This is a genomic window from Microbacterium sp. S1037, assembly GCF_048381605.1.
Classification (GTDB): domain Bacteria; phylum Actinomycetota; class Actinomycetes; order Actinomycetales; family Microbacteriaceae; genus Microbacterium; species Microbacterium testaceum_B.
The window spans coordinates 572809-900948 of the sequence record NZ_JBLWIG010000002.1; the positions used below are offsets into that span (position 1 = coordinate 572809).

Annotated in this window: 302 protein-coding genes, 9 tRNA genes and 1 other RNA gene (1 of these 312 only partly in view); 191 read left to right on the forward strand and 121 right to left on the reverse strand. The window is 69.5% G+C overall.

Going from position 1 to position 328140, the window contains the following annotated elements:
- Positions 1–244: the end of a ComEC/Rec2 family competence protein gene (locus ACMW4R_RS13470; protein ID WP_418300148.1), read on the forward strand. It extends 2054 nt beyond the left edge of the window; the window shows 244 of its 2298 coding nt (coding positions 2055–2298); its start codon lies off the left edge, out of view; it ends in the stop codon at positions 242–244.
- Between the two features lie 1098 nt (positions 245–1342).
- A complete protein-coding gene (gene holA / locus ACMW4R_RS13475; RefSeq protein ID WP_363374798.1) occupies positions 1343–2380 on the forward strand; it encodes a DNA polymerase III subunit delta in 1038 nt (345 codons plus the stop codon).
- Between the two features lie 215 nt (positions 2381–2595).
- Here holA and rpsT read toward each other — a convergent pair whose 3' ends face one another.
- Positions 2596–2856, reverse strand: a complete 261-nt coding sequence (rpsT, locus tag ACMW4R_RS13480) for a 30S ribosomal protein S20 (RefSeq protein ID WP_058596304.1) — start codon at positions 2854–2856, stop codon at positions 2596–2598.
- 118 nt (positions 2857–2974) lie between these two features.
- A complete protein-coding gene (locus ACMW4R_RS13485) occupies positions 2975–3697 on the reverse strand; it encodes an alpha/beta fold hydrolase (RefSeq protein WP_418300149.1) in 723 nt (240 codons plus the stop codon).
- A gap of 64 nt (positions 3698–3761) precedes the next feature.
- On the opposite strand from ACMW4R_RS13485, the gene lepA reads away from it, so the two are divergent.
- The 15 genes from lepA to ACMW4R_RS13560 all read left to right on the forward strand — a co-directional run bounded on the left by lepA (position 3762) and on the right by ACMW4R_RS13560 (position 19013).
- Positions 3762–5606: a translation elongation factor 4 gene (lepA, locus tag ACMW4R_RS13490; RefSeq protein WP_058596306.1), complete on the forward strand. Its 1845-nt coding sequence runs from the start codon at positions 3762–3764 to the stop codon at positions 5604–5606.
- A gap of 13 nt (positions 5607–5619) precedes the next feature.
- Positions 5620–6264: a DUF1990 family protein gene (locus tag ACMW4R_RS13495; RefSeq protein WP_418300150.1), complete on the forward strand. Its 645-nt coding sequence runs from the start codon at positions 5620–5622 to the stop codon at positions 6262–6264.
- The gene (hemW, locus tag ACMW4R_RS13500) at positions 6264–7481 is read left to right on the forward strand and encodes a radical SAM family heme chaperone HemW (RefSeq protein WP_058626646.1); all 1218 of its coding nucleotides are present in this window, start codon (positions 6264–6266) and stop codon (positions 7479–7481) included. Before ACMW4R_RS13495 ends, hemW begins: the two co-directional genes overlap by 1 nt.
- Positions 7482–7596: 115 nt before the next feature.
- Positions 7597–8637 carry a heat-inducible transcriptional repressor HrcA gene (gene hrcA / locus ACMW4R_RS13505; RefSeq protein WP_418300151.1) on the forward strand — a complete coding sequence of 347 codons (1041 nt, stop codon included), beginning with the start codon at positions 7597–7599 and terminating at the stop codon, positions 8635–8637.
- A gap of 75 nt (positions 8638–8712) precedes the next feature.
- Positions 8713–9834, forward strand: a complete 1122-nt coding sequence (gene dnaJ / locus ACMW4R_RS13510; protein WP_058595585.1) for a molecular chaperone DnaJ — start codon at positions 8713–8715, stop codon at positions 9832–9834.
- Between the two features lie 2 nt (positions 9835–9836).
- Positions 9837–10571 carry a 16S rRNA (uracil(1498)-N(3))-methyltransferase gene (locus ACMW4R_RS13515; protein ID WP_418300152.1) on the forward strand — a complete coding sequence of 245 codons (735 nt, stop codon included), beginning with the start codon at positions 9837–9839 and terminating at the stop codon, positions 10569–10571.
- A 57-nt stretch (positions 10572–10628) separates the two neighbouring features.
- Positions 10629–10976 (forward strand): HIT domain-containing protein, encoded by a 348-nt coding sequence (locus ACMW4R_RS13520; RefSeq protein ID WP_058595587.1) that lies wholly within the window; start codon positions 10629–10631, stop codon positions 10974–10976.
- Between the two features lie 49 nt (positions 10977–11025).
- On the forward strand, positions 11026–12051 hold the full coding sequence (locus ACMW4R_RS13525; protein WP_241490407.1) for a PhoH family protein: 1026 nt from the start codon (positions 11026–11028) through the stop codon (positions 12049–12051).
- Complete coding sequence (ybeY, locus tag ACMW4R_RS13530) at positions 12048–12515, forward strand: rRNA maturation RNase YbeY (protein WP_058595589.1); 468 nt, start codon at positions 12048–12050, stop codon at positions 12513–12515. Before ACMW4R_RS13525 ends, ybeY begins: the two co-directional genes overlap by 4 nt.
- A complete protein-coding gene (locus ACMW4R_RS13535) occupies positions 12512–13816 on the forward strand; it encodes a hemolysin family protein (RefSeq protein ID WP_058595590.1) in 1305 nt (434 codons plus the stop codon). Before ybeY ends, ACMW4R_RS13535 begins: the two co-directional genes overlap by 4 nt.
- Positions 13813–14706, forward strand: coding sequence for a GTPase Era (era, locus tag ACMW4R_RS13540; protein ID WP_058595591.1), 894 nt, complete (start codon positions 13813–13815; stop codon positions 14704–14706). The genes ACMW4R_RS13535 and era overlap by 4 nt, the downstream gene beginning before the upstream one ends.
- 32 nt (positions 14707–14738) lie before the next feature.
- The gene (locus ACMW4R_RS13545; protein ID WP_418300153.1) at positions 14739–15686 is read left to right on the forward strand and encodes a quinone oxidoreductase family protein; all 948 of its coding nucleotides are present in this window, start codon (positions 14739–14741) and stop codon (positions 15684–15686) included.
- Positions 15683–16270, forward strand: a complete 588-nt coding sequence (locus ACMW4R_RS13550) for a GNAT family N-acetyltransferase (RefSeq protein WP_418300154.1) — start codon at positions 15683–15685, stop codon at positions 16268–16270. The genes ACMW4R_RS13545 and ACMW4R_RS13550 overlap by 4 nt, the downstream gene beginning before the upstream one ends.
- Before the next feature lie 170 nt (positions 16271–16440).
- Positions 16441–18201, forward strand: a complete 1761-nt coding sequence (leuA, locus tag ACMW4R_RS13555; protein WP_418300155.1) for a 2-isopropylmalate synthase — start codon at positions 16441–16443, stop codon at positions 18199–18201.
- 23 nt (positions 18202–18224) lie between these two features.
- Complete coding sequence (locus ACMW4R_RS13560) at positions 18225–19013, forward strand: methyltransferase domain-containing protein (protein ID WP_058613104.1); 789 nt, start codon at positions 18225–18227, stop codon at positions 19011–19013.
- A 17-nt stretch (positions 19014–19030) separates the two neighbouring features.
- Here the strand turns inward: ACMW4R_RS13560 and ACMW4R_RS13565 are convergent, their stop codons facing one another.
- Complete coding sequence (locus ACMW4R_RS13565) at positions 19031–19744, reverse strand: SDR family NAD(P)-dependent oxidoreductase (RefSeq protein ID WP_058595594.1); 714 nt, start codon at positions 19742–19744, stop codon at positions 19031–19033.
- A gap of 68 nt (positions 19745–19812) precedes the next feature.
- On the opposite strand from ACMW4R_RS13565, the gene ACMW4R_RS13570 reads away from it, so the two are divergent.
- Together ACMW4R_RS13570 and ACMW4R_RS13575 are read left to right on the forward strand one after the other, a co-directional pair.
- A complete protein-coding gene (locus tag ACMW4R_RS13570) occupies positions 19813–20349 on the forward strand; it encodes a TetR/AcrR family transcriptional regulator (protein ID WP_058595595.1) in 537 nt (178 codons plus the stop codon).
- A gap of 15 nt (positions 20350–20364) precedes the next feature.
- Positions 20365–21150: an MOSC domain-containing protein gene (locus ACMW4R_RS13575; RefSeq protein ID WP_418300156.1), complete on the forward strand. Its 786-nt coding sequence runs from the start codon at positions 20365–20367 to the stop codon at positions 21148–21150.
- A gap of 13 nt (positions 21151–21163) precedes the next feature.
- Here the strand turns inward: ACMW4R_RS13575 and ACMW4R_RS13580 are convergent, their stop codons facing one another.
- Together ACMW4R_RS13580 and ACMW4R_RS13585 are read right to left on the reverse strand one after the other, a co-directional pair.
- The gene (locus tag ACMW4R_RS13580) at positions 21164–21868 is read right to left on the reverse strand and encodes a trimeric intracellular cation channel family protein (protein WP_153001388.1); all 705 of its coding nucleotides are present in this window, start codon (positions 21866–21868) and stop codon (positions 21164–21166) included.
- A gap of 109 nt (positions 21869–21977) precedes the next feature.
- Complete coding sequence (locus ACMW4R_RS13585; protein WP_081317249.1) at positions 21978–22259, reverse strand: pyrophosphorylase; 282 nt, start codon at positions 22257–22259, stop codon at positions 21978–21980.
- A gap of 267 nt (positions 22260–22526) precedes the next feature.
- Here ACMW4R_RS13585 and ACMW4R_RS13590 point away from each other — a divergent pair, with 267 nt between their 5' ends.
- The 15 genes from ACMW4R_RS13590 to ACMW4R_RS13660 all read left to right on the forward strand — a co-directional run bounded on the left by ACMW4R_RS13590 (position 22527) and on the right by ACMW4R_RS13660 (position 40288).
- Positions 22527–27941: a DUF6531 domain-containing protein gene (locus tag ACMW4R_RS13590; protein WP_418300157.1), complete on the forward strand. Its 5415-nt coding sequence runs from the start codon at positions 22527–22529 to the stop codon at positions 27939–27941.
- Complete coding sequence (locus ACMW4R_RS13595; protein ID WP_058595600.1) at positions 27926–28225, forward strand: DUF6966 domain-containing protein; 300 nt, start codon at positions 27926–27928, stop codon at positions 28223–28225. The genes ACMW4R_RS13590 and ACMW4R_RS13595 overlap by 16 nt, the downstream gene beginning before the upstream one ends.
- Positions 28226–28500: 275 nt before the next feature.
- Positions 28501–29367, forward strand: a complete 867-nt coding sequence (locus tag ACMW4R_RS13600) for a hypothetical protein (RefSeq protein ID WP_058626790.1) — start codon at positions 28501–28503, stop codon at positions 29365–29367.
- A 5-nt stretch (positions 29368–29372) separates the two neighbouring features.
- On the forward strand, positions 29373–29753 hold the full coding sequence (locus tag ACMW4R_RS13605; RefSeq protein WP_153003277.1) for a hypothetical protein: 381 nt from the start codon (positions 29373–29375) through the stop codon (positions 29751–29753).
- A gap of 47 nt (positions 29754–29800) precedes the next feature.
- Positions 29801–30529, forward strand: coding sequence for a DNA repair protein RecO (gene recO / locus ACMW4R_RS13610; RefSeq protein ID WP_058613112.1), 729 nt, complete (start codon positions 29801–29803; stop codon positions 30527–30529).
- Positions 30526–31332 (forward strand): isoprenyl transferase, encoded by an 807-nt coding sequence (locus ACMW4R_RS13615; RefSeq protein WP_058595604.1) that lies wholly within the window; start codon positions 30526–30528, stop codon positions 31330–31332. The genes recO and ACMW4R_RS13615 overlap by 4 nt, the downstream gene beginning before the upstream one ends.
- Positions 31333–31378: 46 nt before the next feature.
- Entirely contained in the window at positions 31379–32062 is a 684-nt protein-coding gene (locus tag ACMW4R_RS13620) for a DsbA family oxidoreductase (RefSeq protein WP_058595605.1), read from the forward strand.
- An 82-nt stretch (positions 32063–32144) separates the two neighbouring features.
- A complete protein-coding gene (gene dusB, locus ACMW4R_RS13625) occupies positions 32145–33311 on the forward strand; it encodes a tRNA dihydrouridine synthase DusB (RefSeq protein ID WP_058613113.1) in 1167 nt (388 codons plus the stop codon).
- 1 nt (position 33312) lies between these two features.
- A complete protein-coding gene (locus ACMW4R_RS13630) occupies positions 33313–34635 on the forward strand; it encodes a deoxyguanosinetriphosphate triphosphohydrolase (protein WP_241493654.1) in 1323 nt (440 codons plus the stop codon).
- Positions 34635–36473: a DNA primase gene (gene dnaG, locus ACMW4R_RS13635; RefSeq protein ID WP_418300158.1), complete on the forward strand. Its 1839-nt coding sequence runs from the start codon at positions 34635–34637 to the stop codon at positions 36471–36473. The genes ACMW4R_RS13630 and dnaG overlap by 1 nt, the downstream gene beginning before the upstream one ends.
- An 88-nt stretch (positions 36474–36561) precedes the next feature.
- The gene (locus ACMW4R_RS13640) at positions 36562–37335 is read left to right on the forward strand and encodes an ATP-binding cassette domain-containing protein (protein WP_418300159.1); all 774 of its coding nucleotides are present in this window, start codon (positions 36562–36564) and stop codon (positions 37333–37335) included.
- A gap of 62 nt (positions 37336–37397) precedes the next feature.
- Positions 37398–37470 (forward strand) — tRNA-Asn (locus tag ACMW4R_RS13645).
- Positions 37471–37600: 130 nt separating this feature from the next.
- Entirely contained in the window at positions 37601–38539 is a 939-nt protein-coding gene (gene glsA, locus ACMW4R_RS13650) for a glutaminase A (RefSeq protein ID WP_418300160.1), read from the forward strand.
- A gap of 70 nt (positions 38540–38609) precedes the next feature.
- Positions 38610–38984 (forward strand): hypothetical protein, encoded by a 375-nt coding sequence (locus tag ACMW4R_RS13655; RefSeq protein ID WP_058595611.1) that lies wholly within the window; start codon positions 38610–38612, stop codon positions 38982–38984.
- Complete coding sequence (locus ACMW4R_RS13660) at positions 38984–40288, forward strand: glutathionylspermidine synthase family protein (protein WP_058595612.1); 1305 nt, start codon at positions 38984–38986, stop codon at positions 40286–40288. Before ACMW4R_RS13655 ends, ACMW4R_RS13660 begins: the two co-directional genes overlap by 1 nt.
- Positions 40289–40324: 36 nt before the next feature.
- Here the strand turns inward: ACMW4R_RS13660 and def are convergent, their stop codons facing one another.
- Positions 40325–40891 carry a peptide deformylase gene (gene def, locus ACMW4R_RS13665; RefSeq protein WP_081317250.1) on the reverse strand — a complete coding sequence of 189 codons (567 nt, stop codon included), beginning with the start codon at positions 40889–40891 and terminating at the stop codon, positions 40325–40327.
- 41 nt (positions 40892–40932) lie between these two features.
- On the opposite strand from def, the gene ACMW4R_RS13670 reads away from it, so the two are divergent.
- Complete coding sequence (locus ACMW4R_RS13670) at positions 40933–41895, forward strand: DMT family transporter (protein WP_241492183.1); 963 nt, start codon at positions 40933–40935, stop codon at positions 41893–41895.
- 96 nt (positions 41896–41991) lie between these two features.
- A tRNA-Ile gene (locus tag ACMW4R_RS13675) sits at positions 41992–42068 on the forward strand.
- 122 nt (positions 42069–42190) lie between these two features.
- On the opposite strand, the gene ACMW4R_RS13680 is transcribed toward ACMW4R_RS13675, so the two are convergent.
- Entirely contained in the window at positions 42191–43234 is a 1044-nt protein-coding gene (locus ACMW4R_RS13680; protein ID WP_418300161.1) for a methionine synthase, read from the reverse strand.
- On the reverse strand, positions 43231–44211 hold the full coding sequence (locus ACMW4R_RS13685) for a putative oxygenase MesX (protein WP_058626992.1): 981 nt from the start codon (positions 44209–44211) through the stop codon (positions 43231–43233). Before ACMW4R_RS13685 ends, ACMW4R_RS13680 begins: the two co-directional genes overlap by 4 nt.
- Before the next feature lie 103 nt (positions 44212–44314).
- On the opposite strand from ACMW4R_RS13685, the gene ACMW4R_RS13690 reads away from it, so the two are divergent.
- Positions 44315–45265, forward strand: a complete 951-nt coding sequence (locus ACMW4R_RS13690; RefSeq protein ID WP_058614453.1) for a LysR family transcriptional regulator — start codon at positions 44315–44317, stop codon at positions 45263–45265.
- A gap of 30 nt (positions 45266–45295) precedes the next feature.
- Entirely contained in the window at positions 45296–46252 is a 957-nt protein-coding gene (locus tag ACMW4R_RS13695) for a methyltransferase family protein (RefSeq protein ID WP_418300162.1), read from the forward strand.
- Between the two features lie 21 nt (positions 46253–46273).
- Here the strand turns inward: ACMW4R_RS13695 and ACMW4R_RS13700 are convergent, their stop codons facing one another.
- The 5 genes from ACMW4R_RS13700 to ACMW4R_RS13720 all read right to left on the reverse strand — a co-directional run bounded on the left by ACMW4R_RS13700 (position 46274) and on the right by ACMW4R_RS13720 (position 50921).
- Entirely contained in the window at positions 46274–47296 is a 1023-nt protein-coding gene (locus tag ACMW4R_RS13700; RefSeq protein ID WP_418300163.1) for a CNNM domain-containing protein, read from the reverse strand.
- Positions 47293–48696, reverse strand: coding sequence for a hemolysin family protein (locus ACMW4R_RS13705; RefSeq protein WP_058614455.1), 1404 nt, complete (start codon positions 48694–48696; stop codon positions 47293–47295). Before ACMW4R_RS13705 ends, ACMW4R_RS13700 begins: the two co-directional genes overlap by 4 nt.
- A 211-nt stretch (positions 48697–48907) precedes the next feature.
- Positions 48908–49603: a hypothetical protein gene (locus ACMW4R_RS13710; protein WP_058595619.1), complete on the reverse strand. Its 696-nt coding sequence runs from the start codon at positions 49601–49603 to the stop codon at positions 48908–48910.
- Entirely contained in the window at positions 49600–50523 is a 924-nt protein-coding gene (locus tag ACMW4R_RS13715; protein WP_418300164.1) for an ABC transporter ATP-binding protein, read from the reverse strand. Before ACMW4R_RS13715 ends, ACMW4R_RS13710 begins: the two co-directional genes overlap by 4 nt.
- Positions 50520–50921: a GntR family transcriptional regulator gene (locus tag ACMW4R_RS13720; protein ID WP_418300165.1), complete on the reverse strand. Its 402-nt coding sequence runs from the start codon at positions 50919–50921 to the stop codon at positions 50520–50522. Before ACMW4R_RS13720 ends, ACMW4R_RS13715 begins: the two co-directional genes overlap by 4 nt.
- 183 nt (positions 50922–51104) lie before the next feature.
- Here ACMW4R_RS13720 and ACMW4R_RS13725 point away from each other — a divergent pair, with 183 nt between their 5' ends.
- The gene (locus tag ACMW4R_RS13725) at positions 51105–51431 is read left to right on the forward strand and encodes a hypothetical protein (RefSeq protein WP_058595621.1); all 327 of its coding nucleotides are present in this window, start codon (positions 51105–51107) and stop codon (positions 51429–51431) included.
- 63 nt (positions 51432–51494) lie between these two features.
- Here the strand turns inward: ACMW4R_RS13725 and ACMW4R_RS13730 are convergent, their stop codons facing one another.
- Both ACMW4R_RS13730 and ACMW4R_RS13735 read right to left on the reverse strand, forming a co-directional pair.
- Positions 51495–52922: a sensor histidine kinase gene (locus tag ACMW4R_RS13730; protein ID WP_241490460.1), complete on the reverse strand. Its 1428-nt coding sequence runs from the start codon at positions 52920–52922 to the stop codon at positions 51495–51497.
- Positions 52919–53593 carry a response regulator transcription factor gene (locus ACMW4R_RS13735; RefSeq protein WP_058595623.1) on the reverse strand — a complete coding sequence of 225 codons (675 nt, stop codon included), beginning with the start codon at positions 53591–53593 and terminating at the stop codon, positions 52919–52921. The genes ACMW4R_RS13730 and ACMW4R_RS13735 overlap by 4 nt, the downstream gene beginning before the upstream one ends.
- 144 nt (positions 53594–53737) lie before the next feature.
- Between ACMW4R_RS13735 and ACMW4R_RS13740 the strand changes: the two genes are divergently transcribed.
- The 3 genes from ACMW4R_RS13740 to ACMW4R_RS13750 all read left to right on the forward strand — a co-directional run bounded on the left by ACMW4R_RS13740 (position 53738) and on the right by ACMW4R_RS13750 (position 55969).
- On the forward strand, positions 53738–54295 hold the full coding sequence (locus ACMW4R_RS13740) for a hypothetical protein (protein ID WP_418300166.1): 558 nt from the start codon (positions 53738–53740) through the stop codon (positions 54293–54295).
- A 77-nt stretch (positions 54296–54372) separates the two neighbouring features.
- Positions 54373–55323, forward strand: coding sequence for a hypothetical protein (locus ACMW4R_RS13745; protein ID WP_418300167.1), 951 nt, complete (start codon positions 54373–54375; stop codon positions 55321–55323).
- Positions 55324–55465: 142 nt separating this feature from the next.
- The gene (locus ACMW4R_RS13750; protein ID WP_058595626.1) at positions 55466–55969 is read left to right on the forward strand and encodes a DUF3145 domain-containing protein; all 504 of its coding nucleotides are present in this window, start codon (positions 55466–55468) and stop codon (positions 55967–55969) included.
- A 141-nt stretch (positions 55970–56110) separates the two neighbouring features.
- Here the strand turns inward: ACMW4R_RS13750 and ACMW4R_RS13755 are convergent, their stop codons facing one another.
- From ACMW4R_RS13755 to aceE, 6 genes are all read right to left on the reverse strand, one after another.
- On the reverse strand, positions 56111–57349 hold the full coding sequence (locus ACMW4R_RS13755) for a beta-ketoacyl-[acyl-carrier-protein] synthase family protein (protein ID WP_058595627.1): 1239 nt from the start codon (positions 57347–57349) through the stop codon (positions 56111–56113).
- Between the two features lie 68 nt (positions 57350–57417).
- Complete coding sequence (locus tag ACMW4R_RS13760) at positions 57418–57666, reverse strand: acyl carrier protein (protein ID WP_013586517.1); 249 nt, start codon at positions 57664–57666, stop codon at positions 57418–57420.
- Between the two features lie 69 nt (positions 57667–57735).
- Positions 57736–58740, reverse strand: coding sequence for a beta-ketoacyl-ACP synthase III (locus ACMW4R_RS13765; protein WP_058595628.1), 1005 nt, complete (start codon positions 58738–58740; stop codon positions 57736–57738).
- Positions 58737–59660 (reverse strand): ACP S-malonyltransferase, encoded by a 924-nt coding sequence (locus ACMW4R_RS13770; protein ID WP_418300168.1) that lies wholly within the window; start codon positions 59658–59660, stop codon positions 58737–58739. The genes ACMW4R_RS13765 and ACMW4R_RS13770 overlap by 4 nt, the downstream gene beginning before the upstream one ends.
- An 82-nt stretch (positions 59661–59742) precedes the next feature.
- Positions 59743–60978 (reverse strand): PucR family transcriptional regulator, encoded by a 1236-nt coding sequence (locus ACMW4R_RS13775; RefSeq protein WP_418300269.1) that lies wholly within the window; start codon positions 60976–60978, stop codon positions 59743–59745.
- 64 nt (positions 60979–61042) lie between these two features.
- Complete coding sequence (gene aceE / locus ACMW4R_RS13780) at positions 61043–63769, reverse strand: pyruvate dehydrogenase (acetyl-transferring), homodimeric type (RefSeq protein WP_058595630.1); 2727 nt, start codon at positions 63767–63769, stop codon at positions 61043–61045.
- A gap of 351 nt (positions 63770–64120) precedes the next feature.
- On the opposite strand from aceE, the gene ACMW4R_RS13785 reads away from it, so the two are divergent.
- Genes ACMW4R_RS13785 through ACMW4R_RS13795 form a run of 3 tightly spaced genes read left to right on the forward strand, consistent with a single transcriptional unit; the run spans position 64121 to position 67903 of the window.
- The gene (locus ACMW4R_RS13785) at positions 64121–66136 is read left to right on the forward strand and encodes a hypothetical protein (RefSeq protein ID WP_058595631.1); all 2016 of its coding nucleotides are present in this window, start codon (positions 64121–64123) and stop codon (positions 66134–66136) included.
- On the forward strand, positions 66121–67203 hold the full coding sequence (locus tag ACMW4R_RS13790; RefSeq protein ID WP_418300169.1) for an acyltransferase family protein: 1083 nt from the start codon (positions 66121–66123) through the stop codon (positions 67201–67203). Before ACMW4R_RS13785 ends, ACMW4R_RS13790 begins: the two co-directional genes overlap by 16 nt.
- Before the next feature lie 4 nt (positions 67204–67207).
- On the forward strand, positions 67208–67903 hold the full coding sequence (locus ACMW4R_RS13795; RefSeq protein ID WP_418300170.1) for a hypothetical protein: 696 nt from the start codon (positions 67208–67210) through the stop codon (positions 67901–67903).
- 3 nt (positions 67904–67906) lie between these two features.
- On the opposite strand, the gene ACMW4R_RS13800 is transcribed toward ACMW4R_RS13795, so the two are convergent.
- The 5 genes from ACMW4R_RS13800 to ACMW4R_RS13820 all read right to left on the reverse strand — a co-directional run bounded on the left by ACMW4R_RS13800 (position 67907) and on the right by ACMW4R_RS13820 (position 71146).
- Positions 67907–67982, reverse strand: a tRNA-Val gene (locus ACMW4R_RS13800).
- A 14-nt stretch (positions 67983–67996) separates the two neighbouring features.
- On the reverse strand, positions 67997–69295 hold the full coding sequence (locus ACMW4R_RS13805) for a hypothetical protein (protein WP_418300171.1): 1299 nt from the start codon (positions 69293–69295) through the stop codon (positions 67997–67999).
- On the reverse strand, positions 69292–69621 hold the full coding sequence (locus ACMW4R_RS13810) for a hypothetical protein (protein ID WP_058595635.1): 330 nt from the start codon (positions 69619–69621) through the stop codon (positions 69292–69294). Before ACMW4R_RS13810 ends, ACMW4R_RS13805 begins: the two co-directional genes overlap by 4 nt.
- Positions 69618–70835: a hypothetical protein gene (locus ACMW4R_RS13815; protein WP_418300172.1), complete on the reverse strand. Its 1218-nt coding sequence runs from the start codon at positions 70833–70835 to the stop codon at positions 69618–69620. The genes ACMW4R_RS13810 and ACMW4R_RS13815 overlap by 4 nt, the downstream gene beginning before the upstream one ends.
- Positions 70832–71146: a DUF6507 family protein gene (locus tag ACMW4R_RS13820; RefSeq protein ID WP_058595637.1), complete on the reverse strand. Its 315-nt coding sequence runs from the start codon at positions 71144–71146 to the stop codon at positions 70832–70834. Before ACMW4R_RS13820 ends, ACMW4R_RS13815 begins: the two co-directional genes overlap by 4 nt.
- A 91-nt stretch (positions 71147–71237) precedes the next feature.
- On the opposite strand from ACMW4R_RS13820, the gene ACMW4R_RS13825 reads away from it, so the two are divergent.
- From ACMW4R_RS13825 to rnpB, 3 genes are all read left to right on the forward strand, one after another.
- On the forward strand, positions 71238–71966 hold the full coding sequence (locus ACMW4R_RS13825) for a zinc ribbon domain-containing protein (RefSeq protein ID WP_418300173.1): 729 nt from the start codon (positions 71238–71240) through the stop codon (positions 71964–71966).
- A gap of 6 nt (positions 71967–71972) precedes the next feature.
- On the forward strand, positions 71973–73688 hold the full coding sequence (locus tag ACMW4R_RS13830; RefSeq protein ID WP_418300270.1) for a bifunctional 3'-5' exonuclease/DNA polymerase: 1716 nt from the start codon (positions 71973–71975) through the stop codon (positions 73686–73688).
- 28 nt (positions 73689–73716) lie between these two features.
- An RNA gene (rnpB, locus tag ACMW4R_RS13835) (RNase P RNA component class A) lies at positions 73717–74081 on the forward strand.
- Positions 74082–74153: 72 nt separating this feature from the next.
- Here the strand turns inward: rnpB and ACMW4R_RS13840 are convergent.
- Positions 74154–74549, reverse strand: coding sequence for a DUF732 domain-containing protein (locus tag ACMW4R_RS13840; RefSeq protein WP_058627401.1), 396 nt, complete (start codon positions 74547–74549; stop codon positions 74154–74156).
- 46 nt (positions 74550–74595) lie between these two features.
- Positions 74596–75381: a polyphosphate--glucose phosphotransferase gene (ppgK, locus tag ACMW4R_RS13845; RefSeq protein WP_058614656.1), complete on the reverse strand. Its 786-nt coding sequence runs from the start codon at positions 75379–75381 to the stop codon at positions 74596–74598.
- A 98-nt stretch (positions 75382–75479) separates the two neighbouring features.
- Here ppgK and ACMW4R_RS13850 point away from each other — a divergent pair, with 98 nt between their 5' ends.
- Genes ACMW4R_RS13850 through ACMW4R_RS13860 form a run of 3 tightly spaced genes read left to right on the forward strand, consistent with a single transcriptional unit; the run spans position 75480 to position 80074 of the window.
- Complete coding sequence (locus ACMW4R_RS13850; RefSeq protein WP_058595641.1) at positions 75480–75665, forward strand: hypothetical protein; 186 nt, start codon at positions 75480–75482, stop codon at positions 75663–75665.
- A gap of 57 nt (positions 75666–75722) precedes the next feature.
- Positions 75723–77063 carry a type I glutamate--ammonia ligase gene (gene glnA, locus ACMW4R_RS13855; protein WP_058595722.1) on the forward strand — a complete coding sequence of 447 codons (1341 nt, stop codon included), beginning with the start codon at positions 75723–75725 and terminating at the stop codon, positions 77061–77063.
- A gap of 20 nt (positions 77064–77083) precedes the next feature.
- On the forward strand, positions 77084–80074 hold the full coding sequence (locus tag ACMW4R_RS13860; protein WP_418300174.1) for a bifunctional [glutamine synthetase] adenylyltransferase/[glutamine synthetase]-adenylyl-L-tyrosine phosphorylase: 2991 nt from the start codon (positions 77084–77086) through the stop codon (positions 80072–80074).
- 43 nt (positions 80075–80117) lie between these two features.
- On the opposite strand, the gene ACMW4R_RS13865 is transcribed toward ACMW4R_RS13860, so the two are convergent.
- Positions 80118–81809 (reverse strand): long-chain-fatty-acid--CoA ligase, encoded by a 1692-nt coding sequence (locus tag ACMW4R_RS13865; protein WP_418300175.1) that lies wholly within the window; start codon positions 81807–81809, stop codon positions 80118–80120.
- Between the two features lie 118 nt (positions 81810–81927).
- Between ACMW4R_RS13865 and ACMW4R_RS13870 the strand changes: the two genes are divergently transcribed.
- The gene (locus tag ACMW4R_RS13870; RefSeq protein ID WP_058627398.1) at positions 81928–82242 is read left to right on the forward strand and encodes a DUF2277 domain-containing protein; all 315 of its coding nucleotides are present in this window, start codon (positions 81928–81930) and stop codon (positions 82240–82242) included.
- A 6-nt stretch (positions 82243–82248) separates the two neighbouring features.
- Here the strand turns inward: ACMW4R_RS13870 and ACMW4R_RS13875 are convergent, their stop codons facing one another.
- Positions 82249–82893, reverse strand: a complete 645-nt coding sequence (locus ACMW4R_RS13875) for a hypothetical protein (RefSeq protein WP_418300176.1) — start codon at positions 82891–82893, stop codon at positions 82249–82251.
- Positions 82894–83000: 107 nt separating this feature from the next.
- The gene (gene glnA, locus ACMW4R_RS13880; protein WP_058595647.1) at positions 83001–84425 is read right to left on the reverse strand and encodes a type I glutamate--ammonia ligase; all 1425 of its coding nucleotides are present in this window, start codon (positions 84423–84425) and stop codon (positions 83001–83003) included.
- A 101-nt stretch (positions 84426–84526) separates the two neighbouring features.
- On the opposite strand from glnA (ACMW4R_RS13880), the gene ACMW4R_RS13885 reads away from it, so the two are divergent.
- The gene (locus tag ACMW4R_RS13885; RefSeq protein WP_058627396.1) at positions 84527–84985 is read left to right on the forward strand and encodes an RDD family protein; all 459 of its coding nucleotides are present in this window, start codon (positions 84527–84529) and stop codon (positions 84983–84985) included.
- Positions 84986–85025: 40 nt separating this feature from the next.
- On the opposite strand, the gene ACMW4R_RS13890 is transcribed toward ACMW4R_RS13885, so the two are convergent.
- Positions 85026–85736, reverse strand: a complete 711-nt coding sequence (locus ACMW4R_RS13890; protein ID WP_058614651.1) for a DUF4191 domain-containing protein — start codon at positions 85734–85736, stop codon at positions 85026–85028.
- Between the two features lie 122 nt (positions 85737–85858).
- Here ACMW4R_RS13890 and ACMW4R_RS13895 point away from each other — a divergent pair, with 122 nt between their 5' ends.
- Positions 85859–86953, forward strand: coding sequence for a hypothetical protein (locus tag ACMW4R_RS13895; protein ID WP_153001242.1), 1095 nt, complete (start codon positions 85859–85861; stop codon positions 86951–86953).
- A gap of 17 nt (positions 86954–86970) precedes the next feature.
- Here ACMW4R_RS13895 and sucB read toward each other — a convergent pair whose 3' ends face one another.
- The 3 genes from sucB to ACMW4R_RS13910 are packed head-to-tail and all read right to left on the reverse strand — an operon-like array spanning position 86971 to position 91571.
- Positions 86971–88686 (reverse strand): 2-oxoglutarate dehydrogenase, E2 component, dihydrolipoamide succinyltransferase, encoded by a 1716-nt coding sequence (gene sucB / locus ACMW4R_RS13900; RefSeq protein ID WP_058627394.1) that lies wholly within the window; start codon positions 88684–88686, stop codon positions 86971–86973.
- Positions 88687–88740: 54 nt separating this feature from the next.
- Positions 88741–90114: a dihydrolipoyl dehydrogenase gene (gene lpdA / locus ACMW4R_RS13905; RefSeq protein ID WP_058614648.1), complete on the reverse strand. Its 1374-nt coding sequence runs from the start codon at positions 90112–90114 to the stop codon at positions 88741–88743.
- On the reverse strand, positions 90111–91571 hold the full coding sequence (locus tag ACMW4R_RS13910) for a leucyl aminopeptidase (protein WP_418300177.1): 1461 nt from the start codon (positions 91569–91571) through the stop codon (positions 90111–90113). The genes lpdA and ACMW4R_RS13910 overlap by 4 nt, the downstream gene beginning before the upstream one ends.
- Before the next feature lie 85 nt (positions 91572–91656).
- Here ACMW4R_RS13910 and ACMW4R_RS13915 point away from each other — a divergent pair, with 85 nt between their 5' ends.
- The 3 genes from ACMW4R_RS13915 (at position 91657) to ACMW4R_RS13925 (ending at position 94839) form a co-directional block, all read left to right on the forward strand.
- Positions 91657–92583 carry a proteasome assembly chaperone family protein gene (locus tag ACMW4R_RS13915; RefSeq protein WP_058627392.1) on the forward strand — a complete coding sequence of 309 codons (927 nt, stop codon included), beginning with the start codon at positions 91657–91659 and terminating at the stop codon, positions 92581–92583.
- Positions 92584–92833: 250 nt separating this feature from the next.
- Entirely contained in the window at positions 92834–94144 is a 1311-nt protein-coding gene (locus ACMW4R_RS13920) for an RNA polymerase sigma factor (RefSeq protein ID WP_058627391.1), read from the forward strand.
- The gene (locus ACMW4R_RS13925; protein ID WP_058595655.1) at positions 94141–94839 is read left to right on the forward strand and encodes a coenzyme F420-0:L-glutamate ligase; all 699 of its coding nucleotides are present in this window, start codon (positions 94141–94143) and stop codon (positions 94837–94839) included. The genes ACMW4R_RS13920 and ACMW4R_RS13925 overlap by 4 nt, the downstream gene beginning before the upstream one ends.
- Before the next feature lie 412 nt (positions 94840–95251).
- Here the strand turns inward: ACMW4R_RS13925 and ACMW4R_RS13930 are convergent, their stop codons facing one another.
- Positions 95252–96274, reverse strand: a complete 1023-nt coding sequence (locus tag ACMW4R_RS13930; protein ID WP_058595725.1) for a sugar-transfer associated ATP-grasp domain-containing protein — start codon at positions 96272–96274, stop codon at positions 95252–95254.
- A gap of 45 nt (positions 96275–96319) precedes the next feature.
- Between ACMW4R_RS13930 and ACMW4R_RS13935 the strand changes: the two genes are divergently transcribed.
- Positions 96320–96955, forward strand: a complete 636-nt coding sequence (locus ACMW4R_RS13935) for an alanine racemase C-terminal domain-containing protein (RefSeq protein WP_058627390.1) — start codon at positions 96320–96322, stop codon at positions 96953–96955.
- A complete protein-coding gene (locus ACMW4R_RS13940; RefSeq protein WP_058627389.1) occupies positions 96952–97992 on the forward strand; it encodes an alanine racemase in 1041 nt (346 codons plus the stop codon). The genes ACMW4R_RS13935 and ACMW4R_RS13940 overlap by 4 nt, the downstream gene beginning before the upstream one ends.
- A gap of 63 nt (positions 97993–98055) precedes the next feature.
- Here the strand turns inward: ACMW4R_RS13940 and ACMW4R_RS13945 are convergent, their stop codons facing one another.
- The gene (locus ACMW4R_RS13945; RefSeq protein ID WP_058595658.1) at positions 98056–98274 is read right to left on the reverse strand and encodes a DUF7455 domain-containing protein; all 219 of its coding nucleotides are present in this window, start codon (positions 98272–98274) and stop codon (positions 98056–98058) included.
- 163 nt (positions 98275–98437) lie between these two features.
- On the opposite strand from ACMW4R_RS13945, the gene ACMW4R_RS13950 reads away from it, so the two are divergent.
- Complete coding sequence (locus tag ACMW4R_RS13950) at positions 98438–100510, forward strand: DNA gyrase/topoisomerase IV subunit B (protein ID WP_153001245.1); 2073 nt, start codon at positions 98438–98440, stop codon at positions 100508–100510.
- A gap of 286 nt (positions 100511–100796) precedes the next feature.
- Here ACMW4R_RS13950 and ACMW4R_RS13955 read toward each other — a convergent pair whose 3' ends face one another.
- Positions 100797–103250 carry a DNA gyrase/topoisomerase IV subunit A gene (locus tag ACMW4R_RS13955; protein ID WP_058595660.1) on the reverse strand — a complete coding sequence of 818 codons (2454 nt, stop codon included), beginning with the start codon at positions 103248–103250 and terminating at the stop codon, positions 100797–100799.
- Between the two features lie 71 nt (positions 103251–103321).
- Between ACMW4R_RS13955 and ACMW4R_RS13960 the strand changes: the two genes are divergently transcribed.
- Positions 103322–104449, forward strand: coding sequence for an alkaline phosphatase family protein (locus tag ACMW4R_RS13960; RefSeq protein WP_418300178.1), 1128 nt, complete (start codon positions 103322–103324; stop codon positions 104447–104449).
- 6 nt (positions 104450–104455) lie between these two features.
- Here ACMW4R_RS13960 and sepH read toward each other — a convergent pair whose 3' ends face one another.
- Positions 104456–105511, reverse strand: coding sequence for a septation protein SepH (sepH, locus tag ACMW4R_RS13965; protein WP_058627387.1), 1056 nt, complete (start codon positions 105509–105511; stop codon positions 104456–104458).
- A 221-nt stretch (positions 105512–105732) separates the two neighbouring features.
- Between sepH and ACMW4R_RS13970 the strand changes: the two genes are divergently transcribed.
- Entirely contained in the window at positions 105733–106026 is a 294-nt protein-coding gene (locus ACMW4R_RS13970) for a DUF4193 domain-containing protein (RefSeq protein ID WP_013586557.1), read from the forward strand.
- Here the strand turns inward: ACMW4R_RS13970 and ACMW4R_RS13975 are convergent.
- Positions 106001–106492, reverse strand: a complete 492-nt coding sequence (locus ACMW4R_RS13975) for a DUF3093 domain-containing protein (protein ID WP_058595663.1) — start codon at positions 106490–106492, stop codon at positions 106001–106003. The genes ACMW4R_RS13970 and ACMW4R_RS13975 overlap by 26 nt on opposite strands.
- Before the next feature lie 12 nt (positions 106493–106504).
- Here ACMW4R_RS13975 and dut point away from each other — a divergent pair, with 12 nt between their 5' ends.
- The 5 genes from dut (at position 106505) to dxs (ending at position 113512) form a co-directional block, all read left to right on the forward strand.
- Positions 106505–106960 carry a dUTP diphosphatase gene (gene dut / locus ACMW4R_RS13980; RefSeq protein ID WP_058614637.1) on the forward strand — a complete coding sequence of 152 codons (456 nt, stop codon included), beginning with the start codon at positions 106505–106507 and terminating at the stop codon, positions 106958–106960.
- The gene (locus tag ACMW4R_RS13985) at positions 106957–107586 is read left to right on the forward strand and encodes a DUF3710 domain-containing protein (protein ID WP_058627386.1); all 630 of its coding nucleotides are present in this window, start codon (positions 106957–106959) and stop codon (positions 107584–107586) included. The genes dut and ACMW4R_RS13985 overlap by 4 nt, the downstream gene beginning before the upstream one ends.
- Positions 107583–108350: a DUF3159 domain-containing protein gene (locus tag ACMW4R_RS13990; protein ID WP_058627385.1), complete on the forward strand. Its 768-nt coding sequence runs from the start codon at positions 107583–107585 to the stop codon at positions 108348–108350. The genes ACMW4R_RS13985 and ACMW4R_RS13990 overlap by 4 nt, the downstream gene beginning before the upstream one ends.
- 136 nt (positions 108351–108486) lie before the next feature.
- On the forward strand, positions 108487–111327 hold the full coding sequence (locus ACMW4R_RS13995) for an aconitate hydratase (protein ID WP_058595667.1): 2841 nt from the start codon (positions 108487–108489) through the stop codon (positions 111325–111327).
- Positions 111328–111562: 235 nt separating this feature from the next.
- Positions 111563–113512: a 1-deoxy-D-xylulose-5-phosphate synthase gene (gene dxs / locus ACMW4R_RS14000; protein WP_058627384.1), complete on the forward strand. Its 1950-nt coding sequence runs from the start codon at positions 111563–111565 to the stop codon at positions 113510–113512.
- Between the two features lie 63 nt (positions 113513–113575).
- On the opposite strand, the gene ACMW4R_RS14005 is transcribed toward dxs, so the two are convergent.
- The 4 genes from ACMW4R_RS14005 to ACMW4R_RS14020 all read right to left on the reverse strand — a co-directional run bounded on the left by ACMW4R_RS14005 (position 113576) and on the right by ACMW4R_RS14020 (position 118722).
- Positions 113576–115714, reverse strand: a complete 2139-nt coding sequence (locus tag ACMW4R_RS14005; RefSeq protein WP_058627383.1) for a 3-hydroxyacyl-CoA dehydrogenase NAD-binding domain-containing protein — start codon at positions 115712–115714, stop codon at positions 113576–113578.
- On the reverse strand, positions 115711–116919 hold the full coding sequence (locus ACMW4R_RS14010) for a thiolase family protein (RefSeq protein WP_058595670.1): 1209 nt from the start codon (positions 116917–116919) through the stop codon (positions 115711–115713). Before ACMW4R_RS14010 ends, ACMW4R_RS14005 begins: the two co-directional genes overlap by 4 nt.
- A 71-nt stretch (positions 116920–116990) precedes the next feature.
- Positions 116991–118187, reverse strand: coding sequence for a ribonuclease D (locus ACMW4R_RS14015; RefSeq protein WP_418300179.1), 1197 nt, complete (start codon positions 118185–118187; stop codon positions 116991–116993).
- The gene (locus ACMW4R_RS14020; protein WP_058595672.1) at positions 118180–118722 is read right to left on the reverse strand and encodes a DUF3000 domain-containing protein; all 543 of its coding nucleotides are present in this window, start codon (positions 118720–118722) and stop codon (positions 118180–118182) included. The genes ACMW4R_RS14015 and ACMW4R_RS14020 overlap by 8 nt, the downstream gene beginning before the upstream one ends.
- Before the next feature lie 73 nt (positions 118723–118795).
- Here ACMW4R_RS14020 and ACMW4R_RS14025 point away from each other — a divergent pair, with 73 nt between their 5' ends.
- The gene (locus ACMW4R_RS14025; RefSeq protein WP_058628495.1) at positions 118796–120031 is read left to right on the forward strand and encodes an alpha/beta hydrolase family protein; all 1236 of its coding nucleotides are present in this window, start codon (positions 118796–118798) and stop codon (positions 120029–120031) included.
- A gap of 26 nt (positions 120032–120057) precedes the next feature.
- Here the strand turns inward: ACMW4R_RS14025 and ACMW4R_RS14030 are convergent, their stop codons facing one another.
- Together ACMW4R_RS14030 and ACMW4R_RS14035 are read right to left on the reverse strand one after the other, a co-directional pair.
- Complete coding sequence (locus ACMW4R_RS14030) at positions 120058–120510, reverse strand: SufE family protein (RefSeq protein WP_193751227.1); 453 nt, start codon at positions 120508–120510, stop codon at positions 120058–120060.
- Between the two features lie 34 nt (positions 120511–120544).
- Positions 120545–121447 carry a sulfurtransferase gene (locus ACMW4R_RS14035; protein ID WP_058595675.1) on the reverse strand — a complete coding sequence of 301 codons (903 nt, stop codon included), beginning with the start codon at positions 121445–121447 and terminating at the stop codon, positions 120545–120547.
- A 120-nt stretch (positions 121448–121567) separates the two neighbouring features.
- Between ACMW4R_RS14035 and zapE the strand changes: the two genes are divergently transcribed.
- The 4 genes from zapE to ACMW4R_RS14055 all read left to right on the forward strand — a co-directional run bounded on the left by zapE (position 121568) and on the right by ACMW4R_RS14055 (position 125220).
- On the forward strand, positions 121568–122605 hold the full coding sequence (zapE, locus tag ACMW4R_RS14040) for a cell division protein ZapE (protein WP_418300180.1): 1038 nt from the start codon (positions 121568–121570) through the stop codon (positions 122603–122605).
- A 169-nt stretch (positions 122606–122774) separates the two neighbouring features.
- Positions 122775–124049: an ammonium transporter gene (locus ACMW4R_RS14045; RefSeq protein ID WP_058614628.1), complete on the forward strand. Its 1275-nt coding sequence runs from the start codon at positions 122775–122777 to the stop codon at positions 124047–124049.
- Between the two features lie 123 nt (positions 124050–124172).
- Positions 124173–124682 carry a type II toxin-antitoxin system PemK/MazF family toxin gene (locus tag ACMW4R_RS14050; RefSeq protein ID WP_418300181.1) on the forward strand — a complete coding sequence of 170 codons (510 nt, stop codon included), beginning with the start codon at positions 124173–124175 and terminating at the stop codon, positions 124680–124682.
- A gap of 22 nt (positions 124683–124704) precedes the next feature.
- Positions 124705–125220 (forward strand): ASCH domain-containing protein, encoded by a 516-nt coding sequence (locus ACMW4R_RS14055; protein ID WP_418300182.1) that lies wholly within the window; start codon positions 124705–124707, stop codon positions 125218–125220.
- 50 nt (positions 125221–125270) lie between these two features.
- On the opposite strand, the gene ACMW4R_RS14060 is transcribed toward ACMW4R_RS14055, so the two are convergent.
- Positions 125271–125346: transfer RNA gene (locus tag ACMW4R_RS14060), tRNA-Val, on the reverse strand.
- 152 nt (positions 125347–125498) lie between these two features.
- Here ACMW4R_RS14060 and ACMW4R_RS14065 point away from each other — a divergent pair.
- The 3 genes from ACMW4R_RS14065 (at position 125499) to ACMW4R_RS14075 (ending at position 125808) form a co-directional block, all read left to right on the forward strand.
- Positions 125499–125570 (forward strand) — tRNA-Gly (locus tag ACMW4R_RS14065).
- 65 nt (positions 125571–125635) lie between these two features.
- A tRNA-Cys gene (locus tag ACMW4R_RS14070) sits at positions 125636–125706 on the forward strand.
- Between the two features lie 27 nt (positions 125707–125733).
- Positions 125734–125808, forward strand: a tRNA-Val gene (locus ACMW4R_RS14075).
- Positions 125809–125958: 150 nt separating this feature from the next.
- On the opposite strand, the gene ACMW4R_RS14080 is transcribed toward ACMW4R_RS14075, so the two are convergent.
- On the reverse strand, positions 125959–126267 hold the full coding sequence (locus ACMW4R_RS14080) for a hypothetical protein (RefSeq protein WP_058595679.1): 309 nt from the start codon (positions 126265–126267) through the stop codon (positions 125959–125961).
- A gap of 151 nt (positions 126268–126418) precedes the next feature.
- Here ACMW4R_RS14080 and ACMW4R_RS14085 point away from each other — a divergent pair, with 151 nt between their 5' ends.
- From ACMW4R_RS14085 to ACMW4R_RS14105, 5 genes are all read left to right on the forward strand, one after another.
- Positions 126419–126793, forward strand: coding sequence for a hypothetical protein (locus ACMW4R_RS14085; protein WP_153001243.1), 375 nt, complete (start codon positions 126419–126421; stop codon positions 126791–126793).
- Positions 126794–126978: 185 nt separating this feature from the next.
- Positions 126979–127350: a hypothetical protein gene (locus tag ACMW4R_RS14090; RefSeq protein ID WP_058595681.1), complete on the forward strand. Its 372-nt coding sequence runs from the start codon at positions 126979–126981 to the stop codon at positions 127348–127350.
- 65 nt (positions 127351–127415) lie between these two features.
- Positions 127416–127829, forward strand: a complete 414-nt coding sequence (locus tag ACMW4R_RS14095; RefSeq protein WP_418300183.1) for a PPOX class F420-dependent oxidoreductase — start codon at positions 127416–127418, stop codon at positions 127827–127829.
- A gap of 194 nt (positions 127830–128023) precedes the next feature.
- The gene (locus tag ACMW4R_RS14100) at positions 128024–128407 is read left to right on the forward strand and encodes a hypothetical protein (RefSeq protein ID WP_058595683.1); all 384 of its coding nucleotides are present in this window, start codon (positions 128024–128026) and stop codon (positions 128405–128407) included.
- 39 nt (positions 128408–128446) lie between these two features.
- Positions 128447–128839, forward strand: a complete 393-nt coding sequence (locus ACMW4R_RS14105; RefSeq protein WP_418300184.1) for a PPOX class F420-dependent oxidoreductase — start codon at positions 128447–128449, stop codon at positions 128837–128839.
- 3 nt (positions 128840–128842) lie between these two features.
- Here the strand turns inward: ACMW4R_RS14105 and ACMW4R_RS14110 are convergent, their stop codons facing one another.
- Positions 128843–129994, reverse strand: a complete 1152-nt coding sequence (locus ACMW4R_RS14110; RefSeq protein WP_081322661.1) for an SLC13 family permease — start codon at positions 129992–129994, stop codon at positions 128843–128845.
- Positions 129995–130076: 82 nt separating this feature from the next.
- Here ACMW4R_RS14110 and thrS point away from each other — a divergent pair, with 82 nt between their 5' ends.
- Both thrS and ACMW4R_RS14120 read left to right on the forward strand, forming a co-directional pair.
- The gene (thrS, locus tag ACMW4R_RS14115; RefSeq protein ID WP_058595685.1) at positions 130077–132077 is read left to right on the forward strand and encodes a threonine--tRNA ligase; all 2001 of its coding nucleotides are present in this window, start codon (positions 130077–130079) and stop codon (positions 132075–132077) included.
- Positions 132074–132640, forward strand: coding sequence for an HIT family protein (locus ACMW4R_RS14120; protein ID WP_058595686.1), 567 nt, complete (start codon positions 132074–132076; stop codon positions 132638–132640). Before thrS ends, ACMW4R_RS14120 begins: the two co-directional genes overlap by 4 nt.
- A 206-nt stretch (positions 132641–132846) precedes the next feature.
- Here the strand turns inward: ACMW4R_RS14120 and pdxY are convergent, their stop codons facing one another.
- On the reverse strand, positions 132847–133701 hold the full coding sequence (gene pdxY / locus ACMW4R_RS14125; protein ID WP_418300185.1) for a pyridoxal kinase PdxY: 855 nt from the start codon (positions 133699–133701) through the stop codon (positions 132847–132849).
- Positions 133698–135038, reverse strand: a complete 1341-nt coding sequence (locus tag ACMW4R_RS14130) for an aminotransferase class I/II-fold pyridoxal phosphate-dependent enzyme (protein WP_418300186.1) — start codon at positions 135036–135038, stop codon at positions 133698–133700. The genes pdxY and ACMW4R_RS14130 overlap by 4 nt, the downstream gene beginning before the upstream one ends.
- A gap of 118 nt (positions 135039–135156) precedes the next feature.
- On the opposite strand from ACMW4R_RS14130, the gene pdxS reads away from it, so the two are divergent.
- From pdxS to ACMW4R_RS14180, 10 genes are all read left to right on the forward strand, one after another.
- A complete protein-coding gene (pdxS, locus tag ACMW4R_RS14135; protein WP_058595689.1) occupies positions 135157–136041 on the forward strand; it encodes a pyridoxal 5'-phosphate synthase lyase subunit PdxS in 885 nt (294 codons plus the stop codon).
- Entirely contained in the window at positions 136031–136651 is a 621-nt protein-coding gene (pdxT, locus tag ACMW4R_RS14140; RefSeq protein ID WP_418300187.1) for a pyridoxal 5'-phosphate synthase glutaminase subunit PdxT, read from the forward strand. The genes pdxS and pdxT overlap by 11 nt, the downstream gene beginning before the upstream one ends.
- Positions 136652–136661: 10 nt before the next feature.
- Positions 136662–137420 (forward strand): YebC/PmpR family DNA-binding transcriptional regulator, encoded by a 759-nt coding sequence (locus ACMW4R_RS14145; RefSeq protein WP_058595691.1) that lies wholly within the window; start codon positions 136662–136664, stop codon positions 137418–137420.
- Between the two features lie 48 nt (positions 137421–137468).
- On the forward strand, positions 137469–138071 hold the full coding sequence (ruvC, locus tag ACMW4R_RS14150; RefSeq protein WP_058595692.1) for a crossover junction endodeoxyribonuclease RuvC: 603 nt from the start codon (positions 137469–137471) through the stop codon (positions 138069–138071).
- 9 nt (positions 138072–138080) lie between these two features.
- Positions 138081–138701 carry a Holliday junction branch migration protein RuvA gene (gene ruvA / locus ACMW4R_RS14155; protein WP_418300188.1) on the forward strand — a complete coding sequence of 207 codons (621 nt, stop codon included), beginning with the start codon at positions 138081–138083 and terminating at the stop codon, positions 138699–138701.
- Positions 138694–139737: a Holliday junction branch migration DNA helicase RuvB gene (gene ruvB / locus ACMW4R_RS14160; protein WP_058595694.1), complete on the forward strand. Its 1044-nt coding sequence runs from the start codon at positions 138694–138696 to the stop codon at positions 139735–139737. The genes ruvA and ruvB overlap by 8 nt, the downstream gene beginning before the upstream one ends.
- Positions 139738–139831: 94 nt before the next feature.
- Positions 139832–140293 (forward strand): preprotein translocase subunit YajC, encoded by a 462-nt coding sequence (locus ACMW4R_RS14165; RefSeq protein ID WP_363333651.1) that lies wholly within the window; start codon positions 139832–139834, stop codon positions 140291–140293.
- A 48-nt stretch (positions 140294–140341) separates the two neighbouring features.
- A complete protein-coding gene (gene secD / locus ACMW4R_RS14170; protein ID WP_058614525.1) occupies positions 140342–142048 on the forward strand; it encodes a protein translocase subunit SecD in 1707 nt (568 codons plus the stop codon).
- Positions 142048–143034: a protein translocase subunit SecF gene (secF, locus tag ACMW4R_RS14175; protein WP_058595697.1), complete on the forward strand. Its 987-nt coding sequence runs from the start codon at positions 142048–142050 to the stop codon at positions 143032–143034. Before secD ends, secF begins: the two co-directional genes overlap by 1 nt.
- A 65-nt stretch (positions 143035–143099) precedes the next feature.
- Complete coding sequence (locus ACMW4R_RS14180) at positions 143100–145355, forward strand: RelA/SpoT family protein (RefSeq protein ID WP_058595698.1); 2256 nt, start codon at positions 143100–143102, stop codon at positions 145353–145355.
- On the opposite strand, the gene ACMW4R_RS14185 is transcribed toward ACMW4R_RS14180, so the two are convergent.
- The 3 genes from ACMW4R_RS14185 to ACMW4R_RS14195 all read right to left on the reverse strand — a co-directional run bounded on the left by ACMW4R_RS14185 (position 145334) and on the right by ACMW4R_RS14195 (position 147959).
- Positions 145334–145972 carry a hypothetical protein gene (locus ACMW4R_RS14185; RefSeq protein WP_418300189.1) on the reverse strand — a complete coding sequence of 213 codons (639 nt, stop codon included), beginning with the start codon at positions 145970–145972 and terminating at the stop codon, positions 145334–145336. The genes ACMW4R_RS14180 and ACMW4R_RS14185 overlap by 22 nt on opposite strands.
- Positions 145973–146035: 63 nt before the next feature.
- Positions 146036–147577, reverse strand: coding sequence for a DUF349 domain-containing protein (locus ACMW4R_RS14190; protein ID WP_418300190.1), 1542 nt, complete (start codon positions 147575–147577; stop codon positions 146036–146038).
- A gap of 85 nt (positions 147578–147662) precedes the next feature.
- Entirely contained in the window at positions 147663–147959 is a 297-nt protein-coding gene (locus tag ACMW4R_RS14195; protein ID WP_058595700.1) for a hypothetical protein, read from the reverse strand.
- A 158-nt stretch (positions 147960–148117) separates the two neighbouring features.
- Between ACMW4R_RS14195 and ACMW4R_RS14200 the strand changes: the two genes are divergently transcribed.
- The 11 genes from ACMW4R_RS14200 to aroB all read left to right on the forward strand — a co-directional run bounded on the left by ACMW4R_RS14200 (position 148118) and on the right by aroB (position 160195).
- Entirely contained in the window at positions 148118–149464 is a 1347-nt protein-coding gene (locus tag ACMW4R_RS14200) for a replication-associated recombination protein A (protein WP_058595729.1), read from the forward strand.
- 54 nt (positions 149465–149518) lie between these two features.
- On the forward strand, positions 149519–150247 hold the full coding sequence (locus ACMW4R_RS14205; RefSeq protein WP_058595730.1) for a DUF1361 domain-containing protein: 729 nt from the start codon (positions 149519–149521) through the stop codon (positions 150245–150247).
- Positions 150248–150402: 155 nt separating this feature from the next.
- Positions 150403–151032, forward strand: a complete 630-nt coding sequence (gene rpsD / locus ACMW4R_RS14210) for a 30S ribosomal protein S4 (protein ID WP_058595701.1) — start codon at positions 150403–150405, stop codon at positions 151030–151032.
- A 345-nt stretch (positions 151033–151377) separates the two neighbouring features.
- Entirely contained in the window at positions 151378–151644 is a 267-nt protein-coding gene (locus ACMW4R_RS14215) for a hypothetical protein (RefSeq protein ID WP_058595731.1), read from the forward strand.
- A gap of 61 nt (positions 151645–151705) precedes the next feature.
- The gene (gene alaS / locus ACMW4R_RS14220) at positions 151706–154375 is read left to right on the forward strand and encodes an alanine--tRNA ligase (RefSeq protein WP_418300191.1); all 2670 of its coding nucleotides are present in this window, start codon (positions 151706–151708) and stop codon (positions 154373–154375) included.
- Positions 154372–154845 carry a Holliday junction resolvase RuvX gene (gene ruvX, locus ACMW4R_RS14225; RefSeq protein WP_418300192.1) on the forward strand — a complete coding sequence of 158 codons (474 nt, stop codon included), beginning with the start codon at positions 154372–154374 and terminating at the stop codon, positions 154843–154845. The genes alaS and ruvX overlap by 4 nt, the downstream gene beginning before the upstream one ends.
- 1 nt (position 154846) lies before the next feature.
- On the forward strand, positions 154847–156508 hold the full coding sequence (gene mltG / locus ACMW4R_RS14230) for an endolytic transglycosylase MltG (RefSeq protein WP_418300193.1): 1662 nt from the start codon (positions 154847–154849) through the stop codon (positions 156506–156508).
- The gene (locus tag ACMW4R_RS14235; protein ID WP_418300194.1) at positions 156502–157338 is read left to right on the forward strand and encodes a shikimate dehydrogenase family protein; all 837 of its coding nucleotides are present in this window, start codon (positions 156502–156504) and stop codon (positions 157336–157338) included. The genes mltG and ACMW4R_RS14235 overlap by 7 nt, the downstream gene beginning before the upstream one ends.
- A gap of 4 nt (positions 157339–157342) precedes the next feature.
- The gene (gene aroC, locus ACMW4R_RS14240; RefSeq protein WP_418300195.1) at positions 157343–158569 is read left to right on the forward strand and encodes a chorismate synthase; all 1227 of its coding nucleotides are present in this window, start codon (positions 157343–157345) and stop codon (positions 158567–158569) included.
- Positions 158556–159122 (forward strand): shikimate kinase, encoded by a 567-nt coding sequence (locus tag ACMW4R_RS14245; protein ID WP_418300196.1) that lies wholly within the window; start codon positions 158556–158558, stop codon positions 159120–159122. The genes aroC and ACMW4R_RS14245 overlap by 14 nt, the downstream gene beginning before the upstream one ends.
- Positions 159119–160195, forward strand: a complete 1077-nt coding sequence (gene aroB, locus ACMW4R_RS14250; protein ID WP_418300197.1) for a 3-dehydroquinate synthase — start codon at positions 159119–159121, stop codon at positions 160193–160195. Before ACMW4R_RS14245 ends, aroB begins: the two co-directional genes overlap by 4 nt.
- A 196-nt stretch (positions 160196–160391) precedes the next feature.
- On the opposite strand, the gene ACMW4R_RS14255 is transcribed toward aroB, so the two are convergent.
- The 3 genes from ACMW4R_RS14255 to ACMW4R_RS14265 form a co-directional block, all read right to left on the reverse strand.
- Positions 160392–161711, reverse strand: coding sequence for an MFS transporter (locus tag ACMW4R_RS14255; RefSeq protein WP_363333620.1), 1320 nt, complete (start codon positions 161709–161711; stop codon positions 160392–160394).
- Between the two features lie 12 nt (positions 161712–161723).
- The gene (locus tag ACMW4R_RS14260; RefSeq protein ID WP_058629513.1) at positions 161724–162617 is read right to left on the reverse strand and encodes a shikimate dehydrogenase; all 894 of its coding nucleotides are present in this window, start codon (positions 162615–162617) and stop codon (positions 161724–161726) included.
- Positions 162618–162886: 269 nt separating this feature from the next.
- Positions 162887–163519: a TetR/AcrR family transcriptional regulator gene (locus tag ACMW4R_RS14265; protein ID WP_058595711.1), complete on the reverse strand. Its 633-nt coding sequence runs from the start codon at positions 163517–163519 to the stop codon at positions 162887–162889.
- Between the two features lie 50 nt (positions 163520–163569).
- Here ACMW4R_RS14265 and ACMW4R_RS14270 point away from each other — a divergent pair, with 50 nt between their 5' ends.
- From ACMW4R_RS14270 to ACMW4R_RS14445, 36 genes are all read left to right on the forward strand, one after another.
- The gene (locus tag ACMW4R_RS14270; RefSeq protein ID WP_058629514.1) at positions 163570–165381 is read left to right on the forward strand and encodes a sugar phosphate isomerase/epimerase and 4-hydroxyphenylpyruvate domain-containing protein; all 1812 of its coding nucleotides are present in this window, start codon (positions 163570–163572) and stop codon (positions 165379–165381) included.
- A 13-nt stretch (positions 165382–165394) separates the two neighbouring features.
- A complete protein-coding gene (aroQ, locus tag ACMW4R_RS14275; RefSeq protein WP_058595713.1) occupies positions 165395–165853 on the forward strand; it encodes a type II 3-dehydroquinate dehydratase in 459 nt (152 codons plus the stop codon).
- Positions 165854–165991: 138 nt separating this feature from the next.
- On the forward strand, positions 165992–166552 hold the full coding sequence (gene efp, locus ACMW4R_RS14280) for an elongation factor P (protein ID WP_013586614.1): 561 nt from the start codon (positions 165992–165994) through the stop codon (positions 166550–166552).
- A 2-nt stretch (positions 166553–166554) separates the two neighbouring features.
- Positions 166555–166965, forward strand: coding sequence for a transcription antitermination factor NusB (nusB, locus tag ACMW4R_RS14285; protein WP_058595714.1), 411 nt, complete (start codon positions 166555–166557; stop codon positions 166963–166965).
- 346 nt (positions 166966–167311) lie between these two features.
- Entirely contained in the window at positions 167312–170263 is a 2952-nt protein-coding gene (locus ACMW4R_RS14290) for a DEAD/DEAH box helicase (RefSeq protein WP_418300198.1), read from the forward strand.
- A 74-nt stretch (positions 170264–170337) separates the two neighbouring features.
- Complete coding sequence (locus tag ACMW4R_RS14295; RefSeq protein WP_418300199.1) at positions 170338–170868, forward strand: putative immunity protein; 531 nt, start codon at positions 170338–170340, stop codon at positions 170866–170868.
- Positions 170869–170994: 126 nt separating this feature from the next.
- Positions 170995–172563, forward strand: a complete 1569-nt coding sequence (locus ACMW4R_RS14300; RefSeq protein WP_418300200.1) for a Rieske 2Fe-2S domain-containing protein — start codon at positions 170995–170997, stop codon at positions 172561–172563.
- A gap of 270 nt (positions 172564–172833) precedes the next feature.
- Positions 172834–173364 (forward strand): bifunctional pyr operon transcriptional regulator/uracil phosphoribosyltransferase PyrR, encoded by a 531-nt coding sequence (gene pyrR / locus ACMW4R_RS14305; RefSeq protein ID WP_058597290.1) that lies wholly within the window; start codon positions 172834–172836, stop codon positions 173362–173364.
- Entirely contained in the window at positions 173361–174329 is a 969-nt protein-coding gene (locus ACMW4R_RS14310; protein ID WP_058597289.1) for an aspartate carbamoyltransferase catalytic subunit, read from the forward strand. The genes pyrR and ACMW4R_RS14310 overlap by 4 nt, the downstream gene beginning before the upstream one ends.
- Positions 174326–175648 (forward strand): dihydroorotase, encoded by a 1323-nt coding sequence (locus tag ACMW4R_RS14315; protein WP_418300201.1) that lies wholly within the window; start codon positions 174326–174328, stop codon positions 175646–175648. Before ACMW4R_RS14310 ends, ACMW4R_RS14315 begins: the two co-directional genes overlap by 4 nt.
- Entirely contained in the window at positions 175645–176148 is a 504-nt protein-coding gene (locus ACMW4R_RS14320; RefSeq protein ID WP_418300202.1) for a hypothetical protein, read from the forward strand. The genes ACMW4R_RS14315 and ACMW4R_RS14320 overlap by 4 nt, the downstream gene beginning before the upstream one ends.
- Positions 176145–177314: a glutamine-hydrolyzing carbamoyl-phosphate synthase small subunit gene (carA, locus tag ACMW4R_RS14325; RefSeq protein ID WP_418300203.1), complete on the forward strand. Its 1170-nt coding sequence runs from the start codon at positions 176145–176147 to the stop codon at positions 177312–177314. Before ACMW4R_RS14320 ends, carA begins: the two co-directional genes overlap by 4 nt.
- Positions 177307–180594 carry a carbamoyl-phosphate synthase large subunit gene (carB, locus tag ACMW4R_RS14330; RefSeq protein ID WP_418300204.1) on the forward strand — a complete coding sequence of 1096 codons (3288 nt, stop codon included), beginning with the start codon at positions 177307–177309 and terminating at the stop codon, positions 180592–180594. The genes carA and carB overlap by 8 nt, the downstream gene beginning before the upstream one ends.
- Positions 180591–181451 carry an orotidine-5'-phosphate decarboxylase gene (pyrF, locus tag ACMW4R_RS14335; protein ID WP_058626364.1) on the forward strand — a complete coding sequence of 287 codons (861 nt, stop codon included), beginning with the start codon at positions 180591–180593 and terminating at the stop codon, positions 181449–181451. Before carB ends, pyrF begins: the two co-directional genes overlap by 4 nt.
- Positions 181444–182367, forward strand: coding sequence for a guanylate kinase (gene gmk, locus ACMW4R_RS14340; RefSeq protein WP_418300205.1), 924 nt, complete (start codon positions 181444–181446; stop codon positions 182365–182367). The genes pyrF and gmk overlap by 8 nt, the downstream gene beginning before the upstream one ends.
- Positions 182368–182474: 107 nt before the next feature.
- Positions 182475–182729: a DNA-directed RNA polymerase subunit omega gene (gene rpoZ / locus ACMW4R_RS14345; RefSeq protein WP_013586629.1), complete on the forward strand. Its 255-nt coding sequence runs from the start codon at positions 182475–182477 to the stop codon at positions 182727–182729.
- 128 nt (positions 182730–182857) lie between these two features.
- Positions 182858–184051: a methionine adenosyltransferase gene (metK, locus tag ACMW4R_RS14350; RefSeq protein ID WP_058597282.1), complete on the forward strand. Its 1194-nt coding sequence runs from the start codon at positions 182858–182860 to the stop codon at positions 184049–184051.
- Between the two features lie 67 nt (positions 184052–184118).
- Entirely contained in the window at positions 184119–186101 is a 1983-nt protein-coding gene (locus ACMW4R_RS14355) for a primosomal protein N' (RefSeq protein WP_418300206.1), read from the forward strand.
- A gap of 47 nt (positions 186102–186148) precedes the next feature.
- On the forward strand, positions 186149–187066 hold the full coding sequence (gene fmt / locus ACMW4R_RS14360) for a methionyl-tRNA formyltransferase (protein WP_058614728.1): 918 nt from the start codon (positions 186149–186151) through the stop codon (positions 187064–187066).
- Positions 187063–188436, forward strand: a complete 1374-nt coding sequence (locus ACMW4R_RS14365) for an RsmB/NOP family class I SAM-dependent RNA methyltransferase (protein WP_058597279.1) — start codon at positions 187063–187065, stop codon at positions 188434–188436. Before fmt ends, ACMW4R_RS14365 begins: the two co-directional genes overlap by 4 nt.
- Positions 188437–188472: 36 nt before the next feature.
- A complete protein-coding gene (gene rpe / locus ACMW4R_RS14370) occupies positions 188473–189144 on the forward strand; it encodes a ribulose-phosphate 3-epimerase (RefSeq protein ID WP_058626369.1) in 672 nt (223 codons plus the stop codon).
- A 416-nt stretch (positions 189145–189560) separates the two neighbouring features.
- On the forward strand, positions 189561–189824 hold the full coding sequence (locus tag ACMW4R_RS14375) for a phosphoribosyl-ATP diphosphatase (RefSeq protein ID WP_043361677.1): 264 nt from the start codon (positions 189561–189563) through the stop codon (positions 189822–189824).
- Between the two features lie 46 nt (positions 189825–189870).
- A complete protein-coding gene (gene hisG / locus ACMW4R_RS14380; RefSeq protein WP_058597768.1) occupies positions 189871–190713 on the forward strand; it encodes an ATP phosphoribosyltransferase in 843 nt (280 codons plus the stop codon).
- Positions 190713–191477, forward strand: a complete 765-nt coding sequence (hisF, locus tag ACMW4R_RS14385; protein ID WP_058597767.1) for an imidazole glycerol phosphate synthase subunit HisF — start codon at positions 190713–190715, stop codon at positions 191475–191477. Before hisG ends, hisF begins: the two co-directional genes overlap by 1 nt.
- On the forward strand, positions 191474–191812 hold the full coding sequence (gene hisI, locus ACMW4R_RS14390) for a phosphoribosyl-AMP cyclohydrolase (RefSeq protein WP_058597766.1): 339 nt from the start codon (positions 191474–191476) through the stop codon (positions 191810–191812). The genes hisF and hisI overlap by 4 nt, the downstream gene beginning before the upstream one ends.
- Positions 191812–192399 (forward strand): Trp biosynthesis-associated membrane protein, encoded by a 588-nt coding sequence (locus ACMW4R_RS14395; protein ID WP_418300207.1) that lies wholly within the window; start codon positions 191812–191814, stop codon positions 192397–192399. The genes hisI and ACMW4R_RS14395 overlap by 1 nt, the downstream gene beginning before the upstream one ends.
- Before the next feature lie 254 nt (positions 192400–192653).
- Positions 192654–192884, forward strand: a complete 231-nt coding sequence (locus ACMW4R_RS14400) for a DUF6704 family protein (protein ID WP_058597763.1) — start codon at positions 192654–192656, stop codon at positions 192882–192884.
- 2 nt (positions 192885–192886) lie between these two features.
- The gene (gene trpC / locus ACMW4R_RS14405; protein WP_418300208.1) at positions 192887–193663 is read left to right on the forward strand and encodes an indole-3-glycerol phosphate synthase TrpC; all 777 of its coding nucleotides are present in this window, start codon (positions 192887–192889) and stop codon (positions 193661–193663) included.
- 2 nt (positions 193664–193665) lie between these two features.
- Positions 193666–194991: a tryptophan synthase subunit beta gene (gene trpB / locus ACMW4R_RS14410; protein ID WP_418300271.1), complete on the forward strand. Its 1326-nt coding sequence runs from the start codon at positions 193666–193668 to the stop codon at positions 194989–194991.
- A complete protein-coding gene (gene trpA, locus ACMW4R_RS14415) occupies positions 194988–195779 on the forward strand; it encodes a tryptophan synthase subunit alpha (RefSeq protein WP_058627681.1) in 792 nt (263 codons plus the stop codon). The genes trpB and trpA overlap by 4 nt, the downstream gene beginning before the upstream one ends.
- 10 nt (positions 195780–195789) lie before the next feature.
- Positions 195790–196794, forward strand: coding sequence for a prolipoprotein diacylglyceryl transferase (lgt, locus tag ACMW4R_RS14420; RefSeq protein ID WP_418300209.1), 1005 nt, complete (start codon positions 195790–195792; stop codon positions 196792–196794).
- Positions 196795–196846: 52 nt separating this feature from the next.
- Positions 196847–201424 carry a glutamate synthase large subunit gene (gene gltB, locus ACMW4R_RS14425; protein WP_058627680.1) on the forward strand — a complete coding sequence of 1526 codons (4578 nt, stop codon included), beginning with the start codon at positions 196847–196849 and terminating at the stop codon, positions 201422–201424.
- Entirely contained in the window at positions 201417–202883 is a 1467-nt protein-coding gene (locus ACMW4R_RS14430; protein WP_058597757.1) for a glutamate synthase subunit beta, read from the forward strand. The genes gltB and ACMW4R_RS14430 overlap by 8 nt, the downstream gene beginning before the upstream one ends.
- Before the next feature lie 54 nt (positions 202884–202937).
- Positions 202938–204383 carry a pyruvate kinase gene (gene pyk, locus ACMW4R_RS14435; protein WP_058597756.1) on the forward strand — a complete coding sequence of 482 codons (1446 nt, stop codon included), beginning with the start codon at positions 202938–202940 and terminating at the stop codon, positions 204381–204383.
- Between the two features lie 77 nt (positions 204384–204460).
- Positions 204461–204541, forward strand: a tRNA-Leu gene (locus ACMW4R_RS14440).
- A gap of 104 nt (positions 204542–204645) precedes the next feature.
- Complete coding sequence (locus tag ACMW4R_RS14445) at positions 204646–205266, forward strand: ANTAR domain-containing response regulator (protein ID WP_013586648.1); 621 nt, start codon at positions 204646–204648, stop codon at positions 205264–205266.
- Between the two features lie 201 nt (positions 205267–205467).
- On the opposite strand, the gene ACMW4R_RS14450 is transcribed toward ACMW4R_RS14445, so the two are convergent.
- Complete coding sequence (locus ACMW4R_RS14450) at positions 205468–205899, reverse strand: PaaI family thioesterase (protein ID WP_058597769.1); 432 nt, start codon at positions 205897–205899, stop codon at positions 205468–205470.
- A 73-nt stretch (positions 205900–205972) separates the two neighbouring features.
- Here ACMW4R_RS14450 and polA point away from each other — a divergent pair, with 73 nt between their 5' ends.
- The 8 genes from polA to ACMW4R_RS14490 all read left to right on the forward strand — a co-directional run bounded on the left by polA (position 205973) and on the right by ACMW4R_RS14490 (position 216722).
- On the forward strand, positions 205973–208612 hold the full coding sequence (gene polA, locus ACMW4R_RS14455) for a DNA polymerase I (RefSeq protein ID WP_058627679.1): 2640 nt from the start codon (positions 205973–205975) through the stop codon (positions 208610–208612).
- Between the two features lie 56 nt (positions 208613–208668).
- On the forward strand, positions 208669–210345 hold the full coding sequence (locus ACMW4R_RS14460) for a DUF885 domain-containing protein (protein ID WP_418300210.1): 1677 nt from the start codon (positions 208669–208671) through the stop codon (positions 210343–210345).
- Positions 210346–210442: 97 nt separating this feature from the next.
- A complete protein-coding gene (locus tag ACMW4R_RS14465) occupies positions 210443–211504 on the forward strand; it encodes an LLM class flavin-dependent oxidoreductase (protein WP_058627677.1) in 1062 nt (353 codons plus the stop codon).
- Entirely contained in the window at positions 211501–212835 is a 1335-nt protein-coding gene (locus ACMW4R_RS14470; protein ID WP_418300211.1) for an MFS transporter, read from the forward strand. The genes ACMW4R_RS14465 and ACMW4R_RS14470 overlap by 4 nt, the downstream gene beginning before the upstream one ends.
- A gap of 110 nt (positions 212836–212945) precedes the next feature.
- The gene (locus ACMW4R_RS14475) at positions 212946–213710 is read left to right on the forward strand and encodes an SGNH/GDSL hydrolase family protein (protein ID WP_418300212.1); all 765 of its coding nucleotides are present in this window, start codon (positions 212946–212948) and stop codon (positions 213708–213710) included.
- A gap of 90 nt (positions 213711–213800) precedes the next feature.
- Positions 213801–214304 carry a hypothetical protein gene (locus ACMW4R_RS14480; protein WP_058627674.1) on the forward strand — a complete coding sequence of 168 codons (504 nt, stop codon included), beginning with the start codon at positions 213801–213803 and terminating at the stop codon, positions 214302–214304.
- 64 nt (positions 214305–214368) lie between these two features.
- Entirely contained in the window at positions 214369–215172 is an 804-nt protein-coding gene (locus ACMW4R_RS14485; protein WP_418300213.1) for an SDR family NAD(P)-dependent oxidoreductase, read from the forward strand.
- A 311-nt stretch (positions 215173–215483) separates the two neighbouring features.
- Positions 215484–216722: a serine/threonine-protein kinase gene (locus tag ACMW4R_RS14490; RefSeq protein ID WP_418300214.1), complete on the forward strand. Its 1239-nt coding sequence runs from the start codon at positions 215484–215486 to the stop codon at positions 216720–216722.
- Between the two features lie 23 nt (positions 216723–216745).
- Here the strand turns inward: ACMW4R_RS14490 and ACMW4R_RS14495 are convergent, their stop codons facing one another.
- Positions 216746–217279: a hypothetical protein gene (locus ACMW4R_RS14495; RefSeq protein WP_058615039.1), complete on the reverse strand. Its 534-nt coding sequence runs from the start codon at positions 217277–217279 to the stop codon at positions 216746–216748.
- A 184-nt stretch (positions 217280–217463) separates the two neighbouring features.
- On the opposite strand from ACMW4R_RS14495, the gene ACMW4R_RS14500 reads away from it, so the two are divergent.
- Both ACMW4R_RS14500 and ACMW4R_RS14505 read left to right on the forward strand, forming a co-directional pair.
- Positions 217464–218378 carry an AEC family transporter gene (locus ACMW4R_RS14500; protein ID WP_418300215.1) on the forward strand — a complete coding sequence of 305 codons (915 nt, stop codon included), beginning with the start codon at positions 217464–217466 and terminating at the stop codon, positions 218376–218378.
- Positions 218379–218463: 85 nt separating this feature from the next.
- Entirely contained in the window at positions 218464–219015 is a 552-nt protein-coding gene (locus ACMW4R_RS14505; protein ID WP_418300216.1) for an HdeD family acid-resistance protein, read from the forward strand.
- 65 nt (positions 219016–219080) lie between these two features.
- Here the strand turns inward: ACMW4R_RS14505 and ACMW4R_RS14510 are convergent, their stop codons facing one another.
- The gene (locus ACMW4R_RS14510; protein WP_418300217.1) at positions 219081–221051 is read right to left on the reverse strand and encodes a S9 family peptidase; all 1971 of its coding nucleotides are present in this window, start codon (positions 221049–221051) and stop codon (positions 219081–219083) included.
- A 2-nt stretch (positions 221052–221053) separates the two neighbouring features.
- Positions 221054–221818 carry an SDR family oxidoreductase gene (locus ACMW4R_RS14515; RefSeq protein WP_058628083.1) on the reverse strand — a complete coding sequence of 255 codons (765 nt, stop codon included), beginning with the start codon at positions 221816–221818 and terminating at the stop codon, positions 221054–221056.
- A gap of 154 nt (positions 221819–221972) precedes the next feature.
- Between ACMW4R_RS14515 and ACMW4R_RS14520 the strand changes: the two genes are divergently transcribed.
- Both ACMW4R_RS14520 and ACMW4R_RS14525 read left to right on the forward strand, forming a co-directional pair.
- A complete protein-coding gene (locus ACMW4R_RS14520) occupies positions 221973–222773 on the forward strand; it encodes a glycerophosphodiester phosphodiesterase family protein (RefSeq protein ID WP_058613541.1) in 801 nt (266 codons plus the stop codon).
- Between the two features lie 109 nt (positions 222774–222882).
- Positions 222883–223254, forward strand: coding sequence for an RNA polymerase-binding protein RbpA (locus ACMW4R_RS14525; RefSeq protein ID WP_058597908.1), 372 nt, complete (start codon positions 222883–222885; stop codon positions 223252–223254).
- 15 nt (positions 223255–223269) lie between these two features.
- Here the strand turns inward: ACMW4R_RS14525 and lnt are convergent, their stop codons facing one another.
- From lnt to ACMW4R_RS14570, 9 genes are all read right to left on the reverse strand, one after another.
- On the reverse strand, positions 223270–224835 hold the full coding sequence (gene lnt, locus ACMW4R_RS14530; RefSeq protein WP_418300218.1) for an apolipoprotein N-acyltransferase: 1566 nt from the start codon (positions 224833–224835) through the stop codon (positions 223270–223272).
- Positions 224836–224894: 59 nt separating this feature from the next.
- A complete protein-coding gene (locus tag ACMW4R_RS14535; RefSeq protein ID WP_418300219.1) occupies positions 224895–227378 on the reverse strand; it encodes a DEAD/DEAH box helicase in 2484 nt (827 codons plus the stop codon).
- Entirely contained in the window at positions 227375–228133 is a 759-nt protein-coding gene (tatC, locus tag ACMW4R_RS14540) for a twin-arginine translocase subunit TatC (protein ID WP_058597910.1), read from the reverse strand. Before tatC ends, ACMW4R_RS14535 begins: the two co-directional genes overlap by 4 nt.
- A gap of 63 nt (positions 228134–228196) precedes the next feature.
- Positions 228197–228451, reverse strand: coding sequence for a twin-arginine translocase TatA/TatE family subunit (gene tatA / locus ACMW4R_RS14545; protein WP_418300220.1), 255 nt, complete (start codon positions 228449–228451; stop codon positions 228197–228199).
- Positions 228452–228542: 91 nt separating this feature from the next.
- Positions 228543–229508 (reverse strand): helix-turn-helix transcriptional regulator, encoded by a 966-nt coding sequence (locus ACMW4R_RS14550; protein WP_418300221.1) that lies wholly within the window; start codon positions 229506–229508, stop codon positions 228543–228545.
- Positions 229505–230497, reverse strand: coding sequence for a helix-turn-helix transcriptional regulator (locus tag ACMW4R_RS14555; protein WP_058628782.1), 993 nt, complete (start codon positions 230495–230497; stop codon positions 229505–229507). Before ACMW4R_RS14555 ends, ACMW4R_RS14550 begins: the two co-directional genes overlap by 4 nt.
- Before the next feature lie 110 nt (positions 230498–230607).
- A complete protein-coding gene (locus ACMW4R_RS14560) occupies positions 230608–231558 on the reverse strand; it encodes an FKBP-type peptidyl-prolyl cis-trans isomerase (RefSeq protein ID WP_418300222.1) in 951 nt (316 codons plus the stop codon).
- A gap of 9 nt (positions 231559–231567) precedes the next feature.
- Positions 231568–232593, reverse strand: a complete 1026-nt coding sequence (locus ACMW4R_RS14565; RefSeq protein WP_418300223.1) for a tRNA (adenine-N1)-methyltransferase — start codon at positions 232591–232593, stop codon at positions 231568–231570.
- Positions 232590–233306, reverse strand: coding sequence for an HAD family hydrolase (locus ACMW4R_RS14570; protein WP_418300224.1), 717 nt, complete (start codon positions 233304–233306; stop codon positions 232590–232592). Before ACMW4R_RS14570 ends, ACMW4R_RS14565 begins: the two co-directional genes overlap by 4 nt.
- 95 nt (positions 233307–233401) lie before the next feature.
- On the opposite strand from ACMW4R_RS14570, the gene ACMW4R_RS14575 reads away from it, so the two are divergent.
- Positions 233402–234268: a PAC2 family protein gene (locus ACMW4R_RS14575; protein ID WP_058597917.1), complete on the forward strand. Its 867-nt coding sequence runs from the start codon at positions 233402–233404 to the stop codon at positions 234266–234268.
- 119 nt (positions 234269–234387) lie between these two features.
- Here the strand turns inward: ACMW4R_RS14575 and ACMW4R_RS14580 are convergent, their stop codons facing one another.
- Together ACMW4R_RS14580 and ACMW4R_RS14585 are read right to left on the reverse strand one after the other, a co-directional pair.
- Positions 234388–235236 (reverse strand): undecaprenyl-diphosphate phosphatase, encoded by an 849-nt coding sequence (locus ACMW4R_RS14580; protein ID WP_058597918.1) that lies wholly within the window; start codon positions 235234–235236, stop codon positions 234388–234390.
- Positions 235237–235244: 8 nt separating this feature from the next.
- On the reverse strand, positions 235245–236546 hold the full coding sequence (locus ACMW4R_RS14585; protein WP_418300225.1) for a M20/M25/M40 family metallo-hydrolase: 1302 nt from the start codon (positions 236544–236546) through the stop codon (positions 235245–235247).
- Positions 236547–236717: 171 nt separating this feature from the next.
- On the opposite strand from ACMW4R_RS14585, the gene ACMW4R_RS14590 reads away from it, so the two are divergent.
- Both ACMW4R_RS14590 and ACMW4R_RS14595 read left to right on the forward strand, forming a co-directional pair.
- Positions 236718–236803, forward strand: a tRNA-Leu gene (locus ACMW4R_RS14590).
- A 165-nt stretch (positions 236804–236968) separates the two neighbouring features.
- Positions 236969–238012 (forward strand): isopenicillin N synthase family dioxygenase, encoded by a 1044-nt coding sequence (locus tag ACMW4R_RS14595; protein ID WP_418300226.1) that lies wholly within the window; start codon positions 236969–236971, stop codon positions 238010–238012.
- Between the two features lie 205 nt (positions 238013–238217).
- Here the strand turns inward: ACMW4R_RS14595 and ACMW4R_RS14600 are convergent, their stop codons facing one another.
- Both ACMW4R_RS14600 and ACMW4R_RS14605 read right to left on the reverse strand, forming a co-directional pair.
- Positions 238218–239297, reverse strand: coding sequence for a VIT1/CCC1 transporter family protein (locus ACMW4R_RS14600; RefSeq protein WP_153001271.1), 1080 nt, complete (start codon positions 239295–239297; stop codon positions 238218–238220).
- 309 nt (positions 239298–239606) lie between these two features.
- Positions 239607–241466, reverse strand: coding sequence for a DEAD/DEAH box helicase (locus tag ACMW4R_RS14605; RefSeq protein ID WP_418300272.1), 1860 nt, complete (start codon positions 241464–241466; stop codon positions 239607–239609).
- A gap of 601 nt (positions 241467–242067) precedes the next feature.
- Between ACMW4R_RS14605 and ACMW4R_RS14610 the strand changes: the two genes are divergently transcribed.
- The 3 genes from ACMW4R_RS14610 to ACMW4R_RS14620 are packed head-to-tail and all read left to right on the forward strand — an operon-like array spanning position 242068 to position 244231.
- A complete protein-coding gene (locus tag ACMW4R_RS14610; RefSeq protein WP_058628780.1) occupies positions 242068–242928 on the forward strand; it encodes an SGNH/GDSL hydrolase family protein in 861 nt (286 codons plus the stop codon).
- Positions 242929–242933: 5 nt separating this feature from the next.
- Positions 242934–243467, forward strand: coding sequence for a DUF3806 domain-containing protein (locus ACMW4R_RS14615; protein WP_418300227.1), 534 nt, complete (start codon positions 242934–242936; stop codon positions 243465–243467).
- On the forward strand, positions 243464–244231 hold the full coding sequence (locus ACMW4R_RS14620) for a hypothetical protein (protein WP_418300228.1): 768 nt from the start codon (positions 243464–243466) through the stop codon (positions 244229–244231). Before ACMW4R_RS14615 ends, ACMW4R_RS14620 begins: the two co-directional genes overlap by 4 nt.
- A 153-nt stretch (positions 244232–244384) precedes the next feature.
- Here the strand turns inward: ACMW4R_RS14620 and ACMW4R_RS14625 are convergent, their stop codons facing one another.
- On the reverse strand, positions 244385–245191 hold the full coding sequence (locus ACMW4R_RS14625; RefSeq protein ID WP_418300229.1) for a TrmH family RNA methyltransferase: 807 nt from the start codon (positions 245189–245191) through the stop codon (positions 244385–244387).
- A gap of 129 nt (positions 245192–245320) precedes the next feature.
- A complete protein-coding gene (locus tag ACMW4R_RS14630) occupies positions 245321–246523 on the reverse strand; it encodes an amidohydrolase family protein (protein WP_418300230.1) in 1203 nt (400 codons plus the stop codon).
- Between the two features lie 78 nt (positions 246524–246601).
- Between ACMW4R_RS14630 and ACMW4R_RS14635 the strand changes: the two genes are divergently transcribed.
- The gene (locus ACMW4R_RS14635; protein WP_418300231.1) at positions 246602–247450 is read left to right on the forward strand and encodes a Sir2 family NAD-dependent protein deacetylase; all 849 of its coding nucleotides are present in this window, start codon (positions 246602–246604) and stop codon (positions 247448–247450) included.
- Positions 247451–247467: 17 nt separating this feature from the next.
- On the opposite strand, the gene ACMW4R_RS14640 is transcribed toward ACMW4R_RS14635, so the two are convergent.
- Positions 247468–248307 (reverse strand): PaaX family transcriptional regulator C-terminal domain-containing protein, encoded by an 840-nt coding sequence (locus ACMW4R_RS14640; protein ID WP_058598079.1) that lies wholly within the window; start codon positions 248305–248307, stop codon positions 247468–247470.
- Between the two features lie 108 nt (positions 248308–248415).
- Between ACMW4R_RS14640 and ACMW4R_RS14645 the strand changes: the two genes are divergently transcribed.
- The 4 genes from ACMW4R_RS14645 (at position 248416) to ACMW4R_RS14660 (ending at position 253044) form a co-directional block, all read left to right on the forward strand.
- Positions 248416–249906, forward strand: a complete 1491-nt coding sequence (locus ACMW4R_RS14645; protein ID WP_418300232.1) for an FAD-dependent monooxygenase — start codon at positions 248416–248418, stop codon at positions 249904–249906.
- A complete protein-coding gene (locus ACMW4R_RS14650) occupies positions 249903–251570 on the forward strand; it encodes a (2,3-dihydroxybenzoyl)adenylate synthase (protein ID WP_418300233.1) in 1668 nt (555 codons plus the stop codon). The genes ACMW4R_RS14645 and ACMW4R_RS14650 overlap by 4 nt, the downstream gene beginning before the upstream one ends.
- 64 nt (positions 251571–251634) lie before the next feature.
- Complete coding sequence (locus tag ACMW4R_RS14655; protein ID WP_418300234.1) at positions 251635–252246, forward strand: flavin reductase family protein; 612 nt, start codon at positions 251635–251637, stop codon at positions 252244–252246.
- Between the two features lie 165 nt (positions 252247–252411).
- Complete coding sequence (locus ACMW4R_RS14660; protein ID WP_418300235.1) at positions 252412–253044, forward strand: hypothetical protein; 633 nt, start codon at positions 252412–252414, stop codon at positions 253042–253044.
- 39 nt (positions 253045–253083) lie between these two features.
- On the opposite strand, the gene ACMW4R_RS14665 is transcribed toward ACMW4R_RS14660, so the two are convergent.
- From ACMW4R_RS14665 to ACMW4R_RS14675, 3 genes are read right to left on the reverse strand one after another with little or no spacing between them, the layout of a single operon-like run.
- Positions 253084–253869: a maleylpyruvate isomerase family mycothiol-dependent enzyme gene (locus tag ACMW4R_RS14665; RefSeq protein ID WP_418300236.1), complete on the reverse strand. Its 786-nt coding sequence runs from the start codon at positions 253867–253869 to the stop codon at positions 253084–253086.
- Positions 253866–254690, reverse strand: coding sequence for a fumarylacetoacetate hydrolase family protein (locus tag ACMW4R_RS14670; RefSeq protein ID WP_418300237.1), 825 nt, complete (start codon positions 254688–254690; stop codon positions 253866–253868). The genes ACMW4R_RS14665 and ACMW4R_RS14670 overlap by 4 nt, the downstream gene beginning before the upstream one ends.
- On the reverse strand, positions 254687–255787 hold the full coding sequence (locus ACMW4R_RS14675) for a cupin domain-containing protein (protein WP_418300238.1): 1101 nt from the start codon (positions 255785–255787) through the stop codon (positions 254687–254689). The genes ACMW4R_RS14670 and ACMW4R_RS14675 overlap by 4 nt, the downstream gene beginning before the upstream one ends.
- A 202-nt stretch (positions 255788–255989) precedes the next feature.
- Between ACMW4R_RS14675 and ACMW4R_RS14680 the strand changes: the two genes are divergently transcribed.
- Both ACMW4R_RS14680 and ACMW4R_RS14685 read left to right on the forward strand, forming a co-directional pair.
- The gene (locus ACMW4R_RS14680) at positions 255990–256802 is read left to right on the forward strand and encodes an alpha/beta fold hydrolase (protein WP_418300239.1); all 813 of its coding nucleotides are present in this window, start codon (positions 255990–255992) and stop codon (positions 256800–256802) included.
- Between the two features lie 144 nt (positions 256803–256946).
- On the forward strand, positions 256947–257534 hold the full coding sequence (locus tag ACMW4R_RS14685; protein WP_058628770.1) for a histidine phosphatase family protein: 588 nt from the start codon (positions 256947–256949) through the stop codon (positions 257532–257534).
- A gap of 84 nt (positions 257535–257618) precedes the next feature.
- On the opposite strand, the gene ACMW4R_RS14690 is transcribed toward ACMW4R_RS14685, so the two are convergent.
- The 4 genes from ACMW4R_RS14690 to pdhA all read right to left on the reverse strand — a co-directional run bounded on the left by ACMW4R_RS14690 (position 257619) and on the right by pdhA (position 262644).
- Entirely contained in the window at positions 257619–258779 is a 1161-nt protein-coding gene (locus ACMW4R_RS14690; RefSeq protein WP_418300240.1) for an acyl-CoA dehydrogenase family protein, read from the reverse strand.
- Positions 258776–260395, reverse strand: coding sequence for a dihydrolipoamide acetyltransferase family protein (locus ACMW4R_RS14695; protein ID WP_418300241.1), 1620 nt, complete (start codon positions 260393–260395; stop codon positions 258776–258778). Before ACMW4R_RS14695 ends, ACMW4R_RS14690 begins: the two co-directional genes overlap by 4 nt.
- A 55-nt stretch (positions 260396–260450) precedes the next feature.
- Complete coding sequence (locus ACMW4R_RS14700; RefSeq protein ID WP_418300242.1) at positions 260451–261452, reverse strand: alpha-ketoacid dehydrogenase subunit beta; 1002 nt, start codon at positions 261450–261452, stop codon at positions 260451–260453.
- A 76-nt stretch (positions 261453–261528) separates the two neighbouring features.
- The gene (pdhA, locus tag ACMW4R_RS14705) at positions 261529–262644 is read right to left on the reverse strand and encodes a pyruvate dehydrogenase (acetyl-transferring) E1 component subunit alpha (protein WP_418300243.1); all 1116 of its coding nucleotides are present in this window, start codon (positions 262642–262644) and stop codon (positions 261529–261531) included.
- Between the two features lie 176 nt (positions 262645–262820).
- On the opposite strand from pdhA, the gene ACMW4R_RS14710 reads away from it, so the two are divergent.
- Positions 262821–263294: an Lrp/AsnC family transcriptional regulator gene (locus tag ACMW4R_RS14710; RefSeq protein ID WP_058598068.1), complete on the forward strand. Its 474-nt coding sequence runs from the start codon at positions 262821–262823 to the stop codon at positions 263292–263294.
- A 112-nt stretch (positions 263295–263406) separates the two neighbouring features.
- On the opposite strand, the gene ACMW4R_RS14715 is transcribed toward ACMW4R_RS14710, so the two are convergent.
- Complete coding sequence (locus ACMW4R_RS14715; protein ID WP_058628766.1) at positions 263407–264399, reverse strand: EamA family transporter; 993 nt, start codon at positions 264397–264399, stop codon at positions 263407–263409.
- A gap of 71 nt (positions 264400–264470) precedes the next feature.
- Here ACMW4R_RS14715 and ACMW4R_RS14720 point away from each other — a divergent pair, with 71 nt between their 5' ends.
- Positions 264471–265028 (forward strand): CGNR zinc finger domain-containing protein, encoded by a 558-nt coding sequence (locus ACMW4R_RS14720; protein WP_058598066.1) that lies wholly within the window; start codon positions 264471–264473, stop codon positions 265026–265028.
- Positions 265029–265147: 119 nt separating this feature from the next.
- Here ACMW4R_RS14720 and ACMW4R_RS14725 read toward each other — a convergent pair whose 3' ends face one another.
- Positions 265148–266026, reverse strand: coding sequence for an alpha/beta fold hydrolase (locus ACMW4R_RS14725; protein ID WP_418300244.1), 879 nt, complete (start codon positions 266024–266026; stop codon positions 265148–265150).
- Positions 266027–266271: 245 nt separating this feature from the next.
- On the opposite strand from ACMW4R_RS14725, the gene ACMW4R_RS14730 reads away from it, so the two are divergent.
- The 3 genes from ACMW4R_RS14730 to ACMW4R_RS14740 all read left to right on the forward strand — a co-directional run bounded on the left by ACMW4R_RS14730 (position 266272) and on the right by ACMW4R_RS14740 (position 269643).
- On the forward strand, positions 266272–267006 hold the full coding sequence (locus tag ACMW4R_RS14730; RefSeq protein WP_058598063.1) for an exonuclease domain-containing protein: 735 nt from the start codon (positions 266272–266274) through the stop codon (positions 267004–267006).
- Positions 267007–267074: 68 nt separating this feature from the next.
- The gene (locus ACMW4R_RS14735; RefSeq protein WP_418300245.1) at positions 267075–268619 is read left to right on the forward strand and encodes a DUF222 domain-containing protein; all 1545 of its coding nucleotides are present in this window, start codon (positions 267075–267077) and stop codon (positions 268617–268619) included.
- Between the two features lie 208 nt (positions 268620–268827).
- Positions 268828–269643 carry a carbon-nitrogen hydrolase family protein gene (locus ACMW4R_RS14740; protein WP_418300246.1) on the forward strand — a complete coding sequence of 272 codons (816 nt, stop codon included), beginning with the start codon at positions 268828–268830 and terminating at the stop codon, positions 269641–269643.
- A 71-nt stretch (positions 269644–269714) separates the two neighbouring features.
- On the opposite strand, the gene ACMW4R_RS14745 is transcribed toward ACMW4R_RS14740, so the two are convergent.
- Positions 269715–270299 (reverse strand): RBBP9/YdeN family alpha/beta hydrolase, encoded by a 585-nt coding sequence (locus ACMW4R_RS14745; protein ID WP_418300247.1) that lies wholly within the window; start codon positions 270297–270299, stop codon positions 269715–269717.
- Between the two features lie 162 nt (positions 270300–270461).
- On the opposite strand from ACMW4R_RS14745, the gene ACMW4R_RS14750 reads away from it, so the two are divergent.
- Entirely contained in the window at positions 270462–270911 is a 450-nt protein-coding gene (locus tag ACMW4R_RS14750; RefSeq protein ID WP_418300248.1) for an Lrp/AsnC family transcriptional regulator, read from the forward strand.
- A 311-nt stretch (positions 270912–271222) separates the two neighbouring features.
- On the opposite strand, the gene ACMW4R_RS14755 is transcribed toward ACMW4R_RS14750, so the two are convergent.
- The 3 genes from ACMW4R_RS14755 to glgA all read right to left on the reverse strand — a co-directional run bounded on the left by ACMW4R_RS14755 (position 271223) and on the right by glgA (position 273639).
- Positions 271223–271474 carry a type B 50S ribosomal protein L31 gene (locus ACMW4R_RS14755; protein WP_013586710.1) on the reverse strand — a complete coding sequence of 84 codons (252 nt, stop codon included), beginning with the start codon at positions 271472–271474 and terminating at the stop codon, positions 271223–271225.
- 113 nt (positions 271475–271587) lie between these two features.
- A complete protein-coding gene (locus tag ACMW4R_RS14760; RefSeq protein WP_058598059.1) occupies positions 271588–272370 on the reverse strand; it encodes an ABC transporter ATP-binding protein in 783 nt (260 codons plus the stop codon).
- 78 nt (positions 272371–272448) lie between these two features.
- The gene (glgA, locus tag ACMW4R_RS14765; RefSeq protein ID WP_418300249.1) at positions 272449–273639 is read right to left on the reverse strand and encodes a glycogen synthase; all 1191 of its coding nucleotides are present in this window, start codon (positions 273637–273639) and stop codon (positions 272449–272451) included.
- Positions 273640–273715: 76 nt separating this feature from the next.
- Here glgA and glgC point away from each other — a divergent pair, with 76 nt between their 5' ends.
- The gene (gene glgC / locus ACMW4R_RS14770; RefSeq protein ID WP_058598057.1) at positions 273716–274960 is read left to right on the forward strand and encodes a glucose-1-phosphate adenylyltransferase; all 1245 of its coding nucleotides are present in this window, start codon (positions 273716–273718) and stop codon (positions 274958–274960) included.
- Positions 274961–275080: 120 nt separating this feature from the next.
- Here the strand turns inward: glgC and ACMW4R_RS14775 are convergent, their stop codons facing one another.
- Entirely contained in the window at positions 275081–275554 is a 474-nt protein-coding gene (locus ACMW4R_RS14775) for an S-ribosylhomocysteine lyase (protein WP_058598056.1), read from the reverse strand.
- Between the two features lie 114 nt (positions 275555–275668).
- Between ACMW4R_RS14775 and serB the strand changes: the two genes are divergently transcribed.
- Positions 275669–276310, forward strand: a complete 642-nt coding sequence (serB, locus tag ACMW4R_RS14780; protein WP_418300250.1) for a phosphoserine phosphatase SerB — start codon at positions 275669–275671, stop codon at positions 276308–276310.
- 97 nt (positions 276311–276407) lie between these two features.
- The gene (locus ACMW4R_RS14785; RefSeq protein WP_418300251.1) at positions 276408–277121 is read left to right on the forward strand and encodes an alpha/beta fold hydrolase; all 714 of its coding nucleotides are present in this window, start codon (positions 276408–276410) and stop codon (positions 277119–277121) included.
- A 21-nt stretch (positions 277122–277142) separates the two neighbouring features.
- On the opposite strand, the gene fabG is transcribed toward ACMW4R_RS14785, so the two are convergent.
- Positions 277143–277853, reverse strand: a complete 711-nt coding sequence (gene fabG, locus ACMW4R_RS14790) for a 3-oxoacyl-ACP reductase FabG (protein ID WP_058614611.1) — start codon at positions 277851–277853, stop codon at positions 277143–277145.
- A 182-nt stretch (positions 277854–278035) separates the two neighbouring features.
- Here fabG and ACMW4R_RS14795 point away from each other — a divergent pair, with 182 nt between their 5' ends.
- The 4 genes from ACMW4R_RS14795 to ACMW4R_RS14810 are packed head-to-tail and all read left to right on the forward strand — an operon-like array spanning position 278036 to position 280280.
- Entirely contained in the window at positions 278036–278755 is a 720-nt protein-coding gene (locus ACMW4R_RS14795; protein ID WP_418300252.1) for a DUF4190 domain-containing protein, read from the forward strand.
- A gap of 42 nt (positions 278756–278797) precedes the next feature.
- Positions 278798–279166 carry a DUF3099 domain-containing protein gene (locus ACMW4R_RS14800; RefSeq protein WP_081317456.1) on the forward strand — a complete coding sequence of 123 codons (369 nt, stop codon included), beginning with the start codon at positions 278798–278800 and terminating at the stop codon, positions 279164–279166.
- Entirely contained in the window at positions 279163–279384 is a 222-nt protein-coding gene (locus ACMW4R_RS14805; protein ID WP_363338785.1) for a hypothetical protein, read from the forward strand. Before ACMW4R_RS14800 ends, ACMW4R_RS14805 begins: the two co-directional genes overlap by 4 nt.
- Before the next feature lie 11 nt (positions 279385–279395).
- A complete protein-coding gene (locus ACMW4R_RS14810) occupies positions 279396–280280 on the forward strand; it encodes an SURF1 family protein (RefSeq protein ID WP_418300273.1) in 885 nt (294 codons plus the stop codon).
- A 118-nt stretch (positions 280281–280398) separates the two neighbouring features.
- Here ACMW4R_RS14810 and ACMW4R_RS14815 read toward each other — a convergent pair whose 3' ends face one another.
- Entirely contained in the window at positions 280399–281997 is a 1599-nt protein-coding gene (locus tag ACMW4R_RS14815) for an ABC-F family ATP-binding cassette domain-containing protein (RefSeq protein WP_058597740.1), read from the reverse strand.
- A gap of 224 nt (positions 281998–282221) precedes the next feature.
- Between ACMW4R_RS14815 and ACMW4R_RS14820 the strand changes: the two genes are divergently transcribed.
- From ACMW4R_RS14820 to ACMW4R_RS14835, 4 genes are read left to right on the forward strand one after another with little or no spacing between them, the layout of a single operon-like run.
- Positions 282222–283256, forward strand: coding sequence for an iron-siderophore ABC transporter substrate-binding protein (locus tag ACMW4R_RS14820; RefSeq protein WP_058597739.1), 1035 nt, complete (start codon positions 282222–282224; stop codon positions 283254–283256).
- 25 nt (positions 283257–283281) lie between these two features.
- Positions 283282–284328, forward strand: a complete 1047-nt coding sequence (locus ACMW4R_RS14825) for a FecCD family ABC transporter permease (RefSeq protein WP_418300253.1) — start codon at positions 283282–283284, stop codon at positions 284326–284328.
- Complete coding sequence (locus ACMW4R_RS14830; protein ID WP_418300254.1) at positions 284325–285383, forward strand: FecCD family ABC transporter permease; 1059 nt, start codon at positions 284325–284327, stop codon at positions 285381–285383. The genes ACMW4R_RS14825 and ACMW4R_RS14830 overlap by 4 nt, the downstream gene beginning before the upstream one ends.
- Complete coding sequence (locus tag ACMW4R_RS14835) at positions 285380–286204, forward strand: ABC transporter ATP-binding protein (RefSeq protein ID WP_058614617.1); 825 nt, start codon at positions 285380–285382, stop codon at positions 286202–286204. Before ACMW4R_RS14830 ends, ACMW4R_RS14835 begins: the two co-directional genes overlap by 4 nt.
- 180 nt (positions 286205–286384) lie before the next feature.
- Here ACMW4R_RS14835 and ACMW4R_RS14840 read toward each other — a convergent pair whose 3' ends face one another.
- The 8 genes from ACMW4R_RS14840 to sufB all read right to left on the reverse strand — a co-directional run bounded on the left by ACMW4R_RS14840 (position 286385) and on the right by sufB (position 293473).
- Positions 286385–286933, reverse strand: coding sequence for a hypothetical protein (locus tag ACMW4R_RS14840; protein WP_153001300.1), 549 nt, complete (start codon positions 286931–286933; stop codon positions 286385–286387).
- 154 nt (positions 286934–287087) lie between these two features.
- Positions 287088–288020, reverse strand: coding sequence for a siderophore-interacting protein (locus ACMW4R_RS14845; RefSeq protein ID WP_058627485.1), 933 nt, complete (start codon positions 288018–288020; stop codon positions 287088–287090).
- A gap of 78 nt (positions 288021–288098) precedes the next feature.
- Positions 288099–289262: a MalY/PatB family protein gene (locus ACMW4R_RS14850; protein WP_058628939.1), complete on the reverse strand. Its 1164-nt coding sequence runs from the start codon at positions 289260–289262 to the stop codon at positions 288099–288101.
- A 101-nt stretch (positions 289263–289363) separates the two neighbouring features.
- Entirely contained in the window at positions 289364–289693 is a 330-nt protein-coding gene (locus ACMW4R_RS14855) for a metal-sulfur cluster assembly factor (RefSeq protein WP_013586729.1), read from the reverse strand.
- A 9-nt stretch (positions 289694–289702) separates the two neighbouring features.
- Positions 289703–290473, reverse strand: a complete 771-nt coding sequence (sufC, locus tag ACMW4R_RS14860) for a Fe-S cluster assembly ATPase SufC (protein ID WP_058597732.1) — start codon at positions 290471–290473, stop codon at positions 289703–289705.
- Positions 290474–290537: 64 nt separating this feature from the next.
- Positions 290538–290867, reverse strand: a complete 330-nt coding sequence (locus tag ACMW4R_RS14865) for a non-heme iron oxygenase ferredoxin subunit (protein WP_058614619.1) — start codon at positions 290865–290867, stop codon at positions 290538–290540.
- Positions 290864–292054 carry a Fe-S cluster assembly protein SufD gene (sufD, locus tag ACMW4R_RS14870; RefSeq protein WP_058597730.1) on the reverse strand — a complete coding sequence of 397 codons (1191 nt, stop codon included), beginning with the start codon at positions 292052–292054 and terminating at the stop codon, positions 290864–290866. The genes ACMW4R_RS14865 and sufD overlap by 4 nt, the downstream gene beginning before the upstream one ends.
- Positions 292055–293473, reverse strand: a complete 1419-nt coding sequence (gene sufB, locus ACMW4R_RS14875; protein WP_058597729.1) for a Fe-S cluster assembly protein SufB — start codon at positions 293471–293473, stop codon at positions 292055–292057.
- Positions 293474–293722: 249 nt separating this feature from the next.
- Between sufB and ACMW4R_RS14880 the strand changes: the two genes are divergently transcribed.
- Positions 293723–294709: a COX15/CtaA family protein gene (locus tag ACMW4R_RS14880; RefSeq protein WP_418300255.1), complete on the forward strand. Its 987-nt coding sequence runs from the start codon at positions 293723–293725 to the stop codon at positions 294707–294709.
- Positions 294710–294964: 255 nt separating this feature from the next.
- Positions 294965–295438, forward strand: coding sequence for a hypothetical protein (locus tag ACMW4R_RS14885; protein WP_058597727.1), 474 nt, complete (start codon positions 294965–294967; stop codon positions 295436–295438).
- 61 nt (positions 295439–295499) lie between these two features.
- On the opposite strand, the gene ACMW4R_RS14890 is transcribed toward ACMW4R_RS14885, so the two are convergent.
- A complete protein-coding gene (locus ACMW4R_RS14890; RefSeq protein WP_058597859.1) occupies positions 295500–296426 on the reverse strand; it encodes a heme o synthase in 927 nt (308 codons plus the stop codon).
- Between the two features lie 228 nt (positions 296427–296654).
- On the opposite strand from ACMW4R_RS14890, the gene tkt reads away from it, so the two are divergent.
- Genes tkt through pgl form a run of 6 tightly spaced genes read left to right on the forward strand, consistent with a single transcriptional unit; the run spans position 296655 to position 304802 of the window.
- Entirely contained in the window at positions 296655–298754 is a 2100-nt protein-coding gene (tkt, locus tag ACMW4R_RS14895) for a transketolase (RefSeq protein ID WP_418300256.1), read from the forward strand.
- Between the two features lie 18 nt (positions 298755–298772).
- A complete protein-coding gene (gene tal / locus ACMW4R_RS14900; RefSeq protein WP_363338766.1) occupies positions 298773–299894 on the forward strand; it encodes a transaldolase in 1122 nt (373 codons plus the stop codon).
- A complete protein-coding gene (locus ACMW4R_RS14905; protein ID WP_418300257.1) occupies positions 299891–301516 on the forward strand; it encodes a glucose-6-phosphate isomerase in 1626 nt (541 codons plus the stop codon). The genes tal and ACMW4R_RS14905 overlap by 4 nt, the downstream gene beginning before the upstream one ends.
- Positions 301517–301519: 3 nt before the next feature.
- Entirely contained in the window at positions 301520–303070 is a 1551-nt protein-coding gene (gene zwf, locus ACMW4R_RS14910; RefSeq protein WP_058597855.1) for a glucose-6-phosphate dehydrogenase, read from the forward strand.
- Entirely contained in the window at positions 303067–304014 is a 948-nt protein-coding gene (locus ACMW4R_RS14915) for a glucose-6-phosphate dehydrogenase assembly protein OpcA (protein ID WP_058597854.1), read from the forward strand. Before zwf ends, ACMW4R_RS14915 begins: the two co-directional genes overlap by 4 nt.
- Complete coding sequence (gene pgl / locus ACMW4R_RS14920) at positions 304011–304802, forward strand: 6-phosphogluconolactonase (RefSeq protein ID WP_058597853.1); 792 nt, start codon at positions 304011–304013, stop codon at positions 304800–304802. The genes ACMW4R_RS14915 and pgl overlap by 4 nt, the downstream gene beginning before the upstream one ends.
- Before the next feature lie 75 nt (positions 304803–304877).
- Here the strand turns inward: pgl and ACMW4R_RS14925 are convergent, their stop codons facing one another.
- From ACMW4R_RS14925 to ACMW4R_RS14975, 11 genes are all read right to left on the reverse strand, one after another.
- Complete coding sequence (locus ACMW4R_RS14925; RefSeq protein WP_013586743.1) at positions 304878–305231, reverse strand: RNA polymerase-binding protein RbpA; 354 nt, start codon at positions 305229–305231, stop codon at positions 304878–304880.
- 1 nt (position 305232) lies between these two features.
- The gene (secG, locus tag ACMW4R_RS14930) at positions 305233–305481 is read right to left on the reverse strand and encodes a preprotein translocase subunit SecG (RefSeq protein WP_013586744.1); all 249 of its coding nucleotides are present in this window, start codon (positions 305479–305481) and stop codon (positions 305233–305235) included.
- Positions 305482–305595: 114 nt separating this feature from the next.
- On the reverse strand, positions 305596–306384 hold the full coding sequence (tpiA, locus tag ACMW4R_RS14935; protein ID WP_058596645.1) for a triose-phosphate isomerase: 789 nt from the start codon (positions 306382–306384) through the stop codon (positions 305596–305598).
- Positions 306375–307589 (reverse strand): phosphoglycerate kinase, encoded by a 1215-nt coding sequence (locus ACMW4R_RS14940; RefSeq protein ID WP_058614718.1) that lies wholly within the window; start codon positions 307587–307589, stop codon positions 306375–306377. Before ACMW4R_RS14940 ends, tpiA begins: the two co-directional genes overlap by 10 nt.
- A gap of 6 nt (positions 307590–307595) precedes the next feature.
- Positions 307596–308606 (reverse strand): type I glyceraldehyde-3-phosphate dehydrogenase, encoded by a 1011-nt coding sequence (gene gap, locus ACMW4R_RS14945; protein ID WP_058596647.1) that lies wholly within the window; start codon positions 308604–308606, stop codon positions 307596–307598.
- Between the two features lie 104 nt (positions 308607–308710).
- On the reverse strand, positions 308711–309337 hold the full coding sequence (locus tag ACMW4R_RS14950) for a superoxide dismutase (protein ID WP_058596648.1): 627 nt from the start codon (positions 309335–309337) through the stop codon (positions 308711–308713).
- A gap of 230 nt (positions 309338–309567) precedes the next feature.
- Complete coding sequence (whiA, locus tag ACMW4R_RS14955) at positions 309568–310545, reverse strand: DNA-binding protein WhiA (protein ID WP_058596649.1); 978 nt, start codon at positions 310543–310545, stop codon at positions 309568–309570.
- A 49-nt stretch (positions 310546–310594) separates the two neighbouring features.
- Complete coding sequence (gene rapZ, locus ACMW4R_RS14960) at positions 310595–311473, reverse strand: RNase adapter RapZ (protein ID WP_058596847.1); 879 nt, start codon at positions 311471–311473, stop codon at positions 310595–310597.
- A gap of 29 nt (positions 311474–311502) precedes the next feature.
- Entirely contained in the window at positions 311503–313446 is a 1944-nt protein-coding gene (uvrC, locus tag ACMW4R_RS14965; protein WP_418300258.1) for an excinuclease ABC subunit UvrC, read from the reverse strand.
- A 3-nt stretch (positions 313447–313449) separates the two neighbouring features.
- On the reverse strand, positions 313450–316419 hold the full coding sequence (uvrA, locus tag ACMW4R_RS14970) for an excinuclease ABC subunit UvrA (RefSeq protein ID WP_363338754.1): 2970 nt from the start codon (positions 316417–316419) through the stop codon (positions 313450–313452).
- 101 nt (positions 316420–316520) lie between these two features.
- Positions 316521–316949, reverse strand: coding sequence for a MarR family winged helix-turn-helix transcriptional regulator (locus ACMW4R_RS14975; protein ID WP_058596845.1), 429 nt, complete (start codon positions 316947–316949; stop codon positions 316521–316523).
- A 36-nt stretch (positions 316950–316985) separates the two neighbouring features.
- Here ACMW4R_RS14975 and ACMW4R_RS14980 point away from each other — a divergent pair, with 36 nt between their 5' ends.
- Positions 316986–317222 carry a hypothetical protein gene (locus ACMW4R_RS14980; protein WP_058596844.1) on the forward strand — a complete coding sequence of 79 codons (237 nt, stop codon included), beginning with the start codon at positions 316986–316988 and terminating at the stop codon, positions 317220–317222.
- 53 nt (positions 317223–317275) lie between these two features.
- On the opposite strand, the gene ACMW4R_RS14985 is transcribed toward ACMW4R_RS14980, so the two are convergent.
- The 3 genes from ACMW4R_RS14985 to coaE form a co-directional block, all read right to left on the reverse strand.
- The gene (locus ACMW4R_RS14985) at positions 317276–317695 is read right to left on the reverse strand and encodes a VOC family protein (RefSeq protein ID WP_058596843.1); all 420 of its coding nucleotides are present in this window, start codon (positions 317693–317695) and stop codon (positions 317276–317278) included.
- A 13-nt stretch (positions 317696–317708) separates the two neighbouring features.
- Positions 317709–319778 (reverse strand): excinuclease ABC subunit UvrB, encoded by a 2070-nt coding sequence (gene uvrB, locus ACMW4R_RS14990; protein WP_418300259.1) that lies wholly within the window; start codon positions 319776–319778, stop codon positions 317709–317711.
- A 64-nt stretch (positions 319779–319842) separates the two neighbouring features.
- Positions 319843–320445: a dephospho-CoA kinase gene (gene coaE / locus ACMW4R_RS14995; protein WP_058596841.1), complete on the reverse strand. Its 603-nt coding sequence runs from the start codon at positions 320443–320445 to the stop codon at positions 319843–319845.
- Between the two features lie 101 nt (positions 320446–320546).
- On the opposite strand from coaE, the gene ACMW4R_RS15000 reads away from it, so the two are divergent.
- On the forward strand, positions 320547–320915 hold the full coding sequence (locus tag ACMW4R_RS15000) for a response regulator transcription factor (RefSeq protein WP_058596840.1): 369 nt from the start codon (positions 320547–320549) through the stop codon (positions 320913–320915).
- Positions 320916–320918: 3 nt separating this feature from the next.
- Here ACMW4R_RS15000 and ACMW4R_RS15005 read toward each other — a convergent pair whose 3' ends face one another.
- The 5 genes from ACMW4R_RS15005 to ACMW4R_RS15025 form a co-directional block, all read right to left on the reverse strand.
- On the reverse strand, positions 320919–322076 hold the full coding sequence (locus ACMW4R_RS15005; RefSeq protein ID WP_418300260.1) for a diguanylate cyclase domain-containing protein: 1158 nt from the start codon (positions 322074–322076) through the stop codon (positions 320919–320921).
- The gene (locus ACMW4R_RS15010) at positions 322073–323692 is read right to left on the reverse strand and encodes a sensor histidine kinase (protein WP_418300261.1); all 1620 of its coding nucleotides are present in this window, start codon (positions 323690–323692) and stop codon (positions 322073–322075) included. The genes ACMW4R_RS15005 and ACMW4R_RS15010 overlap by 4 nt, the downstream gene beginning before the upstream one ends.
- Before the next feature lie 81 nt (positions 323693–323773).
- A complete protein-coding gene (locus ACMW4R_RS15015) occupies positions 323774–324322 on the reverse strand; it encodes a GIY-YIG nuclease family protein (RefSeq protein ID WP_418300262.1) in 549 nt (182 codons plus the stop codon).
- A 58-nt stretch (positions 324323–324380) separates the two neighbouring features.
- Complete coding sequence (gene treS, locus ACMW4R_RS15020; protein WP_058630117.1) at positions 324381–326636, reverse strand: maltose alpha-D-glucosyltransferase; 2256 nt, start codon at positions 326634–326636, stop codon at positions 324381–324383.
- 125 nt (positions 326637–326761) lie between these two features.
- On the reverse strand, positions 326762–327976 hold the full coding sequence (locus tag ACMW4R_RS15025; protein WP_193751344.1) for an MFS transporter: 1215 nt from the start codon (positions 327974–327976) through the stop codon (positions 326762–326764).
- Positions 327977–328140 lie beyond the last annotated feature (164 nt).

The window sequence follows — 328140 nt, forward strand, 5'->3', positions numbered from 1 at the left end:
TGTGGTGAAAATCTCGCACCACGGCAGCGCCGACCAGGATCCGGAGCTCTACCGGCGTCTGCATCCCCTCGTCGGACTGATCGGCGTCGGAGCGGACAACCGCTACGGGCACCCCACCGCCACACTCCTGTCGACGATGACCGCGCTCGGTGTCGTGGTCGGGCGAACGGATACCGACGGAGACCTCGCGGTCAGCATGACTGACGGGCAGCTGACGCTGTGGCGTGCACGGCCGCCGGGGTAGCCAAGTGCTCGCTTCTCCGGCACGGAGGCCGACGCGTCACCGCGTCGAAGCGCCCGAAGCCACCGTTGAGGCGGGGAGGTCAGACATGAGCCAGGTCCGACGAGTGAACACCTGCGCTCTAACTCGGCGGGACGGCGGCAAGAGCGTTGGCTCCCATTCTCCAGTCACCGTCCGTTCGGTAGCCGAACCGTTCGCAGAAGTGCTTGAAGCGTGTGCGCACATCTCGGCGGCGCCGGTCGAAGATCCAAGGAAGAAGCGGGTCGATACGACGGAGGCTCACGCCGTCTAGGGGGCCTTCCCCTCGCTTCCACTCATCAGACACACACAACCCGTGACGAGCGAACCGCGTGATTGCGCGAGCCTGCCACGACCATCGGGGCACCTCCAGCCGGATCTCTGCGCCCGGGGACGCTGGCTCCGCATGCCAGGTGTACACGTCCGTAAGGCGAACCCGGACAAGAGGCACGCCAACGGCCGCGGCGAGCAACGACCGGTGGTTGCCGTTATCACCCACCGTCCCTACCCAGCCACCAGGTCGGTGCCACAGCGACCAATCCGCAGCTTCCAGTTCGCCCTCGGCTTCCGACCTCGACCACGTTCTCAGGTAATCAGCCGACTCCGGAATCGAGTGGTGGTAAGGGAAGTCTGGGTGCGTAGTGACAACATGGTCGTTCCGTAACCACGCCATGGCGCCGACCGAGATTCGGGACGACCCCGCCCATTTGAAGGAGGGAGAGACCTGGGGACGTCGCTGCGTGCAAACGCGGTCAAGCCGAAGACGAGCCTGGGCGAACGTCAATGCGGCATGCCCCTGCCACCAGTGATTCCATATCGCTCGTGCCGCAAGCGCCAGAGCAGAGCCGTCATCAAGGATGAACCCGCGGGTATCCAGCGCTTGTGCGACGGGATTGCGTGTTCCTGTCATGTGGCCTCTTTCAATTCGACGGGCGCCGCGGCTATACAAGCGGCCCCATTCTCCGCACACGAGGACGTCAGGTTCCGCGAGGCCTGCACACTAGCAAGCATCCTCGCGCGTCATCCCGCACCCCCAGAAGTCATCCCGACCGCAATGTCGGACCCGGTCGGTAGGCTGGAGGGGTGACCCCGGCTCCCCGACGCTCCGCTCCGGCGAAGGCCAAAACGGCCATCCCGCAGGTGTCGTGGCGTACGCCGCAGCCCGCGCCGATCGTTCTCGTCTCGGGGCCCGAAGAGGTCTGCGCGGAGCGCGCGACCGCGGGCATCCGGGAGTTCCTGAAGAGCGAAGACCCCAGCCTCGAGGTCACCGACGTACGCGCCGACGATTACGCTGCGGGAACGCTGTTGGCCGTCACCTCGCCATCCCTGTTCGGCGAGCCGCGTCTCGTCCGCGTCGGGGGCGTCGAGAAGTGCAGCGACACCTTCCTCAGCGAGGCCGTGTCGTACCTCGCTCAGCCGCAGGACGGCGCGACGGTCGTGCTCCGCCACACGGGGGCGAGCGTGCGCGGCAAGAAGCTGCTCGACGCGATTCGCGCGGGACAGGGGAGCGGCATCGAGATCGCGTGCCCCGCGATCAAGCGCGACTCCGATCGCTTCGACTTCGCCGTGGGCGAGTTCAAGGCCGCGGGCAAGCGCATCGCACCCGTCGCCCTGCGGGCACTCGTCTCGGCCTTCGCCGACGACCTCACCGAGCTCGCGGCCGCGTGCCAGCAGCTCATCGCCGACGTCCCGGGCGACATCGACGAACGCACCGTTGAACGTTACTACGGCGGCCGCGTCGAGACCTCCGCGTTCACCGTCGCCGACACCGCGATCGCGGGGCAGTACGGCCCCGCCCTCCTCGCGCTGCGCCACGCTCTGGCATCCGGAGCCGATCCCGTCCCCCTTGTCGCCGCGGTCGCGATGAAGCTCCGCACCATGGCGCGTGTGGCCGGTACGCGCGAACCGTCGTCGCAGCTCGCCCAGCGTCTCGGTATGAAAGACTGGCAGATCGACCGCGCCCGCCGCGACCTCGTGGGCTGGACCGCCGCGAGCCTCGGCCGTGCAATCCACGCGACCGCGCGCGCCGACGCCGAGGTGAAGGGGGCGTCTCGCGACGCGGTGTTCGCGCTGGAGCGCATGATCACGATCATTGCAACGCGCGCGCCCTACGGCGACTGACCGACGCCGCGTCCTGCCTCCGCGGCCGGAGGCTCCGCGCGCACGGCCGCGCCACGAAAACAGGGGATGCCACCGAAACAGGCCGCTGCGGCCCACAACCTCCTGTTCTCGTCGCATCACCTGTTCTCGTCGCACCTCTTCCCGTGTGGCATCCCACCCCGGAAACGACAAAGCCCGCCCCGCGGATGCGGGACGGGCTGTCGAGGTACGGCGGCTCAGAGAGCGGCGACCGACTTCGCGATGGCCGACTTGCGGTTCGCGGCCTGGTTCGAGTGGATGACACCCTTGCTCACGGCCTTGTCGAGCTTCTTGGTCGCGGTGGCGAGCGCCTTCTCGGCGGCTTCCTTGTCACCGGCCAGGACGGCCTCGCGGGTGCGACGCACGTGCGTCTTCAGCTCGCTCTTGACGGCCTTGTTACGCTCGCGCGCCTTCTCGTTGGTCTTGTTGCGCTTGATCTGCGACTTGATGTTCGCCACGTCGACGGTCTTTCGTTTGAGTGAGTGTTGGAAGTGCCGGGCGAGCGGTAGAGGGACGCTGCACCGGCGGTCGTGGAGGTCGGGAAAAACCCCACACGCAAGCCAAGGGCCAAGCTTATCAGGTCGACGCCTCGATCGTGGTGAGCGCCACCTCCAGCAGCGCGTTGAACACCCGCGGCCTCATCGCCGTCACGAGGTGCGTGGTCCGCGGCACCACGATCAGCTCCGCGTGCGGGGCGAGCGACACGAACAGCCTCTCGTTCACGCGCAGCTGATCCCACTGCCCGTTGATGAACCACAGCGGAACCCGGATCCGACGAACGGATGCCAACAGGTCGAGCACCGACAGAGACGCCAGGGCCGTGTCCTGCGCGTCGAACGCGTACCCGCCCGCGCCGAAGTCCGGCCGGGTCTCGGGCGGCAGCGTCCGATCGAGCACGCGGTTGGTGAGACCGAGACCCCGGTCCGGGAGGCTGTCGAACCGTCGCGCGAGGAAGCGGTACGCCGCGAGCCCCACACCGCGGGGGATCGACGTGCAGGATGCCGCGATGAACGCCGCGACCGGGGGAGGGTCCTCCCGCCCGACGTACTCGATGGAGAGCAGCCCTCCCATCGAATGCCCGACGAGCAGCACGGGGCCGCGGGTCGCGGCATCCTGAACCGCCCGATCGATTGTGGCGAACGCCTCGTCGAGGGTGAACTCCTCGCCCCGCCGGGCGCCGTGCCCCGGCAAGTCGACGGCCGCCACGGGGTTGCCGCGATTCTCGAGGTATTCGACCTGCGCCCGCCACATCGTCGCCGACGTGCGGATGCCGTGCACGAGCACGACCTGGACCGTCATGGCATCCACTGTAAAAGCGACCGCGGACGGTGATGTCGGCGCACCCCCGTAGAATCGACGGAACATGTCACCGCGCGCCCTGAAGCCCCTCGAGCCGTCTGCCACCCCGCCGGAGCAGATCCGCAACTTCTGCATCATCGCCCACATCGACCACGGCAAGTCGACGTTGGCCGACCGCATGCTGCAGATCACCGGCGTCGTCGCCGACCGCGACATGCGCGCGCAGTACCTCGACCGCATGGACATCGAGCGTGAGCGCGGCATCACGATCAAGTCGCAGGCTGTCCGGATGCCGTGGTCCACCGCCGACGGCACCTTCGCCCTCAACATGATCGACACGCCCGGTCACGTCGACTTCACCTACGAGGTCAGTCGCTCGCTCGCCGCGTGCGAGGGCGCGATCCTGCTCGTCGACGCGGCGCAGGGCATCGAGGCACAGACGCTCGCCAACCTCTACCTGGCGCTCGAGAACGATCTGACGATCATCCCGGTGCTGAACAAGATCGACCTCCCGGCGGCCGACCCCGACAAGTACGCGGCCGAGCTGGCCGGACTCATCGGTGGCAAGCCCGAAGACGTGCTGCGCGTGAGCGGCAAGACCGGCATGGGCGTCGAAGACCTGCTCGACCTCATCGTCGAGAAGATCCCGGCGCCAGTCGGCAAGGCCGACGCGCCGGCTCGCGCGATGATCTTCGACTCCGTCTACGACGCCTACCGCGGTGTCGTGACGTACGTCCGCATGGTCGACGGTGCTCTGTCGCCGCGCGAACGCATTCAGATGATGTCGACCACCGCGACGCACGAACTCCTCGAGATCGGCGTCTCAAGCCCTGAGCCGATCCCCACCAAGGGTCTCGGCGTGGGCGAGGTGGGCTACCTCATCACGGGTGTGAAGGACGTCCGCCAGTCGAAGGTCGGCGACACGATCACCAACCAGCGCAAGCCCGCCACCGAAGCCCTCGCCGGCTACACCGATCCGAAGCCCATGGTGTTCTCGGGCATCTACCCGATCGACGGCAGCGACTACGCGGAGCTGCGCGAAGCGCTCGACAAGCTGAAGCTCTCGGACGCCTCGCTCCAGTACGAGCCCGAGACCTCGGTCGCCCTCGGCTTCGGGTTCCGCTGCGGATTCCTCGGCCTGCTGCACCTCGAGATCATCACCGAGCGCCTCTCGCGCGAGTTCGGCCTCGACCTCATCACCACGGCTCCCTCGGTCACGTACGAGGTCACCACCGACACCGGCGACACGGTCTCGGTCACGAACCCCAGCGAGTACCCGGACGGGCGCGTGGCCTCGGTGTCGGAACCGATCGTCAAGGTCGGCATCCTGCTCCCCAAGGACTACGTCGGCACGGTCATGGAGCTCTGCCAGTCGCGCCGCGGAACCCTGCTCGGCATGGAGTACCTCAGCGAAGACCGCGTCGAGCTGCGCTACCACATGCCCCTCGGCGAGATCGTGTTCGACTTCTTCGATCACCTCAAGTCGCGCACGCAGGGCTACGCGAGCCTCGACTACGAACCGGCCGGTCAGCAGACCGCCGACCTCGTGAAGGTCGACATCCTGCTCCAGGGCGAGAAGGTCGACGCGTTCAGCTCGATCGTCCACCGCGAGAAGGCCTACGCGTACGGCACCCTCATGGCCGAGCGTCTGCGCAAGCTCATCCCGCGCCAGCAGTTCGAGGTGCCCATCCAGGCCGCGATCGGCGCGCGCATCATCGCGCGCGAGACGATCCGAGCCATCCGTAAAGACGTCCTCGCCAAGTGCTACGGCGGTGACATCACCCGAAAGCGCAAGCTCCTCGAGAAGCAGAAAGAGGGCAAGAAGCGCATGAAGATGGTGGGCCGCGTCGAGGTTCCGCAGGAGGCGTTCATCGCCGCCCTGTCGGGAGACGTCGAGGCCAAGAAGTAGAACGGGAGGCAGCATGCGTCGGCAGAACTTCACCGATGACACGGTCGACTACGCCGCCGTCGGCGCCACCCAGGCGCACGACCTGATGCAGTACCCGCCGGAGCACTCGATCCCCGCCGAAGACGCGTGGCGCATCGGCAGCGGCGAGGAACGTTTCGCCGCGGCCAGCGAACTCCTGCTGTCGTGGGCTCCGCTGCGCTCGGGCGATCTCAGCATCAGCGACGTGCGTCCGGCATCCGGAGGCGGGTATTCCGGCGTGGGCTTCGACGCCGACGGCGCTCCCGTCGCCCCGAGCAGCCTCGAGCCCGAGCAGCGCTTCGCCGCCGACGGCACCCCCTTCGTGAGCCCGGGCACCGGAGTGCGCCTCCACGGGAAGGTCGACGGGCACCGCGCCGACGCCGAACTCCGCGTCATCTCGGTCTTCGAGGAGCCGCGCCGCGTCGGCTTCATCCTCGGCACCGTCGGGCACTCGAACGTCAGCGGCGAAGAGCTCTTCGTCGTCGAGTGGCGCGACAACGACGAGGTCTGGTTCGTGGTCCGCGCGTTCGACAGACCGACCGTCCCCTCCTACCGTCTGTTCACGAGCCACCTCCGCCGCCGTCGGCGGGCGCTCTTCACGCAGTACCTGCGCGCGATCTCTCCGCTGTACACGTCCTGATGGGCGGGCCCCTTCCCCTCGGAGACCCCGCTCCGGCCGACGGGCGGCTGCCCGACGACCTGACGATCGATCCCGCGACGGACTTCGGCGTGTACCTGCACGTGCCGTTCTGCCGCGTGCGCTGCGGATACTGCGACTTCAACACCTACACCGCGAGCGAGCTCCGCGGAGCGCGGCAAGACGACTTCGCCGACACGCTCGCGTCCGAAGTGCGCCTCGCGGGCAGGGTGATGGATGCCGCGGGCCCCCGCCGCATGGCATCCACGGTGTTCTTCGGCGGAGGCACGCCGACGCTGCTCCCGCCCGGCGACCTCGCGCGGATGCTCGACGCGGTACGCACGGAGTTCGGCATCGCCGACGGCGCCGAGATCACCGTGGAGGCCAACCCCGACACCGTCGACGATGCCGTGATGGAGACGCTGGCGGCCGCCGGGGTGACCCGCGTCTCGGTCGGGATGCAGTCCGCTCGTCCGCACGTCCTGGCCGCCCTCGACCGGACGCACGACCCGGCGAACGTGGCGACCGCGGTGGCCGCCGCGCGCCGAGCCGGCCTCGACGTCTCGCTCGACCTCATCTACGGCGCACCCGGCGAGTCGCTCGACGATTGGCGTGCGTCGCTCGAGGCGGCCTCGGCCCTCGACCCCGACCACATCTCGGCGTACGCCCTCATCGTCGAAGACGGCACGAAGCTCGCGCGACAGATCCGCTCCGGCGCGGTCGCCATGCCGGATGACGACCTGCAGGCCGACATGTACGAGCTCGCCGACGAGTCGCTCTCCGACGCCGGGTACGACTGGTACGAGGTGTCGAACTGGTCGCGGGGCGTGGCCCACCGTTCGCGGCACAACCTCGCCTACTGGCGGGGCACCGACTGGTGGGGGTTCGGCCCCGGCGCCCACAGCCACGTGGCGGGACTCCGCTGGTGGAACGTCAAGCATCCTGCCGCGTACGCGCAGCGTCTGGCCGCCGACGAGTCGCCTGCCGCTGCGCGAGAGCGGCCCGATGAAACGGCTCGACGTCTCGAGTCGGTGCTGCTGCGCAGCCGCATCCGCGAGGGTCTGGCGGTGTCGGAGCTGCACGGCGAGGGCCGTAAGGCCGTGGCCTCCCTCATCGCCGACGGGCTCGTCGAGGGTCCGGATGCCGTGCGCGGGCGCATCGTCCTGACCCGGCGCGGGCGCCTCCTCGCGGATGCCGTCGTGCGGGCCCTGACCGTCTGACTCCACCCGCAGCCGGGCCGAGTCCACGGCATCCGCGAGCCCCCGGCGACGACGCGCGCCGATCCCGTAGAATTGGCACTCACGACTTCGGAGTGCCAAACGGGAGGAGCAGCTCATGGTGTCGGAACGCGGCCTTCAGGTGCTCCGCGCGATCGTGCAGGACTACGTCGACACGCGAGAGCCGGTGGGCAGCAAGGCCATCGTCGATCGTCACGCGTTCGGGGTGTCGGCCGCGACCATCCGCAACGACATGGCGCTGCTCGAAGACGAAGAGCTCATCGTCGCGCCGCACACTTCCTCGGGCCGCGTCCCCACGGACAAGGGGTATCGGGTCTTCGTCGATCACCTCGCCGAGCTGCGTCCCCTCTCGAGCGCGCAGCGCAGCGCCATCACCTCGTTCCTCGACCAGGCGGGCGACCTCGACGACCTGCTCGCACGGACGGTGCGCGCACTGACGCAGTTGACCGGTCAGGTCGCGATCGTGCAGTACCCGTCGTTCGCGCGGGCGAACGTCACTCATGTCGAGCTCGTCGCGCTCGGCGGGCCGCGCGTGCTCGTCATCCTCGTCACCGACACCGGGCGCGTCTCGCAGCGGATCGCGCTCGTCCCGGCCGAACCCGGCGAGCCCGAGATCGTGCAGTTGCGCGCGCGGGTGGGGGCCGTGCTGGTCGGGCGGAGCGTCGCCGACAGCGTCCAGCGAGTGGCCGACGCCCTCGCCGACGGACCGCGCCAGGGCGTCGCCATCGACGCGATCGCCGACGCGGTGCTGCGCGTGGTGGGCGAAGAGCTCGAGGAGTTCCGTCAGGATCGTCTCGTGATGGCGGGAGCGGCGACCCTCGCCAAGCGCGAGCAGGACTTCCGCGGCAGCATCTACCCGCTGCTCGAGGCCATCGAGGAGCAGGTGACGCTCCTGCGCCTCATGAGCGAGATGGTCGCGGACGACAAGGGCCTCTCGGCCAGCATCGGCCGCGAGAACGAGCCGTTCGGTCTCATCGAGGCGTCCGTCCTCGCGAGCCGGTACGACGGCTCCGCCGGCGGCGCGCGGGTGGGTCTGCTCGGCCCCACCCGCATGGACTACTCCTCCAACCTCGCGGCGGTCCGCGCCGTCGCGCACTATCTGACCCGGATGCTCGAAGACGACGACAGTTCCCGCTGACGACGAGCGCGACGAACACCCCGCGACGAGCACCCCACCGAGAACGATCCCGCGCAAGCGGACAGGAAGGCGACTGTGGCTGACCACTACGAGGTCCTGGGCGTCGAGCGCGACGCCAGCCCCGAAGACATCAAGAAGGCGTACCGACGCCTGGCGCGCCAACTGCACCCCGACGTGAACCCCGGAGAAGACGCGTCCGAGCGCTTCAAGCTCGTCACCCACGCGTACGACGTGCTCAGCGACCCCGAGCAGCGCCGTCGCTACGACATGGGCGGCGACCAGAACCCCTTCGGCGGCGGGGGAGCGGGCGGCTTCGGCGGTTTCAGCGACATCTTCGAGACCTTCTTCGGCGGAGCGCAGGGCGGCGGAGGTCGCGGACCGCGCCCCCGGTCGCGTCGCGAACGCGGCCAGGACGCCCTCGTGCGCGTGACCCTGAGCCTGGGCGACGTCGTGTTCGGTGTGCACCGCGACCTCGAGGTCGACACCGCCGTACTGTGCGAGACGTGCCAGGGCGCCTGCACGGCACCGGGCACGAGCGAGGTCACGTGCGACATCTGCCACGGGTCCGGACACGTGCAGCGCACCGTCCGGAGCCTCCTCGGCAACGTCGTCACCAGCCAGCCCTGCAACGTCTGCCAGGGCCACGGCACGACGATCCCGTACCCGTGCAACACCTGCCAGGGCCAGGGACGCGTGCGCGCGCGGCGCACCGTGTCGGTCGACATCCCGGCCGGCGTCGAGTCGGGGCTGCGCCTGCAGCTCCCGGGCTCGGGCGAGGTCGGCCCCGCGGGCGGCCCCAACGGCGACCTGTACATCGAGGTCACCGTCGAGGCGCACGAGTCGTTCAGCCGTGAGGGCGACGACCTTCTGGCGACGCTCGAGGTCTCGATGCCGGACGCCATCCTCGGCACGACCACGACGATCGAGTCGCTCGACGGGACCGTCGACCTCGAGGTGCGGCCCGGCGTCCAGTCCGGCGACGTGCTGACGATCAAGAACCGCGGCATCACGCCGCTCCGGGGAAGCCAGCGCGGCGACCTCAAGGTCGGTGTGCAGGTGGTCACCCCGACGCGCCTCGATCACAAGGAGCGCGCCCTCATCGAGGAGTTCGCGAAGCGGACGAGGGCTCCGAAGCCCCGCCTCGCCGAACACCAGCAGGGCATGTTCGCGAAGTTCCGCGACCGTTTCCGGCACTGACCGTGGCTCTGCATTTCGTCACCGACGAGGCGGCATCCGCTCAGCCCGGTGACATCGTCGAACTCACCGGCTCTGAGGCACACCACGCGGCCTCGGTGCGTCGGGTGCGCGTCGATGAGGCCGTGACACTCGGCGACGGGCGGGGCGCGTGGCTTGAGGGCCTGGTGATCGCCGCGTCGCCGAAGCAGGTCGACGTCCGGGTCACCGGCCGCGACGACGTGCCCGCCGCGACGCCGCGCTTCGTCCTCGTCCAGGCCCTCGCCAAGGGCGACCGCGACGAGCTCGCCGTCCAGGCGGCCACCGAGCTCGGCGTCGATGCCATCGTGCCGTGGCAGGCGACACGGAGCGTGTCACGCTGGGATGCCAAGGCCGAGAAGGGTCTCGCGCGATGGCGCACGATCGTGCGCGAGGCGGCGAAGCAGGCGCACCGCGCGTGGATCCCCGAGGTCGAGGGGGTCGCGCGCACGGCCGATCTGGTGGAACGCGCCGCGACGGCGCGAGTGCTGGTGCTCGAGCCGTCGGCATCCGATCGCCTCACTGCCGTCGCCACGGAGGCGTCCGACGGTCGCGACGTCGTGCTCGTGGTCGGCCCCGAGGGTGGGATCGCCCCCGATGAGCTCTCCGCGCTCGCGGACGCCGGCGCACGGCTCGTCCGCCTCGGCGACACGGTGCTGCGTACGTCGACGGCGGGCGCCGCGGCGATCTCGGTGCTGTCCGCGGCGCACGGTCGCTGGTGAGTAGCCGTCTCGCGCAACCCGCCTCGCGTGTCGGAGGCCGTCGATAGACTGGATGCCATGAGCGAACCCTCCGTTTTCACGCGCATCCTGCAGGGCGAGATCCCGGCCGAGATCGTGGCCGAGACGGAGAACGTCTTCGCGATCCGCGACATCGCCCCGCAGGCACCGGTGCATCTGCTCGTCATTCCGAAGACCGCGGAGTACCGCAACGTGGTCGAGCTGGCGGCGGGCGACCCCGACCTGTTGACCGAAGTCATCGGGCTGGCCAACACGGTGGCCGCCGAGCACGCCGACGGCGATTTCCGTCTCATCTTCAACACCGGCGAGGGCGCCGGTCAGACCGTCTTCCATGTGCACGCCCACGTCCTCGCGGGCGGCCTGAACGAAAAGAGCCTGGGTGGCTGATTCCCCCGAAGAAAACGTCGTCGACCGCATCGAGGTCGATGGCGTCGCCATGGTGCAACTCCTCGGCCCGCAGGATCGTCTCCTGCGCGTGGTCGAGAAAGAGCACCCCGCCGTCGACGTGCACGTGCGCGGCAACGAGGTCACGCTTTCCGGAGCTGCGGATGCCGTGCGTGCGGCCCGCGGCCTCGTCGATGAGCTGCTCGCCATGACCCGCTCCGGTCAGGGTCTCGACCCGGCTGACGTGTCGAGCTCGAACCGTATGCTGCGCTCCGACGGCGGTCCCCGTCCGTCTGAGGTGATGGGCGAGGCCATCCTGTCCTCGCGCGGGAAGGTCATCCGCCCGAAGACCGCGGGGCAGAAGGCCTACGTCGACGCGATCGAAGAGAACACCATCGTGTTCGGCATCGGTCCCGCCGGGACGGGCAAGACCTACCTGGCGATGGCGAAGGCCGTGCAAGCGCTGCAGCGCAAAGAGGTCAGCCGCATCATCCTCACCCGCCCGGCCGTCGAAGCGGGCGAGCGTCTGGGCTTCCTGCCGGGCACGCTGACCGACAAGATCGATCCGTACCTGCGGCCGCTCTACGACGCCCTCAACGAGATGATGGACCCCGACATCGTCCCCAAGCTCATGGCGACGGGAACCATCGAGGTCGCACCCCTGGCGTACATGCGCGGGCGGACGCTGAACGATTCGTTCGTCGTGCTCGACGAGGCGCAGAACACCACGCCCGAGCAGATGAAGATGTTCCTCACGCGTCTCGGGTTCGGCACGCGCATGGTCGTGACGGGCGACATCACGCAGATCGACCTCCCGCAGGGGGCGTCGGGTCTTCGCCTGGTCACGCGGGTGCTGAGCAACATCGACGACATCCACTTCGCGTACCTGACGAGCGACGACGTCGTTCGTCACACGCTCGTCGGTCGCATCGTCGACGCGTACAGCGAGTACGACGAGAAGCGCCTCGTCGCTCGACGCGAGCGCGACGAAGCCACCGAGTTCGCCAACCGTGCGGAGCGACGCGGCCCCCGTGCCGCGGGTCCCCGCGATCACCTCCCGAGACGAAACCGTTCATGACGATCGAGATCAACAACGAATCCGGCTACGAGATCGACGAGCAGGTCCTGCTGCGTCTGATGGAGTACAACCTCGCCGAGCTCCACGTGAGCGCCGACGCCGACGTCGCCATCGTGCTCGTCGACGAGGGCGCGATGGAGTCGCTCCACGTGCAGTGGATGGACGAGCCCGGGCCCACCGACGTCCTGAGCTTCCCGATGGACGAGCTCCGCCCGGGGTCGGAAGACGCACCGACGCCCGCGGGCCTGCTCGGTGACATCGTGCTGTGCCCCTCCGTGGCCGAAGCGCAGGCCGTGACGGCCAAGCACTCCACCCAGGACGAGCTGATCCTGCTCACCACCCACGGCCTGCTCCACCTCCTCGGCTTCGACCACGCCGAGCCCGACGAGGAGCGCGAGATGTTCGGCCTGCAGCGGGAGCTCATCAGCGGTTTCCAGGCCGTCGAGCGCCGCCGCCGCGCATGACCGAGGCCCTCCTTCTCGTCGCCGCGCTGCTGCTCGTCGCGTTCGGCGGCTTGATGGCGGCATCCGAGGCCGCGCTCGGCGTGACCTCGCGCACCGATCTGCTGGAACTCGGCGCGTCGGGCCGGAACGCCCGGGCTCTGCAGCGCATCGCCGACGACCCGAGCGCCCACATCACGGCCGTCGGCTTCATCCGCGTCCTGGCCGAGACCACCGCGGCGGTGCTGGTGACCGCGGCCTTCGTGCTGCTGTTCGACAACATCTGGCTGGCGGTCGCCGCGGCCGCGGTCCTGATGACGGGGATCTCGTTCGTGGCGGTCGGCGCGAGCCCCCGCTCGGTCGGCCGTCAGCACGCCCGCGGCCTCCTGACCGGGGGAGCACCGCTCATCCGGGGGATGCGCATCATCCTGGGCCCGCTCGCGCACGGCCTGGTGTCGGTCGGCAACCGCGTCACGCCGGGCCTGTCGCAGTCGACGTCGTTCGCGTCCGAGGAGCAGCTGCTCAGCATCATCGACGAGGCCGCCGAGAACGAGCTCATCGAAGAGGACGACCGCGAGCTGATCCACTCGGTGTTCGACTTCACCGACCGCTACGTGCGCGAGGTCATGGTCCCGCGTACCGACATGGTGACCGTGGATGCCGCGGCGACCTCGCGCGAAGCCCTCGCCCTGTTCCTCGAGAAAGGCGTGTCGCGCGTTCCCCTCGCCGACGACGAGGCCGACGACGTCGTGGGCATGCTCTATCTCAAAGACCTGGTCCAGTTCGGCTTCCGCGACGAGGCCGGCTGGCGTGACGCTCCGATCCGGCGCATCGCTCGACCGGCCGTGTTCGTACCCGAGTCCATGAAGGCCGAGACGCTGCTGCAGCAGATGAAGCGCGACGCCGTCCACGTGTGTCTCGCGGTCGACGAATACGGCGGGATCTCCGGCCTGGTCACCCTCGAAGACCTCATCGAAGAGCTCGTGGGTGAGATCGCAGACGAGTACGACGCTCCGTCGACCGAGGTCGTCCCCCTCGACGACGGCCGCTACCGGGTCAACGCGCGACTCGGACTCGACGAGGTCGGCGACCTGTTCGGCCTCGAGCTCGACGACGAAGACGTCGACTCGATCGGTGGCCTTCTGGGCAAGGCTCTCGGCCGTATCCCGCAACCCGGGGCCACGGCCGAGCATTCTGGCCTCGTGATGACCGGGGGAGCCTCGCGGGGCCGCAACCGCGGCATCGCGACGGTCATCGTGGAACGCGCCGAGCCGGAGGACGACGAAAACGACGCGGAGACCGCGCGCGAGAGGAACGACAGATGAGCGACACCCGATCCGGCTTCGTGACCTTCGTGGGGCGACCCAACGTCGGCAAGTCGACGCTGACCAACGCCCTCGTCGGCGAGAAGGTCGCCATCACCAGCGACAAGCCGCAGACCACCCGCCGGGCGATCCGCGGGATCGTCAACCGACCGGGCGGCCAGCTCGTGGTCGTCGACACCCCTGGCATCCATCGTCCGCGGACGCTCCTCGGTCAGCGTCTGAACGACCTCGTCGAGCAGGTGCTGGGTGACGTCGACGTCATCGCGTTCTGCGCACCCGCGACCGAGAAGGTCGGCCCGGGCGATCGACGCATCGCGGAGTCGCTGTCGGGCTACCCGCGCGCGAAGAAGGTCGCGCTGGTGACCAAGACGGACGCCGCGACGCGCGACCAGATCACGGAGCGTCTCGTCGAGGTGGATTCCCTCCGCGAGGACTGGGCCGCGGTGATCCCCCTCTCGGCCGTGACGAACGACCAGCTCGACGTGCTGAGCGACGAGCTGCTGGCCCTCATGCCCGAGGGACCCGCCCTGTACGACGCTGACATCACGACGGACGAGACCCTCGAGGACCGCATCGCCGAGATCATCCGCGAAGCGGCTCTGCACGGTGTGCGCGACGAGCTGCCCCACTCCATCGCCGTCACCATCGACGACGTCGCCCCGCGCGAGGGCAGCGATCTCACCGACGTCTGGGCCAACATCATCGTCGAACGCGACAGCCAGAAGGCGATCATCATCGGCCGCAAGGGCTCGCGTCTCGCCGAGGTCGGCGCGCGAGCACGCGTCGGCATCGAGCCGCTCGTCGGCAGCCGCGTGTACCTCTCGCTGCACGTGCGGGTGGCGAAGGAATGGCAGCGCGACGCGAAGCAGCTCGGCCGCCTCGGTTTCTGAGTCGGCCGACACCCACGACGAGAGGCGTGATCATGGCGCGAAGGTGGACGGCTCCGGCCCCGGGACCTGTCGACACATGGACCTTCGACGAGGTCGACGTGTCCCCGCCCGGCCCGGGCGAGGTGACCGTTCGGGTGCACGCTGCCGGCGTCAATCCCGCGGATGCCAAGCACGTCGCTCGCGCGCGTCCCGGAGCGACATTCCCGGTTCCGATCGGATACGAGCTCTCGGGTGAGGTCCTCGCGATCGGTCCCGACGCGATCGGCGGCTCCGGTGAGCTCGCCGTCGGCGACGAGGTCGTCGCGTTCCGCGTCCAGGGCGCCTATGCGACCGAGATCACCGTGCCGGCGCGCGACGTGTTCGCGAAGCCGTCGACCCTCTCGCACCCCGAGGCCGCCAATCTGCTCCTCGCCGGAACCACCGCCGCCGAGATGATCCAGGTGACCCGGGTCGCGGCCGGCGACACCGTCCTGTTGCACGCCGCCTCGGGCGCCGTGGGCGTGAGCCTGCTCCAGCAGGCGCGCGATCTCGGCGTGCGCGTGATCGGGACGGTGGGTCCGGATGCCGCCGACTCGGCCGCGCGGGTCCATCGCTACGGCGGCATCCCCGTCGCCTACGGTGACGGGTTGCGCGAGCGCGTGGAAGAGGCCGCCGACGGAGCGCCCATCGCGGCCGCGTGGGACGCGGTCGGCACCGACGAGGCGATCGACGTCTCCCTCGCCCTCGTCTCGGACCGCGATCGGATCGTCACGATCGTCGATCCCGAGCGCGCGAAGAGCGACGGTTTCCTCTGGATCGCCGGAGCGCGACCCGAGAGCGCCCGGTTCCGTGACATCGCGCGGGCGCGGGTGCTCGAGTTGGCGGCATCCGGTGCCCTGGAGGTGCCCGTCGCCCGCACGTATCCGCTCGCCGACGCCGTCGAGGCCGTCCGATTCGTCATGACGGGGCACCCGGGCGGCAAGGTGGCGCTGGTCCCGTGATCGGCTCGCCGTTCGTCCTGCCCCCGGCACCGGAGCGCCTCGAGGTCGTGCGTGAGCGGGTGCGGTTGCGACCGGTCGTCGACGCCGATCTCGAGGCGATGGTGCGCTACCGCGGTGACGCGGACGTGTGCCGCTTCCTGCCCTTCGAGCCGCAGACGGCAGAAGACATCCGCGGACGCATCGGTCACCTCTTCGGGGGCACGAGCCTCGAGGGCGACCGCGGCGGGGTCGTCCTCGCAATCGAACACCTCGCCGACGGCACGGTCATCGGCGACCTCGTGATCTTCCACCTCGATCTGCGCGCCGGGTCGGCCGAGATCGGCTGGGTCGTGAGCCCGGCCGCATCCGGTCGGGGGCTCGCGACCGAGGCGGTGCGCGCTCTGATCGACACCGCGTTCTCGGTTTACGGGCTGCGTCGTCTGGTCGCCCGCATCGACGCCGACAACGCCCGCTCTCTCGCCCTCGCGGAGCGGGTGGGGATGCGGCGCGAGGCCCACCTCGTCGAGAACGAGTGGTTCAAGGGGCACTGGAGCGACGAGGTCGACTTCGGCATTCTGTCACGCGAATGGGTGACGGGGGAGTGAACGGCCTCGCGCCGGGCTGGTACGATCGCAGAATGCGCTTCGGTGGTCTGCTTCTTCTTAGCTGCCGCGACGAGTCCTCGATCTAGGGCCATCCTCGTCGCGGAGCTCGTCGTCGGCCCCTCCTGATGCCCTTCCCGGGCGGGAACCACGAACAAGAGAAGCGACACATCATGAAGAACACCCAGAAGCCCACGTCCGCTCCGGTGCACAAGTACCGTCCGTTCCACGAGCAGATCGCGGTCGACCTGCCCGATCGCACGTGGCCGAGCAAGCGCATCGAGGTGGCGCCGCGCTGGTGCGCGGTCGACCTGCGCGACGGCAACCAGGCCCTCATCGACCCGATGAGCCCCGAGCGCAAGCGCGTCATGTTCGACCTGCTCGTGAAGATGGGGTACAAGGAGATCGAGGTCGGTTTCCCGAGCGCGAGCCAGACGGACTTCGACTTCGTCCGTCAGCTGATCGAAGAGAACCTCATCCCCGATGACGTCACGATCCAGGTGCTGACGCAGGCGCGCGAGCACCTGATCGCCCGCACGTACGAAGCGATCGCCGGCGCGAAGCAGGCCATCGTCCACCTGTACAACTCCACGTCCGTGCTCCAGCGCGAGGTCGTCTTCCGCACCGACCAGCAGGGCATCGTCGACATCGCCCTCGAGGGTGCACGCCTGTGCAAGAAGTACGAGGCGACGATCCCCGAGACCGAGGTGTACTACGAGTACTCGCCCGAGAGCTACACGGGCACCGAACTCGAGTTCGCGCTGCGCATCTGCAACGAGGTGCTCGAGGTCTTCCAGCCCACTCCCGAGCGCAAGGTCATCCTGAACCTGCCCGCGACGGTCGAGATGGCGACCCCCAACGTCTACGCCGACTCGATCGAGTGGATGTCGCGGAACCTGAACCACCGCGAGAACGTCATCCTGTCGCTGCACCCGCACAACGATCGCGGCACCGCCGTGGCCGCCGCGGAGCTGGGCTACATGGCCGGCGCCGACCGCATCGAGGGCTGCCTGTTCGGCAACGGTGAGCGCACCGGCAATGTCGACCTGGTCGCCCTGGGCGTCAACCTGCTGACGCAGGGCATCGACCCCCAGATCGACTTCAGCGACATCGACCAGGTCAAGCGCACCGTCGAGTACTGCAACCAACTCCCCGTGCCCGAGCGCAGCCCGTGGGCCGGCGACCTGGTCTTCACCGCGTTCAGCGGTTCGCATCAGGATGCCATCAAGAAGGGCTTCGAGGCGATGGAGGCCCGGGCGGCCGCCGAGGGCAAGCACATCGACGACATCGAGTGGGCGGTGCCGTACCTGCCCATCGACCCGAAAGACCTGGGCCGCTCGTACGAGGCCGTCATCCGCGTGAATTCGCAGTCCGGTAAGGGCGGCGTCGCGTACCTGCTGAAGGCCGACCACGCGATCGACCTGCCGCGCAAGCTGCAGATCGAGTTCTCGGGCGTCGTCCAGGCCCGCACCGACGCCGAGGGCGGTGAGGTGTCGAGCGACCAGATCTGGGACATCTTCACCGACGAGTACCTGCCCTCGAAGGATGACGACCAGCGCTGGGGCCGCTTCGAACTGCTGTCGACGCGCTCGTCGAGCGACATGTCCGGCGACGTGCACCTCGACGTCACGCTGCGCGACGGCGATTCGGCTCAGCCGGCGTCCGCCGTGGGCAACGGTCCCGTGGCGGCGTTCCTCGAGATCGTCCGCGCCCAGGGGTTCGACGTCACGCTCTACGACTACGTCGAGCACGCGCTGAGCTCGGGCGGAGACGCTCAGGCCGCGGCGTACATCGAGCTGCAGGTCGACGACCAGCGCCTGTGGGGCGTCGGCATCGACAACGACATCTCGACGGCGTCGCTCAAGGCGATCGTTTCGGGCGTGAACCGAGCGATCCGCACGCGTCAGACCAGCGGCGAGCTGGCCGGCGTCTGACGCCGAGCACGAGAGACACGGCCGTGGCCTACGCCCACGGACACCACGAGAGCGTGCTGCGTTCCCACGCGGTACGGACCGTCGCCGATTCGGCGGCCTACCTGGTGTCCTCGCTGTTCGCCGGCGCTCGCATCCTGGATGTGGGCGCCGGCCCCGGCACCATCACCGTCGACCTCGCCGACCGGGTCTTCCCGGGGCAGGTGGTCGGAGTGGATGCCGCCCCCGACGTCGTCGAGATCGCGCGCGCCGCGATCGCAGAGCGCACGAACGTCGAGTTCCGCGTCGACGACGCGTACGCGCTCGACGCCCCCGATGCCTCCTTCGACATCGTCCACGCGCACCAGACGCTCCAGCACCTGGCGCGCCCGGTGGACGCTCTACGGGAGTTCCGTCGTGTCGCCGGCCCCGAGGGCCTCGTGGCCGTGCGTGACGTGGATTACGGCGGAGTGATCTGGCATCCGGTGATCCCCGCTCTGGATGAGTGGCTCGAGATCTATCACGGCGTGCACCGAGGGGTGTCGGGGGAGCCCGACGCCGGTCGGCGCCTCAAAGCGTGGGCTCGCGAAGCCGGGTTCACCCGCATCGAGGCGAGCGCGAGCGTCTGGGTCTTCGACACCGCCGAGAAGCGCGCGTGGTGGGGCGGGATGTGGGCCGACCGCGTGCTCGCGTCGGCGTTCGCCGGGCACGCGCGCCGACTCGGCCTCGCCGACGACGCCCAGCTCCAGCGCATCTCCGACGCGTGGCGCGAGTGGGCCGCCCACCCCGACGGATGGATCCTCCTCCCGCACGGCGAGGTGCTCGCCCGGGCGTGAGCGGGCGGGCGCCCTTGTCACCAGGCGACGGTCGCCCCGTGTCGGTCGAGATAGCGAAGTCCCGGCGTGCCGCGCTGCGCTTCGACCGTGTCGACGAGCGGCGGGACGGCTTCGTCGATTTCGAGACCGGCCCCCTCGCCGCCCATGTCGGTGCGAATCCACCCCGGGGCGAGGAGCAGCAGCGTCCGCCCCTCGGAAGCGCGACGTGCCGCGTAGCTGCGCATGAGCTGGTTCAGTGCCGCTTTCGAAGCGCGGTAGACCTCGAATCCCCCCGTCGTGTTGTTGGTCACGCTTCCCTGTCCCGACGACATGACGGCGATCGTGCCGCCCGGCGACACGCGGTCCGCCAGACGCTCGACGGTGCGCATGACACCGAGAGCGTTCGTCGTCATCGTGCGGACGAAGTCTTCGGTCGAGATGTCGGCCGCGGCCTCGTCGACCGGCGCGAGGGAGACACCGGCGACGACGAACAGGAGGTCGACGGTGCGCTCACCGAGCCGCGTCGCGAGCGCGTCGATCTGCGCCGGATCGTCGACGTCCACGCGTTCGATCTCGACCGTGTCCGGGTGATCGTGCCGCAGCGCCGAGAGGGCTGGAGCGCTCTCGCCGCGTGCTGTCGCGATGACTCGGGCTCCCCGCGCCGCGTACTGCCTCGCGATTGCGAGACCGAGGCCCCGCGACGCGCCGATGATCAGCACCGACGAGTGCCTCGACGTTTCCTTCGGATCCATGGCATCCTCCACTCAACATGTGTTGAGAGAAACGATACGCCTTCGCTCATCGCTTGTAGAGTGAAAGCATGAAGTCCCCTGTTTCCCGGGCCGAACGTCGGGCGGCCACCGTCGACCGCATCCTGGACGCCGCGCGTCGTGAGTTCGGCGACCGGGGAAAGGACGGTGCGACGATACGAGCGATCGCCGGACGAGCGGGAGTCGACCCCTCTCTCGTGATGCAGCACTTCGGCAGCAAGCAGGAACTCTTCGAACTCGCCGTCACCCCGGTCGCCGAACTCGACGGCGACGACGTCCCGGGGCACCTCGCCGACGTGCTCGACGTCCGTCTCCGCGAGCTTCCGCCCGCGACGCGAGCGCTGCTGCGATCGATGCTCACCTCGCCCGATGCCGCGCGCGCGATGAGCGCCCACCTCCAGGGTCGGGCCGAACGACTCACCGCCGTCGCGGCCACGGATGACGCTCCGCTGCGCGCTGCGGTCCTGGTCGCGAGCATCCTCGGGGTCACGATCGCGCGGCACTTCCTCGACCTGCCGGAGATCCGTCTCGCCGATCCCGAGGACGTGGCTCGGATCCTGAGCACCATCCTCCCCACCGACGAGTAATGCGAGGATGAGGCCGTGCCCCACGTCGCCGCCCTCTACCGCTACCCCGTCAAAGGCTTCACCCCTGAGCGCCGTCCCCACCTGGTGATCCAGGACGACGGACGCGTCCAGGGCGACCGTGCTCTCGTGTTCCGCTTCGCCGATGCCACCGAGCCGGAGGACGCGACATTCCCGAAGAGCCGCGGGCTCGCGCTCATGACTTTCCCCACCCTCGCGCGGATCGCGCTCACCTACAACGACGAGAAACAGACGCTGCGCCTACGAGTCGACGACGTCGACATCGAGACCGACCTCGGTGAGCAGGGGCGTGCCCGGCTCGCGGATGCCGTCACGACCTACCTCCGCTCGACCTCCGACGCACGGCTCCTCGACGCCGAGGGCGTCCTACCGCTCGGGCTCATCGGCGACGGTCGGACCGCGCGTTTCCAGGACCGCCCGCAGGGCTACATCTCCCTCCACGGGGAAGCATCTGTCGCAGAACTGGATGCCGCGGTGTCGGCGCCCGTCGACGATCGCCGCTTCCGATCCAACATCGTCGTGTCGGGCTCGCCGGCCTGGGCGGAACTGGGGTGGCAGGGACGGATACGCATCGGCGAGGTCGTCTTCGACGTCCAGAAGCCGATCGAGCGGTGCGCCGCGATCACCGCCAACCCCGACTCCGGCCTACGGGACGCGCGGCTCCTCCGTGTGTTGACGACCGAGTTCGGGCAGGACGCCCCGACACTCGGCATCGTGCTCCTCCCCGCGGAGGGCGGCGGAATCATCCGAGAAGGCGACGAGGTGCGCGTGGAGGCGCGCTGACGAGGGTCGTGTTCTATCGAGGCGCGTCGTCGTCGGTCCGGATGATCGGGATGCCGGTCGTCTCGACCGCGACCTTGCGGCGGTAGAGCTTTCGCTGCTCGGGGAGCGAGAGATCGAAGATCACGGCCAGGACGCGGACGATCGTGGTGACCACCAGGCCGACCACGGCCGCGACGGGGAGGGGCACGCCGAACGCGGCCGCCGTCGCCACCACTGCGCATCCGCCACCCGCCGCGACCGCGTAGAGCGAGCCGACGTGCATGATGGCGACGGGCAGGCCCATGAGCACGTCGCGCAGGACGCTTCCGCCCACGGCCGCGAGCACGCCGACGAACACCGCCGGAACGGCCGGCAGCCCCAGGGCGAGCGCTTTACTCGTGCCGAACACGCCGAACAGACCGATGACGACCGCGTCGAGCATGACGATCGCGCGGTTCAGTCTCTGGAACAGCCCCGACAGGAGCATTCCGACGAGGGCCGCAACGGTCGCGGTGATCAGGTACCAGTTGTTCTGCAAAGTCGCGGGGGTGAGACCGAGCAGCAGGTCGCGGATGAGACCGCCGCCCATTCCGAGCAGGATGCCGATGATCGCGACGCCGAGGAGGTCGAGTCGTCGCTGGCCCTGGAATCCCGAGGCGAACAGGGCGCCCTGCACTCCGCCCAATGCGACCGCGGTGAGGTCGGCCCACAGCGGGATGATGAAGACGGGCGGGTTCACGGCATCCATTCTCCGTGACCCGACGAAAAGAACCGGCTCGCGGCCACCCGTGTCGTGGGGGCGCGAGCCGGTTCTTACGCGAGGCGTCTCGCGTCGCGGTGGGGGAGGCTCAGGAGCCGCCACCCGCCGAGAAGATGTTCTGCGAGATGGAGTTGAGCTGCGTGCGCAGCTCTTCGAGCTCCTGCTTGGCCTTGTCGAGCGCAGCCTTGGTCTCGGGCCAGGTGGAGCCGCGGAACTGGGCGGCGAGGGGGCCGTCCCAGACGTTCGGGTCCGACAGGATGCGGCCCTGGGCGTCGAGCTGCGAGATCTGGTCGGTGAAGCCCCCGTTCACGATCGACTGGATCTGCTGGATGGCCGACTTGGCCTGCTCGGTAGAAAGAACGCGCGACATCATTTCCCCTTTTGCTTCGCGCGGCGCACCCACTGCACGCCGTTCATGACGACACGACGATAAACAACCTCGCGGGAGGTGTCCAGGTGTTGACGAGCGGCGGCGGAGGCGGTTATTGGGACGGAACGGCCCCTCGATCTGGGTTTATGAGGGACGCATGAGAACCTGCCACAAGACCCTGATGCTTCGACGAACCCGGGGCTAAGCTCTTGCGGTCGTGAGCGGTCGCCGCGTGTTCTGGGCGGCCCGAACCAGTGGGGGGTTTCGATGAGCGATGTCGATCTCGAGGTGTACGGGGCACCGGATCTGACCTACGACTTCGGTCTGGCGGACGCGGTGGCCTCCGCCGCGAACGCGGCGGCGGCTGCCGTGGAAGGCCAGACGGCGTCACGCGCGTCGTACGTCGCCACCGCGAAGGAGGACTTCCAGGGCGCCTTCAGCGAGCTCTTCGCGACCAACGCGACGACCGCCGCGAGCGATGCCCGCGAGCTCGCGTCGCGGCTGCGGGACGTGTCGTCGTTCATCGGACGGTTGAGCGATGCGGCGCGCGAGGAGAACGCTCGCCGCAGGCGCGCACGCGAGTGGAAGGCCCGGGTCGAGGCGCGGCGGTCGAACTGGCTGGACGCGACGTGGGACGACATCTTCGGTGAAGAGCCGCCGCCACAGGGCGGCGAGATCGAACCGCCGGTCTTCAACGCTTCCGCGGTGCCGACCTCACCGCGGCAGACGCCGGCCTCCGGTGGGGGCGGCGGCGGCGGAACGTCCTCTGCCCGACCCGAGAACCTCCGGACCTTCGCCACGGGAAACTCCAACCTGGATGCGGAGCTCTCCGCTCACCCCGGACGAGTGTCGTCGGCTGCGAGCCAGTTCATGGCGACGTGCGATTTCGGGGGGATCGACGTCGGCCCCGTGGTGTCGGGGTTCCGTGCGTGGCTCGACGCGAATGCGAATGACACGGCGTGGGCGAACACGATCGCCCAGGCGTTCGAGGACGCGGGGACGAACGGGGGGATCGGGACGGTGTCGGATGCCGCGTTGGCGGCGTCGCTGGCCGCGGCGGGGGTGTCCGCGACCCGGCAGGATCTGACCATCGACCCCCCAACGGCGTGGGGTGGGGCCCCGACGACGGGGTTCGTGAACGACCCCGTCAACTCCGCCACGGGCAACTTCCTCGAGCCGGAGAACGACCTCCCGTTCCCCGCGGCGACGGCACTGCTGTCGCTGACCCGGATGTACAACTCCCTCAACGACGGGGCCGGGGTGTTCGGCGTCGGGTGGTCCTCGATCCTCGACACCACCCTGCTGCTCGGTGAGGACGACGCCCGATTCGTGATGGCGGACGGGCGGCAGATCGTCTTCGGCCGGGACGGGCGCGACTGGGCCCGGGGGACCGGGGAGAACTACTGGCTCAACCGCGCCAGCGCGGAAGACCTCGCCGCGCGCGGGTTGGCCCTGTCCGAGGGCCTGCTCGTGACGGACAACGCCGGGGCGTGGTGGGCGTTCACCACCGGCGGCGACTGGGTCGGCGCCGGCGCCGGAGCCGGCAACGTCGTCACCGTCCACCGGGATGCCGCCGGGGCGATCGTCGCCCTGGAGCACTCCCGCAACCGCCGCATCGACGTCGACTACGTCGACGGGCTCGTGGCATCCGTCACCTCCTCCGACGGGCGCCGCGTCGAATACCTCTACGACGACGACCACCGCCTGACCGCGGTCACCGGCCCCGCCGGGACGCGGACGTACCGGTGGAACGACGACGACCTCATCGACCAGGTGGTCTCGGCTGCCGGGGTGATCGAGTGCACGAACGTGTACGACACGCAGCGGCGCGTGCGGGAGCAGACCACGGAGTTCGGGCGTCACACCCGCTTCACCTACCTGTCGGGTCGGGTGACGGAGGTCGCCGACGCCGATGGGTCGAACGCGAACACGTGGATCGCCGACCGCAAGGGCCGTCTCGTCGGCATCATCGACACCGACGGCAACCGCCAGTCGATGGCGTACGACCCCACCGGCAACCTCGTCTCGGTCACCGACCGCGAAGGCCGGATCACCGTCCACGCCTACGACACCCGCGGACGCAAGACCCGCACCGTCACCCCCGACGGCGCCGACATCACCTACGGGTACGACGACCAGGACCGCGTCACCACGGTCGTCACCGCCGACGGCGGCATCGTCACCTACGACTACCCCACCGACCAGGAACGCAACCCCTCCCGCATCACCGACCCCGCCGGCGGCGTCACCGAACTCGACTGGGAGAACGGACTCCTCCGCCGGGTGCAGGACCCCGAGGGTGTCGTCGTCCGCTTCGACTACGACGCGCACGGGGAACTGGTCGCGACGCGCAACGCCGACGGCGCGGTGGCGCGTCTGGTGCGCGACGCGACCGGTCGGGTCACCCAGGCGATCACCCCGCTCGGGGCTGCGACCCGGTACGTGTACGACGGCACCGGCGCCCTGACATCCCGCGAAGATCCCGACGGTGCGATCTGGCGATACGAACACGGCCCCGGCGGCGTCGTCACCGCGATCATCGACCCGCTCGGCGCCCGCACCGAGCTGGAGTACGGTCCGCACGGACAACTCACCCGCACCACCGACCCCCTCGGCCGGGTGATCGACCGGGCCTTCGACTCCTTCGGCAACGTCACCGCGGTCACCCTTCCCGACGGGGCCGCGTGGGACTTCACCCACGACGCCCTCTCGCGCCTGCGGGAGATCACCGACCCCGCAGGCGGGGTATGGACCCGCGAGTACGACGCCGTCGGGGAGCTGGCGCGGACGACGGATCCGACCGGTGTGTCGGCCGAGGCGTCCCGGACCGACACCACCCGCACGATCCAGACCGCGTTCGAAGAGACCTCGGTCCGCTACGACTCGTTCGGTCGTCCGGAGAAGATCCAGGATGCCGCCGGTGATGCGTCGCTCATCACCTACGACCCGTGTGGTCGTCCCGTGGAGGTGCTGAACGCGGATGGCGGGCTGACCCGCCTCGAACGCGACCGAGCGGGCCGTGTCACCGCCATCACCACCCCTGCCGGGCGAACGACCCGCTACGAGTACGACGCGTGCGGTCGTCCCGTCGCGGCGATCGATGCCCTGGGTGCGCGAACCACGTTGGAGTATGACGCGGACTCTCGCGTGATCGCCCGGGTGCTTCCCACGGGGGAGCGTGCTGAGATCGAATTCGACGTAGCCGGTCGGGTGGTGCGCGAGCGAGTTCCGGGGGCCGGGGTTGCGCGTTTCGGTTACGACAAGGTGGGGCGCCCGATCTTCGCGCAGGATGCGCGGTTCGGCATCCGTCGCTTCTCGTACGACGCCGCCGGCCAGCTCGTCGCCGCGACCAACGGGATCGGCGGGGTCACCCGGTACGGCTACGACGAGCGGGGGCGGGTGGTGTCGATCACCGACCCCGCCGGCGGGGTCACCACCCGCACGTACACGCAGCTGGACAAGGTCGCCTCGCAGACCGACCCGCTCGGTCGCGTCACCACCGCGGAGTACGACGCGGCGGGGCGGCAGATCCGGCAGACCAGCCCCGACGGGACCGTGACGGAGTGGTCGTACGACGACGCCGGCCTTGAGTCCGGGCTCACCGTCAACGGCAAGCGGGTCACCGAGATCCGTCGCGACGCGCGGGCGCGCACGGCGACGATCATCGACCACACCACAGACGAACCCACCACGCACACCCTCCGGTTCACTCGCCTGGATCGTCTCGCCGAGCGCACCACCAACGGTCGCTCAACCCGCTGGGAGTACGACGCCGACGGCGCCCGCATCCGCCTCATCACCCCCGACGGGGTGACGGTCGATTACGCGCGCGATGCCGCCGGGCACCTCAGCCGCATCGACCACTCCCGCCTCGGCGCGGTGCACTACACGCGCGACGTATTCGGTCGGATCCTCGAAGCCCGCGCCGGCGACAGTCTCCAGACGTGGGAATACGAAGACGGGTATCCGGTCGCGCACACCCGCACCGACGCGGATGGCGCCGCCATCACCCGCATCACCCGTGACGACGACGGCCGCATCACCGCCATCGACGGGCGCGACGGCACCACCCGTTACACGCACGACGACGCCGGGCAACTCCTCTCCGCCGTCACCGACGGGCACGTGAATGCGTGGGAGTACGACACCGCGGGACGCCTGGTCCGCGAAACCCTCGACGACACCGAACGCTCCTTCGCGTACGACCTCGCCGGGCAGCTCCTCACCCTCACCGCACCCGAGGGTGACACGACCTACCGCTACGACGGGCAGGGGCGCCGGACCCGCGAAACCACCCCCACCGGGGCGACGGAGTACGCGTGGGATGACCGCGGGTGGATACGCGCGATCACCGCACACACCCCCGACGAAGAGCGCCGCACCGACCTGCGCGTGAACGCGCTCGGCGAACTCGACCGGATCGACGGAACCCCCCTCACCTGGGACGCCGACGCCTACGCCGCCACCCTCCTCTCGGTCGGCGACACCGACGTGTTCCATGCCCCCGGCGCGATCACCGGCATCGGTGACACCTGGACCACCGGCGGTTGGCGCGGCACCCGCACCACCACCACCGACGACCCCTGGGACGCCCTCACCACCGCCAACACCCTCGGCGGGGGAACCGTCGCGATCAGCCCCGCCGGTGGCCTCGACGTCGCTGGACTCGAATGGATGGGCGCCCGCGCCTACGACCCCACCACCCGCGGATTCCTCAGCACCGACCCCCTCACCGCACCCGCCGGCGCCGCCTGGTCAGCAAACCCCTACTCATTCGCCGGGAACGACCCCCTCCACGCCGTCGACCCCCTCGGCCTCCAACCCGTCACCGACGAACAACTCACCGCCTACGCCAACGCTCACCAAGGCGCCCTCGCCACCGCCGGCAACGCCATCGGCGAATGGTGGAACGAGAACTGGGAGTACGTCGCCGGCGGCGCCATGGTCATCGCCGGCGGCGTCATGATCGCCACCGGCGTCGGCGGCCCCATCGGCGCCGCTCTCATCGGCGCCGGCGCCGACACCATCATCCAGAAGGCCACCACGGGCGAAGTCAACTGGGGACAGGTCGCCCTCACCGGTGCGTTCGGGCTCATCCCCGGAGCCGGAGCCGCCGGCGGCCTCCTCGCCCGCACCGGCGCCAACGCCGCCCAAGGCGCGGTCGAGAACACCGCCCAATACCTCATCAGCGGCCAACCCATCACCCCCGGCGGCCTCCTCGCCAACGCCGCCACCGGCGCCACCATGTCCGCCGTCACCGCCGGCGCCCTCAACCGCGTCCCCGCCGGCAACGCGATCACGAAACTCGACACTCTCCCGCCGAACCTCGCCGAGACGTTCTCCGGTGGCGTGTATCGGACGTCCGTGCTCGACGCGGACACCGTCCTGTATCGCGCCGGCTCGACCCAAGGCAGCCCGCTGGGCCAGTTCTTCTCGACGGATCCCCCCGTGGGCGTCATCCAAACCCGGATCGACAAGGCGATCCCGCCGGTGTGGCCGGACGGTACGCCGGCTCCTCTCGACACCGGGTTCGCGGTTCACATCCCCGCGGGGACACAGATCCATACGGGGACCGTGGCGAATCAAGGTGGGCTCTACATGGGCGGCACCGAACAGATCGTCGTTCAAAAGCCCTGGGAGATCCCGGGAGTACAGGTGGTGGACCAATGGCCTCTCAACTAGTCGACGACGCGATCGCGCAGGTCTCCGCGCTGGCGGAGGTCTTGGAGTCCGTCGGGGCGGCGCGATACGCGGAGTTCTTCGCGCGCCTCGAGGGCGATCTGCGTCACGCGAGCGATGCCGGCGACATCCGGGATGCCGTCCACCGCGGCCTCGCGATGTACGGCGGCATGAACACGTTCAACGACTTCGTCCTGATGGACGGCAACACACCGGACATCGCGAACAACCGCAGGATCGATGCGCTGCGCACCGCCGTTTACGACAGCCTGCTTCGTCTCGCGTGATTCGACCCCGCTCGCGGTCCCTGATCTCCGACACCCCGCCACAGGATGACCGATCGACTTTTCCCCCACCCTCGTGAGCGTCGGGATCGCCTTCATCGCCATGATCGTCGTCACGATTGCGGTGTCCGCGGGCGTTCGCCGGTCGCCATCGACCGAGAAGGAGCGGTCCCAGCGCACTCCGTCACGTACGGCCGTATCTCGTTCGCGAACGCGTTGACCGGCGGCCGGACAGACCGACCTGCGCTCGGCCTCGTCTCGGCTCGGGAGCTGCCCGGATGACCGTCCCTTCCGCGCACCTGTGCCGCGTCTGCGGGTACTTCTCCGACGATCCCCCGTGGGGGCTCGATGGGTGCTGCCCGACCTATGAGTACTGTCCCTGCTGCGGCGTCGAGTGGGGCTACCAGGACTCCCTGCCGACCTCCGTCGACCGATTCCGATCGGAATGGGTGCAGCGCGGCGGGACGTGGACGGACCGCGCCGTACCATCCGACGGCCTCACGACGAACGAGCGTCTCCGCCGCCTCAGCACCCACCGAGAAGAAGCGCCGATGACAGACCTCGCCGGCGAGATCATCTTCCATCCGCCGACCGCGGGCGGCCGGCGGTCGGGTCCCCCGACAGGAGAGGACTACTTCCCGACGGCCACCGTTCTCGCGGCCGGCGCGTCGGAACGCGACGCATTCAGCATCCGCGTCCACCTTGCCCACGTGCCCTCGGCAATGCGGTGGACACCCTGCACGGTCGGCGTGCTCGTCCCCGGCTCACCGGGCTCCGAAGCGGTGGTCGCCGGCGCTCACCTGCGCGTCTACGAAGGCCCGCAAGTGGTGGGACAGCTCCGCCTCCTCGGGTCTGCGGACGAGACGAACGCCCACGCGCCGGGAATAGCGCGATGGGCGAGCGCGGAGATCACGTCCCTCCGCGTGGACCTCGGCGGCATCCTGGATCCGGCGGTGCTGCGCGACGTCACCGACCTGGTCGACCACGCGGAGCCCGGAATCGCGCTCGACCTGCTCTGCGACAGACTCCTCGACGCGAACGCACCTCTCGACGTCGTGCAGCGCGGCCGGCTCCTCACCGTCGGGCGAGCGATGGGCCTCGACGAGACCGTCGCCTTCCTCGGTGACGCGCCTGCGGAAAGATGACCGACATGGACCGACAGCTCCGCGTCACCCCGCTCAACGCGCAAGTCGCGATCTTCTCCCCGGGCGCGGCCGAGTTCCCGGAGTGGGAGACCGGCGACGAACCGGCCGTGGCGACGACGACGGCAATCCTGATCGCCACCCGAGACGACCTGGCGGGAGAGGTCACGCTCCGCGTCCGCATCGACGCAGCGCCCGTCGACGGTTTCGCCGAGGTCCTCACCGCAACGCTTCTCCTCTCCGACGGCGTCGTCGCGTTCGGGTCCTTCCTGTCCGGAGAGATCGAACGGATGCCACTGCCCACCGCCGGCGCCCACCTCGCGACCGTGTCCGTCGACGTCCCCGGCGAGGCGAGCAGCGTCCTCGTCACCCTGACGCCCGCGACCTGAGGCGCGGCGCACCGCCGCCTCTCGGCATCCGGGTCCGATAATGGACTGTGCCCACCTACCGCGACGAAGTCGTGGTCCTGCGTACCCACAAGCTCGGGGAGGCGGACCGCATCCTCACCCTCCTCAGCCGCCGCAACGGCAAGATCCGCGCGGTCGCGAAGGGCGTGCGCCGCACCTCGTCGAAGTTCGGGTCGCGCCTCGAGCCCTTCATGGTCGCCGACGTGCAGCTGTTCAAGGGGCGCAACCTCGACATCGTGCAGCAGGCCGAGTCGCTCGGCTCGTACGGAGCCGACATCGTCGTCAACTACGACCGGTACACCACCGCCAGCGCGATGGTCGAAACCGCCGACCGACTGAACGAGGCCGAAGCCACCCCTCAGCAGTACCTGCTGCTCGTGGGTGGTCTGCGTTCGCTCGCGCGGGGGGATCACTCGGAGCGCAGCGTCCTCGACTCCTACCTTCTGCGCGCGATGGCCCTCTCGGGCTGGGCGCCGGGGCTGACCGAGTGCGCGCGCTGCGGCACGGTCGGCGATCACCCGTACTTCCTCGCCCAGCTCGGCGGCGTGGTCTGTTCGACGTGCGCTCCCGCGGGCTCGCCCCGGGTCGCGCGTGAGACGGTCGACATGCTCCGCGCCCTCATGGCGGGGGAGTGGGAGACCATCGACGCCGCCCCGGGCCGCACGATCTCGGCGGCCTCGGGTCTCGTGGCCGCGTACGCGCAGTTCCATCTGGAGCGTGGCATCCGTTCCCTCTCGCACCTGGAGACGCACCGATGACGCCCAAGCCGTTCACGCACCGCGATGCCGTGCCGTACCGCCCCCTCGACTGGACGGGGGAGTACCCGCCCGCGTACCCGAAGGGGTCGGTTCCCGAGCACGTCGCGATCGTCATGGACGGGAACGGCCGCTGGGCCAACCGTCAGGGGCTCACGCGCGTCGAAGGGCACCGCGCCGGCGAGGCCGCTCTGCTCGATGTGGTCGCGGGCGCCATCCAGGCCGGGGTCAAGCACCTGTCGGTCTACGCGTTCTCGACCGAGAACTGGTCGCGCTCGCCCGACGAGGTGCGCTTCCTCATGGGGTTCAATCGCGAGGTGCTGCACCGTCGCCGCGATCAGCTCAACGAGTGGGGCGTGCGCATCCGCTGGTCGGGGCGCAAGCCGCGCCTGTGGGGCTCGGTCATCAAGGAGCTGCAACACGCCGAACGGCTCACCGAGGGCAACGACGTGCTGACCCTGACGATGTGCGTCAACTACGGCGGACGCGTGGAGATCGTGGATGCCATGCGCCGCATCGGCGACGACATCGCCGCAGGCAGGCTCAAGCCGTCGGCGGTGACCGAGAAGCTGATCCGCAAGAACCTCTACCAACCCGACATGCCCGACGTCGACCTCTTCGTCCGCTCCAGCGGCGAGCAGCGCACCTCGAACTTCCTGCTCTGGGAGTCGGCGTACGCCGAGATGGTCTTCCTCGACACGCTGTGGCCCGACTTCCGTCGCACGCACCTGTGGGAAGCCATCGGGCTCTACCTCTCGCGCGACCGACGGTTCGGCGGCGCGATCGACACCCCCACCGGGAAATGAATACCGCGATCGGAATAGATCGCTCACCAGAAGGGTTCTCCCCGATATGACGGATGCCATCAAGATCGACGTGTGGAGCGACATCGCCTGCCCCTGGTGCTACATCGGCAAGCGGAACCTCGAGAACGGCCTGGCCGCCACGGCCGACGATGACGACGCCCCGGTCGTCGAGATCGAGTACCACTCATTCGAGCTCTCGCCCGACACGCCCGAGGACTTCCACGGCGGCGAGGTCGACTACCTCTCGCAGCACAAGGGCATCTCTCCCGACCAGGCACGCGAGATGCTCGATCGCGTCACCGGCGTCGCCGCCGAGGCGGGACTGGCATACCGCTTCGACATCCTCCAGCACACCAACACCGTCAAGGCGCACGAGCTGCTGCACTTCGCGAAGGAGAACGGCAAGCAGCTGGAGCTGGCCGAGGTACTCATGTCGGCGTACTTCCTCGAGGGCAAGCACGTGGGTCGCGACGACGACCTCGTCGCTCTGGCGGTGGAGGTCGGTCTCGACGAGGATGCCGCCCGCGAGGCGCTCGCATCGCAGCGCTACCGTGCCGCGGTCCGTGCCGATCAGGAGCAGGCGCAGCAGTTCGGGATCACGGGCGTGCCGTTCTTCGTGATCGACGGCAAATACGGGGTGAGTGGAGCGCAGCCGGTCGAGGCGTTCAGCCAGATCGCCCGTCAGGTGTGGGGCGAGCGCCGCGAGGCATCCGCGACCGCCGACGCCTGACTTTTCCTCCACAGCGGTGTCCGCACCCGGGCTCCGGCCGGAGCGGGCACCGCTGTCGCACGACGTCTGGGAGAATGAGACAGTGAACACGGCATTGGCTCCGGCGCGGACGCTCCGCATCGGCAACATCGAGCTCGACGCCCCCGTCGTCCTCGCTCCGATGGCCGGCATCACGAACACGGCGTTCCGTCGCCTGTGTCGCGAGTACGGTGCCGGGCTGTACGTGAGCGAGATGATCACGACGCGCGCCCTCGTCGAGCGCAACGACACGACCATGCGGCTGATTCGCCATCACGAGTCCGAGACTCCGCGCTCGATCCAGCTGTACGGCGTCGATCCGGCTACCGTCGAGGCGGCCGTGCGCATGATCGTCGACGAAGACCACGCCGATCACATCGACCTGAACTTCGGCTGCCCCGTCCCGAAGGTCACCCGTCGCGGAGGCGGCGCTGCTCTGCCGTGGAAGACCTCGCTGTTCCGCGAGATCGTCGAGCGCGCGGTCCGTGCGGCGGGCGACAAGCCCCTCACGGTCAAGATGCGCAAGGGCATCGACTCCGATCACCTGACCTACCTCGAGGCCGGGCGCATCGCCGAGGGAGCGGGCGTGGCGTCCATCGCCCTGCACGCGCGCACCGCGAGCGAGTTCTACTCGGGTCACGCCGACTGGTCGGCGATCACCAAGCTGAAAGAGACCGTCACGAGTGTGCCGGTCCTCGGCAACGGAGACATCTGGTCGGCCGACGACGCCGCGCGCATGATGGCCGAGACCGGCTGCGACGGCGTCGTGGTCGGTCGCGGATGCCTCGGACGCCCGTGGCTCTTCGGCGACCTCGCCCGAGCGCTGGGCCAGCCGGGCGCCGCCCACGGCGAACCGGTCGACGCCACGCTCGGCTTCGTCGCGAAAGCCTTCCGCCGTCACGCCGAACTGCTCGTCGAGTTCTTCGACGACGAGGGCCGCGGATGCCGAGACATCCGCAAGCACGTCGCCTGGTACTTCAAGGGATACCCGGTCGGCGGTGAGCTGCGCGCGAGCCTTGCGACCGCGTCGACCCTCGACGAGATCGACGAGCTGCTCGCGACCATGGAGCTCGACGCCCCCTACCCGGGAGCAGCGGCCGAGGGTCAGCGCGGTCGTGCGGGCACGCCGAAGCGTCCCGCGCTGCCCGACGGCTGGCTGGACTCGCGCGAGATCGGCGACGCCGCCGGCCGCGAACTCGCCGAAGCGGAGCTGCACCACAGTGGCGGCTGAGGTGACGGTGTCCTCCGCCCGCCCCCTCGGGTACGCGGATGCCGATGCCGCCCGGTTCCACGAAGAGAAGCACCGCTCGCAGCGCGACGACTTCGCGCGCGATCGCGCCCGCGTGCTGCACTCCGCCGCGCTCCGGCGTCTCGCGGCGAAGACGCAGGTGCTGAGCCCCGCAAACCCGGCCGACTTCGCCCGTAATCGCCTCACGCACTCGCTCGAGGTCGCGCAAGTGGGCCGCGAACTCGCCACCGCGCTGCAGCTCTCACCCGACGTCGTCGACACGGCCTGCCTCAGCCACGACCTCGGTCACCCCCCGTTCGGCCACAACGGCGAGCGGGCGCTGAACGACTGGGCGTCCGACATCGGCGGCTTCGAGGGCAATGCGCAGACGCTGCGCATCCTCACGCGCCTCGAGCCGAAGGTGTTCGGCACCGACGGTGAGCCGTTCGGACTCAACCTGACGCGCGCCAGCCTCGACGCCACCTGCAAATACCCGTGGACGGTCGACGAGCCCGTCCCCGACCCGGGCGGGCGTCTCAAGTTCGGCGTCTACCCCGACGATGAGCCGGTCTTCCACTGGATGCGCGGGGGAGCCCCCGTCCGACAGCGCTGCATCGAGGCAGAGGTCATGGATCTCTCCGACGACATCGCGTACTCGGTGCACGATTTCGAAGACGCCGTCGTCAACCGGTACGTCGACCCCGCCCGCCTGGCATCCCGGGTCGGTCGCGAGGGGCTGCTCGACGCGATCCAGCGCTGGGTCGGATACGACTTCGTGCGCGACGACCTCGCGCAGGGGCTCGATCGGCTCATGGCCATGCCCGAGTGGATCCATTCCTTCGACGGCACGCGCCCCGCGCTCGCGCGGCTGAAGAACCTCACCTCCGACCTCATCGGACGCTTCGCGCGCGCCGCGACGTCGGCGACGCGCGAGGCGTACCCGGCCGACGAGCTGACGCGCTACCGCGCGCGCGTCATCGTGCCCGCCGAGGTCGAGACCGAGATGGCCGTGCTCAAGGGCATCATCGGCGCGACGGTGGTCTCGATCGACGGCCGCAAGGTTCTCTACCGCGAGCAGCGGAACGTGCTCAAGCGCTTGGCATCCGCCCTCTGGGAGAACCCGGGAGCGCTCGACGCCCTCCACGCACCCGACTTCGCCGCGGCGCCGGACGACACCGCCCGCCGCCGGGTCGTCGTCGATCAGGTCGCGAGCCTGACCGACCAGCTCGCGATCGCCTGGCACAACCGTCTGGTGGGAGAAGTGGATGCCGCCGAGCTCGGCGTCTGGGCCCCCGGATCCCGTGCGCCCCGCGGGGCGGATGCCTGATGGCCCGTATCCGCCAGTCCGACATCGACGAGGTCAAGGCGCGGGTCAACATCGCCGACGTCGTCGGTGAGCGCGTCGCTTTAAAGTCGGCGGGTGTCGGCTCGATGAAGGGGCTGTGTCCCTTCCACGACGAGCGCAGTCCGAGTTTCCACGTGCGGCCGCAGGTCGGCTACTACCACTGCTTCGGGTGCGGCGAGTCGGGAGACGTCTACTCGTTCCTGCGCACCATGGACCACGTCTCGTTCACCGAGGCCGTCGAGCGGATGGCCGCGCGCGCGGGCTACACACTGCACTACGAAGACGGCGGGCCCGCCCCCGAGACGACCGGGCGCTCGCGCCTCTACGCCGCCAACGCCGCGGCTGCCGAGTTCTTCCGCGCGCAGCTCATGACGCCCGAGGCCGAGACGGGCCGGCGCTTCCTCGGCGACCGCGGGTTCGATGCCGGCGCCGCCGCGCACTTCGGCGTCGGTTACGCGCCGAAGGGCTGGTCGCACCTCATGGACCACCTCCTCGCACAGAAGTTCACGCGCGACGAGCTGCTCCAGGCGGGGCTCGTGTCGCAGGGACAGCGCGGGGTCTACGACCGGTTCCGCGGTCGGCTCGTGTGGCCCATCCGCGATGTGACCGGTCAGGTCATCGGCTTCGGCGCGCGCAAGCTCTACGACGACGACCAGGGACCGAAGTACCTCAACACCCCCGAGACGCCGATCTACAAGAAGGCGCAGGTGTTGTACGGTCTCGACCTCGCGAAGCGCGACATCTCGCGCTCGCACCGAGTCGTCGTGGTCGAGGGGTACACCGACGTCATGGCGTGCCACCTCGCGGGCGTCACCACCGCGATCGCATCGTGCGGAACCGCCTTCGGCAGCGACCACATCACCGTGCTCCGCCGCGTGATGGGCGACGACAGCTCGTCGGGCGAGGTGGTGTTCACCTTCGATCCGGATGCCGCCGGCCAGAAGGCGGCGCTCCGCGCCTTCGCCGACGAGAAGCGCTTCGCGGCCCAGACGTACGTCGCCGTGGCTCCCGAGGGTCTCGACCCGTGCGATCTGCGCCTCCAGCGCGGGGACGGCGCCGTGCGGGCCCTCATGGACACCAAAGCGCCGATGTTCGAGTTCGTCATCGATCAGCGACTGAAGGACTTCGACCTCGGGAGCGTCGAAGGGCGCGCGGGGGCGCTTCGCGCCGCCGCCCCGATCGTCGCCGACATCCGCGATCCCGCGCTGCGCCCGGGCTACGTCAGGGTGCTCGCCCGCCGCCTCGGTCTCGACATGCCCGAGGTCCAGGCAGCGGTCGAGCGAGCGGCGCGCGGCGCCGATCGGGCCGAGAAGCGCGAGGCGCCGAGGGGGCAGGAACCGGCGCCCGTGGCGATCTCGGTCACCCTCGCCTCGCTCCCCAACACCCGTGACGTCGCCCTGGAGCGCGGCGCGATGATGGCGTTCCTGCAGTACGGGCACCGGATCGAGCCCGAGCTGTTCCTCCGTGCCCTGCAGACGCCGTTCGGCCACCCCGCCCTCGAGGCCGTGCGCAGCGCCCTGGCATCCACCGATCTGTCGCAACCCGGCTGGGCCGTGACGGCGGTCGAGGCGGTTCGCGAGCCGTTCCGCTCGCTCGCCGCCGAACTGCTGACGGCCGAGTTCCCCGCTCGCACCGAGGAAGGCGCGGTCGTCGCGGCCAACGACCTCTCGCGTCGACTTCTCGTCCGCGAGATCGAGCGCGAGAAAGCCGAACTCGTGCGCGAGGTGCAGCGCGTGCCCGCCGACACCGACGAAGGTCGGCGCCTCGGAATGCGGCTGCGCGATCTGGAAGCGGACCGCCAGCGGCTCATCGCGTCCTGACCATCCCTCCGACGGCACGCGCTACCGCACCGGCGTGTCGGGAGGGAAGCCCGATGCGCCCGCGCGGCTCTTCAGGGAGGATGAGGGAATGCCCCGGACTCTCGACACCGACGTCGCCATCCGCGCCGACGATCTCTCGCTCGCCCGTGGGGGCACTCGGGTGATCGACGGCATCACTCTGAAGCTGCCCTTCGCGCAGACGCTCGTCGTGCGAGGCGCGACGGGATCCGGCAAGACCTCTCTCGTGTCGATGCTCGCGGGCCGCCCCGACGAAGGGCTCACCGTCGTCGGGGGAGAGGCGTTCGTCCACGGCATCTCGGCCCGGCGTCCGGGTCGCGCGCACCGCGAGTGGACCTTCCACACCGGCTACCTGCCGCAGGGTGCCGGCGCGTCGTTGCCCTCGCGCTTGACCGTGCAAGATGTCATCGCCGAGCCGATCACGAGCCGCGACCGGCGCGTCAACAGCCGCGCGCTCGCCGTGCGCGTCGCCACGCTCCTCGACGAAATGGAGCTCCCGCTCGGCACGGCACCGAAGTATCCCTACGAGCTCAGCGCGGGCATGCGTCAGCGCGTGGCCCTGGCCCGGGCGTTCGTCCTCGAGCCACGCCTCTTCGTGGCCGACGACCTCTACGCCAACCTCGACGTCGAGGTGCGCGCGGCCGCTCGCGCGTCGATCGTGCGCCGACGCGACGAGCGCGGCATGGCGTCGCTCGTCGTGACGAACGATGCCGATGCGCCCACCGACCTCGATGCCGACGTCCTGGTTCTGCACGGCGGGCACGCCGTCGCTTTCGGTCATGGCTCGGACGAGCTGCAGTGGACCCCGGGCGGCGCGCCCGACCGACGCGTTTCGACGGCCTGATTTTTCGACTACCCCGCGGTGCTGTTAGTATCGTGTGGTTGCCCGCCGCAAGGCGCGCATATTCCTCGGTAGCTCAATTGGCAGAGCAATCGGCTGTTAACCGATAGGTTCTTGGTTCGAGTCCAAGCCGGGGAGCGAGAGACCCACGCCCATCTAGCGTGGCTCTCACCCTAGGCCCGGGCTTCCACCCCGGGCCTTACCTTTTGTCCGCACGTCGCGGCTCACACGCGACCCGCGGGGCGGGGATGCCTGCGAGGCTGGGGGAGTGACCCCCGCACCCGACCCCGCCCGCTACGACCTCGACGCACTGCGAACACGGCTTCTCCCCGAGCGCGGGGGAGACGTGGACGACAGCATCCCCCAACTCGCGGCCGCCGATCCCGACCTCTGCGCGCTCGCCATCGCCCTTCCGGACGGCACCGTGCGACGCAGTCGCGACGCTGACGTGCCGTTCAGCATCCAATCCGCGGTAAAGCCGTTCCTCTTCGCTCTGGCCCTGGCAGACACCGACGGCGACGCCCTCGACCGGGTCGGCATCGAACCGACGGGGGAGTCCTTCGACGCGATCAAACTCGAGAGCGGAACCGGTCGACCCCCGAACCCGATGGTGAACGCGGGCGCGCTGCTGACCGCGTCCCTCGTCGAGGGCGGCGATCCCGACGAGCGCGCCGGCCGCATCGCGCGCGGACTCGCCGCCTTCGCGGGCCGTGAGCTCGACGTCGACGAGGACGTCGCGCACAACGAGCACCTGCTCGGCGATCGCAACCACGCCCTCGCGCACCTCATGCGTGCGGAGGGCACGCTCGCGGTGTCCGCCGACGACGCCGTCGCGGTCTATGCGCGCGCGTGCGCGACCCTCGTGGATGCCGCGACCCTGGCGGTCATGGGCGCCACGCTCGCGCTCGGCGGCGTCAATCCGTGCACCGGCGACCGCGTCATCCCCGAGCGGGTCGCACGCGACGTCGTCTCGGTGATGGCGACGTGCGGTGTCTACGACGGTTCCGGTCGATGGATGCGAGCCGTCGGCATCCCGGCGAAGTCCAGCGTGTCGGGGGCGATCGTCCTGTCGGCACCCGGCCGCCTCGGTGCGGCGGTCGTCAGCCCGCCCCTCGACGCTCAAGGCACGAGCGTGCGCGGACACCGCGCGAGCGAGGTGCTCAGTGAAGAACTCGACCTGCACTCCTTCGCAACCCGCCACGGCTGACCCTCGGGTCGTCGCGGGTGTGAGAGCATCGGCGAGGACGCGGCTCCGTGGCGTCCACGAAGGAGTTCCGATGCCGCCCACCGCACGCCGCCGCGCGTCCCGCAGCGTGACGATCGGGGTCGTCGCGGCCCTCGCCGCATCTCTCACCGGGTGCGGTCAGGGCACCAACGTCTCGGAGGACTACGCCCAGATCTGCCGCGACAACGCGACCGAGAAGCGCCTCCCCGACGACGACTGCAACAACCACGGCGGAACGGCCCACTGGTACTACCTGCCGCTGGGTTCCAGCGGGCGGAACGTGCCCGCCGTCGGTCAACCCGCGACCGGGGGCACCGACGCGCTGCCGTCCGGGAAGACCGCGGCGAAGGGCATCTCCGGCGACGGCGCCAGCGTCTCGCGCGGCGGGTTCGGCGGATCGGGATCCGACGGAAGCCACGGCGGCTGATGCGCCGTATCGAACTGGCGCCGCGGCCCGACTGGGAGCGCACCATCAAGCAGTCCGGCCTGATCTACTCGAGATCGCTGCGCGATGACGGGTCCGCCGTCGAGTACTGGAACGACGGCGCGGCGTACGTGTTCACCCTCCCCGAGGTCGAAGCGCTCGAGAAGCAGACCGAAGAGCTGCATCGCATGAGCCGCGAGGCCGCCCGGTACATGGCATCCGGAGAGATGGGGCACCTGGGGCTCACCCCGGAAGCCTTCGAGTTCGCGCAGTGGTCGCTCGAGCAGGACGAGCCCGACGTGTACGCGCGATTCGACCTCGCGTACGCGGGAGACGGCTCTCCGGCGAAGATGCTCGAGTACAACGCCGACACCCCCACCGGGCTGATCGAAGCGTCGCTGACGCAGTGGTTCTGGCTGCAGGATCGCATCAAGAGCGGTGCCCTGCCCGCCGACACCGACCAGTGGAACGGGCTTCACGAGGCACTCGTCGAGCGTTGGCGCGTTCTGCTGCACCGATCGCTCAGCGAGGGAGAGGGCGGGCGCCTGTTCGTCGCGCACTCGGATGCCGACATCTACGGCGAGGACTGGGACACCGTCGCTTACATGCGCGACCTCGCGGGTGAGGCCGGCTGGGAGCACACCGGTATCGAGATGAAAGACATCGGATGGCACCACGGCGCGCGCCAGTTCGTGGGCGTGCCGGAACCGTGGGGCTCGTCGCGCAGCGTCAACGCGCTGCCCGGCGACGCTCCGGGCACGCAGTACCCGGTGATCCGCAACCTCTTCAAGCTCTACCCGTGGGAGGACGTGGTCTCGGGCGACGACCGCGTCGTCGGCGACCAGGAGTTCGGAGCGCTGCTCATCGCCGGACGAGGGCTGTTCGGACGCTGGTTCGAGCCCGCGTGGAAGATGTTCCTCTCGAACAAGCTGCTGCTCGTCGCTCTGTGGCGCCTCTACCCCGATCACCCGAACCTGCTGCCGGCGTACGCCGACGGGCCGAACGGCATGACCGACTACGTCGTCAAACCCGTCTTCGGCCGCGAGGGCGATGGCATCCGGGTCCACCGCGCCGACGGCAGCGTGGTCACGAACGGGCAGGAGTACCGCCGCGAAGGGACCGGGCGCGAGCGCGTGTGGCAGCAGTACCACGAGCTGCCCGACTTCCCCGGGTCGAACGGGAGTAACCACCCCGTGCTCGGGTCGTGGGTCGTGAGCGACGAGGCGTTCGGGGTCGGCATCCGCGAATCCGACGGGCCGATCACCGACTACTACTGCCGGTTCGCACCGAACATCATCGAGGCCTGACAGCCCTCACAGGCCGACGCCTCACGCGTCGACGCCTTACGCGTCGATGTCGTCGACCCCGGGCATCCACGACGCGCCGGGCTTGCCCCACTTGCGCTTTTTGGCGATCTTGGCGACGACCCGGCTGTCCTCGTCGTCGAGGCGATCGACGTACAGGATGCCGTCGAGGTGATCGAACTCGTGCTGGAGGATGCGCGCACGCCAACCGGTGACCTCGATGCGCACGGGCTGCCCGTCGAGGTCGACGCCCGTGAGCAGCGCGGCGTCGGAGCGGCGGAGGGGGAAGCGCTCACCGGGGAACGACAGGCACCCCTCAGATTCGTCGTCGGGATCGGGATACCCCGGCTCGAGCGGACGGATCCACAGCTCCGGGTTGATCACGACGCCCCGCCACGGCAGGCCCTCGTCGTCTTCGTAGGTGTACGTGAAGATGCGCAGGCCCACTCCCACCTGGGGTGCGGCGAGACCGACGCCGGGGGCGGCATCCATCGTCTCGAACATGTCGGCGACGAGGGTGCGCACCTCTTCGGTGATCTCGTCGACGCGGGCGGCGGGAGCGTGCAGCACGGGATCACCCATGATGCGAATCGGGAGAACGGCCACGTCACCAGCCTAATCGCGGAGGCGGCGGCTATCGTCGGAGGGTGATCCCGCTCGATGTCTCCCTCAGCGACGGAATCGACCAACTCGTCGGTGTCTTCCGCGACCCCCGCATCCTCCTCGGCATCCCCCTGGCCCTTCTCGGGGCGGTGTTCATGTCCTTCGGGGCGCAGTACCAGCACCGCGGAGTGCAGAAGGTCGAGCGCCTCTCGGGAAAGACCACCGGGGGACTCTCGCGCAAGCAGCTGACCTCGCTCCTCACGCGTCCGTCCTGGGTGGCGGGCACGGTCATGCTCGGTCTGGCGATCGTGTGCCAGCTCGCGGCCCTCTCGGTCGCGCCGCTGATCCTGGTTCAACCGCTCGGGGCGATCGCGCTCGTCATCACGACGGTGCTGAACGCGCGGGTCACCCGGCACAAGCCCACCCGTCAATCGCTCATCGCGATCGCCGCGTGCGTCGGCGGCATCTTCATCTTCGTGACGATCGCCGCGTTCTTCGCGACCGAGCACGTCGTCACCGAGCGCGAACTGCTCATCATCCTCGGCATCCTGGCCGTGGTCGTGATCGTCTTCGGCGTCTTCTGGATCCTCGTCCGCCGCAAGGCGCAGGCGCTGTTCTACATCATGGCCGCGGGCGTGATCTACGGCTTCGTCGCCACTCTCGCGAAAGTCGTCATCAGCCGCGCCCAGGCCGGCGACTTCGAGTGGCTGACCCTCCTGTGCCTGGTCGCTCTGCTCGCCGCGGTCGCGGTCGGCGCGTACTTCGTGCAGACGGCGTACTCGGTCGGGCCGCCCGACCTCGTGATCGCGGGCCTCACCGTGATCGACCCGATCGTGGCCGTGCTCATCGGCCTGCTCGTGCTCGGCGAGGCCTCGACGGCCCCCGCGTGGGCGCTCATCGGCTTCGTCATCGCCGGCGCGATCGCCACGTGGGGCGTGATCCAGCTGACCAAGCATCACCCGCAGGTGACCGCCGACGGCAAGCCGAAGCAGCCGCGCGTCCACTGACCCCGGCACCTGTCTCCGGTGGGTGCAGGTTTCGAGGATCGACCGCACCGACCCGTCGGCGAGAAACAACGGATGCCGGTAGGCTCGTCGTCGCTGGGGGCGGTGGCCAAGCTGGTCAAGGCAGCGGGCTCATAACCCGACGATCGTGGGTTCAAGTCCCACCCGCCCTACCATTCCCCTCACGCAGGGGTCGCCGACGTGACGAGCGGAGGGCCCGGGACGAACGGAGGGCCGGGGACCCGGCATCCCTCCGCCTCTCGTCCCCGGCCCTCCCGCCGTCACCCGACGTCGCGCGTCAGACCAGCGCCGGCGCCGACACCTCGTCGCGCACGAGAGCGGCACCCGCCGACAGTGCGCTCATCTTCTCGAGCGCCACGCGACGCGGGAGCGGAGCCATACCGCAGTTGGTCGAGGGGATGAGCTTGTCGGCGTCGACGAACTGCAAGGCTCGACGCAGCGTCTCGGCGACCTCCTCGGGCGTCTCGATCGTCTCGGTGGAGACGTCGATGGCGCCGAGCATGACCTTCTTTCCGCGGATCAACTCGATGAGGTCGATCGGCACGTGGGAGTGGTGGCTCTCGAGCGAGACAGCGTCGATCGTGGATCGCTGCAGGAGGGGGAACGACTCCTCGTACTGACGCCATTCGGAGCCGAGCGTCGCCTTCCAGTCGTTATTCGCCTTGATGCCGTAGCCGTAGCAGATGTGCACGACGGTCTCGGCGCGCAGCCCTTCGGCGGCGCGTTCGAGGGCCGCGACGCCCCAGTCCTTCATCTCGTCGAAGAACACGTTGAAGGCCGGCTCGTCGAACTGGATGATGTCGACCCCCGCTGCTTCGAGCTCACGCGCCTCCTGGTTGAGGATCGTCGCGAACTCCCACGCGAGCTTCTCGCGGCTGCGGTAGTGACGGTCGTAGAGCGTGTCGATCATCGTCATGGGTCCGGGAAGGGCCCATTTGATCGGTCGGTCGGTCTGAGCGCGGAGGAAAGCGGCATCCTGAACGAACACCGGCTGACGCCGGCTGACCGCTCCGACGACCGTCGGAACGCTCGCGTCGTAACGATTCCGGATGCGGACGGTCTCGCGGTTCTCGAAGTCGACGCCGTCGAGGTGCTCGATGAACGTCGTCACGAAGTGCTGGCGCGTCTGCTCGCCGTCGCTGACGATGTCGATGCCGCGGCGCTCCTGTTCGTGGACGGCGGCGCGGAGGGCGTCGTGCTTCCCCTCGACGAGCTCGGGGCCGTCGAGCTCCCACGGCGCCCAGAGGACCTCGGGCCGCGCGAGCCACGCGGGCTTGGGGAGGCTGCCGACGAGAGCGGTGGGCAGAAGAGCCGAGGTCATCGCAGCACCGCCCCGAAGTTCGCAGCCCATGCGTCGAGAGCGGCGCGGTGCGGCTTCACGAAGTGCTCCTCGGCGTAGCGTCCCTGCACCACGGCGAGCTGGCTGCGCTCCTCGCGGTCGTAGTCGATGCCGGTGCGCACGAAGTCGGGCTGGTCGAGGGTCGGGCGGTACACCTCACCGGCGGGGATGACGGCGTTGTAGATCTCGGGACGGTAGATCTTCTGGAAGGTCTCCATCGTGGCGATCGTGCCCGCCAACTGCAGGTCGGTGTAATCGGCGAGCAGGTCACCACGGAAATAGAACGCGAGGGGAGCGACGCTGCCGCGCGGCATGAAGTACCGCACCTGAAGGCCCATCTTCGCGAAGTACTCGTCGGTGAGCGAGAACGCGTCCTGTTCGTACTCGACGCCGAGCACGGGGTGCACGACGCCGGTGCGGTGGTACGTGCGGCTGGTCGAGACGCTGATGCAGATCACCGGCGAGGACGGGAACCGCTCGCGGTACGCCGAGGAGTCGAGGAAGTACTGGAAGAGCTTGCCGTGGAGGTCGCCGAAGTCGTCGGGCACCGTGAACGCGCCCGCAGCCGCCTTGGCGGCCGGGAGGACCACGCTGAAGTCGTAATCGCGGAGGTACGACGAGAAGTTGTTGCCGACGATGCCCTGGTGCCGCTCGCCGGTCTCGGTGTCGACGATATGGACGTCGAGGACTTCGATGACGGGGAACTCCTCGTCGTCGGCGCCGTCGGCGAACGCGAGTTGCACCGACACGATGTCGAGTTCGACGCGATACCGGGCGTCGGCGGACAGCAGCTCGTTGAGTCGGCGATCCATCATCGACAGGGCGTTTCGCAGGTTCTGTCGGCGACCCTCGCCGCGAGCGAGGTTCGCGAAGTTGGTCGTGACGCGCGAGTTCTCCGCCGGGGCGTAGTCCTCGTCGAAACGGGTGGTGGTGATGCTGAACGTGATGTCGTTCGTCATGACGTGCCAATCAGAAGGGGTCGGATGCCGCTCCCTCATGGTGCTCGCACGGATCAGGCATCGGGTAATTCCACGCAACTATGCGTTGGTATAGCCTCAAGCTATGGCCCGTCGTCCGAGCGGCATCACGCTGCAGCAGCTCCAGTACTTCATCGAGGTCGCCGCCGAAGGGTCGATCAGTGCGGCGGCCGACCTGCTCTACGTCGCGCAGCCGACGATGTCGGCCGCGATGCGCGACCTCGAGAGTCGCGTCGGGCGGGACCTCCTCGCGCGCTCGGCCCGCGGAGTCACGCTCACCAATGACGGCGTGGAGTTCCTGGGGTACGCCCGTCAGGTCGTCGAGCAGGCGGAGCTGCTCGAACAGCGCTACCTGGGCCGGCCTCCGTCGCGCCGTCTCCTGGGCGTGTCGGCGCAGCACTACTCGTTCGTCGTCGACGCCTTCGTGCGGATGGTGCGAGCGACGGATGCCGCCGAGTACGAGTTCTCGCTCCGAGAGACGCGGACCTGGGACATCATCGAAGACGTCCGGACGCTGCGCAGCGAGCTCGGCATCCTGTTCCGCAACGACTTCAACCGCAACGTCATCGACAAGCTGCTGCGCGACTCGGGACTGGCGTTCCACCCGCTCTTCGTCGCCGACCCACACATCTTCGTGTCGCGGCGGAACCCGCTCGCGTCGCGTGAGCGGGCGACCCTCGACGACCTCGTGGCCCTGCCCCGTCTGACGTTCGACCAGGGCGCCAACAACTCGTTCTACTTCGCCGAGGAGATCCTCTCGACGCTCTCGAGCGCCCAGGAGATCCGCGTCTCGGATCGCGCCACGATCTTCAACCTCATGATCGGCCTCGACGGCTACACGATCTCAACGGGCATCATCAGCGACGACCTCGACCCCGAGATCGTCGCGGTGCCCCTCGACGTCGACGAGAAGATCGAGATCGGCTGGATCGGTCGCACGGCCATTCCCCTGACCGAGCAGGCCCAGCGCTACCTCGCCGAGGTGCGGACGGTCGTCGTCGAGGCGGGTGTCGCCCTGAGCGACCCCGCCGCGTAGGGCGGAGCGCGCGAGATACTCTCGGTCGAGATGGACACCACCGCTTCTCGCCCCATCGCCCTCGGCCGGCTGTACTTCGCCGCGCAGGCGCTCGCCGGCGCGTCATGGTGGGTCTTCGTCTTCGCCGTTCCGTTCGTCCGCACCGCGACCCTCGGCGACCTCGACCCCGCGCTCGTCGCGATGCTCGACGTCCCCCTGTTCGTCGTGGCATCCGCGCTCGCGGTCCTCCCCGGCCGCGCGGGCCGCATCGCCGCTCTCGTCGCGACCGCGTGGACACTGCTCGTGACCTCGGCCCTCGCCGTGTACGCCACCGTCACGGGTCTGGCCGGGTGGGGAGTGGTCGCGATGGTCGCCGCCGCCACGTGCTCGGTCCTCGCACTGTTCCTGCTCTGGCTCGGACGCGTTCCCACGAACTGGCTGCTCGTCGGACCGTTCGCCTTTCGCCGAGCACGCCTGCGCCGGACGCCGATCGCCCACGTCGTCGCCACGACCGCTCAGATCGTCGTGTTCTGGGGGCTGTTCCTCGTCGTATTCCCCCTCGTGATCTGGGTCCTCGAGAAGAGGTGGGGTCTCGCGGCCCCCGTGCCCGCGTGGGTGACCCTGGTCGGTGCCGCAGTGGTGCTCGCCGCCAGCGCCCTCGGCCTCGCGTCGGCCGCCGCGATCACGGTGAAGGGCGACGGAACGCCGCTGCCGTCCGCGATGCCGAATCGTCTCGTGATCGCCGGTCCCTACCGGTGGGTGCGCAACCCGATGGCTCTCGCGGGAATCGCTCAGGGCGTCGGTGTCGGGCTCATCCTGCAGTCGTGGCTCGTCGTGGTCTACGCGCTGGCGGGGTCCCTGGTCTGGAACTACGCGATCCGACCCCACGAGGAGGCCGACCTCGAGGCGAGCTTCGGAGACGACTACCGCCGGTATCGCGACGAGGTGCGCTGCTGGATTCCCGGTCGCCGCCGACACACGGCGAAGGCCCCGCTCGCACGCATGTGAGAACGGGGCCTTCGCAAACGATCACCGCGTGACGTCGACGAGTTCGCCGGGCCCCGGCAGGATCTCGCGCAAAAGGTCGTCGAGCGTGACGACCCCCACGAGCCGGTCGCCGTCGACGACGGTGGCCAGCTGCACCCGGCCGCGACGCATCCGCGCCAGCGCATCGTACGCCGAGGCCTCCGGCTCCAGCACGAGCGGCTCTCGCGCGATGTCGAGCGCCGGGGTCGCGGGATCGACGGTCAGCGTGTCTCGCACGTGGGCGACCCGCGAAGACGCTCCCGCACCGACGAGGATCCGCAGGTGCGTCGACGCGGCCGCGACCGCCTGGATGTCGGTGACCGTGGCATCCGTCGGCACACTCGTGGGGGAGCGGTCCGTCCGGACGATGTCGCCCACCGTCAGGGTGCCGAGCGCGATCGCCTGCGCGATCGGCTCCGAGTACTGCTCTTCGAGCGTGCCGGCCTGGCGCGAATGCGCGACGAGCTCGCGGATCGTGTCGGCGTCCTGACCGCCCGCGGCCGCCTTGTCGACCGGCTCGACACCCGACGCCTTCACCAGGCGGTTCGCGATGTGGTTGATCCACAGGAGGAACGGTCGCAGTGGCCAGGTGAGGGCACGGGCCAGGATGCCGGTGGCCTTCGCCGCGGTCTCGGGATGCGCGATCGCCCACGACTTCGGGGCCATCTCGCCGATCACGAGGTGAAGGAACGTGACGACGATCAGCGCGAGCATGAACGCGATGATGTCGGCGAGGACGTAGGGGAGACCCCAGGCCTCGAACACCGGGGCGAGGGCGTAGTCGATCGCCGGCTTCGTGATCGCCCCGAGCAGGAAGGTGCAGGCCGTGATGCCGAGCTGCGCGAACGCGAGCATGACGGTGAGCTCGTTGACGCCACGAAGGGCCGCGCGGGCGGAGGCGCTCGTGGCGGCCTCCTCCTCCAGTCGGTGGCGGCGCGCGGCGAGCAGCGCGAACTCCACGATCACGAAGAACGCACTCGCGATGATCAGCAGTGCCGTGATGAGGGCGACGATCCAGCCGTTCATCGGGCCACCTCCTCATCGACGCTCGGCGCTTCGTCGGCGGGCTCGGCATCCCGATCCACCTCATGCAGGCGGACCGCGAGCTGCGAGGGCACGTGCCGGTCGACCTCGACGACCTCCACGGTCAGCCAGCGCTCGATCTCGAGGCCCTGAACCGTTTCGGACGGTTTCTCGGGCAGGTCGACGCGCACCACCGCGCCGATCGCGGGGAGGTCGCCGTGGGTCTCGATGACCAGACCCGCAGCAGTCTCGGCGTCCGTCTCGGCCAGGTCGTGGCCGATCACGCGCTCGAGCTCGTCGAGGTGCAGATCTCCGGGCACGTTCCACGCGTCGTCGCCCACGACGGCGACCTCGGACGTCTCGATATCGTGCTCGTCGGAGAGCTCGCCGATCACCTCTTCGGTGAGGTCTTCGATCGTCAGGATGCCGTCGAAGTTGCCGTACTCGTCGACCACGCACGCGAGCTCGTTGCGGGTCTTGCGCATGCGGTCGAGGGCGACCGGCAGCATCATCGAGGTCGGGAGGACGACGGCGGGCCGCATGACCGTCGACACGAGGGCGTCGTCCGCCGGCTGCTCGCGCAGCAGGTCGATCAACTCGACGACGCCGACGGGGGAGTCCTCGTCGCCGATGACGGGGTAGCGCGTGTGTCCGGATGCCATGAGGGCACGCACCTCACCGACCGTCGTCTCGGGGGTCACCGAGTCGATCTGCGAGCGCGGGATCATGGCGTGCTCTACGTCGCGCTGGGGGAAGTCGAGGATGCGGTCGATGATGATCGACAGATCGTCGGGGAGGTCACCGCTCTGGCGGGACTCCTCGATGATCGCCTCGAGGTCGCGTGCCGTCGCGCTCTCGTCGACGTCCTCGAGAGGTTCGATGCGCAGCAGACGCAGGAGCGCGTTGGCCGCGACATCGAAGACGGTGATGAGCCACCCGAAGAGCAGGAGGTAGATGCGCGTCGGGACGGCGAGGGCGCGCGCCAACGGCTCGGGGCTCGCGATCGCGAGGTTCTTCGGATAGAGCTCTCCGAAGATCATCGTCACGACGGTGGCGAGCAGTAGGGCACCGACGGTGCCGATGAGGATCGAGACGCCCGGGTCGATACCCACGCCGCCGAGCAGCGTGCCCAGCGATACACCGATGAGCGGTTCGGCGACGTAACCGATCAACAGACCGGTCACCGTGATGCCCAACTGCGCGCCGGAGAGCATGAACGACGTGCGCTTCGTGATGGCGAGCACGCGCTTGGCCTGCGCGTCGCCCTTCTCCGCCAGCGCCGCCATGCGCGAACGGTCGACCGACATGTACGCGAACTCCTGCGCGACGAAGAAGCCGCAGGCGACGATGATCGCCAGAGTCACGATGACGCCCAACAGAAGAGTCAGGACCGCAGCCAGCATCAGATTTCACCCCCTCTCGAAACGAGGGGGCTCGAAGATCGGCCCTCCTGGTCGGGGGAGGTTCGGTGATGGCTCACGGGGTTTCTCTCTCGTGGGTCGGTTGATCGAAGATCGTCCTCAACTGTATCGAGGCGACGACACGCCCGGCTGGGGATTGACCGCGTAAAAGGGGGCCGGACCGCGGCGCGGTCCGGCCCCCTTTTACGCGCGATTACGGGGTCGCGCGACGCAGGGTGAGGAACGACGAGGACGCGAGGGCGGCGATCAGCACCAGCCCCCAGAGCGCCATCCCGAAGGCCCCGAGCGCGGCCCCGCCCTCGAGCACGGCGGGCCACGACCGAGTGAGTGTGACGAGCGCGATGATCGCGACCAGGAGGAGCCCCACACCGACAAGGGTGACGGTGAGGACGAGCGTGCCGAAGCGCTTGAAGATCGTCGCCGCCCAGAATCCGATGACGAAGAAGAACATCGCGACGGCGAAGGAGGTCACTCCGGCCGCGACGGGACCAGCCTCCCAGAGCCAGGGCATGTAGAAGAAGTACCCGTTCATGCCGTACCCACCCGTCGCCTGCTCGACGAGGCCGCCGATGACGGAGATCGTCGAGAGCACGACAGCCGTGATCCCCGCTGTCAGCAGGGTCCCCGTGAAGAACTCACGACGCGTGACGCTCATCGCCTGGGAGAAGGGGAACGTGCGGGTCAGCGCCTGGGCGCCGACCACGCCGAAGTACCACAGCGGGGCCTGGGCGCCGCCGCTGATCTTGACGCCGTCGACCCCCGCCGCGGCGATGATCCCGTAGACCAGAAGGCTGAGCCCCAAGGCTCCGAACAGGATGATCAACGGGAGCCAGAGGAACGTCTGACGGTTGATCAGCTGCAGACGGACCACGTTCAGCGTGCGGTTCATCGCAGCGCTCCTTCCGGGAGGGAGGCGCCGACCGTGGCGGCGGCGCGTGGGCTGGTGTTCTGCGTGCGACGCACGATGAGTTGCTGCAGCGATACCGGGGCGACCTCGAGTCGCGCCTCGACGAGCGCCCGGCGGTCCGCCGGGGTGAGCTCGCCGACGACGGTGACGGATGCCACGCCGCCGAGGCTCTCGCGATGGATGACCTCGCGCCCCAGGCAGAAGGCGTCGACCGCGATCGAGTCACCGACGATCGTCACGGCACTGTGGCGCACGGCATCCGTGTCCTCGTCCATGACGATGCGTCCACCGTCGAGCACGATGACCTTCTCGAGGAGGTTGGCGACCTCGTCGATGAGGTGGCTCGACAGGATGATCGTGCGCGGATGCTCGGCGTAGTCCTCGAGCAAGCGGTCGTAGAAGATCTGTCGGGCGACCGCGTCGAGGCCGAGGTACGGCTCGTCGAAGAAGGTGATCTCGGAGCGGGAGGCGAGGCCGATGATGACGCCGACCGCCGAGAGCTGTCCGCGCGAGAGCTTCTTGATCGTCCGCTTCAGCGGAAGCTGGAACTCCTCGACGAGGCGGTCGGCGAATGCCTGATCCCAGTCCGGGAAGAACAGACGGGCGGCCCGGAAGGCGTGGGCGGGCTGAGCGTCATCGGGATACTTCTGGCTCTCGCGGACGAAGCACATGCGCGAGAGGACGCGCGGGTTCTCGTACGGGTCCTCACCGAAGACGCGGGCCTGCCCGCTCGACGCGAAGTTCTGCGCGGTGAGGATGGACATGAGGGTGGTCTTGCCGGCACCGTTGCGGCCGAGCAGACCGTAGATGGAGTCCTTCTCGATCCGGAACGACACGTCGTCGAGGGCGAGTCCGCCCCGGTAACGCTTGGTGAGGCCCGTGGCCTCGATCACGGCGGTCATCGTCCGACTCCTTCGGTGCGGGGGGAGGGGATGGCGGAGGCGAGCTGCGCGCGCTCGCGGATGAGATCGGCGAGGTCGTCCGGACCGAGACCGAGAGTGCGCGCTTCGGCGAGGAGGGGTTCGACGAAGCGGTCGGCGAAGGCCGTGCGGCGCTCGCGAAGCAGGGTGTCACGCGCGCCCGAGGCGACGAACATGCCGATGCCTCGCCGTTTGTAGAGGACGCCCTTGTCGACGAGCATGGTGATTCCTTTCGCGGCGGTGGCGGGGTTGATGCGGTGGAACGCGGCGAGTTCGTTCGTGGAGGGCGCACGTGTCTCCTCGGCGAGCGAGCCGTCGACGATGGCGTCTTCGACGCTCTCGGCGATCTGGAGGAACAGCGCCCTGCCGTCGTCGATCATGCGATCTCCGTCCATTGGTTCATTACTTGACTAAGTAACCATGCAACGCGTGGCCGAGCCGTGTCAAGACCGGAGATACTTCGCGGCGTGAGATACTAAGTGCACCCCGCATTGCTGCGCTTCCCGGCGCGGTCCCGCCCCTTGCATCACAGGACTCTTCATCGCGCCAGAAAAGGACCAGCCGTGGGACGCCTCATCTACCGTGATCGCGCATCGTTCGACATCGACGACCGCATCCTCGCCCACCTTCGCATCGTCATCATGAACAAGTTGCGCCGCAACGAGGGGTTCATGCTGCAGCTTCCCGTCAACGAGGGAGTCCGCCAGGCCAGCATCTGGGTGCACGCCTCGAACGCCCTCGTGCTGCAGTTCTACGGCGGCCGCGAGCCGTCGATCGACCGCGAACTCGTGGATCAGATGATGCACGACGCCAGCAGCGCCGATGGGCTCACGCTCCTCTCGACGGGCCCGGTCATCGCGGCCGCCCCGCCGTCGCGCGTCGCACGCTGACGCGCGCACTGCACGACGCGCTGCGTCGAACGCGCCCCGCATGGGCGAGCGCGCCGCGCCGACTCAACCCCGGCGCTCGCCGCGGGGGAGGGTGACGACGAAGAGCGCCCCTCCCTCGTTCGGCAGGCAGCGGACGTCACCACCATGTGCACGCGCGATCCCACGCGCAATGGGTAGGCCGAGACCCACACCCGTCGAGGAACGCGCGGGATCCAGGCGCACGAGTCGGTCGAAGATGCGCTCACGGTCCTCGGGGGCGACCCCGGGCCCGTCGTCGGCCACCGTCAGCGTGACCTCCGTCGCGCCCTCCTCCACGCCGACACGCACCGATCCGCGACCGCCCGTCGCACGGGCGGCGTTCTCGATGAGGTTCGACAGCACCTGGCCGATGCGGTCCACGTCGACGGATGCCACGACAGGGGCGTCCGGAACCGTCGCCCGCAGGTCGAGATGGGGGTAGAGCAGCGGTGCCCGCTCCGCCTCCGCCCGCACGAGACCCCGAAGGTCGACGTCGGCTCGGGTGAGTTCTAGGCCCCGGTCGACCCGCGCCATCATCAACAGGTCGTCGACGAGGCGCGAGGCGCGAGCGGCTTCTCGAGCCACCTGTGCGGCGAGCATCTCGCGGTCAGGCCCCTCGAGGTCGGCTCGAACAAGGGTGTCGGCGGCGGCGCGAATACCCGCGACCGGCGTCCGCAACTCGTGTGCAGCGTCCGAGAGGAAGGCGCGCAATCGCCGCTCTGCGCCGCGCGCGGCCTCCTCGGCACCGACGACATCGTCGAGCATGTCGTCGAGCGCGGTCGCGACGCGGCCGATCTCGGTGTCCGGCCGCGTCGGCCTCAGCCGGCGGCCGCGCTCGCCCGCACCGATCGAGCGCGCGACCTCCGATACCTGATCCAGCGGCCGGAGCGTCGCGCGAACGATGACGATCACGGCTCCCGCGGCGAGAGCGAGAACGACGGCGGAGGCGATCGCCATGATCCACCGCACCTGGACGAGCGTGTCCTGAACACCCACCGCGGATGCCGTGAGCGTGAGAGTGGATCCGTCGCTCAGGGTCGAACTCAGCGTCACGAGATCGTCGTCACCGCCGACCGACGAGGCGACGACCGTGACAGCGGAACCCGTCGCAGTCGGCTGTGGCGCCGCGGGCTCCCCAGGTCCCGGGCCCCCGGGCCCCCGAGGGCCGTCGCGGAGTTGTTCGGGGCTCGGACCGGCGACGATCGAACCGCCGCCCGCGCTGTCGATGCGCACGGCGAGGCCCTGATCCGACAGGCGCTCGGCCAGATCGGTGTCGTCCACGGTGCCGACGAGCGACGCGGCGGCCGCGGCGCGATCGCGCAGTCGCTCCTCGATCTGCCCCCGCAGACGGGCGCCCAGGGCGACGTCGACGACGACCGACAGAACGATGAGCAGGACCGCGACGAGCGCGAGCACGGCGACGATCGTGCGGCGACGGAGCGAACCCGATCGCAAAGCCGGTGCGGCCATCATGGCGTGACGCTCAGGCGATAGCCGAGGCCGCGCACGGTGTGGATCAGACGCGGTCCGCGCGTCTCCATCTTGCGTCGCAGAGCGCTGAGGTGCACCTCGACGAGGTTCGGGTCGTAGTCGTCGTACCCCCACACCTGGGTGAGGATCTGCCCCTTCGACAGGGTGCGGCCGCGGCTCTCCGCGAACAACTGCAGCAGGCGGAACTCGGTCGCCGTGAGATCGAGCGCCCCACCGGCGCGGTGCGCGATCGCCGCGTCCGGGTCGACGACGAGATCCCCGACCGCGATGGTCTGGGGGAGGCGCCCGCGACGACGCAGCACCGCGCCCACGCGCGCCACGAGCTCGGCCACGGTGAACGGCTTGGTCACGTAGTCGTCCGCGCCCTCGGCGAAGCCCCGCAGGCGATCGTCGACCTCGTCGCGCGCGGTGAGCATGATCACGGCGGTGTCGCCCTCGGCATGGATCACCGGGAGCAGCCGGATGCCGGCGGGCCCCGGCATCATCCAGTCCAGCACCACGAGGTCGGGGCGGAACGCACGCAGACGCGCCGTCAGATCACCGCCGTCGGGTGCCCCCTCCGCGACGAAGCCCTCCGCGCGCAGCGCGGTGACGACGCTGATGCGGATGGTCTCGTCGTCGTCGAGGACGAGGACGCGGGCAGGGGTGGGCACCTCGTCACGGTACGACCGCGCCCTGTGCGCTTCTTATGCGTCGGCTATGGCATCCGATGCCGTGAGCAAGCTTCAGGTTCGCTTCAGTCCTGCCTCCAAGGCTGGGCTTACCGCCGGGAATCCTCCGGCCCAGGAAGGAACATCATGACCGACGACGACAACCCGACACTCCCTCTGCCGCGCACCGAGGAGCAGCCCGAACCGCAGCGGCGCCGTTGGACGCGACCCGCGCTGATCGCCGGTGCCGTGGTCGTGGCGCTCGGCCTCGCCGGAGGCTCCGCCGCGATCGCCGCGCAGTCCGGTGCTCCCCTCGCCCTCGCGGGGGCCTCGACGACGTCCGCCCCGAGCGCTGACGGCGGCAGCGGGCCGGGCACCGCACCGATGCCGGGCGCCACCCCGACCGATGCCCCGACCCCTGGCGCCGGGGCCCCGACCCCCGGCGCCGAGGCCACTCCTCCCGCCACGCCGGGCGACGGTGCCGGACCGGGCGCGTGCGAGCCGGGCGCGAGGGGTCCCGGGGGACCGGGCGCCGGGGGTCCGGGCGGCGCCACGCCTCCCGCGGACGGACAGGCGCCCACTCCTCCCGCCCCGCCTGCGGACGGGCAGGCGCCGACCCCACCCGCGCCTCCCGCCGACGGACAGGCCCCCACCCCGCCCACCGGTGGGCAGGCGCCGACCATGCCGCCGACGCCCGGCAGCTGATGACCGACCCGCGCTGACCGCCGCGCCGCACGTTCGACGTGCAGGCCGCGGTCAGCGCGGTGAGGCACGATCGATGCATGACCGCACGGCGACCTTCGGCCCGCCGCGTCGCCTCCTCCCGCCGGACGCCTCCGCGCCGGACGCCTCGGAGCCGCAAGCGGCGCCGCTCCCGCGCTGCGACGCTGCGTCGCCGCCGCCTCGCCGTCGGCATCCTCGTCGCGATCGGCGCGCTCTCCATCGTCGGTCTCCTCGTCGCCGCCTTCGTCCCCCTGCTCAGCCTCGGCGCCGCGTGGAACACCGAGATGAAGGACGAGGTGGAGAAGGAGAGCATGGACCTCTCGACCTTCGACCCCGGCCGCCTGATCGACGATGCGGACTTCTACGACGGCAACGCGATGACCGCCGACGAGATCCAGCGATTCCTCGACGAGAAGGTGGGGGAGTGCCGGACCGACACCTGCCTCAACGTCCTACGGACGACTCTGCCCGGCCGCGACAGGCTCGTCTCGGATGCCACGGGCGAGACCATTTGCGAAGCGATCGACGGCGGCGACCTCACGGCCGCGGAGATCATCGATCGGGTCCAGCGCGCGTGCGGCATCTCCGCGAAGGTCCTGCTCGTGACGCTCCAGAAGGAGCAGAGCCTCGTGTCGGGCCGTACGGCTCGCGCGCCCGACGAAACAGAACTCGGCGCCGCGATGGGCGCGCGGTGCCCCGACACCGCACCGTGCGATCCCGGTCTCGCCGGGTTCGCGTCACAGGTCGTCCAGGGCGCCACCGACCTGAAGTCGTACAGCGCCTCGGACTTCATGCGGCAGCCGGGCACGCACTGGATCGCGTTCTCGCCCGACCCCGACTGCGGCGGCTCCGAGGTCGCGATCGAGAACGAGGCCACCGCGGCCCTGTACAACTACACGCCGTACCAACCCAACGCCGCGGCTCTCGCCGCGACGTGGGGGACGGGCGACGCCTGCTCGGCGTACGGCAATCGCAACTTCGCGCTCTACTGGTCGCTCTGGTTCGGCTGACGGCCCGCGCACGGGTCATCCACGGGCGAATCACAGTGTTGTGATTTCGTTATGAACGGGCGATAATGACCGAGACAACCGAACATCGCCGTGAACTCCGTCACAGGTCGTAGGGGAAGACGTACCTGACGAAGGAGAGACCATGGCGACCACGTCTTCGCGCGGAGTGATCCTGATCCACTCCGCGCCCCGCGCGTTGTGCCCCCACCTCGAGTGGGCGGTGGGACGCGCTCTCGGCCGTGCCGTGAACTTCGACTGGACCGACCAGCCGGTCCTCGCGGGTAGTCGACGCGCCGAGTTCTATTGGGAGGGTCCCGTCGGCTCCGGCGCGGCTCTCGCGAGCGCGATCCGCGGGTGGGAGCACCTCCGCTTCGAGGTCAGCGAAGATCCGACCCCGCGCAGCGACGGCGGTCGCTGGATGCACACGCCTGGTCTCGGCATCCACTACGCGCAGACCGACGCCGCCGGGAACGTCGTCATCGGCGAGGACCGCGTGCGCTACGCCATGGAGGTCGCGGCGGGCGACGCGTTCGAACTGCAGCGTGAGCTCGACGTCGCGCTGGGTTCCGCGTGGGACGAAGAACTCGAGCCGTTTCGTCATGCCGGAGACGATCAGCAGATCGTCTGGTTGCACAAGGTCGGCTGAAACCGTCGGGCGGGGAGGCGCCATTACCGGACGTCGGTGATCATTCCCGGCACCGAGACCGCGTATCCCCTCTCGATCGAAAGACGAACGCCCCCGCCATCCCCGAAGCAGTCGGGGGATGCCGGGGGCGTTCGGCCGTGATCAGACCGACGCGATCGCCACGACGGCGTTGTGACCGCCGAAGCCGAACGAGTTGCTGATCGCGAGCTGGTCGCCCGCCCCCAGCTCGACCGGCGAACCGGACAGGGCGAAGGGGACCTCGGGGTCCTGCTCGGTGAGGTTGATCGTGGGGGGAGCCACGCGGTTCTGCAACGCGAGGACGGTGAAGATCGCCTCGAGGGCACCCGTTCCGCCGAGCAGGTGGCCCGTGGAGGCTTTGGTGGCCGAGACGGGGATCTCGTCGACGCGATCTCCGAACACCGCGCGCAGCGCCTGGTACTCGTTGGGGTCGCCGACGGGCGTCGAGGTGGCGTGCGCATTGATGTGGGTGACGTCGTCGACGGACGCGCCGGCCATGTCGAGGGCCATGCGCACCGCACGGGCGGCGCCCCGGCCCTCAGGGTCGTTCGCGGTGATGTGGTACGAGTCGGCGGTCACGCCGCCGCCCACGATCGAGGCGTAGATCTTCGCCCCGCGGGCTTTCGCGTGCTCCTCGGTTTCGAGGATCAGCACGCCCGCGCCCTCGCCCATGACGAAGCCGTCGCGGTCGATGCTCGCCGGGCGGGAGGCGGTCTCGGGCGAGTCGTTGCGCTTGGACAGCGCCTGCATCGACGCGAACGAGGCGATCGTGATGGGGTGGATCGCCGACTCGGTACCGCCGGCGATCACGACATCCGCGAGACCGTCGCGGATGTGCTGAACGGCGTTGACGATCGACTCGGTGCTCGAGGCGCAGGCCGAGGCGACGGTGCGCGCGAACGCGCGAGCGTTGAAGTGCAGCGACAGGTTGCCGGCCGCCGCGTTCGGCATGAGCATGGGCACCGTCATCGGCATGACGCGGCGCGGGCCCTTCTCGCGCAGGACGTCCCACGCGTCGAGGAGCGTCCAGACACCACCGATGCCGGTGGCGAAGTCGACGCCGAGACGGTCGGGGTCGATGTCGGGCGCGCCCGCGTCTTCCCACGCTTCCTTCGCCGCGACCATCGCGAGCTGCGACGACGGGTCGAGTCGCTTGGCGATGGGGCGCTCGAGAACGGTCTCGGGGCGGACGAGAGCCTCGGCGGCGAAGGTGACGGGAAGCTGGTACTTCTCGACCCACTCGTGCTCGAGGGTGCGCGCGCCGGAAGTGCCGGCCAGCAGGGCGGACCAGCTCTCGGGGGCCGTCCCGCCGATGGGGGAGGTGGCTCCGATGCCGGTGACGACGATGCGGGGTGTGCTCATGGGGTGCGAATCCTTGCTCGGGACCGATGGGACCTGACCGGTGGGGGCCGAAGCCCCCACCGGGAGAATCAGGCCTGGTTCGAGGTGATGAAGGTGACGGCGTCGCCGACGGTCTTGAGGTTCTTGACCTCGTCGTCGGGGATCGTGACGCCGAACTTCTCCTCGGCGTTGACGACGATCGTCATCATCGAGATGGAGTCGATGTCGAGGTCGTCCGTGAACGACTTCTCGAGGGCGACCTCGTCGGCCGAGATGCCCGTCTCGTCGGTGATGAGCTCGGCAAGGCCGGCGAGAACCTCGTCGTTGGTGAATGCCATGATGTCTCCTGTTTTCTTGGGGGTTGGGCCCGACGGGCCCCGATCAGTCTAGGGTTCGGCGCCGTCGCGTCAGGGGAGCACGACGACCTGCGCGCCGAAGACCAGACCGGCGCCGAAGCCGATCTGCAGCGCGAGTCCGCCGCTCAGCTCGGGGTGCTCCTCGAGCAGCCGGTGAGTGGCGAGGGGGATGGATGCCGCGGACGTGTTGCCCGTGGTCTCGATGTCACGACCGATGACCACCGTCTCGGGCAGCCCGAGCTGCTTGGCGAACTCGTCGATGATGCGCATGTTCGCCTGGTGCGGGACGAAGGCCGCGAGATCGCCCGGCTCGATGCCGGCGGCCTCGATGGCCTGACGAGCGACCTTCACCATCTCCCACACGGCCCAGCGGAACACCGTCGGTCCCTCTTGGCGCAGGGTCGGCCAGGGCGCCGCCCCGTCGCGGAATTCGGTCAGCGTGGCGTTCATGCCCACGGCATCCGCCTTCGAACCGTCGGATCCCCAGATGGTCGGGCCGATGCCGGGGGTGTCGCTCGGTCCGACGACGACCGCACCTGCTCCGTCGCCGAGCAGGAACGAGATGCTCCGGTCGGTCGGGTCGACGATGTCGCTCAGCTTCTCGGCGCCGACGACGACCACGTGCTTCGCGAGGCCGCCGCGGATCAGCGCGTCCGCCTGGCCCACGCCGTAGGCGAACCCGGCGCATGCCGCGTTGACGTCGTACGCGGCCGCGGGGTTCGCGCCGATCCGGTCGGCGACGATCGCAGACGCGGACGGGGTCTGCTTCGGGTTGCTGATGGTCGCGACGATCACGGCGTCGATGTCGGAGGGGTTCACGCCCGACTTCTCGACGGCCTCGCGGGCCGCCTCGGAGGCCAGGTCGATGGCATCCGTCTCTTTGTTCGCGCGGACGCGCGTGACGATGCCGGTCCGCTGACGGATCCACTCGTCGCTCGAGTCGATCGGCCCGACGAGGTCGTCGTTGGGCACGAAGTTCTCGCCGCGCGCGGCACCGTACGCGTAGATCCGCGTGTGCGCCGGTCCCTGCAGCTGACGGAGGGTGGGGGTGCTCATGCCTGGATGTCTTCTTTCAGGAGTGAGACGGCCGCGTCGAGGTCGTCGGGGGTCTTGACCGCCACGGTGGGCGTGCCGCGCAGCGCGCGCTTGGCCAGTCCCGTCAGCGCTCCGGCGGGGGAGAGTTCGATGATGCCGGTCACGCCCTGCTCGGCGAACGACGCCATGCAGCGGTCCCAGCGCACGGGCGACGCCACCTGCGCGACGACGAGGTCGAGAGCGCGGCGCCCCTCGCCGACGACGGAGCCGTCGGCGTTGGTCCAGAGGGTGAGCCCCGGGTCCGACACCTCGACGTCGGCCGCTGCCGCACGCAGCGTCGCGACAGCGGGCTCCATGAAACGCGTGTGGAAGGCGCCGGCGACCTGCAGCGGGATGACCCGCGCGCCGCGCGGCGCCTCGGCCGCCAGCTCGGCGAGAGCGGGCAGCTCGCCCGCCGCGACGATCTGACCGCCACCGTTGTAGTTCGCCGGGGTGAGGCCCAGGGTCTCGAGTCGCTCGAGGACGACCGCCTCGTCGCCCCCGACCACCGCGCTCATGCCCGTCTCGGTGACGGCGGCGGCTTCGGCCATGGCGCGCCCGCGCAGGCCGACGAGGCGAAGTGCATCGTTCTCGGTCAGGACTCCGGATGCCGCCAGCGCGGCGATCTCGCCGACCGAATGCCCCGCGACCCCGGCGACGGCCGTTCCTGAGCGCTGCGTCAGGGCGGACCACGACAGCAGGCTCGCCGCCACGATCAGCGGCTGGGCGACGCTCGTGTCGCGGATGCGGTCGGCATCCCACTCGGTGCCGGCGGCGATGAGGTCGACACCCGCCTGCTCGGAGTACGCGGCGAGACGCTCACGCGCCCCGTCGAGCTCGAGCCACGGCGAGAGGAACCCAGGGGTTTGCGACCCCTGCCCGGGGAAGACGGCGATGATCACGGTCCCATCCTGCCAAGGATCGAGCGCCGTCTTATGGAGGTATCGACACAGATATGCGGCGTGTCTTTGTGCGAGCCGCGCATCACCGGGGCGTGACGGGGCGGCGACCCGCGGCTCCCCGGCGCCGCGTGGCGTCGGTTCCGATCGACCCGAGGATGAGCGCGGTCTGCAGGATCAGCGCCTCGCGAGGGCCGGTGGCATCCCATCCGATCACCTCGGAGACACGCTTGAGGCGGTACCGGACCGTGTTGGGGTGCACGTACAGCTCCCGCGCGGTCGCCTCGAGGGAACGGCCGTTGTCGAGGTAGCTCCAGAGCGTCGCGACGAGATCGGTGCTGTGAGCCTGAAGGGGGCGGTAGACGCGGTCCACCAGCGTCTGCTTGGCCACCGCGTCTCCGGCGAGAGCGCGCTCGGGCAGCAGGTCGTCGGCCTCCACCGGGCGCGGCGCGTTGCGCCACGCGCGCGCGACGGCGAAACCCGCCAGTGCCGCGCGGGCGCTCTGACCGGCGTCGACGAGGGCTGCGACCGGGGGACCGAGCACGAGGTGCCCCGACCCGAACCCGGGTTCGAGCCGCTTGGCGATCTCGGTGAAGGGGAGCTCGGTCGCGTCGTCGCCACCCCGGGCCGGAAGCTCGGCTCGGCCGAGCACGAGGACGAGACGAGACCCCTGGACACCGATGAGCACGTCGACTCCGAGCTTGCGCGCCGTGCGGCGCACCTGATCGACGTCGAACTGCGGGGGAGTCGTCCCGACCAGGACGGCGACCTCACCGTGCCCGTGCCACCCGAGGGCGGCGATGCGGCTGGGCAGCTCTTCGTCGGCCTCGCCCGTGAGGATCGAGTCGACCACGAGCGCCTCGAGACGCGCGTCCCAGAGGCCGCGTGCCTCCGCCGCACGCGCATAGACGTCGGCGGCGGCGAACGCGACCTCGCGCGAGTACAGGAGCATCGCCTCGCGCACACTCTTGCTGCGCCCGGCGACGCGCTCCTCCATCACCTCGACGGTGACGCGGACGAGTTGCAGCGTCTGCGTCAGGCTCACGCTGCGCAGGAGTTCTCGAGGGGCCGCCGCGAAGATGTCCGACGCGATCGCCGGGGTCTGAGCGGGGTCCTCGACCCACTGCGTGAACGACGTGATGCCCGCCTGGGCGACGAGGCCGACGGCGGATCGTCGGGCCGGCGGCATCCCGGCGTACCAGGGGAGGGTCTCTTCGAGCCGCTGGATCGTGGCCGTCGCGAGGTCGCCGGAGATCCGGCGCAACCACACGAGGGTCTCTTCCTTGTCGCGTGCGACGCGATCGAGGCCGTCGCGCGAAATGCGGTCGGGACCGGCCCCGCCCGAGTGGGGGGAGCCGGTCCCGACCGTGGGTTCACTCACGTGATCAGGCCTCGCCGCCCGCGTTGCCGCTGGTGCCGGCGTTGACGTCGTGCAGGCGGTACTTCTCGATCGCCTGCGCGATGACCGCGCGGTCGACCTTGCCCTCGTCGGCGAGCCCCTGGAGCGCGCGGACCGCGAGCGAGGGGCCGTCGATCTTGAAGTAGCGACGAGCCGCGGCGCGCGTGTCCGAGAAGCCGAAGCCGTCGGCCCCGAGCGTCAGGTAGCGCTGCGGAACCCACTGGCGGATCTGGTCCTGGACCGCGTGCATCCAGTCGCTGACCGCGATGACCGGGCCCTCGGCATCCCGAAGCTTCTCGGTCACGTACGCCGTGCGCGGCTCGGCGTCGGGGTGCAGGAAGTTGTGCTCGTCGGCGGCGAGGCCGTCGCGGCGCAGCTCGGTCCACGAGGTGACCGACCACACGTCGGCGACGACGCCCCAGTCGTCCTTCAGCAGGCGCTGGGCCTCGAACGCCCACGGCACACCGACGCCCGAGGCGAGCAGCTGCGTGCGGGGGCCGTCGCCCTCGCCGGTCGAGATGCGGTGCATACCGCGGACGATGCCGTCGACATCCACGTTCTCGGGCTCGGCGGGCTGCACGTACGGCTCGTTGTACACCGTGATGTAGTACATGACGTTCGGGTCCGGGTGCTCGCCGCCGTACATGCGCTCGATACCGGAGCGGACGATGTGCGAGATCTCGTACCCGTAGGCCGGGTCGTACGACACGGTGGCGGGGTTGGTGGACGCCAGGAGCTGCGAGTGCCCGTCGGCGTGCTGCAGACCCTCACCCGTCAGCGTCGTGCGACCGGCGGTCGCGCCGATGATGAAGCCGCGCGCCATCTGGTCGCCCGCCGCCCACTGCGCGTCGCCCGTGCGCTGGAACCCGAACATCGAGTAGAAGACGTAGACCGGGATCAGCGGTTCGCCGTGCGTCGCGTACGACGTGCCGGCCGCGGTGAACGCCGCGAGGGCGCCCGCCTCGTTGATGCCGACGTGGATGATCTGGCCCTGCGGGCTCTCCTTGTACGCGAGCAGGAGCTCGCGGTCGACCGAGGTGTAGTGCTGGCCCTTGGGGTTGTAGATCTTCGCCGTGGGGAAGTACGCGTCCATACCGAACGTGCGCGCCTCGTCGGGGATGATCGGGACGATGCGGTGACCGAAGTCCTTGACCCGCAGCAGGTCCTTGAGCAGGCGGACGAACGCCATGGTCGTGGCGATCTCCTGCGTGCCAGAGCCCTTCTTGGGCAGCGCGTACGCCGAGTCTCCCGGGAGTTCCAGGCCCACGTGCGTGCTGCGACGCTCGGGCAGGAAGCCACCGAGCGAACGACGACGCTCGAGCATGTATTTGATGGTCTCGTCGTTCTCGCCGGGGTTGTAGTACGGCGGCTGGTACGGGTTCTCGTCGAGCTGTGCGTCGGTGACCGGGATGTCCATCGCGTCGCGGAAGGCCTTGAGGTCGTCCAGCGTCAGCTTCTTCATCTGGTGGGTCGCGTTGCGGCCCTCGAAGTGCGGGCCGAGGCCGTAGCCCTTGATCGTCTTCGCGAGGATGACGGTCGGCTGGCCCTTGTGCTCCTTGGCCGCCTTGAACGCCGCGAACACCTTGCGGTAGTCGTGGCCACCGCGCTTCAGGCCCCAGATCTGCTCGTCGGTGTAGTCCTTGACGAGCTCGAGGGCCCGGGGGTCGCGACCGAAGAAGTTCTCGCGCACGTAGGCGCCGTTCTCGGCCTTGTAGGTCTGGTAGTCGCCGTCGGGCGTCGTGTTCATGAGGTTGAGCAGCGCGCCCTCGGTGTCGCGGGCGAGCAGGTCGTCCCACTCGCGGCCCCAGACGACCTTGATGACGTTCCAGCCGGCACCACGGAAGAAGCTCTCGAGCTCCTGGATGATCTTGCCGTTACCGCGGACGGGGCCGTCGAGACGCTGCAGGTTGCAGTTGACGATGAACGTGAGGTTGTCGAGACCCTCGTTCGCCGCGACCTGCAGCTGTCCGCGGCTCTCGACCTCGTCCATCTCGCCGTCGCCCAGGTAGGCCCAGACGTGCGAGTCCGAGACATCCTTGATGCCGCGGTTCGAGAGGTACTTGTTCGACATCGCCTGGTAGATGGCGTTGATCGGACCGAGACCCATCGACACGGTCGGGAACTGCCAGAACTCCGGCATGAGACGCGGGTGCGGGTACGAGGGGATGCCGTTCGGCGCCTGCGACTTCTCCTGGCGGAAACCGTCGAGCTGGGCTTCGGTGAGACGGCCCTCGAGGTAGGCGCGGGCGTACGCGCCGGGGGAGGCGTGGCCCTGGATGAAGATCTGGTCGCCGCCGGAGGGGTCGTCGAGACCGCGGAAGAAGTGATTGAAGCCCACCTCGTACAGAGCGGCCGACGAGGCGTAGGTCGAGATGTGGCCGCCGACGCCGATACCGGGACGCTGCGCGCGGTGCACGGTCACCGCGGCGTTCCAACGGATCCACTTGCGGTAGCGACGCTCGAGCTCTTCGTCACCGGGGAACTCCGGCTCGTTCTGCTGCGAGATGGTGTTGATGTAGTCGGTGGTGGGAACCATCGGCACGTTGAGGTGCAGTTCCTTGGAGCCCTTCAGCAGGCTCAGCATGATCTCGCGAGCGCGAGCCGGCCCCTTCGCCTGAACGAGCTGTCGCAGGGATTCCTGCCACTCCCCGGTCTCTTCGGGGTCGCTGTCCTGCGGCCCTTGCGAATACGGATCCTGGTCGTGAACAGTCACGGAAGACCTTTCGTCGTCTGGCAGGTCATGCCAGAGAATCGCCATACAAGTGCGGCAACCCTTGTTCGCTCCGCACAATCAACCATCGTCCAGCCTAGCGAGTCGCGGCCCAGCCGGATGCGCACGGTTCCGCTGCGCCCGCGCGGGGTCGCGTGGATGGTTCGCCATCGAGGCATCCGAACGTCACAGACGGGTGAAGACGAGGGTCAATTCCGCAGAAACGCTCGGAGATGGCGGAACCGAGGAGCATGTTTACATGCCACTTCTCGAGCGGTGCGCACTCCGTTCACCCGATCCCTCTCGCCGTCGCCGGGCTGCCACGGTGAGTCGTCCACTTCTAGCGTGACGCCGGTGAACCGATCTCTCCCCGCCCTCGACCGCCGTCGATTCCTCGCCACCGCGGGTTCCGGTGCCGCTCTCGCGGCTGCCGGTGTCGTGACCGCGCCGACGAGCGGAGCGGCTCACGCGCAAACCTCGACCGGCGCCGTCGATGTGATCACGGTCGACGGGGCGATCCCGGGGATCCCGTATCGCACACGCACGTCGATCCTGGATGTGGCGGAGTACGCCCGTCGCGCACAGGTGAACAGCGCGGCGTTCACGAACGCGTGGACCCGCGCCCTGCAGCGTCTGGCTGAGGTGCCGGCTCCGGCCAATTCTCCCGCGTCCGGCAACAGCGTCAACTGGCGCCCGAATTCGGGGGTGGTGATCCGCGTCGACCCGGGGTTCTACGCGATCGATCAGTGGTCGATGGCCACGCGACCCGCCGACCTCGGACTCCCGGGATCCGAGAGCGAAGGCCACCAGTACGGCGAGTGGTCGGTGCGCATCACGATCGAGGCGGAGGGGGTGGTGCTCGTGGCGAAAGATCATCAGGGGACGAGTGTCGGGAGCCCCGTCGTCTACCTGGGCAACCCGGACTCTCCGGGTGGCAGCAGAGATCTTCTGAAGCGGGTCACGCTTCGGGGCCTCACGGTGCAGAGCGACGGTGATTCCCTGCAGGGCGGATACGTCGCCGACCGGATCGGGATGCTGGTTCACCAGAGCCAGGAGATCCGCCTCGAACAGGTCTCCGTCTTCGGCTTCGCACGTGAAGGCATCCGCCTCGAGGGGGTCATGGACTCGACGATCGATGCGGCGGTGGTCGGGTGGTGCGGACGCCCTTCCCGACTGGCGACGGCACCCGACCCCCTGCCGTTCGGCCTGTCGCTGACGAGTACCCGCGACTCGTCCGGAGCGATCCTGGAGAACTGCAACGCCGTTCGCGTGATCGACAGTCACCTGGAGTTCTGCGAGCAGGAACTGTACCTCGACCGCGGAACCCGGCATGTCGAGTTCATCGGGTGCAAGTTCGAGCACGGCTGGGGAACCACCTCCGCGCAGTCGCCCATCTCGATCGGTTCGCCGGCGAACACCCGGTCGGCACACGACCGCGTGCTCGAGATCGGGTTCACCTCGTGCATGTTCGTGCAGAACACCTACGTGAACGCCGGGTCTCATCCGAGCCACATCGTGGTCGGCGAGGTCACCTACGGCGGAGGCGAAGCGGCCGCCGCGAAGACAGCCATCACCTTCAGCGGATGCCACTTCTCGGTGCCCGACGGGGGCGGCGAGCGCTGGTTCACCGGTGGCGACACCACTTTCGTCGGTTGCGACTTCGCCGGGTGCGGAAATGCCGAGGGCGAACCGCCGTGCTTCGACCTGGGCAACGACGTCACCTTCGACGACTGCCGTTTCGCGGCCGTGGCCGAGCTGCACGACGGCGTCACCGGTAGTCGTCGGGCCGGTGAGCCCGGGGCGGCGGTACCCGGTTCACGGGCCGACCTCTTCCGCTTCCGGGGCGGCGCCTCCCGCGTGATCAACCCGGTCATCTACTTCCCGCCCCCGACCGAGGGTGTCCACACGTCGCCCGGGTCCGTGGCCACGCTCGCCGGCGGTGCCGGGGACGCCAACCGCATCGCCGGTTGGCATCCGGCCTTCTACGGACTGCCCGGGGATGGAAGTGGCAGACCGGGGCCGATCGCCGCCGTGCGATACGAGGAGACGGGGCGGACGCAATTGGGCTCGTCCCTCGTCTGGGAGGCGATGAGCGGCGCGTCGACCCCGGTTCTCGAGCCCGATGCACAGGGTCGCGTCTCGGTCTGCGGGCGGGAGCAGATCCGCGTGCAAGGCGGGCGAACGTACAGAGGCTTCACCGACGCCTACGCCGGGCAGGTGGTTCGCGTCGTCGCGGACGGCGAACCCATCACCTTCGTGGGAGGATCCCTCGTCCTGAAAGGAACCCAGACGCTCCGCGCGGGCATCGCCGACATGACGTCCTTCGTGTTCTATACCTACGGCTCGGGCTCCGCATGGTTTCAGCTCTGACCGCTCGTGCGCGAACGGGGCCGGTGAAGCCCACGATCGGGCGGCGGCTTGACCCCCGCTCGAACAGCCTGAACGCGGTGCGCCTGATCTTTGCGCTCCTCGTGCTGGTGGCGCACGGCGAAGAGCTCGGCGGCTACGGCCGGCAGCTCCAGCCGATCGGGCCCTGGGCGGTCGCCGGGTTCTTCTGCATCTCGGGCTACCTCATCGCCCTGAGCCGGCGACGAGCGCGAGGGGGCGGCGACTTCTTCCTGCGACGGATCGTGCGCATCTATCCCGCGTTCTTCGTGGTCCTTGTCGTCGTCGCGTTCGTGGTCGCACCCTTCGCGTCGGTCGTTCTGAACGCGGGTCCGTGGCGCATCGACGCCGCGGCACTGTACGTCGCCCGAAACGCCGGGCTGTGGATCGTGCAGCCCGCACTCCCCGACATGCTGGTGCAGCTTCCCTACCCGGGGGTATGGAACGGCTCGCTGTGGACACTCGCGTACGAGTTCGCCTGTTACGTGGTGACGGGTCTCATCGGGTTCCTCGCCGCGACCTGGGGCCTGCGGACGACGATCGCCCTGTGGGTGGGAAGCACCGCCGTTGCCGTGCTCGCCGGCGCGGGCATCGTGAATCTTCCGCACACGCTGGCCACGTTCGCCACGCTGCTCGCCTTCTACCTCTCCGGGACGCTGCTCCTCGTCTGGCAGGATCGTGTGCCCCTTCGCCCTGCTCTGATGATCGGTGCGGCTGCCTTGGTCGCGGCCGTGGCCATCACGGGCGCTCCGCAAGCCCTGGCCGGCCCCGCGATGGCCTACCTCATGATCGCGGCAGGAATCCTGCTTCCCCTGCGTCGAATAGGGGCGCGCAACGACATCTCCTACGGGATCTACATCTATGCGTTCCCCGTTCAGCAGCTTCTCGCGTTGGCCCTGGCCGATCGAGGCGTACCCTTCGTCGTTCCCCTCGCACTCGCCGTGGCGCTCACGATCCCGCTCGCGTGGGCGAGCTGGCTCTTCGTGGAACGACCGGCGATCCGTGCCCACCGTCGATGGGCGTCGAGGCGCCGTGAGGCGGGCGTAGCCTGAGCGCGTGACCTCCAGCGCATCCGCGGGCTTCCGGACCCGCCCCGAGCATCGCTGGCCGGTGCTCATCGCTCTCGCCGTCGGAACCGGCCTGTACGCGGTCCTCCCGAGCGATGCCTCGGGCGCGCTGCGCTATGTCGTCGTGGTCGCCGGTGCCCTCTGCGCGATCCCGATGATCGTGACCAATCCGGCACGCCTGACCCGCGAGACCCGCATCGGGCGCGGTTTCGCCCTGGCATTCACCGTGGTGCTCCTGAGCGCCAACCAGGTCGCCTTCTTCCTCCTCGTCCACCAGCTGCTGCAGGGCCAGGGGAGCGGCGCGACGACCCTCTTGGGCGCGGCGCAGGTCTGGGCGATCAATGTCATCGGCTACGCCGTCGTGTACTGGGAAATGGATCGCGGCGGTCCGATCGCTCGCCGCCGGGATGCCCGCGCTGAGCTTCCTCCCGCCGACTTCCAGTTCCCACAGGACTCCGACCGCGACGCCGTCAGCGAGGTGGCGCGGCGTTCATCCGACGTCGAGGACTGGGCGCCGGGGTACGTCGACTACCTCTATTTCTCGGCATCCAACGCGATGGCCTTCAGCCCGACCGACGTCATGCCCCTGAGCACGCGCGCCAAGATGTTCATGATGGTGCAGGCGATCTCGGGGTTCGTGCTTCTCGCGCTCGTGATCGCGCGGAGCGTGAACATCCTGAGTTGACGGTGGTGGGCCCTGCCGGGATCGAACCGACGACATCCACGGTGTAAACGTGGCGCTCTACCAGCTGAGCTAAAGGCCCGGGATGCCACGAGTCTAGCGGTCGGCCGAGGCCGGGCCCTCCTCGAGCGCGCGAGCGCAGAGATCGACGAGGAACGTGTACACCGCGCGACTCGGATCGGCGACGAGTTCGTGCACGCCGTCGACCGGCGCGGTCACGCGCTTCCATCCGCGACCCGGGATGACGGCGTCGAAGCGCTCGCTGCCCGCTCCCTGGAGGAGCACGTCGGCCCATCCGCCTGTCGACGAGTCGACGGCCGCCTCGAGGTCCCGCGTCGACACCGTCATCGGTTCGGCGTCGTCGATCGGCCAGAACGGCTCGAGTCCGATCCACGCGGCGACGAAAGCGGGTACGTGCTCCGGAACGACCAGAGCGATGTGGCGGCGTTCCGGATCGGCGATCGCGGCACCCGCGTCCAGCTCGCCGATCGAGGGGTCGTGCGCGATCACGACGCCGCGCGGTCCGGCGAAAGCTACGAGAACGGCGGCTCGGCCTCCGCGCCGAACCCGGGCGACGAGGAGAGGCTGACGCGCGCCGAGGGCCGAGGCGACAGCCGTGCCCGTCGGGGTGAGCGCCGCGCCCTCGTCGATGAAACCGGCCGCGAGCAGCTCGGTTGTGGCATCCGTCGTTCTGACCCGACGGGGAAGAATCGCGGATGCCGAGCCCCGGCGCGAGCGTGACGCACCCGCGCGCAGCGTGGTCAGAGCCGCCGCCGAGACCACCGGTGCGGTCGCGGCGAAGGGCGGGGGAGCGAACGCGGTGAGAGCCTCGAGCGGGAAGCCGACACGCGTCGAGGCGTCGACGTCCGCCGGAGCGGCGCCCACCGATCGCGCCGCCGCCTCGACCTCGCCGGCATCGGCGGTGAGACGCAGCTGCGCGGCGATCCACGAGAAGACCGGGCCCACTGCTCCGAGCTGAGCGGGGGTGGCGCTGGCGGACAGGTGCACGTGGTGCGTCCCCGTCGCCCACACCGTTTTCGTCACGACGACGTCGGTCGCTCCCGCCGGGTAGACGAAGGTGATGCATCGCGCGCGGGCGAGGGTGGCATCCGGATTCTCGTCCCACAGGTCGACGCCCACCACCCGGGCTCCGGGATGCTGCTGGCTCGAGGCGAGGATCGCGGCCGCGGACGCGTCGGTGAGCGGCGCGGTGCTCTCCACCGCGGTGAGGACGAGGTTGGGCTGGAAACCGTCCTGCCGATCGCGGAGGGTGAGCACGAGTTCGGCGCCGTCGTACTCCGAGGCGACGAAGCTGTCGGGATATCTCACGATGGCGTGCGGCGTGTGCACCTCGCGCACCTGGGGAGCACGTCGGTCGGCGGTCGAAAACTTCACGCGCGGCCGCCTTTCGTCGTCGGGTCGCCGCGCAGGGTGAGGTACCACGCGGGGAGAAGGAAGCGGGGGAGCCAGAACGCCCCGACGATCGCCACGACGAGCAGGATCGCCGCGACCGCGAGCAGGACGAAGAACACCTCTCGCGAGTACGACTCCACGAGCAGGGCCACGGATGCCACGGCGAACGCCGCACCCAACCACAGCCAGGCGAATCCGATCGTGCTGCCGAATCCGCGGCGCGCGCGGATCCACCCCTTCCATCGACCGGTGTAGGCGACGACGCCGAGAACGAGGAACACGACCCCGAGGAGAAGCCCGACGGTCACAGGACGTTCCCCGGCTGCGCCCCGACCGGCCCCGGCGCCATGATCTCGACGTTCTCTTGACGGACGTCGTCCATCACGTCCTGCGCGACCGCTTGACCGCCCATGCCACCCAGGACGCCGCCGATCACACCGCCGATGATCCCGCCGATGATGGTTCCCGGGCCGGGGAAGATCGATCCGATGCTCGCACCGAGGAGAGCGCCGCCCCAGCCGCCACCGGCTCCACCCGCGACAGACGCGCTGCCGATCACGACGGTGTCGACGACGGCCTCTTCCTGCCGCTGATCCTCCGACCAGTCCGGGTGCCGCGTGAGGGTGTCGTTGTAGCTCTCGCCGTAGACACCCCAGTACGTGAGTCCGGCGCCGAGCAGCCCCAGCGCCTTACCGGCGCGGCCGGCCCACTCCGGCGGCGTGCCCACCTTGTCGGGAGCGAACTGCGGCTGACCCTGCCAGCCCGGGAGGCCCGAGACGCGGGGAGGGGCGTCGGGCAGCAGATTGCTCTCGAGCATCAGGATGCCGGAGGGGCTGCGCACCCACACCTGTCCATCGATCATGGTGCGCGGCCACGTCGGGTTGATCTGGCCCGCGGTGAGCGTGATCTCCTCGGGCAGGAGGGCTCCGGGACCCGGGACCATGAGCGTGCCGCGGTACCGCTGGAGGAGCTCGGCGGCGAGACCCTGCGTGCCCGAGCCGATGTTGCCGTTGACGATCTCGAGGCCGTCGTTCATCGACCACGAGGCTGACGTCCGAAGAGCGCGCAGCGCTCGCGCGCACTCCTGGTCGGCCGCGACCACGTCGCCCTCGAACACCGATCGCCTCTGCGCGACGTCCCACACCGTGGGGGCGCTCGGGTCACGGTCGTCCATCGGCAGGTCGAGCTGCTCGTCGACGGTGGCGAGGTCGGCCACCAGGGCGGCGCGCCGCGCCTCGAGCGACGTCAGGGTGTCGGCGTAGGTCCGCAGAGCCGAGACGGCAGCCGTGAGAGCGGTCTCGAGGTCGTCGACGGTCGTCGGCACAGGCGCCATCGCGCCGTACGCCGTCTGCGCTTCGGGAGCGTGATAGACCGCGCTCAGACCGCCCCAGGTGGTCGTGATGTCGGTCGAGGCGTCGTCGAGTCCGTCCAATGCCGCGGCGAGGGTGTCGGCGGCCGCCGATACCGCTGCCGAGCTGGGCACCGCGACGAGCGGTCCGGTTCCGGTGAAGGGCGTGCTCACGGCTGCACACCGCTCATCGTCGACTGCGTCTGCGCCGCCATGTCGTAGTCAGCCTGCTCGTAGAACGAGATCACGCTCTCGGTCGTCTCGGTGACCGTGCTGACGTGCCGTCGGAGAGCGGCGAGGCGGATCAGGAACGGGTCGGCGGCGACCTCGCTGAGCGCGGTCGAGGTCTCACCGTCGCCGACAGCCGTCTGGACTGCGTCGAAGGCGTTCGCGGTCGCGGTCACGACATCGTCGATGGCCTGGGCGTGTTCGTCGGTTGCACGGCAGACGGCGCGCGCCTGTACGGGATCGATGCTCCATGTCACGGTGATGGCATCCCTTCATCCGGGGGGGGTCCGTACGTTCCAGGCTACCCAGGGCGCTCGCGTGTCCGACCCTCGCGGTAGCGTGGACACCGTGAACGCCGACCCCGCCGACCAGCGCAAACTGCTCGATCTCGCCGACCTCGATGCCCGTATCCGGCACGATGAGCGTGTCGCGGGCAACCCGCCGCAAGCGGCGGAGGTGCGCGACCTGCTCGCCCAGCGCGCCACGCTGACCCAGGAACTGTCGAGTCGAGCCAACGCCCGCGACGACCTGACGGCTGAGATCGCGCGTCTCGAGTCCGACGTCAAGGTGGTCGACGCCCGCATCGCACGCGACACCGAGCGGCTCGCCGCGTCGTCGAACCCGAAGCAGGCGCAGGGCTTCGAGAGCGAGCTCGCCGCTCTCGCGCGTCGCAAGAGCGATCTCGAAGACCTCGAGATCGAACTCATGGAGCGGCTCGAGAACGCGGATGCCGCCGTTGCCGAGCAAGAGGCTCTGATCGCCGAGACCAACGCCCGCGGTGCAGAGCTGAGCGCCGAAGCCAAGCGCGTGGTCGCCGAGGCCAGCGAGCGCCTCGAGGGCGCCCGCCGCGACCGCGAGGCCGTGGCCGGCTCCGTGCCGGCGGATCTGGTCGCGCTCTACGAGCGCCTGGCCGCGCGCGGGAACGGTGCCGGTCTCCTCCGGGCCGGTGCGTGCGAAGCGTGTCGCATGGTTCTGCCCCCGAGCGATCTGGCGTCGGTCCGCCGCGCGCAGACCGACGAGGTCGTCTTCTGCCCCGAGTGCGGGGCGATCCTCGTGCGCACCGAAGAATCGCGGTGAACCGCCCTGGCGTCCGCGGCCTCTGACGCGGTCGTCGTCGGACGGACGGCATCCGGTGATGTCGCCCTGATCGATCTGGATGCCACGGGCACCGCGACCTCCACCGTTACCGTCCGGGCGTCCGACGTCACCCGTGCGATCCACGACCGCGAGACGACCGGGCCGGTCCGCTGGATCTGGAGCGACACGCGTACGTGGTACCCCGGTCTGCTCGCCGAGGGCGTTCGCGTGGGGCGAGCCTGGGACCTCCGCCTCGTGCACGCGCTCCTCCGCGATGCAGCAGCCGTCACCGACGACCACGGTCTGCGTGCCGCTCGCGCCTGGGACGCGGTCGCAGCCGACACCGTCGCGGCTGACACGCTCTTCGACCTCGCCGACACGGCATCCGGCCCTCCCGACACCGCAGACGCGGCGCTCGAGGAGTATCGCCGTCAGCGCGCCGCCATCGACGGTGCCTCGAGGCCCGATGCACTGCGCCTTCTGTGCGCGGCCGAGTCGGCGGGCGCACTTCTCGCGGTCGAGTTGCACGCGACGGGCCTTCCGTGGAGCGTCGAGGCGCACGGCATCCTGCTGGCACGCGAGCTGGGGGAGCGGCGCGGCCAGGCTCTCCCCACCCGCATCGAGGAGTCCGCGGCACGCGTGCGCGCGGCTCTCGGCGACCCGTCGGCGTCGCTCGACTCGCAACCACGTCTGTTGAGGTCGCTTCATCGCGCCGGTCTCTTCGTCGAGTCGACGAGCAAGTGGGAGCTGTCCGAGCACGACCATCCGGTGGTGGAACCCCTCCTGGCCTACAAGAAGCTGATGCGCCTGTACACCGCGAACGGGTGGGCGTGGATGTCGGAGTGGGTTCACGACGGACGGTTCCGGCCCGTGTACGTCCCGGCGGGGGTCGTCACCGGCCGCTGGGCGTCATCCGGCGGGGGAGCGCTGCAGATTCCCCGGGCGCTCCGTGTCGCGGTCCGCGCCGACCCGGGGTGGACGCTCGTCACGGCCGACGTGGCGCAGCTGGAACCCCGCGTCCTGGCGGCGATGGCGCGCGACACCGCTCTCGCCGACGCCGCGCGCGGCCGCGATCTCTACGCGGGTGTCGTCGAGGCCGGTGCGGTCGCCACGCGCGCCGAGGCGAAGATCGCGATGCTCGGGGCGATGTACGGCGCGACGACCGGGGAGAGCGGCCGTCTCCTTCCCCGTCTGCGGCGCACCTTCCCCCGGGCCATGGCGCTCGTCGACCACGCGGCGCGTGTCGGCGAAGAGGGCGGTGTCGTGTCGACGTGGCTCGGCCGTACCTCGCCCGGCCCCGGCGAGGCGTGGCGCGCGGTGCAGTCGCGCGCCGGCGACGCCGAGGCATCCGGGATCGACGAGACCCGCGCCCGCCGCTCCGCGCGCGATCGGGGGCGCTTCACGCGCAACTTCGTGGTGCAGGGAACGGCCGCTGAATGGGCTCTCGCCTGGCTCGCCGACCTGCGTGGGCGCCTCGCGGCTTTCGAACCCGTGGATGCCGCGGACGGCGCGCCCCGCTCCGGCCCGGTGTTCGAGCGCCGCCCGCACCTGGCGTTCTACCTGCACGACGAGATCATCGTGCACACGCCGGTCGTTCACGCCGAAGCCGTCGCCGCGGCCGTCCGGGAGTCCGCGGCGACCGCTCAACGCCTTCTCTTCGGATCGTTCCCCCTGGACTTCCCGCTCGACCTCAGAATCGGCGAGACGGCGGAGAAGGGTTAGACGGCCCGCGTACACTCGAGGGTGCGAATGGGTCGGCTGGACGGTCGCGTCACGGGTTCGCCCGTGCCGAGGAACGTCCGGGCTCCACAGGGCAGGACGGTGGGTAACGCCCACCCGGAGCAATCCGCGAGACAGTGCCACAGAGAGCAGACCGCCCGCGCTTCGCGCGCGGGTAAGGGTGAAAGGGTGGTGTAAGAGACCACCGGGGTCGTGGTGACACGACCCGCACGGTAAACCTCGTCCGGAGCAAGGCCAGACAGGGGATGTTGACGCGGCTCGCCGAGTCCCCGGGTAGGCCGCTGGAGCGGCACGGCAACGTGTCGCCGAGAGAGATGACCGTCCACGGGGCGTTTCGCCCCCGGACAGAACCCGGCGTACAGGCCGGCCCATTCGCTTCACGTCACTCGACCACGCGAGTTCGCGCCGCGAGGACGGGCCTGCACGCCGGTTCGGCGAATGCGCCGGTCAGTCGCAGAGCGTCGCCTGAGCAGCCTGGGCGACGATGACGCCGTCACCCGGCTGAGCGGAGAGGCCCGCGGGAACGACGAGGATGACCTGGTCCGCGGGCGTTCCGGCCTCGAGCTGCTCGCACGTGCTCTCGCCGAGCGAGACCAACTGATCGTCCGTCGCCGAAGCGAGGTCGCCGAGCTTGCTGCGCACCTCGGTGAGGTAGGCGGCATCCTCCGACGAGGCCGGAGTCGCGGTGTCTTCCGGCTCGACGACGACGGTCGTGTCGCCCGACGAGAAGGTCCCGGTCTGTCCGGGCGTGACGGTGATGTTCTCCTCGGTCGTTTCGCTGGTGCATCCGGCGAGGAGCACAGCGGCGGTGGCGAGGACGAGGACGGCGGGGAGACGTTTCATGGCTCCACCATAGGAAAGCCGAAACGCGTCCGTCAGAAAGACGGCCTCACTTGACAGCGGGCAGCGCCTCGGGCACAGGGACGGCCAGCGAGGCTGCGCCGATGATCCCCGCGTTGTTGCGATGCTTCGCGGGGACGATGGGGGCACGCAGCTTCAGCAGGGGCAGGAACTGCTCGGAGTGCTTCGAGACCCCGCCGCCCACGACGATCAGGTCGGGGCTGAAGAGGAACTCCACGTAGTCGTAGTACCACTGCAGGCGCTTCGCCCATTTCTCCCACGAGAGTTCCTCGCGCTCCATCGCGGAGTAGGCGGCGTAACCCTCGGCGTCCCGCTTGTGGCCGCTGCGCTGCAGATGGCCGAGCTCGCTGTTGGGGACGAGCACGCCGTCGTAGATCAGCGCCGAACCGATGCCGGTGCCGAGCGTCGTCAGGATGACGAGACCGTCGATGCCCTTCGCGGCGCCGTATCGCACCTCCGCGACACCGGCGACATCGGCGTCGTTGGCGAAGTGGATGTCGCGCGACAGACCGTGCTCGAAGAACTTCTCCGCCTCGAAGCCGATCCACGACTTCGACACGTTGGCTGCCGAGAGGGTTCGTCCGCCCTTCACGATGGCCGGGAAGGCCACTCCGAGCGGCAGGTCTGCCGGCGCTTCGAGGGTCTCGAGCACCTCCTTGACGGCGGCGAGCACGTCGGCGGGCTCCGCGCCGGCGGGGGTCGCGACCTTGATGCGATCGCTGACCAACTCCCCGGCATCCAGATCGACGATCCCCGCTTTGATTCCGGTTCCGCCGATGTCTACTCCGACCGCGCGCGACGCATTCGTTGCCATGCCCTCCAGCCTATCCAGCCGAGCGGCCGGGATCAGTAGGATCGACAGAGGCCCGGCGGACAGCCGCCGCAGACGCTTGACCCACGCGAGGAGCGATCGTGAGCGACGAGAACACGAAGTACTGGTACAACCTGGAAACCCACGAGGTCGAGCAGGGTTACGCGTCGCCCGCGATCGACCGTGCCGGTCCCTTCGACACGGCCGAAGAGGCCGCTCGCGCCCCCGAGATCCTGCGTGAGCGGTCGCGGCAGTGGGCAGAAGACGACGCCCGCGAGGACCGCTGAGCCGTCGACGGATCAACCGCTGACCGCACCGCACCGTACTGAGAACGAGGGATGACGATGGACAAGCAGCGCGATTTCGTTCTGCGCACGATCGAAGAACGCGGCGTCAAGTTCGTACGCCTGTGGTTCACCGACGTCGTGGGCACGCTTAAGTCGGTGGCGATCGCGCCGGCCGAGGTCGAGGGAGCCTTTACGGAGGGCCTCGGATTCGACGGCTCGGCCATCGAGGGTCTCACGCGTTCGTACGAGTCGGACCTGCTCGCCCACCCCGACCCGACGACCTTCCAGATCCTGCCGTGGCGCGGCGAGATCGACCCCACGGCGCGCATGTTCTGCGACATCACGACGCCCGACGGCCAGCCCGCCGTGGCCGACCCGCGCCACGTGCTCAAGCGCACGCTCGCCAAGGCCGCCGACGCCGGGTTCACGTTCTACACGCACCCCGAGATCGAGTTCTACCTCCTCAAGTCGTCCCAGCTGGGCGCCGACGGACGCCCCGAGCCCGTCGACTCGGCCGGTTACTTCGACAACGTCCCCGGCGGCACGGCTCACGACTTCCGCCGTCGCTCGGTGCGCATGCTCGAAGACCTCGGCATCTCCGTCGAGTTCAGCCACCACGAGGGCGGCCCGGGTCAGAACGAGATCGACCTCCGCTACGCAGACGCACTCACGACCGCCGACAACATCATGACCTTCCGCACGGTCGTGAAGGAGGTCGCGATCGAGCAGGGCGTGTACGCCACCTTCATGCCGAAGCCCATCAGCGGCCAGCCCGGAAGCGGCATGCACACGCACCTGTCGCTCTTCGAGGGCGACATGAACGCGTTCTACGAGGAGGGGGCGCAGTACCAGCTGTCGAAGGTCGGCCGTCACTTCATCGCGGGCCTGCTGCGCCACGCAAACGAGATCTCGGCCGTCACCAACCAGTTCGTCAACTCGTACAAGCGCCTGTGGGGCGGCGACGAGGCGCCCAGCTTCATCTGCTGGGGCCACAACAACCGCTCGGCGCTGGTACGCGTGCCGCTGTACAAGCCGAACAAGGGTCAGTCGACGCGGGTGGAGTACCGCGCGCTCGACTCCGCCGCGAACCCGTACCTGTCGTACGCGCTCATGCTCGCGGCCGGACTCAAGGGCATCGAAGAGGAGTACGAGCTCCCCGCCGAGGCCGAAGACAACGTGTGGTCGCTCAGCGACGCCGAGCGCCGTGCGCTCGGATACGCGCCGCTCCCCGCGAGCCTCGACCACGCCCTCGAGTACCTCGAGGAGTCGGAGCTCGTCGCCGAGACGCTGGGCGAGACGGTCTTCAAGTATGTGCTGCTCAACAAGCGTCGCGAATGGCAGCAGTACCGCGCCCAGGTGACGCCGTTCGAGCTCGCGAGCAACCTCGAGGCACTCTGACACCGCCCGACAGGACACCGATGATGTCGGGCGATCGATCGACGGCGCTCACAGCCCTGGCGCGCATCGGCTTCTCGCGACTCGCCGAGGCCGATGCGCTCCTGGGCGAGCTCGACGAGATTGTCGGCGTCGAGCGGACGGATGCCACGACCCTGGCGCAGCGCGTCGCGGACCCCGATCGCGCCCTGTCGGCGATCGTGCAGATCGCTCGACGGAACGCGGATGCCGTGCGCACCTGCGCCGCAGACGCCGGAGCGTGGCGGGCCTTCTGGGACATCGTCGGCGCCTCGGACGGGTTCGCGGAGTTCTACCTCCGTCATCCGGAGGAACTCGCGCACCTCGCCGGCGCCGGTCTGACCATCCCCGACGAGCAGGAGATGCGTGCCGACCTCCTGGCATCCGTCGGCGACGACAACGGCTTCGCGGCGGATTCTTCGGATGCCGCGTGGGTGGCGTTGCGAGTGCGCTATCGGCGCATCCTGGCCCGGATCGCCGCTTACGACCTCGGGCAGGACGATCCGGCCGCCGCGATCGACATGGTCTCGGCATCCCTCGCCGACCTGGCCGGAGCGGCGCTCGAGGCCTCGCTGAGCGTCGCTCGCGCGCGTGTGGCAGGGACGGGGCCGGCGGCGTTTCCGCGCGCGCAGGTCGAGGCGACGCAGTTCGCGATCATCGCGATGGGCAAGACCGGTGCCCGCGAGCTGAACTATGTCAGCGACGTCGACGTGATCTTCGTCGGCGGGTCGGCTGACGAAGAGGTCGTGTCCGAGGCGCGCGCGATCGACATCGGGACGCGCCTGGCCGTGCAGACGATGCGCGGCATCTCGGGCCCCGAGATCGAGCCGCCCCTGTGGGAGGTCGACCCGAACCTCCGCCCCGAAGGGAAGCAGGGAGCGCTCGTTCGCAGCCTCGGATCGCACCGGCAGTACTACGACCGGTGGGCGAAGAGCTGGGAGTTCCAGGCGCTCTTGAAGGCGCGCGCGATCGCGGGCGACGCGCAGCTCGGCGCCGACTACGTCTCGGCGATGCAGCCTCTCGTGTGGCACAGCGCCGCGCGCGAGAACTTCGTCGAAGGCGTGCAGCGCATGCGCGAGCGCGTGACCGACCACATCCCGGCGAGTGAGATCAACCGGCAGCTGAAGCTCGGCCCCGGCGGCATCCGCGATGTCGAGTTCACCGTGCAGCTACTCCAGCTCGTGCACGGGCTCACCGACCAGCGGATCCGTCAGCGCGGCACGCTCGAAGCGTTGGACGCTCTCGTCGCCGAGGGGTACATCGGGCGTTCCGAGGCGGAGGCGTTCGCGCGCGACTACCGCCTGCTACGTCTGCTCGAGCATCGGCTGCAGTTACGGGGCCTGCGCAGGACGGCGCTCCTCCCCGAGAAACCCGACGATCTTCGGGTCCTCGCGCGGGCGACGCGACTGGCGGATTCCGCCGAGGGTGTTCAGGCCGCGTGGGAGGCCATCAAACGCGAGGTGCGCGACATCCACGTGCGCCTGTTCTACCGTCCGCTGCTCTCCGCCGTGGCCGCGCTGCCGGAGGGGGAGCGCACCCTCTCGACCGAGCAGGCGCGCGATCGCCTCGCCGCGATCGGATTCCGCGATCCCGCCGGAGCCCTACGACACATCGCCGCGCTGACCACCGGGTTGAGCCGCAAGGCCACCATTCAGCGGCACCTGATGCCGGTGATGATCCGCTGGTTCGCCGATGGCGTCGACCCCGACTACGGGCTCCTGGTCTTCCGGCGCATCAGCGAGCGGCTGGGCAACACGCCCTGGTTCCTCCGTGTGCTGCGCGACTCCGCCGGTGCGGCGGAGAGCCTGACGCGTGTCCTGTCGGGTTCGCGATACATCGGCGAGCTGATGGAGTGGATCCCCGAAGCGGTGGCATGGCTCGATGACGATGCCCTGCTCCGTCCGCGCTCGGGCAAGGCCCTCGAAGACGAGGCGCGTGCCATCCAGACACGATGGCAGAACATCGACGACGCCATGCGGTCGGTGCGCGCGCTTCGTCGTCGCGAGATGCTCCGTGTCGCGATGGCGGCCGTGCTCGAGGTGGTGTCGCTGGAGGAGCTCTCCGACGCCCTGACCACCATCACCGAGACGACCATCCAGGCGACGCTGCGCGCCGTCCGCCGCGCCGTCGTCCCGCCTGAGGACGACGAGCTCGACTTCTCGGTCATCGCGATGGGACGCTTCGGCGGTCGCGAGCTCGGGTTCGGGTCGGATGCCGACGTGATGTACGTCTACCGGGCGAACGGCCTCGACCCGCAGCGCGCGAACAACCTGGCGCTGAAGATCGTCGCGGGTCTGCGCGAGCACTCCGAGGACCATCGTCTCCCGCTCGATCTCGACGCCGAGCTGCGCCCCGAGGGGCGCAGCGGCCCCCTGGCCCGCTCCCTCGACGCGTACGCCGAGTACTACCGTCGCTGGTCGTTGTCGTGGGAGGCGCAGGCTCTCCTTCGCGCCCGCGGCGTCGCCGGGAGCGTGAAGCTCATCAACGACTTCATGGCTCTCGCCGACGAGGTGCGCTACCCCGAGAAGGCCGACCCGAACGGTTTGCGCGAGATCCGCCGCATCAAAGCACGCGTCGAGAACGAGCGGCTCCCGCAGGGCGCGGACCCCGCACGTCACCTCAAGCTCGGTCCGGGGTCGCTCAGCGATGTCGAGTGGCTCGTCCAGATCCTCCAGTTGCAGCACGCCCGCGCTGTGCCGGGTCTTCGGACGACGTCGACCCTCGGAGCGCTCCGCGCGGCCGTCGATGCCGGTCTCGTGCCGGTCGACGCGGCCGAGAAGCTCGCGGCGTCCTGGCACCTGGCGAGCCGCCTGCGTTCGGCCAACACCCTGCTCTCGGGCCAGACGAGCGACGTGCTACCCGCCGACCGCGCCCGTCTCGACGGCATCGGACGCATCCTCGAGTATCCGCCGCGCTCGGCGACCCGCGTCGAGGAGGACTACCTCGCCGCGACCCGCCGTGCCCGACGCGTGTTCGAGAAGCTTTTCTACGGGTGATGCCCGCTCGGTGACGAGCCCGCGGGCCGGGCTCGCGGGCGGGTCACGACATCAGACGCTCGCGCACTTCTCGACGTAGAACCTTGCCGACGAGCGAGCACGGGAGGTCGTCGACGATGATCACGCGCCGCGGGACCTTGTAGGCAGCCAGGCGGGTCTTGCAGAAGTCGCGGACCGCGTCGGGCTCGAGGTCGACCCCGTCGCGGACGACGATCGCCGCAGCGACGTCTTCGCCGCCCCGCGGCTTGGGCAGCGCGACCACGGCGGCAGCCTCGATGTCGGGATGCGCGACGAGCGCGTTCTCGACCTCGCTGGGCGAGACGTTGAACCCGCCCGTGATGATGATCTCTTTCAACCGGTCGACGATCGTGACGAAACCGTCGGGTGAGACGGAGGCGATGTCGCCCGTCCGCAACCACCCTCCGTCGAGCAGCGTCTCGGCGGTGTCCGTCGGGCGGTTCCAGTACCCCTGGAACACCTGCGGACCGCGGAGGAGCAGCTCGCCCGTCTCGCCGAGCGGGACATCGGTCTCGGGATCGGCGGGATCGACAACGCGGATCTCGGTGCTGGGGAACGGCACGCCGACCGTACCCGGCCGGCGCGACGGACCGATCGGGTTGCCGAGCGCGACGGGGGAGGACTCGGTCATGCCGTAGCCCTCGACGAGCAGACCGCCCGTCGCGGCCTCCCAACGATCGACCGTCGCGACCGGCAGGCTCATCGCCCCCGAGATCGCGAAACGCACGGTCGACAGGTCGATCGTGCCCCGGGCCGCCGCTCGGGCGAGCTGGTCGTAGATGGGCGGAACGGCGGGGAGGAAGGTCGGCGGGCTCTTCCGGATCGCGGATGCCACGAGCTCGAGATCGTACTTCGGGAACAGCACGAGCTTCGCGCCGATGCTCATCGCGAAGGTCAGGCACAGGGTGAGCCCGTACGCGTGGAACAGGGGAAGGACGCCGTAGAACGTCTCTTCCCCGTCATGGAGACCCGGCACCCAAGCGCGGCCCTGCATCGCGTTGGCGCGTAGGTTCGCGTGCGTCAGCACCGCCCCCTTGGGACTGCCCGTCGTGCCGCTCGTGTACTGGAGGAGCGCGATGTCGTCGAGTCGCGGTCCGGTGTGCTTGCGCGACAGCGTGCCGTGGGTAAGCAAGGTCTCCCAGGGTCGCGCGCGCTTCGACGTCGGCGCGGCGGTCAGCTGCGCGCGTGCCTCCCGGGCTTTGCGGACCGGAAGCCGGAGCGCAAGGCGCTTCGCGCGCGGCATGGCCCTCGTGATGTCGACGCTGATGACATGCTCGAGAGCCAGGTCGGAGGGGAACTCGGCAACGGTGTCGGCGACCTTGTCCCACACGATCGCGAACCGCGCGCCGTGATCCTCGAACTGGTGTCGCAGCTCGCGAGGGGTGTAGATCGGATTGTGCTCGATGACGATCGCGCCGAGCCGGAGTGCCGCGTAGAACGCGACCACGTGCTGCGGGCAGTTGGGAAGCACGAGCGCGACGCGATCACCGGCGTGCACACCGAGCCGACGAAGGCCCTCGGCGGCCCGGTCGACGAGCTTGCCCAGCTCGCGGTAGGTCGTCGTCGCGCCGAAGAACTCGAGCGCAGGACTCTTGCCGTACCGCGACACGCTCGCGGCCATCATCTCGGGCAGCGTCTGCGTCGGCTCGTCGATCTCGTGCGGAACTCCTTCTGCGTAGGAGCTCAACCAGGGACGCGAAGCGTAGGGGAGGGGCATGGCATCCATCCTTCCGTCCCCCTCCGACATCGCGGCGGCGCGGCACCTGTGGGGATGCCGGGAGCCTTCGCGCCGTCCGCATCTTTCGCGGATGGTACCGACGTCCTACCCTGGCGCCATGTGCCGGAACATCGTCCCCCTCCACAACTTCACCCCGCCCGCGACGGATGCCGAGTGCCACGACGCCGCGCTGCAGTTCGTCCGCAAGATCGTCGGGACGACCAAACCCTCGCGGGCCAATCAGGAGGTGTTCGATCGCGCGGTGGCCGAGATCTCGGCATCCGTTCGCCACCTCCTCGACGACCTGGTGACGAATGCGCCACCGAAGGTCCGTGAAGAGGAAGCGGCGAAGCGGCAGGCGCGCTCCGCCGAGCGGTACGAGGCGATCCGTGTGTTCCAGGAGCAGAAGCGAGCCGCGCGGTCGGCCTCCTGACGGATCTCAGCCCTCGGCGAACCGCTCGAACAGGGGAGTGGCGTCGGGACTCTCCAGATCCGGGATGCCGTCATCGTCCGGGCCCGCGGTGAGCGGCCCACGCAATTGGTCGAGGAGCGCCGCGGAGTCGCCAGAATGACACGTCGACGTCGCGCGAAGCTCGAGGACGTCAGCGCTGAGCTCGGCGGCGAAGCCAGGGCTCAGGTCGACGCTCAGGAGCGCCACTCCCGCGCCGAGGTTGCGCGCCTCGATAGAAATGTCCGTGACGCTCGGACCGTACGACCGAGCGGGCTCGACCTGCCAGCCGTTCTCCGTCAGCCAGGACCGGAGCTGTTCCATCGTGGCCGGCCCCCGGTCGTGGAACGAGAACTCCGTGGGGAGCCTGCGTTGGAGGGAGAACTGATACCCGTCATCGCAGACGTTGGGGATATCGCCGTATTCTTCGACGCGCCACTCTCCGGCGTAGATCTGCCCCTGCACCTCAGCGACGGCTGCCTTGAACTCGAGATTCGCCGCCTTCGCCTGGGCGAAGCTCTCCTCACTGGCCGGTGAGTCCGGCGTCAAGGCCGCAGGGCCGACGCACCCGGACAGCAGAGTCACCACCGTCAGCGCGCTCGCCGCGAGCACGAACGGTCTTGCTCGCTCGATCATCGATCCCATCCTGCCAAAACCGCGGGCCGCCGTGAGGCCCGCCAGACGAACGAAGACGCCCGCCCCCACGAAACGGCGGGGACGGGCGTCTTGCAGCGATCAGGCGGTCAGACCCCGAAGTACAGCTCGTACTCGAACGGGTGCGGACGCTGAGCGATCGGCTGGATCTCGTTCTCGATCTTGTACTCGATCCAGGTCTCGATGAGCTCCTCGGTGAAGACGCCACCGGCGAGCAGGAACTCGTGGTCGGCGCGGAGGGCCTCGAGCGAGTCGAGCAGCGAGTTCGGAACCTGCGGGATGTTCTTCGCCTCTTCGGCCGGGAGCTCGTAGAGGTCCTTGTCGACGGGCTCGTGCGGCTCGATGCGGTTCTTGATGCCGTCGATGCCGGCCATCAGCTGAGCGGCGAACGCGAGGTACGGGTTGCCCGAGGCGTCGGGGGCGCGGAACTCGATGCGCTTGGCCTTCGGGTTCGTGCCCGTGATCGGGATACGGATCGCCGCCGAGCGGTTACCGGCCGAGTACACCAGGTTGACCGGCGCCTCGAAGCCCTTCACCAGGCGGTGGTAGCTGTTGAGGGTCGGGTTGGTGAAGGCGAGCACGGCGGGGGCGTGAGCCAGGATGCCGCCGATGTACCAGCGGGCGATGTCGGAGAGGCCGCCGTAGCCGGTCTCGTCGTAGAACAGCGGCTTGCCGTCGTTCCACAGCGACTGGTGGGTGTGCATGCCCGAACCGTTGTCGCCGAAGAGCGGCTTCGGCATGAAGGTGGCGACCTTGCCCCACTCTTCAGCGGTGTTCTTGACGATGTACTTGAACTTCAGGATGTCGTCGGCCGCGTGCACCATGGTGTCGAAGCGGTAGTTGATCTCGGCCTGGCCGCCGGTGCCGACCTCGTGGTGGGCGCGCTCGAGGATGAGGCCCGCGTCGATCAGCTTGAGGCTGATGTCGTCGCGCAGGTCAGCCTGCTTGTCGACGGGAGAGACCGGGAAGTAGCCACCCTTGTAGGGCGTCTTGTTGGCGAGGTTTCCGCCCTCTTCGACGCGGCCCGTGTTCCAGGCGCCTTCCTCGGAGTCGACCGAGTAGAAGCTCGCGTTCTGCTTCACTTCGTAGCGGACGTCGTCGAAGATGTAGAACTCGGCCTCGGGAGCGAAGAAGGCGGTGTCGGCGATGCCGGTGGAGGCGAGGTACTTCTCAGCCTTCTTGGCGACCTGACGCGGGTCCTTCGAGTAGATCTCGCCGTTGCGCGGGTTGTAGATGTCGAAGACCATGACGAGCGTCTTCGCCTCGCGGAACGGGTCGAGGTACGCCGTCGTCACGTCGGGGATGAGCTGCATGTCCGACTCGTGGATGTTCGCGAACCCGCGGATCGACGAGCCATCGAACAGCTGTCCGACGGTGAAGAACTCCTCGTCGACGGTCGAGGCGGGGATGTTGAAGTGCTGCTGCACACCAGGAAGGTCCGTGAAACGGATGTCGAGGAACTTGACGTCCTCGTCCTGGATGAACTTCAGCACCTCGGACGAATCTTTGAACATGAAGACTCCAGAGGTAGAACATTCGGGATGGGCGGGCCGCGGCTCGCCTCCTCGACCATACCCAGAACCGGTGTCTCGGTCATATCTCGCATGTTTCAGGGATGTTACGCGGACCCGATTACGCTGGGGTCGTGACCGCTGCGACCGACAACGAATATCCGGGCCAGCGGCTCGGCCTTCCCCGCGAGGGTCGCGGCTCCATCGCCCGGCCCGGACGGCGGATCGCCGCCCTCCTGATCGACGTCGCGAGCGCCGGTCTCATCGGCTTCGCCTTCTTCTCGAGTCCCGATCCCGTGACGGGCGTGCCGTTCGCGAACCCGATCGCGACGAACCTCATCTTCTTCGCCGTGCAGATTCTGTTCATCCCGTTGATCGGCGGAAGCCCGGGGCACCGACTCATGGGGATGCGTCTCGAATTGGCATCCGGGGGATGGGTGGGCGTGTGGCGCCCGATCGTCCGCACGATCCTTCTGGCGCTGGTGATCCCCGCGGTCGTGTGGGACTCCGACCAGCGAGGTCTGCACGACAAGGCCGTCGGAACGATTCTCGTCCGCAGCTGACAACAGAAAGGCCCCGCCTCGGCGGGGCCTTTCTCGTGGGTCAACGGGGGCGCGGTGCCCGCATCTTGTTGGGGTCGACGCCCTTCGGGATCGGCAGCGAAGCCAGGCCCTGCGAGACGGAGGAAACGCGCTTGATGACGGCGGCCATCGTGGCGCGGTCGACCTTCTTCGGCAGCGCCTTGATTCTCGAGGCGAGGTCCTTGATGGCGACCTCGTCCTCGCCGTGACCGACATAGAAGACCGTGATGGGAACGCCGGTGGCCACGCGCTGCACGCGGGCTCGCTCCTCACCCATCAGGCGGGAAAGACGCGTGCGCGAGCCCTCGCCGATGAGGACGACGCCGCCGCGGCCGATTGCACGGTAGACCGCTTCCTGCGTGCGGGGATTCACGCCGATGGGCGTTTCCGACGCCTGCCAGTTGCGACCGAGCGACGACGACAGGACGTGGCCGGTGGCCCCCGGCATCCCGTCGATCTTCTTGTACATCGCGTGGGTCGACAGGCGCGTCATCGTGATCATCCCGCCCAGGATGCCGGCCAGCAGACCCGTGAAGCCCCACAGGATCACGCTCCAGACGGCGACCGGCGGGATGAGGAACCCGATCAGCACGCCGAGCGCGGCACCCACCAGCACGATGCCGGCCAGCGCGAACGGGAGCCAGCGGTACTCCTTCTGCGTGAAGGTGTAGAGCGTGCGAAGCTGCGAGAAGAATCCCGGACGCTTCTCGGGGGTGGTGGTACGAGCGGCCATAGGAACGATTCTATCTTCGCGCGTGACGCCGCCTCTCCTCCCCAGTCGGTCAATGCTCCGCTCTGTCCACGATCGCCCTCGTGAGCGCCGCGCTCGGTCGCGGAAACGCGCACGATCGACGGATGACCGCGTCTGCCGCCCCGCCCGTCGTCGAACGCCTCGACGACTATCTCCACCGCCGCTCACGGAGCGGTCTTCCGCTGTCGCCAGGCGAGGTCGTGACCCTCGCGGTGGGTGTTCTGCGCGGATGCCATCACGCGGAAGACCGCTCCCATCGAGGGTTCTGGGCGCTGACGGCCCGGGGCTGTCCGACGCTGGTCGACGAGGGCGAGGGCGAGGGCGACGACATCCTGGCCGAGACGGCTCGCGTTCTCGCGCGCCTTGCGGACATGACCGATCGCGACGGACGTCCCCTCGTCGAGCGTGCACGGGAGACCGTGCTGACCCACCCTCCCCGCGCCTGGGAGGGGGTGGACCGGCGACTCTTCGCGTGGGCGGATCCTGTTCCCCTGGTCCTCGGCCCCCTCACGCCGATCGCCGCAGTCGACGCCAGCCCCGGTGAGGCTCCCGCACCCTCGGCATCCGGCCTCCTTGCCGTCGTCGATGCGGACGTGGCGACCATGGTCGCCGAAGCCGTGCGCGACGTGCGTGAGAAGCTGCGCCGTGTCCGCCACCTCCGCTGGATCACGTTCGGCACCGTGGCGGTCGCCACCGCGCTCGTGCTCGGGTTGCTTCTTCCGTCCTCCGCACCGGCGTCGATTCCCGCCGGCAATCCCGGTCCGTCCGCCACCGCGTGGGCGAACGAGGAGATTCCGGATGCCACGCCTCCGGCGACGCCGACTCCGACCGGTCATCCGACGGTCCTCGAGCTCGGCGGTTCGACCCACCTCCTCGACGTACAGACCCGCACACCGGCGCCGCCGGAGAACTCGGCGGACGGTGAGATCGTCGCCGGCGCGCGCGCACTGCTCGAGTCGTACGCGGCATGCGCCGGAGAGGCGGGGTGCGAGCAGCGCCTGAGAGAGGGTCGAGCAGCCGGCGATGACGAGACACCGATGGATCCGGCCGTCGCGGACATCGCCCTGGTCGATGACTTCGGGGGACTCGCCGTCGTCCGATTGGACGTCGGGGGCCGACGCCAATATGTGACGCTCGTGCGCGACAAAGACCGATGGCTGGTCCGCGCCGTCAGATCGGGCACGGACCAGCCATCATGAGCCGGTTGCAGCGGGGATCAGATCCCGAGGTCTCCCTCGAACTGAGCCGCCTCGAGGCGTGCCTTCACCGCGCCGAGGAAGCGAGCGGCGTCCGCACCGTCGATGATGCGGTGATCGTAGGAGAGCGCCAGGTACACGTACGAGCGCACGGCGATCGCATCCTTGCCGTCGACCGAGACGACACCCGGCTTCTTCACCACGGCACCGAGGCCGAGGATCGCCGACTGCGGCAGGAAGACGATGGGCGTGTCGAACAGCGCGCCGCGCGAACCGGTGTTGGTCAGCGTGAACGTGCCGCCGGCGAGCTCGTCGGGCTTCAGCTTGTTGTCGCGGGTGCGAGCCGCCAGGTCGGCGATCTCGCGCGCGAGCTGAGCGATGTTCTTCTCACCCGCGTCCTTAACGACCGGCGTCAGCAGACCACGCTCGGTGTCGACGGCGATCGCGACGTTCTCCTGGGCGGGGTAGACGATCTCGTCGCCCTCGACCGTCGAGTTGATGATCGGGAAGGCCTTGAGGGCCTCGATCGCCGCGATGGCGAAGAAGGGCAGGAACGAGAGCTTGTCGCCCGTCTTCTGCTGGAACTCGCCCTTCACGCGGTCACGGAGCGCCGCGACCTTCGTCACGTCGACCTCGACGACGGTCGTGAGCTGCGCGGTGGCCTGCATCGATGCGACGGCGCGCTCGGCGATGACCTTGCGCAGACGCGACATCTTCTGCGTCGTGCCGCGAAGCGGCGACACCTCGACAGGCGCCGGAGCAGACGGAGCAGCAGCCGCGGGAGCCGCCGCCGGAGCCGACTTCGCGGCCTCGGCCGCCTTCAGGACGTCTTCCTTGCGGATGCGTCCACCGACTCCGCTGCCCTTGACCGCGGTCAAGTCGACGCCCTGCTGTTGGGCGAGACGCCGGACGAGCGGGGTGACGTAGGTGACGTCATCGTTGGAGGAGGCCGCGGGCGCCTGCTCGGCGGGCTTCTCGGCGGCCGGAGCCGGGGCCTCGGCGGGCTTCTCGGCGGCGGGCTGCGGAGCGGCCTTTTCTTCCGCGGCGGGAGCGGGCTGCTCGGCAGGCTTCTCTTCGGCGGCCGGGGCCGGCGCAGGAGCCTCGGCAGGAGCGGGAGCACCGCTGCCGATGCGGGCGAGCGTGGCGCCGACGGCGACCGTCTCGTCTTCCTGGACGACGATCTCCTGGAGGGTTCCGGCGACCGGCGAGGGGATCTCGGTGTCGACCTTGTCGGTCGAGATCTCGAGCAGCGGCTCGTCCACGGCAACGTCGTCGCCGACGGCCTTCAGCCAACGCGTGACGGTGCCTTCGGTGACGCTCTCACCGAGCTCGGGGAGCTTGACGTCCGTCGCGTCACCGGACGACGCCGGGGCGGGCTGCGCGGCTGCCGGCGCCTCGGCGGGGGCAGCCTCCTCAGCGGGAGCTTCCTCCTGCGCGGGAGCCTCCTCCTGAGCGGCGGGCGCGGCCTCGGACGCGGCGTCCGACGAACCGGCGCCGGACCCGTCGCCGATCTTCGCCAGCACGGCGCCGACCTCGACGGTCTCGTCTTCTTGCACGAGGATCTCTTCGATCACGCCCGAAACGGGCGAGGGGATCTCGGTGTCGACCTTGTCGGTCGAGATCTCCAGCAGACCCTCGTCCTCCTGGACGGTGTCACCGACCTGCTTCAGCCAGCGGGTGACCGTTCCCTCGGTCACGCTCTCGCCGAGAGCGGGGAGGACGACGGAAGTGCTCATGGATATGTCTCCTTCGTACCGGATGCGGTATCTAGCTTAGTGACCGGTTCGTGGTCAAAGTGCGTGCAGGGGCTTTCCGGCGAGAGCCAAGAAGGCTTCGCCGAGCGCCTCGCTCTGGGTGGGGTGCGCGTGGACGAACGGCGCGATGTCTTCCGGGTGGGCCTCCCAGCCCACCGCGAGCTGGGCCTCGGTGATCAGTTCGCCCACGCGGTCGCCCACGAGATGCGCACCGACGACCGGCCCGTCGACCCGCCGGACGATCTTGACGATCCCCGACGTTCCGATGATCTCACTCCGGCCGTTCCCGGCGAGGTTGTACTCGTAGGCGCGGACGGCCTCGGATCCGTAACGATCCTGTGCCTGGGCCTCGGTAAGACCGACGGACGCGACCTCCGGGTGCGAGTAGGCGACGCGAGGGACGTCGGAGTCGGAGACGAGCACGGGAGACAGGCCCGCGATCTCCTCCGCGACGAAGATGCCCTGCTGGAAGCCCCGGTGCGCCAGTTGCAGTCCGGGCACGATGTCGCCTACCGCCCAGACGTGGGCGGCCGCGGTGCGCAGACGTTCGTCGGTCTGCACGAAACCGCGGTCGAGGACGACACCGGCCTCCTCGTAGCCGAGGCCGGCGGTGGCCGGACCCCGGCCGACCGCCACCAGGACGTAGTCCGCCGACAGCTCCGCCCCGTCATCGAGGACCACGGTGATGCCGTGCTCGTCCTGTCGCGCCGAGTCGAATCGCCGACCGAGCCGGAACTCGATGCCCCGCTTGCGGAACGCGCGCTCGAGGGCCTTGCTGGATGCGACATCCTCCGCGGGCAGGAGGTGGGGGAGTGCCTCGACGATCGTGACGTCGACGCCGAAAGAGCGCCAGACGCTCGCGAACTCGACGCCGATGACGCCGCCGCCCAGAACGATGACGCGCTGCGGGACCACGTCGAGATCGAGAGCCTGCTCGCTGGTGAGAACGCGACCCCCGATCTCGAGACCGGGAAGGCTGCGGCTGTACGACCCCGTCGCCAGAATCACGTCGGCGCCCCGGTAGAGGTCCGCGCCGACGCGCACCGCGGGTCCGGCCTCGAGGGATCCCTCGCCGCGGACGACGCGGATGCCGCGCGCCGAGATCAGCCCCTCGAGCCCTTTGAACTTCTTGGCCACGATGCCCTCGCGGTAAGCGCGCACCCCGGCCGGATCGATGCCGGTGAGGCTCGCGTTCACGCCGATGCTCGCCGCATCGCGCGCCGAATCCGCGACCTCAGCCGCGTGCAGGAGGGCCTTGGTCGGGATGCAGCCCCGGTGCAGGCACGTGCCCCCGAGCTTGTCCTTCTCGACGAGGACCACGTCCTTGCCCAGCTCGGCGAGACGAAGGGCAGCGGCGTACCCACCGCTCCCACCCCCGAGGACGACGACGTCGGCGGAGTACTCGGTCATCGCGAGCTCGCCAGCAGCTCGACCAGCGAACGAACCGTCGCCGCCGTGACTCCCTTGTCGGTGTACCCGAACGGAGCACCCTTGTTCATGCCCACGCCCGCGATGTCGAGGTGCACCCACGGGATGCGGGGGGCGTCGGCCTCGTCCGAGACCCGGCCGACGAAGTGGCGGAGGAAGAGCCCCGCGAAGAGCGAGCCTCCCGCCGGGTCGCCGATCTTGGCGTTCTGCAGGTCGGCGATGGGCGAGTCGAGGTCGTCAACCATGTGCGCCGGGAGCGGCAGCTGCCAGGCGAGCTCCGAGGCGCGCGACGCGGCGGACAGGTACTCGGCGACAGCGTCGTCTTCGCCCATCACACCGGTGTGCCGGTTTCCGAGGGCGATCGTGATCGCGCCGGTGAGAGTGGCGACGTCGACGAGCAGATCAGGCCGCTCACGGCTCGCGGCAGCGAGGCCGTCGGCGAGCACGAGACGGCCTTCGGCATCCGTGTTCAACACCTCGACAGTGGTCCCGTCGAGCGTGCGGAGCACATCACCGGGACGCGTGGCCCGCCCCGACGGCATGTTGTCGGCAATGCAGAGCCACGCGCTCACGCGAACGGGCAGCGCCATCTCGGCCGCGGCCTTGAGCACCGCGAGGACCGTCGCCGCACCGCACATGTCGTACTTCATGCCGACCATCGAGGCGGCGGGCTTCAGCGACAGGCCGCCGGTGTCGAACGTGATGCCCTTGCCGACGAGGGCGACGTGACGCTGCGCACCGGCGGGGGAGTAGTCGAGGCGGACGAGGCGAGGCGGGCGGTCCGAGCCCTGACCGACACCCAGGATGCCGCCGTACCCGCCGTCGCGGAGCGCTTCCTCGTCGAGCACCTCGACGTCGACGGGCAGACCGGCGACCGCCTCGACCGCCGCGTCGGCGAAGTCGGCGGGACCGAGCCACTCGGCGGGCGTGGTGACCAGATCCTTCACCAGAGCGACCGCGCCGGAGATGGCCGCCACGGCGACGACATCTTCGTCGGCCGGAGCGTCGGGCGAGTAGACCGTGACGCGCTGCGCGCGGGTCTTCGGCGCCTCCTTTTTGTATCCGGCGAACCGGTAACCACCGAGGGCCGCCCCCTCGGCCAGCGGCCGCCATGCGGACGGCACCAGCGCCTGAACCGCGACGTGCTCGAAGCCCGTGAGCTGGCGCAGGCCCGCCCCCGCCGCGTCGCGGAGGGCGGCGGCATCCGGATCGGTCCCTGCACCCACGACCGCGAGCGGCGTGGTGACGCCGGGCACGTGCACCCGCTGGAACGAGCCGGGAGCGCCGGTGAACCCCACGGCCGTCAGAGCGGCACCGAGTCCGTCCCACCCCACGGGGTCTGCACCTTCACCCACGGGCTTGGCGACCACCAGAAGAATCGCATCGGCATCGGACTCGCGCAGGGGGGCGCTTGTGTGCGCCACAGAAGGAAAGGGCATGCCGTCCATCCTAGGTTCGCGTGTGTTCGCTAGCAGCGGGACGCTCCGGACCCCGACGTCCGACCCGGCTCGTAAGCTGGAGGGCATGCCGTATTCCGCACCGCTGTACGATCGCGCACCCTCCGCGCCGCCGGTGCCCTCGGGGCTTCCCCTGGTGATCGCGCTCACGGGGTTCACCGACGCCGGCGGGGCTGTCACCCGGCTCGTCGAGTACTTCCGTACCGACCTGGAGCCCCACGCGGTCGTCGCGTTCGACAACGACACGCTGCTCGACTACCGCGCTCGGCGCCCTTTGATCACATTCGTCGAAGACCACCTCAGCGACTACCGGCCGCCGCGGCTCGAGCTGTCGCTCGCCCATGACTCCCTGGGCAGCCCCTTCCTTCTCTTGGCGGGATACGAACCGGACTTCCTCTGGGAAGCCTTCGCCGAGAGCGTCCTCGAGCTCAGCGCCGGGCTCCAGGTGTCGTCCGTGACATGGGTGCACGCCATCCCGCTCCCCGTTCCGCACACGCGGCCGATCGGCACCACGGTCAGCGGCACGCGCTCCGACCTCGCCGAAGCGCACTCGGTCTGGCGCCCGCACACGCAGGTGCCCTCGACCGTCGGCCACCTGCTCGAGTACCGCTTCGCGGAGGCCGGCGCCAAGGTCGCCGGGTTCGCGCTGCTGGTTCCGCACTATCTCGCCGACACCGAATACCCCGCTGCCACCCTCGCCGCCCTCGACAGCCTCACGGTGGCCACCGGACTCGTCTTCTCCGGAGAAGTGCTGCGCGAAGAGAATCGCGACTTCCTCACGAAGGTGACCGAGCAGGTCACCGCGAGCGATGAGCTGACGCGCATGCTGCAGGGCCTCGAGGAACGCTACGACTCCTACATGGCCGGTTCCACCCAGGCGACGCCGATCATTCACACGGGCGATCTCCCCAGCGCCGACGAGCTGGCGGCCGAACTCGAGCGCTTCCTGGCGTCCGGCCCGAGCGACGACGACCGCCGCGGGCCCCTCGGCTGATCCCGCCCCACGCAGTCAGCACATCTGAAAGCGGTTCTCGCGGAATGCGGGGACGCGCCTCCGCGTTACTACGCATAGATCCCCGGTGCGCGTCAAGTCCCGCGTCGAGGATGTGAGACAATGAAGAACCTGACCCGTTGTCAACCGGTCCAGGAGCCCGGCTCCTCGGCTCCGGACTTGACAAGGGTCTTACTAGTGTCCGAGAACGACCGGCGGCCGTGCAACGTACGTTCCCGGTGAAAGGCGAAACGTGGCAGGCACGAACACCAAGACCCGCTCCCGGAGTGCGAAGGACACCGACCTCGACACTTCCGAGGAGACCGTGACGACGTCGACGAAGACGCCGGCGAAGAAGGCCCCCGCCAAGGCCAAGGCCACACCGGCGAAGGCCAAGACGAAGGCGAAGAAAGACGACGACCTCGAAGACGAAGAAGAGGTCGACGAAGAGGTCGATGTCGAGCTGGACACCGACGACGACACTGACGACGACGACGAGGCGAAGCCCGCGGCGAAGAAGTCGGACGACGACACCGACGACGACGATGAGACCCCGGCGGCGCCCGCCGAGGCCCTGCCGACCGGCGCGATCGTCATCTCGTCGAGCGACGAGGACGACGTTCCCGTCTACTCGGCGCAGATCACCGGCGCCACGGCCGACCCGGTCAAGGACTACCTGAAGCAGATCGGCAAGGTCCCGCTCCTGAACGCGGCCGAAGAGGTCGAGCTTGCGATGCGTATCGAGGCCGGCCTGTTCGCCGAAGAGAAGCTGTCGAACATGTCGGCGGCCGAGAAGACGAGCCAGCTGGGCCTCGACCTGCAGTGGGTCGCCCGCGACGGTCAGCGCGCGAAGAGCCACCTCCTCGGCGCCAACCTCCGTCTGGTCGTCTCGCTCGCCAAGCGCTACACCGGTCGCGGCATGCAGTTCCTCGACCTCATCCAGGAGGGCAACCTGGGCCTCATCCGTGCGGTCGAGAAGTTCGACTACACCAAGGGCTTCAAGTTCTCGACGTACGCGACCTGGTGGATCCGCCAGGCGATCACGCGCGCCATGGCCGACCAGGCTCGCACCATCCGCATCCCGGTGCACATGGTCGAGGTCATCAACAAGCTCGCCCGCGTGCAGCGCCAGATGCTGCAAGACCTCGGTCGCGAACCCACGCCCGAAGAGCTCAGCCGCGAACTCGACATGACCCCCGAGAAGGTCATCGAGGTGCAGAAGTACGGCCGCGAGCCCATCTCGCTGCACACGCCCCTCGGTGAAGACGGTGACAGCGAGTTCGGTGACCTCATCGAGGACACCGAGGCGGTCGTCCCCGCCGACGCGGTGGGCTTCACGATGCTGCAGCGTCAGCTCGAATCCCTCCTCGACTCGCTCAGCGAGCGTGAGGCGGGCGTGATCCGCATGCGCTTCGGCCTCGGCGACGGACAGCCCAAGACCCTCGACCAGATCGGCGACACGTTCGGCGTGACGCGCGAGCGGATCCGCCAGATCGAGTCGAAGACGATGGCGAAGCTGCGTCACCCGTCGCGCTCGCAGTCGCTCCGGGACTACCTCGAATGAGCGGCGAGGCCAACGCCGGCAAGGCGCTCACCCGTACCGTCGAGGGCACCTCGTACGCGCGCATCCCGATCCGCACGCGGGTCGTCATGCCGGGCGACGATCTCGACGCGTTCATCCTCGAGTACGCGAAGGATGCCGTTCAGCCGGGCGACCTGCTGTTCGTCACCGAGAAGATCGTCGCGATCACGCAGGGCCGCTCGTTCAAGCTCGACTCGATCAAGCCCCGCAAGCTCGCGCTCTTCCTCTCGAAGTACGTCACGCGCACGCCCTACGGCATCGGCCTCGGCATGCCCGAGACGATGGAGATGGCGCTGCGCGAGTGCGGCACGCCCCGCATCCTGTTCGCCGCGGCCGTCTCGGCCGTGACCAAGGCGTTCGGACGCAAGGGCGACTTCTACCGCATCGCGGGTGACAAGGCTCGTGCGATCGACGGACCCACGAAGGGCACGATTCCGCCCTACAACCAGGCCGTGGTTCTCGGACCGGAGCGCCCCCGTGAGGTCGCCGCGCGTCTGAAGTCGTTGCTCGGCATCGACCTCGACGTCGCCGTCGTCGACATCAACGACCTCGGCGGGAACATCCTCGGGTCGACGCTCGACAAGGCCGGCGAGAAGCGTCTCGTCGCGATCCTCAAGGACAACCCGCTCGGCCAGGGACACGAGTCCACGCCGCTCGGCATCGTCCGCCCCAGCTGACCGAGTCATGCGACAAGGCCCGTCCCCTTCGCGGGGCGGGCCTTGTCGCGTTTCTGCATGCCACCACTCTCACTGCCCCAAGCCCACCGCGGGGATGATCTGCCGCAGATGCGCACGAACACCCGCCCCGGCCGCACATTCGCGGCAAACGAGCGATCCCACCGGGAGCACGCGACGGTGACGTGCCGCAGATGTGCGGCAACGGCCCCGCCGAGCGCACATATGCGGCAAGCGAGCGGCGCGATGCGATGACGCCGCGATGCGATGACGCACAGCGACGACACGGGGCGTACGCGCCGCGCGCCATCGGGCTGATTGTCGCGGGCGGGGCCGGGGAGCGAGCACCCCCGGGGCCCTGAAACACAGCAGAACCCCGACCCGGTCGCAGGAGCGGGCCTCACGGCATCCGGAGTCAGAAACCGATCGCGGCGCGGTAGCGCGGCTTGTGACCCGTGCGGATACCGGTGACGCTCGGCTTGTTCTCGTACACGCCCGCACCCCAGTTGCCCTCGACGAGCACGGGACCTTCGGGGCCGACGACGATGTCCCACCCGACGTACTGCACCTGCGGCACGACGCGGGCGACCTGGTCGACGAACGCCTTGACCTCGTCGATCATCGGCAGCTGGAAGTCGGCGATGCGCACGCCCGAGTCGGGGTGCAGCTCGTGGACGTGCCCGTGGGAGTCGTAGCCGGCCCCGAGGGCGTGGCCGTTCTCGTCGAGCATCGTGTAGAAGCCACCGAAGGTCATCTGGTCGCTGACCGCGCCGCGGCCGAACTTCTGCGCCATCGCGAGGATGTGCGTGGTCGAGCCGTCGAAGAACGCCGTGACGCGCGTGGTGTTGACAGTGCCGGGGCAGACGGCCGCGAGGTCGTCGTGCTGGCGGATGACCTCTTCGACGAGGATCTCCCCGCGCTCGAGCAGACCGCGGTGGAACGCGTCCCAGTCCTCGACCTCGGCCGCGTGGTAGCGGTGCACGCCGGTGCCGGCCTGACCGACCGGCTCCTTCGTCACGATGGTGCCCAGGCGCTCGGTGAAGGTGCGCAGGTCGTCGGCGTTGTCGGCATCCACGACCATCCACTCACGGCGCAGGAAATCGCTGAACCGGCGGTCGAATTCCACCTTGTCCTGGAAGATCCCGCGGTAGTCCGGGTGGTCGTACTTCTGCGAGATCTGGTTCGACACCGGGTGCGTCATGTACGTCGCGCGTTCCGCGGGGGTGAGGATCGCGAAGTCGTAGTCGATGTAGTCCTGGAACCCGACGTTCTTCACGCCCGCCTGGTAGAGCATGTCGGCGACCACCAGCGGCAGGGACTTGCCGTGCTGCTCGGATGCTTCCTTCGCTCGCTCGACCACCGATCCGACGTCGATACGGCGGGCGCGTCCGGCGAGGTAGCGCAGACGGGTGACGGGGGAGAAGCCCTGCTTAGGCATGCACGCTCCGGGGTCGGGGATCACGGACCCCGTTAGTCTAGATGTGTGACCTCCACGCTCCCTGCTCGCGCGTCCGCCGCCGGGGGAGTCGCTCCGATCGCGTGGGTCTCCGAGGCTGCGCTGCGCCACAACGCGGCGCTGGCCGTGGGTGGTGACGACGACGTTCTCGCCGCCGACGCATGGGGTCACGGCGCCGAGTGGGTGGCATCCGTTCTCGCCGGACAAGGGATGGATGCCACGGCCCTCGACGCCCCGACCCTGTTCGGCCTGCCCGGGACGCGCGCGCGTCCCGTGATGTCGCTCCGCGGCCGAGCGCTGGGCACCAAGCCCCTCCTCCGCGGCGAGGGCGTGTCGTACGGGTACACGCACCGCGCCCCGCGCGACACGACGGTCGCGTTGGTCACCGGGGGATACGCGCAGGGAGTCGTGCGCGCTCTCGGCAATGCCGTGACCGTGTCGATCGACGGACGTCGGCACCGGATCGTCGGTCGCGTGGCCATGGACGTCTCGGTCGTGGACGTCGGCGAGACGTCGATCGCTCGCGGAGCGGAGGTCGTGTTCTTCGGCGACCCCGCGGCCGGTCACCCCTCCCTCGATGAGTGGACGGATGCCACGGGCTGGACCGCGGCCGAAATCGTCGCGGCCGTGGGCGTCCGCGCGGAACGGCGGGTCGCCGCGTGAGCGCCGAGTACCGCGTCGACCTCGACGCCTTCGCGCGAAACCTGCGCCGCGTGCGCGAGGCGGTGGCCCCGGCGCAGCACATGTTCGTCGTGAAGGACGACGCGTACGCGCACGGTCTCGACGTGCTGGTCCGTCGCGCCTGGAACGAGGGCGTGCGATGGTTCGGAGCCTTCGACGTCGTCACCGGCGCTGCGGTACGGGCGGCGACGGGGCCGGATGCGCGCATCTTCGTGTGGCTCATCGGAGGGGCCGACGACCTGGCCGCGGGGATCGCGGCCGACCTCGACCTGGGTATCGGAGACCAGGCGCTCCTCGACGACCTCGCCGCTCTCGATACCCGGGACGTCGCCCGCGTGCACCTCAAGATCGACACGGGGCTCCACCGCAACGGCATCCGTCCCGAGGCATGGGACGCGGCTCTTGTCCAGACGTCTGACCTCGTGGCCGCGGGGCGCGCCCGGTTCGAGGGCATCTGGTCGCACATCTCCGAAGCCTCGGATGCCGATGACGACGACGCCCGCGCGCTGTTCCTCTCCGCGAGGGAGGCGGCGCGCACGGCCGGTTTGGAGCCGCGCTTCTCGCACCTGGCCGCCAGTGCGGCGGGTTTCGCCCGGGGCGAGTTCCGCGAAGACCTGGTGCGCGTCGGCGCGTTCTCCTACGGCATCCGGCCTACGGGAGGACCGCATGAGGCGGAACTGGGGATCGAGCCGATCTCCACGCTCGTCGCGACCGTGACCGCCGTGAATCCGGAGCGCGTGCTCCTCGATGTCGGGAGCCTGCACGGTCTGCCGAGCGCCCTGTCGGGCCGCTTCGACGTCGCGACGCCCGCCGGTCCTCGCCGGGTGGAGGCGATCGGTCTCACCTCCCTCACCGTCGCGCCGTGGGACGCGGTCGTCGGCGAGACGGTCCCCGTCTTCGGGCAGGGCGCACGAGCGAGCGCGACCGACCTCGCGGAGCTGATCGACACGATCGGCGAGGAGATCGCTCTTCGCGTTTCGCCCGTCGTTCCTCGCACATACGCGGGGCAGTTGGGCTGACGACACAGAAAAGGCCCCGTCCGCTCCTGTCGGAGCGACACCGGGGCCCGTTCTGAGGGAGTCTCAGTCGGCAGCGTGGAGACGCGCGGTCTCGTCGTGCCACGAGGTGGCGACGCTGCGCAGCTTCTCTTCGTACTTGCGGCCGTGGTGCGCGCAGAACAGCAGCTCGCTACCGTTGACCTCGGCGGCGATGTACGCCTGCGCGCCGCAGGAGTCACAGCGATCCGCCGCCGTCAGGCGGTGGTCGAGAACGGACGCTTCGGGTGCGGTCGTGGTGGTCATCTCGGGTGCCCTCCTCAAATGGTCGTTGGGCGAGTCTCCATATACAACCACGCGGATGTTTCCCCTATGCCGCGGCTTGATCACATTTCGCTGTGCGCGTACGGTGACCCGACCGTGCTGTGTGTCTGGCAGGGGATGTCGGTGGCCCCGATTACGCTGGGAAATCGTGACGTCCGAGTACTCCGCCCATCATCTCCAGGTCCTCGAGGGCCTCGAAGCCGTCCGCAAGCGCCCGGGCATGTACATCGGCTCCACCGATTCGCGCGGTCTGATGCACTGCCTGTGGGAGATCATCGACAACTCGGTCGATGAAGCGCTCGCCGGTCACGGCAGCCGCATCGACATCGTCCTCCACGCCGACGGCAGCGTCGAGGTGCGCGACCGTGCCCGCGGCATCCCGGTCGACGTCGAGCCCCGGACCGGGCTCACCGGCGTCGAGGTCGTCTTCACCAAGCTCCACGCCGGCGGCAAGTTCGGCGGCGGTTCGTACGCGGCATCCGGTGGCCTGCACGGTGTCGGCGCCTCGGTCGTGAACGCGCTGTCGGAGCGTCTCGACGTCGAGGTCGATCGTGCGGGCAAGACGTACGCCATGTCCTTCCACCGCGGCGAACCGGGCCTGTTCGCGGGCGACACGCCCGACTCGGCCTTCACGCCCTTCGAGCGCAGCAGTGAGCTGCGCGTCGTCGGCAAGGCCCCACGCGGTGTCACCGGTACCCGCATCCGATACTGGGCCGACCGACAGATCTTCACCAAGGACGCGGCCTTCGGCCTCGACGAGCTCGTCCAGCGCGTTCGCCAGACGGCGTTCCTCGTGCCGGGACTCGAGATCGTGGTGCTCGACGAACGCGGTGACGAGAAGGTCGAGACGAGCTACCGCTTCGACGGCGGGATCTCGGAGTTCGCGGACTTCCTCGCCCCCGACGCGGCCGTGACCGACACGTGGCGTCTCACGGGCACCGGCACGTTCACCGAGACGGTGCCCGTTCTCCAGCCCGGTGGGTCGATGATCCCGACCGAGGTGCAGCGCGAGTGCGAGGTCGACATCGCGGTTCGGTGGGGCACCGGCTACGACACCACGACCCGGTCGTTCGTCAACATCATCGCCACGCCCAAGGGCGGCACGCACCAGCAGGGCTTCGAGCAGGGCCTCATGAAGGTGCTGCGCGCGCAGGTCGAGCAGAACGCGCGCAAGCTCAAGGTCGGCAACGACAAGATCGAGAAGGACGACCTTCTCGCCGGTCTCACGGCGGTGCTGACCGTCCGCCTCCCCGAGCCGCAGTTCGAAGGCCAGACCAAAGAGGTGCTGGGCACTCCCGCGGTGCGTCAGATCGTGGCATCCGTGGTCCAGAAAGAGCTCGCGGCTCGCTTCGCCTCACCCAAGCGCGACGACAAGACGCAGACGGCTCAGCTGCTCGAGAAGATCGTCTCCGAGATGAAGGCGCGCATCTCCGCGCGCACCCACAAAGAGACCCAGCGGCGCAAGAACGCCCTCGAGTCGTCGTCGCTGCCGTCGAAGCTGGTGGATTGCCGCTCGAACGACGTCGACAATTCCGAGCTGTTCATCGTCGAAGGAAACTCGGCGCTCGGCACCGCGCGCGACGCCCGCAACAGCGAGTACCAGGCGCTGCTGCCGATCCGCGGCAAGATCCTGAACACGCAGAAGGCCTCGATCAGCGACATGCTGAGCAACGCCGAGTGCGCCTCGATCATCCAGGTCATCGGCGCGGGGTCGGGGCGCTCCTTCGATCTCAGCGCGGCGCGCTACGGCAAGATCATCCTCATGAGCGACGCCGACGTCGACGGCGCGCACATCCGCACCCTGCTGCTGACGCTGTTCTTCCGCTATATGCGGCCGCTCGTCGAGGCCGGCCGGGTGTTCGCCGCCGTGCCGCCACTGCACCGCGTCATCGTGATGAACCCCGGCTCCAAGCCGAATGAGACGATCTACACCTACAGCGAGCAAGAGCTGCACGCCCTGCTCGCGCGTCTGAAGAAGGCGAACAAGCGCTGGCAGGAGCCCATCCAGCGGTACAAAGGCCTCGGAGAGATGGATGCCGATCAGCTCGCGACCACCACGATGGACCGTGCCGGGCGCACCCTGCGACGCGTCCAGGTGAAAGACATGGAGGGCGCCGCGCAGGTGTTCGACCTGCTGATGGGTAGCGAGGTCGCGCCCCGCCGCGAGTTCATCGTCGACTCGAGCGACCGGCTGGCCCGGGAGAGCATCGACGTCTGACGGCGGAGTCCCCGGGCGTCGTGGCTGCCGCAGGTCAGGGTCATGCTGTCCTGTCCTGCGGAGCCGGACACCGACACCGAAGGATCGTGCTGTACCGTCTCGCGGACACCGGTGCAGACGCCGAAGGTCGCGCCGTACCGCCCTGCGGAGTCGGGGCCGGAAACGCCGCAGCCGCCGCGCGCGGAGCGGCGAGTCACCCTTCGGATCCGCACGAGGGAGCCGCTGTACGCATCGGTCAGCTACCCGCCGGAAATCCGCACGGCGGCCCAGCCCGCCGACACGACGATCAGCGGACGACGGTGCCGATCGCGGCGATCGCGGCGTCGAGAGGCTGACCCGACGCGTCGCGCTTGGCGCCCGCCTCGGGGAGCGTCCGAACGGACCCGTCGGCTCCCACCGCACGCGGCTCGCTGCCGACCCAGGCGAGAACCAGCGCGTCCTCCCCGCGGAGCAACCGCTGCGCGCGCACGCCGCCGGTGGCACGACCCTTCGCGGGGAACTCGCTGAAAGCCGACACCTTGGCACTGCCGGCGTCGGTTCCGGGCAGTGCCGCCGACGAGCCGGCGATCGTCACCACGACGGCGTCGAAGGCCGAGGCCCCCACGACCGCGAACGCGATCACGCGCGCACCGTCTGAGAGACGGATGCCGGCCATGCCGCCGGCAGAGCGTCCCTGCGGCCGCACGGACGAGGCGTCGAAGCGCAGCAGCTGAGCGTCGCTGGCCACGAACACCAGTTCGGCGTTGTCGCCCGCGAGAGCCGCGCCGACCACCCGGTCCCCGTCGCGGAGCCCGATGATCTCCATCTCGTCCTTCGCGCCGATCTCCCTCGCGGCGACCCTCTTCACGACCCCCTGCGCGGTGCCGAGGGCGATGATCGCCTGATCGCCGAGCGGGACGAGCGCGACGACCTCTTCGCCCTTGCCGAGGGTCAGGTACTGACCCACCTTCGTACCCGCGGCCACCTGCACCGAGTTTGCGGGCACCGAGGGCAGGTCGACCGGCGAGAAGCGCACGAGACGGCCTGCCGAGGTCACCGCCCCGATGTCTCCGCGCGTGGTCGTGTCGACCGACGAGCGGATCGCGTCGTGCTTCGAGCGGCGCGTCGGAGCGACCACACCCCCGCCTGGTGCGTCGGCGACCAGTTCGGCGCGCACCATGCGCCCGGTGGCCGAGAGGTACACGCGGCACGGGGCGTCGGCGATCTGCAGGTCCGCCGCAGCAGCTGCCTTCGTGGAGCGCGGTTGCACCGGCCCGCCGTTCAGCAGCATGGTGCGCCGCGGGGTGCCGTACGCCTCTGCGGCGGCATCCAGCTCCCGCGCCACCTGCTGGCGCAGCAGCGTCTCGCTGCCCAGCAGCTCGACGAGCTCGGCGATCTCGGCGTTCAACTGGTCGCGCTCGGCCTCGAGCTCGATGCGCGAGAACTTCGTGAGGCGCCGCAGGCGCAGCTCGAGGATGTACTCGGCCTGGGGGTGCGAGAGGTCGAACACCTCTTGCAGACGCGTGCGCGCCGCCTCGCCGTCATCGGACGAGCGGATGACCTGGATGACCTCGTCGATGTCGAGGATCGCGATGAGCAGGCCCTCGACGAGATGCAGGCGCTCACGCTTGCGCGCCAGGCGGTACTCGCTGCGCCGCGTGACGACGCGGATGCGGTGGTCGAGGTACACACGCAGCAGGTCGCGAAGCCCGAGCGTCTGCGGTTGCCCGTCGACGAGGGCGACGTTGTTGATGCCGAACGAGTCCTCGAGCGGGGTCAGGCGGTAGAGGTGCTCGAGCACGGCCTTCGGGTCGAACCCGGTCTTGATGCCGATGACGAGGCGCAGACCGTGGTGACGGTCGGACAGGTCGGTGACGTCGGCGATGCCCATCAGCTTCTTGGCTTGAACGGCATCCTTGATCTTCTCGATGACGCGCTCGGCTCCGACGAGGTAGGGCAGCTCGGTGATGACGATGCCGGTGCGGCGCGGGCCGAGCGACTCGATCGAGGCCTTCGCCCGCGTCCGGAAGGTGCCGCGACCGCTGGTGTAGGCGTCTTTGATCCCGTCGAGGCCGACGATGATGCCGCCCGAGGGGAGGTCGGGGCCCGGGACGAACTCCATGAGCTCCTCGACCGTGGCATCCGGATTCTGCAGCAGGTGCGTCGCCGCGCCCACCACTTCGATCAGGTTGTGCGGCGCCATGTTCGTGGCCATGCCGACCGCGATACCGGTCGCGCCGTTGACCAGCAGGTTGGGAAATGCCGCCGGCAACACCTCGGGCTGCTGGAACTGTCCGTCGTAGTTGGGGATGAAGTCGACGACGTCTTCGTCGAGGTTCTCGGTCAACGCGAGGGCCGGGGGAGCAAGTCGGGCCTCGGTGTAGCGCGAGGCCGCGGGGCCGTCGTCGAGCGAGCCGAAGTTGCCGTGTCCGTCGACGAGCGGCACCCGCAGCGTGAAGTGCTGCGCGAGACGCACGAGCGCGTCGTAGATGGGGGCGTCGCCGTGCGGGTGGAGCTTTCCCATCACCTCGCCGACGACGCGGGCGCTCTTGACGTGCCCGCGATCGGGGCGCAGGCCCATCTCGGCCATCTGGTAAAGGATGCGGCGCTGCACCGGCTTCAGACCGTCGCGGGCATCGGGAAGAGCGCGCGAGTAGATGACCGAGTAGGCGTACTCGAGGAACGACCCCTGCATCTCGGCGGAGACATCGACATTCTCGATGCGCTCGGACACGGGGGAGGAAGAACGGGAATCGGGCATGGATGCGGCCTCGGGTCGGGCGGGCGTCACGTCAGGACGGGGATCGGGAGCCGTGTGGAAGACTTGCCCCGATGTCTCTCAGCCTACCGGCGGACCCGCCGCGTTCCCGGAGCCTCACCGGTGTGGTGGAGCAGTCGATCGCCGCCCTCGAGGGACGCTCGGACTGGTTCGCCCCCGCGCGCAGCGCGGTCGTCTTCGTCGTCGACGGTCTCGGCGCCCACAACCTCGCCGCCCGGCGGGGGCACGCGCGCTTCCTCGGTTCGACGGGGGGTCGCCGCGACGTCGCGCGCACGGTCTTCCCCTCCACGACGGCGGCGGCCCTGACGAGCCTGCTCACCGGCACCGACCCGGGCACGCATGGGATCGTCGGGTATCGCGCCCGCATCCCCGGCACCGACGTCGCGCCGAACCAACTGCACGGCTGGGAGACCGACGGCCTCGACCCGAGAACCTGGCAGCGCAGCGAGCCGCTGTTCGAACGCGAGGTCGCGAGCGGTCGGCCGTGCTTCGTCGTCTCCCGACCGGAGTACACGCGGACGGGATTCACCGCGGCCACCCTCCGCGGGGCCGAGTTCGTCGCGTCGAACGACCTCGCCGAGCGTGCCGCGACGGCGGCCGATCTGGCGGCGCGCCACCCCGGTGCGCTGGTCTACCTCTATGCGCCGGAGCTCGACACCGCCGGACACCGCGACGGCACCGAGTCCGATCGCTGGATCACTGCGCTCGAGCGCGTCGACGCCGCGGCCCAGCTGCTCGCCTCCGCCGCCGATGCGACCACCGGCATCCTGATCACCGCCGATCACGGAATGGTCGACGTCCCCGCCCGTCGACACGTGCTCCTCGGCGACGGCGACCCGCTGGTCGACGGGGTCGCCCTCCTCGGCGGCGAACCGCGCATGTTGCACCTCTACGCCGAGCCCGGGCGAGCGGATGCCGTGGCCACGGCGTGGCGAGAGCGCGAGCACGCGCGGGCCTGGGTGCTCACCCGTGACGAGGCGATCGCGGCGGGCCTTTTCGGCACCGTGGCGGATGTCGTCCGCGAGCGGATCGGCGACGTCGTCGTCGCCGCGCGAGGGCGCTACGCGTACTACGACGACCGCGAGATCGACAAACGCCCGCAGAGCATGGTCGGACAGCACGGGTCCCTCACCGACGAGGAGCGGACGGTCCCGCTCCTGCGCCTCGGCGCGTTCGCCTGAGCCCGCTCAGCTCTCGTCCGAGCGGGCCCCGAACACGATCTCGTCCCACGAGGGCATCGACGGGCGGCCCTTGGCCCGGCGACCCGCGTCGTTGCCCGATGCCGCGGGGCCAGACGAGGAGGCGTTCTCGGGCTCGGGCGCCGGCTCGACGGCCGGGTCGCTGTAGCCCGGTTCGACGGCGTCGAAGAGCGCGACCGGTGCGCCCACCGGACGCGTGGCCGGCGCCTCGGGCGCGGTGGTTCCGGGCAGCGGCTCGCGCTGGCCGCGCCGACGGCGGAGAGCCTCGAGAAGGTCGGCGGTCTCCGACGATGTCACCGGCACATCGGGCGCGCGCTTGATCGCCGCCGCCTGTACGGCTGCCGCCACGGGTCCGGTGGCCTCGACGCCCGGCTCGTCCTCGATGTCGATCTTGCGCGGGCCGAACGACCCGCTGTCGAAGCGCGACTCGTCCTTGGGGAGCGGGCTGTCCAAGGCGCGCAGCCGGGGGATGAGGCCCTCGGGAAGCGACCCCTGACGCGACAACTGGATCGCGTCGGCGTTCTGGGGAGAGAGCGTGCTGCGGCGGGGGTCGAAGCTCCAGCGGGCATCGTGATCGATGCCGTTCGCCGTGAACTCGAGCTTGACCATCCAGCCGGACGATTCCTTCCAGCTGGTCCAGCGTTCCGCGGAAGCGCCGGCCTCGCCGAGCTTCGCGCGAACGGCGGTGCCGAAAGTGATGGGGGAGTCGTGTTCGAGAGCGCCCCCGAGAAGCACGGGCACGGCCAGCGCCTGGGCGACGACGTGCTCGCGCTCGGCCAGCACCGGACCCTCGAACCGCTCCACGTCCTCGACGCGGGCGTTCAGCAGGGTCGCGACCTCACGGGCGGTGAGGCCGGAGCGGATGTGCGCCTGGATCTCGCGCGGGCTGGGGCGGGGTCCACGATCGTCGTCTTCGCGGTCGCGACGGGCCCGACGCGCTTGCACGCGCATCACCTCGTCGAGGGCGAGAGCGAATCGTTCACCCGATTCGGTCGCGACGACGAGGACGTCATCTTCGGTTCCGATGACTTTGAGCTGCTCCATGCGAAACACCCCTCCGATCTGCGGTCGACGCCCATGCTGACACGGCCGTTCCCCGGTTCCGGGAATATCGCGGGCGCGCCGCGAGTTTCAGGCCTCGCCCGAAACGCAACCCGCCTCGCGAGCATTTGCTTATCGAGGTCGGGTCATGCAAACTATGGCCGCCCGATCGGGTACCCGACGGCGCACAGCACCACAATCACCGGAAGTAGAGACCAGCACGCATGGCCACCGATTACGACGCACCGCGCAAGACCGAGGACGACAGCGAGTCGATCGAGGCCCTCAAGGAGCGCGTGCCTGACAAGACGTCGGGATCGATCGACAACGAGGATGCCGACAACCCCTCGGGCTTCGAACTGCCCGGGGCCGATCTGTCCGACATCGAACTCGACGTCGTCGTCCTCCCGCCGCAGGAAGACGAGTTCACGTGCATGAACTGCTTCCTCGTGAAGCACCGCTCGCAGATCGATCACGAGAGCGGCAACGGCTTCATCTGCGCGGAGTGCGCAGCCTGAGCTGAGCACGCTGGATCGCCGCAACGAGGCGATCCGGCGTCCGGGTGGACACCACCCACGAAGGAGTCGGATCCTCGGGGTCGGTCACGGGAACCGTGACGACCCCGTCGATGCCGCCCCGGATCACATGCCACGCCCGATGGTCGAGACCACTCCCTCGGGCCGTGCGAGCGGCGTCGCCCTCGACGCCGAACGGCTCGCCGAGCAGCTCGACGGGAATGTGCGCACGGCCGGCGTGCAGCTCGCCCTCGCGGATCTCGACGACAGGGGAGATCGCCAGGAGGCCGACCACGATCGCGACCGACACGACCAGCCCGATGAAAAGGGCGAGGGTCGTGTTCAGAGGCGAGAAGACGACGGCGGCCATGGGGCCGCAGACGGCCGCGGCGACCAGCGCCCACAGCGACGGGCTGAGGCGCTCTCGGTACTCGACTCCGGTGCGGATGCCGCACCCCCTCTTCTGCATTACCCTCGTGGGGTGACCGAAACGGTGGATGTCCTCATTGTCGCATCCGAGCCTCCGGTCTTCGCCCACCCGGGCGACGCCGGAGCCGACCTGACCTCCGCGGAGGCCGTGCGTCTCGAACCCGGTCGACGCGCGCTCGTGTCCACCGGGGTCCGCATCGCGCTGCCCGAGGGTTACGCGGCGTTCGTCGTCCCGCGCAGCGGACTGGCCGCCAAGCACGGCATCACGATCGTCAACTCTCCGGGGACGATCGATGCGGGCTATCGCGGCGAGATCAAGGTCGCCCTCCTCAACACAGACCTCGACGAGGCCTACGACATCTCCGTGGGCGACCGCATCGCCCAGCTCATCGTGATGCCCGTCCCGCCCGTGCGCTTCGTCCCCGTCGACGACCTGCCCGACAGTGTGCGCGGCGAGGGCGGATTCGGATCGAGCGGATACCAGAACCTTCAAGGGAGCACCCGATGACCGACGACGCTCAGCCCACCTCCGAAACCGACGACGCCGCCCTCGAGGTGGCCATCTCCGCGAAAAGCGCTCCCGCTGATCGCGAAAGCAGCGGGCCGTTCGACGAGGCGGAGGCGAACCCGGTTCGCCCGTACATCGATCTCGGCGGCATCAAGATCCTTCCGCGCGAAGGCCTGAACCTCCGGCTCGAGGTCGAGGAGCAGACGAAGCGGATCGTGGCCGTCGGCCTCGATTACGCCGACTCCACCCTCCAGGTGCAGCCGTTCGCCGCTCCCCGCACGAGCGGTCTGTGGGGCGAGACTCGCGAACAGATCCGTCAGCAGGTCAAGCAGCAGGGCGGTCGCGTCGAGGAGCGCGAGGGCCCTCTGGGTCCCGAACTGCTCGCCGAGGTCCCGGTCATGGGTGGCGCCGAGGGCGCGGGCAAGCGCCTCGCGCGCTTCGTCGGCGTCGACGGTCCGCGGTGGTTCCTGCGCGGCGTCATCGGGGGAGCGGCCACGACCGACGTCCAAGCCGCGGCGGCTGTCGAAGACCTCTACCGATCGATCGTCGTGGTGCGGGGCGGTTCGCCCATGCCGCCGCGCGACCTGATCCCCCTCCGGATGCCGGCGACCCCCGGCACGGCATGAGCGACGACGCCGCACGCCCGACGCGCGAGGGCGAGAACGTTCCCCTCGAACCGCCCGCCGCGGCCGACAGCCTGAGCGCTGCGCTCGGCAACGCGGCTCGACGCGCGGGCCTGGATCCGTCTGCTCACGCGTCGACCGGCTCGGCCGTGTGGTCGGCGATGGGCGGGTGGCGCGGCATCCTGGAATCGGTCCTGCCGTCGCTGGCGTTCGTCGTGCTCTTCACCGTCACGATCGATCCGACGACGGGCCAGGGGAACCTCTGGCTCAGCCTCGGCGTGTCGGTGGGCATCGCCCTCGTCTTCACGATCGCGCGACTGATCGCGAAGTCGCCGCCGAGCGCCGCCATCGGGGGCCTGCTCGCGACCGTGGCGGCGGCAGTCCTCGCGCTCGTCACGGGCCGGGGCCAGGACAACTTCGTGTTCGGGTTCTTCACGAACGGCGCGTACGGCACCGCGTTCCTGGTCTCCGCCCTGGTGGGCTGGCCGCTGATCGGTCTGGCGGCGGGCTACCTGACGGGGGAGGGCACCAGCTGGCGCGCCGACCGTCGCAGACGCCGGACTTACGTGTGGCTGTCCATCGCCTGGGCCGCCCTGTTCGCGGCGCGCCTGATCGTGCAGCTGCCGCTGTACTTCGCCGGCGACGTCGTGGCGCTCGGCACGCTCAAGATCGTGATGGGCCTTCCGCTGTTCGCGCCGATGCTCGCCGTGACCTGGCTCACGGTCCGCGCCCTGGGACCTGCTCGCTCCGTTGCGCGCGAAGACTGATACATTTATCTTGATATCAAGATAAATACCCGTCTTCAGCGCGGTTAGGTCGGCCTTCCTGGCAGCGACCGAGCGGCGCGGGGAAGATGGGATTCGCGGGCTGACGCCTGCGCATTCGCCGACGAAGGAGACGATCGTGTCCACGGTTGACAGCTTCGGTGCCAAGAGCACCCTGACGGTCGGCAGCACCGACTACGAGATCTTCCGCATCGACACGGTCGCCGGTCACGAGAAGCTCCCGTTCAGCCTCAAGGTGCTGCTCGAGAACCTTCTCCGCACCGAGGATGGCGCCAACGTCACCAAGGAGCAGATCGAGGCCCTCGGTTCGTGGGTGCCCACGGCCGACCCCGACACCGAGATCCAGTTCACCCCGGCCCGTGTGGTCATGCAGGACTTCACCGGGGTGCCCTGCATCGTCGACCTCGCCACCATGCGCGAGGCCGTGACGGCGCTGGGCGGCGACCCGAACAAGATCAACCCGCTCTCGCCCGCCGAGATGGTCATCGACCACTCGGTCATCGCCGACCTGTTCGGCAGCGAGAACGCCCTCGAGCGCAACGTCGAGATCGAGTACGAGCGCAACGGCGAGCGGTACCAGTTCCTCCGCTGGGGCCAGACGGCGTTCGACGACTTCAAGGTCGTCCCCCCGGGCACCGGCATCGTGCACCAGGTCAACATCGAGCACCTGGCCAAGGTCATCTACGACCGCACCGTCGACGGCGTGCTCCGCGCGTACCCCGACACCTGCGTCGGCACCGACTCCCACACCACGATGGTCAACGGCCTGGGCGTGCTCGGCTGGGGCGTCGGCGGTATCGAGGCCGAGGCGGCCATGCTCGGTCAGCCCGTGTCGATGCTGATCCCGCGCGTCGTCGGCTTCAAGCTCTCTGGCGAGATCCCCGCCGGTGTCACCGCGACCGACGTCGTCCTCACGATCACCGACATGCTCCGCAAGCACGGCGTCGTCGGCAAGTTCGTCGAGTTCTACGGCGAGGGCGTGGCCTCCGTGCCGCTCGCGAACCGCGCCACCATCGGCAACATGAGCCCCGAGTTCGGCTCGACCGCGGCGATGTTCCCGATCGACGACGTCACCCTCGACTACCTGCGCCTGACCGGTCGCGACGAGCAGACCGTCGCCCTCGTCGAGGCGTACGCCAAGGAGCAGAAGCTCTGGCACGACCCCGCCCGTGAGCTGGTCTTCAGCGAGTACATGGAGCTCGACCTCTCGACGGTCGTCCCCTCGATCGCCGGCCCGAAGCGTCCCCAGGACCGCATCCTGCTCTCCGAGGCCAAGTCGCAGTTCGAGAAGGACATCCTGAACTACGCGGATGCCTCGGTCTCGGACTCGATCGTCGACCTCGAGGTCGACGGCACCTTCCCGGCATCCGACCCGGGCGCCGTCCCGGGCGAAGAGACCGAGGACGTGACCGGCAGCGATGTGCTCATCTCCTCCGGCCACCCGGTGAACGCGTCGAACCCGGTCAAGGTCACCACCCCCGACGGGCAGTCGTACCTGCTCGACAACGGCGCCGTGACGCTCGCGGCGATCACGTCGTGCACGAACACGTCGAACCCGTCGGTCATGATCGCGGCGGGCCTGCTCGCCAAGAACGCCGTCGACAAGGGCCTGAAGCGCAAGCCGTGGGTCAAGACGACGCTCGGCCCCGGTTCCAAGGTCGTCACCGACTACTACGAGAAGTCCGGTCTCGACAAGGCGCTCGAGGGCCTCGACTTCTACACCGTCGGCTACGGCTGCACGATCTGCATCGGCAACTCGGGACCGCTCATCGAAGAGGTCTCCGAGGCCATCAACGAGAACGACCTCGCCGTGACGGCCGTCCTCTCGGGTAACCGCAACTTCGAGGGACGCATCAGCCCCGACGTGAAGATGAACTACCTGGCCTCCCCGCCGCTGGTGGTCGCCTACGCTCTCGCCGGCTCGATGAACTTCGACTTCGAGACCGACGCACTGGGCAAGGACCAGAACGGGAACGACGTCTTCCTGAAGGACATCTGGCCCGCTCCCGACCAGGTCCAGACGATCATCGACGCGTCCATCTCGCGCGAGCAGTTCATCCAGCAGTACGCCACCGTCTTCGAGGGCGACGAGCGCTGGAAGAACCTGCCCACCCCGACCGGCCCCGTCTTCGAATGGGATGCCGACTCGACGTACGTGCGTAAGGCACCCTACTTCGACGGTATGTCGATGGAGCCCTCGCCCGTCACCGACATCACGGGTGCGCGCGTGATGGCGACCCTCGGCGATTCGGTCACGACCGACCACATCAGCCCGGCCGGCAACATCAAGGCGGGCACTCCCGCCGCGCAGTACCTCACCGAGCACGGCGTCGCGCAGAAGGACTTCAACTCGTACGGCTCACGCCGTGGGAACCACGAGGTCATGATCCGCGGCACGTTCGCCAACATCCGCCTGAAGAACGAGATGGTCGCCGCCGTCAACGACGGCCAGATCATCGAGGGTGGCTACACCCGCGACTTCACGAAGGAGGGCGGCCCGCAGTCGTACATCTACGACGCGAGCCAGAACTACCAGGCTCAGGGCACCCCGCTGGTGATCTTCGGCGGCAAGGAGTACGGCTCGGGTTCGTCGCGCGACTGGGCGGCCAAGGGCACCAACCTCCTCGGCGTGAAGGCCGTCATCACCGAGAGCTTCGAGCGCATCCACCGCTCGAACCTCATCGGCATGGGGGTCGTCCCGCTGCAGTTCCCGGCCGGCGAGAGCTGGAAGTCGCTGGGCCTCGACGGCACCGAGATCGTCTCGATCGAGGGCCTCGAGCAGCTCAACGAGGGCGTCACGCCGAAGACGGTCAAGGTCACCGCCGAGCCGAGCGAGTTCTCGCCCGAGGGCAAGCAGACCGTCACCTTCGACGCCGTGGTCCGCATCGACACCCCCGGTGAGGCCGACTACTACCGCAACGGCGGCATCCTGCAGTACGTGCTGCGTTCGCTGGTCTGACCCACCGCGCGCCGGCCAGGAGCGCCCACCCCGATCCTTCGGGGTGGGCGCTCTTCGCATCCATCGGGCTCGGCCCACGCGAACCGGACCGCGACGACGGCGAACGCCCTCTGTCGCTCATCGTCGAGAGAGCATGCGGACCCGGGACGCAAGCCGTTGCCGGGCCCCGACCAGCCCCCGAGACTAGAATCGACACGTACGCGCGTCCCCGCGCGCACCGCACGAGAGGAGTCTTATGGCTCTCCTACCCGGCATTCACGGCCCCCGTGACCTCGACGGCCTGAGCACCGACGACCTGCGCCAACTGGCCGCGGAGGTCCGCGCTTTCCTCGTCGAGAACGTCTCCCGCACCGGCGGACACCTCGGTCCGAATCTCGGCGTCGTCGAGCTGACGATCGCCCTCCACAAGGTCTTCGACTCTCCGGCCGATCCGATCATCTTCGACACGGGGCACCAGTCCTACGTGCACAAGATGCTCACCGGTCGCCAGGACTTCGCGAACCTGCGCTCGCGCGGCGGCCTCGCCGGATACCCGCAGCGAGCCGAGAGCGAACACGACATCGTCGAGTCCTCCCACGCCTCCAGCTCGCTCAGCTGGGCCGACGGCGTCTCACGGGCCTTCAGTCGCACGGGGCGCCGCGATCGTCACGTCGTCGCCGTCGTCGGTGACGGTGCGCTCACGGGTGGCATGACGTGGGAGGCGCTGAACAACATCAGCGACGACAACGATCGCAACCTCGTCATCGTCGTGAACGACAACGGTCGCTCGTACGCGCCCACCATCGGAGGGATGGCGCGTTACCTCAACCGTGTGCGCACGAATGAGGCCTATCGCACGCTGCACCGCGGCTCCGACACTCTGTTCCGCCGTCTGGGGCCCGCCGCTCGCGCGGTCTACCGTGGCGTCCGCGGCGGCACCCACGGGTTCCTCTCGCGCTTCACCAACAACGAGGCGCTCTACAGCAACCTCGACATCAAGTACCTCGGTCCGATCGACGGGCACGACTTCGAGTCGCTCATCGAGACACTCGAACTCGCCAAGTCCTACGGCGCTCCCGTGATCGTCCACGCGATCACCGACAAGGGCAGCGGCTATGCGCCCGCCATGAGCGACGAGGCCGACCAGTTCCACGCCGTGGGCAAGATCGACCCGGTCACGGGTGAGGCCGTGGGCTCCGGCGGTGGTACGCAGTGGACCGATGTGTTCGCCGAAGAGCTGGTCGCCGTGGGCGCCGAGCGCGAAGACGTGATCGCCATGACCGCCGCGATGCTGCGCCCGACCGGCCTGCAGCAGTTCGCCGAACGCTTCCCGGAGCGGGTGTACGACGTCGGCATCGCCGAGCAGCACGCGGTCGCCTCGGCCGCGGGTCTGGCCTTCGGCGGCCTGCACCCCGTCGTCGCGATCTACGCCACGTTCATGAACCGAGCGTTCGACCAGGTCATGATGGACGTCGCGCTGCACAGAGCGGGTGTCACGTTCGTGCTGGACCGCGCGGGGGTCACGGGCCCCGACGGCCCGAGCCATCACGGCATCTGGGACCTCGCCATGCTGCAGCTCGTCCCCGGCATCCGCATCGCCGCGCCGCGCGACGCAACGCGACTGCGCGAGGAGTTCCGCGAGGCCACGGCCATCGAGGACGCGCCGACGGTCGTGCGGTACCCCAAGGGCAAGGTGAACGCCGACGTCGAGGCGATCGAGCGCTTGCACGACGGTGTCGACGTGCTCAGCCGAGGCTCGAGCCCAGACGTCCTCCTCGTCGGTATCGGCCCGATGGTGCACCTGGCTCTCGAGGTCGCGGAGCGGCTGAAGGCGCAGGGGATCGGCGCGACCGTCATCGACCCGCGCTGGGCCATTCCCGTGCAGCCGTCGGTCGTCGACCTCGCGCGCGAGCACCGTCTCGTCATCACCATCGAGGACGGCATCCGTGTCGGCGGAGTGGGCACCCGCGTGCGCCAGGTCCTGCGCGAGGCCGGCGTCGACACGGCGGTCGACGAGCTCGGCATCCCGGACGAGTTCATCGACCACGCCACGCGCGAGCAGATCCTCGAAGATGCCGGTCTCACGGCATCCAAGATCGCCCACGACGTCGTGGCGCAGGTGCTCGGCACCCGCATCCCGATGGCGCGGCAGACGCCCACCGGCTCGATCCCCACGATCGAGGAGTGGGAGAAGTCCCGGCCCTGAAGCCTCTATCGACCACGACGGCGCCGCCCCCTCGGGGACGGCGCCGTCGTCATCTGTCGGGCCTCAGGCTCCGATGCCGCGGATGGGCGGGTGGTGGAACGTGTCGCCGAAGGCGCGCTCCGACGCCCCCTCACGGTCGAGATAGGGCGAGGCCCCGCCGTCGATGAAGGGCCAGCCGGCGCCGAGGATGAGGCACAGGTCGATGTCCTGCACCTCGGGCACCACGCCCTCCTCCAGCATGATTCTGATCTCCTGCGCGAGGCCGTCCTGCACCCGCGCGAGGATCGTCTCGGGCGCGACCGGCGTCTTACCGGTGACGAGCACCTTCTGCGCGGCCTTGGTCCAGCCGATCACACGACCGCCCTTGTCCTTCTCCACGACCTCCGGCAGGGCCGCCAGGTCGTGGAAGTTCTCCGACGCGAAGAACCGGTCGGGGAACGCGTGCGCCATCGTGTCCTGCACGTGCGCGGCGACCTTCCAGCCGACGAGGTCGATGAGCTGGAACGGCCCCATCGGCAGGCCCAGGGGCGCGAACGCCTTCTCCACCGTCGCGATGGGCGTGCCCTCGTAAACGGCCCGCGCGGCCTCGCCCATGACCTTCGCCAGCAGGCGATTCACGACGAAGCCCGGGGCGTCGGCGGTGAGCACCGCGTTCTTGCCGAGCCCCTTGGCCACGACGAACGCGGTCGAGAGCGCGGCGTCGCTCGTGGCATCCGTCTTCACGACCTCGATGAGCGGCATGACCGCGACGGGGTTGAAGAAGTGGAAACCCACGAGACGCTCGGGGTTCTGCAGCACCGAGCCGATCTCGGCCACGGAGAGCGACGAGGTGTTGGTCGCGAGGATCGCGTCCTCGGCGACGATTCTCTCGATCGCCGAGAACACCTCCTGCTTGACGCCGACCTCTTCGAACACGGCCTCGATGACGAAGTCGCAGTCCGCGAACTCCGAACGGTCGGTCGTGCCGTGTACGAGCGCGCGCAGCTGGTTGGCCGTGTCGCCGTCCAGGCGGCCCTTTGCCTCGAGCTTGCCGATCTCCTCACGGATGGATGCCACGCCCTTGTCGACGCGACCCTGATCGAGGTCGGTGATGACGACGGGCACACGCAGCTTCCGCACGAACAGCAGGGCGAACTGCGAGGCCATGAGGCCCGCGCCAATGACGCCGACCTTCGTGACCTTCTTCGCCAGCGCCTTGTCGGGAGCCCCGACCGGACGCTTGGCGCGCTTCTGCACGAGGTCGAAGGCGTACATGGATGCCGCGAACTGGTCGCCCGTGATGAGGTCGGCCAGCGCCTCGTCCTCGCGGGCGAACCCCTCGGCCTTCGTGCCGCTCTTCGCCTTGTCGAGCAGGTCGAGCGCGACGTAGGGGGAGCGGGGGACGGTGCCGATCTTCGACTCGAGCATGCCGCGGGCCATCCTGATCGCGATCGGCCACTTGGTCAGTCGCTCGAGCTTGCCGGGCTCGTTCTTCCGCTCGACGCGGACGCGACCGGTGAGCACGCCGTCGGCCCACCGCAGCGAGTCCTCGAGGTAGCTGGCCGCCGGGAAGATGGCATCCATGATCCCGAGGTCGAACGCCTGCTGGGGCTTGAGCATCCGGTTCTGCTTGAGCGGGTTCGAGATGACGACCTCGAGCGCGTTCTCGATGCCGATGAGGTTCGGCAGCAGGTACGCGCCGCCCCAGCCGGGGATGATGCCGAGGAACACCTCGGGCAGGGCGATCGCCGCCGCCGACGCGTCGACCGTGCGGTAGGTCGAGTTCAGCGCGATCTCGAGGCCGCCGCCGAGCGCGAGCCCGTTGACGAAAGCGAACGACGGAACACCGAGGTCGGACAGCGAGCCGATGACCTGGTGCCCGCGCTGAGCGATGAGCCGGGCGACCTCCTTCGACGGCAGCTTGGCGACGTCGGACAGGTCGGCACCGGCCGCGAGGATGTACTGCTTGCCGGTGATCGCCACGGCGTGGATCTCGCCCGCCGCCGCACGACGCTTCAGCGTCGCGAGGGTTTCGCCGAGTTCGGCGAGCGTCGCCGGGCCCAACGTGTTCGGACGCGTGTGGTCGCGGCCGTTGTCGAGCGTGATGAGCGCCAGCACGTTGCCCGAGGGCAGGCGCACATCGCGGACGGGGGAGTGGGTGATCACCTCGTCGCCGGTGAGGGCGTCGAGGGGGCTGAAGTCGATCGAGGTGTAGTCGGTCACTTGCGCTTCTTCTTTCCGTCGAAGAACGGGTTCTCCCAGATGACAGAGCCGCCCTGGCCGAGGCCGACGCACATGGCGGTGAGCCCGTAGCGCACGTCCGGCCGCTCGGCGAACTGCGCGGCGAGCTGGATCATGAGACGGACTCCGGATGCCGCGAGCGGGTGGCCGACGGCGATCGCACCGCCCCAGGGGTTCACGCGGGGGTCGTCGTCGGCGATGCCGAAGTGGTCGAGCAGCGAGATCACCTGGATCGCGAACGCTTCGTTGAGCTCGAACAGGCCGATGTCGTCGATCGTGAGCCCGGCCTTCTTGAGGGCCTTCTCCGTCGAGGGGATCGGACCGATGCCCATGATCTCGGGCTCGACACCGGCGAACGCGAACGACACCATCCGCATCTTCGGGGTGAGACCGAACTCCTTCACGGCGTCGGCACCCGCGAGCAGGCTGATGGTCGCGCCGTCCGTCAGCGGCGACGATGTGCCCGCCGTGACGCGACCGTGGGGGCGGAACGGCGTCTTCAGCGTCGCGAGACCCTCGACGGTGGTCTCGGGGCGGCGACCCTCGTCCTCGGTCGCGAGGCCCCAGGCGCCGTCGGCATCCTTCACCGCCACCGGCACGAGGTCGGGCTGGATCTTGCCGGCCTCGTAGGCGGCCTGCACCTTGTGCTGGCTCGCGGCGCCAAAACGATCGGCGCGCTCCTTTGTGAGGTGGGGGAACCGATCGTGGATGCGCTCGGCGGTGACGCCCATGTTCAGCGCACCCGGGTCGACGAGCTTCTCGGCCACGAAGCGGGGGTTGGGGTCGACGTTCCCTCCGATGGGGTGACGACCCATGTGCTCGACGCCGCCCGCGAGAGCGAGGTCGTACATGCCGACGCCGATCGAGGCACCCATCGTGGTGACGCTGGTCATGGCGCCGGCGCACATGCGCTCGACCGCGAGACCCGGCACCGTCATCGGGAGCCCCGCGAGGATCGCCGCCGTGCGACCGAGGGTCAGACCCTGGTCACCGGTCTGCGACGTCGCGGCGATCGCCACGTCGTCGATGCGGTCCTTCGGCACGTCGCCGTTGCGCTCCATCAACCCGATGATCGCCTTGACGACCAGGTCGTCCGCGCGGGTGTTCCAGTACATGCCCTTCTCGCCGGCGCGCCCGAAAGGGGTGCGCATTCCGTCGACGAAGAAGACGTCCGTCATCTCGGCCACTCTGCCTCCAAAGTTTGGGATGACCCCAGCCTAGGAAGGCGGATTCCCGGCGAGGAATCGGTTGTCCGAACCTACGAATCCGTGCCAGAGGCGTCGTCGTCGGCTTTGAGGGAAGCTACAAAGCTATCCGCGATCACCTGTGCGGTCTGGTCAATCTGCCAGGGTCGCGCACCGAGCTCCGCGAGGGCGGCCCCGATGGTCTCGACGGTCACCTCGGCGGGCGGAGCCCACGCCACCCGACGAAGCGTCTCGGGGGTGAGGAGGTTCTCGGTCGGCATGCGCAGTTCTTCGGCGCGCGCCTCGACGGCGGGGCGAGCCGCCTTCAGTCGACGGTCGGCCTCGGGGTTCCGGTCGACCCACGCGCGGGGCGGCGGGAGTGTGTCGCTGGGGACCCGGTCCGGCGGCAACTCGGTGTCTTCGCGGCCGGCGACGATGGCGTTCCACCAGCGGTCGAGCTGAGTACGGCTGGCCCGCCCGTTGAACTCTTTGACGCCGGCGAGCGCCTGCTTGCTCGCGGGATCCGCGAGCACGGCGGCCACCAGCGCACGGTCGGGGACGAGCCGGCCGGGGGCGACGTCCTGCTCGCGGGCGTACTCCTCGCGGGCCCACCAGAGCGCACGGGCCACCGCGAGCGCCCGGCGACCGCGCACCGTGTGGAGGCCGCTCATCCGCCGCCACGGGTCTTCACGCGGCGGCTTCGGCAGGCGGTCGAGGACGGCCTGGAACTCCTGCCGCGCGAACTCGGTCTTCTGCTGCTCATCGAGCTCGGCGTCGAGCACGTCCCGCACGTCGATGAGGTGCTCGACGTCGAGAGCGGCGTACTCGAGCCAGGATGCCGGGAGCGGACGGGTCGACCAATCCGCCGCCGAGTGGGCCTTTGCCAACGTGATGCCCAGGGTCTGCTCGACGACGGCGCCGAGACCGACGCGCTCGTGTCCGAGCAGTCGCGCACCCAGCTCGGTGTCGAAGATGCGCGGGGGTTCGAGACCTCGCTCGCGCAGCGACGGCAAGTCCTGACTGGCCGCGTGGAACACCCACTCGATGTCTGCGATCGCGGCCTGCAGCGGCGAGAAGTCCTCGATCGTCGACGGGTCGAAGAGGAAGACGCCCGCCTCCCGACGAAACACCTGGATGAGGTACGCGCGCTGTGAGTAGCGGAATCCCGATGCACGCTCGACGTCGACCGCGACCGGACCGGTGCCCGCAGCGAGGCGATCGGATGCCGACGCCAGTCCGGCGGCATCCTCGATGACGTTGTACTCAACCACGGGTGGGCCTCCGGGCTCCGAAGACGGCGACGCCCTCCGACCCCGGGGGGAGGCCGGCCAGCATGCACACGAGTTCCGCCCACGCGTCGAGATGGGGGCGGATGGGACCACGCGGCGACCATGACGCGCGAAGTTCGATCTGCGACCCCTCGCCCTGGGACGCGAGGGCCCCGAAGCCGGTCGAGAGGGTCTTGGTGGCGGTGCCCGATTCGGAATGCCGTTCGGCGCCGCGCGAGTCGAGGGCGTCGATGAGCCACGACCACGCCACCTGGGCCAGGAGGGGGTCGATGCCGATCTCGGGCTCCAGCGGCGCCTGCGCGAAGCACACCACGCGCCACGCCCCGCCCCACGCATCGGGTTCGTCCGGATCGTGCAGCAGGATGAAACGCCCCGTGCCGAAAGGCGAGTCGGTCGAGTGTTCCTCCGGACGGACATCGCCCGCCAACGCCAGGGAGTGGGGCGCCAGGCCGGCAGGGGAGGGGATCTCGCGCACGACGAAATCGTCACGGAACGTGGCGGCGCGCACCTCCTCCATCGCCCGGGCGAAAGGGGTCGACGCCTCGGGTGAGCCCAGGTCAGTCACGGCCACAGACTAGAGTGAGGCCTCGATGAACGCTCCCAGGCGCGCCGCGCGGCCCGGCCCCTCGCGACGAACCGCATCGATCGCACGCGTGGGGATCGCGACTCTCGCGATGGCCTTCGGGGCGAGCCTCACGGCTCTGAGCGCGGTCTCGTTCCGCATGGCTCGAACCGTCATCACCCCCGCCGGTCGAGTTCCCAACACGCGGATCGTCTCGCTCGACACCGCAGCGCAGACGGTCACGCTCGACCGCACCGCCGACACCGCCCTGCCGGGACGGTACGGGCTCTTCACCGTCGGAACCACCGACTATCTGCGGCTGGGGTCGGTGGTCGCCGACGACGGCGCAACGGTCACCCGGAAACTCCTCACCCAGGTCGCCGCCGACGACAGCATCGCCGCCGAGGCGGCTTTCAGCGGCTGGTACTACGACGAACCCGATCAGCTCCGGCTGCCGTACCGGTCGGTGCAGATCGAGACCCCCGTCGGGGCCTGCCCCGCGTGGGAGTTTCCCGCCGACTCGGTTTCCGCCGCCGAAGCGTCCGGCGAAGAGGGGTCCGGCGTCTGGGTCATCCAGGTGCACGGTCGAGGGACGACGCGCGCCGAGACGCTTCGCGCCGTCCCGGTCTTCCACGCCCTCGGCATCACGGCTCTCGCGGTGTCGTACCGCAACGACGGCGAGGCGCCGCAGAGCGCGAGCGGCACCTACGCGCTCGGTGCGACCGAGTGGCGCGACGTCGATGCCGCGATCGAGTACGCCGCGGCCCACGGCGCGCGCCGCATCATCCTCATGGGGTGGTCGATGGGCGGCGCGATGTGCCTCCAGACCGAGGCCTTCTCGACGCATCGAGACCTGATCGCCGGACTCGTCCTGGAATCACCCGTCGTCGACTGGCGCACGGTCCTGCGCTATCAGAGCCGCCTCCTCAAGCTGCCCCGCCCGGTCCTGGGTCTCACCGAGCGCATCCTCGACTCCGCCTGGGGTGCCCGTCTGGTGCGCGGCGAGGCCATCCCCCTCGACCGCCTCGACCGTGTCGCGCACGCGGACGAGCTGCGGCATCCGGTCCTGATCCTCCACAGCGACGACGACGGTTTCGTGCCCAGCGACGCTTCGCACGCCCTCGCGGAGGCTCGCCCCGACCTCGTCACGATGGAGACGTTCGAGGTGGCCCGCCACACGAAGCTCTGGAACTACGACGAGACACGCTTCACCCGCGTGATCCAGGACTGGGTACGACGACAGGGACTCGCGTCGGCAGAGTGAGGGATGCCGCCGCTGGGGCGTCCTGTTCAGGCGCCTGTCGAAGCGCCGCGCTTGGCGGCGACCTGACGCTTTGCGCGCATGAGCATGCCCGTCATGCCCGCGATCCGCAGCGGGCTGACCGCTCGGGTGAGGCCGATGCTCTGCGGGAAATCGTCGGGAACGGCGAGCACCTCGTCGGCCGACAGTCCGGTCAGACCCTGAGCGAGGATGCTCGCGAAGCCCCGCGTGGTGGGAGCCTCGGCGGGCGCGGTCGCGTGCATCGCGACGCGGTCGGCGTCGTCGACCGTGACGATGATGTACACCGGCGACTGGCACTCGGCCACCCGCTCCTGCAGCTCGGGGTGATCGGCGTACTCGGCCGGCACCGCGGGGAGCTCCTGCGAGAACTCCAGCAGGAGCTGCAACCGGTCGGGCTCGTCGAGCTCGAGGAACTCGTCGCGGATCTCGGCCAGGCGGGCGGGGAGGGTGTTCTCGGACATCTCCGTCATCCTCCCACGCCCGCGAACGCCGGGCTCAGCGCGAGGGCACCTCGCCGGGCTCCGATCCCGAGACGATCGGCACACGCACGGCGCTGCCCCACTCGGTCCACGAGCCGTCGTAGTTGCGGACGTCCTCGAAGCCGAGGAGGTGCTTCAGCACGAACCAGGTGTGGCTCGAGCGCTCGCCGATGCGGCAGTACGCCACGATCTTGTCGCCGTCCTTCAGGCCCGCGCCGTCGCGGTAGATGGCATCCAGCTCTTCGCGCGACTTGAAGCCGCCGTCTTCGGCGACGGCCTTGGCCCACGGCACGCTCTGAGCGCTCGGGATGTGACCCGCGCGGAGGGCCCCCTCTTCGGGGTACGCCGGAGCGGAGGTGCGCTCGCCCGAGTACTCCTCGGGGGAGCGCACATCGATGAGCGGGTTGCCGAGGTGCGCGAGCACGTCGTCCTTGTAGGCGCGGATCAATGCGTCGTCGCGCTCGACGATCGGGTACTCGACCGGCTCGCGGGTGGTCGGCTCGGTCGTGAGAGGGCGACCCTCGGCGATCCACTTGTCGCGGCCGCCGTCGAGGAGACGAACGTCCTCGTGCCCGAAGAGCGAGAACACCCACAGCGCGTACGCGGCCCACCAGTTGTTCTTGTCGCCGTAGATGACGACCGTGTCGTCGCGCGCGATGCCCTTCTTGCTCAGCAGCTTCGCGAAGCCCTCGCCGTCGAGGTAGTCGCGCACGACGGGATCATTGAGCTCGGTGTGCCAGTCGACCTTGACCGCACCGGGGATGTGCCCGGTCTCGTAGAGGAGCACGTCCTCATCGGACTCGACGACGACCAGACCCGGTTGCCCGAGCCGCTGCTCGAGCCACTCGCCGGTCACGAGACGGCCGGGCTCGGCGTAGTCGGCGAACTTGGGGGAGCTGGTGTCGAACTCGACGGTCACGGGAGATCTCCTCGGTCGGGGCAGGGGGTGCGGCGGCATAGGGTGGACACCGCACCATCGACCCTAGATCCGCGGCATGGGGCACGCACCCATCCCGTAAGACTCGGACACAGGACGGCCATGACCTCCACTCCCGCCACGATCGGCCTCATCCACCTGACGGAGCGCGAGCCCGCCGTCACCGGTGCCGAGATGGTGAACGCCCTCGTCCCGCCGCCGCAGTTCGACGGCGCGACCTTCGAGTCGTATCGGGCCGACGATGCCTACCCCTCGCAGCAGGAGGCCAAAGAACTCCTTCAGGCGTTCGCCGGAAAGCAATCGAGCCCGGCGAAGAAGGGCGGATTTTTCCGTCGCGCCGAGAAGGTCGCGCCGGTCAAGCCCGGGGTCTACCTCGACGGCGGCTTCGGCGTCGGCAAGACGCATCTGCTCGCGTCGATCTACCACGCGATGCCGGCCCGCCGGAAGTACTTCGGATCGTTCATCGAATACACCGCGCTCGTCGGCGTGCTCGGCTACGCCAAGGCCGTGGAACTGTTCCGCGGGAGCGATCTGCTCTGCATCGACGAGTTCGAGCTCGACGACCCGGGCGACACGATGGTCATGACGCGGCTGCTCGGGGAGCTCGTGGCATCCGGAACCCGGTTGGCAGCGACGTCGAACACCCCGCCCAACGCCCTCGGCGAGGGACGCTTCGCGGCGCAGGACTTCCTGCGCGAGATCCAGTCGATGGCGGACAGCTTCAGGACCATCCGCATCGACGGGACCGACTTCCGTCAGCGTGCGATCGACGGCGAAGCGAAGGTGCTCGGCGACGACGAGTACCGGCAGGCGATGGATGCCGCGGCCTCGACCGGAGTGGTATCCGATGACGCGTTCTCCGACCTCGTCGGACACCTCGCCCGGGTGCACCCGTCGCGTTTCATCCGTCTGATCGACGGCGTCGACACGATCGGGCTGCGCGACGTGCAGGTCCTGCACGACCAGTCCGCCGCCCTGCGTCTGGTCGCGTTCATCGATCGCGCGTACGACGCGCAGATCCCGATCCGCGCGACCGGCGTCCCGCTGAACACGGTCTTCAGCGACGAGATGCTCGCGGGCGGATATCGCAAGAAGTACTTGCGCGCCACGTCGCGACTTGTCGCCCTTACACACTCTTGATCCAGCGTCCTCATCTGCGCCTCTCGGCCGCGCGAAACGCGATGTTTACGTGAGGCCGATCTCCGTAACGTCCCCGTAACACCTCTCGAACGGAGATGGAAACCGGGGCTGGGAACACTGGGGGGACCCGACGCTACACCTGCGTCCCTGCAGAGAGGTTTCCTCCGAGATGGATCAAGGCAACACCGCATTCATCCTGCTAGCAGCCGCCCTCGTGCTGCTCATGACGCCAGGACTCGCATTCTTCTACGGCGGTCTCGTCAAGGCCAAGAGCGTCATCAGCATGATGATGATGAGCTTCGGCGCGATGGGCCTGATCGGCGTGCTGTGGGTGCTCTACGGCTACGCGATCGCCTTCCCGGCGACCGACGCCGGCGTCACCCAGCTCCCCTGGATGATCGACTGGAACGAGTTCGGCCTCACCAGCGTCCTCGAGACGCCTGAGGGCGCCGCGTACCCGCCGCTGGCCTTCGTCGCCTTCCAGGCCACCTTCGCCATCATCACCGTCGCCCTGGTCTCGGGTGCCATCGCCGACCGCGCGAAGTTCGGCGCGTGGATGATCTTCGCCTTCGTCTGGTCGACGGTGGTCTACTTCCCCGTCGCCAGCTGGGTCTTCAACTTCGGTCTCGCCGAGGACGGCTCGTTCTCGTACGGCGGCTGGATCACCCACGGTCTGCAGGACGTGTTCGGCGTCGGTGCGATCGACTTCGCCGGTGGAACCGCGGTCCACATCAACGCCGGTGCCGCGGCTCTCGCCCTCGCGCTCGTCCTCGGCAAGCGCGTCGGCTTCCAGAAGGGCGCCCACGTCCCCCACAACCCGCCGTTCGTGCTCCTCGGTGCGGGCCTCCTGTGGTTCGGCTGGTTCGGCTTCAACGCGGGCTCCGAGCTCGCCGCTGACGGCACGGCCGCCCTGGCCTTCGTCAACACGATCGCCGCTCCCGCTGCGGCCCTGCTCAGCTGGCTGATCGTCGAGAAGATCAAGGACGGCAAGCCAACCTCGGTCGGAGCCGCCTCGGGTGCCGTCGCCGGTCTCGTCGCCATCACCCCGGCGTGCGCCGCACTCGACCCGATCTGGGCTATCGTGCTCGGCCTCCTCGCCGGTGCCGTCTGCGCCCTCGCGATCGAGCTGAAGTTCAAGCTCGGCTTCGACGACTCGCTCGACGTGGTCGGCATCCACCTCGTGGGCGGTCTGCTCGGAACGCTCTACCTGGGCATCTTCGCTCGGGGCACGGGCCTCATCGAGAGCGGTTCGATCAACCAGCTGCTCGTCCAGGCCATTGCGGCCTTCGCGGTGCTGATCTACTCCTTCGTGCTGGCTTTCGTCATCGGCTTCGCGATCGAGAAGACGATCGGCTTCCGCGTCAAGAACGAGGACGAGATCGCCGGTATCGACACCGTGGTTCACGGTGAAGAGGGCTACGTCCTGACCGACGCTCGCGCCTGAGCCTCCTCACCCCGGACGGGGCGTCACCGATTCGTCGGTGGCGCCCCGTCTCTCGTTTTCGCCCCACGCTGCCGTGCGCTGCGCTCCGTCGGAGTCGAGTGCGCGGATGCCTAGGGTGGGGGAATGGGAACCACCTCTCGTCTCGTGTCGGCATTCCTCGGGATGTTCCGCTCGACGGCACCGGCCAGGCCGGCCTCTGCGCCCGCACGAGCCGCCACGGCGCCAGCCGACGCCCAGACGCTCGAAATCGAGCCGCCGCGCCGCCTCACGATCTCGTACGCCCCGCAGCGCGACAATGCGCCGGACGGGGGAGAGATCGTCTGGACGTGGGTGCCGTACGAAGAGCGCGACGGGCGTGGCAAGGACCGTCCCGTCCTCGTCATCGGACGGGCGGATGCCACCCGCTCGTACGCCGTACGGCTGACCAGCAAGCCGCACGACGGCGATCGGCAGTACCTGTCCCTCGGCACGGGGGAGTGGGACCCGCAGCGGCGTCCCTCGTGGGTCGACATCGAGCAGCTGTACCTCGTGCACGATGCCGGGATGCGTCGAGAGGCCGCCGCCCTGGATCGGCGGCGCTTCGACACGGTCGCGGCCGCACTGACGGCCCGCTACGGGTGGAAACGCGGCTGACGACGACTGACAGGATGGGTGAATGAGCACCGTTTCACCCATCGTCGTCGACACCGCCGCCGCGGGCCGGATGTGGCAGGAGTACGCCGACGCCCATCCCGACGCCGTCGCCGCCTGCCCCGAGTACACCGTCGAGCACTTCGGCGACTCCGAGAGGCTGGCCGACGAGTTGCTCGCGCACGTGCTCGAGGGGGAGAAACGCGCCACCTCGTCGCTCGTCGCGGAGTACATCGCCGAAGATCAGCAGCTGCCCCGAATCGGCTCGCACTGGATCGCGTGCGATGGCCGCGGGACGCCCCGCGCGATCCTGCGCACGACCGAGATGCGTCTCGGCGTCTTCGGCAGCGCCGACGCGCGATTCGCCTACGACGAGGGCGAGGACGATCGGTCCCTCGAGAGCTGGCGAGTCGAACACCGTCGGTACTGGACGCGGATCTCGGCGGCCCTGGGGCGCGAATGGTCCGAGGAGAGCGACGAGATCATCTTCGAACGCTTCTCCGTGGCATGGCCGCCGGAGCACGCGGACGCCGGCCGCTGATCGGCGGCGCACCGGAAACGAAGAAGCCCCCGGGGAACCGGGGGCTTCTGTGGTGGGCGATACCAGACTCGAACTGATGACCTCTTCCGTGTGAAGGAAGCGCGCTACCAACTGCGCCAATCGCCCGCATCCCGAACGGGACTCATCGATCGTACCGGATGCCGCGACGTGCTCCGAACCACGTCGGCGAGACACACCCGGGGCGCGCCTGGTTTTGCACCCGTGCTCAGATCGGGTAATGTCTTACGAGTGCTCGGGGCAAGCCCCGGGAACGAAATGCGGATGTAGCGCAGTGGTAGCGCATCACCTTGCCAAGGTGAGGGTCGCGAGTTCGAATCTCGTCATCCGCTCGAGTGAAGGGATCATCGTCAGGGAAACCGACGACAGATCACGACACGTGGGTCGAACCACACACGGTGGCGTGGCCGAGCGGCTAGGCACCGGCCTGCAAAGCCGTTTACACGGGTTCGAATCCCGTCGCCACCTCGCTTCATAACTGAACAGCCTGTACAGGCGCGATTGGCGCAGCGGTAGCGCGCTTCCCTGACACGGAAGAGGTCACTGGTTCGATCCCAGTATCGCGCACCATAGAACCCCCGGATTTCCGGGGGTTTTTTGTTTGTCTGGACCAGTGCGAGACATTCAGAGCGAGAACTGCGAGTTCTCGGGAGAAGACGCCCGCACTTCAGATGGGGGATGGCGCTCCCGAAGTGACCTCGCCCCGCGGCACCGACAGGCCTAGATGATGTCGAAGGGGATGTCGTCGTCTTCGTAGTCGGAGAACGCGTCGCCCGCGCCCCGGCCAGAGGTCCCATCAGCAGTGTCCGAGTTGAGCGCGACTGTCGAGACGGAGATGGCGATGGCCGTCGCGGCGGTAACGAAGAAGGTGAGTCGTTGCCCGCCGTCGGCGGTGACATTGAGGAAGCCGCCTGCCGCGCGGGCTGCCCGGAGGATCTGCTCGCGGAGATCGTCGAGGGCTTCAAGCGGGCCGAGTGCGTAACTCACTCCGTTCACGGTCAGGCTGATTCGCTCGATGCTGCTCCCCATGCACGGCAAGCTAGATCGACCCGGCGGGCCTCGCGACGGGGTTGTGCTCCTGCGGAGCACGATGCACACTCCGGCCCTCTTCGCCCGTCACCGTGCCCGCCGATGCGCCGCTGAGCGGTGAAAAGCCGTCGCCACCCGAGATAATCGGACGGTGACCGAAATCGAGGATTCCCCGCCCCGCCGCTCGCGCCGACAGCTCGAGGCTTGGGTGAAGGAGTTCGAGGACGGTGGTCACTGCATCCCGGGGAGGATTTCGGTCGCCCCACAAGAAGACGCGGACCGCGAGGATACCGGTCTCGTCATCGTGCATCTGCGCAACGCCCCGTCCTCCATCCACATCAAACCCCGCGGATACGACGACCCCATATGGGAGGCGACACTCTCGGCACAGACCGACGATCACGTCATGTCCGTGAACGACATCGCCAACCTCGCGGCCGAGGTCGTCATCGCGGGCAACCTGTGCGCGTTCCTGCAATGGAAGTCGCTGGACTGGGACCGCAACAGCGGCCGGCATGCCGACTGAGGCGGCCCGTGGAGAGCCTTCGCTCTCGTGAGGCCTGCACGGTCCGACCGGAACGTGATGAATGGATCGAGCCGCAAGGGCGCGAACACGGCCGTGTGAGATCAGCCGCGTCACGAGCGGCCAGGGGTCGCCCACAAGGCCATCCATCGCAGCGTGGTCATCCGGGTCGTGGCATCCTGTCTCCTATGGATGAGCTTCAGGATTCGCCCCCGCGTCGATCGCGTGAGCAGCTCGAAGAGTGGGTGCAGGAGTTCAAAGATCAGGGCCACATCGTGGCGGGCACTCTCCGAGTGGCCCAGCAAGAAGACGCCGACCGGCAGGACACCGGCCTCGTCATCATGAGCCTCCGTAACGCGAAAGCCTCGATCTACATGCAGCCGCGCGGCTACGACGATCCCGTGTGGGAAGCGACGCTCACGGGGCGCCCCGAAGATCTGACGCTCTCGATCCACGACATCGCGTCTCTCGCGGCCGAGCTCGTCGTCGCCGGCAACCTCTGCTCGTTCCTGCAGTGGAAGTCGCTCGAGTGGGACCGCCAGAGCGGATCGCACGGCTGATCCGTATCGAGCCCGTGCGCCGCAAGTCCCACACGCCGACCCGCGACGGCGGCTAGCGTGTTCGCATGACCGTCCCCGACACGCAGTGGCGTAAGATCGCCGCATCGCCGTTCGTCTCGCTCGGAACCTTCCGGCGCAACGGCGCCGAGGTCGCCGTCCCCGTCTGGATCGCCCGCGACGGTGACGAGCTCGTCGTCACGAGTGAACGCAACACCGGCAAAGTCAAGCGCCTCCGCAACGACCCCCGCGTCACCCTGCGCCCGTGCAGCCGCATGGGATCGGTGGAACCGGATGCCATCACCGTCACGGCGCACGGACGAGTCGCCGGTCCCGCGACCGACGATCGGCGCGCGGACTCGGCGCTGCGTCGGAAGTACGGTCTGCAGTACCGCGCGATCCTCGGGTTCGAGGCGCTGGTGCGCAAGATCCAGCGACGTCCGGGCGATCGGGTGATCCTCCGCATCAGTCGCGGAGACTGACGCTACGTCGCGACGCCGCAGGCCACTCCGCGCCGCAGGATGTACCCGAACCGCAGTCTCGCGCAAGGGGGTTTGCTGTTCTTACCGAGTCGCGAAAGCTTGCGGGAAAGCGGCTGGCACCCCCGGCATCCGCGTCCCCCTTCTTCTCGCCGGAAGATGCGCGGTGCGACGGGGTGCCGGCGACGAGGTTCCGTATGGGCAAGTTCATCTACGACGGCAACACGAAGATGGAATTCGAGGACCGGCTCCTCGCGCACCTGCAGGCGGTCATCATGGCCAAGGTGCGCCGAGGGGAGAGCTTTCCGTTCACCTGGAAGGACGACATCAGCACGGGGGGCGGGCGGACGACCGTCTACATCCACCCGCACGTGTCCCTTGTGTTCAAGTACCACGGGAGTCGCACCCCGCAGTTGAGCGCCCCGTGGCTGCACGCTCTGACGTACAACGCCAACTCGGGTCGCGGTCTCTACGTGATTCCCGAGCCCGAGGAATTCACCCCGCGCGAGAGCATGCAGCGCGAGGAGATGGTCTTCCGCGAGGTGCCGAACGAACCGATGGCCGCTGACTCCCAACGCTGACCGGGAATATCACCGCCACGAGCGCGGGTTGTCGCCTCCATGAGCGACCGGATCGAGACCAAGCCCTTCTTCGAGACCACCGCGGTCGCCCACCTGGCGACGCTCATGCGGGACGGGTCTCCCCAATCGACCCCGATCTGGGTGGACGTGGACGGCGAGCGGCTGGTCTTCTTCACGGAGGTCGACACGCTCAAGGACCGCAACCTCCGCCGGGATCCTCGCGTCGCGATCTCGGTGACCGGGGCCGAAAACCCGTACTCGATGGCGTTCGTCCGCGGAGAGGCCGTCGGTCGACTGGAGGGTGACGAAGCCCTGCCGTACGTCGACCGCATCTCGCATCTGTACGAGGGACGCCCCTACGGAATGCGGGAGGGCCTCGCCGTGTGGTTCATCGAACCGCGCAAGGTGTGGTCGCGCACCTACGAGGACTGAGCCTCACAGCGCGAGGGGGAGCACACCCAGCACGAGGATGACGGGCGCGATCACCGCACCGAGCACGATGAATCGTCCCCACTTCACCTCGATGCCGGCCGCGACCAGGCGATCGTGCCACAGGAGGGTCGCGAGAGACGCCCACGGCGTCACGATCGGCCCCGCGTTCACGCCGATGAGCAGGGCCGCCAGGCGGGCGGGGGAGCCCGCGACCGACTCCAGCGCGAGGTAGGCGGGGAGGTTGTTGATCCCGTTCGCGGCCAGAGCGCCCACTCCGGCGACCTGCCAGAGCGAGACGAGGTCGTCTCCGGTGCCGGCGAGCACCGAGGTGACGCGCCCGATGCCGAGCGCTTCCAGCGCACCGACGGCGAGGAACAGTCCGCCGGCGAACACCAGCAGCGACCACGGCACGAGACGGATGCCGAGAGCCGCCGGCGCGCGCCACGCGAACGCCGCCACGAGGACGATCGCGGCACCGAGGGCCGGCATCCACGGTTCGAGACCGACCACCAGGAGCGGGAGCAGCGCGACGGTCACGATGCCGGCGACGCGCAGGAGAAGCGGGTCCGACACGGTGGGGGAGGCGGCATCCGGATACGTCTTCGGCAGACGGCGGAGGAACACGAGCGTCAACACCACGACCGAGACGGCGATCGCGATCAGCGCAGACGGCCCGAGCAGGGCGAGGAAGGCCACCGGGTCGTGTCCGCCGCCCAGAGCCTCGGATGCCAACAGGTTGGTGAGATTCGACACCGGCAGCACGAGCGAGGCGGTGTTCGCCAGGACGACGGTCACGAAGGCGAAGGGGAGCGGGTCGAGCTTGCGCGCCACGGCCATCGAGACGACGACCGGCGTCAGCAGCACCGCTGTCGTGTCGAGCGAGAGGAACGCCGTCGCGACCGTCGCGAGCGCCACGACCAGCACCCACAGCCACACCGTGCGCCCGCGCGCGACACGTGCCAGGCGCGCGGCCACGACGTCGAAGAGCCCGGCCTTGGATGCCAGCTCCGCCACGATCGTGACGGCGACGACGAACAGCAGGATGGGCCAGACGCGGTCGGCGACGGCGAGGGCGTCATCCGCGGGGAAGACGCCGGTGAGCAGCGCGATGATCCCGAGGATCCAGAGCACGCCGCCGATGATGGCCAAAGTCACCGCTCCACTATGAGGCACGCCGGGTGCCAACGAGGTCACGCCCGCCCGGTAGCCTGGAACCGACCCTTTCAGGAGATGTGCTGTGACTGATTTTCCCGCCGATGGCTTCGCCCTCTTCCCCGACCGATCGGTTGTCGCCCTGCGCGTCAACGGCGAGCTGAAAGACCTCGCCACGACCGTCACGGCCGACGACGAGGTGGAGCCCGTCACGATCGACAGCGCCGACGGCCTGTCGATCCTGCGGCACTCGACGGCGCACGTGCTCGCGCAGGCCGTGCAGCGCGTCAAGCCGCAGGCGAACCTGGGGATCGGCCCGCCCGTCACCGACGGCTTCTACTACGACTTCCAGGTCGACGAGCCCTTCACCCCGGAAGACCTCAAGGTCATCAAGAAGGAGATGGAGCGGATCGTCCGCGAGAACCAGCGGTTCGTCCGCCGAGTCGTCACCGACGACGAGGCCCGTACGGAGCTCGCCGACGAGCCGTTCAAGCTCGAACTCATCGGGCTCAAGGGCGGGGCTTCGGCAGGCTCAGCCGGCGACATCGCGGAGGGCGCGAACGTCGAGGTCGGCGCCGGCGAGCTGACGATCTACGACAACGTCACCCGCGACGGCGAGACCGCGTGGAAAGACCTCTGCCGAGGACCCCACGTGCCCGGCACGCGCCTCATCGGCAACGGGTGGGACCTCACCCGCATCGCCGGCGCCTACTGGCGCGGCAGCGAGAAGAACCCGCAGTTGCAGCGCATCTACGGCACCGCGTGGCCAACGAAGGACGAGCTGCGCGCGTATCAGCACCGCCTCGAGGAGGCCGCGAAGCGCGACCACCGCAAGCTCGGCAAGGAGCTCGACCTCTTCTCGTTCCCCGACGAGATCGGACCCGGCCTCTCGGTGTTCCATCCCAAGGGCGGCATCATCCGCTACGAGATCGAGCGCTACATGCGCGAGCGCCTGCTCGCCAGCGGGTACGAGGTCGTCAACACCCCGCACATCACCAAGGGCGACCTGTTCATGACGAGCGGCCACCTGCAGTGGTACGCCGACGGCATGTACCCCCCGATGGTGCTCGACGAGGTCGTGGATGCCGATGGCCACGTGTCGCGGGAGGGCCAGGAGTACTACCTGAAGCCCATGAACTGCCCGTTCCACAACCTGATCTTCCGCTCGCGCGGGCGCAGCTACCGCGAGCTGCCCCTGCGCCTGAGCGAGTTCGGGTCGGTGTACCGCTACGAGAAGAGCGGCACGCTGTCGGGCCTCACCCGTGTGCGCGGCATGACCCAGGACGACACGCACATCTATGTCACCGCCGACCAGGTGAAGGGCGAATTGACCCACAGCCTCGACTTCGTGCTGCAGACGCTGCGCGACTACGGCCTCAACGACTTCTACCTCGAACTGTCGACGAAGGAGGAGGGCAACCCGAAGTTCATCGGCGACGACTCCCTCTGGGTCGAGGCCACCGAGACGTTGCGCGAAGTCGCCGAGGCGTCGGGCCTCGAGCTCGTGCCCGATCCGGGTGGGGCGGCGTTCTACGGCCCGAAGATCTCGGTTCAGGCGCGCGACGCCATCGGCCGCACGTGGCAGATGTCGACTATCCAGCTCGACTTCAACCAGCCCGAGCGCTTCGAGCTCGAGTACACCGGACCCGACGGCGAGAAGCACCGGCCCGTCATGATCCACCGCGCCCTCTTCGGCTCGGTCGAGCGCTTCTTCGCGATCCTGCTCGAGCACTACGCCGGCGCGTTCCCCGTGTGGCTCGCGCCCGTGCAGGTCGTCGCCGTGCCGGTCGCCGCCGAGTACGGCGACTACCTGCAGGGCATCGTCGCCGACCTCAAGACCAAGGGCGTCCGCGCCGAGGCCGACCACAGCGACGACCGCATGCAGAAGAAGATCCGCACGCACACCACGCAGAAGGTGCCGCTCATGCTGATCGCCGGCGAGCAGGACCGCTCGAACGGCACGGTCTCGTTCCGGTTCCGTGATGGAACCCAGCTCAACGGCATCCCGGTCGACGAGGCCGTCGCGCGCATCACCGGCGCCATCGCGGCTCGCACGCTCGTGAACACCGCGGAGGATCTCGCGTGACGAGCGATCCGGATGCCGTCGCGGCCGACGAGGCGTCTCTCGTCGACGCCGCGACGCTTCCGGGAGTGCCGGACGAGTTCCAGCGGCTGTGGACCCCGCACCGCATGGCGTACATCTCGGCGGGTCGCGAGCCGATGGAGCAGAACTGCCCGTTCTGCGCGGCGCCCGGCAAGTCCGATGAGGACGGCCTGATCGTCGCGCGCGGGAAGACCGCCTACGTGCTGCTCAACCTCTTCCCGTACAACTCGGGTCATCTGCTGGTGTGCCCGTACCGTCACATCGCCACGTACGACCAGGCGACCGACGAAGAGGTCGCCGAGATCGGCGCGCTGACCCAGCGCGGGATGCGCGTGCTGCGCGCGGTGTCGCGGTGCGACGGCTTCAACCTCGGCATGAACCAGGGCGCGATCGCGGGGGCCGGTGTCGACGCGCACCTGCACCAGCACATCGTGCCGCGGTGGGCCTCGGATGCGAACTTCTTCCCGATCATCGCCAAGACGAAGGCGCTGCCGCAGCTCCTCGGCGACGTCCGCCGGACGGTCGCGGACGCCTGGGCCGACTGACCGCACCCTCACCCAGCCCCGCACGCCCGCCCGAGGGCGGGCACCCGCTGACGTCGTTTGGCGCTGATGCGCGCTTCTCGGCGCTCGCCTGGTCCATCTGAGCCAAACGAAGCGACGCCCGCTCGCCTGTTTGCCTCGGATGGTCACCAGCGTCGCGCAGCACCGACGATCTTGGGCAAACGAATCCCGGCGGCGAACGCGCGACCTCAGCGCACCTGGCGCACCGAGAACTGCAGGCGCGGGTGGGCGTAGGCCTCCTGCGACTCGATGAGACGCAGCTCGCGCGAACCCGACTCGTACGTGTTCGTCAGCAGATCGAAGACGCTGGATGCCGTACGCGCCAGCGCATCGGCCGCGTCGCCGCCGCTGCGACGGTAGTGCGCCGTGAACAGCGCCGCGGTCACGTCGCCGGATCCGTTGGCCTTCATCGGGATGAGCGGGGTCTGCACGATCCAGGCGCCGTTGTCGTCGACGACCATCATCTCGATCGTGTCGGCCTCGCGGTCCGGACGCTCGACGCTCGTCACGAGGATCGTCCGCGGCCCGCGGGCGCGCAGCGCATCCGCGGACTCGAGGGTCGAGTCGATGCTGCCCGGCTCCGTGCCGGTGAGGAAGCCGAGCTCGAACTGGTTCGGGGTGAGGATGTCGGCGACGGGGACGACGCGCTCACGCAGGAGCTCGGGGATCGCGGGGGCCACGAAGCATCCCGACTTGGCGTTGCCCATGACCGGGTCGCAGGCGTAGACGGCATCCGGGTTCGCCTTCTTCACCCGCGCGACGGTGTCGATGATGACGTCGGCGATGCCCTCGCCGCCCTGGTAGCCCGAGAGCACGACGTCGACCTCGATGAAGATCCCGCGCTCTTCGATGCCGGTGATGACCGCGGCGACGTCGTCGGGGGAGATGAGCGGACCGCGCCATGCCCCGTACCCGGTGTGGTTCGAGAAGTTGACCGTGTAGACGGGGAGAACCTCGACGCCGATGCGCTGGAGGGGGAACACCGCGGCGGAGTTGCCGACATGCCCGTACGCGACGGCGGACTGGATCGAGAGAACCTTCATGCGTCGATCCTTCCACCTTGAGCGGCCGGTCGACGCGTTCCCGCGGCGGCGGCGATGTCATCGGCCAGTGTCCGCGCCGCGGTGTCGTCGAGGTCGTGCACGGTCAGCCGGAGGAACGACCCGGACGTACCGGAGGAGAGGAAGAACGGATCCCCCTCTCGAACGAGCCAGCCTCGGCGCATGAGGTCGTTGCGCACCGTCGCCGCGGGAACGGGGAGGGGCACCCAGAGATTGAGGCCGTCGCCCGGGGCGACCGGCAGTCCGCGTTCGGTCAGCGCGCGGGCGAACGCCGCATTGCGGTCGGCGTAGTGGACCGCGGCGCGCTCGATGTCGGCTCGGACGGCGTCGTCGGTGACGAGCGCGTGCGTCATGCGCTGGAGGATGTGGCTCACCCACGTCGTCCCGGGCGTGAGCCGCACGGCGAGTCCGTCGGCGGTGTCGGGATCGGATGCCGTGACGGCGAGGCACGTGTCCGGTCCGAGGAACTTCGACATCGAGCGGATGCGCGCCCACCGGCGCTGCCCTGACCCGATGACGGAGTGGAGCGGCGCGCGGGAGAGCAGCGAGAAATGATCGTCCTCGATGACGAGGACGTACGGATGTGCCGCCAGCACGTCGCGGAGGGCCGCGGCGCGCTCGGCGCTGAGGCTCGCTCCGGTCGGGTTGTGGGCGCGAGGCGTCACGATCACGGCTCTCACGCCGGCGTCGAGCGCTGCACGGAGTCCCTCGACGGTCATCCCGTCGGCATCCACCTCCACCGGGATCGCGCGATACCCTCCCGTCCGCACCGTGTGCAGCGCGGAGAGGAAGCACGGGTCTTCGAGAGCCACCGCATCGTCTCGCTGCAGCGCTTGTGCAAGGAGCCGCTCGATCGCGTCGCTCGCGCCGCTGGTGACCGTGATGCGCAGATCGTCGTGGGCGAGCTGGTCCGCCATCCAGTCGCGCGCCCAGGCCTCGAGCCCCGGGTCGATGACCGGTTCGCCGTACAGCACGGGACGGGTCGAGCGGACGAGGGCGCTCGTGGGGTCGGGGATGAGCGCCGGGTCGGGGTTGCCGGTCCCGACGTCGCGCAGCACCGTGTCCGGCGCGTATCCCTCCTGCGCCACGGTCGTGCGGTCGGCCACGCGTGTGCCCCCGCGCCCGCGCGCCTCGACGAGGCCGGCCTGCGCGAGCTGCCGGTACGCCGCGACGACAGTGTTGCGGTTGACGCCGAGGTCGGCCGCGACGGTCCGGACCGACGGCAGGAGCGTTCCTGGCGCGAGTTCTCCGCGTTCGATGCGCTCACGCAGATCCGTGGCGATCTCGGATGCCGACCGGCCGGTGATGTCGATGGTCATGTGCCCCCTCGGTCGTGAACCACCCTATGGCCTGAGCCATGCTACGTTTTGGCCTAAGCCAAAAGAAGCGCGACCCGACGCGCCGCACATCGCGCCCCGAGCGCGGAACGGAGTGGATATGACCGACACCGGAACCTCGCGCGTCAAGCGCGGTCTCGCCGAGATGCTCAAGGGCGGCGTCATCATGGACGTCGTCACCGCCGAGCAGGCCCGCATCGCAGAAGACGCGGGCGCCGTCGCGGTCATGGCGCTCGAGCGTGTGCCCGCCGACATCCGCGCCCAGGGCGGCGTCGCCCGCATGAGCGACCCCGACCTGATCGACGACATCATCGCGTCGGTGTCGATCCCGGTCATGGCGAAGGCCCGCATCGGCCACTTCGTCGAGGCCCAGATCCTGCAGGAACTCGGCGTCGACTACATCGACGAGTCCGAGGTGCTCTCGCCCGCCGACTACGTGAATCACATCGACAAGTGGAACTTCACCGTGCCGTTCGTCTGCGGGGCGACGGGCCTCGGCGAGGCGCTGCGCCGCATCACGGAGGGCGCCGCGATGATCCGGTCGAAGGGCGAGGCCGGTACCGGCGACGTCTCCGAGGCGACCAAGCACATCCGCACGATCACGGGTGAGATCAACGCGCTCCGCGCCAAGACGAAGGACGAGCTGTACGTCGCAGCCAAGGAGCTGCAGGCCCCGTACGAGCTCGTCGCCGAGATCGCCGAGACCGGGAAGCTCCCCGTCGTGCTGTTCACCGCCGGGGGAGTGGCCACCCCCGCCGACGCGGCCATGATGATGCAGCTCGGCGCCGACGGTGTCTTCGTCGGTTCGGGAATCTTCAAGTCGGGCAATCCCGCCGAGCGCGCCGCCGCGATCGTGAAGGCGACCACCTTCCACGACGACCCGAAGATCGTGGCCGAGGCCTCGCGCGGACTCGGTGAGGCGATGGTCGGCATCAACGTCGCCGACCTCCCCGCTCCGCACCGCCTGGCCGAGCGTGGCTGGTAACAGCCCCCGGGTCGGCGTCCTCGCTCTGCAGGGCGACGTGCGCGAGCACCTCGCCGTGCTGACCGCCCTCGGCGCCGACGCGCGACCCGTGCGTCGGCCCGAGGAGCTCGCCGCCGTGGAGGGCCTCGTGCTCCCCGGCGGCGAGTCGAGCGTCATCGACAAGCTCGCGCGCGCGTTCGGGCTCTTCGACCCGATCCGCGCGGCGATCGCGGACGGGATGCCGATGTACGGCACGTGCGCCGGACTCATCCTGCTCGCCGACCGCATCGACGGCGCGATCACGGGCCAGCAGACGTTCGGCGGCCTCGACGTTCGCGTGCAGCGCAACGCCTTCGGCTCCCAGACGCAGTCGTTCGAGACCGACCTCGCGGTGCCCGCCCTCGGCGACCCGCCGGTCCATGCCGTGTTCATCCGGGCGCCCGCGGTCGTCGAGTGGGGTCCGGATGCCGAGCCCCTGGCATCCCTTCCCGACGGACGGGTCGTGGCGGTCGAGCAGGGACGGCTGCTCGGCACGGCGTTCCATCCCGAATCCACCGGCGAGACGCGCTTCCACGAGCGCTTCCTCGTGCACGTCCGCGATCGACGCGGCGCGGGCGCACCCGCGTTCTAGACTGGAACCTATGTCCGGACACTCCAAATGGGCCACGACCAAGCACAAGAAGGCGGTCGTCGATGCCCGCCGCGCCAAATCGTGGGCCAAGCTCATCAAGAACATCGAGGTCGCGGCCAAGCTCGGCGGCGCCGACCTGCAGGGCAACCCGACCCTCTTCGACGCCGTCCTGAAGGCCAAGAAGACCTCGGTCCCCAAAGACAACATCGACCGCGCGATCAAGCGCGGTGCGGGAATCGGCGGCGAGGCCGTCGAGTACACCTCGATCATGTACGAGGGCTACGGCCCCAACGGCGTCGCGTTCCTCATCGAGTGTCTGACCGACAACAAGAACCGCGCGGCGGCCGAGGTGCGCACCGCGCTCAGCCGCAACGGCGGCACGCTGGCCGACCCGGGCAGCGTCGCGTACAACTTCAGCCGCAAGGGCGTCATCGTCGTCCCGTCCGAGGGCACGACCGAAGACGACGTGATGCTCGCGACCCTCGAGGCCGGCGCCGAGGAGATCGAGCCGCACGGCGACGGCTTCGGCATCATCACCGAGGCGAGCGACCTCGTGACGGTGCGTTCCGCTCTGCAGGAGGCCGGTATCGAATATGACTCGGCCGACGTCGAGTTCGTCCCCTCGTTGAAGATCGAGGTCGACGCCGACACCGCCCGCAAGGTGTTCCGTCTGATCGACGCACTCGAAGACAGCGACGACGTGCAGAACGTCTACACGAACTTCGACCTCACCCCCGAGGTGCAGGCCGAACTCGAGAACGACGAGTAAGGGCGCGCCCTGACCTCGAGCACGGCCCCTGCGCTTAGCGTGGGGGCCGTGTCTCGTTCCCTCCGCGTCCTCGGTATCGATCCCGGCCTGACCCGCTGCGGGATCGGCGTCGTGGACGTGTCGCCGAACCGGACGGCCTCACTCGTGCACGTCGGGGTCGTGAGGTCGTCGACGACCGATCCGATCGAGAAGCGTCTCGCGACGATCGCCGCCGGCATCCGCGAGATCCTCTCCGCGCACGACCCGCACGTGGTCGCCGTCGAGCGCGTCTTCGCGCAGAACAACCGCCACTCGGTGATGGGCACCGCCCAGGCCAGCGGTATCGCCCTCCTGCTGGCGGCGGAGCACGGCATCCCGGCCGCCACCCACACGCCGAGCGAGGTCAAGGCGGCGATCACCGGTTACGGCTCGGCCGACAAGCTGCAGGTGCAGACGATGGTCGCGCGCGTCCTCCGCCTCGACGCGCTGCCGCAGCCCGCGGACGCGGCTGACGCTCTCGCGATCGCTCTCTGCCACGCATGGCGCGGGGGTCCCGCCACCGCGACGGGGGAGACGACGCTCACGCCCGCCCAGCGAGCGTGGCGGGATGCCGAGAAGCGGCGTTCTCCCCAGCCTCGTGTCGCTCGAACACATGTACGAAGCGATGCGTAAGCTGAAGACATGATCTCTTCGATCCACGGCACGGCGGCCCACGTCGCCGACGACTCCCTCGTCATCGTGGTGGGCGGCGTGGGCTTCTCGGTGGCCGTCACCTCGCAGTACGCGCGCACCGTGCACGTCGGAGACGACGTCCATGTGCACACGAACCTGATCGTGCGCGAAGACGCCCTCTCGCTGTACGGCTTCGAGAGCCGGGAAGAGCTCACGGTCTTCACGCAGCTGATCAGCGTCACCGGCGTCGGGCCGAAGTCCGCCCTCGGCGTGCTGTCGTCGCTGACGGTTCCGCAGATCGCGCAGGCGGTCGCCGACGACGACGATGCCCCCTTCCGACGCGTCTCGGGCATCGGACCGAAGACCGCGAAGCTGATCGTGGTCCAGCTCGCCGGCAAGCTCGCCGTCGTCCCCGCGGCCGCCCCCGCAGCCGTCGCCGCGCACGGGCAGGTGCCCCTGCAGGTCACTCAGGCCCTCGTGGGTCTCGGCTGGACGGAGCGCACAGCCGCCGAAGCCGTGGCATCCGTCGCCGAGGGCGCCTCCGAGAGCGACCGCTCCTCGGTGCAGGCGCTCCTGCGCCTCACGCTCGCGCTCCTCGGACCCGCGCGCAAGGAGACCGTGGGTGGCTGACGTCCGCGACGCCGGAACCCCCGACGACGAGACCGAGCTCGCGATCGAGGGGGCGCTGCGCCCGACCTCGCTCGCCGAGTTCGTCGGGCAGCAGAAGGTGCGCGGGCAGCTCCAGCTGTTGCTCGACGCGGCGCGCATCCAGCAGCGCTCACCCGACCACATCCTGCTCTCGGGCCCGCCGGGGCTCGGCAAGACCACGCTGGCGATGATCGTCGCGCACGAGAGCGGTCGACCGCTGCGCCTCTCGAGCGGACCGGCGATCCAACACGCGGGGGATCTCGCCGCATTGCTCTCATCGCTCACCCCGGGTGAGGTGCTGTTCATCGACGAGATCCACCGCATGGCGCGGTCGGCCGAAGAGATGCTCTACCTCGCGATGGAGGACTTCCGCATCGACATCATGGTCGGCAAGGGGGCCGGGGCGACGAGCATTCCCCTCGACCTCTCGCCGTTCACCCTCGTCGGGGCGACGACTCGCGCGGGACTCCTGCCCAATCCGCTGCGCGACCGCTTCGGCTTCACGGCGCACCTCGAGTACTACGAGCCCGAAGAGCTGGAGCAGGTCGTCTCGCGATCGGCATCCATGCTCGACGTCGGGCTCCCCGGCACGGCGCGGTCCGAGATCGCCCGACGCTCGCGAGGCACGCCGCGCATCGCGAACCGCCTGCTGCGGCGCGTGCGCGACTATCTCGTCGTCCACGGGCCCTCGGCCGGCACCGACGACGGACACGCCGACGTGCGTACCGTCGGTGCCGCTCTCGACCTCTACGACGTCGACGCCATCGGGCTCGACCGCCTCGACCGCGCCGTTCTCGATGCGCTCGTCCGACGCTTCCGCGGCGGCCCCGTGGGCCTCAGCACCCTCGCCGTCGCGGTCGGCGAAGAACCCGAGACGATCGAATCGGTGGTGGAGCCCTACCTCGTGAGGATCGGCTTCATGGGTCGCACGCCCCGAGGGCGCGTCGCCACCCCCGAGGCGTACGACCACCTCGGCGCTCCCCACCCCGACGGCCTGCTCCGGTTCAGCCAGGGGTGATGACCTATACTCGGCGAGGGATTCCCCGACCCCCGCTTGACTTACGCTAGGCAGTGCCGCACGGCGCGCCTGACTCGAAAGGTGCACCGCCTCCATGGATTTCGCGACCTTCTTCGGCCAGTACGGCCTGATCATTCTGCTGATCGGTCTCCTGATCTTCATGTTCTGGAGCTCGCGCCGCCGTATGCAGAAGCAGAAGCTCGAGCTGGAAGAGAAGGCGCGTCAGACGGTCCCCGGCGCAGAGGTCCTGCTCCAGGGCGGGCTGTACGGCACCATCGTCGAGTACGACGGTGAAGACCTCGACAAGCCGGCGCACGTCGAGATCGCTCCCGGCGTCGTCATCAAGGTGCACAGCCAGGCCGTCCTCCGCATCGTCGACCCGACCTCGGGCACCGTCACCGAAGACGAGTTCATCGAGGCGGAAGAGACCGAGGCCGAGTACATCGCGGGCGTCGCCGACGGCGACATCACCTCGATCAGCGACGACCACCGCGCCGCACGTCAGGCCGCCGAGGCCGACGCCGACCGCACCGACAAGGACCGTCCGCAGGCCTGACGCCTCGACCGTTCGTTCTTCCGTTCCGCCGCATAGAAAGCCGACTCCGTGGCGCCCTCTCCTCCCGTCCGCCATGCCTGGCGTGTTCTGACCGGTCTCCTCGCCATCACGGCGGTGCTGTTCGGTCTCAACGCCCTCGGCGTGTACGCCTTCAAGGCGAGCTCCTGGACCCCTGACCTCGCCCTCGACCTGCAGGGCGGAACGCAGATCATCCTGCAGGCGCAGACCACGGACGGCGCCGCCCCGGACTCCGAGCAGCTTCAGCAGGCGGTGTCGATCATCCGCCAGCGTGTCGACGCCTCGGGTGTCGGAGAGACCGACATCGCCACCGAGGGAAGCGACAAGATCGTCGTGCAGATCCCCGGCGAAGCGGACGAGGCGACACGTCAGCGGATCCAGAGCTCCGCGCAGCTGCAGCTGCGCCCCGTGCTGTTCACCGGCTCGCCCGCCACGACGTTCGTCGGCGACGACGGCAACACGACGCCGTATCCGACGCCGGACCCGAATCTGCCCGCGACGCCGACCGCGTCCCCGACGGACGGCAGCGACCCGGCGTACATCACCCCGGCGCTGCAGGCGCAATTCCTCGCGTACGACTGCGCGAACCCGCCGAGCAACCCCGCCGACGCCCCCGCGGATCAGCCGATGATCACGTGCGGCCTGCAGGACGGGACGAAGTACATCCTCGGTCCCGTCGAGATCGACGGAAACGACATCGCGGATGCCACGAACGGCCAGGAGCAGAACACCGGCCGCTGGGCCGTGAACCTCGTCTTCAACGACCAGGGCACCGAGAAGTTCGGCCAGATCAGCCAGCGCCTCTACGGCAAGCAGGCCCCGTTCAACCAGTTCGCGTTCGTCCTCGACGGCTCGGTCCTGTCGGCTCCGTCGATGAACGGCATCATCCTCGACGGCCGCCCCAGCATCACAGGCAGCTTCACGCAGGAGTCCTCGAAGGCGCTGGCCGACCAGCTGAAGTACGGCGCTCTGCCCCTGAGCTTCAATGTCGTCAGCTCCGACACTGTCTCGGCAACCCTGGGCTCCCAGCAGCTGCAGGTCGGCTTCATCGCCGGTCTCATCGGTCTGGCACTCGTCGCGGTCTACTCGCTCGTGGTCTACCGCGCGCTCGGAACGGTGATCATCGCGTCGCTCGGCGTGATGGCCGTGCTCACCTATGTGATGCTCTGCATCCTGGCCTGGCGCATGGGCTTCCGCCTGTCGCTCGCCGGTGTGGCGGGCCTCATCATCACGATCGGCTTCACGGCGGACTCGTTCATCGTCTACTTCGAACGAATACGAGACGAGCTGCGCGACGGCAAGTCGATCACGGCCGCGGTCGAGGACGGGTGGTCGCGCGCCAAGCGCACGATCTACATCTCGAAGTCGATCAACATCCTCGCCGCCGTCGTCCTCTACATCCTCGCGGATGCCACGGTGAAGGGCTTCGCCTTCACCCTCGGGCTCACGACCGCGATCGACATCGTGATCTTCATCCTGTTCACTCACCCGGTGATGCAGTTGCTCGCCCGCACGCGATTCTTCGGCTCGGGGCACCCCCTGTCCGGCATGGACCCCGAAGCCCTCGGCGCCGTCTACCGCGGTCGCGCGCAGTTCCGGGCGCCGATCGCCGACAGCGGCCGCACCAAGCGCTCGCGCGGCGAGGCCCAGCGTCGCCAGACGATCGCGGAACGCAAGCAGGCCGAGCTCGCCGCCGCCCGCGGCGATAGCCGCTCGACGAAGGAGGGAGACGACTGATGCGCTCCATGACGCAGCTCGGTAACGACCTCTACTCCGGGAAGACCTCCTTCCCGTTCGTCCAGCGTCGCCGGATCTGGTTCCTCATCGCCGCGCTCCTCGTGATCGGCGCGGCTCTCGTGCCCCTCGCGCGGCCCATCCAGTTCTCGATCGAGTTCACCGGTGGCTCGCAGTTCACGGTGTCGAATCCGTCCACGTTCGACCAGTCGCTCGCGACGCAGGCCGTGACCTCGGTCGTCCCGGGAGCGACGACCCGCGTCACGGTGATCAGCGACTCCGCCGTCCGCGTGCAGACCGACCAGATGAGCAACGACGAGACACAGGCCGTGTCGGCCGCCCTCGCCGACGCGTACAAGGTGCCCACGTCCGAGGTCACCAACTCCTTCATCGGAGCGACCTGGGGTGCGGACGTCACGCGCCAGTCGTTGTGGGGTCTCGCGATCTTCCTCGCCCTGACCTTCCTCATCCTGGCGCTGTACTTCCGCACGTGGAAGATGTCGGTCGCGGCGATCATCGGCCTCGTCGACGTGCTCGTCATCACGGTCGGGATCTACGCCCTCTTCGGATTCGAAATCTCGCCGGCCGCCGTCATCGGGTTCCTGACGATCCTGTCGTACGCCCTGTACGACACGACGGTCGTGTTCGACAAGGTGCGGGAGAACACGAGGGAAGACGGAGAGATATCCGGGCGCACCTTCGCGGAGTCCGTCAACCTCGCCGCCAACCAGACGCTCATCCGGTCGATCAACACGACGGTCGTCGCCGTCCTGCCGATCGGCGCGATCCTCTTCATCGGTGTGCCTCTGGGGGCGCGCACGTTGAGCGACATCTCGCTGTCGATCTTCGTGGGGACCCTCGTCGCCGCATACTCGACGCTCTTCGTCGCCGTTCCGCTCTACGCCCTGCTGCGTGAGCGCGAGCCGGCGATCGCTCAGCGCGACGCTCGCGTGCGGTCCGCGCGTGAGAAGGCGGGCGTCCCCGCCTGACGGCGGGGGCCCGCTCCGCCGGGCGTAGGATTGATCGACTGACGTCACGACGGGGGAGGGCACCGATGACCGAGACCACGGCCTCCGCTCCGCCGCCGCCGTCGTCGCTTCGACGGCTCGTTCCGCGCATCTTCTCCCGCGCCGCGCGTCGCGACGACGTCGACAAGCTCCTGCGCACGGTCCGCACGCACCACCCCAAGGGCGATCTCGGCATCATCGAACGCGCCTATGCGGTCGCCGACAAGGCGCACGACGGTCAGAAGCGCCAGAGTGGCGAGCCGTACATCACGCACCCCCTGGCCGTGGCGCAGATCCTCGCCGAACTCGGCCTCGGACCCAAGGCGATCGCAGCCGCACTGCTCCACGACACCGTGGAGGACACCGGCTACCCGCTCGACGAGCTGGCCGCCGACTTCGGCGACGAGGTCGCCATGCTCGTCGACGGCGTCACCAAGCTCGACAAGGTCAAGTACGGCGACAGTGCGCAGGCCGAGACGGTCCGGAAGATGATCGTCGCGATGTCGAAAGACATCCGCGTGCTCCTCATCAAGCTGGCCGACCGCCTCCACAACGCTCGTACGTGGGGCTTCGTCCCCCCGCACAAGGCCGCGAAGAAGGCCACCGAGACCCTCGAGATCTACGCGCCGCTCGCGCACCGTCTCGGCATCCAAGCCATCAAGAGCGAACTGGAAGACCTCTCGTTCGCCGTGATGCATCCGAAGCTCTACGCCGAGATCGAGAGCCTGGTCAAGCAGCGCACCCCGCAACGCGAGCAGTACGTGCAGAACGTGATCGACGCCGTCGACGCCGATCTCCGCGAGCTCCGCGTGCGCGGTCGCGTCATGGGCCGGCCGAAGCAGCTGTACTCCGTCTATCAGAAGATGGTCGTGCGAGGTCGCGAGTTCGACGACATCTACGACCTCATCGGCATCCGCATCCTCGTCGGCACGGTGCGCGACTGCTACGCGGTGCTGGGCGCGATCCACGCGCGGTGGACCCCGCTTCCGGGGCGCTTCAAGGACTACATCGCGACACCGAAATTCAACCTCTACCAGTCGTTGCACACGACGGTGATCGGTCCCGGCGGGCGCACGGTCGAGATCCAGATCCGCACGCACGAGATGCACCAGCAGGCCGAGTTCGGCGTGGCGGCGCACTGGAAGTACAAAGAGCGCATGGCGGGCGGAAAGGCGGATGCCAAGGCCGTCGACGCCGACATGGCGTGGATCGCGCACATCTCCGACTGGCAGGCCGAGACCGCCGACCCGGGGGAGTTCCTCGATTCGCTGCGCTTCGAGATCGGCGCGAAAGAGGTCTACGTCTTCACCCCGAAGGGCCGGGTCATCGGGCTGCCCGCGGGAGCCACGCCGGTCGACTTCGCGTACGCGGTGCACACGGAGATCGGGCACCGCACGATGGGTGCGAAGGTCAACGGTCGTCTGGTGCCGCTCGAGACGGCCCTCCAGAGCGGCGATGTCGTCGAGGTCTTCACGTCGAAGAACCCCGACGCGGGTCCGAGTCAGGACTGGCTCGGATTCGTCAAGAGCACCCGCGCGCGCAACAAGATCCGCGGGTGGTTCACGAAGGAGCGCCGCGAAGAGGCGATCGAGCAGGGGAAGGACTCCATCGCCCGCGCGATGCGCCGGCAGAACCTGCCGCTGCAGCGCTTGATGAGCCAGGACTCGTTCACCGAGGTGGCGCGACAGTTCCACTACGAGGACGTCTCAGCGCTCTACGCTGCGGTCGGAGAAGGCCACGTCTCGACGCAGTCGGTGATCGAGAAGGTCACCGCGCTGGTCAGTGAGGAAGACACCTCGACCGGGCCGATCGACCTGCCGCAGGTCGGTCGCCGTCGCACCCCGCGCAACAGCGATTCGGGCGTTCTCGTCCGCGGAGCCCCCGACATCCTCGTCAAGCTCGCGAAGTGCTGCACCCCGGTGCCGGGCGATGACATCGTCGGATTCGTCACGCGCGGCAGCGGCGTCTCCGTGCACCGCGGCGACTGCACGAATGTGAAGTCGCTGAAGGAAGATCCTGACCGGCTCATCGACGTCGAGTGGGCGCCGACCACGAAGAGTCTGTTCCTCGTCCAGATCCAGGTCGAGGCGCTCGATCGCTCCGGACTGCTGAGCGATGTCACGCGCGTCCTCAGCGAGCACCACGTCAACATCCTGTCGGCGACCGTGTCGACCTCGAACGATCGTCTCGCGTTGAGCAAGTTCGTCTTCGAGATGGGCGACACCGTGCACCTCGATCGGGTCCTGAATGCCGTGAGACGCATCGACGCCGTCTACGACGTCTACCGCGTCACCTCGTCGTGACGCTCGCCGCTTCCTAGCCTTCCACTCGTCGTCGGGGGCGGGTCGTCGCCCGAGGCGTCTTCGTGCGCGGCATCCCCAGGCAGCGCGTCGGCGAGCATCATGCCGTCGAGGACATCGAGGGCGCGACGACCGTAGGGGACCCGGGGTCGGTCGAGGATCCACTGTCTCGCCTGCTCCGCGAGAGCGGGGTCGGAGCGGGCCCACTGGGCCGCCGCCTCGTGGTGCCCGAGGCGCGAGAGATCGGCGAGCGTGCGTGTCGGCGTCGCCACGGCCACCCCTCCGATCTCGACGACATCGACGGGATCGAGCAGGACGTCGTGGTACACCACCCGACCGGCTCCCGTCATCCGCGCACGTCGACCGCTCGCACGTTGAAGGTGGTGCGGGTAGGGCTCTGCCAGCGCGCCACCGTGGACCCACGCCGCGCTCAGGCGCACCGCCGCGAGACGCTCGCCCGTGAGGGGGCCCAGGCTGCGTGCTCGCATCCACGTCGTCTCGGCCGCGTCCGCCGGCATGTACCCCTCGCCGATGGCGACCAGGACGCCGTCGAGGCACGCCGCCGTGAGTTCGGCAAGCGAGAGACGCTCGCCCGGGAAGAACAGAAAAGGCGACACCATCACGTCAGTCTGACGCGAGGGTGTCGCCCGTTCCCGCCGAAGCGGGAATCTGTGGAGAAGTGATCAGCCGCCGAGGGCGCGCAGCCAGCCACGGCGCGCTTCGAGCGCCTCGGACGCCTGGGCGGCCGCGCGCTTGTCGCCCCGTGCCTCCGCCTCGGCCAGCTCGGACTCGAGCTTCGCGATGGCATCGGTGATCTGGCGCGTCATGTCGTTCGCGCGCGCCTTCTGCTCGGGATCGTTGCGCTTCCAGTCCGCGTCCTCGCGCGTGCGCACGCTCTGCTCGATCTTGCGGAGCTCGTCGTCGAGACCGCGCTCGACGTCGCGGGGGAACACGCGGCCGATCTCGTCCCACTGTCGCTGGATGGCGGTGAGGCGCTGACGAGCCGTCCCGAGGTTCTTCTCGTCGACGATGGGCGCCGCCTGCTCGAGGAGAGCGCGCTTCTGCTCGATCTTCTCGCGAGAGGCTTCGATGTCGGCGGCCTCGCGTTCCCCGCGGGCGCTGTAGAGCGCGTCGCCCGCGGCCTTGAAGCGTGCCCACAGCGCGTCGTCGACCTTACGACCAGCGCGCCCGGAGGCCTTCCACTGGTCGAGAAGGTCGCGGTACGCGCCGATGCCGTCCTCGCCACGCGGGGCGAGGGCCTCGGCGCGCTCCACGAGACGCGTCTTCGCATCGCGCGCGGCCTTGTGGGTCTCATCGAGTGCCGAGAAGAACTCGCGACGGTGACGGTCGAAACTCGCGCGCGCGTCACGGAACCGGCGCCAGAGCTGCTGTGCGGTGGACTTCGGCAGACGGGGACCGTTCTGCTGGTGCGCCTGCCACCGGTCGAAGAGCGCCGACATCTCGGCGGTGCTCTGCTTCCACTGCACGGTCTGCGGGTCGCGGGCGGCGAGGGCCTCGGCCTCCTCGACGATGACTGTGCGCTCACGCACCGCCTCGGCCACGGCCTCCTTGGCCGCTACGGCCTCGGTCTCGCTCGCCTCCGCGAGCTCGGCGGTCAGGACGTCGATGCGCGAGACGAGGGTCGCGAGGTCGCCGACGGCAGCAGCGCCGTCGAGCTTCGCCCGGACGCTCAATGCGGTGGTGCGCAGGTCGGACGCCGAGGCGCCGCCACGACGGTGACGGACCTCGAGCAGGGTCACCTCGCTCGCGAGGTCGGCGAACTTTCGCTCGAAGTAGGCGAGCGCTTCGGTCGGGGTTCCGTCGGGGTATTGACCCACGACACGCCATCCCTCGGCCTCGCGCACCGAGACCGTGCCTTCGTCGTCGACGCGGCCCCACGGCTCGCTCGGCGCCGCAACGCGAGCTCCCGGACGCGGGCCGGGGCGCGGCGACGGCGCCGGAGTCGGCGAGGGGGCAGCCGGAGCAGCGACAGGAGCCTCAACGGCATCCGCTTCGGTCGTCTCGACGACGACGTCGGCGCCTTCCGCGGGCGCCGCGGTCTCGGGCGCGGACGCAGCGGTCTCCTCGGCGGGAACGTCGGCGGGATCAGTGGCCGCCGCGGATTCGTCGGGCGAGACGGTCGTCTCGTCTGCGGGCACCAGTTCGTCGGCTGCGTCGCTCGAGTCGTGCGAGCCGGCGGTGTCGGGGGAGGAAGCGGAAGTCATGGGAAGAGCACCTCATCGCGGCGAAGCCGCCTGGGGGAGAAGGACGATCCCGAGCCTAGTACGCCCGACCGGGACATGAAGGGGGTCAGGGTGTCGGTGACGCCGTCGGCTCCAGCTCGGGCAGAGGAGTATCGGACGGTGTCGACGTCGACGGGGTGTCGGTCACGCTCGGGGCAGGCGCCGGCGCTCCCGGGCCCGCGACGAAGTACACGGTCTGGACGGCGACGGCGCCCGCGATCACGAGGAGTCCGACGACGATCGCGACGATGTTGTCCCGTCGGCGGCGCTGCCCCTGACGCCGATGCAGTTCCTGCCGCGCCTGGTACACGCGAGCCCGCTCGCGCTGCTCGCGGCTCTGCCGGTCTTTCCCGCCCGTCGCCACATCGACCTCCTCCGGCCGCCGAGCGACCGCCCCCGATCCTACGCAGCGCCGGCGGAGGCCCACAAAAGAGCGACGCCGGTGTCGGTGGCCCCGGCTAGCCTGGATCGGTGCCCGCTTCCTCCGCCCTCTTCCAGGGCCAGACCCCCCTCGCTGTCCGCATGCGGCCGACGAGTCTCGACGAGGTCGCGGGCCAGAGTCATCTCCTCCGTCCGGGGTCGCCGCTCGTCACCCTCGCCACCACCGACTCCTCGGCATCCGGGTCCGCCGTCTCGGTGATCCTGTGGGGCCCTCCCGGAACGGGGAAGACGACGCTCGCCCAAGCCATCGCGCGGTCCTCGGGACGACGCTTCGTCGAGCTGTCGGCGATCACCGCCGGCGTGAAAGACGTCCGCGAGGTGATGCAAGAGGCCCTCACCCAGCGCGACCTGTACGGGCAGTCGACGATCCTCTTCCTCGACGAGATCCACCGCTTCACGAAGGCCCAGCAGGACGCGCTCCTGCCCGGGGTCGAGAACGGTTGGGTCGTCCTGATCGCCGCGACCACCGAGAACCCCTCGTTCTCGGTGATCTCGCCCCTGCTGTCGCGGTCGCTGCTCCTGACCCTCCGACCCCTCGGTGACGATGATCTCGGGGCGCTCGTCGATCGCGCGGTGACCGATCCGCGCGGGCTCGCCGGCCGAGTCGTGCTCGACGACGAAGCGCGCGCGGCGCTCGTGCGGCTCGCCTCAGGAGACGCGCGGCGCGCCCTCACGGCTCTCGAGGCGGCGGCTTCCGTGGCGGGCGACGATGCGGGGCTCGCCGAGACAGCAGAGGACGACGACGATCCGGATGCCGATGCAGCCGCCGCGGCGTCCGAGGTCGCCGACCCGCCCGTCATCACCGCAGATCACATCGCGCAGGCCGTCGACCGGGCCCTGTTGCGCTACGACCGTCAAGGCGACGAGCACTACGACGTCATCAGCGCGTTCATCAAGTCGGTACGCGGATCGGATCCGGACGCGGCGATCCACTACCTCGCACGGATGATCGAGGCGGGGGAGGACCCCCGCTTCATCGCTCGACGTCTCGTGATCTCGGCTGCCGAAGACATCGGCATGGCCGACCCGCAGGCGCTGCAGATCGCCGTCGCGGCCGCCGACGCCGTCGCGTTCATCGGCATGCCCGAGGGCCGGATCCCGCTCGCGGAGGCGACGGTGTACCTCGCGACCACCGCGAAGTCGAACGCCGCGTACAACGCGATCAACGCCGCGATCGCCGACGTCCGCGCGGGCGGCTTCGGGCGCGTCCCGATGCACCTGCGCGACGCTCACTACCCCGGGGCGAAGCGACTCGGTCACGGCAAGGGCTACAAGTACGCGCACGACAGCGAGATCGGCATCGTGACGCAGCAATACCTGCCCGACGAACTCCGTGGTCGGCGCTACTACGAGCCCACCAACCACGGGGCCGAGCGCGACGTGTCGGCGCGGCTCGAGAAGATCCGCCGCATTCTCGACGGCGGGTGAATTCCGAGGCGTTCCGGCGGGTTCGGGCTCCTGCCCGTGCCACAGTGTGTGCCCGTGATCGTCCTCCTTGCCGCTGCCGCCGTCTTTGCGCTCGACGTGTATGCCGTCGTGCTCGTCCTGCTTCGGGCCGCCGTCTATCGAGTGCACCTGTACCGTCCGATGCTGGTGAACCTCGGCCTGTCTTTCGTGCCGGTTCCGCTGTCGCTGGTCGCGGGCTTCGGGTTCCTGCTGTTCGTCCACTACCGCAGCCATCCGCTCGAATCCGCCTCCGTGCTCGAGGGGGTGCTCGCGGTGATGGCGCTCGCTCTGCCGACGTGCGCCTGGCTGCTCATGTTCCCCAACTCGGTGTACCTCATCACGGAGCTGAACTTCAGCCATCGGGTCGAGAACACCCCGGTTCCGCTCTGGTACGACATCGTCCAGACGCTGGCGCTGACGTTGTCGGGTATCGCGAACGCGATCCTCAGCCTGGCCCCCCTTCAGATGTTCGTCATCATCGGCCAGCAGAACGGCAACCAGGTCACCGTCGAGAGCTGGGTCTTCTCCGGCGTCGTCATCCTGCTCGGAGCGGTGGGTGTGTACCTCGGTCGGTACCTGCGGTTCAACAGCTGGGACGTGCGGCATCCGGTGTCGATGGCCCGAAAGCTCTCGTCGCACCTGCGGGAGCGCGGCAAAGGGCTGGAGGCCCTCGGCTTCGTCATCACGCACGCGACACTCGTCGCGCTGCTCTACGTCCCGCTGTTCCTCTTCGCATGGGGCTCATTGGTCGCAGCCGGCCTCTGATAGCATTAATCGGTTCGAAACAGAGTTTTCGGGCATCCCCTCTCTTCTTCACCGACCTTCCGGCGTGCCCCGGCGTGCAGTCCGGATAGGGCGAAGAGAGGCGATACGTCCGTGAGCCGCGAAAGGCGCGGCCACGTCATCGGAAGGAGAACTTCGTGACCACGAAGTCTCAGGACCGCCGCAAGGTGCGTCTGTCGCGCGCCCTCGGCGTCGCACTCACCCCCAAGGCCGCCCGCTACCTCGAGAAGCGTCCCTACGCTCCGGGTGAGCACGGTCGCACCAAGCGCAAGGCTGACAGCGACTACGCCGTCCGTCTGCGCGAGAAGCAGCGTCTGCGCGAGCAGTACGGCATCCGCGAGAAGCAGCTGCGCATCGCGTTCAACGAGGCCCGCCGCACCGACGGCCTGACCGGTGAGAACCTGGTCGAGCTGCTCGAGATGCGTCTGGACGCCCTCGTCGTGCGTTCGGGCTTCGCCCGCACCACCGCGCAGGCTCGCCAGCTCGTCGTGCACCGCCACATCCTGGTCGACGGCCAGCTCGTGGACCGCCCGTCGTTCCGCGTGAAGCCGGGTCAGCAGATCCACGTCAAGCCGAAGAGCGAGGGCCTCGAGCCCTTCCAGGTCGCCGCCGCCGGTGGGCACGCCGAAGTGCTGCCCCCCGTTCCCGGTTACCTCGAGGTCGACCTCTCGACGCTCCAGGCGAAGCTCCTGCGTCGCCCCAAGCGCGCCGAGGTGCCCGTCACGTGTGACGTGCAGCTCGTCGTCGAGTACTACGCCGCCCGCTGAACCCAGCGAGCACACGAAGGGCGTCGGGTTCTCCCGGCGCCCTTCGTCGTTGCAGGTATCGTCCCGCCGCCTTTGGTGGTCGGCTCGTCGTGGGTGCGCAGTGTTCATTTGCCCGAGTTGGCCGGCCTTGACTGGCGCCGGCGACCGTTTGCGGCAATCGAGCGACGAGAGCATCGGTTCGTTTGCCCGAGATTGTCAGTGCGCCGTCGAGCCGCCGACCATCTTCGGCAAACGAACGCGCAGGCATCGGCCCGGACGGATCTCTCTGGAGCGGCGCACGACGGCCGTCGCCTACGATGAAGGATGCCGCGACCGCGGCGCTGTATCGAGGAAGAAGTGGTGATCGTGAGAAGCCTCGTCTGGTTCGCCTTCGGCATCGTCGGCGGTTTCGTCGCCGCTCACCTGGTGAACAAGGACCCCCGCGGTCAGGAGCTGTTCGCGCAGCTCGATTCCCGCATCAGCGAGTTCACCGATCGCATGAGCGACGCCTACCACGAGCAGGAGACCCGCCTGTCGGAGATCGTCGACGACGTCAAGGGCGTCGCCGCCTCCGCGAGCACGTCCCTCGGTACCGCCGCCGACGCGGCGCGCTCGGCTTCCTCGTCCGACTGACCTTCCGGCATCCCGCCCCCGCCGCAGGGGGAGGGTCCGCACGCCCATCGAAAGATTCGCCATGAAAACCGCCGAGATCGCCCAGCGCTTCCTCGACTTCTTCGAGAAGAAGAACCACACGATCGTCCCCTCGGCCTCGCTCGTCACCGACGACCCGGCCCTGCTGTTCACCGTGGCGGGCATGGTGCCCTTCATCCCGTACCTCAGCGGTGTGGTTCCGCCGCCGTACCCTCGCGCGGCCGACGTGCAGAAGTGCATTCGCACCAACGACATCGAAGAGGTCGGCAAGACGCCCCGCCACGGCACCTTCTTCCAGATGCTCGGCAACTGGTCGTTCGGCGACTACTTCAAGGAAGACGCGATCCGCTTCGCGTGGGAGCTGCTGACCGCGCCGGAGTCCGAGGGCGGCCTCGCCTTCGACCCCAAGGACCTCTGGGTCACCGTCTACGAAGAGGACGACGAGGCTCACGACCTCTGGCTGAAGCTCAGCACGCTGCCCGAGGACCGCATCCAGCGACTCGGCAAGGACACGAACTACTGGTCGACCGGCCTTCCCGGCCCGGCCGGCCCCTGCTCGGAGATCTTCTTCGACCGCGGCCCCGACTACGGCATCGACGGTGGTCCGGCGACCGACGACGATCGCTACGTCGAGATCTGGAACCTCGTGTTCATGCAGTACGAGATCACGAACGTGCGGTCGAAGTACGACTTCGACATCGTCGGCGAACTGCCCGCGAAGAACATCGACACGGGCATGGGCCTCGAGCGCATCGCGTTCATCAAGCAGGGCGTCGACAACATGTACGAGACCGACCAGGTGCGCCCGGTCCTGGATCTCGCCGCAAAGCTTGCGGGCAAGTCGTACGGTGCCGAGTCGCATGAGGACGACGTCCGCCTGCGCATCGTCGCCGACCACGTCCGTTCCTCGCTCATGCTGCTCGCCGACGGCGTGACCCCCTCGAACGAAGGACGCGGGTACATCCTGCGGCGCATCATGCGTCGCGCCATCCGTTCGATGCGCCTGCTGGGCGTCGAGGGTCCGACCTTCCCGGAGCTGTTCGCCGCGTCGCGCGACGCGATGAAGGAGTCGTACCCGGAGGTCGAGGCCGACTACGCCCGCCTGTCGGCCTACGCGATCGCCGAGGAGCAGACGTTCCTCCGCACGCTCGCCGCCGGATCCGCCATCCTCGACCAGTCGGTGGCCGAGGCGAAGAACGGCGGCGGCACGACGCTCTCGGGCTCCGAGGCGTTCCTGCTGCACGACACGTACGGCTTCCCGATCGACCTCACGCTCGAGATCGCCGAAGAGGCGGGACTGAGCGTCGACCGCGGTGCCTTCGACCAGCTCATGCAGGAGCAGCGCACCCGCGCGAAGGCCGACGCCCGCGCGCGCAAGGGCGCCATCGCCGATCAGAGCGCGTACCGCGAGTTCCGCGCGCTGGGCGAGACGGTCTTCACCGGATACACCGAGCTGCAGACGGAGTCGAAGGTCCTCGGCATCCTGGTCGACGGTCAGGGCACGGATCGCGCCTCCGCCGGACAGATCGCCGAGGTCATCACGGCCGAGACCGCGCTGTACGCGGAATCGGGCGGCCAGGTCGCCGACAAGGGCACGATCGTGGGACCGGGGTACGAGCTCGAGGTGCTCGATGTGCAGCGCCCCGTGCCGGGGCTCATCAGCCACACCGTCGAGGTCACCACCGGTGAGGTGTCGGTCGGTTCGCCCGCCACCACCGTGGTCGACGCCCTCAACCGGCACTCGGCGCAGCAGGCGCACTCCGCGACGCACCTCGTGCACGCGGCGATCCGCGACACCCTCGGCAAGACGGCGACGCAGACCGGCTCGCTCAACCGCGCCGGATACATGCGCTTCGACTTCAGCTGGGGCTCGGCGCTCTCGCCCGAGACACGCACCGAGATCGAGGACATCGCCAACAACGCCGTGCGCGACAACCTCGAGGTCACCACGCGCGTGATGTCGCTCGACGAGGCGAAGGCCGCGGGCGCCATGGCGCTGTTCGGCGAGAAGTACGGCGACACGGTGCGCATGGTCGACATCGGCGGTCCCTGGTCGCGCGAGCTCTGCGGCGGCACGCACGTCGCCCGCAGCTCCGAGATCGGCCTGGTCAACCTCGTCGGCGAGCAGTCGGTCGGCGCCTCGAACCGTCGCGTGGAGGCGCTCGTGGGTCTCGATGCCTTCCGCGACCTCGCGGCGGAGCGCGCGATCGTGTCGCAGCTGTCGACGTCGCTCAAGACACCGCGCGAGCAGCTCACGACCCGCATCGCGGAGCTGGCGGCGAGCCTCAAAGCGGCCGAGAAGAAGATCGCCGCGTTCGAGGCGCAGGCCCTGACCGGTCGTCTGCCCCAGTTGGTCGAGGCGGCCGTCGCCGTCGGCACCGTGCGCGTCGTCGCGCAGAGTCTGGGGGAGGGCGCGTCGGCCGACGACGTGCGCTCGCTCGCCCTGCAGGTGCGAGACCGTCTCGGCAGCGACCCAGCGGTCGTCGCGCTCGCGAGCGTCGCGGGCGGGCGCGCCACGGTCGTCGTCGTGACGAACGAAGCCGCCCGCGAACGGGGCCTGGCCGCCGGTTCTCTCGCGAAGGCCGCCGCCGGGGTGCTTGGCGGAGGCGGAGGCGGTCGTCCCGACGTCGCGCAGGGCGGCGGAACGGATGCCGCAGCTCTGCCGCAGGCGCTCGAGGGCATCGTCGCGGACGTGCGGGCGACCACCGCGTGACGGCGTTCCGGCGCGGCATCCGTCTCGGAATCGATGTCGGGCGCGCCCGTGTCGGTGTCGCCCGCTCCGACCCGAACGGAGTGCTCGCCGTGCCCGTCGAGACGGTTCCGCGCAAGGGCGAGCCCGTCCGCCGCATCGCCGCCCTCGCCGCGGAGTACGAGGCGTTCGAGGTTCTCGTCGGTCTGCCGCTGAATCTCCGCGGCGAGGACACGCCCTCGACGACCGATGCCCGCCGGTTCGCGCAGGCTCTCGCCGCCGCATTGCCCATGCCGGTCCGGCTGGTCGATGAGCGCCTCAGCACCGTGTCGGCGCACGGCGTGCTGAGAGAGGCAGGACGTTCCCAGCGGGATTCTCGTAGCATTGTGGACCAAGTCGCCGCTGTGGTGCTGCTGCAGCAGGCCCTCGACGTGGAGCGACAGTCCGGTGACCCGGCCGGACCCGCCGTCACACCGGGACAGGAGCCCGCCTGACATGCCCGAAAACGACCCCAACGCCAACGACCCCCTCGCCGATCTGTACGGACGGCTGCCCGACCCGCGCGCAGCCGCGTCGGACGGCGCGCGGCGACGGTCGCCGTCGACGGACGAGTCGCCCGCCGCCCCCGGCCCGGACGCACCCGTGTCGCGCCGCGCCGCCCGAGCTGCGCGCGCGCAGACAGGACCCACCGCGGCACAGACCGGTGCGCCCGCTCCGGCGCAGAGCACGGACTCCGTCGCCTCGACGCCCGCCACCCGGACCCCGGCGCCGACGCCGGCGCCGCGCGCTGATGCCGCGACTCCGTCGACGCCCCCCGCCGCGGCACAGCCCGGCCCCACTCGATCCCCCGCAGAGACAGCCCGCCGCGCGGCCGCCGCGGAACAGCCCACCCAGCAGATCCCGACCACGCCCGCCCAGCGCGAGCCCGCTCTCGTCGGCGCAGCGGCTGCCGAGGCGTCGGCCGGACGGACGGCGAGCGACGGCACCGTGCCGAGTGGCTCGCTCGAGGACCTCTTCACCGGCCGCGCCCACACCGATCAAATCGGTGCGGCGACCCCCCGGAAGCCCAAGAAGCGTCGCCGCGCCGGCGGGTGGATCGCCCTCGGCATCGTCCTCGTGCTCATCGGCGGCCTCGTGGGCGGCGGCTTCGCCCTGTGGAACACCTACGGCGACCGGGTTCAGGCGTTCCTCGGCACCGGCGAGCCCCTCGACTACGAGGCGGGCATCGCCAACGGCGAGGCCCGCGTGACGATCGTGGCGGGGGACACCGGCGAGTCCGTCTCTCCCAAGATGTTCGACGCGGGCGTGACCAAGGCCTCCAACTCGCTCTACAAGTACATGGTCGACAATTCGGTCGGCTTCACCTTCCAGCCGGGCGTCTACAAGCTGCAGAAGCAGATGACGTCCGAGGCCGTCATCGCCGCACTCCGCGACCCGGCGAACCGCCTCGACAACTCCGTGCAGCTGCGCGAGGGCCTCACGCTCACCCAGTCGCTCGACGTGATCTCGGAGCAGACGGGCATCGCGCGCGCCGACCTCGACGCGGCCGTCGCCGATCCGTCGCAGTACGGCGTCGCCGCCTCGTCGCTCGAGGGATGGATCTTCCCCGCCACCTACGACTTCGACGAGGGCGTCGCTGCGAAGGACGTCATCGCGCGCATGGTCCAGCGCACGGTGCAGTCGCTCGATCAGGCGGGAGTGCCCGAGAGCGACCGCGAGCGGATTCTGATCATCGCGTCGATCATCGAACGCGAGGCGCGCAACCCCGACGACTTCTACAAGGTCTCGCGCGTGATCGAGAACCGCCTGCAACCCGACAACGACGAGACGCACGGCCTTCTGCAGATGGACTCGACGGCCCAGTACGGCGTCGGTGAGATCGGCGCGGGCAGCTCGTCGTCGTCCGAGAACGCGCTCACCAGCGACAACCCGTGGAACACCTACATCCACCCGGGTCTGCCCGTGGGTCCGATCGCCAACGCGGGCGACCTCGCGATCGACGCGGCCATGCACCCGGTCGACGGACCGTGGTACTACTTCACGACCGTCAACCTCTCGACCGGAGAGACGGTCTTCTCGGCGACGTACGCCGATCAGCTCAAGGCCGTCGACCAGTTCCAGCAGTGGTGCCGCGACAACCCCGACGGCGGATGCTGAGCGCCGACCGGCTCGCCGTCTGGGGAGACCCGATCGATCACTCGCGGTCGCCGTCGCTCCACGCGGCGGCGTACCGCGAGCTGGGGTTGTCGTGGATGTACGGGCGACAGCGAGTGACCGAGGCGGAGTTCCCCGCCCGCCTGGGCGAGTTGGACGGCACCTGGCGAGGACTCTCGCTCACGATGCCGTTGAAGAACGTCGCCTGCAGCGCGGCTGTCGAGCTCGACGACGCCGCGCGGCGTACGGGCGCCGTGAACACCTACCTCCTCACCGCGGAGGGTCCTCGCGGGTTCAACACCGACGTCGGCGGGCTCGCACGTGCTCTGCACGAGGCGGGTGTCGGCGAACCGCGAGCCGCTCGGATCCTCGGAGCCGGTGCCACGGCGACCTCCGCGGTCCTCTCCCTGGCCCAGCTCGGCACTCGGCGCGTGGAGGTGGTGGCCCGACGTCCCGAAGCCGTCATCCCGCTGCGCGCCCTCGGGGAGTCGGTCGGCGTCGAGATCTCGCGGGCGTCGTTCGACGATCCCCGGATGCCATCACCCGTCGATGTGACCATCGCTGCTCTCCCGGGCAAGGTCGACGTGGGTCCCGGCATCCGTCCCTTCGCCGAGAACGGCGGGCTCCTCGTCGACGTCGTCTACGGCAACTGGCCGACCGCCCTCGCCGAGCAGTGGCGCGCCGCGGGGAACGAGGCGATCAACGGGCTCCCGATGCTGCTGCACCAGGCGCTGCTGCAGGTGCGCATCTTCGTCGGCGGCGATCCGGCCGTTCCCCTCGAACGCGAGGACGCCGTGCTGGCCGCGATGCGCATCGCGCTCGTGGGAGACTAGACGAATGCTTCGCGTTCTCACGGCCGGCGAGTCTCACGGCCCCGAACTGATCGCCCTCATGGAGGGGATGCCGGCGGGCGTTCCCATCTCGTCCGCGCAGATCCGCGCGGAACTCGCGCGTCGTCGCCTGGGCTACGGCCGTGGCTCGCGCATGAAGTTCGAAGAAGACGAGCTGACGCTCTCGACGGGCATCGTGCACGGCTACACGATCGGTAGCCCCATCGCCCTGCGCATCGGCAACACCGAGTGGCCGAAGTGGACCGAGGTCATGAGCCCCGAGCCCGTCGAACTCTCCGACAAGTCGCGCGGCCGCGGCGCGGCGCTGACGCGTCCGCGTCCGGGTCACGCCGACCTCGTCGGCATGCAGAAATACGGCTTCGACGAAGCCCGGCCGATCCTCGAGCGCGCTTCCGCTCGCGAGACCGCCGCGCGCGTGGCCCTCGGCGCCATCGCCCGCTCGTTCCTCGGCGAGCTCGGCATCCGGCTCGTCAGCCACACGCTCTCTATCGGACCCGTTCGCGTCCCCGATGACGCCGTGATCCCCGCGCCCGACGACGTCGACCTCCTCGACGCCGACCCGCTGCGGTGCTTCCACCCCGCGACGAGCGAGGCGATGGTCGCCGAGGTCGACGACGCCAAGAAGGCGGGCGACACCCTCGGCGGTGTCGTCGAGGTGCTCGCCTACGGCCTGCCCCCGGGGCTCGGCTCGCACGTGCAGTGGGACCGTCGACTGGATGCCAAGCTCGCCCAGGCGCTCATGAGCATCCAGGCGATCAAGGGCGTCGAGGTCGGCGACGGCTTCCTCACCACCACGCGCCGTGGGTCGCAGGCGCACGACGAGCTCTTCGCCACGGAGGACGGCATCACGCGTTCGTCCGACCGCGCCGGCGGTACCGAGGGCGGAATGTCGACCGGCACGGTGCTGCGCGTGCGCGCCGGCATGAAGCCGATCGCCACGATCCCGAAGGCGCTGCGCACCGTCGACGTCGCGACCGGCGACACCGCGGCGGCGCACCACCAGCGCTCCGACGTCTGCGCGGTCCCCGCGTCGGGTGTCGTCGCCGAAGCGATGGTGGCCGTCACGCTCGCCGACGCCGTGCTCGAGAAGTTCGGTGGCGACAACATCGTCGAGACGCGTCGCAACCTCGAGTCGTACCTCGCGAACCTCCCCGAGACGCTGCGCACGAGCGACGCGTCCGACGCCGCGCTGCTCGCGCATGACCCCGCCTGAGCCGGTGGAGCACGCGACGACGACCCCGGATGCCGGGACCTCGGCCGTCGTCCTCATCGGACCGATGGGCGCGGGCAAGACGAGCGTCGGGCGCCGCGTCGCGCGCGCCCTCGGCACGCCGTTCACCGACACCGACAAGCTCGTCGTCCGCGACCACGGCCCGATCCCGGCGTTGTTCCGAGCCCACGGCGAGCCGCACTTCCGAGCCCTCGAGCGCGAGGCCGTTGCCGAGGCGCTGAGCCGCGGCGGCGTGGTCGCGCTCGGCGGGGGAGCGGTCCTCGACGCCATGACACGCGAGCGGTTGCGAGAGCACCGGGTGGTTCTGCTGACCGTGGCGCCGCACGTCGTGGCATCCCGGATCCATGGAGACGATCGGCCCCTCCTCGGCGGGGAGGACCCCGTCGCACGATGGTTGCGGATCTTCGAGGAACGGCGACCGGTCTACGAGCAGACGGCCGACATCGCATTCGACACCTCGTCGGGCCCGCTCGCGCGGGTCGTCGACGACATCGTGGCCTGGGCACGCCGTGTGCCGGCCGGAGAGACGGCATGACCGACACCACCACCATCAGCGTCGCCGGCGACTCCGGCTACGACATCACGATCGGCCGCGGCCTTCTGGCCTCGCTCGGAGACGTGCTGCCCGCGGGCGCGCAGAAGGTGCTCGTGGTGCACCCGCCGACCCTGGCGAAGCAGGCCGAGGAATTGCGCGCACAGTTGATGGGCGACCGTCAGGTGCTGCTCGCCGAGATCCCGGATGCCGAGGCCGGCAAGCGCGTGGAAGTGGCGGCGTTCTGCTGGCAGGTCATGGGGCAGGCCGACTTCACGCGGACCGACGCCGTCATCGGCTTCGGCGGGGGAGCGGTCACCGACCTCGCCGGCTTCGTCGCGGCGACCTGGCTGCGCGGCGTCGCGCTCGTACAGGTCCCGACCACCGTGCTCGGCATGGTCGATGCCGCCGTCGGCGGCAAGACGGGCATCAACACCGCGGAGGGGAAGAACCTCGTCGGGGCGTTCTGGCCGCCGGTCGCCGTCGTGTGCGATCTCGACCTGCTCGACACGCTGTCGAAGAACGAAGCGACGGCCGGGTTCGCCGAGGTGGTCAAGGCCGGTTTCATCTGGCATCCGGAGATCCTCGACCTCATCGAGGCCGATCCGTCGGGGATCGTCGACCCGCGCGGTGACGCGTTCCGCCGCTGCATCGAGCTGGCGATCGACATGAAGGCGCGGGTCGTCGGCGAGGACCTGCGCGAGGCAGGGCTGCGCGAGGTGCTCAACTACGGGCACACGCTCGGGCACGCCATCGAGCACGCCGAGCGCTACCGCTGGCGTCACGGCGCCGCGATCTCGGTCGGCATGGTGTTCGCCGCCGAACTGTCACGGCTGGCCGGACGCCTGTCCGACGACGTCGCGCAGCGCCACCGCACGGTGCTCGAGTCGCTCGGCCTGCCGACGACCTATCGCGCGGGCGCGTTCCAGACGCTCAAGGCCACGATGCAGCGCGACAAGAAGAGCCGCGGCAGCATGCTGCGCTTCATCGTGCTCGACGACCTCGCGCGGCCGACCATGCTGCAGGCTCCGGACGAGTCGCTGCTGTTCGCGGCGTATCAGGAGGTCGGGGCCTAGGTTCCGAGCAGGGCCCGGATGCCATGGCATCCGGGCCCGCTCCCGTACGTCGCACGTACGCCCGGATCCGGAAATGGTCGCCGGATCCGGACGCATCGCGCCGCGGCGTCCGGATCTGCGGAGTGTTTCCGGATCCGCGACACCAGAGGAACGGCCCCGCCTCCCGGAGGAGACGGGGCCGCAGTCGGGCGCGTGGTCAGACGCCCGCGGGGACGCGCTCCTCGGCGCGGAGGCCGAGCTGCGCGGTGGGCACGTTCTTCGTCTCGCGGGCGGTGAGGGCGCTGACCGAGGCGATGATCGCGATGACGGCGGTGAAGAGGCTGATGACGACCCAGCCGCCCGCTCCGCCGCCACCGAGGGCGGCGACGATGCTCGGCGCGAACCCGGCCATGAGGAATCCGAGCTGCGTGCCGATCGCCATGCCCGAGAAGCGCACGCGCGTGCTGAACATCTCGCCGTAGAACGACGGCCACACGGCGTTGGCGGCGGCGTACCCGCACGAGAACGTGAGGACCGCGAGACCGAAGGTGAGGAGGTCGTTCCCGGCCCCCATCGACAGCATGTAGAACGGCATGAAGGCTGCGGACGACAGGGCGCCGTAGATGAAGACGGGCTTGCGGCCGATGCGGTCGGCGAGCTTGCCGAACAGCGGCTGCGTGAAGAGAGCGACGACGTTGGCGACGACGACGAGCCACAGCGTCACGCTCGCGGCGAGCCCGACCTCTTTGCCGTAGGCGATCGCGAGGGTGCCAAAGACCGTGGACACCGCGGCGATGAACGCGCAGAAGATCACGCGGAGCACGTCGCGCCAGTGGTTCTTCAGCAGGGGGACCAGCGGCATCCGGGCGATCTGTCCGGTCTCCTTGGCCTGTTCGAACTCGGGGGTCTCGTGGAGGCTCCGTCGGATGAAGAACGCCACGATCACGACGACCGCGCTCAGCCAGAACGGCACGCGCCATCCCCACGAGAACTTGATGTCGTCGGGAAGCGCGACGACGGGGATGAAGACGAGCGCGGCGAGGATCTGACCCCCCTGCGTTCCCGTGAGGGTCCACGAGGTGAAGAAGGAACGACGTCCGTCGGGGGCGTGCTCGAGGGTGAGCGACGACGCGCCCGCCTGCTCGCCCGCCGCCGAGAGCCCCTGGGCCAGGCGGCACAGCACGAGCAGGATCGGCGCGAACCAGCCGATCTGCGCGAAGCCGGGCAGGCAGCCGATCACGAACGTCGACAGGCCCATGAGGAGCAGCGTGAACATCAGCACCTTCTGGCGCCCGATGCGGTCGCCGAAGTGGCCGAGGATGACGGCGCCGACCGGGCGGGCGACGTAGGCGAACCCGAAGGTCGCGAACGACATCACCAGTGCCGCCTGGTCACCCGACGGGAAGAACACCGTGGGGAAGATGAGCGCGGCGGCGGAGCCGAACAGGAAGAAGTCGTAGTACTCCACGGCGCTTCCCATGAAGCTGGCGGCGGCCGCCTTCACGGGAGTCTTCCGCGTCGTTGCGGTGGTGGTCATGGGGTGTGCTCCTTAGCGAGGAATGGCGGGGCTGGCGGGCGAGTCAGCGGCCACCAGGTCGAGGAAATGGGCGGTCATGCGTTCGGGGTCGGGTCGCGTCCCCGTGATGAGGGCGAACGCGTCGACGGCCTGGTGGACCGCCATACGTCCGCCGCTGAGCGTGCGGCACCCGCGCTCGCGCGCGGTGACGAGGAGTTCGGTGTCGAGCGGCCGGTAGACGATGTCGGCGACCCAGAGGTCGGGGCGCAGCAGCGCGGCGTCGAGGGGGAGTCCCGGGTGCTCGGCCATCCCGACCGGGGTGCAGTGCACGAGGCCGTCGGCGCCGTCGAGCACCTCGCCGAGACGGGTCGGCGTCGCGGTGTCGACGGCGGAGAGCGGATGCCGCGAGCCGAGGTCGTCGGCGAGCGCGGCCGAGCGCGCGGGATCGAGGTCGACGATCGTCAGTCGAGCGGTCCCGAGGCGCAGCAACGCGTCGGCGACAGCGGACCCTGCCCCACCCGCGCCGAGCTGGACGACGTGCCGGGTGGCGGCATCCGGGAGCCCGTCGGTGAACGCGGCGGCGAAGCCGGTCGTGTCGGTGTTGTAGCCGACCCGCCCCGCCGGAGTGAAGAGCACCGTGTTCACGGCGCCCAGAGCGGCGGCGACGGGGTCGATGCGATCGAGGTGGGCGAGGACGCTCTGCTTGCATGGGTGCGTGACGTTGACGGCGTCGTATCCGAGACGTTCGGCCCAGGCCAGCACGTCGCCGATGCGCTCGGGGTCGATGCCCAGCGCGGTGAGGTCGATCGGGCGGTACACGTAGGTGAGCCCCAGGGCGCGCGCCTCGGCCATGTGCATCGGCGGGGTGAGCGAGGGGAGGACCCCCGTGCCGATGAGGCCGACGAGGTAGGGGTGCGCGTCGATCACGGTACTCCTTCGTGTCCGTGGGGCGGTTATGTACTAACCGGTACGTTCAGAGGAAACCACGACATGATCGAGCTGTCAACGGCGGAGTTCCGGATGCCGCTGTGGCCCGCTTGCCCGACGTCGGCGGCTTCGGTGTCCAAAACACCCGAAGCAATCCCCGAAGCGTCCGGGTGTTTTGGACACGGAACACTGGCAACCGCGACGCGCGGGCGCGGGGCAACCCGCCGGCGTCGGTCAGCGCGCGGGCCCCGTGCAGGCGCCGGCGTGGATCAGCGCGCGGGCGCCGTGAGCCAGCCGACCACCACGTCGCCGAGAGCGGCGCGGAGGTGCGCGCGGCGCTCGGGGGAGGCGAGGTCGACATCGAAGAGGTGCCCGAACGTGTACTGGTTGGCGACCTGGAACACGCAGTACGAGCTGATGACGAGGTGCACGTCGATCGCGTCGACGTCGGAACGGAAGACGCCGGCGGCCCGCCCGCGCTCGAGGATCTCGTCGAGGAGCCCCTTCGCGGGCTGCGACAGCGTCCGCAGGCCCTCGATCTGACGGATGAACTCGCCGCGGTGGATGTTCTCGATCGCGACGAGACGGATGAACGCCTCGTGCCCGACGTGGTGGTCGAAGGTCAGCTCGGCCAGCGCGCGGATGGCGTCGACGGGATCGGCGTGATCGACGTCGATCGCTCGTTCCGCCTCGCGGATACCGCGGTAAGCCTCTTCGAGGACGGCGCGATAGAGCCCTTCCTTGCCGCCGAAGTAGTAATAGATCATCCGCTTCGTCGTGCGCGTGCGCGCGGCGATGTCGTCGACCCGGGCGCCGGAGAACCCCTCTTCGGCGAAGACCTCGGTCGCGACGGCGAGCAGCTCGGAGCGGGTGCGCTCGGCGTCCCTGCGTGCCTCGGCCATTCGGTCAGACTAGTGGACCCGGTTTGTACCAGATGGTACATTCGGCCGCCATGAGGACCTCGATCGCGACCGTCTGCATCAGCGGGACGCTCGCCGACAAACTCCACGCCTGCGCCGACGCCGGCTTCGACGGCGTGGAGATCTTCGAGCCCGACCTGCTCGCGGCCCCCGAGAGCCCCGAAGAGATCGCGGCCCTGGCCGGACGTCTGGGGCTGAGCCTCGATCTCTATCAGCCGATGCGCGACGTCGAGGGCGTCGACGAAGAGGCGTTCGCCGCGGTGCTGCGGCGGGCGGACGCGAAGTTCCGTCTCATGCAACGGCTCGGCATGGATCTCGTGCTCTGCTGCAGCAATGTCGCCACCGCAACGGTGGACGACGACGACGTCTCCGCCGACCAGCTGCGACGCCTCGGCGACCTGGCGGCGGGGTATGGCATCCGGATCGCTTTCGAAGCCCTCGCCTGGGGGCGTTTCGTCGACGACTACCGCCGAGCCTGGCGCATCGTCGAGCGCGCCGACCACCCCGCGGTCGGGGTGTGCCTCGACTCGTTCCACATCCTCTCGCGCGGGCACGACCTCGCGGAGATCGCCGACATCCCCGGCGAGAAGATCTTCTTCGTGCAGCTCGCCGATGCTCCGCGCCTCAGCATGGACGTGCTCTCGTGGAGCCGGCACCACCGCCTGTTCCCGGGCGAGGGAGACTTCGACCTCGCCGACTTCACGGCCCGCATCGTCCGGGCCGGATACACCGGACCCTGGTCGCTCGAGGTCTTCAACGACACCTTCCGGCAGACCGATGCCCGCCGGACCGCCCGGCACGCACGCCGCTCGCTGCGCTGGCTCGAAGACGCGGTGTCGCGGACCCTGCCGGACGCGCCGCCCGACCTGGAAATGCTCCCGGATTCGGCGGCTCCGTCCGGAATCGACTTCATCGAGGTCAAGGCCGAAGACACCTCGGCGATCGAGGAGTTGCTCGCGCAGCTCGGCTTCACCTCGCGCGGACGCCACCGCACGAAGCCGGTGACCCTGTGGACGGCGGGGGAAGCCCGCGTGATCCTCAACGAGCAGCACGCTCGGGGGTGGGACCCGCGTCTCGCCGCGATCGGGCTCGAGGTCGACGACGCCGAAGCGGTCGATCTCCGCATGAGCGAGCTCGGAGTGCCGCGCGCCTACCGACGCACGTACGCGACCGAGGAGCGTCTCGACGGGGCCGTCGCGCCCGACGGCACCGAGGTCTACTGGGCGCAGGCCGCCGACGAGGGAGAGCCCGCCTGGGTCGCGGAGTTCGAGCACGGCGAACCACGACGCGACACCGCGATCGCGGGCGTCGACCACGTGAGCCTGAGCCAACCGTGGGATGCCATCGAAGAGGCGACGCTGTTCTACACCGCGGGCTTCGCCCTCCGCGTCGACAGCGCGACCGAGGTGCCGGGTCCACGAGGCCTCGTCGCCAGTCGCGTCCTCGTCGCGCCGGGCGGGGGAGTGCGCCTTCCCCTCAACGTCGCCCCGCCGATCCTCGCCGCCGAGCGGGCCGGCGCCGCGCTCCCTCAGCACGTCGCCTTCGTCTGCGACGACGTCCGCGCCGTCGCCCGTGCCGCGCGCACGCGGGGCTTCTCTCCCCTCGAGATGCCCGCCAACTACTACGACGACATCGCCGCACGCTTCGATCTGAGCGCGGCCGACGTCGACGAGTTGCGCGAACTCCACCTGGGCTACGACCAGGATGCCGCGGGCGAATACCTGCACTTCTACACGCGCACGATCGGCGAGGTGTTCTTCGAGTTCGTCGAGCGCGTCGACGCCTACGCGGGCTACGGGGCCGGTACCGCCCCCGTGCGCCTCACCGCGCAGGGACGGCGCTGATAACGTGCCCGACATGACCACGCCCCGCCGCCTGCTGCTCGTCAACGGTCCGAACCTCAACCTCCTCGGCACGCGCCAGCCCGAGATCTACGGGTCCGACACGCTCGCCGACGTCGAGCGGGTGACGACGGAGGCGGCAGCGGAGCACGGCCTCGAGGTGCGCGCGATCCAGAGCAACCACGAGGGCGTGCTGATCGACGCGATCCACGCCGCCCGTCTCGACTGCGCGGGCATCGTGATCAACGCCGGAGGGCTCACGCACACCTCCGTCGCGCTGCGCGACGCCCTGGCATCCGTCGCTCTCCCCGTCGCCGAGGTGCACATCTCGAACATCAAGGAGCGGGAGAGCTTCCGTCACTTCTCGTACATCGAAGACGTCGCCGCCGTGCACGTGATCGGCGAGGGCGTCCCGGGGTACGCGCGCGCCGTGCACCTGCTCGTCGACGTCATCAGCGGCCGCGCGGACGGCTGAGCGCGCTGCTGCCGACCCACGCGCAGACGACTGGTCGCGCGCGGTCGCCCGCGCCCGAGCAAGGCATCGCGTAGACTCGACCGCTGGGTGTGCGCCAGAGCGCCGCCTCCCCTCACACGAAACGGAACACCGGCACTCATGGCATCCACCGCAGACATCAAGAACGGCGTCGTCCTCAGCATCGACGGTCAGCTCTGGAACGTCGTGGAGTTCCAGCACGTCAAGCCGGGCAAGGGCGGTGCGTTCGTGCGCACCAAGCTCAAGAACGTCATGAGCGGCAAGACCGTCGACCGCACGTTCAACGCCGGCGCCAAGGTCGACATCGAGAACGTCGACCGCCGCGACTTCACGTACCTGTACAACGACGGTGAGGGCTTCGTCTTCATGGACGTCGCCGATTACGACCAGATCACCGTGGGCGCTGCCACCGTCGGCGACGCCGCCAACTTCCTGCTCGAGAACCAGCAGGTGCAGATCGCGCTGAACAACGGCAACCCGCTCTACATCGAGCTCCCGCCGTCCGTCGTGCTCGAGGTCACCTACACCGAGCCGGGTCTTCAGGGCGACCGCTCGTCGGCCGGCACCAAGCCCGCCACCGTCGAGACCGGCTACGAGATGCAGGTACCGCTGTTCCTCGAGACCGGCACGAAGATCAAGGTCGACACTCGCACGGGCGAGTACCTCGGCCGCATCAGCTGACCTTGTCCGCCCGCACAAAGGCGCGCAAGCGCGCCCTCGACATCCTCTTCCAGGCCGACGTGCGCGGCGAGGAACTGCCGATCATGCTGGCCGCCGAGGCGAAGCGCGCCTCTTCCGAGCCCGACCGCCAGGCGTCCTGGCTGTACGCCCGCGACATCGTCGACGGCGTGATCGACAACCGCGACGCGATCGACGAGCAGATCACCACCTTCGCGAAGGACTGGTCGCTGCAGCGCATGCCCGCCGTCGACCGGGCCCTGCTGCGGATCGGCACGTGGGAGATCCTCTACAACGACGAGGTCCCCACGGCCGTCGCGATCGACGAGGCCGTGGAGCTGGCGAAGGAGTTCTCGACCGACGACTCCGGCTCGTTCGTGCACGGCGTGCTGGCACGGATCGCGCGCTCGTCCTGAGCCCTCTCGACGTGTTCCGACGCGGCCCCGACGTTTCGTCGGTGGCCGCGTCGCAGCGTTTCGGGGTGCGCGGGACGGCGGTGTGTGCGCGCGGTGGCGAGTCGGCGGCGTGCGGGCGCGAGTCGATGGCGTGCGGGCGCGAGTCGGCAGCGTGCGGGCGTGGCCGTGAGACAGCGTGCGGGCGCGGCCGCAACTCGCGCATAAACGCGATTCGCGCACAGAAACGCGAGCACAGCGTGTTTCTGTGCGCGAATCGCGTTTATGCGTGGTCCGGGACCCCCGCGAACCGCGACGCGAGCCCGCTCACCCGACCGGCGATGTCGGATGCCTCCGGCAGGATGCTCCCGTGACCTCCTGGCGCGACCTCCTCCCCGGGGGCGAGCCGGCCGCCTATGAGCCGCTCGCCCTCGGCGTCGAGCTGCGCCAGCGCGAGGCCTACGACCCCGCTCGGTGGGAGGCGCGGGCAGTCGTGCCGGTGACCCCGCGCATGCTCGCGCGCCGCCAAGACGACCTGCAGCTCGTCGCGCGTCCCCTCGTGCGAGGCGCGCGCGAGGCGTGGATCCGAGCGGATGCCACGTGGGACGCCGTCCGTCGATCCACCGCCCGCTTCGACCCCGCGCACGTGCGGTGGTTCGCCGAGCTCCACGCCCTCGCCCAGGCTCTCCGGACCGCCGGACCGTTCGCTCCCTCCGGCGACACGATCGCCCTCGAGGCCGTCGACTCGCCCCTGCTGTGGCCGCACCTGGCCGCGGCCGAGGGGCTCGGCATCCGGATCGTCCCGATGCACGCGCAGCAGACGGTGCGCCTCGCGCGCACGGCGACGGCGCGGGTGGCGCTCGACGCGGTCGGCGGGGGAGCGCTGCGCGTCTCGGCCGATCTCGAGATCGACGGGCGTCCCGTGGATGCCGCGCACGCGCGGGCCGTGGGCACGTCGGGGGTGTTCGCGTTCGAAGTCGACCGCGACCCGGTGCCGATCGTCCTGGCGGCCGTCGACCTTCCGTCGCCGCTCCCCGCGCTGATCGGCGGCAGGGTCGTCGATGTCGTCGCCGCCGAAGCGACGGAGTTCGTGGCCGAGATGTATCCGCGCCTCGCCCTCCGCGCTCCGCTCTCGGTCGGCGCCGGAGTGCCGCCCCCGCCGCCGGCGCGTCCGACGCTGACCGTGGAGGTCTCGTACCTCGACGACGACGCCGTGCAGTACCGGCTCGACTGGGTGTATCCGGGCGGCTTCCGAACCGCGTACGACGACCAGAGCGACCACGTCGAGCGCGATGCGCGCGCCGAGGCGCAGATCGGCGAGCGGTTCGAGACGGCGTGGATCGCGGCATCCGACCTGCCCCTGATGCCGAAGGCTCTCCTGCGCGACGCGGACGCCGCGGTCTTCGGGTCCCGCGTGCTGCCCGCTCTCGACGTGCTCGACGAGGTGCGCGTGCGCACTCGGGGCACGCAGCCGACCTTCCGTGAGCTACGGGGGGATCCGTCCCTGCGGATCACCGCGGTGGAGTCTCTCGACCGCGACTGGCTCGACCTCGGCATCGTCGTGACGATCGACGGCCGTCTCATCCCCTTCGGCGTGCTCTTCAGCGCCCTGTCGCGGGGTCGCACGCGGATCAAGCTGTCGGACGGCGCCTGGTTCTCGCTCGCGCACCCGGCTCTGCAGAGGCTTCGCGAGCTGCTCGAGGAGGCCGCGGCGCTCGACGAATGGGAGACCGGACCGCGCCTGCCCCGCACGCACCTCGCCCTGTGGGCCGAGTTCGAAGACCTCGCCGACCAGTCCGAGGCGGCGGTCGAGTGGCGGCAGCTGGCACGAGCGCTCCGCGACATCGCCGACGTGCCGCGAGTGTCCACGCCGCCAGGATTCCGAGCGGAGTTGCGCCCGTACCAGCGCGAGGGGCTCTCGTGGCTCGCGCTCCTGCACGCCCACCGGCTCGGCGGCATCCTGGCCGACGACATGGGCCTCGGAAAAACGCTGCAGTTGCTCGCGGTCATCGCTCACAGCCGCACCCGCGGCGACGCTCGACCGTGGCTCGTCGTCGCGCCGACGTCGGTGCTGCCGACCTGGCGCGACGAGGCCGCACGTTTCGCCCCGGGCCTGCGGGTCGCGGTCGTCGAAGCGACCGCGGTGCGCCGCGAGAGGTCCATCGCCGAGATCGCGGGCGACGTCGACCTCGTCGTCGCGTCCTACGGCGTCGTGCGGACGGATGCCGACGAGTTCGCCGCACCGCACTGGTCGGGGGTGGTGCTCGACGAGGCGCAGTTCGTGAAGAACCCGGCGACGCGTATCCATCGCGCGATCGCCGCCCTGCGCACCGACGCGGTGTTCGCGGCCACCGGCACCCCGATCGAGAACGGGCTCGACGATCTGTGGGCCCTCCTCGCGCTGACGGCTCCGGGGCTGTTCCCCTCGATCCGTCAGTTCCGCGAGGATTACACGCGCGCGATCGAGCAGCTACCGTCGGATGCGCCCACCGCCCTGTCTGCCGCGGCCGCGGGGGAGCACCGCGAGAAGACCCTCGAGCGTCTCCGGCGCCGGGTGCGGCCGTTCCTCCTCCGCCGCACGAAGGACGTGGTGGCATCCGATCTCCCGCCGAAGCAGGAGCAGGAGATCGCCGTACCCCTCGGCCCGGCGCACCGCGCGGTGTACGACCGGGTGCTGCAGCGCGAGCGTCAGAAAGTACTCGGGCTGCTCGACGACCTCGACCGCCAGCGCTTCATCGTGTTCCGTTCGCTGACCCTGCTGCGCATGCTCGCGCTCGCCCCCGGTCTCGTCGACGAACGTGACGCGCACCTGGGGTCGGCGAAGCTCGACGTGCTGCTCGAGCGTCTCGTCGAGGTCGCCGCGGAGGGACACCGCGCCCTCGTCTTCAGCCAGTTCACGTCGTTCCTCGACATGGCGGCCGAGAGATTGGATGCCGCGGGCCTCGCCTACGCCCACCTCGACGGCAGCACCGCCCGGCGCGGTGACGTGGTGGCGGGCTTCCGCACGGGGGAGGCGCCGGTGTTCCTGATCAGCCTCAAGGCCGGCGGTTTCGGGCTGACCCTGACCGAGGCCGAGTACGTCTTCGTGCTCGACCCGTGGTGGAACCCCGCGGCCGAGGCGCAGGCGATCGACCGCGCGCACCGCATCGGCCAGGACAAGAGCGTGTTCGTGTACCGGCTCATTGCGGCCGGAACGATCGAAGAGAAGGTGCTCGCTCTCCAGCGCCGCAAGGCCGCGCTGTTCGACACGGTCATCGACGAGGGCGAGGCGTTCGCCGCTTCCCTCGACGCGGCCGACATCCGGGGGCTCCTGGGGTCGTGACCGTGGAGCGTGCTCACCGGTCGGGCACGGAGATCACCGCGCGACACCGACCTGCGGTGTGAGAGGGTTCTCGGATGCTTTCCCCTCAATCGCTCAGCGAGAACAACCGCCGACTGGTGGCAGCCTGGGCGGCCGACTGCGCGGAGCGTGTGCTGCCCCTGTTCGAAGCGGAAGCTCCGCTCGACGACCGCGCTCGCGACGGTATCCGGCGAGCGCGCGCCTTCTCGCGGGGCGAGCTCGATGCGGCGGGGGAGATCCGCCGACGTTTCGTGGCCGGACGCGCATCCCAGTCCGCGACGACCCCGGCGGGCAAGGCCGCCGCGTGGGCGGCCGGGCAGGCGGCGGGCGTCGGGCACATGGGCGCTCACGCCCTCGGCGCCGCGGCATTCGCGGCGAAGGCCGCCGAACTCGCCGACCCCGACCGCGGTGGGGCTGCCGAACTCGCCTGGCAGGTCGCCCACCTGGACACCGCGACGGCAGAGGCGCTGTCGCTGCTTCCGCTGCTCGGAAAGGACTCTTCCGGCCCCCTGGGAACCGGGCTTCTCGCGTCAGGGGTCCTGGGGGAGAACATCCGCTTCCTGCAGGCGGCGCTCGCGCACCGCTGACCCGTGATCGACCCGCGGCGGCGAGTCCGCGGCATCCATTGGACGCTCGAACCGCCGCGACTCCCCACGGCCTTCCAGCCGCCCCCGCGTAGACTCGTCAGGTTCCGTCCACGACACAGGAGCGACATGAGAATCACCGGCCTCGGCCACGCGGGAATGTTCATCGAGACGGCGGGCGGCAGCATCCTCTGCGACCCCGTCATCGGTCCGAGCTTCTTCGGCTCGTGGTTCCCGTTCCCCGACAACCGCGCTCTCGACTGGGAGCGGTTCGGCAAGGCGGACTTCCTCTACATCTCGCACCGCCACCGCGACCACTTCGACCCGGCGATGCTCGAGCGCTACGTGCCGAAGGACGTCAAGGTGCTCCTCCCCGAGTACCCGACCGACGACCTCGAGCAGGATCTCATCGCCCTCGGCTACACGAACCTCGTGCGCACCGAGGCGGGCGTTCCCCTGCAGTTCGGTGACCTGAAGCTCATGGTGACGCCGCTGCGCGCTCCCTCCGACGGCCCCATCGGCGACTCGTCGCTCTCGCTCGACGACGGCACGGCATCGATCCTCAACCAGAACGACTCGCACCCCCTGGATCTGGAGAAGTTGTTCGACTTCGGCAAGCCCGACGCGTACTTCACCCAGGTCTCGGGCGCGATCTGGTGGCCCATGGTCTACGACCTGCCGCAGGACGCCAAGCAGAACTTCGCGCAGCTCAAGCGCGACGCGCAGAACAAGCGCGCGATGTACTACATCGAGAAGGTGGATGCCGAGCACGTCTTCCCCATGGCCGGCCCGCCGATGTTCCTGCGCGAGGAGCTGTTCCGCTACAACGGCACGGGCCTCGAGAACGACTCGATCTTCACCGATCAGCGCGAGTTCCTCGCGCACATGAAGGAACAGCGCCCCGACCAGAAGGGGTACCTGTTCCTGCCGGGCACCGAGGTCGAGGTGCGGGGCTCCGACGTCACCGTGACGCAGACCCTGTACACGGATGCCGAGATCGAGCGCGTGTTCGGTGACAAGTGGAACTACCTCGCCGAGCAGCGCGACAGCCGTCAGGCCGAGATCCAGGCGGAAGAGGCATCCCGTGCCGAGATCATCCCGCCGGCCGAGATGCTCGCGGCGCTGAAGGAATGGTGGGAGCCGCTGCTGCGCCGCGCCCGGACGATCCGCAACGGCGTGGGCGGGATGGTGCGCTTCCGCATCGGCGAACTCGACATGGTCGTGGACTTCCCCAAGGCGAAGCTGCGCGAGTACGCGGGGGAGGAGTGCATCTACTGGTACACGATCCCCGCCGACCTCGTGTCGACCAACATCCGCGACCACGAGATCGACTGGTCGAACTCGATCTTCCTGTCGATGCAGTTCGAGGTGGGCCGATCGGGCAAGTTCAACGAGTTCCTCACGACGTTCCTCAAGTGCCTCTCGCGCGACCGCATCGAGTACGTCGAGAACTGGTACGCCGAGCAGAGCGACCAGACCGAGGATGCCGAGATCGACGGCTGGACCGTCCAGCGCCGGTGCCCGCACCTGCGCGCCGACCTCACCAAGACCGGCAAGATCGAGGACGGCGTGCTGACGTGCTCGCTGCACGACTGGAAGTGGGACCTCGCGACGGGCCGGTGCCTGACGACCACCGGGCACCCGATCCGTTCGACGCCGAGTGGCGAGCGCCGCGCCGCGGAGGTCGCCGCGGGCTGAGTTCCCGGCATCCGGACCCCGCTCGTCGCACTTCGTCGATCGAGCGACGCCCCCGTGGGTCCGGCGACGCATAAACGCTCTCCGCGCGCAGAAACACGTGCACACGGCGTTTATGGTCGCGAACAGCGTTTATGCGTGGCATCCGGATGCCGAACCGAGCAACCGCCACACACCAGATCCATGCAACGCCCGGGCACCCACCCGCTAAGCTGGTCGACGAACCACAGCAACCTTTAACCCCGTCCCGTGAGGCGGAGAAGGGAGCAGCGGATGAATACGCGCACCGTCATGCACGATGCCGACATCGCCCGCGCTTTGACGCGCATCTCGCACGAGATCCTGGAGTCCAACAAGGGACCGGAAGGACTCGTCCTCCTCGGCATCCCGACCCGCGGCGTCACGCTCGCGAACCGGATCGGCCCGCTGGTCAGTGAATTCGGGGGAGCGCCCGTTCCGGTCGGCTCGCTCGACGTGACGATGTACCGCGACGATCTGCACCGCAACCCCACGCGGGCACCGCGCAAGACCGAGATCCCCGCGGGCGGCATCGACGGCAAGACCGTCGTGCTGGTCGACGACGTGCTGTTCTCGGGTCGCAGCATCCGCGCCGCCCTCGACGCCCTGCAGGACATCGGGCGCCCCGCCGCCGTGCGCCTCGCGACCCTCATCGACCGCGGCCACCGCGAGCTGCCGATCCGCCCCGACTTCGTGGGCAAGAACCTCCCCAGTTCCCGCGACGAGCGCGTGAACGTCCGCCTCGCCGAGACGGACGGCGTCGAAGAGGTGACGATCGAATCATGAGGCACCTCCTCGACACCCAGCACCTCTCGCGAGCCGAGGCCATCGAGATCCTCGACGTCGCAGAGGACATGGCCGACACCCAGCGCCGTGAGGTCAAGAAGCTCCCGACACTGCGCGGCAAGACGGTGGTCAACCTCTTCTTCGAGGACTCCACCCGCACGCGCATCTCGTTCGAGGCCGCTGCCAAGCGCCTCTCCGCCGACGTCATCAACTTCTCGGCGAAGGGCTCGAGCGTCAGCAAGGGCGAGTCGCTGCAGGACACCGCCCAGACCCTCCAGGCGATGGGGGCGGATGCCGTCGTCATCCGCCACGGAGCCTCCGGCGCCCCGCGCACCCTCGCCACCAGCGGCTGGATCACCGCGGGCGTCGTCAACGCGGGAGACGGCACGCACGAGCATCCGACGCAGGCGCTGCTCGACGCCTTCACGATCCGCAAGCGCCTGTTCGGCGACGACAGCCGCGGCCGCGGGCTCGACGGCATCCGGGTCACGATCGTCGGCGACGTGCTGCACTCGCGCGTCGCGCGGTCGAATGTGTGGCTGCTGCACACGCTCGGTGCGCACGTGACACTGGTCGCCCCGCCGACCCTCGTGCCGCAGGACGTCAGCGGCTGGCCCATCGAGGTCGACTACGACCTCGATCACGCGATCGCCGCGGGTCCCGACGCGCTCATGATGCTCCGCATCCAGCTCGAGCGCATGTCGGCCGCGTATTTCCCCACTGAACGGGAGTATTCGCGCCGCTACGGCCTCGATGCGCGACGCCTGGCAGCCCTGCCGCCCGATAGCATTGTCATGCATCCCGGTCCGATGAACCGGGGTCTGGAGATCTCCGCCGAAGCCGCCGATTCGCCTCGCTCGACGGTGCTCGAGCAGGTCACGAACGGCGTCTCCGTGCGGATGGCCGTGCTGTACCTGCTGCTCGCGGGCGAACGGCCCCACACCGAGAAAGAGGACCTTCGATGAGCCACGCCACCCCCCAGACCCTTCTGGTCCGCGGCGCTCGCGTCGAGGGTCAGGATGCCACCGACTTCCTCGTCCACGACGGGGTCATCGCCGAGACGGGCACCGGCCTGTCGCACGCGGGCGCCACGGTCGTCGACGCCGACGGGCTCATCGCCCTGCCCGGCCTGGTCGACCTGCACGTGCACCTGCGCGAGCCCGGGTTCGAGGCATCCGAGACCGTCCTCACCGGATCCCGCGCCGCGGCGGCCGGCGGTTTCACCACCGTCTTCGCGATGCCCAACACCTCGCCGACCGCCGACACCGCCGGTGTGGTCGAGCAGGAGTTCGCGCTCGGCGAGGCCGCGGGGTACGTCCACGTGCAGCCGATCGGCGCCGTCACCGTCGGACAGAAGGGCGAGCGTCTCGCCGAGCTCGGCGCGATGGCCGACTCGCGGGCCCGCGTCCGCGTGTTCAGCGACGACGGCTTCTGCGTGTTCGACCCGCTCATCATGCGGCGAGCGCTCGAGTACGTGAAGGCGTTCGACGGCGTCATCGCGCAGCACGCGCAGGACCCGCGCCTCACCGAAGGCGCGCAGATGAACGAGGGCGCCGTCTCGGCGGAGCTGGGCCTCACCGGTTGGCCGGCCGTCGCCGAGGAGTCCATCATCGCCCGCGACGTTCTGCTGGCCGAGCACGTGGGCTCTCGCCTGCACGTGTGCCACCTGAGCACCGCCGGTTCGGTCGACATCATCCGCTGGGCCAAGAAGCGCGGCGTGAACGTCACCGCCGAGGTGACCCCGCACCACCTGCTGCTGACCGACGAACTCGTGCGCGACTACGACGCGCGCTTCAAGGTCAACCCGCCGCTGCGCCGCGAGGAAGACGTGATGGCCGTGCGCGAGGGTCTCGCCGACGGCACGATCGACATCGTCGCCACTGACCACGCGCCGCACCCCGCCGAGGCGAAGGCGTGCGAGTGGTCGGCTGCGGCGAATGGCATGGTGGGCCTCGAGAGCGCTCTCCGGGTCGTGCAGCAGGCGATGGTCGACACCGGCCTGCTCGGCTGGGACGACGTCGCCCGGGTGATGTCGAAGGCCCCGGCGCGGATCGGCCGTCTGGACGGACACGGCACACCCCTCGCCGCCGGACAGCCGGCGTCGTTCACCCTGTACGACCCGCGCCCCTCACGCGCGTTCTCGGTGACCGACCTGCGCGGTCGCAGCAAGAACTCGCCGTACCTCGGGCGGGAACTGCCGGGAGAGGTGCGCTGGACCGTGCGTTCCGGCATCCCGACCGTCGCCGACGGTGCGCTGCTCGAGACGCCCGGGGTCCTCGCGTGACCCGCGAGGGCGCCCTCCTCGTGATGGCGGGCGTGGCCGTGGTCGCGCTCGGTGTCCTCGCGTGGGCGTGGTGGCGACGAACGCGGCGCGATGCGCGCTACTCCGCCCCGTTGGGGGAGCTGCCCGCGGACGCCGTCGAGACGGCGGTGTTCCCGGGGCTCTACGTCGCCACGACCCGTCACGACGAGCCGCTCGAGCGTCTCGCGGTAAAGGGTCTCGGCTTCCGCTCCCGCGTCGACGTCACCGTCACGACGGCCGGCGTCGCCCTCGACCTCCCGGGCCAGCCTCGCATCGCGCTCACCCGCGACCGCCTGATCGACGCGAACCAGGCGACCGTCGCCATCGACCGCGTGGTCGAGCGCGACGGCCTGACCCGCGTCGCCTGGCGCATCGACGACGACACCGTCGTCGACACCTACCTCCGACCTCAGGATGCCTCGGCGAAAGCCCTCGCCGACGCCATCCGTCCGCTCATCACCACGACAGGAAGCGACGCATGACCGCCCTGATCCCTTCCGCGCGCCTGACGCGCGACCCGGCCGTCCTCGTGCTCGAAGACGGCACCCGTTACACCGGCCGCGCGTACGGTGCGCGCGGCGAGACCCTCGGCGAGGTCGTCTTCGCCACGGGCATGACCGGCTACCAGGAGACGATCACCGACCCCTCGTACGCGGGTCAGATCGTGCTGCAGACAGCCCCGCACATCGGCAACACCGGAGTGAACGACGAAGACCCCGAGTCGCGGCGCATCTGGGTCGCCGGTTATGTCGTGCGCGACCCCTCGCGCATGGTGTCGAACTGGCGTGCGAACCGCTCGCTCGACGAGGCGCTCGTCGAAGACGGGATCGTGGGCATCTCCGGCATCGACACGCGCGCCGTGACCCGTCGCATCCGCTCCTCGGGCAGCATGCGCGGCGGGGTCTTCTCGGGCGAGGCGGCGAACCTCGACGCGGACGAGCAGCTGCGTCGCGTCCGCGAGGCACCCGGGATGGCCGGCCGCAACCTGTCCGCCGAGGTCTCGGTGTCCGAGGTCGAGGTGACCCCGGCCACGGCCGAGCGCATCGGCAACCTCGCCGTCCTCGACCTGGGTGTGAAGAAGTCCACGATCGACAACCTCGCCGCCCGTGGCTTCGACGTGCACGTCTTCCCGCAGTCGGCGACGATCGACGAGATCCGCGCGATCGAACCGGTCGCGGCGTTCTACTCCAACGGACCCGGCGATCCCGCGGCATCCGATCAGCACGTCGAACTGCTGCGCGAGGTGCTGAGCGACGGACTGCCGTTCTTCGGCATCTGCTTCGGCAACCAGCTGCTGGGCCGCGCCCTCGGCTTCGGCACGTACAAGCTGCCGTTCGGCCACCGCGGCATCAACCAGCCCGTGCTCGACAAGACCACCGGCCGCGTCGAGATCACTTCGCAGAACCACGGCTTCGCGGTCGACGCGCCCCTCGACCAGGTCGTCGACAGCCCCAACGGCTTCGGCCGCGTCGAGGTGAGCCACATCGGCCTCAACGACAACGTCGTCGAGGGACTGCGCGCCCTCGACATCCCCGCGTTCAGCGTGCAGTACCACCCCGAGGCAGCCTCGGGTCCGCACGACGCCAACTACCTGTTCGACCGCTTCCGCGAGATGGTTCTCGCCACCCAGGAGAAGAACAATGCCTAAGCGCGACGACATCAACTCCGTCCTCGTCATCGGCTCCGGCCCGATCGTCATCGGCCAGGCCTGCGAGTTCGACTACTCCGGCACCCAGGCGTGCCGCGTGCTCCGCGAAGAGGGGGTGCGCGTCATCCTCGTCAACTCCAACCCGGCGACGATCATGACCGACCCCGACTTCGCCGACGCGACCTACATCGAACCGATCACCCCCGAGGTGATCGAGTCGATCATCGCCAAGGAGAAGCCGGATGCCGTGCTCCCGACGCTCGGCGGACAGACGGCGCTGAACGCGGCGATCCAGCTGCACAAGCGCGGCATCCTCGAGAAGTACGACGTCGAGCTCATCGGCGCCGACTTCGACGCGATCAACCGCGGTGAGGACCGACAGATCTTCAAGGAGCTCGTCATCGAGGCGGGCGCCGACGTCGCGGCATCCGTCATCTGCCACTCCATGGACGAACTGCTCGCCGGCGCCGAGAAGCTCGGCTACCCGCTGGTCGTCCGTCCCTCCTTCACGATGGGTGGGCTCGGCTCGGGCTTCGCGTACGACGAGGCCGACCTCCGCCGCATCGGCGGCGCGGGCCTGCACGACTCGCCCACCAACGAGGTGCTGCTCGAGGAGTCGATCCTCGGGTGGAAGGAGTACGAGCTCGAGCTCATGCGCGACACCGCCGACAACACGGTCGTCGTCTGCTCGATCGAGAACGTCGACCCCGTCGGCGTGCACACGGGCGACTCGATCACCGTGGCTCCCGCGCTGACGCTGACCGACCGCGAGTACCAGCGCCTGCGCGACATCGGCATCGACATCATCCGCGCCGTCGGCGTCGACACCGGCGGCTGCAACATCCAGTTCGCCGTCGACCCGAAGACGGGCCGCATCATCGTCATCGAGATGAACCCCCGCGTGTCGCGGTCCTCGGCGCTCGCGTCGAAGGCCACGGGCTTCCCGATCGCGAAGATCGCAGCGAAGCTCGCGATCGGCTACCGCCTCGACGAGATACCGAACGACATCACCAAGGTGACCCCGGCGAGCTTCGAGCCCACGCTCGACTACGTCGTGGTCAAGGTTCCGCGGTTCAACTTCGAGAAGTTCCCCGCCGCCGACACCACCCTCACGACGACCATGAAGTCGGTCGGCGAGGCCATGGCCATCGGCCGCAACTACACCACGGCCCTGCAGAAGGCGCTGCGCTCGCTCGAGAAGCGCGGCTCGAGCTTCCACTGGGGCGAGGAGTCGCGGACGGCCTCCGAGCTGCTCGAGATCGCGAAGACCCCGACCGACGGGCGCATCGTCGTGCTGCAGCAGGCGCTGCGCAAGGGCGCGACGCCCGAGCAGGCGTTCGACGCGACGGCGATCGACCCGTGGTTCATCGACCAGATGGTGCTGATCAACGAAGTCGCGGAGTTCATCGGCGCAGCCGACGAGCTGGATGCCGACACCCTGCGCGTCGCGAAGGAGCACGGCTTCAGCGACGCCCAGATCGCCGAGATCCGCGGTCTCGACGAGTCCGCCGTGCGCGAGGCGCGGTACGCGCTCGACGTGCGCCCGGTGTACAAGACGGTCGACACGTGCGCGGGGGAGTTCCCGGCCCTCACGCCGTACCACTACTCCTCGTACGACGCCGAGACCGAGGTCACCCCCTCCGACCGCACCAAGGTCGTCATCATCGGCTCGGGCCCGAACCGCATCGGCCAGGGCGTCGAGTTCGACTACTCGTGCGTGCACGCGTCGTTCGCGCTGTCGGACGCCGGGTACGAGACCGTCATGGTCAACTGCAACCCCGAGACCGTGTCGACCGACTACGACACCTCCGACCGCCTGTACTTCGAGCCGCTGACGCTCGAGGACGTGCTCGAGGTGCTCCACGCCGAGTCGCAGTCCGGCACGATCCTCGGCGTCGTCTGCCAGCTCGGCGGTCAGACGCCGCTGGGCCTGGCGAAGGGCATCGAGGCCGCCGGTTACACGATCCTCGGCACGAGCCCCGAGGCGATCGACCTGGCCGAGGAGCGCGAGCTGTTCTCGCGCCTGCTCGACGACGCCGGCCTCGTCGCGCCCCGCAACGGCACCGCGATCGACGTCGAGGGTGCGGTCACCGTGGCCGAGGAGATCGGCTACCCGGTGCTCGTGCGCCCGAGCTTCGTGCTCGGCGGCCGCGGCATGGAGATCGTCTACTCGACCGAGGCGCTGCGCGACTACTTCGTGCGCGTCGCCGACCAGGCGATCATCGGCCCCGGCCTGCCGCTGCTCGTGGACCGCTTCCTCGACGATGCGATCGAGCTCGACGTCGACGCGCTGTACGACGGCACCGACCTCTACATCGGCGGTGTCATGGAGCACCTCGAGGAGGCCGGCATCCACTCCGGCGACTCGTCCTGCACCCTCCCGCCGGTGTCGCTCGGTCGCACCGAGGTCGACCGCGTCCGCGAGGCGACCCTCGCGATCGCGAAGGGCGTCGGCGTCCGGGGCCTGCTGAACGTGCAGTTCGCGATCTCGGCCGGCGTGCTCTACGTCATCGAGGCGAACCCCCGCGCGAGCCGCACGGTGCCGTTCGTCTCCAAGGCGCTCGGCATCCCGCTCGCCAAGGCCGCCAGCCGCATCATGGCCGGCAGCACCATCGCGGAACTCATCGCCGAGGGTCTCCTGCCCGAGCAGGACGGCTCGCGCGTGCCGCTCGACGCCCCCGTCGCCGTCAAGGAGGCCGTTCTGCCGTTCAAGCGGTTCCGCACCGCCGACGGGCACACCGTCGACAGCGTGCTCGGACCCGAGATGCGCTCCACCGGCGAGGTCATGGGCATCGACCGCGACTTCCCGACCGCCTTCGCGAAGTCGCAGGAGGCCGCGTACGGCGGCATGCCGACCTCGGGGACCGTGTTCATCTCGGTCGCCGACGCCGACAAGCGCGCCGTGATCCTGCCCGCCCACCGGCTGCAGGAGCTCGGCTTCTCGCTGCTCGCGACCGAGGGCACGGCCGAGATCCTCGCCCGCAACGGCATCCGTGTGCAGGTCGTCGAGAAGTACTCCGAGACGCAGGGGTCGGACCAGCAGAACGTCGTCGACCTCATCAACGCGGGGGAGATCGACATGATCGTCAACACCCCCAGCGGTGGCACGGCCCGCGCCGACGGATACGAGATCCGCGCCGCCGCCGTCGCCGCCGACAAGGCGCTGTTCACCACGATGGCGGTGCTCGGCGCCGCGGTGAGCGCTCTCGGGGCCATGAAGGACGGCTTCGCGGTGCGCAGCCTCCAGGAGTACGCCATCGACCGCGCGGGTCGCCTGTGAGCGAGTCGTTCGGTCAGCGGCTCAGCGCCGCTCTGTCGACCCACGGCGCCCTGTGCGTCGGCATCGACCCCCACGCCGCGCTCCTGTCGGCGTGGGGGCTGGATGCCACGGCATCCGGTGCCCGCGACTTCGGCCTGCGGGTGGTCGAGGCCGCCCGCGGCCGGGTCGGGGTCGTGAAGCCGCAGGTGGCGTTCTACGAGCGCTACGGCTCGCGCGGTTTCGCCGCGCTCGAAGACGTGATGGCCGCCGCCCGTGACGCGGGTCTGCTGGTCATCGCCGACGCGAAGCGCGGCGACATCGGCACGACCATGGAGGGCTACGCCCACGCGTGGCTCGAGCCCGGTTCACCCCTCGAAGCGGATGCCGTGACCCTGTCGCCCTACATGGGCGCCGACTCGCTGCGCGACACGCTGTCGCTGGCGATCCGTCACGGCAAGGGCGCCTTCGTCCTGACCGCGACCAGCAATCCCGAGGCGCGCGCCCTTCAGAGCGCGATCGTCGACGACGCCCTCGCCGTGGGCGACCACGAACACGTCGCCGCGCGCGTCGCGCATGACGTGAACGAAGCGAACATCGGCGCACCCGGTGCCCTCGGTTCGATCGGCGTCGTGGTCGGAGCGACGGTCGACCGGACCGCCTTCGGTCTGGGCGACGTGGCACTGGCGGGGATGCCGATCCTGGCCCCCGGCTTCGGCGCACAGGGCGCGCAACCGGCCGACCTCGGCCGGCTGTTCGGGTACGTCGCGTCGGCGGTCGTCGCGAACGAGAGCCGCAGCGTCCTCGCGGTGGGACCGGATCGACTCGCCGGCCGCATCGAGGAGCGCGCCGCGCTGTATCAGGGGGTGTCCCGTGGCTGAGTCCCGTCGACCGCCCGAGGTGGATCGCGCCGCGGCCTCTCGCCGCGCGGTCGCCGCCCGTCGAGAGCGGGCAGCACTCAAGCGCGACGTGTCGACGCGCGTCATCAGCCCGCAGGAGCTGCTTCGGCGCGGTCTCGAAGACCCGTCGTCGGCTGCGGGCGCGATGCGCGTGACCGAGTTCCTGACCGCGATCCCCGCGATCGGCGAGAACAAGCGCGACCGCATCCTCGACTCGCTCGGCATCTCACCGGTCAAGCGCCTCGGCGGGCTGGGGTCGCGCCAGCGTGATGCGCTCCGCGACTACCTCGACAGCCGGTGGCCCGAACCTGGCCCTCGCGCCGGCCGGAGTCGGTTGATCGTGCTGGCCGGTCCCACGGCCGTGGGCAAAGGAACCGTCGCGGCGTACATCAAGGACCACCACCCCGAGATCCACCTGTCCGTGTCGGCGACCACCCGGGCTCCCCGTCCCGGAGAGGTCGAGGGCGAGCACTACTACTTCGTCGACGACGCCGAGTTCGACCGTCTGGTCGACGAAGACGCGCTGCTCGAGTGGGCAACCGTCCACAACCGCCACCGTTACGGCACGCCGCGTGAGCCCATCGAGCATGTGCTGGCCGCGGGCGGAACGGCCCTGCTCGAGATCGATCTGCAGGGGGCGCGTCAGGTGCGCGCCGCCGAACCGTCGGCGACGCTCGTCTTCCTGCTCCCGCCGAGCTGGGACGAACTCGTCCAGCGCCTCGTCGGCCGAGGGACCGAGGATGCCGAAGAGCGAGCGCGGCGACTGCGCACGGCGCGCGTCGAGCTGGCGGCGCAGAACGAGTTCGACTACCGCGTCGTGAACGACGACGTCGCCCGCGCGGCCGCCGAGGTCGTGGCTCTCGCCGCGCGGCGACCCGGCGATCCCGCGATCCGCTGAGCCGACGGGTGCAGAGCACACCCGACGCGAGCGTCGGATAGAATGACAGGATGCTTCGGCGCGTCGCGCGCCGCATCCACCCATCCCGCCGAACCAGGAGGTTCCCCATGGCCGGACGTAACCAGGGCATCATCGACCCGCCCATCGACGCGCTGCTCGACAAGGTCGACTCGAAGTACCAGCTCGTGATCTACGCGTCCAAGCGGGCGCGCCAGATCAACGACTACTACTCCGACCTGCACGAGGGAAACCTCTTCGACAACGTCGGCCCGCTCGTCGACTCCACGGTCGAAGACAAGCCGCTCACGATCGCGCTGCACGAGATCCACGAAGACAAGCTGCGCCTGCGCGCGGCGGAGTAATCCACAGTCACAGCTCACACGTGATCTGTTCACAGATGTGACGATGCCCCGGGCGGCTCACCGCCGCCCGGGGCATACTTGTGCCCGTTCCCCTCGCTCGCCCCACTCGCTCACCCCACGGAGTCGTCTTGACCGACCTGCGCCTGTTCACGTCCGAGTCCGTCACCGAAGGACACCCCGACAAGATCTGCGACCAGATCTCGGACAGCATCCTCGATGCGATCCTCACCGACGACCCGACCGGCCGCGTCGCGGTAGAGACCCTCGTCACGACGGGGCTCGTCCACGTCGCCGGCGAGGTGTCGACCAGCGCCTACGTCGAGATCCCGGCGATCGTGCGCGACGTGGTCAACCGCATCGGGTACACCTCCAGCGAGACCGGGTTCGACGGCGACTCGTGCGGCGTGTCCATCTCGATCGGGGCGCAGTCCTCCGACATCGCCGCCGGCGTCAACAAGGCCTTCGAGCAGCGCGAGCGCGGTTCCGTCGACCCTCGCGATCTCCAGGGGGCGGGCGACCAGGGCATCATGTTCGGCTTCGCGACCAACGAGACACCGCAGCTCATGCCGATGGCGGCGTGGACCGCACACCGCATCGCCGAGCGCCTGGCATCCGTCCGCAAGAACGGAACGCTGCCCTTCCTGCGCCCCGACGGCAAGACGCAGGTGACGCTGGGATACGACGGCCACACCCCGCGCACCGTCGACTCCGTCGTGCTGTCGACCCAGCATCACCCCGACATCTCGCAGGAAGACCTGCGGGCGCAGGTCCAGGCCGAGGTCATCGACCCGGTGCTCGCCGAGACGGGGCTCGAGCTGCCCGACGTGAAGTACTACATCAACCCGGCGGGTCCCTTCGTGATCGGCGGACCCAAGGGCGATGCCGGGCTCACCGGCCGCAAGATCATCATCGACACCTACGGCGGAGCCTCGCGTCACGGTGGCGGCGCGTTCAGCGGCAAAGACCCGTCCAAGGTCGACCGTTCGGCCGCCTACGCCATGCGGTGGGTCGCGAAGAACGCCGTCGCGGCAGGTCTCGCCGACCGCCTCGAGGTGCAGATCGCCTACGCGATCGGCAAGGCGAACCCCGTGGGTCTGTATGTGGAGTCGTTCGGCACCGCTCACGTGGCCGATGAGGTGATCGTCCGCGCGATCCGCGACGTGTTCGACCTGCGTCCGAAGGCCATCGTCGAGCAGCTCGACCTGCTGCGACCGATCTACGCGCAGACGGCGACGTACGGCCACTTCGGCCGCGAGCTGCCCGACTTCACCTGGGAGCGCACCGACCGCGTCGACGAGCTGCGCGCCGCCGCCGGGCTCTGACCGTGCCGGCGGGCGTCACGAACGCGCCACGGGGGAGCGGCGTCGACTGCACCCGGCGGGTGCACTCGTGAGCGAGCGTCGCGTCGCACGCGTGCAGCTCGAGTCTCCCGTGCCGCAGCTCGACCGCCTGTTCGACTACGCGGTGCCCCACCCGCTCGTGGCGGATATCGCCCCGGGCGTGCGGGTGAAAGTGCCGTTGCGCTCGGTCGGACGGATGATGGACGCATTCGTCGTCGACGTCGTGGCCGACGACGGCACCGAGCGGCCGCTGTCTTCCGTCGAGGCCGTCGTCTCGCCGATGCCCGTGCTCCCGGAGCGCCTCTACACGCTCGCCCGGCGCGTGGCCGACCGCGCCGCCGGGTCGGTGAGCGATGTGCTGCGACTCGCCGTCCCCAAACGGATGGTCCGTGCCGAGAAGGCCTGGGCCGCCTCTCCACCCCCCGAGACTCCCGACGTCGTCCCGGCCGCACGGGAGCGGTCGGCCGTCCTGCTGCGGCCCTACCCGGGGCTCGCCGACGCTCTCGACAGCGGCGAGCGCCTCGCGCTCGACGCGCCGCCGTACCCGCACCCCGAGCTGCCGCGGGGCGTTTGGGCAGACCTCCTCGCCGCCGCGGCGGTCCACACTCTCGCGCGGGGCAGGAGCGCCGTCCTCGTCGTGCCCGACTACCGCGACCAGGCGCAGCTGCTCGCGGCGCTGAGCGAGCTGGTGACTCCGGATGCCATCGTCCGAGACGACGCGGATCAGTCCGGCCCCGCCCGCTACGCGCAGTATCTGCGCACCCTGGCACCCGTGCCGTGCATCGTGGTGGGCCGTCGTTCCGGCGTCTACGCTCCCGCGCACGACACCGGCCTCGTGGCCATCTGGGACGACGGCGACTCGCTCCTGTCGGAGCCGCTCGCCCCCGGCGTCCATGCCCGCGACGCCGCTCTCGTGCGCCAAGAGCTCGAGGGGTCGGCCCTCGTCTTCGCCGGGCACACGCGCACGACCGACGTCCAACGTCTCGTCGACGTCGGGTACGTGCGCGAGATCGCCCCCTCTCGGCGTGCGAGCCCTCGCGTCGTGCTGAGCGCCACGCGCGAAGGAGAGCAGCGTCAGGCGCGCGTGCCGTCGTCGGCGTTCGCGGCCGCGCGCGAGGCGTTGCAGAGCGGTCCGGTGCTCGTGCAGGTCGCACGGCCCGGGTACGCTCCGTCCCTGGTGTGCGCGGACTGCCGTCGTCCCGCCCGCTGTCAGCACTGTGCGGGACCCCTGCGAGCCGCTCGGCCCGGTGCCGTCCCCGTGTGCGCGTGGTGTGGCCGCAGCGCGCACGCCTGGACGTGCGGACATTGCCACTCGACGAAGCTCCGCATGGCGTCGTCGGGCAGCGAGCGCACCGCCGACGAACTGGGGCGCGCGTTCCCGAACACCCGCGTGATCATCGCCGACGGCGCCCACCCGGTCGCCGAGGTCGACGGCCATCCCGCCCTGGTCATCGCCACCCGCGGAGCCGAGCCGATCGCTCGCGGAGGCTATCGCGCCGTCATCCTGCTCGACGGCGACCGCATGCTCCAGAACGAAGCCCTCCGCATCGGCGAGAGCTGCCTCCGCTGGTGGTCGAACGCCGCAGCCCTGGCCGCACCGGGAGCACCGGTGCACCTGGTCGGAGTGGCCGGCCCGGTCGCCCGCGCGTTGGCGACGTGGACGCAGCCCGCTTACGCCCGTGCCGAGCTTGCGGACCGGGTACCGCTCAGGATGCCTCCCGCCGTCCGTGTCGCGAGCGTCGACGGACACGCCCGGAACGTCGACACTCTCTTGTCGTCGCTGCGCGAAACGGTGCCCGATCTCGACCCGCTCGCGATCCTGGGTCCGGTGGACACATCGGAATCGCCCGACGTGTCGACCTCTCGCGCGCTGGTGCGCTTCGACTACGCGCACGGCAAGGCCGTGGCCGAGGCGTTACGCGCCGGCGTCATCGCCGATGCCCTCCGCGCTCGCAGCTCGCGCAAAGATCGCGGACCGAAACAGCGCAGTACGCTCAGAGTTCGCCTCGACATCCCCGAGCCCGACCTCTGAGCGGCGTGCCACCCCGTCCGTCCGCTCCCGAGAGTCTGAGGAGACCCATGCGCCTCGTCTTCGCCGGCACCCCCGCCGTCGCCGTTCCCTCACTGCGAGCCCTGGCATCCGGCCCGCACGAGATCGCGGCCGTCGTCACCCGCGGCGACGCTCCCCTCGGACGCAAGCGCGTGTTGACACCGTCGCCCGTCGCACAGGCGGCCGTCGACCTCGGCCTCCCCGTCATCAAGGCCGACCGCCTCGACGCCGAGGCGACCGAGCGCATCGCCGCGCTCGAGCCGGAGCTGGGTGTGATCGTCGCGTACGGCGGGCTCGTGCGCGAGCCGCTGCTGTCGACCCCGGCGCGCGGGTGGATCAACCTGCACTTCTCGCTCCTGCCGCGGTGGCGAGGAGCCGCGCCGGTGCAGCGCGCGCTCATCGCGGGCGACACGGTGACCGGAGCCAGCGTGTTCCAGCTCGTCGCCGCTCTCGACGCCGGCGACGTCTTCGCCGAGGAGCGCTACGAGATCCCCGTCGACGCGACGGCGGCCGAGGTGCTCGACGACCTGGCCGGAATCGGCGCTCCGCTGCTCGCCCGCGTGGTCGGCGCCATCGCCGACGGCACGGCCGTCAGCACCCCGCAACAGGGCGAGCCGACCCTCGCCCCCAAGCTCACGCTCGACGACGGTGCGCTCGATTTCACACAGGATGCCGATGTCCTCCTGCATCGGATCGCCGGGGTCACGCCTGAGCCGGGCGCGCACACCACCCTCGACGGCGCGCGTTTCAAAGTGCTGCGCGCCGTGAGCACCGATGACCCGCCCCTTCCGCCCGGCCGGGTCACGGCATCCGGCAAGGACGTGATCGTCGGAACCGGATCCCGCCCGCTCCGCCTCGTCACCGTCCAGCCGGCGGGTAAAGGGGCGATGGCGGCGGGCGACTGGTTCCGCGGTCTGCGCACGAGCGAGCCGGTGCTGGGCGCATGAGCGTGCAGGGAGCGCGCGCCGTCGCGTACGAGGTTCTCCGAGCGGTCTCGGGGGACGAGGCGTACGCGAACCTGTTGCTGCCGCACGCCATTGTGCGGGCGAACCTGGATGCCAAAGACGCGGGCCTCGCGACCGAACTGACCTACGGCACCCTCCGGCGGCGGGGGACCTACGACGCGATCATCGCCCTCGCCGCCGACCGCAGCGTCGAACGCATCGATCCCGCCGTGCTCGACGCCCTGCGACTCGGCGTGCACCAGCTGCTGTCGACGCGCGTCGCCTCGCACGCCGCCGTGAACGAGTCGGTGGAGCTGGCGCGTCGCCACGGGGGAGGAAAGGGCGCCGCAGGATTCGCCAATGCCGTGCTGCGGCGCGTCTCGCGCGATACCCCGGGCGAGTGGATGGACCGCATCGCCGCGGCTGCGCGCAGCGACGACGAGCGCATCGGTGTCACCACCTCGCACCCGGTCTGGATCGTCCGGGCCCTGCGTCGCGCGCTCACGGCCGAGGGCCGCGCCGACGAGCTCGCCGAGCTGCTCGATGCCGACAACGTCGCTCCGCGGGTGGCGATGGTCGCGCTCCCCGGTCTCGCCGAGGCCCCCGACGACGCCACGGCCGCGCGTTTCGCCCCGACCGCGTTCACGACGCACGGCGGGGGAGACCCCGAGGGTCTCATCCGCGCGAGCGAGGGACGGATCCGGGTGCAGGACGAGGGCTCCCAGCTTGCGGCGCTCGCGCTGAGCAGAGCGATGCCGGTGCGCGAAGGTGAGCGCTGGCTCGACCTCTGCGCCGGCCCCGGTGGGAAGACCGCCCTGCTCGCGGCGGAAGCGCTCGCGCACGGGGCGCAGCTCGATGCGAACGAGATCGCGCCCGCGCGGGCCGGATTGGTCCGGCAGGCCGTGGCATCCGTCCCTCTCGACGTGACGGTCAGCGAAGAAGACGGACGGGAGCGCGCCGCGCGAAGTCCCGAGCAGTACGACCGCATCCTCGTCGACGCGCCGTGCACGGGCATCGGTGCGCTCCGACGTCGGCCGGAGGCGCGGTGGCGCAAGGTCCCATCCGACGTCCCCGACCTGACCGCGCTGCAGCAGGAACTCGTCCTGGCCGCGTTCGAGGCGCTCAAACCCGGCGGTGTCGTGGCGTACGTGACGTGTTCGCCCCATCTCGCCGAAACCTCCGGGGTTCTCGCCGAGGTCAAGCGCACCCTCGGAGACGCGGCCGAAGAACTCGATGCCCGGGCCGTCGTGCGTTCGGTGGCGCTGCGCGAGATCGACCTGCCCGACCAGGCGGACGGCTCGCTCCGCGCGCAGCTGTGGCCCCACCGGCACGGAACGGACGCGATGTCGATCGCGCTCCTTCGCAAGCGTTGACGTCCTCTCCGGGCGGCGCGCACACATAATGGTCGGGTGCCTACCGACGCCCCGCGCATCAATCCGAGCATCCTGGCCGCCGACTTCGTGAACATGGAGGCCGAGCTCGCGCGCATCGCGGGCGCCGACTTCGTGCACGTCGACGTGATGGACAACCACTTCGTGCCGAACCTCACGTTCGGGCCGCAGATGGTGGGGCGCATCCAGGAGACGAGCCCGGTCCCGCTCGACGTGCACCTCATGATCGACGACCCCGATCGGTGGGCACCCGCCTACGCCGAGCTGGGGGCGGCCTCGGTGACGTTCCACCTCGAGGCAGCGGCATCCCCGATCACCCTCGCCCGGCAGCTGCGGTCGATCGGCGCGCGAGCCGGTGTCGCCGTGAAGCCCGGCACACCCGTCGAGAACCTGTTCGACTCGCTGAACGAGTTCGATCAGATCCTCGTCATGACCGTCGAGCCCGGGTTCGGTGGCCAGTCGTTCATGCCCGAGACCATGCCGAAGCTGCGTGCCCTCGCCGACGAGGCGAAGCGCCGCGGATCGAACGTGTGGCTCCAGGTCGACGGCGGCATCGGCGAGTCGACGATCGCCCAGGCCGCCGAGGCGGGCGCCGACACGTTCGTCGCGGGATCCGCCGTCTTCGGCGCCGACGATCCCGACCGGGCGATCCAGTCGCTCCGCGCCGCTGCGGCGCGCCATCGCCACTGACTCGCGCCGCTCGTTCCGCCGGTGCGAGGCGCGGCCCGCACAGCGCGCGCTTCCTCACGTCGCGCCCGGGCTCGCCGCGCGCTGTCCGCGAGCGCCGGCGTGCTGCCGCCGCCACCCACGCATAAACGCGGTCCACGCACACAAACACGCTCTCCTCGCGTTTCCACGCGCGAATAGCGTTTATGCCACCGCTCCGCCACCACCCGCCCGCCCGGCGCCCGCCCGGAGCCGGCCCGCCGCCCCGCGCCCGTCCCAAGCCCGTCCGCCACCCGGCGCACGTCGCGCGCCCAGGCCCCGCCGTTCCCACCGCCCGCCGACCTCCCGCGCCGCACGAGACACACCCCGCCGACGGATGCCACGACCCGGCGAACCGCCCGCGGACGGCCCCACCCCCGCCGACCCGATACCCTGGAAGCGTGAAGACCTTCGACGACCTGTTCGCGGAACTCAGCGCCAAGGCCGTCGAGCGACCCGAGGGGTCGGGAACGGTCGCGCAGCTCGACGCCGGCGTGCACGCCATCGGCAAGAAGATCGTCGAAGAGGCCGCCGAGGTGTGGATGGCCGCCGAGTACGAGTCCGACGCCGCCGCGGCCGAGGAGATCTCGCAGCTGCTCTACCACCTGCAGACGCTCATGCTTGCGAAGGGCCTGACGCTCGAAGACGTCTACCGACATCTCTGAGCCGCTCCCGCCTCCCACACGCTCACGAACCACGAAAGCCCCCGTCATGCTGCGAATCGCCGTGCCGAACAAGGGGTCGCTGGCCGAGACCGCCGCCGAGATGCTCTCGGAGGCCGGATACACCGGACGACGCGACTCGAAAGACCTTTACACCGTCGACCCCGTGAACGAGGTCGAGTTCTTCTACCTCCGTCCCCGTGACATCGCGACCTACGTGGGCTCCGGAGCCCTCGACGTCGGCATCACGGGTCGCGACCTGCTGCTCGATGCCCGTATGCCCGGCGCCCGAGAGGTCGAGTCGCTCGGCTTCGCCGGCTCCACCTTCCGCTTCGCGGGCCGCCCCGGGCGCTTCACCGACGTCCAGGACCTCGAGGGCCTTCGCGTCGCGACCGCGTATCCGGGTCTCGTCGACGCCTTCCTCGACGAGCGCGGCATCGCGGTCGACATCGTGCCCCTCGACGGCGCGGTCGAGTCCGCCGTCCAGCTCGGAGTGGCGGATGCCGTAGCCGATGTCGTCTCGACCGGAACGACGCTGCGCCAGGCGGGGCTCGAGATCTTCGGGCCGGTGCTCCTCGAGAGCGACGCCGTGCTCATCTCCGGACCGAACGAGGCCGAGGGCACCGAAACGCTCCTGCGCCGTCTGCGCGGCGTGCTCGCCGCGCGCAAGTACGTGCTCGTCGATTACGACCTGCCCGCGAACCTCGTCGACCAGGCCATCGCCGTTGCCCCCGGTCTCGAGTCGCCCACGATCTCGCCGCTGCGTGACCCCGAGTGGGTCGCCGTCCGCGTGATGAGCCCGCGCCGCGACGTCAACCGTGTCATGGACGAGCTGTACGCGATCGGCGCGCGCGCGATCCTCGTCACCGAGATCCTCGCCGCGAGGCTCTGATGACCCTCGCGCGCCGCGTCATCCCGTGCCTCGACGTCGCGGGAGGCCGCGTCGTGAAGGGCGTGAACTTCCTCGACCTGCGCGACATGGGCGACCCGGTCGAACTGGCGAAGCTGTACTTCGATCAGGGCGCCGACGAGGTCACCTTCCTCGACGTCACCGCCACGGTCGACGAGCGCGCCACGACGTACGACGTCGTCCGCCGCACCGCCGAACAGGTCTTCATCCCCCTGACCGTCGGTGGGGGAGTGCGTTCGGCCGACGACGTGGCCCGGCTCCTCGCCGTCGGAGCCGACAAGATCGGCGTCAACTCCGCCGCGATCGCCCGCCCCGCGCTGATCGACGAGATCGCCGACCGCTTCGGCGCGCAGGTCATCGTGCTGTCGCTCGACGTCAAGCGCGCGGCATCCACGCCCTCGGGATTCGTCGTCACCACCCACGGCGGCCGCACCGAGACGACCCTCGACGCCCTCGACTGGGCCCGCGAGGCCGTCGAGCGCGGTGCCGGCGAACTGCTCGTGAACTCGATCGACGCCGACGGCACGAAGCAAGGCTTCGACCTCGAGCTCGTGCGTCTCATGCGTCAGGTCGCAGCGGTCCCGGTCATCGCATCGGGCGGCGCGGGTGCCCTGGAGCACTTCGCCCCCGCGGTGCAAGCCGGTGCCGACGCCGTGCTCGCGGCATCCGTTTTCCACTCCGGCCAGCTCACCGTCGGACAGGTGAAAGAGGCCATGGCCGCCGAAGGAATCGAGGTGCGCCGATGAGCGTCGACCGCGTCACGTACAACGCCGACGGCCTCGTCCCCGCGGTCATCCAGCAGTTCGACTCCCGCGAGGTGCTGATGATGGGGTGGATGGATGCCGAGGCCCTGAACCGCACGCTCACCACCGGCCGCGTGACCTTCTGGTCGCGCTCGCGTCAGGAGTACTGGCGCAAGGGCGACACGTCCGGTCACATCCAGATCGTCAAGGGTGCGCGTCTCGACTGCGACGGCGACACGCTCCTCATCGAGGTCGACCAGGTCGGCGCGGCGTGTCACACCGGCGACCACACCTGCTTCGACGCCGACGACCTGCACCCGGTCGTGGGGGAGCGCTGATGCGGCGTCCCCGTTCGCTGGCCGTCGTCGCGATGCTCCTCGCGGGCGCGATCGGCGTCATCGGATCGACCCAGACCTGGATCGACGTCACCCTCGACGACGGTGCTCAGCAGACCCTCGCCGTGCCGGGCTCGGACGCCCTCCCCGTCCTGACGCCCTTGAGCCTGGCGGCGCTGGCGCTCGGTGCCGCGCTGTCGATCGCGGGCCCCGTCGTGCGCTACGTCTTCGGCGCGATCGGCCTCGCGATCGCCGCGCTGACCGGCTTCGGTGCCGCGCAGATCGTCTTCGCGACGCCCGTGTCCGCCACCGCGGCGACGGTCACCGACGCCACGGGGATCTCGGGAGTGGATGCCGTCGGCGACCTCGTCGCGGTACTGTCGCTGACCCCCTGGCCCGCCGTCACACTGGTTGCACAGATCGTGCTCGCCGCGGCCGCCGTCTTCACCCTCGTCACCGCGCGTCGATGGGGGTCGAACGCGGGCCGGAAGTACCGCACGACCGGCGATTCCACGGCGGAAGCCTCGCGCCCGCACGACGCGATCGACTCGTGGGACGACCTGTCGCGCGGCGCCGACCCGACGGCCTGACACTCGGCTCGCCCGGCCTCGGCCGCACACGTCGCGGGGCCGTCCGGCCGCGTGCCGTCACGCGGAGTTCGCGGCCGACACGCGGGTCCGCGGCATCCGCACACGGCGTGTCATCGACGAACTCCGCCTGACGGCACGGCATCCGGTCGCGCGGTCGTCGCGACATCGAGACGACCGCGCCAGCCCCACCCCGCGGCTTCGATAGACTGGCCTCACGCTTTCCCCTGCGCCCGCGCGCGACTGTAAGGAGCCCCATGAGCAACCCCATCGGTGATCCCGGCCACGGACACTCGCCCGCCGCCTGGACGGCCGTGATCATCATGCTGCTCGCGTTCACGCTCGGAACGCTTTTCTTCTGGCTCGACATGCCCGTGCTCGTGTGGGCCTCGGTGGGTCTGCTCGTCGTCGGCGCGATCGTCGGATGGGCCATGGGCAAGGCCGGATACGGCGCGAACGGCTCGAAGACCAGCTCGAAGGCCCACTGACCGTGCTGGCCGATCTCACGGCCGGGGCGGTAGAAGACGCAGAGAAGCGCGCCGAGACGCGTTCCCTCGCCGAGGTCGAGCGCGACGCTCTCGCGCAGACCCCCGCGCGAGACGCTCTGGCGATGCTCGCGCCGGCCGACCGGGTCAAGATCATCGCCGAGGTCAAGCGCGCGAGCCCGTCGCGAGGCGACCTCGCGTCGATCCCCGATCCCGCCCGCCAGGCCCGTCTCTACGAAGAAGGCGGCGCATCGGCCATCTCGGTGCTCACCGAGGGGCGCAAGTTCAAGGGCAGCCTCGCCGACCTCGAGGCCGTCCGGGCCGCCGTCAGCGTCCCCGTCCTGCGCAAGGACTTCATCGCCACGCCGTACCAGGTGCTGGAAGCCCGCGCCTCGGGTGCCGACCTCGCTCTCCTGATCGTCGCCGCGCTCGACCAGAAGACCCTCACCGAGCTCTACGGCCTCGTCACCGATCTCGGCATGACGGCTCTCGTCGAGACCCACTCGGCGGAAGAGCTCGAACGCGCCGCCGACCTCGGTGCGAAGCTCATCGGCGTCAACGCGCGCAACCTTTCGACCTTCCAGCTCGACCGTGACCTGTTCGGCTCGCTCGCCGACCGATTCCCGGCCGACGCCGTCAAGATCGCGGAGTCGGCGGTGCTCGCACCCGCCGACGTGGCCCACTACCGCGCCGCGGGTGCCGATGTGGTGCTCGTGGGCGAAGCCCTCGTCACGGGCGACCCCGTCGCCACGCTCCGCGCGTTCCTCCAGGAGACGTCATGACCATCAGCCTGCGCGACCAGAAGGGGCCGTTCTTCGGCGACTTCGGCGGCCGGTACATGCCCGAATCGCTCATCGCGGCGATCGACGAGCTGACCGCGGTCTACGAATCGGCGATGGCCGACCCCGAGTTCCACGCCGAGCTGCGGGCCCTGCTGCACGATTACGCCGGCCGTCCGTCCGCGCTCACCGAAGTGCCGCGCTTCGCCGAGCACGCGGGTGGCGCGCGCGTCTTCCTCAAGCGCGAAGACCTGAACCACACCGGCTCGCACAAGATCAACAACGTGCTCGGCCAGGCACTGCTCACCAAGCGTCTCGGCAAGACCCGCGTGATCGCAGAGACGGGTGCCGGCCAGCACGGCGTCGCCACCGCGACGGCTGCCGCCCTTTTCGGTCTCGACTGCGTCGTCTACATGGGCGAGGTCGACACCGAGCGGCAGGCTCTCAACGTCGCGCGCATGCGTCTGCTCGGCGCCGAGGTCGTTCCCGTCACGACCGGCTCGCGCACGCTGAAAGACGCGATCAACGAGGCGTACCGCGACTGGGTCGCCTCGGTCGAGACGACCAACTACATCTTCGGCACAGCCGCAGGACCCCACCCCTTCCCGGCGATGGTCCGCGACTTCCAGAAGATCATCGGCGAAGAGACCCGCGCCGAGTTCCTCGAGCGCATCGGTCGCCTGCCCGACGCCGTCTTCGCCTGCGTCGGCGGCGGATCCAACGCGATCGGCATGTTCGACGCCTTCCTCGACGACGAGGGCGTCGCGCTGTACGGCGTCGAGGCAGCCGGCGACGGTGTCGACACCCCCAAGCACGCGGCATCCATCGAGCGGGGTCGTCCCGGCGTCCTGCACGGCGCCCGCACGTACGTGCTGCAGGACGAAGACGGCCAGACCACCGAGTCGCACTCGATCTCGGCGGGCCTCGACTACCCCGGCGTGGGTCCCGAGCACGCGTGGCTCGCCGACATCGGCCGTGCGCAGTACATCCCCGCGACCGACGACGAGGCCATGCAGGCCCTGCGTCTGCTCTCGCGCACCGAGGGAATCATCCCGGCGATCGAGTCGGCCCACGCCCTGGCCGGAGCCCTGCGCGTCGGTCGCGAACTGGGTCCGGATGCCGTCATCGCGGTGAACCTCTCCGGTCGCGGCGACAAAGACATGGACACCGCCGCGCGCTACTTCGATCTCTACGACGCCGAGCACGCACCTCCCCCCGAGGGCCGCCCGGCGCAGACCGCCGGCGCCGAGACCGTGGCATCCGCCGCCGGTTCGCCGGTCGATGTGACGCCGGCCCCGGATGCCGCGAGCGGCGCAGGGGTGGAGCTGTGACCTCGCGCGTGTCCGCGGCGATCGAAGCCGCCCACACCGACGGTCGCGGCGCGTTCGTCGCCTACCTGCCCGCCGGCTTCCCCGACGTCGCCACGAGCATCGAGGCCATCGTCGCGCTGGCCGAGGCCGGCGCCGACGTCATCGAACTCGGCCCTCCGTACAGTGACCCGGTCATGGACGGTCTGGTGATCCAGGAGGCGACCCAGACGGCCCTCGCCAACGGCTTCCGCATGCGCGATCTCTTCACGATCATCCGCGAGGTCACGGCACGCACCGATGTCCCGATCCTGGTCATGACGTACTGGAACCTCGTCGAGCAGTACGGCGTCGACCGCTACGCCGACGAGCTCGTCGCCGCCGGGGGAGCGGGGCTCATCACCCCCGACATCACGCCCGACGCCGCCGCCGCGTGGATCGCCACGAGCGAGCGAACCGGCCTCGACCGGGTGTTCCTCGCCGCCCCCACCTCGACCGACGAACGCCTCCGCATGATCGTCGAGGCGTCGACGGGTTTCGTCTACACCGTTTCGACGATGGGGATCACCGGGGAGCGGGCCGAACTGGATGCCGCCGCCCGGCGACTCGTCGAACGACTGCGGGCGCACGGCGCGGATCACGCGTGTGTCGGTATCGGCATCTCCAATGCCGCTCAGGTGGCCGGGGTGGTCGAGTACGCCGACGGCGCGATCGTCGGAACCGCCCTGGTGAAGGCGCTCCGTGACGGCGGTGTCGAGGGTCTGTCCACCCTCGCACGCGAGCTGTCCGCGGGCACCGCGCGGCGCGCCTAGACTCTTTCGCATGACGTTCGCCCTCTCGAGCGCCGCCTCCGGCGTGCTCGCCAGCATTCCGAGCCCGACGATCTCCTACGTCGATCTCGGTCCGTTCCGCATCCACTTCTATGCCCTGTGCATCGTCGCGGGCATCATCGTCGCCCTGCTTCTCACGAACGCACGGCTGACGCGGCGCGGCGCGGAGAAGTGGGTCGTCATCGACATCTGCCTCCTGGCGGTGCCGCTCGCCATCATCGTCGCGCGTATCTACCACGTCGCCACGCACGCCGGCTTCTACTTCGGCCCCGGCTCCAACCCGTGGAACATCACCCAGCCCGGCTCCGTCTGGGCCATCTGGGAGGGCGGGATCGCCATCTACGGCGCGCTCATCGGCGGCGCCATCGGCGCGATCCTCGGGTGCAAGTGGAGCGGTATCCGCTTCTGGACGTTCGCCGACGCCCTCGCCCCGGGCCTCATCATCGCGCAGGCGATGGGCCGCTTCGGCAACTGGTTCAACCAGGAGCTCTTCGGTCAGCCCACCGACCTGCCGTGGGGCCTCGAGATCGCCCCGGGCAACCCGGCGATCCCCGTCGGCCTGCCGGCCGGCACGTTGTTCCACCCCACGTTCCTGTACGAGGTCACCTGGAACCTCCTCGGCGCGGCCGTCATCCTGTACGTCGGCAAGCGCTTCACCCTGCAGTGGGGCAAGCAGTTCGCGATCTACCTCATGTGGTACAGCGCGGGCCGCATCGTCTGGGAGTCGATCCGCGTCGACCCCAGCGACATCATCCTCGGTCTGCGCACGAACGTGTGGGCGGCGATCTTCGGTGTGGTGCTCGGTCTGGTGATCTTCATCGTCCAGTCGCGCCGCCACCACGGCCTCGAACCCTCGCCCTACGTACCCGGGCGCGAATCCAAGGCTCCGGGGGCTGTAGACTCAACCGACCCCTCTGACTTCGTCGACGTGAGCGAGCCGCCCGCGACGAGCGACACCGTCGGCACCAGCGCCACAAGCAGCCCCGCCACGAACTAACACTCTGGGCCGACGTCGTCCCATTCGAAGCATCAACGTGAGGACGGTTGATATGGCTTCCAGCCTGCGTTCCGACACCGTCGGAGGCTCGTTCCCGGCCCGACAGGGAATGTACGACCCGTCGTTCGAGAAAGACGCCTGTGGCCTGGCCATGGTCGCGACTCTCCGCGGCGAGGCCGGACACGACATCGTCGACCTGGCCCTGACCGCACTGCGCAACCTCGAGCACCGCGGTGCCATCGGGTCCGACGCCGGCACCGGCGACGGCGCGGGCATCCTCACGCAGATGCCGGATGCCTTCCTGCGCGAGGTCGTCGACTTCGACCTGCCGCCGGTGGGGGAGTACGCCGCCGGAATGATCTTCCTTCCCCTCGGGCACGACGAGCGCGCCGCGATGAAGTCGGGGATCGAAGAGATCGCCCGTCACGAGAACCTCGAGGTGCTCGGCTGGCGCGAGGTGCCCACCGAGTCCGACAACCTGGGCAAGCTCGCCTTCGAGGCGCGCCCCGCTTTCGAGCAGCTGTTCGTCTCGCGGCCGGCCGCGGGCGACCAGCCCGCTCTCTCGGGCATCGCGCTCGATCGTCGCGTGTACCGCCTGCGCAAGCGCGCCCGTCACGAGCTCGACGCCTATTTCGTGTCGCTGTCCAGCCGCACGCTCGGGTACAAGGGCATGGTCACGACGCTCCAGCTCGAGCCGTTCTACCCCGACCTGCAGGACGAGCGCTTCGCGTCCGAGCTCGCGGTGGTGCACTCCCGCTACTCGACGAACACCTTCCCGTCGTGGCCGCTCGCGCAGCCCTTGCGCATGCTCGCGCACAACGGCGAGATCAACACCGTCAAGGGCAACCGCAACTGGATGCGCGCGCGCCAGTCGCAGCTCGAGTCCGAGCTGATCGGCGACGTGCGGCCTCTCCTGCCCATCTGCACCGAGGGCGCGAGCGACTCGGCCTCCTTCGACGAGGTCCTCGAGCTGCTGACCCTCACCGGTCGCAGCCTCCCGCACGCCATCATGATGATGGTTCCCGAGGCGTACGAGAAGCAGGCGACGATCGATCCCGATCTCCGTGCCTTCTACGACTACCACTCGATGCAGATGGAGCCGTGGGACGGCCCCGCAGCGCTCATCTTCACCGACGGCACGCTCGTCGGCGCCACGCTCGACCGCAACGGCCTGCGCCCGGGGCGCTGGACCGAGACCACCGACGGCCTCGTCGTCATCGGTTCCGAGACCGGCGTGCTCGACTTCGCCCCCGAGCGGATCAAGCGCCGTGGACGCCTGCAGCCCGGTCGCATGTTCCTCGTCGACACGGCCGAGCGCCGCATCGTCGAAGACGAAGAGATCAAGGCGAACCTCGCTGCGCTCGAGCCCTGGCAGGAGTGGGTGGACGCCGGTCGCGTCAAGCTCAGCGAGCTGCCCGAGCGCGAGCACATCGTGCACCCGATCGCGTCCATCACGCGTCGACAGCGCACCTTCGGCTACACCGAGGAAGAAGTCCGTCTGCTGCTGACGCCGATGGGTCAGGGCGGCGCCGAGCCGCTCGGCGCCATGGGGAGCGACGCCCCCGTCGCCGTGCTCAGCGACCGCCCGCGCCTGCTGTTCGACTACTTCACCCAGCAGTTCGCGCAGGTCACCAACCCGCCGCTCGACTCGATCCGTGAAGAGGTCGTCACCTCGCTGTCGCTGGGTCTCGGTCCCGAGCGCAACCTCCTCGACTGGGGGCCCGAGCACACCCGCACGGTGACCCTCGACTTCCCGGTCATCGACAACGACGAGCTCGCGAAGATCCAGCACATCGACACCGCGCTGCCGGGTCGATCGTCGGTGACCATCCGCGGTCTTTACCGCGTCGAGGCGGGGCACAAGGGGCTGCAGAAGCGGCTCACGCAGATGTGCACCGAGGTCGACCAGGCCATCGAGGACGGCGCCGAGTTCATCGTGCTCAGCGACCGTGACTCGAACAAGGACCTCGCGCCCATCCCGTCGCTGCTCATGCTCGCGGCCGTGCACCACCACCTCATCCGCAAAGAGACCCGCATGAAGGTCGGGCTCGTGGTCGAGGCCGGCGATGTGCGCGAAGTGCACCACGTGGCGACCCTGATCGGCTACGGCGCCTCGGCGGTCAACCCGTACCTGGCGATGGAGACCGTCGAGTACCTCGTGCGCGCGGGCTTCATCACCGGCATCACGCCCGAGAAGGCCGTCAAGAACCTGATCTACGCGCTCGGCAAGGGCGTGCTGAAGATCATGTCGAAGATGGGCATCTCGACCGTGTCGTCGTACGCGGGCGCGCAGGTGTTCGAAGCGGTGGGACTGTCGCGCGAGTTCGTCGAGGCGTACTTCACCGGCACCGAGTCGAAGCTCGGCGGCGTCGGTCTCGACGTCATCGCGGCCGAGAACGCGGCGCGCCACGAGTACGCCTACCCGGAAGATGCCGCGGCCCGCGCGCACGAGCGCCTCTGGACCGGCGGCGAGTACCAGTGGCGACGAGACGGTGCCCCGCACCTGTTCAACCCCGACACGGTGTTCCGTCTGCAGCACGCGACGCGCGAGCGCCGGTACGACATCTTCCGCGAGTACACGAAGCTGATCGACGACCAGGCGCACGAGCTCAAAACCCTCCGCGGTCTCTTCGAGCTGCGCACCGGGGTCCGCCCGCCCGTGCCGATCGACGAGGTCGAGCCCGTGTCGGCGATCGTGAAGCGCTTCTCGACCGGGGCCATGAGCTACGGCTCGATCTCGAAAGAGGCGCACGAGGTCCTGGCCGTCGCGATGAACCAGATCGGCGGCAAGTCGAACACGGGCGAGGGCGGAGAAGACGTCGACCGTCTGCTCGACCCCGCGCGCCGCAGCGCCATCAAGCAGGTGGCATCCGGGCGATTCGGCGTGACGAGCCTCTACCTGACCGAGGCGGACGACATCCAGATCAAGCTCGCCCAGGGCGCCAAGCCCGGCGAGGGCGGTCAGCTGCCGCCGACCAAGGTGTACCCGTGGGTGGCGCGCACGCGTCACGCGACGGCCGGTGTCGGGCTCATCTCGCCCCCTCCGCACCACGACATCTACTCGATCGAAGACCTCAAGCAGCTCATCTTCGACCTGAAGCGCGCGAACCCGAAGGCACGCATCCACACCAAGCTGGTGAGCCAGTCGGGCATCGGCGCGGTCGCGGCGGGTGTCGCGAAGGCGCTGAGCGACGTCATCCTGGTCTCGGGTCAGGACGGCGGCACGGGCGCGAGCCCGATGAACTCGCTCAAGCACGCGGGTACCCCCTGGGAGCTCGGGCTTGCCGAGACGCAGCAGACGCTCATGCTCAACGGCATGCGCGACCGCGTCGTGGTGCAGGTCGACGGTCAGATGAAGACGGGCCGCGACGTCATCATCGGCGCGCTGCTCGGCGCCGAGGAGTTCGGTTTCGCCACGGCTCCGCTCGTGGTCTCGGGCTGCATCATGATGCGCGTGTGCCACCTCGACACCTGCCCCGTGGGCGTCGCGACGCAGAACCCCGTGCTGCGCTCCCGCTTTACCGGCAAGGCCGAGTACATCGTCAACTTCATGGAGTTCATCGCCCAGGAGGTGCGCGAATACCTCGCCGCGCTCGGGTACCGCTCGATCGACGAGATCGTCGGTCACGCGGAGCTCCTCGACGTCAACGGCGCGGTCGAGCACTGGAAGGCACGCGGGCTCAACCTCGCGCCGATCCTCGAGGGACCGCGCTTCGCCGACGATGAGCCGCGTCGCCACGGTCGCAACCAGGACCACGAGCTCGAGGACCACTTCGACGTGCAGCTCATCGAGCGCTCGCAGGACGTCATCGCCCGCGGCGGTCAGGTCACGATCGATCTGCCCATCCGCAACACCGCTCGTGCGGTGGGGACCATGCTCGGCCACCACGTCACCAAGGTGCACGGCGAGCACGGACTGCCCGAGGGCTCCATTGACGTCCGTCTGACCGGCTCGGCGGGGCAGTCGTTCGGTGCCTTCATGCCCGCCGGCATCACGCTGCGGCTCGAGGGCGACTCGAACGACTACGTCGGCAAGGGCCTGTCGGGAGGCACGATCGTCGTGCGCCCGCATCGTGGTTCGACGTTCGCGGCGTCCGAGAACGTCATCGCCGGAAACGTCATCGGCTACGGCGCCACCCAGGGGCAGATGTTCCTCAACGGTGTCGTGGGTGAGCGGTTCCTCGTCCGCAACTCGGGCGCGACTGCGGTGGTCGAGGGCGTGGGAGACCACGCGCTCGAGTACATGACCGGTGGTCTGGCCGTGATCCTCGGCGCCACGGGCCGCAACCTCGGCGCAGGCATGTCCGGTGGTCAGGCATACGTCTACCGACTCGACCGCGACCTGGTGAACCGCGAGGCCCTGGCATCAGGTGAGCTCGTTCTCGGTGAACTCGGATCCGGGGATGCCGAGATCCTCCGCGACCTGCTCGAGAAGCACGTCGCGGAGACCGATTCCACGTTGGCCCGTCGTCTGCTCGACGACTTCGAGGCCGAGGTGCACAATTTCGTCCGGGTTCTGCCGCGCGACTACGCCGCGGTCCTGCAGACCCGCCAGGAGGCGGTGGCCGAGGGGCTCGACCCCGACGGCGACGTCGTCTGGACACGCATTCTGGAGGTGACGGGTGGCTGACCCGAAGGGCTTTCTCAAGGTCACGGAGCGCGAGCTCCCCAAGCGCCGGCCCGTACCCGTGCGCATCATGGACTGGAAAGAGGTGTACGAGCCGGGCGATTCGGCCGTCATCAAGCGCCAGGCCGGTCGCTGCATGGACTGCGGCATCCCGTTCTGCCACAAGGGGTGCCCGCTCGGCAACCTGATCCCCGAGTGGAACGACCTCACGTGGCGTGGCGAGGGCCGCGCCGCGATCGAGCGCCTGCACGCGACCAACAACTTCCCGGAGTTCACGGGTCGGCTCTGCCCCGCCCCGTGCGAGAGCTCCTGCGTGCTGGGCATCAACCAGCCCGCGGTCACGATCAAGCAGGTCGAGGTCTCGATCATCGACGAGGCGTTCGGCAACGGCTGGGTCGAGCCCGAGCCGCCGGAGCGCCTGACGGGCAAGACGGTGGCGGTGGTCGGCTCCGGCCCCGCCGGCCTGGCCGCGGCCCAGCAGCTGACGCGCGCGGGACACACGGTCGCCGTGTACGAGCGCGACGACCGGATCGGCGGGCTCCTGCGGTACGGCATCCCGGACTTCAAGATGGAGAAGCGCCACCTCGAGCTGCGTCTTCGCCAGATGCAGGCCGAGGGCACGCGCTTCCGCGCGGGTGTCGAGATCGGCAAGGACATCTCGTGGAGCGACCTCCGGGCGCGTTACGACGCGGTCATCGTCGCCACAGGCTCGACCGTGCCGCGCGACCTGCCCATCCCGGGGCGCGACCTCGACGGCGTCCACTTCGCCATGGAGTACCTCGTCGAGGGCAACAAGGCGGTCGCGGGCGACCAGGTTCCCCAGCAGATCTCGGCCGAGGGCAAGCACGTCGTCGTCATCGGCGGTGGCGACACCGGCGCGGACTGCATCGGCACGGCACACCGCCAGGGCGCGCTGAGCGTGACGAACCTCGCGATCGGCAAGCAGCCGCCGTCGGAGCGCCCGGCCGAGCAGCCCTGGCCGATGATGCCGAACCTCTTCGAGATGGCATCCGCTCACGAAGAGGGCGGGGAGCGCACGTTCCTCGCCTCGACGGTGGAGTTCCTCGGCAACGCCGCGGGCGAGGTGCGCGCTCTGCGCGTGGCCGAGACCGAATACGTCGACGGCCGCCGTGTGCCCAAGAGCGGCACCGAGCGCGAGATCCCGGCCGACCTGGTGCTGATCGCGATGGGCTTCACCGGTCCTGAGCGCGAGCACCTGGGCGACCAGCTCGGCACGCGTTTCACGAACCGCGGCAACGTCGAGCGCGACGCGACCTATGCCACCTCGACGCCGGGCGTGTTCGTCGCCGGTGACGCCGGTCGTGGGCAGTCGCTCATCGTGTGGGCCATCGCCGAGGGCCGCGCGGCCGCCGCCGAGGTCGACACGTACCTCATGGGCGAAACGGTGCTCCCCGCGCCGGTGCGCCCGACCGATGTCGCCATCGGCCTGCTGCCCGCCTAAGCTGGCAAGGGCCGATCCGGCCACTTCCCGAATCCTCACGGAGCTTGAAAACGGATGAGACGCGCCAAGATCGTCGCAACACTCGGGCCCGCCACGTCGTCGTATGAGATGGTTCGCGCCATCATCGACGCCGGGGTGGACGTCGCCCGCCTCAACCTGAGCCACGGAGATTACTCCGTGCACGACGCCAACTTCGCCAACGTGCGCAAGGCGGCAGAGGACGCCGGCCGCCCGGTCGCGGCCCTCGTCGACCTCCAGGGCCCCAAGATCCGTCTCGGCAAGTTCGAGAACGGCCCCCACGAGCTCGCCCCGGGCGACATCTTCAAGATCACGATCGAAGACATCCTCGGCACCAAAGAGATCGTCGGCACGACCTTCAAGGGCCTGCCCCAGGACGTCAAGCCCGGCGACTTCCTGCTCATCGACGACGGCAAGGTCCGCGTCCGCGTCGTCGAGACCGACGGCACCGTCGTGACCACCGAGGTCGTCGTCGGCGGCCCCGTGTCGAACAACAAGGGCATCAACCTGCCCGGCGTCGCCGTCAACGTCCCCGCGCTGAGCGAGAAGGACGAGGCCGATCTGCGCTGGGGCCTCAAGGCCGGCGCCGATCTCATCGCCCTGTCGTTCGTTCGGGATGCCAAAGACATCGAGCGCGTGCACGAGATCATGGCCGAGGAGGGACGCTACGTCCCCGTCATCGCCAAGATCGAGAAGCCGCAGGCGGTCGACAACCTCGAAGAGATCATCGACGCGTTCGACGGCATCATGGTCGCCCGTGGCGACCTCGGTGTCGAGCTGCCGCTCGAGGCCGTGCCGATCGTGCAGAAGCGCGCCGTCGAGCTCGCGCGCCGCATGGCGAAGCCCGTCATCGTCGCGACGCAGATGCTCGAGTCGATGATCAGCAGCCCGGTGCCCACGCGCGCCGAGACCTCCGACGTCGCCAACGCCGTCCTCGACGGCGCGGACGCGGTCATGCTCTCGGGCGAGACCAGCGTCGGCGACTACCCGGTCGTGGTCGTCGAGACCATGGCCCGCATCGTCGCCTCGACCGAGGAGCACGGTCTCGAGCGCATCGCGCCGCTGACCAACAAGCCCCGCACCCAGGGTGGCGCCATCACGCTGGCCGCGGTCGAGGTCGCCGACTTCGTCGAGGCGAAGTACCTCTGCGTGTTCACCGAGTCGGGCGACTCCGCGCGCCGCATGTCGCGTCTGCGTTCGACGATCCCGATGCTCGCGTTCACGCCCGAGCCCGGCATCCGTCGCCGCCTCGCCCTCACCTGGGGTGTCCGCTCGACGCTGGTGGAGCACGTCCCGCACACCGACAAGATGTTCCTTCAGGTCGACGACTACCTGCTGTCGAACGACCTCGCGAAGGTCGGCGACAAGGTCGTGGTCATCTCCGGGTCCCCTCCCGGAATCGCCGGTTCGACGAACGACCTGCGCGTGCACCGCGTGGGCGACGCCGTCCACGGTGCGGCCCCCGGCTACCAGGACGTCTGATCGTCGACGACGCGCGCCGGTTCCGCCGGCGCGCGTCGCTCGTGTTCTCCCGGTAGATTGGGAGTTCGCGAGCACGAGCCGGTGTGGCGGAATGGCAGACGCGGGGCACTCAAAATGCTCTGTCGAAAGACGTGTGGGTTCGAGTCCCACCACCGGTACGACCCCCGGGTCGGCTCTTCCCGAGTCGGCCCGGTATCGTTTGCCCTCTATCGCATCGACGCTCCTCGCGGGTGATGCGCCCTCCCAGTCCTAGGATGGTCACGTGACTGATCAAGAAGCCGCTCCGGCCTCCGCGCCCGCCGCCCCCCGCCGCGTCGTCGTGGCGGAAGACGAGTCGCTCATCCGTCTCGACATCGTCGAGATCCTCCGCGACAACGGCTACGACGTCGTCGGTGAAGCCGGCGACGGCGAGACCGCCGTGCAGCTGGCGACCGAACTGCGCCCGGATCTCGTGATCATGGACGTCAAGATGCCCCAGCTCGACGGCATCAGCGCGGCCGAGAAGCTGAGCAAGAACCACATCGCCCCCGTCGTCCTGCTGACCGCGTTCAGCCAGAAGGAGCTCGTGGAGCGCGCGAGCGAGGCCGGCGCGCTGGCCTACGTCGTGAAGCCGTTCACCCCGAACGACCTGCTGCCCGCGATCGAGATCGCCCTCGCCCGCTACGAGCAGATCATCACGCTCGAGGCCGAGGTCGCCGACATGGTCGAGCGCTTCGAGACCCGCAAGCTCGTCGACCGCGCCAAGGGCCTTCTCAACGAGAAGATGGGCCTCTCCGAGCCCGAGGCCTTCCGCTGGATCCAGAAGGCGTCGATGGATCGTCGACTGACCATGCAGGACGTCGCGAAGGCGATCATCGAGCAGCTGGCCCCCAAGAAGGGCTGAGCGCGACCCCATCGTGAAATGGATGCCACTTCGGTGGCATCCATTTTTCGTTCGTGGGGGAGGGGGGGTCAGGTCCCTTCGAGACGCTCAGGGACCATCGCGAGAGGGCTGGGTGAGCCGAATCCGGTCCTGAGCCGGACCGGGTGGATGAGCCGGACCCGGTGGCTGAGCTCGTCGAAGCCACAGCCCGCTGCGCGGGTCTCAGCCCTGCGGCGCGTCCTTGATCATGTTGGTGATGCGAACGGTCGAGCACCGGCGCCCCTGATCGTCGGAGATCGCGATCTCGTGCACCGTGAGGCTCCGCCCGAGGTGGATGGGCGTGCAGACGCCGGTGACGAGGCCCGAGGTCGCGGAGCGCGTGTGAGTGGCGTTGATATCGATGCCGACGGCCAGCTTGCCCGGTCCCGCGTGGAGGTTCGCCGCCATCGAGCCGAGCGACTCACCGAGCACGACGTAAGCGCCGCCGTGCAGCAGACCGACGGGCTGGGTGTTGCCCTCGACCGGCATGGTGGCGACGCACCGCTCGACGGTGAATTCGACCCATTCGAAGCCCATCTTCTCGGCGAGAGCGCCCATCCCGCGCTTCTTCACCCAGTCGAGGCCGGACAGGGGATCGGGAGTCGTGGACGTCATCATCGCCTTCGTGTCATCGCCGTGATCGGGGCCGGGCCGGGGCAGTGTCCGTGGTCCTCGTTAGGCTGGAGGAGTGACGGATGCCGAAAAGCCTACCCTCCTCGTCGTCGACGGCCACTCGCTGGCCTACCGGGCGTTCTACGCCCTCCCGGTCGACAATTTCTCGACGAAAGACGGGCAGCACACCAACGGGATCTACGGCTTCTTGTCGATGTTCGTGAACCTCGTCAAGGCCGAGAAGCCGACGCACCTCGCGGTCGCCTTCGACACGTCGCGACAGTCGTTCCGCACGCGGGAGTACGCCGAGTACAAGGCGAATCGCAGCGAGTCGCCCGCCGAGTTCAAGGGACAGATCCCGCTTCTCCAGGAGTGCCTCGAGGCAATGGGGGTTCCGGTTCTGAAGAAGGAGGACTTCGAAGCCGACGACATCCTCGCGACCCTCGCGACGCAGGGTGCGGCCCAGGGCTTCGAGGTCCTCGTGTGCTCCGGCGACCGCGACACGATCCAGCTCGTCAACGACGACATCACGCTGCTCTACCCGAACGTGCAGGGCGTCTCTCAGCTCAAGCGCTACGACACGGCGGCCGTCATCGAGAAGTACGGCCTGCCTCCCGAGCAGTACCCCGACATCGCCGCTCTCGTCGGCGAGACGAGCGACAACCTGCCCGGCGTGCCGAAGGTGGGCGAGAAGACCGCGGTGAAGTGGCTGACGCAGTGGGGCTCGCTCGATGCCCTGCTCGAGAACGCCGACAAGGTCACCGGCGTGGTGGGTAACAACCTGCGCGAGCACCTCGACGGGGTGAAGCGAAACCGTGCGCTCAACCGCCTGCTGCGCGACGTCGAGCTGCCCGTGGGGCCGTCCGACCTCGAGATGAAACCGCTCGACGGCCAGGCCGTGCGCGACATCTTCGCGCGCCTCGAATTCCGCACGCTGCTGCCGCGCGTGTTCGACGCTCTCGGCGCCGACGCGGGCGACGGCGCCGAAGAGGCCCGTCCGACGGCGACCGCGCCGACGCCCGCCCCTCTCGACGCCGACGCCCTGGCCGCCTGGGCGGGGCAGTCCACCGACACGGTCGGCCTCACGCTCGTCCTCGCGCAGGGCGCGCCGGTGCAGATCGGCCTCGCTCGTGCCGACAGCGCCGCCGAGGCCACCTGGTCGCCCGCGGTGCGCGACGCCCTCGCCGGGTGGTTGGCATCCGATGCGCCCAAGGTCATGGCCGATGCGAAGCCGCAGGTCAAGGCGCTCCTGCGCGAGGGGGTCGCGCTCGGCGGCATCTCGTCGGACGTGATCCTGGCCGGGTGGCTCGTGCGTCCGAGCTTCCCCGACAAGACGCTGGGCGACCTCGTCCAGCGCTACCTCGACGAGAAGCTCCCCGAGGCCGACCCCACGCAGCTCGTCCCCGAGACCGATGGGGCCACCCCGGGTCAGCTCGCCTGGTTCATCCGCCGCGTCGCCGAGGCGCAGCGGGCGGAGCTTCCCGAGCGCGTGGCCGAGGTGCTCGACGACATCGAGATGCCGACGCTGACCGCCCTCGCCGACATGGAGCTCGCCGGCGTCGCGGTGTCGCACGAGAAGCTCTCCGGCTTCTCCGCGGAGCTGGGTGCTCGCGCCGACGCCCTCGCTCGCGACGCGTACGCGGCGATCGGGCACGAAGTGAACCTCGGCTCGCCCAAGCAGCTCCAGGAGGTGCTGTTCGACGAGCTGCAGCTGCCGAAGACGCGCAAGACGAAGAGCGGATACACCACGGATGCCGCGGCCCTTGCCGATCTGCAAGAGAGCGCTCCGCACCCGTTCCTCGACCTCCTGCTGAAGCACCGCGAAGCGACCAAGCTGAAGCAGATCATCGACGCCCTCGACACCGCCACCGGGCCGGACGGACGCATCCACACGACGTACGTGCAGACCGGCAGCCAGACCGGCCGCCTCTCGAGCACCGACCCGAACCTGCAGAACATCCCGATCCGCACCGAGGAGAGCCGGCGCATCCGCGCAGCCTTCGAGGTGGGCGAAGGCTACGAGACCCTCCTCACGGCCGACTACTCGCAGATCGAGATGCGCATCATGGCGCACCTGTCGGGCGACCCCGGCCTCATCGAGGCGTTCAACTCGGGCGAAGACCTGCACCGCTTCGTCGGCGCGCGCGTGTTCGGCGTCGAGCCGTCCGAGGTCACGCCCGCGATGCGCACGAAGGTCAAGGCGATGTCGTACGGCCTCGTCTACGGTCTGTCGGCCTTCGGTCTCTCCAAGCAGTTGCGCATCGAGCAGACCGAGGCCAAGAAGCTCATGCTCGAGTACTTCGCGCGTTTCGGTGCGGTCCGCGACTACCTGCGCGGCTCGGTCGAGCAGGCTCGCCAAGACGGATACACCGAGACGATCTTCGGCCGCCGGCGCCCGTTCCCCGACCTCACCAGCATGAACCGCGTGCTGCGTGAGAACGCCGAGCGCGCGGCCCTCAACGCCCCGATCCAGGGCAGCGCCGCCGACATCATGAAGGTCGCCCTGTTCCGGATCCGCGAGGAGTTGGCATCCGCGGGTCTACGCTCGCGCGTCCTGCTGCAGATCCACGACGAACTCGTCGTCGAGGTGGCGGCGGGGGAGTGGGATGCCGTGGAGAGCATCGTGCGCGCCCGCATGGCGGACGCGGCCGAGCTGTCGGTGCCCCTCGACGTGCAGATCGGCCGCGGCGACGACTGGGACGAAGCGGGCCACTGAACGGAACCGCGCCGCGCCGGGGTGCGCGGGCGCTCTCGCTTCCCTAGGCTCGAAGGATGACTGACGCACAACGCACCCCCACGCCGATCGACACGATCGCCGAGGCGTGGGTCGACACCCTGGCGGAGCGCATCCCGACGCTCGCCACCTACATCGGACGCGACGAGTACAACGGCCGCTTCGGCGACTACAGCCCCGAAGGCGCCGAGGCCCTCACCGCCGACGCCCGCGCCACGAAGGCCGCGCTCGAGGCGGCCGAGCCCGTCGACGCGATCGACACGGTCACGAAGATGGACCTCGTCCGCGAGCTCGACCTGATGATCGAGCAGCACGAGGCCAAGACCCACCTCCGCGACCTGAACGTGATCGCGTCACCCGCGCAGGACATCCGCGCGACCTTCGACCTCATGCCGACCGCGACGGTCGAGGACTGGGCCACGATCTCAGAGCGCATGAAGGCGCTGCCCGAGGCCATCGACGGCTACGTCGCGACCCTCCGCCGTGGCATCGCCGAGGGGGTCGTGCCCGCTCGTCGCCAGGTGAACGAGGTCGTCGCGCAGATCGCCCGTTACACCGCCGACACCGGCTTCTTCGCCGAGTTCGTCGGGAACGCCGCGCCCGCCGAGGGGCAGCTGCCCGCCTCGCTCGCGCGCGACCTCGACCAGAACGCCGGCGCCGCCCGCGTCGCCTACGACGGCCTGGCCTCCTTCCTCTCCTCGGAGCTCGCCCCGGTCGCGGGCGAGGCGGACGGCGTCGGTCGCGAGATGTACGCGTTGCACTCACGCCAGTTCCTCGGCGCCGAGATCGACCTCGACGAGACCTACGACTGGGGCGTCGAAGAGCTCGCCCGCATGGTCGCCGAGCAGGAGGCGATCGCGAACGAGATCCTTCCCGGCGCGAGCGTCGAAGAAGCGGTCGCCTTCCTCGAGAAGGACGAGTCGCGCAAGCTCCGCGGCACGAAGGCGCTCCAGGAGTGGATGCAGCGCACGAGCGACAAGGCCGTGGAAGAGCTCGCGCGCACCCACTTCGACATCGCCGAGCCCATCCGCAAGCTCGAGTGCATGATCGCCCCGACCAATGAGGGCGGGATCTATTACACCGGACCGACCGACGACTTCTCGCGCCCCGGCCGCATGTGGTGGTCGGTTCCCGAGGGCGTCGACACCTTCGACACCTGGCGCGAGCTGACCACGGTGTATCACGAGGGTGTCCCGGGCCACCATCTGCAGATCGCCCAGGCCGTGTACAACCGCGCGCAGCTGAACTCGTGGCGCCGCCTCCTGGCGGGCACGAGCGGCCACGCCGAGGGCTGGGCGCTGTACGCCGAGCGTTTGATGGAGCAGCTCGGCTACCTCGACGACCCCGCCGATCGCCTCGGCATGCTCGACGGGCAGCGCATGCGCGCCGCACGCGTCGTGCTCGACATCGGCGTGCACCTCGGCAAGCCGCGCCTCGACGGCACGGGCACGTGGGACCACGACTACGCGCTCGCGTTCATGCTGAAGAACGTCAACATGAGCGAGGAGTTCGTGCGCTTCGAGGTCAACCGCTACCTCGGTTGGCCGGGACAGGCTCCCGCGTACAAGGTCGGGCAGCGCATCTGGGAGCAGGTCCGCGAGGAGGAGCGGGAGCGCCGCGGCGCGGACTTCTCGATGAAGCAGTTCCACACGCGGGCCCTCGACATCGGCGGCGTCGGTCTCGACACGCTGCGGGCCGCCCTGGCATCCGTCTGATCCCCCGAGGGGCGTCGCTACGGCGACGCCCCTCGTCCGTGCCGGGGAATGTTTTCCCCTCGCGTAAAGTTCATTCATCCGAATGCAAGGAGATCTCATGGACGCCACCCCCGTCGAGCTGGGCCTCGACACCTTCGGAGACATCTCGCGCGGCCCCGACGGGTCGTTGCAGAGCGACGCGCAGACCATCCGCAACGTCGTGGAGCAGGCGGTGCTCGCCGATGAGGTCGGGCTGTCGTTCTTCGGGGTGGGGGAGCACCACCGCAAGGACTTCGCGGTCACGAGCCCCGAGATCGTCCTCGCCGCGGCCGCCGCGCGTACGAAGAACATCCACCTCGGCACCGCGGTCACGGTCCTGTCGTCCGACGACCCGGTCCGCGTCTACGAGCGCTTCGCCACGCTCGACGCCGTCTCGAACGGCCGCGCCGAGGTCATCCTCGGGCGGGGGTCGTTCATCGAGTCGTTCCCCCTCTTCGGGTACGACCTGAACGACTACGAGCAGTTGTTCGAAGAGAAGCTCGAGCTCTTCTCGCTCCTCCTCGACGAGAAGCCGGTCACCTGGTCGGGGCGCACCCGGGCAGGGCTCCGGGATGCCGACGTGTACCCGAAGACCGAGAACGGGCTGAAGGCGTGGGTCGGTGTCGGCGGGTCGCCCGAATCCGTCGTGCGCGCCGCCCGATACGGCTACGGTCTCGTCCTCGCGATCATCGGCGGGTCCTCCGCCCGCTTCCGGCCGTTCGCCCAGCTCTACCGGCAGTCGCTGCAGGAGTTCGGCAAGCCCGCGATGCCCATCTCGGTGCATTCGCCGGGCCACGTGGCCGAGACCGACCAGCAGGCGTGGGACGAAGCTTACGAGGGCGTCGCTGAGCTGAACACGACCATCGGTCGCGAGCGCGGGTGGCCCGCGTACAACCGCCTGCGCTTCCAGCACGACGTCGGCCCCGAGGGGGCGATGTACATCGGCTCGCCCGAGACGGTCGCCACGAAGATCGCCGCGACCGTCCGGACGCTGGGTGCCTCGCGCTTCCAGATGAAGTTCGCCAGCGGGTCGATCTCGCACGACCGCCTGATGTCGAGCATCGAGCTCTACGGCACGCGCGTCCTGCCGCTCGTCCGGGAGATGCTCGCCGACTCCGATTCTGACGCAGCGGCCTCGTGAGCGCGAGCACCGACACCGTGCGGGTGTCCGAGCGTCTCGACGCCCTGCCGTTCACCCGGCGTCACGGTAAGATCCTGGGCGGCTCGGGACTGGGCTGGGCCCTGGATGCCATGGATGTCGGGCTCATCTCGTTCATCATCGCCGCGCTGGCGGCACAGTGGAAGCTGGAGCCCGCGCAGGCCTCGTGGATCGCCTCGGCGGGATTCGCGGGAATGGCGATCGGCGCGAGCCTCGGCGGGCTCCTCGCCGACCGCTTCGGGCGGCGTCAGGTGTTCGCGCTGACGCTCCTCGTCTACGGCGTCGCGACGGGGGCCAGCGCACTCGTCGGCGGACTCGCGGCGCTCCTCGTGCTGCGCTTCGTCGTCGGTCTCGGGCTCGGCGCTGAACTGCCCGTGGCCTCGACCTACGTCAGTGAGTTCGCTCCGGCTCGGATCCGCGGGCGCGTCATCGTCTTCCTCGAGGCGTTCTGGGCCGTCGGCTGGACCGCCGCCGCCGTCATCGGCTACCTCGTGGTGCCGTCTTCCGCCGATGGGTGGCGCTGGGCGTTCGCGCTCGGCGCGATCCCCGCGGTCTACGCGCTGATCGTCCGGTGGGGCCTCCCCGAGTCGCCGCGATGGCTGGCGTCGCGAGGACGCAACGGCGAAGCCGTCGCGATCGTCCGAGACCTCGAGGCCGCCGCGGGTCGCGTGTCGTTGGAGCCGTCGAACGACGGGGTGTCGGCATCCGCTCCCGCCCCTCGCGCCCGCGTCGGAGCGCTGTGGTCGACGGCCCTCCGCGCGCGCACGGCGAGCCTCTGGGTGCTGTGGTTCTGCGTGAACTTCTCTTACTACGGCGCCTTCATCTGGATCCCGACGATCCTCGTGGCTCAGGGGTACGATCTCGTGCGCTCTTTCGGTTTCACGCTCATCATCACCCTGGCCCAGCTGCCGGGGTATGCCGTCGCCGCGTGGCTCATCGAGGCGTGGGGGCGACGCGCGACGCTCGCGACCTTCCTCGCCGGCTCGGCGATCGCCGCCGTGCTGTTCGGCACCGCCTCCGGTGAGGTCGCGGTGATCGCGACCGGAATGCTGCTGTCGTTCTTCAACCTCGGCGCCTGGGGTGCCCTCTACGCCGCGACGCCCGAGACGTACCCCACGTCCCTGCGGGGGACCGGCGCCGGGTGGGCCGCGGGCGTGGGGCGCATCGCGTCGATCCTGGCGCCCCTGTCGGTCCCGCCGCTGCTCGCCGCGGGCGGTGCTCCGCTGCTGTTCATCGTGTTCGCGGCGTTCTTCGCGGTTGCCGTGGTCGCGTCGCTCTTCCTCCGCGAGCAACGAGGGCGGGCGCTCTCCTGACCCGGGCACCGCTGTTTGGGGCGCGCCCTTCCCCTCGGGGCACGGGATTCCCCGCCCCGAACGGACGCACGCGCCCCGAACGAGCGCGGACCGCGGCATAGGCTGGAGAGATGGCATCCGTCCGCTATGTCGCGATCGGCGACTCGTTCACCGAGGGGGTCGGCGACGAACTCCCCGACGGCACCGTGCGAGGGTGGGCCGACCTCGCGGCCCAGGGATGGGCGGATGCCGCGGGCGAACCGATCGAGTACGCCAACCTCGCGATCCGCGGCAAGCTCATCCAACCCATCGTCGAGCAACAGCTCGAGCCCGCTCTGGCGCTGAAGCCGACCCACTTGTCGTTCAACGGCGGGGGCAACGACATGCTCCGTCCGCGGGCGGACCTCGAACGCATCGTCGGATTCTTCGAGCACGTGCTGCGGAGGTGCGACGAGGAGGGCGTGCAGCTCATCGTGCTGTCGGGTGCGAACCCGTCGGCGGGGCTGCCTCTGGGGCGGGTCCTGCAGATGCGCGGCGATCGCCTGTCGAAGGCGGTCGAGGAGCGGCTGGCATCGCGCCCCGACGTCATCACGGCGTACAACTGGTTCGATCGCGAGATCGCCGGCGGCGAGTTCTGGTCGGTCGACCGGTTGCACATGAACCCCCGCGGACATCACCGGGTCGCCGCGCGCGTGATCGAAGCGGTCGGGCTGTCCGCGCCGGCCGACTGGTGGCGTCTGCGTGACATCCCCGAGGTCGAGCGGTTGAAGGGGTCGGCCTACTACCGCGAGCACGTCGCTCCGTGGATCCGTCGCCGGCTCGCGGGCACGTCCTCCGGAGACGGTCGCGCCCCGAAGTTCGGTGGCGAGTGGGTGGAGCTGACGCCGGGCGGGTGAGTGTCGCCGGTCGCAGGTGCGCGCGCGACACGTGGGCACCGAACGAACGACCCCCTGGTGTCTCGGCATCCGCATGCCTAGGATCGCCGGATGTCTCCCTCGAACACGCGAATTCTGGCCCTTTCCGGCACCGCGATCGCGCTCGGCGCCCTCGCGGGATGCTCCGGGGGTGAGGCGGAACAACCCTCGGCGACCTCTGCGGCGCCGTCGCCCTCGCTGACCACGACTGCGCCGCCTACGCCCGACCCCTGGGCGGGATACTTCGACGACGAGGTCGCCGACGCGGAGGTGGGGGAGTACCTCTGGCAGTCGTGGGGAACCTTCGGCGACAGCGGCCAGGTGGCTCCGCACCGCAGCGAGAATAGGACCGTTCAGCCCGGCGCGTACACCGTCACGCTCGAGTGCGCCGGCCCCGAGATGATGACCGGGCGGATCGCGACATCGGCGGGGACGTCGGTCATCGACCCGCTCTCGGTGTCGTGCATGGCGGCGACGCCCGTGCCGGTCGATCTTCCCGAGAAGGGCCTCCTGGTCGACCTCGACAGCGAGGGTGCCGCCGGGGCATTCCTGATCCGCGTGGCCGCCGCGGAGTAGCGCCGGGGGAGCGGGCACGATCGGCTCATAGGCTCCGGACAGCGGCACGGTCCACAATGAGCACATGACCCTCGCACTCGTCACCGGCACTTCCAGCGGCATCGGCCTCCACACCGCGATCGGCCTCGCGCGAACCGGCGTCGACGTGATCGCCACCGTCCGCGACACCGGCCGCGCCGACGCCCTGCGCGCGGCCGCCGCCGAGGCGCGGGTGGAGCTCGACATCCGCGCGCTCGACGTCACCGACGCCGAGGGCGCTCGTTCGCTCGTCGCCGACGCCGGCCCGCTCGACATCCTCGTGAACAACGCCGGCCGCGGCGCCGTCGGCACCCTCGAGCAGCTCAGCGACGAAGACCTCCAGTCGCAGCTCGACACGAACTACCTCTCCGTCGCGCGGCTGAGCCGACTCGTGCTGCCCGGGATGCGAGAACGGGGCAGGGGCCGGATCGTCACCGTCACGAGTGTCGGGGGAGCGGTGGGGCAGCCCTTCTCGGACGCCTACTGTGCCGCGAAATTCGCCGTCGAGGGCCTGATGCAGTCCCTTGCGCCGGTCGTCGCCCCCTTCGGCATCGACGTGTCGATCGTCGAGCCGGGTGCCGTCGCGTCATCGTTCACCGCCTCGGTCGAGCGCGCCGAGCCCGGCCCGTACGCGGCCCTCCAGCAGGCGTATCTCAATCGTGCGGCGACGTCGTTCGCGAGCGCGCAGTCGGCGGAGGATGCCGCAGAGACCGTCGTCGAGGCGGCCGTCACCGACGCACCGCGATTCCGCTGGCAGACCTCGGAGTCCGCGCTGCGATTCGCCGGCCTGTCGCTCGCCGACCTCAGCGGCTCGCGTGTGCTCGACGTGACGTCGCACTGGGTGCGCTGACCGCCCGATCCCGCGTCGAGTGTCCAAGACACGCCGCTCTGGCGCGCACCGTTACGGCGTGTCGTGGACACTCGACAGGTAACACACCGCGGGTGGAGTGGGGACGCGCGTCCGAACTTGAGCTGACATAATGTGCATTATCGGCGGTGCCACGATCGCGGCGCTAGCGTCAGGGCCGGGCCGCATTATGTACCCCGCGGCACCGTCGCACCACCCCCGAATCGAGCGGTCCTTCCGCGCGTAGCGTCCCAGAAGAGTCAGGTGCCGCCCGTCGTCGAGGTGCGCGCAGGCTCGCTGAACCGAAGGACCGGATGAGCCAGTCGATCGATGCCGCTATGCCGCACACCGGCGACACCCTCGGAGGTCGCTACGTGCTGTCCGACCGCGTCGGGGCCGGCGGAATGGGCCGTGTCTTCCGCGCGCGCGACACCGTCCTCGCGCGCGACGTGGCGATCAAGCTCTTCCACACCGACCAGGCCGACGCCATCGAACCCGGGCGTCGTCTGTCGGAAGCACGTGTTCTCGCCGCGTTCGACCATCCGTCGCTCGTCACGCTCTACGACGCTCGCCTCGACGCCGGCGACCACATCTACCTCGTCATGGAGTACGTCGACGGCCCTTCCCTGCAGCGACGCATCGAAGCGGGCGCTCTGGAGCCCGCCTTCGTCGCGGCGCTGCTCGTCGATCTCGCGCGCGCCCTCGCCGCGGTGCACGCCACCGGCGTGGTCCACCGCGATGTGAAGCCGTCGAACGTGCTCCTGCGTCCCACCCGCCATTCTCCGCACGGCTTCGAGGCCGTTCTCGCCGATTTCGGCGTCGCCCACCTGATCGACGCGACGCGTCTGACCACCCCGGGAACCGTCATCGGAACGGCCGCGTACCTGGCCCCCGAACAGATCCGCGGCGAGCCGCCCCAGCCGGCGTCCGACATCTACGCCCTCGGGCTGCTCACCATCGAAGCCCTCACGCGCCTGCACCCCTACCGGGGCGGGACGCTGCAGGAGACGGTACTGGCACGACTCGCCTGTCCCCCGTCGATTCCCGCCTCCGTGGGTCGCGAGTGGGCGTCGCTGCTCACCGACATGACCGCGTTCGATCCCGCGGTGCGCCCCCCGGCGGCCGTGATCGCCGAACGAGCGGCGGCGCTCGCCCTTTCGCCGGCCATCGAGATCCTGGATGCCGACGACCTCGACCTCCTCGACCTGCTCGACGTCGAGACGGCTCCCTGGGCGCCGCTTCCCGACCTCGAGGTCTCCCCCGCGACGTCGGTTTCCGAGACGGCTCCGCCCGCCGACTCCGGCGCAGCGCCGAGGCCCGCGAGCGACGTCCGTCGGCGCGCGACGGCACCACGACGACCCGCAATCCGCCGCGCCTGGCTGGGTGCCGCCGTGCTGGCCGCGGTGCTCGTCGTCGGAGGCCACGTGTTGGCCCTCTCGCTCCTGGCTCCGACGCAGCACGTGACGGAGATCGCGCCGTCTCCCTCTCCGAGCGCTCCTGCGGCGCAGGATCCCGCACCCGCGCAGCAGGTCGCCGTTCCCGGCTCGCGCTGACGCGGCGGGAACGGCGACCGATCTCAGCGCATCACGAGCGTCTGGGTGCGGACCCCGAGCTTCTGAGCGATGTTCATCGCCGAACCGTCGGCCACCATCGCCCAGTTCTCGCCGAGCAGGTAGCTGGTCACCTCACCGACCTTGACCACGGTCTGCGCGTCGAACCACTTCTGCGCCTCGTCGGCCGTCGCGAACACCGCGACGGTCTGCATCTGACCGGACGCACCCGTGCAGTCGATCGACGACGTGGCGAGCGAGAGACCCGAGTCCTTCGGGTCGGTGCAGACGCCACCGGCCGCCACGAATGCGTCGACGACCGCTCGCGCGGTGTCGAAGCTCGAGGCGTTCGCGTCGTCGATGTCGGCGGCGTAGTCGTCGAGTTCGTCGTCGAGGTCGTCGTCGGCGTCATCCGCCTTCGCGCTCGCCGACGCGGCCGAAGCCTGGTCTGCCGTCGACGGAGCGGGGCTCGAGCATCCCGTCAGCCCGAACGCCGCGGCGGCCACGATGATAGAGGCCCCCAGGGCCAAAGCGGTCTTCTTCTCCAGCAGCGTGCGCACGTGATTCCTCTCGATGGGTGAAACGAGCCGCGGACTCTCCCGATCCGCGGTCGTGAGCCGATGCTATCGGCGGCCCGACGCCGGTCTCGGGGACCGCCGTGTAACGATTCGACGGCGCCGTTCCTCGCACTACGCTCGGAGGGATGCCTTCCGCCGCCCCCGCGCCTCTCCCCCGGACCCGCGGATGAGCGGCGTCCTCACGGGCTTCGCGGTCGTCGTCGGATACGTGATCGCTCGGATCGACCTCCTCGGACCGCACGCCCGTCCCGTCCTCAGTCGACTGACGTTCTTCGTCCTGTCGCCCTTCCTGTTGTTCACCGTGCTGGCGACGGCCGACGTCGGCACCCTGTTCTCGGCTCTCCTTCCCGTCTCGATGATCACCGCGGCCGTCATCATCGGCATCTACGCGCTCATCTCGGCCGTGATCCTCCGGCGGCGCGTCGGCGAGACGGTGATCGGTGCGCTGTCCGCCGGGCAGGTGAACAGCAACAACATCGGCATCCCGATCTCGCTCTACATGCTGGGCAACGCGGCGTACTCCGCTCCGGTGATCCTGTTCCAGTTGCTCGTGCTGATGCCCATCGCGCTGTCGATCCTGGATGCCGCGACCTCCGGCTCGCGATCGCCGTGGCGCATCCTCCGGCAGACGGCGAAGAACCCGATGCTCATCGGCTCGGCCCTCGGGGTGTTGGTCGCCGTGCTCGACATCGATCTGCCGCCGATCGTCTTCGACCCGCTGCATCTCATCGCCGGCGCCTGCGTGCCGGTGCTGCTGATGAGCTACGGCATGTCGCTGTACGGGCAGCGTGTGCTGACCGAGCCCGGACGCCGCCTCGACGTGATCCTCGCCTCCGCCTTGAAGCTCGTCGCGATGCCGGCGCTCGCATGGGCGGTCGCCACGTGGTTCGCACTGCCCGCCGACCAGGTCTTCGTCGTCGTTGTCCTCGCGGCCCTCCCGACCGCGCAGAACGTCTTCAACTTCGCCCAGCGCTACGGTGTGGGCGAGATCCTCTCGCGCGACGTCGTCTTCATCTCGACGATCGGATGCCTTCCCGTCCTGTTCGCGGTGGCGCTCCTCCTCGAGCACTCCCCCGCGTGACCGTCAGGGACGACGCGTTGGCGAGAGTCTCATCCTCGGGTCTAAGGTGAGCACTGTTCTCAGCTTTCACTCAGAAAGGCTCACCATGTCGCTCTCGTCCACGACCAGCCCCGCCGTCGGAGCCGTCCGCACCGCTCTCGGCGTCAGCGGCGCGCTGTCGCTCGTCATCGGTCTGCTGATCCTCATCTGGCCGGGTCGTACCGCCGAGATCGCCGTCGGAATTATCTCGGTCTACGTCATCATCGCGGGCCTCGTGAACATCGCGATCGGCCTCTTCTGGCGCTCCGGCTGGGCCCGCATCGGCTACATCGTTCTCGGCGTGCTCTTCATCGTCGCGGGCGTCTTCTCGTTCGCGAACCTGTCCGCGACCACCGCGTGGTTCGGGGTCTTCATCGGCACCCTCGTCGGCATCCTGTGGATCGTGGAGGGCGTCGTCTCCCTCACCACCGTCGGTCACGGGTCGAAGGCACGCGCGTGGACGATCTTCTTCGCGATCGTCAGCATCCTGGCGGGCGTCGTCCTGCTGTTCTCGCCGCTCCTGGGCGCCGTGACGCTCTTCCTGCTGATCGGCATCTCGCTGGTCGTGCTCGGCGTCTTCCAGATCGTCCGCGCGATCCAGTTCGGCAAGGCCGCGTAACCCGACGTCTCGTCACCCCGACGAGGAAGGGGCCGGATGCCATGGCATCCGGCCCCTCTCGTGTGTCAGGCGATCGGCAGATACCTGTTCCACCAGTCGAGCACCGCGTCGAAGCGCTGGACGCGATGCTGGGGGCGACCGCCGCGCGTGAGCTCGTGATCCTCCCCGGGGAAGATGAGCATCTCGGCCTCGGTGCCCTGTCGCTTCAGCGCCGCGTAGTAGCGCGTCGCCTGCTCGAGCGGGCAGCGGAAGTCGAGCTCGGAGTGCAGCACGAGGGTGGGCGTCCGCACCTGATCGACGACGGCCATCGGACTCTGCGCCGCGATCCGGTCGGGGTCGGTCCCGACGTACTCCTGGCCGAAGAACGAGCCGATGTCGCTCGAACCGGGGAAAGCGGTCGGGTCGAGGAAGCCGCGCTCCACGATCGCCCCCGCGAAGCGGTGATCGTGCGCGATCACCCACGCGGTCATGTACCCGCCGTACGAGCCGCCCATCACGCCGACGCGGTCTCCGTCGAGGCGCGGGTCGGCCGACACGACACCGTCGAAGAAGTCCATGACGTCGAAGAAGTCGAGCGTGCCCATCCGCTGACGGATCGAGCGCCCGTGGGCGCGGCCGTAGCCGGCGCTGCCACGCGGGTTGCTGTAGACCACCGCGTAGCCCGCGTCGACGAGCACCTGGGTCTCGTCGAACACGTGCACGCCGTACGAGGCGTAGGGTCCACCGTGGATCTGCAGGATGACCGGGAAGGGCCCCTCCCCCTCGGGCGTGGCGACCCAACCGTGCACGGGGTAACCGTCGCGGCCGACGATCTCGTGCTCGACGGGCACGACGACCCCGCGCTCGCGCACGCCGGCACCGAAGTCCGTGAGAGCGCGCACCTCGCGCCCCTCGACCAGGATCACCTCTCCGAAGGACTCGGGTGAAGCGACGGATGCCACAACCCGCCCGTTCGCCACGGCGTGCCCGTTCACCTCGAGGTCTCCCCCGAGCACCTCGGTCACCTCTCCCCCGCGCGTGACGCGCAGCAGGCGCAGGCGGCCGCGCGTGCGGTCCTGGACGAGTGCGTCGTCGCCGTCGAACGAGATGTGGCTGCCACCCTCGCCGAGGTCGATCGTCTCGGCGTCCGTGAGGCACCGCGGGCCCTCAGCCTCGAGTGCGAACAGCGCAATCCCCGGGGCGACGAAGTCGAGCCCTTCCGGCCCCACGTCGTTCGCGAGCACGAAGACCGTGCCGTCGGGAGCGACGGCCACCTCGGCGATCGAGAGGTCGGCGTCACGGCCGAGCACCTCGCGCTCGCCGCTCCCGTCGACGGCGACGGCGACGACGCGGTCGCGGAGGTCGGGGCGATCGGCCTCGATGACGTCGGGCACGCTCAGGATCTCGGCGCCGTCGCGCGTCCACACGACCCCGTTCCAGCTCGTCTCCCCAGCCGTCAGGCGGGTGGGCTCCTCGGCGACGACACGCTTCTCGGTCTCGTCGAGCGACGGAGCCGGTGCGTAGAACGGCTCCGCATCCGTCGCGGGGGCGTCCACGACGAAGAGGCGGTTGGGGCGATCGAGGTAGCCCAGCCCGTTCGCGTGCCAACGGATGCCGGTGACCCGACGGGGCGGTTCGGCCGCGGCATCCCGACCCTTCACCGTGCCGTAACGGCCGGGCTCGGGAACGCGCGCCGAGAACGCGAGACGTTTGCCGTCGGGTGACCAGGCGAGATCGGTGACGCCGCCGGGCTGGTCGGTGACCTGCACGGGCTCGCCGCCGCCCGCGGCCACGGCGAAGATCTGGGCACGGCCCTGATCATCGGCGCGGAGGAACGCGATCGTGCCACCGTCGGGCGACACGCGCGGCGCGCGGTCGGCCACGCCCCGGGTCAGACGACGCGGCGGACCGGCGGGCAGGTCGATTCTCCAGAGCTGTCCGACGCCGCGGTCCGCGGCGAGGTCAGGACGGGAGGTGGCGAAGACGACGAACCCGCCGTCTGGGGAGAGGACCGGGCGTCCGACGGAGATGAGCGCCTCGATGTCGACCGGACGCACGCTCACTCGCCTCCGAACGAACCCGTGTCTCCGACGAGGCGCGTGTTGTCGGCGGGCACCGGGTCGACGGCCGCGCGAGCGACCTCGGCGGCGAACTCCGCGACGTTGTAGAGCTTGCCGGCGTCTTCGCGGCGGGCGGAGATGGCGCCCGGGTTCGCGCGCTCGAGCAGGGTCGCGGTGATCGTGCCCTCGATCATGTCGCCAGAGACCACGGTGAAGCCGATGCCGCGCTCCTCGAGAGCGGGGATCTTCTCGCGCAGGGCGTCCTCGCCGGCACGCTTCGACAGGGCGACCGGCTCGTACTCCGGCATGGTCGGCGTCGTGCGGATGAAGTGCGCCTGGTGGCTCGTGACGAAGACCACGCGGGCGTCGTCCTTCAGCAGCGGGAGGGCCGTCTCGAGCACGTTGATCTGTGCGTCGCGGTTCAGCACGAGGGCGTAGTCCTCGGCCATACCCGACTCCATGCCGCCCGAGGCGTTGAGCACGAGGATGTCGAGACCGCCGAAGGTGCGCTCGACCTCGTCGAACATCGCCTTCACCGATTCGGGATCGGTCAGGTCGGCACCCACGACGAGGGCCTCGACACCGAGCTCGCGCAGCTGCGTGGCGAGCTTCTCGGCACGGGGCGCCTTGTTGCGGAAGTTGATGACGACATTCGCACCGGCCTCGGCGAAGTAGCGCACGGTGTCGGCGCCGATGCCGCGCGACGAGCCGGTGACGAGGGCGGTCTTGCCGCTCAGGGAGCCGGACGGAAGGGTCTGGGACACGGATTCTCCTGACGATTCGTGATCGAGCCGCGCACCGGTGACGGCGCGGACGACCTTCCCACCCTACCGAGCCGCACCCGCTTCGCTCCGGGCTCGGACCGGGTTCATGGGCGTGTCCCACCCGCGTGCTACGTTGCCCGCGGAGGCCCCCGACATGATTCCTTCGAGCGCGCCGCGTCACCCCTACTTCGCCGCCGGCGACCCGCCGCGGGTGCTCGCGCACCGCGGCCTCGTCACCGCCGAAGCCGCATCGGCGGGGGTCGTCGACAACTCGTTCGCGGCGGTCGCCGAAGCCCATGCGGTCGGTCTCGCGTACGTCGAATCGGATTGCCATCTCACGGCCGACGGCGTCGTCGTCCTCTTCCACGACGACGACCTCGCCCGCGTCACGGGCGACCCCCGACGAATAGCAGAAGTCCGCCTGCACGAGCTCGAAGAGGTGATGTCGGACCACGGGGGGCTCATCACCCTCGAACAGGCCCTCGAGGCGTTCCCCGACACGCGATTCAATCTCGACGTCAAAGCCGAGGCGGCCGCCGACCCCGTGGGCCGGTTGGTCGCCGCCCAGGCGCACCGGGTCCTCCTGACGAGCTTCTCGGAGGAGCGGCGGCGGCGCGCCCTCGACGCGGCCATGACCGCGGGAGCGAGCGTGCGACCGGCGACCTCGCCCGGATCGGCGACCGTCGCGCGGCTCGTCGCCGCCGTCGCCACGGGCGTCGCACCCGTCGCCCGACGCGTGCTGCGCGGCCTCGACGCCCTCCAGATCCCCGAGCGGCAGGGACCGGTGCGCGTGCTCACGCCGCGACTTCTCCGCATCGCGCACGCCGTCGGCGTCGAGGTGCACGTCTGGACCGTGAACGACCGCGACGACATGATGCGCCTGCTCGAGATGGGCGTCGACGGTCTGGTCACCGACCGCGGCGACATCGCGCTCGAACTGGTGAACGGCCGCTGAACACCCGGGGTCCTGAGCATCGCCTGTGAGTTCTGCCAGCACGCGCTCATTTCGAATAAAGCGCACAGGTGCGGTCGTTATACATGGGGACCGACGAGAGGACCACACAATGGCAGATCGCAGTCTTCGAGGCATCCGACTCGGCGCACAGAGCCTTCAGAGCGAAGACGGGGTCGTTTTCCACGACCGCGCGCAGCACACCTACTCCTGCAGCACCTGCGGGCGTGACACCGTCCTGACCTTCGCGGCTGACGCCGAGGTTCCCCAGTCCTGGGAGTGCCGCACCTGTGGTGCAGAGGCACTCCTGCGGATCGGTGAGGGCACCGCGACCGTCGACCACAGCGACGACAAGGCTCCGCGCACCCACTGGGACATGCTTCTGGAGCGCCGCACGATTCCCGAGCTCGAGGAGCTGCTCGAAGAGCGCCTCGCGTTCGTCCGCGCACGCCGCGGCGCCGGGGATCAGAAGATCAGCGCCTGACGCTGACCGAAGAGTTCAGACGCCGGCCCCCTCGGGGGTCGGCGTCTTCCTCTGTCTGCGCGAGCGCACCGCGACCGACAGCCCGGCGACGAGGAGCGCGACGAGCGAACCGGCGCCCAGCACGATCTTCACCGCCGGACCGATGACGACGGCCGGTGTCAGTCCGGTGCGCAGGGGAACGTCCGTGATCATGTGCCCGGCGACGTCGACCGGGAGTTCGGCGAGCGTCGCCCCGTCGGGAGCGATCACCTGACTCGTACCGACGGTCGAGATGTTCACGACCGAGCGACCCGTCTCGATCGCGCGCATCCGGGCGAAGGCGAGCTGCTGCAGGTTCTCGTCCGTGCCGCGGAAATCGGCGTTGTTCGTCTGGAACATGTAGACCTCGGCGCCGTCGTCGGCACCGTCCCACACGACGTCGTCGTAGATCACGTCGAAGCAGATCGCGAGCCCCACCCCGATGCCGTTCAGATCGAACAGCGGCCGCGCGGTGCCGGGCGTGTACTCGCGGCCGATGAGGCCGATGAGGTCGGGAGCGAACGGCTCCCAGAACGCCCGGTCCGGAACGTACTCGCCGAACGGCACCGGATGCCGCTTGTCGTACGTCTGCTCGGGCCCACCGTCGGCGGTCCACAACAGCGACGAGTTGAAGAGCTCGGGTCCCCGTTCGGTGACCGCCGACACGATCAACGGCGCGTCGACGCGGCGGGACAGCTCATCCAGCACCGCGGCGGTCTGCGACGAGGTCGTGGGGTCGGAGTCGACGCCACCCTCGGGCCACAGGAGCACGTCCATGTCCTGGCCGAAGAGCGGGGCGGATGCCGCGAGCTGGGCGTTCAAGACAGCGCCCCGCGCGCGCTGGTCGAAGTAGCCCGCGGGCCCGTTCCCCTGCACGGCGCCCACGCGCATCGAACCGGCATCCGTCGTGGGGAACTGCGGAAGCGCGACGAGGACGACGAGCAGCACGGCCGCCGGCACGGCGCGCCGCAGATCGCGGAAGCGCCCGGCCCGGACGAGTTCGATCACCATCGCGCACAGCATCACGACGAGGAAGGTCAGTCCCGACATCCCGACCCACGACGCGACCTCCGCGAACGGGCCGTTCACCTGGGACACACCGATTCGCCCCCACGGGAACCCGCCGTACGGCCACGACCCGACGATCTGCTCGCGGAGCGTCCAGAGGCCCGCGACGAGAGCGGGAAGCAGGACGAGTCGACCGACGAGGCCCGGCATCACCCGCGGAAGCCAGCGGTACGCGAGAGCGATGGGCACCGCGAACACCGCCGTCAGCAGGGCCTCGAGCGTCGAGAGCGCGATCCACGGAATGGGACCGAGGTAGCGCGCGGTGAAGAGGAGGTTGACCGAGAAGAAGGTCGCCCCGAAGAGGAGACCCACCAGCACCGCCGCCCAGAAGCGTCGCCCCGCGAGGGCGACGAGGGCCATCACCACGGCGGGGAAGGCCATCGGCCACCACGCGAGCGCGGGGTAGGCCGTGACGAGCAGAAGACCCGCGGCCGCGGACAGGGGCGCAGCGATCGCCAGCGGGACGATCGGTCGCGGCGACTCGGCGAGGGGCACCCTCCCAGCCTAAATCGCCGGAATCGTCCCCGCGCTCAGGTGACGCTTCTGCCCGAGGCTCACGCCGAGGTGTAGGCGACGATCCCGCGGCGCACCGCGTCGAGCGCCGTCCGCGCGGTCCTGGCGAGCTTCGGCTCCGCGACGAGCGAGATCTGGTCGAGCAGGTCGATGGTCTGCTTGGCCCAGCGCACGAAGTCGCCGGCGGCCATGTCGGCGAGCGTCAGCACGCTGTCGAGCGGCAGTCCCTTCGCCCACGCGTGCATGGCGGGCGCCAAGCCCGAGGCGGGCGACTCGGACCCCGGGAGGCGGTGGTCGCGTTCGAGGTCGTCCAGCTCTTGCCAGAGCGTCTGCGTGGCATCCAGGGCCCCGCGGAAGGCACCCCGGGGCAGCCCCCGCTCGCCCGGTCCGGCTTCGTCGCGTCGCGGCTCGTAGACGAGGCAGCACGCGAGCGCCGCGAGCGAGGGGGCGTCGAGGTCGTCCCACAGGCGCTGGCGAAGGGATTCGGCGACGAGGAGGTCGCGCTCGCCGTAGATCCGCCGCATCGTGCGTCCCGCCGGGGTGAGGACGGTCGACCCGTCGTCGTCGGTGGACACGTACTCGAGCGTCGCCAGGACCTCGACGACCCGGTCGAACACCCGCGCGACCGTTCCCGTGCGTTGATCGATCTGCTGACGGGTCTTGTCGGTCGTCCGCTTGAGCTTCCAGTAGCGCTCGGCCCACCGCGCGTGCGACTCACGGTCGGGACACGAATGGCACGGATGCCGCTGCATCCGGCGACGGAGGGACTGGATCTGCTGCTGTCGCTCGTCGCGCAGACGACGGGGGGCCGTGGCATCCCGACGATTGATCTTCTCGAGATCGCTCAGTTCGCGGCGGATCGTGGAGTACTCGCGGAAGTCGCCGCGGTCGCACGTCATCGCGCTCTCGTAGCCGGCGAGCGATTCCTCCGCCTCTTTCACCTGCCGGGCGAGGCCGACGACCGAACGGTCGGCCTGGAACTGGGCGAACGACGACTCGAGGATCTCTCGCGCGCGCGACCGCCCGAACTGATCGATGAGGTTGACCGCCATGTTGTACGTCGGCCGGAAGCTCGAGTTGAGCGGGTACGTGCGCCGCGAGGCGAGGGATGCCACGGACTGAGGATCCAGGCCCTCGGTCCACTGCACGACGGCGTGACCCTCGACGTCGATGCCGCGTCGCCCGGCCCGCCCGGTGAGCTGGGTGTACTCCCCCGACGTGATCGCGACCCGGGCCTCGCCGTTGAACTTCTCGAGCTTCTCGAGCACCACGGTTCGCGCGGGCATGTTGATGCCGAGAGCGAGGGTCTCGGTGGCGAAGACGACCTTGACGAGTTTGCGCCGGAAGAGCTCTTCGACGACCTCCTTGAACGCCGGCAGGAGCCCCGCGTGGTGCGAGGCGATGCCGCGCTCGAGGTTCTCCCGCCACTCCCAGAAGCGCAGGACCGCGAGGTCTTCATCCTTGAGGGTGAACGTGAGCTCGTCGACGATCTGCCGGATCTCGACGCGCTCCTCGGCGGAGGTGAGCCGGACGTTCGCGCGGCGAAGCTGCTGCACGGCGGCGTCGCAGCCCGCGCGGCTGAAGATGAAGAAGATCGCCGGGAGCAGATGGTTGCGCTGGAGGAGCTCGACGACCTCGGGTCGGTCGATGCGCTCGATGCGAGGCCCCTGCGACGCACGGACAGGTTTGTGCCCGCCGCGACGCTGGTGCGCGTGGCGCGGACCACCCGCGTGACGCTGCGAGCGGTACTCCTGGGCGCGGCGGTTGTTCTCGTACCCTCCGGCGTTGCCGCCGCGGATGCGGAGGAGCTCTTGATTCACCTGAGCCGTGGCGACGCCCGCGCGATCGTCGAACAGGGGCAGCAGATCGCCGCGCACGAGCACGTGCTGCTCGAGCGGCACGGGCCGCGTCTCGGAGACGATGACCTCCGTGTCTCCGCGGACCGTGTCGAGCCAGTCGCCGAACTCCTCGGCGTTGGAGACCGTCGCCGACAGCGAGACGAGCTTCACCGACCGCGGGAGGTGGATGATCACCTCTTCCCAGACCGCGCCGCGGAAGCGGTCGGCGAGATAGTGCACCTCGTCCATGACCACGAATCGGAGGCCGCGCAGCGCCGGCGAGTCGGCGTAGAGCATGTTGCGGAGGACCTCGGTCGTCATCACGACGATGCGCGCCGAGGCGTTGATGTTCGTGTCGCCCGTGAGCAGTCCGACTTGGTCGTCGCCGTAGACCTCTTGGAGCTCGTGGAACTTCTGATTCGACAGGGCCTTGATCGGAGTCGTGTAGAAGGCCTTGTCACCGGGTTCGAGCATCGCGAGGTGGATCGCGAACTCCCCCACGATCGTCTTGCCGGCACCGGTGGGTGCCGCGAGGAGAACGCTGCGCCCGTCCTCGAGAGCGTGGCATCCGGCGATCTGGAAATCGTCGAGCTCGAAACTCTGCGCCTCGGCGAAGTCGGCGGTGTGAGGGTGCGCGGAGCGGGCCGAGGCCCGCGCGAAGCGATCAGCCGGGCTGAGTCCGCTCACGCGGTCGGTCCCAGCAGGCCCTCAGCGGCCATGCGGCGCGCCTTGCGGCGATCGAAGAGCATCGACACACCGGCCGCCGCGAAGAACAGCACGACCAGGATGCCGGCCAGCATGAGCATGCTGACGATGTCGGCGGCCGGGGTGGCCAGGGCGGCGAACAGCGTCGCGATGAGAACAGCGACGCGCCACCCCTTGAGGATCGCCCTGCCGCTCATGACGCCGGCGACGTTCAGGGCGACGAGGAAGACGGGCAGCACGAAGGCGACGCCGATGACCAGCATGAGCTTGAACACGAAGTCGTAGTAGTCGGCCGCGTTGTAGAGGTTGGCCGCGCCCGTCGGCGTGAAGCTCCACATCAGCTGGATCACGTGCGGGACGATCAGCACGCCGACGTAGCACCCGCCGAAGAACAGCGGCACGGCGGACGCGACGAAACCGATCGTGTAGCGGATCTCTTTGCGCGTGAGGCCGGGCATGATGAACGCCCAGATCTGCCACAGCCAGATCGGCGCCGACAGGAAGATGCCGATAGTGAAGGCGATCCGCATTCGCAGGTCGAACGCCGACGTGACCGCCGTGAAGTTGATGGCCGAGAGGTTGTCGCCGCGTTGAGCGGCGATCTCGCGGACCGGGACGGTGATCCACTCGATCACGGGCGAGGTGATCGCGAACGCGACGATCATCCCGACGATCAGCGCCGCAGCGGCGATCATCAGGCGCTTGCGCAACTCGATGAGATGGGCGCCGATCGACATGCGCTTGTCGCGCCGCGGTCCTTCCGGAACGTCGATCCGCGGGGGTCCTGCCGTGGTCACGCCTTAAACAGGGGTGTCGTTCGGCTTGCGCTGCTCGGGGGCCGCGGCCGTGGCCGTGCCGACCTCGGTGGCACGCGTGGCGTCGGTGTTGCCGGCGTCGACCTCGTCGTCGCGCTTCATCTCTTTCATCTCGTTCTTGAAGACACGAGCGGACTGCCCCACGCTCTTCGCCAGCGCCGGGAGCTTGGTCGCGCCGAACAGAAGGAGAATGACCGCGAGAACGATCAGCAGGTGTACTCCGGTGATTCCCTGGAACATGATGACTCCTCGTCAGTCTCGGGGGTGATCGTCAGTCTAACCCGCGCAGGTGCACGAAAGCCCGGATCACGGGCAAGGTTCACCCCTTCGGTCAACTGGCGTACTGGGCGAGACCGGCCGCGGCCCAGGCGGCGGCTGCCCGCCGCGCCCCTTCCGGCTCGAGCAGCTCGACATCGCCGCCCCGTCGCGCGGCGAGTCTCTTCAGGCTCTGCTCGTCGGCGAGGCGCAGCGACGCGATCGACGCGTCGCCGTCGTCGGCGATATCGGCGCGTTCGAGGTAGTCCGCGAGCAGCGGAGCGACCTCGCGCGGGAAGCGGAATCGGGCGACGACGTCGTCGTCCGCGGGGGCGAACAGGTCGGGGACGGGGTCAGCGCCGTGCTCAGCGGGGATGTCGGTCAGCACGGGATCGCTCACCCGGTCGAGATGGAATGTCCGTACGGCCTGCCGCGTGTGGCACCAGCCCTGGAGGTACCACTGGTCGTTCGCGATGTGGACCTTGATCGGGTCGACCGTGCGCAGGGTCGGCCCCGCACCCGGCGCTCGATACGTGAAACTCACCGCGACCCGGGCGCGCAACGCGCGGTCGACGACGTCCCGCACCCCGTCGACGGGGCCGGATGCCACGATGACCGGTGGTGGGCTCGACGACGCGCCCCGCGAGAGCTTGGCCAGCAGACCGGTGACGAGTTCGTTGTCGGCGACGCCGGGAAGAGTGCGCGCAAGCTGCAGACCGGCCAGCAGCGCGGCGGCCTCACGGGCGGTCAGCCGCGGAGACCGCTCGAGCCCGACCGTGTTCGTCATGGCGATGATGTCCTCGCGTTCGAGGAGGTCCCAATCGATGTCGAACAGCTCGTTCGGCAGCTGCCAGTAGCCCCGCTCCCCCGGCAACCCGATCACGGTCAGCCGTTCGACCATGGCGCGCATCTGCCCGGGTGTGACGTCGAACTCCTTCGCCGCCTCGGCGACCGAGACCTCGCCCTTGCCGATCAGATACGGCACGAGCTGGAGGAGCAGAGCGGCACGGTCCAGCGCCTGCAGGGGCCGCTCGGCGGTCATGCCGCACCCCCGTGCAGCGCGAGGGTGGCTTCGAGCCGACGGACCACTTCGTCCCGCAGGCTCTGCGGCTCGACGACGCGGACCTCCGGCCCGTACGACGCGAGCTCGTCGGCGAACACGTGCAGGTCGACGTAGGGGACGATGACGCCCTGCGGAGCCGGCAGCGCCCGACGGGCGAGCCGCAACGCCGCCTCGGTGCCGGGATGCACTTCGAGGAGAGCACGCTGACGGCTCGCGACCTCGTGGAGACCGGCCAGAGCGCGTTCCCCCGCGCCCTGCCGCAAAGAGGGCGAGAACTTCTCGCGGGTGACGACAACGTCGCCGACGACCCGGGAGAGCAAGAACGTGCGATCGGCATCCATCGTCAGATCGAAACCGAACACGTGCCAGCGCGCCTCGTACTCGACCAGGGCGAGGGGGCGGATCCGCCGCTCGCGCGGACGGGGCTCACCCGGGCGGAGGTAGGAGAACGTGACGACGCGGCACTCCTCGATCGCCCTCTGGAATGTCGGGAAAGACGCGTCACGGACTCTGATCCGCGGCGCGTAGCCGATGATCGGCTCGTCGACGGCGATGCCGAGCGCGCGGATCTTGCGCAGACCGCTTCGCGCGTCGGCCGAGAGCGACTCGCTGCCCCAGACGTCGCCGGCGATGTTGAGCAGAGCGATCTCGGCCGGGCTGAACGAGATGTCGTCGGGGAGGGCGTACTCCGCCGTCGGAACGCGGTACCGCGCTTCACGCAGGTCGTCGGGATCGGCTCGCTCGCCGATCGTCTCGATCGGGATGCCGAGACCGCGCAGGTTCTCCTTGTCGCGCTCGAACATCTTCTCGAGCGCATCTTTCGACGCTCCGGCTTCGAGCTGCTCGCGGTACCCGGCCACGGAGGAGAGGATCGTCTCTTTCGTCAGCCCCTGCTCGGTCGCCATGAGGGCGACGACGAGGTTGACCAGTCGCTCCTCGGGAGCGCTTCTGGAGCTGGTGGCGGGCACTCGCCCATCCTAGGCGCGGAGGGGACGACGGTCCCTCCCCGCAGCGCGATCAAGCGACGCGATGGCGCGACGGCGAACCGGGCCGCGCGGACGAACCGCCTCGGGCCGGGTCAGCCGACCGTGCCCAGGATGTCGACGACGTAGACGAGGGCCTTGTCGGCGGGCGCGCGCAGCGCCTGCTGGTCGGCCGAGGTCTGGTCGGCGGGAACGACGACGAGGACCTGCGATCCCACCGTCTGCCCCTCGAGCACCGAGGCCAGGGAGGGCGGCAGCTGGGATGCGGTCGCCTGGCCGGGAGCACCGTTCTCCCAGGTCGAGAAGAAGGTGGTCTTGGCACCCCAGGCGACACCGAGGACGTGGATCATGACGTTCGAGTCCGCCGTCAGCACCTCGCCGTCGCCCTTCTTGAGCGTCTCGGTGCGCACGTCGGTCGGCGCATCGTTCTGCGGGAACGAGACGCCGGGCTGGCCGCTGGGGGCGCGCACGACCGAGGGCATGCCGGTTCCGGCGTTGAACTGCTCGACGCCGTCGGCGGCGGGCAGGAAGACCTTGCGCACATCGAAGACGAACACCGCCGGAGCGCCCGCCGTCAGGCCGAGACCCTGGGCCTGCTCGGCGGGGAGCGTGTCGCTCGGAAGCGCGACGGCCACCCGCGAACCCTCGGCCGCACAGTGCAGGAGTTCGCCCACGCCCGGAATGTTCTTCTCGAGCTCGAGCAGGGTGAGCGGCCGAGAGAAGTCAGCGGCGTAGGGAGTCGCGATCGCCGTCTCGCCCGTCGCGGCGTTGACCACGGTCACATCGAGGAAGGCCTGCTGGCCATCCTCGGTCAGCTTCTCACCGTCGCCCTGAACGAGCGTGTCGACCGCCGTCTGCGTGGGGAGGTAGGGGCTGCGCAGGTTCACCGTCGGCGCGGTGCCCACGTCGCCCGTCGCCGAGATCGCCGCCGACAACGCGGGGTCGGCGGTCGGGGTCGGGCACGAGGCGCCGGCGGAGGCGGAGCATCCGACGAGACCGAATCCGGCGAGGGCGGTCACGGCGACGAAGGCGGGGAGTCTACGCACCGGAACAGTTTAGGGCGTCGCGTCCGATGAATCCGCCGAGGGCGCTGGGAGGTCATGGCGCCGACGCACCCCGTCGGCCGCCTTCTGCGCCTCGCGCACGCGCTTGCGGAGGTTCTTGTCGGTGATCTCGCGATCGCCGACAGCCCCCGGCGTCCACAGCTCCACGTCTTCGTCGCCGTAGCTCGACTTCGACGCGCGCCGTTTGACCTCGGGCGGCACGGCGCCCGGCGCGAGCCGACGCGCGGTGAGGAGGAAGCCCGTGTGCGCGATCATCCGGTGGTCGGGGCGGACGGCGAGACCCTCGACGTGCCACCCGCGGACCATGGTCTCGGAAGCATCCGGATCGGTGAACAGACCCGTCGCGCGGATGTACTCGGCGACGCGACTGAGCTGCGTGGCGGTCGCGACGTAGCAGAGCACCACTCCGCCGGGCGTGAGGGCGTCGGCGGCGACGTCGATGCACTCCCACGGCGCGAGCATGTCGAGCACGACCCGATCGACCGAGCCCGGCTCGACGGCGGTGGGAAGGCTCTCGACGAGGTCGCCCACGACGACATCCCAGGTCGAGGGAGGGCCACCGAGGAAGGTCTCGACGTTCGCACGGGCGACGTCGGCGAACTCCTCACGACGCTCGAACGACACGAGGCGTCCCGCGGGACCGATCGCGCGGAGCAGCCAGAGCGACAGCGCACCGGAGCCGACACCGGCCTCGACGACGGTCGCGCCGGGGAAGATATCGGCCGCCGAGAGGATCTGCGCCGCGTCCTTCGGGTACACGATCGCCGCCCCGCGGGGCATCGACATGACGAAGTCGCGCAGGAGCGGACGCAACGCGAGGTATTCGTGCCCCGCGCTGTTCGTGACGACGCTTCCGTCGGGCTCGCCGACGAGCAGCGAGTGCTTCAGCACGCCATTGTGCGTGTGCAGCTCACCGTCCTCGCGCAGGGTGATCGTGTGCAGGCGCCCCTTGGGGCCGGTCAGCTGCACGCGATCGCCGGCCCGGAACGGGCCGCTCAGGTGCGGGGTCTCACTCATCGGGTCTCCTGCGGGGTGGTGGTCGAAGCGGTGGGGAAGGCGGGCGTCTCGCGCCGCGAGGCGTGGAGCGCGCGGAGGTCGGCGGTGGTGCGGCCATCGAGGGTCGGCCAGAGCGCGTCGGCGCCGAGACCGTCGAGCGGAACCATGAGGGGCACGCCGAGCGAGACGGCGCCGCTGGCGAGGGCAGAGCGCAGCCCGTTGGGCGAGTCCTCGATCGCCACGGCGTCGGCGACGTCGACGCCGAGCGCTGCGCACGCCTGGAGGTAGGGGTCGGGATAGGGCTTCGGGCGCTCGACGTCGTCACCGGCGACGACGACGTCGAAGGCCGGGAAGTCGATCAGTTCGGTCACCGACAGGGCCATCCGCCGCATCGACATGGTCACGAGCGCTGTCTTCACCCCGTTCGCCCGGAGGTCGGCGAGAAGTTCCCGCGCCCCCGGACGGAACGGCACGCCGACCACGGAGAGCTGACGCAGCACCTCGTCCGTGAGGTACGCGATGATCTCGTCGACACCCCAGGGCACGCCCGCGTTCTGCAGCAGGCGGGCCGAATCCTCGAGGGCGAGGCCGACCATGCCGAGCGCCTGCTCGTGCGACCACGTTCCCCCGAAGCGCTCGACCAGGGGCGTCTCGGCGGCCATCCAGAACGGTTCCGTGTCGACAAGAGTGCCGTCCATGTCCCAGAGGACGGCGGCGGGCGCGGAAGAGGTCATCGTTCCATCGTATCGAGCGCGCCCCGCCGGACCGCTCGCCGCGAGCGCATGCGCCTATCCTGGAACCCAGCCCTTCCCGGGGCAGAGGAGGTCGCGTGGACGCACTGGGTCGCCGGATCATCGTCGCCGCTTTCGACGGATGGAACGACGCGGGAGAGGCGGCGTCCGCCGCCGCGAGTCTTCTGCGCGCCGACACCGAGTACGAAGTGGTGCACACGGTCGACCCCGAGCTCTACTTCGATTATCAGTACACGCGTCCGCAGATCGGCCTGGATGCCGAGGGCCACCGCACGCTCACGTGGCCCGAGGCGCGTCTGCTGCGCCCGGCGCACCGATCGGACGACGCGGAGATCTGGCTGCTCGTCGGGGTCGAACCCGCGCGCGCGTGGCAGGCTTTCGCCGCCGAGTTCATCGACGTCGCCCTCCGCGAGGACGTGACGGGGTTCGTCGCGCTCGGCTCGATGATGTCGGACGTGCCGCACACGCGCCCGATCTCGGTCTTCGCGGGAAGCGACAACGAGGGCGTCCGACAGGCACTCGACCTCGAACGGAGCCTGTACGAGGGTCCGGTGGGCATTCTCAGCGCGATCGGTCACGCGGCCGAGGGGGTCGGCATCCCGACCGCCAGCCTGTGGGCGAGCGTGCCGCACTACGTCGCGGGTCACACCCCGTCGCCGAAGGCGACCCTGGCGCTTCTCGACCGCCTGCAGTCGATCACCGGCATCGAGGTCCCGCGCGGTGATCTCGCCGCCGAGGCCGTCGCGTGGGAGGCGTCGATCGACGCGGCCGCGGCGGACGACGAAGAGATGAGCGAGTACATCCGCCAGCTCGAGCAGACCCGCGACACGTGGGACTCCCCCGAGGCTTCCGGCGACGCGATCGCCCAGGAGTTCGAGCGTTACCTGCGCCGCGGAGGCGACGGGCCGAGCAAGCCCGGTCGCGACGACCCGCCGCGCCGCTGAGCTCCGCCGCACGGGGCCGGGTCCCTTCTGCGGGCTCGAGACCTCGGACGCCGAGGGGGCTCCCCCGGACGCGACGACGGCGCCGCCCCGAGGGGACGGCGCCGTCGTGGCATCCGGGATCAGCTGGTGATGACCGTCGACACCGCGGGGATGACGCCGGTCAGCAGCAGGATGATGATCAGGATGCCGAGCGCCACGCGGTAGATCACGAACGGCAGGAAGCTGCCGCGCTTGAGGTACTGCATGAGGAACGCGATGACCAGGTAGCCGACCACGAACGCGATCACGGTCGCGATGGCGGTCTCGCCGAGGTTGTAGGGACCGGTGCCCTCGTCGAAGCTCTTGTAGAGCTCGTACAGTCCGCTCGCGAACACCGCCGGCACGGCGAGCAGGAACGAGTACTCGGCGGCAGCCGTGCGCTTGTAGCCGAGTGCACGGCCGAGCGTCGTGGTCGCGCCCGAGCGCGAAACGCCCGGAACCAGGGCCAGAGCCTGCGCGAAACCGAAGGCGAAGCCGTGACCGACCGTGAGGTCGTCGAGGTCGCGACGACGCTTGCCGTAGTGATCGGCGAGGCCCAGCAGGATGCCGAAGACGATCAGGACGATCGCGGTGATCCAGAGGCTGCGGAAGTTGTCGCGGATGAGGCTCTGCAGGAGGAAGCCGAGCACACCGATCGGGACGGTGCCGATGATGATGTACCAGCCCATGCGCGCGTCGGGGTCGTTGCGCGGGACACGGCCCGTGAGGGACAGGAACCAGCGCGAGAGCACGCGGGCAATCTTCTTGCGGAAGTACAGGAGCACCGCGAGCTCGGTGCCGATCTGGGTGATGGCGGTGAACGTCGCGCCGGGGTCGGTCTGCGACGGGAGGAACTCGCCCACGATGCGCAGGTGGGCGCTGGAGGAGATGGGGAGGAACTCGGTGAGGCCCTGAACGAGCCCCAGGATGATGACCTCGAGAATATGCATGCGGTCCTTCAGTACGTTCGGATGAGGTCGGCGAGGACTCGTCGACCGAACTCGAGCGCGTCGACGGGGACACGCTCATCGACACCGTGGAACATCCCGGTGAAGTCGAGATCGGCGGGGAGTCGCAACGGCGCGAACCCGTAACCGGAGATTCCGAGGCCGGCGAGGGCCTTGTTGTCGGTGCCGCCACCCATGAGGTACGGCACGACCGGCACGCCGGGGTCATGACGGCCGAGCTGCGCGACCATCGCGTCGACGAGGTCACCCGAGAACGGCACCTCGAGACCGATGTCGGTGTGCACGACCTCGATCTCGATGTCGGGCCCGACGATCCGACGGATGTCGGCGAGGGCCGCCTCCTCGGTGCCGGGGAGGACGCGCACATCGATGAGGGCCTCGGCCCGGTCGGGGATCACGTTGTGCTTGTAGCCCGCGGTCAGGCCCGTGGGGTTGGTCGTGGTCCGAAGCGTCGAACGGATGAAGCTGGATGCCGCGCCGGTGCGCAGTGCGAGCGCGTCGGGGTCGCCCGTGTCGTCGCCCGTGATGTCGGCGAGGCCGTTCAGCAGCGCCGCCGTGGTGTCGGTGAGCCGGATGGGCCACTCGGTGCGGCCCAGGGCCGCCACCGCCTCCGCCAGCCGGGTGACGGCGTTGTCGGGATGCAGGCCACTGCCGTGCCCCGCGCGGCCACGGGCGATGAGCTTGATCCAGATGAGGGCCTTCTCCCCCACCTGCAGGAGGTACGCGCGACGGTCGCCGACCGCGATCGAGTAACCGCCGACCTCGCTGATCGCCTCGGTGGCACCCCGGAACCAGTGCGCCCGATCCTTCACGACCAGGGCGGAGCCCTCGACGCCGCCGTTCTCCTCGTCGGCGAAGAAGGTCACGATGATGTCGCGCTCAGGCTGCTCCCCCGCGCGCAGCACATCGGCGACGGCGGTGAGGATCATGGCATCCATGTCCTTCATGTCGACCGCTCCGCGGCCCCACAGGATGCCGTCGCGGATCTCTCCCGCGAACGGATCGACGCTCCAGTCCTCGGCGACGGCGGGCACCACGTCGAGGTGTCCGTGCAGGATCAGCGCCGGCTTGTCGGAGTTGCGGCCGGGCACGCGCGCGCAGACGTTCGTGCGGCGGGCGATCGGCTCGTAGTACTCGGTCGCGAGGCCGAGTCCCTCGAGGTATGCGCCGACGTATTCGGCCGCCTCGCGTTCGCCGTTCGAGCGTCCACCCCCGTAGTTCGAGGTGTCGAACCGGATGAGGTCGGACGCCACACGGGCGACCTCGGGCACGTCGTTCTCGAGCTCGGGCATGCGCACTACGGTACCCGGGCGCGGACCTGCGAACCGTCCTGTGTCGGCGTACGGCGGGCCCTCGCAGGCCTCGCGGCCGCCGAGCCGCGCCCGGGGTGCACGCTCGGTTCGAGACGGGGCTCCGGTCGTGGTAATGTCGTTCCTCGTTGCGCAAGCAACACACACCCAGATGCGCGGGTGGCGGAATAGGTAGACGCGCTAGCTTGAGGTGCTAGTGCCCGTATTAGGGCGTGGGGGTTCAAGTCCCCCCTCGCGCACAAAACGAAGAAGGCCCCGGATTCGTCCGGGGCCTTCTTCGTTTCTCCGGGGATCGGGTCGGGCCCACGCCGCCGGCGTTCTTCGACGTGCTCCGGCACGCAAGCCCCGCCCAACCGTGACACCTCAGTAACACCCGCGTGACACACCCGCCCTAGCGTCGGAGCATGCCTCCATTCGCGGTTCCCCTCATCGACATCTCCGCCTGGGTCGGCGACGGGTCGGTTGACGCCCGAGCCGCCGTGGTGGCGGCGATGGACCATGCGGCACGCACCGTGGGCTTCATGCAGGTGGTGGGTCACGGCATCCCGGACTCCGTCGTCTCGGGCCTGACGGGAGCGCTCGACGAGTTCTTCGCGCTGCCGTTGGATGCCAAGAAGGCCTACGTGCGACCGGCGGCCGAGAACCGCGGCTACAGCCCGCCCAAGAGCGAGTCGTTGAGCTACAGCCTCGGCGTCGACCCGGTGACGCGGATGAACGACTTCTTCGAGGCGTTCAACGTGGGAGCCTCGTGGCGCGACTACCCCGGCACGAGCACCACGGTCGAGGACTACGCCGAGAACACGTGGCCGGATGCCGTGCCGTCCTTCCGCGGCGCGGTCAAGACGTACTTCGACGAGGCGCGCAGAGTCGCCCACACCCTCACGCGGATCCTCGCCGCGGCGCTCCGGGTGCGCGAGGACTTCTTCGACACGCTCACCGACCACTCGATCGACGTGCTGCGGATGAACAACTACGCCCTCCCGCCCGGTTCGATCGAGCTGGGTGCGGAGCTGACGGGCATGGGCGAACACACCGACTTCGGCCTCGTGACGGTGCTCTGGGCCGACCAGGTCGCCGGGCTCCAGGTGCTCGGGCAGGACGGATCGTGGAACGACGTATCGCCGGCCGACGGTGCCCTGCTGGTCAATCTCGGCGACGTCGCGGCTCGGCTGACGAACGACAAGTGGATGTCGACGCTGCACCGGGTGAAGCCCCCGGTGATCGACGGCACGATCGAGCGCCGACGCTCGGCGGCGTTCTTCCACGACGGCAACGCCGACGCGGTCATCGCTCCGCTCCCGCACTTCGTGACGCGCGAGGCACCGGCGCTGTACGAGCCGGTGACGGTCCGCGAACACATCGCGGCGAAGCTCGCGGGCTCGCGGGCCGGGCGGAAGAACGTCACCGCGGTGCGCGAGGCCGCGCGCGTCGCCGCCAGCCGCGGATAGCCCGCCGCCGACGCTCCCGCGGTGCGCCGCGAGGCGGCGTGCGGCGTGTCTGGGGCGCGGGGCGGGGCGCGTCCGCTGTGCCGGGGATGCCGCCGGGCGCAGCGCCGTCGACCACGCATAAACGCGATGGCGCACGAACGGCGGACACCGCCAGCGCGCTCAGGGAGAGCCGCGGGCCGCGCCACAGCCGGGGCGCGCCGCGGCCTCAGGCCGCCGACACCCCGAACAGCAACCCGAGAACGTACGTCACCGCGGCGGCGCCGAAGCCGATCGCGAGCTGACGCAGGCCGCGCTTGAGAGGCGACGCACCCGAGAGCAGGCCGACCATCGCACCGGTGCCCATCAGAGCCACGCCGACGAGGGCGAGCGCGACGACGACCGCGACGAGGCCGGACAGGCCGAAGATCCACGGCAGCACCGGGATGATGGCGCCGGAGGCGAAGAACAGGAAGCTCGAGAGCGCCGCGCCCCACGCGCTGCCGACGACCTCGTGCGACGACTCCCCCGGAGCGGCCGCGGCGGGGGCCGTTCCGGCCTGCGCGGCCGTGACGACCTCGCGCGCCTTCGCGAGGGCGTCGTCGGGTTCCATGCCGCGGGTGCGGTACACGAGCGCGAGCTCGTTGGCATCCAGATCCAGGTGGGGCAGAGCCGAGTCGGCGAAGTCGCTCTCCTCGGTCGCTTCGAGCAGCTCGCGCTGCGAGCGCACCGACACGAACTCGCCGGCGCCCATCGAGAGGGCCCCCGCGAGGAGCCCGGCGACGCCGCTGAACAGCACGAAGCTCGGCGCGACGCCGGTTGCACCCACGCCCATCACCAGGGCGAGGTTCGAAACGAGCCCGTCGTTCGCACCGAAGACGGCGGCGCGGAAGGTCCCCGACAGACGCCGACGCCCCCGCGCGGCGAGACCGCGGACCACCTCGTGGTGCACGCGCTCGTCGGCGGCCATCGCCGCGGTCGCGTACGGCTCGTCGGCGTAGGGCGAGCGGGCCTCGGCGTTCTGCGCCAGGGCGAGGACGAAGATCGAACCGAAGCGGCGGGCCATCCAGGCGAGCAGGCGGGTTCCGAGGCCGGGCTGCGGCAGACGCTGCGGCTTCTCGCCGAGCAGGTCGATCCAGTGCTGCTCGTGGCGTCCTTCGGCTTCCGCGAGGGCGAGCAGGATGTCGCGTTCCTCGCCGGTGCGACGGGACGCGAGTTCGCGATAGACGCGCGCCTCGGCACGTTCGTCGACGAGGTAACGCGCCCAGCGGCGGCGGTCGCGGGCGGTGGGTGTGGCGGCGGTCGTCACGGGGCTCCTTCGGGTCGTCCCCACCGTAGTGAGGCGAACTCGCACGCTCGGGCGCGTCGCCCAGACTGACAGCATTTCGGGCTTCCGAAGGCCGGGATGACGCGGGTGCCGGGGCGCCGGTACCAGCATTTCGGGCGCGCGAAGTCACGGCGCAGCACACCTGCATGACCGATCGACTCGTGCAGGGTCCCCGAGGGCGCACGAGTACCTTCCGCCCCGCCGGTCATGCAGATGGACCACGCACCGGCGCGCCACCCCGCCGTCAGCCGGCGCCCTGGGGGACGACGCAGTAGCTCGTCGAGTCGAGAGTCAGGAGTGCACGCGCTTGCGCAGCAGGTCGATGCGCGCCTGCAGCTGCGCGACGGTCGCGTGCGATACGGCAGGCCCCCCGCAGAGGCGCCGGAGCTCGGCGTGGACGAGGCCGTGCGGCTCCCCGCTCTGCCGTGCGTAGAGACCGACCATCGTGTTGAGCAGCTGGCGCTGCTCTTTGAGCGTGCGGTGCAGCGGCGCGGGCAGCCCGCCTTCGTCGACGGAGGGCGGTTCGACGCCGTTCTCCTTCTCGTTCGCCTCGCGCGTGGAGCGGTGCCGCGACTGCCGCGTGGCGCGCGACATGAGCACCTCGTGCACCTGCTCGGGCTCGAGAAGGCCCGGGATGCCGAGGAACTCCTCCTCCTCGATGGTTCCAGGAACCGCGAGCTGGCCGAACTCCTGCCCGTCGAACATCACGCGGTCGAAGTGCGCGAGCGAACCCAGCGCCTGATACTCGAACTCCTGCTCGAGCGCGTCGGAGGCTTTGTCCTCGCGCTCGGCGGCATCCATCATGTCTTCTTCGGCGTTCCACTGGTCGTCCGCGTCGCTGTCGCGGTCGAGGGCGTGCTCGCGCTGGGCCTCCATCTCGCCGGCGAGGGCGAGCAGCTGGGGCACGTTCGGCAGGAACACGCTCGCGGTCTCACCGCGACGCCGCGCGCGGACGAAACGGCCGATGGCCTGCGCGAAGAACAGCGGCGTCGAGGCACTCGTGGCGTAGACGCCGACGGCGAGACGCGGGACGTCGACGCCCTCCGACACCATGCGGACGGCGACCATCCAGCGGCTCGTGCCCTTGGAGAACTCCTCGATGCGGCTCGAGGCCTCGGCCTCGTCGGAGAGGACGACGGTGACCTTCTCTCCCCCGATGTCTTCGAGGATGGCGGCGTAGGCGCGCGCGGCGGTCTGGTCGGTCGCGATGACCAGGCCACCGGCATCCGGAACCGTCTCGCGGACCTCGGTGAGGCGCCGGTCGGCCGAGCGGAGGACCGCGGGGATCCAGTCGCCGTTCGGGTCGAGCGCCGTGCGCCAGGCCTGGGACGTGATGTCTTTGGTGTTGTCCTGGCCGAGCTGGGCCTCCATCTCTTCACCGGCCTTGGTGCGCCAGCGCATCTGCCCGGCGTAGACGAGGAAGAAGACCGGCCGGACGACGCCGTCCTCGAGGGCACGTTTGTAGCCGTAGGCGTAGTCGGTGCGGGAAAGGCGGATCCCCTTGGAGTTGGGGTGGTATTCGACGAACGGGATGGGCGCGGTGTCGCTGCGGAACGGCGTTCCCGACAGCAGCAGCCGGCGGGTCGCTCGACTGTAGGCCTCGCGCAGAGCGTCGCCCCAGCTGAGGGCGTCGCCGCCGTGGTGCACCTCGTCGAGGATGACGAGGGTTCTGGCATCCATCGTCAGACGCTGGTGCACCTCGGCCTTGACCGCGACCTGGGCGTAGGTGACCGCGACGCCGTGGTACTGCCGCGAGGGCGTGGCGTGGCGGTTCGAGAAGAACGGATCGAGACGGATGCCGACCCGCGCGGCCGCCTCGGCCCACTGAGACTTGAGGTGCTCGGTGGGGGCGACCACGACGATTCGGTCGACGACGCGCCGACGCATGAGCTCGGACGCGAGGCGCAGGGCGAACGTGGTCTTACCGGCGCCCGGGGTGGCCGCGGCGAGGAAGTCGCGGGGGCCCTTGCCCACACCGTCGGGTCCGTCGGAGCCGAAGTACTGATCCAGTGCCTCGGCCTGCCACGCGCGCAGACGCTGCGCGGTTCCCCAGGGCGCACGCTGCGGGAACGAGGGCGAGAGGTGCTCGGCCGCGAACGACCCGAAGTGCGGCTCGGTGCTGTCGAGCGGAGCCGGGGCGTCGCCCGGCATCGGGTGGTCGGCAACGGGCGCGGTGGCGTGCGCGGGATCGACGGGAGCGGATGCCGCGGGCTCGATGCGCGCGGCAGCGGGAGACACGGGAGCGGGGCCCGGGCTCGCCGACGGGCCAGGGCTTGCGATGGGGCCGGGACTCGCGACCGGACCGGGACTCGCCACCAGGCCTGGGCTCGCGACCGGGCCAGGGCTGGCCACCGGGCCAGGGCTCGCAACCGGGCCAGGGCTCGCAACCGGGCCAGGGCTCGCGATGGGGCCGGGGCTCGCGATCTTCAGGGGCGCGCCGCCGTCGGCGGGCGTCGGAGGGTGTTCCAGGTTCTGGGTGCGGGCTTCGTCTTCCAGCATCGAACCTCCATCCCTCGCGAGCGCGAACATCAACGATAGGTCACCGCCGACCGGGCGTGCGCCGAGGTGTGGACGGATCGGCCCGCGCACCGGCCATAAACGCGATTCGCTCACATAAACGCGGGGAGAACGTGTTTCCACGCGTGGATCGCGTTTATGGGTGGGCAGCCGAGCGTACCCGCCGCGCCGCGCCCGCCGGCCGCGCCCCTTGCCGTGTCGGAGGCCGGGGTTAGCCTGGGGGTCGGAGGTTTCGATGACACTCGATCCGCACTCGCCCCGTACCTCGCCCTCGCCCGACAACGCCGGTCCACACCCATGGCGCCGCTACGTGGCGCTGGGCGACTCGTTCACCGAGGGCATCGGCGATCCCCTTCCCGACGGCGGACACCGCGGGTGGGCCGACCGCGTCGCCGAGGTCCTGGCGGCCCAGGTCGACGACTTCGCGTACGCCAACCTCGCCGTCCGCGGCAAGCTCATCGGGCAGATCGTCGCCGACCAGATCGAGCCGGCCCTGGCGCTCAAGCCCGACCTCATCACCTTCTCCGCGGGCGGAAACGACGTCATCCGCCCCGGAACCGATCCGGATGCCGTGGCCCAGCAGTTCGAGGACGCCGTCATCCGCCTGCGCCGCGACAACGCCACGGTCGTCGTGTTCACGGGCATCGACACGGAGTTCACGCCCGTGTTCCGCGGCATCCGGGGCAAGGTCGCGATATACAACGAGAACATCCGCGCGATCGCCGATGCGCACGATTGCGTCGTCGCCGACCAGTGGGGGCTGAAAGAGGTGCAGGACATGCGCTTCTTCGACGACGATCGCCTGCACTACAACCCCCTCGGCCACCACGAGGTCGCGCGCATGGTGCTGCGGGCGCTGAACGTCCCCAACGACCTCCAGCCGATGCAGCCCGAAGCGCTCGCGGCGACGACCTGGAGGGCCGCCCGCGAGAAGGATCTCGTGTGGGCACGGTCGTACCTCGTGCCGTGGGTTCTGCGCCGGCTCCGCCATCAGTCGTCGGGTGATCACGTGCTCGCGAAGCGCCCCGAGCCGCTCCCCGTGGTGACCCTCGCCCCGGGTCCGGATGCCGCGGCCTCACGCGGAACGCAGGTCTGACAGCCGTGGCGACGAAGGGCTTACGCGGGTTCTTCCGCGGTGCGCGGTCCGAGAGCCAGCCCCCGCCGCCGGTCTCCCCGTCCGTCGCATCCTCCGTCCCACCGACGGCACAGACCGAGGGGCCGATCTCGGTTCCCCTGTCGGCCGACCTCGCCGCCGAGATGGACGCGCGCCGAGAGTGGGTGTGGACGTCGGTGAGCGCCGACGCCCCGCTGGACCGGAGTGACAACCGCACCGCGCTCTCGGTGATCGCAGCTCTCGTCGCCGAGGTCCGTCCCGATGAGACGTGGAAGCTGCAGTCGCTGGGGATCGTCTTCGGCGACGTCCTCGCCCGCGTGACCGGCGCCGAGTGGGTGCAGGTCGACGACGAGCTGGGGAGCGATCCTGCGCTTCGGTTCGGCGGACCAGACGACCTCGCCTTCCCGATGACCATGATCTCCAAGCGGATGGAGGCGGGCGAAGATGTCGACGTCCTCGAGCTGTTCCGCGACGTGGCGACCGCGCTCGGCGAGGCGCAAGCGCAGGCGCAGGCGCAATGAGTGACGCCGAGGGACGCCCCACCGTCGAGCTACCCGAAGCCGTTCTCGCCCTGCTCGCCGCCGCCGACGCCGACACCCTCCTGCGCGATGCCGAGTCGCTCGCGACGGGGCTGGCTGACGCGGGGTGGACGCCCGACGTGGAGAGCGGTCGCTTCGCTGCTGGCGGCTGGGACCTCCTGTCGTCCGCTTGGGCGCCGAATCTCTCGGTGTTCTTCGAGGGCGAGGAGGACGAGGTGCGCGTACGGGCGCAGGCCGTGGCATCCTTCCTCACCTCCCGAACGGACCGGTGGGCGTTTCACACCGAAGGCGACGACTGGTCGGGGTGGCCGCTGGACGACGTGCGGTGGACCGAGGGTGACTGGATGGCCGCCCATCCCCTGGAATGGCACGGCGGTGGCGTCGTCATCAGTCTGTATCTTCAGCCCGACTATCGACCGGGCAAGATTCTGGCCCCCGCGAATCTGCACGTCGGGGTCGACCGCGCCGACACCCCGCCCGAGGGACTCCCCCGCGACGACGAGCGGGCTCGTCGCGTGGTGCGCGACGGGTCGGTCGTCGACCGGTGGTTCCTGGCCGGGGAGCACGATCTGCCCGACGACGTGATCGCCGCACTGGAGAACGACCCCGATTCGCGCGTGCGCGTCGCCGCGGAGTCGGAACGCTGGTACCGCGAGCGCACGATCATCGGCCCGCCCCCGACGGTCGACGAAGACCGACCAGGCCCCGGCCACGAGCAGCCTCCCGCTCGTTTCGCTCCGCGATAGCACGACGTCCCGCGGCGACGGACTTCCGTGCCTCGAACGTGGGACGCCTCGCGGAGAGCACGGATGCCGCTGCGAACCTTCGCCTCCGCCAGAGCGAGAGCCTCGCCCGCGCCCACCCGCTGGCGCCACGGGAGCGCGCGTCGAAGAGTGAAGTCAGCGCCGCCCGCGCCCCAGCTCCCACAGTGCGACGGCGCTCGCCGCGGCGACATTGAGAGAGTCCACTCCCCCGGCCATCGGGATCGTCACGACCGTGTCGGCGGCGGCGAGCGCACCGCGGCTCAGCCCGTCGCCCTCGGCGCCCATCAGCAGGGCGACGCGCTCGTGGCCCGCGGCGGAGAAGGCGTCGAGCGTGACGGCGTCGTCCGAGAGGGCGAGGGCGGCGAGGTGCAAACCTGCCGCATGCAGCAGCGGTTTGGCCTCCGACCACTCGGGGAGCCGCGTCCACGGCACCTGGAACACCGTGCCCATGCTCACGCGCACGCTCCGCCGGTAGAGCGGATCCGCACAGCGCGGCGTGACGAGCACGGCGTCCGCCCCGAGGGCCGCAGCGGAACGGAACGCCGCCCCGATATTGGTGTGATCGACGATGTCTTCGAGCACCACGACCAGCCGCGCGTCCTTGACGACCTCTTCGACGGATGCCAACGCCGGGCGATGCATGGATGCCAGCAGCCCGCGGTGCACGGTGTACCCCGTGACCTGCTCGGCGACCTCGGCCGGGACGACGTAGATCTCGGCATCCTCCCCCGCCAGCGCGAGGGCATCGGCGAGGAACTTCTCCTGTACCAGGACCGACCGCGGACGGTGCCCGGCACGGAGCGCGCGGTCGAGGACTTTCGACGACTCCGCGATGTACAGCCCGCCCGCGGGCTCGGTCACCCGCCGGAGCGACACGTCCGTGAGATCGCGGTAGTCGGCGAGGCGCGGGTCGTCGGCGGAGTCGAGTGGGATGACGGGCATCCGTCCATCGTGCCAGCCCCCGCGCGCCCGCGGCCTCGGGTCCGCCTCACTGTCGAGTGTCCACAACACGCCGTGACGCCCGTGCGCTTCACGGCGTGTCCTGGACACTCAACGGGAAGGGCAAGGGGGCTACGCCACGTGCAGCACCCGCCCGCCGCCGACGACCAGGGCGCGTTCGGGCACGCGGACGAGCGCGTCCATCGGGTTCTCGGCATCCACCAGCACGACGTCGGCGCGCGCTCCCTCGACGAGGTCGTGCTGGTCACGGCCGACGGCCCAGGCGCCGGCGGTCGTCGCGAGCCGCACGACGCGGAGCAGATCCTCGTCGCGGACGAGTCCCGCGGCCCGCGCGTACTGCCACGCGATGCCGAGCGTGTCGCCCGTGCCGTAGGGGCTCCAGAGGTCGCGGATGCCGTCGGTGCCGAACGCGAAGCGCACGCCGGCGGCGTCGAGCTCGGCGAGGGGCAGCTGCGGGAGCCGCAGGGGTGCGACCGTCGTCATCGTGACCCCGACCTCCGCCATCGCGGCCAACAGGTCGCGACGGTGCGAGGGGGCCAGCTGGGCGACCGCGAAGCCATGCGCGATGTTCACGCGATCACGCAGGCCGAGCCGTGACGCACGGTCGACGAGCAGCTCGATCTGGAACGCACCGAGCTCGGCGGGGTCGTGCAGGTGGATGTCGACACCGACCCCGGTGTCGGCGGCGAGCGCGGTGATCGCGTCGATCTGTCCGACCGGGTCGCGGTCGATGGTCGCCGGGTCGAGCCCGCCGATCGCGTCGACGCTCGGCCGGGTCGCGGCATCCCGCAGCGAGTCGAGCACACCGGGGCGACGAAGGACGCCGTCTTGCGGAAACGCGACGATCCGCACGTCGAGCGCACCCTCGTAGGCTGCGGCGGCTTCTTCGACCGACTCGATCCCGCGCAGCCCGACGCCGGTGTCGACGTCGACGTGCGTGCGGATCGCCGTGGTGCCGTGACGCACGAACTCGCGCAGGACGTGCGCGGAGCGTTCGAGCGAGGGGATGCCGAGGGCCTCGCGTTCGGCCCGCTCGTGGCGGATGCGCCCCTCCGTGGTGCCCTCGCCGCCGTACGACTGCCACGGCAGGCCCCACCAGGACTTGTCGACGTGGGCGTGGGCGTTCACGATGCCCGGCAGAGCGAGCAGGCCACGCCCGTCGAACTCCCGGACACCGATCGGCGCGGACCCCGCGGGGGTGACGGCGGTGATGATTCCGGCATCCATCGCGATGTCGACCGGCTCTCCACCCCACGGTCGCACGCGGCGGAGGCAGGTGATGTCGAGCATGGCGGGTGGGGGGAGAGCGCTCATCCCTCCAGTATCGACGGCGTTCCGGTGCGCGTCCGGTGGGTGACGGCCCGCCCTAGACTCGATACGACGGAGGTGCGCATGACCGACACGACGAAGGATGCCGAGTCCCTGGCATCCATCGATCGGGCCGTCGAGGTGCTTGCGGGTCGCCGGATCGCGGTGCTCACGGGCGCGGGCGTGTCGACGGATTCGGGCATCCCCGACTACCGCGGAAAGGGTGCTCCCACCCGCACTCCGATGACGGTGCAGCAGTTCCTCTCCAGCGCTGAGGCCCGCCGCCGGTACTGGGTGGGCAGCCACCTGGGGTGGAAGGTCTTCGCCGCGGCCGAACCCAACGACGGCCATCGCGCTCTGGCCGATCTCGAAGCGGCGGGGGTGTCGAACGGCGTCGTGACGCAGAACGTCGACGGTCTGCACGTGCGCGCGGGCAGCGGGCGGGTCGTCGAGCTGCACGGCACGATGCGCCGCATCGGCTGCCTGCACTGCGGGCAGATCTTCGACCGCCGCGACCTCGCCGAGCGCATCGAGGTCGAGAACCCGTGGATCACCGCCCCCGAGAACGTCGAACTCGGCCCCGACGGCGACGTCGCCCCGACCTCGGCGGAGGGTTTCGTCGTCCCGGTCTGCTCGGTGTGCGGCGGCACGCTGAAGCCCGACGTCGTCTTCTTCGGCGAGTACATCCCGGTCGAGAAGTTCCGCGAGGCCGAGCAGCTCGTGCACGCGAGCGAAGCGCTCGTCATCGCGGGGTCGTCGCTCGTGGTGAACTCGGGCATCCGCCTCGTGGAGCGCGCGCGCCGACGGCGCCTTCCCGTCGTCATCATCAACCGCGGCGAGACCCGCGCGGATCGTCGCGCCGCGGTCAAGGTCGACGGCGGCACGACGCCCGTGCTGCGCGCGTTCGCGGAGCGGTTGCCGGGACTGCTCTGACGCCTCGGCCGCGACGACTACGTCCCGCGGGTGAAACCGACCGCCCCGCCCTCGAGGAACGCTCGGTGCGCCCCCCGCACACGCAGCCCGGTGAGGCGTTCGATCGCGGCCGTCGCGCGGTCGCGCAGCTCGCCGTGGCGCCGTACGAACACCTCGTGTGCGCGCGGCGCGTTCCACCCCGCGGGGAGGAGAACGCTCGGCAGGTCGGGGTCGGTGAAGGGGAATCGGCGGTAGTCGTCGGTCAACCGCACACGCGCCACGAGGGCGTCGTCATCGTTCGCCTCGGACGCGGCCACGTCGTGAGTGTGCACGAAAGCGCCGTAAAGCGAGTCGAGGGCGGCGAGGTCCCACCCGCGGGCCGCGATCGAGCGGTCATGATCGAGGTCGCCCGTCCGGCTGACGAACACGTCCGAGCCCACTCCGTTGGCCTCCATCAGCTCTCTCGCCGCGGCCGCGCGGTCACCGGGGGCGATCCAGACGGCGGGCTGCAGCTGACCGAAGCCCAGCCAGGTGAGGCTCTTGCGCATCTCATCGCGCGCCGAGCGATCACCCGCGCGTGTGGCGATGAGCGTCCATTCCCCGCTCCAGTCGCCGGCGACGTGGCGGAAGATGCGCTCACGCCCCTCATCGAGCAACTGCCACGCTTTCGGCGACAGGACGTAGGTCGTGAGCCTTCCGTCGCGACGCGTGTCGAACCAGCCGTCGGCGCGTAGGCGCGACATGACCACGCGGGTGGTGGCCGGCTCGATGTCGAACAGCTGCAGGACGTCACTGAGCCCGCGCAGGGGAACCTCGCCGTCGCCGCAGTAGCGGAAGTAGTCCCCGAAGAGCGTGAAGACGAGGGAGCGGGGGCGCATGCGAGAACGTTACCGGAGATGAATGTAACGAAGCTATGGCGGAGAACGCACTTGTGTTGCATACTCATTGCGTCGTGACGGATCGACATCTTCAGCAAGGAGGCTGACATGCGTATCGCGATCATCGGAGGCGGTCCCGGCGGCCTTCTCTTCGCCGCCCTGGCCGCGCGGAACATCCCCCGCGCGGAGGTGGACCTGTTCGAGCGCAACCGCGCCGACGAGGCGTTCGGCTTCGGCGTCGTGTTCTCGGACGCCACGCAGAGCGGAGTGGATGCCGCGGACTCGGCGCTGCGGGAGACCCTCGACGCCTCGGGAGTGAGGTGGGACGCCATCCGCGTCAGCGCGAAGGGCGAGACCATGACATTCGGCGGCAACGGCATGGGCGCCGTGTTGCGAAAGGATCTTCTCGCGGCCCTCCAGCGGCGCGCCGCGGACGCCGGCGCCCACCTGCACTTCTGCACCCCACGGCGCGTCGACGAGCTCGACGATTACGACGTGATCGTCGCCGCGGACGGCGCGAATTCCCAAACCCGCGCCACGATCGGCGACGACACCCTGGGCGTGACCTACGAGACCGCCGCCGCCAAGTTCATCTGGTTCGCGACCGACGCACCCTTCGAGGGACTGACCTTCTTGCACACGCACGCCGACGGCCTGCCGGAGGACGTGGCCGGGGTCTTCGCCGCGCACGCGTACCCGATCGGCGGGGGCCTGTCGACCTTCATCGTCGAGACCGACGAGGACACCTGGCGCGCCGCCGGACTCGACGGGTTCGATCTCTCCACTCCCCCGGGGCCGAGCGACGAGCACAGCCAGAAGCGCCTCGAGCAGATCTTCGCCCCGCTCATCGACGGCGCGCGCCTCATCGGCAACAACTCGCGGTGGGGCAATTTCCGTACGATCCGCGCGCGCAGCTGGCACCACGGCAACGTCGCCCTGCTCGGTGACGCCGTGCACACCGCTCACTTCTCGGTCGGCAGTGGCACGAAGATGTCGCTCGAGGACGCCATCGCCCTCGCCGACGCGCTCGCCGCACACCCCGACGACATCGATGCCGCATTTCTCGCCTACGAGGCGGTCCGGCAGCCGCAGGTGGCCCGCATCCAGGGCGCGGCCCGACCGAGCCTGTCGTGGTGGGAGAACTTCGGCACCTACTTCCACGCCTTCGAGCCCTGGCAGTTCGGGTTCCACTTCTTCTCGCGCGCCCTCCCCGCGGCGAAGATCGCCCGACGTGATCCGGATGCCCTGCGCCGAGCGCTCGATCGGTGGCAGAGCCGGCACGGGGCGCCACCGTTGGAGTCCGCCGTCACGGGGCTCCTCGATCGACGCGTGGTCGACCGCGATGACCTGCCCCCTGTCGTCACCGTGGCGGCGGGTGACGGCATCCGACCCGACGACGCCGTGCGCGAGGCCCTCGCCTCCCACCGCGATGCCGCCGCGGTGCTGGTCACCGGGGGCAGCGCTCTCGACCGTCAGCTCATCGCCGAAGCAGCACGCCTGCGCCACGGCGTGGCGGCGATCATCGACGAGCCCGATTGCGACGAAGATCGTGCCATGACCCTGGTGCTCTCGGGCCGTGCGGATGCGGTGCTGCGATGAGGACGCGGGAGGGGACGACGCCCTGGCCCGCCGAGATCGTCGAACGCTACCGCACCGCGGGGCTGTGGCAGGGCCGCACCCTGGGTGACGCGTTCGCCGAGGCCGCGCACGTGCACGCCGACCGCATCGCGCTGGTCGACGACGCGGTGTCGCTCACGTACGCCGAGGTGCACGACCGGGTCGAGGCCTGCGCGGCGCGCCTGATCGATCGGGGACTCGCCCCCGACGACCGGGTCGTGGTGCAGCTGCCCAATCACTGGACGTTCGTGGTCCTGACGCTGGCGTGCCTGCGGGTGGGCATCGTGCCGGTGATGGCGCTGCCCGCCCACCGCGAGCACGAGCTGCGACACCTGGTCTCGGCATCCGAAGCGGTCGCTCTGGTCACCCCCGACTCGCTCCGCGGCTTCGACCACCTGGCGCTTGCCCGCACTCTCCGCGCGTCGAGCCCGACGGTGCGGGATCTCATCGTCCTCGGCGACACGACCCCCCAGCCCGACACCGTCAGCCTCACCGCGTTGTGCGCGCCCTCCGACGAGGCCACCCGCACCCGCCGGCTGCCGACTCCGGATGCCGCGGACGTCGCGGTGTTCCTTCTGTCAGGCGGAACGACGGGCCTGCCCAAGCTCATCGCCCGCACGCACGACGATTACCTGTGCAACATCGTCCTCACGTCGCCTCCCTCGGCGGTCGACCGCGACACCGTGTACCTCGTGACGCTGCCGATGGGCCACAACTTCCCGCTCGCGTGCCCCGGGATTCTCGGCACCCTGCTGGCCGGCGGCACCGTCGTCCCTCTCGGGTCCCCCCGGCCGGAACGTGCCTTCGCGGCGATCGAACGACACGGGGTCACTCACACCGCCGCGGTGCCCGCGGTCGTCGCCTCGTGGCTGGATCACGCCGCCGTGGAGGGATTCGACGCGCTGCGGAGCCTGCGCGTGCTGCAGGTCGGCGGCGCGCGCCTGGCCGACGAGCTCGCGGAGCGTGTCGTGCGCGGGTTTCCCGGGACGCTGCAGCAGGTCTTCGGCATGGCCGAGGGGCTCATCAACGTCACGCGCCTCAACGATCCGATCGAGGTCGTCGTCGGCACACAGGGGCGGCCCGTGTCGTCCTTCGACGAGTTGCGCGTGGTCGATGAGACGACCGGTCTCGAGGTCGCCGCGGGCGAACCCGGCGTGCTGCTCACCCGCGGGCCGTACACGCCGCGCGGCTACTACGACGCCCCCGAGGCGAACGCCCGGTCCTTCACCCCCGACGGCTTCTACATCACCGGCGACATCGTGCGTCAGCGCCCCGACGGCAATCTCGTCGTCGAGGGCCGCAGCAAGGACATGATCAACCGCGGCGGCGAGAACATCTCCGCCGAGGAGGTCGAGAACCTCGTGTACGGGCTGGCTTCGGTGCGGCTCGCGGCCGCGGTCGCCATGCCGCACGACACCCTCGGCGAGACGGTGTGCCTGTTCGCGGTCCTGCATGACGGGCACGAGCTCGATCTCGGCACGGTACGCGCGCACTTCGACGCATCGGGGGTGGCGGCGTTCAAACGCCCCGACCACCTCGTCACCGTCGAGGAACTGCCCCTGACGAAGGTCGGCAAGATCGACAAGAAGGCGCTGCGGGAGCGTCTCGCGGACGAGCTCACGGCATCCGAGAGGCTCTCGCGATGATCACCGCGCACGCGCTCCGCACACGGTTCTCCGCCGAGCTCGGGCCTACCGGAAAGGTCCTCTGATGTTCATCGACGCCGCCGCCCTCTCCCCCGCCGACACCTACCGTCTGCTCGTCGGCTCCGTCGTTCCGCGCCCGATCGCGTGGGTGACGAGCGGGCGCGACCCGGTGAACCTGGCGCCCTTCAGCTCGTTCACCTGGGTGAGCCAGCACCCCGCGATGCTCGGTTTCACCGTCAATCGGCGCGCGAACGGCCGCAAGGACACGATCCGCAACATCGAGGAGCAGGGCGAGTTCGTCGTGAATATCGCCGATGAGCCCCTCCTCGAGGCGCTGCACGCGAGTTCCGAGTGGATGCCGCCGGACGTCGGCGAGGCAGACCGCCTGGGGCTCGCGCTCGCGGAGTCGCGGGTGATCGGCGTCCCGGGCCTCGCCGACGCCCCGGTCCGCATGGAATGCCGCTATCACTCCACCACCGCGTTCAGCCCGACCGGCGGCGAGTTCGTCGTGGGTACGGTCGTGAGCTGGACCGTACGCGACGACGTGGTGCGGATCGGGTCGACGGGTGCGGCCAGCATCGACACGGCGCTTCTCCGACCGATCGGGCGCCTGGCCGGTCCGCGCTACACCCCGCTCGGCGAGGTGGTGGAGCTGCCGGCGGTGCCAGGCGGGTGAAACCCCCTCCGTCGTGAGGGAGTTCAAAGGGGCCTATCCGTCCGGCGTCCGAGCACGTCCTACCTTTCCCTCTAGATGAAACGGGAGAGAAGGACACGGCACATGCATGAGTTGTCATCACCGAACGCGGACAGGTGGGCGACGCTGAGGTCTGCGGTGCGACGATTGGCGCGCATTCTGCTGGCCCCGGCGGCAGGATTGCCCGTCACATGGCTAGCAGTCATCGTGCTCACAGCCGCCGCCTGCGGACCGCGCGCGGCGGGAATCCTGACGATGGGAAGCCTCAGCCTCATGCTTCTCCTCATGCTGGCCTTGGCCGCATACATGCCGCCGTCCAAACCGTTCCGTGAGACCTCGGAGTTGGCGGCGCGGGTGACCGACCTGGTGAAAGTGTCCGCCGGAGCGGCTCTTTTCGGGGCGGCCGCCGCGTACGGCGGCGTCGTCGGCGCCGTGATGGATACGATTCCCCTGAACGACGCGGCCTCACCTGCCACGGCGTGGAGCGCGACGTGGCCGATCGTCGCGGGCGCGACGCTCATCGGAAGCTCCGTCGTAGGCGTGCGACTGGGATGGGACTTCCGCCGTTCAGGTCACCGCTCTCGCCTCTTGGCGCTAGGCAAACTGCGAGCGTTGCTCCCTCATCCCGCGGCGCGGCGGCATCCGGCCGTCCGTTGGCTGGCGGATGTCGTCATCACAGCAAGCCGCTCCGGCACCTTCGTTCTCGTCGGATATCTGTCGCCTGTCATCATCCTGGGAGACATCACTCTGAGCATCGGATACCTCGAGCTCAACACATGAGAATGGCGACCCCTCGCCGAGCCGCCACTCTCAACCCCGTCAGAACCAGCGCGCGATCTCCGGCAATTCCCCGCCGCCCACGACCCGCAGGCGACGCGCCCCGCGACCGGCGAGCCAGCGCGCCAGATCCGCCGCCGCCCCCTCGACCTCCGGACCGTTCTCGCCGTACGAACCCGGCGAGTCCTCTCGGTCCGTGGCGCGGAGCACGACGGCGCCGGGCTCGCTCCGGCGCGTCCAGGCGCGCAGCACGTCGGCGACGATCCCGTCGATCATCTCGGGTGGAAAGTCCAGGAACGATCCGCCGTTGTCGAGGTCGACCGCGTGCACCCACACCTCTTTTGCGCGCATCCACGCCGTCTCGCGCGCGGGCACCGTGCGTCCTTGAGCGGTGACGACCTCGGCATCCCACTGTTCGTCGGTCAGATCGCGCCACTCGACGTCGAGGTGCACCGCGGCGTGGTCGACGAGATGACGCAGCGCTCGCGTCGGCAGGGTCGCTCCGAGGACGATCTCGTCCCACCGTTGCGTGTCGGAGGAATACATCCGGTTCTCGATGCCCGTGCGAGCCCACTCCACCAGGCGCGCGACAGCACGGGCGTTGTAGCCAACGTGCGCGACCAGGTGCCGACGCGACCATCCGGGCAGCAGGCTCGGTGCGTCGAGGTCGGCGTCGTCGAGCTGCATGAGACGGCGGGCGAAGTACGCCGTGCCCCGCCGGGCGAGATCGAGGTGCGCATGCGGGGCGGCTTCGGCGTCGTATCGCGCGCCGGCACCTTGACGTTCCCGCAGCGCGATCTGTTCGGGCGTCAGCTCCCCCGCCGTCACGGCTCCTCCGTGACGAACCGATTGCGCAGGATCCCGATCCCGTCGATCGTCACCTCGACCACGCTCCCGGATGCCAGATACTCGCGAGGTTCACGCGCATGGCCCACGCCGCCGGGCGTACCCGTGAGGATGACGTCGCCCGGACGCAGCGTCGTGATCGTGGAGACGTATCGCACGAGGTCGACGGGCCCGTGAACGAGGTCGTGGATGTCGCCCACCTGCTTCTGCACACCGTCGACCGTGGTGGTCATTCGAGCGTCCGAGGGGATCTCCTCGGGGGTCGCGAGCACGGGCCCGAGGGGCGTCGAGCGCTCCCACATCTTGCCCTGCAGCCACTCGCGGGTGCGGAACTGCCAGTCACGCATCGAGACGTCGTTCGCGATCGTGTAGCCGGCGATGGCGTCCTCCGCCTGCTCGGCGGAAGCGCGACGCACGGTGGAGCCGATGACGACGGCGAGCTCGCCCTCCCAGTCGATCTCGGGACTTTCGACCGGCAGAGCGATCTCCTCGCCCGCCGCCGCGAGCGTGTCGGAGAACTTGGCGAAGAGCACCGGGTACTCGGGCAGTTCGCGCTTCATCTCGAGGATGTGGGCTCGGTAGTTCAGGCCCACGCACACGATCTTGCTCGGTGCGAGGATCACGGGCGCGAAGTCCACGGCATCCAGATCGACGACCGGGCCCTCGATGCCCGCCACGGCCGACACGGAGCCGGCCCGCAGCACGTCGCCGACGTCGGCGAAGGGCTCCAGCACGACGGCTCGACTCCCGTCCGCGCGGGCCGCGGCGGTGGCCCCCTTCCAATGCAGGGTCATCAGCTTCATCGGTCGGTCTCCTCTTCGAACTCGCGGTACAGCCCCAGCCCCTCGAAGATGGGCGTGTCGCTGAAGTGGAACAGGTCCAGGCGGGTCTCCGCCTGCACGCGGAAGCGGCACCAGCTCGGCACGACGAAGATGTCTCCGTGCTCGACGGTGTGCTCGGTGTCGCCCAGCAACACGCGTCCGGTTCCCTGGAACACCTGGTAGACGTTCGACCCGACCTCTTGGCGCACCGGCGTCGACGCGCCCTCGCGCAGGCGATGGAACTGCGCGCGGATCGTGGGCATGACGTCGCCGCCGGTCGTCGGGTTGGCGAAGCGCACGGCCGCGTGGCCGGGGCCGACCGTAGCCGGCATCCCCTCGCCCTCCAGCAGGAGCTGGTCGGTGAGTGCGGCGTCGGTGTGCTCCCAGCGGTAGGCACCGATGGGACTCGAGACGGTGCGCCGGAGGCCCGCGAGCGGCAGCAGTCCCGGGTGAGCCCAGAGACGCTCGGAGCGCGAGAAGTTGGGGGTCGCTTCGTCGGTCACCCGCTCCGACCCGAACTCGAAGAAGCCGGAGTCCATCTGGTAGGCGAAGGGGATGTCGAGCCCGTCGATCCAGGTCATCGACTCATCGGTCTCGTTGTGGTGGCCGTGGAAGTGCCACCCCGGGGTCAGCAGGAAGTCGCCGCGGCTCATGCGCACCGGGTCTCCGTTGACGACGGTCCAGACGCCCTCGCCGGAGGTGACGAAACGGAAAGCGTTCTGCGAGTGTCGGTGCTCGGGCGCCGTCTCGCGCGGACCGAGCTGTTGGATCGCGGCCCACAACGTCGGCGAGATGTACGCGCGCCCGCCCATCCCGGGGTTGGCGAGGCCGATGGCACGTCGCTCGCCGCCCCGACCGACCGGGACGAGGTCGCCGGCGCGTTCCGCCAGCGGCCGCAGGGCTCTCCACCGCCACACCCACGGCAGGGCCTTCGGCTGCGGCGTCTGCGGCATGAGGTCGTCGAGCTGCGTCCACAACGGGATGAGATGGTTCTCCTCGAATCCGCGGTACAGGGCACGCAGCTCGGGAGTGTCCTCAGGCTGCATCGCATTCTCGACCGGGGTCACGGTCTCGCTCATCGGTCCTCCTCGACATGAACTCCCCTCCAGGTTGCATTACTCATGCGTGTTGCGCAACGGGTTTTTGTCACACATACGAATAAAGCGAGACATTTCTCTTGCGCCAGACGCAAATGTGTTACACCATGTCGCCACGGGATGCCGCGGCACGGCGCCGCGGGCCCGGTGAGAGCATCGACGCCCATCTGCAAGGAGGCAGAGCATGTCCGAACTCGAGCACCACGAGACCACCTCGTCCGATGGGACGCCCATCGCCTACTTCCGTCGAGGGGCCGGCCCCGCTCTCGTCGTCACGCACGGAAGCATCGCGACGAAGGAGCAGTGGATCCCCGCCAGCGAAGCCCTCGCCGAGCACGTGACCCTGTACGTCTACGACCGTCGCGGCCGAGGCGGCACGGGCGACACGGAGGAGTACTCGCTCGCCCACGAGGTCGCCGACATCGCCGCGATGATGGAGGTGGCCGGCCCCGGAGCGCACCTGCTCGGTCATTCGTTCGGAGCGCTGGCAACCCTCGCATACGCGCGGGAGCACGGCCTGGGCGGAGGGACACTCGTCGCGTACGAGCCGCCGCTGGCCGTGCAGGGCGCGGTCGCGGGCGACCGCCTGGCGGGGTATCGCGAGCTGGTGGATGCCGGCGACCTCGACGGCGCACTCGAGTACGCGCTCGTGAACTTCGTCCGCGTGCCGGCCGAAGCGATCCCCTTCATCCGCGAGACGCCGCTGTGGGGTGCGAGCGTGCCACTCACCCCGACGTGGGTGCGCGAGCTCGCCGAGATCGATGCCCTCGGCAACGACCTGACCCCGTACGCCGAGATCGACGACCCGACCCACCTCATCGCGGGGACGGCGACCACGTCGTTCCTGTATCAGTCCGCGCACGACCTGGTCGAGGTCATCCCGAACGCCGGCATCACCGACATCGAAGGGGCCGACCACTTCGCGCACCTCGCGGATCCGCAGGGCTTCGCCCGCGTGGTCGCGGAAGCGCTGAACATCCCCGCGGTCGCGCGTTAGCGCATCCCCGAATCTCGGCCCCCGGCGCACACCCGACCGCGCCGGGGGCCGTTCCAGGGCACCGCGCCACGGTCTCGCGGCGGGGCTCGCCTCGACCGCACCTGTCCGCGGCTCGCCGCCCGCCCCAGCGGTTAGGCTCGAGGAGTGACGATCCTGACCCTCGTGCGACACGGTGAGACCGACTGGAACTCCGGGGGCCGCATCCAGGGCTCGACCGACATCCCCCTGAACGACACCGGACGCGCCCAGGCCCGCGAGCTCGCCGAGACCCTGGCCGCCGAGTACGCGGGGCGCGACGTCGTCATCGTCTCGAGCGACCTCTCCCGGGCGGCAGAGACCGCCGACATCCTCGCCGACGCCCTCGGCACCACGGTGAGCCGCCGGATGCCAGGACTCCAGGAACGCTCCTACGGCGACGCCGAGGGCATGGACGCCCCCACCTTCTACGAGACGTACGGCCCGTGGCACGCCGCCGACGTGCCGGGCGCGGAGACCTGGCCGGTGGTGCGGGAGCGTGCGCTCGCCGCGCTCGCCGAGGCCGTGGCATCCGCTCCCGAAGGAGCTGATGTCATCGCTGTCGCGCACGGCGCGCTCATCCGTGAGGTCATCATGTACGCCACCGACGGCGCCTTCCCCCGCGAAGGTGAGAGGCTGCCGAACTGCTCGGCGACGACGTTCCGCCTCGACGGAGACCGCTGGGAGATGCTCGCGTACGCGGGCGTCGCGAGCTGAGACCGACACCGTCGTCCCCCGCGCCGGCTCCGCGCGTCGCGAGCTGATCGTGCCGCGCGCGCGGGCATCGCGACCGCGACCCCCTCAGCTCAGCCCCAGCGCCCGCGAGATCACCATGAGCTGCACCTCGGTCGTGCCCTCGCCGATCTCGAGGATCTTCGAGTCGCGGTAGTGCCGGGCGACCGGGTACTCGTTGATGAAGCCGTTGCCACCGAACACCTGCGTCGCGTCGCGGGCGTTGGCCATCGCGGCGTCGCTCGCCGTCATCTTCGCGACGGCCGCGTCGACCGAGAACGGCTTCCCGGCGTCGCACAGGCGTGCCGCGTGCACCCAGGCGAGCCGCGCCGTGTGGACGCGGGCGTGCATGCGCGCGAGGAGGAACTGGATGCTCTGGCGCGTGGACAACCGTTCCCCGAACACCGTGCGGCTGCGCGCGTAGTCGACGGCGGCTTCGAGGCATCCCTCCGCTGCCCCCGTGGCGAGGGCTGCGATCGCCACGCGTCCCTCGTCGAGCGTGCGGAGGAAGTTCTTGAAGCCCTGTCCGCGCTCACCGAGGAGGTTCGCCTCGGGAACGCGCACGCCGTCGAACGTCAGCGGGTGCGTGTCGGAGGCGTTCCAACCGACCTTGTCGTAGGCGGGGCCGACCGTGAATCCGGGTGTGCCGTTCGGGACGATGATCGTCGAGATCTCGGGCCGCTCCCCCGTGCGCCCGGTCACAGCCGTGACGGTGACGAAGCGGGTGATCGCGGTGCCCGAGTTGGTGATGAACTGCTTCGACCCGTCGATCACCCACTCCCCGCCCTCGAGCCGCGCCGTCGTCCGGGTGGCCCCGGCGTCGCTGCCGGCCTCGGCCTCGGTGAGACCGAAGCCCGCCAGGGCACGACCGGCGACGAGGTCAGGCAGATACTCCGCCTTCTGCGCGTCGGTGCCGTATCGGAACAGCGGCATCGCACCGAGGCCGACGCCCGCTTCGAGCGTGATCGCCATCGACTGGTCGACGCGGGCGATGCCCTCGATTGCGACGCACAGACTCGCGTAGTCACCTCCCTGACCGCCGACCTCCTCCGGGAACGGCAGACCGAACAGTCCGATCTCGCCCATCTGGGTCACGAGATCGAGCGGGAGCTCGTGCGCGCGGTCGGCTTCGTAGGAGCGAGGCGCGATGACGTCGTCGGCGAACTCGCGGACCATGGCGGCGAGTTCGCGCTCGTCGTCGGTGAACGCCTGCTGGGTGTCGATGCTCACAGGAAGTCTCCTCCTCGAGGGCGGGGAAACAGCATGGCTCGGCCGGGTTCGCGGAGGACGCCGGCGACATCGGCGAGGAACCGCGCCGCTTCCGCTCCGTCGACCAGACGGTGGTCGAACGAGAGACTGAGTGTGAGCACGTCTCGCAGGGCGATCTCGCCGTGATGCTCCCACGGGGTGCGCCGCACGGCGCCCACCGCGAGGATGCCCGCCTCACCGGGGTTGAGGATCGGGGTCCCGGCATCCACTCCGAAGACCCCGACGTTGGTGATCGAGAACGTCCCGCCTGTCATGGCGGCCGGTGCCGTCCGGCCCGCGCGAGCGGTCGCGGCGAGCTCGGCGATCGCGTCGGCGAGGTCGATGAGCCCGAGGGTGTCGGCATCCGGGATCACCGGCACCACCAGCCCACGCTCGGTCGCGGCGGCGATCCCGAGGTTGACGTAGTGGTGCTCGATGATCTCGCCCGCGGTCTCGTCCCATCTCGCGTTCAGCGCGGGCGTCCGTCCGAGGGCGAGGCACACCGCCTGGGCGACGATCGCGAGCACGCCGATGCGATGTCCGTCGAGGGCACGATCGGTCTTGAGGGATGCCAACAGCTCGGTCGTCGCGGTCACGTCGAGCGTGAGGAACGTCGTCGCATGCGGAGCGGTGAACGCGCTCTGCACCATCGCGGCGGCGGTGTGCTTGCGCACCCCGCGGATCGGCGTGCGCGTGACGCGCGCGTCCGAGGGGCGGTCGGCGCGAGCGGGTGCGAAAGGACTGGCCGGGGGGACCGTCGACGCGGAGGGAAGGGTGTCGGTGACCATGCCGGGCACCTGTGCTTCCGTGGGGGTGCGTGCCGCGAACTCCTCGACGTGCGCGCGGGTCACCGTCTCACCCGGGTGGGCTGCGGCGACGACGACGAGGTCGACACCGAGGTCTCTCGCGAGCTTGCGGACGGGCGGCGTGGATCGCGGGCGTTCGAGGGGCAGGTCGATCGGCCCGGTGCGCAGCACGTCGTGCGGCGCGGCCTCGCGCACGGCGGTGTCACCGTCGAGGACAGCCGTGGCGCCGCCCCGCGCTCGCCGCCGCGGCCGGCTGCCCGATGAGGGTGCAGCCCCGTACCCAACGAGGTTCGGGGTGGCCTTCTCGGACTCGCCGCGTGCCGTCGCGCTGAGATCGTCCGCGACACGCCGCTCGGACGCCCCCGACACCGGCGTGTCGGCCACGACCTCCGCCTGACGGCTCGCGCCCGCGGCCGAGGCCCCCTGTGCCGTCGCGCGGACATCGTCCGCGGCACGCCGCTCGGACGCCCCCGACACCGGCGTGTCGGCCACGACCTCCGCCGGACGGCTCGCGGGCGAACCCGTTTCCACCGCGGCCGGGCTCTCGGCATCCGACCCCACCGCGAACGACACCAGCGGCGAACCCACCGCGACGACGTCACCCGCTGCGGCGTGCAGCCCCTGCACGGTGCCCGCGTACGGGGAGGGGATCTCGACGATCGCCTTGGCCGTCTCGACCTCGGCGATCGTCTGGTTGAGCGTGACCTCGTCGCCCTCGGCCACGTGCCACTGCACGATCTCGGCCTCGGGGAGACCTTCGCCGAGGTCGGGAAGGCGGAATTCCGCGATCATCGAACGCCCCCCTTCGCCTCGACGACACCCGATGGTTCAGCACAGCATTCCCGGATCATCGCAGCACCCCTTCCTCGCGCTCCAGCACCCGATCCACGGCGAACAGGATCCGGTCCAGGTCCGGCACGTGGTGCTTCTCGAGCTTCGAGGGCGGGTACGGGATGTCGTGCCCGGTCACGCGTTGCGGGGGCGTCTCGAGGTAGTGGAAGCACTGCTCCGTGATGCTCGCGACGAGCTCCGCTCCGACGCCGGCCTCTCGGGCCGCCTCGTGGGTGACGACGACGCGGCCGGTCTTGCGGACGGATGCCGCGACGGTGTTCATGTCGATCGGCGACAGCGAGCGCAGGTCGATGACCTCGAGCGAGACGCCCTCGTCCTCCGCGGCGAGCGCGGCATCCAGGGCCGTGCGCACCTGCGCCCCGTAGGTGACGATCGTCGCGTCGGTGCCCTCGCGGGCTACGCGGGCGAGGTGCATCGGCGGGGCGTCGGCCAGATCGGCATCCAGGTCGACCTCACCCTTCGAGTGGTACAGGCGCTTCGGCTCGAAGAAGATGACGGGATCCTCGGATGCCACTGCCTGACGCAGCATCACGTAGGCGTCCTGCGGGTTGCTGGCGGCGACGACACGGAGCCCCGCCGTGTGGACGAAGTACGCTTCGGGCGACTCGGAGTGGTGCTCGGCGGCTCCCACTCCCCCGGCCCACGGGATGCGGATGACCAGTGGCATCCGGATCCGTCCGTTGCTGCGGTAGTGGAGTTTGGCGACCTGACAGACGATCTGGTCGAAAGCCGGATACACGAACCCGTCGAACTGGATCTCGACGACCGGACGGTAGCCCCGCAGGGCCAGACCGACGGCGGTGCCGACGATGCCCGCCTCGGCGAGCGGGGTGTCCACGACGCGCTGCGCGCCGAATCGCTGCTGCAGGCCGTCGGTCACGCGGAAGACGCCGCCGAGCTTGCCGATGTCCTCGCCCATGAGCAGGACCCTGTCGTCGTTCTCGAGTGCTTTCGCGAGGCCCGCGTTGATCGCGGCGCCGAGAGTCAGGGCGGTCATCTCGACATCTCCTTGTCGTCGTTCTCGAGTGCTTTCGACAGGCCCGCGTTGATCGCGGCGCCGAGCGTCAGGGCGGTCACTTCTCGAACCCCGCGAGGTAGTCGACGTACTCGGCCTTCTGACGGTCCAGACCCGCGTGCGGCTCGGCATAGACGTGGTCGAACATCGTCTCGGGCGCGCGCGTCGTGGCGCCGATGCACGCCGCACGGACCTCGGCGGCGAGCGCGTCGGCGGCCCGCGCGACCTCGTCGAGCCCGGAGTCGTCGAGGATCCCCTCGGCCCGCAGGTACGCCTCGAGCCGCTCGATGGGGTCGCGCTGCGCCCAGGCCTCGACCTCGCCGGGCTCCCGGTAGCGGGTCGGGTCGTCGCTCGTGGTGTGCGGACCCATGCGGTAGGTCACCGCCTCGATGAACGAGGGCCCCTCCCCGCGTCGCGCGCGATCCAGCGCCCACCGCATCGCGGCGACGCACGCGAGCGCGTCGTTGCCGTCGATCCGCAGACTCGGGATGCCGAACCCCGGCGCCCGGCCCGCGATGGGGTACTTCGCCTGGACGGTGACGGGTTCCGAGATCGCCCACTGATTGTTCGAGCAGACGAAGACGACCGGGGCGCGGAACGAGGAGGCGAAGACCATCGCCTCGTTGACGTCACCCTGGCTCGTGGCTCCGTCGCCGTAGTACGCGACGGCGACGTCGGTCGACCCGTCGCGCTGCGCACCCATGGCCCACCCGGTGGCGTGCAGCGACTGCGCGCCGATGATGATCTGGGGTGGAGCGGCGTTGATAGTGGTGTGGTCGTAAGCGGAGTGCTCCTCCCCGCGCCAGGCGAGCACGTAGTCCGCGGGCTGCGCGCCGCGTCCGAGCAGCACTCCGTGCTCGCGGTAGCTCGGGAAGACGAAGTCGCCGGGTGCGAGAGCAAGGGCGGTGCCGACCTGCACGGCCTCCTGACCGCGGCACGGTGCCCACAGGGCGAGCTGGCCCTGTCGCTGGAGCGCGACGCCCTCGGCATCCAGTCTCCGGGTGAGGACCATGTCGCGGTGGAGGGCCCGCAGCTCGTGCGGCGAGAGGTCCGACACCCACGGGTCGAGGGTGGCGTCGGCGACGCGGGAGCCGTCGGGCTCGAGCAGCCTCAGCAGCTCGCCCTGGTCGGGGACCCCTCCGGTGAGCGAGTCCTGGGTCTGGGTGTACGTCATCGTCATCCCTCCAGCTGCGGCCCGGGCTCCTCGTGAGAGCCGGGGCGTTCCGGGTGCCGGCTACGTCGCCGACACGGCCGACCGTACGCGTGGAAGGCAGGGCGCTCAAGACCTGGGTAGATAACTCAGCATTCTGCGCACTATCGAGGGTCGGCGCCCTGCTATTGTTTCGCACCATGAGCAAGCTCGACGCCGTGGACCTCGACCTCCTCCGCGCCCTGTCCGCCGATCCGCGTGCCACCGTCGTCGCGCTCGCCGAGAAGCTCGGGCTCTCGCGCAACACGGTCCAGGCCCGCATGAGCCGACTCGAACGCGGGGGCGTGTTCCTGTCGTACGAGCGCACGCTGTCGGCCGAGGCCCTCGGGTTCCCGATCGAGGCGTTCCTGCAGGTGACGGTGCGTCAGGCCGAGCTTCCCGCGATCCGCGAGGAGCTCGCGAAGGTTCCCGAGGTACTGCAGGCGCACGGGCTCAGTGGCCAGGTCGACTTGCTCGTGCGGGTGGCGTGCCGCGACACCCAGCACCTGTTCGACACCGACGCGCGCATCCTCGCGATCGAGGGCGTCGAACGTACCGAGACGTCGCTCGTGATGGGCGAGGTCATCGGGTACCGGGTGGGGCCGCTGATGGATCTCGCGCGCGACGAGATCTAGCCGCGCCCCGCATGCGTCCGAAATCCCTGAGCTCGTCGAAGGGACCGGAACCCGCGCTGCCCCTGTTCCCAGAGTCCCTGAGCCCGTCGAAGGGACCGGAACCCGCGTCAGCTCACGGCGCCGGCACCACCGGGATGCTCGCCGTCTCGGTCTTCGGTTCGGCCGGGCTCCCGGCATCCAACCGCACGAGCACGACGCCCACGAGGATGAGCGCCCCACCCGCGAACTGGATCGGAGCGGGGGTCTCGCCCAGCAGCAGCCAGGCGAACCCGAGGGCGAAGAGCACCTCGCTGAGGCCGACGAACGACGCCAGGCGCGAGCCGATCAGCGGCACCGCGATCACGCCGAGCGCGTAGCCGAGAGTCGTCGCCACGGCCCCCACCCAGAGCAGGGGCAGGATGCCGGGAACCTGAAGACCGGCGAGCGAGACCGTGATCGAGGGTGCGGCGAAGGGAAGGATGCCGGTGGCCACGAGGATCCCCATGAGAAGCGCCCCGACGATCAGCCCTCCCGCGGCGAGGGCCAGCGGCGGGAGATCATCGCCCGCGCGTCCGGCGATCACGAAGTACGCCGCCGCGCACACCGCGGCGCAGAGCGCGAAGACGGTGCCGAGGAGGTCGAACCGTGCACCGCTGATGTCGACCACGAGCACGAGGCCCGTCATCGCGACGACCGACCCAATGAGCACCGCTGTCGATGGGGCTCGACGGGTGCGGACCCACACCGCGATCACGATGAGCACCGGCGCGATGTACTGGATGAGCAGGGCGACGGCCACCGGCATCCGCTGCATCGCGGCGAAGTAGAACAGCTGGCACCCGGCGACGGCGGTGAGTCCGAACGAGACGATCAGCAGACCGTGACGGCGGAGGAACCCGCGCTGACGACGGATTGCGACGACGAGAGCGGGCGAGAGCAGGAGCGCAGCGACGCTCATCCGCACGAGGAGCACCGTGCCGAGCGACCACCCGCCGTCGAGGAGCGGCTTCACGAACGGGCCGCTGCTCGAGAACGCGAGCGCGGAGGCGACCGCGATGGCGAGGCCCGTGACGGCGCCGGAGCCACGGTGAGTGGGGCGAGGGAGGGTGACGGACGACGTGGTCATACGGGCCTGCTGTCAGGAGTGAAGAACGTTTACACTCGTGACAGTAGGACCTCCACATGTCAGGAGTCAACATGGTCTTCATCCGTGACACCGAACTGGTGCTGCGCGCGACCGTCGAGCTGGTCAACACCCTGCCCCAGACCGACGTGAGCGGGATCGACAGCCTGACCACGATGGCCGAGCTCGACGACTTCGCCGAGCGACACACCTACACCGGTTCGCGCGCGAGAGACGAGCACGAGCTCGCCGAGGTGCGCGGCATCCGTTCCCGCATCCAACAGCTCTGGAACGTCGACCGCGATGGCGCGGTCCCCCTCGTCAATGCGATGCTGCGCGACGGGCGGGCACTGCCGCAGCTCGTCCGGCACGACGAGTTCGACTGGCACATCCACGCGTCGGAGGCCTCGGACCATCTCGCCCAGCGCATGCTCGTCGAGACGGCGATGGCTTTCGTCGACGTCATCCGTGCCGACGAGTACGCACGCGTCCGCGTGTGCGACGCCGACGATTGCAACGGCGTCTATGTCGACTTCTCGAAGAACGGCTCGAAGCGCTATTGCGACGCCGGCAACTGCGGAAACCGCATGAATGTCAACGCCTACCGCAAGCGGAAGGCGGAGACGGCGTAGGGCTCTCGTCGGCGGAACCTCGCGCGATCCGGCGGGTCAGCCGACGCCGAGGAACTTCCTGATCGCGCGCGGAGACGGCGTAGAGCTCGCGTCGGGGGAACCTCGCGCGATCCGGCGGGTCAGCCGACGCCGAGGAACTTCCTGATCGCGGATGCCGCCGCCTCGGGCGTCTCGTAGTGGATGAGGTGGCCGACCTCGGGGATCTCGACCAACGCGGCGTCGGGGAAGAGCGTCGCGAGATGCCTCTCGGCCTCGATGGGCGTGATGTCGTCTTTCTCCGCCGCGATGAGCAGCGTCGGCTGCGCGATGCGCGGGGCGAACTCGCGCACGTCGTGCGACACGCTCGTGACGAAGGCCTCGTGCAGCACGTCGCGGTCGGCGAAGCGAGAGAAGTACTCGTCGTGCTGCTCGTGGACGAAGCGCCGCAGCGCGGGGTCTCGCGTCTTGGCCATCGCGTTGCTCATCACGCGCACGATGAGGCCGTTCCGCAGCAGCGCGTCGCCCACGGCGCGCGGCAGCTTCGCCCCCGCGAGGTAGTAGAAGACGGCGAGCCGGGTCAGGATGCCGCGCGGTCCCTCGAGCGCGGGCGCGCCGATCGGGTTGACCAGGATGAGCCTCGGCGTCGCGAGACCACCCGCGACGGCCGCCGATGACACGATCGAGCCGAACGAATGGCCGAGGACGACGGCCCCCGGAGCCACGGCGTCGACGAACGCGCGCAACCACGCGGCATAACCGTCGAGGTCGTGGGCACGCCCCCGCAGCGGCGGCGTCTCGCCGAAGCCGGGCAGATCGGGCGAGATCACGCGGATGCCAGGGAGGTGGGCGACCACCGGATCGAGCCCGTGATGCTCACCGCGGAACCCGTGCACCGCCACGATCGTGGTCTCGGCGGCGTCGTCACCGTAGACCCAGTACGCCGTCTCTCCCCCGAGCACCTGGACCGCACGGCGCTCGACCGGGATCGCGGCGAGGAGGTCGGCGTACGGGTTGGCCATGGCATCGAGTTTACGAGGGGGTTCCGACATCGCCCGTCCCGGCGGCGCAGTCCGTGTCCACAGCCGGGAGTGCCGGCATCCCCGATGCCAGCGGCGAGACAGCCCGCGTGCACGACTCGGGAGTTCCGACATCCCCGGCGCCGGCGGCGAGGCACTCCCCGTGCACAACCCGGAGTTCCTGGCATCCCTCCCCCATTCCTGCGCGCCTCGCGGGTCGTGTCGGACCCCCGCTCTACGGTGACCATATGACCCTGTGGCAGGCCGAGCCGCTCCCGCTGTTCCAGACCCCCGAGTGGACGCGCCTCGTCGGCGTCTTCGACCTCGAGACAACCGGCGTCGACGTCGAGAACGACCGCATCGTGACCGCGCACGTGGGCGTGCTTGACGCGGACGGCCACGTGGTCGACGCTCGAGATTGGCTGGCCGACCCTGGCGTCGAGATCCCCGACGGCGCGGCCGCCATCCACGGGATCACCACCGAGCGAGCGCGGGCCGACGGCGCCCCCGCACCGCGCGTCGTCGCCGAGGTCATCGAGGCGCTCAGCGCACTCTTCGCCGCCGGGATCCCGGTCGTCGCGTACAACGCGCCGTTCGACTTCTCGATGCTCAAGCACGAAGCCGTGCGGCACGGCGTCGCTCCCATCCACGCCCCCTCTCCCGTCATCGACCCCCTCGTCGTCGACAAGACCTACGACCGCTACCGACGCGGCAAGCGCACACTGTCGGTCGTGGCGGAGCATTACGCGGTGCCGTTGGAGTCGGCGCACGAAGCGTGTGCCGACGCGGTCGCCGCCGGCCGTCTCGCCCTGGCGCTCGCCGAACGCTTCGCTCCGTGGCTGCCTTCGACAGTCGAAGAATTGCACACGCGCCAGATCGCCTGGGCTCGCGCCCAAGCCGCGAGTCTCACCGAGTACTTCGTGAAGATCGGACGCCTGGATGCCACGGCTCCCCCGCTCGACGGGGCGTGGCCGATCCGCTGAGACGGCCGCGATTCTGCCCGAGATTCAGCGTCCCGGCCAATGTCGGAGGTCCCCGATAGCGTTTCGACATGGACGCCACCGCCCCACCCGCAGACCGGCCGTCGCCGGCGGTGCGGTCGTGCGACGGAGTCCCGTGGCCCGACGACGATGAGCTCGAGAACGAGGCGGCGTGGGCGCGTCTGCTCGATCTCGAGTCCTCGATTCCCGCCGAGGCGGCGGAACGTTTCGACGACGCCGACCTCGCGTTCCCCGGCGGCGCTGCCGCCCGCGCCGACGCCACATCTGCCGCGGTCTCAGACCTCGACGCGGTCCTGGGCCGCCTCGAACTGATCGCCACGGAGAGGCACCGCCTCGCAGCCGAAGAGGGTCGCATCATCGCCGCCGTCCTCCGCGATGCCGCCGCCGACCCGACGCCCTGGGTTGGCCACGACCCGACCCTCGACCTCGCCTGGAACGATCCGCGAGGGCGTACCGTCCACGCTGTCCGACGCGATCGCGTCGATCTCGCGCAGCGGGCCGCAGCCGCCGAGATGGCGGTGCGTCTGCGTGTGTCCGAGCAGACCATCCGGAGGCGCGCCACGCACGTCGACGCGCTGCAGGAGCGTTGTCCGCGGCTCTGGCAGCAGTTCGCCGACGGACGGACGTCCGAGCGTCACGCCGTCGAGACGGCCCGCCTGGCCACCTCGCTCCCCGAAGACGCCGCTGCCTGGACCGCCTTCGACGAGGGCGTCGCCGACACAGCGACGCGGCTGACCCCCACGAAGTTCGCCGTCTCCGCGCGCGTTCTCCGCGAACGTGTCCACGCCGAGTCAATTGACGCTCGCCACCGGCGCGCCGCACGTGATCGCGGTGTGTGGATGACACCCGAACTCGACGGCATGGCCTCCCTCAGCGCACTCCTGCCCGCCGACAGAGCGCGCAGCATCATGTCGCGCCTGGATCGCGCGGCTCGGCACCTTCACGCCGTGCCCGAAGAGGAGCGCACCTTGGCGCAGCTGCGGGCTGATGTCCTCGCGGATCTCGTCACCTCTCCCGCGCCCGACGTGCCGACCGCGACATCGTCCCTCACCCCGGCCGCGGGTCCCGACGAGCCGCCGACCCCACCCGCCACAGGGCGACACGGCCCCTCCGCACCCCCCACCTCCCCCACTGTCGTCGTCACCGTCCCCGCGCTGACCCTGCTCGGCGTCGACAGCGATCCGGCGACCCTCGAGGGCTACGGGCCCATCGACCTCGATACCGCGCGCCGCCTCGCCGGCGAAGCACGCTCATGGGTCCGCTTGCTCACACACCCCGTGTCGGGCGCTCCCCTCGTCCTGGATCGCCAGACCTATCGGGTTCCCGCCGCGCTTCGACGCTGGCTGGGGGTCACCTCACCCACCTGCATCTTCCCCGGATGCAACCGCACCGCTCGCGATTGCGACCTGGACCACCTCACCGCCTGGGCCGACGGCGGCACCACGGATGCCGACAATCTCGAGCCCGAATGTCGACATCACCATCGCCTCCGACACGAGACAGAGTGGACACCGACTCACGATCCGGTCTCGGGCGAACGCGCGTGGAGTTCTCCGCTGGGCCGCTCCTACGGCTTCGACCCACCCCCGTTCTGAGCGCGCGGCAGCCCTCGCTCGTGTCTCTCGAACGTCACGCGCGGCGGCCGTCTCTCGAGCACGCCGGCCCGCACCCCTCGACGGCATCCCCCGCACGTGCCGCGCGGCCGCCCGCGCGAGCGTCTCTCGCACGGGCTGGCCGCATCCGACAGAGGTGGCGAACTCCACGATGCGATCGTCCCCTGGCCCCGAATGCCAGACTGATCCCGTGACCTGCCGCATCGCCACCGTCCAGATGGAAGCCGTGCCCAGCGACATCGACGGAAACGTCGCGCGCATCGCACGCCTGATCGTGGCGGCGTCCGCGGGAGGAGCCGATCTCGTCCTCTTCCCCGAAGCGGCCGTCACGGGATACGACGACGGCGCCTTCGCCGGTCCTCTGCCCGACCTCGCCGACGATGAATGGTGGACTCCCCTGCAATCCGCGGTCGACCGCAGCGGCGTCACCGCCATCGTCAACACCGCGATGCAGCGGGACGGATGCCGCTTCCTCGGCGATGTGATCCTGAGCCCGGGGCGCACCCCGCTCGCCGCCTATGACAAGCAGCACCTGCACGACAGCGAGAGTTCCGTCTTCAGCCCGGGCGCGCACGGCGCCTTCTTCACCCTGAAAGGCCTTCAGTTCGCTCTCTCCGTCTGTTATGACGCGAACTTCCCGGAGCACGCCGCGGCGGCCGCGCGAGCCGGCGCGCACGCGTACCTCAACAGCGGCGCGTACTTCCCGGGCGGCGAGCACCGACGCGACCTCCACTACGCGGCGCGCGCCCTCGACAACGGCATGTACGTGGTCTTCAGCGGGCTCGTCGGCGAACCGCACGACTTCATCGGAGGCGCTGCCGTCTTCGATCCGCTCGGTCGACGCATCACCGTGGCCGGTGAGGGCGAGCACCTCGCGTTCGCCGACCTGGATGCGAACATCGTCGCCGACGCGCGCCGGCACCAGCGCATGTGGGCACAGCGTCGCGAGTCGCTCGGCAAGCATCGGCACGCGGGTTCGTTCGACACCGCGAGTGCTCAGCGCTGATCACCAGCATCTCTCCACGCGCGCGGTGCCGCCCACTCGAACCGCGCGCCGAGGTTCTCCCGGGCGCGCGCTCACTCGCCCATGAGGTCGTCGAGCACCGCCCTCCCCCAGTCCCACTCCCCGAGACCACTCGCCGCGTTCAGATGGCCGAGGTGGCCGGCGTTTCGGAAAGCGCTCCCCCATCCGGAGGCGAACCCTCGGGCGACCTCGACCGCGCAGTACGGATCATCGGAACTCGTCACAACCGTGCTTCGACACGTCAGCGGCCGAACGGCGAGGCCGGAGAAGCTCGGGGCGGCAGCGCGAGGAAAGGCCTCGCCGGCCGGATCCGGGGGCGCGACGAGCAGCATCCCTGCCACCGGCGCGCGTCGGGCGCGTTCATCACGCGCGAGCCACCCCTCGCGATCAACCCGCGCATCCCACTCGACCGCCGCCCAACACCCCAGGCTATGAGCCACGACGACGACCTCATCGCCTCGTCTCGCGAGATCGGTCACGCGTCGATCGACCGCGTCGACCCAATCGTCGAGGTCGGGCTCGTCCCACGACCGAGGAACCACTCGGGCGGCGTCATGGCCCCAACGCCGCTCCCAAAGCGTCTGCCAATGCTCCTCCCCGGAGCCTCCGATTCCGGGGACGATCACGTATGCGACCACCGATGACCACCTCTCTCACTCGCCAACCGTGTGACGACGCACTCCCCGAGCGATCGACTGCTCGAGACACGGAGCGCGCTCCGCCCACCCTGCGAGCATGATGGAGTCACTCGCCATGCGCATCCCGCGCAAGCGATGCATAAGAAATCGGAGTCGAACACGATGGAACCACTCGATGCGATCGACCGCCGCATTCTCGAACTCCTCCAGCATGACGGTCGGCTTTCGGGCGCGGAGGTGGGGCGGCGCGTCGGACTGTCCCAGCCGGCCGCCAGCGCGCGCATCCTCCGGCTCGAACGCGCGGGCGTCGTCGCGGGCTACCGTGCGGTGATCGACCCGGCCGCGGTCGGACTCGTCATCCACGCCGTCATCCGGTTGCGCACGACCCATGCGCAGCTCTCGTCGGCCCGCGAGCTCGCCGGACGCCTCCCCGAGGTCACGTCGATGGTCCGCGTGACGGGCGAGGACTGTCTCCTGTTCGATGTCCACTGCCCCGACGCCGCGCGGCTCGAGAAGGTGGTCGATGCGCTGGCGCGGTTCGGCCCGGTGACGACGTCGCTCGTCCTCAGCACCTATCCACCGAAGCCGCTGCTGCCCGCCCAGAACGCGTGACCGACGACCTTCAAGCGCGCATCCCTCTCGGAAGCGGCTGTTCCCCCTCCAGCGCGGGTCGAGCCCGCCGATGTCCACCCCGCACGGGCGACCGACGACCTTCGCGCGCGCATCCCTCTCGGAAGCAGCTGTTCCCCCTCGAGCGCGGGTCGAGCCCGCCGATGTCCACCCCGCACGGGTGATCGCCGACGTTCGCGTACACATCCCCCGCCCGGGCCGGCTCCACGCACGCATAGGTCGACAGCAGCCGCCCCGAAACCAAAAGCCCCCATCCCGAAGGATGAGGGCTTTTGGAGCGGAACCGCTGGGGATCAACGACCGCCGAAGTTCTTGAAGCGCTGGTTGAACTTCTCGACACGACCGGCCGAGTCCATGATGCGCTGCTTACCCGTGTAGAAGGGGTGCGAAGCCGACGAGATTTCCACGTCGATGACGGGGTACTCCACGCCGTCCAGCTCGATCGTCTTGTCGCTCGAGACGGTCGAACGGGTGAGGAACGTGTCGCCCGAACCGAGGTCGCGGAACACGACGGCCTTGTACGTGGGGTGGATGTCAGTCTTCATGGGAGGTCCTTTGAGAAGTGGTGCCCTGGATTCTGCCAGGACGTCAAAGTCTGCGGCGCCGATGGCACCAACGGGAGAGTCTACCAGGCCCGCGTCGAGATTCGCGCGCGGCGTCAGACCGCACGGGCGGCGTACCGCCCCGCCTCGTGCGTGAGAGTGATCTCGAGGCCGAACGTCTTCGACAGGTTCTCGGCCGTGAGGGCCTCACCGAGGGGCCCGGATGCCACGATCTCGCCGTCGCGGAGCAGAAGCACGTGCGTGAACCCGACGGGGATCTCCTCGACGTGGTGCGTCACCATCACCATGGCGGGCGTCGTGGGCGCCTGGGCGTACCCCGAGAGCAGCGCCAGCAGCTCTTCCCGGGCGCCGAGGTCGAGGCTGGCGGTGGGCTCGTCGAGCAGCAGCAGCTCGGGGTCGGTCATCACGGCCCGGGCGATCTGGACGCGCTTCTGCTCGCCGTCGCTCAGCGTGCCGAACGTGCGGTCCGCGAGGTGATCGAGACGCCACTCGGCGAGCACGCGCAGCGCGCGACGCTCATCGATGTCGTCGTACTGCTCGCGCCAGCGACCCGTCACCGAGTAGGCGGCGGTCAGCACGACGTCGAGCACCGTCTCCTCAGGGGGAACGCGACGCGCCATCGCCGACGATGCGAAGCCGATACGCGGGCGCAGTTCGAAGACGTCGGTACGACCGAGCTGCTCGCCGAGGATCGTCACCGTGCCCGACGTGGGGTGCAGGAGGGTGTCCGCGAGCTGCAGAACCGTCGTCTTCCCCGCGCCGTTGGGGCCGAGCACGACCCAGCGCTCGTCATCGGCGACGCTCCAGTCGAGATGGGACACGATGTCCCGCGTGTTCCGGCGGACGACGACGTCGGAGAACTCGAGAACCTGGGGCATGGATCTAGCCTAACGGCCCCGACCCGTGCGCCCGGATGCCACGCTGCCGGGCTGTGGACGAGCCGACTCCGGCGTCCCCTACTTCCCCGAGACCTCCGCGTACAGCGCCGCCGTCGTCTGCGCGATCGCCGCCCAGCTGAAGTCGTCGATGGCGCGCTGACGGCCGGCCTCGCCATAGGCGCGGGCCGTCTCGGCATCCGTCACCACCTCGGTGAGCACGCGGGCGAGATCGGCGACGAAACGTTCGGGGTCGACGGGCGTTCCGGTGCCGTCCTGCACCTGCTCGATCGGGACGAGTCGTCCCGTGACGCCGTCGACGACGACCTCCGGGATGCCACCGGTCGCCGTCCCCACGACCGCCGCGCTGCACGCCATCGCCTCGAGATTCACGATCCCCAGCGGCTCGTACACCGACGGGCAGACGAACGTCGTCGCGGCGGTGAGGATCGCGCAGAGCTCGTTGCGCGGGAGCAGACGGTCGATCCAGACGACACCATCACGCGTCGCCTGAAGCCCGCGGACGAGCTCCTCGACCTCGGTCATGATCTGAGGCGTGTCGGGCGCCCCCGCGCACAGGATCAGCTGCACGTCAGCCGGCAACAGCTCCGCCGCGCGGAGCAGGTAAGGGAGCCCCTTCTGGCGGGTGATGCGACCGACGAAAACCACCGACGGCCGCGACGGGTCGATGCCCACGGACGCGAGGAAGGCGTCGTCCGACACCGGATGCCACGCCTCGGTGTCGATCCCGTTGTAGATCACGCGCACCTTGGCGGGATCCAGCGACGGGTAGCTGCGCAGGATGTCGTCGCGCATCCCCGAGCTCACCGCGACGACCGCCGCAGCGCCCTCGTAGGCGGTCTTCTCGATGTAGCTCGACACGGCGTAGCCGCCGCCGAGCTGCTCCGCCTTCCAGGGCCGTAGCGGCTCGAGGCTGTGGGCGGTGACGACGTGCGGGATGCCGTGGAGGAGGGATGCCAGATGCCCGGCGAAGTTCGCGTACCAGGTGTGCGAGTGCACGACGTCCGCGCCGGCGACGTCGGAGACGATCTCGAGATCGGTGCCCAGTGTCTGAATCGCCCCGTTCGCGGAGGCCAGCTCAGTGGGCACGCCGTACGACGTCGTGTCGGCTTCGTCGCGCGTCGCACCGAAGGCGCGGACCTGCACCTCGGTGCCCTCGGCGCGCAGCGCCTTGACCAGTTCGGTCGCGTGGACGCCGGCTCCCCCGTAGATCTCCGGCGGGTATTCCTTGGTCACGATGTCGACGCGCATGAGACGAACCGTAGTACAGCGAAAGGCGCGCCGCGCACGTGTATCCGCATCCGCATCCGACCCCTAGTGTGGTGCCATGCCTGCAGCGCCGAAGGTCTTCGGAATCATCCTCGCCGGCGGCGAGGGAAAGCGTCTCATGCCCCTCACGGCCGACCGCGCGAAACCCGCCGTCCCGTTCGGGGGGCAATATCGCCTCATCGACTTCGCCATCTCGAACCTCATCAATTCGGGACTGCGTCAGCTCGTCGTGCTCACGCAGTACAAGTCGCACAGCCTCGACCGACACATCTCCCAGACGTGGCGTATGTCCCCCATGCTCGGCGCGTACGTGGCATCCGTCCCCGCCCAACAGCGGCTCGGAAAGCGATGGTTCTCCGGCTCCGCCGACGCGATCCTGCAGTCGATGAACCTCATCCGCGACGAGAAGCCCGACATCGTCGTGGTCATCGGCGCCGACCACGTGTACCGCATGGACTTCAAGCAGATGCTCGATGCCCACATCGCCTCGGACGCGCGCGCGACCGTCGCCGGCATCCGGCAGCCGATCTCGCTCGCGAATCAGTTCGGGGTCATCGACACCGAGCCGACCGATCCGACGAAGATCCGCGCGTTCCTCGAGAAGCCGCAGAACCCCGAGGGTCTGGCCGATGCGCCCCACGAGGTGCTCGCCTCGATGGGCAACTACATCTTCGACGCGGACGCCCTCGTCGAAGCGGTCACGCACGACGGCGAGCTGCCGACCTCGGCGCACGACATGGGCGGCGACATCGTCCCCTACTTCGTCGACCGGGGCGAAGCGGCCGTCTACGACTTCCAGCGCAACGACGTGCCCGGGTCCACGCCGCGCGACCGGTCGTACTGGCGCGACGTGGGAACGATTGAGTCGTTCTACGACGCGCACATGGACCTGATCTCGACCCTGCCCGTGTTCAACCTCTACAACAACGACTGGCCGATCTACTCGCAGACGTTCAACGCCCCGCCGGCGAAGTTCGTGCGCGACTCGGTCGGACGCATCGGCAACGCGATCGACTCCATCGTCTCGCTCGGTTCGGTGCTGTCGGGGACCCATCTCGAACGCAGCGTCGTCGGCCCGTGGGCCCTCGCGGGCGGCGGATCGACCATCACCGACTCGGTGCTGTTCGACAGCGTCCAGGTGGGTGCGGGAGCCCGGATCCACCGCGCGATCCTCGACAAGAACGTCGTCCTCGAACCCGGGGCCACGATCGGCGTCGACCGCGAGCGCGACATCGCGCGCGGCTTCACCGTCACCGAGACGGGAATCACCGTCGTCGGGAAGGACGTTCACGTCCACGCGTGACGGAAGACAGAAGGGGCGGCGACCGTGACGGTCGCAGCCCCTTCTTGTCTTCCGGTCTGTCATACGCCGACGCGCTGGAACGCGTCGTGCGAGATCAGCAGCGTCAGACAGCGAACCTGCTCACACGCCGACGCGCTGGAACGCGTCGTGCGAGATCCCCTTGTCCAGCACGACCTTCGACCACTCGCGGGCGCTGTGCAGGCTGTGGTCGCGGTAGTTGCCGCAGCTGAAGGCGTCGGTTCCGGGGACGTCTTCCCATGTGACGTCCTCGGCGATCGCGCGCAGGGAATCCGTGATGGCGTCCACGAGCATGGGGATCTCGGGCTCGCCCCACATGATCACGTGGAATCCGGTGCGGCACCCGAAGGGCGAGATGTCGATCAGTCCGTCGATGCGGTCGCGCACGAGGCTGGCGAGAAGATGCTCGATCGTGTGCAGACCGGCGGTGGGGATCTCTCCCTCGTTGGGCTGCACGAGGCGCAGATCGAAGTTCGTGATGACGTCGCCGCGCGGACCCGTCTCGGTGCCGATCCGGCGCACGTAAGGGGCCAGCACGGCGGTGTGGTCCAGGGTGAAGCTCTCGACGTCGGCCATGGGTGTGGTCCCTTCAATGGAGTCGGCGGTACCCGAAAAGCCTACGCGCGGAGGGCCGGCGCGAGGCTTCGCGTGACGCCGCGCGACGGCACGCGACCCGCTAGCGTGGATCGCGTGCCAGTGCCCGCCCGTTTCCTCGTCGTGCTCGACGCCGACTCCACCCTGATCCGCAACGAGGTCATCGAACTGCTCGCCGACGAAGCGGGTCGAGGACCGGAGGTCGCCGCCGCCACGGAGGCCGCGATGCGCGGCGAGGTCGACTTCGCGACCAGCCTGCGTTCCCGGGTGGAAGCCCTCACCGGGGTGTCCACCGAGGCCTTCGCCCGCGCGATCGCCCGCATCGAACCGACGCCCGGGGTGCGCGACCTCGTTGCCGCCGTGCACGATCGCGGCGGCGTCGTGGGCGTCGTGTCGGGCGGGTTCCACGAGGTCCTCGACACCGTCGCGCCCGACCTCGGCGTCGATGTCTGGCGTGCCAACCGGCTCGTCGCCGTCGACGACGTTCTCACCGGAGAGGTCGACGGAGAGATCGTGGATGCCACGGCCAAGGCCGACACCCTCCGCTCGTGGGCCGCGGAGCACGGCGTGCCGCTCTCGGCGACGTTCGCGATCGGCGACGGCGCCAACGACCTGGAGATGATGGCGGTCGCCGGCCTCGGCCTCGCGTTCAATGCCAAGCCCGCGGTGCGCGAGCGGGCAGATCTCGTGATCGGCCCGGTCGACCTGTCCCAGGTGGTCGCGCTGCTCCCTCGCTGAAAGCCCGTGACCCCATCGAGGGGTTCCCGAGCCTGTCGAGGGGAGCGCTGACGCCCCCACCCTCGCCGATGTCGGAGCCCGGCTCTACCCTCGAGGCATGAAGGTCGTTCTCGTCCCCGGTCTCTGGCTCACGGCGTCCTCGTGGGACGCGGTCGTCCCCACCCTGCTCGCCGCCGGGCATCGTCCCGAACCGCTGAGCATGCCGGGCATCGGCATTCCCGCGGCCGGCTCCGCACAAGTGGGCATCGCGGACTGGATCGCCGAGGTCGTCCGCGTCATCGACCGCGACGACGAGCCCGTCGTGCTGGTGGGTCATTCCGGCGGAGCCAACGTCGTCTGGGGCGCCGCCGACGCGCGACCCGATCGTGTCGCGCGGGTCGTCTTCGTCGACGCCGTTCCTCCCCTCGACGGATCGGGCATCTGGGAGTTCCCGATCGTCGACGGTGTGGTGCCGTTCCCCGGGTGGGACTCCTTCGACGAGGAGGAGGTCGCCGACCTCGACGCGCCCACGCGTCAACGGGTCGAGGAGCAGGTCACCTGGATTCCCGCACGGATCCCCACCGATCCGATCTCGCTGAGCGACGACCGCCGCCACGGCGTCCCGATCACAGTCATCACGTGCCTCATGCCGTCCGTCGATGTGCGGCGCACGATCGACGCCGGGGCACCGTGGGTCGCCGAACTCGCCGCGGCCGACGAGGTCGAGATCATCGACCTTCCCGGCGGGCACTGGCCGCAGTTCGCACAGCCCGAGGCGCTCGGGAAGGCGCTCGTCGCCTCGATCCGATCGGAGCCGGTCGCCGAGAACTGAGCGTTCGTCTCGTGGTGGCGCTCAGTGCCCCATGCCGAGGCCGCCGTCGACCGGGATCACGGCACCCGAGATGTACGCGGCGTCGTCGCCCGCGAGCCAGGTGACGACGCCCGCGACCTCATCGGGCGAGGCGAATCGCCCCGCGGGGATGTTCTTCTTGTACTCGGCCTGCGTGTCGGCGGGAAGTTCGGCCGTCATGTCGGTCTCGATGAAGCCCGGAGCGACCACGTTGGCGGTGATCCCGCGGCCGCCGAGCTCGCGGGTGAGCGAGCGCGCGAATCCGACCAGGGCGCTCTTCGACGCGGCGTAGTTGATCTGACCCGCCGAACCGTAGAGGCCGACGACGCTCGAGATGAGGATGACGCGGCCCCAGCGCGCCTTGAGCATGCCCTTCGACGCACGCTTGACGACGCGGAACGCGCCGCCGAGGTTGGTGTTCACCACGCTGTCGAAGTCGTCCTCGCTCATGCGCAGCAGCAGGGTGTCCTTCGTGACGCCGGCGTTGGCCACGACGACCGCGATCGGGCCGAGCTCGGCCTCGACCTGGGTGAACGCGGCGTCGACCGCGGCGGCGTCCGTCACGTCCGCGCGGACGGTCAGCGTGCCCTCGGGGCCTTCGCCCGAGCGTGCCGTCACGGCGACGCGCCACCCTTCGGCGACGAACCGCTCGGCGATGGCGCGCCCGATGCCGCGGTTTCCTCCGGTGACGACGACGACGCGGTCCTGCGACATGTGAACTCCTGCGATACGGCGGAACGGAACCGGCCCAGCCTATCCGCGCTCACGGTGAGCAAATGGCCTCGCACTGTCCTGCAGGAGGGCCGTAGAACGTCCGCACGAGGTTTGACACGACCCTCACGGCGCTGGAAGCCTGGAGCGGAGCGGGCAGACCACCGCTCGAGAAGAGGACCGCCGTGAGCGACAACAGCACCCACGACCCGAACACCGGCGACTCGGGCGCGACGTCGGGAACCGACGCTCCCTCCACCCCCGAGGCCTCCCCCAGCACGACCAGCACGGACACGCCTCAGCCGGATGCATCGAGCACCGGCGCCGCGGACGCGGAAGCCTCCGCGGCGGGCACCTACACCGCGCCGCCGCCCCCTCCCGCCTACGGCGCTCCCACACCCGGCGACGCCGCTCCCGCCCCCGGCGAGACACCCGCGCCCCCCGCATACCCGGCGCCCGCGACCGACGCCGCTCCCGCGTCCGGTTCGACCGGTTACAGCGCCCCGGCGGCCGACGCCGCTCCCGCCTACGGCGCGACCCCCTACGGAGCCCAAGGATACCCGGCTCCCGCGTATGGCACTGCGACATACGGCGCACAGGGCTACTCCGGCTACGGCACCCAGGGGTACGGCTCGTACGCGGCGGCCGCGCGGACGAACGTCCTCGCGATCATCTCGCTCGTGGCATCCATCGCCGGTTTCGTCATGCTGCCGTTCGTCGGTCCGCTCGTCGGCGTCATCACCGGACACATCGGACTCGCTCAGATCAAGCGCAGCGGCGAGAAGGGGCGCGGTCTCGCCCTCACGGGCGTGATCCTCGGCTGGGTGAACATCGCCCTGATCGCGATCTTCATCGTCTTCATCATCATCGTGGCGGTCTCGACCAGCTCGAGCTACCGCTACTGAACGGTCCGCACCGTCCCCGATCGGGCGTACCCTGGGGGGACCGTGAAGACATCGCCCCGCGCCCAATCCGCGACGTCTCTCCCGCAGGCTCCGCGGGAAGACGCCGGCTCCCGTTTCACCAAGTACATGGTGATGATGGGGATCCGCATCGCGTGCTTCGTGCTCATGGCCGTCGTCCACCCCTACGGGTGGTACACCTTCGTCTTCGCCGCCGGAGCGATCTTCCTCCCCTACCTCGCCGTGATCGTGGCGAACGTGGGCGCCGACGTGGGTGCACGCACGGCCGAGGCGCCCGAGCGGTCTCTCGAGGCGTCCGCCCCGGCTGCCCCGACGCCGGCGCCGGCCGGCCCCACCGTGATCCGCATCGCCGAGACGCCGCGACTCGACGCCCCTCGCGACGACCGCTCGTGACCGTCGAGGCCGCGGAGTGCTCGCGAGCCGGATGCCGCGACGCGGCCGTGTGGGCGATCCTCTGGCGCAACCCACGCATTCACACCGCCGACCGCCGCAAGACGTGGGTGGCGTGCGAAGCGCACGTGTCGTATCTCCGCGAGTTCTTGAGCGCCCGCGACTTCCCCGTTCAGGTGCAGGCTCTGCCGGCGGGGGCCCGAGCAGGTGAGGGCTCGTGAGCGCACGCGAGATGCCTACGGGAGCACGCTGGGCGATGTACGTCGGCATCGCCGTGCTCTTCGCCATCGCGTGCGCGTACCTGTCGAACTGGCAGTTCTCGCGCAACGCCGAACGCAGCGAGCAGCTGCAGCTCGTCACCGACAACTACGACGCGACACCGGTCGCGCTGGGCGACCTGCTCGCTCCCGGCGCCGACCTGACGCCCTCCGACGAATGGAGGCCGGTGCGGCTCGAGGGCCAGTACCTGGCCGACGAGCAGCTGCTCGTGCGCAACCGCGCGCACAACGGCTCCGCCGCCTACGAGCAGCTCGTGCCGTTCCGCCTCACCGACGGCCGTGTCTTCCTCATCGACCGCGGCTGGCTCCCGCCGGGCAACAGCCAGTCGTTGCCCGACGACATCCCCGCTCCCCCCTCAGGCACCGTGACCGTCGAGGCGCGGTTGCGTCCCGGCGAGGCCGCGCCGACCTCGGGACGCACCGCTGAGGCCGGTCAGGTGCCGACGATCAACCTCGGCCTCGTCGCCGAGCAGACGGGGCCCATCGAGCCCGGCGCCTACGGACTGCTCATGTCGGAGGACCCGGCTCCCGCCGACGCCCCGTTGCCCGTCGACCCGCCGAGCGACGACCCCGGGCCGTACCTGTCGTACGCGATCCAGTGGATCCTGTTCGCCCTCATGGGCTTCGGCTTCATCACCTACGTGATCGTCAGCGAGCGCAAGCTCCGCCGCGAAGAAGCCGACGCCGACGACGACGACGAGCTCGCACCGGTCGCGCCGCCCGTGAGCGAGAGCACCGAACCCCGCCGCCGCGTGGACCCGGTCGCCCTGCACCGCGCGCGCAAGCGCCCGAAGGATCGCGACGCCGACGACGAGGACGCGCTTCTCGACGCACGCTGAACGGAAGCGTATGCCGGAGTCCTGGCATCCGCGATTCGAGTGAGGCCTGAGGCCGGCGCGACCCGGGCCGGCGTGATCGAGGCGAGCGTGATCATGCCGGCGCACCACGCTGGCCCGATCAGGCCAGCGTGATCAGATCCGCGTAGTCGCGACCCCAGATGTCCTCGACGCCGTCCGGGAGGATCAGCACGCGCTCGGGATTCAGCGCCTCGACGGCGCCCTCGTCGTGCGAGACGAGGACGACGGCGCCCTCGTAATGCGCGAGCGCGCCGAGGATCTCTTCGCGCGAGGCGGGGTCGAGGTTGTTCGTCGGTTCGTCGAGCAACAGCATGTTCGCCGACGAGACCACGAGCGTCGCGAGCGACAGGCGCGTCTTCTCACCGCCCGAGAGAACGCCGGCCGGCTTGAGCACGTCATCGCCGACGAACAGGAACGATCCGAGGACCTTCCGCGCCTCGGTGGCGGTGATGTGCGGGGCCGACGACATCATGTTCTCGAGCACCGAGCGGTTGACGTCGAGGTTCTCGTGCTCCTGCGCGTAGTAGCCGATCTTGAGGCCGTGGCCGGGCTCGAGCTGGCCCGTGTCGGGCTGGTCGACGCCGGCGAGGATGCGCAGCAGCGTCGTCTTTCCCGCACCGTTGAGCCCGAGGATGACCACGCGCGATCCGCGGTCGATGGCGAGGTCGACGTCGGTGAAGATCTCGAGCGACCCGTACGACTTCGACAGGCCCGAGGCCATGAGCGGTGTCTTGCCGCACGGCGCGGGCTTGGGGAAGCGCAGCTTCGCGACCCGCTCGTCCTGCCGGACATCGTCGAGGCCCGACAGCATCTTCTCGGCGCGCGCGACCATCTGGTGCGCGGCGGCGGCCTTCGACGCCTTCGCCCCGAAGCGCGCGGCCTGCAGCTGCAGAGCGGTCGCCTTCTTCTCGACGTTGGCGCGCTCCTTCTTGCGGCGCTCCTCGTCAGCCACCCGCTGGCGCAGGTAGTTCTTCCAGTTCATGTTGTAGACGTCGATGACCTGGCGGTTGGCATCCAGGTAGAAGACGCGGTTCACCGTCTCGCCCACGAGCTCGACGTCGTGCGAGATCACGATGAGGCCGCCCTTGTAGCCCTTCAAGAACTCGCGCAGCCACACGACGCTGTCCGCGTCGAGGTGGTTGGTCGGCTCGTCGAGGATCATCGTCTGCGCGTCCGAGAAGAGGATGCGCGCGAGCTCGATGCGGCGACGCTGACCACCGGAGAGGGTCTTCAGCGGCTGGTCGAGGATGCGGTCGGGCAGCGAGAGGTTGTGGGCGATGGATGCCGCCTCGGCTTCGGCCGCGTACCCGCCCGCGGCCTCGAACTGCTCGGTGAGCCGGGCGTACTTCTTCATCGCCTTCGCCGCGACGGCCGGGTCGTCGTCGCCCATCGCCATCGACGCCTCGTGCATGCCGAGGGCGAGCGAGCCGAGCCCGCGCGCGTCGAGGATGCGCGTGCGCGCGAGCATCTCGGGGTCACCCGAGCGGGGGTCCTGAGGGAGGTAACCGAGCTCGCCCGAGCGGTCGACGCCGCCGTTCGACGGCAGCAGATCGCCCGCAAGCACCTTCGTCAGCGTGGTCTTTCCCGCACCGTTGCGCCCCACGAGGCCGATCTTGTCGCCGTCGGAGACGCGGAACGATACGTCGGACATGAGCACGCGGGCACCCACGCGGATCTCGAGGTCGTGCACGGCAAGCACAGCGAACGTCCGTTCTTCGGGGTCGGGGATCGGCCAGAGAAAGGCCAGCCACCCAGTATACGGCCGGGTCGCCGAACGTCCCCCGACAACGAGCGGGGTCACCCCGAGCCTCGATACCTCACCGTCGAGACGATCGCCCGCGGTTTCGGCTTCCGGGTTTGCGTTCTCCCCCGAGACCTGACCTAAACTAAGCCTATCCTTACCTAACACGCAGGAGGCTCTTCGTGTCCCGATTCCGCGCTCTGGCGGCTCTCGCCGTCGGTTCCGCTCTCGTCCTCTCCGGCTGCGCCGGCACCTCAGCCGCCCCCGGCGCCTCGGAGGGATCCACCGAGGCGGACGGCGCCTTCCCCGTGACACTCAGCAACGTGTTCGGCGAGACGACCATCACCGCCAAGCCCGAGCGGGTCGTCACCGTCGACTGGGGCAACCAGGACGTCGCTCTGGCGCTCGGTGTCGTCCCCGTCGCCATGCCGAAGGTGACCTACGCGGACGAGGACGGCGACGGCCTGCTGCCCTGGACGAAGGACAAGCTCGCCGAGCTCGGCGCGGAGACCCCCGTGCTCATGGACGAGACCAACGGCTACGACTACGAGGCCATCGCCGACGCGCAGCCCGATGTCATCCTCGCCGCGTACTCCGGCATGACGCAGGAGCAGTACGACACGCTCAGCAAGATCGCACCGGTCGTGACCTTCCAGAACGTCGCGTGGGGCACCACCTGGCAGGACATGACCGTCCTCGACGGCACCGCACTCGGCCTGAAGGACGAGGCCGAGGCACTCGTCGCCGACAAGGAGAAGCACATCACCGACGAAGCGGCGAAGTACCCCGCCATCGCCGGCAAGAAGTCGCTCCTCACGTACTACGACCCGACCAACCTGTCGACGCTCGGCTTCTACAACACGCTGGACCCGCGCATGGGCTACCTCGAGGAGCTCGGGCTCGCGCCGTCCTCGTACGTCGCCTCGCAGTCGGCGGCATCGGACACCTTCTGGTTCACCCCCTCCACCGAGCAGATCGAGAACTTCGCCGACGTCCAGGTGATGGTGGCCTACGGAGCCGACGGCATGATCGCCGCGATGCAGGCCGACCCGCTGCTGTCGAAGATCCCGGCCGTGGCGAACGGCGCGATCGCTGTGATCGAGAGCGGCTCGACCCTCTCGTCGGCCATCACCCCGACGCCGCTCAACATCGGCACGAGCTACGGCGACGAGTACATCGGCCTCGTCGGTGCCGCGGCGGAGAAGGCCGCGTCCTGATGCGGACCCCTCGCGCGTCGGCGCGATGAGCACTCTCGCTCCGGCACCCACCGCCCCCGGCGACGCCCGCCCGCGTCGCTGGGGGCGGCGCCGCGCCGTCGGTGTCGTGGCGCTCGTCATCGTCCTCGTCGTCGCCGCGATCCTGTCGGTCACGTTCGGGGCTCGCGATGTCACGCCGGCCGACGTCTGGGCCGGGCTCACCGGTTCCACCGACACGGCTTCGGCGGCCGCGGTCGCCAAGCGCGTTCCGCGCACGCTGCTGGCGATCCTCGTCGGCGCGGCTCTCGCGGTCTCGGGCGCGGTCCTGCAGGGGGCCACGCGCAATCCCCTCGCCGACCCGCAGATCCTGGGCATCAACGGCGGAGCGGGACTCGCGATCGTCGTGGGGCTCGCCTTCTTCGGGCTCGGATCTGCGACGTCGTACATCTGGGTCGGCATGATCGGTGCCGCGGCGGCCGCGGTTCTCGTCTATGCGATCGGCTCGCTCGGCCGCGGTGGCGCCACGCCGCTGCGTCTTGCGCTCGCCGGCGCCGTGAGCGCCGTGGCCTTCAGCTCTCTCACTAGCGCCGTCCTCCTTCCGCGCATCAACGTCATGAACGATTTCCGCTTCTGGCAGATCGGCGGCGTCGGCGGCGCGACGTTCGAGACCATCCTTCAGGTGCTTCCTTTCCTCCTCGCCGGGCTGGTGATCTGCCTCGCCTGCGCATCGACGCTCAACACCCTGGCCCTCGGCGATGAGCTCGCCGCGGGGCTCGGCGCGCGCGTGCGCACGGCGAGGCTCGTCTCCACCGGTGGGGCCGTCATCCTGTGCGGAGCGGCGACCGCGGTCGCCGGGCCCATCGGCTTCGTCGGTCTCGTCGTCCCGCACATGATCCGTCTCGTCGTCGGTGTCGACCACCGCTGGCTGCTCCCCGTGTCAGCTCTCGGCGGAGCCACTCTGCTCACTCTCGGCGACATCGTCGGCCGCGTCGTCGCACGACCCGAAGAGATCGAGGTCGGCATCGTCACCGCCCTGGTCGGCGCCCCGTTCTTCATCGCGCTCGTCCGGCGCCAGAGGATGAGAGCGCTATGACCGCCACCCTCGTCTCCCCGTCTCCCCCCGCGCTGACCTCCGTCATCGCCGGGCGCCAGCGGCGGCGCCGCAGGTGGGCGCTGATCACCGGCGTCCTCGTACTCCTCGTGATCGCCGCCTTCTCGCTCTCCCTCATGCTCGGGCAGACGGCCTACTCCCCCGTCCAGGTGTGGGGGGTGCTCACCGGGCAACGCGTTTCCGGAGCGTCGTTCACGGTGGGCGAACTGCGCCTTCCCCGCGCGGTGACCGGGCTGTTCACGGGTCTGTGCTTCGGAATGGGCGGCGTCATCTTCCAGTCGATGCTCCGCAACGCCCTCGCGAGCCCCGACGTGATCGGCATCAACACCGGCGCGAGCGCGGCAGCCGTCATCGGCATCGTCGTGCTCGGGCTCGGGGAGACGGCCGTGTCGTTTCTGGCGATGGCTGCCGCCCTTGTAGCCGCCCTCACGATCTACCTGCTCGCCTACCGGAACGGCGGATCGGGCGCGCGGCTGATCCTCGTGGGCATCGGCGTCGCCGCGATGTGCCAGGCCGTGGTGTCCTACGTCATCGCGCGCGCCGCGGAGTACGACCTGCCCGCCGCCATGCGCTGGATCACGGGCAACCTCAACGATGCGACGTGGGATCGGGCGCTGCCCGTGATGGTCGCCGTCCTCGTGCTCGGACCGGTGGTGCTCGCCCTCTCCGGCCGGCTCGAGATCCTGCGCATGGGCGACGAGACGGCCGCCGCGGTGGGGCTGCCCGTCGAGCGGAGCCGCGTCCTGCTCATCGTCGCCGCCGTGGGGCTGCTCGCCTTCGGTACCGCCGCCGCCGGCCCCATCGCGTTCGTGTCGTTCCTCGCGGGCCCGATCGCGGTGCGACTCCTCGGGCCGGTCGGCTCCCCCATTCTCCCCGCGGGCCTCATCGGCGCGTTGCTGGTCCTCGTGGCCGACTTCTGCGGCCAGTACGCCTTCGGCACCCGCCTTCCCGTGGGCGTCATCACCGGCGTTCTCGGGGCCCCCTATCTCATCTACCTGCTCGTGCGCAGCAGCCGATCCGGAGGAACTTCGCTATGACCGTCGAGCGCTCCCTGGTGGCCGAGGGCGTCACCCTCGGCTACGGAGACCGGACCATCGTCGACACGCTCGACCTTCGGATCCCGCCCGGCCGGGTGACGACGATCGTCGGGGCGAACGCGTGCGGCAAGTCCACGCTGCTCAAGGCCATGGCACGTCTGCTCACGCCCTCCGCGGGCCAGGTCCTCCTGGACGGCAAGGCGATCCACCGCCAACCCACCAAGCAGGTGGCGCGCGTGCTGGGTCTGCTCCCGCAGTCCCCGATCGCCCCCGACGGCATCGCCGTCTCCGACCTCGTCAGCCGGGGCCGCCACCCTCATCAGGGTGCGCTGTCACGGTGGACGAGCGCCGACGACGCCGCCGTGGCGCGCGCCCTCGAGGCGACCGACACCGCGCACCTCGCGGATCGTTCCGTGGACGAGCTCAGCGGCGGGCAGCGCCAGCGCGTCTGGATCGCCATGGCGCTCGCGCAGGAGACCGACGTCCTGCTGCTCGACGAGCCGACCACGTTCCTCGACATCAGCCACCAGATCGACGTGCTCGACCTCCTCACCGATCTCAACCGCGAGCGCGGAACCACGGTGGCGATGGTGCTGCACGACCTGAACCTCGCCGCACGCTACGCCGACCACCTGGTCGCGATGGCGCAGGGTCGCGTGGTCGCGGCGGGCGATCCGGCCGAGGTGCTCACCGAGACGATCGTGCGAGAGGTGTTCGGTCTCGACAGTCGCGTGGTTCCCGACCCCCTGACCGGTCGCCCGATGGTCATCCCGATCGGCCGGCACCACACGGTGACCGAGCCGGAGCAGGCGCTGAGCTGACCTGAGCTGAGGAGTGCGGATGCCGGCATCCCGGCATCCGTATTCTGGCGAACCCTCCTCGGGGGTGTAGCTGCATGGCCGTCAGGCATGGCTTCGTGCGCGGCTCATCCGCTTGCGCGGGCGCAAGACCAGCGCTGCCCTTCGAGATGTACCTCGAGATCGCGAGGAGATCTGCGGGGGTTAGGAGAAGTCGACGACGGACTTCACTCTCATCGTCTGCTCGTGCAGCGACGGGTAGGAATGCATCTGTGACGGGTCGATTAAATATCCTGCCGCGTCCATCACGCCGAGCGATTCGAGCTCACTGTCGTTTCGCCATGCGGCGGCAAACTGCGCAGGTGTATCGATCGCGTATGCGACGGTGAAATCGCCGACGTGACCGATCGCTACTTGTGCCGATTCTCCGTCGATCGAGAGCGGAGCCGATCGCCACGACACGTCGTTCGCGGCCGCATCGATGGCGATTCCGCGGAAGAGCCGAGACCGATCCAGAGAATTGGCAGCCAGGAGTGCGGCTATCCGAACACCCCACTCATCTGCCCACAGACCCGAAGTGACCAGGGCACGTCCCGCGGGAGCTGAAGCTGCCAACGTGACATCCGTGGCAGCCTCAGTGACAAGGCCGTTCCAGCCATACAGCCATCGCGTGGTGTTGTTCTCGGACCGATTGAATCGAGCCTCGAGGAGCGGAAACGCCGGCGGGCGATAGCCTTCCACCTTGGTCATCATCCTCGCGAGGATACCGTGACCGCGGAATGGGCCGCCCCGGCGTCCTGCGCCCGTGCATGATCTGACACTCTGGGGGATCGTCGCAGCGATCCCACGTTCACGCAGCTGAGCCCGGTTCGCCTTCGAAAGACGGGAGGCCGTTCCGCAACACGGCCTAGGCCGACCGCTCCGTCTGGCCTTCGCGCCAGTACCCCATGAAGGCGACGCGTTTGCGGTCGACGCCGCATCCCTGCACGAGCATCCGGCGCAGCGTCTTGACGGTCGACGACTCCCCCGCGATCCACGCGTAGAACTCGCCCTCTCCGTCCTCCGGGCTGTCCCAGAGCAGCTCCTTCTCGAGGTCGATGTCCTCGAGCTCCTGTGGCCGCGGAGCTGCGGCGCGGGCGAGCACCTCGCCCGACGACTGCGTCCAGCCCTCGACGGCTTCGATCAATGCTTCGCCGTGCGAGCGCTCGTCGCGCGCCAGCCAGGTCACGCGCGCGTCTCCCACGGCGAGCGGAAGCGCATCGTCGATGGTCGGCACCTCGATGAACGCGTCGACGTCCATGCCGGGCTCGAGTCCCTCGAGCACCGCGCAGATCGCCGGGGCGGCGGTCTCGTCGCCGGCCAGCAGAAGGCGCCGAGCCGTACCCGGGTGGAAGTCGATCCCCTGCGCCGACTCGGGGCTGCGCGCGTCGGGACCGACGACGAGGATCGAGTCCCCCGGCGCCGCGGCCTCGGCCCACGCCCCCGCGGGCCCGGCGTCGTGGTGCAGCACGAAGTCGACGTCGAGCTCGCGCGCCTCGGGATCGATCCGCCGCACGGTGTACGTGCGGAACGGCATCCGCTCCGCGTCGGGCAGATCCCTCCAGCGGACGTACCACTCGCCGTTGTCGATCGCCGACGGATCGTTCTGACCGATGTCGCACAACTGTCCGTCCGGCCCGGGCAGCACGATCTTGATCCGCTGGTCACGTCGGTCGGTGCCGAAAACGTCGAAATCCGCGGAGGTGAACGTGATTCGCGCGAAGTGCGGCGACAGCCTGCGGGCCTCCTTCACCACGGCGACGTACGGACGGTAGGCGGGGCGCGTGGCGGTGGCGGTCACCGAATAAGGATACCCTTACCTATCTCCGGATGCCAGAACCCCGGCATCCGTTATCCCACGGTCGAGACGACCGACCGTTCATGCTCCGCGCGCGAGCCGGCCGATCCGCTCGATCGCCTCGCGCAGCACCTCGGGCGCGCACCCGACGTTGATGCGGACGTGTCCAAGGCCCTCCACCCCGAAAAGCGGACCGTGATGCAGGGCGACCTTGGCCTCCCGGCGGATGAGCGGCGCCGGGTTGTCACCCCAGCCGTAGGCCGACACGTCCACCCAGGCGAGGAAGCCCGCCTCGGGCAGGCGGTATCGCGCGAGCGGCAGATGCTCAGCGAGCAGTTCCGCCAGAAGACGGCGGTTCTCATCAAGGGCGACGAGCAATTGATCGAGCCACGCGTCGCTCTCGGCCGCGAAGGCGGCGCGGTTGGCGATCACGCCGAAGAGCCCTGCCCGCCACTCCACCTCCCACGGCAGCCCCCGCACCACCGCCGCGGTCTCGTCCGAGCCGGTCACGATCACGGCACATTTCAGCCCCGCCAGGTTGTACGTCTTGCTCGCGCTCGTGACCGCGTACCCCACAGCAGCCGCCTCGGGCCCGGCATCCAGGAACGGGGTGAAGACGGACGGCGCGTGGGTCAGGGGCGCATGGATCTCGTCGCTGACGACCGTGGCCCCGTAGCGGTACACCAGCCGAGCGAGCTCCGCGAGCGACTCCCGCGTGTGGACGGTCCCGGTGGGGTTGTGCGGATTGCACAACAGCACCGAACGCGCGCCGTCGGCAAGCGCGCGTTCGATCCCCTCCAGGTCGAGAGACCAACGCTCGCCGTCGTCGAGGAGGGGAACGCGCTCGACGACTGCTCCGGCCTCCTCCACGGTGTCGTAGAACGGCGGGTACACCGGCGGGGTGACGATCACGCGGTCGCCCGGCGAGGTGACCGCGCGCAGCACCTCGACGACCCCCATCATCACGTCCCCGGTCCAGCGGATTCGCGCGGGGTCGGGACGCCATCCCCAGCGGCGGTCGGCGTACGCGGCGAAGTCGAGGTCGATACCGGGTCGCGGCGGCGTGTAGCCGGTGTCGCCGATCTCGACGGCCCGATACAGGGCGGCGGTGATCGCGGGTGCGAGGGCGAAATCGGTCTCGGCGACGAACATCGGAATGACGTCGTCGCCGTAGGAGCGCCACTTGGTGCTGCTGCGCTGGCGGAGGAGGTCGAGCGGCAGGGCTTTCAAGGGGGGAACGCTCATCCCGAAAGCCTAATGAGAGCCTCGGATGCCACGGAATCCGGGTGTCAGACGGAGAAACACGAATGCCCACCCCGAGAGGGGTGGGCATTCGAGGAAAGTGTTCAGATCGCGAAGCCGAGGGCGCGCATCATGTCGCGGCCGTCGTCGGTGATCCGCTCGGGACCCCACGGCGGCATCCACACCCAGTTGATGCGGAAACGGTCCACGACGTTGTCGAGGGCCTGGGCCGTCTGCTCTTCGAGCACGTCGGTCAGCGGGCAGCCGGCCGAGGTCAGGGTCATGTGGATGACGAGCGCGTCGTTCTCGTCGTCCCAGGCGAGGTCGTAGATGAGTCCGAGGTCGACGACGTTGATCCCCAGTTCGGGGTCCATGACGTCTTTCAGGGCCTCGGTGACCTCGTCGTACTTCTCGGGAGCGAGGGTTGCGGTCATGTAACGATCTTACGCGTCGATCGGGGTACCGGCCTCGAGGAAGCGGTCGTAGCCCTCTTCCTCGAGTCGGTCGGCGAGCTCGGGACCGCCCTCTTCGACGATCCGGCCCTTCACGACCACGTGCACGTAGTCGGGGCGGATGTAGCGCAGGATGCGGGTGTAGTGCGTGATGAGCAGCACACCGAGGTCGGTCTGCTCCTTGGCACGGTTGACGCCCTCGGAAACGATCTTGAGCGCGTCGACGTCGAGGCCCGAGTCGGTCTCGTCGAGGACGGCGATCTTCGGCTTCAGCAGCTCGAGCTGGAGGATCTCGTGGCGCTTCTTCTCGCCACCCGAGAAGCCCTCGTTGACGTTGCGCGAGGCGAACTTCGCGTCCATGCGCAGGTTCTCCATGGCACCCTTGACGTCCTTGGTCCAGCTGCGGATCGCCGGTGCCTCGCCGTCGATGGCCGTCTTGGCCGTGCGCAGGAAGTTGGTGACCGTGACACCGGGGATCTCGACCGGGTACTGCATCGCGAGGAACAGGCCCGCACGGGCGCGCTCGTCGACGCTCATCTCGAGCACGTCCTCACCGTCGAGGGTGATGGAGCCGCTCGTCACGGTGTACTTGGGGTGACCGGCGATCGTGTACGCCAGGGTCGACTTGCCGGAGCCGTTGGGGCCCATGATGGCGTGGGTCTCGCCGGTGCGCATGGTCAGCGTCACACCGTTGAGGATCGGGGTCGTACCGTTCTCCGTCTCGACCGTCACGTGGAGGTCGCGGATCTCGAGGACAGACATGGTGTTCCTTACTCGTAAAGTCTCTGGTCGTGGTCGTCGTCGTGGGCGGCGGCGTGGGCGGCGCTCAGGCCGTCGCCTTGGTGACGGACGGATCGATGAGCACGTCGTCTCCGTCGATCACGACCTCGTACACGGGGACCGGCTCGTAGGCCGGGAGGTTCAGCGGGCGGCCGGTCTTCAACGAGAAGGCGGAGCCATGGGCCCAGCACTCCAACGTCTCGCCCTCCACGAAGCCGTCGGAGAGCGAGATGTCGCCGTGCGTGCAGACATCGCCGATCGCGTGGACATCGCCGTTGCCGTCGAGCACGACCGCGATGGCGACGCCGTCGATCTCGACGCGCCGCGCCTCGTCCTGCACGAGCTCGCTCAGCGCGCAGGCGCGCGTCGCGCTCACGCAGCAGCCCCCTCGGCCAGCTCGCGCTCGATCGCGGCGATGAGCTCGCTCTCGAGCTCCGGGATGCCGATGCGCTGGACGATCTCGCTGAGGAAGCCGAGCACGACGAGACGTCGCGCCTCTTCTTCCGCGATGCCGCGGGCCTGGAGGTAGAAGAGCTGCTCGTCATCGAAGCGTCCGGTGGCGCTGGCGTGGCCGGCGCCCTGGATGTCGCCGGTCTCGATCTCGAGGTTGGGGATCGAGTCCGCGCGCGCCCCGTCGGTGAGCACGAGGTTGCGGTTGGCCTCGTACGAGTCGGTGCCCGTGGCATCCGGTCCGATGAGCACGTCGCCGATCCACACGCTCCGGGCGCTCTCGCCCTGCAGCGCGCCCTTGTAGAGCACGTCGCCGACGGTGTGCGGGCCCTTGTGGTGCAAGTAAACCTGCGACTCGAGGTGCTGACCGGCGTCCGAGAACGAGAGGCCGTACAGGCGACCCTCGCTGCCCGCGCCGGCGAGCTCGACCGAGGGGTTGACGCGCACCACGCCGCCGCCGAAGCTCACCACGACGTGCGTGAGCTTGGCGTCGCGGTCGACGCGGGCCTGGTGCGAGGAGGCGTGGATCGCGTCGTCGTTCCAGTTCTGCACCGACACGACCGTGAGTTCGGCGCCGTCGCGCACGAGGATCTCGACGTTCTGCGCGTGCTGAGCGGTCCCCTCGTGCCGCAGCACGACGGTGCCCCGCGAGTGCGGCTGCGCCTCGATCACGACGTGGGCGTGCGCGAGGCCGCCCGTGCCGTTCAGGTGGACGACGATGGGCTCGTCGAGCTCGACCTCGGCGGGGATGCGGAGAAGCGGAGCCTCGGCTTCGTGGGTCCACGCCAGGGCGGCGAGCCTGTCCTCGGGACGGAAGTGCTCGCCCCGCGGGGCATCGCCCGACGCGAGGCGCAGCTGCTCGACCGCCGCGGGTGCCTGGACGTCGACCTCGATGACGCCGGACGGGCCGGCCTCGTCGACGAAGAGCGGGGCGAGCCGGTCGACCGGGCTCAGCTTCCAGTTGACCTCGCGGCCGGTGGGAACGCCGAAGTCAGCCGGGTCGAAGGACGTGGGTCGCTCCGAGCGCGTCTGCACCGGGACGACGGACGCCACGAGGGCGGCCGGGTCGACATGACCTTCGGCGGCTGCGGGTGATTCGGTCGCAGTCGTCATTTAGCCTACGGATCCTTCCATGCCCATCTCGATGAGCTTGTTCAGTTCGAGCGCGTACTCCATGGGGAGTTCGCGGGCGATGGGCTCGATGAACCCGCGCACGATCATGGCCATGGCCTCGTCTTCGGGCAGACCGCGGGACTGCAGGTAGAAGAGCTGCTCCTCGCTGACCTTCGAGACGGTCGCCTCGTGGCCGAGCTGCACGTCGTCGACGCGGATGTCGATGGCCGGGTACGTGTCCGAGCGCGAGATCGTGTCGACCAGGAGCGCGTCGCAGCGCACGGTGTTCGCGGAGTGGTGCGCATTGGCATCCACCCGCACTTCACCGCGGTAACCGGCGCGACCGCCGCCGCGAGCGATCGACTTCGAGACGATCGACGACTGCGTGTACGGCGCCATGTGGATCATCTTCGCGCCCGCGTCCTGGTGCTGACCGGGACCGGCGAAGGCGACCGACAGGGTCTCGCCCTTGGCGTGCTCGCCCATGAGGTAGATGGACGGATACTTCATCGTCACCTTGGAGCCGATGTTGCCGTCGACCCACTCCATGGTCGCGCCCTCGTGGGCGACGGCGCGCTTGGTGACGAGGTTGTAGACGTTGTTCGACCAATTCTGGATCGTCGTGTAGCGCACTCGGGCGTTCTTCTTCACGATGATCTCGACCACGGCCGAGTGCAGGGAGTCCGACTTGTAGATCGGAGCCGTGCAGCCCTCGATGTAGTGGACGTAGCTGTCTTCGTCGGCGATGATCAGCGTCCGCTCGAACTGTCCCATGTTCTCGGTGTTGATGCGGAAGTATGCCTGCAGCGGGATCTCGACATGCACGCCCTTCGGGACGTAGACGAACGAGCCGCCCGACCACACCGCGGTGTTCAGCGCCGCGAACTTGTTGTCGCCCGCGGGGATGACGGTGCCGAAGTACTCCTCGAAGAACTCGGGGTGCTCGCGCAGAGCCGTGTCCGTGTCCATGAAGATGACGCCCTGCTGCTCCAGGTCCTCGCGGATCTGGTGGTAGACGACCTCGGACTCGTACTGGGCGGCGACACCGGCGACGAGACGCTGGCGCTCGGCCTCGGGGATACCGAGCTTCTCGTACGTGTTGCGGATCTCCTCGGGGAGGTCCTCCCACGACTGCGCCTGCTTCTCGGTCGAGCGCACGAAGTACTTGATGTTGTCGAAGTCGATGTCGGAGAGGTCGGCGCCCCACGTCGGCATCGGCTTGCGACCGAAGAGCTGGTACCCCTTCAGACGGGTCTTCAGCATCCACTCGGGCTCGGACTTGAGAGCGGAGATGCCGCGCACCACGTCCTCGTTGATCCCGCGCTGGGCCACCGCGCCGGCGGCGTCGGTGTCGTGCCAGCCGAACTCGTATTGCCCCAGGCTCTCGAGCTCTGGTCGGTCGATGAGGACATCGGACATGGTGATCACTCTCCTTCTCGGGCTGCAACGGTGTCATCCGCCCCGACATTCCGGACTCCGGTCGAAGTCTCAGGAAGGTCGCTGGTGAGCCCGCTCGAAGGCGCTGGCTGCGCGCCTAGACTGTCTCTGGTGCCGAACGCGTGAGCGCTGCACCCGGACCCTTTGATTCTACAGGCAAGACCCGCTCCTGGCACGGCAGCACCGCTGCCCCGACGGCCCCGAGCGGCCCGCTGCCAGGAAGCCCGACGCATGTCCTCCGCCTCGACCTCCCCCGCCCGCTCTCGCCTCGCCGGAGGACTCCGCCGCTTCGTCGCGTGGCTGCCGGCCGACGTCGACCGCCGCGTGCGCGTCTTCGCGTGGCTCTCGTTCGTCGCCGAGGTCCTGATCATCGGGACCGGCGGCGCCGTCCGTCTGACCGGCTCGGGGCTCGGCTGCCCCACCTGGCCGCGTTGCACCGCCGACTCGATCGTCAACACTCCCGAAATGGGGATCCACGGGGTCATCGAGTTCGGAAACCGGACGCTGACAGGGCTCGTCGGCATCCTGGCCCTCGTCGTGGTCGTGCTCGTCTGGCGCATGCGGCGCGAACGCCGCGTGCTGTTCGTCCTCGCGCTGATCGTGCTCGGCGGCGTCGTCGCGCAGGCGCTCGTGGGCGGAGTCACCGTCCTCACGGGCCTCAACCCGTTCATCGTCGGCTTCCACTACATCGCGTCGGTGTCGCTGGTCGCCGTGTGCGCCGCCTTCCTGGTGCTGATGTCGGGTCCGGCCGGGAGCCGCGTCCTCGCCGTTCCGCGATGGTTCGCCGGTCTCGTCCACGCGACCACGGGCGTCCTCGCCCTCACGATCGTGTTCGGTGTACTCACCACCGGGGCCGGCCCCCACTCGGGCGACGCCGCGGCCGGTCGCAACGGTTTCGACGCCGAGATCCTCGAGCACGTGCACTCCTGGCCGGGGTACGCCCTCTTCATCCTGACGCTGGTCGTCGTCATCGCGGCGTGGCGTCTGCGACTGCCCGTACGTCGGTGGGCAACAGCCCTCCTGGCGATCGAGCTCGTGCAGATCGCCGTCGGCCTCTACCAGGCGCGCAACGGCCTGCCCGAGATCGCCGTCGGCACCCATATGGTGCTCGCTGCCCTCGCCGCTTCCGCGATGACCGTGGTCGTGCTGCGCCTCAAGGAGCCCGCGGCCGCGGTCGCCGCCGCCGACCGACGCGAGACGGCGTCCGCTCGCGGCTGACGACCACCGCGCTTCGCAAGACCGCCCCGGATGCCATAGGCCCGGGGCGGTCTTGGCATCCCAGGCGGCTTCCCGTGTGCACGACATGCCCCTTATACGCTCATAGGGAATTCATCGGCGACCCCTAGCCACCGCCATGATGCATGCGACACCGTGGACTGTCCGGTGCACCCCTGCGCCCGGATCCCCGGTGCCTCGCCACCGGAAACCGCATCCGCGCCTCCCCCGGGCGCGGAACGACAAGGAGTACATCTCATGCAGACCCGTCCCCGTCTGGTCACCAACATCCCGTTCTGGGTGCTCGTGATCGCGTCGCTCGCCGCAGTGATCGGCGGACTCGTCCTCGTCCTGGCGCAGGTCAACGCGATCCAGGCCCTGGTCAACGACCCGAACGCCACGGTCGTCACCGTCTACGTCGCCCAGTCGTGGGTGTCGGTGGGCGCCGCCGTGCTCGCCGCGGGCGCGATCGGCCTCGCCTCGGCACTCGCCGTCGCCACCGTCGTCTCGACGCGCACGAACCCCGAGGTCGCCATCGAGACCATCGACTGGACCAGCGACGAAGAAACGGCGCCCGAGCAGGCTCCGGCCTTCGCGACCGCCCCCTCCACGGCCCCGACCACCGCGGCCCCGATCGCCGTCGAGGACGCCGACATCGAGACGCCCTCGACCGCTCCCGCCCCGCCGCAGGCGGCAGCCCAGAAGGACGACACCGACTCCGCCGCGCGCTGAGCCACACGAGAAAGCGCCCGCCCCGAGATCGGGGCGGGCGCTTTCTCGTGGACGCAGACCGTCAGAACGGCAGCAGCGGATCCACGGCGATCGCGACGAACAGGAGCGTGAGATACGTGATCGAGGCGTGGAACACGCGCATCGGCCGGGGTTCGCCACCCCGTACGGCACGGGAGTACAGGCGGTGCGATTCGTAGATGAACCACCCACCGAAGACGACCGCCGAGACCGTGTAGACGAGACCCATGGATGCCACGGGGATGAGCAGCAACGAGCAGGCGACGGTGGCCCACGCGTACAGGATGACCTGGAGGCCCACCTGCGATCCACTACGGGTCGCGCCGAGCATGGGCACATCGACCTCGTCGTACTGATCGGCGTACTTCATCGACAGCGGCCAGTAGTGCGGGGGTGTCCACAGGAACACCAGCGCGAAGAGGATGAACGGCGCCCAGGAAAGGGATCCGGTCACGGCCGACCACCCGATGAGCACGGGGAAGCAGCCAGCGATCCCGCCCCACACGATGTTCTGTTCGGTGCGGCGCTTGAGGATCATCGTGTAGATCACGACGTAGAAGAAGATGGCCGCGGCCGACAGACCCGCAGCGAGCGTGTTGGTGAAGGCCCACAGCCACACGGTCGAGAACACCGCGAGCGTCCACGCGAAGACGAGCGCTCCCCGCGGCGACACCTCGCCGGTGACGAGCGGCCGGTTCTCGGTGCGCTGCATGTGCGCGTCGATGTCTCGATCGAGGTACATGTTGAACGCCGCGGCGGATCCGGCACTCAACGAACCGCCGATGACGGTCGCGAAGATGAGCCACAGGTTCGGCAGGCCGCCCTGCGCGAGGATCATGACCGGCACCGTCGTGACGAGCAGCAGCTCGAGCACACGCGGCTTCGTCAGAGCGACGTAAGCGCGAATGGTTCGTCCGACGGAGCGGCGATCGGTCGTCGCAATGACGTGCGACGTCGTCGAGATGTCCATCGTCCCCCGGGGTAGCGCGTATGAAACCTCCACGATTCTACGCCATGCCCACCACACGACCGGCCGCCTGTCGACCCCCGTCACGGACCGCAACGGTCGCGGTCGATCTCGCTATGCTGGCCGTGAACGCGCGCCCCGCGCCGACACCCCACCCCTCTCCCACTCCTACGGTGGTGAGTGCGGCGTCGGAAGTGATCCGGGCGCAAAGTATCGAGAAAGGCGACCCTGTTGTCGGACTTCGAATGGGACGAGATCGATCGGCGCGCGGTGGACACCGCTCGCATCCTCGCGGCGGATGCCGTTGAGAAGGTGGGCAACGGCCACCCCGGAACGGCGATGTCGCTGGCTCCCGCCGCGTACCTGCTGTACCAGCGCGTGATGCGGCACGACCCGGCCGACACGCACTGGCCGGGCCGCGACCGTTTCATCCTCTCCGCCGGTCACTCCTCGCTCACGCAGTACGTGCAGCTCTACCTCGGTGGTTTCGGCCTCGAGCTGAAAGACCTCGAGGCGCTGCGCACCTGGGGTTCGCTCACCCCGGGCCACCCCGAGTACGGCCACACCGACGGCGTCGAGATCACCACCGGCCCGCTCGGCCAGGGCCTCGCCTCCTCGGTCGGCTTCGCCTACGCGGCGCGCTACGAGCGCGGCCTCTTCGACCCGGAGTCCCCCGCCGGCGAGAGCCCCTTCGACCACTACGTCTACGTCATCGCCGGTGACGGCGACCTCCAGGAGGGCGTGACCAGCGAGGCGTCCTCGCTGGCTGGCCACCAGGAGCTCGGCAACCTCATCGCGATCTACGACTCCAACCAGATCTCGATCGAGGACGACACGAACGTCGCCTTCACCGAGGACGTGCAGAAGCGCTACGAGGCCTACGGCTGGCACGTCCAGACCGTCGACTGGAAGAAGACCGGTCAGTACGTCGAAGACGTCGCCGAGCTCTACTCCGCGATCGAGGCCGCCAAGGGCGAGACCAGCAAGCCGTCGCTCATCATCCTCAAGACGATCATCGGCTGGCCCTCGCCCGGCAAGCAGAACTCCGGCAAGATCCACGGCTCGGCGCTCGGCGCCGACGAGCTGCGGGCCACCAAGGAGGTGCTCGGCTTCGACCCCGAGCAGAACTTCGCCGTCGCCGACGAGGTGATCGCCCACACGCGCGGGCTCGTCGAGCGCGGCGAGGCCGAGAAGGCCGCCTGGCAGCAGAAGTTCGACGCCTGGGCCGCCGCCCACCCCGAGCGCAAGCAGCTCTGGGACCGCCTCCAGGCCCGCGAGCTCCCCGCCGACATCGCCGACGCGCTTCCCGCCTTCGAGGCGGGCAAGGACGTGTCCACCCGCGCCGCCTCGGGCACCGTCATCAACGCGCTGGCCGCCGAGCTCCCCGAGCTCTGGGGAGGCTCGGCCGACCTCGCCGAGTCGAACCTGACGACGATCAAGGATGCCAAGTCCTTCATCCCCACCTCGTGGTCGACGCACGAGTGGTCCGGCGATCCGTACGGCCGCGTGCTGCACTTCGGCATCCGCGAGCACGCCATGGGCGCCATCCTCAACGGAATCGTCCTCCACGGGCCCACCCGCCCCTTCGGCGGCACGTTCCTCATCTTCAGCGACTACATGCGCCCGCCGGTGCGTCTGGCCGCCCTGATGAACATCCCGACGATCTTCGTCTGGACGCACGACTCGGTCGCCCTCGGCGAGGACGGCCCGACGCACCAGCCGATCGAGCAGCTCGCGACGCTCCGCGCGATCCCCAACTTCGCTCTCGTGCGTCCCGCGGACGCCAACGAGACGAGCGTCGTGTGGCTCGAGATGCTCCGCCGCACCGCCGGCCCCGCCGGTATCGCCCTGACCCGCCAGAACATCCCCGTGTTCGCGCGCGGCGAGGGCGAGGCATCCGGTGACGAGTTCGCCTCGGCCGCGGGTGCCGTCAAGGGTGCGTACGTCCTGGCCGAGGCGGCGAACGGCGAGCCCGACGTCATCCTCATCGCCACCGGCTCCGAGGTGCAGCTCGCCGTCCAGGCGCGCGAGACGCTCGCCGCTGAGGGCGTGCACGCCCGCGTGGTGTCGGCTCCGTCGCTCGAGTGGTTCGCCGAGCAGGACGAGGCGTACCGCGAGTCGGTGCTCCCCTCCTCGGTCAAGGCGCGCGTGTCGGTCGAGGCCGGTTCCGCGCTCAGCTGGCACGGCATCGTCGGCGACGCCGGTCGTTCGGTCGCGATCGAGCACTTCGGTGCGTCGGCCGACTACAAGACCCTTTTCCAGAAGTTCGGCATCACGGCCGAGGCCGTCGTCGAGGCCGCGCGCGACTCGATCGCCGCCGCCAAGAAGTAATACGAGGAGACAACGACAATGAGCACTCCCACCGAAGACCTGTCCGCCGCGGGCGTCAGCATCTGGCTCGACGACCTCTCGCGTCAGCGCATCCAGTCCGGCAACCTCGCCGAACTCATCCAGTCCCGCAACGTCGTCGGCGTGACCACCAACCCGACGATCTTCGCCGGGGCCCTGTCCAAGGGCGAGGCGTACGAAGGTCAGGTCAAGGAGCTCGCCGCCGCCGGCGCCGGCGTCGACGAGGCGATCTTCTCGATCACCACCGACGACGTGCGCGACGCGTGCGACATCTTCCTGCCGGTCTTCGAGGCCACCGACGGTGTCGACGGCCGCGTGTCGATCGAGGTCTCACCCGATCTCGCGCACGACACCGAGGGCACCATCGCCCAGGCGAAAGACCTCTCGGCCCGGGTCGACCGGAAGAACGTCCTCATCAAGATCCCCGCGACCAAGGCGGGCCTGCCGGCCATCACCGAGGTCATCGGTGCCGGCATCTCGGTCAACGTCACGCTGATCTTCAGCCTCGAGCGGTACGCCGAGGTCATCGACGCCTACCTCGCCGGCGTCGAGAAGGCGCAGGCCGCCGGTCACGACATCTCGACCCTGCAGTCGGTCGCGTCGTTCTTCGTCTCGCGTGTCGACACCGAGATCGACAAGCGTCTCGCTGCGATCGGTACCGACGAGGCCGCGGCGCTCAAGGGCAAGGCCGGCATCGCCAATGCCCGCCTCGCGTACGAGCTCTACGAGAAGAAGTTCGCCGAGGACCGCGCGAAGGCTCTCCTGGCTGCCGGCGCCACCGTCCAGCGCCCGCTGTGGGCGTCGACCGGCGTCAAGGACCCGGCGCTGCCCGACACGCTCTACGTGACCGAGCTGGTCGCTCCCGGCACCGTCAACACGATGCCGGAGAAGACGCTCGAGGCGACCTTCGACCACGGCGTCATCACCGGCGACACGGTCACCGGCGCGTACGCCGAGGCGCACGAGGTCTTCGACCGTCTCGCGGCCGTGGGCGTCGACGTCGCCGATGCGACGCAGACGCTCGAGGACGAGGGCGTCGAGAAGTTCATCGCCTCCTGGCACGAGCTGCAGGACACGGTGAAGACCGCTCTCGACGCCGGAAGCGCCCAGGCCGCGCAGTGACGTTCGAGGTCAAGGTCACCGGCCACGTCAAGTCGGTCGTCGACGCCGAGCTCCCCGGCTTGGTCGGGTCGCTCGTGGCATCCGGCATCACCGCCGGCGACGCGAGCCTGTGGGGCCCGGCTGCCGAGGACGAGGCCTCTCGCCGACTCGGATGGGTGCAGGCGGTCTCCGTCTCGCGCCCGCTCGTCCCCGAGATCACCGCCCTGCGCGACGAGTTCGTCGCGCAGGGCGTGACCCGCGTCGTGCTGGCCGGCATGGGCGGTTCGTCGCTTGCGCCGGAGGTCATCGCCCAGTCCGCCGGCGTCCCGCTGGTGATCCTCGACTCGACCGCCCCCGGACAGGTGCTCGCCGCGATCGACGGCGACGCTGAGGCGGGAGGGCTCGCGCAGACGCTCCTCGTGGTCTCGAGCAAGTCGGGGTCAACGATCGAGACCGACTCCGCCAAGCGGGCATTCGAGGCCGCCTACCGCGACCTCGGCATCGACCCCGCCGAGCGCATCGTCGTGGTCACCGACCCCGGCTCCCCGCTCGAAGAGGCCGCTCGTGCCGACGGCTACCGTGTCTTCACGGCAGACCCCACGGTGGGCGGTCGCTATTCGGCCCTCACGGCCTTCGGTCTGGTCCCGGCGGGTCTCGCCGGCGTCGACATCGAAGATCTCCTGAACGAGGCGGATGCCACCCTCCTCGAGGTCGCGATCGACTCCCCCGAGAACCCGGCGCTCCTGCTGGCCGCGGCGATCGCGGGCGGCGGCGAGCACCGCCGCGACAAGCTCGGCCTCGTGATGGACGACGCTCACCTCCCCGGCCTGCCGGACTGGATCGAGCAGCTGATCGCCGAATCCACCGGCAAGCAGGGAACCGGCATCCTTCCGGTCGTGCTGCTCCCGGTGTCTCCCGAGGTCGAGTCGACTCCCGAAGACCTGCAGGTCGCGCGCTTCGTCGACGACGCCCACAAGCTGCACCTGTTCGAGCATCACCACGGCGAGATCCTCGTCAGCGGTTCGCTCGGTGCGCAGTTCGTCGTGTGGGAGTACGCGACGGCGATCGCCGGCCGCATGCTCGGCATCGACCCGTTCGATCAACCCGACGTCGAGTCGGCGAAGGTCGCCACGCGCGGTCTGCTCGATGCGCGACCCGCACCCACTCCCCCGGCGTTCGTCGTCGACGGTGTCGAGGTGCGCGTCTCCGACCCCGCGTTGGCCGTGAGCGGAACCGTCGCGGGCGTCCTCGAGGCGCTGTGGGCCACGGTTCCCGCCGACGGCTATGTCAGCATCCAGGCGTACGTGAACCGGCTCGACGTTCCGCAGCTCCACGGACTGCGCGAACTGGTCGCCGCCGATGCGGGACGCCCCGCGACCTTCGGGTGGGGGCCGCGATTCCTGCACTCGACGGGGCAGTACCACAAGGGAGGGCCGGCCAACGGCGTCTTCCTCCAGATCACCGAACGCACCGACGTCGACCTCGAGATCCCGGGGCGCCCGTTCACGTTCAGTGAGCTCATCCAGGCACAGGCTGCGGGTGACGCGAGCGTGCTGGCGGAGGGCCACGGCCGCCCCGTCGTCACGCTGACGCTGACCGACCCGCAGATCGACGTTCTTTCACTCTTCGAGGCGGCACAGTAGAGCATGGTCGTAGAGATCACCCCGGGCCATAACCCCCTTCGCGATCCTGAGGATCGCCGGCTGAGCCGGATCGCCGGCCCCAGCGCACTCGTCATCTTCGGCGTGACAGGAGACCTGTCGCGCAAGAAGCTCATGCCGGCGGTCTACGACCTCGCCAACCGCGGGCTTCTGCCGCCCGGCTTCGCTCTCGTGGGCTTCGCGCGCCGGGACTGGGAAGACCAGGACTTCGCGAAAGTCGTCTACGAGTCGGTCAAGCAGTATGCCCGCACCGAGTTCCGCGAAGAGACCTGGAAGGAGCTCCTCGAGGGCATCCGGTTCGTCCAGGGCGAGTTCGACGACCCGGCGGCCTTCCAGCGTCTGCGTGAGACGGTCGATCGTCTCGACGTGGAGCGCGGGACGATGGGCAACCACGCCTACTACCTGTCGATCCCCCCGAAGGCGTTCCCGCTCGTCACCACACAGCTCAAGGCCTCGGGCCTCGTCGGCGGAGACGCCGACAAGACGAGCGGGTGGCGACGTGTCGTCATCGAGAAGCCCTTCGGCCACGACCTCGCCTCGGCACGCGCGCTGAACGAAGTCGTCGAGAGCGCTTTCCCGGCGGACTCGATCTTCCGGATCGACCACTACCTCGGCAAGGAGACGGTCCAGAACATCCTCGCGCTGCGCTTCGCGAACGAGCTCTACGAGCCCATCTGGAACCGCAACTACGTCGATCACGTGCAGATCACCATGGCCGAAGACATCGGCGTGGGTGGGCGTGCCGGCTATTACGACGGGATCGGCGCCGCTCGCGACGTCATCCAGAACCACCTCCTGCAGCTGCTCGCCCTCACGGCGATGGAGGAGCCCATCAGCTTCAACGCCGCCGACCTGCGTGCCGAGAAGGAGAAGGTGCTCGCCGCCGTCCGCCTCCCGGAGAACCTCGCCGAGGCGACCGCTCGCGGCCAGTACGCGGGTGGCTGGCAGGGCGGCGAAGAGGTTCTCGGCTTCCTCGAGGAAGACGGGATGAACCCCGAGTCCGTGACCGAGACGTACGCCGCGATCAAGCTCGAGATCAACACCCGCCGTTGGTCGGGCGTGCCGTTCTACGTCCGAAGCGGGAAGCGTCTCGGCCGCCGCGTCACCGAGGTCGCCGTCGTCTTCAAGCGCGCGCCGCAACAGCTGTTCTCGCGCAGCCAGACGCAGGAGCTGGGGCAGAACGCGCTCGTCATCCGCGTCCAGCCCGACGAGGGCGTCACGATCCGGTTCGGCTCCAAGGTCCCCGGCGACGGCACCCAGGTGCGCGACGTCACGATGGACTTCGGCTACGGCCACGCCTTCACCGAGGCGAGCCCCGAAGCGTACGAGCGACTCATCCTCGACGTCCTTCTGGGTGACCCGCCGCTCTTCCCCCGCCACGAGGAGGTCGAGCTCAGCTGGAAGATCCTCGACCCGATCGAGGAGTTCTGGGCCGCCCAGGGCGGTCCGCTGGAACAGTATTCGCCCGGATCGTGGGGCCCGGCATCCGCCGACGAGCTCCTCGCCCGCGACGGCCGCACCTGGAGGCGCCCGTGATCATCGACCTGCCCGACACCACCGTCAGCGCGATCTCGAAGAAGCTCGTCAGCGTCCGCGAAGAAGGCGGAGCCGTCGCTCTCGGTCGCGTCCTGACCCTTATCATCGTCACGCACCACGGCGCCGAGGAAGAGGTCATCGAGGCCGCGAACGACGCCTCGCGCGAGCACCCGATGCGCGTCATCGCCGTGCTCTTCGGCGACGAAGACGAGGCTCCCCGTCTGGACGCCCAGATCCGCGTCGGCGGGGACGCCGGGGCGAGCGAGGTCGTGGTGCTGCGCGCCCACGGCGCCGCGGGCTCCAACGCCGAGAGCCTGGTCACGGGGCTCCTCCTCCCGGATGCGCCCGTGGTCGCCTGGTGGCCGGCCGACGCGCCCGAGAACCCCTCGAAGTCGGCGATCGGCCGGATCGCTCAGCGCCGCATCACGGACGCGTCCTCTCAGGAGGACCCGGCCGCGTGGGTCGCCCGCTTGGGCGAGCATTACGCCCCCGGAGACACCGATTTCGCCTGGACGCGCCTTACGCGCTGGCGCGAGCAGCTCGCGGCGGTCCTCGATCAGCCGCCGTACGAGCCGGTCACGGCCATTGAGGTCAAGGGCGCGACGGACTCCCCGTCGACGGCCCTGCTCGCCGCGTGGCTCGGCCTCAAGCTGGAAGCGCCCGTCGACTACACCTACCTGTCGCCGGATGAGTGGGCCACCGGCATCAAGTCGGTGCGCCTGACCCGTGAGAGCGGCGACACCCTCCTCGAACGGCCCGAGCCTGCGGTCGCGGTGCTGACCCAGCCGGGACAGCCCACGCACGACCTCGCGTTCCCCCGCCGGACGCTGCGCGAGTGCCTCGCCGAGGAGCTTCGTCGCCTCGACCCCGACGTACTCTACGGCCGCGTCATCACCGAGTGCGCGCACCTTCTGCGCACCGCGGACGAGCGGAGCGACGCATGAGCGAGAACGGTGCGTCGAAGCGCGTCATCATCAAGCGCGACCCCGACACCCTGGCCGAGTACGTCGCGACGCGGTTCGTGAACCGCATCGTCAAGCGTGTCGCCGAGGGGAAGCGCATGCACGTGTGCCTCACGGGCGGAACGATGGGCGGCGCGGTCCTGCGCACCGCCGCGCGCGACCCCCGCATCGCCGAGATCGACTGGTCGCTCGTTCACTTCTGGTTCGGTGACGAGCGCTTCGTGCCGCGCGACTCCGACGACCGCAACGAGAAGCAGGCGCGCGAGGCGTTCCTCGACGGGCTCGACATCCCCGCCGCGAACATCCACGCCGTCGCGTCGTCGGACGAGGGTCTCGACCTGGATGCCGCCGCCATCGCGTACGCGGACGAGCTCGCGCAGTTCGCGCCCTCCGACCGCAGCGAGACGGGTCCGTGGCCGTCGTTCGACATCTGCTTCCTCGGTGTGGGGCCGGACGCGCACATCGCGTCGCTCTTCCCCGACCGCTCCGAGATCTCGGTGACCGATCGCGCAACGGTCCCCGTGCGGGACTCCCCCAAGCCCCCGAGCGACCGCGTGTCCCTCACGCGACCGGTCATCAACTCGTCGAAGCGCGTGTGGATGGTCATCGCCGGAGCCGACAAGGCCGCCGCGCTCGGTCTCGCCCTCGCCGGTGCGAGCTACCAGAGCGTTCCCGCCGCGGGAGCCAAGGGTCGTCGTCGCACCGCGTTCTTCGTCGACGAGTCGGCCGCCGATCAGGTTCCCCCGCAGCTCATCGACCGCGAGTACTGAGACCCGCAAACGAGAAGAGACCGGATGCCGATGGCATTCGGTCTCTTCTCGTTACGGCGAACGGTGGCGCAGGCGTTACTGACCGCGGCGCTCGCGCAGCTGCTGCAGCGCGTCGTCGAGGAGCGACGCCGCTTCCTCGTCGGTGCGGCGTTCCTTCACATACGCGAGGTGCGTCTTGTAGGGCTCGGACTTCGCCAGAGCCGGAGGGTTGTTCTTGTCGCGGCCGGCGGGGAGGCCGGAGTGCGGCGAGTCGATGGTCTCGGGGATCTCGTCGTCGGGGATCCCGGCGGCGAAGTAGCGGACCGTCTCATTGCCGAGCGCGTCCCAGTACGAGACAGCGACACGATCGGCGTGGAAGCCGTGGTCCTGCTCGCCCATGGGGCCGGCGCCCACCCGGGAGCCGCGAATCGCGTTGCCGCCAGTAGCCATGTCAGATCTCCGCGAACTTGGTCAGCAGACCGAGACCGACGATGGTGACGAACCACACCAGCGCGAGCACGATCGTGAAACGGTTGAGGTTGCGCTCTGCCAGGCCCGAAGAGCCGAGCGCGGAACTCATGCCGCCGCCGAACATGTCGGACAGACCGCCGCCGCGCCCCTTGTGGAGCAGGATGAGGAGGGTCAGCAGGAGACTGGTGACACCCAGAAGCACCTGCAGGACGAACTCGAGAATCTGCACTGTCGAAAGCCTTTCGCGAGCGACCTGGTCGGCCGCACAAGCGTCAAGTATACGGGGAGGCGGGGCGAGCACACGGATGCCCGCGACGAAGCGCCGCGGGCATCCGGTTCGGAGTCAGACCCCGACGTGCTTCTGGTAGCGGATGATCGCCGCGAACTCGTCGACGACGAGGCTCGCGCCACCCACCAGGGCGCCGTCCACATCGGGCTCGCGCATGAACGCGGCGATGTTGTTCGACTTGACCGAGCCGCCGTAGAGCACGCGCGTGCGCGCGGCCGCGTCGGCTCCGAGCTTGTCGGCGACGACGGCCCGCAACTTCGCGCAGACCTCCTGCGCCTGGTCGGGCGTTGCCGCCTGACCCGAGCCGATGGCCCAGACCGGCTCGTACGCCACGACGATGTCGGCACCGGATGCCACGCCCTCGAGCGCGACCTCGAGCTGCCCCACGGGCACGGCGCTCGCGCCGAACTTCTCGAGGTCCTCCGACGTCTCGCCCACGCAGATCACCGGGACGAGACCGTGACGGAGAGCCGCCTGGGTCTTGGCCGCGACGACCTCGTCGGTCTCGTTGTGGAACTGGCGGCGCTCCGAGTGACCGATGATCACGTAGCGCGCGTTCAGCTTGGCCAGGAACTGGCCCGAGATCTCACCGGTGTACGCACCGGAGTCGTGGGCGGACAGATCCTGACCGCCGAGAGCGAACTCGATCTTGTCGGCATCCAGAAGGGTCTGCACGGTCCGCAGGTCGGTGAACGGCGGGAAGACCGCCACCTCGACGCTGTCGTTCTCGTGCTTGGCTTCCTTCAGCGTCCAGTGCAGCTTCTGGACGAACGCGACCGCCTGCAGGTGGTCGAGGTTCATCTTCCAGTTGCCGGCGATGAGGGGGGTTCTGGTCACACCCATCCGAGGACCTCCAGTCCGGGGAGCTTCTTACCTTCGAGGAATTCCAGGCTGGCACCGCCACCGGTGGAGATGTGACCGAACTGGTCGTCCGCGAAGCCGAGCTGACGCACGGCAGCCGCGGAGTCTCCGCCGCCGACGACGCTGAGGCCGTCGACCTCGGTGAGCGCCTGCGCGACGGTCTTGGTGCCGGCTTCGAACGCCTTCATCTCGAACACGCCCATCGGGCCGTTCCAGAAGACGGTGCGGGATCCGCGGATCGCGTCGGCGAACAGCTCCGCCGTGCGGGGACCGATGTCGAGGCCCAGGCCGGACGCGCCGAAGGGTGTGTCCTCCAGCTTGTCGGCATCGGCCACGACGTGCTCGGCGTCCGCAGAGAACGACGCTGCGACGACGGCATCGACCGGAAGCACGATCTCGACGCCGCGCTCCCGCGCCGTGGCGAGGTAGCCCTTCACGGTGTCGATCTGGTCCTGCTCGAGCAGGCTCGAACCGACCTTGTGCCCCTCGGCGACGAGGAAGGTGAACATCATCCCGCCGCCGACGAGAAGCTTGTCGACGCGCGGGAGCAGGTGCTCGATCACGCCGAGCTTGTCGCTGACCTTCGAGCCACCGAGGACGACCGTGTACGGACGCTCCGGGTTCTCGGTCAGGCGGTCGAGGACCTCGAGCTCCTTCTGGATGAGAAGGCCCGCGGCGGACGGCACGATCTGGGCGAGGTCGTAGACGCTCGCCTGCTTGCGGTGCACGACGCCGAAGCCGTCCGACACGAGGGCGTCGCCGAGACGGGCGAGCTCCCGGGCGAACGCCTGGCGTTCGGTCTCGTCCTTCGAGGTCTCCCCCGCGTTGAAGCGGAGGTTCTCGATGACGGCGACCTCGCCGTCCTCCAGGGCGGCCACGGCCTCCTGTGCCGACTCACCGACCGTGTCGCGTGCGAACGCGACGGGCTGGCCGAGCAGCTCGGAGAGGCGCTGCGCGACCGGCTCGAGCGAGTACTTCGGGTCGGGCGCGCCGTCGGGACGGCCCAGGTGCGAGCACACGACCACACGCGCGCCGGCGTTGATCAGTGCGTTGAGAGTCGGCAGCGACGCCCGCACGCGGCCATCGTCCGTGATGACGCCGTCCTTGAGAGGAACGTTCAGGTCACAACGGACGATGACGCGCGTGCCGGCGAGCGACCCCAGCGAATCGAGGGTGCGCAGAGCCATGAAGGGTTACAGGCGCTCGGCGACGTACTCGGTGAGGTCGACGAGGCGGTTCGAGTAGCCCCACTCGTTGTCGTACCACGACGACACCTTGACGAGGTTGCCGCTGACGTTGGTCAGCTCCGCGTCGAAGATCGACGAGTGCGGGTTGCCCTGGATGTCGCTCGAGACGATCGGGTCCTCGGTGTACTGCAGGATGCCGTTCAGGCGACCCTCGGCAGCGGCCTGCTTGTAGACCTCGTTGACCTGGTCGACGGTCAGACCCTCGGTGGGCGTGACGATGGTGAGGTCGACGATCGAGCCGGTGGGAACCGGAACGCGATACGACGAGCCGCTGAGCTTGCCGTTGAGCTCGGGGAGCACCAGGCCGATGGCCTTGGCCGCACCGGTCGAGGCGGGGACGATGTTGATCGCGGCGCCGCGGGCACGACGGAGGTCGCTGTGCGGACCGTCCTGCAGGTTCTGGTCGGCGGTGTACGCGTGAGCGGTCATCATGAAGCCGCGCTCGATGCCGAAGGCGTCGTTGAACACCTTCGCCAGCGGGGCGAGGCAGTTCGTGGTGCACGACGCGTTCGAGATGATGACGTCGGTCTCGGGGTTGTATGTCTCTTCGTTCACACCCATGACGATCGTGGCGTCGTCACCCGTGGCCGGAGCCGAGATGAGGACCTTCTTGGCGCCACCGGCGACGTGCTTCTTGGCGTCTTCCGCCTTGGTGAAGCGACCGGTCGACTCGATGACGATGTCGACACCGAGCTCGCCCCAGGGGAGGTTGGCGGGGTCGCGCTCTTCGAAGACCTTGATGGTCTTGTCGCCGACGGTGATGGAGTCTTCGGTGTACGAGACGTCCTCGGCGAGAACGCCGCCCACGGAGTCGTACTTGAGGAGGTGCGCGAGGGTCTTGTTGTCGGTGAGGTCGTTCACCGCCACGATTTCGAGGTCGGCACCCTGCGCGAGAGCCGCGCGGAGGTAGTTGCGTCCGATACGGCCGAAGCCGTTGATTCCGATCTTGACGGTCACGGAATATCTCCTGAATCAGTTGTGCGCGAGAAGCGCGTGATTGCGGTGTTCGCTAGCGGACAACGGCGTCCCGGTGGGGTGTCCCACCGGGACGCCCGCACCGTTTACGACAGTACCAGCAGACCCGTGGTCTTCTCACGGGCAGCGGCGAAGCGCTCCTGGGCGTCGGCCCAGTTCGCGATGTTCCAGAACGCCTTCACGTAGTCGGCGCGGACGTTCTTGTAGTCGAGGTAGTAGGCGTGCTCCCAGACGTCGAGCAGCAGCAGGGGCACGGTGCCGGCGACGATCTGGCCCTGCTGGTCGAAGAACTGCTGGATGAGCAGGTTCTGGCCGATCGAGTCCCAGAACAGACCCGCCCAGCCCGAGCCCTGCACGCCGAGGGCGGCGGCCGTGAACTGCGCACGGAACGCGTCGAACGATCCGAACTGGTCGTCGATCGCGGCCTCGAGGTCGCCGGTCGGCTTGTCGCCGCCGTTGGGCGAGAGGTTCGTCCAGAAGATCGAGTGGTTCGTGTGGCCGCCGAGGTTGAAGGCGAGGTCCTTCTGCAGACGGTTGATGTTGGCGAAGTCGCCCTTCTCACGCGCTTCCGCGAGCAGGTCGAGGGTGGCGTTCGCGCCGTTCACGTACGTCTGGTGGTGCTTGCTGTAATGCAGCTCCATGATGGTCGCACTGATGTGCGGCTCCAGCGCGGCGTAGTCGTAGGGGAGTTCGGGCAGTGTGTACTTCGCCATGGTCTCTACTTCCGGATCGGTCGCCGCACAGAGGCCTCAACGCAAGAAACGACGTGCAGCGAGGGTGACGTTTTCATCCTACTGACGGGTAACGCCGCGCCCACGGGGTTGCTTCCCCACATGACGGAAGATAGGTCGCCCGGGCGCGTCGCACGTCACGCCAGCGATGAAGACGGATGCCGGAGGTATGGCATCTGACGCCCTCCGTGCCGCGAGAACCTGAGGCGCGCTCAGCCCTCGATGCCGACGGGGACCGCGGCTTCCGTGCCGGGAATGCCCTCGACTTCGGCCTTCTTGTCGGCCATGGCCAGCAGACGGCGGATGCGGCCCGCGACGGCGTCCTTCGTCAGGGGCGGGTCGGCGTGGTGACCCAGCTCGTCGAGGCTCGCGTCGCGGTGAGCGAGACGGAGCTCGCCCGCCTGCTGGAGGTGCTCGGGCACCTCGTCACCGAGGATCTCGAGAGCGCGCTCGACGCGGGCGCAGGCGGCGACCGCGGCCTGCGCGGAGCGACGGAGGTTCGCGTCGTCGAAGTTCACGAGACGGTTGACGCCCGCACGCACCTCGCGGCGCTGGCGCATCTGATCCCACTCCCCCGCCGTGCGACGAGCGCCCATCTCGTAGAGCGCACCGCGAATCGCCTCGCCGTCGCGGACGACGACGCGCGGGACGCCGCGCACCTCGCGGGCCTTCGCGGGGATGCCGATGCGGTGACCCGCACCGACGAGCGCCATCGCGGCCTCGGATGAGGGGCATGAGATCTCGAGTGCGGCGGAGCGTCCGGGATCGCTCAGCGAGCCGCTCGCGAGGAAAGCACCCCGCCAGATCGCGCTCAGATCGGGGCGCGATCCCGTGGTGAGTTTGTTCGGGAGCCCGCGGACAGGGCGACGGCGCTGGTCGAGGAGACCGGTCTGGCGCGCGAGCGTCTCCCCCGCTTCGATGACGCGCACCGCGTAGTACCCGCCGGTGCGTCCGCCGGATCCCTGCACGTGGTGAAGTTCGGGACGGACGCCGTACAGCTCGACGAGGTCGCGGGCGACGCGGCGGGCGAGAACGTCGGAGTCGAGCTCGGCCTCCACCGCGACACGATTGGCGATGGAGTGCAGTCCGCCGGAGAAGCGCAGGATGGCCGTGAGCTCCGCGACGCGCGCGGTGGGGCGCGGGTCGCGTACGGTGATGAGCTCGGCCTTCACGTCGGCGGTCAGGGGCACGGTACTCCTCAGTTCGGGGGGGGTGGGGGGCGGGGGACGAGGGTACAGCCTACTCGCGGCCGAGGTCGCGGTGAGCCACGCGAACGGCCACCCCCGGGATCTCCTCCAAACGCTCAGCGAGCTCACGGGACATGACCACCGACCGGTGCTTCCCACCCGTGCACCCGATGGCCACGACCGAGTGGCGCTTGTTCTCGCGCTGGTATCCCTCGAGCACGGGGCGCAGCGCCGCCGCGTACGCCTCGAGGAATTCCGTGGCTCCCTCCTGCCCCAGGACGTTCGCCCGCACGGCGGGATCTTCTCCCGTGAGCGGGCGCAGCTCCTCGTTCCAGAACGGGTTCGGCAGGAACCTCATGTCCGCGACCAGATCAACGTCGGGCGGCAGCCCGTACTTGAAACCGAAGCTCATCAGCGTCACCGTGTGCCGCGCCGCTCCCTCTTCGCCGAAGAGTTGCACCGCGCGCAGAGACAGCTGGTGGACGTTGAACATCGACGTGTCGATGACGATGTCGGCCGCTTCCCGCACCGGGGCGAGGCGGTCGCGTTCGCGGCGGATGCCGTCGAGGATCGTCCCCTCCCCCTGCAGCGGGTGCGGACGGCGGACGGCTTCGAACCGCCGGACGAGCACCGCATCGGAGGCGTCGAGGAACACCAGCCGCACTTGCCGACCGGCCTGCAACGACCGCAGCGCTTCGGGCAGGTCGCTGAACAGCGTGCGCCCGCGGACGTCGACCACCACCGCGACCCTCGGCACGGCGCCACCCGCCAGTTCCGCGAGTTCGAGCAGAGGGCGGAGCATCTGCGGGGGGAGGTTGTCGACGACGTACCAGTCGAGGTCTTCGAGGGCGTTGGCCACGGTCGAACGACCGGCTCCCGACATGCCCGTGACGATCAGCACGTCCCCTGGTTCGTCGCGCCCCGGTTCCATCGCGGTCGCCTCCTGTCGTCGTGTCCAGCCTATCGAGACAGGTGCGCGTGGATCGCCTCGGCCAGAGCCGGGCCGATGCCGGGCAGCGCCGTGATCTCGTCGGGCGTGGCGTTCTTGAGGGCCGTGACCGAGCCGAAGTGACGCAGCAGGGCCTTGATCCGGGTGTCGCCGAGACCGGGGACCTCGGCCAGCACACTGGTGATGTCGCGCTTACGACGTTTGCGCTGGTGGACGATGGCGAACCGGTGGGCCTCATCGCGCAGGCGCTGGAGCAGATACAGCGCCTCCGAGGTGCGCGGCAGGATGACCGGGTACTCCTCCCCCGGCAACCACACCTCCTCGAGGCGCTTGGCGATGCCGCACAGCGCGATCTCTTCGTGTCCGGCATCCGCCAGGGCCCGCGCGGCGGCCGCGACCTGCGGCTGCCCGCCGTCGACCACCAGCAGCTGAGGTCGATAGGCGAATCGCGGCCGCTTTCGCGCCGTCACGACCTCGCCGTCGGCCGTCGCCTCCGCGGAATCGGGAGCTGCCACGATCGCGCCCCCGATCGTCTCGGGCTCGTCCTCATCGGGCCGGTCGAGGTAGGCGAGCCGTCGGGTCAGCACTTGGTACATCGAGTCGGTGTCGTCCGTCGTCTCGGCAACCCCGAACGACCGGTACTGGTCCTTCCGCGGCAAGCCGTCTTCGAACACGACCATGGATGCCACGACATTCGTGCCCGAGAGGTGCGAGACGTCGAAGCACTCGATGCGCAGCGGTGCCTCGGTGAGCCCGAGCGCCTCCTGGAGGTCGGTGAGCGCCTGCGAGCGGGCCACGTAATCGCTCGTGCGGCGCGTCTTGTGCAGCATGAGAGCCTGCTGCGCGTTCAGCGTCGCGGTCTTCAGGAGGTCGGCCTTCCGACCCCGTTGGGCCACTTGCAGAGTGACGGGGCGACCTCGTCGCTCCCGCAGCCAGGCCTCGAGTTGATCGGCGTCGTCGGGCAACTCGGGTACCAGGACCTGGCGCGGGATGTCCGTGGCATCCGCGTCTCCGTAGGTGCGCTGCAGCACCTGGTCGACGAGGTCGGCGCCCGTGATGTCGATCTCTTTCTCGATCGTCGTCGCTCGAACACCGCGCACGCGGCCGCCCCGGACGACGAAGTGCTGCACGGTCGCCGCGAGCTCGTCCTCGGCGATGCCGAACAGGTCGGCGTCGGTGTCGGACGCCAGCACGAGGGCACTCTTGCCGAGCACGGCCTCGATCGCCTGCAGGCGGTCGCGGTAAAGGGCGGCCGACTCATAGTCCATCGCCGCGGACGCCTCTTTCATGCGGGCGGTCAGCTGCTTCGCGAAGCGCTGATCACCGCCCGACATGAACGCGACGAAGTCGTCGACGATCGCACGGTGCTCCTCGATCGTCACCTTCATCGAGCAGGGCCCGCCGCAACGGCCGATCTGCCCGGGGAAGCACGGACGCCCCGACTGCATCGCCTTCTTGTACGACGAGTCGCTGCATGTGCGGATCGGGAAGACCTTGATCATCAGGTCGATCGTGTCGTGGACCGCCCACACCTTCGGGTACGGCCCGAAGTACTTGGCGCCGCGGATCTTGTGATTTCGTGTCACGATGACGCGGGGGGCCTCATCGGCGAGGGTGATCGCCATGTAGGGGTACGACTTGTCGTCCTTGTACCTGACGTTGAACGGCGGATCGAACTCCTTGATCCACATGTACTCGAGCTGCAGTGAGTCGACGTCGCTCGGGACGACCGTCCACTCCACGCTCGCCGCGGTGGTGACCATGCGGCGCGTGCGCTCGTGAAGCGAATGCAGGGGGGCGAAGTAGTTCGACAGGCGAGCCCGGAGGTTCTTGGCCTTACCGACGTAGAGCACTCTCCCCTCGGCGTCGCGAAAACGGTACACCCCCGGGTTCGTGGGGATCTCGCCGGGCTTCGGCCGGTACGGCAGGTGCGACACCCGTTCTCGGGATGCCACGGCTCAGACCCCCTGGCCGGCCAGCTCAGGCTCTCGAGCGAGGTCGGCCGACGCCGCGGTGTTGCGCTGCGCACCCGTGCGCCCGGTCTCGAGGAGCTCGGCGAGGAAGGCCCCCGTGTGGCTCGCCTCGACCTTGGCCACCTGCTCGGGCGTGCCGGTCGCGACGATCGTGCCGCCGCCGGCACCGCCCTCGGGACCGAGGTCGATGACCCAGTCCGAGCTCTTGATGACGTCGAGGTTGTGCTCGATGACGATCACGGTGTTGCCCTTGTCGACAAGACCGTTGAGCACCTTCAGCAGAAGCGAGACGTCTTCGAAGTGCAGGCCCGTCGTCGGCTCGTCGAGCACGTAGATCGACCGGCCGTTGCTGCGGCGCTGGAGCTCGGTGGCGAGCTTGACGCGCTGCGCCTCGCCGCCCGACAGCGTCGTCGCCGACTGTCCCAGACGTACGTACCCCAGGCCGACGTCGACGAGGGTCTTGAGATAGCGGTGGATCGCCTGGATGGGCTCGAAGAACTCAGCGGCCTCCGAGATCGGCATCTCGAGCACCTCGGCGATGTTCTTGCCCTTGTAGTGCACCGAGAGGGTGTCGCGGTTGTACCGCTTGCCGTGGCAGACCTCGCAGTCGACGTACACGTCGGGCAGGAAGTTCATCTCGATCTTCAGCGTGCCGTCACCCGAGCAGGCCTCGCAGCGACCGCCCTTGACGTTGAAGCTGAAGCGCCCGGCCTGATAGCCGCGCACCTTCGCCTCGGGCGTCTCGGCGAACAGGCTCCGGATACGGTCGAACACCCCCGTATAGGTGGCCGGGTTCGAGCGCGGGGTGCGACCGATCGGCGCCTGGTCGACGTGGACGACCTTGTCGAGGTTGTCGAGGCCCGTGACTCGGGTGTGCTTGCCGGGCACACGACGCGCACCGTTGAGTTTCGAGGCGAGGACCTCGTACAGGATGCCGTTCACCAGCGTCGACTTGCCGGAACCGCTCACGCCGGTCACCGACGTCAGCACCCCCAGGGGGAAGTCGACCGTGACGTTCTGCAGGTTGTTCTCGCGGGCACCCACGACGGTGACCTGACGCTTCTTGTCGATCTTGCGCCGCTTCTTCGGCGCTTCGATCGCGCGGCGCCCCGAGAGATACGCGCCGGTAAGGGACCGTTCGTCGTCCAGCAGCTCGGCGAGCGGCCCTGAATGCACGACGTTTCCCCCGTCGACGCCCGCGCGGGGGCCGATGTCGACGACCCAGTCGGCCGCGTGGATGGTCTCTTCGTCGTGCTCGACGACGATGAGGGTGTTGCCCAGGTCGCGGAGCGTCTCGAGCGTCTGGATGAGGCGACGGTTGTCGCGCTGATGCAGACCGATCGACGGCTCGTCGAGCACGTACAGCACACCGGTCAAGCCGGACCCGATCTGGGTCGCGAGCCGGATGCGCTGCGCCTCCCCACCCGACAGCGTTCCCGCCGCCCGACCCAGGCTGAGGTAGTTCAGGCCCACCTGCAGGAGGAAGTCGAGGCGCGCGCGGATCTCGCGGAGGACCGCCGCCGCGATCGTCGCCTCGCGGTCGGTGAGGGTGAGCTTCGAGAAGAACTCCCGCGCATCGGCAAGGCTCATCCGCGACGCTGCCGCGATCGACGTGTTGTCGACGAGCACCGCGAGCACTTCGGGCTTCAGACGGTCGCCATCGCACACGGCACACGGCACCTCGCGAAGGTATTCCGACCACCGCTGGCGCTGCGCGTCGGACTCGGCCTGGAGGTACTGACGCTCGATGTAGGGGACGACGCCCTCGAAGCCGGACGAGTAGCGCATCTCGCGGCCGTAGCGGTTCTTCCACTTGACCGTGACCTTGTAGTTCTCTCCGCGCAGCACGGCTTGCTGCACGTCGTGCGAGAGGTCTTTCCACGGGGTATCGAGCGAGAACTTCAGGTCGCGGGCGAGGCCCTCGAGCAACCGTTCGTAGTACTGGAAGAGGCCCTTGCCCTGCGTGGTCCACGGGAGGATCGCCCCATCGCGGATCGACAGTTCCTCGTCGCCGAGCATCAGGTCGACGTCGACCGACATGCGCGTGCCGAGGCCCGAGCACACGGGGCACGCGCCGAACGGGGCGTTGAACGAGAAGGTGCGGGGCTCGATCTCGGTGAGCTGCAGGGGGTGGCCGTTCGGGCAGGCGAGCTTCTCGGAGAACGACTGCCAGGCGTCGTCGCCCTCTTCGTCGACGAAGTTCACCTGCATGATGCCGCCGGCAAGACCCATGGCCGTCTCGACCGAGTCGGTCACACGGCTCAGATTGTCTCCGGATGCCACCAGTCGGTCGACCACCACGGCGATGTCGTGCTTGTAGCTCTTCTTCAGCGTGGGCGGCTCGGAGAGCTGCACGAGTTCGCCATCGACCACGGCGCGCGCGTAGCCCTTCGCGCTCAGCTCCTTGAACAGGTCGACGAACTCGCCCTTCTTCTGCGTCACGACGGGCGCGACGATCTGATAGCGAGTGCGCTCGGGCAGCTCCATGAGTTGGTCGGCGATCTGCTGAACGGTCTGCCGCTGGATCCGCGCGCCGCATTCGGGACAGTGCGGCACACCGATGCGCGCCCACAGGAGGCGCATGTAGTCGTGGATCTCGGTGATCGTGCCGACCGTCGATCGCGGGTTGCGGTTGGTCGACTTCTGGTCGATTGAGACCGCGGGGCTGAGCCCTTCGATGAAGTCGACGTCGGGGCGATCGACCTGTCCGAGGAACTGGCGCGCGTACGCGCTCAGCGACTCGACATAGCGACGCTGGCCCTCTGCGAAGATCGTGTCGAACGCGAGGCTGGACTTGCCCGAACCCGAGAGGCCGGTGAAGACGACGAGCGAATCGCGGGGGATGTCGAGGTCGACGTCCTTCAGGTTGTGGACGCGAGCGCCACGGACGCTGAGCTTTCCGCTGGAGCCGGAAGGGGCCGAGGACGGGGCGGGAACGACGGGAACGATGGGCACCTGTTAAGTCTAGGTCGGGCCTCCGACATCGGTCCCGGGTTCGCCCGGGGCGCACGGATGTGCGAAGGTTCTCGCCTTGCTCGCCCTGCGCGGAAGGGTTGTCAGTCGCGCGGTCGAGCCGCAAAGGGAGCGAGGCCGTCCCGCAGCGCGACGAGCGCGCTCTCGTCGACGCCGACGCGAGCCATGATCTTTCCGGGCACCTCGAGCGCCGCGGCGCGGAGCGCGGCCCCCTCTTCGGTGAGGGCGATGTCGAGCATCCGCTCGTCGTCCGCGCGGCGGGTGCGCACCACCCGCCCTTGCGCTTCCAGGCGCTTCACCAACGGCGACAGGGTGGCCGGCTCCATCGCCAGTTCCGTAGCCAGGGTGCCGAGCGATCGCGGCGCCTCCTCCCAGAGCGCCAGCATCACGAGGTACTGGGGATGCGTCAGCCCCAGAGGCTCGAGCACCGGGCGATAGATCGACACCACGTTGCGCGCCGCCGTGACCAGCGCGAAGCACACCTGGTTCTCCAGTTTGAGCAGATCGTCCATGCGCCCCCTCTAAAAATAGTTAGTACACTAATAATCATGACACGAAGGGATGCCGATCGGCCGCCGCTGCGCGACCGCGTGCGCGAAGCCGGCGGCTGGTACCAGTACCTCAACTCCCGGCTGATCCGCGTCGCGGGCCCGGCATCGGTCGGTCCCTACGACACCGACCCGGAGCCCGTCCGCACCGGACGCCCGTGCCCGCTCTGCGGACACGCCATGGCGGAGCATTCGGTCGATCGGACCGGTCCGAAACCCCTCCTCCACTGCCCCTGAGGATGGGCGGGCCGATGCAGCCCTGACCCCCGGTCACCGCGGAGCACCGCCGGTCAGAGCTGCGGACGACCGTCCTCATCGAGCGGCCAACCGGGGTTGACCGCGATCTCCCACGGGTGGCCGTCCGGGTCGACGAAGACCCCGGAATACCCGCCCCAGGGTGTGGCCGCTCCCGCCCGGGCGAGCGTGGCACCGGCCGCGACCGCGGAGTCGACGATCGCGTCGACCTCTCCGCTGTCACGGACGTTGTGCGCGAGTGTCACGCCTCCCCACCCGCCGCCGTCCGGAACGCCGGAGTCTGCGGCGAGCTTCTGTCGGTCCCACAGGGCGAGCACCATCCCTCCGAGATCGAAGAACGCCACCTCGCCCTCGACGGACGTCGGATGTGGCATCCACCCGAGACGCGAGTAAAAGGCGATCGCCCGGTCGAGGTCTCCGACGCCGAGCGTCACGAGCGTCATACGCTGCTGCATCGCGGTCCGCCGATCAGGCGTGTCCTGCCCGCTCCATCGCTCGGAGCTCCTTCTTGAGATCCTGCACCTCGTCACGCAGCCGCCCGGCGAGCTCGAACTTCAACTCGGCGGCGGCGGCGAGCATCTGCTGCGTCAGGTCGGCGATCGTGGACTCGAGCTGATCCGCGCCTTCGGCGGCGATACCCGTGCGTCGGAGCTGGGGCGTCGGCGACTTGCCCTTGGCTCCCTTGTCGTTGCGCGACAGGAGCTTCTTGGTGTCGGTCGCCTCACGGTTCAAGACCTCGGTGATATCCGCGATCTTCTTCCGCAGAGGCTGGGGATCGATCCCGTGCTCTTTGTTGTAGGCGATCTGCTTCTCGCGGCGGCGCTCGGTCTCGTCGATCGCGTTCCGCATCGAATCGGTGATCTTGTCGGCGTACATGTGCACCTCACCCGACACGTTACGGGCCGCGCGCCCGATGGTCTGGATGAGCGACGTTCCGCTGCGCAGGAACCCCTCCTTGTCTGCGTCGAGAATCGCGACGAGAGAGACCTCGGGCAGGTCGAGACCCTCGCGGAGGAGGTTGATGCCGACGAGCACGTCGTACACACCGGCGCGCAGCTCGGTGAGCAGTTCTACGCGTCGCAGCGTGTCGACATCCGAATGCAGATATCGGACGCGCACGCCGTGCTCCCCGAGGAAGTCCGTGAGCTCCTCGGCCATCTTCTTCGTCAATGTCGTGACGAGGATGCGCTCGTCTCGTTCGACCCGGACACGGATTTCTTCGAGGAGATCGTCGATCTGTCCCTTCGACGGCTTGACGATGATCTCGGGGTCGACGAGGCCGGTCGGTCGAATGATCTGCTCGACCACACCGTCGGCGATGCCCATCTCGTAACGCCCCGGCGTCGCCGAGAGGTAGACGGTCTGCCCGACGCGCTCTTTGAACTCATCCCAGCGAAGAGGCCGGTTGTCCATTGCGCTCGGGAGTCGGAAACCGTGCTCGACCAGAGTGCGCTTACGGGACGCGTCACCCTCGTACATGGCACCGATTTGGGGAACGGTCACGTGGGACTCATCGATCACGAGCAGGAAGTCGTCGGGGAAGAAGTCGAGCAGCGTGTGCGGCGGCTCGCCCGCCACGCGGCCGTCCATGTGCCGCGAGTAGTTCTCGATGCCGGAGCAGAAGCCGAGCTGCTGCAGCATCTCGAGGTCGAAGGTCGTGCGCATGCGCAGTCGCTGCGCCTCCAGCAGCTTGCCCCGCGACTCGAACTCTTTCAGACGCTCTTCCAGCTCATGCTCGATGGTGCCGATCGCGCGCTGAACCGTCTCGGTACCGGCCACGTAGTGCGACGCGGGGAAGATCGGCACGGAATCCATCTTCTCGATGACATCGCCCGTCAGCGGGTGCAGCGTATAGAGCGCCTCGATCTCATCACCGAACATCTCGATACGGATGGCGTACTCCTCGTACACCGGGATGATCTCGATCGTGTCGCCACGCACGCGGAAGTTGCCTCGCGAGAAATCGACGTCGTTGCGGTTGTACTGCATCGAGATGAACTTGCGGATGAGCGCGTCACGGTCGTAGCGCTCCCCCACCTGCAGAGCCACCATCGCGCGCAGATACTCTTCGGGCGCGCCCAGGCCGTAGATGCACGACACCGTCGACACGACCACCACGTCGCGGCGCGACAGGAGCGAGTTCGTCGTCGAGTGACGAAGGCGCTCGACCTCGGCGTTGATCGACGAGTCCTTTTCGATGAACGTATCGGTCTGGGGAACGTACGCCTCGGGCTGGTAGTAGTCGTAGTACGAGACGAAGTACTCCACGGCGTTGTTGGGCAGAAGCTCGCGGAACTCGTTCGCCAACTGCGCTGCCAGGGTCTTGTTGTGCGCCAGGACCAGTGTCGGACGCTGGACCTGTTCCACCAGCCAGGCCGTCGTGGCGGACTTGCCGGTACCGGTGGCGCCGAGGAGCACGACGTCGGTCTCGCCGGCGTTGATGCGCGCGGCGAGGTCGGCGATCGCCTGCGGCTGGTCACCGGACGGGCTGTACTCGCTGATGACCTCGAAAGGACGAACGGATCGCGTGGCCTGCATGATTCCAGCGTAGGCGGGGCCTCCGACATCGGGGTCGGCTTGCGTTCGCCCACCACGAACGCCGTCAGTGAGAGGGGGCGATCCTCTGCCAGAGGTCGTCGACCTGACGCCGGGTGTCCGCGATATCCGCGGTCGTATCGATCACGACATCCGCGAGCGCGAGTCGATCCTCATCGGATACCTGAGACCTGATCCTCGCCCGGGCATCGTCCTCGCTGAGCCCGCGATTCTCGACGAGACGTCGGACGCGCAGCTCCTCCGGCGCGTGCGTCACGACCACCAGGTCCCACAAGTCGCCGCCGCGCGCTTCCGCGAGCAGCGGGACGTCGTAGACGACGACCGCCGCAGAATCCGCCGCCAGAGCGTCGCGGAACCTCCGCTCCGACTCGCGTCGGACAGCAGGGTGGACGAGGGCGTTCAGCGCCGCGAGGCGCTCGGGATGACCGAACACGAGCGACCCCAGAGCAGGCCGGTCGAGCTGTCCGTCGGCCGAGAGGACGTCGGAGCCGAACTCGTCGACGATCGCCGCGAGAACGGGCGACCCCGGAGCCTGCACGTCGCGCACGATCGCGTCGGCATCCACGACGACGGCGCCGCGGTCTCGGAGCATGGCGGCGACGGTGGACTTTCCCGACGCGATGCCGCCGGTGAGAGCGAGGAGGGGCACCTGTCGAGGATGCCACACACCCGCCGAGCACGAACGGTGGTCTAGCATTTCGAGGGGAGCCGCGCAGTGGCTTTCTCGATCCACCCCGCGGAAGTCCGATCATGCCGAACTCGATGCTCGCGGTCGTCATCGAAGATGATGCCGATATCCGGTCGCTGGTCGTCGCTGTCCTCGAGCAGGCGGGGTACGTGGTGCACGCGGCGTCCAGCGGCTTGGACGGCATCGAGCTGGTCGCTCGTCATGACCCCGCGGTGACGACCCTCGACGTCAGCATGCCGGGTATCGACGGGTTCGAGACGGCACGGCGCATCCGTGGCTTCAGTAACACGCGCATTCTCATGGTGAGCGCCCGAGCCGACGAGACCGAGGAGCGGGCGGGCCGCGACGCCGGCGCAGACGACTATCTCACGAAGCCGTTCCGGCCTCGCGAACTCCGCGAACGTGTGCGGCTGCTCGTCGAGGGCGAATGACGGTCAGGCGAGCCCGAACGGCTGCCGACCTGTCAGGACCGCCTCCGCTGCCGCCGCATCCGCAGCTTCGATGAGCCGCTCGGCGTCGAAGCCGACCTGACCGGCGAGCGCGACTCCGACCCCCACAACGGGCGCGACGGTCGTCTGTAGCGCCGCGACGTCGGCCACGACGCGATCGCGAAGCGACCGCGCGACGCGGCTCACGTCGGTGACGCTCGTCGTGATGAAAGCCACCGTGATCCCGGTGGTGTCCGTCTCCCCGACGAGGGCCATCGTCGGAGCATGCCGTCGGGCGGCCCCGCGAAACGCGCGGAGAATGGCATCCGCTTCTTCGGGGCCGAAGGCCATCGATACGCGGCGGAGGTCGTCGATTCGCAGGCAGACGACGCACGGATCCTCCTCCGCCGCACGCGCGCGCGTCAGCAGGATGCCCAAGGCTCCGCGAAACGAATCGCGGAACAGGATGCCGTCACCGTCGACCGTCAGGTTTCGAGCGGCGACATGACCGCGGAAGGCCGATTCGCTCGATCGCAGGGTCGATGTCACGATGACGGCCGCGACGACGAGGACGATGGTCAGAAGAGACGCCACGCGCGTATCGAAGACGGCGAGGAAGAGGTCGCTCTCCGGCCCGGAAGCGATGAACACCACGGCGCGCGTCGCGAACCACAGCGACTCGATCGCCATGATCACGGTCAATCCCCCCGCGCTCCACCGGCCGCGGACCGCCCCGCGCCGGGTCTCGATCGCGCCGAGCGCACCGAACAGAGCGTTCCCGAGGAAGAACGGCACCGCGCCGGCCCAGGTCCCTCCGCCTGGACCCGCCGCGAGGGCGGCAACCGCCACCGCCAGGACGGCCGCGGCCCAGACGATCAGCGGCACGCGCATCGGCCGCCCGTTGAACGAGAGACAACCCAGCCAGATGAACCCCGTCGCCCCGACGAAGACCCCGTTGCCGATCGCGACGGCGATGTATGCGCCGGGCAGGACGAGCCCGATGAGGTAGCACAGGGCCGAGAGACACCCACTCAGGTACGCAGCCGACCAGTACCTGCCCGGGCTGCCGTCCTTGAGCATGAGCGTGTCCAGGACGTACATCAGCGCCGAGACGAGGATGACGAGGAGCGCGGCGACCTGGAGAGTCACCGAATCGAGGATCATGATGCGCTTCCCACTTTCCGCGGCAAGCGCACGATGAAGGTCGTGCCGCTGCCGAGAGCCGAACTGACCGTGATCTCGCCTCCGTGCGCGCGGACGATGTCGCGGCTGATCGCCAGCCCCAGGCCGCTGCCGTGAGTAGACGAGTTCCGTACCGCGTCGCCGCGGAAGAAGCGGTCGAAGACTCGCCCCTGCTCGGACCGCGAGATACCCGGGCCGTCATCGGCGACCGCGATCTGCACGGACGTGGCGCTGATCTCCACGGCGACGGTGACCGTTCCTCCGCGCACGTTGTACTTGATGGCGTTCGACAGGAGATTGTCGACGACCTGACGCAGGCGTCGCGGATCGACGTGCGCGGTCCCGTCTCTGAGCCCCGAGGAGTCGATTCGGATGCCATGGTCCGCCGCGCGTGGCTGCTGGGACTCCACCGCCGCGCGAACGATCGTCGCGATATCGGTGTCGACGGGGATGAGATCGAACTCGGCACCGTGGCGCGACGAGGCGGACATCGCCAGGATGTCGGCGACCAGCTCCCTCAACCGCGTGGCGTTGCGCTCGGCGACCTCCAGACGGTCGCGGGTCTCCGCGACGATAGCGGGGTCGTCGAGAGCGAGGTCGAGGTACCCGATGATCGAGGTGAGCGGAGTACGGAGCTCGTGCGAGACGCTGGCGACGAGATCGTCGCGCGCTCGCAGCGCCTGCTCCTCCGCCGTCACGTCCCGTGAGACCACGATCGTGCTCTCATCCGCGTCCGTCCCCGAGGACAGTCGTCGCGCCGTGACGCTCAACGCACGCCGGTCCTGTCCCGGCGCACCGAACCAGACGAGTTCGCCCTCGAACAGTTCTCCGGCGCGCGCTCGGGCCAGGGGGGTCTCGTTCGGCGGGACAGGAGTGGTGCCGTCCGCAGCGTAGGCCGCGATCGGCTCACCCAGAACGTCCACGGTGGCTTGCAACCGAGCGTGAGCTTCGTTCGTCACGGCGAGGTCGCCCTCGCGGGTGACGCGGATGACACCGAAGTCCACGGCGTCGAGCACCTCGGTGACGAGGTCTTCCTGCCGCCGCGCCCGTTCGACGGAGCGACGAAGCTCGGCCGACTGCTTCTCGAGCAGGGCGCGTTGCGCTCGTGCCCGACGCGCCGTCGAGTGTGCCAGGGCCGACAGCGCCACGACGGAGAAGGGCAAGACGAACGTCGCCGCTGTGAGTCGTTGTTCGTCGTCGTTGACGAGCTGGAACAGAACGATCGCGGAGACGCCGATGAGAACGGCGACGACTCCCCCGACCCCGAAGGTCGATCCGATCCAGATGGCGGGGAAGGCCCAGAGCAGACCGACACCGGCGAGGGGAGCACTCTCACGCAGGGCGGCGATCGCGATCATGTCGATGACCGGCACGAGCCCGAGAGCCCACGAGGGCAGCGATCGCCACGGGGCGAGGATCGCGAGAATGGCTCCCCCGAAGATCACCGTTACGCAGACGGTGAAGAGCCCGACGTCGCGCACCTGGCCGAGCACCGAGGACGAGACCACCAGCAGAAGGGTCGCCGCAAGAAGAAGCGCCTGATTGGAGAGGATGCTTCGGTGGATCCCGAGTCGCTCGGTGAGTGACGTGCCCGGCATGGCCCTGACCATAGCGCGCACATCGACCCCGCGCGCGCCTCCTGACGGCACGGCGGGTCGCCGGCGATGCTGTTCCACCGCTCAGCGGCGGGCGGTGGCTTCGCTCACCCACCGTGCGAACAGCGACCACGGGTCGTCGACGCCCGCGCGCAGCTCGTCGATGTGAGCCGAGAGGGCATCGCTCAGCCGGAACCACTCCGTCCTCGCGAAACGCTCGTCCGCGAACCGTTCGTGCCGGCGACGTTCGAGCTGCCGGTCGCCGCGCTCGAACGCGAGCAGCTGATCGTGCCAGATCGCGTGCAATCGCTGTCGAGGCTGGGCGGTCGTGCCGATCTTGACCCGGTCTTCGAAACGGAGGTAGTACACGACGTCGACGCGTGGGGCGGGGAGCTCATCATCCACCGCATCGCCGACACGCCATTCGCACACGGCGCAGAGCCATCCGCTCGGCCACCGGACACCGAGCCGGGAGCCGCAGAGGCGGCACGGCGACGGCAGCACGTCTGTGACGCCATCGCGTGAATCCACCCAGTCCGCCGCCACGGCGAGGTGCCAATCGCAGAGGTCGAGCGGAGCCTCGTCCTCTACGGGGGACACGCAGCCGGAGGCGACGCACACGATGGAGGCCATGACCTCAGCGTAGGCGCCGCCTCTGACATCGCCTCGGACATGGTTCCGGCGGCCGCCCTCAATCTGCGGGGGCATCCTCCATGAGCAGGAAGAGCCCCGCGTAGGGCGCGAGCTCGAGGGCGAAGCTCTGGAGCTCGTCGACGCGTCCGACGACATCGCCTGTGGCGGCGTCGACAGCCGTACTCTGAGGCGCCAGCCACTCCGACCGCACGGTGCCCTCGATCGTCTCGCCCGAGAAGTTGAGAACCGTGATCTGCAAGGGAGCGTCTTCGCGGCGCCGGTCTCCCCCGTCGAGGCGGTGGACCATGACAAGCATGCTCGGGTGACCGACCTGCGGGATGTCCACCTGGGACGCCACCGCGATCCCGTTCTCGGTACGAATCTTCAGCACGTCGCGGAGGCCCGAGAGGAACGACGACGCATCGGTCTGCTGCGTGGTCAGTGATCCGTACAGGGATCGCGCCCGCGGCATGCCCGAGGCGGAACCACTGGCATCCGGTGCGACGTCGAGCAGGTCGTGCGCTCCCCGCTCTATCCATCGCGTGTCTCCCGACGCGATGAGATGACGAACGTCGTCGACGGGAAGCGTCAGGGACCCGGTGAGATCCCACCCTGACAGCGCGAACACTCCCGGTTGCCACGAGTTGTACTTCGCCAGGAGCAGATGAGCGTCGCGGATCGCGGGAATGTCTTCGGCGGTGATCTCCGCCAGTGTCGAGCGTCCCTGCGTCGCCGCGATGAGCGAGGCGGTGGTGCAGGCGATCCCGTTCTGAGTGAAGACGAGGTTGTAGTCCGCGTCGACGGTGAGCTTCTCGGTGAGTTCCGCGCGGACCGTCTCCGCGATCTCGGCTCCCGTCGCCTCGCCGTGCCGGAACGGATACACCGTGTCGTGGTGGGTCGTCGCCCAGTGAACGAGCTCGTAGGTCAGCTCGTCGTGGTTCTGCATGCCGTGCACGAGCTGCGCCGGCTCCACGCCGATCTCAAGGGAGGTGGTGAGGGCCAGTCGCAGGAACTCGGTGTTCGCCGTCGCCAATGCGTGGTGGTATCCCGGCCGAGTCACGAAATCGTAGGACAGATCCGCACCGACCGCCGCCGTGTCTCGGATGTCCTCGATCGTGAGGTTGAGCTCCTGGAACGTGAAGCCGCCGACCTTGCGCACCATCCCGGCGATGATGTGGTTCGCCGCGTGCGAGAGAGGGTGGCCCTCCGACCACGCGGGGAGCCCCTCGGCGCTCTTCTCGACGCCGAGGAAGCCGTTGGCGTCGAGCCGGAGGGCACTCGTTCCGAGATCACCGAGTGAGTGGAGGGCGTCGCCGATGACGAGACGCATTCCCGCGAACGTCGGGTCCAGCCAGTTGATGGAGGGCTGCCCCTCCTTGAAGTAGTGGAGGTAGACCCAGCGTCGCTCCATGCCGTCGGTTCCGAGGACCGGTGCTGTCGCGCTCCAGTTGGTCTCCTTGACCCCCGGCGTGTAGAAGATCACGCGCTGCAGCTCGCCGATGATGTATCCGCGCGCGCTGAGCTCGCGTTCGGTCTCGGCGTCGAGGTTGACCGAATCGCGACCCGCCGGGACCTCGGGGAGCAGGCCCCAGTCTTCGCGGGGAATCTCGACCATGTGGTAGATGCCCGGATAGTCCTTATACGCCATCTCCGCGAGGCGGAAGTCCGCTCCCTTGCCTGTGTGGCCCGGCACGATGTCGTCGATGACGCTTCCGCCGTGCGCGTCGGCCACGTCGGCAACACGGCGGAACGCGTTCTCGTCCCCGAAATCGGGGTCGATCTGCGTGCTGATGCGGTCGAAGTGGCCGTCGACGCTCGGTGTCTCCTGCCACCCCGTGATGCCGCCCGCGCGCTTGACCGGTCCGGTGTGAATGCCGTTGATCCCGACCCATTCGAACGCTTCCCAGAGCGCCTCGTCACCGAGGGCATCGAGGAAGGATTCCCCCGGCCTCGTGATCAGCGAGATCGGGTAAGCAGTGAACCACACGTCTGTCGACTCGATCGCCCGGCGGGCATCCGGACGAGCGTAGGGATTGCGCCACATGGACGGTTGCCCCGACAGCTGACGGCTGAGCACGTCCGCGTCCTTCAGCATGGACTGCCGGACGAGCCACTCGACGTAGGACGGATTGCCGCCGTTCGCGTTGCGCGGATCGGTCAGAAACCGCCGCAGGGTGCCTCCACGGAACTGGTCGCGCGGGCGGAGACGACGAGGACGCGCCGGATAGCGCTGCTCGTCGTAACTGATCTCCGCGGCCGTCTCGACCGTCTCGTCGGTCGCTTCCTGCCCCTCGGCGTCCGTCACGTCATCCACCACGGTGCGCTCGTCCGCATCGTCCACTCGGGACCTCCCTCACGTCACATCCGACGCTAGTCGGTCACGCCGACATCGGACGCGGGCATTGACCTCGAAGCGGCGTGACACCACAGTTTCGTGTTTCACCGCGTACCGGCCGCGTCGGTGCGGAGGGTGAGCGCCGCGACGCCCGCCGCGAGAGCGCACATCACCAGAATCACGACGAGGAACATCGCCCACCCGGCTCCGGAGAACACCACTCCCAGGGACCACCCGAACAGACTCGATCCGGCGTAGTAGCCGAGGTAGTACAGCGAAGACGCTTGCGCGCGAGCCTCCGGGGCTGCCGCGACCGGCGTCCATCCGGATGCCACAGCGTGCGCGCCGAAGAAACCCGCGGTGAATGCCACCAGGCCGACGATCACCACCGGCACCACCGGCAGGAACATCAGCGCCGCTCCGGCCGCCATGACGACGATGCTGCCGAGCAGCACCGGCAGACGGCCGAGTCGGACCGCCAACATCCCGGCACGAGGAGACGACACCGTCCCCGCCAGATACGCGAGGAAGAGCAGCGTCACGAGACCCGGAGCGATGTCGAACGGAGGCTCGGAGAGGTGAAAGCCGAGGTAGTTGTAGACGGCGACGAAAGCTCCCATGAGCAGAAAGCCCTGTGCGTAAAGAGCGAGTTGCACGCGAGACCGCAGATTGAGCCCGATGCGCCGACGGACCGATGGCCCCCTCTCCGTCCGCATCCGCCCGGGCACGAACCCCCGCGCCCTGGGCACCAAGCCCACGAAGACGAGAGCCGCCCCCACGCAGAGGAGGACAACGGATGCCACTCCCCACCGCCATCCCGCGAACTCTCCGATCCACCCCGCCACGAGCCGGCCGGAAAGGCCACCCACCGTCGTCCCCGCAATGTACGACCCGGCTGCTGCGGCGACGTGGCGAGCAGAGACCTCCTCGCTCAAGTAAGCGAGGGCGACCGCCGGCACAGCGCCGAGGGCCGCACCCTCCAGGGCCCGCATGACCAGAAGGACGTCGAGCGACGCGGCGAAAGGGGTCGCCGCGCCGAGAACGGTCGCCGCGAGAAGCCCGAGGGCCATGACGGGAACGCGACCCGCTCGATCGGCGACGAGTGACCACGGGATGACCGCGGCCGCGAGTCCCAGAGTGGCGGCCGAAACAGTCAGCGCGGCGCCCGCCGGCCCTGACCCGACGTCCCGTGCGATCGCGGGCAGCACCGGCTGCGTCGCGTACAGCTGCGCGAAGGTCGCCACACCCCCGAAGAACAGGCCCACGAGGAGCCGTCGATACTCACGACTGCCGGGCTGATGGCCGGAGAAGTCGCTCACGCCTTCGACATTAGTCACCCCGGGAACGACGAAGCGCCGACGCAGTCTCCGTCACCGGAGAGCGCGTCGGCGCTCGTGGCAAATGTGCCCGTAAATGCGAAATGGCCACCCAGCTTTGGGTGGCCATTTCGTTAGAAGAAGTCCGGCGGTGTCCTACTCTCCCA

Bases quoted from the DNA above. Each gene is read 5' to 3' on its own strand.
- ACMW4R_RS13865 (WP_418300175.1), bottom strand. From the start codon at position 81,809: ATGCCCCTCCCCTACGCTTCGCGTCCCTGGTTGAGCTCCTACGCAGAA.
- sufC (WP_058597732.1), bottom strand. From the start codon at position 290,473: ATGTCTGTCCTCGAGATCCGCGACCTCCACGTGACGGTCGAGACGGAG.
- alaS (WP_418300191.1), top strand. From the start codon at position 151,706: ATGAAAACCGCCGAGATCGCCCAGCGCTTCCTCGACTTCTTCGAGAAG.
- ACMW4R_RS13750 (WP_058595626.1), top strand. From the start codon at position 55,466: ATGGCGACCACGTCTTCGCGCGGAGTGATCCTGATCCACTCCGCGCCC.
- ACMW4R_RS14655 (WP_418300234.1), top strand. From the start codon at position 251,635: ATGTTCATCGACGCCGCCGCCCTCTCCCCCGCCGACACCTACCGTCTG.
- ACMW4R_RS15005 (WP_418300260.1), bottom strand. From the start codon at position 322,076: ATGATCCTCGATTCGGTGACTCTCCAGGTCGCCGCGCTCCTCGTCATC.
- ACMW4R_RS14675 (WP_418300238.1), bottom strand. From the start codon at position 255,787: ATGAGCGAGACCGTGACCCCGGTCGAGAATGCGATGCAGCCTGAGGAC.
- ACMW4R_RS14750 (WP_418300248.1), top strand. From the start codon at position 270,462: ATGGAACCACTCGATGCGATCGACCGCCGCATTCTCGAACTCCTCCAG.
- glgC (WP_058598057.1), top strand. From the start codon at position 273,716: ATGCCTGCAGCGCCGAAGGTCTTCGGAATCATCCTCGCCGGCGGCGAG.
- ACMW4R_RS14265 (WP_058595711.1), bottom strand. From the start codon at position 163,519: ATGGCCGAGGCACGCAGGGACGCCGAGCGCACCCGCTCCGAGCTGCTC.
- tpiA (WP_058596645.1), bottom strand. From the start codon at position 306,384: ATGGGTGTGACCAGAACCCCCCTCATCGCCGGCAACTGGAAGATGAAC.
- ACMW4R_RS14500 (WP_418300215.1), top strand. From the start codon at position 217,464: ATGAGCGGCGTCCTCACGGGCTTCGCGGTCGTCGTCGGATACGTGATC.
- ACMW4R_RS13885 (WP_058627396.1), top strand. From the start codon at position 84,527: ATGTTACGCGGACCCGATTACGCTGGGGTCGTGACCGCTGCGACCGAC.
- ACMW4R_RS13925 (WP_058595655.1), top strand. From the start codon at position 94,141: ATGAGCGGCGAGGCCAACGCCGGCAAGGCGCTCACCCGTACCGTCGAG.
- ACMW4R_RS15010 (WP_418300261.1), bottom strand. From the start codon at position 323,692: ATGCCGGGCACGTCACTCACCGAGCGACTCGGGATCCACCGAAGCATC.
- ACMW4R_RS14725 (WP_418300244.1), bottom strand. From the start codon at position 266,026: ATGGCCAACCCGTACGCCGACCTCCTCGCCGCGATCCCGGTCGAGCGC.
- ACMW4R_RS14850 (WP_058628939.1), bottom strand. From the start codon at position 289,262: ATGAGCGTTCCCCCCTTGAAAGCCCTGCCGCTCGACCTCCTCCGCCAG.
- ACMW4R_RS14670 (WP_418300237.1), bottom strand. From the start codon at position 254,690: ATGAAGCTGATGACCCTGCATTGGAAGGGGGCCACCGCCGCGGCCCGC.
- ACMW4R_RS13685 (WP_058626992.1), bottom strand. From the start codon at position 44,211: ATGACGAACGACATCACGTTCAGCATCACCACCACCCGTTTCGACGAG.
- ACMW4R_RS14105 (WP_418300184.1), top strand. From the start codon at position 128,447: ATGAGCGACCGGATCGAGACCAAGCCCTTCTTCGAGACCACCGCGGTC.
- ACMW4R_RS14680 (WP_418300239.1), top strand. From the start codon at position 255,990: ATGTCCGAACTCGAGCACCACGAGACCACCTCGTCCGATGGGACGCCC.
- ACMW4R_RS13970 (WP_013586557.1), top strand. From the start codon at position 105,733: ATGGCCACCGATTACGACGCACCGCGCAAGACCGAGGACGACAGCGAG.
- ACMW4R_RS14625 (WP_418300229.1), bottom strand. From the start codon at position 245,191: ATGCCCGTCATCCCACTCGACTCCGCCGACGACCCGCGCCTCGCCGAC.
- pdhA (WP_418300243.1), bottom strand. From the start codon at position 262,644: ATGACGTACACCCAGACCCAGGACTCGCTCACCGGAGGGGTCCCCGAC.
- ACMW4R_RS14315 (WP_418300201.1), top strand. From the start codon at position 174,326: ATGAGCCACGCCACCCCCCAGACCCTTCTGGTCCGCGGCGCTCGCGTC.
- ACMW4R_RS13520 (WP_058595587.1), top strand. From the start codon at position 10,629: ATGAGCGAACCCTCCGTTTTCACGCGCATCCTGCAGGGCGAGATCCCG.
- ACMW4R_RS14485 (WP_418300213.1), top strand. From the start codon at position 214,369: ATGACCCTCGCACTCGTCACCGGCACTTCCAGCGGCATCGGCCTCCAC.
- ACMW4R_RS14095 (WP_418300183.1), top strand. From the start codon at position 127,416: ATGACCGTCCCCGACACGCAGTGGCGTAAGATCGCCGCATCGCCGTTC.
- ACMW4R_RS15015 (WP_418300262.1), bottom strand. From the start codon at position 324,322: ATGGCCTCCATCGTGTGCGTCGCCTCCGGCTGCGTGTCCCCCGTAGAG.
- ACMW4R_RS14030 (WP_193751227.1), bottom strand. From the start codon at position 120,510: ATGTCCGAGAACACCCTCCCCGCCCGCCTGGCCGAGATCCGCGACGAG.
- hisG (WP_058597768.1), top strand. From the start codon at position 189,871: ATGCTGCGAATCGCCGTGCCGAACAAGGGGTCGCTGGCCGAGACCGCC.
- ACMW4R_RS14300 (WP_418300200.1), top strand. From the start codon at position 170,995: ATGAGAATCACCGGCCTCGGCCACGCGGGAATGTTCATCGAGACGGCG.
- ACMW4R_RS13615 (WP_058595604.1), top strand. From the start codon at position 30,526: ATGACGCCCAAGCCGTTCACGCACCGCGATGCCGTGCCGTACCGCCCC.
- ACMW4R_RS14700 (WP_418300242.1), bottom strand. From the start codon at position 261,452: ATGACCGCCCTGACTCTCGGCGCCGCGATCAACGCGGGCCTCGCGAAA.
- leuA (WP_418300155.1), top strand. From the start codon at position 16,441: ATGAAGAACACCCAGAAGCCCACGTCCGCTCCGGTGCACAAGTACCGT.
- ACMW4R_RS13655 (WP_058595611.1), top strand. From the start codon at position 38,610: ATGCCGCCCACCGCACGCCGCCGCGCGTCCCGCAGCGTGACGATCGGG.
- ACMW4R_RS13695 (WP_418300162.1), top strand. From the start codon at position 45,296: ATGGACACCACCGCTTCTCGCCCCATCGCCCTCGGCCGGCTGTACTTC.
- ACMW4R_RS14270 (WP_058629514.1), top strand. From the start codon at position 163,570: ATGAGGACCTCGATCGCGACCGTCTGCATCAGCGGGACGCTCGCCGAC.
- ACMW4R_RS14130 (WP_418300186.1), bottom strand. From the start codon at position 135,038: ATGACCATCGACATCACCGGCCGGTCGGCATCCGAGATCGCCACGGAT.
- ACMW4R_RS14810 (WP_418300273.1), top strand. From the start codon at position 279,396: ATGCCTACGGGAGCACGCTGGGCGATGTACGTCGGCATCGCCGTGCTC.
- ACMW4R_RS13710 (WP_058595619.1), bottom strand. From the start codon at position 49,603: ATGAACCGCACGCTGAACGTGGTCCGTCTGCAGCTGATCAACCGTCAG.
- ACMW4R_RS14235 (WP_418300194.1), top strand. From the start codon at position 156,502: ATGCTGAGCGCCGACCGGCTCGCCGTCTGGGGAGACCCGATCGATCAC.
- carB (WP_418300204.1), top strand. From the start codon at position 177,307: ATGCCTAAGCGCGACGACATCAACTCCGTCCTCGTCATCGGCTCCGGC.
- pyrR (WP_058597290.1), top strand. From the start codon at position 172,834: ATGAATACGCGCACCGTCATGCACGATGCCGACATCGCCCGCGCTTTG.
- hisI (WP_058597766.1), top strand. From the start codon at position 191,474: ATGAGCGTCGACCGCGTCACGTACAACGCCGACGGCCTCGTCCCCGCG.
- ACMW4R_RS13985 (WP_058627386.1), top strand. From the start codon at position 106,957: ATGACCGACGACGCTCAGCCCACCTCCGAAACCGACGACGCCGCCCTC.
- ACMW4R_RS14090 (WP_058595681.1), top strand. From the start codon at position 126,979: ATGGATGAGCTTCAGGATTCGCCCCCGCGTCGATCGCGTGAGCAGCTC.
- ACMW4R_RS14645 (WP_418300232.1), top strand. From the start codon at position 248,416: ATGCGTATCGCGATCATCGGAGGCGGTCCCGGCGGCCTTCTCTTCGCC.
- ACMW4R_RS14550 (WP_418300221.1), bottom strand. From the start codon at position 229,508: ATGACCGCCGAGCGGCCCCTGCAGGCGCTGGACCGTGCCGCTCTGCTC.
- pgl (WP_058597853.1), top strand. From the start codon at position 304,011: ATGAGCGAGAACGGTGCGTCGAAGCGCGTCATCATCAAGCGCGACCCC.
- ACMW4R_RS14605 (WP_418300272.1), bottom strand. From the start codon at position 241,466: ATGCCGGGCGACGCCCCGGCTCCGCTCGACAGCACCGAGCCGCACTTC.
- ACMW4R_RS13910 (WP_418300177.1), bottom strand. From the start codon at position 91,571: ATGCCCTTTCCTTCTGTGGCGCACACAAGCGCCCCCCTGCGCGAGTCC.
- lpdA (WP_058614648.1), bottom strand. From the start codon at position 90,114: ATGACCGAGTACTCCGCCGACGTCGTCGTCCTCGGGGGTGGGAGCGGT.
- lepA (WP_058596306.1), top strand. From the start codon at position 3,762: ATGTCACCGCGCGCCCTGAAGCCCCTCGAGCCGTCTGCCACCCCGCCG.
- ACMW4R_RS13730 (WP_241490460.1), bottom strand. From the start codon at position 52,922: ATGATGGCCGCACCGGCTTTGCGATCGGGTTCGCTCCGTCGCCGCACG.
- ACMW4R_RS14480 (WP_058627674.1), top strand. From the start codon at position 213,801: ATGTCTCCCTCGAACACGCGAATTCTGGCCCTTTCCGGCACCGCGATC.
- ACMW4R_RS14825 (WP_418300253.1), top strand. From the start codon at position 283,282: ATGAGCACTCTCGCTCCGGCACCCACCGCCCCCGGCGACGCCCGCCCG.
- ACMW4R_RS14570 (WP_418300224.1), bottom strand. From the start codon at position 233,306: ATGACCTCTTCCGCGCCCGCCGCCGTCCTCTGGGACATGGACGGCACT.
- zapE (WP_418300180.1), top strand. From the start codon at position 121,568: ATGACCTCCACTCCCGCCACGATCGGCCTCATCCACCTGACGGAGCGC.
- ACMW4R_RS14925 (WP_013586743.1), bottom strand. From the start codon at position 305,231: ATGGCTACTGGCGGCAACGCGATTCGCGGCTCCCGGGTGGGCGCCGGC.
- sufD (WP_058597730.1), bottom strand. From the start codon at position 292,054: ATGACGACTGCGACCGAATCACCCGCAGCCGCCGAAGGTCATGTCGAC.
- ACMW4R_RS13545 (WP_418300153.1), top strand. From the start codon at position 14,739: ATGGCGCGAAGGTGGACGGCTCCGGCCCCGGGACCTGTCGACACATGG.
- ACMW4R_RS13620 (WP_058595605.1), top strand. From the start codon at position 31,379: ATGACGGATGCCATCAAGATCGACGTGTGGAGCGACATCGCCTGCCCC.
- ACMW4R_RS14165 (WP_363333651.1), top strand. From the start codon at position 139,832: ATGGATTTCGCGACCTTCTTCGGCCAGTACGGCCTGATCATTCTGCTG.
- ACMW4R_RS14975 (WP_058596845.1), bottom strand. From the start codon at position 316,949: ATGGACGATCTGCTCAAACTGGAGAACCAGGTGTGCTTCGCGCTGGTC.
- ACMW4R_RS14890 (WP_058597859.1), bottom strand. From the start codon at position 296,426: ATGGACATCTCGACGACGTCGCACGTCATTGCGACGACCGATCGCCGC.
- ACMW4R_RS13745 (WP_418300167.1), top strand. From the start codon at position 54,373: ATGACCGCACGGCGACCTTCGGCCCGCCGCGTCGCCTCCTCCCGCCGG.
- ACMW4R_RS13525 (WP_241490407.1), top strand. From the start codon at position 11,026: ATGGTGCAACTCCTCGGCCCGCAGGATCGTCTCCTGCGCGTGGTCGAG.
- ACMW4R_RS13700 (WP_418300163.1), bottom strand. From the start codon at position 47,296: ATGAACGGCTGGATCGTCGCCCTCATCACGGCACTGCTGATCATCGCG.
- ACMW4R_RS14635 (WP_418300231.1), top strand. From the start codon at position 246,602: ATGACCGACACGACGAAGGATGCCGAGTCCCTGGCATCCATCGATCGG.
- ACMW4R_RS14295 (WP_418300199.1), top strand. From the start codon at position 170,338: ATGCTTTCCCCTCAATCGCTCAGCGAGAACAACCGCCGACTGGTGGCA.
- ACMW4R_RS14180 (WP_058595698.1), top strand. From the start codon at position 143,100: ATGACCGAGACCACGGCCTCCGCTCCGCCGCCGCCGTCGTCGCTTCGA.
- aroC (WP_418300195.1), top strand. From the start codon at position 157,343: ATGCTTCGCGTTCTCACGGCCGGCGAGTCTCACGGCCCCGAACTGATC.
- ppgK (WP_058614656.1), bottom strand. From the start codon at position 75,381: ATGGCAACGAATGCGTCGCGCGCGGTCGGAGTAGACATCGGCGGAACC.
- uvrB (WP_418300259.1), bottom strand. From the start codon at position 319,778: ATGCAGGCCACGCGATCCGTTCGTCCTTTCGAGGTCATCAGCGAGTAC.
- ACMW4R_RS13495 (WP_418300150.1), top strand. From the start codon at position 5,620: ATGCGTCGGCAGAACTTCACCGATGACACGGTCGACTACGCCGCCGTC.
- ACMW4R_RS14785 (WP_418300251.1), top strand. From the start codon at position 276,408: ATGAAGGTCGTTCTCGTCCCCGGTCTCTGGCTCACGGCGTCCTCGTGG.
- rpoZ (WP_013586629.1), top strand. From the start codon at position 182,475: ATGGCCGGACGTAACCAGGGCATCATCGACCCGCCCATCGACGCGCTG.
- rapZ (WP_058596847.1), bottom strand. From the start codon at position 311,473: ATGGAACCGGGGCGCGACGAACCAGGGGACGTGCTGATCGTCACGGGC.
- ACMW4R_RS14145 (WP_058595691.1), top strand. From the start codon at position 136,662: ATGTCCGGACACTCCAAATGGGCCACGACCAAGCACAAGAAGGCGGTC.
- sucB (WP_058627394.1), bottom strand. From the start codon at position 88,686: ATGAGCACTTCCGTCGTCCTCCCCGCTCTCGGCGAGAGCGTGACCGAG.
- ACMW4R_RS14490 (WP_418300214.1), top strand. From the start codon at position 215,484: ATGAGCCAGTCGATCGATGCCGCTATGCCGCACACCGGCGACACCCTC.
- ACMW4R_RS13890 (WP_058614651.1), bottom strand. From the start codon at position 85,736: ATGGCCGCTCGTACCACCACCCCCGAGAAGCGTCCGGGATTCTTCTCG.
- sepH (WP_058627387.1), bottom strand. From the start codon at position 105,511: ATGGAGCAGCTCAAAGTCATCGGAACCGAAGATGACGTCCTCGTCGTC.
- ACMW4R_RS13485 (WP_418300149.1), bottom strand. From the start codon at position 3,697: ATGACGGTCCAGGTCGTGCTCGTGCACGGCATCCGCACGTCGGCGACG.
- ACMW4R_RS13875 (WP_418300176.1), bottom strand. From the start codon at position 82,893: ATGATCGAGCGAGCAAGACCGTTCGTGCTCGCGGCGAGCGCGCTGACG.
- ACMW4R_RS14840 (WP_153001300.1), bottom strand. From the start codon at position 286,933: ATGATGACCAAGGTGGAAGGCTATCGCCCGCCGGCGTTTCCGCTCCTC.
- ACMW4R_RS14715 (WP_058628766.1), bottom strand. From the start codon at position 264,399: ATGACCACGTCGTCCGTCACCCTCCCTCGCCCCACTCACCGTGGCTCC.
- ACMW4R_RS14885 (WP_058597727.1), top strand. From the start codon at position 294,965: ATGCAGACCCGTCCCCGTCTGGTCACCAACATCCCGTTCTGGGTGCTC.
- ACMW4R_RS14395 (WP_418300207.1), top strand. From the start codon at position 191,812: ATGCGGCGTCCCCGTTCGCTGGCCGTCGTCGCGATGCTCCTCGCGGGC.
- ACMW4R_RS13590 (WP_418300157.1), top strand. From the start codon at position 22,527: ATGAGCGATGTCGATCTCGAGGTGTACGGGGCACCGGATCTGACCTAC.
- ACMW4R_RS14045 (WP_058614628.1), top strand. From the start codon at position 122,775: ATGGATCAAGGCAACACCGCATTCATCCTGCTAGCAGCCGCCCTCGTG.
- ACMW4R_RS13715 (WP_418300164.1), bottom strand. From the start codon at position 50,523: ATGACCGCCGTGATCGAGGCCACGGGCCTCACCAAGCGTTACCGGGGC.
- ACMW4R_RS13740 (WP_418300166.1), top strand. From the start codon at position 53,738: ATGACCGACGACGACAACCCGACACTCCCTCTGCCGCGCACCGAGGAG.
- ACMW4R_RS13690 (WP_058614453.1), top strand. From the start codon at position 44,315: ATGGCCCGTCGTCCGAGCGGCATCACGCTGCAGCAGCTCCAGTACTTC.
- hisF (WP_058597767.1), top strand. From the start codon at position 190,713: ATGACCCTCGCGCGCCGCGTCATCCCGTGCCTCGACGTCGCGGGAGGC.
- ACMW4R_RS14585 (WP_418300225.1), bottom strand. From the start codon at position 236,546: ATGCCCGAGCTCGAGAACGACGTGCCCGAGGTCGCCCGTGTGGCGTCC.
- ACMW4R_RS13760 (WP_013586517.1), bottom strand. From the start codon at position 57,666: ATGGCATTCACCAACGACGAGGTTCTCGCCGGCCTTGCCGAGCTCATC.
- ACMW4R_RS14940 (WP_058614718.1), bottom strand. From the start codon at position 307,589: ATGGCTCTGCGCACCCTCGATTCGCTGGGGTCGCTCGCCGGCACGCGC.
- ACMW4R_RS13840 (WP_058627401.1), bottom strand. From the start codon at position 74,549: ATGAAACGTCTCCCCGCCGTCCTCGTCCTCGCCACCGCCGCTGTGCTC.
- ACMW4R_RS14730 (WP_058598063.1), top strand. From the start codon at position 266,272: ATGACCCTGTGGCAGGCCGAGCCGCTCCCGCTGTTCCAGACCCCCGAG.
- ACMW4R_RS13955 (WP_058595660.1), bottom strand. From the start codon at position 103,250: ATGCCCGATTCCCGTTCTTCCTCCCCCGTGTCCGAGCGCATCGAGAAT.
- ACMW4R_RS14190 (WP_418300190.1), bottom strand. From the start codon at position 147,577: ATGACTTCCGCTTCCTCCCCCGACACCGCCGGCTCGCACGACTCGAGC.
- ACMW4R_RS14450 (WP_058597769.1), bottom strand. From the start codon at position 205,899: ATGACGTCCACGACTCCCGATCCCCTGTCCGGCCTCGACTGGGTGAAG.
- glnA (WP_058595722.1), top strand. From the start codon at position 75,723: ATGGACAAGCAGCGCGATTTCGTTCTGCGCACGATCGAAGAACGCGGC.
- ACMW4R_RS14830 (WP_418300254.1), top strand. From the start codon at position 284,325: ATGACCGCCACCCTCGTCTCCCCGTCTCCCCCCGCGCTGACCTCCGTC.
- ACMW4R_RS13570 (WP_058595595.1), top strand. From the start codon at position 19,813: ATGAAGTCCCCTGTTTCCCGGGCCGAACGTCGGGCGGCCACCGTCGAC.
- ACMW4R_RS14835 (WP_058614617.1), top strand. From the start codon at position 285,380: ATGACCGTCGAGCGCTCCCTGGTGGCCGAGGGCGTCACCCTCGGCTAC.
- ACMW4R_RS14950 (WP_058596648.1), bottom strand. From the start codon at position 309,337: ATGGCGAAGTACACACTGCCCGAACTCCCCTACGACTACGCCGCGCTG.
- ACMW4R_RS13790 (WP_418300169.1), top strand. From the start codon at position 66,121: ATGGTTTCAGCTCTGACCGCTCGTGCGCGAACGGGGCCGGTGAAGCCC.
- ACMW4R_RS14050 (WP_418300181.1), top strand. From the start codon at position 124,173: ATGGGAACCACCTCTCGTCTCGTGTCGGCATTCCTCGGGATGTTCCGC.
- ACMW4R_RS14185 (WP_418300189.1), bottom strand. From the start codon at position 145,972: ATGGTGTCGCCTTTTCTGTTCTTCCCGGGCGAGCGTCTCTCGCTTGCC.
- ACMW4R_RS14735 (WP_418300245.1), top strand. From the start codon at position 267,075: ATGGACGCCACCGCCCCACCCGCAGACCGGCCGTCGCCGGCGGTGCGG.
- mltG (WP_418300193.1), top strand. From the start codon at position 154,847: ATGCCCGAAAACGACCCCAACGCCAACGACCCCCTCGCCGATCTGTAC.
- ACMW4R_RS14580 (WP_058597918.1), bottom strand. From the start codon at position 235,236: ATGCATATTCTCGAGGTCATCATCCTGGGGCTCGTTCAGGGCCTCACC.
- tatA (WP_418300220.1), bottom strand. From the start codon at position 228,451: ATGTTCCAGGGAATCACCGGAGTACACCTGCTGATCGTTCTCGCGGTC.
- ACMW4R_RS14475 (WP_418300212.1), top strand. From the start codon at position 212,946: ATGGCATCCGTCCGCTATGTCGCGATCGGCGACTCGTTCACCGAGGGG.
- ACMW4R_RS13680 (WP_418300161.1), bottom strand. From the start codon at position 43,234: ATGACCTCGGCTCTTCTGCCCACCGCTCTCGTCGGCAGCCTCCCCAAG.
- ACMW4R_RS13535 (WP_058595590.1), top strand. From the start codon at position 12,512: ATGACCGAGGCCCTCCTTCTCGTCGCCGCGCTGCTGCTCGTCGCGTTC.
- ACMW4R_RS13640 (WP_418300159.1), top strand. From the start codon at position 36,562: ATGCCCCGGACTCTCGACACCGACGTCGCCATCCGCGCCGACGATCTC.
- zwf (WP_058597855.1), top strand. From the start codon at position 301,520: ATGGTCGTAGAGATCACCCCGGGCCATAACCCCCTTCGCGATCCTGAG.
- ACMW4R_RS14565 (WP_418300223.1), bottom strand. From the start codon at position 232,593: ATGAGTGAGACCCCGCACCTGAGCGGCCCGTTCCGGGCCGGCGATCGC.
- ACMW4R_RS14775 (WP_058598056.1), bottom strand. From the start codon at position 275,554: ATGGCCGACGTCGAGAGCTTCACCCTGGACCACACCGCCGTGCTGGCC.
- carA (WP_418300203.1), top strand. From the start codon at position 176,145: ATGACCGCCCTGATCCCTTCCGCGCGCCTGACGCGCGACCCGGCCGTC.
- ACMW4R_RS13765 (WP_058595628.1), bottom strand. From the start codon at position 58,740: ATGAGCACCCCCACCCTCCGTCAGCTGCAGGGACCGGCGCACACGCGG.
- ACMW4R_RS14620 (WP_418300228.1), top strand. From the start codon at position 243,464: ATGAGTGACGCCGAGGGACGCCCCACCGTCGAGCTACCCGAAGCCGTT.
- dxs (WP_058627384.1), top strand. From the start codon at position 111,563: ATGGCTCTCCTACCCGGCATTCACGGCCCCCGTGACCTCGACGGCCTG.
- ACMW4R_RS14520 (WP_058613541.1), top strand. From the start codon at position 221,973: ATGATTCCTTCGAGCGCGCCGCGTCACCCCTACTTCGCCGCCGGCGAC.
- ACMW4R_RS13605 (WP_153003277.1), top strand. From the start codon at position 29,373: ATGGACCGACAGCTCCGCGTCACCCCGCTCAACGCGCAAGTCGCGATC.
- ACMW4R_RS13595 (WP_058595600.1), top strand. From the start codon at position 27,926: ATGGCCTCTCAACTAGTCGACGACGCGATCGCGCAGGTCTCCGCGCTG.
- ACMW4R_RS13990 (WP_058627385.1), top strand. From the start codon at position 107,583: ATGAGCGACGACGCCGCACGCCCGACGCGCGAGGGCGAGAACGTTCCC.
- ACMW4R_RS13720 (WP_418300165.1), bottom strand. From the start codon at position 50,921: ATGATCGACGACGGCAGGGCGCTGTTCCTCCAGATCGCCGAGAGCGTC.
- ACMW4R_RS13600 (WP_058626790.1), top strand. From the start codon at position 28,501: ATGACCGTCCCTTCCGCGCACCTGTGCCGCGTCTGCGGGTACTTCTCC.
- ACMW4R_RS14985 (WP_058596843.1), bottom strand. From the start codon at position 317,695: ATGCAGCAGCGTATGACGCTCGTGACGCTCGGCGTCGGAGACCTCGAC.
- ACMW4R_RS13660 (WP_058595612.1), top strand. From the start codon at position 38,984: ATGCGCCGTATCGAACTGGCGCCGCGGCCCGACTGGGAGCGCACCATC.
- gltB (WP_058627680.1), top strand. From the start codon at position 196,847: ATGGCTTCCAGCCTGCGTTCCGACACCGTCGGAGGCTCGTTCCCGGCC.
- ACMW4R_RS14020 (WP_058595672.1), bottom strand. From the start codon at position 118,722: ATGGAGGAGGTGCGCGCCGCCACGTTCCGTGACGATTTCGTCGTGCGC.
- glnA (WP_058595647.1), bottom strand. From the start codon at position 84,425: ATGTTCAAAGATTCGTCCGAGGTGCTGAAGTTCATCCAGGACGAGGAC.
- ACMW4R_RS14505 (WP_418300216.1), top strand. From the start codon at position 218,464: ATGTCGCTCTCGTCCACGACCAGCCCCGCCGTCGGAGCCGTCCGCACC.
- ACMW4R_RS13870 (WP_058627398.1), top strand. From the start codon at position 81,928: ATGTGCCGGAACATCGTCCCCCTCCACAACTTCACCCCGCCCGCGACG.
- ACMW4R_RS14200 (WP_058595729.1), top strand. From the start codon at position 148,118: ATGCGGCCGACGAGTCTCGACGAGGTCGCGGGCCAGAGTCATCTCCTC.
- ACMW4R_RS14100 (WP_058595683.1), top strand. From the start codon at position 128,024: ATGGGCAAGTTCATCTACGACGGCAACACGAAGATGGAATTCGAGGAC.
- ACMW4R_RS13915 (WP_058627392.1), top strand. From the start codon at position 91,657: ATGCCGTATTCCGCACCGCTGTACGATCGCGCACCCTCCGCGCCGCCG.
- ACMW4R_RS14460 (WP_418300210.1), top strand. From the start codon at position 208,669: ATGACTGACGCACAACGCACCCCCACGCCGATCGACACGATCGCCGAG.
- pyk (WP_058597756.1), top strand. From the start codon at position 202,938: ATGAGACGCGCCAAGATCGTCGCAACACTCGGGCCCGCCACGTCGTCG.
- efp (WP_013586614.1), top strand. From the start codon at position 165,992: ATGGCATCCACCGCAGACATCAAGAACGGCGTCGTCCTCAGCATCGAC.
- ACMW4R_RS13565 (WP_058595594.1), bottom strand. From the start codon at position 19,744: ATGGATCCGAAGGAAACGTCGAGGCACTCGTCGGTGCTGATCATCGGC.
- ACMW4R_RS14855 (WP_013586729.1), bottom strand. From the start codon at position 289,693: ATGACCGCAACCCTCGCTCCCGAGAAGTACGACGAGGTCACCGAGGCC.
- ACMW4R_RS14365 (WP_058597279.1), top strand. From the start codon at position 187,063: ATGAGCGTGCAGGGAGCGCGCGCCGTCGCGTACGAGGTTCTCCGAGCG.
- hemW (WP_058626646.1), top strand. From the start codon at position 6,264: ATGGGCGGGCCCCTTCCCCTCGGAGACCCCGCTCCGGCCGACGGGCGG.
- ACMW4R_RS14525 (WP_058597908.1), top strand. From the start codon at position 222,883: ATGGCAGATCGCAGTCTTCGAGGCATCCGACTCGGCGCACAGAGCCTT.
- glgA (WP_418300249.1), bottom strand. From the start codon at position 273,639: ATGCGCGTCGACATCGTGACCAAGGAATACCCGCCGGAGATCTACGGG.
- ybeY (WP_058595589.1), top strand. From the start codon at position 12,048: ATGACGATCGAGATCAACAACGAATCCGGCTACGAGATCGACGAGCAG.
- ACMW4R_RS14760 (WP_058598059.1), bottom strand. From the start codon at position 272,370: ATGCCCCAGGTTCTCGAGTTCTCCGACGTCGTCGTCCGCCGGAACACG.
- secF (WP_058595697.1), top strand. From the start codon at position 142,048: ATGCGCTCCATGACGCAGCTCGGTAACGACCTCTACTCCGGGAAGACC.
- ACMW4R_RS14595 (WP_418300226.1), top strand. From the start codon at position 236,969: ATGCCTCCATTCGCGGTTCCCCTCATCGACATCTCCGCCTGGGTCGGC.
- ACMW4R_RS14025 (WP_058628495.1), top strand. From the start codon at position 118,796: ATGAACGCTCCCAGGCGCGCCGCGCGGCCCGGCCCCTCGCGACGAACC.
- ACMW4R_RS14080 (WP_058595679.1), bottom strand. From the start codon at position 126,267: ATGGGGAGCAGCATCGAGCGAATCAGCCTGACCGTGAACGGAGTGAGT.
- tal (WP_363338766.1), top strand. From the start codon at position 298,773: ATGAGCACTCCCACCGAAGACCTGTCCGCCGCGGGCGTCAGCATCTGG.
- dnaG (WP_418300158.1), top strand. From the start codon at position 34,635: ATGGCCCGTATCCGCCAGTCCGACATCGACGAGGTCAAGGCGCGGGTC.
- fmt (WP_058614728.1), top strand. From the start codon at position 186,149: ATGCGCCTCGTCTTCGCCGGCACCCCCGCCGTCGCCGTTCCCTCACTG.
- tatC (WP_058597910.1), bottom strand. From the start codon at position 228,133: ATGTCGATCGGCGCCCATCTCATCGAGTTGCGCAAGCGCCTGATGATC.
- ACMW4R_RS14650 (WP_418300233.1), top strand. From the start codon at position 249,903: ATGAGGACGCGGGAGGGGACGACGCCCTGGCCCGCCGAGATCGTCGAA.
- ACMW4R_RS14255 (WP_363333620.1), bottom strand. From the start codon at position 161,711: ATGACCACCACCGCAACGACGCGGAAGACTCCCGTGAAGGCGGCCGCC.
- sufB (WP_058597729.1), bottom strand. From the start codon at position 293,473: ATGTCCGATGTCCTCATCGACCGACCAGAGCTCGAGAGCCTGGGGCAA.
- ACMW4R_RS13895 (WP_153001242.1), top strand. From the start codon at position 85,859: ATGACCGCGTCTGCCGCCCCGCCCGTCGTCGAACGCCTCGACGACTAT.
- ACMW4R_RS13930 (WP_058595725.1), bottom strand. From the start codon at position 96,274: ATGCCTAAGCAGGGCTTCTCCCCCGTCACCCGTCTGCGCTACCTCGCC.
- ACMW4R_RS14880 (WP_418300255.1), top strand. From the start codon at position 293,723: ATGTCCTCCGCCTCGACCTCCCCCGCCCGCTCTCGCCTCGCCGGAGGA.
- ACMW4R_RS13945 (WP_058595658.1), bottom strand. From the start codon at position 98,274: ATGACCACCACGACCGCACCCGAAGCGTCCGTTCTCGACCACCGCCTG.
- ACMW4R_RS14720 (WP_058598066.1), top strand. From the start codon at position 264,471: ATGGTCTTCATCCGTGACACCGAACTGGTGCTGCGCGCGACCGTCGAG.
- ACMW4R_RS14400 (WP_058597763.1), top strand. From the start codon at position 192,654: ATGAGCAACCCCATCGGTGATCCCGGCCACGGACACTCGCCCGCCGCC.
- pdxY (WP_418300185.1), bottom strand. From the start codon at position 133,701: ATGAAGGTTCTCTCGATCCAGTCCGCCGTCGCGTACGGGCATGTCGGC.
- ACMW4R_RS13755 (WP_058595627.1), bottom strand. From the start codon at position 57,349: ATGAGCACACCCCGCATCGTCGTCACCGGCATCGGAGCCACCTCCCCC.
- aroQ (WP_058595713.1), top strand. From the start codon at position 165,395: ATGACCACGCCCCGCCGCCTGCTGCTCGTCAACGGTCCGAACCTCAAC.
- ACMW4R_RS14710 (WP_058598068.1), top strand. From the start codon at position 262,821: ATGAGCAAGCTCGACGCCGTGGACCTCGACCTCCTCCGCGCCCTGTCC.
- ACMW4R_RS14610 (WP_058628780.1), top strand. From the start codon at position 242,068: ATGACACTCGATCCGCACTCGCCCCGTACCTCGCCCTCGCCCGACAAC.
- ACMW4R_RS13975 (WP_058595663.1), bottom strand. From the start codon at position 106,492: ATGCAGAAGAGGGGGTGCGGCATCCGCACCGGAGTCGAGTACCGAGAG.
- ACMW4R_RS14755 (WP_013586710.1), bottom strand. From the start codon at position 271,474: ATGAAGACTGACATCCACCCCACGTACAAGGCCGTCGTGTTCCGCGAC.
- ACMW4R_RS14245 (WP_418300196.1), top strand. From the start codon at position 158,556: ATGACCCCGCCTGAGCCGGTGGAGCACGCGACGACGACCCCGGATGCC.
- ACMW4R_RS14055 (WP_418300182.1), top strand. From the start codon at position 124,705: ATGAGCACCGTTTCACCCATCGTCGTCGACACCGCCGCCGCGGGCCGG.
- ACMW4R_RS14980 (WP_058596844.1), top strand. From the start codon at position 316,986: ATGACACGAAGGGATGCCGATCGGCCGCCGCTGCGCGACCGCGTGCGC.
- ACMW4R_RS14310 (WP_058597289.1), top strand. From the start codon at position 173,361: ATGAGGCACCTCCTCGACACCCAGCACCTCTCGCGAGCCGAGGCCATC.
- lgt (WP_418300209.1), top strand. From the start codon at position 195,790: ATGACGTTCGCCCTCTCGAGCGCCGCCTCCGGCGTGCTCGCCAGCATT.
- ACMW4R_RS14630 (WP_418300230.1), bottom strand. From the start codon at position 246,523: ATGAGCGCTCTCCCCCCACCCGCCATGCTCGACATCACCTGCCTCCGC.
- ACMW4R_RS14640 (WP_058598079.1), bottom strand. From the start codon at position 248,307: ATGCGCCCCCGCTCCCTCGTCTTCACGCTCTTCGGGGACTACTTCCGC.
- aroB (WP_418300197.1), top strand. From the start codon at position 159,119: ATGACCGACACCACCACCATCAGCGTCGCCGGCGACTCCGGCTACGAC.
- hrcA (WP_418300151.1), top strand. From the start codon at position 7,597: ATGGTGTCGGAACGCGGCCTTCAGGTGCTCCGCGCGATCGTGCAGGAC.
- ACMW4R_RS13960 (WP_418300178.1), top strand. From the start codon at position 103,322: ATGTCTCTCAGCCTACCGGCGGACCCGCCGCGTTCCCGGAGCCTCACC.
- ACMW4R_RS14695 (WP_418300241.1), bottom strand. From the start codon at position 260,395: ATGATCGCGGAATTCCGCCTTCCCGACCTCGGCGAAGGTCTCCCCGAG.
- ACMW4R_RS15000 (WP_058596840.1), top strand. From the start codon at position 320,547: ATGCCGAACTCGATGCTCGCGGTCGTCATCGAAGATGATGCCGATATC.
- ruvA (WP_418300188.1), top strand. From the start codon at position 138,081: ATGATCTCTTCGATCCACGGCACGGCGGCCCACGTCGCCGACGACTCC.
- ACMW4R_RS13705 (WP_058614455.1), bottom strand. From the start codon at position 48,696: ATGCTGGCTGCGGTCCTGACTCTTCTGTTGGGCGTCATCGTGACTCTG.
- ACMW4R_RS13860 (WP_418300174.1), top strand. From the start codon at position 77,084: ATGATGTCGGGCGATCGATCGACGGCGCTCACAGCCCTGGCGCGCATC.
- fabG (WP_058614611.1), bottom strand. From the start codon at position 277,853: ATGTCGCAGGACCGCGTCGTCGTCGTCACCGGAGGAAACCGCGGCATC.
- ACMW4R_RS13585 (WP_081317249.1), bottom strand. From the start codon at position 22,259: ATGTCGCGCGTTCTTTCTACCGAGCAGGCCAAGTCGGCCATCCAGCAG.
- era (WP_058595591.1), top strand. From the start codon at position 13,813: ATGAGCGACACCCGATCCGGCTTCGTGACCTTCGTGGGGCGACCCAAC.
- pdxS (WP_058595689.1), top strand. From the start codon at position 135,157: ATGACCGACACCGGAACCTCGCGCGTCAAGCGCGGTCTCGCCGAGATG.
- ACMW4R_RS14465 (WP_058627677.1), top strand. From the start codon at position 210,443: ATGGACGCCACCCCCGTCGAGCTGGGCCTCGACACCTTCGGAGACATC.